Genomic DNA, 387,645 nt, shown 5'->3' on the forward strand with positions numbered 1-387,645 from the left:
CCTGGTCGTCCGCGCCAGCACGGCCCCGCCCACCGAGGGCTGATCCCCCCCACTTCGCCCGCCGAGGGCTGATCCCCCCCCCCGCCCCTTCCCGAACGGGGGCTCCGCCCCCGCCCCCGCCGGGGCTCCGCCCCGGACCCCGGTCCTCAATCGCCGGACGGGCTGGATTTTCCAGCCCGTCCAGCGGCACATCCCAGCGGTAGCTCGGGGAGGTGGAAGACCGAACTCGGTGACGCGACCCCACAGGACGCAGGCACGGCCCCAGCAGGGCCAGGGCACAGCCCGACGGGGCCGGGAGCCCAGCAGAGCCCGGAGCACAGCCCAACAGGGCCGGGGGCGCAGCCCCGGTGGGGCCGGGGGCGGAGCCCCCGTTCGGGGAGGGGCTGGGGTGGGGAACAAAGGCCCATCCCCGTTGGGCCCCTTGACACCGCATCAGCACCCCCATACCTTCCACGCAACCGCATCCGAGAATTATCGGGCTGCTTCCGGAAGGCTCACGATGCGCATACCTCGGTCAAGGGCCACCCTTCGTGCGTCCACCCTGGCGGCGGCCGTGCTGCTGGTCGGGACGGCACTCGCCGACTCACCGGTTTCGCCGCGATGCGCAGCACCCGGGAGGGGATGTGACCGACGTCCTCCACGACCGCAAGAACCACCCCCCGAACGGCGTCCGTACGCCGAAGAAGACCCCGGCGGCCCCTCGCCCCCGCCTCAGCCGCCGGGGTCTGCCCCGCTCGAACTATCCAGCCGCGCTCGGCTCCCTGATCTGGCTCGGCATCGTCGGACTGCCGCTGTATGTGCTGGTGGCCGCCACCTTCCAGACCCGCGACGGCTATATCGACGACGGTCCGCTGGCCCTGCCCGACCACCCCACGCTCGCCAACTACCGGCGGGTGCTGCGCTCGGACTTCCTCTCCTACCTCCTCAACACCGCGCTGGTCACGGCCGTATGCGCGGCGATCGTGATCACGCTGTCGGTGACCGTCGGCTACACGGTCGTCCGCGCCCGCAGCCGGGCCTCCCGCCGGATCTTCCAGATCTTCCTGCTGGGTCTTGCGATCCCCTCCCAGGCGGTGGTGATCCCGGTCTATCTGGTCATCACCAAGCTCCAGCTGTACGACACCCTGCTCGCGGTGATCCTGCCGACGGCCGCCTTCTCCCTCCCGGTCAGCGTGCTGATCCTGGTCGGCACGATGCGCGACATCGACGAGGAGCTGTACGAGTCGATGGCGCTGGACGGCGCGAGCCCGACCCGGGTGCTGCTCCAGCTCGTGGTGCCGCTGTCCCGGTCCGGGATCTCCACGGTCGGGGTGATGTCGGCCCTGCACGCCTGGAACGGCTTCCTCTTCCCGCTGCTGCTCACCCAGTCCAAGAGCAACCGGCTGCTGGCCCTGGGGCTGTACGACTACGTGGGCGAGTTCCGGGTGGACACCCCGGCGCTGCTCACCGCCGTGGTGCTCTCCATCGTCCCGATCTTCCTGGTCTATCTCTTCGCCCGTCGTCAGCTGATCAACGGACTGATGGGCGTGGGCGGAAAATAGGCCGTACGGCCGTACCGGCGGCGCGTCAAGCCGTTCCCCCGCCCCGCCGTCTCCCCCGCCCCGCCGTCCTCCCCCGATAAGGAGCTTCATGCCTCAGCCCTGGCAGGACACCTCCCTCTCCGCCGAGGACCGCGCGGCGGCCCTGCTCTCCTCGATGACGCTGGAGGAGAAGCTGGCCCAACTCTCCAGCGTATGGCCGGGATCCGAGGCCGAGGAGGGCGAGGACGTCGCCCCGCTCCAGCACGAGGTGTCCGAGGCCGTGGACCTCGACGGCCTCCTCCCCCATGGCCTCGGCCAGCTGACCCGCCCCTTCGGCACCTCCCCCGTCGAACCGGCCGAGGGCGCCGCCGCGCTGGCCCGCCTCCAGACGCGGATCGCCGCCGGGAACCGCTTCGGGATCCCGGCGCTGGCCCATGAGGAGTGTCTGACCGGCTTCTTCGCCTGGCGCGCCACCGTCTTCCCCACCCCGCTGGCCTGGGGCGCGTCGTTCGATCCTGCGCTGGTGGGGCGGGCGGCCGAGCTGATCGGCGGTTCGCTGCGGTCGGCCGGGATCCACCAGGGGCTGGCCCCGGTGCTCGACGTGGTGCGGGACGCGCGCTGGGGCCGTACGGAGGAGTCCATCGGCGAGGACCCCTATCTGGTCGCGACCATCGGCACCGCGTACGTCCGCGGTCTGGAGTCCGCCGGGATCGTCGCCACCCTCAAGCACTTCGCGGGCTACGCCGCCTCCCGGGGCGGCCGCAACCACGCACCGGTCTCCATCGGCCCGCGGGAACTCGTCGATGTGGTCCTGCCGCCCTTCGAGTTGGCGGTACGGGACGGGGGCGCGCGGTCGGTCATGCACTCCTACAACGACATCGACGGGGTGCCCTCGGCCGCCAGCCCCTGGCTGCTGACCGAACTGCTCCGCGACACCTGGGGCTTCACCGGCACCGTCGTCGCCGACTACTTCGGGGTGTCCTTCCTCGAGCTGGCCCACCGGGTCGCCGACAGCCGGGGCGGCGCGGCCGGGCTGGCCCTGGCGGCGGGGGTGGATGTGGAGCTGCCCGCGGTGCGCTGCTTCGGCACCCCGCTGCGGGACGCGGTGCGGGCCGGGGAGGTGGACGAATCGCTGGTGGACCGGGCGGCGCTGCGGGTGCTGCGGCAGAAGTGCGAGCTGGGGCTGCTGGATCCGGACTGGTCGCCGGTGCCGCCTGCGCTGCTCGGGGAGTCGGCTGAATCGACGGAATCGACGGAGTCGACGGCATCGGCGGAACCCGGCTCCGGTCTCGATCTCGATCCGCCGGGGATGCGGGCCGTGGCGCGGGAGCTGGCCGAGGAGTCGGTGGTGCTGCTCGCCGACGACGGCGATGTGCTGCCCCTCGCGCCGGACGCCCGGATCGCGGTGGTCGGCCCGCTCGCCGACGACCCGGCCGCCATGCTCGGCTGCTACACCTTCCCCCGCCATGTGGGGGTGGAGCACCCCGAACTGCCCCTGGGCGTCGAGGTGCCGACGCTGTTCGCCGCGTTGCGCGCCGAGCTGCCCGGCGCCCGGATCACCCATGCCGAGGGGTGCGCCGCGCCCGGCCCTGACGGGTACGCCGGGGAGACGGGGGCGGTGGCCTCTGCGGGCGCGGCGGCGCTCACCGCCGAGAGCCGGCTGGCGCAGGCGGCCAGGACGGCGGCGGACGCGGATGTGTGCGTCGCGGTGCTGGGCGACCGCTCCGGCCTGTTCGGCCGGGGCACCTCGGGCGAGGGCTGCGACGCGGCCGACCTCGAACTCCCCGGTGAACAGGGCGCGTTGCTGGACACTCTGGTGGCCACCGGCACCCCTGTGGTGCTGGTGCTGTTCACCGGGCGGCCCTACGCGCTCGGCCGCTGGTCGAGGCTGCTGGCCGGCGCCGTGCAGGCGTTCTTCCCCGGTGAGGAGGGCGGCCCTGCGGTGGCCGGGGCGCTCAGCGGCCGCGTCAACCCCTCGGGCCGGCTGCCGGTGAGCGTCCCGTACGCGTCCGGCGGCCAGCCCTGGACGTACGCACAGCCGCCGCTCGGGCTGCGGGGCGACGCCAGCTCGATCGACCCGACCCCGCTGTACCCCTTCGGGCACGGGCTGTCCTACACCTCGTTCGCCTGGGAGCGCCCGGAGGCCGACGCCGCCGAGGTGCCGACCGACGGGGAGACCACGGTCCGGCTGACCGTGCGCAACACCGGTGACCGTGCCGGGACGGAGGTCGTGCAGCTCTACCTCCACGATCCGGTGGCCCGTATCGCCCGGCCGGTGTCCCGGCTGATCGGCTATGCGCGGGTGCCGCTGGGGTCGGGCGAGTCGGCCGAGGTCCGCTTCACCTTCCACGCCGACCTCGCCTCGTATCCGCTCGGGGCGGATGGCACACGGGTGGTGGAGCCGGGCACGCTGGAGCTGCGGCTGGCCTCCTCCAGCGCCGACTCCGGCGTACGGCACACCGTGCCGCTGAGGCTGACCGGGCCCGAGCGCACGGTGGACCACCGGCGGCGGATGGTGTGCGAAGTGCGGGTGAAGTAGCGCGCCGGGGTGGCCCCGGGCGGTCGGACCTGACCGCATCCGGGGCCAGGTCGGCCGGCCACTCCCGGGGCCGGGTGGGACCTGACCGCACCCGGGGCCAGGTCGGCCGGCCACTCCCGGGGCCGGGTGGGACCTGACCGCACCCGGGGCCAGGTCGGCCGGCCACTCCCGGGGCCGGGTGGGACCTGACCGCACCCGGGGCCAGGTCGGCCGACCATTCCCGGGGCCGGGTTGGCCGGAAGCTCCCGGGGCCGGATCGAACCTGACCGCTCCCGGGGCCGGGTCAGAGCGGGCCCTCCCCCTTCTCCACCAGCGACCAGGCGTGGGCGAACAGCTCGGGCAGGGTGCGGGTGGGCAGCGGAAGGGGGTTCTCCAGCCGTCGGTTGTAGGACCGCCGCAGCCCTATCAGCTCCGCCTTCCACGCCTCCATGGGCTGGTAGGGCTTCTTGGCGTGGATCCACTCGCCGGGCAGGAAGACCTGGCGCCCGGCCCGGGGGCGCTTGTCCTCGGTGACGAGACCGCGCTCGACCAGTACGGTGGCCGCCTTCTGGTGCCGGGCGGTCTTCCACCCGTTCCAGGTGCGGACGTTGCGGTCGGTCGGCGCGGGCAGGGCCAGCAGCTGGAGGTAGAGCGCCGCCGCGTCCCCGTCGATGCCGAGCGTGTCGGCGACCCGCGCCACGAGGTCCGGCGCGGAGACCGCCGGATCCGACTCATACGCGCCGACCGGCAGCGAGGCGCCCTCGATCCGCTCGACGATGCGCGCGCAGACCGGACCGCGCACCCACTCGACCAGGGGGATGTCCTCACGGCCGAAGCCGGAGGTGGTCGCCGCCAGGGCCTGGGAGCGCTGATCGTCGCCGTAGAACGCGGGGCGGAAGTACACCCTGGGCGGGGAGCGGTGTCCCCTGCGGTCGACCGTGCCGTCGGTGATGACGGTGAGCCCGTCGTCGATGCTCGCCACGTCCAGCCGCTCCGGGCCCGCGTACGGCCGGAATCCGAACCGCTCGTGCAGCTCGGCCACCGTGCGCCCCGATCCGGCGCCGGGGTGTCCGGCGCGCAGCAGCAGCCCCGGGTGGTCCAGCCGCTCGAGCAGCAGCCGCACCAGACCGGGCAGCCCCTCGCGGACCGGATCGCCGGCGGGGAGCTCGGCGTAGACCCAGGACAGGCGCGGCACGACGGAGTGCAGACGGTCCTCGAACCGCACGATGTCCCACCGGGCGTCGGTGAGCAGCGGGCCGTGCTCGCCGTTCTTGATCCAGGTGTCGAGGGGTGCGCTGAGCCCGGGTTCGGCGGCGGGGTCGGTGAACGCGGCGCAGAACTCGGCCGCCGAGAGCCGCAGCAGCTGGAGCTCGACCACCGCCTTGAGCGTGCGTTCGGGCACCACGGTACGGGGGCCGTACCGCGTCTGCCACGCCTCGGCGAGCCGCTCCGCCACGCCCAGCATCCCGTCCGGCTCCCATAGCTCGGCGGGGTCCTCGGGCAGCACGTCGGCCAGCAGCTCCAGCCGGTCCAGCGAGGTCAGCCGGGCCAGTTCGGACCCGCCGTCCTCGGCCTCGGCCACCTTGAGCCGCAGCGTGGCCCGTTCATCGGCGTCCAGGAACGGGACGTAACCCCGCGTCAGGAGTCCGGCGAGCGCGAGGGACGCGGCGGGGCGGCCCATCCCGGTGCGCTCCCGCAGCAGCTCCACGGCCTCCCGGTGCCACGGGGCCGGCCCCCGCTCGCGGACCAGCGCCACCAGCCGCCGCAGCTGCTCCGCGCTCCCCCAGCCGCGCGGCACGTCCCGCGCCTCTTCGACGGTCCCCAGGCTCGGTGGCTCCGCGTCCCCCGTCCGCAGCTCGACGAACCCGCGCCGCCCCTCATGGCTCCACCCCGCGCTGACGGCCGCCCCGCGCTCGTCCCGCACCGCCAGCCGCTCGGTGACCACGATTCCGGTGCGCAGCCGGGCCCCCGGATCGGCGAACGGGCTCTCCGCCCACATCTCCAGCATCGCCAGCAGCCGTTGGCGCCGCTCCGGGCGCGTGGACGCGGCGGCGGCCCGGAGCGCCACGGCCCCGATCCGGCCGATGAACCGCACCCACGACCCTTCCCCGGCGATCCCGGGCCCGTCCTCGCCCTCGGGGCCCGGCGGATCCCATGTCCCGGTCAGATACCGGCCGGTCCGCTCGATGGAGGCCAGCACCCCGGTCCGCCACATCCCCGTGCCGTCGATGAGCCCGCCCAGCGCGGGCACCAACCGCCGGTCGTCCACGGCCGTCCAGCCACCGGTCGCCATCGGACCTCCCCCGTCCTCCCCCGTCGAATACACCATGGCCAGATCATCGCTCATGGCTCCGACAGCGGCCCTCCGGCCTGCCTATGGGGGGAGCGGGGCTGCTGGGCTCGGTGGGGTGCGGCTTTCGTCTCGCGCCTTCGGCGCCATTGAGCAGCGGGGCAGGGGGTGGGGGGCGCGGGTCGCGCCGCCGTCTGACGGGCCGGTAGAGGCTGGGCCCGGCGGCGGCGCCCGTGCCGGGAGTTGAGGCCGACGCCGGACAGCGGAGGGGTTGGGGTACCCCTTTGGAAATCGCTTGATGGATTAGTTGCGCCAGATCAAGCGTTTTCAAGAAGGGGTACCGGGAGGAGCGGGACCAAGCGCATCGTTGGACCACCGAAACGCCCCTGGGCCCGGCCCGGCATCGCACTGACCGGGATCTTGCCACCGCCCGCAGTCCGGCGGCGAACCCCGGCCGCCGAGCACCGAAGCCGCCACCGGCCCAGCCACCACCGGCCGGTTGACGGCGATGGCATCGCGGCCCCACCCCCTGCCCCGCTGCTCAATTGCGCCGAAGGCGCGAGACGAAAGCGGCACCCAACCGACCCGAGCAACCAGGCAACCCCGGCAACCCCGACCGGCCAGAGCAGCCCCGGCAGCCCCAGCGAGAGCAGCCCCGACAACCCTGGCAACCCCCGCAGCCCCGGCGCGGCACTCCGCCACCTTCCACCAGCTGTCGAACACGCCACACCGGATGAGGGGCGTTCCGCCCACACCCACCGGCAAGGACCTCTGTTTCAAGCGCGGGCCCGCACATCTCGCACCTTCATCACCCCACCCTTAGGCTGTCGCCGGACACAGGGGGCTACCGGCGGGTAGCGCACACCGCGAAGGAGCGCGCGATGAAGGGCTGGACCGCGAGCGACATCCCCGATCAGACCGGCCGCACCGCCATCGTGACCGGCGCCAACAGCGGTCTCGGCCTCATCACCGCCCGGGAGTTGGCGCGGCGCGGCGCCCAGGTGGTGCTCGCGTGCCGTAGCGAGACGCGCGGGGCAGAGGCCGCCGAGCGGATCCAGGCGCAGGCGCCGGGCGCGTATGTGCGGGTGGCGCCGCTGGACCTCGCGGATCTGACGTCCGTACGGGCCTTCGCGGCCGGGCACAAGGGCGACCGGCTCGATCTGCTGATCAACAACGCGGGTGTGATGGCCCTTCCGCACGGCAGAACCGTCGATGGCTTCGAGACGCAGTTCGGCGTCAACCACCTGGGGCACTTCGCGCTCACCGGACTGCTGCTGCCGAAGCTGCTGGCGGCGGGGCCGGGGGCACGCGTGGTCACCGTGTCCAGCTTTATGCACCTGCTGGGGACGGTCGACCCGCGCGATCTGAACATGGAGCGCAAATACCGGCGTTGGGCCGCCTACGCCCGCTCCAAGTCCGCCAACCTCCTCTTCACCCATGAGCTGTCCCACCGCCTGCGCACGGCGGGCGCCCACCTCGTGGCGGCCGCCGCGCACCCCGGCTACGCCGCGACCAACCTCATGTCCGTCGCGCCGAAGATGGAGGGCCGCCGGGCGAAGCAGCGCTTCATGGAGATCGGCAACCGCTACTTCGCCCAGAGCCCTGAGCAGGGCGCACTCCCCACCCTGTACGCGGCCACCGGGCCGGACGTCCGCCAGGACGACTTCTTCGGCCCGCCGCTCCAGGGGCTGTGGCACGGCTCCCCCGGCCGCTCGGCCCGCGCCAAGTGGACGCTCAGCGATACGGCGGGGCGTGGGCTGTGGGCCGCGTCCGAGCGGCTGACCGGGGTGCGGTACGAGGCGCTCGCGAGCTGAGTACCGAGTCACGTCCGCCGCTGCGGACAGCCGATCTCGGGTCGTAAGCGGTGGGGGCCGCAGCCGACCAGGCATACGGAGAGAAACCGCTGACCGGTGAGGTACCAGCCCCCGACCACGTCCTCCCCGCCCGCGACGGCCTTGGCCGCACCCTGAACCTTCGCGGACAGCATTTCGGGCGCGCGGTCGTGGACGGAGGCGAAGGAGTCGACGTGTTCGCGGGCCCGGGTGCCGAACCAGTCGGCGGCTTGGGCGGGATCGGTCCAGGTCCCCTGGACGAAGGCGGGGGGCTTGAGCAGCCAGTGGGCGAGTTCGAGGGGGACGACTTTGGAGTGCTTGAAGTCCGGGTGGATGGGGCGTCTGGGGCCGTCCTTGAGAAGGTCGTGCCCGGAGCCGAGCCAGGTGTAGCCGTGGTGGTGGTGCAATGTGCTGCCGCCTTCGCTGACCGAAGAGGGCAGCCCCGCGCGGTGGCGGGACCGCCCTTCCCATCGGGGTTACTGACGGCCGCAGCCGTCGCCGCCACCGCAGCCGCCGCCCGAGGGGGGCGACGGTGCGTCGGTGTCGGGCATGGTGTCGCCGTCGTCCGGGTCCTGCCGTAAGACGGTCTTGTGTCCTGCCAACCGCATCGAGATGATTCCGTTCTGTGCTGTCGGCACGGGGGCTCTCCTCGCGCCGTCGTGCACCTGCACCCGTTCCGGCTGGGCTCGACCTGCCAGGGCTCCGGTCCAGTCGGTACGGGGGTTCAAGGGGTGGCGGGACGCGTGCCGCCTACGCCGAGGCGGCGTTCTTCGTCTGCTCCTCCATCGCGGCCCGCATCAGGACGTCCGCGAGCCGGTTCGCGCTGTCGAGGGGGATGCGGCCGAGGGCCACCAGCGGATAGCCGGACACCGTGAGTTCGCCCCGCAGGGTCGGCCAGTACAGCTCCCCGCCCTCGACGCCGTGCGGGATGTCCGGGGTGAAGCCGAGCCGCGCCAATGCCTGGCGCAGCAATTCGGCCACGGCTTGGGCCTCGGCCCTGGGCCTGGCGTGGTCATCGGCCCCCACTGCCTCGATGTCCTGCTCGCGGATTCTCATCGGTCACCTCTCCCGCCGTTTCTGCGTGAACGGGACATTAGGGAGAAGGGGCTGCGGAGTGCGATGCGATGTTCTCGAATGTTCTCGACTCTGGGCGAGATGTTCTCGATTGATCTCACGCAGGGTCAGCGAATCAGTACCGAGCGCACCCATGGATGCGACATGCTCGGGGTGTCAGATCAACAAGAAGGGACGTGATCATGGCGCGTCGACTGCGTTTCAACGGCACGGGTTCTGGCGTCACGGGCTGCCCCGCCGTGCACGAGGACTTGGACAGCGGAGAGATCGTCATCCACGGAACACCGCTCTCCGACCCCGAGGACCTTGCCCAGCTCCAACACCTTGGCGAGGGCGAGACGCCCATCGTGGTGCCGCGCGAACTGCTGGTCGCCTTCGGCCCCAAGGAGATCACTCGCACGCCGCACATCATCGACCTGGATGACTTCGGCAAGCTCTTCGAGAACTTCGAGCACACCGCCTGGCGGCTGGAGACCCGCCGACGGTTCGCGAGTGATGAAACGGCGCCCGACTACCAGGCGTTCGTCGAGACGGGCGAGGCTCCGCTGGACCTCTACCATCCGTTCTTCACCACGATCCGCGACCAAACTCACCAGGGCAAGCGGTGCGAGCGAGTGCGCATCGTCGACGACCCGCCCACGATCGGTCAGCGCTACCTCCTCTACAGCGCCAAGCGGAACTGCGACGTGGGAGAGGACATCCGCAACCTGTGGCGCGCCGATGCCGACCGGCTCCGGCTGCCCGCCGAGGACTTCTGGGTCTTCGACTCCCGGCTCGTCGCCCTCCTCAACTTCGATGACGACGACAACCTGCTCAACGTCGAGCTGATCACCGAGCCGGTGGCGGTCAATCGCTATCTCCAAGTCCGGGACGCGGCATGGCACTACGCCGTGCGGTACGACACGTTCGCAGCGGGACTGACCACGTAGGTGGCAAGTACGGTGTGACCGGTGAGCACTGACTTTCAACAGGCACGGGTGGCCCTAGGAGCGCGGCTTCGGGAGCTGCGTGCGTCGTGTCCCGGAGGCCGACTCACCGGTACACAACTCGCCGAGCGGCTGGGATGGCCGCACTCCAAGATCTACAAGCTGGAAAACGGGCGCCAGACAACGACAGCCGAGGACCTGCGCGCCTGGGCCACGGCAACCGACCAGCCGGAAGCGGCCGGGGAACTACTGTCCCGGCTGTCCGGCCTTGAATCCCAGATCCGGTCGTGGCGCCGCCAACTGGCCGCCGGGCACAAGCCCGTCCAGGACACGATCAACGCCGAGCACCAGCGCTCGGCCATACTGCGCGGCTGGGAAAACTGTCTCGTGGTGGGCATGCTTCAGACGCCCGACTACGCACGAGCCGTCTTCACCCAGAACGCAGACCTGCACAAGTCTCCACGAGACACCGAGGCTGCGGTACGCGGTCGACTACGGCGCCAGGAAGGGCTGTACGACTCGCGCAAGCGGTACCACATGATCATGTGGGAAGGAGCGCTCCGTGCTCGCGTCTGTCCGCCGTCGGTGCTCGCAGCTCAGCTCGACCGGCTCACGAGCGTCATCGGCCTGGACACGGTCGAGCTGGGGATCGTCCCGTTCACCGCGCCCTTGAAGATCCAGCCCGCCAACGGATTCTGGATCCACGACGAGCGGCTGGTGCTGGTCGAGGACTGGCACGCGGAACTTTGGATCAACGACGCCAACAGCATCGCCCTCTATCTGCGCGCCTGGAACACTCTCCGCGAATCCGCCGTCTTCGGCGCCGACGCCCAGCGTTTGATCAACGAGGCCCGGCGGGCGCTGAGCTCTTGACCGCCACGGCGTCGGGGCATCGGGTAATGTGGCTGTCACCCGTACGCACCAAGGAGGTGAGACCCATCAAGGCCAGTTCAGGCTGGGTGCTCTCGCCGCAGGGATACACGGGATAGCTGACTGCCGGGGCGCCCTCAGGGGTTCCGAAAGGCTTCCAGGCTTCCATGTCGGCTTCAGCTTCACTCATCACCTTCCCCGCCGTCGTCGCCAGACTCCGCACCGCCGGGTGTGTGTTCGCCGAGGACGAGGCGCGGCTCATCCTCGCCACGGCCCGTACCCCGGCGGGTCTCCGCGCCATGGTGGACCGGCGCGCCGCCGGGCTTCCGCTGGAGCACGTACTCGGCTGGGCTGACTTCCGGGGCCTGCGGATATCCGTGGACGCCGGGGTCTTCGTGCCACGGCGGCGCACCGAGTTCCTGGTCGATCAGGCCGAGGCGCTGGCCCGGCCCGGGGCCGTCGTGGTCGATCTGTGCTGCGGCTCGGGCGCACTGGGCGCCGCGCTGGCCTCGGCCCTGGCCGAGGTGGAACTGTACGCGGCCGATATCGACCCCGCCGCGGCGCGCTGCGCCCGCCGCAACGTCGAGGCAGTGGGCGGCACGGTGTACGAGGGCGATCTCTACGAGCCGCTGCCCGCCGCGCTGCGCGGCCGGGTCGATGTCCTGCTGGCCAACGTCCCGTATGTACCGACCGAGGAGGTCGGGCTGCTGCCGCCGGAGGCCCGGGTGCATGAGGCGCGGGTGGCGCTGGACGGCGGCGCGGACGGACTCGACGTCCTGCGCCGGGTGACCGCCGGGGCGGGCGGGTGGCTGGCCCCGGGCGGCTCGCTGCTGTTCGAGACGAGCGGCCGGCAGGCGCCCTCGGCCATGGCCATCGTGGCCGACGGCAGGCTGGTGCCGCGGCTGGCCGAATGCGACGAGCTGGACGCCACGGTCATCATCGGCACCAGGCCATCGACCTCCAGTTCGTGACGCCTGCGGCGGGCTGCTCCCCTCCCCGCCCCTTCCCATAACCGGGGGCTCCGCCCCCGGACCCCGGCCCCCCCGGGGGGGTTGGGGGCGGAGCCCCCGTCCGGGGTCCGGGGCGGAGCCCCAGTTTCGGGAAGGGGCGGGGAGGGGGAAGACCCGCGCGCCTACGCGCGCAACTCCTCCGCCGCGTCCGTGACCCGTGCGATCAGCCGCAGCAGCGTCTCGCGCTCCGCCTCGTCCAGGGGGGCCATGAAGACCCGGTTCATCCGGGCCGTCCGCGTGACCAGCTTGCGGTGGACTCGGGCGCCCTCGTCCGTCAGCCGCAGGACGTTGCGGCGGCCGTCGTTCGGGTCCCGCACCCGCTCCAGCAGACCGCGCCGGGCCAGCCGGGCGACCAGGTCGGCGATGGTGGAGCGGTCGAGGTGGACATGTTCGCTCAGCGTCCGCTGGTCGATCTCCGGCTTCTCCATCAGCGCGTTGACCACCGCGAACTGCGGCGAGGTGGTCTCCTCGGAGACCATCGCGCCCCACAGCAGGGAGTGCGCCTGCTGGAAGCGGCGGGCCAGATGCCCGGGGTGCGTGTTCAGATCCACCGCGCCGCCCATGTCGTGCCTCCCGGCTCCCCGCTACTCACTGCTCGCCGCTCGCCGCTTACCGCTCGCTCGATGAGCTCATTAGTCCGTGTACTGAGCGATTCTGCCCTGTGGAAGACCCCATGTCGAGAGGCCGACATTCACCCTAGACTCCCTTGACGAGCACACCAGCCAATGGCAACGTGCGAAATCGACACCACATTGGTCAGCAGCATTAGTCAGCACACTGAGCATCCCGATCGCGGAGTGACGATGGCCGACATCCGAAGCCTCCAGGACGCCGTGGCGGACCTCGTCCACAACGGGGACACCGTCGCGATGGAGGGATTCACCCACCTGATCCCGTACGCCGCCGCGCACGAGGTCATCCGCCAGGGCATCACCGACCTGACCCTCGTCCGGATGACTCCGGACGTCATCTACGACCAGATCATCGGCGCCGGACTCGTCCGCAAGCTGGTGTTCTCCTGGGGTGGCAACCCCGGCGTCGGCTCGCTGCACCGCTTCCGTGACGCCGTCGAGAACGGCTGGCCGCGGCCGCTGGAGCTGGACGAGCATAGCCACGCGGGCATGGCGAACCGCTATGTGGCCGGTGCCTCCAAGCTGCCGTTCGCCGTGTTGCGCGGCTATCGCGGCAGCGACATCCCGACCCGTACGGACACCGTCTCCACCGTCACCTGCCCCTTCACCGGGGAGGAACTGGCCGCCGTCGCGGCCCTCAACCCCGATGTCACCGTCATCCACGCCCAGCAGGCCGACCGCGCCGGGAATGTGCAGATGTGGGGGCTGACCGGGGTGCAGAAGGAGGCGGCCCTCGCGGCGGACCGGGTGCTGGTGACCGTGGAGGAGATCGTCGAGGAGCTGACGCCACGGCCGGGCGGAGTCGTCCTGCCGACCTGGGTGATCGACGCGGTGTGTGTGGTCCCCGACGGTGCCCGCCCCTCCTACGCCACCGGGTACTCGACCCGCGACAACACCTTCTACCAGGCATGGGATCCGATCGCCCGCGACCGCGAGGCGTTCACCCGGTGGATCGACGAGTACGTGCGCAAGAGCGAGGGAGCACTCACCCGATGACCGCGACCCCCGCAGGGACGACGGACTTCACATCCGACGAGCTGATGGAGGTCAACGCCGCCCGCGCGCTCGCCGACGCCACCACCTGCTTCGTCGGCATCGGCCTCCCCAGCACCGCCGCCAACCTCGCCCGCGCCACCGTCAACCCCGGTCTCGTCCTCATCTACGAGTCGGGCACCATCGGCTCCAAGCCCACCCGGCTCCCCCTGTCCATCGGCGACGGCGAGCTCGCCGACACGGCCGACGCGGTGGTCCCGGTGCCGGAAATGTTCAACTACTGGCTCCAGGGCGGCCGGATCGACGTCGGCTTCCTCGGCGCCGCCCAGGTCGACCGCTACGCCAACATCAACACCACCGTCGTGGACCGCGGCCCGGACAAGCCCGAGGGCCGCCTCCCCGGCGCGGGCGGCGCCCCCGAGATCGCCTCCAACTGCGGCAAGGTGCTGATGGTGCTGCGCCACGCCACCCGCAACTTCGTGGAGCGGCTGGACTTCGTGACCACCATGGGCCACGGTGGCGGCCCCGGCGACCGTAAGAAGCTCGGCATGCCGGGCGCGGGCCCCGTCGCCGTCATCACCGACCTGGGCGTTCTGCGCCCCGATCCGGCCACCGCCGAACTGGTGCTGACCGAACTGCACCCGGGCGTCACCGTGGAGCGGGTGCGGGCCGCCACCGGCTGGGAGCTGACCGTCGCCGGCACCGTGGGCACCACCGAGCCGCCCACCCCCCATGAGCTGGCGGCGCTGCGCGCCCTCAAGGCCGCCGGGAAGCCCGGGAAGGAGACCCGATGACCACCTCGCGTGACGTCTATATCGTCGACGCCGTCCGTACCCCCATCGGCAAGTACGGCGGCGGGCTGGCCGGGGTGCGCCCCGACGACCTGGCCGCCCATGTGGTGCGCGGGCTGCTCGCCCGCACCCCCGCCCTGGACCCGGCGCGCATCGACGACGTCTACTTCGGCAACGCCAACGGCGCGGGCGAGGAGAACCGCGATGTGGCCCGCATGGCCGTACTGCTGGCCGGGCTGCCCGTGACCGTGCCCGGCGCGACCGTCAACCGGCTCTGCGCCTCGGGTCTGGAGGCCGTGCTCCAGGCCGCCCGCGCGATCGCGGTCGGCGACGCGCATATCGCCCTGGCGGGCGGTGTGGAGTCGATGAGCCGCGCCCCCTGGGTGCTGCCCAAGCCCGAGCGCGCCTTCCCCGCCGGGCATCAGCAGCTGTACTCCACCACCCTGGGCTGGCGGATGACCAACCCGGACATGCCGCCCGAGTGGACCGTCGCCCTCGGTGAGGGCGCCGAACTGATCGCCGACAAGCACGGCATCAGCCGCGAGGCGCAGGACGCGTTCGCGCTCGGCAGCCATGAGAAGGCGGCGCGGGCGTGGAAGGACGGGGCGTACGACGCCGAGGTGCTGCCGTATCCGGACACCGACCTCGTCCGCGACGAGAGCATCCGCGAGACCACATCGCCGGAGGCCCTGGCCAAGCTCAAGCCCGCCTTCCGCAAGCCCGGCGGCACCGTCACCGCGGGCAACGCCTCGCCGCTCAACGACGGTGCGGCCGCGCTGCTGCTGGTGGACGAGGAGGGCCTGAAGGCCACCGGACGCGAACCGCTGGCCCGGATCGGCGCCTCGGCCGTCACCGGTATCGAGCCGCAGTACTTCGGGCTCGGCCCCGTCGAGGCCGTGACCCGCGCCCTCGCCAGGGCCGGCCGCTCCTTCGCCGATCTGGCCACCCTCGAACTCAACGAGGCGTTCGCCGCACAGGTGCTGGGCTGTCTCGCCGAATGGTCCGCCCAGGACCCCGGCTTCGACGCCGCGATCGTCAACCCGCGCGGCGGCGCCATCGCCATCGGCCACCCGCTCGGCGCCTCGGGCGCCCGTCTGGCCGGGGCCGTCGCCCATCAGCTCGCCGCCCGGGGCTCGGGGACGGGCCTGGCCACGTTGTGCATCGGCGTCGGGCAGGGCCTGGCCCTCGTCCTGGAGAGGTAATCCCACAACAGCCCGGAACGATCCGCTACGGCCCGCAACGGTCTGGAATGAACCAGAACGGTCCCGGAAGGGCAAGGCTGGAAAGGTAAGGCTGACGGCAGACATGTCTCTCACCCAGTCCGACATCGACCACGAACTCACCCACATACGGGAGTCGTACGACAAGGCGCGCACCGAGGGCGCTCCCGCCGCCGACCATCCGTCGCGCGACTTCGCCCCGTACCGCAGCAGTGTGCTGCGCCACCCCAAGCAGCCGCTGGTCGCGGTGCACGGCGACCCGGAGACGGTGGAGCTGCACACCCCCGTCTTCGGCCACACCGACATCACCGAGATCGACAACGACCTCACCTCACAGCACCGGGGCGAACCGCTCGGCGAGCGCATCACCGTCTCCGGACGGCTCCTGGACAGCCGGGGCCGCCCGGTCCGGGGGCAGCTCATCGAGCTGTGGCAGGCCAACGCGTCGGGCCGCTACGCCCATCTGCGCGATCAGCACCCCGCGCCGCTCGACCCCAACTTCACCGGTGTGGGGCGGACGTTGACCGGCGACGACGGTTCGTACCACTTCACCACCATCAAGCCGGGCGCCTATCCGTGGCGCAACCACGAGAACGCCTGGCGGCCCGCGCATATCCACTTCTCCGTCTTCGGCACGGCGTTCACCCAGCGGCTGATCACCCAGATGTACTTCCCCGGCGATCCGCTCTTCGCCTACGACCCGATCCTGCAATCGGTGACGGAACCGGCGGCGCGGCAGCGGCTGGTCGCGGCGTACGACCACGAGCTGTCGCGGCCGGAGTGGTCGCTCGGCTACCGCTGGGACATCGTGCTGGACGGGCCGTCCGCCACCTGGATCGAGGAGGGCCGCTGATGACCGAGAGGCTCGCATCCGCGCAGGGGGCCGCCACCGCGCGAGGGCTCGCGTCCACCGAGGGGCCCGCCACTGCCGGGGGACCGGCCGCCGAGAGGCCCGCCACTGCCGGGGGACCGGCCGCCGAGAGGCCCGCCGCCGGGCGGCTCGCGCCCACCCCGTCCCACACCGTGGGCCCGTTCTACGGCTACGCCCTGCCCTTCCCCGACGGCGGTGAGATGGCCCCGGCGGGCCACCCCGGCGCCATCACGCTCCACGGCCATGTCTACGACGGCGAGGGCACCCCCGTCCCGGACGCGCTGGTGGAGCTGTGGCAGGCGGGCCCGGAGGGCTCCCTCGCCGGGGCGGGCGGGTCGATGCGGCGCGACCCGGTGACCGGCGGCTACCTCGGCCGCAACGGCGTGGACTTCACCGGTTTCGGCCGGATCGCCACCGACGCGGACGGCCACTGGGCGGCCCGTACGCTGCCGCCGGGCGGCCCGGCCGCGCCCACCGCCCCGTACATCAGCGTGTGCGTCCACGCCCGGGGGCTGCTGCACCACCTCTTCACCCGTGTGTACTTCCCCGAGAACGCCGAGGCCAACGCCGCCGACCCGCTGCTCGCCGCGCTGGATCCGGCGCGCCGCGAGACGCTGGTGGCGACGGCGGCGCCCCGGCCGGGGACGTACCGCTTCGACATCCGCTTGCAGGGCGAGGGGGAGACGGTCTTCCTTGAGTTCCGATAGTTCTGGTGGTTCCGGTCGTACGGATCGTTCGGATCGAACGGATCGAACGGATCGAACGGATGGTTCGGATCGTTCCGGCGTTTCGGACGGCCACGACGTGGGGCTGCTGTCCCCGGTGCGGACCGGGTCGGCGGTGGAGGCCACCACGGGCGACATCGCGTTTCTCCAGGCCATGCTGGACGCGGAGGCGGCGCTGGCGCGCGTGGTGGCCCCCACCGGGGCGGCGGAGGCGGTGGCGGGCGCGGCCCGCGCCGAGCTGTACGACGTACGCGACCTGGCGCTGCGCGCCCGCTCCGGGGGCAACCCGGTCATTCCGCTGGTCGCCGACCTCACGGCGGCGGTGGCCCATACGGACGGCGAGGCCGCGTCGTACGTCCACCGGGGCGCCACCAGCCAGGACATCGTGGACACGGCCGCGATGCTGGTGGCCGCGCGTGCGCTGCCGCTGATCGTGGCCGATCTGGAGCGTACGGCGGCGGAGCTGGCGCGGCTCGCCGCCGCGCACCGCGACACCCCGATGCCCGGCCGCACCCTCACCCAGCACGCCGTGCCCACCACCTTCGGACTGAAGGCGGCGGGCTGGCGGGCGCTCGTCCTGGACGCCCGTGACCGGCTCGCGGCGCTGCGGCCGCCCGCGCAACTGGGCGGTGCGGCGGGCACGTTGGCCGCCTTCGAGGCGGGGTTCGGGGCGGGTTTCGGGGCCGGTTTCGGGGCGGGGGCCGAGCTGCTGGCGCGCTTCGCGGAGGAGACCGGGCTGGCCGAGCCCGAACTGCCCTGGCACACCCTGCGCACCCCCGTCGCCGACCTGGGCACCGCGCTCGCCTTCGCCGTGGGGGCGCTGGGGAAGGTGGCGGCGGATGTGCTGGTGCTCTCGCGTACGGAGATCGGCGAGGTGGCCGAGGGGGCGGGCGGCGGCTCGTCCGCGATGCCCCATAAGTCGAACCCCGTACGCGCCACGCTGATGGCCGCCGCGGCCCGTCAGGCACCGCAGCTCGCCGCGACCCTGCTGGGCTCGCTGGCCGCCGAGGACGAACGGCCCGGTGGGGCCTGGCACGCCGAGTGGCAGACGCTGCGGGAACTGCTGCGGCTCGCGGGGGGCTCCGCCCGGGACGCGGTGGAGCTGACCTCCGGGCTGAAGGTGTTCCCCGACCGGATGGCCGAACATCTGCGGCTGACGGGCGGGCTCATCGTGAGCGAGCGCCTCGCCGCCGCCCTCGCCCCGGCCGTCGGCCGCGCCCGCGCGAAGGAACTGCTGACGGAGGCGTCGCGGAGGGTCGCGGAGGAGGGGGTGGGGCTGGCGGAGGCGCTGGCCGGGGTGCTGCCGGCGGAACGCTTGCGCGAGCTGACGGACCCGGGCACATACCTGGGCTCGGCCCCGGCCCTGGTCGACCGCGCGCTGGCCCGCGATGCCTAACGCCTCCGGCGGCAATCCCCCACCCCGCCCCTTCCCGAATCTGGGGGCTGCGCCCCCAGCCCCCACCCCGGGGGCTCCGCCCCCGCACCCCCGCTCCTCAATCGCCGGAGAGGCTGGAAGATGCCCCCGCCCGGCACCTCAGGCACGTCCGGGTACCAAGCCCCCGGAGTCCGGGAGCGAAGCCCTTGGGCCCGCGAGCAGGACCGCTGGCTTCGGGGGCAGAACCCCCGGGCCCAGGAGCAGAACCCCAGGCTTTGGAGGCAGAACCCCCGGGCCCAGGAGCAGAGCCCCGGGGTACGAGGGCGAAGCCCCGGCAGTTCGGGGGCCGAGCCCCTGGGCTCGGGGGCAAAGCCCCGGGGCCCGGAAGCCAAGCCCCACGCCTCACAAGCGAAACCCCGGGATCCGGGGCAAAGCCCCAGGACTCGGCGGCGAAGCCCCGCCAGTTCGGCGGCCGAGCCCCAGGGCTCGGGGGCAGAGCCCCCGGGGGCCTGGGGGCGAAGCCCCCGGAGCAGGGGCCTGGGGGCGAAGCCCCCGGAGCAGGGGCCTGGGGGCGAAGCCCCGGAGCAGGGGCCTGGGGGCGAAGCCCCCGGAGCAGGGGCCTGGGGGCGAAGCCCCGGAGCAGGGGCCTGGGGGCGAAGCCCCGGAGCAGGGGCCTGGGGGCGAAGCCCCGGAGCAGGGGCCTGGGGGCGAAGCCCCGGAGCAGGGGCCTGGGGGCGAAGCCCCGGAGCGGGGGCCTGGGGGCGAAGCACCCAGTTTCGGGGAGGGGCGGGGTGGGGGAAATGCACCCCGCCGCAGCCGCCCACGCACCCCCACACACCCACCCACCGGAGCCCCCCAGTGACCAACAACCAACCGCACCACGACCTCAGCGGACCCCCCACCGCCCCACCACTCATCCTCGGCCCCTCCATCGGCACCTCCCTCGCCGTCTGGGAGCCCCAACTACCCGCGCTCACCCGGACACACCGGATCCTGCGCTGGGATCTGCCCGGCCACGGCGGCTCCCCCGCCGCGCTGTTGCCCTCCGACGGCTCGGCCACCATCGGCGATCTCGCCGCCCTCGTACTGCGGCTCGCCGACGAGCAGGGGTGGGAGCGGTTCGCCTACGCGGGCGTCTCGATCGGCGGCGCGGTCGGCCTGCATCTCGCCGCCCACCACCCCGAACGCCTCACCTCACTCGCCGTCGTCTGCTCCTCGGCCCGTTTCGGCGACCCCGCCGCCTGGCGGGAACGGGCCGCGCTGGTGCGGGCCGAGGGAACGGAGGCGATGGTGGCGAGCCGTCCCGGCACATGGTTCTCGCACGGCTTCGCCCACACGCCCGTCGGCGCCGCGCTGATCGAGGATCTGCGGGCCACGGACCGCGCGGGCTACGCCGCCTGCTGCGACGCCCTCGCCGCGTACGACATCACGGCCGACCTGGAGCGGATCGCCGTACCCACCCTCGTCGTGGCCGGTCGCGACGACCCCGCGACCCCGCCCGCGCACGCCCGCCGGATCGCGGACGCGGTGCCCGGGGCGAGTCTGCTGGAGGTCGCCGGGGCGGCGCATCTGGCGGGGGTCGAGCGGCCCGAGCCGGTGACGGCGGCGCTGCTCGCCCATCTCACCGACAGCACCGCCCAGCCCCACGACGACGCGACCACACGGCCCCAGAACGACACGCCCCACGACGACGCGCCCTCGCAACCCCGAAACGACACGCCCCACGACGAGGTGCCCCACACCCACACACCCCACGACACCACGCCCCACACCCACACGCCCCACGACACCACACCTCACACCGACACCACGCCCCACACCGACACCACACCCCACACCGACGCCTCCCGCCACGCCGCCGGGATGGCCGTCCGCCGGGACGTCCTCGGGAATGCGCACGTGGATCGCGCCGTGACCCGGACCACCCCGTTCACCGCCCGCTTCCAGGACTTCATCACCCGCTACGCATGGGGCGAGATCTGGACCGGTGACGGTCTGGACCGGCGGACCCGCAGCTGTATCACCCTCACCGCGCTGATCGCGCACGGCCATGACGCCGAGTTGGCCATGCACATCAGGGCCGCGCTCACCAACGGGCTGACCCGTGAGGAGATCGGCGAGGTGCTGCTCCAGTCCGCGATCTACTGCGGTGTCCCGGCGGCCAATTCGGCCTTCGCCACCGCCCAGCGCGTCTTCGACGAGATCGACGCCGAGCACGTCACCACCAGAGCCACCACCAGTGCCACCACCACAACCGCCACCACCACAAGCACCAAGGTCGACACAGCGTCACGTTCTGATACCGAAAAGTGACATCCAGCCGCAACACCTCTGTCGTAATCCGCCTCCATCGTTGATCGTTGGGTCGTACGGGGACCGGGAGACGAGGGGGCGCACCAATGTCCATGAGCCGCCGAAGGCTGCTGGGTGCGGGCGGAGGGCTGGCCCTCACCGGGGCGCTGGCCTCCGCCTGCGGGTCGAACACCGGGCGGGACGGCGATGACCACGCCGGCCAGCCGGTGATCGAGCAGTGGTACCACCAGTACGGCGAGCCCGGCACCGAACAGGCCGTCAAGCGGTACGCCGACGCGTTCGAGAAGGCGAGCGTCCGGGTGCAGTGGCGGCCGGGCGCCTACGACCAGCAGACCGCCGCCGCGCTGCTCACGACGTCCGGTCCGGATGTCTTCGAGGTCAACGGCCCGACGCTGGACCAGATCCAGGGCGGTCAGGTGGTCGACCTCACCGAGCTGCTCGCCGAGGCCAAGGACGACTTCAACCCGGCCGTGCTCGCCCCGAAGACGCATCAGGGCAAGATCTGGGCCGTTCCGCAGGTCATCGACACCCAGCTGCTCTACTACCGCAAGAGCATGCTCAAGAACGCGGGACTGGAGCCGCCGAGCACCCTCGACGCGCTGATCGACGCGGCGAAGGAGCTCACCACCGGGGACGTCAAGGGGCTCTTCCTGGGCAATGACGGCGGGCCCGGCGTCCTCGGCGGCACCCCGCTCAACGCCGCCGGGCTCACGCTGATCACCGAGGACGGCAAGGTCGGCTTCGACGACCCGGCGGCCGCCCGTACGCTCGGCAAGCTGCGTCAGCTCTACGCCGAGAAGTCGCTGCTGCTCGGGGCGCCCTCGGACTGGTCGGACCCGGCCGCGTTCACCCAGGGGCTCACCGCCATGCAGTGGTCCGGGCTGTGGGCGCTGCCGCAGGTGAAGAAGGCGCTGGGGGAGGACTTCGGGGTGCTGCCGTTCCCCCAGGACGGGGCGCACGGCGCGCCCGCGGTGCCGGTCGGCGCGTACGGGGCGGCGGTCAGCGCCCGGTCCCGGCACAAGTCGGTGGCGAAGGCGTATGTGAAGTGGCTGTGGGTGCAACGGACCGACTACCAGGAGGACTTCGCGCTCCGCTACGGCTTCCACATCCCCGCCCGGATCTCGCTGGCCACGAAGGCGGCCAAGCTGCGCCAGGGCGCGGCCGGCGAGGCGGTGCGCTACGCCACCGACAACGGCCATGCCGAACCGCTGCTGTGGACCTCCGCGAGCAGAACGGCCTACCAGGACGCGCTGAGCCGGATCATCAAAGGCGGGGCCAACCCCGAGAGCGAGTTGCGGTCGGTGGTCCGCAAGACCGAGGCCGAACTGCGGCGCGTGCAGAAGAAGAGCTGATGGGCGGCCCGCGGACAAAACTGACAGAGAGGCTGCTGGGCCCGCAGAACCGCCATCTGTGGTTCTGGATCTTCGTCGGCCCGTTCGTGCTGGGGCTGACCCTCTTCACCTATGTCCCGCTGGCCTGGAGCGTCTATCTCAGCTTCTTCGACGCGCACAACACCGTGTCGCCCACGGACTTCGTCGGCTTCGGCAACTACACGGCGATGCTGGGCGACGACGCGTTCACCGACAGCCTGGTGACCTTCCTGGTCTTCACCGCGTTCATCGTCCCGGCGACCTATGTGCTCTCGCTCGCGCTCGCGCTGATGGTCAACCGGCTGCGCTGGGCACAGGCGTTCTTCCGGTCGGTGTTCTTCCTGCCGGTGGCGTGCTCCTATGTGGTGGCGGCGCTGATCTGGAAGATGTCGATCTTCAACGGGGTGCGCTTCGGGCTGGCCAACACCGTGCTGGACTGGTTCGGCGCCGATCAGATCGCCTGGCTGTCGACCACAGAGCCGCCCTGGTACTGGCTGGTCATCGTGACCGTACGGCTATGGCTCCAGACGGGGTTCTACATGGTGCTGTTCCTGGCCGGGCTCCAGCGCATCCCCCCGCGGCTGTACGAGGCGGCGGCCGTGGACGGGGCGCGGCCGGGGTGGCAGGTGTTCCGGCACATCACCTTTCCACAGCTGCGGGCGACCTCGGTCGCGGTGGTGCTGCTGCTGGTGATCAACGCCTTCCAGGCGTTCGACGAGTTCTACAACCTGCTGTCGGACTCGCGCGGCTATCCGCCCTACGCCCGCCCGCCGCTGGTCTACCTCTACTACACGGCGCTGGGCCAGGGGCAGAACCTGGGTCTCGGCAGTGCGGGCGCGGTGATCCTGGCGCTGATCATCGCCGTGGTGACGGTGGTGCAGGCGCGCTGGTTCGGCCTCGGCCGGAAGGAGGACTGATGCGTACTTCCCCGAGGGTCCCTCCCAGGACGCGGGACGTCCGGGACGCCCTCGTCGGCGTGGGGCGCGCCGTGCGGCTGGTGCTGCTGCTCGCGCTCGCGCTGCTCTTCCTGATCCCGTTCTACCTCCTGGTGCGCAACGGGCTGTCGAGCGAGGCGGACATCACCTCGCCGGAGTGGACGTTCTTCCCGAGCGAGCTGCACTGGTCCAACGTCCGCGAGTTGTTCGACGACCCCAATGTGCCGATGGCGCACGCGCTGCTCAACTCCTCGCTGATCGCGGTCCTCACCACCGTGGGCACCCTGCTGCTGGCCTCGCTGGCCGGATACGGCCTGGCCCGTATCCCGTACGCCTACGCCAATGTGGTCTTCTACTGGATCCTGGGCACCTTGATGGTCCCGGCGGCGGTCACCTTCGTGCCCAGCTTCGTGCTGGTCAGCTCGCTCGGCTGGGTGTCCACACTGCGCGGTCTTGTGGTGCCCACGCTGTTCAGCGCGGTCGCGGCGTTCATCTTCCGCCAGTACTTCCTGGGCTTCCCCAGGGAGCTGGAGGACGCGGCGCGGGTGGACGGTCTCGGCTACTGGCGTACGTACTGGCGGGTGGTGGTGCCGAACTCCCGGCCGGTCTTCGCGGCGGTCGGCACGATCGTCTTCATCGGCGCCTGGAACTCCTTCCTGTGGCCGCTGGTCATCGGCCAGGACCGGGAGGCGTGGACGGTGCAGGTGGCGCTGTCGACGTTCACCACGGCCCAGACCGTCAACCTCCACGAGCTGTTCGTGGCGGCGGCGGTGTCGATCGTGCCGCTGCTGGTGGTCTTCCTCGTGCTCCAGCGCTATATCGTCGCGGGCGTCGAACGCAGCGGCATCGACGACTGAGACGACGACTGAGACGCTGATCAGCGGGCCGGGCCGCCGTCCGGCAACGGGTCACCGCCCGGCGGCGGGGCGTCGTCCGGCAACGGGGCGACGTCCGGCAGCGCGCCGTCATCCGGCAGCGGGGCGTACCGCCGCAGCCAGACCTCGGTCTGGGACAGATGCGCGGTGGCGGCCGCGGCGGCGGCCGCCGGATCGCGGGCGGCCACGGCGTTGATCAGCGCCTCATGGCCGAGGTCGCTGGCCAGCCGGATGGTGTCGGCCTCGGGGGCGCCATAGATGCTGTAGTGGCTGCCGCGGGCGCGCAGCACATCGGCGAGGGCGGCCAGCGCCTCATTGCCGCTCGCCTCGCAGAGGGTGGAGTGGAACTCCCGGTCCAGCGCATGCCGTTCGGCCTCGTCCTCGGACCGGGCCAGCCGCTTCTGCACCTCGCGCAGCCGCGCGACGACCCGCTCATCGGCGCGGGCGGCGGCCAGCGCGGCGGCCTGGGCCTCCAGGGGGCGGCGGACGTCGAAGAGCTCCAGCAGCCCGTCGAGCGGCAGGACGTCCACGGTGGCGGCGAACCCGGCCAGCATCTGCCCGGGGCGCAGCGCCGATACGAAGGTGCCGGCGCCATGGCGGGACTCCAGCATCCCGAGGGCGGCGAGCGAGCGCACCGCCTCGCGCAGCGAGCCGCGCGATACACCGAGCCGCGCACAGAGTTCGGGCTCGGCGGGCAGCTGCTGACCGGGCGCCAGCTCACCCTTGGCGATCATGGCGCGCAGCCCGTTCGCCGCCTCGTCGGTCGCGGCCATCCCGCCACCCCTTTCCGACCGGCTCCAGCCGAAGTCATCAGATGACTCCATGCTACCGGCCGCCTTCATTACCCCCAATTTACGTCAAGGGCCTGTTCAGAACGGGCATGGCGCGTCTACGGTTCCCGGAGGCTGAGCAAAGTCATCGGACAACTCGGCAAGCAAGCCTCTCAGCCGCACCAGCCAACCGGAAGGGACCCATGGCCGCCGCCCCGTCGCACTGGACGCTCGATCCCTCGGTCGTCCATCTCAACCACGGCTCGTTCGGCGTCGTACCGCGCACCGTCCAGGACGTCCAGCGGGCGCTGCGCGAGGAGATGGAGACCAACCCGGACGCGTGGTTCCGGGACCTGCCCGACCGGGTGGGCCTGGCCCGTGCCGCCGTGGCGCGGTTCCTGCGGGTCCCGGCTGAGCACACCGCCCTGGTGGTCAACGCCAGCGCCGGAGTGAGCACCGTCCTGGGCAGTCTGGCGCTGCCGCCCGGCGGCGAGGTGCTGCTGACCGACCACGCCTACGGCGCGGCGGCGATGGGCACGGTACGGGCCGCCGAGCGGGCCGGGGCCCGGGTGCGGACGCTGCACATCCCGCTGGAGTCGACCGCCGAGGGGATCGCGGCCGTCTTCGAGGGCGCGCTGAGCGAGGCCACCGCGCTGGTGGTCGTGGACCAGATCACCTCGGCCACCGCCCGGCTCTTCCCGGTGGCGGAGATCACCCGGCTCGCCCATGCCGTCGGGGCGAAGGTCCTGGTCGACGCGGCGCACGCGCCCGGCATGCTGGCCGATCCGGTCGGCCTGGCCCAGGGCGCCGACTTCTGGGTCGGCAATCTGCACAAGTGGTGCTGCGCCCCGCGCGGTACGGCGGCGCTGGTCGCGAGTGGGCCAGGCGCCCAGGACCTGTGGCCGCTCACCGACTCCTGGGGCGCCCCGGACCCCTTCCCGCAACGCTTCGACATCCAGGGCACCTTGGACCTCACCGCCTGGCTCGCGGCGCCGCGTTCGCTGGAGTTCATCGAGGAGACGTACGGCTGGGACCTCGCCCGTGCCCGGATCACCAAGCTGGCCGAGGTGGCCCAGGGGATGCTGGCCGACGCCCTGGGCGCGGACCTGACCGCCGTCAGGTTCGGCGAGGCCCCGGCGATGCGGCTGGTCCCGCTGCCCGCCGGGCTGGCCACCGACCACGAGGCCGCCCAGGCGCTCCAGCGGCGGATCGCGGCCGGCACCGGCTGCGAAACCGCGATCACCTCCTGGGACGGCCGGGGCTTCCTGCGGCTCTCGGCCCATCTCTACAACACCGTGTCCGACTACGAGCGACTGGCCGAGTGCCTCCCCGGGGTGCTCAGGGCCTGAGCGGCCTCGATGAAGTCCGGTGCGGTTCGGGTGCGCCCCGAAGGGGCGCGGGGCTGTGTCGATATGCGACTCCGCCGCGGCTGTGTCGATGTGCGGCTCCGCCGCGTGGGCCCAGCCACGACACAGCCGCGGATGAACGACCGCACCTCGCGGCACTTCCCGCGGAGCGCTTACGCCGCGGAGCGCTTACGCACGGGCGAGCGAAGGAGTGACCACCGCCATGCGCAACAAATCCATCGAAGCCACCATCGAGGACGCCGCGAGCCCGAAGACGCGGCTGGCCCGCGCCCTGGGCCCGCTCCAGCTGACCCTGATGGGCATCGGCGTCACCATCGGCGCGGGCATCTTCGTGCTGACCGGCACGGCGGCCGCGAACTACGCCGGGCCGAGCATCGCGATCTCCTACACCATCGGCGCGGTCACCACGGCCCTGGTGGCGCTGTGCTACATGGAGTTCGCCAGTACGGTCCCGGTCGCGGGCAGCGCCTACACCTTCGCGTATGTCTCGCTCGGCGAGCTGGTAGCCTGGCTCATCGGCTGGGACCTGATCCTGGACATGACGATGGGCGCGGGCGCGGTGGCCAGTGGCTGGTCCCAGTACGTCACCGACTTCCTGGCCACCTTCGGGATCCACATCCCGGCCTCCGTCTCCGGCCCGGACGCGGCCGTCAACATCCCGGCCGTGCTGGTCATCCTGGTGCTCACCGCCATCCTGGCCTCCGGGGTGCGCACCACCTCCCGGATCAACACGGCGATGACGATGGTGAAGCTCGCGGCCATCGTCATCTTCCTGGCGATCGGGGTGACGCATGTGGACGCGGCCAACTGGTCGCCGTTCATCCCGGCGTCCCAACCGGTGGGCGGCGACGGCGACATGTGGCAGCAGCCGCTGCTGGGCTGGGCCGGGCTGGGCGCGGACGCCACGTTCGGCATGGCCGGGATCCTCACCGGTGGCGCGATCATCTTCGGCGCGTACTCCGGTTTCGACATCATGGCCAGCAACGCCGAGGAGGCCAAGCGGCCGCAGCGCACCCTGCCCATCGCGCTGCTGTCCACCGTGGCCGTCTGCGCCGTGCTCTACGTCGCCGTCGCCCTGACCGTGACCGGGATGCAGCACTACTCCAAGCTGGACAACGCCGCCCCCATCACCGGCGCGTTGAAGGCGGCGGGTGCGGACTGGGCGGTGCGGATCGTGGGCATCGGCGCGATCTGCGGGCTGACCACGGTCGTGATGATCATGCTGCTGGGGCAGAGCCGGGTGTTCCTCGCGATGAGCCGCGACCGGTTGCTGCCCGAGTGGTTCTCCCATGTGCATCCGGTCACCCGCAGCCCGCGCCGGATCACCTGGACCCTCGGGCTGATGGTCGCGTTCATGACGGCGGTGCTGCCCATCGGGGACCTCGCCGAACTGGGCAACATCGGCATGCTGACCTCCTTCATCGTCGTCTGCGTCGGAGTGGTGTACCTGCGCCGCTCCCGCCCCGATCTGCGGCGCGGCTTCCGCACCCCGTGGGTGCCGGTCGTCCCGGCCGTCGCGGTGCTGCTGTGTCTGCTGCTGGTGGGCAATCTGCCGCTGATCACCTGGGCGCGGTTCCTGGGCTGGATGGCCGCCGGGCTGCTGATCTACCTCTGCTGGGGCCGCCGCCACAGCAAGGTGGCCACCGGCGAACTCGCCACCGGGGCCACACCGGGGAAGGCGGAGGACCACGAGATGGCCGAGGACCGGAAGGCGTAGAGCCGGGAATCCGAGGGGCCGGGGGCCCAGGGCCGAGGAAGCCGGGGTCAAGGAAGCCAGGAGCCGGGAAGCCTCATCCACGCCCTGACGACGGCCCCCGCCCGCTCGTGACGACCGGCGGCAGCGGCGCCGCCGGGCCGAAGACCCGCTCCCCCGCCGCCCCGCCGCGCAGCAGCGCCGCCCCCAGCGGGGTCAGGGTGTGCAGGACGGCGCCGCCCTGGCGGAGCGTGTGCACCAGGCCCGCCTCGCGCAGCACACTGGCGTGCTGGCTGGCCGAAGCCAGCGATACGCCGACCCTGCGGGCGAGTTCACTGGTCGTACAGCCGCCGCCGACCTCCAGCAGCACCGCCGAGCGGGTCTGCCCGACCAGCTTGCCGAGCGTCCGAGCGGACCCGGACCCGGACGCAGCCCCTGATCCGGACCCGGACCCGGACCCGGCCCCGGACGCGACGGCGGGCAACTGCCCGGTGCGGAGCGAAAGGCCGCACCGGGCGTGTTCGACGGGGTAGACCAGAACGGGTGTCAGATCCGGGTTCCGGAAGGTCACCGGCGTCCCCCGGCAGAAGAACGACGGCAGCAGCAGCAACCCCCGTCCGCGCAGCCACAGCTCGCGGTCCACCGGATAGTCGACCTCCAGCACCGGCGCCCGCCACCGCATCGTCGGCGGCAGCGAGGCCAGCAGCCCATCGGCGCCCCCGTCCAGCAGGGCGCGGCCCCGGGCCACCCGGTCGGCCTCGATCCGGGCCTGGATATGCGGCCAGTACGGGGCGATGGCGGCCTGGTGATAGGTACGCAGCGTGCTGATCAGCCGATCCAGCGACTTGCCCTCGCCCTGCGCCAGATCCCGTATCCACCCCGGGAGCGCCCGCGCCGCCGGAAGCCCGGACAGCTCCGCGTTCAGCCGCTCCCCCGGTGTGGCGCGCAGCGCGGACATCGCGGCATCGCAACCGATTACCCCTTCGGCGGGTGTCAGGAAGTCCGGGAAATAGCCGCGCGACGGAATGAGCGGCGCGAGCAGCCGCGCTTCACCGTTGAGTCGGTTTCGCGCCTCAGAACGCCATTTCCCGTATACGGTCTCCGCCCGGTTCTCCCGCAGCCGATGGAAACTTAAAACGGTTTCCCAGAGCGCGTCCGGGCGAACCGCCACCCGCACCCGGGCCAGATCGAGTTCACTGAAATGAACACGGAGCACCAGACCCCCACACGTGACATTACGACCACCCCCCGATCACCGATGAGTATGCACGCTGGCACGGTCAGTGACCACGCCCTTTTGGCCAGATGTGAAACGGGGAGCGACGCGCAGCCCGGAACAGGAAAGCTGTTCTCCAGGAAAACCGGGGCCGCCGGTAAACACTTCCGAGGGCCGTCCGGAATTCAACAGGCGGTGCTCGGAGCCAGTTTGCTCGTTCCCGTGGGGGGTGACGAGTACGTTACGGCGACTGGGCACTTGTGTTGCCGCACGTAGCCGATGCGCGCGGCAACAGCTCCCGTGGGGGGAGTGGGAGGGGGCGGCACCTCCGCACAAGGTGCCGCCCCCTTTGAGTCCCCGCCTCAACCCAGGCCGCCCGCGTGCCGGCGCACGTCTACGACCACGACCGACCGCCAGGCCAATGTGTCATTTCTCGACCGGGGCGGGGGCTTGGGGAAGGCGTAGCCGGAAGCATGCTCCGAGGGTCCGGGGGGTGAGGGTGAGGGTGCCCCGGTGGCGGTGGGCCAGGTCGCGGGCGATGGCGAGGCCCAGGCCGGTGCCGCCTTGGTCGCGGGAGCGGGCGTCGTCGAGCCGGACGAAGCGTTCGAAGATGCGCTCGGCGTCCTCGGGGGGCACCCCCGGTCCGTCGTCGTGCACCGTGAGGACGACCCAGGCGTGCTGGTTCCGGACGGTGATCTGGATGCGGTGCGCGGCCTGGCGGGCGGCGTTGTCGATGAGGTTGCGCAGCAGCCGTTCGAATTCGTCGGGGTTTCCGTGTGCGTATGCGGGGGCGGTGCTGTCGCAGCTGAGGGTCAACGGCCGTTCGGTGAGGGGGTATTGCTGGGTCAGCCGGTGGGCGAGGGCTGTCAGGTCGACGGTTTCGGGGTCGGCTGTGGGGGCGCGGGTGTCGAGGCGGGCGAGGAGCAGCAGGTCTTCGGCGAGGGCCTGGAGGCGGCGGGTCTGCCGTGCGGCGGTGGTGGCCGCGGCAGGCCAGTCGGTGCGTTCCGGGTAGGCGAGCGCGACTTCCAGGCTGGCCAGCAGTGTGGTGAGGGGGCTGCGCAGTTCGTGGGCGGCGTCCGCGACGAAGCGGCGTTGCTGGGCGGCGGCGTTGTCGAGGCGCTGGAGGGTGGTGTTGATGGTGGTGGCCAGGGCGGTGATCTCATGTCCCGTGGCGGGGACGGTGACGCGTTCGCGGGGGTCGTTCGCGGTGACCGAGGCGGTGAGGACGCGGACGGCTTCGACCGGCCGCAGCGCGATGCGGACGGTGAAGTAGGCGGCGGCGGCGATCAGTACGAGACTGACGAGCCCGGCCCGCAGGAGCAGAACATCAGTGGTCTTGGTGATCGGCTCGGCGATCTCCTCGGCCGCGTGCGGGAGCACCACCACATAGACCCGAAGTTGGGCGTCGGGAGCGATGCCGAGGGCGGCGACTTTGTCGCTGCTCAGTTTATCGGCCCTGATGTCGTCGTACATGCCCAGGTAGGTCCCGCCGTCCTTGCCGAACCGGTCCCAGGGCTTGGCGTCGTGGCGCGCCGGTATGTCCAGGGGACAGTTCGAATAGCCCCAGACCGCCCCGTCATCCGGTGGGGCGGGCACCTCGGCCTTCGGCGGGGCGGGCAGCACATGGCGGGTGCCGGGGTCGAACTCCTCCATGCCTCCGCCGTAGGCGACAGCGGCGCGGCGGCCGGTCGCGACGACCTCGTACGGCACAGTGCTTCTGCGAACCGGAACGCTTCCCTCCTTCAACTGATCGACGAGAGCCAAGAGATGTGCCTGGGCTTGTCGTTCGGCGATCTGCGCGCTCTGGCGGTAGACGTCGTGGTGTACCCACCAGCCGGTGCCGACCAGGATGACGGCGGCGGCCGAGGCGGCGGCCAGGGCCGCGCGGGCTCGTACCGAGCGCGGCCACCAGCGGCGTCGCGGCTCAGTCGCGTTCACGGTCGTCCACCAGACGGTAGCCGGTACCCCGTACGGTCTGAAGGGACTTCCGCTGGAACGCGGCGTCCACCTTCTTGCGGAGGGCGCTGACGCGCGCCTCCACCAGGTTGGGATCGTAGGCTTCGTCGGGCCACGCATGGTAGAGCAGATCCGCTTTGGAGACCGCCTGGCCCGCCCGGCGGGCCAGCAGCTCCAGCACGGCGAACTCCCGGGGGGTGAGTTCCACCCGGGTCCCGGCCCGGCGGCAGACCCGGCCGGCGACATCCAACGAGAGGTCGCCCACGGCAAGGACGGGCGGGGCGATCGTGGCGGCTCGTCTGCCCAGGGCCCGCAGCCGGGCGACGAGCACCATGTAGGAGAAGGGTTTGGCCAGGTAGTCATCGGCCCCCGTGTCCAGGGCCTCTGTCTGATCCCACTCCCCGTCCTTGGCGGTGAGGACCAGGATGGGGGTCGCGTTGCCCTCCCGGCGCAGTTGGGCGCAGACCTTGTAGCCGTTGAGTCCGGGCAGCATCAAGTCCAGTACGACGAGGGCGTATTCGCCGGTCCGGGCCATCCACAGTCCGTGTCGGCCGTCATGGGCGAGGTCGACGCTGTAGCCCTCGGCGGTCAGACCGGTGTGCAGGGTGTGTGCGAGGTCCACCTCGTCTTCGACCACCAGGATGCGCATGTGGTGCAGCCTCGCACAGCGCCGGCCCGCCTTCCTGATCGGCCGGTCAGGTTGGGTCAGCAACCGGTCAGCGAGGTCCGGGCACGCTGGCGGAGTGTCTTCGCCACTGCTGAAAGGCCCTGTCGCCGATGTCCCTTGATGAACGTGCCCCCGCCGTGGCCACGACGGTTTCCCCTCCCGTACCCGCCCGTCGGCAATCACCGGGCCCGGCCAAAGCCGTTGTCGTCATCGCGCCCTTGGCGCTGACCATCGCTCTGGGGCTCTGGGGGATCCGCAGGCAGAACACTATGTGGGGGGACGAGTCCGTCACCTATCAGCTCGCGCACCGCGATCTTTCCCAGATATGGCACACCGCCCAGCACATTGATCTGGTCCATTCCCTTTACTACGCCGTGATGCATCAGATCTTCGGTCTCTTCGGCGGAGGGCTGCTGACATTGCGGCTGCCGTCTGTGCTGGCGATATCCGTGGCGGCGAGCGGAGTCGGGCTTCTGGCGCTACGCCTGGCGGGACCCCGTGCCGGGCTGCTGGCCGGGCTGGTGTTTCCGCTCCTTCCCCAGGTACAGAAGTACGCGCAGGAAGGGCGCTCGTATGCCATGGTCTGTGCCCTGGTCACCTGGGCCACCTATGCGCTCGTGGTCAGCGTCCCGCATCGCGCCCGGTGGCGGTGGGCGGTCTATGGCTCCACCATGCTGCTGGCCTGTCTGCTCCATGAGTTCGCGGTCCTCGCCCTGGTCGCACACGGCGTCACACTGGTCGTCTCCCGTGTTCCACGACCGGTGATGAGGGCGTGGAGCGTGGCTGCCGCGGGCGTTGTGGCCGGGCTGTTGCCACTGGCGATCTACAGTGCGGGGCAGTCGGAGCAGGTGTCCTGGATCGGCGGACCGGTGCGGCTTCGTTATTTCCTGGTGGTGGCGGTCGTGGGCGTGGTGTGTGCCCGAGCGCCCCTGGGGGTGAGGGGGCCCGTACGGCTTTCCGTGCTGGCCGTGCCGATTCTTGTGCTTCCGGGCCTTCTGCTGCTGATCACCTCACTGGTCAAGCCCCTTTTCGTCGACCGGTATGTGCTCTACAGCAATATCGGAATCGCCTTGCTGCTGGGCGCCTGTATGGATTACTTCCACCGGCTCCAGCGGTCTTCCCGCTACGTGTGGATCGCGGTGGTCGCCGCACTGGCAGCGCTCGTCCAGCCGAGCCTGTCGCTGAGGACGCCCCAGAGCCGGAGCGATGACGCCACCGCCATCGGCGCCACCGTACGCAAGGAAGGCCGTCCCGGCGACGGGCTGCTCTATCTCGCCGGCCGGCACCGGATCCTGACCGCGGCCAACCCCGAGGACACCCGTTCCCTGACGGATCTGGCCCTGGCACAGGACCCCGTTTCATCGAACACACTTGCGGGTGTCGAGCTTCCCGCCCAGGAAATCGCGGCACGCATGCTGGAATTCGACCGGATCGTCGCGGTCCGCGCGGCGGGTGCGCACTCGCTGAGCAACCCGCAGGACGAAGCGAAAACCAGCACCCTGCGGCGCCACTTCCGCGCGTACGGAACAACCCATGTCAACGGGGCGCGAGTCACCGTCTATGTCCGAGACCACGACCCGTCTCCGAAGGCCGGTACCGATCAGCCGTACCGGCACCACCGCCCGCGGGTACCGTTCTGAGTGTCGAGGCCAGAACGGAGTTCACCATGCCGCAGAGCAATGAGGAACACACCGGCGCACGCATCGCGGACTACCGGAAGCTGCGTCAGCTCACCCAGACCGCACTGGCGCAACGTTCGTTCCTCTCCCGTGGCACCATCGCCAAAGTCGAGCGTGGCCTGGCTCCGGCCACACCCTCCGTCGTGGCCGCCGTCGCCCGCGTCCTCCAGGTGGACGTGGCCGTGCTCAACGGCCAGCCGTACATTTCCGAGTTACGGCAGGACCATCTCGACCGCCTGATCTCCCCGCTGTCCGAGGCGCTCGACATGTACGACCTCGGGCCGGACCCGCACATCACCCCCCGGCCCATCGACCAGGTGGAGAGCGACGTGCGAGCACTGTGCGCCGGGGCCTCCGCCACCGAGTACAAGGACATCGGGTCGAAACTGCCCGGACTGCTCGGCGAACTCACCACCACGGTCAGCTTGCTGTCGCCGGGTGAGAGCTACCGGCGCGCCGCCTCGTCGCTGAGCTGGTGCTACTGGGTCGCCTACGAGTTCGCCTACCGGGTCGGCTACCACGATCTTGCCTCGATCGCGCTGGAGCGCATGGGGTGGATGGCGGAGCAGGCACAGGACCCGCTGCTGCTCGCCATCCGCCTGAACAAGCGGTCGAGCATGCTGCTCCGACGCGGGAACAACCAGATGTCGCTCCAGGTCGTCACGCGCGGCCATCGGCTCATCGGCCAGGTCGAGCAACCCAAGTCCGTTGAGGCGCTCGCGGTGACCGGCAGCTTGCATCTCGCGTCGGCCATCGCGGCGGCCCAAGCCAAGGACGCTGACGCCGTCACCGGTTACATGGGCCTGGCACACGAGATGGCCAAGAAGATCGGCCGGGATGTGCCGAACGTCTACTGGTCGTCGTTCGGCCTGACGAGCGTGCAGCACTTCGACGTCGCGACCAACGTGGAGCTCGGTGAGCTCGGCGAGGCGGTGAAGCTGTCCAAGAAGCTGCACTTCCCGGAGACGCACCCCCGTATGCGAGTCGGCCGGTACTACATCGAGATGGCCCGTGCCTACGCGCAGATGGGGAAGACGGATCCCGCTGAGCGGTTCTTGGCGAGGGCTCGTAGGGTCGCTCCGCAGCAGGCCCGGTACCACCCGCTGGTGCGGGAGACGATCGCCGTCCTGGTGCGCCGTCAGCGGCGGGCGCCTGAATCCCTGTCCTCGTTGGCCGCGTGGGTGGGCATGTAGCAGCACCAAAGCGCCCTATTGTTCCGTATCCGGGAACACTGAGGGCCTCGCAGGTCGACACGATGTGACGGTCAAGACACACACCGTGCACGGAGCCGACCATGACGACAACCAGAACCCTGCCGTGGACACCACCCAACACCGAGGACATCGAACCCTTACCGGTGGGCGAATGGTGGGACGCCATCTCCGCGCCCACCCCCGTCGCGGACCGCGCCCTTGAGCTGCTCGGCGGCCGGTCCGGAGCCGTGATCCAGGACGACACCTACGGCAAGACGTACTGGCTGATCGGCGTCGACACCGCCCGCAGCTGGTGCATCCGCCGGATCCGCCTCCTCACCGCACTCGCCGACGAAACCACGCTTCTCGGTGTACCGCCCGTCTCCTGGGGACCCGAGCACCGGACGCACTGGCGGATCCCCCTGGGCCCGAACCGGTATCTGACCGGCACCGATCACCTGGCCCGCGCCCTGCGCCAGGCCGTCAACGAGGTCCTCGGCCCGGCACCGGACGGCCGCCAGCTCTGCCACCGCTGCCAACTCCCCACCGACGAACCGATCCCCATCGCCATCGAACACACCGGCAGCGTCGCCGCCACGACCACCTATGCCTGCCCCACCCACGCCCGGCACCACCCACGCGACACCGTGGCCCAGGCCGCCGCCATGCGCCGCGCCCTCGACCAGGGCAGGACCCGATGACGACCCCCGAAGAGCCCAAGGACCCATTCGCCGACGAAGCATGGCGCGCCGCCATCGAGCACGCCGCGGGCTGCCCGGCCTGCCGGACACCCGGCGCCAAGTGCGAGACCGGCGAGCGGCTGCTGCACGCCTACGAGGAGGCCGCACGGCAGGCCCGGACGGAGGAAGTCATGTAAGGCACCGCCGACGGACGAATAAGGGGGGCGGCACCTCCGCACAAGGTGCCGCCCCCTTTGAGGTCCGGAGCCGAGGCCGGGGGTGAGGGTGGGTGTTCCCGGCGCCGGCTCCGGTGGCTTGATCCGCTGGTGGCTACCGGCTGTTGGCCGCCGCGCGGCCGGCCTCCAGGCGGGCCACGGGGATGCGGAACGGGGAGCAGGAGACGTAGTCCAGGCCCACCTCGTGGAAGAAGTGGACGGACTCGGGGTCGCCGCCGTGCTCACCGCAGATGCCGAGCTTGAGGTCGGGGCGGGTGGCGCGGCCCGCGTGGGCGGCGTCGCGGACGAGGGCGCCGACGCCGTCCTTGTCGATGGTCTCGAAGGGGCTGACGCCGAAGATGCCCTTCTCCAGGTAGGCGGTGAAGAAGCTGGCCTCGACGTCGTCGCGGGAGAAGCCCCAGACGGTCTGGGTGAGATCGTTGGTGCCGAAGGAGAAGAAGTCGGCGGACTCGGCGATCTGGGCGGCGGTCAGCGCGGCGCGCGGCAGCTCGATCATGGTGCCGAGGGTGAGCTTGAGGTCCACGCCCCGGGCCCGCTCGACCTCGGCGATGACCCGCTCGGCCTCCTCGCGGACGATCTCCAGCTCCTGGACCGTGCCGACCAGCGGAATCATGATCTCGGCCCGTGGGTCGGCCTTGGCGTTCCGGCGATCGGCGGCGGCTTCGGCGATCGCCCGTACCTGCATGGCGAACAGCCCGGGGATGACCAGGCCGAGGCGCACTCCGCGCAGGCCGAGCATCGGGTTCTGCTCATGGAGCCGGTGGACGGCCTGGAGCAGCCGCAGATCGTTCTCGTTGTGGTCCTTGCGGGACTCGGCGAGCGCGACGCGCACCGAAAGCTCGGTGATGTCGGGCAGGAACTCGTGCAGCGGCGGGTCCAGCAGCCGGACGGTGACCGGCAGCCCGTCCATCGCCTCGAAGAGCTCGACGAAGTCGTCCTTCTGAAGCGGCAGCAGTTCGCCCAGCGCGGTGTCCCGCTCCTCCTCGGTATGGGCGAGGATCAGCCGCTCGACCTTCTCCCGGCGCTCGCCGAGGAACATGTGCTCGGTGCGGCACAGCCCGATGCCCTGGGCGCCGAACCGCCGGGCGCGGGCGGCGTCCTCGGCGTTGTCCGCGTTGGCCCGTACGCGCAGCCGGCGCACCCGGTCCGCGTACGCCATGATCCGGTGCACGGCGCCCACCAGCTCGTCCGCGTCGTCGGCGCCCGCGTGCATCCGGCCCTCGAAGTACTCCACGACCGGCGAGGGCACCACGGGGACCTCGCCGAGGTAGACCTTGCCGGAGGAGCCGTCGATCGAGACGACGTCGCCCTCCTCGATGACGAGGCCGTCCTTGCCGTCCCGGTCGGGCACGGTCATCCGGCGCCGCTTGGTGTCGACTTCCAGCTCCTCCGCGCCGCACACACAGGTCTTGCCCATGCCACGGGCGACGACGGCGGCGTGTGAGGTCTTGCCGCCGCGCGAGGTCAGAATGCCCTCCGCGGCGATCATGCCGTCGAGGTCGTCGGGGTTGGTCTCCCGGCGGATGAGGATGACCTTCTCGCCCGAGCGCGACCATTTGACGGCGGTGTACGAGTCGAAGACGGCCTTGCCGACGGCGGCGCCCGGGGACGCGGCGATGCCCCGGCCGATCTTCCGGACGGTGTCGCCGGAGGCCACCTCGTGGTCGAAGCGCGGGAACATCAGCTGGGCCAGCTGGGCCCCGTTGACCCGGCGCAGCGCCTCGGCCTCGTCGATCAGCCCCTGGTCGACCAGCTGGGTGGCGATGCGGAAGGCGGCCCCGGCGGTGCGCTTGCCGACGCGGGTCTGGAGCATCCACAGCTTGCCGCGCTCGATGGTGAACTCGATGTCGCACAGGTCCTTGTAGTGCGTCTCGAGGGTTTCCATGATCTGCATCAGCTGCTCGTAGGAGCGCTGGTCGATCCGCTCGAGGTCGGCCAGCGGCACCGTGTTGCGGATGCCCGCGACCACGTCCTCGCCCTGGGCGTTCTGGAGGTAGTCGCCGTAGACGCCCTGGTGGCCGCTGGCGGGGTCGCGGGTGAAGGCGACTCCGGTGCCCGAGTCGGGGCCGAGGTTGCCGAAGACCATGGAGCAGATGTTGACGGCGGTGCCGAGGTCGTGGGGGATGCGCTCCTGGCGGCGGTAGAGCTTGGCGCGGTCGCCGTTCCAGGAGTCGAAGACGGCCCGTACGGCGAGGTCCATCTGCTCGCGCGGCTCCTGCGGGAAGCCCCGGCCGGTCTCCTTGGCCACGATGTTCTTGAACTCGCCGACCAGCTTCTTGAGGTCGGCGGCGTCGAGGTCCACATCGACGGTGACGCCCTTGGCCCGCTTGGCGTCCTCGATGGCCTCCTCGAAGTGGTCGCCGTCCACGCCCAGCACGGTCTTGCCGAACATCTGGATGAGGCGCCGGTAGGAGTCCCAGGCGAACCGGTCGTCACCCGCCTGCGCGGCGAGCCCGGCCACGGACTGGTCCGAGAGGCCGATGTTGAGGACGGTGTCCATCATTCCGGGCATCGAGAACTTGGCACCGGAGCGTACGGATACCAGGAGAGGGTCATCGGCCTGGCCGAGCTTCTTGCCCATCTTCTCTTCGAGCGCTTCGAGGTGCGCACTCACCTCGTCGCGCAGGGCCGAGGGTTCCTCACCGCTGTCGAGGTAGACCTTGCACGCCTCGGTGGTGATGGTGAAGCCCGGTGGCACAGGGAGGCCGAGATTGGTCATCTCGGCGAGGTTGGCTCCCTTACCGCCGAGCAGGTCTTTGAGATCCTTGTTGCCCTCGGTGAAGTCGTAAACGAACTTCTGCTGATCTTGTGTTTCCGGCACGGGACTCGATCTCCTCGGCTCGGCTGCCCTGACGGCGGGGAGCGTACCCAGATCAAAGGCCCCTGAGTATGTGCACTCCACCGTCATACGGCTGTAACCACCCGCCTGCCACGTGTTCGAAAGTGTGGTGCCCGAACGAGGCCCTCTTGACTCGCCTTCAAGGCTCGAACACACACCCACCCTCCGCCCGTGATGGACGCCTGGAATTTCACTGTACGTAACCGATGGTTCGAGGTGTCGAACATCAAGTGGGTGGCACTGAGTGCCACGCATTGGAGAGGTGGGCACAGCGGAGAACCGCCGCACCGCCCCTCCGCAACCGCTCATCTGAGCGACACCCCGATCAGAGTGGCGAGAATCACGCCTTGTCATGGCCCATTGTCTCGCCTTTTGGATACAACGAGAGGGGCCCCGCTCAGATGAGCGATTCAGCGATTGGCGTGGGGGGCCGACCGCCCCCGGCCGGATCCGCCGAACCCCACGCGCGCACCGCGTGGCCCCGCCGCGCCGACGGGTATGTTGACTGTCGGACAGCACGAGGAGGGCTCTTGACCAGCGCACGGCCCGCCCCGACCGGCCTGGCGAGCGGCGCGCGGCGCGTGCTGACGGACAACTGGACCGGCTCCTCCACGGTCCCCGCACCCGGCCTCTATCCACATCAGTGGAGCTGGGACTCGGCCTTCATCGCGATCGGATCACGCCATATTTCGCCCCGGCGCGCCCAGCGTGAACTGGAAACCCTGTTCGCCGCCCAATGGGGTGACGGCCGGATCCCCCATATCGTCTTCAACCCGGCGGTGCCGCCCGCCGCCTACTTCCCCGGCCCCGGCTTCTGGCGCTCCTCCACCGCCGGTGCGGCCGCCGGCGCCCCGCGCGGCGTCGAGACCTCCGGCATCGTCCAGCCCCCGGTCCACGCGCTCGCCTCTCTGCTGGTGCACCGGGCCGATCCGCGCTCCTCGGCGCGCCATGGCTTCCTCGCCCGCGCCTACCCCCGGCTCGCCGCCTGGCACCGCTATCTGACCGGAGCCCGCGACCTGGGCGGCGGCGGGCTGGTGGCCGTGGTCCACCCCTGGGAGCCGGGGATGGACAACAGCCCCTGCTGGGACGCCCCGCTGGCCCGCGTCGAACCGGCGCCCCCGGGCACGTTCCGGCGCGCCGACCTCGACCACGGCGCTGCCTCCGACCGCCCCACCGACCTGGACTACGGCCGGTACGTACGGCTCGCGGCGGACTACCGGGACGGCGGCTACGCGGACGGCGGGGCCGGGGCGGCGTTCATCGTCGAGGACCCCGGCGTCAACGCGCTGCTGATCGCCTCCGAGCACGCCCTGGCCGAGATCGCCGCCCTGGTGGGCGCGGACGCCTCGGTCCACCGGGACCGGGCGGCGCGTCTGACGGCCGCTCTGGTGGACCGGTTGTGGGACCCGGCCGCGGGGCTGTTCCTGTGCCGGGATGTGCTCGGCGGCGGCCCGATCCGCGAGCTGAGCGCGGCGGGGCTGCTGCCGCTGCTGGTCCCCGGCCTGCCGCACGGCATCGCCGCCGCGCTGGTGCGCACCGCCCGCGGCGCCCACTTCGGGCTGGGCCACCAGACGCGGCTGGTGCCCAGCTACGACCTGCTGGGCCCCGCCTTCGACGCCGCCCGCTACTGGCGCGGCCCCGCCTGGTTCAACGTCAACTGGCTGCTGGAGCGGGGGCTGCGGCAGCACGGTGAGTCCGCGTCGGCCGACGCGCTGCGCGCCGCAGCGCTTGAGACGGCGGTCGCGTCGGGCTTCGCCGAGTACGTCGATCCGTACACCGGCGAGGCACGCGGGACACGCGGCTTCAGCTGGACGGCCGCGCTGGCGCTGGACCTTGCGGTGGCGGCGGGTCAGGGCGCCTGATCGCCCTCGACCCCCCGCAAACCGGCCGCGGTGGCGGCGGGTCAGGGCGCCTGATCGCCCCCGGCCTTCCGCAAACCGGCCAGCGCCTCGCGGGTCTTGACGGTGCAGTTGTGCTCATCGCCCAGGACCCGCTCGCTGATCTCCAGCACGGCCCGCCACTCGGCCTCGGCCTCCTCCAGGCGGCCGAGGCCGTGGAGGGTGATGCCGAGGTTGTGGCGGGTCCACAGGGTGCCGAGGCTCTCCGGGCCCAGCACCCGCAGCCGCCCCCTGACCGTCTCCCGGATCTCCCGCTCGGCCTCGGTGAACCGGCCGAGGTGGTTGAGCACATATCCCCAGCTGTGCCGGGCCGCCAGCGTCGCCTCGGCCTCGGCGCCCAGCACCCGGGCGCGCCCCTGGGCCACCTGGCGGAACTCCGCCTCGGCCTCCTCGTAGCGCTCCTGGTCGCGCACCACCGCCGCCAGGTGCAGACGCGACGTCAGCGCGCCCGGGGCGTCACGGCCCAGGACCCGGGCCTCCGCCTCCACGACCACGCGGTACTCGGCCTCGGCCTCCTCCCGGCGCTCCAGGTCGGCCAGGGTCCTGGCCCGGCCACCCCGGGTCATGAGGGTCGCCTGGGTATCCGGTCCGAGGACCCGCAGCCACTCCTGGAGCACCTCGGTGTACTCCGCCAGCGCCTCCTCGTACCGCCCCGCCAGCCGCATGCTGGTCGCCAGGCAGTGGCGGGTGCTCAGGACGTTGGAATGGTCCCGCCCGAACACGGGGACCTGCTGCTCCAGGAGTTCGCGGTAGATCGGCCGCGCCTCGTCGTACCGCTGCTGGTCCTCCAGGACGAACGCGCGCAGCCGCAGGGCGATGAGCGAGTCCTCGTGCCACTTCCCGAGCGAGCCGACCGTCTCCTCCACCAGCGTGTCGAGCTCGGCCTCCGCCTCGGCGTACCGGCTCAGGGCGCGCAGCCGGTGAATGCGGTTGCGACGGGCCCGGCGGATCCGCCAGTTCCACGGCTTCAGACCCGCGGAGGTCCGCTCGACCAACTCCCGCCACAGCGCCTCGGCCTCTTCGTTGCGCTGTCTGGTGTCCAGGAGCTCGCCGAGCGCGTACTCCGCCGTCAGCAGGGCCTCGTCCAGCTCCGACTCCGCCGGGCGGCAGTCCTCGACCGCCGACCGCACCTCGGCCTCGGCCTCGTCGTACAGCCCGAGCCTGCGCAGCGCGGCGGCCAGCCAGACCCGCGCGGTCACGGTCCTGACATGCGCGGGGCCGTCCTGCTCCCGGCGCCCGGCGGCCACGGTCCGGAACTCCCGCGCGGCCTCCTCCACCCGCGCGAGGTCCAGCAGCACCCGCCCGTAGACCTGGCGCTTGGCCAGGAGGTGTGCCCGATGGTCGGTGCCTTCCCGGCGCTCCCACGCGTCGAGCAGGGTGCGGCACTCCTCCGCCGCCGCCTCCAGCCGCCCGGCGTCGTACAGCAGGTCCACGAGGTAGTCACGGGCGAAGAGCGTGTAGTCCTGCTCCTCGCCGTGCTCCCTCGTCGAGACCTCGACCACCGCGCGCAGCTCGCGCTCCGCCTCGTCGTGCTCCCCGAGCCTGTTCAGGGTGCGCGCCAAATGCCCGCGGAGATTGCGGGATTCGAGGTCCTCGGCGGACCTCAGCCCCGCGATCTGCTCCCGCGCCGCTTGTTTGAGCTCATCGGCGTAGGCCGGCCATCCGGACTTGACGAGCTGATAGGCGAGGTTGGGCAGCAGCCGCACACCCCACCAGCCGGATTCCTCGTTCCGCTCATCGGCCTTGTCCAGCACGTTGTCCACCTGCTCGCGCACCGACCTCGGCAGTCCGTCGTCGGCCGCGATCCGCCGCACCAGCGCGATCAGCGGCGGCTGGACGCGCTCGGAGGCGTAGGACCGGGGCGGGATGGCGCCGGCCGGGAGCGGGGCGGGCACTTCGGCCGGCTGCCGTACGGGCTCCTCGGCCACCGGCTCCTCCTCACCCGCCTCCTCCAGCAGCCCCAGCCGGGACAGCAGCTCGGGGGAAGCCGCCGCGAACGGGCGGGCCTCCTCGGCGACGCGGGAGTCCCCGTGGCCGCCGGAGAGCCGGGCCCGGAACTCGGGGCCGCTGCCCTGCCGGTGCAGCAGGAACTCCGTGACCCGCGCCGCCGTCTCCAGCGCGTCCGACGTCCGGACCCCGTCCAGCAGCAGGTCGACGACCCCCGGGTGGAACTCGTACTCCTCCGCGCTCCCCTCCCGTCCGCGCAGCAGCCCGCCCAGGAACACCTCGGCCAGCTGCGCCGGGTGGAAGCGCTCCGCACGGCCCGCGCCCGCCTGGTGGATCAGCCGCATCACCGGCAGTGTCAGCGGATGGACGGTGGCCAGCGCCCCGGCCAGCCGCTGGGCCTCGGGCGAGGCCGCGCCCCGGAAGCGGCGCAGCCGCTCCTCGGCGGTCGGCCCGGGGACATGGGCCGTGGCCCGCGCGGCCACCGGCTTCTCCGCGCCGTCCAGCAGCATCACCGGCAGCGGCTGCCCGCCGCCGCCCGTACCGGTGAGCGCCGCCCACCCGCCCAGCTCGCCCTCGGCCAGTTCCAGCACCGGCACCGGGGTCTTGCCGTCGTAGGACACCAGGCCGCGCGGCAGCACCGGATGGCGCACGGACAGCGCACGGCCCGGCGCCCCCTCGCGCCCCCCGGCGTCGACCAGCAGCCGCTGGGTGGGCATACCGCGCTCGGGCCACATCCGCGCGGGCAGCGGCTGGAGGACCGCCACCGGCGAGTGGCGGGCCCAGCGCCGCAGCAGCGTCGGGATCGCGCCGCCGCGCCACCCCGGGCCCACCCCGTCCGAGAGGACCAGCATCACGGTGCGGCCGGAGGTGTCGGTGAGCTGGCGCGGGGTGCGGCGCGGGGCGCCGGGTGCGTACGGGCGCGCCCTGAGCACCGGCTGGGACTCCTGGGCGCTGTCCAGGCCGTAGGTCCGCACCGAGCGGAAGGCGCCCTGGCGCTCCAGCAGTCCGCGCACCTCGGCGGCGAGCTGCCGCCACAGCACCATCGACGGGCCGTCGTCCACGATGAGCGCGACGCTCAGCCAGCGCTCCGGGCGGGGGCGCAGCACCACGTCCGGCAGCCCGGTTTCGGCGATCCACTCGGCGGTGGCGGTCTCGTCGACGCGGAAGGACGTGCGGGACGGCACGCTGCGCCGCAGGGGCCGCAGCGCACGGGACAGCCCGCGCGTCCCGGGCAGCGCCCGGACGCCCCGGACGCCGACGGCGCGGGCCGGGCGGGCCGCGGTGGGTCGGGCGGCGCCGGGGGCGTAGAACCCGTCGGGGGCGAGCGGTCCCGGCTCGGGGTCGACGGCGAGCTGTGCCCCGGCGGGCTGCCGCTGGGCGCCCTTCGCGTCGTCCTCGCCGTCGGCCGCGCCGGAGGCGGGTCCGGCCGTCCCCGGGGGCGGCGTCCGCTTCCCGCCGTCCTCCTCGTCCCGTGCCGGGGCCGTGGTCGCGGCGAACCACAGGACGTCGCGCAGCTCCTCCTCGGAGAGCTCGACCCCCGCGTCCTCCAGCAGGGCCCACAGCCGCTCGATCATTGGGCGTCGACTTCGTTCAGCGAGCGGAACAGCTTGTCGAGGACGTCCTGGTCGACCCGCACCCCGGAGGACCGCAGCCGGACCGCGTTGAGCAACTGGTCGGTGGCCAGCTCCCGTTCGTTCCGCCGGGTCACGAAGTCGGCGATCAGCTCCTGGGCCCGTGCGCCGACCTCTTCGCCCAGATGCATGGTGACGATCTGCCGGAGCTGTCGCTCGTCGGGCTGCTTGAGGTCGAGCCGCACACAGCGGCGCAGGAACGCCGGGGGGAACTCGCGCTCGCCGTTGCTGGTGATGACGACGACGGGGAAGACGCCGCAGCTGACCCAGCCGCCGGTGATCGCGGCCTTCTCCCGGGAGCCGGCGATCTGCACCTCGATCGTCCTGTCCTCCCCCAGCCGGGCCAGCTCCGGAATCTCGAACTCGCCCTCCTCGAAGACCGTGAGGAGGTCATTGGGCAGGTCGACATCGCCCTTGTCGAGCTCGTCCACGAGCAGAACCCGCGGCCTGTCCGCCGGGAGCAGCGCGGTGCCGAGCGCGCCGAGCCGCAGATAGTCGCCGATGTCCGGCTCGGATTCGGCGGTCTCGTCGGCGCGCCGCTTGAGGGAGGCTTCGCGCAGCCGGCCCACCGCGTCGTACGAGTAGAGGCCCTCGGTGAGCGTGGAGCGGCTGTTGACCGGCCAGTGCAGCACCTCGCCCAGCATGAGCTCGCGGGCGATGGCGTGGGCGAGGGTCGACTTGCCGGTGCCGGGCCGCCCGGTGACCAGCAGTGGGCGGTGCAGATGCAGCGCCATGTTGACCACGTCGCGGTCCTCGTCGGAGATCAGGTACGGCAGCCCCCGCTCCTCGTCCCGGCGGCGGGCGTCGTCGCCGAAGCGCCGCCACGGCGGGGCGGTGGGCCAGGTCTCCACCTCATGGGGGTCGGTCGCGCCGCCCTGGAAGAGCCTCCAGTCCTGTGCCATCGTCTTCGTCTCTCCTCAGGGTGCGGACAGGTCGAGTTGGTCGGGGAGCGGACTGTGCGGATCGTCCCACAGGAGGGCCATATGCCTGCCGTGGTGGCTCTCGTCGGCCTCGCTCGCCGACCGGAGTCTGCGTAAGTGCTGGGGCAGGGACCGCAGCCGCTCGGTGCGGAGCAGGGTCTTCAACTCGGCCTGCGCGGCGTCGCCTTCGGCCTCGCCATGCCATATGAGGACGGGCACGCCGCCGAACAGACAGGCGTTGAAGACCTCCTTACGGGCCCGCACCGGGGACGTCAGCACCACGCCAGGAGCGTCCTCCTGACCCTGGAGATCGCCGTTGACCTGCTTGAACGTGTCGTAGTGGGCGGGCAGCCAGTGCAGCTCCCCGGCATCCGCCGTACCGGCCTTCTCCCAGCGCCGCTCCCACAGATGCGGCTGGTGCTCCCGGAGTTCGGCGCAGCGCACGACGACCGGGTAGTCCGTGCCGAGCGAGCGCTCCAGGGGCCCCTCGGCGTCGAGCTGCCAGCGGTGCACGGCCAGTTCCAGATCGGTGGGGGTCACGAAGAACTCCACCAGTGTGTCGAGGGTGCGGGCATGCCTGCTCAGCAGGTGGTCCAGGCCACGCTGTATCTCCTCCAGGGAGGCGGGGGTGTCGGCCTTCGCCAGGGAGTTGACGTCGTCACCGCGCCGCGACCAGACCTCATAGGTGCGCCGCTGCCCGTCCGCGCCCGGTGCGTGGAGCCTTATCTGGATCCTCCCCCAGCTATCGCTGGGAGGTGCCCCCTGGTCCGTGGCGGTGTCCGGGTCGGCCCGTACGCGCTCGGCGTGCTCCTGCGCCTCGCCGCGCCGTTCGTACAGCTGGCCCTCGAGATCGATCCGCCGGGCGCACTCCAGCGACCACGCTCGCAGTTCTGCCGCGACCGCTCCCCCGCACAGCGCGGCGAAGTGCTCCACGACGCGCAGCAGCTGCGGGAGTTGTCTCGGCGGGGGGAGCAGCACGGCTTCGAGGTCGTCGACCAGCGCGGCCGGATCGAGGGACGACAGCGCCATGGTGGGGTACTTCTCGCGGGCGACCTCGGCGAAGTCGTACCGGGCCCGCTGGTCCAGACGGCCCAGCAGCGCGACCAGCTCGGTGTACTCGGCGTGGGTCAGCCACTGGTTCTGGAGGAGATGGCACGCCTTGCGGATCTCGGTGCGCGGCGGGGCGGGCGCGCTCAGCTCGGCGAGGAGGGTGACGGTGCCGTGCGGGTTCTCCAGCGCCCAGTCGACCAGCTCCTCGGCCGAGGGCGGCGTCGTGGGCGGGGCGGTGGCGAACTGCTCGCAGAGCCGGGCGGCGACCCTGGCCGCCGATCCGGCCGCATCCGCCCCGAGCAGCCCGGACGCCTCCAGGACCAGCGCCTCCCGGAACCGCCGCTTCTCCGGATCGAGGGGCGGGGCGGGCGGGCCGAGCCGGACCATCCGCCCCTGCTGCTCCCAGTCGATGATGTGCACCGATGGGTACTGTCGGCCGCTGCCCGCCCCGTTCAGCCGGGCGAACTCGTCCCGCACGCCCTGCCAGACCCGGTCCAGGTCGAGCGCCGCCCCGGCCTCACCCGCCGCTTCGAGCTGCCGCAGCAGTACGGACGTGAAGCGCCCGGCGCCGTCCCGCTCCATGGCGACGGCCCCGGCCTGGCAGGCCCGCATCCAGTAGACCGGCCGCTCGGGCCTGGTCTGGGGCCAGTCGGTGAGCGGCTGCGGCATGTCGGCCAGCTCGTGGGTGCCGGGGGGAAGGGCCTGCCGGCAGGCGTCGATGACCACGGTGACCCGCTCCACCGCGTCCCAGCGCAGATGGTCGGTGCGCACCAGGTCGACCAGGCTGTCGGCGTCGAGCCCCTGGAGGTCGGTGTCCGAGGTCTCGGGATACAGCAGGCTCCACCGGCCGCCCCGCGTCTGCACCCCGTGCCCGGCCCAGTAGACCCACAGCCAGTCGTCGCCGTCGATGTGGCTGAGCCCCTCCCGGAAGACCTTGCGCACATGGGCGCGCTCCGCCGGGCGGTAGCCCGGGTGCGCCGCCTCCAGTGCCGCCCTGTTGCGCTCCATGGGCGAGGCCAGCAACCGGATGTTCTCCGGCGGTACGCCCCGCCCGGTCAGCCACGTCCGCATGCCGATGGCGTCCCGCACCGGGCCGTCGAGGTTCAGGCGGTCGCTGCCGTTGTAGCGCTCGACCGCCACCAGCACGGCATGGGTACGGCGCCAGTCGTGTTCGATCGCCGTCACGCCGGCAGCTCCGGGGCCAGCAGTTCGTACAGCCTCCGATGGGCGAAGTACGAGGTGTGGGCGCGCGGGAACGGCTGGCGGGTGTTGACGCGCAGATCGGTGATCCGGCCGGGGAAGACCTTCTCCCCGACGAAGCCGAGCAGGTCCTGCTCGTCGTGGACGTTGATCCAGCGGGGGAAGGCGCCGGGCAGCGGTTCGCCGCGGCGCAGCGCGGTGAGCGCGTCCAGCTCGTAGAGGAACGGGGCCTGCGAGCCGACCGTCACCAACAGCTCCACCCCGGCGGGCGGATCGGGCTCGGCGAGCAGATCGACACAGGCGATCCCGCCGAGGCTGTGGGCGAGCAGCACCACCGGGCCGTCCCCCGAGGCGACCGCGTCACGCACGGCCGCCCGGATCGCGGCCCGCACCCCGGCACCGCGCACCTGGTAGCGGAGGATGTCACCACTGGCCGGGACGGCTCCCTCGGTGATGCCGCCCCGGAACGTGTGGGCCAGTGAAGACAGCGGCGAGAGGTAGGAGTTGAGCGCCCGTACCGCCACACCCTTGGCGGCGCCGGCCACGAATCCGCCCCGTCCGGCGCCGCCCAGCTGATCGGTGAGCGCGCCGACGACGGTGTCCCGGTCGGCACCGTCCACCGCGAGCGGCTCCTCGTCGCCGCGCGGGCCCTCGGCCCGCTGGACGGCCAGGGCGTACACGGCGCGGGCGGCGATCGCCTCGATGCCGTCGGCGGGCGGAGTGCCGCCCAGGGTGCGGGAGATCTCCCGGGCCACGCGGCCACCGGCCGGGCCGAGGTGCGGTGCGAGGTCGGCCACCAGCTCGTCCAGGCTGCCCCCGCCGTCGGTCACCGCCTCCAGGCTCAGCCCGCGCGCCGTATCGGCGACGGCCTGCCAGGGGTCCTGACGGCCGGGGGCGAAACCGGCCCGCGCGCCCCCGCCGCGCCGCGCCTTCGCCGCCTCCGCGAACTCCCGCAGCTCCGCGAGCGGATCCACCTCCAGCAGCGCCCATACGGCCAGCGGATCGTCCTCGTCCAGCACCTCGTCACCGCCGGCGCCGCGGCTCTTCGACCGCGCCGGGATCGACGCCCCGTCGAGCCCCAGCGAGGCTCCGTGCTCCTCGCCCCAGAAACACCGGACGACCCGGATATCGGCTCTCACCCGCCCCAGGCCGCTCACGACCCGCGCGAGGCTCTTCTCATAGGACTTGGCCCGGACCCCCGTGCCGTGGACGAAGACGACGCTCGTCACCGATCCCCCCAGATCGTCTGGATTCCACCGCGACCACGAGCCCATCACTTTAACCGGTGATGACCCCGTGTGACCCCCGGACTACCAGCCTCAGCCGCCCGAGGTGTCCAGCTCGGCGTCCGCGCCGACCCCCGCGCGGTCGTACGGGTCGTCCAGCCAGCCGTCGGGCAGCACCACGCGGTTGCGGCCGGAGGTGCGGCCGCGGGGGCCGTCGGCGCCCGGGGGCCACTCCTGGTCCAGGTCCAGCTCGGCCAGCAGGGCGTCCAGCTCGGCGAGGGACGAGGTGATCGCCAGCCGCTTGCGCATCTCCGAGCCGACCGAGAAGCCCTTGGTGTACCAGGCGACATGCTTACGGAAGTCGATCACGCCGCGCTCCTCGTCCTCCAGCCACTCGGCGAGCAGCTCGGCGTGGCGACGCATCACGGCCGCGACCTCCTTGAGCGTCGGCCGCGCGTACACCGGCGGCTCGGGGCCGGGTTCGAACGCGGCCACCAGGTCGCCGAAGAGCCAGGGCCGCCCCAGGCAGCCGCGCCCCACGACCACGCCGTCACAGCCCGTCTCGCGCATCATCCGCACCGCGTCCTCGGCGGACCAGATGTCGCCGTTGCCCAGCACCGGGATCTCGGGGACGGCCTCCTTCAGACGGGCGATGGCCGCCCAGTCGGCGGTGCCGCCGTAGTGCTGGGCCGCGGTGCGGCCGTGCAGGGCGATCGCGGTCACGCCCTCCTCGACCGCGATCCGGCCCGCGTCGAGGTAGGTGATGTGGTCGTCGTCGATGCCCTTGCGCATCTTCATGGTCACCGGCAGCGGACCCGCGGCGGTCACCGCCTCGCGCAGGATCGAGCGCAGCAGATGCCGCTTGTACGGAAGCGCCGAGCCGCCGCCCTTACGGGTCACCTTGGGCACCGGGCAGCCGAAGTTGAGGTCGATGTGGTCGGCGAGGTCCTCGTCCACGATCATCTGGACGGCCTTGCCGACGGTCCCCGGGTCCACCCCGTACAGCTGGATGGAGCGCGGCTGCTCGGTGCCGTCGAAGTGGATCAGCCGCATCGTCTTGGCGTCCCGCTCCACCAGCGCCCGGGTGGTGATCATCTCGCTGACGAACAGCCCCCTGCCGCCGGAGAACTCCCTGCACAGCGTGCGGAACGGGGCGTTGGTGATCCCGGCCATGGGTGCGAGAACGACCGGCGGCCGGACCGTATGCGGTCCGATCCGCAGCTGCGTCCGTGGCGTTCGCGGCGTCTGGTTCATCGAGGTGAGCTTCCTCTGGCGTACTACGGTGGGAGGACGGGGCGGCTCTCTCATTGTCCCGCACCCGCGAGAGGGACCGACAGGGCGGTTATGTCCGCCACACCGACGGTATCGATGTAGCGTTCAACCATGCGTGAGCTCAGCCATCGGCGGCGCATGCTTGTGCTGGCGATCTGCTGCATGAGCCTGCTGCTCGTCAGCCTCGACAACACCGTCCTCAATGTCGCCCTGCCCTCGATACGAAGTGATCTGCACGCTTCCGTATCCGGGATGCAGTGGACGATCGACGCCTACACCTTGGTCCTCGCGGCCCTGCTGATGCTCTCGGGCTCGACGGCCGACCGGGTGGGGCGCAAGCGCACCTTCCAGACCGGGCTGGTGATCTTCACCCTCGGGTCGGGGCTGTGCAGTCTCGCGCCCAATCTGGAGACACTGGTCATCTTCCGCATGGTGCAGGCGATCGGCGGTTCGATGCTCAACCCCGTCGCCATGTCGATCATCACCAACGTCTTCACCGAGCCCAGGGAGCGGGCCCGCGCCATCGGGGCCTGGGGCGGGGTCGTCGGTATCAGCATGGCGGCCGGGCCGATCGTGGGCGGGCTGCTGGTGGAGTCCGTCGGCTGGCGCTCGATCTTCTGGATAAACCTTCCGGTCGGGATCGCGGCGCTGATCCTCACCGCCCGCTATGTGCCGGAGTCGCGTGCCCCCAAGCCGCGCCGGGCCGACCCCATCGGCCAGTTGCTGGTCATCGCGGTGCTGGGCACCCTCACCTACGCGATCATCGAGGCACCGGACCGCGGCTGGGACTCGCCGCTGATCGTCACCTGTGCCGTGATCGCCGCCGCGGGGCTCCTCGCCCTGGTCCGCTACGAGGGACGGCGTGAGGAACCGCTGATCGATGTGCGGTTCTTCCACAGCGCGCCGTTCAGCGGGGCGACGGTGGTAGCGGTGTGCGCCTTCGCGGCGCTCGGCGGCTATCTCTTCATGAACACGCTCTACCTCCAGGACGTGCGCGGGCTCAACGCGCTGCACGCCGGGCTGTGGATGCTGCCCATGGCGTTCATGTGCTTCGTCTGCGCGCCACTGTCCGGGCGGCTGGTGGGCGCCCGCGGGCCCCGGCCGTCGATGCTGGTGGCAGGCGTGGCCATAACGGCCAGCGGGGTCATGTTCGCCGTCTTCAACGCCCAGGCGAGCGATGCGGGGCTGCTGATCGGCTATGTGCTGTTCGGGCTCGGCTTCGGCATGGTCAACGCGCCCATCACCAATACGGCGGTCTCCGGGATGCCCCGCACCCAGGCCGGGGTCGCCGCGGCCGTCGCCTCCACCAGCCGTCAGGTGGGCCAGTCGCTCGGCGTCGCGGTCATCGGCGCGGTGCTGGCGGCGGGCGCCGCGTCGGCGGCGACGAGCGGGGTGGGGCACGCCGCCTCGCCCGCGGCCGCCACGGCGTTCGTGGACGCCGCCCGTCCCGCCTGGTGGATCATCGCCGCATGCGGTGCCGTCATCCTGCTGCTGGGGCTGGTGACCACGGGCCGCTGGGCCGAGCGGACGACCCGGCACGCGGCGGCGCTGTTCGAGGGGGAGGGCGCGCCGACGGGCCAGACGTCGGCGAACGCGAAGGCGTAGTTGGCGCGAGGGGGGCGGGCGTCCGGCGTACGGTGCCGCCTGCGGCGGGCTTGCCCCTCCCCGCCCCTCCCCGAAACTGAAGCTCCGCCCCAGGCCCCCGCCGGGGCTCCGCCCCAGACCCCGGACCGGGCTCCGCTCCCCTTCTCGCGCATCGATATGCGGCTCCGCCACGTGACGGGGCTCCGCCCCAGGCCCCGAGGTCCAGGGGCGGAGCCCCTGCCACGCGGCGGAGCCGCAAATGCATGCTGCGGGAAGGGGCGGGGAGGGGAAAGATCCACCGGGCACCCCCGATGCGTAAGGAGCCCGCCCGGGCCCCGGGGATTCAGACCGCTGCCGGGGCGGCCTCCGTGGCCTCCGCCGCGAGTGCCAGGGCGTACAGCCGCTCCAGGCGCTCATGGGTCTCGGCGTCCGCCGGGGTGTAGGTGAGCAGCTTGGGGCCCTGCTGGGGGCCGGTCCACAGACTGGTGGCGGCCAGCCGGACGATGCCCACCTCCGACTGGCGATAGACCTTGATCTTGTCGCCGGGCCGGACCACCTCGTGCCGCGCCCAGATCTCCCGGAACTCCGGAGAGGCGTCCTCCAGCCGCTTCACCATCGCCTTCCAGGCGGGCTCGGCCACATGCTCGGCCATCACGGCGCGGAACTTGGCCGCCATGAGCCGGATCGTCTCGTCCCGGTCCACCAGGCTGGAGCGCCACTCGTCATGGGTGAAGGCCAGCCACAGGCAGTTGCGGTCCTCCGGCGCCACCTTGTCCAGGTCGCACATCAGCAGCCGGTAGGTGCGGTTGTAGGCGAGCAGGTCGAAGCGGCTGTTCTGGACGCAGGCGGGGAACGGTTCGAGCTGTTCCAGCATGAGCTGGAGCGACTGCGGCACGCCGGTGCACTCGCTCGCCGGGGTCGGGTCGATGGCCGCGGCGAGCGCGAAGAGATGGGTCCGCTCGCTGCGGTCCAGGAGCAGCGCGCGGGCGATGGCGTCGAGGACCTGCGCCGAGACATGGATGTCGCGGCCCTGCTCCAGCCAGGTGTACCAGGTCACGCCGACGGTCGAGAGCTGCGCGACCTCCTCGCGGCGCAGCCCGGGGGTGCGCCGGCGGCGGCCCCGGGGCAGCCCGACCTGCTCGGGGGAGATCCGCTCCCGGCGGCTGCGCAGGAACGCGGCCAGCTCACCCCGCCGTATCTCGGCCCCCGCACTTCTGCTCTCGGCCGTGGCACCGGCTCTGGCGCCGGCCACGGCATCCCGCACGATCGTGGTCATGGTTCCAGGGTGCCCAAGGTCTCAGCCGGTTGCCAGGTAGTTCTTGTACCAGGATAAAGACACTCTGGTACCAGCTTGAGCCACCCGGGATCTTCGTAAGCGTGAGCGAAACGCAGATTCCGACGATACGCAACAGAACCCCCGGCCCGGACGCCGCGAAGACCACCGGCCGGCCCCGCACCTCCTCGGGCCCCGCGCTGAGCCCCCTCGGGCTGTTCACCGTGCTGCTGGGCGCGGCACTGCCCCTGATCGACTTCTTCATCGTCAATGTGGCCCTGCCCACCATGGACCGCGATCTCCACGCCGGTCCGGCCGTGCTGGAGCTCGTCGTCGCCGGATACGGCGTGGCGTACGCGGTGCTGCTGGTCCTCGGCGGACGGCTGGGCGACACCTTCGGACGGCGCAGGCTCTTCCTCGCCGGGATGGCGGCCTTCGGGCTGACCTCGCTGGCCTGCGGGCTCGCACCGGACGCCTGGAGCCTGGTGGGCGCCCGGGTGGCGCAGGGCGCCTCGGCCGCGCTGATGCTCCCCCAGGTGCTCGCCACGATCCACTCCTCGACCAGCGGTTCGCGCCGCGCCCGCGCGCTCAGCATGTACGGCGCGACGGCCGGTCTCTCCATGGTGGCCGGGCAGATCCTCGGCGGTGTGCTGGTGGCCGCGGACATCGCGGGCACCGGGTGGCGCGCGGTCTTCCTGGTCAATGTGCCGGTCGCGCTGATCGGCCTGCTCCTCTCGGTCCGTACGGTCCCCGAGACCCGCTCGGACCGGCCCGCGCCGGTGGACCTGCCGGGCACCGTGCTGCTGGCGCTGTCGCTGATCACGCTGATGGTGCCGCTGACCGAGGGCCAGGCGGCGGGCTGGCCGCTGTGGACCTGGCTGACGCTGGGCGCGTTCCCGTTCCTGGCCGCCGCGTTCTACGTCGTGGAGCGGCGCGCGGACCGGGCAGATCAGGCAGCGCGCAGCTCCCTTGAGGGTGGTGGCGGGCGACGGGCGGGCCGGACGCCGCTGTTGCCGCCGAGCATGTTCGCGCTGCAAGGGCTGCGGCGCGGGCTGCCGATGGTGGTGCCGTTCTCGATCGGCTTCGGGGGCTTCATGTTCGTCATCGCGGTCGCGCTTCAGCAGGGGCTGCGGTATGGGCCGGTCGACGCGGGGCTGGCACTGGCGCCGATGGCGACGACGTTCTTCGTGGCCTCGCTGATGGGGCCGCGTCTGGTGGGCCGGTACGGCAGCCGTGTGGTGACCGCGGGCGGGCTGATCCAGGCGGTGGGCATCGTGCTGCTGATACTGGCCGTATGGCGTGACTGGCCGGATCTGTCGCTGACCGGGCTGCTGCCCGGGGTCGCGCTGGCCGGGTTCGGGCAGGGGCTCCAGCTTCCGGTGCTGATCCGGATCGTGCTCGCCGATGTGCCGAACGAACGGGCCGGAGTGGGCAGCGGCGTGATGGTCACCACCCAGCAGTCGGCCCTGGCGCTGGGCGTGGCGACGCTCGGCACGCTCTTCCTGGCCCTGGCGCCGTCGGCGGGCATGGCCAACGCGCTGATCATCACGCTCGTGGCGCAGCTGGGGGCGATCGCGCTGACCCTGTTGCTGAGCCTGCGGCTGCCGCGCGCGGTGTCGTAGCCCGTCCGCGGCTGCCGCACGGTGTCGTAACCCGTCCGCGGCGCCGTCGTGGCCGGGCGCCGCCCACGCGGCGGGGCCGCGGCGCATCGGCACGGCACCGCGCCCCTTCAGGGCGCCCCTCGGCCCACGCCCAGGAAGCGCAGTACGGCCAGCACCCTGCGGTGATCCGCCTCGGCGACCGGCAGGTCCAGCTTCCCGAAGATGGAGTTGATGTGCTTGGCCACCGCGCTCTCGCTGATCACCAGCGCCCCGGCGATCCCCGCGTTGGACCGCCCGCCGGCCATCAGCTCCAGGACGTCGCGCTCGCGCGAGGTCAGCCGGTCCAGCGGATCACTGTGCCGTCGTACCAGCAGCTGGGCCACGACCTGCGGGTCCAGCGCGGTGCCGCCGCCCGCCACCCGCCGCAGCGCGTCGATGAACTCCTCCACGTCCGCGACCCGCTGCTTGAGCAGATAGCCGATCCCGCTGGTGTGGGAGGTCAGCAGGTCCGCCGCGTACCGCTCCTCGACGTACTGCGACAGCAGCAGCACGGCGGTGTCCGGCCACTGCCGCCGGATCAGCAGGGCCGCCCGTACGCCCTCGTCGGTGAAACCGGGCGGCATCCGGACGTCCACGACGGCGATGTCCGGGCGCTGCTCCTCGACCGCCGCCAGCAGCCCCTCGGCGTCGTCCGTCTCCGCCACGACCTCGAAGCCCGCGGTCTGTACGACCTTGACCAGGCCGATCCGCAGCAGAACCGAGTCCTCGGCGATCACAGCGCGCACGGCAGCTCCACGGTGATGACGGTCGGGCCCCCGAGGGGGCTGCTGATGTCGAAGGTGCCGTCCACCGAGCCCACCCGCTGGGCGAGCCCCGCCAGACCACTGCCGCGGGCGGGGTCGGCGCCTCCGGCGCCATCGTCGTCGACCACCACCCGCGGCCTGTCCCCGGCCCGTACGACCCCGACCCCGGCCCGGGTGGCACGGGCGTGCTTGGCGATGTTGGCGAGGGCCTCGGAGACCACGAAATAGGCGACGGCCTCCACCGTCGGGGCGGCCCGTTCGGGGACGTCCACCCGCAGCCGCACCGGCAGCGGAGCGCGGGCCGCGATACCGGAGAGGGCGGCGTCCAGGCCGAGTTCGTCCAGGACGGCGGGGTGCAGCCCGCGCACCAGGTTGCTGAGCTCCTCGATGGCCTCCTTGGCCTCGCGGTGCGCCTCGTCGATGACCTTGCAGGCCGCTTCGGGCAGATCGTCCATCGTGGCCTTGGCCAGGCCCAGGTTGACCGCCATGGAGACCAGCCGCCGCTGCGCGCCGTCGTGCAGATCGCGTTCGATACGGCGCCGCTCGGCGTCCGCCGCGTCGACCGCGCCCGCACGGCTCTCGGTCAGGTCCTCGACCCGCCGCTCCAGCTCCGCCGCCGGGCCGGGCCCGAGGAAGGCGGTCGCCGCGCGCGTGTCGAGCCGTACGAGGGCGGCGATGAGCCAGTACGCGAGGGCCAGCAGGGCGCAGCCGCCCACGGTGAGGTACGCGGCCGACGTGGCGTCCGGCAGGAACTTCAGCCGTCCGGCCTGCTGCCGCCAGAGGAACACGGTCGTGGCCACCACGCCCCCCAGGGCGAAGCCCCAGGCCAGCACCCCGCCGAAGGCGACGGCCGGACCGGCCAGCAGGTGGTACCACAGCTGCCGCCGGGCCCTTGGGGGGCCGGTGATCCCGACGTCGAGCAGCGCCGCGAACCGCTGCCGCTGCACACGCGTCAGCAGCGGGGTGGCCACGGCCGGTCCGATCAGCGGGACGGTGAGCGCGAGCAGGATGTCCACCGGCGACGAGGCGTTGTCGTAGATCACCCACGGCACGCTCATCGGCGCCGCCCAGGCCACGAACTGCACCGCGATGCCCGCGGAGCCGAAGCGGACGTCGCGCCCCAGCCGGTGCGGCGAACGTCCGAACGCGGGGCGTATCGCGGTGCGGAGGCTCATGCGACGACCTTGGAGCGGCCCCGAGCGGCCGCGCGCTGGACCGGATGCCCGGAGTCGGGGTGCACCTGGTGCCACCCCAAGTCGGCAACTGGTGTGACCGACACCGCAGACGGCGCCGACGAGGCTGGTGGAGCGCCCGGGACGACCGACCGGGCCCGGAAGGAGATCCGCGCCATGGCCACCCTGTCCTCTCCCGCCACCGGCCCGCGGACCGCCCGGAGGACGCGGCGCGCGCTTTCGCGACGGCGAGTGCTTCCGTGGCGGCAAGTGCTTCCCTGGCGGCGAGTGCTTCCGTGGCGGCGCGAGCTTGCACGGCGGCGCGTGCGGCCGGAGTGGGTGCTGCTGGTCTCGGGGGCGGCGCTGGTCCCCTGGCTGTACGTACTGGCCCGGAGGACCGTGCCGCCCACGGCCCTGGTCGGCCGCTGGAACGCCGCCTGGGTGGGCCTGGACGCCCTCGAGGCGCTCGGGCTGCTCTCCACCGCCGCGCTGCGCAGACGTGGCGACGACCGCCATCGGCTGACCGCGGCGGCGACGGCAGCGCTGCTGGTGGTGGACGCGTGGTGGGACACGGTGACGGCCGCGCCGGGCGGGGAGCTGGTGTCGGCGGTCGCGATGGCGGTCTGCGCGGAGCTGCCGCTGGCGGCGCTGTGCACGGCGCTGGCGCTCGGCCGGGAACGGCGGACGGTGACCGACGCGACCACGGTCGGCACCACCACGACGCCTGGGCCACCGGTCGCCCCCGGGATGCCGACCGCTCCCGGGACCCCGATCACCCCTGGGAGGCGGCCCACCAGAGAATGAGCGCGGCCACCGCGAAACAGGCCAGCATGATCAGGACGACCTGGCGCCGCGCCGCCGCGTCGGCGGTCATCCGGGGTGAGCCAAGGGCCCCGTGTGCCTGGGCGAGGTGGTCGAGCCCCTTGTGCCGGGCGCCGCCGTAGGTGATCCGCTCCTGCCAGTCGCAGTGTTGGCAGCCGAGCAGCCGCCGCTGCCCCGGACCGTAGCCGTAGCTCACCTCGAAGACCGTGCCGTCCTCGCGGATGGCGGTGATGTGGTGTGTCACGCCTCGCACGATTGGTTTGCCCCCCGTTCTGCCGACCGACGGGCTCCGGCGCCACGGACGTCGTGTCCGCGGCGCCGGAGCCCGTCGTCGGGTGTATGTCCGGTGCCCGTGGTCCGGGCGCGGGGCCCGGACCGGGTCAGCAGCCGATCAGGCGGCCGCCCAGGTAGGACTGGATCTGGTCGAGGGAGACCCGCTCCTGCTTCATCGTGTCGCGCTCACGCACGGTCACGGCGTTGTCGTCGAGCGTGTCGAAGTCGACGGTGACGCAGAACGGCGTACCGATCTCGTCCTGACGGCGGTAGCGACGGCCGATCGCGCCCGCGTCGTCGAACTCGATGTTCCAGTGCTTGCGCAGGTCCGCCGCGAGCCCCTTGGCCTTCGGCGAGAGCTGCGGGTTGCGGGACAGCGGCAGCACCGCGACCTTGACCGGCGCCAGACGCGGGTCGAGCCGCATCACGGTGCGCTTCTCCATCTTGCCCTTGGCGTTGGGCGCCTCGTCCTCGACGTACGCGTCGAGCATGAAGGCCAGCATCGCGCGGCCCACGCCCGCCGCCGGCTCGATGACGAAGGGGGTCCAGCGCTCGCCGGCCTCCTGGTCGAAGTACGACAGGTCCTGGCCGGACGCCGCGGAGTGCGCCTTCAGGTCGTAGTCGGTGCGGTTGGCCACACCCTCCAGCTCGCCCCACTCCGAACCGCCGAAGTTGAAGCGGTACTCGATGTCGGCGGTGCGCTTGGAGTAGTGGGAGAGCTTCTCCTTCGGGTGCTCGTACCACCGGATATTCGCTTCCTGGAGACCGAGGTCCCGGTACCAGTTCCAGCGCTGCTCCATCCAGTACTCGTGCCACTTCTCGTCCTCGCCCGGCTTGACGAAGAACTCCATCTCCATCTGCTCGAATTCACGCGTACGGAAGATGAAGTTGCCCGGCGTGATCTCGTTGCGGAACGACTTGCCGACCTGCGCGATACCGAACGGCGGCTTCCGGCGCGAGGTCTGCTGGACGGCGAGGAAGTTGGTGAAGATGCCCTGGGCGGTCTCGGGGCGCAGATACGCGATCGAGCCGGAGTCCTGGGTCGGGCCGAGGTGGGTGGCGAGCAGGCCGGAGAACTGCTTGGGCTCGGTGAAACTGCCCTTGTTGCCGCAGTGCGGGCAGTTGACGTCGGCCAGGCCGTTCTCGGGGAGCCGGCCGTGCTTGGCCTCGTACGCCTCCTCCAGATGGTCCGCGCGGAACCGCTTGTGACAGGAGGTGCACTCCGTCAGCGGGTCCGTGAAGGTGGCGACGTGGCCGGACGCCTCCCACACCTCACGGGCCAGGATCACGGACGAGTCGAGTCCGACGACGTCGTCACGCGAGGTGACCGTGGAACGCCACCATTGCCGCTTGATGTTCTCCTTCAGCTCCACACCGAGCGGTCCGTAATCCCAGGCGGCGCGCTGGCCGCCGTAGATCTCGCTGCACGGGTAGACGAAGCCACGGCGCTTGCTGAGGCTGACGATGGTGTCGATCTTGTCGGCGGCCACGGTGCTCTCTTCATTGATGACGACATTGACGACGAAGCGAATGCTTCAGGTTACCGGCGGCGGCACCCCCCGGATCAAATCGATAGCCGAAGCGATCAACAAGAGGACACTTGTTGACAATCGTTTCCATCTTTGTTGAAAATGAGAGTCATGAACATACGCCGCCTCAGCCCCATGACCGCCCTCGTCGGAGCCGCCGCACTGGGTCTGACCACCCTCACAGCCTGCTCCTCCGACGCCGGGGACGGAAGGAAGGACGGAAAGCTGGATGTGGTGGCGTCGTTCTACCCCATGCAGTTCCTCGCCCAGCGGATCGGCGGGGACGCCGTCCATGTCTCCTCCCTGACCAAGCCCGGTGTCGAACCGCACGACCTGGAGATCAGCCCCCGGCAGACCGCCGATCTCACCGAGGCCGGTCTTGTGGTCTACCTCAAGGGGCTCCAGCCCTCCGTCGACCGGGCCATCGCCCAGGCCGAGCCGAAGCACGTCGCCGACGCCACCTCGTACACCACCCTCGAGGACCACGGCGCCGAGGTAGAGGGCGACCACCACGAGGGCGAGGAGGGCCACGAGGGCCACGCCCACTCCGGCGACGCCGCCGCCGACCCCCATATCTGGCTGGATCCGGTCCGCTACGCCCAGGTGGCCAAGGGCGTCGGCAAGGCGCTGGAGAAGGCCGACCCCGATCACGCCAAGACGTATCAGAAGAACACCACCGCCCTGGTCAAGGAGCTCAACACGCTCGATCAGGACTTCCGGAGCGGTTTGAAGGACCGTTCTTCGGACACCTTCATCACGACCCACGCCGCCTTCGGCTATCTCGCCGAGCGCTACGGCCTGCGGCAGGAGGCGATCTCCGGGCTCGACCCCGAATCCGAGCCCAGCCCGGCGCGGATCAAGGGGCTGCATACCATCGCCAAGAAGGACAAGGTCAACACCGTCTTCTTCGAAACCCTCGTGAGCGACCGGACGGCCAAGACGCTGGCGGGCGATCTCCATCTGCGGACCGATGTGCTCGACCCGATCGAGGGCATCGGCTCCAAGTCCAAGGGCGAGGACTACATCCAGGTCATGCGATCCAATCTGAAGGCTTTGCAGCGGGCGCTGGGCGCCAAGTGACGGAGGAAGTCATGGAAGCCGAGGAGGCCCGGGAGACCGGGGTGACCGAGGAGCCGGACATAGCCACGGCCGCGGCACCGGCCGCCCGCCCCGCCTCGGCCACCGCCGAGGACCCGATATCCCTGCGCGGCGCCACCGCCACCCTCGGTGGCCGCCCCGTGCTGCGCGGTATCGATCTGACCGTCCGCCGCGGTGAGGTCGTGGCGCTGCTCGGCGCCAACGGCTCGGGCAAGTCCACCGCCGTACGGTCCGTCGTCGGCCAGGTGCCGCTGAGCGGCGGTGAGCTGACCCTCTTCGGCATTCCGCGCCGCCGCTTCCGCGACTGGGCCCGGATCGGTTACGTACCGCAGCGCACCACGGCCGCAAGCGGGGTCCCCGCGACCGTGCGCGAGGTCGTCTCGGCGGGCCGGCTGGCCCGCCGCCGGTTCGGCCCGCCGCGCAAGGCCGACCGGGCGGCGGTTCAGCGGGCCCTGGAGCTCGTCGGCATGGCCGACCGCGCCCGGGACCCGGTGGGCGCCCTCTCCGGCGGTCAGCACCAGCGCGTGCTGATCGCCCGCGCCCTCGCGGGCGAACCGGAACTGCTGATCATGGACGAGCCGATGGCCGGGGTCGACCTCACCAGCCAGGAGATCCTCGCGGGCACCCTCCGCGAGCAGGTCGCCGCCGGTGCCACGGTCCTCCTGGTGCTCCATGAGCTCGGCCCGCTGGAGCCGCTGATCGACCGCGCGGTGGTGCTCCGCGACGGCTGTGTCGTCCACGACGGGCCACCGCCCAAGGCCGTGGGCCAGCATGCGCTGCCCGGCCACGATCATGTCCATCCCCATGCGGCGGCCGACGCCGAACCGATCCGGACAGGGTTGCTGACCTGAGATGCTCGAGATCCTCGACTACGCCTTCATGCAGCGGGCCCTGCTCGCCGCCGTCCTGGTGGGCATCACCGCGCCCGCGGTCGGCATCTACCTCGTCCAGCGCCGTCAGGCGATCATGGGCGACGGAATCGGCCATGTCGCGCTCACCGGTGTCGCCCTCGGCTTCCTGACCGGCGCCAACCCGGTGTGGACCGCCGTCGCCGTCTCCGCGCTCGGCGCGATCCTCATGGAGCTGATCCGCTGGTACGGCAAGACCCGTGGCGATCTCGCGCTCGCGATGCTCTTCTACGGCGGGATGGCGGGCGGTGTGCTGCTGATCAACCTCTCGCCGACCGGCTCCAACGCCAACCTCACCACCTATCTCTTCGGCTCGATCACCACGGTCTCCCCCGAGGACGTCGTCGCGATCTCCCTCCTGGCCGCCTTCGTCGTACTGATCACCCTGGGGCTGCGCCGCCAGCTGTTCGCGGTGTGCCAGGACGAGGAGTTCGCCCGGGTGACCGGCCTTCCGGTGCGCACGCTCAATCTGCTGCTGGCCGTCACCGCGGCCGTCACGGTCACCGTCGCCATGCGCGTCGTGGGCCTGCTCCTGGTCAGCGCCCTGATGGTGGTCCCGGTCGCCGCCGCCCAGCAGGCCACCCGGGGCTTCGCGATGACGCTCGCGCTGGCGATCGCCATCGGCGTCGTGGTGACCCTGTCCGGCACGGTCTTCTCCTTCTACAAGAACGTCCCGCCGGGAGCCAGCATCGTCGTCCTCGCCATCGGCGTCTTCGCCGTGATCACGGCCCTGGCCGCGCCCTTGGCTAAAAGACGTGCTCAGCGGGCGGCCGAGGCCGAGGAACGGTGCACGTTGAGGGACGATGTACTCGTATAGTCCGGAGTCCATGAGCCCCCTGCCCATGAGCCCGTCGCCGAGTCCGTCCCCCAAGCGATAACTGGCACAATGGCCGGGCAGAAGGCGCACCGGGCGCGGAATGAGCCCCGAGAGCGACGGAGCATGCGAGGTTGAGGAGGCAGCTGTGGTGACCGCGGGTCCCCCAGTACGCGGCCGGTCCACCAGGCAGCGCGCCGCGGTGGCGGCGGCGCTGGACGAGGTGGACGAGTTCCGCAGTGCGCAGGAGCTCCACGACATGCTCAAGCACCGGGGCGACTCGGTGGGTCTGACCACGGTCTACCGCACCCTCCAGTCCCTCGCCGACGCCGGCGAGGTCGACGTCCTCCGCACCACGGAGGGCGAGGCGGTCTACCGCCGGTGCAACAGCGAGGAGCACCACCACCACCTGGTCTGCCGCGCCTGCGGCAAGGCGGTCGAGGTGGAGGGCCCCGCCGTCGAGAAATGGGCCGAAGCGATCGCCGCCGAGCACGGCTTCGTGGACGTGGCCCACACGATCGAGATCTTCGGCACCTGCTGCGACTGCGCCGCGGCCAAGGCTCCGCGGGATTGACGCCCCGAAGCGGCGGCCGGGCCCGGTCGGCTCCGCCCGACTGGGCCGCGTACCGGGGCGGTTGGGGCACACCGAAATCGGATTGATCCCGGTCGGGCTTGTGGGTACGGTGCCCGATGTGACGAGCCCCGAATCAGACAGAGCGGAGCCGCCGGTCGTCCGGCGGCGAGCGGTTGTCTGACCACTGACCCGACCCGTCTCCCGGGTCGATTCTCTTGGGTCGATCTCGCTTCCGGCGACCGGACACGACTCCGTGTGTCTGGTTCCGCCTCATCGGCGTCCAGCACGCGGCCGTTCTTGCCCGCGCACGCTCATCGCATCGCTGGAGTCGACCTCTTGCCCGTCTTCCTTCACGTCCTCGCGCTCGCCGTCTTCGCGCAGGGAACGTCCGAGTTCATGCTGTCCGGTCTGGTACCGGGAATCGCCCGCGACCTCTCCGTATCGGTGGGCGCCGCGGCGAGCCTGACGTCCGCGTACGCGATCGGGATGATCGTCGGCGCCCCGGTGATGGCCGCGCTGAGCGCACGCTGGCCGCGGCGCCGCGCGCTGGCGGGCTTCCTGACGGCGTTCGTCGTGGTGCATATGATCGGCGCGGTCACGACGGACTTCGCCGTGCTGTTCGGAACCCGTGTCATCGCCGCGGTCGTCAACGCGGGTTTCCTGGCGGTGGCGATGTCCGTAGCGACGACACTGGCTCCCAAGGCCAAGCAGGCAAGGGCCACAGCGGTCCTGCTCTCGGGGGTCACCCTGTCGTGCGTGGTGGGCGTCCCCGCGGGCGCGCTGCTGGGCGACTGGTCCGGCTGGCGCTCCGCCTTCTGGGCCGTGGCCGCCCTGTGCCTGCCCGCCCTGGCCCTGGTCTTCCACCAGGCACCCGCCGACGCGGCGGCCGCCCGGCGGGAGATCTCGCTCAAGGGCGAGGCCCGTGCGCTGCGGTCGCGCCCGGTGCGGTCGGCCATGCTGCTCGCGGCCGTGGTCAACGGGGCGACCTTCGCGACCTTCGCCTATCTGGCCGTCATCGCCACGGACGTCGCCCACCTCCCCGACACCGCCGTCCCGGCCCTCCTCGCGGCGTTCGGCGCGGGCGCGTTCATGGGCGTGACCACGGCCGGCCGCAGGGCCGACGGAGAACTCGGGCGCGGCCTGCTCCTAGCGCTGTGCGCCCTCCCGGTTGGCTGGGTGCTGTTGGCGCTGACCAGCCCCTGCACAACCCCGCTCTTCCTGGTGACGATCGCCCAGGGCGCCCTGTCATTCGGCATCGGCTCCGCACTCGTCACCCGCGTCATGCACACGGCGGCCTCCCGGGCCCCGTCGTTGGGCGGTTCATTCGCCACGGTCGCCCTGAACGCGGGCGCCTTCCTGGGCCCGCTGCTCGCGGGCATCGCGACCGGGACGACGGGCGACTACCGAGGCGCGGCCTGGGTCAGCGCGGCCCTGGCCGCGACGGCGGTCGCTCTTCGAGGGGTGCGAGCCGCCGACTGAGCCTGAGCACGTTCTTGACCGTCCGGGGGTCGCCGCTTCCACGGAAGGCGGGGACGGGGGTGGCCTCGGGGCCGATGAGGAGCCCGGTCCGGCCGTCGAGTGAGGCGTCGGTCGCGGCGGCGACGGACGACCGGGCGGCCATGGAGGCGAGGCCCGCCGTGGAGCGTTCGAAGGTCCGCCGGACCAGCGGCCACAGCAGGCGCAGTGGCGGGGAGACGATCTTCGGTGAGCCCATGGTGCCGTTGGTCATGTCGGTCGCGGCGCCGCCGGGGTCGGCCGCGAAGACCGTGACACCGCTGCCGCGCAGGCGCTCCGCCAGGTCCAGGGTGTAGACGAAGTTGGCCAGCTTGGCCCGGCCGTACCAATGGAAGGCGTAGTAGCCACCCGGCGGTTCGACGGCGTCGAAGGAGCGTTTGGCCGCCCGGATCGCTCCGGAGCTGACGTTCACGATCCGGCTCGGCCCGTCGGCCCGGAGCTGATCGAGGAGCAACTCGGTCAGCAGATATGGCGAGAGGTGGTTGACGGCGAACGTCGCCTCGATCCCGTCGACGGTCCGCTGTCGGTCCGCGAACATCGCACCCACGTTGTTGACCAGGACCTTCAGCGGCCCCTCGGCCGCCAGCCGGGCGGCGAGCGACCGGACGGCGCCGAGCGACGCGAGGTCGGCCGCCACGAACCGCGGCTCGCCCCCGGTGGCGACCGCGGCGATCCGCTCGACCGCGCGGGCGCCGCGCTCGGCGTCGCGGCCGACCACGGTGACGGCGAGCCCGCTCGCCGCCAGCCCCATCGCGGTTTCCAGACCGATCCCCCCGGTCCCCGCCGTCACGACTGCTCGCTGCCCCATAGGTCTGTCCTCCACGGCCTCACCGACCCGCAACCGGATAAGTATCCGATTCGGTGGAGGCGCGCTAGCACGCCCGGATACCTATCCGGTTAGCGAGATGAGCTGGTTGTCAGCGCGGGGGACGAAGCCCCTCGAGGAGGACATCGAGGTAGATCTCGGTACGCGCCGGGTCGCTGTCGCCGGAGCGTACGGCGTGCTCGACCCCGCAGAGCAACCGGCGCACATCGTCCGCCTCGACATCCCGCCGGATGACGCCGTCCCGGCGGGCGCGGTCGAGCAACTGGGCGACAGCCCCGTCGAGTTCGGCCTTCAGCGCCGCGGTCTGCACATCGGTATCGCTGGCGGATTCGAGCACGGCGGCGAAACCCGCATCGCTCAGCGCGTGCAGCAGAGCGAACCGCAGCAGACGGTGCAGCCCCGCGAGCGCGTCCTCGTCGGCGGCCGCCGCCTGCGCCTCATCGACCAGATCCTGAAAGCGCTCGGTCGACAGCGCCTCCCACAGCGCGTGGCGATTGGGGAAATGCCGGTACACGGTCCCCACGCCCACCCCGGCGAGCCGGGCGATGGCGTTCAACTGGAGCGAGTCATCCCCGGCGGCCAGCCGCTCACGGGCGACCCGCAACACCCGAGCGCGATTACGCGCGGCATCCGCCCGCAGCACAGGCCCCTGCTCGCCTTTCGGTGTCACGACCCCAGCATAAGGGGGCCACCGATGACGGCCCGCCGCGACAGATGCGTTGCGGACGTGGGGCCCACTTGGCCGCACCGAGGTAACGATCAATCCGCTGACCTGGGGTTTTTGCGCTGGTTGGCATGGAAGCGCGCTTTCTTCTGACGATTCCCGCACGTGTTCATGTCACACCATCTACGGGTGCGGCTCTGACTGGTGTCGAAGAAGGCGGCTTGGCAGGTCGGCGATGCACACAAGGCCAATTTTCCGTCTCGTTCGCCCGCGATGATGCTGATCGCGTCGGCGGCGATCACGCTGAGGGCATCTTCCACGCAGGAAGCCGAGCCGAGCCGCCATCGCCGCTTGCCCTCGGGCGTCAGGATCGCCGCGGCCCGACCGCGAACACTGAAGTCATTGATGACCTGGACAGCGGACGCGGGGAGAGCGTCCTGGATCGCGGCCGCCGTCGCGGCGGCGTGAATCGACTCCCTCAGCTCCCGGGCGAGGTCGAGCTGGGCAGTGGTACAGGAGTCCACGGCGAGGCCGTACACCGCCAGCCAGTCGCCGAGTCGGCCCGGTGTGGGAATGCGCTCCACAGCGTCGCCATAACGCTCCGACAGCGTCCCCGTGAAGCTGGTCGCCAGCACCTTACCGAGGCGGAAATCAGGGAACCCAGCACGCATGGAACCACCTTAGCCGGTTGCGGCGTGGCTCGGAGAACTGCTAGAACCGGCTTAGCCGGTTCACGATGGACCGTAGCCGGTTCCACGATGGCCAGGAGGTCCCATGCCCCGCCTCACCAGCGACGTACAAGCATGTGAAGCCCGCGCGACCGACGCCGACCTCGACGATCTGCGCGCGCGACTGGCCGCGGCGCGGCTACCGGAGGCCGAGACGGTCCATCGCGCCGCGCCCGACCCTCGCCGATGGGAACAGGGCGTTCCGCTCGCCGACCTCGTCGATGTCGTGAACTACTGGCGCACCGGGTACAACTGGCGGTCGTTCGAAGAGCGCCTTAACCGGATCGGCCAGTTCCGCACGACCATTGACGATCTGGGAATCCACTTCCTGCACCGCCGATCCGCGCGCGCGGATGCCACTCCTCTGATCTTGACGCACGGCTGGCCGGGCAGCATCGCCGAATTCATCGATGTAGTGGACGAGCTGGCGGATCCGAAAGACGCGGACGCGCCGGCATTCCACGTCGTGGTCCCGTCGCTACCAGGCTTCGGATACAGCGACAAACCGGCCACCACCGGGTGGGGCACCGAAAAGATCGCGGCCGCATGGGTGGAACTGATGGGAAGGCTCGGCTACGGCAAGTTCGCAGCCCACGGCGGCGACTGGGGAGGCAATATCACCACGGTCCTCGGCGGCAGGTTCCCGGCACACGTTCTCGGCATCCACACCACGTTCGCGGAGGCCCCGCCCGGGTTGACAACGGACGGGCTGACGGCGGCCGAGCGCATATGGACCGAGCAAACCCGCGATTTCTGGCGCCACCGCGCGGCGTACGCGAAGCAGCAGGCGACCCGACCGCAGACCATCGGCTACTCGCTCGTCGACTCACCGGTCGGGCTTCTCGCCTGGATCCTCGACAAGTTCGCGGAGTGGTCGGACACCGAAGACAGCCCGTTCGAGACGATTTCCAGAGACAGCGTTCTCGACAACGTCACCCTGTATTGGCTGACGCGGACCGGCGCATCGGCGGCCCGCATTTACTACGAAAGCCATAACTCGCTGGACCCCGAACTTCGGGTCGACGCCCCGTCGGCAATCAGCATGTATCCCCGCGACATCGAGAAGTGTCCGCGCCCCTGGGCACAGGAGCGGTACCGACAGATCGTCCGATGGAGGTCACCCGAAGCCGGAGGACATTTCCCGTCGCTGGAGGTTCCCGAGTACTTCGTCAAAGACCTACAAGAGGGCCTCGCGGCAGTGCTGGCCGCCAATCGGTGAACGCGACCGGGACCTATCCACCAACGCCCCCGACCACGCCCTCAACCGTGAAGAGCCGCATCAGTGCCGCACAGCGACGGTCACATCATGCGGGTCAGGCAGCACCACTGGAGCCTCGTCGGTGTACCAGGAGTACTCCAGAGCCGACAGGCTCCCCTCGCTCACCCACAGCAGCAGTTCGCCGATCAACTCTCCGGAGGAGTCCTTCACCGCGCCAGTAGCGGGGATCACTCCATCAGAGATCTCCGCTCGCGAAAAGGGCTCCACCACTTCGAGGTCCACGCTGGGCGAATCACTCCCCCAGCGACCGACGACACGCGTTTGCGGGAGCTGCTGCCTCAACTGCTCAGCTCCCGGGAATTGCACGGAAAGGAGCTTATGCAGTACATCGCTTTCAGCCGCTTGTAGATGCCTGGGCGGATGCTCGACTGCCGCCATCATTTCCCTCCGGGGAACTTGTCCTCGATGAACGCTGTGCCTACTCGCGGCACGCCGCCGTGCCCGCCGCTGCCGTCGCTGCCCATGCGACACCTCCCCCACTGAGCGTTCCCCGTACAAAGCTCTCAGGCTACGGCTGCCTTGATCATGCGCCGATCAATGTGGGCCATACAGCAAGTAAAGAGTGCCCAATCCGGGGCACCACGCTCCCCTCCCCCGACGGCCGTTGACAAAGCGGAACGCCGTTCCGTATATTAACCGGAACAAGGATCCGCTTTGGTTGGACGCGAGGAGAGTGCTGAGATGATTTTGGTTACCGGAGGGCTGGGCTTCATCGGCTCCCACACCGTGCAGGCCCTGCTGGACGCGGGCGAGGAGTGTGTGCTGGTGCAGCGGCGCCCCGCCGAGGTGCCGGACGGCCGTTTCAGCGCGCCGGTCGCGGTGGAGCGGGCCGATGTCACCGATCTGGACGGGTTGCTCGACATCGGCGCGCGCCACAAGATCACCGGCATTGTGCACCTCGCCGGGTCCATGCCCTGGCCGCCGGACCCCGAGCGCCCCGTCGAGGCGACCCGTAAGGCGATCGGCGGCCTGCTCAACGTGTACCAGGCCGCGCAGGACTGGGGTGTGAAGCGCGTGGGCATCGCGAGCACGATCGGCGTCTACGGCGGCTCCGGCGCCGAGGGGCCGTTCACCGAGGACACGCCCTTGTCGATGAGTTCGGGGCACCTCATCCCGACCTTCAAGAAGATCGGCGAGCTGCTCAACGGCCACCTGGCCGACGCCACCGGCATCGAGGTCGTCAACTACCGCATCTCCGGCATCTGGGGACCGCGCGAGCCCCACGGTGCGCTGTTCTTCGCCGCCCCCGAGCTCGTCCACGCCGCCGCGCGCGGAACCGAGCCGGACCTCTCCGCCCTCCCGGCGCCCGCGCACGCGGAGGACGCGCTCGACCTGTGCTACGCGAAGGACGCGGGCCGGGCCATCGCGCTCCTCCAGCTCACGGACCACCTCAACCACCGCACCTACAACGTCGCCTCCGGCCGCGCGACGAGCAACGCCGAGATCATCGCCGCCATCAAGAAGGTCGTCCCCGACGCCCGGATCGACCTCCCCACCGGCGGGACCACCACCCCGCGGAACTACCTCGACATCACCCGCATCCAGCAGGACACCGGCTACCGGCCCGCCTACGACACCGAGCGCGCGGTCGCCGAGTACATCGCCTGGCTGCGCGCGGGCAACGAGCGCTGAGCGTGCGGGCAATGAACGCTGAGCGCCCGGCCCGAGCGCCTCGCCCGCCCCGCTGCCGACGTCAACGGCGGACGAGGTGCGTGAGCAGTTGGTGGCGGCCGCGGTGGAGCGCATCGTGGCAGCGGAGTAGGGGCGACCGGGCCACGGGGCGGCGCCACCCGGCGCCGCCCCGCGCGCCCACCCGCCCCTGCGTTTACGCGCTTACGCGCTCACGCCGACGGGGAGTTGTCCTTCTTCAGCTGCTCCTCGTTGGGGATCGCCCCGCCGAAGCGGCGGTCCCGGGACGCGAACTCCAGACACGCCCGCCACAGGTCGCGGCGGTCGAAGTCCGGCCACAGCACGTCCTGGTACACCATCTCGGCGTACGCGCTCTGCCAGATCAGGTAGTTGGACGTGCGCTGCTCGCCCGACGGGCGCAGGAAGAGATCCACATCCGGCATGTCCGGGTAGTAGAGGTACTTCGCGAACGTCTTCTCGTTCACCTTCGACGGATCGAGCCGGCCCGCCCGGACGTCCTCCGCCAGCGCCTTCGCCGCGTCCGCGATCTCCGCCCGGCCGCCGTAGTTCATGCAGAAGTACATCGTCATGGCGTCGTTGTCCTTGGTCTGCTCCTGGGCGACCTGGAGCTCCTGCGCCACCGACTTCCACAGCTTCGGCATCCGGCCCGCCCAGCGGATCCGCACGCCCATCGCGTCCATCTCGTCGCGGCGGCGGCGGATGACATCGCGGTTGAAGTTCATCAGGAAGCGCACCTCGTCGGGCGAGCGCTTCCAGTTTTCGGTCGAGAAGGCGTAGAGGGAGAGGTTCTTGACGCCCATCTCGATACAGCCCTTGAGCACGTCCATCACAACGCCCTCGCCGACCTTGTGCCCCTCGGTGCGCGGCAGCCCGCGGTCCTTGGCCCAGCGGCCGTTGCCGTCCATCACCACGGCCACATGCCGCGGCACCAGCTCGCCGGGGATCTTCGGCGGCCGGGCGCCGGACGGATGCGGTTCCGGGGTCTGGTACTCGCGCCGCTGTCGGCCCAGAAACCCGCGTCCTGCGATGCCTGCCATGTCTCCCTCAGCCCTTGCTCTCTGTGCTGCTACTGCTACTTCTCTACGTACCGCAGCGACCGAAGTCCCCGCTCCAGGTGCCAGTGCAAATACGCCGCCACGAGGCCGCTGCCCTCCCGGGCATGGCGCAGCTCACACGCGTCCGCCGTCTCCCAGTCGCCCGTCAGCAGCGCGCCCAGCAGCGTCAGCGACTCCGCCGAGGGTACGACGCTTCCGGGCACCCGGCACTCTCCGCAGATGACCCCGCCCGCGCCGACCGAGAAGAACCGGTTCGGACCGGGCATCCCGCACTTGGCGCAGTTGTCGAAACTCGGTGCGTAGCCGTTCACGGCGAGGGAACGGAGCAGAAACGCGTCCAGCACGAGATGCGGCTCGTGATCCCCGGCGGCGAGGGTGCGCAGCGCGCCGACGAGCAGCAGATACTGCTGTACGGCGGGCTCGCCCTCATGGTCGGTGAACCGCTCGGCCGTCTCCAGCATCGCCGTACCGGCGGTGTAGCGGGCGTAGTCGGTGACGATGGCGCTGCCGTATGGAGCGATGGTCTCACTCTGCGTGCAGAGCGGCAGCCCGCGCCCGATCAGCTCGCCGCCCCCGCGCGAGAAGAACTGCACGTCAACGTGGCTGAACGGTTCGAGCCGCGCCCCGAACTTCGACTTCGTCCGCCGCACGCCCCGCGCGACGGCGCGGACGCGGCCGTTGTTGCGGGTGAGCAGGGTGATGATCCGGTCCGCCTCGCCCAGCTTCTGGGTGCGCAGCACGATGCCGTCGTCGCGGAACAGACTCATGGCGCCCATTGTCCCCTAGCGGGACAGCTGATCGAACCGCCCTGCCTTGGCGGCCCGGGTGAGCGCCCGGAGGGCGGCGGGGGTGGTGGCGATCACGGTCTGGGGTTCGTCGCTCTCGCGGAGGAGGATCGCGGCGCTGGGGGCGTGGGCCAGCTCCACGCAAGCGTTGCCCTCGGCGTCGGCCGAGTACGAGGACTTCTGCCACTGTATTTCGGACATCTCCATGCCTTCACAGTTGATGGGCGATGTCGTGAACGAAGTCACGGGTCTCGTCGGGAGACAGGGCCATCGCCTCGGTCCGGTCGAGAACTCTCGCGTAGTTGGCCAGGTACGTTTCCGCGTCCAGGAGGGCGCTGCCGTTCGGCGAGTCGAGCTGCACCGTATCCAACTGTGGCACCGGCCCCGTGACGTACGTTGTGGAAGTCCCCGCGTTCGGGAATCCGCCAGCGGAGAAGGGGACCACTCGTACGGTCACGTTGTCCCGCTCCGATGCTTCCACAACGTACTCCAGTTGCCTCAGCGCCACCTTGGTACCGCCGAACTGGAGTCTCAACGCGGCCTCGTGGATAAGGAAGGTGCACTGCGGCGGATCTTCGCGGTCCAGCACATCCCGGCGCCTCAGGCGATGGGACAGCCTGCAACGCAATTGCGCTGGCGTCGGCTCCGGCTCAGCCGTGGAGAACACCGCCCGTGCGTAGTCTTCCGTCTGCAACAGCCCGGGGATGTGCATGATCTGCACCAGGCGCAGGCTCGCAGCGTGGTGTTCCAGCTCGGCGAGGTCCAGGGCACTGGCGGAGAGCTTTCCACGGTATTCCTCCCACCAGCCTTTGACGCGTTCCGTCGCCATGGCCACAAGAGCGTCGACGTACGCCTGATCGCCGCATGCATAGATCTCGGCGAGAGCCCTTACGCGTTCGTCACTCACCCCGAACCGACCAGCCTCCGTGTTGCTGATCCGGGTCCGATCCACTCCCAGTTGCTGGGCGGCTTGCGCCACGTTCATCCCGGCGTGCTCGCGCAACTTGCGCAGCTCCGCGCCGAGACGTCGCTGCCGCGCAGTCGGGGCCGTCCTCGGCATGCGCCCTCCCCTTCGCTCCCGCAACACAGTGTTGCGTAAGACATTCCCACACATCGAAACAGAGCACCAATTCTATTGAGCGATAGCACGAGTGCTAGCGAATGCTCTATGGTCCTGCTAGCGCAGCGCATCGAACCAATCACGCACCGCGTTGGGAGCACCAACATGCCCAAAGTCGCCGAAGTCGCCGAACCCCCATACGCCTACCGACTCAGCGCCCCCAACTCCCCCAAGAGCCCGAGGGTCTGCCGGGACGCCATCGCCGCCCTCCTCCAGGCCAACGACCTGCACGACCTCGCGGACACGGCGAAACTCCTGGTCTCCGAGGCCGTGACGAACGTCAATCAGCACACCGACACCCAGCTGATCCACATCGACACCCTCGTCCGCGACCGCATCGCGACGATCGCCGTACGCGACGGCTCCCCGGAACGCCACCCGTACCCCCGCGACGCGGCGCCCGACGAAGAGGGCGGACGCGGCCTGTTCCTGATGCAGGAGTTGGCCTACGCATGGGGCGTCACCTGGGAGAACGGGCTGCGCCCCACCGGCAAACACATCTGGTTCGAGCTGCGCGAACCCCTCACCGAATGACGGGAGCCACGCCGCTGTCAGCCACCGTGAAGGCGCCCACTCGCTGAACGCATCCGCACGCCCCTGCCATGCGCCCTGACCGCCCGTCACCATGAGACGTATCAATCGACGAGGAGGAAGTCAGATGGGGAAGCATGGAGGCAAGCCGGACCCGGCCGAGAGCGACGGGCACAGGCCCGACAAGCCCATCCCGCCGCCCGATCCGAAGCGGCCGGAGTCGCCGAAGCGATGACCCCCGGCGGTATGGCCGACCTCGCCCAGCGGGTCTCGGACGGCGGCCACCTCCCGGCCGCGTGGCTCGGCGCCTTCACTCGCGTCGATCGTGCGGGGTTCCTCCCCGATCGCATCTGGGTCCGCGTCGCGGACGGGTACGAGCCCGTCGACCGCGCCACGGAGCCGGACCGTTGGCGGAAGCTGGCCTACAGTGACGAGGCTCTGGTCATCCAGGTCGAGGATCGGCCCGGCGCCGCGGTGGTGCGTACCCCGTCCAGCTCAGCGAGCATGCCGAGTGTCGTCGCCACCATGCTCCAGGCGCTCGACGTCCATGACGGGCAGCGCGTCCTCGAGATCGGCGCGGGCACCGGATACAACGCCGCTCTCCTGTCCGCCAAACTCGGCAGCGAGCGGGTGACCACCGTCGAGGTCGATCCCGCCCTCGCCGACAGGGCGCGCGCCGCACTGAGGTCCGCGGGCTACCGACCTACCGTGCTCACCGCGGACGGTGTCGACGGATGGCCCCCGGGCGCGCCGTACGACCGGACCATCGCCACCTGCGCCGTACACGACGTGCCGCGCGCATGGATCGAGCAGACCGCGCCCGGGGGGCTCATCGTCATCCCCTGGGGCACGGCGCTGCGCAATGGCGTGCTGCTGCGGCTCACCGTCGAGGACGGCCCCGACGGGCCCGTGGCATCCGGCCCGGTCGTCGGCGACAGCGCGTTCATGTGGCTGCGGGCGCAGGCACCCGGGCGGGACGTTATGGCCGTCGTCCATGGGGAGGCCGACGGCTCCCGGACTCGACTCGATCCGGGCTTCCTCGGCGACGACGACGCATGGTTCGCGGCCGGAGTCCTGGTCCCGGGCTGCCGGTCGGCGGTAGGCCCAGGGCCCGACGGTGAGTGGACTCTCTGGCTGGCCGACTCGGCCTCCGGCTCATGGGCGTCCGTCGACTACGAGCCGGACGCCACCAACTACGAGGTGTGGCAGCGAGGCCCACGGCTTCTCTGGAACGAGCTGGAGGCGGCACACGCCTGGTGGACGCGGGCCGGGCGGCCGACGCGCACGAGGTTCGGCCTCACCGTTGCCTCCGCAGGTCAGCGGGTGTGGCTCGACCGTCCGGACAACGTCGTCCCCGCTGACGTCCAGGGGGAGGGCAACGCGATCCCAGCGTGACGGACGGGGGCGTAGGTGCCGCGTCCAGCCCGTCGGACGCCCTCGTCCCGCAGGTCGGATTCGGGTCAGTTCCGCAGGCTGGTCAGGGTGGTCGCGGTGCGGCGGAACTCGCTCGGGTTGATGCCTCGGACCCTTTTGAACGCCGCGCTGAAGCCGAACGGGTCGGAGTAGCCCACGGTGCGGGCGATGTCCGCGACGGTTGCGGCCTGTCGCTCGACCAGGAGGTCCGCCGCGAGCGTCATGCGCCAGCGGGTGAGATAGGTCAGCGGTGGTTCGCCCACCAGATCGGCGAACCGCTTGGCCAGCGTCGAACGCGACACCCCCGTATGGTCGGCCAGCGCGGCGACCGTCCACGGCGCCGCCGGTTCGGCGTGCAGCAGGCGCAGCGCGTCGCCCACCACCGGGTCCCGCTGGGCGGCCCACCAGGCCGGGGGCTCGCCGCCGGGCCGGTCGAACCACTCGCGCAGCGTGCAGACCAGCATCCAGTCCAGCAGCCGGTCGAGTACGACCTGCTGGCCGGGCGTGTCGACGGACACCTCGGCGGCGAGGTGGTCCAGCACGGCGTCGGCCGTGCCCCCGCCCTCCACGCGCAGCACGACGGGCAGCGCGTCCAGCAGCCGGCGGCTGATCTCGCCGCGTACGGGATAGGCGCCGACGATCAGGGTCGTCGCACCGCGGCCGTCACCGGCATCCCCCGCGTATCCGGCGTCTCCGGCGTCTCCACCGCAGTCGTCCTCGCCGCAGTCGTCCTCGCCGGGGTCGTTCCAACCTCGGCGATGGCGGGTCCCGCCCTGCTCGGGCGTCGCACAGTGCTCGCCGCACGCGATCGGTTCGGCCCGGGTGCCGACCTCGTCGACGAAGGTGAATGTCGCCGGGCCGCGTACGACGATCGTCTCGCGGGCGCGAAGTGGCTCGGGCGGACGGTGCTCCGGCACGATCCAGCCCGCCCCGCTGAGGACGGTGCACAGGGTCAGCGGCGCGCCGTCCACGAAGTGCAGTGCCCAGGGCGGGGACAGGGTCGAGGCGCCGAACAACGAGCCGTGCGCTCGCACCCCTCGGATCAGGTCACTGAACGCGTCCATCTCAGTGAGCCTAGACGAACGGACAGGCGATCCGGCTTCTCACCCATGGGTTCGTCCGAGTCGGCCGTGTTCAATCGGCGTCATGAGCAACGACACCAGTTCACTGACCCCCCAGGACCTCGAGTTCCTCCGACGGCCCCTGCACGGGTTCCTGTCCGTGGCCGGGGGGCCGCTCCCGCCACAGCCCCGGCCGGTGTGGTTCGAGGCCACCGACGAGGGCACGATCCAGCTGTTCACGGCCCCGGACTCGCTCAAGGTGCGGCGCCTGCGCCGCGACCCGCGCGCCTCGATCGTCGTCGCCGCGCCCGTGGGTGAACGCGAGCGCTGGGTGTCGGTCGCCGGCCGCACCACGGTGGAACCCGGCGGAGCACACGACCTGTGCACCCGGCTGGCCGCTCGCTACTGGGACCTCGACGACCCGACCCGCGCCGACGACCTCGCCGGGATCCTGGCCGAGGACCAGGTCCGTCTCGTCATCCACCCGGAGAGCGTGAGTCGCTACACATATTGATCCGGTCTGTCACAGCCGCGTGCCGGACGCGATCTGGGCCGGTCACAACCCGGCGGGGGGACGGCAGTTGGCGCCTCGGCGGCCTTCTTCGTTACGCACACTGGTGATGCGGGGCAGGTCAGCGACGAGTTGGGGGGATTACGCCATGGCGGCCGGTTGCCGGGACTGTGAGACGTGTACGAGGTCGTGGCTGGGGCGGCTGCTCCAGAACGCGGCGGTGGGGCTGATGCATGTGGTGACGATCGGCATCAGCTATCTGATCAAGAAGGGGTTCAGGCGGCACTGCCCGCAGTGCAAGCACCTGCTGTCGAGGCACGCCCGCAGGTCGGACGGTTCGTTCCGGGACTAGGCGCGTCCCGGGACCAGTTCCGGGAGCAGTTCCGGGACCACTCCGGGACCGCTTCCGGGAGTCAGCCGCCCAGCCGTTACGGGGCGCCCGGCGTCCCCGGCGCCCCCGGTATGGTCGCGCTGATCATGCCGGTCAGCCGGTGCAGTTGCGCCGCGAGCGTGCGGCGCTCCTGCGGGGTGAACTGCGACAGCGCCCCGTACTGGCGCGCCCGTAGCTCCGTCCGCATCGCCGTGAGGCGTTCGGCGCCTTCTTCGGTGAGACGGACGAGGACCTGACGCTCGTCCTGCGGAGAGCGACGCCGAGTGATCACACCCTTGGCCTCCAGCTGCTGGAGCATACGGGTCGCGGTGGGCACGCTGACCTCGGCGGCGGCCGCGAGACGGCCGACCGGCAGACCGTCCCCCTCGGCATCCCGCGCCAGGGGATCGAGCAGGGCAAGCTGCGACATGGACAGGCCGACCCCGGACTGGCCCACGGTGGCGGCCCGTGAGCGCCGCATGGCGTAGAAGAGCCGGTCGGCGGCCTGAGCCAGGTCCTCCACGCCCGCCTCGACGGCGGAGCCGGCCTCTGATCCGCCCATCTCCGAAGTGCCCGCTTCCGGGGTGCCCGCCCCCGGCTTACCCGCTTCTGGCTTGCCCGTCTCCCGCATGGTTGTTAGCTTACTAAGGAATTTTAGTTAGCAAGCTAAGTGGTAGGAGGCTAAGCAATATGCCCTTTCCCGCCCGTATCGACGTCCACCAGCACATCGTCCCGCCCGTCTGGGCCGAGACCCTCGCCGAGCACGGCCTCGACTCCGGCGGCTGGCCCATCCCGGACTGGAGCCCGACCGGCGCCATCGCGATGATGGACCAGCAGGGCATCGCCACCGGCGTGCTGTCGGTCACCGCCCCCGGCGTCCACTTGGGCAGCGACGCACAGGCGCGCGACCTCGCCCGCGCCGTCAACGAGTACGGCGCCGAGGTCGTCAAGGACCACCCCGGCCGCTTCGGCCACTTCGCCAGCGTCCCGTTGCCCGACCTCGACGCCGCCCTCGCCGAGACCGAGCACGCGCTGGACACCCTGGGCGCCGACGGCATCGTCCTGATGTCCAACGCCCACGGCCGCTACCTCGGCGACCCCGACTTCGAACCGCTGTGGGCCGAGGTCGACCGCCGCGGTGCCCATGTCTTCGTCCACCCCGCCCAGCCGCCGATGCCGCTTCTGCCCGGCACCCCCGCCCCGCTCGCCGACTACGTCTTCGACACCACCCGCACCGCCCTCGACCTGGTGCTCAGCGGTGTCATGAGTCGCTACCCGAACATGCGCGTGATCCTCTCCCACGGCGGCGGCTTCCTGCCCTACGCCGCGTACCGCTTCACCGGCCTGACCTCCACCGTCGTCGACCGCGAGCGCGAGGCCGAGGACATCCTGCGCGACCTGAAGCGGTTCTACTTCGACACCGCCCTGTCCGCGAGCCCCAGCGCGCTGCCCGCCCTGCTGGCCTTCGCCGAGCCCGGTCACGTCCTCTACGGCAGCGACTGGCCCTTCGCGCCTCAGGACGCCGGGACCTACTACAACCACTACCTGGAGACCTACCCCGACTACGCCCCCGGCCAGGCCGAGGCGATCGACCGCGGCAGCGCCGAGGCGCTCTTCCCGCGGCTCGCCCGCTGACCGTCCACTTCCCGCGCCCGCTGACCGTCCAGCGCCGTCCCGACCCGGCGAGACGCAGGTCACATCCGGTCCTGTCACATACCCCTGAGCCGCTCCGTCAGGGAGGTGTAAGCACGGCAACCGCATAGGAGAGCTCATCATGAACGCTCGCTTGAACCTCTTCGGCAACCCGCTCCTCGGCACCTTCCTGAAGCACATCAACTCCGCGGGCAAGGCGGTCACGGGCTCGGCACTCCCGGCCGCGACCCAGGAGCTGGTGAAGCTCCGGGCCAGCCAGATCAACGGCTGCGGCTTCTGCACCGACATGCACACCAAGGACGCCGCGAAGGCCGGGGAGACCGCGACCCGCCTCAACCTCGTCGCGGCGTGGCGGGAGGCCACGGTGTTCACCGACGCCGAGCGCGCCGCCCTGGAGCTGGCGGAGCAGGGCACCCGCATCGCCGACGCGGCCGGTGGCGTCTCGGACGAGGCGTGGGCGAACGCCGCCAAGTACTACGACGAGGAGCAGCTCGCCGCCCTGGTGGCCATCATCGCCATCATCAACACCTACAACCGCCTGAACGTCATCGTCCAGCAGCCCGCCGGCGACTACCAGCCCGGCCAGTTCGGCTGAGACGGGCGGCCTCGTGGTGCCGTCCGGGTGGGCCCGCGGACAGGCCCGCGGACGGGCCCGCGAGGCGCTGGCGAAAATTCAGATCAAGGGGTTCCGGTGCGAGTCCGGGCCGTGCCCCGGCTGTTCGAGTACGGCTCGGCCCGCGCTCAGACGCGGTCGAACGGCTCGGCGTAGGTGAAGGGCCCCTTGAGGCTCGGCTGGTAGGCGGTCAGGGTCCGGACCTGGAAGTAGTCGCCCCAGGCCGGGTCCGGGGCCGTGATGCCGTACTCGGTCGACGGGCGGAAGCCGAACCGGCCGTAGTAGGCGGGGCTGCCCAGCAGGGCGACCAGCGATTCGCCGAAGGCGTCCGCGGCGCCGAGCACCGCGTGGACGAGCGCGAGGCCGACGCCGCGGCGCTGATGGGCGGGGTGCACGCTGAGCGGGCCGAGACCGAGGGCGAGGGCCAGATCGGAGCCGACATGGCCACGGGTGCACACCACATGCCCGATCACCTCGCCCCGGTCGCCGGTGGCGACGAACGACAGCGCGGGCAACCAGCCGTCGCTGACGCGGAGTTCGTCCAGCAGAGTGGCCTCGACCGGGACGGTGGTGTTCGAGGCGTGCCGGGTTGCCGGGGTGTTCGGAGAGTTCGGCGGATCCGGGGGGTTCGGGGTACTCACGGTGTCCGACTTGGCGAACGCGGCCGAGGTGACGGCCCGAATGGCGTCGATGTCGGAGCGGGTCTCTCGTCGGATCAACATCGGGTCAGGATGCGTCCCGACCCGGCGCGGCGGCAACCGAATTGCGAGTCGTCGCGCGAGGTGGGACGAGGCGGGATCCGGTATCAGCCCTTCGTGGCACGGGTGGTGAGGGCACGTTCGACCTGAATGTACGTCACATCGTGGTCGGCCAGGACATGCGCGGCGACACCGGGGCGGGCGGTGAGGGAGAGCAGCAGATGCTCATCGCCGATGTGCCTGTCGCCACGGGCGACGGCCATCCGCAGCGAGCGCTCCAGCACCGACCTGGCCTCGCGGGAGAACGGGCGGCGTGCGAGACGCCTGCCGCGCCGGGGAGCGCGGGCGGGGGTGGAACCGGCGGCCGCGAGCGCGCCCACGCCATGGGCCTCCTCCACGCGGGCGACGATCTCGTCCACATCGATGCCGAGCCCGGCCAGCGCCTCCGCGTCGGCACCGGTGATGCCGCCGCGCCTGCGGACCTCGGCCAGGGACCGCTCGATCGAGGCGCGGCGGCCGTGCGCACCGAGGGCGGTGAGGACCTCGGCGGCGGGGCTGCCGGTACGGTCCAGGAGCGCGAGCAGCAGCTCGGCCTCGCCGACCGCCTCGGCGCGGGTGTCCACCGCGTGCTGGACGGCGCCGCGCACCACCTCGCGAGCGCTGGTGGTGAACCTCTCGAACATCAACGCCTCCCGTGCTTCTTGTGGACCGCCTGCCTGCTGACGCCCAGTTCGGCGGCGATCTCCTGCCATGACCAGCCCTGTGCGCGGGCGCTGCGCACCTGGACGGCCTCCAGCTGCTCCAGCAGCCGGCGCAGCGCGGCGACGGCGCGCAGTCCGATCCGGGGGTCCCGGTCGCCCGCGCGCTCGGCGAGATCCGTTGCTTCGGTCATACCGTCAATGTAGGTTGACACTCCGCTCGCCGTCAACATGGGTTGACGAATCGGGCCGTAATTGGTTCGACGCGACGGCCGTGCCTCCGGCAGCCTCCCGTCATGGACTCCCATTACTGGCCCCTGTACGGGCTTCGCCTCCGTACGCCACGCCTCGAGCTGCGGCTTCCCGACATCCCCCGGCTCGACGAACTCGCCGCGGCCGCGGCGGACGGGGTGCACGACCCGGCCGAGATGCCCTTCAGCCTCCCCTGGACCGACGCACCCCCGGAGGAGCGCGGGCGCAGCACCTTCCAGCATGTGCTGCGCACGATCGCCGAATGGCGGCCGGAGCAGTGGACGCTGAGCCTCGCGGTGCTGCACGAGGGCACGGTGATCGGGCGGCAGGACCTGCTGGCGACCGACTTCGCGGTCACGCGGGAGGCCGAGACCGGCTCCTGGCTGGGCGCCGCCCACCAGGGCAAGGGCCTGGGCACGGAGATGCGGGCGGCGGTGACACACCTGGCGTTCGAGGGGCTGGGCGCGCGGTCGGTCACCTCGGGCGCGATGGTGGAGAACGGCCGCTCGCTGGGGGTCTCCCGGCGGCTCGGCTACCGCCCCGACGGGCTGTCCGTAGTCGCCGTAAGGGGCGAGGCCCGCACCCTCCAGCGGCTGCGGCTGGACCGCGCGGCCTGGGAGGAGCACCGCACCACCCCGGTCGAGATCGCCGGACTGGAGCCGTGCCGCCCGCTGTTCGGCACTGCCTGACGGCGTCCCCGCGCTCCTTCGATGTGCCCCTGATACGCGCCCCTGATGCGCTCGGACGCGGGAGTGCGAGGCCGCATCGCCCGCCCTACGGTGGTTTGAGGGGGCCGCGACGGCTAATGGAGGTGGCACCCATGGCGGGCAAGTTCGAGATCTACGAGGACAAGCGCGGCAAGCACCGCTTCCGGCTGAAGGCGGGCAACGGCGAGATCATCGCGGTCGGCGAAGCCTACGAGTCCAAGTCCGCCGCGCAGAAGGGCGTCGAATCCGTCAAGAAGAACGCCCCGACGGCCGAGATCAAGGAGATCCCGACCGACAAGTCGTAAGCGGTCGCAGGAGGCCGTAAGCGGTCACGGAGCGCGGAACGGTCCAGGGCGGCCGCACGGCGCCGACCGCCCTCCGTTCGCGCCTCCTGGCGGCGCGTTCGTGCGGCCCCGTGCGGGCGCCCGGTCAGGAGCGGGACGGGGTGACCAGGCCGGACTCGTAGGCCGCGATGACCAGTTGGGCGCGGTCGCGGGCGCCGAGCTTGCCCATGATGCGGCTGACATGGGTCTTGGTGGTGAGCGGTGAGAGGCCGAGCGCCTGGGCCGCCTCCGCGTTGTTGAGACCGCGCGCGACGAGGGCGAGCACCTGGCGTTCGCGCTCGGAGAGCACGCCCAGCGCGGCCGGGGCGGGGACGCCTGGCGGCGGGGCGTCCGGCAGGCGCAGCACGCGGGCGATGAGACGGGCGGTGGGGCCGGGCGAGAGCAGGGACTCCCCCGCCGCCACGGTCCTTATGGCGTCGAGGAGTTCGGCGGGCCGGGTGTCCTTCACGAGGAAGCCGGACGCGCCCGCGCGCAGCGCCTCGACGATGTGCTCATCGGTGTCGTAGGTCGTCAGGACGAGGACCCTGACATCGGCGAGGTCCTCATCGGCGGCGATACGGCGGGTGGCCTCGATGCCGTCGAGATCGGGCATCCGGATGTCCATGACCACGAGGTCGGCACGGGCGGTGCGGGCCAATTCGACGGCCTCGCGGCCGGTGCCCGCCTGCCCGACCACGTCCATGTCGCGGGCCGAGGAGACCAGCATGGCGAAGGCGGCACGGACCAGCGTCTGATCGTCGGCGAGCAGCACCCTGATCGGCACGGCGGTCCCGGACGCGGGATCCGGCGCGGTGGCCCCCGGGGCGGGGTCCGCTTGGCCGTTGATCCCGGACGCCGGATCCGGGCTGATCCCGGAGGCTGGGGCTGAGCTGGTCCCGGACGCCAGGTCCGGGCTGATCCCGGACGCCGGGTCTGAGCTGATCCCGGAGGCCGGGTCCAAGCTGGTCCCGGACGCCGGGTCCCGTGGCGTGGTCACTGGTGGACCCTCCTTGCTGCGGGCCTCGTTGAGAGGGTCGTGGTCATGCGGTGGCCTCCCTGGGCGGTACGACGGTCTGTCCGCTGCCGGTGCGGCCGCCGGGCGAGCCGCCCCTGCCCCACGGCAGCGCGGCCCTGATGGCGAAGCCGGGGCCGTCCTCGCGTGGCCCGGCGGTCAGGGTGCCCGAGACGCTGCGGGCCCGCTCGCGCATGCCGACGATGCCAAAGCCCGGTTCGGCGGCCCCGGTGGTCACGGGCGGCCCCTCACCGCTGGGGCCTTCGTCCACGGCGGCGACGCACAGCTCCGCCTCGTCCCGTACGAGCGTGATCCGCACCCGCGTCCCCGGTGCGTGGCGGACGGCGTTGGTCAGGGCCTCCTGAACGATCCGGTACGCGGCGGCGCCCACGGCGGGCGACAGCTCGGACGCCTCCACGCCGACCGTAAGGTTCACCCGTACGCCCGCCGCCTCCGCCGCCGCGGCCAGGTCGGCGAGTCCGGCGAGCCCCGGCAGCGGCCCGGTGTCCTCCTCGTCCGGGCGGTCGGAGTCGCCGCCCGCGGCCCCGCGAAGCACCTGGAGGGTCGCCCGGAGCTCGGCGCGGGCGTCCCGGCAGGTGTCGGCGATCCCGTCGAGCGCCTTGGCCATCGCCTCCCGGTCCAGCCGCTCGGGGTCGGCGATCAGCACATGCGCCGCGACGGAGGTCTGAACGCCGATGAGGGTGATGCTGTGCGCGAGCAGATCGTGCAGATCCCGCGCGATACGCAGCCGTTCCTCGGCGACCCGGCGGGCCGCCTCCTCCTCGCGGGTCCGCTCGGCGCGCTCGGCCCGCTCCAGGATCGCGGCGATGTACTTGCGGTGGATACGGATCGCCTCGCCGATCACCACGACCGACAGCACCCAGCCCGAGCTGCGCAGCATGTCGGCGCCCGCCTGCACATTGCTGCCCAGGGTCATCAGCGTCACCATGCCCGCGAGCAGGATGGAGACCGTGAGGAAGGACCGCAGCGGCGGGCCGATCACGGCGAGAGTGTAGACGGCGAGCAGCCCGGCCGGGACGACCGCGATATGGACGTTGTCCATGGCGTGGTACGGCCCGACCATGAGCACCACCGCCGCGGTGACCACCATCGGGCTGTGCCGCCGCCCCACGAGCACCGCGGCGCTCGCGGCGAGGAGCGCCCAGCCGATCGCGTCGGGCCGATGGCCGTTGTCGCCGGGCCCCAGCAGGGCCAGCCCGATCTGTAGGACCAGCACCGCACCGGCGATCCCGGCGTCCACCCAGCGCCGCCTGCGGGTCTCGCCCCGGCTCTCGGCGGGGCGGGGGCCGCTGTGCAGGGCACGCAGCACGGAGGCGATGGCGCGGTGGACGGCGGAGTGCGCGGCGGAGCGCGCCGGTGGGTTGTTCGCGGAGTGGGTCGCGGAAGGTGCGGGCACGGGCTCCATCCTCGGGGATCCGCTTCGGGCCGATCCATAGGGCGGCAGGGATCCGTACAACGGTGGGGATCCGTAAGGCGCTACGCATCCCCTGGGGGCGTTACGAGGGGGTTCCGGACCGGCCGTCCCCTGTGCGGCCGGTCCGGGCTGAGAGACGGCGTCAGCCGCCGCGTACGGCCGGTTCGGGACGGGACCCGGCGCCGGAGGGGCCGCCCTGGCCGGCCGAGGCCGACGAGTCGGGCGACCCGGGCACGTCAGGCACGCCGGGCCCGGCGGCCGTACGCCGGAAGAGGGCACCCGGCCACCACACCCACCGCTTCAGCAGCAGGCTCGCCGACGTCACCAGGTACGTCCGCACGAGGAAGGTGTCGAGCAGCACCCCGACCGCCACCACGAACCCCATCTCGACCAGCATCACCATCGGCAGCGTGGCCAGCACCGCGAAGGTCGCCGCCAGCACGAGGCCGGCCGAGGCGATCACCCCGCCCGTCGTGCGCAGCGCGGTCACGGCCGCGTCCGGGACGTTCGCCCCGCGCAGCGACTCCTCCCGCATCCGGTGCATCAGGAAGATGCCGTAGTCCACGCCGAGGGCGACCAGGAAGACGAAGGAGAGCAGCGGCAGCCCGGGATCGACCCCGGCGAAGCCGAAGACCGGCTCGAAGAACAGGCCACCGAGCCCCATCGCCGCGCCCCACACCGCGACCACGGCGACGACCAGCACCAGCGGCGCGACGAGGCTGCGCAGCAGGGCCGCCAGGATCAGCAGCACGGCGATCAGCACCAGCGGGATGACCAGCATCCGGTCACGGGCGTTGGTGTCCTTCAGATCGAGCTGCTGGGCGCTGGGCCCGCCGACCAACGCGTCGGCGTCCTCGACCCGTACCAGGCCGGAGCGCAGGGCGTGCAGGGTGGCCGTCTCCCGCGCCGACTGCGGGGCGCCCCGCGGGAAGACGTCGATCTCCGTCCAGCCGCCGCCGCTGCGCCCGGCGTCCGCCCGTGCCACCCCCTCCGTGGCGCGGGCCAGCCGCAGCGCCTCGTCCGCCCCCGCGGTGCGCGCCATGACGCTGATGGGCTGGCTGCTGCTGTCCGGATAGGCGCGGGCGAGGGTCTCGGTCGCGGCCACCGACTCGGGCTTGTCGGTGAAGGTGTCCTCCTGCTTGAGGTTGCCGGGCAGATTGAGCACACCGATGGCGAGAACGCCCAGCAGCGCGGCGCCACCGAGGAGTACGGTCCCGGGCCGGCGGCGGGCCGAGCCGCCCATCGCCTCGAAGAACCCGCGCCGGGTCGATCGCGGCTCGCTGCCGTAGGCGGGGATCAGCGGCCAGAACACCCGCCGCCCCAGCAGCACCAGCACCGCGGGCAGCAGCGTCATCATGGCGGCCAGCGCGCAGACGACTCCGACGGCGCCGACCGGGCCCAGTCCGCTGCTGCTGTTGAGGTCGGCGGCGAGCAGACACAGCAGCCCGGCTGCCACGGTGCCGCTGGAGGCGAGCACGGCGGGACCGCAGCCGCGCAGGGCCTCGCGCATCGCGTCGTACGGGGCGCGGTGGCGGCGCAGCTCCTCGCGGTAGCGGGACACGATCAGCAGGGCGTAGTCGGTGCCCGCGCCGAAGACCAGCACCGTCATGATCGAGGAGCTCATGCTGGTGACGACGAGGTCGAAACCCTCGACGAGGCCGTAGACGATCGCCATCGCGGCCATGGCGGCGACGCCGACCACCCCCAGCGGGACCAGCCACAGCAGGGGGCTGCGATAGGTGATGATCAGCAGCAGGGCGACCACCCCGGCGGTGGCGAACATCAGCGTGCCGTCGGTGGAGGCGAAGACCTCCTGCGAGTCGGCTCTGAGCGCGCCGGGGCCGCCGACCTGGACGCGCAGCCCCTCGGGGTGCGCGGCGAGCTCGGCGCGGACGTCCTTGACGGCGTCCGCCCGCTCCTTCTCGTCCGTCAGGCCGGTGAGCGCCACCGGGTACATCAGGGTCGTGCCGTCCTTGGACGGGACCGCGCGCGGCGCCTGGCCGCCGACGAGGTCGTGGTGGGCCGCCACCTCGGCCACCCGCTCGCCGGCCGCCTTACGGTCGCCACCGGTCAGCCCGCCGTCGCGGTGGAAGACGAGGACGAGGTCGATGGCGTCGCCACCGGGCAGCCCCTCCTGGAGCCGGGCCACCTGGGTGGAGTCGGCGCCCGCGGGGAGGTAGTCGACGGCCGTGTCCCGTTTGGCGCCCTCCAGCTTGCCCGCGAAGGGGACGGCGACGAGGAGCAGCAGCACCCAGCCCGCGATGACCGCCCAGGGCAGTGTGCGGCGCCGCCGCTTTCCGCGGGCCGCGGAGGGCGGCGACGCGTCCGGTTGTTCGGAATCTCTCGCGTTCCGTGACGATGTCGTCTGCATGCCCCCAGGCTTCCGGCGCCGGGGCGCGGACGCGTCGCGCCGACGACGGAGATGACGGCTACTGCGCCGGAGGCGGGGCGGGGGCGATTACTCCCGCGGGAGTAATGAAGCGAGCCGGAATCGCTGGTTCAGAACGCCGCCCTTGTGGCCGCGAGCAGACGGGCCGTGTCATCGGGGCAGATCATCAGGGCCCGGCCGACGGTTTCCAGGACCGCGCGCTCGGCCGGGCGGTAGGGCCCGTCGGCCACGGCGATCCGGGCGCCCTGGAGGAGGATGGCCTCCCTGCCGGTGGGGGCCAGATGCGGCGCCAGCGGCTCCAGGGCCTCGTGCAGCTCGATGGCCAGCGCCGTACCGCACGGGTCCAGGCCGTCGCGCTCGCCGCACGCGCCCGGGAGCCGCCCGGTGTCGGCGGCGAGGGCCTCGATGAGCGCGAGGAGTTGGTCCTCGCTGCAATCGGCGAACCCGGCGGCGCGCACCGCGCCCACCGCGACCTGCCGGACCGCCGTCGCCTCGGTGCCGCCCGCGGCCAGGACCGCGAGGGCCACGGTGTGCACCGCGTCGCGGAGCATCGCGGAGAAGCGGGTGGTGGTGGGGTGGTCCAGCATGTCCGTGCCGTAGCGGCCGCCGCAGGCCGCGCATTCCACGATGGGCGCCACCGGTCCGCGCGGCAGCACGGGCAGGCCGAGCACCACGATGCGGCGCCGGCCGGTACGCCGGCGGTAGTTGCGGTCGCCCCCGCATTCCGGGCAGAAGAACTCACCATCGCCGACGGTCCGCCACAGAGTGCGCACGCCTACCACACACAGGTCCCGGTCACGGCGGGCTCGCCGGTGCACCACGTCACACCTCCATAACGCTTCGGCCACGTTGCCGCGTTGACGTGATGCTAGCCACATCCATGATGTGACGTCAGTACCCCGAACGGAGACAACAGGCCAAACCCGGGGCCCCGTCCACCTCTCGTGGTGCACGGGGCCCCGGTGGGTGACCAGGTCAGCGGGGTGATGGACCCGCGCGGTGCGGACCGGTGGGACCGGCAAAACCGGCGAGAGATCACCGGCGCGAGATCACCGGCGCGTTCAAATAATTACCTGCGCGCCCGGTTCACGGCGGAGACGACCGCCTTGAGGGAGGCGCGCACGATGTTGGCGTCGATCCCGACGCCCCACAGCACCTTCCCGCCGATGGCGCATTCGATGTACGCGGCGGCCTGGGACGCGGCACCCTCGCTCAGGGTGTGCTCGGAGTAGTCCAGCAGCCGTACGTCCAGGTCGATCGCGGCCAGGGCGTCGAAGAAGGCCGCCAGCGGGCCGTTGCCGGTGCCGGTCAGCACCGTCTCGGCGCCGTCCACGACCGCCTCGACGGTGAGCGCGTCGGTGCCCTCGCTGGTGGTGGAGGTCTGCGCGCTGCGCAGTGCGATCCGGCCCCACTGGTTGTCGTCGGTCGGCAGGTACTCGTCCTGGAAGGCCGCCCAGATCTGGCCCGGGGTGACCTCGCCGCCCTCTGCGTCGGTCTTGGCCTGAATCGTCTTGGAGAACTCGATCTGCATCCTGCGCGGCAGGTCCAGGTTGTGGTCGTTCTTCAGGACATAGGCGATGCCGCCCTTGCCGGACTGCGAGTTGACGCGGATGACCGCCTCGTAGGAGCGGCCGACGTCCTTGGGGTCGATCGGCAGGTACGGAACCGCCCACTCGATCTCGTCCACCGTCCTGCCCTGCTCGGCGGCGCTCGTCTCCATCGCCTCGAACCCCTTCTTGATGGCGTCCTGGTGGGAGCCGGAGAAGGCGGTGTAGACCAGGTCGCCCGCGTAGGGGTGGCGCGGGTGGATCTCCATCTGGTTGCAGTACTCGGCGGTGCGGCGGATCTCGTCGATCTGCGAGAAGTCGATCTGCGGGTCGACGCCCTGGGAGAACAGGTTCATGCCCAGCGTGACCAGGTCGACATTGCCGGTGCGCTCGCCCTGCCCGAACAGACAGCCCTCGATCCGGTCCGCCCCGGCCATGATCGCCAGCTCGGCGGCGGCGACGGCGGTGCCGCGGTCGTTGTGCGGATGCACCGACAGGCAGATGTGCTCACGGCGGGACAGATGGCGCGACATCCACTCGAAGCGGTCCGCGTGGGTGGACGGGGTCGAGCGCTCCACGGTGGCCGGCAGATTGAGGATGATCTCGCGGCCCTCCTCGGGCTGCCAGACGTCCATGACGCCCTCACAGACCTCCAGCGCGAAGTCCAGCTCGGTGTCGGTGAAGATCTCCGGGCTGTACTGGTAGCCGAAGACCGTCTCAGCGCTCAGGATCTTGTCGGCGTACTCCATCACCAGCCGGGTGCCGTCCACCGCGATCTGCTTGACCTGCTCCCGGGTACCGCGGAAGACCACGCGGCGGAAGGTGGGGGCCGTGGCGTTGTACAGGTGCACGGTGGCCCGGTGCGCCCCGCGCAGCGACTCGACGGTGCGCTCGATCAGCTCTTCGCGCGCCTGGGTGAGGACGGAGATCGTCACGTCCTCCGGGATCGCGCCCTCCTCGATGATCGACCGTACGAAGTCGAAGTCGGTCTGGCCGGAGGAGGGGAAGCCGACCTCGATCTCCTTGTAGCCCATGCGTACCAGCAGGTCGAACATCTCGCGCTTGCGGGCCGGGGACATCGGGTCGATCAGCGCCTGGTTGCCGTCCCGCAGATCGGTGGACAGCCAGCGCGGGGCGACCGTGATGCGGTTGTTCGGCCAGGTGCGGTCCGGGATGTCGACGGCCTCGTACGGGCCGTACTTGTGGATCGGCATCCCCGAGGGGCGCTGGGTGACGGTCGCGGCGGTGATGGGCGTGGGACGGCCGACGGCGTTACCGGAGGTCTCGGACTGGCCGGGCGTATCGGAGTGGGTCATGGTGCGCGGGGCTCCTTGTTGAATCCGCTGTCCGCTGGACGAATCCGCTGTCGCGGAGGTCCTGGGGCGGCCGACAGGGCGTGATCACCGCAACGCCGAACTCCGCGGGGAGGGGGTCGGCCTTCGACTACAGGCCCTCGCCGCGGCAGCTAAGGAGAAGCAGCCCGAAACGCATGATGGGAAGCAGCCTAACCGAGCCGGACGGCCATGGCGGACCTGTATCACTATGCGGACCAGAACATGATCCGCGGAGGAATACACACCTTCCCCCATCTTCCACTCGATTTCAGCAATCATGACCGCAAGGCGTGACACCAGGATGACGCGGTGCGACATTGCCAGCCATGGACGCCAACGCCAATGCCCACGCGCAGGCCCCCACGCCTGCCCCTGCCCGCCGTCGCCGCCACAGCGCCTTCTGCACGATCGTGCCGCCCCACGTCCTCGACAAGCTGTCCCACGCCGAGGACGCCTCGCTGGCCGATCCCGCCCGCCGCACCCTGGAGCACGACGCGCTCCAGCGCACCCGGCGCCGGATCACCACCGTGCGCGGGATCCCCGCGGCGCGCGCCGCCGCGCCCTCCGACAAGCCCGTGCGCACCATCTACGACGCCGGCCACAAGACCGCGCTGCCGGGAAAGAAGGTGCGCGCCGAAGGCGGCGAGGCGGGCGGGGACGACTCGGTGAACCGCGCCTACGACGGGCTCGGCGCGACCTTCGAGCTCTTCCTCAAGGCGTACGGGCGGCGCTCGATCGACGACTCCGGCCTGCCGCTGAACGCGAGCGTCCACTACAGCGAGGACTACAACAACGCCTTCTGGGACGGCGAGCAGATGGTCTTCGGCGACGGGGACGGCGAGGTCTTCCTGGACTTCACCATCCCGGTCGACGTGATGGCCCACGAACTCACCCATGGCGTCACGCAGTACACCGCCAACCTCGAGTACTTCGGCCAGTCCGGGGCGCTCAACGAGTCGATGTCCGACGTCTTCGGCGCCCTGGTTAAACAGCATGTGCTCGGCCAGAGCGCCGGGGAGGCCGACTGGCTGATCGGCGCGGGGCTGCTGACCGACCGGGTCACCGGAGTGGCCCTGCGCTCCATGAAGGCCCCGGGCACGGCCTACGACGACGATGTGCTGGGCAAGGACCCGCAGCCGGGCACGATGGACGACTACGTCCACACCTCACGCGACAACGGCGGCGTCCACATCAACTCCGGCATCCCCAACCACGCCTTCTACCTCGCCGCCACCGCCCTGGGCGGCAACGCCTGGGAGCGCGCCGGGCAGATCTGGTTCGACGTGCTGACCGGCGGCGATCTGGCCTCCGACGCGGAGTTCGCCGACTTCGCGCACCTTACGGTGGCCGCGGCCCACGCCCGCTACGGCGAGGGCGAGGAGCAGGCGGCGGTGCGGGAGGCGTGGGCCGGGGTGGGCATCACCGATCTGCGGGCCCGCGTGGGCGCGCGCTAGGGCACGCCATCGGGTAGTGATGGAGCCATGCGCATCTCCGTCACCCGCACCGGCGGATTCGCCGGAATCGAGCGCCGGGCCGAGCTGGACACCGCCGGCCGGCCCGACGCCACCCATCTGGACGCCCTGGCCCACCAGGCCGTCGAGACCGGCCGCACCACGGCCGCCCGCGGCGTCCCCGACGGCTTCCAGTACGAGATCACCGTCGACGGCCGCACCGTCCACGCCGCGGACCCCCAGCTGAGCGACGCCCAGCGGGAACTGATCCGCACGGTGCTGAAGGAGGGCGCGTAGGGGGCCCGTCGGAGAAGGGCTCGTAGGGGTCAGGCAACCGCGCTCAGAAGCCCAGCTTCCGCAGCTGTTTCGGGTCCCGCTGCCAATCCTTGGCGACCTTCACATGGAGGTCGAGGAAAACCGGCGTACCGAGCAGCGCCTCGATGTGTTTGCGGGACTTGGTGCCCACGTCCTTGAGACGGCGCCCCTTGGGGCCGATGACGATCCCCTTCTGGCTCGGCCGCTCGATGTAGAGGTTGGCGTGGATGTCCAGGAGCGGGCGGTCCGCGGGGCGGTCCTCGCGGGGCAGCATCTCCTCCACGACCACCGCGATGGAGTGCGGAAGTTCGTCCCGTACGCCCTCCAGCGCGGCCTCCCGGATCAGCTCGGCCACCATGACCTGCTCCGGCTCGTCGGTGAGGTCGCCCTCGGGGTAGAGCGCCGGCCCCTCGGGCAGCAGCGGAACCAGCAGATCCGCCAGCAGATCCACCTGGCCGGCCCCTCTCCCACCACCACCCTCGGCCGAGGGGCTGCGTCCCGCCCCCCTTTTCTCCGCTTTCTCCGGTTTCTCCGCACCGACCGCCGACACCGGGACGATCTCGGCCCATTCGATGCCCAGCTCCTTGCCGAGCCGGTCGACGGCGATCAGCTGCTGGGCCAGCTGCTCGGGCTCGACCAGATCGGTCTTGGTGACGATCGCGACCTTGGGCGTCTTCTTGATCCCCGCGAGCTCGGTGGCGATGTAGCGGTCGCCGGGGCCCAGCTTCTGGTCGGCGGGCAGGCAGAAGCCGATGACGTCGACCTCGGCCCAGGTGGTGCGCACCACATCGTTGAGCCGCTCGCCGAGCAGGGTGCGCGGCTTGTGCAGACCGGGGGTGTCGACGAGCACCAGCTGGGCGTCGGGGCGGTGCACGATGCCGCGGACGGTGTGGCGGGTGGTCTGCGGGCGGTTCGAGGTGATCGCGACCTTCGTCCCCACCAGCGCGTTGGTCAGGGTCGACTTGCCCGCGTTGGGGCGGCCGACGAAGCAGGCGAAGCCCGAGCGGTGCGGGGTCTCCCGCTGCTCGGTCGGGGACGGGGAGGTACCGGCAGTCATGGCCCCCATTCTCCCCGATGCCCCGGCCCGCTCCGACCAGCCGTCCCGGCCTCGTACGAACGCCCGCGGCGATGGGTGCGGTCAGGCGGGCAGCGTGGCCCGCAGGGTGCCGTCGGGGCCCGCGAGCAGCACCGGGGTCCCGGCCCCGCCGAGGTCCCGTACGGCCGCGCGGTCCTCCTCCGACGCGCTCTCCGCGTCGGTCACCACGGCCGCGGCCTCCAGGGACGTGGCGCCGCTCGCCACGGCCATGGCGACGGCGGTCCGGAGGGCGCTCAGCTTCAGCGAGTCGAGGGCCACGGTCCCGGCGGCATACGTACGCCCCGTCTCATCACGGACGGCGGCGCCCTCCGCCACGGAGTTGCGGGCGCGCACCGAGCGGGCCAGCGTGATGATCTTGCGGTCTTCGGGGTCCAGCTGGGCTGCTTCGCTCATGCGGATGAGCATATGCGGGGCGTTGACCGGGGGTGACTCCGGTGGGGCGGCCGGGAAGCCGGCCCCGGTCCGCCACCGGGCACGCGGCGGCCCGCGCCGGACCGCTGTGCGGCGGCCCGGCGCGGGCGATACGCGGTGTCCTCCAGGTGTGCTGCCCAGATGTGCTCAGGGCCTTACGGGAGGAGCGGCGTCGGCTGGAAGTTCAGCGAGGCCGAGTCGGACGACGGGTTCAGGCCCGGAGCGCCGCCGAAGGAGGCGGTGTACGTCGAGGCGGTGATCACCGTCGGCGGGACGGTGACATTGCTGAGCGTCGCCGTACCGCTGGCGTTGGTGACCGCGCTGCCCAACGCGATCGGGCCCAGTACGGAGTTGGCGACGAAGGTGATGGTCTGGCCGGGGATCGGGTTGTTGGACGAGTCCCTCAGGGTCGCGCTCAGGGTCGGGATGACGAACGTGCCGTTGAACCGCAGCCGGATGGTGGCCGGGGTGGCGGTCACGGTGGTCCCGGTCGGCGCCGTGGCCACGTTCTGGGTGATCGCCGGTGAGGTCGAACCGGCGAAGCAGCCGTCGCCGCCATAGGTGGCCACGACCGTGTGCGCCCCGGTGGTGAGGGTGTTGGTGCTGACGGTGGCCTGCCCCGCGCCGTTGAGCGTGCCGGTGAGGGTGGGCCCACCGCTGATCACGAAGGTGACGGTCCCGGTCGGGGTGCCCGCCGGCGGCACCGCGGTCACGGTGGCGGTGAAGGTCACGTTCTGGCCGGGGGTGGAGGGGTTCGGCGAGGAGGTGAGCACGGTCATGGTGGCCGCCTGGCCGACGGTGACGGAGCCGGAGGCCGACGAACCCGCGACACCCGTATCCCCGGCATACGTGGCCGTCACCGCATGCGCACCCACCGGAATGGCACTGGTCGTCACACACGCCTGACCGGTCGCGTTCAACGTCCCGGTCAACGTCGGACCACCCGCGATCGTGAACGTCACCGTCCCGGTCGGAGCGCACGTACTGGGCGACGCGACCGTCACCTGCGCGCACAGGGTCACCGACTGACCGCACACCGGGGAGGCGGGGGTGATGGTCAGCGCGGTCGTGGACGCGGCCTGGCCGACGGTGACGGAGCCGGAGGCCGACGAACCCGCGACACCCGTATCCCCGCCGTAGGTGGCCGTCACCGCATGCGTACCCACCGGAATGGCACTGGTCGTCACACACGCCTGACCGCTAGCGTTCAACGTCCCGGTCAACGTCGGACCACCCGCGATCGTGAACGTCACCGTCCCGGTCGGAGCGCACGTACTGGGCGACGCGACCGTCACCTGGGCGCACAGGGTCACCGACTGACCGCACACCGGGGAGGCGGGGGTGATGGTCAGCGTCGTGGTCGAGACGCCCTGGCCCACGGTGACGGAACCGGTGTCGCCCGAGCCTGCCACGCCGGTGTCCCCGGAGTAGGTGGCCATCACCGCGTGCGTACCCACCGGAATGGCACTGGTCGTCACACACGCCTGACCGGTCGCGTTCAACGTCCCGGTCAACGTCGGACCACCCGCGATCGTGAACGTCACCGTCCCGGTCGGAGTGCACGTGCCGGGCGGCGTCGTGGTCACCTGCGCGCACAGGGTCACCGACTGGCCGCACGACGGAGAGGGGGGCGTGATGGTCAGCGCGGTCGTGGAGGACGCCTGGTTCACCGTGACCGGTGTGGTCGCCGTCGAGCCCATGACGTCCCCGTCGCCCGCGTAGGTGGCGGTCACGGTGTGGGTGCCGACCGGGATGTCACTGGTGGTCACACACGCCTGGCCGGTCGCGTCCAGCGTCCCGGTCAGGGTCGGGCCACCGGTGATCACGAAGGTCACCGTGCCGGTGGGCGTACAGGTGCTCGGCGGCGCGACGCTCACGTCCGCGCAGATGGTCACCGGCTCACCGCAGACGGACGGGCTGGGCGAGGCGTTCACCGAGATGGTCGAGACGCCCTGGCCCACGGTGATCGACGCCGTGCCGGTGGAGCTCGCGATATCCGTACTGCCCCCGTAGGTGGCCGTTACGGTGTACGACCCCGCGGTCAGCGCGTTGGTGGTCACACACGCCTGGCCGGTCGCGTCCAGCGTCCCGGTCAGGGTCGGACCACCGGTGATCACGAAGGTCACCGTGCCGGTGGGCGTACAGGTGCTCGGCGGCACCACCGTCACCTGGGCGCAGATGGTGATCGTCTCACCGCAGACGGGTGCGGCGGGGGACACCGTGACCGACGTCGTGGAGGCTCCCTGGCCGACCGTGACCGTTCCGCTGTCGGTCGAGCCCGCGACATCGCCGTCGCCGGCGTAGGTGGCCGTCACGGCGTGCGTCCCCACCGGGATGTCACTGGTGGTCACGCACGCCTGGCCGGTGGCGTCCAGGGTGCCCGTGAGTGTCGGGCCGCCGGCGACGGTGAACGTCACCGTGCCCGTCGGGGGGCAGGTGCCGGGCGCGACGACCGACACCTGGGCGCACAGGGTCACCGGCTCACCGCAGACCGGCGAGGCGGGGGAGACGGTGAGGGCCGTGGTGGAGGACGCCGGGTTGACGGTGAGCGTCGTCAACGGCGAGTTGGACGCGGCGAAGTCGGCGTCGCCGTTGTAGAACGCGGCGACCTGGTGCGTGCCCACGCTCAACCCGGGGACGGTGACGGAGGCGTTCCCGGACGCGTCGAGGGTCCCGGTCACCGTGGGCCCGTCCGCGCTGACGATGAAGGTGACCGTACCGGTGGGCGTGCCGCTGCCCGGGGGCACCGCCGCCACACTGGCGGTCAGCGTCACGGTCTCCCCGCAGACGGGCGCGGGCGGGACGAAGGTGACGGTGGTGGTGGTCGCCGACTGGTTGACTTGCTGGATGGTCGTGCCGGACGAATTGTCCAACGGATCGGTGGAGTTGACGAAGTTCGCCGTGACCAGATGGGACCCGGCGGCGAGGGTTGAGTCGGTCACGCTGGCCGTGCCGGAGTCGGGCCCGGTCGGGGTGAGCGTCACGGGGCCCAGGGTCGGGCCACCGGTGATGACGAAGGTCACGTCTCCGAACGGAGCGGTCCCGGCGGTGATGCCGGAGACGGTGGCGGTGTAGGTGACGGACTGGCCGAAGACGGAGGGATTCGGTGTGGAGGTCACCGTGGTGGTGGACATGGAAGCGGCCGCCCTTTCCTGATCTCGGGGGGATGAGCCGCCCGGCCCCGCGCGGCGCATGCCACGGGGGGCCTTGGCCTCTGCGCGGGGGTGCCCATACGGCCGACCCGTCTACGTCAAGCAGACAAGCCGGCAGTCCCCCGACAGAGGTATGGGCGACCCACCAGTCGGTAGTTGCAAGTAAGCGGGGGCCTACGTCGGATGAGCCAGGGAGCGGACGGCTATTCCACTCATATGGCGCAGCGCGAGCCGCGCGTTGCCGATGCGCCGGCGCGACGGCCCGCTTTCGCGCGACCGGATGCCGCGCCCCCGCGCATACGGCGGGGGCACGGGAAGCGGCCGGTCGGGAGAGGTCGGAGGAAGTCCGCTATGGTTCCGCAGCGCTCCGAAGGGGCGCGGGGCCGTATCGATATGCGGCTCCGCCGCAGCCGTGTCGAATGCGGCTCCGCCTCGGCCGTGTCGATATGCGGCTCCGCCGCGTGGGACCAGCCACGACGGCGCCGCGGATGGCCACCGACGCATCGCGGCACTCCAGCGGAGCGCTTACTCGGCCGCGGCGGTCTCGCGGACCGGCTCGACCAGCACCGTGACGATGCGGTTGCGGCGGCCCGCCGGGGACTCGGCGGTCAGCCGCAGCGCCTTGAGCGCGGGGTCGACACCGCCCTCGGGGACGTCGACCTCCGCCTTGGCGCCCGCGATCGGCACCCGGCCCAGCGCCTTGGCGAGCAGCCCGCCCACCGTCTCGACGTCCTCGTCGTCCAGGTCGGTGCCGTACAGCTCGCCCAGGTCGCCCAGGGCGAGCCGGGCGGTCACCCGGTGGGTGCCGTCGCCGAGGTCCTCCACGGGCGGCAGCTCGCGGTCGTACTCATCGGTGATCTCGCCGACGATCTCCTCGAGGATGTCCTCGATGGTGACGATGCCGGCCGTGCCGCCGTACTCGTCGATCACGACGGCTACATGGTTGCGCTCCTGCTGCATCTCGCGCAGCAGATCGCCCGCGTTCTTGGTGTCCGGCACGAAGGCGGCGGGCCGCATCGCGGTGGAGACCAGCTCGGCCTCGGCCTCGCGGTTGATATGCGTCTTGCGGACCAGGTCCTTGAGGTAGACGATTCCGACGATGTCGTCCTCGTTCTCCCCGGTGACCGGTATCCGGGAGAAGCCCGAGCGCAGCGCGAGGGTGAGGGCCTGCCGGATGGTCTTGAAGCGCTCGATGACCACCAGGTCGGTGCGCGGCACCATCACCTCGCGCACCAGGGTGTCGCCGAGCTCGAAGACGGAGTGGACCATGCGCCGCTCCTCGTCCTCGATCAGCGACTCCTGCTCGGCGAGGTCCACCAGGGCGCGCAGCTCGGCCTCGGAGGCGAACGGGCCCTTGCGGAAGCCCTTGCCGGGCGTGAGCGCGTTACCGAGGAGGATCAGCAGCGGCGGGATGGGGCCCATGACCCGGGCCAGCGGGATCAGCGCATAGGCGGCCGCGGTCGCGGTGTTGAGCGGGTGCTGGGCGCCGATGGTGCGCGGGGAGACGCCGACGGCCACATACGACACCAGGACCATCACGCCGATCGCGACGGTCAGCGCCTTCCAGGTCTCGGGGAACTCGCGCAGACACGCGAACGTGACGACCGCGCCCGCCGCGACCTCACAGGCGACCCGCACCAGCAGCGCCACATTCAGATAGCGGGTGGGGTCCTCGGCGACGAGCATCAGCTTGGCGCTGCCCCGCCGCCCGGAGCGCACGGCCTCCTCGGCGCGGAACCGGGTGGTGCGGGCGAGACCGGCCTCCGCGCAGGCCGCCAGCCAGGCCACCACGACCAGCAGGACGGCCGCGGTGACGAGCTGCGCGCTCATCGGACGGTGGGGGCCGGGGAGGGGCCGGTCAGGCCCTGCTCCGCGCGCCAGCCGTCGATGATGGCGGCCTGGAGGCCGAACATCTCGGCGCGCTCGTCCGCCTCCTCGTGGTCATAGCCGAGGAGATGGAGGACGCCGTGGACGGTGAGCAGGTGGAGCTCCTCGTCCATGGAGTGCCCGGTCGGCGCCTCCTCCCCCTGCTTCTTGGCCACTTCAGGGCAGAGCACGATGTCCCCGAGGAGGCCCTGCGGGGGCTCCTCGTCGTCCTTGGCCGGCGGGCGCAGCTCGTCCATCGGGAAGGACATGACATCGGTCGGCCCCGGCAGATCCATCCACTGGATGTGCAGCTGCTCCATGGCGTCGGCGTCGACGACGATCACCGAGAGCTCGGAGAGCGGGTGGATACGCATCCGGGCGAGTGCGTAGCGGGCGACGTCGAGCACCGCCCGCTCGTCGATATCGGTACCGGATTCGTTGTTGACGTCGATCGCCATGGTGGGTTCGCGGTTACTTTCCGTTGCGGCTGTCGTACTGGTCGTATGCGTCGACGATCCGGCCGACCAGCTTGTGACGGACCACGTCGGTGCTGGTGAGCATGGAGAAGTGAACGTCCTCGACGCCGTCCAGGATCTCCCGCACCTGGCGCAGACCGCTCTTGGTCCCGCCGGGGAGGTCGATCTGGGTGATGTCGCCCGTGATCACTATCTTGGAGTCGAAGCCGAGCCGGGTGAGGAACATCTTCATCTGCTCGGGGTTCGTGTTCTGGGCCTCGTCGAGGATGATGAACGCGTCATTGAGCGTACGGCCACGCATGTACGCCAGCGGAGCGACCTCGATCGTGCCCGCGGCCATCAGGCGCGGGATGGAGTCGGGGTCGAGCATGTCGTGCAGCGCGTCGTAGAGCGGGCGCAGATACGGGTCGATCTTCTCGTAGAGCGTGCCGGGCAGGAAGCCGAGCCGCTCCCCCGCCTCGACCGCGGGCCGGGTCAGGATGATCCGGTTGACCTGCTTGGATTGCAGTGCCTGGACCGCCTTGGCCATGGCCAGATAGGTCTTTCCGGTGCCCGCGGGGCCGATACCGAAGACGACCGTGTGCTTGTCGATGGCGTCGACGTAGCGCTTCTGGTTGAGCGTCTTGGGGCGGATGGTGCGGCCGCGGTTGGAGAGAATGTTCTGGGTGAGCACTTCGGCAGGCGTCTCCTGCACTCCGCCCTCGCCGTTCTCGGCCGCGCGCAGCATGGAGATCGAGCGCTCCACCGCATCCTCCGTCATCGGTTGACCGGTGCGGAGCACCAGCATCATCTCATCGAACAGACGCTGGACCAGGGCGACTTCCTTCGGGTCCCCGGTGGCGCTGACTTCGTTGCCCCGTACGTGGATATCGGTCGCCGGGAACGCCTTCTCGATCACACGGAGCAGCGCATCACCGGATCCCAGCACCATGACCATCGGGTGCTTGTTCGGGACCGTGAACCGCGCATGCGCCTGCGGTGCTGTGGTTGGTTGCGTCATGGGCCGGCTCTCTGGCCTGCTCCTACCTCCCGATACAAGGGTTCTCGCCGCTCGACAACCTTGGCTTCCAGGGTACGACGGAGCACCGACAAGACCCGAGCCCTTTTACTCCCATCCGCTCATCACTCCGCTCGGGATGCGGCACCGCGCCCGGTCCGTGCCCGGCCTACGCCTGGCGGAAACCGATCGTCGGGACGGCCCGGCGCAGCGGCCAGGGGCGGGCGGCGCCCGGGAGCAGCCGGTCGAGGAAGGCGTAGCGGCGCAGCGCGCGGGCGGGCTGGTCGTCGTAGGCGCGGGCGTGCTGCCACCAGGCGGCGATCTCGACCCAGCCGGGCGCCGACAGCGAGCCGCCGAACTCCTGCACCGACAGCGCGGCGGTCAGCCCGGCGAAGGCCAACCGGTCGGCGAGCGGCCACCCGGCGAGCGTGCCGGTGACGAACCCGGCGACGAACACATCCCCGGCCCCGGTCGGGTCCAGGGCCTCCACGGAGATCGCGGGCACCTCCGCGGTCTCGCCGGTGCGGCCGTCGACCGCGTACGCCCCCTCGGAGCCGAGCGTGACGACGGCGAGCGGGACCAGGTCGGCGAGGGCACGGGCGGCGGCGCGCGGGCAGTCGGTGCGGGTGTAGCGCATCGCCTCCTCGGCGTTGGGCAGGAACGCCTCGCAGTGCTCCAGCTCGGCGAGGTCGGCCGGATCCCAGCGGCCACTGTCGTCCCAGCCGACGTCCGCGAAGACCCTGCTGCCGTGGCGGGCGGCCTCGGCCACCCACTCCTGGCCGCGGCCGGGCACCAGGGAGGCCACGGCGGCGCGGGCCGGGGGCGGGCAGCTGGGCGCGGGCTCCTCGGGCGGCGGGGCCTCATGGCCGTGGGAGACCATGGTCCGCTCGCCCTCGTAGGCCATGGAGACGGTCACCGGGGAGTGCCAGCCGGGGATGGTGCGGGAGAGCGAGAGATCGATCCCCTCGCCGCGGTCCAGGGCGTCGCGGCAGTAGTCCCCGTAGTGGTCGTCGCCGAAGGCGGCGGCGAGGGAGGTGCGCAGGCCGAGCCGGGCCAGGGCGGTGGCCATATTGGCGACGCCGCCGGGGCTCGAGCCCATGCCGCGGGCCCAGGACTCGGTGCCGCGGACGGGGGCGCTGTCGAGACCGGTGAAGATGATGTCCAGGAAGACGGTGCCGGTGAGATAGACATCGCACTCCGGGTCACCGGGCCGGCGCACGGTCGCGAGCGGGTCGAGCATGGGGTAGCCCGCCATGAGCTTGTCGCCGTCGTGTGTCGTCACCGCGCTCTCCCAGGTCTTGCGGGTCCGCCTCCATCGTCGGACGCGGGTGCGGCCAGTGTGCACGATGGGACCGACAAGGGGCCGGGGTCCGGCCACCGACCCCCTCCGGGGCCGCCTACCGGCCCGGGGACCCGCCACTGCCCCACCACGGGCCCGGAGCCAGCCACCGCCCCGTCTCGGGCCCGGGGACCCGCCACTGCCCCACCACGGGCCCGGAGCCAGCCACCGCCCCGTCTCGGGCCCGCGCCGTCCCGCGCCTTCCCGCGGGCCCGGACGGCTCCCGCCGGCCCTTCCTCGGCGCTCTCAGCGCCGTTTGGGCACCGCCACCGTCATCAGGTCCTGGGCGACCGTGAGCTCCCCCTCGAACCCGGCGGCCCGCGCCTGGCGCTCGAAGTCGGAGGGATCGCCGTAGCGCTGCGAGAAGTGCGTCAGCACCAGATGCCGCACCCCCGCCCCGGCGGCGACCCGGGCCGCCTGTCCCGCGGTCAGATGCCCGTACTCGACGGCCAGCGCCTCGTCCTCGTCCAGGAAGGTCGACTCGATGACCAGCAGATCGCACCCCTGCGCCAGCGCGTCGGCGCCGTCGCACAGCCGGGTGTCCATGATGAACGCGAAGCGCTGCCCCGGGCGCACTTCGCTGACCTCCTCGATCGTGACCGTACGCCCCTCGACCTCCAGGACCCGCTCCCGCTGGAGCCGCCCGATCTCCGGGCCGCGGATGCCGAGCGCGGCGAGCCGCTCGGGCAGCATCCTGCGGCCGTCCGGCTCGATCAGGCGGTAGCCGTAGGACTCGACGGGGTGCGAGAGCCGGGCCGCCTCCAGGGTGTACGCGGAGGTGCGGGCCAGCATCGCGCCGTCACCGGCTACCGGCTCCTCGGTCAGCGCCACGGTCTCGCGGTAGGCGGTCGCGTACCGCAGCCGCTCGAAGAACCGCTGTCCGCTCGCCGGGTAGTGGGCCGTCACCCGGTGCGGCACCCGGTCGAGGTTGATCCGCTGGATCACCCCGGCCAGGCCCAGGGAGTGGTCCCCGTGGAAGTGCGTGACGCAGATCCGGTCGATGTCATGGGCGGCGACCCCGGCCCTCAGCATCTGGCGCTGGGTGCCCTCGCCGGGGTCGAACAGCAGGCCCTCACCGTCCCAGCGGAGCAGATAGCCGTTGTGGTTGCGGTGCCGTGTCGGCACCTGGCTCGCGGTGCCGAGGACGATCAGTTCCCGTGCGGACAAGGGTTATCCGGGAGGCCAGTTGAGCCCGCGGCCGCCGAGGACGTGGGCATGTGCGTGGAAGACGGTCTGCCCCGCGCCGGAGCCGGTGTTGAACACCACGCGGTAGCCCGTCTCGTCGAGCTTCTCATCGGCCGCGACCCCGCCCGCCTCGCGCAGCACATCCGCGGTGACCTGCGGTTCGGCCGCCGCGAGGGAGGCCGCGTCCGAGTAGTGCACCTTGGGGATCACCAGGACGTGCGTGGGCGCCTGGGGATTTATGTCGCGGAAGGCGACGGTGGTGTCCGTCTCACGGACGACGGTGGCCGGCACCTCCCCCGACACAATCTTGCAGAACAGGCAGTCGGCCTGCGGTTCTCCCGCCACCGGTGGCTCCCTTACGGATCGTCGGCACCTACGGTCCGGATGGTACCGGGAGGCCCTGCCGGCGGAAGAGATCGTGGACTACTCGCCCGGACCGGTGCCCTGACCGCCGCCCTCGGCGCCGGCCTTACCGGCGCCGTTCTCGGTGCCGGCCTGGCCGCCGCCGTCCTTACCGCCGCCGTCTTCGGTGCCGGCCTTACCGCCGCCGTCCTCGGTGGCCGGGTGGTCCGAGGGGTGGGTACGGGTGGGCTCGGGGCCCTCCGTGGTGCGGTGGTCCCACGGGTGGCTACGGGTGGGCTCGGGCCCCTCGGTCGTCCGGTGGTCCCAGGGATGGCTGCGCGTCGGCTCGGGGCCCTCCGTGGTCCGGTCGTCCGAGGGCTGACCGCCGGTCGGCCGGGGGCTCTCGGTGTCCCGGGCGCCGCCCTGGCACTCCCCGATCACATTCGCCTGGAAGACCTTCCGGCCGTCCACCTGGCCGGTCAAGTCGCCCCGGACGCAGTGGTCCTCCCGTACGTAGGTGACCCGGCCCCTGATCCTGATGTCCTTGTCGTTCTCGGTCCTGCCCTGGCAGTCCACCCGCGCGTCGGTCTCCCCGGCCCGCTCGCTCCGCGAGGGCGAGGCACTGGCATCGGTACCTGCCGTACGGCCGTTCCTGAAGTCGGCGTTGCAGCTCATCCAGCGGACGCCGACACCGCCCCGCTCCAACGCCTCGGTGGTCACCCGGTCCGTGGTGATCGCGATCGTCGCGGAGCTGATGCTGCCGCCCGTCGGCTCACACCCCGTCACCGCGACCACCGCCGCGCCGACCACCGCGGCGGCACACAGCGCCCGTCCCCGCCTTGCCTGGCTCAATACCCCCATGGTGGATAGGTTCCCATCGGCCGACGCCAACCGGAAGGCCGTCCTCGGCCAGGTGCGGACCCGTCAGAAGAAGCGTTGGAGGGGCGCTCCAGAAGTCGTGGAGGGCGCGCCAGAGGCCGCGGAGGACCTTCTTCATCCCCCTTCATCCCCAGCGGCCGGTGCGGCCGAGCAGCAGCGCGGCGGCCGCCGTTCCGGCCGTGGAGGTGCGCAGCACGCTCGGGCCCAGCCGGTACGGCCGCGCGCCCGCCTCGGCGAAGGCCGCCAACTCCTCCGGGGAGACGCCCCCTTCGGGTCCGACGACCAACACGATCTCGCCACTCGCGGGCAGTTGGGCCGTCGCGAGCGGTTCCGCGCCCTCCTCATGGAGCACGGCCGCGAACGCGGCCTCCGCGAGCAGCCGGGCCACCTGCCGGGTCGTCATCGCGTCCATGACCTCGGGGAAGGTCAGCCGACGGGACTGCTTGCCCGCCTCGCGCGCGGTGGACCGCCACTTGCCGAGCGCCTTGAGGCCGCGCTCGCCCTTCCACTGGGTGATGCAGCGGGCGGCCGACCACGGGACGACGGCGTCCACGCCGGTCTCCGTCATGGTCTCCACCGCCAGCTCGCCCCGGTCGCCCTTGGGCAGCGCCTGGACGACGGTGATCCTCGGCTCCGGGGCCGTCTCCTGGCGCACCTCGTCCACCGCGACCTGGAGCCGGTCCTTGCCCTCCACGGCCATCACGGTGCCCTGGACGCCCGTGCCGTGACCGTCCGTCAGCACCACCGGCTCACCGACGCGCAGCCGCCTTACGGACACCGCGTGACGCCCCTCCGGACCCTCCAGCCAGACCCGGGCCCCCGCGACCGCCCCCGCCAGGGAGTCGGCCACGAACACCGGGGCGGTCACGACACCGCACCCCGCTGGGGCTGAAAGCCCAACGCGCCCCGCGCCGCGTCGAGTTCGACCGCGAGCGTCTCCACAAGCCGCGCGGCGGGCAGCTCACGCGCCAGCCGGTGCCCCTGCCCGGCCCACAGCGCCATCCCCTGGGGGTCGCCCGCCTTGGCGGCCGCCTTACGGAGGCCGGAGGTCATGTGGTGCAGCTGGGGGTAGGCGGCGGGTGCGTACGGGCCGTGCTCGCGCATGAAGCGGTTGACCAGGCCCCGGGCCGGACGGCCGGAGAAGGCGCGGGTCAGCTCGGTCCGGCCGAACAGCGGATCCGTCATCGCCTGCTTGTGCAGCGCGTTCGCCCCGGACTCGGGGCACACCAGGAACGCCGTCCCCAGCTGGGCCGCGACCGCGCCCGCGGCCAGCGCGGCGGCGATCTGCGAACCGCGCATCATGCCGCCCGCCGCGATGATCGGGATCTGGACGTACTCGCGGACCAGCGTGATCAGCGACAGCAGACCGAGCCCGACGCCCATCCCGTCGGCCGCCGGGTCATTGCTGTACGTGCCCTGGTGGCCGCCGGCCTCCACGCCCTGCACACAGACGGCGTCGGCGCCCGCCCACTGGGCGGTCTGCGCCTCGACGGGCGAGGTCACGGTCACGACGGTGCGGGTGCCGACCTTGGCGAGGGCGTCGAGGACGGCGCGGGTCGGGCAGCCGAAGGTGAACGAGACGACCGGAACCGGGTTGTCGAGGAGCACCGCGAGCTTGGCGTCGTACGCGTCGTCGGAGCCCGAGTCCGGGTCGCCGAGCGAGGTCTCGTACCAGGCCGCCTCGCCCACGAGCCGCTCGCCGTAGGCCGCGACGGCGGCCGGGTCGGGGTTGGGCGGCTGCGGCATGAACAGATTGATGCCGAAGGGCCGGTCGGTCAGCCCCCGCAGCTGCTTGATCTCCTCATACATCGCCTCCGGCGTCTTGTAGCCGGCGGCGAGGAATCCGAGACCACCAGCCTCGGAGACAGTGGCGGCGAGCTGCGGGCAGGAGGCTCCACCCGCCATCGGCGCCTGCACGATCGGGTACCGGTGGAGATCGGTCAGCGCGGAGGACATGGCCACATCGTGTCATGCCCTCCGCACGGGCTCACCACCGGATCAGGGGCGTCGCGGGACCCTCGGCGGCCCCGCCACGGGCCGATCCCGGCCCGTGGCGCCTACCGCCCGTTGAACGCGTCCTTCAAGCGCGAGAACAGCCCTTGCTGCCCCGGCTTGAACTCGCCGGTCGGGCGCTCCTCGCCGCGCAGCTTGGACAGCCGGCGCAGCAGCTCCTCCTGCTCCGGGTCCAGCTTGGTCGGGGTGGTCACCTCGACATGCACGATCAGATCGCCCCGGCCGCCGCCCCGCAGATGGGTGATGCCGCGCTGGTGCAGCGGGATCGACTGGCCGGACTGGGTGCCGGGCCGGATGTCGACCTCGTCCAGACCGTCCAGCGTCTCCAGCGGCACCTTGGTGCCCAGCGCCGCCGCCGTCATCGGGATGGTCACCGTGCAGTGCATATCGTCGCCGCGCCGCTGGAAGACCGGATGCGGGACCTCGTGGATCTCCACATACAGATCGCCCGCCGGGCCGCCGCCGGGTCCGACCTCGCCCTCACCGGCCAGCTGGATCCTGGTGCCGTTGTCCACACCGGCGGGGATCTTCACCGTCAGGGTGCGCCGCGAGCGGACCCGACCGTCGCCCGCGCACTCCGGGCACGGGGTCGGCACCACGGTGCCGAAGCCCTGGCACTGCGGGCACGGCCGCGAGGTCATGACCTGGCCCAGGAAGGACCGCGTCACCTGGGAGACCTCACCGCGCCCACGGCACATGTCACAGGTCTGCGCCGAGGTGCCCGGCGCCGCGCCCTCGCCGCTGCACGTCGTGCAGACGACCGCGGTGTCGACCTGGATGTCCTTGGTGGTGCCGAACGCGGCCTCGTTGAGCTCCACGTCCAGCCGGATCATCGCGTCCTGACCGCGCCGGGTTCTGGAGCGTGGGCCGCGCTGCGAGGCGGTGCCGAAGAAGGCGTCCATGATGTCGGAGAAGTTTCCGAAGCCGGCGCCGCCGAAGCCGCCGGCGCCACCGCCGCCCGCCCCCGACATCGGGTCCCCGCCCAGGTCGTAGACCTGCTTCTTCTGCGGATCCGACAGGACCTCATAAGCGGCGTTGATCTCCTTGAACCGCTCTTGGGTCTTCGGATCCGGGTTCACATCCGGATGCAGCTCGCGTGCGAGCCGGCGGAATGCCTTCTTGATCTGGTCCTGCGAGGCATCACGCGGCACGCCCAGGACTGCGTAGTAGTCCGTCGCCACTTACGACTCCGCCAGGATCTGTCCGACGTAACGTGCCACTGCGCGTACCGCTCCCATCGTTCCGGGGTAGTCCATGCGGGTCGGTCCGACCACGCCGAGTTTGGCGACCGCCTCGTCGCCGGAACCGTAGCCGACCGCGACGACCGAGGTGGCGTTGAGCCCCTCGTGAGCATTCTCATGCCCGATGCGCACGGTCATACCCGAGTCCTTGGCCTCGCCCAGCAGCTTGAGGAGGACGACCTGCTCCTCGAGTGCCTCCAGAACGGGCCGGATCGTCAGGGGAAAATCATGCACGAAGCGCGTGAGGTTCGCGGTGCCGCCGATCATCAGCCGCTCCTCGGTCTCCTCCACCAGCGTTTCGAGCAATGTTGACAGTACGATCGAGACGGTCCCCCGGTCCTCCTGTTCGAAGGACTCCGGAAGATCCTGCACCAACTGCGGCACATCCGCGAAACGCCGCCCCACGACCCGGCTGTTGAGCCGGGCGCGCAGATCGGCCAGCGAATCCTCGGAGACCGGGGCGGGGCAGTCCACCATGCGCTGCTCGACCCGGCCGGTGTCCGTGATCAACACCAGCATCACCCGGGCCGTGGCCAGCGGCAGCAGCTCCACATGGCGCACCGTCGAGCGGGTCAGCGACGGATACTGCACCACCGCCACCTGCCGGGTCAGCTGCGCCAGCAGCCGGACCGTGCGGCCCACCACATCGTCGAGGTCGACCGCACCGTCCAGGAAGTTCTGGATGGCCCGCCGCTCCGGGCTGGACAGCGGCTTGACCCCGGCCAGCCTGTCCACGAAGAGGCGGTAGCCCTTGTCCGTGGGGATCCGCCCGGCGCTCGTATGCGGCTGGGCGATGAAACCCTCGTCCTCCAGAGCGGCCATGTCGTTACGCACCGTGGCCGGGGAGACCCCCAGCCGGTGCCGCTCGGTGAGCGCCTTGGAACCGACCGGCTCCTCCGTCCCCACGTAGTCCTGGACAATGGCACGCAGCACTTCGAGTCTGCGTTCGCTGAGCACCCCGCGCACCTCCAGTCCAGCGATCTCATCAGGTCGTCCGTCTGGCACTCACCAGGCACGAGTGCCAGAGCCCCTCCGCCAGTGTACGGCGGGGTGCGGTGGCATGGGCAAGAGCCGCCGCTGGCAGCAACTCTCCTCCATCCCCGTTGAGCTAGCGTCGCGGTATGGAGACGTGTTGGGAAGAGGCAGGCTGGGAGCGGCTCGCCCCCGATGTGGTCCGCCGTCGGATGCCGGAGTGGGACGAGACGGTCGGCGTGGTCGTCGGCCGCACCGACATCCTCGTCGTGGACACCGGCGCGACCCTGCGCGCCGGGGCCGAACTGCGCTCCCTGATCACCCGGCTGACCGGCCGCCGCCCCACCCGGATCGCGCTCACCCATCCGCACTTCGACCACGTCCTGGGCTCGGCCGCCTTCGCAGGCTGCGAGGTGTACGGGGCCACGGGCCTGGACGAGCTGCTGCGCCGTGAGCGGGAGACACTGCGCGAGGACGCGATCCGCCACGGGGTGGACCGGGACGCCGCCACCGAGGCCGTGGACCACCTGGTCCGCCCGCACCATCTGGTCTCCGGGGAGCTCACCCTCGACCTGGGCGGCCGGCCGGTGCTGCTGGCCAATGTCGGCCCTGGCCACACCGCCCATGACCTGGCCGTCCTGGTGCCCGGCCGACCCGAGGTGGTCTTCTGCGGCGATCTGGTGGAGGAGTCCGGCCCGCCCCAGGCCGGACCCGACGCCATCCCCGGCCACTGGCCCGCCGCCCTCGACCGGCTGCTCGCCCTCGGCGGCGCGGACGCGGTGTACGTCCCGGGGCACGGCTCGGTCGTGGACGCCGCGTTCGTACGGGCCCAACGCGACGAGCTGGCGGCCCGCTTCGGCGTGTCCGGCTAGGCGGCGTCCTCCGGTCGGCGATCCAGTCGTCCGCCTCGTGGTTCCTCCGGCCGTCCAGTGGTTTCTCCAGCCGTTGGCCTAGTTGTCCGCCTAGCCGTTCGTCTAGTGGTCCGCCTAGTTGTCCGCCTACGGGAGCGGGCGGTCGTCGCGCGCTATCGTCACCCGGATGCGACAGTACGACCCGGATCTGACCCCGCCCTGGAAGCGGCAGCGGCCCGCCCCCGAGGTTCCCGCCGAACCGGACCTCGTCGTGGAGGAGGTCACCACCGGGTTCTGCGGTGCCGTGATCCGCTGCGAGAAGACCGCCCAGGGCCCGACGGTCACTCTGGAGGACCGCTTCGGCAAACATCGTGTCTTCCCCATGGAGCCGCGCGGTTTTCTGCTCGAGGGGCGTGTCGTCACCCTCGTACGCCCGCGCGCGGCGGCCCCCAGCGCGCCCCGGCGGACGGCCTCGGGGTCGATCGCCGTTCCGGGAGCGCGCGCCAGGGTCGCCCGCGCGGGGCGCATCTACGTCGAGGGACGCCATGACGCGGAGCTGGTGGAGCGGGTCTGGGGCGACGATCTGCGCATCGAGGGCGTCGTCGTGGAGTACCTGGAGGGCGTGGACGACCTGCCCGCCATCGTCGAGGACTTCTCCCCCGGCCCGGACGCCCGCCTCGGCGTCCTGGTCGACCATCTGGTGGCGGGCTCCAAGGAGTCCCGTATCGCCGCGCAGGTGACCGACGAGCATGTGCTGGTCCTCGGCCACCCCTACATCGACATCTGGGAGGCCGTGAAGCCGTCCTCCCTCTCCATCCCGGCCTGGCCGAAGGTGCCGCACGGCCAGGACTGGAAGAAGGGCGTCTGCCGCGCCCTGGGCTGGCCGGAGAACACCGGGGCCGCCTGGCAGCGGATCCTGTCCTCGGTCCACTCCTACAAGGACCTCCAGCCGGAGCTCTTGGGGAAGGTCGAGGAGCTGATCGACTTCGTGACGGCCCCGCAAGGCTGACGGGGGTCCGGGAGGGTCGAGCGGGGCTGACGCCCCCGTAGGGCTGAGCAGAGCCGAGCAGGGCTCCCGGCTCCCGGCTCCCGGCTCCCGGCTCCCGGCTCCCGGCTCCCGGCTCAGTCCACCAGGTCGCGCACCACCGCGTCCGCCAGCAGCCGCCCCCGCAGCGTGAGCACGGCGAGCCCGCGCCCGTACGGCTCCGGCTCCAGCAGGCCGTCCTCCAGCGCCCGTGCCGCGGCCGCCGCCCCGGCCGGGCGCAGCAGCTCCAGCGGGCATCCCTCGGCCAGCCTCAGCTCCAGCAGGATCCGCTCCACCCGGCGCTCCTCGGCCGACAGCAGCTCCCGGCCCGCGCCGGGCGACCTGCCCTCGCCCAGGGCCTGTGCGTACGCCCCGGGGTGCTTCACGTTCCACCACCGCACACCACCCACATGGCTGTGCGCGCCGGGGCCGGCGCCCCACCAGTCGGCGCCGCGCCAGTACAGCTCGTTGTGGCGGCAGCGCCCGGCGGGCGAGGTGGCCCAGTTGGAGACCTCGTACCAGGCGAACCCGGCCGCCGACAGGGTCTCCTCGGCGATCAGATAGCGGTCCGCGTGCACGTCGTCGTCGGTCATCGGGACCTCGCCGCGCCGGATCCGCCGCGCCAGCTGGGTGCCCTCCTCCACGATCAGCGCATACGCCGACACATGGTCCGGCCCGGCCCCGAGCGCCGCCTCCAGGGAGGCCCGCCAGTCCGCGTCGCTCTCCCCCGGCGTCCCGTAGATCAGGTCCAGGTTCACATGGTCGAATCCGGCCGCCCGCGCCTCGGCCACACACGCCTCCGGCCGCCCCGGGGTGTGCGTACGGTCCAGCACCTTCAGGACGTGCTGCCGGGCGCTCTGCATGCCGAAGGAGATCCGGTTGAACCCCGCCTCCCGCAGCTCCTCCAGATACCGCGGATCGACCGACTCCGGATTCGCCTCGGTCGTGACCTCGACCCCCTCGGCCAGCCCGAACTCGTCCCGGATCGCCCCGAGCATCCGCCCGAGGTCCGCCGCGGCGAGCAGGGTCGGGGTGCCGCCGCCGACGAACACGGTCTCCACGGTCCGCGGGTCGTCCCCGAGCACCTTCCGCGCCAGCCGGACCTCCTCCACGACCTGCTCGGCGTAGTTGTCCCGCGAGGCGAGCACACCGCCGGAACCGCGCAGCTCACTGGCGGTGTAGGTGTTGAAGTCGCAGTAGCCGCAGCGGGTGGCGCAGTACGGCACATGCAGATAGAAGCCCAGCGGCCGCCGCTCCGCCCCCGCCAAAGCGGTCGCGGGCAGTGCGCCGTCCTCGGGCATGGGCTCACCATCAGGCAGTACGGAAGGCATGCCCCCATTGTCCGCCACGGGCCGGACAGCCCGGGACCACGAGGTACGGGCGCGGGCCCACGGGGCGCCCGCGCGGCTGTCGAGGTCCAGGAGTCCGGGGCCGGCGGCCGTCCGGCGCATCGTCGCCGGGCGGGGCCCGGGCGGGGGCCGTGCGGGGCCCCGCACGGCCCTCGGGCCCAGCGGTCCCTAAGGCCTGTCGTCAAAGGGGGCGCCCTGCTCCCGACGCCTGGCACGGCCGCTCGCCGCGTTGTCGCGTCACCCGAGTACGCCCAGTACGAGGGCGACGCTCCGCCTTGCGATCGACCGCACCAGACTCCCCCAGCTACCGCTGGGAGGTGCCCCCTGCTCGCGGCCGGGCGCCCCCTTTGACGACAGACCCTAGAGCACCTTCAGGACCAGCATCGCCAGGTCGTCGTCCGGCGGCTCCGCCGCGAACTCGTCCACCGCCCGCCGCACCCGGTCCGCGACCTGCCGCGCGCTCAGCCCCGCGCACAGCGCGAACGCCGCCGCCAGGCCGTCCTCGTCGTCGAACTGCCGGTCACCGGACCGGTGCTCCGTCACCCCGTCCGTCACACACAGCAGCGTTTCCCCGGACGCAAGATCGAACGATTCACACTCGTACGTCACATCGTCCACGACGCCCAGCAATATCTGCGGCTCCGCGACGGTCCGCACCTCGCCGTCCGGCCGCAGCACCAGCGGCAGCGGATGCCCCGCGCTGGCCAGTGTGCAGCGCACCCCCCGGCCATCGCCCAGCGGCTCCAGCTCCCCGTACAGCAGCGACAGGAACCGCGCGACCCCGCCGCCCGCCGCGAGCCCCGCGCCTCCGATCAGACCGCCGTCCACCAGTTCCACGACCCCGACGCCTTCCGCGGCCTCCATACCGGCCACCACGGCCTCCGCGGCGCCCTCGACGGCCTGCTCCACCGCCTCCTCGCCCAGCAGCTGGTTGAGCCGGTCCAGGACCTCCCCCACGCCGTACCCCTCGCGGGCGAGCAGCCGCAGCCAGGGCCGGACGAGGCCGGTCACCACGGCCGCCTCCGGGCCGTTCCCGCAGACGTCGCCCAGGACGAAGCACCAGCGGCCGTCACCGGCCGGGAAGACGTCGTAGAAGTCGCCCCCGGCCGAGATGTCGCCGGTCGGCTCATACACGACCGCCGACTCGACGCCGGGGATCCGCGGGATGACGGACGGCAGCAGCCCGCGCTGGAGCACCCGGCTGATGGTCGCCTGCCGGGTGTAGCGGCGGGCCGAGGCGAGCGCGAGGGCCACGCGGCGGTTGAAGTCCTCGATGAGGCCGACCACTTCGGCCGGCATCCGCACCAGTCCGGCCCGCCCCAGCAGCAGCGTGCCGAGCGTGCGGCCGCCCGCGACCAGCCGGCAGGCAAGCGCCGCGCCGCCGGGCCCGTACGCGGCGGGGTCGGCCGGCCAGGGCCACTCCACGGCGCTGCCGCGGTGGGCGGGGGGCACCTGGGGCGGCTCCTTCTCCAGCACCTGCCGCAGGCCCTCGATGTGCCCCTCGCTGGCGTGCCAGACCCGGGCCAGCCGCGGCGGGCCGGTCGTGGAGTCGAGCCAGATCGCGCACCAGTCGGCGAACCGGGGCACCAGCAGCTGTCCGGCGAGCGAGGTCACCATGTCCTCGTCGAACTGCCCGGCCAGCAGATCGGACGCCTCGGCGAGGAAGGAGAGCGCACCGCGCTGGATCCACTCGGGGTCGCGGCGGACGGGGACCCGGCCCGGCGCGGGCGCGACGATCTCGACGGCCTCCTTACGGCCTTCATGAACGGGCCCCGAGCCGTCGGACGCGGCCAGACCCTCGGGGACGGTTTCCAGGCCCTCGCCGACGGCCCCGGCCCCGAACCCGCCGTCCGGCCCGCCCACCGGCGCGTCCACGGCGACCGCGGCGTCCATGAAGGCGGAGCCCCTGGCACCCGTCCCCGCGGCGGCCGGGCCCGTGGGCGCCACCGCCATCTGGAACCACACCGACTTGGTCGCCCGCCGGTATGTCGTCCCCCAAGACTCGGCGATCTCGGCCACCAGCCGCAGCCCATGGCCACCGGCGAACTCCGGCGGCTCGTCCGGATCCGGCGGATCGCCGCGCACCGCCCGGGCGGGATGGCGGTCGGTCACCTCCACCACCAGGGACGGCGGTTCGCCCTCGCGGTCGGACACATCCAGCGCGCAGCTCACCTCGACGGCGGTGCCGGCGTGCACCACCGCGTTGGTGACCAGCTCGCTCACCAGCAGTACGGCCTCGTCCGCGACCTGGTCGGTGATCCGGTTGGCGGCCGGGACCTCGAGCGCGGCCCAGTCCGCGAGGGCGGCACGGACGAACCGGCGCGCGGCCGAGGCCGCGAGCGGAGTACCGGGCAGGCTGACGCGCGCCGAGGCGCTGGTACGGACAGGTCCGACCTCACCCCCGACCGGTAGAACCACCCCACCGTCCTCAACCGACCCACCAGAAGTGGCAGAAGATGACGTCCCCACTGTGCGGCTCCTGAAGAAGCTCCGTCATAACGCCGTATCCGTAACCGTATCCGGCACGGACAGGGTGACAGACGGACCGCCCTCATATGCACCGGGTTACGCAAGTGAACCGCGATAAGGGGAAAATTCATGTGTCCGGCGGGCCGGTCCAGCTGGAATCCGGTGCGGGGTCGTATCCTTGTCCGTTAAACCTCCCGCGCGCCCGCGTACATGTCCTCGATCAGGTCCTTGTACTCACGCTCGACCACGGGCCGCTTGAGCTTCAGGCTGGGCGTCAACTCCCCGTGCTCCACGTCGAGATCGCGCGGCAGCAGCCGGAACTTCTTGATCGTCTGCCAGCGCTGGAGCCCCTCGTTGAGCCGCCGCACATAGCCGTCGATCAACTCCCGCACCTCATCGGTGGCCACGACGTCCGCGTAGGACTTGCCCGCGAGTCCGTGGTCGGCCGCCCACTTCATGATCGTCGGCTCGTCGAGGGCGATCAGCGCGGTGCAGTAGTTGCGGTCGGCGCCGTGCACCAGGATGTTGGAGACGAACGGGCACACCGCCTTGAACTGGCCCTCGATCTCCGCCGGGGCGACGTACTTGCCGCCCGAGGTCTTGATCAGGTCCTTCTTGCGGTCGGTGATCCGCAGATAGCCGTCGGGGGACAGCTCCCCGATGTCCCCGGTGTGGAACCAGCCGTCGGACTCCAGCACCTGCGCGGTCAGCTCCGGCAGCCCGTGGTAGCCCTGCATGATGCCGGGGCCGCGCAGCAGCACCTCGCCGTCCTCGGCGAACCGCACCTCCAGGCCGGGGAACGCCTTGCCGACCGTGCCGGTGCGGTAGTCCTCCGGGTTGAGGAAGCTGGCGGCGCTGGACTCGGTCAGGCCGTAGGCCTCCAGGATGTTGATCCCGGCGCCCGCGAAGAAGTAGCCGATGTCGGGCGCGAGCGCGGCCGAGCCGGACACCGCGGCCCGCAGCCGGCCGCCGAACGCCTCGCGCAGCTTGGCGTAGACCAGCTTGTCGGCCACCGCGTGCTGGGCCCTGAGGCCGAAGGGCACGGAGGCGGTGCCGGTACGGCGAAAGTTGTCCTGAGAGGTCCTGGCGTATTCCCGGGAGACCTCGGCCGCCCACTGGAAGATCTTGTACTGGGCCGCCCCGCCCTCGCGTGCCCGCTGGGCCACTCCGTTGTAGACCTTCTCGAAGATCCGCGGCACGGCACACATATAGGTCGGCCGGACCACCGGCAGATTGTCGATGATCTTGTCGACCCGGCCGTCCACCGCCGTGGTGTGGCCGACGTAGATCTGCCCCGCCGTCAGCACCTTGCCGAAGACATGCGCGAGCGGCAGCCACAGGTACTGCACATCGTCGGCGTAGAGCAGCCCGTCCTGATTGCCGATCACAATGGCCATGTACGACCAGGAGTCATGCGCCAGGCGTACGCCCTTGGGGCGCCCGGTGGTACCGGACGTGTAGATGAGCGTCGCGAGCTGATCGCCGCGCAGGGCGTCCATCCGCTCCCGTACGACATCCGGCCGGCTCTCCAACAGGGCCGTGCCGCGCTTCTCCAGTTCGGTGAGCGAGAGCACCCAGCCCTCGGGGTCGTCCTCGGCGGGGACCGCGTCCTCGGCCCGGATCACCACCACATGGGCCAGTTCGGGGAGTTCATCGCGCTGCGCCCGCACCTTGGTGAGCTGCGCCGCGTCCTCGGCGATCAGCACCCGGCTGCCGGAGTCGGAGAGGATGAAGGAGGTCTCGTCGGCGTTGGTGGTCGGATAGACCGTGGTGGTGGCCGCGCCCGCGCACAGCACGCCGAGGTCGGCCAGGATCCACTCCACGCGGGTGGCGGAGGCCAGCGCCACCCGCTCCTCGGGCCGGATGCCCAGATCGATCAGACCGGCGGCGATGGCGAAGACCCGATCCGCGCTTTCCCGCCAGGTCAGCGGCCGCCAGTCGTCGGGGCCCGTACCCGAGGCGGGAGGCACCGGATAGCGGTACGCCTCCTTGTCCGGTGTCGCCTCGACGCGCTGGAGGAAGTGCGTCGCCAAGGACGGCGGCCGGTTCTCGAGCAAGTTCTGTGTGTCGGTCACGGCATCCTCCGGGGCCCGCCTCATTGCTTGGTGACTCGCGAGTAACCTTCGAGTGGTGCTCAGAGTAGGGGCCGAATCCTTACGGCGTAAGGGGGCCCACGTCACGTTGTCCTCACGAGATGCCCAAGGGGTTCCCCCGAGCGCGGCGGGCCCGGCGCATCCCGCACGCCGGGCCCGCCGACCCTACTCTCCCCGGGCTGATCCCGGGGCTCCGCCCCCACCCGGGGGACGGTTCGCCCTTCATCGCCCCGGAGCCCGTTACTTCTTCGCCTTGGAGTCCTTGCCGTCGGAGTCGGAGGACAGCACCGCGATGAACGCCTCCTGGGGGACCTCCACGTTGCCGACCATCTTCATCCGCTTCTTGCCTTCCTTCTGCTTCTCCAGCAGCTTCCGCTTACGGGAGATGTCACCGCCGTAGCACTTGGCGAGGACGTCCTTACGGATGGCACGGACCGTCTCACGGGCGATGACCCGGGAGCCGATGGCCGCCTGGATGGGCACCTCGAAGTTCTGCCGCGGGATGAGCTCGCGCAGCTTGGCGACCAGCCGGACGCCGTACGCGTACGCCTTGTCCTTGTGGGTGATCGCCGAGAACGCGTCCACCTTGTCGCCGTGCAGCAGGATGTCGACCTTGACCAGGTCGGAGGTCTGCTCACCGGTGGGCTCGTAGTCGAGCGAGGCGTAGCCACGGGTCTTGGACTTCAGCTGGTCGAAGAAGTCGAAGACGACCTCGGCCAGCGGCAGGGTGTAGCGGATCTCGACCCGGTCCTCGGAGAGGTAATCCATGCCGAGCAGCACCCCGCGGCGGTTCTGGCACAGCTCCATGATCGCGCCGATGAACTCGCTCGGGGCCAGGATGGTGCCCCGGACGACCGGCTCATGCACCGTGTCGATCTTGCCCACCGGGAACTCGCTGGGGTTGGTCACCGTGTGCTCGCTGCCGTCCTCCATCTCCACCCGGTAGACCACATTCGGTGCGGTGGCGATCAGGTCGAGATTGAATTCGCGCTCCAGGCGCTCACGGATGACCTCCAGGTGCAGCAGCCCCAGGAAGCCGACGCGGAAACCGAAGCCGAGGGCGGCCGAGGTCTCCGGTTCGTAGACCAGCGCGGCATCGTTGAGCTGGAGCTTGTCCAGGGCCTCGCGGAGCTCGGGGTAGTCCGAGCCGTCCAGCGGATACAGCCCCGAGAACACCATCGGCTTCGGGTCCTTGTAGCCGCCCAGCGCCTCCTGCGCGCCCTTGGAGAACTGGGTGATCGTGTCACCGACCTTGGACTGGCGGACATCCTTCACACCGGTGATCAGATAGCCCACCTCGCCCACGGACAGCCCGTCGGCGGGGGTCATCTCCGGAGAGTTGGTGCCGATCTCCAGCAGCTCATGGGCGGCGCCGGTGGACATCATCTTGATCCGCTCGCGCTTGCCGAGCGTGCCGTCGACGACCTTCACATAGGTCACGACACCCCGGTAGGCGTCATAGACGGAGTCGAAGATCATCGCGCGGGCGGGGGCGTCATGGACGCCCACGGGGGCCGGGACGAGGTCGACGACCCGGTCCAGCAGCTCGGCCACGCCCTCACCGGTCTTGGCGGAGACCTTGAGCACATCGGAGGGGTCGCAGCCGATGAGATGGGCCAGCTCGGCGGCGTACTTCTCGGGCTGGGCGGCGGGCAGGTCGATCTTGTTGAGGACCGGGATGATCGTGAGGTCGTTCTCCATCGCCAGATAGAGGTTGGCGAGGGTCTGCGCCTCGATGCCCTGGGCCGCGTCGACCAGCAGAATGCATCCCTCACAGGCGGCGAGGGAGCGCGAGACCTCATAGGTGAAGTCCACGTGGCCGGGGGTGTCGATCATGTTGAGGATATGGGTGGCCGGCTTGCCGCCCTCGTCCTTCGTCGGCGCCCAGGGCAGTCGGACCGCCTGGGACTTGATCGTGATGCCGCGCTCGCGCTCGATGTCCATGCGGTCGAGATACTGCGCGCGCATCTGCCGCTGCTCGACCACACCGGTCAGCTGGAGCATGCGGTCGGCGAGCGTCGACTTGCCGTGGTCGATGTGCGCGATGATGCAGAAGTTTCGGATCAGAGCCGGGTCGGTACGGCTCGGCTCCGGCACATTGGTAGGGGTCGCGGGCACGCAGGGTCCTGTGTCTAGGCGGGACTCGGTGTTATCGGTATGGGGTCAGTCCCGTCCATGGTCCCATGAATGGCGACCTCTTCCGGGTTTGGGACGCCATGGACCCTGCTGGTAGCCTGGTCGACTGTGTCTCGTGCCCCCTCTTTCACGGACACCTCCACGGCGATCTCGAAGGTGATCCCCATGGGCGTCCTCGTGGGCACGGACGCACACGAAGCAAGCGAAACCCATCGAACCTGCGAAGGCTTTTTACGTGGCGAACATCAAGTCCCAGATCAAGCGGAACAAGACGAACGAGAAGGCGCGCCTGCGCAACAAGGCGGTCAAGTCCGAGCTGAAGACCGCCATCCGCCGTACCCGCGAGGCCGTGGCCGCCGGTGACGCCGAGAAGGCCACCGAAGCCGCCCGCGTCGCCGGGCGCAAGCTGGACAAGGCCGTCAGCAAGGGCGTTCTGCACAAGAACAACGCCGCCAACAAGAAGTCGGCGCTCGCCCAGCAGGTCTCCAGCATCCAGGGCTGACCCCCGCCGGAGGAGCTGACCTCCAGGGTCGGCACCTTCCGAGACCGACCTGCACGGCTGATCTCGAAGGCTGACACCTTCCGGGGCGTCACCGCCCCACCCCGCCGAATTTGGGCACAGCGGTCCCTCTCACCCGCTCCAACCGGCAGCCGAGAGCTTCTTCAGCTCCTTCAGCGGCACCGCGCCGTACGCGGCCTGCGTTCGCCACGCGGGTGCGGCGCACTCGATCGACACGAAGGCCCCGCGCCTGCCCTTTCCCCAGGGCAGGGCGGGGCTTTCGCGCTGAATACGGGTATGTTCACGTCATGTCGACACCGGGGGAAACACCCAATCCGTACGGGCCGCCGCAGCCGCCCCAGCCGCCTCAGCCGCCTCAGGCGGCACCTCAGCCACCGCAGCAGAGCCCGCCGCCCGGCCCGTATGGGCAGGTGCCGCCCCAGGCCCAGCCGCCCCAGCACAATCCGTACGCCCAGCCGACAATGCCTTCCGTGCCCGTGGGCGGCGGGTACGGGCCGATGGGCATGGCTCCCGGTGCACCGCCCACGGGCTTCGGCGGCGGGGGCGGTGGCGGTGGCGGCGGTGGCAAGGGCTGGCTGTGGGGGCTGGGCGGGGCCGTGGTCGCCTCGGCGGTCTGGGCCGGGGTGCTGTTCGCCACGGGAGGGTTCGACGGGGACGACGCGGAGGCCGATCTCGCGGGCTACCGCTATACGACCAATCTGTGCACCCCGACCGATACCCAGAGCTTCAAGGACTCCGGCTATCAGCAGAAGGACGGGACCGGGTCGACGTCCAACCCGCAGCACAGCAGCTCCGAGAACCCCGCGCTGGACTCGATGACCTGCAATATCGACTTCGAGCCGAACGACGCGAGCAGCAGCGACTACTCCTCGGTGTGGCTCTACACCACGGCGTCGCTGCACAAGAAGACCGACCCCGCCCCTGAGTTCGAGGCCCAGTACCGCGCCTACGAGGACCAGAAGACCTCCAGTTACAGCTACCAGGTGAGCCCGGTCAGCGGACTGGGCGACGAGGCGTATGTGGTGAAGCAGGAGGGCAGGACCAGCTCCACCGGCGCCTATGTGATCCTCGCCGTGCGGGACGGCTGGATGACGTATCAGTCGACCTGGTCGGAGTATGTGTCGTCCTCGGCAAGCGCCACGGCCAAGACGCCCGAGGAAGCCACCGACATGCTCAAGAAGAGCGCCAAGGCGACGCTGGAAAAGATGAAGCGGTAACCGGGGCCGCCCCACCCCAAGCCCGGACCACCACTCGGGCCGAACGGGCCTGGGGCCGGATACGGGAGGGCCGGATACGCGGAGGGCCGGGCGCACGTCGAGCCGGGGGGCCCGGCCGAGGCATGGGGCCCGACCCAGGCATGAGGCCCGGACCCGAGCCCACCCGAGGCCCGAGGCCCGGGGCCGAGGCCCGTTGTCCGGGCTGGGCGGGGAGCCCTGGAAGAGCCCGGGGCGCAGCCCCAACGGGGCCCGGGGCTGAGGCCCTAGCGGGGCCTGGGGCGGAGCCCCGGTTCGGGAAGGGGCGGGGCGGGGAACAACACGTGCCCTAAAGGGGCGCGGGGAACTGCGCGACCAGCCACAACACCGCCGCAGACAACCCACGGCAGATCAGGGCACATCCAGCGGAGCGCATAGCGCCTAACGACGCCCCGCCCGCGCCGCGCGGGCAATCGTGACGACCGCCTTCTCCAAGGCGTACTCCGGATCGTCCCCGCCGCCCTTGACCCCCGCATCGGCCTCGGCGACGGCACGCAGCGCGACCGCCACCCCGTCCGCCGACCAGCCCCGCATCTGCTGCCGCACCCGGTCGATCTTCCACGGCGGCATGCCCAGCTCACGGGCGAGATCGCCGGGACGGGCGCCGCGCGGCGCCGAGGCCAGCTTGCCGATGGCGCGGACGCCCTGAGCCAGGGCGCTGGTGATCAGCACCGGCGCCACCCCGGTGGAGACCGCCCAGCGCAGCGCCTCCAGCGCCTCGGCCGCGCGGCCTTCGACGGCGCGGTCGGCCACGGTGAAGCTGGACGCCTCGGCACGGCCGGTGTAGTAGCGGGCGACGACGGCCTCGTCGATCGTGCCCTCGACATCGGCCACAAGCTGGGAGACCGCACTGGCCAGCTCGCGCAGATCGCTGCCGATGGCGTCGACCAGGGACTGGCATGCCTCGGGGGTGGCGGACCGGCCGGTGGCGCGGAACTCCGACCGCACAAACGCCAGTCGGTCGGCGGGCTTGGTCATCTTGGGGCAGGCGACCTCGCGCGCCCCGGCCTTACGGGCGGCGTCGAGCAGCCCCTTGCCCTTGGCCCCGCCCGCGTGCAGCAGCACCAGGGTGATCTCCTCGGCGGGGGTGCCGAGATAGCCCTTCACATCCTTGATCGTGTCGGCCGACAGATCCTGTGCGTTGCGCACCACCACGACCTTGCGCTCCGCGAAGAGCGAGGGGCTGGTCAGCTCGGCGAGGGTGCCGGGCTGGAGCGCGTCGGGCATGAGGTCGCGCACATCGGTGTCGGGGTCGGCCGCGCGGGCGGCCGCCACCACCTGCTGCACCGCGCGGTCGAGCAGCAGTTCCTCCTGGCCCACGGCAAGGGTCACCGGGGCGAGCGGATCGTCGGTCGTCGTCTTCCTGGCCATCGCGGTCCAGCATCCCACGGACCGCCGACAGCCCCGTCCGCCCGGATGTCCGACAATGTTCCGGTGATCGATGAAGGACTGACCGGCGAAGGACTGACCGGCGCCCGCCATATCCTGGTCCTGCCCGACCGCGACGCGGCGGAGGAGGTGGCCGGGGCCCTCCCCGAGCGCTTCGGCACCGCCCCGGAGCCCCAGCTGGTGCGGGACGCCCTGGCGGGCGAGGACGACGCCGAGGACGCCCAGTGGCTGGTGGTGATCGAGGACCCGACCGGCGAACTGGACCCGGCGGCACTCGACGCGCTCGCGGACGAGTACGACGGCTGGCTGGAGGCCGAATAGCCGGTCCCGGCGAAGGGCAGGACCAACTGTGGTCGATGAAGAGGGGGAACCGAGGGTGAGTGGAACAGTCACGGCAGTCAGCAGCAACGGCGAGTACTCGTTCACCAAGCCGAACCGGGACAGCATCACCCTGCTCGTCGGCCTCGGTGTCGAAGGGGACGTACACGCCGGTGTAACGGTCAAGCACCGCTCACGCGTCGCCCAGGACCCCACCCAGCCGAACCTGCGCCAAGTCCACCTCATCCACGAAGAGCTCTTCACCGAGGTCGACGCGGAGGGGTTCAAGGTTCTGCCCGGCGACCTCGGCGAGAACATCACCACCCGCGGCATCGACCTACTCGGCCTACCGGTCGGCACCTTGCTGCACATCGGCGATGACGCGGTGCTGGAAGTGACCGGCCTCCGCAACCCCTGCCTACAAATCGACAACTTCCAGAACGGCCTCCTGAAGCAGGTCGTCGGCCGCGACGAGGCCGGGAACATCGTCCGCAAGGCCGGAATCATGAGCGTCGTGAAGGAGGGCGGCACGGTCCGCCCAGGCGACCCGATCAAGGCCGAGCTCCCGGCCGAACCGCACCGCCCCCTGGACCGGGTCTGACGCTCTCTGCGCGGCTTCTTCGCAGCGTCCTCGCCTTGCCGCGATTTCATCGTGGTGCGCGGACATGAGTGAGGCGCCAGGGTCGAAGGGAAGACCTCTGGCGCCTACTCGCGGCCGAAACCGCTTAGTCGTGACGTAGGGCCTCAACGATCGCCGCCCAGACGGCTCGCGCCGCTAGGGACACCGCGAAGCGCTCCACGAGACTGCCGCGACACCTTTTTCCTTTTTTCACGGACGACCTGAAGAAGCCGACCATTGTCACCACCTCCAAGGGGTTCCACCCACCGCCCTCTGCGATAGGCCCGTCCCTCCCCCTTCGGGGTCAGGCCAACCTGACGGCGGTGAGCAACCACGCTTTGTCCGTGGTGACAGGCTCAAAGGTACAACCGGCCCGCGATGATCGGTAGTTGGAGTGATTTACCCGGCTTTCCCGGCCTCTACGGCCTCCTCCTGGAGTGGCCTGGCCTTACGCCGTCTGCCGCGTCGGCCCGCGGAGCGTTTCGCGGCCGTATCGCGGCCTCCTAGCACCGCACGTAGGCCCTGGTCCCCCGTCACCGCGATCGGGCCATCGGTGTCGGTCCGGAGCACGGCGGCGCCCCGGGCGCGGAGGGAGCCGATGGTGCGGGGAGATGGGTGGCCGTAGGGGTTGTCGGCGCCGCAGGAGATCAGGGCCAGGCGGGGGCTGAGGCGACGGAGGAGCTGGGGGTCCTGGTAGGCGGAGCCGTGGTGGGCCACCTTGAGGACATCGACCTCGGGGAGGGCGGGGTGCGCCGTCAGCAGGGCCTGCTGGGCCGGGGGTTCCAGGTCGCCCAGGAGGAGCAGGGTCAGCCCCGACGTACGGACGAGGAGGGTGACGCTCGCGTCGTTCGGCCCCTCGGCGGCGGCCGGGGCGGGTGGCGGAGCGGGCCACAGGACCTCCCAGGACAGCGGGCCCAAGCGCCGCCGCTCCCCCGGCGCCGCCTGGATGACCGGGATATGCGCCGAACGGGCCCTGCGACGTACGAACTCGGCCTGGCCGGGTGGTTCCTCCAGGCCGGTGGTCTCGATGGCGCCGACCGCGCGACCGCGTAACGCACCGGTCAGTCCCGCCACATGGTCCGCGTGGAAGTGGGTCAGGACCAGCAACGGGATCCGGACGATGCCCAGCGAACGAAGACAGCGGTCGACGGCTCGCGGCTCGGGGCCCGTGTCCACGACGACGGCCGTGCCGGGGCCCGCGGCCAGGACCAGGGCATCGCCTTGGCCCACATCGCATACCACCATCCGCCAACCGGGCGGCGGCCAACCGGTGATGACCCGGGCCAGTGGCGCCGGGCGTACGACAGCCAGCAGCACCAGCAGCGCGCATACGGCGCACAGCAGGCGGTGGCGCAGGAGACGGCGGCCCGCGAGGACCGTGGCCAGGGTGACGGCGGCCAGCAACAGCCCGCCGGTCCAGCCGTCCGGCCAGTCCGCCTCGGCCCCGGGCAGCTCCGCGCCGGTACGGGCCACCTTCGCGATCCACCCGGCGGGCCAGCCCGCCGGCCAGGCGATCCACTCCGCGATCGGCGGGGCGACAGCGGCCACCGCCAGCGCGATGAACCCGAGGACGGTGGCGGGGGCGACCGCCACCTCGGCGATGAGGTTGCAGGGAATCGCCACCAGGCTCACACGGGCGGCCATCACCACCACGACCGGTGCGCAGACCGCCTGGGCCGCGGCGGCGGCCGCCAGCGCCTCGGCCACCCGTGGCGGTACGCCCCGGCGCCGCAGAGCCGCGCTCCATCCGGGCGCGATGGTCAGCAGGGCACCGGTGGCCAGCACGGACAGGAGGAAGCCGTAGCTCCGGGCGAGCCAGGGGTCGTAGAGCACCAGCGTGAGGACAGCGCCGGCCAGCGCGGGGAGCAGGGAGCGACGGCGTCCGGTACCGAGGGCGAGCAGCGTGATCAGCCCGCAGGCGGCGGCGCGCAACACGCTGGGCTCGGGTCTGCACACAATGACGAACGCGAGCGTGAGCCCGCCACCGAGGAGAGCGGTCGTTCGCAGCCGGATGCCGAGCGCGCCCGCGAGACCGCGCCGCTCGGCCCGCCCGGCCAGCTGCGGCGGCCCCGTGAGCAGGGCGAGCACCAGCGTCAAGTTGCTGCCGGAGACAGCCATGAGGTGAAGCATGTCCGTGGCCCGGAACGCCTCGTCCAGCTCGGGCGGCACCCGTGAGGTGTCCCCCACGACCAGCGCCGGGAGCAGCGCCCGCGCGTCCGGGGAGAGCCCGTCGGTCGCGGTGCGCAGCCCGGCGCGCAGCCCTCCGGCCAGCCGCTGGACCGCGCTGGGCGGGCCCGTGATCCGCGGGGGTCCGCCCCTGACACGCACTACGGCCGCGATGCGGTCCCCGTCGCGCATCGGCGGTGCCAGCCGGCCGTGGACCCGCAGACGTGTGGACGGCAGCAGCCCGAGCCAGGCCGTCCGCTCCTTACCGGCCCTGGGGTGGATCGTCACCAGCACGGGGGCGCGGGTGGTGGTCGTGGTGCCGTCGGGGGCGGTGATCCGGTCGGCCTCGGCCTCCAGGACCACGGACGCGGGCGCGAGCGCCGCGCCCCGTACGTGTGGCCTGGTGAGCCGCGGGTCCCCCGTGACCGTCACCTCGACAGTGGCCTCCGCGTACTCCCGGGCCAGCGCGGACACGGGGCCGCGATGTACGTCCGCACCGTGCAGCCAGGCGACCGCCCCCGCGGCGGCTCCGCACAGCAGCGCTGCCGCCACCGCACCCGCCATACGGCGCCCACGCCAGAGGGCGCCGCGCGGCGGCCAACTGGTTTGTCGGCCCGGCACGTTGTGGCTCTTGCCGGTCCCTGACCACCCGCCGGCCCCGGGTGCGGCACCGGGCGAGGGCGCAGCCGCCACCGGCCCTGCCGCACGGCCCCCACGCCGCACGACAGCACGAGACGGCGGAGTGGCCTGCCGCCCCAACGTGTTACGGCCCTCGCCGGTGCTCGGCGACCCCTCGGCCCCGGATGCGGCGCCAGGCGACAGCGCAGCCGCCACCGGCCCTGCCGCACGCCGCCCACGCGGCGCGACAACGCGCGGCGACCGAGCGGCCTGCCGCCCCGGCACGTTGCGGCCCTCGCCGGTGCTCGGCGACCCCTCGGCCCCGGATGCGGCACCGGACGGCCGTCCGGCCCTCGACGGTCGTGGCTTCCGTCCTCGCTGCCGAGACTCTTCGTCGCGCTGCTGTGGCGTCGTGGGTTCGGGGGCGCACCGGTCGTCCGGGGGCGGTATTGGCGCGGGTACGCCTGGCCCGCGGCGGGGACGGGGTGCGCCGCGGCGGCGTCCGGCCGGGGCCGGGGCGCGTCGGCGGGCCCGGATGAGCAAGGCGGCCGCCGCGAGGGTGGCTGTCGTGCAGGCCAGGGCCACCACGGGGGCCGGTGCGTCCAGGGCGAGTGCCGCGGCTGCCCAGGCGGCCAGGGCCGGGGGCACGAGGCGGAGGTCGGGTGGGCCCTCCTGGCGGGGCTGTGACGCACCGCGTGGGGACGCGGCCGCCGCATGGACCGGGGTGCGGGTCCGCGTCGGCTTCGCCAGCGTCATGGCTGAACCAGCGGGCGCAGGTCGGCGAACCGGCGCTCCCCGATGCCGTTCACCTCGCGGAGTTCATCGATGGAGCGGAAACCTCCGTGCTGGGTGCGGTAGTCGATGATGTGCTGGGCCAGGACGGGGCCCACTCCCGGGAGGGTGTCCAGTTGTTCGGTGGTCGCGGAGTTGAGGCTGATTGAGCCACCGGGCGCCCCGGGTCCGGCCGGTGCGTTCGGACCGTTGGGCGGGTGCGGCGCGCCGACCGCCGGATCCGCGGCCGCGCCCGGCCCGGGCGGCGGTCCGCTCCCGGAGGTGCCGACCACGATCTGCTCTCCGTCCACCAGCGGGCGGGCCCGGTTCAGTCCGCTCAGGTCGGCGCCCGGCCGTACCCCGCCCGCCGCTTCCAGGGCGTCGGCGACCCGCGCCCCGGTCGGCAGCTTCCGCAGCCCGGGGCTGCGGACCTTGCCCGTGACATCCACCACGACCGTCCGGCCACCGCCTGACGGGGTGAGCCGTCCGCCGGGCGTCGGGGCGGGCTCGGAGGAGGCGGCGCGCGGGGGCTCCGGGTCCGGCGCGCGCACGGTCTGGGGACGGCCGGTCCAGAAGTGGTAGGCCGCGAAGGCCATCGCGGCGAGCAGAGCGACCGCCAGGGCGGCGACCGTCCTCAGCTCCATTCCGCAGCGCAGCTGAATCCACATCGGCAGCCGCTCGCGCAGGGCGAGCCCGGCCCGGTCACGTCGGCGGAGTGGAGCGTCCTTGGGCCCGTCTTCAGACCCGTACTCGGGCAGGTCCTCTGACGGTTCGTCGTTCCGTACCTCTTCCGCCCCCTCGGGCGGCGCCTCCTCGCCCCTCGTCCCCGCAACGCCCTTCGGACCGTCCCGGCTGCCCAGAGCGGTGGACCCCACCGCGATCGGGGGCGACGCCGATGACATGGCGAAGAGCGCCGCCGCGCGGGTCGCGGGCGAGGGTGTGGAGGCGTGGGACCGGTGGTGGACGCCGCGGCGGTGGCTCCCGGCGCGCAAAAGGCCGGGGCCGGACGGCGGGCGTGGGCGGCGGCCCGCCCCGCCGTCGCGATGTCGGCCGCGCCCCGGACCGCGCCCCGGACCCGTGGTTACTGTGCGTGATCGTGACCTCATGTCACCTGACGGTAGACACGTCCCGCCGATCGCGCCGAGCCGCCTCAATTCCCGGGGATAACCCCCAGGTTGTGGATAACTCCGTCACCCCACCGGGCGAAGGCATCGCCCAAGTACGACCCCAACACCCCCGCCAGCCCCAGCCCCCCCACCTACACCCCCACCCCCGCTATCGCGGAGACACCACCGCCCCCACCAGCCCCGGCCCGGCGTGTGCCCCGATCACCGCGCCCACCTCGCTCACATAGAGCTCCGCCAGCCCCGGCACCCGCTCCCGCAGCCGCTCCGCGAGCGCCGCCGCCCGCTCGCTCGCCGCCAGATGCTGCACCGCGATATCCACCCGGCTCCGGCCGGCCCGCTCCACCACGATCTCCTCGAGCCGGGCGATCGCCTTCGAGGCGGTGCGGACCTTCTCCCGCAGCTCGATCCGCCCCTCGTCGAGCTGGAGCAGCGGTTTGACCGCGAGCGCCGAGCCGAGCAGGGCCTGGGCCGCGCCGATGCGGCCCCCGCGCCGTAGATAGTCGAGGGTGTCGACGTAGAAGTAGGCGGCGGTGCCGTCGGCCCGCTTCTCCGCCGCCGCCACGGCCTCGTCCAGCGTGCCGCCGCCCTCCGCCGTCTCGGCCGCCGCCAGTGCGCAGAAGCCGAGCGCCATCGCGACCATTCCGCTGTCCACCACCCGCACCGGAACGGGCGCGTCCTGTGCCGCGAGCACCGCCGCGTCGTAGGTGCCGGAGAACTCGGCCGACAGATGCAGCGAGACGATGCCCGTGGCGCCCTCCTCGGCGGCGGCCCGGTAGGCGGCCGCGAACATCTCCGGGCTGGGCCGGGACGTCGTCACCGGCTTCCGCTTCTGCAACGCCTGTGCGAGGGACCGGGCAGAGATCTCGGTGCCTTCCTCCAGGGCCCGGTCGCCGAGCACCACCGTCAGCGGCACGGCGGTGATGCGATGCCGCTCCATCGCATCCTGCGGCAAGTACGCCGTGGAATCGGTCACGATCGCGACATGGCGGTACATGACTGGCAGGTTATCGGGGGATGGAGCCTGCCGATAGCGCGACCCCAGCGGATGATCAATTGCCTTACCGATCATGCCCTGTTCAGACGTGACTCAGATCCTGTTCTCTGGCCGGGTTCCGGGGTCTCAGGCCGTGTTCTCCGGACGGGGGGACTTCTGCCAGGGCTTCTGCCACGCCGGGGGCTCCGTCGGGGGCCTCGCACCGAGCGACGGCTGCGGCGGCTCCGGCCGCTGCCCCGCCTCGGGCGCCGGCCACGCCCCCGCCTCGGGCCCCGATCGCGCTCCCGCCTCGGGTGACGTCCGCGCCCCGGCCCCGGGCGACGTCCGGGAAGACCCCGCCCCGGGCTCCGGCCACGCCGCCCCCGTGTCCGCCCCCGGCTCGTCCGGCTCCGCCGCCGTCCAGTGCCGCAGCGCCCCGGCCTCCATCTCGATCTCGCGGCCCAGCGAGTCCAGATCGTCGTGCGCCATCCGTGTCGTCCGCTCCTGCACCGCCCAGCGCAGCGAGTCGGCCGAATGGGTGATCCGCTCCGTACGCTGCCGCAGGTCGGGCAGCAGGGCGGCGATACGGGACTTGTCGGGCTCCTGCTCCAGCCGCTTGAGATCCGCTTCCAGGTCCTTCGCATGGGCGCTCAGCCGCCGGAACAGGCCCAACGACTCCGACAGGGACCGGTCTTGCGGGGCGGCCGCCTGGAGCGCCTGGCTGGTGGCTCGCATCGAGCCGCGCAGGGAGAGCTGGAGCTGGGCGAGTTCACCGACCGCGCCCGGTTGCGCCAGCTGCCGGGCCCGGAGTCTGGTGTCCTCCACCGTGCGGCGGGCCTGGTGCACCGTACGGTCGATACCGCGCTTGGCCGCCCTGATCGCGCGAACGGCCGCATAGACCCCCGTCAACATGATCAGGACGAAAAGCAGCAACAGGATCCAGATGGCTTCCATGTGCGCTCCTTGGGCGGCGGTCACGGCACGGTGGCGGTCGTCCTCCCAGCGTAAACGCGCCGGGCGGGCCTGAGGTTCCTGACGAACCCCCAACCCGCCCACGCATGGGACCCCGGTCGGGCGGGAACGCTGCGGGATTCCCGCCCAGGCCGGAACGATGCGGGATTCCCGGTCACACCGGAACGGTGTGGGATCCCGCTCAGGCCGGAACGATATTGACCAGCTTCGGCGCCCGCACGATGACCTTACGGATGCCCGCGCCGTCCAGCGCCGCCACGACCGCGGGGTCACCCAGCGCCAGCGCCTCCAGCTCCTCGTCCGAGACCGAGGGCGCGACCTCCAGCCGGGCCTTGACCTTGCCCTTGACCTGCACCACGCAGGTGACGGTCTCGTCCACGACATACTCCGGGTCGGCGACCGGGAAGGTCTCGTGGACGACCGATGTGTCATGGCCCAGCCTGTGCCACAGCTCCTCGGCGACGTGCGGGGCCAGCGGCGAGATCAGCAGCACCAGCCCCTCGGCCACCGAGCGGGGCACCTCGCGCACCTTGGTGACGTGGTTGTTCAGCTCGGTGATCTTGGCGATGGCGGTGTTGAAGCGCAGGCCCGCCATGTCCTGCCGGACGCCGTCGATGGCCTTGTGCAGGGCGCGCAGCGTCGCCTCGTCGGGCTCGGCGTCGACGACGGTGACCTCTCCGGTGCCCTCGTCGACGACATTGCGCCACAGCCGCTGCAACAGCCGGTACTGGCCGACCACGGCGCGGGGGTCCCAGGGCCGCGAGACATCCAGCGGTCCCATGGCCATCTCGTACAGACGCAGGGTGTCGGCCCCGTACTCGGCGCAGATCTCGTCCGGCGTGACGGCGTTCTTCAGGGACTTGCCCATCTTGCCCAGCAGCCGGGTGACCTTCTCGCCCTGGTACCAGTAGGCGCCGTCCCGCTCCTCGACCTCGGCGGCCGGGACGGCGATACCGCGGCTGTCCCGGTAGACATACGCCTGGATCATGCCCTGGTTGTACAGCTTGTGGAACGGCTCGACCGAGGAGACATGCCCCAGGTCGAACAGCACCTTGGACCAGAACCGGGCGTACAGCAGATGCAGCACCGCGTGTTCGGCGCCGCCCACGTACAGGTCGACACCGCCGTGCGGCCGCCCCTCGCGCGGCCCCATCCAGTAGCGCTCGGCCTCGGGGTCGACCAGCCGCTCGCTGTTGTGCGGGTCCAGGTAGCGCAGCTCGTACCAGCAGGACCCGGCCCAGTTGGGCATGGTGTTGGTCTCTCGGCGGAACGGCCGCGGCCCGCGCCCGTCGCCCAGGTCCAGCACCACGTTGACCCAGTCCTCGTTCCGGGACAGCGGGGTCTCCGGGGAGGTGTCGGAGTCGTCCGGGTCGAAGGTGCGCGGCGAGTAGTCCTCGACCTCGGGCAGCTCCAGGGGCAGCATCGACTCGGGCAGGGAGTGGGCCACGCCCTCCTCGTCGTAGACGATCGGGAAGGGCTCGCCCCAGTAGCGCTGCCGGCTGAACAGCCAGTCACGCAGCCGGTAGTTGACGGTGCCCTCGCCGATGGAGCGGGACTCCAGCCACTCGGTGATGCGCGCCTTGGCCTCGACGACCCCCAGCCCGTCCAGCGTTACGGACTCCCCCGCCGAGTTGACGATCTTCGCGTCGTACGAGACGAAGGCGTCGTCCCAGGTGGAGGGGTCGGTGCCACGCTCGTCCGAGGGCTCGACAACGCAGCGCACGGGCAGCTCGAAGGCGCGGGCGAAGGCGAAGTCACGGCTGTCGTGCGCCGGAACGGCCATGATCGCGCCGGTGCCGTAGCCCATCAGGACATAGTCGGCGATGAAGACCGGCACCCGCTCGCCGCTGACCGGGTTGGTGGCGTAGGCGCCGGTGAAGACGCCGGTCTTCTCCTTGACCTCGGCCTGCCGCTCGACGTCGGACTTGGCCGCGGCCTGCTTGCGGTAGGCATCGACGGCCTGGGCCGGGGTGGCGTGACCGCCGGTCCAGGCGTCGTGGGTGCCCTCGGGCCAGGCGGCCGGAACGATCTCGTCCACCAGGCCGTGCTCGGGCGCCAGGACCATATAGGTGGCGCCGAACAGGGTGTCCTGGCGGGTGGTGAAGATCGTGATCTTGGCGTCGGGATGGCCGGACACCGGGAAGTCGACCCGGGCGCCCTCGCTGCGGCCGATCCAGTTGCGCTGCTGGAGCTTGATGGCCTCGGGCCAGTCCAGCTCGTTCAGATCGTCCAGCAGCCGGTCGGCATAGGCGGTGATGCGCATGTTCCACTGGCGCAGCTTGGCCTTGAAGACCGGGAAGTTGCCGCGCTCGGAGCGGCCGTCCGCGGTGACCTCCTCATTGGCCAGCACGGTGCCCAGGCCGGGGCACCAGTTGACGGGCGCGTCCGAGGCGTAGGCCAGTCGGTAATCGCCCAGGATGTCGGCGCGCTCGGACTCGGTCAGCTCGGCCCAGGGGCGGCCGTCGGGGGTCGTGCGCTCACCGGTGGCGAACCGCTGGACCAGGGTGTCGATGGGGCGTGCCCGCTTCGCCTCCGGGTCGTACCAGGAGTTGAAGATCTGGACGAAGATCCACTGGGTCCACTTGTAGTAGTCCGGGTCGATCGTCGCGAAGGAGCGGCGCTGGTCATGGCCCAGGCCCAGCCGGCGCAGCTGCCGCCGCATGTTCTCGATGTTGGCCTCGGTGCTGACCCGCGGGTGGGTGCCGGTCTGCACCGCGTACTGCTCGGCGGGCAGGCCGAAGGCGTCGAAGCCCAGGGTGTGCAGGACGTTGTGGCCCGTCATGCGGTGGTAGCGGGCGTACACATCGGTGGCGATGTAGCCCAGCGGATGGCCCACGTGCAGTCCGGCACCCGAGGGGTACGGGAACATGTCCATGACGAACTTCTTGGGCCGGGCGACGGCCTCGGCGTCGCCGGCCAGGTCACCGCTCGGGTTGGCCGCCTCATACGTGCCGTGCGCGGCCCAGAAGTCCTGCCAGCGGGCTTCGATGTCGGCGGCCAGGGCGGCCGTGTAGCGGTGCGGCGCGGCCACCTCGGCCGCGGCATTGGTCTCGCTCATGGTCCTCAAAGCTCCATCGGTCGTCTCTGCCTGCGGCTACGCAGCGAATCCCTGCTCTCCGAAACAAAAAGACCCCTCGCACAGGAGGGGACGCCGCGCTGATGCCGACCGGAGCTGCTCGGTCGGTACTGATCAGCGCGGCCCGCTAAGCAGAAGGCGTACGGCACGCATGGGCTCAGGTTACCGCAGGGCACCGACGGCCCGCACGGAGGTGACCCCCGTCACGCAAGGCGAAAGGCGGGCCGTCCGCACTGGACAACCCGCCTCCTCGATGTGGAGCTAAGGAGAATTGAACTCCTGACCTCCTGCATGCCATGCAGGCGCTCTACCAACTGAGCTATAGCCCCAGGTCCCGCTCCGCCCGGTTTCCCCGGCGGCGACGCCTACATTACACGGATGCCCCGGCCTTCCGCCAAATCGTTTGGCCGGGGGCCGGAGCAGGTGCCCGTTACGCCGTCGCGAACGAATAGAAACGCTTCAGCGTGCAGTGCTCGTCGAGGAGCCGGCCGTAGATCGGCTCCCCTTCGAGCTCACGGTAGGTCTCGATGGGATCGCCCCTGATGATCAGCGCCCGCGCGCACTCCGCGCACCAGTACTGGTAGTCGGGGTTGAGCGGCTCCATATCGCGGACGATCGGTGTGCCGGTGCCGCACCAGTCGCACTTTCGGCTGTGGGCGCCCATCTCACTCAGCTCCAGCTATGGCCGCAGGCCGTACACACGTAGGAAACACCGCCGTTGTCACCGAGGACCTGAGCCACATTCGCGGAGCCGCAGGACGGGCACACGATGCCCGGTAGTTCCCCGCGGGACGGGTCCTCGATCGCATCGAGGATGCTGGTCCGCATCCCACCTGCCCTCCCCATCGGACGTGTCGGCCCCATCCCCCTCCGGCTGTCCGATTCTGCCACGGGACGACGCGCAGGTCAGCGGAGATTCCCCACTCGTCTCGACAGACTCATCAGTGCTCCGCGCAGCGCGGCCCCGGCCAAGGCGACGCAGGTCACCCACAGGGCGTCCGCGGAGCCATCCGCACTGGGCCCGGTACCGTCCACGGCGCCCAGGAACACCGCCCCGAAGACCGCGACACCGATGAGCAGGCCGAGTTGAGCCGCTGTCACCAGAACTCCGCCGGCGTCCGCCGCGTCCCGCTGCCTTACGGTCGCCAACATCCGCGTGAGCAGGGGACTGTAGACGAACGACAGCCCTCCATGACCCGCTGATCGGCTGCTCGATACACGCCAAGCCGCTCTCCGTGATGCTGGCGGAAAGGGCCGCGGCCGCGGAGGGATCCTTCGGAAGCGGGCCCGAAAGCGGCGCTGAAAGCGGCGATCCCGCCTCCCGGTGAGGGAGACGGGATCGTGAATCTGTGGAGCTAAGGAGAATTGAACTCCTGACCTCCTGCATGCCATGCAGGCGCTCTACCAACTGAGCTATAGCCCCGCTGTTCTCTGCGCCGAAGCGCTTCGAACGAGAAGGAGCATAGCCGGTGACCTGCCGGGAAAGGAAATCCGCTCAGTCGTCGTCGCCGAGCACCGGCTCGGGCAGCGATCCGGCGTTGTGCTCCAGCAGCCGCCAGCCCCGCGCGCCCTCGCCCAGCACGGACCAGCAGCAGTTGGACAGGCCGCCCAGCGCCTCCCAGGTCCTGGGCTCCAGGCCGAGCAGCCGGCCGATGGTGGTGCGGATCGTGCCGCCGTGGCTGACCACCACGAGCGTGCCGTCGTCCGGCAGCTTGTCGGCGCTCTCCAGCACCACCGGGGCCGCCCGGTCGGCGACCTCGGTCTCCAGCTCACCGCCGCCGCGCCGGACCGGCTCCCCGCGCTTCCACGCCGCGTACTGCTCGCCGTAGCGCTCGATGATCTCCTCGTGGACCAGCCCCTGCCACGCGCCCGCGTAGGTCTCGCGCAGCCCCGCGTCATGCGAGATGGACAGCCCCGTGACGGCGGACAGCTCGGCGGCCGTGGCCGCCGCCCGCTTCAAGTCGGAGGCGATGATCGCGTCCGGCTTCAGGGCGGCCAGCAGCCGGGCCGCGCGGCGCGCCTGCGCGCCACCGGTGTCCGTGAGCTCTATGTCCAGGGAGCCCTGGAAACGCCGCTCTATGTTCCAGGCCGTCTGGCCGTGGCGCCACAGGACGATGCGGCGGCCGCGGCCCCCATACGCGCCGTTCAGCTCAGCTCACCGCCCGAGCCGCCGTCCGCGGCCTGCGCCTGCGCGTACTCCGCCCCCTTGCCGCGGGTGGCCTCGGCGTCGGCCGGGAGCTCCAGCTGCGGGCAGTCCTTCCAGAGCCGCTCCAGCGCGTAGAACACCCGCTCCTCGCTGTGCTGGACGTGCACCACGATGTCCACGTAGTCCAGCAGCACCCAGCGGGCCTCGCGGTCGCCCTCGCGACGCACCGGCTTGGCGTCCAGGTCCTTGTTCAGCCGCTCCTCGATCTCGTCGACGATCGACTTGACCTGGCGGTCGTTGGGCGCCGAGGCCAGCAGGAAGGCGTCGGTGATGGAGAGCACATCGCTGACGTCGTACGCGATGATGTCGTGCGCGAGCTTGTCGGCGGCCGCCTGGGCGGCGGCGTTGATGAGCTCGAGGGAGCGGTCCGTGGCGGTCACAGGCAAGGCTTTCGGTCGGTGGTACCTCGAAGGTCTGGCTCCCCCCAGGGTCTCACGGCCCACTGTCACGCCGGGCGGCCGAGGAGCGGCCACCCGGCGTGCCCGAGGGGAACGCCGGGAGTACCCCGGGGGAACGCCCGGGGCACCCAGGAGGCTCAGCCCGTGGCGTCGTAGTCCGGGCCGAGGAGGACGGTGATGTCCGCGTTGGCCGCGCCCTTGGCCTTCCGCACCGCTGTCCCGGGCAGCCCGAGCGTCTTGGCGACCTCCTTGGCCTGGCCCGCCTGGGCGGCGTCCGCGTAGGTCACCCGCGAGGCCGACTGCGGCGTACCGCCGCCCTCATTGGCCGCCACGACCGTGAAGCCGCCGTTGACCAGGGCGACCCGCGCGTCGCTCGACGCGTCCTCGGGACCTCCGGCGTTGGTCACACTGACCCGAGGCGCGGTGTTCTTGTCGGTGTTCTTGACCGTGCCGCCCAGGATGTCCTTGACCACATGGTCGGTCGCCTGGTTGCTGAGCGTCCCGTCCGGCTGGACCGGCAGCATCGCGGTGTCGTACGCCCCGCTCTTGGCCTGCCCGGCCAGCCTCGCCAGCGACGCGCCGAGCTGCTGCTCGGACAGCGACGGGTCGGGGATCTGGGCCAGCGACTCCACGGTGCTGGTGGCGCCCTTCGCATCGCTGGAGACCTTCTTCAGCGTCGCCTGCATGACCTGCCCGAACCGCGCGAGCTGTTTGGTCTGGGCCTCACCGGGCGCGCGGTACGTGGCGTACGCCACGGCCGCCTGACCGCTCAGGATCTGGTCCTTGCCCTGCTTGACCAGGGGGTCCTCACCCTTCTTGGGGCTGGGGACGGTCGTGTCGGTGTCGAGGCCGATCCCGCCGACCAGCTCGACGAGGTTCTCCAGATACGGGGTGTCCAGCCGCCAGGTGCCCTGGATCTTCGAACCCAGCAGGGTGCCCAGGGAGTCCCGGGTGGAGTCGGAGCCCTCGTCGGTCACCGACTTGCCGAGCGTGGTGGAGGCGCCGTCCTCGTTGGCGACGGCCAGCGCGTTCGGCAGCAGGACAGTGGTGCCCTTCTTGGTGGTCTCGTTGTCCACCAGCAGGGCCGTGGAGGTGCGGCCGCCCTTGGTCTCGCGCAGATGGACGACGATCACATCGCGCTTCTGCGGACCGCTCGCGGCCGCCTGGTCGTCGGCGCCGCCGGACAGCCCCGGGAGCTTGCCCGCGTACCAGAGGTAACCGACACCGCCCGCCGCGGCGAGGACCAGGACCACGACCAGCGCGACGACTCGGTTGCGACCCTTACGGCGGCGTTCATCACGGCGCTCGGAGCGGGTCTCGGCGAACTTCAGCCAGTCGATGACGTCGTCGGACTCGGCGTCCTCCTCCTCGACGAAGGAGAACTGCTCGGTGTGGTACTCCTCCTGGTCGGCGCCCCCGGGCCGCCTCGGCTGCGCGGACCGGGGCCCGGTGGACCGGGGCTCCTCGGCCTGAGCCGTCTCGGAGCCGCCGCGCAGCTGCTCCGGGCTCAGCTCCTCGTAGGGGTTGGGCTCGTGCCGCGGCTCACGTTGCGGCTCGCGCTGCGGGGGGACGGTCGGGGCGGCGGCCGGCGGGTAGTCGTAGCCATAGCCCTGTGGCTGCTGTTGGTACTGGTGGTGCTGTTGAGCCTGTTGCTGGGCTTGGTGCTGTTGCTGTTGCTGGGCGTACGGGTCGTAGCTCTGCGTCTGGTGGTGCTGCTGAGGGTGTTGCTGTTGGGGCTGCTGGTGCTGGTGATGCTGCGGCTGGGTGTAGGGGTCGTAGCCGTACCCGTCGTGCTCTTGTTGCTGCCCGTACTGCTGCGCCTGCTGCTGCGCGTACGGGTCGTATCCCTGCTGCTGTGCCGCCTCCGGCTGGTACACGGGACGCCCATAGGCGTCATAGCCGTAGATCTGCGGCTCCTGGCCATACGGGTCCTGTGCGTACGGGTCGTAAGGATCCTGCCGGTCGTTCACCGGTACCCCTTCAGCAGTCGTGCCGGTACAGCTCGCGCTTGTCGATGTAGCGCACCACGCCGTCCGGCACCAGGTACCAGACGGGGTCGCCATGAGCGACCCGCGCCCGGCAGTCCGATGACGAGATCGCCAGTGCCGGAACCTCCACCAGCGACACCCCGCCCTCCGGCAGCCCCGGGTCGGCCAGTATGTGCCCGGGTCTGGTCACCCCGATGAAGTGGGCCAGGGAGAAGAGCTCTTCGGCGTCGCGCCAGGTGAGGATCTGGGCGAGTGCGTCGGCCCCGGTGATGAAGAAGAGATCCGCGTCACTGTTGAGCCCGCGCAGTTCCCGGAGCGTATCGGTGGTGTAGGTGGGCCCGCCGCGGTCGATGTCGATGCGGCTGACCGAGAATTGCGGATTCGAGGCGGTCGCGATGACCGTCATCAGATAGCGGTCCTCGGCCGGTGAGACCTTCTTGTGGCTCTTCTGCCAGGGCTGACCGGTCGGCACGAATACCACCTCGTCGAGGTGGAACTGCGAGGCCACCTCGCTCGCCGCGACCAGGTGACCATGGTGGATCGGGTCGAACGTCCCGCCCATCACACCCAGCCGCCGCTTGCCGGCCCCTTTCTGCTCTTCCATGCGTGCAGACCCTACTGGGCCCGGCCCGGAGCCGGGGCCCATAGGGGCTATGGCCCGGCTCAGCGGTCCCGGTTGAAGCGCGTGGTGATCCACAGCAGCAGGAAGAGGATCACCAGGGCCGCACCGCCGGTCATGAAGGGGCTGATGCTCGGGTGGGTGTCGGTGTGCTCACCGCCCTCGGACGCGAGCGTGGTCAGGGCGGCATGTGCGGTGCTGAAAGCGGTCATCGCGGCAGTACCTATCCGGGTCTAGGCGTCACAACACGTCGGCCACATCGTATGCGAGGCGGTTTTCGGTCCTGATGTCCGTCCTGCCTCGCATCAGTCCTGTCCGTACCGGCCCTGTCCGTACCGGCGCCGCCCGTATCAGTCCTGCTTGTATCAGTCCTGCTTGTATCCGCGCAGCAGGAACCAGGCGAGCAGGCCGGCGCCCACGACGCCGACCACGATGACGGTGCGCAGCAGCGCTCCCGGGCCGTCGTTGCTGTGGGAGGTGGCGGCGAGGGTTTCGGTGAGGCCAGTCATATCGGGCATGTCTCCACGCTAACCCCCGGACCTCCAGGGCCTAGGCTGGGGTCCGCCGGACGAGGGCGCGGACCGGGCGGCCCCCGTCGAGCGGGCGATCCACGAGGGGGCCAGATGAGCGACACTCATGAGACCGGCGGCGGAAACGGGGCGGGAGACGCCCGGGAGCATGTGCCCGACCGGGCCCGGCGGCGGTTCCCCGGGATCTCCTCACGGGCGTACGAACACCCGGCGGACCGCTCCGCGCTGGTCGCGCTGCGCAAGCTGACCGGCTTCGACACGGTCTTCAAGGCGATGAGCGGTCTGCTGCCCGAGCGGAGTCTGCGGCTGCTCTACCTGTCCGACTCGGTGCGGGTCGGTGAGCGGCAGTTCGCCCATCTCAACGACATGCTGCGGGACGCCTGCTACATCCTGGACCTGGAGCGGGTCCCGGCGATGTACGTCACCCAGAACCCACAGCCCACCGCGATGTGCATCGGCATGGACGCGCCGATCATCGTGATCTCCACCGGTCTGGTCGAGCTGCTCGACGAGGAGGAGATGCGGGCGGTCATCGGCCATGAGGTGGGCCACGCCCTGTCGGGCCACGCGGTCTACCGGACGATACTGCTGTTCCTCACCAACCTCGCGCTGAAGGTCGCCTGGATCCCCCTCGGCAATGTGGCGGTGCTGGCGCTGGTGACGGCGCTGCGGGAGTGGTTCCGCAAGTCGGAGCTGTCGGCGGACCGGGCGGGGCTGCTGGTCGGGCAGGATCTGCGGGCCTCGATGCGTGGGCTGATGAAGCTCGCGGGCGGCCATCACCTCCATGAGATGAACGTGGACGCCTTCCTGGAGCAGGCGGAGGAGTACGAGTCGAGCGGCGATCTGCGGGACTCCGTCCTCAAGATCATGAACATGCTGCCGCGCAGCCATCCGTTCACCACCGTGCGCGCCGCCGAGCTCAAGAAGTGGGCCGCGACCCGCGACTACCAGCGGCTCATGGACGGCCACTACCCGCGCCGCGACGAGGACAAGGACACCTCGGTCAGCGACTCGATCCGGGAGTCCGCGAACCACTACGCGGAGTCGGTCCGCAGCAGCAAGGATCCGCTGTTCGCCTTCGTCAGGGACGTGGCGGGCGGCGCCGGGGACCTGGGCAGCAAGCTGCGCGACCGGTTCACCGGCGGCGGCGGGGCCAGGCACGGCGAGACGGCCTCCGAGGAGGGCACCCCGCCCCGGGAGGAGCCCCAGGACGGGCCCCAGGAGGAGCCCCGGGGTGGGGCTCAGGACCGGCGGCCCGGGGACGACGGGCCGGAGGAGCGGCCGGGGAACGACGGGCCCGGGGACACCCCGCCGAAGGTCTGAGACCGGCTGAGGCGGCCCCGAGGAGGGCCCTCACGGCCCCGCGGAGGCTCTCAGGGCCAACCGGGGGGCTCAGGCCCCCGCAGGCCCTCAGGACTGCCCGTCGAGGGCGGGCTGGGTTCCGGGGGCCATGACGCCGCACAGCGAGACCGTGGTGCGGCCCGTGGTGTACGGGTCGGTGCCCGTGGGGGCGTCGCCCTTGGCGCTCTGCCCGGCGAGCATCGGCCGCAGATAGCCGGAGGCGTTCGCGGCGCATGCCTGCGGGCCCGCCAGTACGGTGCTCTGCACCAGCTCCACATGGTGGTCGCGCAGATCGTCCCGGTCGAAGCGGAACCGCGTCTCACGGCGCACGGTGAACAGCGAGGCGTGGTCCGGTCCGCGCTCATGGGCCCGCTGGAGCGCGTAGACGAAGACGTGGTCGGCGGCGACCTCCAGGGTGGCCGGGCTCCGCTCGACGACCGTAAGGGTGCCGCGGACCCGCACCGGAGTGTCCACCATGCTCACCTCGGCCGGGTTGAAGCGGGTCAGCCAGCCGGTGGCCGCATGCCGTCCGTCGTCGACCGGGTGTTCGAAGCTCTGGTCGAACTGGGTCTGCTGGGCGGGGTCCAGCAGCAGCCTTACGGCCTGCACCGGGCCGCCGGTGAGCACACCCGGGTCGATGGCGGACTTGACCAGGTACTCCTTGGCTGTGGTGAGCGCCGTCATCACCTGGCTCTCGGAGAAGCTCTGGGTGCGCCGGGCGCCGGGCACGGTGACCCCTTCGGCGCCGGTGCGGAACTCGGCGGCCGGGCTGTGGCGGAACAGCAGGTCCGGCGGCCCTCCGGGCACCTCACCGCGCGGCGCGAGCGGCACCACGCTGCTGTGCAGCGGCTCGACGGTCTGCGGCTGCGGCGTCTGGTACGGGTGGCGCACCCCCATGTAGACGGCCGCGGCGAAGGCGATGGCGATCAGCAGGACGAGCGCCACGGCCTGGCGCGACGCCCCGGCCCTGGCCCAGGCGTGCCGGCTGCGCACGGCCCGCGCGTGTTCGCCCATGCGCTCCTGGGCGGAGAACTCCTGGAGCCGGGCAGCACGGACGAACGACTCGTCGAATACGACGGAGCGGTACTCGTCCTCACCACCTCCCGGGACGCCCTCGGGTGTCCCCTCGGGAGGGTCTCCACGCCCGGCCATATCTCAAGAGTAGGTCGCGGGGGGCGACGGTAAACGCGGTGGTACTCCACAACTTGGGAGGCGGGTGGGGAGGAAACGCCCCATACGCCGCGACGTGCTAAGCACTCCGCCGACGTGCGTTGAGATGCCCTCGATCGTCCACGGCTCCGCCGTGGCCGGCCGCGCCCACGCGGCGGAGCCGCACATCGACACGGCCCCGCGCCCCTTCAGGGCGCCCCGCGAACAGCGGCCGGCTTCCGCCGATCCGCTGAGCGATATGCAGCAATACACAGCGATATGCGAGGACGTCACCGCGAAGGCGGTACGGCGGAGGCGGGCGACCCCTTGGAACCGGTGGGCTCCGGGGCCGACTCCGACCCCGACGGCTCCAGCCGCGGCTGCCCCGCGGGCGATCCGTCGACGCCGCTGGTGGCGGGCGGTGGAGCGGGGTCCTGGCGGTTGCCCGAAGCGCCCCGGTAGACCGCGGTGAAGGCCAGGGCGACCACTCCGATGCCCATCAGGACGGCCAGCAGCCAGGCCACCGGGCGGTGCCAGCGGGCGTGGCCGCGGTAAGGGCGCCCCGCGCTGCCGTAGCGCCCATAGGGGCCGTAGGCGTCGTCCACGTCCCGCCCGGGGCCGAAGCGCCCGTCGGGGTCGTCCGCGCCGTAGAACTCGGCCTCCTGGCCGTAGCCGTCGTCGAAGAGCTCGTCCTCGGGCGGGACGCCGGACCTGCGGCGGCGGGACGCCTCGGCCTCGGCACGGGCCTCCGCGGCGGCCAGCATCCGCTCGATGGCGGTGGGCTCATGGATCGGGGCCGCCCGTACGAAGTCCTCGTCGAAGACCACGGCGGCGAACTCGTCGTTCGTCTCGCCGTGGCTGCGGTCGTCGGGCTCGTCGCCGTCCGGGAACGGCTTGCCCCCCACGTCGTCCGGCACCCATTCAGAGTAGACCGGACGGGTCAATTTGGGCAGGGTGAAATGGTATTCGGGGGAAGATCCACCCCAGCGTCGCCAGGAATCGGGCATCCCCCGAACGGGTGAGTCAGCGAATGTGGCCGTCCCCGGTGACGATGTACTTCGTCGAGGTCAGCTCGGGCAGGGCCATGGGCCCCCGGGCGTGCAGCTTCTGGGTGGAGATGCCGATCTCGGCGCCGAAGCCGAACTGCCCGCCGTCGGTGAACCGCGTGGAGGCGTTCACGGCGACCGTGGTGGAGTCCACCAGCTGGGTGAAGCGCCGGGCGGCCTGCTGGGAGGAGGTGACGATGGCCTCGGTGTGCCCGGAGGACCACAGCCGGATGTGGCCCACCGCGGCCTCCAGGGAGTCCACGACGCCCGCGGCGACGTCGTACGAGAGGTACTCGGTCTCCCAGTCCTCGACCGCCGCCGGGACCACCGTGGCCTTGGAGCCCTCCGCGAGGGCCATGACGCGCTCGTCCGCGTGGACGGTGACCCCGGCCTCGGCCAGCGCCTCCAGGGCGCGGGGCAGGAACACGGGGGCGATGTCCTGGTGCACCAGCAGCGTCTCCGCCGCGTTGCACACGCTCGGCCGCTGGGCCTTGGAGTTCACCAGGATCTCGACCGCCATGTCGAGGTCGGCGTCGGCGTCCACGTACACATGGCAGTTGCCGGTGCCGGTCTCGATGACCGGGACCGTGGACTCCTCGACCACCGTACGGATGAGGGACGCGCCACCGCGCGGGATCAGCACGTCCACCAGGCCGCGGGCGCGCATCAGCTCGCGCACCGACTCCCGGCTCTCGCCGGGCACCAACTGCACGGCGTCCGCGGGCAGTCCCGCCCCGCCGACGGCGTCGCGCAGGACCTTCACCAGCGCGGCGTTGGAGTGGGACGCCGAGGAGGAGCCGCGCAGCAGCACCGCGTTGCCCGACTTCAGGCAGAGCGCCGCGGCGTCCACCGTCACATTCGGCCGGGCCTCGTAGATGATCCCGACGACACCGAGCGGCACGCGCACCTGGCGCAGGTCGATCCCGTTGGGCAGCGTGGAGCCGCGCACCACCTCGCCGACCGGGTCGGGCAGCGCGACCACATCACGGACATCGGAGGCGATGGCCCGCACCCGCTCGGGGGTGAGCGTGAGCCGGTCCACGATGGCGTCGCTGGTGCCTGCCTCGCGGGCCCGCTCCACATCGGCGGCGTTGGCCTCGACGATCTCCTTGGTGCGCACCTCCAGCGCGTCCGCCATCGCGAGCAGCGCGTCGTCCTTGACGGCGCGCGGCAGCGGCGCGAGATCGGCGGCCGCGGCCCGGGACCGGTAGGCGGCCTGGAGGACCGGGGACTTCGGCCAGGGGTCGGTGAGCGGCGACGTGGGTGCGCTGGTCATGCAGGAAGCCTACTGAGCCCAGGGGCGGGGGCCATGCGGTATTCCGCACTTCGAGATGGTGTTCTCATATCCCGGTGCCGCACATCCGTCCTCAGAACGGATGTACGCCCACCGGGGACGCCGGAGGCGGACCGTACCCCTCCGCGACCCGCTGGTGATACGTATCACGGTCGATGACCTCGAGCCCCACGATCTCCCAGGGCGGCAGCTTGGCCGAGGCCCGGTGCTCGCCCCACAGCCGCAGCGCGACCGCCGCGGCGTCATGCAGATCGCGGGCCTCCTCCCAGTAGCGGATCTCGGCGTGATCGGTGGCATAGCGGCTGGTCAGCAGAAAGGGATGGTCATGGGCCAGCTGCTCCAGGGCCCTGCGGACCTCCCGCAGCGGCGCCTCGCTCCCCGAGACGCTGAGGGTGATGTGCCACAGCCGGGACGCCTCGGCGCGCGCGGCGTCGTGCGCCACGGCGTCGCCGGGCCCGGCCTCGCCCGTTCCGACACTGGTCAGCGTGCGCTCCGCCGCCCCTCTGGGCGACGCCCCCGGGCGCCCTCGTCTCACCGGCGGCCTCCTGTAACTCGCTGCTCCGCTCACGCGCGGGCGGAGCATCTCGTGACGGTGCGGTGGTCGCGGCATTCCGCTCCGTCTCCGCCGCGTCTCCCACAGCGGACGCGCTGCCCCGCGCGACCCCGTTGAACAAAGTTGACCAGCCCTCGCCCGCCCGCGGGGCGCTTTTGAGGTTTTTCGGAGGCTGCTTATTTCCGGGGCCCGGCGGGGCCCGGTTCGCCCTCAGGACGCCTGCGCCGCCCGCCGGCTCAGTCCAGGACGACGAGGTCGTCGCGGTGGACCACCTCGCGCTCGTAAGCGGGGCCGAGCTCCCGGGCCAGGTCCCTGGTCGAGCGGCCGATCAGCTGGGGGATCTCCTTGGCGTCGAAGTTCACCAGGCCACGGGCCACGGGGCGGCCCCCGGTGTCCCTCAGCTCGACCGGGTCACCGGCGGTGAATTCCCCCTCCACGGCCGCGATCCCGGCCGGCAGCAGCGAGGTCCGGCGCTCCACGACGGCCCGTACGGCGCCGTCGTCCAGGGTGAGGGCGCCGCGCGGCGCGGAGGCGTGGGCGAGCCACAGCAGCCGGTTGGCCGAGCGGCGGCCGGTGCGGTGGAAGTACGTGCCCGTAGGGCGGCCGAGCAGCGCGTCACCGGCCCGGCTGGCCGAGGTGAGCACCACCGGGACGCCGGCCGCGGTGGCGATCCGGGCCGCCTCGACCTTGGTGACCATGCCACCCGTGCCCACCCCGGAGCGGCCCGCGCTGCCGATGGAGACGCCGTCCAGGTCCCGCGGGCCCCGGACCTCGTCGATCCGGGAGGTGCCGGGGGTCCTGGGGTCCCCGTCGTACAGGCCCTCCACATCGGAGAGCAGCACCAGCAGATCCGCCCGTACGAGATGGGCGACCAGGGCGGCGAGCCGGTCGTTGTCGCCGAACCGGATCTCGTCCGTGGCCACCGTGTCGTTCTCGTTGACGATCGGCAGCGCGCCCATGGCCAGCAGCTGGTCCAGGGTGCGGGTGGCGTTGCGGTAGTGGGCGCGGCGGCTGGTGTCGTCCGTGGTGAGGAGCACCTGGCCGACCCGGCGCCCGTAGCGCGCGAAGGAGGCGGTGTAGCGGGCCACCAGGAGCCCCTGTCCGACGCTCGCGGCCGCCTGCTGGCGGGCGAGGTCGCGGGGGCGCCGGTCCAGGCCCAGCGGGGCCAGACCGGCGGCGATGGCGCCGGAGGAGACCAGGACCATCTCCTTGCCGCCCGCGCCGCCCCTGCCGTTCGCGCCGCCCTTACCGTCGCCGTCCCTGCCGACGTCGCCCTTACCGTCGCCGTCGAGCACCTTGGCGACCACGTCGACCAGCGCGTCCACGCGGTCCGCGTCCAGACCCCCCGCCGCGGTGGTGAGGGAGGACGAGCCGACCTTGACCACGATCCTGCGGGCGGCGGCCACCTCGTCCCGTACCGCCGACCCGTCCTGCTCCGCCACGCCGCTCCCTCGCTCGTCCCCGGCTCGCCACACGCCCCGAAGAAACGCATGCCCTACACACTCATCATGACAAGTGGGCAATCTACGACAGGCGAGCCCCGGCCCGCCTCGGCATTTCAGCCTCCGGACACCGCCCGCGCACACCGCCTCACACACCGCCATGAGCGCCCCGCGGGCATCCTCCGGGGGACCTTTGACACCGATTGCGACCGGTTGGCACCGGCGCGGATTGTCACCGGGCAGGGCGGCGGCATACGGTCAGGGGTCCCCCCATCAGTCCGTTGCCCTCCTGCCAGGAGCCCACCCCGTGCCCTCTGCCGGAATCGCCCCACGTCGGGTCGTACAGCTGACGGCGCTGCTCGCGATGCTCGTGTTCTTCGCCACACAGCTCGTCGGCGCCGTGCTTCCGAACGTACCGCTTTTCATCGCCGCCTCGGCGTGCGGTCTCGCGCTCGATCTCTTCCTTCAGCACAAGCAGCCCGGTCTGCTGTCGCTGCTGGGCAAGATCCGCCTCGACGTCACGGTGCGCCAGCTGTTCCGCGACATGCTCATCATGGTCGGGCTGCTCCGCATCGAGGGCATCAATCCCCTGCATGAGCAGGCGCCCCTGACCGTGGGGCTGCTGCTGTTCTATCTGGTGCACTTCGCGTGCCAGGCGGCGGCCATACTCGTCCGCCGGAGCCGGCAGCTGCCGTTCGTCACGCGCAACATCGACGCGTCCGCACTGCGCCTGAGCGATGCCCCGCCGCGGCTGTTCGCCCGCCAGCACGGGCGCCGTCTGCTACGTCTGGCCGCGCCGGTCACCGCCGGTCTGCTGATCACCGCCGCCACCAAGGACGCGGTCTGGGGCGGTGCCGGTCTGGCGATCTCGCTGCTGATCGGCATCGGTGGCACGGCCCACCTCGCCAGCTGGATGCTGCCGCGCAAGCGGGTGGCGAACGAGGCCACCGCCCTGCGGTGGCTGGACACCTGGCTGGCCGACTACAAGCCGACCGTGGGCATGTACTTCTCCGGCGGCAACTCCTCGGCGTACCAGGCGAACATGTGGCTCTCCACGCTCGCCGCGCTCGACGGCAAGCCGATCATCCTGCTCCGTGAGCGGTTCATGGTGCAGAAGCTGGAGGCGACGGACGTGCCGATCGTCTGCCTCCCCAAGGTCGCGCATCTGATGCGGATGGAGCACTCCACGCTCAAGGTGCTGCTGCACCCGGCGAACTCCGGCAAGACCTCGCAGGTGCTGCGCATCCCCTCGATCAAGCACGCCTTCATCAACCACGGCGAGAGCGACAAGCTCTCCAGCTGCAACCCGTACGCCAAGGCGTACGACGAGGTGTGGGTCGCGGGCCCGGCGGCGCGCGAGCGCTACCAGCTCGCCGACATCGGCGTCGAGGACAAGGACGTCGTGGAGGTCGGGCGGCCGCAGCTGGCCCCCATCCGCCCCTACGCGGGCGTGCCCACCGGCGCCCTCGGCGGGGCCGGTGACGAGCACTTCACCACCGTGCTGTACGCGCCGACCTGGGAGGGCTGGGACGGGAACCCCGGCAACACCTCGGTGATCCTGGCCGGTGAGAACATCGTCCGCGAGCTGCTCGCCGACCCCAAGGTACGCCTGCTGTACAAGCCGCACCCGATGACCGGCTCGGTGGACCCGCGCGCGGGCCGTGCCAACGACCGCATCAGGGCGATGATCGCCGAGGCGAACACCAAGCGCACCGGCGACCGCCCCGGTCCGGAGGCCGCCGCCGAGCTGACGCGGTGCGCCGATGAGCTCAACCGCCTCACCAGCACCCACTTCCGCCCCAGCGCGGACGAGATCGAGCGCATGAAGCTCCAGGGCGCCCCGGACGGGGACCGCGCGGCGGCCGTCGTCGCGGCCACGACCGCCTGGGAGAGCGCCTACTGGGCCTCGCTGCCGCTCTGGGAGCACCAGATCATCACCGGTCCGCGTCCGGCGATCTTCACCTGCTTCAACCAGGCCGACGTGCTGATCAGCGATGTCTCCAGCGTGGTCTCGGACTACCTGACGAGCGAGAAGCCGTACGCGGTGGCGAACACCAGCGGGCTGACGGAGGAGGAGTTCCGGTCGGGCTTCCCGACGGTGCGCGCCGCCACGATCCTCACACCGGAGGCCGAGGGCGTGCCCGAACTGCTGGAGGCGGTCCGCGACCCCGAGAAGGACACCCTCGCGGCCGCCCGCGCCGAGCTGAAGGTGCATCTGCTCGGCCCGTCCGACCCGCCGTCGCTGGTCCGCTTCAACCAGGCCGCGCAGGACCTGTGCCGCAAGGCCGACGAGCGCCGGGCCCGGATGGCCACCCGGCTGTCCGACGAGATCCCCACGCAGCGCGAGGCCCGGGACGCGGCGGAGGAGATGGAGCTGGAGTCCGGCTCGCCGGAGCCGGAGGAGACCGCGACGGTCTGAGACACCGGCAGAACGGGCCGAGGCGCCGACAAGCACAGGTCACGAGGAAGGGCCCGGGGAGGATTCCCCGGGCCCTTCCTCGTGGCACCCGCCGGACGGCGCCCAGAAGCCCGCTCAGGGCCCGTGAAGCGGCCCTCGGGGCCGGGGGCGCGCCCCGCCGCGGCCGCCGTATCCCTCAGAACGGCTTGAAGGCGTCGAACTCCTGCTCCGCCTCGTCCCGCTCGGCATCCCGGTCGCGGCGCCGCTGCGCTGCCGGACGGGGCTCGTCGAAGCGGTGGTCCTCACCGCGGCGGCCCAGCATCTCCGCGCCGGTCGCGATGGTCGGCTCCCAGTCGAAGACGACCGCGTCGTCCTCGGGGCCGATGACGACCTCGTCGCCCCCGTGGGCGCCCGCCTTCACCAGCTCCTCCTCGACGCCGAGGCGGGCCAGGCGGTCGGCGAGATAGCCGACCGCCTCGTCGTTGGCGAAGTCGGTCTGGCGGACCCAGCGTTCGGGCTTCTCGCCCAGCACACGGTAGAAGCCCTCCTCGGCGACGACCGTGAAGCCCGCGTCGTCCACGGCCTTCGGCCGGATGACGATCCGGGTCGCCTCCTCCTTGGGCTTGGCCTCCCGGGCGTCCGCGACGATCTTCGCCAGGGCGAAGGACAGCTCCTTGAGGCCGAGATGGGCGACCGCCGAGACCTCGAGGACCTGATAGCCGCGGGCCTCCAGATCGGGCCGGATGATATCGGCGAGGTCCTGACCGTCGGGGATGTCGACCTTGTTGAGCACCACGACCCGCGGCCGGTCGTCCAGACCGCCGTACTGGGCCAGCTCCGCCTCGATGACATCGAGGTCGGTCAGCGGATCGCGCTCGGACTCCAGGGCCGCGGTGTCCAGTACGTGCACCAGCACCGAGCAGCGCTCGACATGGCGCAGGAACTCCAGGCCGAGGCCCTTGCCCTGGCTGGCGCCGGGGATCAGCCCGGGGACGTCCGCGATGGTGTAGACGGTCGAACCGGCCGTGACCACACCGAGGTTGGGCACCAGCGTGGTGAACGGATAGTCGGCGATCTTCGGCTTGGCCGCCGAAAGCACCGAGATCAGCGACGACTTGCCGGCGCTCGGGTAACCGACGAGCGCCACGTCCGCGACGGTCTTGAGCTCGAGGACGACGTCCCCGGAGTGACCGGGCTCGCCCAGCAGCGCGAAGCCAGGGGCCTTACGGCGGGCCGAGGCGAGCGCGGCGTTGCCGAGGCCGCCGCGGCCGCCCTGGGCGGCGATGTAGGTGGTGCCCTGTCCGATCAGATCGGCCAGGACGTTGCCCCGCTCGTCGAGCACGACGGTGCCGTCCGGGACCGGCAGGACCAGGTCGGTGCCGTCCTTGCCGGAGCGGTTGCCGCCCTCGCCGGGCTTGCCGTTGGTGGCCTTGCGGTGGGGGCTGTGGTGGTAGTCGAGCAGGGTGGTGACGGACTGGTCCACGACCAGGATCACATCGCCGCCACGGCCGCCGTTGCCGCCGTCCGGCCCCCCGAGCGGCTTGAACTTCTCGCGGTGCACGGAGGCGCAGCCGTGGCCTCCGTTACCCGCGGCGACATGCAGTTCGACGCGGTCCACGAAGGTGGTCATGACGGGTGCCTCCAGTTACGTACGGGTTAGGTGTGTGGTGATGTGCCTCAGGCTCGTAACACGCCGAGGGCGGACCCGCTTCCCGTCACGGGAAGAGCGGTCCGCCCTCGGAAAAGCTGTGCGTCGACGCCCGGGCTGATTACTCGGCGACCGGGACGATGTTCACGACCTTGCGGCCCCGGCTGGTGCCGAACTGCACCGCACCGGCGGCCAGCGCGAACAGCGTGTCATCGCCGCCGCGGCCGACACCCGTGCCCGGGTGGAAGTGCGTACCACGCTGGCGGACCAGGATCTCACCCGCGTTGACGACCTGGCCGCCGAAGCGCTTGACGCCGAGCCGCTGGGCATTGGAGTCGCGACCGTTCCGAGTGGACGATGCGCCCTTCTTGTGTGCCATGTCTCCTCAGTCCCTTACTTCGCAGCCGGGTCGATGCCGGTGATCTTCAGCGCGGTGTGCAGCTGGCGGTGGCCGATCCGCTTCCGGTAACCGGTCTTGTTCTTGTACTTCAGGATGTCGATCTTGTCACCCTTGTGGTGATCGACGACCTCGGCGTGAACCTTCACACCGGCCAGCACCCACGGGTCGCTGGTGACGGCATCGCCGTCGACAACGAGCAGAGTCGAGAGCTCGACGGTGTCGCCGACCTTGTTGCCGGCCAGACGGTCGACCTCGATGACATCGCCCACGGCCACCTTCTGCTGGCGGCCGCCGGTGCGCACGATTGCGTACACGCGGTTCTCACTCTCTCGCTAGAAAACGGGACCTCTGATGCCAGCCGCCCAACACGGCCCACGAGGGTCGTGACAACCGAGTGATCATGCGATTCACCATCGGCCGAACGGCCTCTTCCGGCGAAGCGGAAGGGATGTGCTCAGGGGTTTGGCGTACAGACGCCGAGGGTCAAGGTTAGCAGAACCCAAGGGGCACACTGCCACGTGACAGTGTGCCCCCGGTCGGCCGGACGGCCGTGTCAGTCGTCGGCCGCCGCCGAGACCGACTGCGGAGTCTGCTGCTCCGCCGCCGCGGTCTTCTTCGACGCCGCCTTCTTGGCGGTCGTCTTCTTGGCCGTGGTCTTCTTGGCGGCCGTCTTCTTCGCCGCCGTCTTCTTCTCGGCGGTCTTCTTGGCCGCCGCCTTCTTGGCCGGAGCCTTCTTGGCGGCCTTACGGGCGGTCCGCTTCTTCGCCGGAGCCTCGGTCTCGGCCTCGCCCTCGGCGGACGCGCTCTCGGGCGCCGCCTCCGACTCGGACCGCGCTTCCGGCTCGGGCTGCGGCTCCGGCTCGGCCGAAGACCCGCTCACGACCACCACGGCCGCCTCCTCGGAACCCGTCGGCGAGCCCGCGGGGGCGGACACCTTACGGGTCGCACGGCGGCGCGTACGCGGCGCGGGAACGCCCTCGATCGGGGCCTCCAGCTCCTCGGCGGAAGCGGAAGCGGGGGCCTCGGCGGCCGCCTCCGGCTCCGGCTCGGCCGCCTCCCTCGGCTCGTCGGCCACCACGACCACCACGCCCTCGGGCTCCTTGGCGGTCTTCGGGGCACCCGCCGGGGCGGACACCTTACGGGTGGCACGGCGGCGGGTACGCCCGCGGGTCGCGGCGGCCTCGGCCTCCGCGGCGCTGCTGTACAGCTCCTCGTCGGCCGCGAAGACCGGCTCGGGCAGCGGCTTCGGCTGGGTGGCCTCCGCCGCGATCTCGGCCGCCGCCTCGGTGACGTCCTCGGGCTCGGCCTCCGCCCCGGCCACGGCGGCCGGCTCCTGCTCGGCCGGCTGCTGACCGGCACCGGCCGCGGACTTCTTCTTCTTGCGCTTGCCGCCACCGCCACCGGCGGCCGACGCCTGGTCCATGTGGACGATCACGCCACGGCCGTTGCAGTGCACACAGGACTCGGAGAAGGACTCCAGCAGCCCCTGGCCGACCCGCTTACGGGTCATCTGGACCAGTCCGAGCGAGGTGACCTCCGCCACCTGGTGCTTCGTACGGTCCCGGCCCAGGCACTCCAGCAGTCGGCGCAGCACCAGATCGCGGTTGGACTCCAGCACCATGTCGATGAAGTCGATCACGATGATGCCGCCGAGGTCGCGCAGCCGCAGCTGGCGCACGATCTCCTCGGCCGCCTCCAGGTTGTTCCTGGTGACCGTCTCCTCGAGGTTGCCGCCCTGACCAGTGAACTTGCCGGTGTTGACGTCGATGACGACCATCGCCTCGGTCCGGTCGATCACCAGCGAACCGCCGCTGGGCAGCCAGACCTTGCGGTCCAGCGCCTTCATCAGCTGCTCGTCGATCCGGTAGGTGGCGAAGACGTCGACGTCCGAGGTCCACTTCTGGAGCCGGTCGGCGAGGTCGGGCGCCACATGCGAGACATAGCCGTGGATGGTCTGCCAGGCGTCGTCACCGCTGACGATCACCTTGGAGAAGTCCTCGTTGAAGATGTCGCGGACGACCCGGACGGTCATGTCGGGCTCGCCGTAGAGCAGCGACGGGGCGCCGCCGTTCTTCGCCTTCTTCTTGATCTCCTCCCACTGCGCCTGGAGCCGGGCGACGTCGCGGGAGAGCTCGTCCTCGCTCGCGCCCTCGGCGGCGGTGCGGACGATCACACCCGCGTCCTCGGGGACGATCTTCTTGAGGATCTGCTTCAGCCGCGCCCGCTCGGTGTCGGGCAGCTTGCGGCTGATACCGGTCATCGAGCCCTCGGGCACATAGACCAGATAGCGGCCCGGGAGGGAGACCTGGCTGGTCAGCCGGGCGCCCTTGTGGCCGATCGGGTCCTTGGTCACCTGCACCAGGACGGACTGGCCGGACTTCAGGGCGGTCTCGATGCGGCGCGGCCCGTTGGCGAGCCCCAGCGCCTCGAAGTTCACCTCGCCCGCGTACAGCACGGCGTTGCGGCCCTTGCCGATGTCGACGAAGGCGGCCTCCATCGACGGCAGCACGTTCTGGACCTTCCCCAGGTAGACGTTACCGACGTAGCTGGTCGCCTGCTCCTTGTTGACGAAGTGCTCGACGAGGACGTTGTCCTCCAGCACACCGATCTGGGTGCGATCGCCGTTCTGCCGGACGACCATGACCCGCTCGACCGCCTCGCGGCGGGCCAGGAACTCGGCCTCGGTGATGATCGGGACCCGGCGGCGGCCCTGCTCACGGCCCTCGCGGCGGCGCTGCTTCTTGGCCTCCAGACGCGTCGACCCCTTGATCGACTGCACCTCGTCGGCGCTGGACTCGGCTTCCTTGCCGCGCCGCTCCCGGGGCTCGCGGACCTTGACGACCGTACGCTCCGGGTCGTCGCCGCCCGTCGTCTCCGCCTCGGCAGCCTCGCCGCTGCGACGGCGGCGGCGACGGCGACGGCGGCTGCTGGTGGAGCCGCCGGACTCACCGGACTCGGCGCCCGACTCGTCGCGGCCCTCGCCCTGCTCCTCGGCGCCCTCGCCCTCGGCGGCCGACTCGTCCTCGTAGCGCTCACCGGTCTCGCCCTCGGAACGCCCCTCGGCGCCCTCAGCGCCCTCGGCGGTCTCGCCCCGGCGGCGGCGACGTCCGCCACGGCGGCGGCGACGGGCCGGACGGTCGCCCGGCTCCTCCTCGCCGTGCTCGCCCTCGGGGTGGCCGGACTCGGCCTCGGTCTCGGACTCGGCGGCCTCGGTCTCCTCGGGCTCCGGGTGCTCCTCGGCGGGCACACCACGGCGGCGGCGCCGACGACGGCCGGCGGACGTCTCGGGCTCGACGGCCTCGGCGGTCGGCTGGCCCTCGTCCTCGTCCTCGTCAGCGTCGTCGGCGCCCTCCAGCGCGGCGGCGGCCTCGGCGGCGGCGCTCTCCGGCGTCTGGAAGACGGGCTCGGTGAAGACGGGCGCCTGGAACACGGCTGTCGGCGGGCGGGCCTCCCGGCGCCGCGAACGGGGCACGGACTCCGGCTCGGAAGCGGCCTCGGCGGCCGGGGCCCCGGCCTCGGGCTCGGCGCCCTGCGGCTCCGGGGCGCCGCTCGGCTCCTCGGCGGCGGGAGCGGTGCCCCGGACGGCACGGCGGCGGGTACGGGTGCGCGGCGCCTCCTCGGCCTGCGCACCGGCGGGCTCCTCGGAGCTCTCGCCCCGCTGCTCCTCGGCGGCGGGCTCCTCGGGGGCCTCGGCCTCCGCGGGCGCTCCGGCGGGAGCGGTCGCCTTACGGGTCGCACGGCGGCGCGAACGGGCGGGGGCAGCGGGCACGGTCTCCGCCTCGGCCTCGGCCTCCGCAGCGGCCGCGGACTCCTCGGCCCGCTCCGGCTCCACGGGGGCGTCCGCCGGAGCGATCGTCTTACGGGTCGTACGACGGCGCGTACGGGTACGCGGGGCCTCGTCGGCCGGGGCATCGGCTGCGACTGCGGCCGAGGCCGTGGTCTCGTCGCCACTGCCACCAGCGGCCGCCGTGGACGACGCGTCCGCGTCGGCGGTCTCCGCCTGCGGCGGGCCGGCGGGGGCGGTCGCCTTACGGGTCGAACGGCGGCGGGTACGGGCGGGGGCAGCGGGCACGGTCTCCGCCTCGGCCTCGGCTTCAGAAGCGGCCGCGGCCTCCTCGGACTCTTCGGGCTCCTCCGGCTCCACGACCTCCGCCTCCGCCGGCGCACCGGCCGGAGCGGTCACCTTACGGGTCGCACGGCGGCGCGAACGGGCGTGCGGAGCGGCCTCGGGGGCGGCTTCCGTCACGGCTTCCGACACGGGCTCCGCGGCGGCTTCGGTCTCCTCGCCGCCACGCCCGGCATCGGCCGACACCACGGTCTCCGCGGCCTCCGGCGAACCCGCCGGGGACGTCGCCTTGCGCGCCACCCGGCGCCGCGTACGGGCGGGTGGAGCGGCGGATTCGGGGTCGGCCCCGGCCGCGGACGCGCTCGCCGTGGCCATGGCGGCACCGGCGGCGACGGGCTCGGAAGCGGCATCGGCGACGGCGATCTGATCGGCCGGTATGGCCGGTGCGGAGGACGTGGTGACCTCGGCCTCGCTCACCGCACCGGGCGGCGGGCCCGCCGGGCGGGACGCCGCACGGCGGCGGCGCGGCGGCAGAGTGTCACTGGGCGTGCTCTCGATGGATTCCCCGGGCGCCGCGGCACGCGACGCGATGGGCCCTGGGGACTGGATGTGTTCGGTCGGCTCAATTGGTTCGAGCATGCGGGCGTTTCTCCCGTCACGCTCCCGGGCGCCGCGCCTGCTTCCGGCCGGCCACTCGCGCACTGTGCGCGTGTGCCGCCGTCCGGGGCGCGGGCGCCGCACGGGAGCTGTCGTCTCGCTCACCGGGACCGGATATGTCGGGACCGGCGAAAGTCTTCTGGTCAGTGCGCCAGCCGGACCCGGGTGGCTCCCAAGTGCGTCGGCGGCGCATCGACGGCGGCCCTACGCGGGACCTCCCGGCGCCATCGCGGCGGTCAGCTCGCCGGCCGCGGATGTCGCGGCCTGAGCTGCCTCGCGATCGGGCGCGAGCGGATCGGTCACCGTGCCGGACTCCTCATCGAGCAGCCCCTGCGCCAGCCTGGTCACCGCTGCGGGGACCGGCGGCGCCAGGTCGGCCGTAGCGCGGAGACCGGACAGGACGTCGTCGGGTCGTACGGCAGGTGTCAGATGCCGCACCACCAGCCGCAGTATCGCACAGCCACCGTCGCCGGGCCTATCGGCCCGGGGCGGAAGCGTCTCCAGCCGGGCCACCGCGGCACGGGCGTCGAAGGTTCGCAACCCGTTTTTCGTCCGGCGCTCGACCTCGACCGTGTCGGCCTCCAGGAAGGCGGCGACGGCACGCTCGGCGTCCGTCCGGGCCACCTGGTCGAGCCGGATCTCCCACTCGGACGCCTCCAGCCGGTCGGCGAGCCCCGGGGTGCGGGCCTCCACGGACTCGATCACATCGAGACCCGCGGGCAACGACTCGTCGAGGACCGCCCGCAGCTTCTCGGGGTCGCGCGCCTCGGTCAGCTGGATCTCCAGGTACTCCGCCTCGCTGCCGGTGCCGGTGGGTGCGGCATTGGCGTAGGACACCTTGGGATGCGGGGTGAAGCCCGCCGAGTAGGCCATCGGCACCTCGGCGCGGCGCAGCGCGCGCTCGAAGGCGCGCTGGAAGTCGCGGTGGCTGGTGAACCGGAGGCGGCCGCGCTTGGTGTAACGCAAACGGATGCGCTGCACCGCGGGAGCGGGCGGCGGGCCTTCGGGCTGTCGCTTGCCCAGGGGACTGTCTCCTTGTATTCCTTGCGGTCGAACACCAGGGCCACCGGGGCCCCGGTCTCTTCCAGCGTACTTTGTGGGCGGCCCGGTGACGGAGGACCGCCGGACGGCTACTGCGCCGCCGGACGGCCGCCTCACCGCCGGAGGACTACTTCACCGGCACCGGAGCGCTACTTCACCGACAGCGGCAGCAGCTTCCGGCCGGTGGGGCCGATCTGGATCTCGGTCTGCATCTGCGGGCAGACGCCGCAGTCGAAGCAGGGGGTCCAGCGGCAGTCGTCGACCTCGGTCTCGTCGAGCGCGTCCTGCCAGTCCTCCCACAGCCAGTCCTTGTCCAGGCCCGAGTCGAGGTGGTCCCAGGGCAGGACCTCCTCGTAGGTGCGCTCGCGGGTGGTGTACCAATCGAGGTCGAGGCCGAAGTCGGGCAGGGTGCGCTCGGCGCACTCCATCCACCGGTCGTAGCTGAAGTGCTCGCGCCAGCCGTCGAAGCGGCCGCCGTCCTCGTAGACGGCGCGGATGACCGCGCCCACACGGCGGTCGCCGCGCGAGAGCAGGCCCTCGACGATGCCGGGCTTGCCGTCGTGGTAGCGGAAGCCGATCGAGCGGCCGTACTTCTTGTCGCCGCGGATCTTCTCGCGCAGCTTCTCCAGCCGGGCGTCGGTCTCCTCGGCGCTCAGCTGCGGGGCCCACTGGAAGGGGGTGTGCGGCTTGGGGACGAAGCCGCCGATCGAGACGGTGCAGCGGATGTCGTTCTTACCGGACACCTCGCGGCCCTTGGCGATGACCTTGGTGGCCATGTCGGCGATCTGAAGCACGTCCTCGTCGGTCTCGGTGGGCAGCCCGCACATGAAGTACAACTTCACCTGCCGCCAGCCGTTTCCGTACGCGGTGGCCACCGTACGGATGAGGTCATCTTCCGAGACCATCTTGTTGATGACCTTACGGATGCGCTCACTGCCGCCCTCGGGGGCGAAGGTGAGGCCCGAGCGACGCCCGTTACGGGTCAGCTCGTTGGCGAGGTCGATGTTGAAGGCGTCCACCCGGGTCGACGGGAGGGACAGGCCGATCTTGTCCTCCTCGTACCGGTCGGCGAGGCCCTTGGCGATATCGCCGATCTCGGTGTGGTCGGCGGAGGAGAGCGACAACAGGCCGACCTCCTCGAATCCGGTGGCCTTGAGCCCCTTCTCGACCATCTCGCCGATCCCGGTGATCGACCGCTCGCGCACCGGGCGGGTGATCATGCCCGCCTGGCAGAAGCGGCAGCCGCGGGTGCAGCCGCGGAAGATCTCCACCGACATCCGCTCATGGACGGTCTCGGCCAGCGGCACCAGCGGCTGCTTCGGGTAGGGCCACTCGTCGAGGTCCATGACGGTGTGCTTGGACACCCGCCACGGCACGCCCGAGCGGTTGGGCACGACGCGCGCGATCCGCCCGTCGGCCAGGTACTCCACGTCGTAGAACTTCGGGACATAGATACTGCCCGTGCGGGCGAGACGGAAGAGCAGCTCGTCCCGGCCACCCGGGCGGCCCTCGGCCTTCCAGGCGCGGATGATCCCGGTCATGTCGAGCACGGCCTGCTCACCGTCGCCGATCACCGCGCAGTCGATGAAGTCGGCGATCGGCTCGGGGTTGAACGCGGCGTGGCCGCCCGCGACCACGACCGGGTGGTCCTCGGTGCGGTCCGCGGCGTCCAGGGGGATACCGGCGAGGTCGAGCGCGGTGAGGAGGTTGGTGTACCCCAGCTCGGTGGAGAAGGAGACGCCGAAGAAGTCGAACGCGGAGACCGGGCGGTGCGAATCGACGGTGAACTGCGGCACCTTGTGCTCGCGCATCAGCTCCTCGAGGTCCGGCCACACGCTGTAGGTGCGCTCGGCGAGCACGCCCTCGCGCTCGTTGAGGACCTCGTAGAGGATCATGACGCCCTGGTTGGGCAGCCCGACCTCGTAGGCGTCCGGGTACATGAGAGCCCAGCGGACATCGCAGCTCTCCCACGGCTTGACAGTGGAATTGAGCTCGCCACCGACGTACTGGATGGGCTTTTGCACATGCGGCAGCAGGGACTCGAGCTGTGGGAAGACCGACTCGACAGACATCGCGGACTTTCGTGAGCTGACAGGGGTGACCCTCAAGCGTACCCGCCCGCGCGAGGCTCCCTCGCCATGGATCACGCCTCCAGGGCCGCCCGGTGCTTCTTGCGCGAGACCTCGGCCCACAGGCCGGGCAGCTCACGCTCGCGGGCGGCGGCCCGCCCCTCCTCCCTGCCGTAGAGCAGGCCGAAGGTGAAGTCGCTCTCCCCCGCGCCATGGGCCTGGGTGGCCAGCGTCCGCAGCGCCTCGCGCGTGACGACGCTGTCCTGGTGGTCGCCGAGCACATCCTGCACGCCCTGCATACGGCGGGCGAAGGTCTTGGCGGGCTTGCCGAGCGCGGGCCGGGCCGTCTCGGCCGCGTAGCGCACGCGCTTGGCTGCCTTACGGGCCTGGTGGACGGCGACGTCGCGGTCCGGCCCCCGGGGCGTCTCCAGGGCGGTGGCCATACGGCCGGCGAGCCGCTCGTAGTCACGCAGCACGGCCTTGACGACCACCGGTGTGGCCGGCTTTCCGGCGGCGGTGCGCAGCGGCGGATCGGCCGCCAGGGCGTCGAGGGTGTCCAGGAGCGTGAGATAGCGCTCGCTGTCCAGCGCGGCCAGGACGGTCGCGCGGGCGCCGTCGCGCTGCCCCTGCGACCACTGACGCAGCCGGTCCCGGACCGGGCCGAGCCGGAGGTCGCCCGGCAGCTCGGCGAGCCGGCCCTCGAGCCGCTCGGTGAGCACCTCGCGGTCGCGCTCCACACCGAGCTCACCGGCCAGCCACTTCAGCTCGTCGCCGACCGGATCGGTCACCGTACGGTCCAGGACCGCGCGGTAGGAGCGGAAGGCGCTGCGCAGCCGCCGGGTGGCGACCCGCATCCGGTGCACCGCGTCCGGCAGGTCCCTGCGCACGGCGGGGTCGAGCCGTACCAGGGCGTCGATCTGACGGCGTGCATAGTCCAGGACGACATCGTCGGCGCCGAGGGGCCGCCGGGGCGCCGGAGCGGCCCGCTCGACCTGACGGGCGGTCTTCGCGGGCTTCCCGGGCCTGGCGGGCCGGCCGGGCCCGTCTCCGCCGGTCTCGACGGCGACCGCGGCCCGCTCCGTCTCGGCCAGGGCCTTGGCCAGCTTGGAGGGGGTGTCGGCGCGGTGCAGCCCGCCGTCGCGCAGCCGCACCTCGACCGCGTCGAGCAGCCGCCGATCGTGACCACGGCCCTCGGCGAGCTCGACCTCGACCTCGGTCCACCGCACGGGCGCGCTCTCCTCGGGCGCCAGCCGCCGGGCCGTCACCCGGTCGACGCACACCTCGGCGAGCACGGTGCCGTCGGCGTCCACCAGATCCTTGCGGTCCCGCTCGGTGTGCAGATGGGCGAGCGGGCGCAGCGGATCGTGGCGGACCCGCGAGCGCAGCAGCGCGGCCATCTCGGCGGGCACCTCGCCGCCGAGCGGCGCGTGCAGCTCCTCCCGGACGTCCGGGCCGACAGGCAGCTTCAGATGCCAGCCCTCGTCATGGCCGCCGGTGCGGTGGCGCAAGGTGATGCCGTCTCCCAGCAGCCGTCGGCCGGGGGTGTCGTAGTAGGTGGCCTCGAGGGTGGCGACACCCCGGCTCACCACGGTCGCGACCGGGCCCGCCCCGGTCAGCTCGGGCAGACCCGGCAGGTCGGGCCGCCCGGACGGACCGGCTTCCTCGGCGGTGGCCTCGTATTTGCGCTCGATCTCCTGCTTCGTGTCCACCATGTGTGTCACGTACCCGAACTCGGGCTTATCAGCCCTTTCTCAGCCCTAAGCGGAGACGGGCCGCTGCACACGGATGGACTGGAGCAGCCCGATCGCGATCCATACGGCGAACATCGAGGATCCGCCGTAGGAGACGAACGGCAGCGGCAGACCGGCCACCGGCATGATGCCCAGCGTCATCCCGATGTTCTCGAACGCCTGGAACGCGAACCAGGCGATGATCCCGGCCGCGACGACGGTCCCGTACAGCTCAGTGGTGTCGCGCGCGATCCGGCAGGCGCGCCACAGCACGACCCCCAGCAGCAGGATGATCAGGCCCGCGCCGAGGAAGCCGAGCTCCTCCCCCGCGACCGTGAAGACGAAGTCGGTCTGCTGCTCGGGCACGAACTGACCGGTGGTCTGGGTGCCGTGGAAGAGCCCCTTACCGGTGAGTCCGCCCGAGCCGATCGCGATCCGCGCCTGGTTGGTGTTGTAGCCGACCCCGGCCGGGTCGAGCGCGGGGTTGGCGAAGGCGGCGAAGCGGTCGATCTGGTACTGGTCGAGGACGTGCAGCTGCCAGATGAGCAGCGCGCCGACCACGGCCGTGAGGATCAGCCCGGCGATCCAGCGGTTGGAGGCGCCGGAGGCGAGCAGCACGGCGAGCACGATCACCGCCATGACCATCACCGAGCCGAGGTCCGGCATCAGCAGCACGATCGCGATGGGCAGCGCGGCCAGGCCGAGCGCCTGGACGACGGTGCGGTGATCCGGGTTGAGCCGGTCGCCCGCGTCCACCCGCGCGGCCAGCAGCATCGCCATCCCCAGAATGATCGTGATCTTGGCGAACTCACCGGGCTGGATGGAGAATCCGCCGCCGATCACGATCCATGCGTGGGCACCGTTGATCGTCGAGCCCAGCGGGGTGAGCACGGCGAGGACGAGGATGACGGACAGCCCGTAGAGGACCGGGACCGCGCCGCGCAGGGTGCGATGGCCCAGCCAGATGGTGCCGATGGCGAGCACCAGCCCGATACCGGTGTTGAGGGCGTGCCGCACCAGGAAGTAGTACGGATCGCCCTGGTTGAGCTCGGTGCGGTTGCGGGTGGCCGAGTAGACGAGCGCCCCGCCGACCGCGGACAGGGCCAGCGCGGTGAGCAGCAGCACCCAGTCCAGGCGGCGCACGACCGAGTCGCGCGCCATGAGCTTGCTCCAGGCGCCGCGCTCGGGAGTGAAGCGGCGGACGGAGTACCCATGCGTGGATGTGCTCACGCCTGCCTCCTGTTCGCCCCGCCGCGGCAGCGGCTCATGTCACCGTCGCCCGCGCGGCGCAGAGGCGCGCCTTTCGTCGTCGTCCGCGACCCGGCGGCCGCGCGTGCGTCGCTCACGAGTCAGCTCCCCGCCGCCGCTCCCGGCCGGCCGCCTCGAACTGCTTGCCCAGCGGCTGGGCCTCGACCGAGCCGTCCGACGAGATCTTCGGCAGTTTGGCCTGCGGCTGGGGCAGCAGCGCCTTCTTCTTGTCGATGCCGCCCTTGGCGTCGACCCCGTACAGCGCGTTGTAGATCTTGCGCACGGCGGGGCCGGAGGCCCCGGAGCCGGTGCCGCCCTGGGAGATCGTCATGACGACCGTGTAGTCCTTGGTGTACGTCGCGAACCACGAGGTGGTCTGCTTGCCGTAGACCTCCGCGGTACCGGTCTTGGCGTGCATCGGGATCTTGTCCTGCGGCCAGCCCTGGAACCGCCAGGCGGCGGTGCCCCGGGTGGCCACGCCCGCGAGCGCGCTGTCGATCCTCTTGTGCAGCGAGGCGCTGATCGGCAGCTTGCCGTGCGACTTCGGCTTGATCTCCGTGATGTCCTTGCCGTCGGGGCTGACGATCGCCTTGCCGACGGTCGGGTCGTGGAGCGTTCCGCCGTTGCTGATGGCCGCGTAGATGGTGGCCATCTGGATCGGGGTGACGAGGGTGTCGCCCTGGCCGATGGAGTAGTTCACGGAGTCACCGGCACGCATCTTCATGCCCTCGAGGCAGTTCTCATAGGCGATCCGCTCGCCATAGCTTCCGTTCTTCTTGCCGCTCTTGCACCAGGCGTCCTTGTTGGCCTTCCAGTAGTCCTTCTTCCACTGGCGGTCCGGGACCCGGCCGGTGACCTCGTTGGGGAGGTCGATGCCGGTCTCCTTGCCGAGGCCGAACTGGTGGGCGGTCCGGTAGAACCAGTCCCCCGGCTTCTTCTTGGGCTTGTTGCCGCCGTCCCGCTTCCACTCGTCGTAGGCGATCCGGTAGAAGACGGTGTCGCAGGAGACCTCCAGCGCGCGGCCGAGGCTGATCCCGCCGTAGTTCTCGGACTCGAAGTTCTTGAAGACCTGGCTGCCGATGTTGAACGAGCTGGTACAGGCGTACGGGCCGTTGAAGTCGTGGCCGGCGTTGACCGCGGCGGTGGTCGGGATCACCTTGAAGATCGAGCCGGGGGCCGCCTGGCCCTGGATCGCCCGGTTGAGCAGCGGGTAGTTGGACTTCTTGCCGGTGAGCTGCTTGTAGTCCTTGCCGGAGATGCCGCCGACCCAGGCGTTGGGGTCGTACGTCGGGTTGGACGCCATGGCCACCACCCGGCCGGTCTTGGCCTCCATGACCACGACCGCGCCGGAGTCCGCCTTGTAGTTGGTGCCGGTGTTGCGGTCGTGCTGCTTGCGGGCGTCCCGCATCGCCTGCTCCAGCTCCTTCTCCGCGACCGCCTGGACGCGTGAGTCGAGGCTGGTGACGACGTTGGCGCCGGGGCGGGCCCGCTGGCTCTCCCGCTGGCCGATGACCCGGCCGAGGTTGTCGACCTCATAGCGGGTCACCCCCGCCTCGCCGCGCAGCTCGCTGTCGTACTCGCGCTCGAGGCCGTTGCTGCCGACCTGGTCGGAGCGGAGGAGCGGCGACTTGGTGTTCTCCGCCTCCTTCACCTGCTCATCGGTGACCGGGGAGAGATAGCCGAGCACCTGGGCGGCGTTGGAACCGGCGGGCGCGGCGTAGCGGCGCACCGCGGTGGGCTCGGCGCTGATGCCGGGGAAGTCCTCTTCGCGCTCACGGATCTGGAGCGCCTGCTTGGCGCTGGCCTCGTCGGTGATCGGGATGGGCTGGTACGGGGAACCGTTCCAGCAGGGCTGGGGGGTCTTGGCGTCGCACAGCCGGACCTTGTCCATGACGTCCTTGGGCTTCATGCCCAGGACCTCGGCGAGACGGGTGAGGACGGCCTCGCCGTCGTCCGGCATCTTCATCAGCTCGGTGCGGCTCGCGGAGACCACGAGACGGGTCTCGTTGTCGGCCAGCGGCACCCCGCGGGCGTCCAGTATGGAGCCGCGCACGGCGGGGTGGACGACCTGCTGGACGTGGTTGTTGGCGGCTTCGGCGGTGTACTCGTCGCCGTTGCGGATCTGGAGGTACCACAGGCGTCCGCCGAGGGTCAGCAGCAGCGAGAAGACCAGGATCTGGAGGCCGACGAGCCGGATGGTGACCCGGGGGGTGCGTCCGGTCTGAGGAATATTACTCATGGCATCCCCTGAGGGCGGCGGCGGGCGACGGGCGGGCGTTGCTCACAGGCGCTTGACCCCCTTGATGCGTGCCGTCCTGCTCTTCCCGGTGCGGGCCAGCAGCCCGCCGCGCTGGCTGCCGATCCGGGCCGCCCGGCCCGGACGCCTGAGCCGGCTCATCCGGCTGGGCCGGCCGGTGCTGACGCCGCCCGCCGTGCTGATCCAGCGGGACGGGCCCTCACCGCCGCCGCCCGCGCTGTCGGCCATCGGATCGTTCTCGCTCCGTCTGGCGAGCCCCATGATCACCGGCACGGCGAAGGGCGCCAGCAGCAGGTCGTAGAGGGCCGCGGTGAACAGCAGCTTGCCCAGGCCCACCTGACGGGCCGCGTCGTCGCCGACGAGGATGCCGACCCCGGCGTACAGCAGCGTGGCGCCGATGGCCGCCGCCACGACCACCAGCATCGGCCCGGTGGCCGACCTGAGCTGGCCGGTCTCCGGCTTGGCGAGCCCCGCCAGATAGCCGATGACGCACAGCACCAGGGCGTAGCGGCCGGCGGCGTGGTCGGCGGGCGGGGCGAAGTCGGCGAGCAGCCCGGCGCCGAAGCCGATGAGCGCGCCGCCGGTGTGGCCGTAGACGAGCGCGAGGCCGAGCACGACGAGCAGCAGCAGGTCCGGGACGGCGCCGGGCAGTTGCAGCCGGGCCAGCACACAGACCTGGACGACGAGGGCGAAGACCACCAGGCAGGTCGACAGGACGATCCGGTTGAGGTGCAGCATCGGTCAGCTCCTGTTGGCGGCCGGGCTGGTGGCGGAGGCGGAGGGGTTGGCCGTGACGGTGACCGTGGGCGCGGGCTTGGGCTTCGCGGGCTTGGGCGGCAGCACGGTGTCACGCGGGTTGTCGCGCGGCGGCTGGATGACGACCCCGACGATGTCCAGCTTGCTGAACTGGACGTAGGGGCGCACCTGGAGCGTGCGGGTGAGGTCCCCGCCCGTGGGATCGACGCGGACCACCTTGCCGACCGGGACACCGGGGACGAACGGCTTGTCCGCCTGGGAGCCGAAGGTGACCATCCGGTCGCCCTTCTTGATCCGGGCCTTTCCGTTGAGCAGCTGCACATGGAGCGAGCGGTCGCCGCGCCCGGTGGCGAAGCCGAGCTCGCCCGACCCCTCCATACGGGTGCCGACGGTGAAGTCCGGGTCGATGGCGAGCAGCACGGTGGCCGTCGAGGAGCCGACGGTGGTGACCCGGCCGACCAGCCCGTCACCGTTGATGACGGTCATGTCGCGGCGGATGCCGTCATTGCTGCCCATGTCTATGGTGACGGTCCAGGAGAAGCCCTGGGCGGCGCCGATGCCGATGACCTGGGCGCCCTTGATGCCGTATTGACCGGCGCCCGCGGTCTTGAGCAGCTTGTCGAGCTCGGCGGAGCGGGCCCGGTCGCGGGCGTTGTTGCCGAGCCGCTGCTTGAGCTTGGTGTTCTCTTCCTCCAGCCGGCGGACCCGGTCATGCCGGTCACCGGATTCCCGTACGGCCGCGACGGCGTTGCCGACCGGGTCCACGGCGGACGCCACGCCGTCCTCCACCGGCCCGAAGACGGAAGCGGCGGCCTGACGGGCGCCATCGAGGGGGGAGTCCTCGCCGCCGCGGATATCCACCGTGATCAGCGCGAACGCGATGGCGACCAGCAGCACCAGGAGCAGCCGGCTCTCTCGTGTGTCCCTCACGTGCGGCGACGTGCCTTCCTCGTCGAAGTCGGACCGGGTGCCGGAGACATGGTGACCGGCCGGTCCTGGGGAGCCTTATGCCTGTATATCAGCGTTCCGCCGCACGGGCGCCCAACCACCCGCACGGCCGGTCCGCCGGGTTTGTCTCATCTGCGGGGCTGGGCGTCCAGCACCTGCTGGAGCGCCTCGAACTCCTCCACACACTTGCCGGACCCGAGCGCGACGGAGTCCAGCGGGTCCTCGGCGATATGGATCGGCATCCCGGTCTCACGGCGCAGCCGCTCGTCCAGGCCGCGCAGCAGCGCACCGCCGCCGGTGAGCACGATGCCGCGGTCCATGACGTCGCCGGAGAGCTCCGGGGGGCACTTGTCGAGGGTGGTCTTGACCGCGTCGACGATCGAGTTGACCGGCTCCTCCATGGCCTTGCGGACCTCCGCGGCGGAGATCACCACGGTCTTGGGAAGGCCACTGACGAGGTCACGGCCGCGGATCTCGGTGTGCTCCTCCTCATCACCCTCGTACGCCGAACCGATGGTGATCTTGATGTTCTCGGCGGTGCGCTCACCGAGCAGCAGGCTGTACTCCTTCTTGATGTGCTGGATGATCGCGTTGTCCAGCTCATCGCCCGCCACCCGGATGGACTGCGCGGTGACAATCCCACCGAGCGAGATGACGGCGACCTCGGTGGTGCCGCCGCCGATGTCCACGACCATATTGCCGGTGGCCTCGTGGACCGGAAGGCCGGAACCGATAGCCGCGGCCATGGGTTCCTCGATGATGTGCACCTGGCGGGCGCCCGCCTGGGTGGACGCCTCGATAACGGCGCGGCGCTCGACACCGGTGATACCGGACGGCACACAGACGACCACCCGGGGCCGGGCGAGATAGCGGCGCTTATGGATCTTCAGGATGAAGTACCGCAGCATCCGCTCGGTGATCTCGAAGTCGGCGATAACGCCGTCCTTGAGCGGACGCACAGCGACGATGTTGCCAGGGGTGCGGCCGATCATCTTCTTCGCCTCGGCGCCCACGGCGAGAATTCCGCCGGTGTTGGTGTTGATGGCGACGACGGATGGCTCGTTGAGGACGATCCCGCGGCCCCTGACGTACACCAGCGTGTTGGCGGTCCCGAGGTCGACAGCCATGTCACGGCCGATGAACGACATGTTGTTCCCCATGAGGATACGTCAGGCCTTCCCTGCTGGAGCGATTGCTTGCTAGAGGTCGGCAGGATGGGTGTGCGCTGCGAGGCGCGGAGGCTTCATCGTAGTCACGCCCGCTCGAACACGCTGCGGGGGTCCTCCGCCATTGTCAGCAGAACACGACCCCGCCTCCTCTAATGGTGACGTCGTGTCGCGGAGATGCGTTCCCCCGATCGGTTCGCATATGCCGGGGGGCAGCCGAGCAATTCGACCGCCCCCAGGTCAGCAGGGGTGTGGCAAACCGATGATCAAACTGATGGCCGATCAGTTCCGATCGGATCGGGTTCAGGCGAGCCCGGGAAAGAAAATCTTGATTTCCCGTTCGGCGGACTCCGCCGAGTCCGACGCATGGATCAGATTTTCCCGAACGATGGTGCCGAAATCGCCACGGATGGAGCCCGGCGCCGCGGCGATCGGGTCGGTCGGCCCGGCCAGCGCCCGGACCCCCTCGATCACCCGCTCACCCTCCACCACCAGCGCCACGGCCGGCCCGGAGGCCATGAACTCCACCAGGGGCTCGTAGAACGGCTTGCCGACATGCTCCGCGTAGTGCTGCTCCAGCACCTCGCGCTCCAGCTGACGCAGCTCGAGGGCGCTGATCGTCCAGCCCGCCTTCTTCTCGATCCGCCCCAGAATCTCGCCCACCAGACCTCGTCGGACGGCGTCGGGCTTCAGAAGGACGAGCGTGCGCTGGCTCACGTGCGGGCTCCTTTTGGGAAAACGTCATGCGGGTGGGGCTGTGGGGCAGAGGCTACATGGGTGAACGACGCCCACATCACGCAGTGTCAGGTGACGCACCCGAGGACGCGGCGAACCGCGCCTTCGCCTCGTCGACCTTGCGGCCGAAGTGCACCGAGGCCCACCACAGCCCGGCGAACACCGCCCCGAGGAAGAACATCGTGGTCACCACGAAACCGCTCAGCACCAGGCCGATCTGGAGGGCCCAGCCGATCTGCACCGCACCCGGACGGCTCAGCAGCCCGCACAGCAGCAGGCACAGCGCCATGGCGATCCCGCTGACCGTCCAGACGGTGCCCATCGACAGCCCGGAGGTCTTCATCGCGACCAGCCCGGCGAAGCCGATCACAAAGAACTCGCCGATGAGGGTGGAAGCGCACAGCGTCCGCATATCAGCCCTTTCCCAGAAGCAGCCGGGCCTCGCCGACCGTGACCACCGACCCGGTCACCAGAACACCCGCCCCGGCGTATTCGCCCTCTTCCTCCGCCAGGGTGATGGCCTCCTCCAGGGCGTCGTCCAGCCGCGGCTCGACCTGCACCCGGTCGGCGCCGAAGACCTCGACGGCGATCGCGGCCAGCTCGTCCGGGTCCATGGAGCGATGGCTGGAATTGCGGGTCACCACCACCTCGGCGAAGATCGGCTCGAAGGCTTCCAGCAGACCGCGCACATCCTTGTCGTCGCTCGTCCCGACCACGCCGACCAGTCGGCTGAAGTCGAAGGACTCGGTGACCGCCTCGGCCGCGGCGCGGGCGCCCGCGGGGTTGTGCGCGGCGTCCAGCACCACGGTGGGGCTGCGGCGCACGACCTCCATCCGGCCGGGCGAGGTCACGGAGGCGAAGGCGGAGCGGACGGTGTCGATGTCGAGCGTGCGGGCGTGCTGGGAGCCGACGCCGAAGAACGCCTCGACGGCCGCGAGCGCCATCGCCGCGTTGTGCGCCTGGTGGGCGCCGTGCAGCGGGAGGAAGACATCGGGGTACTCCCCGCCGAGGCCACGCAGCGTCAGCAGCTGACCGCCGACCGCCACCTCCCGGGACAGCACCCCGAACTCCATGCCCTCACGGGCGACCGTGGCGTCCACCTCGACCGCGCGCTTGAGCACCACGGAGGCGGCCTCCACCGGCTGCTGCGCGAGCACCACGGTGGCGTCCTGCTTCACTATCCCGGCCTTCTCCGTGGCGATCTGCTCCGGAGTGGTGCCCAGCCGGTCGGTGTGGTCCAGCGAGATCGGCATGATCACCGCGACGCCCGCGTCGATCACATTGGTGGCGTCCCAGGAGCCGCCCATGCCGACCTCGACCACCGCGATGTCCACGGGCGCGTCCGCGAAGGCCGCGTACGCCATGCCGGTGAGCACCTCGAAGAAGGACAGCCGGTGCTCCTGCTGGGCGTCGACCATCTCGATGTACGGCCGGATGTCCTGGTACGTCTCGATGAACCGCTCGGGCGAGATCGGCGCGCCGTCCAGGCTGATCCGCTCGGTGATCGACTGGACATGGGGGCTGGTGTAGCGGCCGGTGCGCAGCTCGAAGGCGCCCAGCAGCGACTCGATCATGCGGGCGGCGCTGGTCTTGCCGTTCGTACCGGTGATGTGGATCGAGGGGTAGGCCCGCTGCGGCGAGCCGAGGATGTCCATCAGGGACTCGATCCGCACCAGCGACGGCTCCAGCTTGGTCTCCGGCCACCGCTTGGCCAGCTCGCCCTCCACCTCCCGCAGGGCGCGGTCCACCTCGGGGTCGGCCGGGCGGGTGGGGATGCCGTCCCCCTGCGGCGGCCCGGACTGCGCACGCAGCGTCCGGCTGCCGGCCTCGATCACCGCCAGATCGGGGTCACGGTCGGTCTCGGCTCCGACGATCTCATCGAACTCGTCGGACTCGTTCTTGGGGCGCTCCTCGCTCACGCCGACAAGTCTACGAGGCAGGGGTGACAAGCCCCGCCGGCGCCATCCGCCGGTCACGGCCCGGTATCGGCCGGTGCGCCGGTCACGACCCGGTGTCGGCCAGCGCGGCCTTCATCATCGACTTGGCGATCGGGCCCGCCAGGCCGCCGCCGGAGATATCGGCGCGGGCCGCGTCGCTGTCCTCGACCACCACCGCCACCGCGACCTTGTGGCCGCCGCCGGCGTCCGCGTAACTGATGAACCACGCGTACGGATTGGCGCTGTTGTTCTCACCGTGCTGGGCGGTGCCGGTCTTGCCGCCCACCGTCACCCCGGGGATCTTCGCGTTTGTCCCGGTGCCCTGGTCCACGACCGTACGCATCGCGGACTGGAGCTCGGACGCGGTGTGCCGGGACATCGCCTGGCTATAGGTCTTGGCCCGGGTACGGTCCAGTGCGGACGCGCTGCCGTCCGTGGTGCGGTCGACCTCGTACGGGGTCATCAGCTTGCCGTCGTTCGCGATGGCCGAGGAGACCATCGCCATCTGAAGCGGGGTCGCCGTCACATCGAACTGGCCCATACCGCTCAGGGCCGTCTGCGAGTCGTCCATCCCGCTGGGGTAGACGCTCTTCGCGGCGCGCACCGGGATGTCCAGCTTGGAGTCGTCGAAGCCCAGCTTCTCGGCCTGCGCCGGCACCTTGGTCTGGCCCAGGTCCACGGCCATCTTCGCGAAGACCGTGTTGCACGAGTACTGGAGGGCGGTGCGTATCGTCGCGTTCTCACAGGGCGCCGACCTGTTCTCGTTGTGCATATCGGTGACCGTGCCCGGCAGCCGGTAGGGATCCGGGCTCTTGGTGGGCTCGTCCACCGATGAGTACAGCCCGTTCTCCAGCGCCGCGGCGGCCACCAGCACCTTGAAGGTCGAGCCCGGCGGGTACGTCTGGCGCAGCGCGCGGTTCAGCATCGGCTGCTTCTCGTCCTTCTGAAGCGCGACCCACGCCTTCTGGTCCGCCTTGGAGGTGCCCGCGAAGGTGCCGGGGTCGTACGAGGGGGTGCTGGCCAGGCCCAGGACGGCGCCGGTCGTGGGGTCGATCGCCACGGCCGCGCCGGTCTTGTTGCCCAGGCCCTCGTAGGCGGCCTTCTGGACGGCCGGATTGATCGTGGTGATCACATCGCCCGGCTTGGACCGCTCCCGCGTGACCGCCTCGAGCGGGTTCTTCAGCCGGCTGTCGGAGCCGGCGAGGACCTGCCGCTCCAGGGCCTCCAGCTGAGTGCTGCCGTAGGACTGGGAGGCATAGCCGGTGACCGGCGCCCAGAGCTCGCCGTCGGTGTAGGTGCGCTTGTACTTCAGGTTGCCGTGGGTGGTGGCCGAGCCGGTGACCGGCTTGCCGCCGGCCATGATGTCGCCCAGGGGTCCGGCGTACTCGGAGATGGCCACACGGGCGTTGTGCGTGTTGTCCCGGAGGCTGTCGCCTCTGGCCAACTGCACATAGGTGACCCAGATGAGCAGGGCCAGCACGAGCAGCAGCGAGAACACGGACGCCTTGCGCAGCGGCTTGTTCATGGAGGGGTGAGCTCCTTCCGGGACGTACGGCCGGATAACTCCCGGAAGGCAGTGTTTGGTTCCCGGTGGGGCTTTCCTGTGAGGTGGCCATGAGGCGCCTGTGGGGGGATCTCAGAGCATCTGCGATATAAGACATCTATGGCACATCACACACATCACAGCGCCCCCGCCGGAGCCCGGCGGGGGCGCTGTGATGTGTGTGATCGGTGCCGACCGGCCTTCGGTCAGCCCTTGGGGAGGGCCGCCAACTGGGCGGTGATCCGGGCGATATCGGCATCGGCAGTCGCCTGCCGGGTGCGGATCTTCTCCACGACATGGTCGGGGGCCTTGGCCAGGAAGCCCTCGTTGGACAGCTTCGCGGTCGTCTGCGCCTTGTCCTTCTCGGCCGCGGCGAGGTCCTTGGCCAGCCGCTTGCGCTCGGCCTCGACATCGATCGCACCGGACAGGTCCAGCGCCACGGTCGCGCCCGCGACCGGCAGCGAGGCGGTGGCCGTGAAGTCCTCACCGGCCGGCTGGAGCCGCAGCAGGGAGCGCATCGCGTCCTCGTGGGCGGCGAGCGAGGTGCCGGAGAGCTCCAGCCGGGCCGGGACCCGCTGACCGGGCTGGAGGCCCTGGTCGGCACGGAACCGGCGGACCTCGGTGACCACCTGCTGGAGGTTCTCGATCTCCCGCTCGGCCGCCTCGTCCCGGAAGCCGCTGTCGCCCGGCCAGTCCGCGATCACGACGGACTCCTGGCCGGTCAGCGACGTCCACAGCTTCTCGGTGACGAACGGGACCACCGGGTGCAGCAGCCGCAGCGTGACGTCCAGGACCTCGCCGAGGACGCGCCGGGCGGCGTCGGCCTCCGCGCCGCCCTTGGCGAAGGTGGTCTTGGACAGCTCGACGTACCAGTCGAAGACCTCGTCCCACGCGAAGTGGTAGAGGACGTCGGAGAGCTTGGCGAACTGGTAGTCCTCGTAGTACGCGTCGACCTCGGCGACCACCGCGTTCAGCCGGGACAGGATCCAGCGGTCGGTGGCGGACAGCCGCTCGGGAGCGGGCAGTTCGCCCTCGACCGTCGCGCCGTTCATCAGCGCGAAGCGGGTCGCGTTCCAGATCTTGTTGGCGAAGTTGCGGGACGCCTGGACCCAGTCCTCGCCGATCGGGACGTCCACCCCGGGGTTGGCGCCCCGGGCCAGGGTGAAGCGGACCGCGTCCGATCCATAGGCGTCCATCCAGTCCAGCGGGTTGACCGCGTTCCCAAAGGATTTGGACATCTTCTTGCCGAACTGGTCACGGACCATGCCGTGCAGCGCGATGGTGTGGAACGGCGGGGTGCCGTCCATCGCGTACAGGCCGAACATCATCATCCGGGCGACCCAGAAGAAGAGGATGTCGTATCCGGTGACCAGGACCGAGTTCGGATAGAACTTCTCCAGGCTCTCGGTCGGCTCGGGCCAGCCGAGCGTGGAGAACGGCCACAGGCCGGATGAGAACCAGGTGTCCAGGACGTCGCTGTCCTGGTGCCAGCCCTCGCCGCCCGGCGGCTCCTCGTCCGGTCCGACGCAGACGACCTCGCCGTTCGGCCCGTACCAGACCGGGATCCGGTGACCCCACCACAGCTGGCGCGAGATGCACCAGTCGTGGAGGTTGTCGACCCAGTCGAAGTAGCGCTTGGCCATGTCCTCCGGGTGGATCTTCACCCGGCCGTCGCGGACCGCGTCGCCCGCGGCCTTGGCCAGCGGGCCGACCTTGACCCACCACTGCATGGACAGCCGCGGCTCGATGGTCGTCTTGCAGCGCGAGCAGTGGCCCACGGAGTGGGTGTACGGGCGCTTCTCGGCGACGATCCGGCCCTCGGCGCGCAGGGCGCCGACCACGGCGCTGCGCGCCTCCAGCCGGTCCAGGCCCAGGAAGGGGCCGTGGGCGGTGATGACCGCGTGCTCGTCCATGACGGTCAGGTTCGGCAGGCCGTGCCGCTGCCCGATCTCGAAGTCGTTCGGGTCGTGGGCCGGGGTGACCTTGACCGCGCCGGTGCCGAACTCGGGGTCGACGTGCTCGTCGGCGACGATCGGGATCCGGCGGCCGGTGAGCGGCAGCTCGATCTCGGTGCCGACCAGATGGCGGTAGCGCTCGTCGTCGGGGTGGACCGCGACCGCGGTGTCCCCCAGCATCGTCTCGGCACGGGTCGTCGCGACGACGATCGAGTTGTCCCCCTCGCCGTACCGGATCGAGACGAGTTCGCCGTCATCGTCGTCGTACTCCACCTCGATGTCCGAGATGGCCGTGAGGCAGCGCGGGCACCAGTTGATGATGCGCTCGGCGCGGTAGATCAGCTCGTCCTCGTAGAGCCGCTTGAAGATCGTCTGGACGGCCTTGGAGAGCCCCTCGTCCATGGTGAAGCGCTCGCGGTTCCAGGCGACACCGTCGCCCAGGCGCCGCATCTGGCCGGAGATCTGCCCGCCGGACTCGCGCTTCCACTGCCAGACGCGCTCGACGAACGTCTCCCGGCCCAGGTCGTGCCGGGAGACGCCCTCCTTGGCCAGCTCGCGCTCGACCACGTTCTGCGTGGCGATGCCGGCGTGGTCCATACCGGGCTGCCAGAGCGTCTCAAAGCCCTGCATTCGCTTGCGCCGGGTGAGCGCATCGATGATCGTGTGCTCGAAGGCATGGCCGAGGTGGAGCGAGCCGGTCACATTGGGGGGCGGGATGACGATGGTGTAGGGCTCTTTGTCGCTCTTCGCGTCCGCCTCGAAGTAACCGCGCTCTACCCAGCGCTCGTACAGCGGCCCCTCTACATCGGCCGGCGCGTACTGGGTCGGCAGTTCGGGGTGGCTGTTCGGCCCGTTCGTGGGGCGCTGCGAAGAGTTCTCGGTCACGCCCGCAGTGTAAAGGGCCGCGGCCTTCCGTTACGAACCCGTTGTGGCCCCCGGGGCCGAGGCCCCCAGGGGCGTCGGGAAGGATGTTTGGTACCTGTCATGCGCATAAGGAGAGGCACATGAGCCATCAGCAGCCGCCGCCGCAGCCCGGCCCCTACGGGGGGCAGCCCGGGCCGTACGGCGCCGGTCAGCCGCCGGTGCCCAATCCGTACGCGCAGAGCCCGGGGTACGGCGGGCCGCCGCAGGGCGGCTACGGCCAGCCGGGTCCGTACGGCGGGTCCGGTGGCTACGGCCACCCCCAGCCCGCGAACCCCTACGGGCAGCAGCCCCAGCCGGGCCCCCCGCCCCAGCAGGGGCCGGGCTACTACGGCGGTCCCCGGACGCCGCCGCCCGCCCCGGCCCCCGCACCGGCGTCCGGTGGCCCGGGCAAGGGCAGGAAGGCCGGTCTCGCGGTCGGCGCGGTGGTGGTCGTGGCGGCGCTGGGGGTGGGGGCCTACGCGCTCTTCGGCGGCGGCAGCGGCGGCCCGTACAAGCTGACCACGCCCAAGACCGTGGCCGCGGACTACGAACGCCAGGGCTCGGGCACGGACGACAGCGATCTGTCCGCGGCGGGCCGTAAGGACCTCCAGCAGGTGCCGGTCGTCAAGGATCCGCATCTGGTGGCGGCCGACTACCAGACCTCCGGCAAGGAGATGCTGAAGTTCACCGGCGTCTGGGGCGATGTGACCGACCCGCAGCGGGGCGCGGACCTCGCGCTGGCGGTCATCGTCAAGACGCTGCGGGACAACGGCACGGCGCAGCCCAAGGGCAGCCCCCAAACGTTCTCGCCGGACGGCTTCGACGGGGACGTCCTGAAGTGCCAGTCCATGAAGTTCACCTCGGATCAGGGATCCATGGAGGCCCCCGCGTGCGTCTGGGGCGACAAGGACACCCTGGGCGTCACGGTCATGGCGGACCCGGCGGCCGCGGTGCTCGGCGGTGGCATGTCCCTTGAGGACGCCGCCGGCATCACGGCCAAGGTGCGCGAGGACGCGCGCGTCGAGATCGACGGCTAGCCCGCGACCGGCGCACGGCAACAAAAGAGCAGTTTCTAACGAGGGATGAAGATGAGCTACGACCAGCCGGGCCCTTACGGCCAGCAGCCCCAACAGCCGGGTCCCTACGGACAGGGTGGAGCGGCCGGCCAGCCCGGCTACGGCTACCCGCAGCAGCCGGGTCAGCCGGGTCCCTACGGACAGCCGCCGCAGCCGCCTCAGCAGGGCTACGGCTACCCCGGCCAGCCGCAGGGGCAGCCGGGCCCCTACGGCCAGCCCCCGAACCCGTACGCCCAGCAGCAGCCGTACGGCCAGCCGGGCATGCCGGGCCCGTACCAGCCGGACCCGGGGCAGGGCGGCAAGAAGAAGGGCCTGGCGATCGCGATCGGCGCGCTGGTCGTGGTGGCCGCGGTCGTCGGCGGCATCCTGGTGGTCCAGGGCGGCGGGGACGACGACAGCGGTGGCGGCGGCAAGGTCGCCGACGACAGCAAGCGGTACAAGCTCATCACTCCCCAGACAGTGGCCGGCGACTACACCAAGGACTCCTCCGGCGGGGGCGGGCTCACCTCCTCGGACGCGAACGACTTCGAGAAGTTCGGCGTCACCAACCCCGTGACCGTGAGCGCGGAATACAAGTCCGGCGAGGGCATGAGCGCCAAGAAGCTCCAGCTCAACGGCGTCTGGGGCAATGTGAAGGACCCCGAGGCGGTCGTCGACGGCGCCTTCGCGAAGATCGCGCAAGAGGCCGAGAAGGACTCCTCGACCAGCAGCGGGATGAAGGCCGAGCTCGTGGGCAGCCCGGAGTCGGTGACGCCCAGCGGCTTCGAGAACGCCGTGATGAAGTGCCAGAACACCAAGTTCACCCCGACCGGGGACTCGAGCTCCAGCGGCATTCCCAGCAAGGGCTTCTCGATACCGATCTGCATGTGGGGCGACCACAGCACGGTGGGCTATGTGGTCGTCTCCGACGCGGCCGCGGCGCTGTCCGGCAACAGCATGTCACTCGACGAGGCCGGCGAGATCACCGCGAAGGTCCGCAAGGACGCACGCGAGGAGATCACGTAGTCGAGCGGGTCGTCCCGTTCTCAGGCCGCAGCCGATCCGGAGGGGGATCCTCACACCCATGAGCCACAACCAGCCACCGCCGCCGGGTCCCTACGGCGGCGGACCCGGCCCGTACGGGGGCGCTCAGCCCCATCCGTACGGCGGGGGGCAGCAGCAGCCCGCGGAACCCAACCCGTACGCGCAGGCGCCGGGTTACGGCTATCCGCAGCAGCCCCCGCAGGGCTACGGCTACCCGCAGCAGGCGGGTCCCTACGGCCAGCCGCCCTACCCCGCGCCGCCCGCGCCGGGCGGGGGCTCCGGGGGCGGCAACCGCACCAAGATCATCGCGGTGACGGTGGCCGGGCTCGTGGTGGTGGGTGCGATCGTCACCGGCGCCGTGGTGCTGGCCGGTGGCGACGACGGCCCGAAGGCGATGAAGCTGGTCACCCCCAAGACGCTCGCCGACGGCACCTACACGCTGGACAAGGGCACGGACGACCTCGACCACGAGGGCACCAGCGTGCAGGGCAGCATGCCGGAGGGCGCGACCTCGGTCCTGGCCCAGTACAAGCGGTCGGACGACGACAACTCCGGGCTCGCCTTCTCCGGTATGTACGGCGAGATCAGCGACCCGGACACGGTCCGGGACGAGATGTTCAAGGGCTTCGAGGGCGGCGACGGCTCCCCCTCGGTGGAGAAGGGGCGCAAGCGGTTCCAGCCGGAGGGCGCTGACGGCCCGTCGGTGGAGTGCGAGGTGGTCAAGCTCTACGACCGGATCTACGCCCCGGCCTGCGCCTGGGCGGTGGGGACGGACGCGGCGATGGTGCTGGACGTCAACGCGGAGAACACCTCGGCGTCGGACGCCGACATGGAAGCCTTCGCCAAGGTGACCGCGGGCATCTACCAGGACACCCGCAAGCCCGCCTGAACGGCCCGCAAGAAGCCCACAGGGCGCGTACGACACGAAGAGGGCCCCGGGGACCGGGGCCCTCTTCGTACGCTCTCAGCGGGGCGCCTACGCGCTCTTCTCGTGCCGCTCGCCCGGCTCGGTGCCACGGGAGCGGGGCACCAGCGTGGGGTTCACATTGGAGTGCACGACGTCCTCGGTGATGACGACGCGGGCCACGTCCTTGCGGGACGGCACCTCGTACATCGCCGACATCAGCACCTCCTCGATGATGGCGCGCAGACCCCGGGCCCCGGTGCCGCGGAGGATCGCCTGGTCGGCGATGGCCTCCAGGGCCGGACGGTCGAAGTCCAGCTCCACACCGTCGAGTTCGAACAGCCGCTGGTACTGCTTCACCAGCGCGTTCCGCGGCTCGACGAGGATCTGGAGCAGCGCCTCGCGGTCGAGATTGTGCACGGAGGTGATGACCGGGAGACGGCCGATGAATTCCGGGATCATTCCGAACTTCACCAGGTCTTCGGGCATGACCTCCTGGAACTGGTCGCTCGCCTCGATCTCGCGCTTGGAGCGGATCGTGGCGCCGAATCCGATGCCCTTGGCGCCCGCCCGCGCCTCGATGATCTTCTCCAGACCGGCGAAGGCGCCGCCCACGATGAACAGCACATTCGTGGTGTCGATCTGGATGAACTCCTGGTGCGGATGTTTCCGGCCGCCCTGCGGCGGAACCGAGGCGGTGGTGCCTTCCAGGATCTTCAGCAGCGCCTGTTGAACGCCCTCACCGGACACATCACGGGTGATCGAGGGGTTCTCGCTCTTACGGGCCACCTTGTCGATCTCGTCGATGTAGATGATGCCCGTCTCGGCCTTCTTGACGTCGTAGTCGGCGGCCTGGATCAGCTTCAGGAGGATGTTCTCCACGTCCTCGCCGACATAGCCCGCCTCGGTGAGCGCGGTGGCGTCGGCGATGGCGAAGGGGACGTTCAGCATCCGGGCGAGGGTCTGCGCGAGCAGGGTCTTGCCGGAGCCGGTGGGGCCGAGCAGCAGAATGTTGGACTTGGCCAACTCGATGCCGTCGTCGCGGTTGTGGCCGCCGTTCTCACCCGCCTGGACCCGCTTGTAGTGGTTGTAGACGGCGACCGAGAGGGCCTTCTTGGCGGCCTCCTGGCCGACCACATAGCCCTCGAGGAATTCATAGATCTCGCGCGGCTTGGGGAGTTCCTCCCAGCGCACTTCGGAGGTCTCAGCGAGCTCCTCCTCGATGATCTCGTTGCAGAGATCGATGCATTCATCGCAGATGTACACACCCGGGCCCGCGATGAGCTTCTTCACCTGCTTCTGGCTCTTCCCGCAGAACGAGCACTTGAGCAGGTCGCCGCCGTCACCGATGCGTGCCACGAGGTGCTTCCCCTTCGCCTTGGATCCGCTTTGCTCCGCGGAACCGGGTGCTTGCGCTGCGCTTTCTGCTTCTTTTCCCGTGGGCCGGGGCCCCCAGCCCTCTACGACGGTACCTTGCCGGGCCCCCGGTTCGGGCCCCCCTTGGACCTACTCGGTCCAAGGGGGGTGTCACCACCGAAGATTCAGCCGAGACCGACCGACGTCTTGCGGGTGGAAACGATCTGGTCGACAAGACCGTACGACAGGGACTCCTCGGCCGTGAGGATCTTGTCCCGCTCGATATCGTCGCGGATCTTCTCGATGGGCGTGGTGGAGTGCTTGGCCAGCATCTCCTCGAGCTGCGAACGCATGCGAAGGATCTCGTTGGCCGCGATCTCCAGGTCGGAGACCTGACCACGCCCGGTCTCACTGTACGGCTGGTGGATCAGGATCCGGGCATTGGGCAGGGCCATCCGCTTACCCGGCGTACCGGCGGCGAGCAGTACGGCCGCGGCGGACGCCGCCTGGCCCATGCAGACCGTCTGGATGTCGGGCTTGACGAACTGCATCGTGTCGTAGATGGCGGTCAGCGCGGTGAACGAGCCGCCGGGCGAGTTGATGTAAACCGAGATATCACGGTCCGGGTCCATCGACTCCAGGCACAGCAGCTGCGCCATGACGTCGTTGGCCGAGGCGTCGTCGATCTGGACGCCCAGGAAGATCACGCGCTCTTCGAAGAGCTTCGCGTACGGGTCGTACTCGCGGATGCCCTGGGAGGTGCGCTCGACGAATCGCGGAACGACATAGCGGGATTCGGCCATCGGGCCGTCGTACAGGCCGCTGCCGGGGAAGTTGCTCATCTGGGTCTTCACCATCCTGTGGCGATCTGGGGGCTGGAGGTCGGCTACGGGACGGCGGGACTCAGGCCCCGGTGCCGCCCCCGCCCGGAACGCTGGAGGCGGACGTCATGACGTCGTCGACCAGGCCGTACGCCTTGGCTTCCTCGGCGGAGAACCAGCGGTCGCGGTCGGAGTCACGGACGATCTGCTCAACCGACTGGCCAGTGTGGAAGGCGGTCAGCTCGGCCATGCGCTTCTTGGTGTGCAGCAGCCGCTCGGCGTGAATCTTGATGTCCGAGGCGGAACCCGCCAGGCCCGCGGAGGGCTGGTGGATCAGGATCTCGGCGTTGGGCAGCGCGAAGCGCTTGCCCGGGGTGCCCGCGCTCAGCAGGAACTGGCCCATCGAGGCGGCGAGGCCCATGGCGATGGTGACCACGTCGTTCTGGATGTACTGCATGGTGTCGTAGATCGCCATGCCGGCCGAGATCGAGCCGCCCGGGGAGTTGATGTAGAGATAAATGTCCTTTTCCGGATCGGCGGCGAGCAGGAGCAGCTGAGCCGTGATCTTGTTGGCGATGTCGTCGTCGACCGGCTGGCCGAGGAAGATGATCCGCTCGCCGAGCAGCCGGTTGTAGACCTGGTCGCCGAGGCCACCGACGGTCGGCTCGCCGGCGGCGGAAGGCATCGTATTCGTCACGTATCCACCTGCTCGTCTCTGACGGCTTACTGGCCGTCTCAGCGTCTTCTTCTGGGGTTCGGGGACCTGGCGCCGGTGCGGCCCCGGCGGGCTTGTGAGACTCCCCTGCCCTCGTATCTACGGACCCTAACGCGCTGGTCGGCGGGCGCCATCCCGCATCAGGAACTGTTCGCTCTGAGCGCATGTCCCGGCGCCGGGGCGGCGTCGCGGAACACGAACGGGCCCGGACGCGCGCAGACGTTCGGGCCCGTTCGTACGGGCTGTGGAGCGGGCCGGGATCAGCTCTCGGCCTTGTCCTGCTTCTCCTGGGGCTCCGCGGGCTCCTCGGCGGCCTCGGTCGCCGCCTCGGCGGGCTTCTCCTCGGCCTCGGAGGTGACCTCGACCGTCTCGCCGGTCTCGTCCTCCTCGTCGTCCAGGTCGACGGTCTCGCCCTTGTCGTCGACGACCTTGGCGGCCTCGACCACCACGGCCAGCGCCTTGCCGCGGGCGACCTCGCCGACGAGCATCGGCACCTGGCCGCCCTCGACGACGGCCTGGGCGAACTGGTCGGGGCTCATACCGGAGGACTGCGCACGGCGCATGAGGTGCTCGGTGAGCTCCTCCTGGCCGACGGACAGCTGCTCCTTGTTGACCAGCTCGTCGAGGACGAACTGGGTCCGGATGCCCTTCTCGGCCTGCTCCTTGAGCTCGGCCTCGAACTCCTCGGCGGTCTTGTCCTGCATCTGGAGGTACGAGTCGAGGTTCAGACCCATCTGGGCCAGCTGGTGGTGCTCGAGGTTGTGCTTACGGGTGTTGATCTCGTCCTGGAGGAGCTTCTCCGGGATCGGCACCTCGACCAGCTCCAGGAGGGCGTCCAGCACCTTCTCCTGGGCCTGGGTGGCCTGCTCGAACTTCTTCGACCGCTCCAGGCGCGTACGGCTGTCCGCGCGCATCTCCTCGAGGGTGTCGAACTCGCTGGCCAGCTGGGCGAAGTCGTCGTCGAGCTCGGGCAGCTCACGGGCCTTGACCTCGGAGACCTTGACCGAGACCTCGGCCTCCTTGCCCTGGGCGGAGCCGCCCTTGAGCTCGGAGGTGAAGGTGGCGTCGCCGCCCGCCTCCAGGCCGGTCACGGCCTCGTCGATGCCGTCCAGCAGCTCGCCCGAGCCGATGGTGTAGGTGACGCCGGTGGCGACGCCGTCCTCCAGGACCTCGCCGTCGACCTTGGCCTCGAGGTCGATCACGACGATGTCGCCCTCGGCGGCGGCGCGCTCCACCGGGGTGGTGGTGGCGAAGCGCTCGCGCAGCTGCTCGACGGACTTGTCGATGTCCTCGTCCGAGACCTCGACGGAGTCGACGGTGACCTCGATACCGGAGTAGTCCGGGATCTCGATGGCCGGACGGATGTCGACCTCGGCGGTGAAGGTCAGCAGCTCATTGTCCTTGAGCTCGGTGATGTCCACCTCGGGCTGGCCGAGCGGGTTCAGCTCACCCTCGTTGACCGCGTCGGTGTAGAACTTCGGGAGCGCCTCGTTGACCGCCTCTTCCAGCACGGCGCCACGGCCGAACCGCTGGTCGATGATGCGGGCAGGGATCTTGCCCTTACGGAACCCGGGCACCGTGACCTGCTGGTTGATCTTCTTGTACGCCGCGTCGAGGCTGGGCTTGAGCTCCTCGAAGGGCACCTCGACAGTGAGCCGAACCCGGGTCGGGTTCAGGTTCTCCACGGCGCTCTTCACGGTTGGGTCTCCTTGGGGGCTGACGTGTGGTGTTCGGCTGCGGTGCGCTGTCGCGTCGCAGCGGATTCGCGTCCGGTTAAAAGACACAGACACGCAGCTTGCATAGTAACCGCAAGCATGACGGGCCCCACAACGCGATCTTGACGTCTGTGGATGGTCGGGGTGGCCGGATTCGAACCGACGACCTTCCGCTCCCAAAGCGGACGCGCTACCAAGCTGCGCCACACCCCGTCGGTGCGACACGTAGGGTACATGCCCGCGGACCCCCCGGCTGCCGCTTATTCGACTGGTGGGCAAGGGTGTGCGGGGAGCGGGGAGGAACCGCTACGATGCATGCCGTGCCGCGGTTCGGGTGATCACGCCTGGGCGGGGTGTTCCGGGAGACCGGTGCATCCGTGTACGCGGCGTGTGCGGGCGTAGCTCAATGGTAGAGCCCCAGTCTTCCAAACTGGCTACGCGGGTTCGATTCCCGTCGCCCGCTCCATGGCTTTCGGCCCGGTCCGGGGAACTCCCCGGACCGGGCCGTTCGCATTCGCGCACACTCGCCCATACGCACACACCCGAAGCGTCCGCGCCCCGGTGACTGGGGGCCGCGGACGCTTCGGGGTCGATGCTCAGGGGGTGGGGTCAGGGGTTGATGTCGGCAAGGGCCTCGGCGGCCGAGTCGAGGAAGTCCTGGATGTCCGGCGCGACGTTGGACGAGGCGAGCAGGAACCCGAAGAGGATCGCGACCAGGGCCGGCCCCCACTTGACTCGACCATTACGGATCATCAGCACCAGGATGATGCCCACCAGCAGTACCAATGACAGGGAAATGGCCACAACATCCCACCCTCGGTCGCACACGTCTCACAGGCCCGGAAGCACGCGACCCCGCACACCCCCGCAGCCCCTATCGTGCCATCAACTCCCCCCGCTCAGCAGTGGGGTGGAGCGATAAACGGTCACTTGTGCACACGACACCCACCCCACCGGTACCCGTCCGGTATCCGTTCATTCAAAGGGGCATGAGTGACGCTGCCCACAACTCGGCGAAGCGCCCGAGCGATGAATTCGGACCGCCCCGTCCCACCGCTCCAGATGATCTAGGACAGGAATTCCGAATTCGCCCGGCGATCACTCGGCAGGGTGACAAAACACCAATGAATCAGACATTCCACCGGAGCCCCCTGCGGGGCATATGCCCCAATTAAGTGGGATGAAAGCCGTCAGAACGGACGGCCTGAGCCAGGATATCGAATGATCGCATCGCTTTGTCGACTCTCCGGTCGACTTCGTGGGACCGACTATCGGCCGCGCCACGAAGACTATGAACGGAAAGCAAACTGAACGAGGTTTTACGCAATACAGGTTTCAGCGCTATCGTGCCTCAGATGTTTCACGCTGCCATGACTCCCCCACGCGCAGTGAGGTCCCGGGTGGTCTCCCCCAGTTCCTGGTGGGAGGGCCTGTGACCAACTCCCTGCGCCCACACGGTTATCAGCGGACCCCGCTCCCCGAGGAGACCGCGCCCACTCCCCCCACGCCGCGGGCCGAAGAACCAGGGCAGCAGGCGACGACCCCGCCCGCCCCCACCTCCCCCGCCGGACAGAAGCCCAAACAGCGGGACGCGTTCTTCGACAACGCGAAGTACCTCGCCATCGTGCTGGTCGCGATGGGCCACTCGTGGGAGCCGCTGACCGACAGCAGTCGCACCGCGGAAGCGCTGTACATGATCGTGTACACCTTCCACATGCCGGCCTTCATCCTGATCTCCGGCTACTTCTCGCGCAGCTTCGACATGCGACCGGACCGGCTCAAGCGGCTGATCACCGGGGTGGCGGTGCCCTACCTGATCTTCGAGGTCGCGTACACGCTGTTCAAGCGCTGGGCGGACGACGATCCGACGTACGACTTCAGCCTGCTGGACCCCTGGTATCTCACCTGGTTCCTGATCGCGCTGTTCGTATGGCGGATGTCCACTCCGCTCTGGAAGCTGGTGCGCTGGCCGATCCCGCTCTCGCTCGCGGTCGCCACGCTCGCGGCGGTCTCGCCCGACATCGGCGACGACCTGGACATGCAGCGGCTGCTCCAGTTCCTGCCGTTCTTCGTCCTCGGCCTGTGCATGAAGCCCGAGCACTTCCAGATGATCCGCCGGCGCTCGGTGCGGATCGCGTCCGTGCCGATCTTCGCGTGTGCCTTCGTGTTCGCCTACTGGGCGGCGCCGCGGATGAGCTCGGCGTGGTTCTACCACCGCGACAGCGTCCAGGAGCTGGGCGCGCCGCCGTGGACCGGCCCGGTGATGACGCTCGCCCTCTTCGGCTGCTCGGTCGTGCTCGTCAGCTGCTTCTTCGCCTGGGTGCCGCGGCGCCACATGTGGTTCACGGTGCTGGGCGCGGGCACGCTCTACGGCTACCTGCTGCACGGCTTCCTCGCCAAGGGCTCCCGCTTCTGGGGCTGGTTCGACGACTACCAGTGGCTGCACAAGCCGCTGGGTGAGATCACGGTCACGATCATCGCCGGCTCGGTGATCACCGTGCTGTGCACGCCTCCCGTCCAGCGCGCCTTCCGCTTCGCCATGGAGCCGAAGATGGCCTGGGCCTTCCGTAAGGACCCTGCCGAACAGGCACGGAGCCGTACGACGACGGCGGCCTAGCGCGCCGAGGCCACGACAGCGAAGGGCCGGCCCGCGGACTGACTCCGCGGGCCGGCCCTTTTGTCGGCCCAGCGCGGCCAGGTGGCCCTTCAGCCCCGCGACCCGGCAGCCCCGCGGCGTGACAGCCCCGCGGCCCGGCCGGCTCACGGCTTCGCGCGGCGCAGCGCCACACGGGCCGGGAGCGCCGTCGCCGCCAGGCCGAGCGCCACGGCGGTGCCCGCGAAGCCCGCGTAGACGAGCGGCGGCGCATACGGGCCCTCGCCGGTCAGGCCGCGCGTCATCGGCACGAGCGTGGCCAGGGCGATCGCCGTGCCCAGGGCGATGCCCGCCGTGGCCACCAGCAGCGCCTCCCACCGCACCATTCCGAGCACCTGCCGCCGGGTGGTGCCGATCAGCCGCAGGGTGCTCAGTTCGCGGCGGCGGTCCAGCACGGTCATCACCAGAGTGTTTGCCGCGGCGACGACGGCGAAGCCGCCGAGGACGCCCGCCATGACGATGTTGGCCCAGGCGTTCAGCTTGCGGTCCTCGTCCTGGGCCGCCGCGTAGCCGTCCCCGTCGGTGGCGTCCTCGCCGATCCGGCCGAGTGCCGCGGCGACCGCCTTACGGTCGGCACCCCCGGCGTCCCGCACCAGCACATCGCTGTCGAACGACGACGTCACATGGCCGATAAGTGCCGCTCGGGGGAGGGTGAGCTCGGCGATCCCCAGCCCTCGCCCGTAGATCGCGACCACCGTGGGCGAGATCTTCGTGCCGTCCGGGAGGTGGAGGACGAGCCGGTGGCCGACCCGGGCATGGGCCGCCTTCGCCAGGAGCGCGTCCACGGCCACCCGGCCCGGCCCCAGGGCGTCCAGGCGCCCCTGGCGGACGTCCAGGTCCTGCACGGCCACCAGGTCACGGCCGCTCCCTGAGACGCCCTGTACGGACGCGGGCCGCATCCAGCGGCCGTCGCCCGAGCCCACCGGGACCAGCACCCCGGTGCGCAGCAGCCCCACCGACGCGGCCACGCCCGGTACCGAGGCGGCGCGGGCCGCGGTACCGGCCGGGAGTCCGTCCGGGGCGGAGATCACCTGGTCGGCGACGATGCCCGCCCGCCGCTGGCGGGCGCCCGCGTGGTCCTCGCTGGTGTGCATGAAGACCAGGGTCGAGGCGAAGGCCATGGCCAGCACGATCGGGGTGATCGCCGAGGCCAGGCGGCGGGCGTTGGCCCGGATGTTGGCCGAGGCCAGATGGGCCGGTGCCGGTCCGGCGCGCAGCGGCAGGCCGATCAGCCATGCGCACAGGCGGGCGATGAGCGGGCCGAGCAGGGCCACGGCGAGCATGAACAGCATCACGACCCCGAGGGCGGCGTTGGCCGCGTCGTCCCCGGAGGCGGAGGCGGCGACGCCGGTCATGACGATGCCGCCGGCCAGGGCCGCGACGCCGAGCACCGTACGGATCACACCGGGCCGCAGCCGCTCCACGGCCGCCTCGCCGAGCGCCCGCCCCGGTGGGAACCGCGCCGGGCGGCGGGCGGCCATCAGGCCCGCCAGGAGCGAGGTGAGGAGGCCGGCGCCGACGGCGACGACGAGCGGGATCCAGGAGACGGAGAGCTCCACGGGCCCGGGGATGGCGCCCTTCTCCTCGAGCTGCCCGAACCACCAGCGGGCGAGGGCGTAGCCGGGCGGCAGACCGGCCGCGCCCGCGAGCGGGGCGACCAGCAGCGCCTCGGCCGCGACGGAGCGGCGGATCTGGCGCGGGGTGGCGCCGATGGCCCGCAGCAGGGCCACCTCGCGGCCGCGCTGGCCGACGGAGAGGGCGACGGTGCCCGCGGTGGTGAAGGCGGCCACGGCGGTGGCGATGCCGCCGAAGGAGCCGCCGAGGACGATGAGCATCTCCTTGGCGTTGGCGAGCGCGGGCTCCTCGATGGCGCCGCGGCCGCCGCCGGTGTGCACGCGAGGGGAGTGCGCCGCGCCCTTCACGGCCCGCTCCAGATGTGCGGCCAGCCGGTCGGGGGCGGTGCCGGGGCGGGGCTGGACCAGGACGGCGTCCACGGCGGCGGGGTGGCCGCTCAGCGCCTGAGCCCGGCGGTCGGTGAACCACGCCGTAAGGCCGTCGCCGTCGGCGCCGCCCGCCTTACGGGTCACACCTCAGACCCGGAAGGTGTGGCGGCCGTCCGGCGCGGTCACCGTGATCCGGCCGCCGACGCCGGTACCCGCCGCGCGGGCGGCCCCGGGGCTGAGCACGGCCTCGCCATCGCGGGGCGCCGCGCCCGAGGCGAGCGCCACGCCCGTGAAGGGCGCCGCGCCCCAGCCATGGCCGGTGAACGCCCCATGGGCGGTGCGGAGCGGGAAGGTCACGTCCGGGGCCGCGGCCGCGGCCCCGGGGGTGCGGGCGGCGGTGGCCACCAGGGAGGCGTCGAGCCGGGCGCGGTCGGGGACCTGCTCCGACTCCTGCGAGCGGCCGTCGCCGTGGCCGATTACGTAGCGCACCCGCTGGTCGGCGGCGATCACGACCGGGGCGTTCGCATAGCGCTGCGGCGGTACGGACGCCCGTATCCCGGTCTCCAGCAGGATGCCGCACGCGGACACGATCGCCGCGGCCATGGCCAGGGCGACGAAGGTGCCCGCGAAGGCGGATGGTTTGAACCGGACGGCGGCGCGGGCCAGTCCGTTGGTGAGCGGCCTCACCGGGCCCCCTCGACTGGCACGGCGAGGGCCGGAGTGCGGGTGGTGAGGCGGCTCATCCGCTCGGCGATCTCGTGCGCCGGGGAGCGGAGGAGCCGGTCGGCGATGGCGCCGTCGGCGAGAAAGAGCACCCGGTCGGCGTAGCTCGCGGCGACCGGGTCGTGCGTGACCATCACCACCGTCGCGCCCAGCACGTCCACCGCGTGCCGCAGCAGGGTGAGCACCTCGGCGGCGGTGTTGGTGTCCAGGGCGCCGGTCGGCTCGTCGGCGAAGACGACGTCGGGGCGGGTGACCAGGGCACGGGCGATGGCCACCCTCCCCCAGCCTTCGGCCGGGAGGTGCCCCCTGCTGCTGCCCGCCGGAGAGCTCACCGGGCCGCCGCCTGGTCCGGTCCTCGGGACCGACCTGGGCGAGCACCGCACGGGCCCGCTGGCGGTCGGGGCGGGCGCCCGCGAGCCGCATCGGGAGCGGCACGTTCTGCTCGACCGTCAGGGAGGGGAGGAGGTTGAAGGACTGAAAGACGAACCCGAGGCGGGCACGGCGCAGCGCTGTGAGCTTGTTCTCACTCATTCCAGTGATTTCGGTACCACCGAGCTTGACGGACCCGGCGGTCGGCCGGTCGAGCCCGGCGGCGCACTGGAGGAAGGTCGACTTACCGCAGCCGGAGGGGCCCATGACGGCGGTGAAGCTGCCGTGCGGAAGGGCCAGGTCGATACCGCGCAGGGCATGGACGGCGGTGCGGCCACGGCCGTAGCGGCGCTGGACGCCGTGGAGTTCGATGGCGGGGGCGTGGTGGTGCGGCGTCGGTGCCGCGGTCTCTCGCCGCTTGCGCAGCCGCATGGTGGTGGCCCTTCCGAGGAGTTCGCCCGATTCCCCTCGAACGTAGGGATTACGGCCCCTCGGCGGCCATGACGGCCACCGGCGTATCCGGGGTGGGGCTAACCCCCGCCGGGCCCGCCCGGGGCGCCACAGGGCGGCCTGGCGGGCCCGGGAGGCGCGGCTGCCGGCGGCGGATCAGCAGCGTGCTGTCGCTACTGGCGGCAGATCAGCAGCAGGGCCCGGTCGTCGTTGACGTCCTTCGCGACCGTCTCGATCAGGTGCCAGGCCGCGCCCTGGAAGCCGGAGCCGACATAGCGGTCCGCCTCGCCGGTAAGGCGGTCGATGCCTTCGCTGATGTCCCGGTCGGCGGTCTCGACGAGGCCGTCGGTGAAGAGCATCAGGACGTCGCCGGGGCGGAGGGTGCCCTTGGTGGGGTCGAACTGGGCGCCGTCGTAGACGCCCAGCAGCGGGCCCTCGGCGGTCTTCTCCTCCCACTTGCCGGTGCCCGCGCTCAGCTGGAGCGCGGGCAGATGTCCGGCGGAGAAGAGCTCGAAGTCGCCGCTGTCGAGATCGAGGACGAGATGGATGGAGGTCGCGAACCCTTCATCCCAGTCCTGGCGCAGCAGATAGCCGTTGGCGGCCGGGAGGAAGCCGTGCGGGGGCAGGGAGCCCAGGAGGCCGCCGAAGGCGCCGGAGAGCAGCAGGGCGCGCGAGGCGGCGTCCATGCCCTTGCCCGAGACGTCGGTGAGGACGACCTCGAGGGTGCGGCCGCCGCCGGTGCGGGCGGCGACCACGAAGTCACCGGAGAACGACTGTCCCCCGGCCGGGCGCAGCGCCATCTCGCGGTGCCAGCCGCGCGGCAGACCGGGCAGCTTGCTCTGGACGCGGATGCGCTCGCGCAGGTCGAAGAGCATGGTGCCGCCGCGCCGCCAGGGCACCCCGACGCGGCTGCGGAACTGGGCGATCAGCAGGCCGAAGAAGCCGACGGCGGCGACGACCAGGATGGTGCCGGGAGTGACCCGGGAGGAGGCGTCCTCCTCGGTGTACGGGCCGAGCACGGCGGACTCCACGATCAGGGCCGTGGCGGCTGCCGCGTACAGGGCGAGCAGACTGGCCGGGCGCAGCAGCAGCCCGCCCGCGACGATGGGCAGGACGAGGGCGGACGGGGAGCACCAGTCGGGCTGGGCGATGGTGCCACCGGCGATGGCGGGGACGCCGAGGAGCAGCGCGGTCAGGGCGAGCCGGTCGGACCCCTCACCCCGGAAGTAGTCGACTCCGGCTTTGCGCACGCCTGTGCGAGCCCGGTGCAGAGCTCTGCGCATCCGGGCCCACGGAGTGTCCACGCCGCCAATCATTGCATCGGGACCCTACCCACCCGTTCGGACGCGCGTCGATTCGTGGCGCGTTGAAACACCCAGCCAGGGGGCAATCGTAAGCGAAATTCGTTCGCGTGTACGGGAAACGGCTGCTAGGGATGGGAATATGAGGACTGAGCTGCGCGTGCTCGACCCATCGATTTGGGATGATTGGTACGGAAAACTGCTACTCGCGTTCGGGGGAGTTCCCGAAGCGCCGGAGGAATCCGCGCTCTGGCGGGAGTTGACCGAATGCGAGCGCTCCATCGGCGCGTGGGACGGCGCCGACATCGTCGGCACGGCCGGGCTGTTCAGCTTCCGGCTGTCGGTCCCGGGCGGCGGGATCGTCCCCGCGGCCGGTGTCACGATGGTGAGCGTACAGGCCACGCACCGGCGGCGCGGGGTGCTCCGGGCCATGATGCGGCGGCAGTTGGACGACGTCCGTGCCGCCGGTGATGAGCCGCTGGCCGTTCTGACCGCTTCGGAACCGGACATCTACGGACGGTTCGGCTACGGCGCGGCCACCCAGAACGCCTACGCCGAGATCGACACCGCCCGGGTGCGGCTGACCGTCCCCGAGGGCACCGACGACGTGAGGCTGCGCGCCGTGCCCCCGGAGTCCGCCGTCGAGGCGTGCGAGGCCGTCTACGCCAGACGGGTGACCGCGCGGCCGGCCATGCTGGAGCGGCTTCCCGGCTGGGAGCGGCTGCCGGTGCTGGACCCGCAGGGCGAGCGCGAGGGGGCGTCCCCGCTGCGCTGTGTGCTGGCCGAGTCGGGCGGCGAGGTCAGCGGCTACGCGCGGTTCGCGGTCAAGCCCGACTGGGATCTGACCGGGGCGAAGGGCACGGTCCTCCTGCGCGATCTGGAGGCCCTTGACCCGGCGTCCTACGCGGCGCTGTGGCGCTTCCTCTTCGACATCGACCTGACCTCGGTGCTGCGGACCGGCCCCCGCCCGGTCGACGATCCCTGGCAGCATCTGGTCTCGGACATCCGGCGGTGCGCCGTGAGGACGCGCGATTCGCTGTACGTCCGTCTGGTGGACGTGGGCGCCGCGCTCGAGGCACGGGCGTACACGGCCCCGGTGGAGGCCGTCCTGGAGGTCACGGACCCCTTCTGCCCCTGGAACGAGGGGCGCTGGCGGCTGAGCGGCGACGCCAAGGGCGCCTCCTGCGAGCGCACGAGCGACGCTCCCGATCTCCGGCTGGGGGTGCGGGATCTGGGAGCGGCGTATCTCGGCGGGGTCTCGCTGACCGCGCTGGCGGGTGCGGGACGCGTCCAGGAGGCCCGTCAGGGCGCCCTTACGGAGGCCGCGGCCGCCTTCGCGTCCCCGGTCGCCCCATGGCTGCCGCACGGCTTCTGAGACCTCGGGGTCCGCGACAGCCAGGCAAGGGTCAGGACAAGGGGCTCTGGCAGTCGGGGCACCAGAAGAGGTTGCGGGCGGCGAGATCGGCGGTGCGGATCTCGCCACCGCAGACATGGCAGGGCTGTCCGGCGCGCCGGTAGACATAGACCTCACCGCCGTGGTCGTCCACGCGCGGCGGGCGGCCCATCGCCTCGGGGATGTGCTCGGGGCGGACGGTGTCGATCCGGTTGTTCCGCACCCCCTCGCGCATCAGCACCACCAGATCGGCCCATATCGCGTCCCATTCGGCGCGGGTCAGCGCACGGCCGGGCCGGTAGGGGTCGATGCCGTGCCGGAAGAGCACCTCGGCGCGGTAGACGTTCCCCACACCGGCGATCACCTTCTGGTCCATGAGCAGCGCGGCCACGCTGACGCGGCTGCGGGAGATCCGGGCCCAGGCCCGCTCCCCGTCGTCCGCCGGGCGCAGCGGATCGGGGCCCAGCCGGTCGTGGATCGCCTGCTTCTCGCCATCGGTGATCAGCGCACAGGCGGTCGGGCCGCGCAGATCCGCGTACCCCTCGGGGTTCGCCAGTCGCAGCCGGACGGTGTCGGTGGGCGGCGGGGCGGGGGCCGGGCCGAAGGCGTACGTACCGAAGAGCCCCAGGTGGACATGGACCCACCCGGTGGCCGCGAAGTCCAGGAAGAGGTGCTTGCCGTGCGCCTCGGCGTGGCGCAGCGGCTGACCGTCGATCAGCCCGGCGCCGTCGGCGAACTTCCCCTGGGGGCTAGTGGCCCGGACGGGCCGGCCGCCGAAGGTCTCGACGTGGTCGGCGGCCAGCCGGTGGATGGTGTGCCCTTCGGGCATCAGTCGCCTTGCGGGTGGTGGGCCGGGATGGGCGGCAGCTCGCCGGTGGTCTCGTAGCCGGTGAGCATCTCGATACGGCGGGTGTGCCGCTCCTCGCCGGAGTACGGGGTGTTCAGGAAGACCTCGACGAACTTGGTCGCCTCGTCCTGGGTGTGCATCCGGGCGCCCACGCTGATCACATTGGCGTTGTTGTGCTCACGGCCGAGGGACGCGGTCTCCTCGCTCCAGGCCAGCGCCGCGCGCACTCCCTTGACCTTGTTCGCCGCGATCTGCTCACCATTGCCGGAACCGCCGATGACGATGCCGAGACTCTCCGGGTCGGCGGCGGTCCGCTCCGCGGCACGCAGGCAGAACGGCGGGTAGTCGTCCTGCGGGTCGTAGATGTGCGGGCCGCAGTCGACGGGCTCATGGCCGGCCGCCTTGAGCCACTCCACGAGGTGGTTCTTGAATTCGAAACCGGCATGGTCGGAGCCGAGGTACACGCGCATGTACCGAGTCTGTCATGGCCGTGTGATCGCCGCCGCCTCGGGTAGGCGTCGCATAAATCTCTGAAATGCCAAAGAACCTCATGAAAACCTCAAGTAACGATCTGGAATCAAAGGTTCAACTGGCGGACCTCCTGAGATTCACTGGCGTCGCTCGTAACCCGAGAGCAAAGGAATCGAGCACATGAGCGCACAATCTGCGACCAAGCCGGAGGGGCAGCAGCCACCCGGCGACCCGGGTTCTCCCGACGGCCTCAAGGCGGGGCTCAAGAACCGCCATCTCTCGATGATCGCGATCGGCGGGGTGATCGGCGCCGGTCTCTTCGTCGGCTCCAGCGCGGGTATCGCGAAGGCCGGGCCCGGCATTCTCATCTCGTATGCGCTGGTCGGCCTCATGGTCGTCTTCGTCATGCGGATGCTCGGCGAAATGTCCGCCGCCAATCCCACCTCCGGCTCCTTCTCGGCCTACGCCGACCGGGCGCTCGGCCGCTGGGCCGGTTTCTCCATCGGCTGGCTGTACTGGTTCTTCTGGGTCGTGGTGCTGGCGGTCGAGGCCACCGCCGGCGCCAAGATCCTGGAGGGCTGGTGGCCGGCCGTCCCGCAGTGGGGCTGGGCGCTGATCGTGATGGTGGTGCTCACCGCGACCAACCTGGTCTCGGTCGGCTCCTACGGTGAGTTCGAGTTCTGGTTCGCCGGGATCAAGGTCGTGGCGATCGGCGCGTTCATCGTGATCGGCGGGCTCGCGGTTTTCGGGCTGCTGCCGCATTCGGACAACGAGGGCGCGGGTCTGGGCCACCTCACCGACAGCGGCGGCTTCCTGCCGAACGGGCCGGGCGCCATCCTCACCGGCATACTGCTGGTGGTCTTCTCCTTCATGGGCAGCGAGATCGTCACCCTCGCGGCCGGTGAGTCCGCGAACCCGCAGCGGGCCGTCACCAAGGCCACCAACAGCGTGATCTGGCGTATCGCGGTCTTCTACCTGGGCTCGATCTTCGTCGTGATCACCCTGCTGCCCTGGGACGCCAAGGCGATCGCCGACAAGGGCAGCTATGTCGCGGCGCTCGACTCGATCGGCATTCCGCACGCCGGCGACATCATGAACGTGATCGTGCTGACCGCGGTGCTCTCGTGTCTGAACTCCGGCCTCTACACCGCCTCACGCATGGCCTTCTCGCTCGGCCGGCGCGGTGACGCCCCGGCCGCCTTCGCCCGCACCAACAGCCGCGGCGTCCCGCAAGCCGCGATCCTCGGCTCGGTCGTCTTCGGCTTCGTCGCGGTCTGGTTCAACTACCAGTGGCCGGACACGGTCTTCACCTTCCTGCTGAACTCCTCGGGTGCGGTCGCGCTCTTCGTATGGCTGGTGATCTGCTTCAGCCAGCTGCGGATGCGCGGGATGATCCTGCGTGAGAACCCCGAGAAGCTGATCGTCCGGATGTGGCTGTTCCCGTATCTGACCTGGGCGACGATCGCGATGATCTCGTTCGTCCTGGTCTATATGCTCACCGACAAGGACGGGCGCGAGCAGGTGATCCTCTCCGCGCTGGTGGCCGTGCTCGTGGTGGCCCTCGCCCTGGTCCGGGACCGGATCACCGGCGGCCCCCGGCCCGCTGCGGCCACGTCCGCCGATGCCGCCACCGACGCCTCCGCCGAGGAGACGGCGGCCCGGTAGGAGCGCGCGCTCTGCTGATTCCCCGTGCCCCTGGGCGGCGGCCCGTATACCGCCGCCCAGGGGCACAGCAGTGTTCAGGGGTACGCCCAGGGGCCCTGCGCCCCGGCTCAGACGACGCGCGGAAGGATCCGCTCCGCGAAGCGCCGGACCGCGTCCAGCACCCCCATGCCCCGGTGCCCGACGCCGGGCACGATGTCGAGGGTGGGCGCGGGGGGCCGCGAGCTGGGCGATGAACCGGGCCGTCCAGTCCCCTGTCAGCAGGTTGGGGCCGAGTGTCGTCAGTCGCTCCTCCCCGCTGCCGAGGTCAGGGAGCAGACCAAGCGGCGGGGGTAGGTGCGGGCGGGCCAGCATGAACGAGATCTGTCCACCGAGAAAGCGGCCGGACGCCGTGCCGTCGCCGTGAACGGTGAGCCGGGCCAGTTCGGAGGCGTACAACCAGCCGCCCACTGTGGCGAGCACGATTCCGCCGGGCTTGGTCTGGTCGATCCAGTTCCGGGGCATGGTCAGGGCCCCGCAAGTGGCGATCACCCGGTCGTAGGGAGCGCCGTCCCGGTGCCCCGCCCGACCGTCGCCGACTACCAGCTCCGGCCGGTAGCCGCAGGCTCCCAGGGGAGCGGCAGCTCGCCCGGACACCTCGCGGTCCACCTCGACCGACACCACCGATCCATCGCCGAGCCGATGGCACAGCAGAGCGGTCGAGTAGCCGGTACCGGTGCCGATCTCCAGGACGCGGTGTCCGTCCTCGACCCGTAGCTCTTCCAACATCCTCACGACGAGGCTCGGCATCGTGCTGGACGAGGTGGGGGCCCGCATGATCTCTCCCCGGAGATCTCCGGGAACCACTGTGCCCGCGATCTGAGTGACCAGGGATTCATCGGCGTAGCAGCGTTCCAGCCACCGCCCGTCCCCGTCCGGAAGCACGGGGCGCCATGCGGTCGGTGAGGTCCCTGGGACCTGCTCGAAAAATCCGCCCCGCAGAAATTCATGACGTGGGACAGCCTCCACGGCCACCCGCCATGGCGCGGTGCGCAGACAGTCCGCTTCCCTCAGACGCTCGCCGAGCCGCATCCGAAGCCGTTCGTCGTCCCTCATCACGGCTTCCTCTCCAGCAGGTCTGCCATCGCCGCCACCATCGGCAGCCCGGTCTCCGGTTCCAGCCACGCCCACTGGCCGGAGGGATTGCATTCCGGAAACCACCATCGCCCGTCCCGGTCCACCGCGAAGTCAAAAGCGCCGAAGACCAGCCCGAAGTGGGTGAGGTAGCCGAACAGCGCCTCGGTGATCCCGTCCGGTGGCTGGACGACGTCGTAGGTCAATCGGCTGTAGTCGGTACGCCAGTCCAGCAGGTCGGAGCCGATCCGGACGCAGAACACCCGCCTGCCGATCACCGTCACCCGGACGTCCGCCACCTTGTCCACGCGTTGCTGGAACAGATGGGCCGTGCCGGCCACACCCCGTTCGATCTCGTCAGCCGCGACATCGGCTACCTTCACCGTGCACGACACGCCCCCGACGCGGTACAGCGGTGTGGACAGCGGTTTGTAGATCACCGGAGCATGGCGCCTGATGAACGCCCTAGCCGCGTCCGGGGCACTGGTGATCAGCGTTGGCGGGATACGGAAACCGGCCTCGGCGGCGGCAGCGAGGCCGGAAGGCTTGAACTCGGCGTCTCCGATGCGGTGCGGATGGTTGACGTAGAAGCAGCCGGGCAAGGCGGCCAGTACGCCACCCAGGCCGTATCGGGCCTGGGTGATGGCGAAGCGTGCCGTCTGGTCGTCCAGATGCGGAAAGGCGAACCCGGTGGGCCTCCGGTAGTACAAGGAGCGTACGCGGGTGAGATCGGCGGTCCTGGAAGGTGTGGTCGGCGTTCCGGCGATACCGGTCCGTGTGACGGTGGCCGCGACCGACAGTGTGGAGGGGAAATCTCCGGAGTCGAAGCGCACGACCGGGGTGCCCCTGCCGTGCAGTTCCTCGATCACCAGGTCGGTCGTGGGGTCGTCCAGATTGGTGACGACCAGTACCGGGCGTGTGTCGATCACTGGTCGCTGTCGTTCCCGGTGTCCTGGTCACCGCCGCCGGAACCGCCGGGCCCAGCGCCGTCCGACGGGTTGCCCGTGTTCGTGGCGGGATTGGTGCCCGTACTGGTTCCATGGCCCGGCATCTCCATCGCCTGACCGCGGGCGTTGAAATAGCGGGTCGTCTGGGTCACCGGATCCAGTTCCGCGCGAGCGTATTCCGGGGCGAAGGCCGGATAGGGGGCCATGCGTCGTAAGCCCCAGGGGACGGGGCTGATGGCCCCCGAGGACAAGGGGGTCCCGGCGGGGAGCCGGTCGGAGTGAGCGAACATGCGGATGCCTCCTGACGGTGGTGGATCACTTCTCTTCGTGGGGCGCACGTAACTCGGCCCAGACGCGTTTCCCCCAGGGCAGCCCGTCCGTGCCCCAACGGGCGCTGATGGCCTCGACTATCGCCAGCCCCCGCCCGTTCTCGTCCTCCGCGCCCGGCGTCCGACGCACCGGGTACGTGCGGGACTTGTCGATGACGGCTACCCGCACCCAGCGCGGGCCCGGACGGGAGACGGTGACGCGAAGACAGTGGCTGCCGCTGTGGGCGACGGCGTTGGCGACCAGTTCGGAGACGATCAGCGCTCCCGCATCGGCGAGATCGGCCAGCCCCGTGCACGCGGCACGCACCAGACGCCGGGCCCGTATCGCCGACTCCGCCTCGCACGGCAGCGACTGGCTGTAAGCAGGGCGGCCGGTCGCGGCGGGGCGCGTGTCATTCGAGGGCTGCACGGGCATGGTCGGTCCTTCCTGGAGAGCGGAGCATGGAGCGAAGTGCGTCCGCGGACAACCAGGTAACCGAGAGGAGTTCCGTGTGTGCATGCCGTATCCATAGGTGACCCACAGGCGGAGCCCTGTCGTTTTGACGTTTTTGGGGGCCACATCGGACGATGGATCATCTAACGTTCCGCTATGCCGCGAACACGCAATGATGCGCTCGCCGCCTGGATGGCCGAGCACAAGGTCACCACCAACGAGCTCGCCGAGCGGCTCAATTCCGCGATCGCCGAATTCACAGGCTCGTACGGCACATGCACCGAACGGGGCGTCTTCCGCTGGCTTTCGGGTGAAATCGCCTGGCCCCATGCGCGCCAGCGAGTCGCTCTGGAACGGGTCACCGGCCACACGCCCGTCCAGTTAGAGTTCCAACCGAGGGGCCGCCCAACTGGCCCGATTCCTGCCTCTCCTGAGGAGGATCCCTTGTACCGACGTGCCTTCCTTACGGCTGCGACTGCCGCCGGTGCGTCTTTGGCCGCACCCAACGCCGCGTTTCCGCGTCGTTTGGGGTCCGCCGATGTAGACCGTCTGAACGGCAAGCTCGCCGCCTTGGTGGCCATGGACGACCGCTATGGCGGCACACTGGATCTTGAGCGACACTCAGCCGCCCTCGCCAGGGAAACCTTGAGCCTGCAACAGGGCGGTACCGCCTCGAGCCGTATCCGATCTGAGCTGTACGCCGTCGCCGCCGCCTTCGCGACCAGCGCCATGTGGGCCGCCATCGATGGCCGCCGCCTGGACGTCGCACAGGACCATCTGAACCAGGCCGTGACGCTGTCAGGGCTGGCGGGCGATTCAGCCGTGCAGTTCAGAGTCTGGGGTCACGCCAGCGCGCTCTACTACCAGCTCGGTCGTCACACCGACGCCATGGCCGCCTCCGAAGCCTCACGTGCCACGGCGATCACCCGTCGGGATCCCTTATTCGCCTCGCTCGCGCTGGCACGTCTTTCGGTTGACCATGCCGACTCCGGCGATGCGAAGGCGGCCTTACGCACGCTCGACCAGGCGCAGGAAGCGTTCGACCGCGCCGATCAATCCCTCCGCAGGCCGGCGTGGATGCGCTTCTTCGACCAAGCTGAGCTCGACAACCTGGCCACGTTCGCGTACCTCAGTCTTGGCCAGTGGGCGGAGGCGGAACATCGTGCTCACCGTTGCCTCACCGGGCTGCGCCCCGATCTGGAGCGCAACCGCGCCCTGACCCGCGCCAATCTCGCCCTCGCGCAGCTTGGTCAGGGCGACATCGAACCGGCGGTAGCCACCGCCCGAGCTGTCCCTGCGGAAATGGCCCGGCAAGGACGCGTCCGCAAAATTCTGGGCGATTTCGCACACCGGCTGAATGCCATGGCACCAGACACCCGCGAAGCCCACGCTTGGCTCGACCATAGGACGGCGATCGCATGACCGATGCCAGCTCCGTCAGTTTCCGCCACGTGACCGACGTGGAGAAGGTGCGTCAGCTCCTGCTTGATGTTCACGTCGAGGTACGCGGGGACTTCGGCATGTTGGATCGGCCCTTCTATGCCGTCGACCGCTTCGACGAACGCCTGAGCGGCTATGCCTCCCGTCCCGGCTGGGAAACAGTTGTCGCCGAGGAGGCAGGCGAGCCGGTGGGCTACGTCTTCGCAACACCACTCGGCCCCAGCACCGCGTGGTGGGAGGACATGGAGCCGCCCCTCCCGAAGGACTACACCCAGGAGACGGGTGACCGGACTCTGGCCCTGAACGAAATCCTCGTCCGAGCCCCCTGGCGGGGAACCGGCATTGCCCGTCGGCTCCACGAAGAACTGCTTGCCGGACGCGAAGAACAACGCGTCACGCTCCTGGTCAACCCGCAGACTGCGAACGGCCGTCTGAAGGCCGTCTACGAGTCCTGGAGATACCGCCAGATCGGAACGCAGCAGCCGTTCCCCGACTCTCCGGTGTTCGCCGCCATGATGCGCGACCCGCTCCGCCCCTGACCCGAGGTCTTGTTCTCCGTTCCGACCGCTGCGTCAGTCCCGGTAGTCCGGGGCGACACGTGCGGTGGGTCGGAGCGGGCACGGTGAGGACTCCCTCGGGGCGGGGTGACGTCAGGGGACAGTTTCCCCACGCACGCCTCGTGTCACCGACCGGCCGGCCGCCCCGCGACCGATCACCCTCCGCGCGGGCGACCGGCACGCCTCCGCCCTCTCCTGACCGAAACGCAGGGCCCCCGCGCGAGTCGACCGCGCGGGGGCCCCTTTTCCGCCTGCCCGTGTGTTCGGTGAGAAGACGATCACGCAAGCAGGTGGTCTGGTGGGCGCTCCGGGTTACGGAGTCACGGGTTACGGGTTACGGGGCCAGCAGCAGGTTGTGGGCGCGCTCCTTGGCGGCCGTGTAGCGGCGGGCCACATCCTGCCAGTTGACGACCTTCCACATGGCCTCGATGAAGTCCACCTTCTGGTTCTTGTACTGCAAATAGAAGGCGTGCTCCCAAGCGTCGAAGACCAGGATCGGCACCGAGCCCTGGCCCACGTTCCCCTGGTGGTCGTAGACCTGCTCCACCACCAGCCGCGCGCTGACCGGCTCGTACGCCAGCACGCCCCAGCCCGAACCCTGGGTGGTGGCCGCGGCCTTGGACAGCTGGGCCTTGAGGCCCGCGAAGGAGCCGAAGTCCTCGGCGATGGCGCCGGCCAGCTCTCCGACCCCGTCCTTCTCCAGCGGCTCGCCGCCGCCGTCGCCGGTCATGTTGTGCCAGTAGATGCTGTGCAGGATGTGGCCGGACAGATGGAAGGCCAGGTTCTTCTCGAGCCCGTTGATCGAGCCCCACTGATCCTTGTCCCGTGCCTCCGCGAGCTGCTCCATCGTGTCGTTCGCGCCCTTGACGTAGGCGGCGTGGTGCTTGTCGTGGTGCAGCTCGATGATCTCGGGGCTGATGACCGGGGCCAGCGCCGAGTAGTCGTACGGAAGTTCAGGAAGTGTGTAGATGGCCATGCGAAGCCCTTCGGACCGCTTATTGCAATTAACTTGCAAGTACACGCTATCAGCAAGAGCGTTTTGCGCCACCGGACGTACTCCGGCCGCTCCAGCACCGCATGGGGCAAGCTGGACGAGGCCGTCGGGGCGCTCAGGGAGCTCATCAAACGCCGCGAACGGGTGCTGGGAACCCAGCACCCGTTCGTCGTGGAGAACCGCGAGTGGCTTGCCGAATGGCGGGCCGAAGGCGAAGCCCGGCCTGATCGGCCCTGATCAGGGCTGCTGTCGCGCCGTCGCCATCCGCTGCCGTACGGCTCCGGTGATCGCGAGCGCGATCGCCAGCGCGGCCGTGGCGTACAGCTGGCTGCGGGTGTCGCTCTCGCGGAGCATCAGGACCAGCACACCGGCCGTGCCGGCCAGCGCGACCCAGGTCAGGTAGGGGAAGAGCCACATCTTCACCACGAGCTTCTCCGGGGCCTCGCGCTGCAAGCGGGTGCGCATCCGAAGCTGGGCGACGGCGATGAAGCTCCAGACCACCAGCACCGCGGCGCCGACCATGTTGAGCAGCCATTTGAAGATGGTGTCCGGCCACCAGTAGCTGAGCAGCACCGCGACGAAGCCGAAGAAGGAGGAGGCGAGCACGGTGAGGCGGGGCACACCGCCGGTGACCCGGCCCAGGAAGGCGGGGCCCTCGCCGCGGGTGACCAGGGAGTAGGACATGCGGGAGGCGCCGTAGATGTTGGCGTTCATCGCGGAGAGCAGCGCGATCAGCACGATCACGTTCATGATGTCGCCGGCCGCCGGGATGTCGAGGTAGTCGAGCACGGCCACGTACGGGCCCTGCTCGACCACGGCCTTGTCGTTCCACGGGATGAGCGTGACCACGATGAGCATCGAGCCGACGTAGAAGAGGGCGATGCGCCACATCACGGTGCGCACCGCGACCGCGACGCTCTTGACCGGGTTCTCGGACTCGGCCGCCGCGATCGTGACCGTCTCCAGGCCGCCGTAGGCGAAGACGGACGCCAGCAGGCCGACGACCAGGCCGTTCACGCCGTTGGGCAGGAAGCCGCCGTCACCGCTGAGATGGGAGCCGCCGGGGGCGTCGGTGCCCGGCAGGACGCCGAGGATCGCGAGCACGCCCAGGACGAGGAAGATGGTGATCGCGGCGATCTTCAGCGCGGCGAACCAGAACTCGAACTCGCCGAAGTTGCTGACCGCCGCGAGGTTCGTTCCGCAGAAGATCGCCATGAAGAGGGCGACCCACATCCAGGATTCGGTGCCCGGGAACCACTGGACCATGATCCCGGCCGCGCCGATCGCCTCGGCGGCGAGGGCCACGCACAGCGTGATCCAGAACATCCAGCCCGCCGTGAACCCGGCCCAGGGCCCGATCGCCCGCTCGGCGTGGACGGAGAACGAGCCGGAGGCCGGGTTGGCCGCCGACATCTCGCCGAGCATCCGCATCACGAGCAGCACCAGCAGCCCGGACAGCACATAGGCGACCACGATCGACGGACCGGCGGCGGCGATTCCGGCGCCGGAGCCGACGAACAGCCCCGCGCCGATCACACCTCCGAGGGCGATCATCGACAGATGGCGCTGCTTGAGGCCGTGGGAGAGCGACGACGCGGCGGTCGCGCCCGCCCCCGTCTCCTCGACGGCGCCGGATGGCGCGGAGGACGCGGATGTCCGGTTCATTCTTCTTCTCTGTCCCTTACGAGGGCCGGGGGTGGCGGATGCAAAACGTCCCCAGTGTGAGGGGCGCGCCCTGGCGGGACAACATCGCGGAAGATCTTTTCTGGATATCGGACGCCGATGTCACGCTCGATCGGGAAGGTCTGCCGGAAGCCGCCAACCCGATGCGTCCGCCTTTGTGGCCATCCGACGGTGTCCGGGGCCCCCGCGCCGGGTTAGCGTCGCGGTATCACCCTCTGACCTGGGAGCTTCGCTGATGAGCACTGTTTCTGCCGCCGCCTCGCCCGGTACGGTCCTCGCGGACGCGGTCTTCCCCGCCCGGCGCGTCCTGGCCCGGGACACCGCGCTGGTCATCGGGGGCGCCGTGCTCACCGGCCTGGCCGCCCAGATCTCGGTGCCCGTCCCCGGCTCGCCGGTGCCGGTGACCGGCCAGACGTTCGCCGCGCTGCTGGTGGGCACCTCGCTGGGCGCCCGGCGCGGCTTCCTGTCGCTGGCGCTGTACACCCTGGTCGGCATGGCGGGCATGCCGTGGTTCGCCGAGGGCTCCTCCGGTGCCGCCATGCCGTCGTTCGGCTATGTGCTGGGCATGATGCTGGCGGCGACCGTGGTGGGCGCGCTGGCCCGGCGCGGCGGCGACCGAGGGGTGCTGCGCACCGCGGGCACCATGGCGGTCGGCTCCGCGGTCACCTACGCCGTGGGCGTCCCCTACCTCGCGCTGGCCACCCACATCTCCCTCGGCGAGGCGATCGCGGCCGGGCTCACCCCGTTCCTGATCGGCGACGCGCTGAAGGCCGCGCTGGCGATGGGCGCGCTGCCGGCCGCCTGGAAGCTGGTGGGCCGCCGGGGCTGAGCCGGCGGAGAAGAAAAAGGGCCCCCGCGCGGTCGACTCGCGCGGGGGCCCTGCCGTGGCGGCGGCCGAGGAGATCGGTCGTCAGTCGAAGATCGGGCCGACCGTGCGGGTCCGCTTGATCTCGTAGAAGCCGGGGATCGAGGCGACCATCAGGGTGCCGTCCCACAGCTTGGCGGCCTCCTCGCCCTTGGGGGCCGGGGTGACCACCGGGCCGAAGAAGGCGATCTGCTCACCGTCCGAGCCGGGGACGGCGATCACAGGGGTGCCCACGTCCTGGCCGACCAGGTCGATGCCCTCCTTGTGGGAGGCGCGCAGCTCAGTGTCGTAGGCGTCGGAATCGGCGTAGTCGGCGAGGTCGGCAGGGAGGCCGGCCTCCTCCAGGGCGGCCACGATCGTCTCGCGGCTCTTCTCCAGGCCCTGGTTGTGGAAGCGGGTGCCGAGGGCGGTGTAGAGGGGGCCGAGGACCTCGCTGCCGTGCTTCTGCTCGGCGGCGATGCAGACCCGCACCGGGCCCCAGGCGGTCTTCAGCAGCTCGCGGTACTCCTCGGGCAGCTCGTCCAGCTTGGGCTCGTTGAGCACGGCGAGGCTCATGACGTGCCAACGCACCTCGACCGGGCGCACCTTCTCCACCTCGAGCATCCAGCGCGAGGTCATCCAGGCCCAGGGACACAGCGGATCGAACCAGAAATCAGCGGGGGTCTTGGCAGTCTCGGTCACGGTTTCTCCTCGGGCGGGCACATAGATATCGCAAACGAATAGAGAGTTGGCTACTTCAACCAACGCGGGCGGGACGGAGCCCATTCCCCGATTCCGCCTGTCGGTGCACCGTGACATGATTCCCGCTGTCCGATATCCGAGATGCGAGACAGTGCCGAGGGAGTCGCTCGTGCCCGGTGAGAACCTGACCCGTGACGAGGCCCGTGAGCGGGCGAAGCTGCTGGCCGTCGAGGCGTATGAGGTGGCGCTCGATCTGCGGTCCGCGGTCGGTGAGCACACCGGGTCCGGACCGCGCACCTACCGCTCCACGACGGCCATCCGCTTCCGCTGCGCCGAGCCGGGCGCGGCGACCTTCGCCGATCTGCTGGCGCCCTCCGTGACCTCGGTGCGGCTCAACGGGCGGGAGCTGGACCCGGCGGCGGTCTTCGACGGCTCGCGGATCGCGCTGGACGGCCTCGCCACCGAGAACGAGCTGGTGGTGGACGCGCAGTGCGCCTTCAGCCGCACCGGCGAGGGGCTGCACCGCTTCGTGGACCCGGAGGACGGCGAGGTCTACCTCTACACCCAGTACGAGCCGGCCGACTGCCGCCGGGTCTTCGCCAACTTCGAACAGCCCGACCTCAAGGCCCCGTTCACCTTCTCGGTGACCGCCCCGGAGGGCTGGACGGTGCTGAGCAACGGGGACGTGGACCGGGTGGAGCCGTCCGGTGCCGGCGACGGGGCCACCACCAGCCACTTCGTCACCACCCGGCCCATCTCGACGTACATCACGGCCGTGGTCGCCGGTCCGTACCACTATGTGAGCGACCACTACCGCCGCACGCTGCCGGACGGCTCGGAGCTGGAGATCCCGCTGGGCGCGCTGTGCCGCAAGGGGCTGGCCAAGCACTTCGACGCGGACGACATCTTCACCGTCACCAAGCAGGGCCTGGACTTCTTCCACGACCACTTCGACTATCCGTACCCGTTCGGCAAGTACGACCAGGCGTTCGTGCCGGAGTACAACCTCGGCGCGATGGAGAACCCGGGCTGTGTGACCTTCCGGGAGGAATTCATCTTCCGCGGCAAGGTCACGAAGGCGTCCTACGAGGGCCGGGCGAACGTCATCCTGCACGAGATGGCGCATATGTGGTTCGGCGATCTGGTGACCATGGAGTGGTGGGACGACCTGTGGCTCAAGGAGTCGTTCGCCGACTTCATGGGGGCGTTCTCCCTGGTCGGGGCGACCCGCTTCACCGATGGCTGGATCACCTTCGCCAACCGCCGCAAGGCATGGGCCTACCGCGCCGACCAGCTGCCCTCCACCCATCCGATCACGGCCGACATCCGTGACCTGGAGGACGCCAAGCTCAACTTCGACGGGATCACCTACGCCAAGGGCGCGTCCGTGCTCAAGCAACTGGTGGCCTATGTCGGGCAGGACGCCTTCCTGGAGGGCGCGCGGCGCTACTTCAAGCGGCACGCGTACGGCAACACCCGGCTGTCGGATCTGCTGTCGGTGCTCGGCGAGACCTCGGGGCGGGACATGGCCACCTGGTCGCGCGCCTGGCTGGAGACCGCGGGGGTCAACGCGCTCACACCGCACGCCACCTATGACGCCGAGGGGCACATCACCGAGCTGGCGGTGGTCCAGGAGGCCGCCGAGAGCCATCCGACGCTGCGGCCGCACCGGGTGGCCGTGGGGCTGTACCGCAAGGAGGCCCCGGTCGATGAGCGCGCCGGGGCGCTGGTGCGTTACGCCCGCGCCGAGGTGGACGTCGACGGCCCCCGTACGGTCGTCCCCGAGCTGACCGGCGCCGCCCGGCCCGATCTGATCCTGGTCAACGACGACGACCTCACCTACTGCAAGATCCGCTTCGACGAGGGGTCGCTGGACACCCTGCGCGAGCACCTGGGCGAGCTGACCGATCCGCTCGCCCGCGCGCTGAGCTGGTCCGCGCTGTGGAACCTCACCCGCGACGCGCTGCTGCCCGCCCGCGACTATCTGGAGCTGGTGCGGCGGTTCGCCGGGGCCGAGAGCGATATCGGGGTGCTCCAGATGGTCCAGGCGTGGGCGCTGTCCGCCCTGCACCACTACTCGGCGCCGGACGCGCGCGAGGAGGCGGCCGCCCGGCTGGCCGAGGGCGCGCTGAGCGAGCTGCGGCTGGCCGAGCCGGGCAGTGGGCACCAGCTGGCCTGGGCGCGGTTCTTCGCCCAGGTCGCCGTCGCCGACTCCGAGCTGCGGCTGCTGCGCGGGCTGCTGGACGGCACGGCCCGGATCGACGGGCTGGATGTGGACCAGGAGCTGCGCTGGACGTTGCTGGCCGCGCTGGCCTCGAGCGGTGAGGCCGACGAGGCGCTGATCGCCGCCGAGCTGGCCCGCGACGACACCGCCTCCGGCAAGCGCCACCAGGTGCGGTGCCTGGCCGCCCGGCCCTCCGCCGCGGTCAAGGCCGAGGCGTGGGACGCGGTGGTGGAGTCCGACCGGCTCTCCAACGCGCTGGTGGAGGCCACCATCTCCGGTTTCGACCAGCCGGGGCAGCGGGATCTGCTGGCGCCGTACGCATCGCGCTACTTCGAGGTGATCGAGCGCGTCTGGCAGGAGCGGTCGATCGAGATCGGGATGTCGATCGTGCGCGGGCTGTTCCCGGCCGCCCAGGGCGACGCCCCCACCCTGGAGGCGGCCGACGCCTGGCTGGACGGCCACCCGGACGCGGCGCCCGCACTGCGCCGGCTGGTCCTGGAGGCCCGCGACGACCTCGCCCGCGCCCTGCGCGGCCAGGAGTGCGACGCGAGGGCGACCACCTGACGCACCCGGCACCCCATCGGACGCCCGGCACCCCCACGGACGCCCGGCGCCCCACCACGTCCGCGCGGTGCGGCCGTATCGCGCGATACGGCCGCACCGGAACAGGGCCCAGGGCACAAGCTCCGGACCGGCACCGGGCAGCCCTTTCGGCATTCGAACTGCCGTACTTTAGTACAGCATTGTCCGCTTATGTCGACGACTGTGTAACAGCGGTTAGCAGGTGGAGCGGAGACGGGAATGGCGGTGGCATGAGCCACAACATGCCGCTGTCCCCCCGCCCCCTCCACCACCTCTCGGACGTCCAGCGCCGCGTCCTGACGACACGTCAGCTGCGTGAGCACGGTGTGACCGCGTCCGTCGCCGCGGAGCGCAGCCGGGCCGACGGGCCCTGGCAGCAGCTTCTGCCGGGTGTCCATCTGCTCCACCCCGGCCCGGCGACCAGCGAGGAGCGGCTGCTGGCCGCGCTGCTGTACACCGCGAGCCGTGGCCAGGGGGCCGACGGTCCGCGGCCGGACGGCGGTCCGTACGGCGAGGCGATGATCACCGGGCTGGCCGCGCTCGCCCTGCGCCACTTCTCCTCCGCTCCCCCGCTGGCCTCCCTCGACCACATCGACGTCCTGGTGCCCCGCACCCGGCGGCTGCGCGCCACCGGCTTCGTCCGCTTCGTCCGGGGCGGCCCCCTGCCCGGCCCCCAGTACCTCGCGGGGGTGCCCACCGCCCCGGTGGCCCGCGCCCTCGCCGACGCGGTCGCCCGGCTCACCGACGCCGTGCTGGTCCGCAGACTGCTCACCGAGTCCGTACGCCACGGCCACTGCGAGGCCGCGGCCCTCGTCGCCGAGCTGAACTCGGCCCGGCTGCTGTCCCGGCCCCATGTCGTGGACGCCGTGGACGCGCTGCTGGCCGAGGGCCGGGCGATCGCCGAGGGGCGGCTGTACGACATGGTGCGCGGCCACCATCTGCCCGAGCCTCTGTGGAACGTGGAGCTGCGGCTGCCCGGCGGGCCCGCCCTCGGCGGGGTGGACGCCTACTGGCGTGAGCAGGCGGTGGCGGTGGAGATCGACGCCCGGGCGCCGCGCCAGGACGAGGAGGTCTGGCGCGGCGGCCTCGGCCGCAAGCGCGAGCACCTGGAGCGGCTCGGCATCACGGTCGTGCGCATGACCCCGAAGAAGCTCCGGGAGTCCCCGGAGGAGCAGGCCGCGGTGGTCCGTACCGCCCTGGTCGCGGCGGCCGACCGCGACCCGGCCTCCTATGTGGTGGTCCTGCCGCGCTGACGCCCCTGGGGCTTCGCGGGAGCGCGCCCCAGGGGGCCTCACGGGAGCGGGAGAGGAGCGGGAGAGGAGCGGGAGGGCAGCGGGAGGGGTCAGGGCTTGCGCAGCAGCAGCTCGGTGTTGCGGTCCGTCGCGTCACCGGCCAGCTTCTGGCTGGCGCCGGGCGCGTTGAAGGACAGCTCGCGGTAGAGGGCCGCGAGACCGGTCTGGGACAGGTCCGAGAAGTCCGTGCGGTGCGGCGCGGCCGATTCGATGAGCGTGGTGAACAGGGAGATCGTGCCGTCGTGGTTGTCCACGACCTCGAACACCCTGGCCAGCTGGGGGAAGTCCACATGCGAGGCGGTGGTGATCTCCCAGAAGGTGCCGCGCGGGGTGATCTCGTTCTTGTGGCTGTGGCCGTTGATCCAGGCCAGCACCTTGGGGTGGCGCTGGAAGAGGGCGACGACCTCGTCCCCGCCGTGGCGGGCCTCGCCCGGCCGGCCCGGGTCGCGGTTCATGTTGTCCAGGCTGCGGCTGTAGTGGTGGCTGAAGACGATCACGTAGTCGTCCTTGTGGGCCTTCAGCGTCCGCTCCAGCCAGCGCAGTTGGGCGGTGCCGAGCGAACCGGTGTAGTGGCCGCCGGGGTCGGTGGTGTCCAGGCTGATGCCGATCACGTTCTCGGAGATCCGGAACGAGTAGTACAGGGTGCCCTGTTCGAGATTGGCCTTGGTGTAGCCGTGGCCGACCGGCCCGGGGCCGGTGGCGGCCGGGTCCAGATGCGCGGCCAGGTACTCGTCCTGGGTGAAGGGCGCGCGGCGCTCGTCGGGGGTGACCGTGCGCATGTCCTTGGCGTGCGCGTCCAGCAGCGCCTTCATCTGCGCGCCCTTGGGGTCGTCCCCGACGCGCGTCCCCTTGAAGAGCCGCTCGGCGTCGGCGGCCGGGATGATCTCCAGCTTGCGCTTTCCGGTGGCGAAGTCCGTGTAGTAGCCGCGCCCGAAGGAGTAGACCCCGCCCGCGAGATCGTCGTGGTTGCCGATGGTGGAATACCACGGCAGTCGCAGCCCTGGGCTGTTGACGGTGCGCAGCGCGGCGGCGAGGAAACCGTCGACACGCGGGAAGCCGAGCTTCTTGTCGGCGTCGCGCAGCGCCTGCTCGGGGTGCCAGAACGCCTTGTGTCCGCTGTTCTGGACGCCCTCGTAGTGGCGCGGATCGCCGGTGTTGGGGGTGATCCGGCCGCCGTTCATGGCGGTCAGGAACCAGTCCAGCTCGATCTTGGCGTTGTTGTCGGTGTTGTCCCCGGTGGTCATGACGAACGACAGCGGCGCCCCGGTGGCGGGTCCGCCGCGCAGCCCGTTGATCCGCTCGATGAGCGAGGCGACACCGGCGATGGTCAGCGCCTCGTGCGGCCGCCACGCCCCGGGGCGCCCTGCGCGCAGGAACTCGTAGCGCATCGGGTGCTGGACATCGGTCAGATGCAGATCCGTGAGCTGGACGAACGAGGCGAGCGCGGTCCGCCGGTCCTCGCGGCCGCCCTTGGCGCCGGTGATCTCGCTCCGCACCTCACGGCTCCAGGCGGGGCCGTCGGCGAGCCGCCGGTAGCCGGTGGCGCCGTGTGCGGCCGAGAACGTCTCCAGCGTCGTACCGGCCGTCGACGGCGCCGCCGGGGCCTGCACCACCCGGCGGCCCGCGGCGTGCGCGGTGGCGGGCTGCGAGGCGCCGGCCGAACCGCTGCCGGGCCCGAAGGCGAGCCCCAGACCGGCCGTAGCACCGGTGGCGGCGGCAGCGGCGAGGAAGGTGCGCCGGTCGAGGGCGGTGACGGCAGCTGCGGCGGACCGTACGGACCGTATGCGGGACATGCGCGATCTCCCCGAGTGGACACGCGGAAACGGGCGGGCAGCACGGCTGCCCTCACCTCGGATCGTTGGCATCGGGAATGGCCTGGGAGTGAACGAGACGGCAACGCCGATCGCCTATATCGACACGTGGATCTTGGCGGTAGCAAACGGTCATCGCGCCCTTGTGAACAGGAATTCTTCCGCTCACTTGGCGTTCATCCGATCTGGGAACCGGGCCCCGCCATGGGAAAAATCACGGGCGGGTAACGAAGCCGCCTGAGACACTTGGCAGGAGGGTAGGCGCCTCGAACAGGCACAACCAAGGAAAAGGGCTGATATGAGGATCGGAATCGTCGGCGCGACCGGCCAGGTCGGCGGAGTGATGCGCAGGGTGCTCGCCGAGCGTGACTTCCCGGCCGAGCAGCTGCGGCTGTTCGCCTCCGCCCGTTCGGCCGGTCGTACGCTCCCGTGGCGCGCCACCGAGATCACCGTCGAGGACGCCGCCACGGCCGACTACTCAGGTCTGGACATCGTCCTGTTCTCCGCGGGCGGCGCCACCTCCAAGGCGCTGGCCGGGAAGGCCGCCGCACAGGGCCCGGTCGTGATCGACAACTCCTCGGCCTGGCGGATGGACCCCGAGGTGCCGCTGGTCGTCGCCGAGGTCAACCCACATGCCGCGGTGGACCGCCCCAAGGGCATCATCGCCAATCCGAACTGCACCACCATGGCCGCCATGCCCGTGCTGCGCCCGCTGCACGCCGAAGCCGGGCTCACCGCCCTGGTGGCCACCACCTACCAGGCCGTCTCCGGCTCCGGGCTGTCCGGCGTCGCCGAGCTCGACGGCCAGATCCGCAAGACCGCCGACCGCGCGGCCGAGCTCACCCACGACGGCGCGGCCGTGGACTTCCCCGAGCCCGGGGTGTACGCGCGCCCGATCGCGTTCAATGTGCTCCCGATGGCCGGGAAGATCGTCGACGACGGCCGGTTCGAGACCGACGAGGAGCAGAAGCTCCGCAACGAGAGCCGCAAGATCCTGGAGATCCCGGAGCTGAAGGTGTCCGGCACCTGTGTCCGGGTCCCCGTCTTCACCGGCCACTCGCTCCAGGTGAACGCCCGCTTCGAGCGTCCGATCAGCGTGGAGCGCGCCTATGAGCTGCTGGCCTCGGCCCCGGGCGTGGCGCTCTCGGAGATCCCGACCCCGCTCCAGGCGGCGGGCCAGGACCCCAGCTATGTGGGCCGGATCCGGGTGGACGAGACGGTCGAGCACGGTCTCGCGCTGTTCCTCTCCAACGACAATCTGCGCAAGGGCGCGGCGCTGAACGCGGTGCAGATCGCCGAGCTGGTGGCGGCCGAACTGGGCTGACGCCCGCGCATCGCCCGAAAGCCCGAAGGGGGAGCGACCATCCGGCCGCCCGCCCTTCGGCGTGCCCCCCTTTCGGCGTGCCCCCCTCGGCGTACCGCGCCGCCCGCCACCGCCGTCAGCCCCGTCGCCGTGTTCACCCCGCGCTTTCCGCCGTGGACAAACCGGTCCACCGGCGCTGACCGTCCGACATGCGAGGATGGCCATCCGCCTGACGCATGGCGTACCGCACATGACGAACGGGAGTAAGCCGACGTGCCTGGCACCAACCTCACAAGGGAGGAAGCGCAGCAGCGGGCGCGCCTCCTCACGGTGGACGCGTACGAGATCGAACTGGACCTGAGCGGCGCCCAGGAGGGCGGTACCTACCGCTCTGTCACCACGGTGCGCTTCGACGCCGCCGAGTCGGGCACGGAGTCGTTCATCGACCTGGTGGCGCCCACGGTGCACGAGGTGGTGCTCAACGGCGACGCGCTGAGCCCGAACGAGGTCTTCAAGGACTCGCGGATCGCCCTGCCGGGGCTGCTGGCCGGGCGCAATGAGCTGCGAGTGGTCGCGGACTGCGCCTACACCAACACCGGTGAGGGGCTGCATCGCTTTGTCGACCCGGTCGACCAGCAGGCGTACCTCTACACCCAGTTCGAGGTGCCGGACGCCCGCCGGGTGTACGCCAGCTTCGAGCAGCCCGACCTGAAGGCCACGCTCCAGTTCACCGTGACGGCGCCCGAGGGCTGGACGGTCATCTCGAACTCGCCGACGCCGGAGCCGAAGGACAACGTCTGGCGGTTCGAGCCGACCCCGCGCATCTCCACGTACATCACCGCGCTGATCGTCGGGCCGTACCACAGCGTGCACAGCTCCTACGAGAAGGACGGCCGCTCGGTGCCGCTGGGCATCTACTGCCGCCCCTCGCTCGCGGAGTACCTCGACTCGGACGCGATCTTCGAGGTGACGCGGCAGGGCTTCGGGTGGTTCGAGGAGAAGTTCGACTACGCGTACCCGTTCGCCAAGTACGACCAGCTGTTCGTGCCGGAGTTCAACGCGGGCGCGATGGAGAACGCGGGCGCGGTGACCATCCGCGACCAGTACGTCTTCCGCTCCAAGGTCACCGACGCGGCGTACGAGGCGCGGGCCGAGACCATCCTCCACGAGCTGGCCCATATGTGGTTCGGCGACCTCGTCACCATGGAGTGGTGGAACGACCTGTGGCTGAACGAGTCGTTCGCCACCTACACCTCGATCGCCTGCCAGGCCCACGCGCCGGGCAGCAGGTGGCCGCACGCCTGGACCAGCTTCGCCAACTCCATGAAGACGTGGGCCTACCGGCAGGACCAGCTGCCGTCCACCCACCCGATCATGGCCGAGATCCGTGACCTGGACGACGTCCTGGTCAACTTCGACGGGATCACGTACGCCAAGGGCGCCTCGGTGCTCAAGCAGCTGGTCGCCTACGTCGGGATGGACGAGTTCTTCAGCGGCGTCCAGGCGTACTTCAAGCGCCACGCCTACCAGAACACCCGGCTGTCGGACCTGCTCGGCGCGCTGGAGGAGACCAGCGGGCGCGATCTGAAGACCTGGTCCAAGCAGTGGCTGGAGACGGCGGGCATCAACGTGCTGCGGCCGGAGATCGAGACGGACGCGAGCTCCACCGTGACCTCCTTCGCGGTGCGGCAGGAGGCCCCGGCGCTTCCGCAGGGCGCCACGGGTGAGCCGACCTTGCGGCCGCACCGCATCGCCATCGGGCTCTACGACCTGAACGCGACGGGCAAGCTGATCCGCTCCGAGCGCATCGAACTGGACGTGGACGGTGAGCTGACCGAGGTGCCGCAGCTGGTCGGCACCAAGCGCTCCGCGGTGATCCTGCTCAACGACGACGACCTCACCTACGCGAAGGTACGGCTGGACCCGGACTCGCTGGCCGTCGTCACCGAGCACCTCGGCGACTTCGAGGAGTCGCTGCCGCGCGCGCTGAGCTGGGCCTCGGCCTGGGACATGGTCCGCGACGGCGAACTGGCCACCCGCGACTACCTGGCCCTGGTGCTCTCGGGCATCGCCAAGGAGTCGGACATCGGCGTCGTCCAGTCGCTGCACCGCCAGGTGAAGCTGGCCCTGGACCTGTACGCCGCACCGGCCTGGCGCGAGACCGGCCTGGCCAAGTGGACCGAGGCCACCCTCGACCACCTGCGCGCGGCGGCTCCGGGCAGCGACCACCAGCTGGCCTGGGCGCGGGCCTTCACCGCGACCGCCCGCACCGACGCGCAGCTGGACCTGGTCTCCGGGCTGCTCGAGGGCACCGAGACGATCGAGGGCCTCGCCATCGACACCGAGCTGCGCTGGGCGCTGCTGGAGCGGCTCGCCGCCACCGGACGGGCGGACGAGGCGGCCATCGCGGCGGAGCTGGAGCGCGACAAGACCTCCGCGGGCGAGCGCCACGCCGCGACGGCGCGGGCCGCGCGGCCGACCCCGCAGGCCAAGGCGGAGGCATGGGCGTCGGTCGTGGAGAGCGACAACCTGCCGAACGCGGTACAGGAAGCGGTGATCGGCGGCTTCGTCCAGACCGATCAGCGGGAGCTGCTGGCGCCGTACACGGAGAAGTACTTCGCGGTGGCGAAGGACATCTGGCACAGCCGCAGCCATGAGATGGCGCAGCAGATCGTGGTGGGCCTCTACCCGGCGCTGCACGTCTCGCGGGCGACGCTGGACGCGACGGACGCGTGGCTCGCGGCGTCCGAGCCGACGGCGGCCTTGCGGCGCCTGGTGACGGAGTCGCGGGCAGGCATCGAGCGCGCGCTGCGCGCGCAGGCCGCGGACGCGGACGCGGGCTGACCGGGCGCGGCGCCGTGCGAGGCCGTACGCCTCGCACGGCGACGCGAAACCTTGATGTGGGCAACCCTTCCTGGTTGTGGGCAATCGTTCCGCGGGGCGGGGCGGGTGGGCACAGCCCGGCCACCGGGCCGCACCCGGCCACGAAACCTCGACCCGGGACGGGCCAGCCCGGTGCGGGCTGAGGCATCGCCCCCGAGTACCGGCCGGTGGCCGGTTTGTGCCCACCCGCCCCGCCCCACGGGACGATTGCCCACAAACTGCCGCTATCTAGGGTCTCGTAGGGCCGGGCGGGCCATGTCGCCGTATTGGTGCAGGAGGTCCGGATACGCCTCCGCGGCCACGCGAAGCCATCGCTCCGCCTCCTCCTTCCGCCCAAGCCCCCGCAGGGCTTGCGCAAGCCAGTACGGCGCCTCCTGGTGCTCCCCCTCGCACGCCACCCTCAGCAGCGGCTCCGCCTCCGCACACGCCCCGCGCCGGACCATGCTCCGCCCGGCGAGAAAGGCCGGTGGCACCAGTCCGCTGCGCGCGGCGCGCACGTACCAGCGTTCGGCGTGCTGCGGATCGCCGCCGCGCTCCTCCGAGGTCCAGCCGAGCCACCACGCCGCGCGCCCGTGCCCGAGGTCGGCCGCCCGGCGGAACCAGATCTGGGCGGTGCGCCGGTCCCCGGCCTCGTCGTGGATGCGGCCGATGTCGTACGCGGCCCCGGCGTCGCCCTCGGCCGCCGCGGGCTCGTAGTACGGCACCATCCGCACCCCCTTGGCGCCGCCGCCCTCGTACAGCATCCGCCCGAGCGCGAGCAGGGCGCGCGGGGTGCCCGCCTTGCGGTACCACTCGGCGGCCTCCGGGAGCCGGTACAGCCGGTCGAGCGCGTCGGCGTACGCGAACCAGGCGTCCGGGCCGCCCTCGTCCGCGCGGGCCCGCAGCCCCTCCAGGCGCTCCGCCCACTCGGCGGGCGGCATCCGCTCGGGGTCGGCGCGGATCGCGGCGATGTCCTGGAGCGCCTGGACGATCCGCTCCTCGCCCTCGTCGAACGAGTGCGGGCCGTCCTCCCGGTCGACACCGTCACCACCATCGGCACCGTCGCCCCTCGCGGCCCCCAGCCACCGCTCCGCCTCCTCCAGCCGCCGCTGCCGGACACACAGCACACCGAGGTTGAAGCGGGCCCATATGTGGCCGCCGTCCGCCTCGTCGGCCGTGCGGTACCACCGCTCGGCGGCGCGGGGTTCGCCGTTCTCCTCGGCCCAGACGCCGAGGACGTACGCCGCGCCGTCGTAGCCCCGCTCATGGGCGCGTTCGACGAGGGCGCGGGCCTCGTCCCAGCGGCTGGCGTCGCGGGCGATGAAGAGGGCCTGGTCCACCAGCGCCTTGGCGCTGCCGACCGCGGCCGCCCCGGCGTACAGCGCCTCGGCCTCCGCGACCATCCGGGGGTAGCGCTCGAACATCGCCTTGCGGTCCGGGTCGAGCAGATCGCGCAGCGCCTCGTACGCCTCCTCGGGGTCGCCCTCGGCCTCGGCCCGGGCGAGGGCCGCGCGCCAGCCGTCCAGGTCCTCGAGCATCTCCTGGATGGCCCGGCGGCTGTGGGCGGCCACGTCGTCGCCCTCGGCGGACGCCTCGGCCAGCCGCCCCAGGGCGGTGTCCCATTCGCCGCGGGCGGCCAGCAGCACGGCGCCGTTGGTCTTGCATTCGACGCTGCCGAGCGCGGCCCCGTGCTCGTACCAGGTCTCGGCACCGGCCGTGTCGCCGGCCTCGTGGAGCAGCCGGGCCAGGCCGAACGCACAGCCGCCGTCGCGGTCGGCGGCCGTGCGGTACCACCGCTCGGACTCGGCGAACTCGCCGCGGTCCTTATGACAGATCGCGAGCGTGCGCGAGGCGTCCGCGTCCCCGGTGTCGGCGGCCCTGGCCCACCACGGCAGGGCCTCGTCCAGGCGTCCCAGGCCGGTTAGATGTTCGGCGTAGGCCCGGTACGCTTCCGGTTTCCCGGCAGCCGCGGCGGCCCTCAGCCGGGCCTCCTCGGCTGCCGGATCCACCGCCGCGTCTTGCGATGAATGTTCGACCATCACCCGATGGTGCCAGAGTGATCACGATCGTTCGGCACGGGCCCTGCGCCGGGCCAGCAGCGCCTCGCGCCGCTCGTCGAACCTGGTGGCCTGTTCGTCCAACCCACCCATGTAGAGGCCCAGTTCCTCCTGTGCCTTGAGCCCTTCCGGGCCGAGCCCGCCGATCTTCAGCACCTTCAGGAAGCGCAGCACGGGCTGGAGGACGTCGTCGTGGTGAATGCGCAGGTTGTATATGCCGCCGATGGCGATCTGGGCGGCGGCGCGCTCGAAACCGGGCATGCCATGGCCCGGCATGCGGAAGTTGACCACCACGTCGCGGACGGCACACATGGTCTGGTCGGGGGCCAGCTCGAACGCCTTCTCGAGCAGGTTCCGGTAGAAGATCATGTGCAGGTTCTCATCGGTGGCGATGCGCGCCAGCATCCGGTCGCAGACCGGGTCGCCGGAGTGATGGCCGGTGTTGCGGTGCGAGATCCGGGTGGCCAGCTCCTGGAAGGCGACGTACGCGACGGTGTGGAGCATGCTGTGCTGGTTGTCCGACTCGAACCCCTCGGACATATGCGCCATGCGGAACCGCTCGAGCTGCACCGGGTCGACGGCGCGGCTCGTCAGCAGGTAGTCGCGCATCACGATGCCGTGGCGCCCCTCCTCCGCGGTCCAGCGGTGCACCCAGGTGCCCCAGGCGCCGTCCCGGCCGAACAGGGTCGCGATCTCGTGGTGGTAGCTGGGGAGGTTGTCCTCGGTGAGGAGGTTGACCACGAGCGCGATCCGGCCGACGTCGCTGACCTTGGACTGGTCGGGCGCCCACGCCTCACCGTCCATGACCCCGTCGAAGTTCCGGCCGTCGCTCCAGGGGACGTACTCGTGCGGCATCCACTCCTTGGCGACCTTCAGGTGCCGGTTGAGCTCGGTCTCGACGACCTCTTCGAGTGCGTACAGGAGCTGGGTGTCGCTCCATACGGCCTGACCGTGGCTGTGGGCGGGGGCGAGTGTCACGGTGGGGCTCCAGGGGACGGGGGCGCTTTACCTACGGCCCCGTAGGTTACGCCACCGTAGGTTAAAGCGAAAATAAACGGCCCGGGGCCTGTGGATGGCGTTCGGTGAACTCGACGTGACACGGTCACAGTTGGTGATCCGGGGCGGCGAAGCGCCCGGGGGTGGCGCGCGACCGGACACGACCGCCCCGCGTACGACAAACCCGCATACGACAAAAGCGCCCCGGCCATCCGGCCGGGGCGCCGTGCAGCGGCGTGCGCGCGCTTCGTCGATCGATCGCGTCAGTCGGTCTGGTTGCGGGACTTCTTGCTTCCCACCATCACCAGACCCGCGATCACCAGGAAGAGAACGATCGGAGCGGCGACATAGAGGCCCAATGTCTCGGCGACACTCAGGCCCGGACCCGGGTCGTCACCGTCGTCGCGGATGAGCGCGAACGCGGGGGACGACATCAGCAGCAGCGCCGTCGTCACGGCGCTGACTGCACCGGCGCGCACGGCGTTCTTTTTGACCTTGTTGCTCACGGAGTCAAGTTATCCGATGCTCCCCGGCGCCGCGTGCCCGGGGTGGCCTTAACCATCGCCTTGGGATGCCCATGATCACCACTGCGAGATCGTCTCAGCGGCGGCCCGCCGCGCCGAGGTGGACGGTGGGCGGCAGCAGCCGTGGTGCGGCGCGCGAGGCGAGGACCCGTATCCGCAGTCCGTCGGCGGTGACGGGCGCGGCCAGCGGCAGGATGCGCCGGGCCCCGATGGTCGTACCGGAGGCGATATCCCGCCATGTCCCCGCCACCCGGGCCCGCACGGTGAACTCCTCGACCCGCTGCCCCTGCCGGATGTCCTCGCCGAGCCGCACCCGGTCGAAGGTCACCGGATGGCCGGGGGCGGGCCGCGCTCCGCTGCCGTATGTCGTCCTTACGGCTTTGCCGAAGGCCGTAAGGGAGGCGACATCGGCGTCGTCGATCCGGCCGTCCTTCGCGGGCGGGACGTTGAGCAGCAGCGAGGCGTTGCGGCCCACGCTGCGCTCGTACAGCGACATCAGCTGACCCGGGGTCTTGGGCCGCTCCGCGGGGTCGTGGAACCAGCCGGGGCGGATCGAGACATCGGCCTCGGCCGGGTACCACTGGAGATGGCGCACGCCCGGAGCGGTCAGCTTGGCGCGCGAGCCGATGTCGGCGTCGGTGGAGTCATTGGGCAGCCCGCCGCCGATGACGGTCCACGGGTCGACCGCGGACGGGGTCACCGACCATTCGGTCTCCCGGGCGACGCCGTCCTCGTTGCCCACCCAGCGCACACCCTGCGCTCCCTGGAAGACCACGGCATCCGGGGCGAGCGCGTGGATCAGCTCGAACCAGTTCCTGACGTTGCACTTCTGGGTGACGCCCGCACCGCTCCAGGGGTTGGCGCCGTCCAGCCAGAACTCGTCGATGGGGCCGTACTGCGTCAGGATCTCGTAGATCTGGTTGAGGTAGTACGCGTCGTAGTCGTCGGCGCTGAAGCGGAAGGTGGGCAGCGCGCCGGAGGCAACCTTCTCCGCCCGGTCGTCGCCGGGGACGAGGGTGGGGATGGTGCGCTCGGTGGGCTCGCTCCCGTTGCCGTAGCGGCCCTGTCCCGCGGGTGCGCGGTCGCCGTCCTCCAGGGCCATGCGCTCGGGCAGCGACAGCTCCTCGCCGTTCTGCTGCTTCTCGCGGATCCTCTCGACCCACCGGGCGTGCCAGGCGTGCGGCAGCTCGGCCCCGTCGGCGGGCGAGAGGTAGACGCCGACCTCGAGTCCCGCCTTACGGGCGGCCTTGACGTACGCGCCCAGGACGTCGCCGTCGGGGTTCCTGCCGCCGGGGCCGTTCGTCCACCAGGGGCTGGCCGCGACGTCATGGTCCGTGTAGCGGCTCGGGTAGAGCGCGAAGCCGTCGTGGTGCTTGGCGGTGAGCATGACCTGCTCGGCGCCGGCGGCCTTGTACGCCCGCATCCACTGGTCCATGTCGAGCCCGGGCGGGTCGAAGAGCCTCGGGTCCTCGGCCCCGGAGCCCCACTGGCGGCCGGTCATGGTGTTCATGCCGAAGTGGGTGAAGGCGGTGATCTCGCGCCGCTGCCAGGCACGCTGCCCGGCGGTGGGGACGGTGTGGGCGGCCTTGTCGACGATGCGGGCGGGGGTGTCGCAGTCCTCGACGGTCTGTTGCGGGGCCGGGGTGACGGGGCCCTCGCATCCGGCCCGTGCGGCGGCCTCCGTGGGGGCGGGAGGGACCGCGGCGGCCGCGAGGGCGGCCAGGGCGAGGGCGCGGAGCGCGAGCAGCGCACGCCGCCGTCCACGGGATCGGTGGGTGCCGGGCGTTCCGCCCCGAGGCCGTGCCATGGTCCCCTCCAGCTCTCCGATCGTCATTGATCGGATCTCTATGGCGGTGTCCATGACAGACTGCCAGAGGGGAGGCGATCTGAGGAGACCGCGCAGGGCAGAGCTCCCACCTATGGGCGTCAGGGCAGTTAGGGGGCGAGGGCACCGGGGTCACGAGGCGCGAGCCGGGCAACCTCGGCCATCAGCGCGCGCAGCCGCGGCGAGGCGACCAGCTCCTCCAGGGACATCGGGCGCCCCTCGGCATCGGCGATCGGCAGCCGCCAGTTGGGGTACTGGTCCCAGGTGCCCGGCAGATTCTGCGGTCGGCGGTCCCCCACCGCGTCCGGCAGCCATACGCCCACCATCCTCGCCGGGGTACGCAGCAGAAAGCGGTGGACCGCCTTGACCGCCGCCTCCTCGTCCCCGGGCCCCTCCGGCAGCATCCCGAGCCGCCCCAGCAGCGCCAGCCACTCGGCGACCTCGACCGCCTCGGCGGCGCGCTCCTCGGCGAGGGGGCGGGTCAGCAGGCCCAGCCGGTGGCGGAGTTCGACGTGGTCGCCGGTGAGCCGGGCGGCCGTGCTCGGCAGGTCGTGGGTCGTCACGGTGGCCAGGCAGTCGGCCCGCCACTCCTCAGGCGACAGCGGCCGCGCCGGACCGGCGCCGCTGTAGTTCCGCTCGAACCACATCACCGACGTGCCCAGCACCCCCCGCCGCTCCAGCTCCTCCCGCACCCCCGGCTCGACCGTCCCCAGGTCCTCCCCTATGACGACCGCCCCGGCCCGGTGCGCCTCCAGGGCGAGCACGGCGAGCATCGCCTCCGCGTCGTAGCGGACGTAACAGCCCTCGGTCGGCTCCCGCCCCTCCGGCACCCACCACAGCCGGAAGAGGCCCATCACATGGTCGATGCGGAGCGCTCCGGCATGCCGTAGGAGGCCGCGCAGCAGACCGCGGTAGGGGGCGTAGCCGGTGGCCGCGAGCGCGTCCGGGCGCCACGGCGGCAGGCCCCAGTCCTGGCCCCGGGAGTTGAAGGCGTCCGGGGGCGCGCCGATGGACATACCGGCGGCGAAGACGTCCTGGAGCGCCCAGGCGTCGGCGCCCGAGGGATGGACCCCGACCGCCAGATCGTGCACGAGGCCGATGTCCATGCCCGCGTCGCGCGCGGCGCGCTGGGCGGCGGCCAGCTGGGTGTCGGTGAGCCAGGCGAGCCAGCAGTGGAAGTCGGTGCGGTCCAGGTGCTCGGCCCGCGCACGGGCGGTGTCCGCCGAACGCGGATCGGCCAGGCCGCCGGGCCAGGCGCGCCATTCGGGGCCGTGGGTCTCGGCGAGCGCGCACCACAGGGCGTGGTCCTCCAGCGCCTGGCCGCGCTCGGCGAGGAAGTCGCAGTAGGCGGCGCGGCGGCCGGGGCCGAGCGGAACCGTCCGCACCAGCTCCAGCGCCTCGCGCTTGAGGGCCCAGACGGCGTCCCGGTCGATGAGGGCACCCTCGCGCAGGACGGACGTACGGAGGGCCGCGGCGGCCTCCAGCAGCTGATCGGCCCGCGCACGGGCGCGGCCGCGCAGATGGGCGTATTCGGGCACGTCCTCGATCCGCAGATGGACCGGGTCGGGGAAGCGCCGCGACGAGGGGCGGTACGGCGAGGGGTCGGTGGGCGCGGCCGGGGTGCCGGGCACGGCGGCGTGCAGCGGGTTGATCTGGACGAAACCGGCGCCGAGCGCCCGCCCCGACCAGGCGGCGAGGTCGGCCAGGTCGCCGAGGTCGCCCATGCCCCAGGAGCGTGCGGAGAGCAGCGAGTAGAGCTGCACCAGGAAGCCGTGGCTGCGGACCGGGGATAACGGCATCCGGTCGGGGGCCACGATGAGGGGGGCGGTGGCGCGGCGGCCGTCGGGGGCCTCGGCGAACAGGGTGTGGGCGCCGGGCGGGAGCGCGGCGAGCGCGGTAAGGGGGCCATCGGCGGTGACGCCCTCCATGAGGAGGCCATCGGCCGTGGCGCCCTCCGTAAGGACGCCATCTGTCAGCGCGCCGCCCGTGAGAGCACCGCCGGCGAGCGCGCCGCCCCTGAGGGCGCCGCCCTCGCGGGTGCGTGCCGTAAGGGCGCCATCGGTTCCGTGGGCCCCCGCGGCCGCCCGCCCCCGCGTATGCGGTGCGCCGTCCTCGGCACGCACCCGCAGCGCCGTGCCCTCGGGCAGGCTCAGCCGGGGCGCCCTGCCGGGGCGCACCACCACACAGGGGGGCAGCAGCCGGTCGCGCAGCCGGCTGTCGTGCCGGTCCAGCGCTTCGCGTACGGATCGGGGGGTCGAGGCGTCCACGCCGAGCGCGGCGAGTACGGCGACGACCGTGTCCTCGGGCACCTGGACGGTGCGGCCCGGGGCGGGCTGGTAGGAGGTGGCGACACCGTGCAGCTCGGCGAGCCGCGCTCTGCCCATCAGTACTCCATCGGCTCGCAGCCCGCGCCCGCGCCGGTGAGGGCGGCGATCGGCTCACTCGTCAGGGGAGGTTCGGCGGCGAGCGGAGGCTCGCTGGTCAGGGGGATGTTGTCGGAGAGCGGGGGTTCGCTGGTGAGGGGCGCCTCGGTGGCGCTTCCGGACCCGAAGCCGTCCAGGCCGCACAGTCCGCACTCGGGGTCGGAGACACCGTCGAAGGGATCCGGTTCGCTGGACGCCTCGGGTCCGGGTTTGGACAGGGCGGAGAGGAGGAGTTGAGCTGACGCGGCCACACGGACCTCCGTGGGGTTGTCGGCAGTGGGTCATCCCGAGCCCTACCCACTCCGGACGGACGCAGACGTAAACGCCCCCCGTACGTGCTGTAGGTCACATACCCTCTGGGCGGCGATTTCACGGCGGCAAGGGGTCGGGGGCACAGAGTTTACGAACAGGACCGCCCTTCATCCGTCAGACTTGCGCCGGGCGCGCCGCACCCGGCGCCGGTCCGCACGATGCGTGGCTCTTGCGGCAATGCCGACAGTTCGGTCGCTCGCGTTGACACCCTCACCGGCCTGGTGGTGGGCTCACGCCTATCGGCGCCACATCTACGGGGACCGGCTATCTGGATCGAGGAGAGGCCAGTGCAGTTCGGGGGGAAGAGGCCGAGGGCGGCGAGCGCGACGGCCATGGCCGCCGCGGTCATCGGGGGGCTGCTCGGCGGCGCACCCGCGGCCGCCGCCGCACCTGCGGACCACGGCGCCCCGGGCGCCGCCACACCGGAGCGCGACAGCCGCGACGGCATACCGCCCGTATGGCCGCGCCCTCAGTCGCTGCGGGCGCAAGGGGCGGAGGTGGCCGTGGGGGACGAGGCCACGCTCATAGCCGACGGCGACGCCGATCCGTACGCCCTGGACGCGCTGCGCGCCCTGCTGCACGACGCGGGGGTGCGCACCGTGAACGAGGCCACGCCCGGCGGCAAGGCCCCGGCCGGCGGGCTGGTGGTGCACGTCGGCGGCCGGGGCGCGGCCGACGCGCTGCGCGCCCTGCGCGCACCCGAGCGCGGCGACCTCCCGTCCGGCGGCTATCTCCTGGCCACGGGCCCGGTGGACGGGCGGCCCACGGTCGCGCTGTCCGGCGTCGGCCCGGACGGTCTCTTCCACGCCGTCCAGACGCTGCGCCAGCTGCTGGTGAAGCGGGACGGCCAGGGCTCCGCCTTCGCCGGGGTGACCGTCCGCGACTGGCCGGGGACGGCCGTGAGGGGCATGACGGAGGGCTTCTACGGCTCCCCGTGGTCGCACCGGGACCGGCTGGCCCAGCTCGACTTCATGGGCCGCACCAAGCAGAACCGCTATCTCTACGCGCCCGGCGACGACACCTACCGGCAGGCCCGCTGGCGCGACCCCTACCCCGCCGAACGGCGCGAGGAGTTCCGCGAGCTGGCCACCCGCGCCCGGGCCAACCATGTGACCCTGGGCTGGGCGGTCGCCCCCGGCCAGGAGATGTGCTTCTCGTCCGCCAAGGACCTCAGGGCGCTGCTGCGGAAGGTCGACGCCATGTGGGCGCTCGGGGTGCGCTCCTTCCAGCTCCAGTTCCAGGACGTCAGCTACAGCGAGTGGCACTGCGGCGCCGACGCCGATGAATTCGGCTCCGGCCCCGAGGCCGCCGCCACCGCGCAGGCCAAGGTGGCCAACGCCCTCGCCCGCCATCTGGCCGACCACCACCCCGGCTCGGACCCGCTGTCCCTGATGCCGACCGAGTACTACCAGGACGGCGACACCGAGTTCCGGCGCTCGCTGGCCGGCGCGCTCGACCAGAAGGTGGAGGTGGCCTGGACCGGAGTGGGGGTGGTGCCCAGGACCATCACCGGCGGTGAGCTGGCCGGTGCCCGCTCGGCGTTCGGCCACCGCTTGGTCACCATGGACAACTACCCGGTCAACGACTGGGCGCAGGACCGGATCTTCCTCGGCCCGTACACCGGCCGCGACCCGGCGGTGGCCACCCAGTCCGCGGCGCTGCTGGCCAACGCCATGGAGCAGCCGACCGCCTCCCGGATCCCGCTGTTCACCGCCGCCGACTTCGCCTGGAACCCGCGTGGCTACCGCCCCCAGGAGTCCTGGCAGGCGGCCATCGACGACCTCGCGGGGCCCGACGCCGAAACCCGCGCCGCCCTGCGCGCCCTCGCCGGGAACGACGCCTCCTCGGTGCTCGACGGCGACGAGTCCGCGTATCTGCTCCCGCTCATCGACGCGTTCTGGACCGCCCTGGGCGGTACGGACGTGGAGCGGCTGGAGCGCTCGGCCGGTCGGCTGCGCGACGCCTTCAAGACGATGCGTGACGCCCCCGAGCGGCTGTCCCGCACGCTGGGCGACGATGTGCGGCCCTGGCTGGACCAGCTGGGCCGCTACGGCGACGCGGGCGTACGGGCCGTGGACATGCTCACCGCCCAGGCGCGCGGCGACGGCGCGGGGGCCTGGAAGGCACAGCTCGCGGTGGAGGCGCTGCGCGAGAGGATCGGCGACAGCCGGGTCACGGTCGGCAAGGGCGTCCTCGACCCCTTCCTCACCAAGGCGCTGATCCGGGCGGACGCCTGGTCCGGCGTGGACCGGGCCCCCAAGCTGGGGCTGCGGACAGGCAAGGACGACCGCGCGGCCGCCGACGGTAAGACGGCCACCGACGTGGCATCGCCCGGCCGCCCGGTCACCGTGCGCTTCGGCCGCAGCCGTCCGCTCTCCTCCGTCTCCGCGCTCACCGCCCAGGTCAAGGACGCCTCGCCGGGCGCCGTCGAGGCGCATGTCCCCGGTGCGGGCTGGCGCCGTATCGGCGCGCTCTCGGGCAGCGGCTTCACCCAGGTCAGGGCGGCGGACGGGGACAAGGACCTGCTGGCGGACGCGGTCCGGCTCAGCTGGCCGGCCGGCACCACCCCGCCGGCCGTGCACGAGATCACACCCTGGTTCGGCGACACCCCGGACGCCGGGCTCACGCTGTCCCACAAGACGGCGGACGCGGAGATAGGCGGCGGGGCGGCCGTCGTCGAGGCCCAGCTGATCTCCCACCGCCCAGGCGATGTGAACGGCGACCTTACGGTGAGGGCGCCCCGCGGCATCACCGTCCGCGCCCCCGCCGGGGTGACGGCCCCGCGCGGCGGTACGGCGACCGCCCGGCTGGAGATATCGGTGGCCCAGGGCACCAAGCCGGGCGGCTACACCCTCCCGGTCCGCTTCGGGTCGGAGGAGCGCATGCTGACCGTAAGGGCGCTTCCGCGCACCGGCGGCCCGGACCTGGCCCGTGCGGAGGGCACGAAGGCGACCTCGTCCGGCGACGAGGCCGACGGCTTCCCGGCGTCCGCCGTGATCGACGGCAAGGCGGACACCCGCTGGTCCTCCCGGCCCGAGGACGGCGCCTGGCTCCAGCTGGAGCTGGCCCGCCCGGCCCGGATCGGCCGGCTGGATCTGAGCTGGCAGGACGCGTACGCCTCCTGCTACCGCGTCCAGGTCTCCGGGGACGGCCGCACCTGGCGCGACGCGGCGACGGTCGCCCATGGGAAGGGCGGCAAGGAGTCGATCGGCCTGGACGCCCCGGACACGCGCTTCATCCGTATCCAGGGAGTCGAGCGCGCCACCCGCTTCGGCTACTCACTCTGGTCGGTGGCCGCCTATGCGGTCCAGAAGGACCAGGCGGTATCCGACGGGTCCTGACGCCTGCGGCGGGCTGTTCCCCTCGCGGCGGACACCCCGTGGGCGGCGCGGAAGAACGGGGTCCTGTCGGGGGGATCTTCACGGAGCCGTGAAGATCCCCCCGACAGGACCCAGGGGCCTCCCGCGAGCAGACACAGTAATGGCCCGGTCTCTCAGGCAGATCTACTGCCGTCGATCCGGGCCATGGCATCTTCCGCGCCGTATGCCTGGAGGTATGGCAGCCAGCGCGGGTCCCTATGGCCCGTGCCGATGATCCGCCACGCGAGCCCCGACGGCGGCGCGGGTTGATGCCGCAGTCGCCAGCCGATCTCGGCGACATGGCGGTCTGCCTTGACGTGATTGCAGCGACGGCACGCGGCGACCACGTTCTCCCAGGTGTGCTGCCCGCCACGGCTGCGCGGGATGACGTGATCGACGCTGGTTGCGACGCCACCGCAGTACGCGCATCTGCCGCCGTCACGGGCGAACAGCGCGCGGCGGGTGAGCGGAACGGGGCCGCGAAAGGGCACCCGCACAAAGCGCTTGAGCCGGACGACGCTGGGTGCGGGGATCACGCGGGTAGCGCTGTGCATCAGGGCGCCTGAGTCCTCGAGGCTGACGGCCTTGTCATTGAGGACGAGTATGAGCGCGCGGCGGAGCGGTACGACGCCGAGGGGCTCGTACGACGCGTTGAGGACCAGGACATGCGGCACGGGGGCCTCCTTGTACGCCGGCGGCGCGTGGCTCGCGCCGGGACGATCTCCCCCAGTTTCCCCTGAACCCTGGCCGGAACGCCACTATCACCGGGTTAACGGTTGAGAGGCATTTCCGCGTACCGCACGTATACCGCCCGTACGCGGTGGGGACACCGGCCGCTTGACCACCGCCCCCACGGCCTTCCGGCGCCCTCGCGCACGGCGGCCGGCGGCGACCGCGAAGTGGCAAGAATCACGGACCCTCCTCACCGGGGCCGTCGCGCGGCCTCCGGCCGGGGCAGAAGGTGGAACTGACGCCTCCGGACCCGCTCGTACGCGCCCCCCGGGCGCGCTCGCGCGCTCTCGAACACAGGAACGGCGCACCCCATGCCCGGCTAATGTGTGAGAGGTTGCGCGCACGGGTGATCCGTGTGGGCATGTCGCATACGAAGGGTTTCTGCTGTGTTCTGGTCCGCTGCTCTGGCCGCTGACTCGACGCCTCGTCCCACGACTCTCGACGATGCGCAGAAGAGCGCCACGAACGCCGCGGGCTGGGTGGAGGAGAACTGGTCCACCTGGCTCGGCATCGGCCTGCGCATAGCCCTGATCCTGATCATCGCCTTCGTGCTCAGGTCCGTCGTCCGGCGGGCGATCACCAAGCTGATAGAGCGCATGAACCGCACGGCCCAGGCCGTCGACGGCACCGCGCTCGGCGGGCTGCTGGTCAATGTGGAGCGACGGCGGCAGCGTTCCGCGGCGATCGGCTCGGTGCTGCGCTCCGTCGCCTCGTTCCTGATCATGGGCACCGCGGCGCTGATGATCCTCTCCGCGCTGGAGATCAATCTGGCGCCGCTGCTGGCCAGCGCCGGGGTCGCGGGTGTGGCGATCGGTTTCGGCGCCCGCAATCTGGTCACCGACTTCCTCTCCGGTGTCTTCATGATCCTGGAGGACCAGTACGGAGTCGGCGACACGGTCGACGCCGGGGTGGCCTCCGGCGAGGTGATCGAGGTCGGTCTGCGCGTCACCAAGCTGCGCGGGGACGGCGGCGAGATCTGGTATGTGCGCAACGGCGAGGTGAAGCGGATCGGCAACCTCAGCCAGGGCTGGGCGACGGCCGGACTCAATGTCCAGGTACGGGCCGAGGAGGATCTGGACCAGGTCCGGTCCGTGATCACCCAGGTCGGTGTGGACATGGCCAAGGAGGAGCCGTGGAACGAGCGGCTCTGGGAGCCGATCGAGGTCCTGGGGCTCGACGCGGTCTATCTGGACTCGATGGTCGTCCGGGTCTCCGTGCGGACCATGCCCGGCAAGGCGCTCGGCGTCGAGCGGGAGCTGCGCTGGCGGATCAAGAAGGCGCTGACCGAGGCGGACATCGAGCTCGTCGGCCGGCCCCTCGACCCGGAACTCCAGACCGACGCCGCGGATCCGGCGGCCACCACGGCCGCGCCGTCGGCGCTGGCCAACCCGGACTCGCCGCAGTCGATGGCGGCCAGCCCGATCTCTTCCGCCGGCGGTCCGCCCGCCGCCCCCTCCTCGACGGTGCCGCCGCCCATACAGAAGTGAGCGCCGCGGACATGACGCGGCTCCCGCCCCGGAACGGAACGGGAGCCGCGTCGGACCCGGCGGCTCAGCGGCGGTGGTGCCCGCCGAACGAGGTGAGGTAGCCGGCCGCGGGGGTGCCCACACCGGTCACGTCGTCATAGCCCACGACCGCGTGGAGCGAGCTGTCCCGGCCGAGGCTGCGCAGCGAGGTCACCAGCCCGTCGGAGTCGTCCTGGCTGTTGACGTAGTCGACCCGGACCACGCCCAGCGAGACTCCGGCGCCCAGCGGGTGATCGGTCACATCGTGGTACGAGGCGGTGCCGTACCGGTCGTACAGCGACGGGTTGGCAAAGCCGATCGGCTGGCCGCCGCGCGCCTGCTGGGCGAGCGCCTGGACACCGGCGATCACGGGCGCGGCCAGCGAGGTGCCGCCGATGCGGTACTCGCCGTACTGGAGCGACCCGTCCGGGAAGGTCTGCGTCTGGCCCACCAGGAAGCCGGTGTTGGGGTCGGCCACGGCCGCGATGTCCGGTGTCACCCGCTGCCTGGCCGTGCCGCCGTTGGCCAGGGCGAGCGCGTCCGGCACCACTCCGCGCTGGTAGAAGGGCTGGGCGACGGTCTTGCTGGTACCGCCTCCGGCGCCCGAGGTGTACGCGCCGGGCAGCGCGTCCCAGCCGGTGCCGTCGGCCGAGAGGTTGGCCTTGGTGGTGCCCCAGCCGGTCTCCCACTGGTAGGTGTCGCCCTTGCCGACGGCCAGGGAGGTGCCGCCGACCGCCGTCACCCACGCCGAGTTGGCCGGGGTGTCGACCTGCTTGGTGCCGGTGGAGGCCACGTTGTCGCCGCTGTCACCGGAGGAGAAGTAGAAGCCGATGCCCTCGACCGCGCCCTGCTGGAAGATCTGGTCGTAGGCGGCGGCCACGTCCGGCGTCTCATTGGCCTCCACATCGCCCCAGGAGTTGGAGACGATGTCGGCCAGCCGGTTGTCGACGACCTTGGCGAGCGAGTCGAGCAGATCGTCGTCGGTGCAGGAGGCTCCGCCGACGTAGACGATGTCGGCCGCGGGGGCCACGGCGTGCACCGCTTCGACGTCGAGGGTCTCCTCGCCGTACCAGCCGCTCGCGTCGCACTCCTCGGTGTACCGGTAGTCGTCCGGCAGCACCTGCGTCAGCTGGCCCTTGCGGTAGCCCGGGTCGCCGTTGCGCTGGGCGTACCGGGCGGCGTCCGCGGCGATGGTGGGCGAGGCGAAGGCGTCGGTGATGGCGACGGTGACGCCCTTACCGGTGTTACGGCTCTTGGCGCCGTAGGCGGCGCGCAGCTGCTTGCCGGTGTACCCCTTGATCGCGTACGGCTGCTTGGCGCCATAGGCCGAGGGGAGGCTCCGGTCGGTCCGGGAGCCGTAGTAGGCCGAGAACGGCCCGGCGTTCTTGAAGACCGGGCCGGGCGGCGGGAGGGTCTCGTCGTGCTTGGCCCGCTTGGGCGCGTTGTCCAGGCCGACGACGGTCAGCACGGCGCCGTGGAGCGAGGCGGGCACGGTGGCCGCGTTCGACGGCGCCCGGTAGACCTTGCCGCCCTTGGTGTAGTCGTGCAGCTGGGTGCCGAACGCCCGCTCGGCGGCGGCGACATCGCCGGTGACCGACAGATAGTGCTGGTTCACGCCGGTGACTTCGATCCCCGAGCCCTTCAACCAGGCGGTGACGGCGTCCTTCTGTTGCCGTGTCGGTCCGAAACGTGCCTGGGTCTGCCCGGCGGACAGATATGCGCCGTAGTGCGGTGAGGAGGGGTCGGACACGGCCTTCGCGTAGTCGGCCAGCCCCTTGGCGTCCCGTCCGGCGAGGTAGACGCGGGCGCTGACCTTGTTGCCGTCATCGGTCGCGCCGCGGTCCGAACCCGCCGTCGCCCAGGCGGGCTTGGTGCCGCTCAGGGTGTCACGGCCATGCGGTGCGGAGTCGGCCTGGGCCGTGGGTATGCCCAGCGCCAGCGCACCTGCCACCAGCGGCAGCGCCGTCGCCAGCCCCAGGGCCGCGCGCTTTCGGGCGGCCGTGCCCTTGCGGACAAGGGTCGCGCGCGTTCTGAATGTCGTGCGCGCTCCGGAGGTTGTGCGCGCTCTGGAAGTCGTGCGCGCTCTGGAAGTTGTGCGCGCTCTGAAAGAGGAAGATCTCACCTGGCCCCCTGCGATACGAGTGGTCGCATTCCGGCGGGCGCCGACGATCACGGCCACCCCGCCGCAGGCCACTCTTACGGTGACTTGTCCATGCCAGGTACATGCGAGATCAATCTCTTCGCCAAGAACCCGCCAAGGAAAGCCCGCCCATGACCCATTGACTCCGCCCCGGTCCGCCCCCTAGCTTGCTGGTCATCAATAGGAAACTTTCTTAACAGAGTGAGACGGGGGCACCACCATGGCCGCATCACCCGGCAGCAACACGCAGGGCGGCACACCCGGGACCCCCCGTGTCCTCCGCGCCATGAACGACCGCGCCGCACTGGAGCTGCTGGCCGCGCACGGGCCGCTCACCCGGACCCGGCTCGGGGAGCTCACCGGGCTGTCCAAGCCCACCGCCTCCCAGCTGCTGACCCGTCTGGAGTCCGTCGGCCTGGTCCGTACGACCGGGAACGTCACCGGCCGGCCGGGGCCCAACGCGCAGCTGTACGAGATCGATCCGGCCGCCGCCCATGTGGCCGCGCTCGCCGTGGACCAAGAGGGCATCACCGCCGCCATCGCCGACATCACCGGCCGGATCGCCGGTGAGTACCGGGTGACGGCCCCGGCCACCGACGAGAACGTGACCAACCGGACCGGGGAGCTGGTCGCCGAGGCGGTGGACGGGGCGCTGGCCGCCGCCGGGCTCGGCCGGGACGATCTGCACTCCACCGTGATCGGCACCCCCGGCGCGCTCGACCCGCGCACCGGGACGCTGCGCTACGCCCCGCATCTGCCCGGCTGGCAGTCCCGCACCCTGCGGGACGAGCTGGCCGAGGTGCTGCACACACCGATCGTCATCGAGAACGACGTCAACCTCGCCGCCATCGCCGAACAGCACCACGGCACCGCCCAGGACTTCGACGACTTCGCGCTGGTCTGGGCCGACGAGGGGGTCGGCGCGGCCATCGTGCTCGGCGGCACCCTGCTGCGGGGGGCCACCGGCGGGGCCGGGGAGATCGGCTATATGCCGCTGCCGGGCGCCCCGCTGGCCCGGGGCGGACCCCACGCGGCCGCCCGGCCGGACGGGGGCGGGGGGTTCCAGAAGCTGGTCGGCTCACCGGCCGTCGTGGAGCTGGCCCGTGAGCACGGCATCGACGCGCCCACGGCCACCAAGGCGCTCACCGCCGCGCTGCGCACCCCCGGCGCGGGCGACGAGGTGCTGACCGAGCTGGCCCGCCGGCTGGCCACCGGGCTGGCCTCCGTCGTCGCCGTGGTCGACCCGGAGCTGGTCGTCCTCTCGGGTGAGGTCGCCCAGGCCGGTGGGGAGCGGCTGCGCCGACTGGTCGAGACCGAGATGACCGGTCTCGCACTGCCCCGCCCGCAGCTGCGGATCAGTGAGATAGAGGGGGATCCGATTCTCATCGGCGCGCTGCGGACGGCGGTCGCCGATGCCCGTCAGACCGTTTTCGACACCGCCCGATTCGACGCCTGATCCGGCACCCGCCGCACCGGGCGCCACTCCACCGCCCCGTCCCCCTTTCACCTTCGTCCGTTGTCCGGCGCCCGCACCGCCGCTTCCCCTGCCGTCCCCCGTACCGCAGCAAAGGAAGTCTCCCCATGGCACGAAAACTCGCCGCTCTCGCCTCGGCGCTGAGCGCCGGCGCGCTCATTCTGACGGGCTGCGCCAATCCCAGCACCGGCAGCGCCGAGGACGATCCGACCAAACCCGTCACGCTGAAGTTCTGGCACGGCTGGTCGGAGAAGAGCGAGGTCAAGGCGATCGATGCGAGCATCGCCCGGTTCGAGAAACTCCACCCCAATATCAAGGTGAAGGCGACCGGGAATGTCACCGACGCCACCGTGAACCAGGCGCTGCGGGCGGGCGGAGGCGACGCCCCCGATGTCGTCTCCTCCTTCACCACCAACAATGTGGGGCAGTACTGCTCGTCGGGGATGTGGGTGGATCTCGATCCGTTCATGAAGAAGACCGGGCTGGACAAGGCCAAGGTCTTCCCGAAAACACTGCTGGACTATACGAGTTACCAGGGCGACCAGTGCGCCCTCCCGCTGCTCGCCGACGCGTACGGCATGTACTACAACAAGGACGCGTTCGAGGAGGCGGGCATCAAGCGGCCGCCGCGCACCATGTCGGAGCTTCAGCGCGACGCCGCCAAGCTGACCAAGCGCACCAGGAGCGGCGGCTATGAGCGGGTCGGCTTCATGCCCAACTTCCGGCTCTACCAGAACAGCCCGGACCGGCTCTTCGCCCAGTGGGGACCCACGTACTTCGGCAAGGACGGCAAGGCGCGGCTGGCGAAGGAGAAGGCGTCCAAGGAGTTCTACGCCACCACCCGGGAGCTGATACGACGCCAGGGCGGCTATGGCCCGCTGGAGACGTTCCGCACCTCTTTCGGCGATGAGATGTCGTCCCAGAACGCCTTTCTCACCGGAAAGCTCGCCATGCATATGGACGGCGAATGGCGCGGGCTCTTCATGAAGGGCGCGAAATTCGCGTGGGACACCGCCCCGCTGCCGGTGCCCGACGACCGGCCCGAGACCTACGGCCGGGGCTACCTCACCGGCACGGTGGTCGGTATCGCACACAGCAGCACCCACCAGAACGCCGCCTGGGAACTGGTGAAGTTCCTGACCGCGAACACCGATCAGGTGGTCGCCTTCGCCAACGCCATTCACAATGTGCCGTCCACCAAGGCGGCGCTCACCTCTCCGAAACTGGACTCGGACCCCACCTTCCGGGCCTTCCTCGATATCGCGCAGAACCGCTACAGCACCGCCCTGCCGCCCTCGATCAACGGCGGTCAGTACGTCACCTCGCTCCAGGACTTCTCCTACGGCGTCGAGGCGGGCAAGGTGCACGACCTGGACGCGGGGCTACGAAAACTCGATGACGAAATAGACGCCGACAATCTCCAGGCACAGAACTGACGGAGTGCGATATGGCCACCCTGACGAACGCTCCCGCCCTGCGTCGCAAGGCACGCCGTGAGCGGCTGCGCACCCTCGGCTTTCTCTCCCCCTGGCTGGTCGGCTTCACCGTCTTCTTCGGCTATCCGCTGATCGCCACCGTCTACTTCTCCTTCATGCACTACAACCAGATCGAGGCCCCGACCTTCGTGGGGCTGCGCAACTGGCGTTATGTGCTGGAGCAGATGCCGCTGTTCGGACCGGCGCTGTGGAATACGCTCTGGCTGGTCGTGGTGATGGTGGCCCTGCGGGTGGTCTTCGGCCTGGGCATCGGACTGCTGGTCACCCGGATCAAATCCGGGGTGGGATTCTTCCGCACCGCCTTCTATCTGCCGTATCTCGCCCCTCCGGTGGCGGCCACCGTCGCCTTCGTCTTTCTGCTCAACCCCGGTACCGGCCCGGTGAACGACATCCTGGGGAGCATCGGGATCCACGCCCCGAACTGGTTCAACGACCCGACCTGGGCCAAGCCGTCCCTGGTGCTGCTCTCGCTGTGGGGTATCGGCGATCTCATGGTCATCTTCATGGCCGCGCTGCTGGATGTGCCCAGGGAGCAGTACGAGGCGGCCGAGCTCGACGGCGCCGGGGCGTTCCACAAGTTCCGCTATGTCACCTGGCCGTCGATCACCCCGATCGTGATGTTCGCGGTCGTGACGGGCGTCGTCCAGACCATGCAGTACTACACCCAGGCGCTGGTCGCCGGAAAGCTCGCCTCCGGCGTCAGCATCGGGCCCGGATCGGTCATCCAGCCCGGCTACCCCGACCACTCCACGCTCACCGTGCCGCAGCTCGTCTACTCGCTCGGCTTCCAGAACTTCAACACCGGAGCCGCCTGCGTGCTCTCGCTCGTGCTGTTCGCGATCGCGATGGCCGTGACGACGCTGCTGATGCGCAAGCGTGCCGGACTGCTGTCGGCCGAGGACTGAGCCGAGGACTGAGAGGACCGATTCGCCATGACCGCCACCACCGCCCTCTCGGCGCCGTCCGCGCCCGCGCGCCGCGCCGCCGGACGCTCCCCCGCCCCCGCCGCCCGCCGCCGCGCCGCGCTGCACTGGATCGCCGTGCACACGGTCGCCATCGCCGCCGCGCTCTTCTTCGTCCTGCCCTTCGTCTTCGTCTTCCTGACCTCGGTGATGAGCGACGACCAGGCGCTCAGCGGCGATCTGTGGCCCACCGAATGGAACTGGTCGAACTACGCCGATGTCTTCAACACTCCGGGCTTTCTGGACTGGTGGCGCAATTCGCTGATCTACGCCGGTCTTGGCACCCTCTTCACCGTCTGTTCGTCCATTCCGGTGGCCTACGCCCTCGCCAAATTCCGCTTCCGCGGCCGCCGCACCGCCATGATCCTGGTCATCTCCACGATGATGCTGCCGCCGCAGGTGATCGTGATACCGATGTATCTGGTCTGGGCCCAGCAGCTTCATCTGTCGGGTTCGCTGTGGCCGCTGATCATTCCGATGGCGTTCGGCGACGCGTACTCCATCTTTCTGCTGCGCCAGTTCCTGCTGACGATTCCCCGGGAGTACCTGGAGTCGGCGAAGGTCGACGGCAGCGGAGAATTCGGCACACTGCTGCGTATCGTGGTCCCGATGGCCAAGCCGGGCATCGCGGCCGTCGCGCTCTTCCAGTTCTTCTACTGCTGGAACGACTACTTCGGCCCGCAGATCTACGCCGCGCAGAACCCGGGCGCCTGGACGCTCAGCTATGGCCTGGAGAGCTTCAAGAGCGCCCACAGCGTCAACTGGAATCTTACGATGGCCGCGACGCTGCTCGTCATGGCCCCCGTCATCATCGTCTTCTTCTTCGCTCAGAAAGCCTTCGTCGAAGGCGTCACACTGACAGGAGTCAAGGGTTGAAGCTCGCAGTCGTGGGGGGCGGGTCCACCTACACCCCCGAACTCATCGACGGATTCGCCCGGTTGCGGGACGCGCTCCCACTGGAGGAGCTCGTCCTGGTCGACCCGGCCGCCGACCGGCTGGAGCTGGTCGGCGGACTGGCGCGCAGGATCTTCGCCAAGCAGGGCCACCCGGGCACCATCTCCTGGACCGACGATCTGGACGCGGGCGTGGACGGCGCGGACGCGGTCCTGCTCCAGCTGCGCGTCGGCGGTCAGGCCGCCCGGAACCAGGACGAGACCTGGCCGCTGGAGTGCGGCTGTGTCGGCCAGGAGACCACCGGCGCGGGCGGACTGGCCAAGGCGCTGCGCACCGTCCCGGTGGTGCTGGACATCGCCGAGCGGGTGCGCCGCCGCAACCCCGACGCCTGGATCGTGGACTTCACCAACCCGGTCGGGATCGTGACCCGGGCGCTGCTCACGGCCGGGCACCGGGCGGTCGGCCTGTGCAATGTCGCCATCGGCTTCCAGCGGAAGTTCGCCCGGCTGCTGGGTGTGGAACCCGGTGAGGTGACGCTCGAGCACATCGGCCTCAACCACCTCACCTGGGAGCGCTCGGTGCGTATCGGCGGCACCGACGGCGAGGATGTGCTGCCCAAGCTGCTCGCGGAGCACGGCGGGGCGATCGCCGACGATCTGCGGATGCCGCGCACGCTGGTGGAGCGGCTCGGCGTCGTCCCCTCCTACTATCTGCGCTACTACTACCAGCACGACGCGGTGGTGCGGGAGCTGCGCAGCAAGCCGTCCCGGGCGGCGGAGGTCGCGGCGATCGAGCGGGAGCTGCTGGAGATGTACGGCGATCCGGCGCTGGACGAGAAGCCCGAGCTGCTCGGCAAGCGCGGCGGGGCGTTCTACTCGGAGGCGGCGGTCGATCTGACCTCGTCCCTGCTGCGCGACACCGGCGAGGTGCGGATCGTCAATACGCTCAACCAGGGCACTCTGCCCTTCCTGCCGGACGACGCGGTGATCGAGGTCCCGGCGTCCGTTGACGCACAGGGCGCGAAGCCACTGCCCGCGCGCCCCCTTGAGCCCCTCTTCGCCGGATTGGTGGCGAATGTCACCGCGTACGAACATCTGGCGCTGGAGGCGGCGTTGAAGGGAGGCCGGGAGCGGGTCTTCCAGGCGCTGCTGTCCCATCCCCTCATCGGCCAGATCGAATACGCCGAGAAGCTGACCGACGACCTCATCGCGCACAACCGGGAGCATCTGGCGTGGGCCTGACCCAGTCCGTATCGACCCCCTCTTCTTCCCCTTCGTCCTCCTCTCCCGCCTCGGCCACCCCGCCGGACCGGTCGGTGCTGGCGATCGACGCGGGCAACAGCAAGACCGATATCGCGCTCGTCGGCGAGGACGGCTCCGTCCTCGGCCAGGCCCGCGGCGGCGGCTTCCGGCCGCCCGTCGTGGGCGCCGAGCGCGCCGTCGGCTCGCTCGCGCCCCTGGTGGAGGAGGTGGCGCGGCAGGCGGGCCGGTCCGGCCCGCCGCCCGCGGGGCATATCTCGGCATGTCTGGCCAACGCCGATCTGCCCAGCGAGGAGGAGCAGCTGACGGGCGTGCTGGCCGCTCGCGGCTGGGGCGCCACCGTCACGGTCGCCAACGACACCTTCGCCCTGCTGCGGGCCGGGGTCGCGGACGACGGCGAGCCGACCGGCGTCTCCGTCGTCTGCGGCGCGGGCATCAACTGCGCCGGGATCGGCCACGGCGGCCGGGTGGCCCGCTTCCCCGCCATCGGCCGGATCTCCGGCGACTGGGGCGGCGGGGGCTATCTGTCGGAGGAGGCGCTGTGGTGGGCGGCGCGTGCGGAGGACGGCCGCGGCGAGCCGACCGAACTGGCCCGCGCCCTGCCCGCGCACTTCGGCCTGACCACCATGTACGAGCTGATCGAGGCGCTGCATCTGGGGCGTCTGGAGGCGGGTCGGCGGCATGAGCTGACGCCGGTGCTCTTCGCGGTGGCCGACACCGGCGACGAGATCGCGCGGACGATCGTGGACCGCCAGGCGGAGGAGGTGGTGACCATGGCCACCGTCGCTCTCGGCCGCCTCGATCTGCTGGGCGAGGAGACACCGGTGGTACTGGGCGGCGGGGTGATCGCGGCCCGCCATCCGCTGCTGGACGACCGGATCCGCGAACTGCTCGCGGAGCGCGCCCCGAAGGCCGAACCGCGCGTGGTCACCGCACCGCCGGTGCTCGGCGCCGCGCTGCTGGGCCTGGACCGCACCGGCGCGCCCGAATCGGCGTACGCCCGGCTGCGCGCACACTACGCCCCGGCCGATGACACGGAAAGTGGAACCGAAAGTCCTTCCGAAGCGTAATGAAAAGGGGAGGGAAGATCGCGATCCGAACAAGATCCAGGCTCGACCGGTGACCTCTCCTGGCGCCGCGGTCCATACTGCTGCGACATCGACCGCGACACCAATCATGGAATCCAGGGGGAGGTCTTGTGTCCCACGCGCCGACCACGGGCAGAGCCGCGCCGCCGCCCGCGCCCGCGGCCCCGCCGCGGACCGCGTGGAGTGAGGGGCTCGACCGGGCGCGGGCGGCGGCGACGACCGAGCCCGGCCGCCTGCGCGTCATCGGGGCGGTGCTGGTCGCGCTGGTGGTCGCGTTCGGCGCGGTCACGGCCTGGCAGGTCTCCGACCGGCAGACCGCTGCGGATGCCGTGGCCGAGCGCAGCCAGCCGCTGAGCGCCGACGCCGCGCAGATCTACCGCTCGCTGGCCGACGCGGACACCACGGCGACCGGGGGCTTCCTGGCCGGCGGCCAGGAGCCCATCAAGGTCCGGCAGCGCTACGAGCGGGACATCGACACCGCGTCCAAGCTGCTGGTGCGGGCCGCGGCCAATACGGAGGGCTCGTCCTCCGCCCGCGACGAGATACAGAAGATCAATCAACTGCTGCCGGTCTACACCGGCCTGGTCGACTCCGCGCGCGCCAACAACCGTCAGGGGCTCCCGCTGGGCGGCGCCTATCTGCGCTATGCCAACGACACCATGCGCGACCGGCTGCTGCCCGCCGCCGGGAGGCTCTACAAGGCGGAGACCGCCCGCCTCGGGGAAGACTACGAGGACGCCGAGGCATGGCCATGGGTGGCGATCGGCACCGGGCTCGTCGCACTGGGCGCGCTGGGCTGGGCCCAGCGCCGTGAGTACCAGCGGACGAACCGGGTGCTCAACCACGGCCTGCTCGCCGCCACGGCCGCCGCCACGGTGGTGATGCTGTGGCTGGTGGTCGGCCACGCCGTCGCCAGCACCGACCTCAGCGACTCCAACGACCACGGTGCGAAGTCCCTCCAGGTGCTCAACGAGGCGCGGATCGATTCCCTGCGCGCCCGCGCCGACGAGAATCTGACCCTGGTGGCGCGCGGCGCGGTCGTCGTCGACGAGGACGGCGCCGACAAGGGCAAGGACGCCTACGACGTCAGCTACGGCTCGCGGATGTCCGCGCTCGTGGGGAAGGCGTCGGGCGACGAGCCCGCTGAGGACAGCCTGCTGGACAAGGCGCGCGCGCTCGCGGACGACGACGCGGGACGCGAGCCGGTGAAGAAGGCCGGCGAGAGGATCCGGGAGTGGCAGGTGCGGCACAAGGCCGCCCGCGCCGCGGATGACGGGGGCGACTACAAGACCGCGCTGGCAAAGATCATCGGCGCCAAGGACAGCACCGGCGAGTCCTTCGACGCGGTGGACAGCCAACTGGCCGAGGCCCTCGACCATGAGCAGCGGGAGTTCCAGCAGGCCGCCGACGACGGACGCGGCGTGTTCACCGCCATGCCGCTGGGCGCTGGTGTGCTGGCCTTCCTGGGAGCCGCGGGCGCGGTGCTGGGCATAGGCCGCAGACTGTCGGAGTACCGATGAGGACGATGGGGAGCGGAAGCATGCGATCGCTGCGATCGGCCGCCGCGGTGACGGTATGCGCCCTGGGCGTGGCCACGGCCATCACGGTGCCGGCGATGATGGACGACGGCGACGGCGACGCCAAGGGCGGTGCGCCGCGCCCGCGTACGGTGCGGGCCGGAGCCGAGGCCGCCGCCGACAGCTGCCGCGATCCCGAGGCGAGCCTGCGCCCGTCGAGCGCCAGCGGCCCGGCCATCAAGCGGATCAAGAACCGTGAGGTCAACGGCCATAAGCTCAACAAGCTGATCGCGGGCGTCGACCAGAACAGCTACCGCTGGGGCTACCGCGACCCGGCCACCGGCGACCTCACCGGCTTCGACATAGACCTGGTGCACGCCATAGCCGAGGACATATTCGGCGATCCGGACGCGGTCATCTTCCGCACCATCCCCACCAGTCAGCGCATCAAGGCCCTTCAGGAGGGCAAGGTGGACGTGGTGGTGCGCACCATGACCATCAACTGCGAGCGGATCAAGGACGTCGCGTTCTCCACCGCGTACTTCCAGGCCGGGCAGCAGGTGCTGGTCCCCGACGACTCGTCCATCACCGGCTACAACAAGACCCTGCGCGGCAAGAAGGTCTGCACCGCGCAGGGTTCCACCGCCGAGGCCGAGCTGGACAAGCCGGACACCGGGGCCGAGCAGCTGGGCGCGATCAAGGTGAAGCCCGTTCCCAACCAGCTGGACTGCCTGGTGAGGCTCCAACTCGGCGAGGTGGACGCGGTGATCACCGACAATGCGCTGGCGGCCGGCCAGGCGGCCCAGGACCCCTCCGTCAAGCTGGTCGGCTCGCGATTCACCGATGAGTTCTACGGCGTGGCGATGAACAAGGACGACGACGACCTGGTACGCCGGGTCAACAAGGTTCTGGAGAACTACCGTCAGGGCGGTGCCGGCAGCCCCTGGACGCAGGCTTACCAGAAGTGGCTCGCCAAGGACTTCAGCACGACACAGGAGAATCCGACACCACCCGTCCCCGAATACAAGGACTAGCGCGGACAAGGGCCGACAGGGACGAGGACCGCGCGCACGAGCACGACGGACCCGGACACATCGGGTACGAGCAAGGATCACGGACCGGCAAGGATTAGCACCCGCCTCACACGCGTAGGGATGACGCAGCAGACGGATCACATAACGGTTACGGACATGGAGAGGTGATCGATGGGGGTCCCGGGACCCTTCCCCAGCTTCGCGGGGGCACCTGACGGCCCGGTCATGGGCCGCGAGGAGGTGGACCGCGCACTGGCGAAGCTCGCCGCCGAACACGAGGCGATCGAGTCCTCGCTGCTCGCCCTCCAGGACCACGCGGGCAGAAGGCTGCTCGAGGGCGCCGAGCTCACGGGCGTCACCAAGGACCGGTGGTCCACCACCGAGCAGGCCATCTCTCTCCTGTGGAGCTACTTCGACGCGTACTCCGAGGCCCTCACCCGGGCCCGTGAGGTGCGCTCCCGTCACCGCTGGCCGGCGCAGAGCGAGTTGGCCGAGCTCACCGAGCTGCTGTGCGGCACCGCGATCACCCTCCCCAGCAGCGCCACGCTGGGCGGTTCGCCCCTGCTCAGCGAGGAGTTGAGCCTGGACCGGCTGGTCGACCGGATGAACCGCTGGTACGCCGAGGCCCTCAACGTGATCGTCAGCGCCGACGCCGTATGGTCCGCGCTGCCCGCCCGGATCGACATGCTCTCCGCCGAGCTGCACCGCACCCGTTCGCTCGCCCACTCCGTCGGGGTGCGCCCCGGTGAGCACCCCTCGGGGGACGATCTGGAGCAGATCACCGCCGAGTTGACCGCGCTGCGCACCGAAGTGGTCTCCGATCCGCTGGCCTTCTGGAAACCGGCCAGCGGCAGCTCCGCGCCCGGCGGCGGCAGCCCCGACACCGAGCGCTATGACCGCGCCGCCCGCGCCCTGGAGGATGTGCGGCGGGAGATCGAGGCGGTCCTGGATGTGCGGCAGGACGCGGAGCGGCGGCTGATGCGGCTGCGGGATGTGCTCTCCCGCGCCGACCGCACCCTGGCGGAGGCGCGCCAGGCGCGCGGTGAGGTGCTCGCGAAGATCGCGGCATCGGAGGTTCCGGCCGTCAGCGGCCCGCCGACCGCGCTGCACGAGCAGCTGGTGGCCGCCGCCGACTATCGCAGGCGCTCCCAGTGGCACCGGCTCTCGCCGCTGCTGGAGAGCCTGGAGCAGCGCGCCGACGACGAGCTGCTGCGGGCCCGCGAGTCGCTGACCGCGGTCACCGCGCCGCTGGCGGTCCGCGCGGAGCTGCGCGGCCGTCTCGACGCGTACAAGGCGAAGCTCGCCCGCCATGGCATGGCGGAGGATCCGCTGCTGACGGAGCGGTATGACGTGGCCCGCCGGATGCTGTGGAGCGCCCCGTGCGATCTGCGGGCCGCCGAACAAGCCGTGCTGCGCTATCAGCAGGCGGCGGCCGAGGCCCTGGTGCCACGCCAGTCGGGTCCGGCCGGGAAAGGGATCGAGGGAGGCACGGAATGAGTGCGGCGGTCGTCGCCTGCCAGCGGCGTGACTGCGGCGGGTCCTACGAGGACGTGGGCGGAGGTGAGCTGTACTGCGATGTCTGCGGTATGGCCCCGGTCGTCTCACCGCAGGGGATGGTGGCCTCACCACCCACCGGGATCACCGGGCAGGGCGGACCGGGCGGGAGTTCCTCCTCCCACGGCGGGAGCTCCTCGTCCCACCTCGGGAGCTCCTCGTCCCACCTCGGGGGCTCCTCGTCCCACCTCGGGGGCTACTCGTCGCGCGGCGGAGACCACTCGTCGTCGTCCGGGCGGGACTCCTCGTCCGGGGCCTCGAGCCGGTCACGTTCGGCACGCTCCTCCTCGTCCCGGCGCTCGGTGTCCGGGCGGCTGTCCCGCGCCATGTCGGGGCGGGCCTCGTCGCGTTCGGTCTCGGTGCGCAGCTCCCGCTCGGCCACGGCGGCCTCCTCGGCGCGGAACGCACTGGGCGCCGGTCTCGTCAGCGTCCCGGATGTGCCGCGCCCCGATCCGCGGACGGCGGTGCTCGCGGACCCGGAGGTCCCCGAGCGGAAGCGGTTCTGTAGCCGTGGGGACTGCGGTGCCCCGGTGGGCCGCGCCCGTGGCGAACGGCCGGGCCGTACGGAGGGGTTCTGCACCAAGTGCGGCCATCCGTACTCGTTCGTACCGAAGCTGAACCCCGGTGACATCGTCCACGGCCAGTACGAGATCGCGGGCTGTCTGGCACACGGCGGGCTCGGCTGGATCTATCTGGCCATCGACCGCGCGGTGTCGGACCGCTGGGTGGTCCTCAAGGGCCTGCTGGACACGGGCGACGAGGAGGCCCTGGCGGCCGCCGTCTCCGAGCGCCGCTTCCTCGCCGAGATCGAGCACTCCAACATCGTCCGGATCTACAACTTCGTCGAACATCTCGACCAGCGCACCGGCAGCCTCGACGGCTATATCGTCATGGAGTACGTGGGCGGCAAGTCCCTGAAGGACATCGCCAACGCCCGCCGCACCGAGGAGGACCGGCGCGATCCGCTGCCGGTGGAGCAGGCGTGTGCCTACGGCATCGAGGCGCTGGAGGCGCTCGGCCATCTGCACAGCCGCAATCTCCTCTACTGCGACTTCAAGGTCGACAACGCCATTCAGCAGCAGGACCAGCTCAAGCTGATCGACATGGGCGCGGTCCGGCGGATGGACGACCACGACAGCCCCATCTACGGCACGGTCGGCTACCAGGCCCCCGAGATCTCCGAGACCGGACCGTCGATCGCCTCCGATCTCTACACGGTGGCGCGCACCCTCGCCGTGCTCACCTTCGACTTCCAGGGCTATACGAACGTCTTCGTGGACTCCCTGCCGGACCCCGAGCACATCGAGGTCTTCCGGCGCTATGAATCCTTCTACCGGCTGCTGGTGCGGGCCACCGACCCGGACCCGGGCCGCCGTTTCGCCTCCGCGCGGGAGATGGCCGACCAGCTGACCGGGGTGCTGCGAGAGGTCGTGGCGCTCCAGACCGGGCGGCCCCGGCCGGCCCTGTCCACCCTCTTCGGGCCGGAACCACGCGTCGTGGACACCGAGTTGTTCGCCGACGACGGCAAGGATCCGTCCCTGCTGGGCTCCCGGCCCATCGGCCGGAGCGCCACCGCGCCGGTCCCCGCGCAGCGGCCGCCGGGCCCGCTGGCCCTGCCGCTGCCCGCCATCGCCACGCTGGACGGACCGGCCACCGCGCTGGCGCTCCCGGTGCCGCTGGTGGACTCCGACGACCCCAACGCCGGGTTCCTGGCCGGGCTGCTGGCCGCCAACCCCGCCGAGGTGAGCGCCGCGCTGCGGACCGCGCCCGTGGACTCGGTCGAGCTGCGGCTGCGCCGGGTGCGCGCCCAGCTGGAGCTGGGCCAGCAGCATGACGCGGGCGTGGCGCTGACCGGTCTGGAGGCCGCGTACAGCGACGACTGGCGGATCGTCTGGTACCGGGGGCTGCACTCGCTGGCCACCGGCGACCGCGAGACGGCAGCGCTCTCCTTCGACGCCGTCTACGACGCGTTCCCCGGTGAGTCCGCGCCCAAGCTGGCGCTCGGCGTCTGCGCCGAGCTGCTGGGCCAGTTGGACAACGCCGCGGAGTACTACCGGCTGGTGTGGGCCACCGACCCCAGCTTTGTGAGCGCGCCCTTCGGCCTCGCCCGGGTCCTGCTGTGCTCCGGGGACCGGGCGGGCGCGGTGCACGCCCTGGAGTCGGTGCCGGAGTCCTCGATCCACTACACGGCGGCGCGGGTCGCCGCCGTACGGGCCCGGCTGCGCCAGCGCGCCCCGTACGACGCCCTGCTGGGCGATCTGGCGGCCTCGGCCGTCCAGGTCGAGCGGCTGGGCGAGTTCGGTCTTGACGCGGTGCGGCGCGAGCGGCTGCGTACGGAGGTCCTGGGCATCGCCCTGGATTGGGTACTGTCCGGCAGCAGCGGGGCACCCCCGGGGCACAACCGGCCGCCTCTGCTCGGCAGCAGCCTGGACGAGCGTGGGCTGCGCTTCGGATTGGAGCGCTCGTACCGTGTACTCGCCAGACTCGCGCAGCGTGGCGAGGAGAGGATCGAACTGGTGGAGCGGGCCAACCGCTTCCGCCCCAAGACGTGGGTGTGATCGATGTCGCAGATGCCGCAGCCGCCCCGGCTGTCAGCCTGCCCGACCTGTGCAGAACCGCCGCAGGCGGGGGACAGATACTGCGATCGGTGCGGTGCCGATCTGGAGGCGGCGGCCGCGCCTACGGCGCGGGTGCCCGCCGACCAGCCGGTGCCCCCGCAGGTGAACGGGGCGGCGCGGTCCACCGATCAGGAGCCGGAGCCGGACGACTACGAGCTGGCCGCCCCGGCCCCCGGCGGGTACGAGCGGATGGCCGATCCGCGGTCCGCGGCGGAGCCGGGCGCGGCCGAGGCGGCGTTCGGCACGGCCGAGGCGGCGCCACTCGCCGAGGCCGGGCTGCCTCTGGAGTCCAACGCGAGTACGCACACCAGCGCGGCGACCAGCACGGTCAGCGGAGCGGGCACCGGCACCGGGGCGGACCCGCGGCTGCCCGGCGGTGACCACCGCCCCCGGTGCGCCGCATGCCAGGAGGGCACCATCGACCAGGACGGATACTGCGAGCGCTGCGGACACGTCCAGGCACGCGAACGCGACCATATGGAGAGCGAGTTGGAGGGCATCGCGGCCGCCACCGACCGGGGGCTGCGCCACCACCGCAACGAGGACGCGTTCACGGTGTCCTCCGCCGAGCTGCCCGACGGCTCACCCGTCATGGTCGCGGTGGTGTGCGACGGGGTCTCCTCGGCCACCCGCCCCGACGACGCCTCGGCCGCCGCCGCCCATGCGGCGAGCACGGCGCTGCGGACCTCGCTGCCCCGCGGCGCCCACCCCCAGCAGGCCATGAACGAGGCGATCATCGCCGCCGCCGACGCGGTCAACTCCCTGGCCCTGGAGACCGGCGCGGCCGCCCCGCACCACGAGGGGCAGCGCCATCAGAACGCACCGGCCTGCACCATCGTCGGCGCCGTCGTCACCAGCGACATCCTCACCATCGGCTGGGTCGGGGACAGCCGTGCCTACTGGGTCCCCGACGACCGTACGGCCCCGCCCGCCCGGCTCACCGAGGACGACTCCTGGGCGGCCCAGATGGTGGCCGCGGGGCTGATGACGGAGGCGGAGGCGTACGCGGACGAGCGCGCCCACGCCATCACCGGCTGGCTCGGGGCGGACGCCTATGAGCTGGAGCCCCACACGGCCTCCTACAAGCCGGACCGGCCGGGCGTCGTGGTGGTGTGCACCGACGGGCTGTGGAACTACGCCGAGTCGGCGGAGCAGATGGCCCGCGCGGTGCCGCCGGACGCCCGCGCCCGCCCGTTGAACAGCGCACAGGTCCTGGTCGGCTACGCCCTGGACGGCGGGGGCCACGACAACGTAACAGTGGCGGTCGTGCCCTTCCCCGCTGCCCCGGGCCGGGCAGGATCCGCCTGACGGTCGCCAAGGAGCGGAAGACATGGCCCACTTCTCCACCCCCGATGCGCCACGGTTCTCGGTCGAGGTCTACCAGAACGAGTACCTCCCCACCGGAGGCCGCGAAGTGAACGCGATCATCACCGTCACCTCGGCGGGCGGCGGGGCCACGGCAAGGCGGCCCATCCCCGCCCCCGGCGTCCACGACAGCGCGTCCGGCCAGGGCGGCGCCCCCGCCCGCGCGGCCGTGGTGATCATGGTGGACTGCTCCGGCTCCATGAACTATCCGCCGACGAAGATGCACCACGCGCAGGAGGCGACCGCCGCCGCGATCGACACGGTGCGCGACGGGGTGGCCTTCTCCGTGGTGGCGGGCACCCACAAGGCGGTCGAGGTCTTCCCGGGCAACGGACGGCTGGCCATCGCCGATCCGCTCACCCGCGCCCAGGCCAAGGAGGCGCTGCGGGACCTGCGTCCGGGCGGTGGCACCGCGATCGGCACCTGGCTGCTGCTGGCCGACGAGTTGTTCGGCTCCACCGACGCCACGATCCGGCACGGCATCGTGCTCACCGACGGCCGGAACGAACATGAGCAACCGCACCGGCTGCGGGCCGTACTCAACGCCTGCGGGGGCCGCTTCACCTGCGATGCCCGCGGGGTCGGCACGGACTGGGAGGTCGAGGAGGTCACCGCGATCGCCGCCGCCCTGCTCGGAACGGCCGATATCGTAGCCGATCCCGCCGGACTCGCCGCGGACTTCACGCGGATGATGGAGACGGCGATGGGCAAGGAGATCGCCGACGTCAGCCTCCGGCTGTGGACCCCCAAGGGCGCCGAAGTGGCGTATGTGAAACAGGTCGTACCCACGGTCGAGGATCTGACCGCCCGGCGCACCGAGGCCGGTCCGCGCACGGGCGACTACCCCACCGGGTCATGGGGCGATGAGTCCCGCGACTATCACTTGTGTGTCAAGGTTCCGGCGGCGGAGGTCGGCCAGGAGATGCTCGCGGCCAGGATCTCCCTGGTTCAACAGTCGCCCGATGGAGTCGGCAGCCCGCCGAGCCAGCTGGCACAGGGGCTGGTGCGAGCGGTGTGGACCGATGATCTGGCCGTCTCCACCGCGATGAATCCGCAGGTGGCGCACTATACGGGCCAAGCCGAACTGGCACACGCCATCCAACAGGGCATGAATGCCCGCAAGTCCGGCGATGCCGAACAAGCGACCGCGAAACTGGGGCGTGCCGTACAGCTGGCGACCGCGTCGGGGAACGAAGACACGGCGAAACTGCTTGCGAAGGTGGTGGACGTGCTCGATGCGGCGGCAGGTACTGTGCGACTGAAAGCGAAGGTCGCGGAGGCGGACGAGATGACACTCGAAACGCGCTCCACCAAGACAGTTCGCGTCAAGAAATAGCACATAGACAGCACTCACGTAGCACTCCTTGGCAGAAACGCCAAGAACGCCACAAGAGGGGGATCCGACATGCCGACCTGTCCCAACGGCCACCAATCGGCGGCCGACGACTGGTGCGAGGTGTGCGGCCACCGGATGTCGGGGACACCCATGCCCTCCGGTGCCGTCCCACCGCCATCGCCCATGCCAAACGGCCCTGGCGTGCCCGTGCCACCGGGTGGCTACGGCAGTCCGGGGCCCGGCGGTCCGCCACCGCCCGGCGGCGCGGGCGGCTACGGCTATCCGGCGCAGCAGCAGGAGCTGTGCCCGCAGTGCCGTACACCGCGTGAGGCCCAGGCTCCGTTCTGTGAGGAGTGCCGCTTCAACTTCCAGACGCACGTGCCCTCTCCGTACGGGCCGCCCCAGGGCGGTTACGCGCCGCCGCAGCAGCCCGGCCCCGGGGGGCCGCACGCACCGCACCCGACACAGGGCGGCGCCCATCAGACCACCGGCCCGGGGTTCGGCGGCGACAGCGACTGGACGCTTCCGCCGCCGCAGCACGGCACGCCCCCCAACGGCGCGCCGCAGCAGGGCGCCCACGGCCAGGGCCCGCCCCAGGCCCCGCAGCAGTACGGCTACGGCTACCCGCAGGCTCCGGCGCCCCCCGCCCAGCCGTACGGGAACGAGGGTTACGCCCCGCCGCAGCAGCAGGGGCCGGGGCACCAGCCGCAGCAGCACCATGGCGCCCCGCAGCAGCACGCGGCGCCCGGTGGCGCCCAGTTCGGGCAGGCCGGGGCCCCGCCTGCGGCGCCCGGAAACTGGATAGCGGTCGTCGCCCCGGACCGTGAGTACTTCATGGCGATGATGAACCGCAGCGGCCCGGAGGCCACCGGGCTGAACCTCCCGGCCTACTCCCCCGAGCAGCAGCTGCCGCTCAACGGCCACCAGATCACCATCGGCCGGCGCCGCCACAGCACCGGTGAGGCCCCCGACATCGACCTCGGGCGCCCGCCCGAGGACCCGGGCGTCTCACATCAGCACGCGCTCCTCGTCCAGCAGCCCGACGGCGTCTGGGCGGTCGTCGACCAGGACTCGACGAACGGGACGACGATCAACGGGGGCGACGAGCCGATCCAGCCGTTCGTGCCGGTCCCGCTCCGGGACGGCGACCGCGTCCACGTCGGCGCCTGGACGACCATCACGGTGCGCCGGGGCTGAGGGCGGGACGGGCGGAGCGGAACCGGGGGAACCGGGGGGAGCTAGCGGTACGGGAAGGGCTGAAGTCGGCCGGGAGGGCCCAGCGGCCAGCCGTAGGCGCCCTCCGGGTCATCCAGCCAGGCCCATTGCCGATCGCCCCGCACCGTCACCCCGTAGCGCTCCCGCCCCGGCCTGCCCTCGTGCTCCCACAGCGCGAGGGCCTCGACCGGCTCCATATGGCCCGCGGCCACGTTCAGCAGGAAGCGGAAGGAGTCGTCCAGCAGCGGCCGGGACGGCAGACCGTGCGTGGGCACCTGAGGCGGCGGACCGCTGCCGCGCAGCGGAACGAAGTACGCGGGGATGGCCAGAAAGCGCCCCTCGGCATGGCGGGCGCCGGCGACCCTCAGTGCGATCAGCCCGGTTGCGAGCGGCGTCAGGATCAGCGCGTCCGGGCGGCACTGGCCGAGCCATGCGGACGGGATGGACGCCACGGCGCAGGTGGCGATGATCCGGTCGTAGGGCGCGTGCAGCGGACAGCCGCGCGCGCCGTCGCCCGTGACGACCGCGGGGCGGAACCCGGCCGCGGCCAGATGGTTACGGGCGGCCTCGGTGATCTCCGGGTCGAGGTCGAGCGTGGTGACGTGGGCATCGCCGAGCCGATGGGCCAGCAGCGCGGCGTTGTAGCCGGTGCCCGCGCCGATCTCCAGCACCCGGTCCCCGTCCCGCACCTGGAGCGCGTGCAGCATCCGCGCCATCAGCGACGGCTGGCTGCTGGAGGTGATCAGCTCACCGTCGCGCACCCGTGTGGCGAGCGGGGCGTCCGCGTAGGCGCCGGCCAGCCAGCGGGCCCGCCGCAGCGGGTGGGGGTCGTCGCGCCACAGCCGGGTGTAGCCGACCGTCCCACGCACCGCACCGGCCTCCCCGGCCTCTCCCGCCTCCCCGGCCCCTGCTGCCCCACCGCCCGGCGCACCGGCCGCCGTACTCGCAGCACCGGCCCGCGCACTCGCCGCCGCCGTGCCTGGCGCACCGGCCGCTGTGCCTGCCGCACCGGCCCCCGTACTCGCCGCTGCCTTGCCGGGCGCACCCGCTGCCGTGCCTGGTGCGGCGACCGCCGTGCCCGCCTCCCCCGGCGCGCCCGTTTCGTAGTAGTAGGGCACGAAGAGATGGCGTGGCACCTCCTCGAAGGCGGTTCGCCAGGCGGGGTCCGTGAGCCCGCCGCCCGCCACGATCTCCCGGACCAGCCCGGTCCGTAGCGCCGCGGCCTCCTGGGCATAGCCATCGGCCTCCCGGCGCGTACGCTCCTGCCGCGCCACACGCCCCGCGGCGTCCGGCGCACTGCGTGTGCTCCCGCCCGTGCTGCCCATGACTCCACTCTCCTGCGCCCGCCCCCGGGCCGCGACCCACACCCCCTTTTCCGGACGGGGGCGTCTGAGAGCATGGAGGCGTGAAAGAGATTCCGCGAGGCACACTTCAGGAGCAGACCTTCTACGAGCAGGTCGGCGGCGAGCAGACCTTCCGGCGTCTGGTCCACCGCTTCTACCAGGGGGTCGCGGAGGACCCGCTGCTCCGGCCGATGTACCCCGAGGAGGACCTGGGACCGGCCGAGGAGCGGCTCACACTCTTCCTGATGCAGTACTGGGGCGGCCCCCGCACCTACAGCGACAACCGCGGCCACCCGCGGCTGCGTATGCGCCACGCACCCTTCACCGTGAACCGCGCCGCCCATGACGCCTGGCTGCGCCATATGCGCGACGCGGTCGACGAGCTGGAGCTGGCCCCGGAACTCGATCGTCAGCTGTGGCACTACCTCACCTACGCCGCCGCCTCCATGATCAACGCAGAGGGCTGACCCCGGCGGGGCCCGGGGGCCCGGGCGGGACCGGCAGGCTCGGGCGGGCCCCGGCAGGCTCGGGCGGGCCCCGGCAGGCTCGGGCGGGCCCCGGCAGGCTCGGGCGGACACCGACGTGTGCTCGGACGCGACCCCGCGGGCTCAGGGCCCCGGGCGGACTCGGGCGGGCGCCCGGCAGGTTCAGGCGGACACCGACAGGACTCGGCAGACACCCGGCAGGCTCAGGCAGACGCCCGGCGGGCTCAAGCAGACACCCGGCAGGCTCAAGCAGACACCGGCAGGACCCGGCAGACACCCGGCAGGCTCAGGCGGGACCCGACGGGACCCGGCGGGCTCAGGCGGGCCCCCGTCAGGCTCAGGCAGACACCGGCAGGACCCGGCAGGCGCCCGGCAGGATCTGGCAGGGCCCGGCGGGCTCAGGCGGGGGTGACGGGCAGGCCGGACAGGCCCGACGTACGCACCGCGATCGAGCCGTACGGCGTGCGCAGCCGCAGCCAGCCACCCGCGGCGAGCAGCGCCAGCGGCTCGGCCATGGCGCCGGGCGCGCCGGTGGCCACACCCCCACCGGCGCCCTGGGCGGTGGCGGCCGGCGCCGCCGCCCGGACCGGGCGCAGGAAGCCCAGCGACTGGGCGGCATGGACGGCGCGCAGCGGAAGCCCGGTGTCGCCAAGCGTGCGGGTCCAGATCTCACGGCCGATGCGGTCGCGCTCGGCGCGCGTACGGCGCTCCTCGGGGAGCGCCGTGTCGCGGGCCCGGAACTCGGCGACGGCGGCGGCCACCGCCCCCCGCACCTCGTCCACGCCCGGCAGCCCGCTCACCCGGCGCCAGCCGCCGCGCGGCGGCAGCACCCCGGCCCATGGAGGGCCGGTGACGGCCTGCGGCACGGTGACCACCAGGCCCCGGTCATGGCTCTGGGACGGCCCGTCGGCGGTCCGCCCGGCCCGCGCCGTGTCCAGCGCGTCCGCGAACTCACCGGCCGACACCGTGGTGTCCAGCGCACCCGGCCCGCCCGCCGCCCCGGCCGACGTACCCGATGTACCCGATGTACCCGACGCGGTCGAGGTGCCCGACGTGGCCTCCGTGCCGACGATCGCTTCGAGCCGCGCCGTACGGATCGCGAGGACCTCGAAGGACGGCGGCCGGCCGAAGACGGCGAGCACGCCGCCGCCCGCCTGGAGCCGCACCGCCGCCGCACGGTCGTAGTGGATCAGCCGGGCCAGGAAGGCGGCGAGATCGGCCGCCTCCCCGGCGTCGGCGAAGTGGAGCTCCTGGCTGGAGGCCGTCATACCGAGACGGCCCCTTCCGGCCGCTCGGCATCATCCGCGGACCCATCGGACCCATCGGACCCTTCGGACCCGCTGGACCCTTCGGACCCGCTGGATCCGGCGGACCCGGCGGGCTTCGTGGACGCCTTACGGGCACCCTTCTTCACCGGCTCCGGCTCCAGGTACTCGGTCAGGAACTTCTCCTCTTCCGGGGTCACCCGGCGCGGGCGGCCCTGGTCGAGGTCGTAGGGCACGATACGGGTGGCGGCACGCACATACAGGGCGTCCTCGTCCTTGATCTCATAGCGCAGCGTGAGATACGCGGCCTTGATCTCCGTCACCCAGGTCTCGACCGTGACCGGCCGGTGCCGGTGGACGAGGGGCTTCAGATAGTCGATCTCATGCCGGGCCACGACCACGCCGCCGGTGAACGCGTCACTCCCGTTCCCCGGCGCCAGCCGCCACATGAAGTCGACCCGCGCCTCCTCCAGATAGCGGAGGAAGGTCACGTTGTTGACGTGGCCGAACGCGTCCATGTCGGACCAGCGCAGGGGACAGGGGTAGATATGGCGTGCCATCCACTCAGCCCCGGGTCAGCTTCTTGTAGGTGGCGCGGTGCGGACGGGCCGCGTCCGGGCCGAGCCGCTCGACCTTGTTCTTCTCGTACGCCTCGAAGTTGCCCTCGAACCAGAACCACTTGGAGTCGCCCTCGTACGCCAGGATGTGCGTGGCGACGCGGTCGAGGAACCAGCGGTCGTGGGAGACGACCACGGCGCAGCCGGGGAAGTCCAGCAGCGCGTTCTCCAGCGAGGAGAGGGTCTCCACGTCGAGGTCGTTGGTGGGCTCGTCGAGGAGCAGCAGATTGCCGCCCTGCTTGAGGGTGAGCGCGAGGTTGAGGCGGTTGCGCTCACCGCCGGAGAGCACCCCGGCCGGCTTCTGCTGGTCCGGGCCCTTGAAGCCGAACGCAGAGACATAGGCGCGGGACGGCATCTCGACCTGGCCGACGTTGATGTAGTCGAGCTCGTCGGAGACGACCGCCCACAGCGTCTTCTTGGGGTCGATGTTGGCGCGGCTCTGGTCGACGTAGGAGATCTTGACGGTCTCGCCGACCTTGATGGAGCCCGCGTCGGCGCTCTCCAGGCCCTGGATCATCTTGAACAGCGTGGTCTTACCGGCGCCGTTGGGGCCGATGACGCCGACGATGCCGTTGCGCGGGAGAGTGAAGGACAGGTCGTCGATCAGGACCTTCTCACCGAACGCCTTGGAGAGGTGCTCCACCTCGACCACGACACTGCCCAGGCGCGGGCCCGGCGGGATCTGGATCTCCTCGAAGTCCAGCTTCCGGGTCTTCTCGGCCTCGGCCGCCATCTCCTCGTAACGGGTCAGACGGGCCCTGGACTTGGCCTGGCGGCCCTTGGCGTTGGAGCGGACCCACTCCAGCTCTTCCTTGAGGCGCTTGGCGCGCTTGGCGTCCTTCTGGCCCTCGACCTTCAGCCGGGCCTGCTTCTTCTCGAGGTAGGTGGAGTAGTTGCCCTCGTAGCCGATGGCGCGGCCGCGGTCGAGCTCCAGGATCCACTCGGCCACGTTGTCCAGGAAGTACCGGTCGTGGGTGATGGCCACGACGGTGCCGTCGTACTTGGCGAGGTGCTGCTCCAGCCAGTTGACGGACTCGGCGTCCAGGTGGTTGGTGGGCTCGTCCAGCAGCAGCAGGTCGGGGGCCTCCAGCAGCAGCTTGCAGAGCGCGACCCGGCGCTTCTCCCCACCGGAGAGGTTGACGACCGGCCAGTCACCGGGCGGGCAGCCGAGGGCGTCCATGGCCTGGTCGAGCTGGGCGTCCAGGTCCCACGCGTTGGCGTGGTCCAGCTCCTCCTGGAGCTTGCCCATCTCCTCCAGCAGCTGATCGCTGTAGTCGGTCGCCATCTGTTCGGCGATCTCGTTGAAGCGGTCCAGCTTCCCCTTGGTCGTCGCCACACCGTCCTGGACGTTCTCCAGCACGGTCTTGGACTCGTCCAGCGGGGGCTCCTGGAGCAGGATGCCGACGCTGTAGCCGGGCGAGAGGAAAGCGTCACCATTGGACGGCTGCTCCAGGCCGGCCATGATCTTCAGCACCGTCGACTTACCGGCGCCGTTGGGGCCCACGACACCGATTTTCGCGCCGGGCAGAAAGCTCAGCGTGACATCGTCGAGGATCACCTTGTCGCCGTGCGCCTTGCGCGTCTTGCGCATGGTGTAGATGAACTCAGCCAAGAGAAACCGTCCGGCAATCTGGTAGGTATCGAGGTGCGGCTCCGTCGCGGCGTCCATATCCGTGGCAGCTCCACCGCGTGAGAGCAGATACACCCCATCTTGCCGTACGGCCAGCCCGAGGCGGAAACCCGTTTGGTCCGGCGTGCGGCACGGGTCCGGCATCCGCGGCCCCCACGACGCGGCCTACGGCCTTCGCGACGCGGCCTACGGCCCTCGCGGCACGGCATCCGCGCCCCTCAGAGCGCGAACCTCCACGACTCCGGTGAAGCGACATCCCGGGCCCTCACGACGCGAACATCCGAGGCCCAAGCGAGGCGAACGCGATCGCAGCGACGCGAACGTCCGAGGCCCGAGCGAGCCGAACGCGATCCCGGCGACGCGCATATCCGAGGCCCGAGCGAGCCGAAGGGCCGGAGCCTCCGTGAGGCTCCGGCCCTCCATCGCCGCGCTTCCGACGATCACCACATCCGGTGACCGTCGCTTCACTCAGCGATCACTGCCGCCCTGGCGTCGCCGCCGTGGCATTCACTGGCTCGCGGGCGCCTTCTTCTTGCGGACGAAGAAGACCGCGCCGCCACCGACCACGACCAGCGCCACGGCGATGCCCGCGATCATCGGGGTGTTGCTGCTGCTACCGGTCTCGGCCAGGTCGCCACCAGAGGTGTCGCCGCCGGTGCCGCTGCCGCCCGCCGACGCGGGGCTCGGCTGCGAGGAGGGGGTGTCGCTGCCGCCGCTGCTGGCGGTCTTGCAGTCGAGAACGCCGGAGAAGGTCTTCTCGAAGCCGTTCGGACCGGTGATGGTGAACTTGTAGCTCTGGTCCTCCTTCACCGGGGCGGTGATGGTCTTCGACTGACCCGCCTCGACGGTGTACTTCTGGTCCAGCAGCTCGAAGGTGAACGCCTCGTCGCCCTTGTTGCTGGCCGTGATGTCCACGCCGCCCTTGGCGCAGTCCTTCTCGGCGGAGACCGCCGGGACGGCGCCCTTCTTCGCCCAGTTCGCGGTGGCGGTGGCGGAGACGGTGCTCTCGCTGGAGCCGGCCAGGATCTGCGTCTGGCTCTTGGTGGCGCTGGCGAACGCGCGGCCCACCGGAACCTTGGTGGCGGCCTGGGCGGTCAGCGTGGCGGAGCCGTCCGCCGCGCCCTCCGGCACGTCGAAGTACACCTCGCCGCCGTCGGCGGCGCTGGTGAGGGTCTTGCCGGTCTTGTCGACCAGCTTGACGCCCGCACCCGCGGCCTCGGTGCCCGGGGTCAGGGTGACGCTGTCGGCGTTGGTGTGGACCTTGACCGGGCCGAGCCGCTCACCGGCCTTGCCGGAGACGGCCGGCGGGTCGAGGCTCAGCGACGCCTTGGGCTCCTGGAGGTTCTGAGCGCTCTTCTCCAGGTAGTCGGCCAGCTTCTCGGCCTGCGGGTCGGCCGCGTCGACCTTCGCGTTGTCGGAGAAGCGCCAGATGGCGACCTGAGTACCCGCGGCGGCGGTCTTCTCGGTAAGAGCCCCGGCACCGGCCGTCTTCGCCAGTGCGTCGAGGTCGTTCACCTGCGGGTAGGAGTTCTGGAGAATCCAGTTGATCTTGCCCGCGTTGGGGTTGTTGGCCAGCGACGTCTCGGCCCAGGACTTCTCTTCGTACTTCGCCTTGTTCTGCGTCGGGTTATGCAGATCAATGCAGTACGTCTGGATGGAACCGCCGTTGTCCACCGACATCTCGAAGAGACCGGCGCCGACCTGCTGGTCCTTGCCGTTGTCGTGGATGATGGCCTTGTCGAACGTCTTGAGACCGCCCAGCGTGGCGGCCGCGCCGCCCTGGCTCGGGGGCGCGTCATCGGCGGCGGCGGTACCGGCGGTGACCATCGCGCCCGCCGCGACCAGACCGGACGCCAGAACGGCGGCGGCAAGACGAGCAGTGCCGCGCCTTCTTGCAGAAATCATGGTTTCCCCTCCGGGCGAGCGCCAGTCAGTTGGTGCGCCTCGCCAGCGAACTCAAAACTCAAGGAACCCCCGTTGGGTACGCAGGGATCCTAGGGAGAAAGGAACGGCCCGTTCCCCAGGAATACCTGGACCCAACCGATCCGAATCGGAATCGTTATCAATCCTCAGATCGCATATGACCTGGGATTATCGACAAATCTCCCGCATCCATGGCCGCTCACGGGGAAGTTGCCCCGGTCAGTGCGTTTAGAAGCGGTTTGGCCTGTGAAATTCGACGAAAAGCGGATGTGCCGCGCGTAAGATCATGTCCAACCGCCAGCGCGTCAATCTCGGCGGTTACCCAGCGCCTGGGCTGATTCGCCCCGCCACCGGAATCCACACCCGGGGCGGCGGCAGCCGCGCCTCCCCCATCTCCTTGAAGCGGCCGGTCCCTCTCCCGGTCCCGATCCCGATCCCATTCGCGCTCCCGCACTCGCAACGTCCCATGGACGACGAGGGGTTCACCGAGCGATACGGACCCGGCGACATTCGCGGCGAGCGACCGCCATGTCCAGACCGTATAGAAACTCGTGTACGCGTCCGCCCATGCGTCCCGCCCCCGGTCCCAGCGGCGCACCGTCACCGCCAGCCGGAACCGGGCCACCGCGACACCCACCGCCGTCTCCCAGAAGTCCGGCCGCGTCGCGGCATTGCCCACCACGGTCACCCAGCTCTCGTTCACCGGCTACGCCTCCCCCATCACTTCGCGGCTCTTCCGCGCCGTTCGTGGACCATGCTGCACGGCATCGCGAGACCTCGCCGGGGCCTGTGTACGACCCCGCGGTTGTGGACAACTCGGCCACCCGTCCGGGTGAGCTACCGTCACGCACCGCCTGTGAGGCGCCGCCTGTCACGGCTCGGCCGGTCACGACGCCTCGCACCGTCACCCGCCCCCATCACAACGCCTCGGCCATCCCGCACCGCTCGTCACGCCTCGCGCGTCACGACGCCTCGCCCGTCCGGCAGCCCCCGTCACACCTCCCCCATCACCCCCCGCCCGCCGCGATGACGTACTGCGCCCGTACCTCCCCGTACCGCGCCAGCTCCGCCGCCACCGGCTCGAGCACCCGCCCTCGCCCGCATTCGGCCGCCGCTTCCCTCAGCCGCCCCTCCACCGACCGGCCGTGGCGCCGGGCGGGCCCCCGCGCCGCCACCCGCGAGCCCCAGGCCAGCGCCGGGCCGACCGCCGCACCGCCCATCACCAGCAGCACCGGCATCCACCACGCCGCCCCGCCGAACACCCCGGCCACCGCGCCCAACAGCCACAGCACCCCGACCACTTGCAGCAGCAGCAAGGTCACCTGAGCCGCCGCCACCATCGACCACCACACGGGCCGAATCGGCCGCCGGTGCGCCGTCACGGCCGCCACCGCCTCGTCGACCGCCTCCGCCAGCCCTCGGCCGCCCCACCCCGCCGCCTCCCGTACGGCCTGGGCCCATGGACCTGGCAGCCCGGCCGTCGCCTCGTCGCCGAGGGTCCGTACGGCCTCCTCCACCACCGGGCGCGCCGTGACCTCCTCCACCGCCACCGTGCGCGCCCGCGCGCCCGGGATCTCCGGCCGCTCCGCGGCCGCGGGCGTTCGCGAGGCCAGAGTGCCCGCCGACCCGGCGCGGCCCTTCCTTCCCCGCAGCCGCCCCCACGGCGTGCCGCACGCCCACTCCGCGTCCCTCAGCCAGGCGCGCTCAGCCGCCTTCCCGGCCGCGCCCGCGCCCGCGGCCTCGGCCAGCCGGTCCTCGAACTCCGCCCGCGCCCGCTCGGTGAGCCCGGCCGGCCCGCTGTCGGCCACATACTGCGGCCGCAGCCGCGTCATCGTGCCGTCCACGTCCGCCGACAGCCGGCGCTCGGCCGCCCCGGACTCGGCCGTGAGCCGCCCGAGCATCTCCCGCAGCTCCCCGACGCCCTCTCCGGTCAGCGCGGACAGCGCCAGCACGGCCGCCCCCGGCTCCCCGTGCTCCCCGAGCGCGAGCCCGTCCTCGTCCAGCAGCCGCCGCAGATCGTCCAGCACCTGGTCCGCGGCCTCGCCGGGGAGCCGGTCCACCTGGTTGAGCACGACGAAGGTCACCTCGGCATAACCGGCGAGCGGCCGCAGATAGCGCTCATGGAGGACCGCGTCCGCGTACTTCTCGGGGTCCACCACCCACACCACCGCGTCGACGAGCCCCAGCAGCCGGTCCACCCGCTCCCGGTGGCCCGGGACGGCCGAGTCGTGGTCGGGCAGATCGAGGAGGACGAGGCCGCGCAGCGCGGGGTCGTACGGATAGCCCGGGTTGCGCCGGTCCACCGCCGGGATGCCGAGCCGGTCCAGCAGGCCGTCGGCGTGGTCGGTCCACGCACAGGCGAGGGGTGTGGCGGTGGTCGGACGCCGGATCCCGGCCTCGGAGAGGGGCGCTCCGGCGAGGGCGTTGAAAAGTGTCGACTTACCGCTTCCGGTGGCCCCGGCGACGGCGACCACGGTGTGCCCGTAAGGATGCCGTCCCCGCGCGTCCGCCTCGTCGAGCACCCGCGCGGCCCCGGCGAGCGTGCGCCCCTCGAGCCGGGACCGGGACAGCCCGACCAGCTGGCGCAGTGCCTCGAGACGCGGCCGGAGGGTGCCCGTGGTGAAGCTGCGGACACCGGCCTGGTATACGGCGTAAGGCGGGCCGCCGAAGGACCGTCGGCCGGGCTCCTCCCCCGACAGGCCCGACAAGCCCGGGAAGCCCGGGAAGAAGCCCGCGGCGCCGTGAGGGATGTCCGATACGGCCTCCTCCACCGGCCCCTCGTCGACCGCACGGGCCGGGCGGCTCGCGGCACGCCCTCCGGCCCGCCAGTGCGCACGCCGGGCGATCAGCCCGTCGTCCCATGTGTGGCGGTCCCCGGCCGCCCGGTCTCCCCCGCCGTTCTCATTACCGCCGTTGCCCTCCGTGGCCGTCACCTGCGGTCACCTCTCCTTCTGCAATACGGACAGCGCGGCGATCAGCTCGACCTGGTGTTCCGGGGTCATGTCCAGGGCGTCCAGAGGGGCGAGGCTGCGGTCGCGCTCCGCCCGCATGGCACGGGTGACACAGCCGTCGAGCAGCCGTCCGCCGCGGTCGCCCAGGCGCAGCGCCGCATGCGCGCCCAGGGTCTCGGCGAGCTTCTCGCCCGCCTTACGTGCGCGGCGGCCGCCCAGGAGCGCCGCGGCGAGCAGGGCGGCGATCTCCTCGGGGGCGCAACTGCCCCCGTATTCGGCGATCCGGGCCCGGGCCTCCTCCTCGGCCAGTTCCTCGGCGCAGCGCCGCCAGTGCCGTACGGCCACGCCGATCCGCTCGGCGGCGCCGTGCGCGTCGCACGGGGCGAGCCCGGCCCGTGCGGCCGGGTCCCGCTTCCCGGCCTCCGCGACCTGTTCGTCGGCGGTGGCGGCGGCGCCGCGCAGCAGGGTGGCCAGGGAGTCGGTGAGAGCCGTAAGGAGCTCATCGGGGGTGCTGTCACGCGGCAGGCCGTGCCAGTGGGTGAGCGCGCCGCCCGCGAGCGCCGCGCCCTGCGCGATCTCCCGCCGCACCCGCTCCACCGCCTCCCCGTAGGCGCCCTCGACCTGCTGGACCAGCCGCACCGCGGCCGCGTGCTGTGCCGCCGCGGCCCCTGCCAGCGCGGGCATCCGGGCGCGCAGCGAGGCGAGCGTCCCGGCGGCCGTACGGGCGGCGGCGACGGTACGGGCGTACGGATCCTGCGCGTGCTGGGTGAGCCAGGACCGCAGTGCGGCGACGGCGGTGGCGGGCAGCAGCCCGCTGCCGCCGCCGGCGGATTCGGGCAGCTCGGGGATGGTGAAGCGCGGGACATCGCCGAGCCCGGCCGCCGTAAGGAGCGCGGCGTACTGCCGGGAGACCTCCGCGGCCACCTGGTGCGGCACCCGGTCGAGGACGGTGACGAGGGTGACGTCGTACTCCTTCGCGGTCCGCAGCAGATGCCAGGGGACGGCGTCGCCGTAGCGGGTGGCCGTGGTGACGAGCACCCAGATGTCGGCGGCGCAGATCAGTTCCGCGGCCAGATCGCGGTTCCGCGCGACCAGCGAGTCGATATCGGGCGCGTCGAGCAGTGCGAGCCCTCGCGCGAGCCCCGGGTCGGTCTCCACCCGCAGCGCCGCCGGGCCCTCCTGCGCCCGCCCCTCCTCGTCGTACGCGCTCTCCGCCCGCTCCCCCTGCGCCGGCACCCACACCCTGGTGAGCCTCGGCAGCACCCGCTGCCCGGTGAACCAGTGGTGATCGTCGGGGTGACACACCAGCACCGGAGTACGCGTTGTGGGCCGCAACACACCGGCCTCGGTGACCCGTCGGCCGACCAGCGAATTGACCAGAGTGGACTTGCCCGCCCCCGTCGATCCCCCGATTACCGCCAGGAGGGGCGCTTCGGGGGCGCGCAACCGGGGCACGAGGTAGTCGTCCAGTTGAGCGAGTAGCTCGGCACGGCTGCGGCGAGCGCGGTCGGCGCCGGGAAGGGGGAGCGGAAACCGAGCTGCGTCGACACGGTCGCGCAGTGAGGTCAGCGCGTCGAGCAGCCGGGGCCGTACGTCCAAGATCGCCACGTGGTGAAGAATGCACGCTTTTGGTGTCTTTTTGAAGCGTATGCTCACTCGTGCGCGTCAAAGAGACCCACCCGGATCACCCTAAAAGGAGCACGAGGCGGACGTGACGACAGGGGCTCGGGCATAACGAGTGCACAACACCCGCTCCCTGAGGCGTGAAAAACGATGCGAGATTCGGACCTGCCTGCGATTATCAGACCGCTTCACCGAACCTCCACAACGTGCCACGGAGGTGAAGCAACCGGGGCGAGGCGCAAGGAGCCCTATCCTTGTCCCGGCAAGGTCACGGTCCGTCGAGCCCGGCCACCCGCACCACGGCCGCCCCGTCGGCCCCGCAGGCCCCGGGGGCTCATCAGCTCCGTGACCACCGGCCCCCGTAGCTCAGTGGATAGAGCAGGCGCCTTCTAAGCGCTTGGCCGCAGGTTCGAGTCCTGCCGGGGGCGCATCCAGCCTCTCACCTGCGGAAACGCGTGAGGGGCTCTTTCATGTCCGGATGCACATCGCTCTATGAGCAGGCGCCTTCGCCTGTCCGCGATCGCGGGCACAGACAAACCCTGCCTCGCGGCGACAAGGACTCTCGTCAGCGAATCCACACCGGAATCACGATGTAGCACCGGGTAGCACACCTTCGCTATCATGGACAGCATGACAGCGCAGCCGGAGATCACTCAGCGCGATCTGCGCACCCGCTCCAAAGAGATCATGGACGCCGTCCAGGGAGGACAGGCGTTCACCGTCACCCGCGACGGGCATCGTGTCGGCGAGCTGATCCCGCTCCGCCGCCGTCGCCGCTTCGTTCCCCGCGCCGAGTTCGCGACCATGTCACGTACCGCCCCTGACATCTCGCGGGACGCCTTCCGCGACGACCAGGACGCCGTCGTCGAGCAGGAGTTGGACGACCCGTATGCCCGTTGAGCACGAGCAGGGCCTGCTCGACACCAACATCATGATCCTGCGCAAATGGATCGACGCCGACGAGCTACCTGCCGAGATGGCCATTAGCGCCATCACCCTCGCGGAACTCTCCGCAGGCCCCCACCAGGTGCGCGGCGGCGAGCAGAGCGACTACGACGAACACGCCGAGCGGGCCCGCCGCATGGACGTCCTGCAGCGCGCCGAAAACGAATTCGACCCCATCCCCTTCGACGTGGAGGCGGCCCGCATCTACGGCAGAATCTGCGCCGCCGTCGTCTCCGCAGGCCGCAAGCCCCGTCGCCGTGTGGCCGACCTGATGATCGCCGCCGTCGCGGCCGCCGAGGGACTCCCCCTGTTCACCACCAACCCCGACGACTTCAAGGGCCTCGACGACTTGATCACCGTCGTGCCCGTCACCCGGCCCGAGATCCTGCACGATCGGTAGTACCCCGTCCGTCCCGCCCTGCGCCGGAAGCCACGGTGGTTCCACTCCCGGTCGCGGACCCCACCGCCCGTCACCAACTCGCCTCACGCGAGACCTCGATCCGCACGGATATGGCGCCCGGAGCCTCGGTGCCGGCACGCACCCATACAGTGTCCCGATGACGCCGATCAAGAAGTTCCAAGTCACCTTCGACTGCGCGGAACCTGAGCGGCTCGGTCGTTTCTGGTGCGAGGTGCTGGGGTACGTCATACCGCCCCCACCGGCGGGGTTTGCCACGTGGGACGATTTCAAGCGCTCGCAGCCACCTGAACAGCGGGGTTCCTGGTTCGCCTGCGTCGATCCCTCAGGTGTGGGCCCGCGGCTGTACTTCCAGCGTGTCCCCGAGGGGAAGGCCGCCAAGAACCGGGTGCATCTTGATGTGCGGGTCGGCACCGGACTCGTGGGGGAAGAGCGCCTCGCCGCACTTGAGGCGGAATGCGCACGGCTGGTCCCGCTCGGTGCGGTGCACGTGCGCACGCTGTACGACGGTGATGATTCGTGCATTCCGATGCTGGACATCGAGGGCAACGAGTTATGCATCGACTGAGAGACCGCGAACGTGCCTTCGCCCTGTCCCCATGAGCCAGGGCGAGGCACAAGGGGTGCTCATCAGCCAAAGGCCCCCGGGAATGACACCAAGCGCACCGTCTTCAGTGACGGGTGCGCGCAACGCCGCCGGTGGGGTGGACATCTTCATCGACAACGCCGGCGCCGGCAGCGCCCCGGAGGACACACTGACCCGGCCGCTGGCAACCTGGCCTTCGGACCTCGAGAGCAATGTGCTGTCCGCGATCCGGCTGGACCAGGAACTGGTCCCGGGCATGGTGGAGCGCGGCTCGGGGGTCGTGGTGCATGTCTCGTCTATCGCGGGCCATCTGCCGCAGCCGGGCCAGGCCGCCTACGCGGCGGCCAAAGCCGCGCTGAACAGCTATAGCCGCTCGCTCGCGGCCGAGGTCGGCCCGGCCGGGGTGCGGGTGGTGTGCGTCCTGCCGGGCTTCATCGCCACTCCGGGGGCGATCGCACACCATCAGAAGATCGCCGACAGCCAGGGAGTTTCGCTGGAGGAGGCACAGCGCGGCCTCGCGGCGCGGCTGAACGTGCCGATGAACCGCCCCGGAACCCCTGAGGACGCCGCCGAGTTGGTCGCGTTCCTGGTGTCGGAGCGGGCGCGCTGGCTCACCGGATCCCAGTTCCGCGTCGACGGAGGCATCCTCGCCCAGGTGTAGCCCGCTTCGGCGACCGAGTTCGTCTCGCATGTCCGCGAGATGCGCCAACTGGTCACCGGCGGCGGGTCGGCTCGGCGATTTCGGCGGCGATGTCGTCGCGTTTGCGCCGAAGGGCTCGGCCTGAGGACACGCTCCCTGCTCCGCACCCCCTGTGAAACGGGCCGCGTCGGGGTCAGTCCTCGCGGTCCCGGCCGCCCTCGCCCGCCCCGGGGCCGAGGGCCGGCCGGCCTGCGGCGGCGGGCACCTCCTGGGGGACGATCTCGGGGTGGTGGAGGTCGAAGGCGGGGGATTCGGAGCGGATCTTCGGCAGGGTGAGGAAGTTGTGCCGGGGCGGGGGGCAGGCGGTGGCCCACTCCAGGGAGCGGCCCCATCCCCACGGGTCGTCGACCCCGACCTGCTTCCCGTACTTCCCGGTTCTCCACAAGTTGTAGAGGAACGGCAGGGTGGACAGGCCCAGGAGGAAGGAGCCGATGGTGGAGACCGTGTTCAGCGTGGTGAAGCCGTCGGCGGCCAGATAGTCGGCATAGCGGCGCGGCATACCGATGACGCCCAGCCAGTGGTGCACCAGAAAGGTCGAGTGGAAGCCGACGAACAGGGTCCAGAAATGGATCTTGCCGAGGCGTTCATCGAGCATTCTGCCGGTGAACTTGGGCCACCAGTAATAGAACCCGGCGAACATCGCGAAGACCACCGTGCCGAAGACCACATAGTGGAAGTGGGCGACGACGAAATAGCTGTCGTGGACCTCGAAATCCAGCGGAGGTGAGGCGAGGATCACCCCGGTCAGCCCGCCGAAGAGAAAGGTGACGAGAAAGCCGATGGACCACAGCATCGGCGTCTCGAAGGAGAGCGAGCCACGCCACATGGTGCCGACCCAGTTGAAGAACTTCACCCCGGTCGGCACCGCGATGAGGAACGTCATAAAGGAGAAGAACGGCAGGAGCACCGCTCCGGTGGCGAACATATGGTGGGCCCACACCGTGATGGAGAGGCCGGTGATGCCGATGGTGGCTCCCACCAGCCCCACATAGCCGAAGACCACCTTGCGGGAGAACACCGGAATGATTTCGGTGATGATACCGAAGAACGGCAGGGCGATGATGTAGACCTCGGGGTGGCCGAAGAACCAGAAGAGGTGCTGCCACAGCACCGCCCCGCCGTTGGCCGCCTCGAAGACGACCGCACCGAATTTGCGGTCCGCCTCCAGCACCAGCAGGGCGGCCGCCAGCACAGGGAAGGCCAGCAGCACCAGGACCGAGGTGAAGAGGATGTTCCAGGTGAAGATGGGCAGCCGGAACATCGTCATTCCCGGGGCGCGCATGCAGACAATGGTGGTGACGAAGTTGACCGCGCCCAGGATCGTCCCGAAGCCGGCAAAGGCGAGACCCATCACCCACATGTCGCCACCCACGCCCGGTGTGCGCACTCTGCTGCTGAGCGGCGTATAGGCCGTCCAGCCGAAGTCGGCCGCGCCGTCGGGGGTGAGCAGACTGCCGATCACGATCAGCCCGCCGAAGGCGAAGAGCCAGTACGCGAACATATTCAGCCGGGGGAAGGCGACATCCGGGGCGCCGATTTGCAGCGGCATGATCTCGTTGGCGAATCCGGCGAAGACCGGTGTGGCGAAGAGCAGCAGCATCAGCGTGCCATGCAGGGTGAAAGCCTGGTTGTACTGCTCCGGGCTGACGATTTGCAGTCCGGGCCGGGCGAGTTCGGCCCGCATCACCATGGCCAGCAGGCCGCCGATCAGAAAGAAACCGAACGCGGTCACCAAGTACAGATGTCCGATTTTCTTATGGTCGGTGGTGGTGAGCCAGTCGACGAGGATTCTGCCGAGTTTGGTGGTTTCGGCGGGAGCTTGATATTCGGGCTTGGTTGTCATCGCCATGTCCGTGTCCGCTCCTCGGCCGTATGCATGGGTGGGCGGCCGGCGGCACCGGCCGACGAATCCTTTGTGTCGATTTGCCCACCATTACCCGAAGCGGGACGGCGATTCGGGCCCGACTCGCCGTAGAGGTCCCGGGCCGGTCAACGGGCCCCGAGCGAGCGGACCCGGCCGACCGTTGGCCATGAGCCGCCGGTCATGAGCCGCCAACCGCGAGCCGTCGGTCATGAGCCGCCGCGGCGACCCCGGGGCCGGGCCTCGGTCCTCCGGGCCGTCCGCGACGGTCTGCGCCGCCATCGCCGGATCCCCGCGCTCACGACGACCGCCACGGCACCGAGCAGCGCCGATCTCACCCGTCGCACACGAGTCATCATGCTCCCTTCACATCGCCGTAGCGGACCTAGGGATTCACCCCGAGTTACCCAGGACCAAAGGCCCATGCAGCCGACTCTTCGCGCATGGGCGAGCCCCTGAGCCGGGCCATCGGGAGCGCTGACGGCGGGGGTCGCGTCGCCCCGGCCGTCTTTGCCATCCCAGAAGGCATACATGGGAATCCCTTTACCATCCCATTCGTTCCACGCATGCCCCCCACGGAACAGAGAACGAACACAGTGACAGCGAAGGAGTGAACGCCGCGATGGTGTTCAAACGAGCGCTCGGCTCGCTCGGGGTCGGTGGGCCCATCGTGGACACGGTCCTCGACCGGGGGCCGGTGCGCCCCGGTGGCGAGGTGCGGGGGCAGGTGCGGCTGCGGGGCGGAGGCAGCGGCTGCGATATCGAGCACCTCGCACTGGAGCTGGTCGCCAAGGTCGAGACCGGGCCCGGCGGCGAGGAGCACGAGGGCGGTGTGGTCTTCGACCGCCTCCGGCTCAGCGGGGGGTTCCGGCTCGACGCGAGAGAGTACAGAGATATCCCGTTCACCATTCACATACCGTGGGAAACCCCGCTCACCGAGTTGTCCGGACAGCCGCTGGGCCCCTACCTGGGCGTCCGGGCCGAGCTCGCGGCGCGGGGCGCGAAGGACCACGGTGATCCGGAGCAGCTGATCGTACGCCCCCTGCCGGTCCAGGAAGCCGTGCTGGGGGCGCTGGGGCGGCTCGGCTTCGGCCCAATCGCCGCCGATCTGCGGCTCGGCCGTATCGCGGGCACCGGGCAGAAGCTCCCCTTCCATCAGGAGTTCGAGCTCACCCCCGCCCCGCGGTACATCCACGATATGAACGAGATCGCGCTGACCCTTCTGACCGGCCCCGACGGTATGGAGGTCGTTCTGGAGGCCGACAAGCGCGGCAGACTCTCCCCCAGGCCATCCACCCCTCACAAGCCCCTTCCCGGTGGGCCCGACGCCCCGGGCCGCCACACCGTGAGCCATGAGGGCCTCGAGCACCGCGACTGGACCGGGGAGGTCGACTCCTGGATCCAAGCGCTCATCCAGGCCCGCGGCGCCCGCACCGCCCCCACCGCCCGTGCCGGGGCGGTGGCCGCGGGCGTCGCGGGCGCTACGGCGGCCGGGGCCGTGGGCGGCGTGGTCGCGGCCGGACTCGGCGACGCGTTAGGAAACCTAGGGAGGTTAGGAAACTTAAGGAAGTTAGGGAACTTACAGCGCTTAGCGGGCTTACAGGGCTCGGAGTGCGCGAGGCCCGAGGAGGGGAACCAAGGGTGAGGCGCTGAGGCCCACGGACCCTCCCGCGGCCGGACCGTCCCGCGGCCCCCGGCACGCATACCAGAGCCACCAGAGCGGCCTTCCCGGCGTACGCACCAGGACACCCCTCCCGGCACGCGCCCCAGGGCGCCCCTTCCGGCGCGCACACCAGGGCGACCCCCGGCGCGCACACCGGCGAAGCCTTCCCTGTGCGCACACCGGTGAGCGACGGTTAGGAGCGACGCCCCACCGCGTCGGAGTCGTCCACCGTCTCCCGCGCCACGCCATCGCCCTCGACCGCCCCCGCCGGAGCGGGCCGGCGGCGCGCCGCGAGCCGGTCCGTGACCTGCCGGGCGATGGGCTCGGTCCAGCGGGCGGTGAGCGGCCCGAGGACGACCAGGATCAGGACGTACGCCGTGGCCAGCGGGCCGAGCGACGGTTCGATACCGGCGGTGACGGCGAGTCCCGCGATGACGATCGAGAACTCGCCCCGGGCCACCAGCGTGCCACCGGCCCGCCAACGGCCCCGGGTGGAGATCCCGGCCCGCCGCGCCGCCCAGTACCCGGTGGTGATCTTCGTACCTGCGGTGATGACGGCCAGCACCATGGCGGGCAGCAGCACCGGGGGAATGCTGGCCGGATCCGTGTGCAGACCGAAGAAGACGAAGAAGACCGCGGCGAACAGATCCCGCAGCGGGCTGAGCAGAATGTGGGTGCCCTCGGCGACCTCCCCGGAGAGGGCGATGCCCACCAGGAACGCGCCGACGGCCGCCGACACCTGGAGCTGCTGGGCGATCCCCGCCACCAGCAGCGTCAGCCCCAGCACCACCAGCAGCAGCTTCTCGGGGTCGTCGCTGGAGACGAAGCGGGAGATGAGCCGGCCGTAGCGGACGGCCAGGAACAGCACCAGACCGGCCACGCCGAGGGCGATGGCCAGGGTGACGGAGCCCGCCGCCAGGCCCGCACCGGCCAGCAGCGCGGTGACGATCGGCAGATAGACGGCCATCGCCAGGTCCTCGAGGACGAGGATGCTCAGGATCACCGGGGTTTCGCGGTTGCCGAGCCGGCCCAGATCGCCGAGGACCTTGGCGATGACACCGGATGAGGAGATCCAGGTCACACCGGCCAGCACCACGGCGGCCACCGGTCCCCACCCCAGCAGCAGGGCCATGACGGCGCCGGGCAGTGCGTTGAGCACCGCGTCGACGAGCCCGGCCGGGTACTGGGTCTTGAGATTGCTGACCAGGTCGCTGGCGCTGTACTCCAGGCCGAGCATGAGCAGCAGCAGGATGACGCCGATCTCGGCGCCGGTCGCGACGAACTCCTCGCTCGCCCCCAGCGGCAGCAGCCCGCCCTCGCCGAAGGCCAGTCCGGCCAGCAGATACAGCGGGATCGGGGAGAACTGGAACCGTCCGGCCAGTCGCCCCAGCAGCCCCAGCCCCAGGATGACCGCACCGAACTCGATCAGAAAGACGGCAGATGAATGCATGGGCTCACGCCCGTCCGAGTATCGCCGCGGCCGTATCCACGCCCTCGCGGGTGCCGATCACGATCAGCTCGTCCCCACCGGCCAGCCGGAAGTCGGGGGTCGGGGAGGGGATCGCCTCCGCTCTGCGCAGCACGGCCACGATCGAGGCGCCGGTCTCCGTCCGCATCCGCGTCTCGCCCAGCACCCGCCCGTTCCAGTACGACGTGGACGACAGCTCGATCCGCTCGGCCACCAGCCCGAGCTCGGTGGTGGACAGCAGGTTCGGGCTGTGATGACTCGGCATCAGAACCCCGACGAGCGCCTCCGCCTCCCCTGCCGTCAGCGTGGTGGACAGGGCGCACTCATCGGGGTCTTCCTTCCGGTACGCGCTGAGCGTGCGGTCGCCGTCGCGATGCGCGATGACCGAGAGCCGCCTGTTCTCTCGTGTTGTCAGGTCGTAGCGAACCCCGATGCCGGGCAATGGCGTACTGCTCATCCGCGGAGCGCCCACAATCATCCCTCTCGTCGCTTGATCCTCATGACACCCTAACGAATGGCAAAGAATTGGTAATGACGGCAGGTGTGCGAAGGTGCGGTGGGACGATGCCGACCGCATCGGGGTGGTCGACGAGGAGCATGTCATCGGTCGACGTGGAGGATGGTGCCCGGAGGAGGGTGGTGCCCATGATCGAGTGGAGGCGGCTCAGCACCGGTATCAGGCCGGTTCCCGATCCGGTCGCCACTCCCGTCGTCTGGGGCGGGGCCGGCTTCGGTGCGCTGGTCCTGGTGGCGACCCTGAACTTCCTCGGCGGCCACGGCCGCCCCGGGTTCGCCCTGGTCGGGCTCTCGCTGCTGGCCGCCCTGCTGGGTCTGTGCGCGCGTTTCGTCGCCGCGCCCGGTACGGCGGGGCTGTGCTGGCTGTTCCTCAACGGCTTCGCCATTCCACCCGCGGGCCAACTCTCCTGGGCGGGCGACCGCGACGCCCTCTGGCTCGCCTGCCTCCTGGCGGCGGCCGTCGCGGGCACCGCGCTCGCCCGCATCGTCAACGCCCGCGCGGGATACCGCCGCATCACCCCGTTCGGCCCACGGCCGGGCCCACCGGAGTCGTAGCGGCCAAGGCCACCGGAGTCCTGGCAGCCGGGCCCGCCGGAGTCGTAGGTCCCAGGGCCGTGCGAAGGCCCTGCGAACGGCCGATGACCCGGCCGCGGGCCCGTCCCTAGGCTTCGGGCGCGGCCCGGCGATCACGGCGCCGTCGCCGCGTTCCCCACGACGAAGGAGGCGCCCCCATGCCCGCCGACGGTCAGAGCCACATCCGTATCGCCCGCCCCTCGCGCGATCTCGCGGCGGCCGAGCGCTTCTGGTGTGCGGGGCTGGGGCTGAGCGTGGTGTACCGGGCCGAGGGCGGCGACCGGCCCGGGGAGCACGATCTGCTGATGGTGGGCTGGCCGGACGCCTCCTGGCATCTGGAGCTCGTCCACGAGGCGGCCCACCCCGTGGAGCCCCGGCCGACCGAGGAGGACCTCCTGGTGATCTACCTCGATGAGGCCGTCCCCGGGGAACTGGTGGCCCGCCTCACCCAGCACGGCGGCACCCGTGTCGCCTCCCCCAATCCGTACTGGAACGAATGGGGCGTCACCATCGAGGACCCCGACGGCTACCGCCTGGTGCTGTGCCGCCGCGACTGGTCGAATTCCTGAGGCGAAGGGGCCACTTCTTCCTGAGGCGAGGAAGCACTTCGCCAGGTGGTGCGCCCACTTCGCCCGGCGCCGGGCCCGCGTCGGCCAGATACCGGGGCCGTCGCGCTCGGCGGATCGGCGGAAGTCGGCCGCGGTTCGGAAGACGCTCGCCGCCACGGACGATCGACGGCAGGTCAGGGCGCTTCCAGCGGAGCGGTCAGCGCGGCATCGTCAGGACCGCCACCCCGTTGACGCGGTCGGCGGCGAGGTCGTCCAGCGCGGCGTCCGCCCGGTCGAACGGGTACGGGGTGACCGTGACGCCGATGCGGTGCTCGGCGGCCGCGGTGAGGAATTCGCGCCCGTCCTCGCGGGTGTTGGCGGTGACGCTGCGGACGGTGCGTTCGCGGAAGAGGTGACGCTCGTAGTCGAGGGACGGGATGGCGGAGAGGTAGATACCGGCGATGCTCAGCGTGCCGCCCGCGTCCAGGGCCTCCAGGGCGACCGGCACCAGATCGCCCACCGGGGCGAAGAGGATGGCGGCGTCGAGGGGCTCGGGCGGGCGGTCGTAGGCGTCGTTCGCGGAGGCGGCGCCCAGTTCCAGGGCGAGGGCCTGGGCGGCGGGCGAGCGGGTCAGGACATGGACGACGGCGCCCTGGGCGATGGCGACCTGGGCGGTGAGGTGCGCCGAGCCACCGAAGCCGTAGATGCCGAGCCGGCCGCCCGGCGGAAGGTCGGCCCGGCGCAGGGCGCGGTAGCCGATGATTCCGGCGCACAGCAGCGGGGCGAGCTCCTCGTCGGTGTATCCGGTGGGCAGCTCATAGGCGTAGTCCGCCGGTACGGTGACGTACTCGGCGTAGCCGCCGTCCGCGTCCCAGCCGGTGTACTCGGAGAACGGGCACAGATTCTCGTGGCCCCGGACGCAGTAGCGGCAGCGGCCGCAGGTGTGCCGCAGCCAGGGGACGCCGATCCGGACTCCGGCACCGGGGCGGCGCGCCCGCGAGCCCGCCGCGACGACCTCGCCGACCACCTCGTGACCGGGGACGACGGGGCTGCGGTGCGGAGGCAGATCGCCATCGCGGACATGCAGATCGGTGCGGCACACCCCGCAGGCCCGGACCCGGACCAGCAGCTCGTCATCCGCCGGTCGCGGCACCGGCAGCTCCACCCGCTCGATCCGGCCCGGGGCGGGGACCACCCAGGCCCGCATGGTCGCCGGGAGGTCGGCGCTCGCATCCGTCACACCGCCAACGTAACGCCGTGGGGGCCGGTGCGCCGTCCGGGCCCGCCTCCGGGCATGCGCCCGGTTCCCGCCCGTACGCACGCCGGCGGCGGAAGGCCGGACGGCCGACCGGAAGCCGCCCGGCCGCGGCCGGGCGGCGGTGACCCGGCGGCGACCAGGCAGTGGTCAGGCCGCGCGACGCTGGTCAGTCGGTGACCAGGGGGTGCTCAGGCAGTGGCGCCGTCCATCGCGGTGACCAGGCTCTTGGGCCGCATATCGGTCCAGTGCTCGTTGACGTAGTCCAGGCTCGCCTGGCGGTCGTCCTCGCCGTGGGCGACCGTCCAGCCCGCCGGGACCTCGGCGAAGGCCGGCCACAGGGAGTGCTGCCCCTCCTCGTTGACGAGCACCAGGTAGCGGCCGTCGGGGTTCTCGAAGGGGTTGCTCATCGCGTCTCTCCTCGCTCACGGTCGGCGTCTTACGGCTCGACCGTACCGAGCGAAGGGGGCCTCCGCGCCAGGGTGCCCGGAGTCCTGGCGGATACGCGTCGGCCGCTGTCCGACGCCGCCCGGCTCGGCGCCGAACCCGGCCCGGAAACCGTCCGGTTGCGGTCCGATGTCACCCATCGGCCGATCTTGGGGCCCGTGGAGGCGCGGGCGGTGCCGCACACCGAGCCGCCGGGCGCCCGGAGGGCGCTGAACGGACTGCCGGCATCCCGCCCGGCGGCGGGTGGCCACCGGGCGGGGACGGGCCCGGTTACGGCTGCTTCTGCTCCTCCAGCCAGCGGAAGAACGCGATCTGCCGGGACATGACGGTGACCAGCTCGTACGCGGTGTGCGAGGCGGCCACGGAGGTTATCTCCGCGTGGTCGTAGGCCGGGGCGACCTCGACCAGGTCGGCGGAGACCAGGTGGCAGTCGGCGAGCCCGCGCACGATCTCCAGCAGTTCCCGCGAGGTGAGGCCGCCCGCCTCGGGGGTGCCGGTGCCGGGGGCGTGCGAGGGGTCCAGGACGTCGATGTCCACCGAGATGTACAGCGGCCGCTTGCCGATCCGCTCCTTGAGCTGCTGCACCACCTCGTCGACCCCGCGCCGCATCACATCGGCCGAGGTGACGATCCCGAAGCCCAGCTTGGTGTCCTCATCCAGATCCTCCTTGCTGTACAGCGGGCCGCGGGTGCCGACGTGTGAGAGCGCCGAGGTGTCGAGAAGACCCTCCTCGGTCGCGCGGCGGAACGGCGTTCCGTGGGTGTACTCGGCGCCGAAGTGGGTGTCCCAGGTGTCCAGGTGCGCGTCGAAGTGCAGCAGTGCCACCGGGCCGTGCTTGCGGGCCACCGAGCGCAGGATCGGCAGCGCGATGGTGTGATCGCCGCCCAGCGTCATCAACTGCGCACCCGTGGACAGCAGCTCATCCGCACCCGCCTCGATGTTCTCGATGGCCTCGTCGATGTTGTGCGGGTTGGCGGTGATGTCACCGGCGTCCGCGACCTGAACGTAGTGGAACGGGTACGCGTCCTGCGCCGGGTTGTAGGGCCTCAGCTGGCGCGACGCCTCCCGGATGGCGTTCCCGCCGAAGCGGGCGCCCGGCCGGTAGGAGACACCGGCGTCGAAAGGCACCCCCACCACCGCGATATCGGCATGGCCGACCTGGTCCAGACGCGGGACGCGGCCGAAGGTCGCCGGGCCCGCGAAGCGCAGGGTGCGCCCGGTCTCCTCGGGCGGGACGGGCATGGCTGTGTCGCGGAGGTTCGCGGGCATGGTTGGTTCTGAGCCCTTCGCATGGGGGATGTAAGCGAAGCAGTGGAGTCTTCGTCAGCCATTGAAATCCCCCGATCGGGTGATTGCCCACCGCAACCACCCCCTAAAGGTAGACACGCCCCTATCGTGCAGCCGGTACACGGCGGCTCCAAGGCCCGGCTCCCCGTCCGTCCTGCCGGGTCGGCCGCCCCCGCCCGCACCACGTAGCCTGATCCCCATGGGCGACTCGCGGTCAGAGGTGTCAGAGGTGTCAGAGGTGGTGAACGAGCCCATCGACCCCGACACCGGACCGGCTCCGCCCGCCCGGCGCCACCCGTGGCGGGGGCAGGGTCCGGTGGTGGGCGTGGTGGCGGTGGGCGGCGCGCTCGGGGCGACGGCCCGGTACGGGGCGTCGCTGCTGTGGCCGACCCCGTCCGCCGCGTTCCCCTGGACAACGCTGCTGGTGAACGCGGTGGGCTGCGCGATCATCGGCGTCTTCCTGGTGCTGATCAGCGAGGTGTGGACGGCCCACCGGCTGGTGCGGCCCTTCTTCGGCACCGGTGTACTCGGCGGCTTCACCACCTTCTCGACGTATGCCGTGGACTGCGCCCGGCTGGTCCAGGACGACCGTATCGCGATCGCCTTCGCCTATCTGGCGGGGACGCTCGTGGCGGCGATGGCGGCAGTGTGGGCCGCGGTGGCGGCGACCCGGCGCGCCCTCGGGGCGTACGACGGCGGCCCCGCCGGAAGGGGAGTCCGGTGACCACCGGCGAACCCGCGCTGCGGCTGACCGTCTTCGTCGGGGAGAACGACACCTGGCACCGCAAACCGCTGGCCGCCGAGATCGTGCACCGCGCCCATCGCGCGGGGCTCGCGGGGGCGAGCGTGTTCCGCGGCGTCGAGGGCTACGGCTCCTCGTCCCTGATCCACACCTCGCGGCTGCTGTCGCTCGGCGAGGATCTGCCCATGGCCATTGTGATGATCGATACGGAGGAGCGGGTGCGGTCCTTCCTGCCCGAGTTGGAGGAGATCGTGGGCGACGGCCTGGTGGTGGTCGACCCGGTCGAGATCGTGCGCCCCCGGGGCCGGGCCCGGTGAACTGGCTGCTGGTGATCGCGGGCGGCATGGTCGGCGCCCCGCTGCGCTATCTCACCGACCGCGCGGTCCAGACCCGGCACGATTCGGTGTTCCCCTGGGGCACGTTCGTGGTCAATGTGACCGGCTGTCTGATCCTGGGGCTGCTGACCGGCGCGGCGCTGGAGGGCGCGGCGTCGACACGGCTCCAACTGCTCCTGGGCACCGGGCTGTGCGGGGCGCTGACCACGTACTCGACGTTCTCGTACGAGACGCTGCGGCTGACCGAGGAGGGTGCCCGGCTCTTCGCCGTCGCGAACGTGGTGCTGAGCCTGGTGGCCGGGGTGGGCGCGGCCTTCGAGGGCGGTGCGCTGGCCCACGCGGTCTGGGGCTGACGGCCGCGATCTGTGGCTGACGGCAGACCGGCGGCCTTACGGCCCGACGGCACGCCGGTGGCGGCCTTACGGCAGCAGCCGGGTCGTGGTCGGCGGCAGGCCGAACTCCCCGGCGGCGGCCGTCCGCAGATGCTCCAGCAGTACCCGGCGCAGCTCCCGCGCGGCCCGGGGCGGCGCGACGTCCTTACGGTGGGCGACGGCGATGGTCCGCCGCATGTCGTGGCCCGCGAACGGCGTGATCCGCAGCCCGGACCGAGCCGCCACCATCCCGGGCAGCACCGCGATGCCCAGCCCCGCCCGTACGAAGCCCAGCACCGCGTCCATCTCACCGCCCTCGACCGTGAAGGAGGGCTCGAACCCGGCCGCCCGACAGGCGGCGGTGGTGAATTCCCGCAGGTCGTATCCGCGCCGGAACATCACCATGGGACGGTCCCGCAGCTCCTCGACCTGGATCCGGCGGTGCCGGGTGGGCGGTGGCGAGGCGGGCGAGGAGGCCACCACCAGCTCCTCCCGCAGCAGTTCGGTGGCGGCGAGGGCGGGGGCCTGGCCGGGCAGCGGGGTGGTGATCAGCGCGAGGTCGAGTTCGCCCGCGGAGAGGGTGCGCACCAGGTCCTGGGAACCGCCCTCGTCCACGATGAGTTCGATGCCCGGGAACGCGTCGTGGAAACGGCGCAGCACATCGGGGACGAAGCTGGCGCACAGGCTCGGGGTGGCCCCCAGCCGCACCCGGCCGCGCCGCAGCTGGGCGACCTCCTGGACCTCGCGATGCGCGGTCTCGGTGTCGGCGAGGATCTGGCGGGCCAGGGGCAGCAGCGCCTCCCCCGCGTCGGTGAGCGCGATATTGCCGCGCGCCCGGTGGAAGAGATCGGCTCCCAGCTCCCGCTCCAGGGCCCGGATCTGCTGGGACAGCGAGGGCTGTGCGACATGCAGAAGCTCCGCGGCACGGGTGAAATGCCGGGTCTCGGCGACGGTGGCGAAATAACGCAGCTGCTGCAACTGCACGCCATCATGATAGGCGCCGGCTATGGAAGTCGGCCACGTCATCTCTGCGGCGCATCGACGGGCAAGCTGGAGTGTCGGGGGTGCCCCGGAGGGCGAAGAGCGCCACCCGGCGACCGGTCTTTCGACAAGGCTGCCGCCGCCGGGTGACGATGTGCGCCCTACGGGTGAGCGGCCAGCGCCAGCATCCCCGGCTTGCAGGATTCGAGCAGGGCGGCCGACTCCTCATCGGACAGCTCCTGCGCGGCGCCGCGCCGATCGCCGTCGAGAAGTGCCGTGGACGCGTCCACCCAGTCGCGGGGCGAGCCCACGCCGATGAATTCGGCGAGCCGGGTCAGCTCCTTCTCCGGCTCTTCCAGAAGGGTCTCGTACGACAGCGCGGTGCGCTGTGCCGCCGGGACGGCCTCCAGCCTCCGCAGGCCATCTTCGATCATCCTGGACCACAGGCCGCCGAACGCGGGGAGCGGGATGGGGCGGTCCATCACCAGGGCCGGGTCCCATTCGTCGCCCAGCAGCGGAGCGAGGTCGGGCGGCAGCTGAGCCGCGTGCTCCGGGGTCAGCTCGAACGGCGACTCCAGGCCGCAGCGGATGGCCATCTCCCACCCCAGCGGGAGCATCCGGAAGCTGATGTGCCGGCTCATGGAGACGGCACAGTCCGGGCCTTCGCGGTAGAGATGCACGAAGCGCGCCTCGGGGAAGGCGCGGTGCATATCCGTCACCCGGCCGAGGGACATACCGCTCCGCTCGACGACGGCCCCGGGATTGCCGAACCGTGCGGCGAGGGTGGCGAAGAACGCCGCCCAATGGTCCGCCGGACGGCGCGTGGGCCAGGAGGCGACCTCGGACTCCAATTCGTCGAAGACCGTGTCCGGGTCGTCGGTCAGGTGAGGCAGCGTCATGACGCTGACGGCGGGGATACCGGTGGTCCTGGCGTCGAACCGCCGCTTGGGCAGCCGGTGATAGAGGAACTCGGGGGGGATGGCCCCCTTCTTGATCAAGGAATTGGTGGCCGCGTTGGGCCGGGACAGATATCCCCAGAACTCCGGGCCGCTCAGCGGAGCCTCGGCCAGCGCTTTCGAATCGGGAATGCTGGCGAACAATTCATTGACGCTGAGAACATCCGGATGAAGATTGATGACTTGGGACAAAGCCGTCGAACCGCACCGGCCGGTGCCGACGACGAATGTCAACTTCTGATTGAGCACGCGCACTTTCCTCCCGTTTGATCGGACAACTAGTCGTTTCCCTAGTGGCCCATGACACACCACATCGCGTCGCGGCGATGTTAATAGACGCCTTGAAGCGACGCCCACCCGTCATCGAACAGGAGGAACGCACAAGGCAGGGCACCCGGGAGTGGACTCACCGCTCCAGAGTTTCCGACACTTTTGCGCAACTTTCACATCCAAGAGCGCCGTTGCCCTTGCCACACCTCGTCTGACCAGCGACGGAGCCTCGATCCGAGGGGCCACCAGGCTTCACAACTCGGCTACCACACCGTGACCTAAAAATCGAACAAAATCAGCTGTGGCCAGATGGTCATCTTTTCGCATCAACGGCACTGCTAGAGTGCACATCCACCCCATACCCGTGATCCAGGCTTGGTAAGCCCCAAGTCCCACCGGGCGGGGCCGAGAACACCCAACATGACACAGAGCAGCCATGCCGCCGCAGAGGGTGCGGTAACGGAGGGAATCGGGGGCACTGGAGCGGCAAGGTATTTGACTAGCGGGACGGTGCGTTAAGAGGTGCGCCATGCACGGTGATGTGCTTTCACCACCTCTGAACATCGCGTGAATTCGGGGAAGGTGTTTCGTACGTGTTGGTGGAGCGCGATCAGGAGATAGAGCGCCTCAATCGTCTCCTCTTCGAGGGCGCCCGGGAGGGAAGCCGACTCGCCGTCATCAGCGGTGCCGTGACGTCGGGAAAGACAGCACTTCTGCACACACTGACGGATGCCGCGGGCGCGCGGGGTACCCGGGCGCTGGCCGCGGTGGCCTCCACCTCGGAGCAGGCATTCCCGTACGCCGTACTCGACCAGCTCTATCAGGGCATGCCGGCACACCTCCGGCGCGCCCGGCCGCGGCCTGGTCTCCAGACGCCGCCGCATCCCCATGGCCCGGACCAAGTCGACCTCCCGGTCCTCCAGGAGTTCCACCGCGCACTCGACGAACTGACCGATGAATCCCCGCTGCTGATCGCGATCGACGACGTCCAGTTCGCCGATCTGCCGTCGCTGCGGTGTCTGGCGTATGTCATCCGCCGATGTCGCTCCGAGGCGCTGTCCGTCGTGGTGAGCCGCGGGTCGCTGACCGGGGCCACCGCCCCGGCGCTGGACGAGCTGCTGCACACGCCGAAGGTGTGCCATGTGCGGCTCGCCCCCCTTACCGTCGCGGGCGTCACCGCACTGCTGACCGAGGAATTGGGCGCCGAGGAGGCCGAGCGCCACGCCGCCGAGTTCCACGACATGACGGGCGGCAACCTCCTGCTGCTCCGTGGCCTCCTGGACGACCGGTTCTCCCGGCTCGCCCGGGGCCCCCGCCACACCACACCGGGCTCCCCGGTGGCCGGGGAGTTGTTCCGGCAGGCCGCACTGTCCTGCGTATACCGCGGCGGCCCGGCCCACCGCCGGGTGGCCCATGGCATCGCGCTGCTGGGTGACGCCACGTCCGTTCCCTTGCTGAGCAGGCTGATCGGGGCCGAGGAGCGGCTGGTACGGCGGTCCGTCGCGACGCTCACCGAAGTGGGGATCCTGCACGACGCGCACTTCCGCAGCGACGCGGTGCGCACCGCGCTGCTGGACGATCTGGAGACGGACGAGCTCGGCCCGCTGCACCACCGGGCCGCCCGGCTGCTGCACGAGGAGGGCGCCGACCCCGTCGACGTGGCCCGCCATCTGCTCAGCCACGAGGTGTCCGAGCCGGTCGAGGAGTGGATTCCGCAGGCACTGCGCGACGCCGCCCAGCACGCGATCGCCGCCGACCGCAGGGAACTGGCGATGAGCTGCCTGCAAATGGCCGACCGGTGCAGCACCGATGAACGCGAAGGGCTCGTCCTCCAGGCGACCATGGTGCAGGCCATGTGGCCGTTCAACCCGCTCACCCAGATGCGGCGGCTCCAGTCGCTGGCCGGTCCGGCCGGCAGCGGCCTGCTGCCGACGCCGCACGCCCTGCATGTGATCATCGGGCTGCTGGGGTTCGGACGGATGGGCGAGGCGGCCGCCGCCCTCGAACAGGTCAGCCGGGCCGCCGCCGAGAACCCGAGCGCCGAGCTCGACACAGGTCTGCGGAGCATCGGGCTGGCGCTCTCCTCCACCTACCCCGACCACCCCGAACTGCGGCCCTTCCAGCACCGGGGAGAGCTCATCGGCCCGTGGGACGACGATGCCCCGTCGCCGGACCGGGCTCCCGAGCCGCCGCTGCTCACCGCGCTCCGGGCGCTGCGCACCGTGCTGAGCCGGGGCGCCGACGGAGGCGCCGTACGGGCCGCCGAGCGGGTGCTGGAGACCGTCCAGTTCTCCGACCGGACGGTGCTGACGGCGCACGCCGCGCTCCAGACACTGGTGTACGCGGACCGCCACGCCATCGCCACCCTCTGGTGCGATCGGCTGATCGAGCGGACGTCGGAGCGCGGCGCGAAGGCGCTGCTGGCCTACTTCTGCGTGTTGCGGGCCCAGATCGCGCTGCGTACCGGACAGCTGCGGGACACCGTCCGGTACGCCGATCGGGCGCTGGAGGAGCTTCCGGCACGCGGCTGGGGAGTCGCGGTCGGCATGCCGCTCGGGATGCTGATCAACGCGCACACGGCGATGGGCAACCATGACACGGTGGCCGAACTCCTGGCCCGGCCGGTACCGGAGGGGGTGCACCGGAACCGCTTCGGGCTGCACCACCTCTACGCGCGGGCCCGGCATCAGCTGGCCACCGGCCGTCAGCACGCGGCCCTCACCGACTTCCGCGCGTGCGGCGAGAAGCTGGCCGCCTGGGGCATGGACTCGTCCGCCGCCCCGGCCTGGCGGCTCGGCGCCGCGGAGACCTGGCTGACCCTGAACAGCCATGAGCGGGCGGCGCGGCTGGCGGAGGAGCAGTTGGAGCTGGCCGGGGAGGCCCCCTCCCGCACCCGTGGCGCGGCCCTGCGCGTCCTGGCCGCCACCCGGCCGCCGGCCGAGCGGCCCGCCCTGCTCGAAGAGGCGGTGGAGGTGCTCCGGGCGAGCGGCGGCTGGTACGAGATGGCGCGGGCGCTGGCGGATCTCGCCGACACCCACAAGCAACTCGGCGATCCGGACAGCGGCCGGCTGATGACCCGCCGGGCCCTGTGGCTCGCGGACAGCTGCGGCGCCGAGGAGCTGTCCCGCTCGCTGCAGCGGACTCCGGGACGCTCCGCCCTGTCGGAGGCGGCCCGCGGCAGCGAGGACACCACGGCGTTCTCCGAACTGTCCGACGCCGAGAACCGGGTGGCTTCCCTCGCCGCCTCGGGCTACACCAACCGGGAGATCGCCGCCAAGCTCTACATCACCATCTCCACGGTGGAGCAGCACCTCACCCGGGTCTACCGGAAGATCAACATCAGCCAGCGCCGGGAGCTGCCCGCGAGCCTGGATTTCGATGTCGCCTACACCGCCTGATATCCACACCGCCTGGAATCCCCGCGATACCGCTCGGCCCCAAGAGGTTCACGCCATGACGTCCGCGACCGCGGCTGCCACGACGATGCTGGTGCCCGACTTTCCTTTCTCCTACGACAGGTGGCTGAGTCATCCGGCCGGGCTCGGCACCCTGCCGAGCGCGGTACACGGAACCGAAGTCGCGGTCATCGGCGGCGGAATGTCCGGACTCACCGCGGCATATGAGCTTCTGCGCCTGGGACTCCGTCCGGTTCTCTACGAAGCGGAGCAATTGGGCGGCCGGATGCGTTCCACGCCCTTTCCCGGGAATCCTGAATACACGGCGGAAATGGGCGCCATGCGCTTTCCCGTCGCCGCCCGTTCACTGTTCCACTACATCGGGCTGCTGGGCCTGCGCACCCGCCCCTTTCCCAATCCGCTGGCACCGGCCGCCCCGAGCACGCTGATCGACCTGGGCGGCGCCCAGGACCGGGCGCGCACCCCCGATGAACTCCCGGACGTCTACCAGGAGGTCGCCGACGCCTGGGACAAGGCGCTCCAGGAGCGGGCCGAGCTGGCCACGCTGCGGGACGCCATCCAGCGGCGGGACGTGACCACGCTCAAGACCGTGTGGAACCGGCTGGTCAGGGAGTTCGACGACCAGTCCTTCTACGGCTTCCTCGCCACCTCCCCCACCTTCCAGTCGTTCCGCCACCGGGAGATCTTCGGTCAGGTCGGCTTCGGCACCGGCGGCTGGGACACCGACTTCCCCAACTCGGTGCTGGAGATCCTGCGCGTGGTGGTCACCGAGGCCGACGACCATCAGGTGGGCATCGTCGGCGGCTCCTCACGGATACCGCGCGGGCTGTGGGAGCACGCGCCGGACACGCTCGCGCACTGGCCGCGGGGCACCACGCTGGCGTCGCTGCACGGCGGCCGGCCGGGACCCGCGGTGACCCGGCTGCGGCGGACGGCGGCCGGTATCCGGGTGGCGGACGAGAGGGGCGCGGAGCGCGAGTTCCCCGCGGTGGTCTTCACCCCGCATGTGTGGACGCTGCTGAACCGGATCGACTGCGACCCCGCACTGTTGTCCACACCCCTGTGGACGGCGGTCGAGCGCACCCACTACATGGGCGCGTCCAAGCTGTTCGTCCTGGTCGACCGGCCGTTCTGGCGGGACACCGACCCTGCGACCGGCCAGGACGCGATGAGCATGACGCTCACCGACCGGATGCCGCGCGGGATCTATCTGTTCGAAGACGGGCCGGACCGGCCCGGGGTGATGTGCCTGTCGTACACCTGGAACGACGACTCGCTGAAGTTCGCCACCCTCTCGGCCGAGGAGCGGCTGGAGCTGCTGCTGACCAAGCTGGCCACCATCTATCCGGACGTCGACATCCGCTCGCACATCATCTCGGGGCCGCTGACCGTCACCTGGGAGACCGAGCCCCGCTTCATGGGGGCCTTCAAGAACAATCTGCCCGGCCAGTACCGCTACCAGCGGCGGCTGTTCACCCAGTTCATGCAGGGCGGGATGGAGCCTGAGCAGCGCGGGCTCTTCCTGTGCGGGGACGATGTCTCCTGGACGGCGGGGTTCGCCGAGGGGGCGGTGACCACGGCGCTGAACGCGGTGTGGGGGGTGGTCAACCACCTGGGCGGCGCCACCCATCCGGACAATCCGGGCCCGGGGGACCTCTTCGACTCCCTTGCGCCGCTGGAGCTTCCTTACGGGTGACGGGCGCGGAAGAACACGTAAGCGGGGGGAGCCGGTGCGCGACACCGGCTCCCCCGCTTGACGTGGGCCTTAGACCGTGTCCTATGTGGTGAGGCGGACGAGTCGCTTGTAGCAGCAGATGGCTGCGGCAAGTCCGAGAAAGGCCAGGTAGTTGCGGGGATCGCGCTCGTAGCGGGGACTGAGCCTGCGGTAGCCGGACAGCCATGACATCGTCCGCTCGATCACCCGCCTGCGACGGCCCAGCCGTTCGCTGGACTCGATGCCTTTGCGGGCGATACGGACTCCGATGCGCTTGCCGCGTAACCATTTGCGCAGGTCGGGCCGGTCATAGGCGTTGTCCGCGTGCAGGCGCCGGGGCTCGAAGCAGCGGCCGCGGTCCGGGTCGTGTCTCGTTTGGTGACCCGCCACCATGGGCTTCAGCCCTTCGCTGTCGTGGGTGTTGCCGCCCGAGACGCCGACGACCAGGGGCAGTCCGTTCGCGTCCGACAGGATGTGCATCTTGGAACCCGGCTTGCCTCGGTCCACGGGCCTCGGGCCTGTGTGTTCGCCCCCTTTTTCGCCCTGACGTGGGCAGTATCGAGGACGACGCGGGTGACGTCGATGAGGCCGGCGTCGTCGAGCCGGTGCAGGACCGCTTCGTGGAGGCGGCCCCATACGCCGGCTCTGGACCAGATGAGGAACCGGCGATGGGCCGTGGACTTCGAGACGCCGAAGCAGGGCGGCAACGCCCGCCACGCACAGCCGCTGACCAGTACGTAGCATAGGACACGGTCTAAAGCCTCAGCCCTGGGCGAGCTGCTCCAGCCGGCGCTTGTCCGGCTTGCCGTTGCGGTTGAGCGGGAAGTTCTCCAGCACCTCGACCCGGTTGGGCTGCTCGTAGACCGGCAGCACCTCGCAGAGCCGCTCCCGCCAGTGCTTGGCGTCCCGCCCCTGGTCGTCCTCCACGAAGAAGACCAGCTGGGCGTCGCCGTTGCGGCGCTCGTCGGCGAGCGGCACGATCCGGGTGGAGATCTCGGCGAGCGCCGCCTTGCGCTCGATCAGCTCGGGGTAGAGCGTGTAGCCGGAGCGGTGCACCGCGAACTTCCGCCCGAGCACGAAGAGGTTGTCGTCGCCGTCGAGGTAGCCCAGGTCACCGGTGGACTGCCAGCCGGTGGGTATCTCGTCGATGGTGCCGTCCTCGGCGAGGTGGCCCTCCAGCGCGTCCGGGGTGTCGACCTCGATCTCACCGGCCTGACCGGGGCCGACCGGGACGCCGTCCTCGTCGATGACGCGCAGCTTGATGCCGTCCATGGCGCGGCCGCAGGAGACCGGGTTGTCCAGGGTGGCGAAGGCGATGTTGCCCAGCTCGGTGCTGCCGTAGCTGTCCAGCAGCGGCAGTCCGAACTCCGCCACATAACGCTCGGAGAGCGCGCCGTCCAGCGGCGCCGCGCCCGAGCAGAACATCCGGACCTGCTCCAGCTCGGCCCGCAGCGCGGCCTTGCGGCCGACCAGGTTGAGCATGGTGCGGTAGCTGGACGGGGTGGCGTCGATCACCGTGGCGCCGGTGCGGCCGGCCATCTGCACGGCCCGGTCCAGGCGCTTGTAGGGGGCGATCACCAGCGAGCAGCGGGTGAGCCAGGCGATGAGCACCATGGACAGCCCGTACTGGTGGGCGAAGGGCAGCAGCGGGAGGAGGACGTCGTCCTCCCGGTGGCCCACCTGGGCGGCGTTGCGCTCCAGGTTGGTCAGGAACTTGCGGCCGGACTTCACGGCGCCCTTGGGCTCGCCGGTGGAGCCGGAGGTCCACATGATCAGGCCGTCGGGGCGGTCGGCCCAGGCGTCGAAGGACAGCTCACGGGTGGTCAGCGGGCGGCCGGCGGCCGGGACGATCAGCTCGTAGAGGTTGACCGTACGGGCGTCACCGTGGATGGGCGCGTCGTCGTCGACGAAGGCGATCACGGCGCCGGTGCGCCGGATGATCCGCCGGGTCTCGTCCGGGTGCTCCTGCTGGTCGATCAGGACGATCGAGGCCCCCACGTGCATGAGCGCGAACAGCACACTGACGTAGGCGGCGGAGTTGCCCGCCTTGAGGACGACGCGGTCACCGTGGGCCACACCGTGCTCGCGGATCACATCGGCGACACGCAACGCGTCCAGCTCGAAGTCGGCCAGGGTCTGCACCGAGTCGAGCGCGTAGATCTTCGCGGTCATCGAACGTACTCTTTCCTTTTCACTCGGGAGTACGGGCAGCCCTGGGCTTGTCCCCCCTAGGCTCCCTTGTCTTCGGCGCCGGTCTCCCACTCGGCGTCGACGGGGACTTGCGAGAGCAGCTGGTCGTGCACCAGGTTCACGACCTCTCGCCGGCTCGAATCGAGGTAGCCGCGGGAGCCGGGAAACACCTCGAGGTCGAATCGTCCGCTCGTACGCCGCCGCCAGGCCCGTACGCCGCGCAGCGGGGTCTTGGGGTCGCCCTCGGCGGCGAGGGCGACGATCCGGCAGCCGAGCGCCGGGGGTCCCAGGGACATGCCCCAGTGCGCGGTCCGGCCGGATACGAACAGGGTCATCAGCGCCGCCCCGGTCTCCCGCTCCAGACGCTCGGCGACGCGGTACGCGAGGTCGGCGCCGACTCGGTGGCCGAAGAAGGCGAACGGTCGGTCCATCCACTCCCCCAGCGCACCGAAGATCCGGTCCGCGAGTTCGGGCGAGTCGGTCAGCCGGTCGTCGTCGCCCTCCTCGTATCCGGCGTACAGGGGGTACTGGATCGCCAGCACCTCCACGGTGGGCAGCAGCAGCTCGGACAGGGAGAGGTAGTACGCGGTGGAATGGGCGGACTCGGGGAAACAGATCAGCCGGAAACTGCTCGGAGTCTCCGTTTGCAATATCCGAATAAGGCCCACATCATCGGGCTTGATCTGGCTCAAGAAGTACATCCCCGCGATTTGCACTGAGGGGCCGGGCACGAGTGCACGGTGGGGCGCGTCGACCACGCATCCGAGATGCTGACCCCGTGAGGTTATGAGCCCTTCTCCTCAGCCACAACCCCTAGTAACCGCTATTCGAGGTACGCGTTATATGCGGGGTACCGCGCCCATCAGGGGTTGCCGCGAGCACCGATGGCACCCCCTCAACCCCCCTCACTAGCGCCATGACCCCCTACTCCCGCGCCGATTATGGGACCGGAGTCAAGCGGTTGTGTTAAAAATGGCGTAAGAATGTTCTCCTCAAGCCAATTAAATTCGGTGCGACGACAGCGATGAACAGAACACGTCCCATGGATTTCGCCGTCGTTGTCGACGGCTTGGTCAAGAAGTACCCCGGGCGCCCCGCCCCTGCGGTCGACAACCTCAGCTTCACCGTGAGACACGGTGAAGTCTTCGGCTTCCTCGGGCCCAACGGAGCCGGCAAGACCACCACCATCGGCATCCTGACCACCCGGGTCGCTCCCACCGGCGGACGCGCCTTCGTACAGGGGGTCGACGTGATAGCCAGGCCGGCGGTAGCCCGGCAGGCCTTCGCCGTCGTGCCGCAGCGGAACAACCTCGACCGGTCGCTGACGCTCCGTCAGAACCTCACCTTCCACGCCGGTTACCACGGGCTCTCCCGCGCGGAGCGGATGCGGCTGGCGAACGAGAGCCTGGAGTTCGTCGGCCTCGGCGACCACGCCAAGGCCCGTGCGGACCAGGTCTCCGGCGGTCAGGCGCAGCGCGTGATGATCGCGCGGGCGCTGATGCACCGCCCCCGGGTGCTATTCCTCGACGAGCCGGCCACCGGCCTGGACCCGCAGTCACAGATCTTCGTGCGGGACCGGGTGGCCGAACTGAAGGACCGTGGGGTAACGGTGGTGATCACCACCCACGATATGGACGAGGCATCCAAGCTGTGTGACCGGATCGGCATCGTCGACCACGGCAGACTACTCGCCCTGGACACCCCCGAGGCGCTGACCGGCAGGATGAGCAACACCGCCCTGACCGTCACCGTGCGTCCGCCGTACAGCGGAATGAACGGCGTGGTCCAGCTGGTGCAGGGGCTCGGGGTCGCGGACCGGGTCGAGGTGCTGGGGCACGGCGCCGGATCCGACGGCGACGACGCCTTCCGGATGAAGGTCTACAGCAACGCGGAGTCCTCCGTGCTGCTGCCCACCGTCATCAAGGCCCTGTCCGACAGCGACTGTGAAATCAAGGACCTGAATGTGAGCAAGGCGAGCCTGGAAGACGTCTTCGTCGAGCTGACAGGGAAGGAGATGCGATGAGCGCCTCCGCACGTCCCCCGTCCTCGACCGGCGGGCCCGCCGACGGCAAGGCCACCGAGGAGAAGCCCGCGTCCGGTGCGGCCCCGTCCGCGCCCCAGGGCGGCGAGCGCAAGCCCGTCGACCCCAGGGCCGCTGCCGACCCCCGGACCCCCGCCGCCCCCAGGCCGCAGGGGAACAAGTCCGAGGACCCGAGGACCGCCGAGATCAAGGCCGCCGAGGACGACGGGTTCGAGGACACCCGGACCATGCTCGTCCGGACCAGGGGGCCCGCCCCCCGGTCCGTCGCCGAGGCCCAGAAGGCCCCCGCGCTCCCGCCGGCCGGGCAGGAGCCCCGGCCGCATGAGCAGCACCCGCCCCAGCAGCCCTGGCAACACGACGCCCGGCCGCATCCGAGCACACAGGGCGATATCGGCGACACCCTGACGCTGATCATCAAGCCCCAGCCGGCCCCGTCGGCGTCCCAGGCCGCGCAGGACGCCAAGGCCGCGCTGAACGCCATCATCGCGGCGGCCGAGGCCCGTGCACCCCTTGTGGAGCCCGAGCCGGAACCCGAACTCGAACTGCCCGATGGGAAGCGCCGCGGCGGACGCCATCGCCGCCGGGCCAGCCGGTGGCGGACGTTCTTCTTCATCCTGTGGCGGGACATCTTCGTCACCGGCCGCGAGATCGCTCCCTTCCTGGGGCAGGTCATCGTGGAACCGTTCTTCATGCTGTTCGTCTTCGGCAAGGTGCTCGGCGAGATCGGCATGACCCAGCCCGGTTTCCAGCAGGTGCTGCTGCCCGGTGTGGTGGCGCTCAACAGCTTCCTGGTCTCTCTCCAGAACACCGCGTTGCCCCTGGCCATCGACTTCTCCTGGACCAAGGAGATCGAGGACCGATTGCTCGCGCCCATCCCGACCGCCCTGGTCGCGGTGGAGAAGGTGATCTTCGGCGCGATGCGCGGGGTGATCGGCGCCCTGGTCATGATCCCGATCGGTCTGGGGCTGCTGGACGGCGTCTCCTGGCCGCTCTCCAAGATGCCGGAGACGCTGGGCATCCTCGCCCTCGGCGGACTGGTCGGCGGTGCGGTCGGGCTCACCCTCGGCACCCTGGCACCGGCCCGCCACATCTCCATCGTCTTCGCCATGACGCTGACCCCGATCATGTTCACCGGGGCCACGCAGTTCCCGTGGCGGAGCCTGGACGGTGTCCGCTGGTTCCAGGTCCTGTGCACCTTCAACCCGCTGACCTACGTCACCGAGGCGATGCGCGGGCTGCTGCTGCCCTCCGGCCCCGGGATCCCGGAGTCGATCCCGCTGTGGATCTGCTTCTCCGCCATCGGGGCGGCCATCGTGATCTACGGGTTCATCGGCATCCGGGGCTTCAACAAGCGGGCGCAGGACTGAGCCACGGCAGGACCGAGAGTAAGGCACCCCGCCATGACGGCATCCGAGCAGACGAAGACAGCGATCGTGTTCCCGGGCATGGGCCCCTCCGGCTTCTCCGAGGTCGGCAGGTTCCTGACGCTCGACCCGTTCGCCCGGAAGCGGCTGGCCGAGGCCGACGACGCCCTCGGCTACTCGGTCTTCGACCGGCTCCGTGACTCCGAGGACGACTACTCCGAGGCCACCCAGATCGCCTTCCTGGTGAACTCGATGGCCTCGGCGGACCGTGCGGAGCAGGAGCACGGTCTGGTCCCGGATCTGTGCGTGGGCCCGAGTTTCGGGCAGAAGGCGGCGGCGGCCTACGTCGGTTCGCTGCCGTTCGCCGAGGTGGTGCGGCTCACCGCGGAGCTGGCCCGCTGCGAACTCGCGTACTTCACCGAGGAGTACCGGGACGCGGTCACCCACACCTTCGTCCGCACTCCGCAGGAGAAGCTGACGGAGATCCTCGCCGGACTCGGCGAGCGCGGTGAGTGGTACGACTACTCCGGCTATCTGGACGACGGCTTCTTCATGGTCTCGCTCCGGGAGAAGGAGCTCGACGGGTTCAAGAAGGCGATCAGCCAGGCCGGCGGCTACTCCATGTACACCATGGTCCCGGCGGTGCACGCACCCGCGTTCGCGGAGCTGCGGCGCCGGGCCGCCGAGGAGATCCTGCCGAAGTACGACATCCTCGACCCGAAGCTGCCCGTGGTCACCGACCAGGACGGCACCATCGTGACCACGGCCGACGCGCTGCGCACGATGCTGCTGGACACCTTCGACCTGCCGATCCACTGGCCGAAGGTCGTGGACACGCTGAAGGGCGCCGGGGTGTCGAAGATGTACATCACCGGACCGGACAACCTCTTCCACCGGCTGGACCGCACCAAGTCCAACTTCGAGGTGGTGACGGTGGGCCCCGGCAAGCGCTCGCGCCCCGCGCGCAAGCGCTGATGACGGCGTAACACGCAGCGCGGAGGAAACTCCGCCCAACGCCCCGCGACTCAACCGAGTTGACGGGGCGTCGGCGTGAGCGGGTTGCGAAGCGGGGGCCGGATACGCCGTGGTCACATGCCCGGCAGCGTCCGCCAGGGGCCTGGAGCACGGCCAGCGGGCGCCGCCTGCTCCACAGGCGCCTTTTAAAAGCGGCCTCGTTGCGCGCGCAACGCCTGCGAGAGCGCGTCAACGGTCACGTCCACTATGGCCAGGAGCTGTGCCGGGCTCGCCCCGGCTCTGCTCATGACAGCGAGGGACTGGTTCACGGCCGCCGCGTGTACGGCGAAGGTCTCGGCGTCCTGGTCGGTCATTCGGCCGGCCTTCAGCGCGGCGCGCAGGCGCAGGCGCTGGAAGCCGAGCGCCTGCCTGGCGTGCGCCGCGACGGCCGGGCTCAGCACTGGAATCGCCATGGCCGACTGGGCGATCAGGCATCCATCGGGCAGTTCGGGATCGGCGATGCGCTCGAGGGTGACGTCGAAGAACGCACGGACAGCCGCAAGGGGCTCGGAGGCCGCACACGATAGGGCGGCGTCGTACTTGTCCCCGTAGCGCGCGGCGTAGCGATCAAGGCAGCGCAGGAACAGCGTGTCCTTGTCGCCGAGCGAGGAGTAGATCGAGCTGCGGTTCAGGCCGGTTGCCCGGGACAAGTCGTCGACTGAGGTGTCGGCGTAGCCGGCGCGCCAGAACTGGATCATCGCGGCGTCGAGCGCCGTGTCCATGTCGAACTGCTTCTTGCCTGCCACGTGGCACTTCCTTGCCGGTGTGTCGGTGTTCCCTGCTGTCCATCACTCTATCTTGAACTGATCGGTCCAAGATGTGTTAGCCTTCGGGCTTGCCAACGTCGGCGGCCTGAGCCTCGGTGTCATCGCCGCGGGCCTGCCGGCCGTCGGGACCCGGATTTCGAGCACCACACCGGCCGCCCTCGTCATCTGCGTCCCCCTCGCGGGCCCGGCCCTCGGGCGAACCGCCGGACCGGCACGCCCCAACACCGATGGAGGACCCCATGACCGTCTCCGAAGGCAACCCCGTCCGCGACCTGCCCCTGCACGACCTGGCCGGATTCACCCACCGCTGGGTCGACGCAGACGGCGTCCACCTTCACGCCGTCGAAGGCGGCCGGCCGGCCGGCCCGGCTGTCGTCCTGCTCGCCGGGTTCCCGCAAACCTGGCGGGCCTGGCGAAAGGTCATGCCCAGCCTCGCCGGCCGGTTCCGCGTCATCGCGATCGACCTGCCGGGCCAGGGCCACTCCGAGCGCCCGGAGCGCGGCTACGACACCCACACGGTCGCCGCCCACGTCCACGCCACCGTAAAGGCACTCGGAGTGCCGGCCTACTGGCTGGCCGCCCACGACATCGGCGCCTGGGTGGCCTTCTCCCTCGCCCTCAATCACGAAAGCCAACTGCGCGGGGTCGCCCTGCTCGACGCCGGAATCCCCGGCATCACCCTCCCGCAGACGATTCCCACCGACCCGGCCCGCGCGTGGAAGACCTGGCATTTCGCGTTCCACCTCGTGCCCGACCTGCCCGAGACCCTGCTCGCCGGCCGCGAACGGGAGTACGTCGGCTGGTTCCTGAAGGTGAAGGCCCTCGCTCCCGGCACATTCGACGACGCCGACCTCGACCACTACGCAGCGGCCCTCGCCGCCGACGGCGGCCTCCGCGCCTCCCTCGCCTACTACCGAGACGCCGCCGAGTCGGCACGCAAGAACCACCAGGCGCTCAACCGGCAGCACCTGACCGTGCCCATCCTCGGAATATCCAGCAGCCACGGCTCCATCCCGGACATGGCGGCCTCCATCAGCCCATGGGCCGACAACACCACCGGAGTCATCGTGCCAGGTGCCGGGCACTTCATCCCCGATGAGCAGCCCGAAGCCGTCGCTGCCGCGATAGCCGACTTCATCGCCGGTGGCGACTGACGCCGCTCAGGCATGCCCGGCGGGCAGCTGGTCCGTGCGCGGCTTGTCGGTTCAGTCGCCGGAGTGGTCCGGGAGGAGTTGAGCCGCGAGCGATCGTGCGGTGGCGGTGAGTGTGGCCGTGTCCAGCCCGGTCCGGCTCATGAACACGAGCCCTTGTTGCGCGGCCAGGAGGGCCCGCGCCAGTGCGATCGGATCCGCTCCGGCCGGTAGGTCGCCCTCGCGTTGGGCGCGGGCGACGCAGTCACCGATCAGCGCGGTGGACGTCTCGTAGGTGCGGTGAGCGTGGTCGAGGACTTCCGGGTCGGCGTTACCGAGTTCGCAGGTGCTGTTGGCCATCAGACAGCCACGCCGCAGGCCGGCGCCGGTGGAGTCGTCGATCGGTGCCTCGAGGAGCATGCGCAGTGCGTCCAGGGCCCGTGGAGCCTCGGCCAGGGCTTCCCGAAGATGGCCATGGCTGTCGTCGGTGTAGCTGCGCAGCACCCGGAGGAAGAGCTGACGCTTGTCGCCGAACGCCGCATACAGGCTGCCTTTGCCCAGCCCGCTGACCCTCATCAGGTCTTCCAGCGAGGTTGCGGCGTAACCGGCGTCCCAGAACTGATCACGGACGGCGTTCAGCACCTGCTTCTCGTCAAACGATCGCGGACGTGCCATGCGAACAGGATACGGATTCTTGACCGCGCGGTCCACCATGTGGTTATGGTGGACCGCGCAGTCAAGAACTCCGGGGCACGTTGACCTAGGGAAGTGGGAAGCACATGGGAAAGCTGGACAACAAGGTGGCGATCGTCACCGGCGGGTCGCGGGGGATCGGGGCGGCGTCGGCGCTGGCGCTGGCTGACGAAGGAGCCGACGTCGCGATCAGCTACTCGTCCTCGGCGGAACGAGCCAAGGCAGTGGTCGCGGAGCTGGAGGCGAAGGGAGTGCGTGCGGCGGCTTTCCAGGCCGACCAGGCGGACGCGACGCAGGCGGCGGGCCTGATCCGGCGCGTGGTCGAACAGCTCGGGAAGCTGGACATTCTGGTCAACAACGCGGCCGCGGGTGGTGGCGGCCTCGTCGACAGCGAGCTCCTCGACCAGGCCGCCATCGAGCGGCAGCTCGCCGTCAACTACACCAGCGTGGTGGCCGGGATCCAGGCGGCGGTGCCGTTGCTGCCCGATGGCGGGCGGATCGTCAGCATCAGCTCGGGTGTGGCCACTCGGGCGGGTTTCCAGGGGATGGCGTACTACACGGGCACGAAGTCGGCCCTCGAGGGCTTCAGCCGGGGCGCAGCCCGCGATCTGGCGCACCGGGGCATCACGGTCAACGTCATCCAGCCCGGGTTCATCGACACCGAAGGAAACCCCGCCGACGGCCCGGCCGCATCCATGTTCCTTCCGACCACGGCCATGGGGCGGTACGGCAGGCCGGAGGAGATCGCCGCAGGCGTCGTCTTCCTCGCCAGCCCGCAGGCTTCCTACGTCACCGGCGCAGTGCTGAGGATCGACGGCGGATACGGCGCATAGCCCGACCGCGCGGCTGACAGCGGGCGGCCGCGGACGGCGGTGGCGGCCGCCATCGCCGAATGGCCGCGACCCCTCACCCGCACCTGCCTAGATCCGCGAGTTACGCAGCGACTGCCACACGGCCCCGGCCAACGCCCGCGTCGACCGGGGAACCGACAGCCGCTCGTGTTCCCGGTACAGCGCCCAGTTGTACTGGACGAGCGACAGCTTGTTCGAGGACAGCGATCCCGCGCGGTGAGCCCTGTACACCGCCAGCGGCTCGGGAAGGCCGCGGGCGTCATGACCGTCACGCATGATCGACAGCCACAAGGCGTAGTCCTGTCGCTTACGCATCTCCGGCATCAGCCTCGTGCCGAGGACGGTGCGGTCGTACATGGCGGTCAGGGCCCCGATGTGGTCCTGGACCAGCATCGCGCGGTAGTCCACGTGTTCCCGCGCCCGAATCACCCGCCCGTTCGGGACGAAATCGGTGCTCTCGCCGTCGTGGTCGGCGTCCATCTTGTAGTAGGAGGTGAACGTCAAAGGCGCATCAGCCGTCGCCGCGAAGTCGGTTTGCCGCTCAAGTTTCTTCGGGAGCCACATATCGTCGCTGTCAAGAAAGGCGACGTAATCCCCCCTGGCCCGTTCGATGGCGAGGTTCCGCGCCCGGCCCGCACCACCCTGTTCGGGCGCCGATTCCGGCCGGACGCGCTCGTCCTGCCGGGCGAATTCCATGAGCAGGTCCATAGAGCCATCGGACGATTTGTCGTCGGTGACCAGAAGCTCCAGATCGCTGTGGGTCTGCGTGAGCACCGATCGAATCGCTGCGCCGAGAGTGGCTGCCGAGTTGTACACGGGCATCACCACGGAAACCAGGGGCACGGCGCTTCTCCTTGTAAGAGCCTCTACTACACGTGGCCAGGCCGACAGATGCACCCGGTGCACCTGAACCACGCCAACATCCGCACCATGGTGGGCTGGCCGTCCCCGGTCCCGCAGGCGCGGAAGTTCGCCGCTGAGCACGACCACAACTTAGCGGGCTGACCACCGGTTCTCACCGATCTTGAGCAAGTTTGTACAGCTCAGCGAACAATCCGGACGCGTCGAGCAGAGACTCGAAGGTCCCCGACTCCACGATCCGGCCGCCGTCGAGAACGATGATGCGGTCCGCGATACGGGCGTTGTCCAGGTTGTGGGTCACGAAGAGTGCGGCCTTGCCCTCGGCGAGTTGCTTGAACCTGCCGATGACCAGGTGCTCGGCCCGCGGATCCATCGCGGACGTGGGCTCATCCAGCATCAGCACGGCGGTATCCCTGTAGAAAGCCCTGGCTACGGCGATGCGCTGCCATTGTCCGCCGGAGAGGTCGGTGCCGCCCCAGTTGGAGCTCGCGTCTTCCTCGACCACCACCGCTGAGCCGCATATCGCGTCGGCCAACCCTGGTGGGCGGCGGACGGAGCGTCGCCGGACGCGGGCGGCGCGGCGGTGTGCCCGAACGACGACGGCCCCCGGTCCGGGGGCCGATCGCTTCGGTGGCTGGTTGCTGTGATGGGTCAGGTGGTGGGGAACTCCCCGTGCCTGACGGCGGAGACGAACGACGACCAGGCGGTCGGGTCGAACATGAGCGCCGGGCCGTGCGGGTCCTTGCTGTCACGGACGGGGACCACGCCGCGCGAGGCGACGAGGTTGGCGGCGACCTCTATGCAGGCGCCGCCGTGTTCGCTGTACGAGGACTTGAACCAACGGGGGGATTCGGTCGTCATGGGGTGCCCTTCAGCAACTGACTGATCATGGCTACAGACTGAGCCTGAGAAGGCGCTTCGGCCTGTAGCTGATGGTAGGCCGTCAGCATGGGCACCACTGAGGTGTTTTCCCGTTCGAAATGGCCGCGCTGGGCCGACTCCGCGTAGGACATGAGCGAACGGTCCGACATCGTCAGGATGTAGAGCGGCAGGCTGAACGGGCGGCGCGTCCCCATGTCGAACGGGGCGATCTGGAGCACGGTGTTCGGCAGCTCGGCGAACTCGGCGAGCCGCGCGAACTGGGCGTCCATGACGGCGGGCTCGCCGATGGGCCGACGGAGACAGCTTTCGTCCAGCACCACGAAGATCAGCGGCGGGCGCGTCCGGACGAGCGCGGCCTGCCGCTCCGCGACAAGCGCCACCCGCTCCTGCGCCTGCTCGGCGGTGATCGCTCCCCGCTTGACGTCGCCCTCCGCCAGGGCTGTCGCGTACTCCGGCGTCTGGAGCAGACCGGGGATGACGCCCACTTCGTACAGCCGGATCTCCGCTGCCCGGCCCTCGTGCCCCACGTACTCGGGGAAGCCCTCCAACAGGCTGCCGTGGCGGATCTCGCGCCACTCGCGCTCGAACGAATCCGCCGTCCCCTCGGTGCCGAAGGCGCCGTCTGTACTGCGCACAAACCGAAGAGTTGGAGGCTTCCGAGCAGTTTCGATGGCCGAAACGTGCACGCTGGAATATCCCGTCCGCCCCGCCAGGTCCTCCTGCGTCCAGCCACGACCTTCACGCAAGCTGCGCAGGCGGGCCCCGAAGGCGGCCAGCGGACTGCTGTCCGGGTGTAACTCCTTGCGGTTCAAGGGGCGTTCACCATCCATCCGTTCCTATCTGATCAGTTGAATGATTCCCCGCTGAAGGTCACGCTGAACCTCCTTGGTAATCACATCACTACGGAGAGGAGTGGTCGGTGGCCGACGTTGCAAAACCCCCGCGACCGTCCGACCGGTCCGGGGGCGTGACCCTCAACCGCTTGGAGGTTGGTGATCCGGTGACCGCCGATGGACGGGCCGCCCCCGTCCTCTCCCCCGGGTGCCCTCTGTGCGCCGCCCCCGGCGACTTCGGGCCCCACCACCCCACCGCGCCGCGTTCGGGCTTGTGCCCCGCGTGCGTCGCGGCCGGAAAGCCCACCCGCGGCGGCCTCGAACAGGCCGTACTGATCGTCGCCGGACAGACCCTCACGGGAGCCGAAACCCTCGACCTGGCCGGCGCCACACCCGAAGAACTGACCTACCACCTCGGCGCAATGAAGCGAAGCCTGCGCGGCCTGCTCCAACTCCTCGCCCCCGTAGCGGGAGAGGAGGGCCGCTGATGGCCGCCAACCGGCCTGACCGGGACGAACATCCGAAGATGACGATGCGCGTCTACACCATGGCGCACAACGGGATCGTCACCGCCCGGCGCGCGATCGTGGCCGTCCTCGACGGGGAGAAGGGCGACGCCTACTCGCTGGGGCAAGCGTGGCCGCCATGCCAGTGCCCCCGCCATCGCGACCACAACAACCCCGACAGATTCAAGCGGCCCTGAGTCTACCGTCCGCCCCGTGCCCCCGATCTCGTGCGCGGTCCGGGGGTGAACGGTCCCGGCTCCGGACGTTCCGCGCGTTCTGTGGCAGATGACCGGGGCCACAGCTCCACAGGCCGCCCCGGCCCCGTTCGCCATAGACCCACCATGGCGAACGGGGCCGGACCACGTTGTGAACACCGTCCGTCAGTCAAGCCTCGATCCACCGGTCGACAGTGGGTCCAGCAGCCGGACATGACCGCGCGGCGGGTGCCCTCTGGCCTGGGACGATAGGACTTCCTACGGTTCCATTGCACCCGATCGAGAGAACACCCGCGAGATGCGATCTTCCCATGCCGCATCGGCGGTCTGCGCCAAACAGGGCGCTCAGGTCGGCCGGTTCAAGGGCATCCGTACTCTGCACCCGCTGCTGGCGTCGCTCAAAAGCCGGTGAGCCTCGTCGTCATCCGGCGTCCCAGCGCGCGGGCCGTCCGATCCGGAAGGCGCTGGACCAGGCGGGCGAACAGCGCGTTGCGGCGGCCGTCGACCACCGACGCCTTGCGCGAACCCAGGGCGCGGAAAGCGGTGGTGACGACTTGCTCCGGCTGCCGCAGCCCACCCAATCTCGCCATTGCGGGCAGAATGTCCTCGGACTTCTGCCCTGTGACGGTCACCCCCGGAGAGACCGCCAGCACCCGGACGCCCGCGTCGGCGACCTCGGCACCGACTGCCAGTGTGAATGACTGCGCCATCGCCTTGCTCCCGGCGTAGGCGGCCAGGTACGGCGTGGGCAGGAACGCGGAAGCACTCGTGACGTTCACGATCGTTCCACGGCCACGTGAGACCATGCCCGGCAGGAAGCGGATCGTGCTTTCCACCACGGCTTGCCCGTTCAGGTTCACCATCGCCGCGACGCCCGCCGGATCGGCTTTCGCCGCTGCCCCGCCGACCCCGCCGCCCGCGTTGTTAACGAGGAAACCGACCTCTATCCCATGCTCGACGGTCCGCTCGAATATTGCCCGCGGCGCCCCGGGCTCGGACAGGTCCAGCTTCTCCGTCAGCACGCGCACTCCGTGTGCGGAGCGCAGAGACGAGGCGAGCGCCTCCAGTTTGTCGCCTGATCGGGCCACGAGGACGAGGTCCGCACCGCGCTGGGCGAGCCTGGCGGCGAACTCGGCGCCTATGCCGCCCGACGCCCCCGTGATCAGCGCCGTGGTACCGGACAGACGGGACAGGTCCTGCATGATTCTCCTCGGGCTGGAGGCCGATAGACTTGGTTAACTCACGCAACCACGTAAATGGACGGCACCGTCCACCTGACCGGCAAGTGAGAAACATGCCTGCCGAAATCTCTCACAACACAGACGATCCCGCCTCCGCAGCGCCCCTGGGAACGGCCATCGACAGGCTTCCCGCGGACCTGCGCCCCGACGCCCGCCGCAACCGCGAACGCGTCCTGAAAGCCGCACGCGAGGTCTTCGCGGCCCAGGGCATCGACGCACCCATGAGCACGGTGGCCCGCCGGGCCGGCGTCGGCGTCGCCACCCTCTACCGCCGTTTCCCCACCCGCTCCGCACTCCTCGCCGCCGCCTTCGACGACCAGCTCGCCGAGTGCGCAACCGTCTTCGAAGAGGCACTGGCCGACCCCAACCCCGGACACGGCCTCTACACCCTCCTGGAAACGGTGTGCACCACGCTGGTGACCGACCGGGGCTTCGACACCGTGTTCATGACCGGCTTCCCTGAGGCACTGGACTGCGGCCGCGAACGGGCCTGCGCCGAGGCGGGCCTGAACCACCTGGTCCAACGCGCCCTCGACGCCGGGCAGCTCCGCAAGGATTTCGACACCGCCGACATCCCCCTGCTCCTCCTGGCGGTGAGCGGCCTGGCCGGCCAACCCCCCGAAACCGCGCTGCCCGCCGCCCGCCGCCTCCTCACCTATCTCTTCCAGTCTTTCCAGGCCCATCCCCCGTCCCGCCCCGGCCCGCTCCCACCGGCCCCACGAATGGACCTGACCGGACCGCACCGGACGGACGGGGTCTGACAGCGGCACCCACCCACGATCTGCACCCCGACCACCCGGCCGGTCATCGCGGCCGTCCGGTTGCGGCAGGGCAAGCCGACCAACTCCCGCCGAGCCGAACGGTTCGTCACCGAGGCCCTGGCCACCGTCGGCGTGGTCGCCGCCTGCCGCCGCGCCGGAGCCCCACTTCTCGATGCGGATACGCCCTGCCCACACCCGGCTGCGAAACCGACCGGTGGGTCGAGGTCAAGACAGCCAGTCCTCCACGGCCCGTGCCGTCGTCCCGGCGTGCTCCTCCATCATCGTGAAGTGGTTCCCGGCCACATCGAGCGCGGTGTGCGGCAGCTGCCAGTACGACCGCCAGTCGCCGTCGTCGCGGGACCAGTCGAAGAACCGCTCTTCGGCACGGACCAGCAGGGTCGGCGTCTTGACCTCGCGGGGCCGCCACCCCCCGAACAGCCGGAAGTACGCGCCCATGGCCAGCAGCCGGGTGTCGTCCACCGGCACATGGCCCGTGCTCCGCTCATCGATCCCGGCCCGCAGACCGGGCTGGACGGCCAGGGCCGCCTCCGGGTCGTGCGAGTAGATGTCGAGCAGCACCACCGCCTCCGGAAAGACCCCGGTGCTCTCCAGCCGCGCGGCCACCTCATGGGCGAGCAGCCCGCCCGAGGAGTGGCCCAGCAGCACGAACGGCGCCCCGTCGGTCTGCCGCAGCACCGCCTCGGCCTGCGCCTCGATCACCGCCTCCGGGTTCGCCGGAAGCCGCTCCCCGGCGACGAAACCGGGGTTGCCCAGCGCCCAGACGTCCCGGTGGCCCCGGAATCCCGCGGCGAACCGCGCGTACTGGTGCGGGCCTCCGATCGACAGGATCGAGGGGAAACACACCAGCGCGGGCCCCGTCTCCCCACGGGACAACCGCACCAGCGTGGGCAGCGTGTCCAGCTCGGCGGCGCTCGTGAACGAGGGCCGGAACCGCGAGACATCCATCAGCATCCGGGTGAACTCCCCCTGCTGGCCGAGCTCCTCGGCTTCCCGCATCATCGCGCCGAACACGGACGACGGCTCCGCGCCCGCCGTCTCCGCCTGCGCGGCGGCCGACACCGCACCGCCCTCGGCGGCCACCGAACCGGCCAGTCCGGCGAGCAGTTGCCGGGCGACCAGCTCGGGCGTCGGCTGGTCGAACAACAGTGTCGGGGGCAGCCGCAGCCCGCTCGCGGCGTTGAGCCGGTTGCGCAGCTCGACGGAGGTCAGCGAGTCGAAGCCCAGCTCCAGGAAGCCACGCGTGGCCCCCAGGGCCTCCGGGTCCTCGAAACCGAGCACCGCGGCGGCATGGGTGCGGACCAGATCCAGCAGGACCCCCTCCCGCTCCGCCTCGTCCAGCCCGGCCAGTCGCCGCACCAGCGAAGGGCCGCCCGCGGCGGCCGCCGCGTCGGAGGCCGTGCGCCGCCGGGGCGTCACCCGGACCAGCCCGCGGAACACGGCGGGCAGCGCTCCCTCGGCCGCCTGCTCCCGCAGCGGCGCGGTGTCCAGGTGGAGCGGTACGAGCACCGCCTCGCCGTCGACCGCACACGCCGTGTCGAACAGCTCCAGACCGTCCCGCGAGGACAGCGGCGCCATCCCGGAGCGCGCGATACGCCGCACATCCGCCTCCGTCATGGCGCCGGTCATCTCGCTGCGCTGCTCCCACATGCCCCAGGCCAGCGAGAGGGCGGGCAGACCGACGGAGCGGCGGTACGCGGCGAAGGCGTCCAGGAAGGCATTGGCCGCCGCGTAGTTGGCCTGCCCCGGCGTGCCGAAGGTGCCGGCGGCGGAAGAGAACAGCACGAACGCCTTCAGATCGAGGTCGCGGGTCAGCTCGTGCAGATGGAGCGCCGCGTCCCCCTTCGGCCGGAAGACCGTGTCGATCCGCTCCGGGGTGAGCGCGGACAGCAGCCCGTCGTCCAGCACTCCCGCCGTGTGGACGACGGCGGTCAGCGGATGCGCCGGGTCCACCTCAGCCAGCAGCATCGACAACGCCTCGCGGTCGGCCGCGTCGCACGCCGCGACACTCACCTCGGCGCCCAGCGCGGTCAGTTCGGCGACCAGCTCGGGCATCCCCTGGGCCCGCTGCCCACGGCGGCTGTTGAGCAGCAGATGGCGCACTCCGCGCTCGGCCACCAGATGGCGGGCGAGCTGCCCGCCGAGGACACCGGTGGCGCCGGTGATCAGCACCGTGCCGTCCGGGTCGAACTCCAGCGCCCCGTCCTCGTACCCCTCTTCGCCCTGGGCTTCGTTCCGCTCCTGGGGCTCCTGGGCGGCGACCCGGGCCAGCCGGGGCGCGTGGAGGGCGCCGCCGCGGAGGGCGAGCTGCGGCTCACCACCGGCCACCGCCCCCATGAGCGCGTCGGCCGAGATCTCCTCGTGGTCCAGATCGAGCAGCAGGAAACGGTCCGGGGTCTCGGTCTGGGCGGTGCGGATCAGCCCCCATACGGGCGCGTACGGCAGCCCGGACACCTCGGCGTCCGGGGACGTGGCGACCGCCCCGCGGGTGACGAACGCCAGCCGCGCCCCCGCGAAACCCTCCTCCGCGAGCCACGACTGGGCGGTGTCCAGCGCGGCGTGGGTGGCCAGCCGGGCGCCTTCCGCCAGATCGCCGCCACCGGCGGGGCCGGTGAGCGGGAAGAGGACGACATCCGGCCGGTGCCTGCCCGAGGCCACCACGGCGGCGAGCTCGGTCAGATCGGGGAAGACATCGCACTCCGCTCCGGTGGACTCCACCGCGTCGACGAGGCCGAAGATGTCCATGCCGTTCGCGGCGTCCTGGCCGACCAGGGCCCAGCGGACGTCCTCGGCGGACGCCGGGGACGCGGGCACCGCGGTCCACTCCAGCCGGAACAGCGAGTCGTGGTAGGCCGTCCGGGCCGTGCGCAGTTGCTCGGGGGCGATGCTCCGAAGCGCCAGGGAATCCACCGACGCGACCACGCCGCCGCTCTCGTCCACGACGGTCAGGGCCACCGCGTCCGGTCCGGCCGGGGCGATCCGTACCCGCAGCGCCGTGGCGCCCGCGGCGTGGAGGGTGACCCCGGTCCAGGAGAACGGCAGCCGGATCCCGCCGGCGCCTCCGTCGGCGGCGCTCACGAAGTCGCCGAGCGCCACGCCGTGCAGTGCGGCGTCCAGCAGCGCCGGGTGCAGCCCGAACAGCGCGGCGTCGGTCTGCTGCCGCTGCCCCAGCCGGAGTTCGGCGAAGACCTCCTCACCGCGCCGCCAGGCGGCCGTCAGCCCCTGGAACGCCGGACCGTAGCCGATACCGGTGGCGGCGAACCGCTCGTAGAGATCGTCCACCGTGATGGCCACCGCCTCGGCCGGCGGCCATTCGGCCAGGCCCTCGGCGGCGTCGGCCGCCTCGGCGGCCGCACCGGACGCGAGGACGCCGCCGGCGTTACGGCTCCAGGACCGCTCCGGGCCGTCGCCCCGGTCCGCGTCCGGCTCCGGCCGGGAGTAGACCTCCAAGGTCCGGCGTCCGTCCGCGTCGGGCACGCCGACGGTCAGCCGCAGCTGGACCCCGCCCCGCTCGGGCAGGATCAGCGGCGCCTCCAGCGTGAGCTCCTCCAGCAGATCGCAGCCCACCTGATCGCCCGCCCGGATCGCCAGTTCGACGAAGGCCGTCCCCGGCAGCAGCACGGTGCCGGCCACGGAGTGGTCGGCGAGCCAGGGGTGGGTGTGGAGGGAGAGCCGCCCGGTGAACAGGAAGCCGTCGGAGTCCGGCAGTTCGACGGCCGCGCCGAGCAGCGGATGATCAGCGGTACCCAGACCGGCGGAGGCCACATCGCCCACCGAAACCGGAACCTCGATCCAGTAACGCTCATGCTGGAACGCATACGTCGGCAACTCCGCACGGCGTGCACCGGTCCCCTCGTACACCGCGTCCCAGTCCACGGACACACCCCGCGACCACGCCTCACCGACCGAGGCCCAGAAGCGCTTCAGCCCGCCCTCGTCCCGGCGCAGCGAGCCGATGGCGGCGGCGTCGAGACCGGCGTCCTCGGCCGTCTCCTGGACACCCATGGCCAGTACGGGGTGGGCGCTGGACTCGATGAACACCCCGAAGCCCTCGTCGAGCAACCGCCGGACGGCACCCTCCAGCTCGACGGTGCGGCGGAGGTTGGTGAACCAGTACTCGGCATCCAGCTCCGGACCCTCGACCCACTCCCCCGTCACCGTCGACAGGAACGGCACCTCGGCGTTCCCCGGCCGTACGGGAGCCAGCAGTTCCAGCAGCTCCTCCCGGAGCAGCTCGACCTGCGCGGAGTGCGAGGCGTAGTCCACCGGCACCCGCCGGGCCCGCACCTCATCCGCCTCACACGCGGCGACCAGCTCGTCCAGCGCCGTCGGCTCACCCGAAACCACCACCGACGACGGCCCGTTGACCGCCGCCACCGAGATCCGCTCCTCGCCCCACGGCGCGATCCGCTCGCGTACGTCCGCCACCGGAAGCGCCACCGACACCATGCCACCCTTGCCCGCCAGCACCCGGCCGATCGCCTGACTGCGCAACGTCACCACACGCGCCGCGTCCTGAAGCGAGAGAATCCCCGCCACACACGCCGCCGCGATCTCACCCTGCGAATGACCGATCACCGCCGCCGGAACAACACCCAGCGAACGCCACAACTCGGCCAGCGACACCATCACCGCGAACAGCACCGGCTGCACCACATCGACGCGCTCCAGCGACGGCGCACCCTCCGCACCCCGCAACACATCCACCAACGACCAGTCGGTGAACTCCGCCAGCGCGGCGGCACATTCGTGAATACGGGCCGCGAACGCCGGCGCCGTGTCCATGAGCTCCACGGCCATGCCCGCCCATTGGGACCCCTGCCCCGGGAACACGAACGCCGTCTTGTCGGCCGCCCCGACGTTCTGGACCGGAGCCACACCCTGGGCCAGCGCCGTCAGGGCGCGGATGAAGTCGTCGCGGTCGGTGCCCACCAGGACCGCACGCTGATCGAAAGCGGCGCGGGTGGTGGCCAACGAATAGCCGACATCGGCCGTACGCGGCTCCGGGCCGGCGCCGAGGTACGCCAGCAGCTTGGCGGCCTGCGCGCGCAGCGTCGCCTCGCCCCTGGCGGACAGCGGCCACGGCAGCGCACCGGACGCTCCGGGGGAAGGCTCGGCCCCCTCTTCGGGCGTCTCCTCCGCCTCTGGGGCCTGTTCGATGATGGTGTGCGCGTTGGTGCCGCTGATCCCGAACGAGGACACCGCGGCCCGGCGCGGACGACCCGTCTCCGGCCACTCCAGCTGCTCGGTCAGCAACGCCACCGCACCCGCCGACCAGTCCACATGCGGCGACGGCTCATCCACATGCAGGGTTCTGGGCAGCACACCGTGCTCGATGGCCTTGACCATCTTGATGATCCCAGCCACACCGGCCGCGGCCTGGGTGTGCCCGAAGTTGGACTTCACCGAACCGAGCCACAGCGGCGCGTCGTCGGTGTGCTCCTGGCCGTAGGTGGCGAGCAGCGCCTGTGCCTCGATCGGGTCGCCCAGCGTCGTGCCCGTGCCGTGCGCCTCGACCACGTCCACCTCGGACGCCGACAGCCGTGCGTTCGCCAGCGCCTGCCGGATCACCCGCTGCTGCGACGGACCATTCGGCGCCGTCAGCCCATTCGACGCACCATCCTGATTGATCGCCGAACCCCGCACGATCGCCAGCACCGGATGACCGTTCTTCCGCGCGTCCGACAGCCGCTCGACCAGCAGCAGCCCCACGCCCTCGCCCCAGGCCGTACCGTCGGCCGCGGCGGCGAAGGGCTTGCAACGGCCATCGGTGGCCAGTCCACGCTGCTTACTGAACGCCACAAAAGTGCCAGGCGTAGCCATCACCGTGACACCACCCGCCAGCGCCAGCGAACACTCACCATTCCGCAGCGCCTGCACCGCCATATGCAGGGTCACCAGCGACGACGAACACGCGGTGTCCACCGTCACCGCCGGGCCCTCCAGACCGAAGGTGTACGACACCCGGCCCGAAGCCACACTCCCCGAACTGGCCGTGCTGATATAGCCCTCAAGACCGTCGGGCGCACGGTGCAGCAGAGTGCCGTAGTCGTTGTACATCACGCCGGTGTAGACACCGGTCCGGCTGCCGCGCACCGCCGCCGGGTCGATCCCGGCCCGCTCGAACGCCTCCCAGGTGGCTTCCAGCAGCAGCCGCTGCTGCGGGTCCATCGCGAGGGCCTCACGGGGCGAGATCCCGAAGAAGACGGGGTCGAAGTGGTGCGCGTCGTGCAGGAACCCACCATTACGGGCGTAGCTGGTGCCCCGCTGATCGGGGTCGTCGTCGTAGAGCGACTCGATGTCCCAGCCGCGGTCGACGGGCATGTCGGTGATGGCGTCGGTGCCCTCGGCCACCAGCTTCCACAGATCCTCGGGCGAGCTGACCCCACCAGGGAACCGGCAGCTCATCGCCACAATCGCGATCGGGTCGTCGTCGTGTGCGTTGGCGGCGGCGACGGGTGCGGCGGCGTCCACCTGGCTCCCCTGAGCCTCAGCCCGCACATACCCGGCAAGAGCGATCGGGTTCGGATAGTCGAAGATCAGCGTCGCGGCCAACCGGACACCAGTGACCGCCGTCAAACGATTACGCAACTCCACGGCGGTCAGCGAGTCGAAGCCCAGCTCACTGAACGCACGCTGCGGCTCCACCGCCTCCGGCCCGGCATACCCGAGCACCACCGCCACCTGCGCCCGCACCAGACCCAGCACGATCGCCTCGGCCTCGGCGTCGGACGCCCCGGCCAGCTGCTGAGCCAGCGCGCCGGACCGCGCCGCGGCCGCGGTCTGAGCCGCCCGACGCGGCGGAACACGCACCAGACCACGGAAAAGCGGCGGCAACATCCCCGCACCCGCCTGAACACGGAGCGCGGCCACATCCAACGGCATCGGCACCAACAGCGCCTCACCAGCGGTGCCGGCCCGATCAAAGAGCTCCCGGCCCTGCTCGGCGGTGATCGGGGCGATGCCACCGCGCCGCAGCCGGTCCACCTCAGCCTCGTCCAACTCACCGCCCATACCACCGGACCCGCCCCACAACCCCCAGGCCAGAGAGACGGCGGGCAGACCCTCAGCGACGCGGTGCTGAGCAAGCGCATCCAGGAACGCATTGCCCGCCGCGTAGTTCCCCTGCCCCGCACCACCGAACACACCAGCGGCCGACGAGAACAGAACAAACGCCGACAGATCCAGATCCCGGGTCAGCTCATGCAGATTCCATGCCGCATCCACCTTCGGACGCAGGACATGGGCCACCCGCTCGGGGGTGAGCGAACCGATCACCCCGTCATCCAGCACACCCGCCGTGTGCACCACGGCCGTCAGCGGATGCTCAGCAGGGATGGCGGCGAGGGTCGCGGCCAGCGCGTCCCGGTCCGTCACATCACATGCCGCCCAGCTCACCCGGGCGCCCAACTCGGCCAGCTCAGCCGTCAGTTCGGTCGCGCCCGGCGCCTGATCGCCACGGCGGCTCACCAACAACAGCCGACGCACACCCCGCTCGGCCACCAGATGGCGAGCGAAGAGATTACCCAGAGTGCCACCAGAACCGGTGATCAGCACCGTGCCGTCCGCGTTCCACGGGGCCGGGGCGTCGGCGGAGGCGGTGGCGCGGGCCAGACGCGGAGCCATGACCGCGCCCTGGCGTACGGCGAGTTCCTGCTCGTCCGATTCCAGAGCGGCGGGGAGGGCGGTGGCCGAGTCCGGGTGGCCGTCGAGATCCACCAGGACGATACGGCCGGGGTTCTCCGACTGCGCGGAGCGCACCAACCCGGTCACGGTGGCCTGCGCGGGCTCGGTCACCGCGTCGCCGGTGGCGGTGGCGGTGGCCACCGCGCCCTGAGTGAGGACGACCAGGCGCGTGTTCGCGAAGTGGTCGTCCTCCAGCCAGGTCTGCAACAGGGTCAGCGCATGGACGGCAGTCTCGTGTGCCAGGGCGACGGGCGAGGAGTCGGAGTTCTCCCCCGGCACCGCGCGCAGGGAGACGACCACGTCGTCCGGGCTCGCCGAGCCGGACTCGATCGCCTCGGCCAGCGCGGCCAGATCCGCGTAGACGTCGGCCTCGACACCGAGGCCGGGGACGTCCGTGCCCACGATCGCCGGGCGTCCGACGGAGTGCGTCCCTGAGGAAGCCGGAACCGGAATCCACTCCACCCGGAACAGGGCGTCGGCCGCGCCACTGGGGCGGGTGGCGCCGAGGTGCTCGGCGGAGACAGTACGCAGCGCGAGCCGGTCCACCGACGCCACCGGGGCCCCGGTCACATCGGCGAGCTGGAGGGACACCGTGCCGTTCCCGGCGGGCGTCAGCCGCACGCGCACACTGTCCGCACCCACCGAATGGACCCGGACACCGGACCAGGAGAAGGGCAGTCCACCCTGAACCGGGTCCTCGCTCGGATCACTGAGTCCGATGGTGTGCAGAACGGCGTCCAGCAGCGCCGGATGCAGCCCGAACAGATCGGCACCGGGCTCGGCGTCCTCCGGGAGCGCGACCTCGGCGTACACCTCGCCGTCACCCCGCCACGCGGCCCGCACCCCCCGGAACACCGGACCGTAACCGAACCCCGCCTCGGCCAGCCCCTCATACAGCCCGTCGATCCCGATGGGCTCGGCACCCGCCGGGGGCCACGCGCTCAGCTCGAACGACGGACCCGACGCGGGCACGCCCTCCACCAGCACACCCGTGGCATGCCGCACCCACAGAACATCGTCACCGGCCTCGTCGGGGCACGAGTGGAGGAAGAGGGGACGGCGGCCGGTGTCGTCCGGGGCGCCCACGACGATCTGCAACCGGATCCCGCCCCGCTCGGGCAGGATCAGCGGCGCCTCCAGCGTCAGCTCCTCCACCAGCTCACAGCCCACCTGCTCACCGGCGCGCACCGCGAGTTCCACGAACGCGGTGCCGGGCAGCAGCACCGAGCCCATGACGGCGTGGTCGGCCAGCCACGGATGCGTCTCCAGCGAAAGCCGCCCGGTGAACAGGAAGCCGCCGGACTCGGGCAGTTCGACGGCCGCGCCCAGCAGCGGATGATCAGCGGTACCCAGACCGGCGGAGGCCACATCGCCCACCGAAACCGGAACCTCGATCCAGTAACGCTCATGCTGGAACGCATACGTCGGCAACTCCGCACGGCGTGCGCCGGTGCCCGCGTAGTACGCCTCCCAGTCGGGGGCAGTGCCCCGGGTGTGCAGCGTGGCCAGGGCGGTGGTCAGGGTCTCGGCCTCGGGACGCCCGGACCGCAGCACGGGGACGAACGCCACCTGCCCGGCCTCGCCCGCCAGACACTCCTGGCCCAGTCCGGACAGCACACCGTCCGGGCCGAGTTCGAGGTAGGTGGTGACACCCTCCGCCTCCATGGCACGCACGCCGTCGAGGAAACGCACCCCCTCACGGACATGGCGCACCCAGAAGCCGGCGGTCGCGATCTCGGCGGCGGGGGCGATACCACCGGTGAGGTTGGAGACCACCGGGATCGTCGGCGCCTGGTACGTCAGGCTCTCCGCGACCTTGCGGAACGCCTCCAGCATCGGGTCCATCAACGGCGAGTGGAACGCGTGGCTGACGGTGAGCCGCTTGGTCTTACGGCCCTGAGCCTCGAAACCTGAAGCGATCTCCAGCGCCGCATCCTCGTCACCCGCGATGACCACCGACGTCGGCCCGTTGAGCGCGGCGATCGAAACACCCTCGGTCAGCAGCGGCGCCACCTCGTCCTCCGCCGCCTGCACCGCGACCATCGCGCCACCGGCCGGAAGCTCCTGCATCAGCCGGCCGCGCGTGGCCACCAGCAGCGCGGCGTGGTCGAGCGAGAACACACCCGCGACATGGGCGGCGGCGATCTCGCCGATGGAATGGCCGGAGACCACATCCGGCTTCAGGCCCCAGGACTCGACGAGACGGAACAGCGCCACCTCGACCGCGAACAGCGCGGGCTGGGTAAAGCCCGTCCGGTCCAGCGCCTCGGCGTCCTCCCCGAACAGCACCTCGCGAAGCGGCCGTTCCAGATGCGCGTCCAGCTCATCGCAGACCGTGTCCAGCGCCTCCGCGAACACCGGGAACGCCTCATACAGCTCACGCCCCATGCCCAGGCGCTGACTGCCCTGGCCGGTGAAGAGGAACGCCAGCTTCCCCCGGGTCTCCACACCCTCGACCACGGCGGCGGCCGGCTCACCGGAAGCGAGCGCGGCGAGCCGGTCCAGGAAGGCAGCCCGGTCCCCGGCGATAACGGCCGCCCGGTTCTCCAGAGCGGCGCGAGTGGTGGCCAGCGAACGGCCGACGGACACCGGATCCAGTCCGGGGCGTTCGGCCACGAAGGCGTGGAGCCGGGCGGCCTGGGCGCGCAGGGCGTCCTCGCCCTTACCGGACACCACCCACGGCAGCAGGGGGAGGGCGCGGGCATCGGAGGCGGCCGTGGGCCGCTCCGCCGGGGCCTGCTCGATGATGGTGTGCGCGTTGGTGCCGCTGATGCCGAACGAGGACACCGCGGCCCGGCGCGGACGGCCGGTCTCCGGCCACTCGGTCTGCTCGGTGAGCAGCGACACCGCGCCCGCCGTCCAGTCCACGTGTGGGGACGGCTCGTCCACGTGCAGGGTCCTGGGCAGCACCCCGTGCTCGATGGCCTTGACCATCTTGATGATCCCGGCGACACCGGCCGCGGCCTGGGTGTGGCCGAAGTTGGACTTCACCGAGCCGAGCCAGAGCGGCTCGTCCTCGGTGTGCTCCTGGCCGTAGGTGGCGAGCAGCGCCTGCGCCTCGATCGGGTCGCCCAGGGTGGTGCCCGTGCCGTGGGCCTCGACGACGTCCACCTCGGCGGCGGACAAGCGGGCGTTGGCGAGGGCCTGGCGGATGACGCGCTGCTGGGACGGGCCGTTGGGCGCCGTCAGACCGTTGGAAGCGCCGTCCTGGTTGATCGCACTGCCACGCACGATCGCGAGCACCGGGTGACCGTTCTTACGGGCGTCCGACAGCCGCTCGACCAGCAGCATGCCCACACCCTCGCCCCAGGCCGTGCCATCGGCCGCGGCGGCGAAGGGCTTGCAGCGGCCGTCGGTCGCGAGGCCGCGCTGCTTGCTGAAGGCCACGAAGGTGCCGGGGGTCGCCATCACGGTGACACCGCCCGCGAGCGCGAGCGAGCATTCGCCGGCGCGCAGCGCCTGCACCGCCATGTGCAGGGTGACCAGCGACGACGAGCACGCCGTGTCGACGGTCACCGCCGGGCCCTCAAGACCGAAGGTGTACGACACCCGGCCCGAGGCGACGCTGCCCGAGCTGGCGGTGCCCATGTAGCCCTCGAGGCCGTCGGGGGCGCGGTGCAGCAGGGTGCCGTAGTCGTTGTACATCACGCCGGTGTAGACGCCGGTCCGGCTGCCGCGCACCGCCGCCGGGTCGATCCCGGCCCGCTCGAACGCCTCCCATGTGGTCTCCAGCAGCAGCCGCTGCTGCGGGTCCATCGCGAGGGCCTCACGGGGTGAGATCCCGAAGAAGACGGGGTCGAAGTGGTGGGCGTCGTGCAGGAATCCGCCGTTGCGGGCGTAGCTGGTGCCCTGCTGGTCGGGGTCGTCGTCGTACAGCGACTCGATGTCCCAGCCGCGGTCGGTGGGCATGTCGGTGATGGCGTCGGTGCCCTCGGCCACCAGCTTCCACAGATCCTCGGGCGAGGTCACCCCGCCGGGGAAGCGGCAGCTCATCGCCACGATGGCGATGGGCTCGTCGTCGCCGGTGGTGGCGGCGGCCACGGGTGCGGCCGCGTCCTCCTGGCTGCCCTGGGCCTCGGCCCGCAGATACGCGGCGAGGGCGGCGGGGGTCGGGTAGTCGAAGATCAGCGTGGCGGGCAGCCGGACACCGCTGACCGCGGTCAGGCGGTTGCGCAGTTCGACCGCGGTGAGGGAGTCGAAGCCGACCTCGCTGAAGGCGCGCCGCGGGTCGACCGCTTCGGGTCCGGCGTAGCCGAGCACGGCCGCCACCTGCGCACGGACCAGGCCGAGCACGATGGCTTCCGCCTCGTCGGCGGACGCCCCGGCCAGTTGCTGGGCGAGCGCGCCGGAGCGCGCCGCGGCCGCGGCCTGGGCCGCGCGGCGCGGTGGGACGCGGACCAGACCGCGGAAGAGCGGCGGCAGCATTCCGGCGGCCGCCTGGGTGCGGAGGGCGGCCAGGTCGAGCGGCATCGGCACGAGCAGTGCGCTGTCCGTGGCGTTCGCCAGGTCGAAGAGTTCACGGCCCTGGTCGGCGGTGATGGCGGCGACGCCGCCGCGCTGGAGGCGGGCGAGTTCCGCCTCGTCCAGGTCTCCGGCCATGCCGCCGGGCTCGGCCCACAGGCCCCAGGCGAGGGAGGTGGCGGGGAGGCCGTTCGCCCGGCGGTGCTGGGCCAGGGCGTCCAGGAAGGCGTTGGCGGCGGCGTAGTTGCCTTGTCCGGCGCCGCCGAAGACTCCGGCGGCTGAGCTGAACAGGATGAACGAGGACAGGTCCGCGTCCTGGGTCAGCTCGTGCAGGTTCCAGGCCGCGTCCGCCTTGGGGCGGAGGACGGTGGCCAGCCGCTCGGGGGTGAGGGACGCGATCACGCCGTCGTCCAGCACGCCTGCCGTGTGGATCACGGCGGTGAGGGGGTGGGCGGTGGGGATCGTGGCCAGGGTTTCGGCCAGGGCGTCACGGTCTGCCGTGTCGCAGGCGGCCCAGTGTGCTTCGGCGCCCAACTCTGCGAGTTCTGCGGTGAGTTCGGCGGCGCCGGGGGCGGTTTCGCCTCGGCGGCTCACCAGAAGGAGGTGGCGTACGCCGCGCTCGGCCACGAGGTGGCGGGCGAAGAGGGTGCCCAGGGTGCCGGTCGCGCCGGTGAGCAGGACGGTGCCGTCGGGGTTCCACTCAGGGGTTTCGGTCTCCGGCTGCGTGGTGGCGCGGGCCAGGCGGGGGGCCTTGACCGTGCCTTCGCGTACCGCGAGTTCCTGCTCGCCGGACGCGAGGGCGGCGGGGAGGGCGGCGAGGGAGTCCGGGTGGGCGTCGAGGTCCACCAGGGTGATGCGGCCGGGGTTTTCCGACTGGGCGGAGCGGATGAGGCCGTGGGCGGCGGTGTGGGCGAGGTTGGTGGCGTCGGTGAGGATGACGAGGTGGGTGTCGGTGAAGCGGGTGTCGGCCAGCCACTCTTGGAGCAGGCCCAGCACCTGGGTGGTGACGTACTGCGCCGTGGTGGCGGGCGAGGGGCTTTCCCCCACCCCGCCCCTTCCCGCAGCATCGATATGCGGCTCCGCCGCGTGGAGGGGCTCCGCCCCTTGAACCCCACCGGGGCTCCGCCCCGGACCCCGGTCCTCAAACGCCGGACGGGCTTGGTTTGCCGCACCGTCCGATGCCAGGGGCACCACTACGTACTGCGGGAGCGGAGTTCCGGAATTGGCGGCTTCGGCCAGCGTCGCCAGGTCGGGGTAGGGGGCGTCGGAGCCTATCGTCGTCCAGTCGTCCTGGGACACCGGCTCGGACGGTGCCGGGATCGGGGTCCAGTCCACCTTGAACAGGGCGTCGGGGGCGGTGCCCGGGGCCGTCAGCTGGTCCGGGGAGACCGTGCGGAGGGCCAGGCGGTCGACCGAGGCCACCGGGGCACCCGTCACATCCGCGAGTTGGAGGGACACCGTGCCGTTTCCGGCCGGCGACAGCCGGACCCGTACGCTGTCGGCGCCCACCGAGTGGACGCGGATACCGGTCCAGGAGAAGGGCAGTCCGCCCTGGCCCGGGTTCTCGGTCAGGTCGCTGAGGCCGATGGTGTGGAGGACCGCGTCCAGCAGGGCCGGGTGGAGGCCGAAGAGGGCGGCGCCGGGGTCGGTGTCCTCGGGGAGCGCGACCTCGGCGTAGACCTCGCCGTCGCCGCGCCAGGCGGCGCGCAGGCCCTGGAAGACCGGGCCGTAGCCGAAGCCCGCGTCGGCCAGGCCCTCGTACAGCCCGTCGGTGTCGATGCGCTCCGCCCCGGCGGGCGGCCAGGCGGACAGGTCGAACGAACCCTCCGCCGCGCCCGCCGTCAAGGCGCCCGTGGCGTGGCGTACCCACGGCTCGTCGTCTCCGGCCTCGTCGGGGCGGGAGTGGAGGGCGAGGGTGCGGCGGCCGGTGTCGTCCGGGGCGCCCACGGCGATCTGGAGCCGGACCCCGCCCCGTTCGGGCAGGATCAGCGGGGCCTCCAGGGTGAGCTCCTCGACCAGATCGCATCCGGCCTGCTCACCCGCGCGCACCGCCAGTTCCACGAACGCGGTGCCGGGCAGCAGCACCGCGCCCATGACGGCGTGGTCGGCCAGCCAGGGGTGGGTGTCCAGCGCGAGCCGCCCGGTGAAGAGGAAGCCCTCCGCGTCGGCCAGGGAGACGGCCGCGCCGAGCAGCGGATGGTCGGCGGAGCCGAGGCCGACCGAGGAGACGTCGCCGTAGGCGGTGCCCGCGTCCAGCCAGTAGTGCTCGCGCTGGAAGGCGTAGGTGGGCAGTTCGACGCGTTCGGCGCCGGTGCCCGCGTAGTACGCCCCCCAGTCGGGGGCCGTGCCCCGGGTGTGCAGGGTGGCCAGGGCGGTGGTCAGGGTCTCGGCCTCGGGGCGGCCGGACCGCAGGACGGGGACGAGCGCCACATGTTCGGACTCGCCCGCCAGGCACTCCTGGCCGAGCGCGGACAGCACACCGTCCGGGCCGAGTTCAAGGTAGGTGGTGACGCCCTGCGCCTCCATCGCGCGCATGCCGTCCAGGAAGCGCACAGCCTCGCGGACATGGCGGACCCAGAATCCGGCGGTGGCGATCTCGTCGGCGGGCGCGATGGTGCCGGTGAGGTTGGAGACCACCGGGATCTTCGGGGCCTCGTACGTCAGGCTCTCCGCGACCTTGCGGAACGCCTCCAGCATCGGGTCCATCAACGGCGAGTGGAACGCGTGGCTGACGGTGAGCCGCTTGGTCTTACGGCCCTGGGCCTCGAACGAGGCGGCGATCGAGACGGCCGCGTCCTCGTCGCCCGCGATGACCACCGACGTCGGCCCGTTGAGCGCGGCGATCGAGACGCCCTCGGTGAGCAGCGGCGTCACCTCGTCCTCGGACGCCTGGACGGCGATCATCGCGCCACCGCCGGGCAGCCGCTGCATCAGCCGGCCACGGGCCGCCACCAGCAGGGCGGCGTGGTCGAGCGAGAGCACCCCGGCGACATGCGCGGCGGCGATCTCGCCGATGGAGTGTCCGGAGACCACGTCCGGCTTCAGGCCCCATGACTCGACGAGCCGGAAGAGGGCCACCTCGATGGCGAACAGCGCGGGCTGGGTGAACCCGGTCCGGTCCAGCGCGCCAGTGTCGTCGCCGAACAGCACATCCTTCAGGGGCCGTTCGAGACGCGGGTCGAGCACGGCACACACCGCGTCCAGCGCCTGCGCGAACACCGGGTACGCGTCGTACAGCTCACGCCCCATGCCGAGGCGCTGGCTGCCCTGGCCAGTGAAGAGGAACGCCAGCTTGCCGCGGGTCTCCACGCCCTGGACCACCCCGGCGGCGGGCTCACCGGAGGCGAGCGCGGCGAGGCGGTCGAGGAAGGTCGTGCGGTCGGCGGCGATGACGGCCGCCCGGTTCTCCAGGGCGGCGCGGGTGGTGGCCAGGGAGTAGCCGAGGGACACCGGGTCCAGCTCGGGGCGTTCGGCCACATACGTGTGGAGCCGGGCGGCCTGGGCGCGCAGCGCGTCCTCGCCCTTGCCGGACACCAGCCACGGGAGCAGCGGAAGGGTGCGGGGCGCGGCCGTCTCTTCGGCCGGTGCCACCGCCTCCTCGGCGAGGGCCTCCGTCGCCGCCGTCCCTTCGGCGGGGGCCTCCGCGGCCTCCTCCTCGCCATCGGGGTCCTCGGCCGGGGGCTGCTCGATGATCAGGTGGGCGTTGGTGCCGCTGATGCCGAACGAGGACACGGCGGCGCGGCGCGGACGGCCGGTCTCCGGCCACGGGCGGCCCTCGGTCAGCAGCGAGACCGCCCCGGCCGACCAGTCGATATGCGGCGACGGCTCGTCGATGTGCAGGGACCCCGGCACATAGCCGTGCTCGATGGCCTTGACCATCTTGATGATCCCGGCGACACCGGCGGCGGCCTGGGTGTGGCCGACGTTGGACTTGATGGAGCCCAGCAGCAGCGGCCGCTCGGCGGGCTTCTCCTTGCCGTAGGTGGCCAGCAGCGCCTGCGCCTCGATCGGGTCGCCCAGCGTCGTACCCGTGCCATGGGCCTCGACCACATCGATGTGGTCGGCCGTCAGCCGGGCGCTGGCGAGCGCCTGGCGGATGACGCGCTGCTGGGACGGGCCGTTGGGCGCCGTCAGGCCATTGCTCGCGCCGTCCTGGTTGATGGCCGAGCCACGGACGACGGCCAGCACCTTGTGGCCGTTGCGGCGGGCGTCCGACAGCCGCTCCACCAGCAGCATGCCCGCGCCCTCTGACCAGCCGGTGCCGTCCGCCGACGCCGCGAAGGACTTGCAGCGGCCGTCGAAGGACAGCCCGCGCTGGCGGCTGAACTCGGTGAAGGTGCCGGGTGTCGACATCACGGTGACACCGCCCGCCAGCGCCAGCGAGCACTCGCCGTTGCGCAGCGCCTGCATGGCCAGGTGCAGGGTCACCAGCGACGAGGAGCACGCGGTGTCGACGGTGAGCGCGGGGCCCTCAAGGCCGAAGGTGTACGCCACCCGGCCGGAGGCGATGCTGCTGGAGCCGCCGGTGCCGAGATAGCCCTCGACACCGGGCGGCACGGCGCGCAGCCGTGAGGCGTAGTCGTGGTACATCACGCCCGCGAACACACCGGTACGGGTGCCGCGCACGGACGTGGCGTCGATGCCCGCCCGCTCGAACACCTCCCAGGTGGTCTCCAGCAGCAGCCGCTGCTGGGGGTCCATCGCGAGGGCCTCGCGCGGATTGATACCGAAGAAGGCCGGGTCGAAGTAGTTGGCGTCGTGGAGGAAACCACCCTCCCGGACATAGCTCGTGCCCGCGCCGTCCGGATTGTCGTCGAAGAGCCGCCCGATGTCCCAGCCGCGGTCGGTGGGGAACTCGGAAATGCCGTCCCCGCCCTCGGACACCAGCCGCCACAGATCCTCGGGCGAGCTGACGCCACCCGGGTAGCGGCAGCTCATCCCGACGATCGCGATGGGCTCCTGGTCCTCCGACTCCACCTCCTGAAGGCGGCGTCGGGTCTCATGCAGGTCGGCGGTCACCCGCTTGAGAAAGTAGCGGAGCTTTTCCTCATTCATACGTGCGTTTCCCTCTCGAGGAATCCGGAAGGTCGGGTCACTTCACGCCGGCCACGGTCACTTCAGGAGATCCCGAATTCCTTGCCGATGAAGTCGAAGAGGTCGTCGTCCGTGGCGGACTCCAGCTCCTCGGCGACTCCGGCGCCGTCTTCCGGTCCTCGGTTGTCATTCCATTGCGCGAGCAACGCCTGAAGCCGCGCGGTGATCCTGCTCCGGTCCTCGTCGTCCGGGGTGGCTCCGGCCAGGGACTTCTCCAGCCCGTCGAGCTCCGCGAGCAGCGAGGTGACCGCCGAGGCGTCGTCCGGCAGAATCTCGCCGCGCAGATACTCGACCAGTGCGTTAGGCGTCGGATAGTCGAAGACCAGCGTCGCCGGGAGCCGGACTCCGGTGGTCGCGTTCAGACGGTTGCGCAGCTCGACCGCGGTCAGCGAGTCGAAGCCGACCTCGCTGAACGAGCGGGCCGGGTCGACCGTCTCCGGGCCCGGGTAGCCGAGGACGGCCGCCACCTGGGTGCACACCAGCTCCAGCAGCACCTCCCCGCGCTCGGGGTCCGAGAGCCCGGCGAGCCGCTCCCGCAGCGCCTCCGCACCGGCCGCGGCGGCCGCCGCGGACTCGGCCGCGCGGCGGGCCGGGGCCCGCACCAGACCGCGGAAGAGCGCCGGGAGCATGCCGCTGCCCGCCTGTGCCCTGAGCGCGGCCATGTCCAGCGGCAGCGGTACGAGCAGGGGCTCGTCCGAGCCCTGTACGGCGTCGAACAGCTCCAGGCCGCTCTCGGCCGTGAGCACACCGACCCCGCCGCGCCGGATACGGGCGATCTCGGCCTCGTCCAGCTCACCGCCCATGCCTCCGGCCACCGACCACAGCCCCCATGCGAGGGAGGTGGCGGGCAGACCGTTGGCCCGGCGGTGCTGGGCGAGGGCGTCCAGGAAGGCGTTGGCCGCCGCGTAGTTGCCCTGGCCCGGACCGCCGAAGACGCCGGAGGCGGAGGAGAACAGGATGAACGCGGACAGGTCCGCGTCCTGGGTCAGCTCGTGGAGGTTCCACGCCGCGTGTGCCTTCGGGCGGGCCACGGTGGCCATGCGCTCGGGGGTGAGGGAGGCGATCACACCGTCGTCCAGGACGCCTGCCGTGTGGACCACGGCGGTGAGGGGGTGGTCGGCGGGGATGGCCGCCAGGGTCTTGGCGAGCGTCTTCCTGTCGGCCGCGTCGCAGGCCGCCCAGCGGGGGTCCGCGCCCAGCTCGCGTAGCTCGGTGGTGAGTTCGGCGGCGCCCGGGGCGGTTTCGCCTCGGCGGCTGAGGAGCAGGAGGTGGCGTACGCCGTGCTCGGCCACCAGGTGGCGCGCGAAGAGCGCGCCCAGCGTGCCACTGGCACCGGTGACCAGGACGGTGCCCTCGGGGTCGAGCGCGGGGGTCTCCTGGTCCGTCGCCACGGTGGCCCGTGCCAGCCTTGGCGCCTTGACGGCGCCGTCGCGGATGGCCAGCTGGGGTTCGCCTGTGGCCAGGGCGGTGGCCAGGGTCTGCCGCGGGTCGTCCTTGCCGTCGGTGTCCACCAGGACGATGCGGTCCGGGTTCTCCGCCTGGGCGGAGCGGGCCAGGCCCCAGATGGCGGCTTGGGCCGGGTCGACGTCGGATGTGTCCGGACCAGTACTCACGGCTCCCGTGGTCAGCAGGACCAGACGCGAGTCCGCGAAGCGGTCTTCGGTCAGCCACTTCTGGAGGAGGGCCAGGGTGTGGGTGGTGGCCTGGTGCGCCGTGTCGGCGGGCGAGGGGCTTTCCCCAGTCCCGCCCCTTCCCGCAGCATCGATATGCGGCTCCGCCGCGTGGAGGGGCTCCGCCCCTTGAACCCCACCGGGGCTCCGCCCCGGACCCCGGTCCTCAATCGCCGGACGGGCTTGGTTTGCCGGACGGGCTTGGTTTGCCAGGTCGGCCACGACGTATTCCGGGTGCCGCGTGCCGGAGGCGATCGCCTCCGCCAGCGCGTCCAGATCGGCGTAGGCCGGGAGGTCCAGGGTGTCGGGGCCCACTGCCGCCCAGTGGTTGGGGGTCACCTCGGTGGACTGGGCCGGGACCGGGGTCCAGTCCAGGCGGAAGAGGGAGTCGGAGGGGCTGCTCGCGCGGGCCGCGCCGAGTTGGTCGGCGGAGATCGTGCGGAGGGCCAGGCCCTCGACCGATGCCACCGGGGCGCCCGTCGTGTCGGCCAGCTCCAGGGTCACCGTGCCTGTGGCCGTGCCACCCAGCCGCACGCGTAGGGCCGAAGCGCCCACCGCGTGCAGGGAGACTCCGCTCCAGGAGAAGGGCAGGCGGCCCTGGCCGTTGCCCTCTTCGGCCGCGCTCAGGCCCAGTGCGTGGAGCGCCGCGTCCAGCAGCGCCGGGTGGAGCCCGAACGCCCCCGCGTCGGACTTGCGGTCCTCCGGCAGCCGTACCTCGGCGAACACCTCGTCCTCGCGCCGCCAGGCGGCGGTCAGGCCCTGGAAGACCGGGCCGTAGTCGAAGCCCGCCTCCGCCAGGCCCTCGTACAGGCCGTCAGTGTCGATGCGCTCCACCTCGGCGGGCGGCCAGGCGCTCAGGTCGAACGAACTCTCCACCATGCCCGCCGCCAAGGCGCCCGTGGCGTGGCGCAGCCACGGTTCGTCGGCGGGGGCGCCCTCGGCGCGGGAGTGCAGGGTCAACGCGCGGCGGCCGGTGTCGTCGGGCGCGGCGAGCGAGAGCCGCAGCTGGACGGCGCCCTGGTCGGGCACGATCAGCGGGGCTTCCAGGGTCAGTTCGTCCAGGCGGTCGCAGCCCGCGTGGTCCCCGGCGCGGAGCGCCAGTTCCACGAAGGCGGTGCCGGGCAGCAGCACCGTGCCCATCACCGCGTGGTCGGCCAGCCAGGGCTGGGTCTGGAGGGAGAGCCGTCCGGTGAAGGCGATGCCGTCCGAGTCGGGCAGTTCCACGGCGGCGCCGAGCAGCGGGTGGCCCGCCGCGTGCAGGCCGATGGCGGTGGCGTCACCGCCGACCGGCCCGGCGTCCAGCCAGAACGAGCGGCGCTGGAAGGCGTACGTCGGCAGGTCGACAAGACCGGGTCCGTACGGGGCGAACAGCGCCGTGAAGTCCACGGCCGCGCCCCGGACATGGGCGGTGCCGACCGCCGTGAGCAGCGTCTCGGCCTCCGGACGGCCGCCGCGCAGGGCGGCGGCGAAGGAGCCGCCGTCCTCGGTGACGCAGTCCTGCGCCATCGCGGTCAGCACCCCGTCCGGGCCCAGTTCGACGTAGGTGGTGACGCCCTGGGCCTCCAGGGTGCGCACACCGTCCAGGAAGCGGACGGCCTCGCGGACGTGGCGCACCCAGAAGTCGGCGGTCGTGATCTCCTCTGCGGAGACCACGGCACCGGTCAGGTTGGAGACGATCGGGATGCGCGGGGCCTCGTAGGCCAGGCCCTGCGCGACCTCCCGGAAGGCGTCCAGCATGCCGTCCATATGGGGCGAGTGGAACGCGTGGCTCACGGTGAGCCGCTTGGTCTTACGGCCCTCCGCCTCGAAGGCCGCCGCGACCTCCAGCGCCGCGTCCTCGTCGCCCGCGACCACGACCGAGGTCGGGCCGTTGACGGCCGCGATGCTCACGCGCTTGCCCAGCCGCGGGGTCACCTCGTCCTCGGACGCCTGGACGGCGATCATCGCGCCACCGGCGGGCAGCCGCTGCATCAACCGCCCGCGCGCGGCCACCAGCTTCGCCGCGTCGGCGAGCGAGAGCACACCGGCCACATGGGCGGCGGCCAGTTCGCCGATGGAGTGGCCGGACAGGAAGTCCGGCCGCACGCCCCAGGTCTCCACCAGCCGGAACAGCGCCACCTCGATGGCGAACAGCGCGGGCTGGGTGAATCCGGTCCGGTCCAGCTCCTCGGCGTCGTCCCCGAACACCACGGTCTTCAGCGGCCGCATCAGATGCGGGTCCAGCGCGTCGCAGACCGTGTCGAGCGCCTCGGCGAACGCCGGGTAGGCGTCGTAGAGCTCGCGGCCCATGCCGAGCCGCTGGCTGCCCTGGCCGGTGAACAGGACGGCCAGCTTGCCGCCCTCGGCCACCGCGCCCTCGACCAGCCCGGTGGCGGTGCGGCCGTCGGCGAGGGCGTCGAGACCGGCCAGGAAGCCGTCCCGGTCGGCGGCGACGAGCGTCGCCCGGTGCTCGAAGGGCACCCGGGAGGCGGCCAGGGAGTGGCCGATCCCGGCGAGGGACAGCTCGGGGTGGTCGGCCACATGGGCGCGGAGCCGGGCCCCCTGGGCGCGCAGCGCCTCGGGGGTCTTGGCGGACAGCACCCATGGGAGAACGGGCGGCTGGGCGGCCGGAAGCGCGGGGGCCTCGGCCGGTTCGGGCTCCGGCGCCTGCTCGATGATGGTGTGCGCGTTGGTGCCGCTCATGCCGAAGGAGGAGATACCGGCCCGGCGCGGACGCCCGGTCTCCGGCCACTCCCGCGCCTCGCTCAGCAGCGACACCGCACCCGACTCCCAGTCCACATGCGGCGACGGCTCATCGATGTGCAGCGACTTCGGCAGCACACCGTGCCGCATCGCCAGCACCATCTTGATGATGCCCGCGACACCGGCGGCGGCCTGGGTGTGACCGAAGTTCGACTTGATCGACCCCAGCCACAGCGGCTGATCCGCGGACTTCTCCTTGCCGTACGTGGCCAGCAGCGCCTGCGCCTCGATCGGGTCACCCAGCGTCGTCCCCGTACCATGCGCCTCCACCGCGTCCACCTCGGACGCCGACAGACCCGCGTTCGCCAGCGCCTGACGAATCACCCGCTGCTGCGACGGACCGTTCGGCGCCGTCAGACCATTCGACGCACCATCCTGGTTGACCGCCGTACCCCGCACGACCGCCAGCACCTTATGACCGTTCTTCCTCGCGTCCGACAGCCGCTCCACCAGCAGCATGCCCACGCCTTCGCCCCAGGCCGTGCCGTCGGCGCCGGCGGCGAACGGCTTGCAGCGGCCGTTCCTGGCCAGGGCGCGCTGACGGCTGAACTCGGTGAACACATCGGGGGTGGTGATGATGGTGACACCGCCAGCGAGCGCCATGGTGCACTCGCCGCCTCGCAGCGCCTGCGCCGCCAGATGCAGCGCCACCAGCGACGACGAACACGCCGTGTCGACCGTGACGGCCGGGCCCTCGAAGCCGAAGGTGTACGACACCCGGCCGGAGGCGATGCTGCTGGAGCCGCCGGTGCCGAGGTAGCCCTCGACGCCCTCCGGGACGGTGTGCAGCCGCGACACGTAGTCGTTGTGCATCTGGCCGACGAACACGCCGACCTGCTTGCCGCGCAGCGCCCCCGGGTCCAGGCCCGCCCGCTCGAAGGACTCCCATGACGTCTCCAGCAGCAGCCGCTGCTGGGGGTCCATGGCGAGCGCCTCGCGCGGGTTGATGCCGAAGAAGGCCGGGTCGAAGTGGTGGGCGTCGTAGTAGAAGCCGCCCTCGCGGGCGTAGGAGGTGCCGGGCCGGTCCGGGTCCGGGTCGTAGAACGCCTCGAGGTCCCAGCCCCGGTCCTCCGGCAGCCGGGCGATACCGTCCCGGCCCTCGGCCAGCAGCTCCCACAGATCCTCGGGGGTGCGCACATCCCCGGGGAAGCGGCAGCTCATCGCGATGATCGCGATCGGGTCGTCCTCGTCCGTCACGCTGCCCGACGGGCCTTCCGCCCGCGCGGGGACGGCCGCGGCCGCCTCGGAGCCGAGCAGCTCCTCCAGCAGATATCCGGCGAGCGCGGTCGGGCTCGGGTAGTCGAAGACCAGCGTGGCGGGCAGCCGCAGCCCGGCCGCGGCGCCGAGGCGGTTGCGGAACTCCACCGCGGTCAGCGAGTCGAAGCCGAGGTCCTTGAAGGCCCGGCTCGCCTCCACCGCGTCGGGCGAGTCATGGCCGAGCACCACGGCCACCTGGGCGCGCACCAGGTCGAGCAGGGTCCGCTCGCGTTCGGCGGCGTCCAGCCGGACCAGCCGCTCCACCAGCGAGGACCCGTCCCCGGCCGCGCCCGACTCGGCGGTGCGGCGGGTCGTACCGCCGCGCACCAGACCGCGCAGCAGCGGCGGCACCATCTCGATGGGCGCGCCCGTGAGCGGCGCCAGGTCGAGCTGCATGGGCACCAGGAAGGCGTCGCCCACCTCCTGGGCTGCGTCGAACAGCGCCAGGCCCTCGGCGGAGGACAGCCCCAGCACACCGGAGCGGGTCATCCGGGACTTGTCGGTGGCCTCCAGCTCACCGGTCATCCCGCTGGCCTCGGCCCACAGGCCCCAGGCCAGCGAGGTGGCGGCCAGGCCCTGGGCCTGGCGGTGGCGGGCCAGGGCATCCAGGAAGGAGTTGGCCGCCGCGTAGTTGGCCTGCCCGGGGCCGCCGAAGGTACCGGCCGCGGAGGAGAACAGTACGAAGGCGGCCAGGTCCTGGTCGCGGGTCAGCTCGTGCAGGTTCACGGCCGCGTCCACCTTGGGGCGCAGCACCTTCTCCAGCCGCTCCGGCGTCAGCGAGTCGATCACACCGTCGTCCAGCACACCGGCGGTGTGCACCACGGCGGTCAGCGGATGCCCGGCGGGGATACCGGCCAGGACGGCGGCGAGCGCGTCCCGGTCGGCCGCGTCGCAGGCGGCGATGGTGACCTCGGCGCCCAGTTCGCGCAGCTCCGCGGCGAGTTCGGCCGCGCCCGCGGCCTGCTCACCGCGCCGGCTGGTGAGCACCAGACGGCGGGCGCCGCGCTCGGTCACCGCGTGCCGGGCGACCAGGCCGCCCAGGGTGCCGGTGCCGCCGGTGATCAGCACCGTGCCGTCCGGGTTCCACGGGGCGGGCACGGTGAGCACGACCTTGCCGATGTGGCGGGCCTGGCTGAGGTAGCGGAACGCGTCCGGGGCCTGCCGCAGATCCCACGCGGTGATCGGCAGCGCCCGCAGCGCGCCCTGCCGGAACAGCTCCAGCAGTTCGCACAGCATCTCCTGGATGCGGTCCAGGCCCGCCTCGGTCAGGTCGAACGCCTGGTAGGAGACGCCGGGGTAGGCGGCCGCGACCTCCTCTGGCGCCCGGACGTCGGTCTTGCCCATCTCGACGAACCGGCCGCCGCGCGGCAGCAGCCGCAGCGACGCGTCCACGAACTCCCGGGCCAGCGAGTCCAGCACGACATCGACGCCACGGCCGCCGCTGGCTTCGCGGAACTTCTCCTCGAAGGCCAGGTCGCGGGAGGAGGCGATACGGTCGTCCGCCAGCCCCAGCGAACGCAGCGTGCCCCATTTGCCCTGGCTGGCGGTGGCGTAGACGTCCACGCCCCAGTGGCGGGCCAGCTGCACGGCGGCCATGCCGACACCACCGGCGGCGGCGTGCACCAGCAGCGACTCCCCGCCCCGGAGGCCGGCCAGGTCGCGCAGTGCGTAGTAGGCCGTCATGAAGACGATCGGCACGGACGCGGCCTGGGCGAACGACCAGCCCTCCGGCATCGGCGCGATCATGCGGCGGTCCACGACCACCAGCGGGCCGAAGCCGCCCGGCAGCATGCCCATCACCCGGTCGCCGGGCGCCAGATCGGTGACCCCGGGGCCGGTTTCGAGGACGACTCCCGCGCCCTCGCTGCCCATCAGGCCCGCGTCTCCGGGGTACATGCCGAGCGCGTTGAGCACATCGCGGAAGTTCACGCCGGCGGCCCGGACCGCGACCCGCACCTGCCCGGTCTCCAGCGGCGCGGCGGCCTCCGGGCTGGGCAGCAGGGTGAGGTTCTCCAGGGTGCCCTTGTCCTGGATGTCCAGGCGCCAGGCCGGTTCGCCGGGCGGCGGCACCATGGGCCCGGTGGCGGCGGTGCGGGCCAGCCGGGGGGCGTGCACGGCGCCCCGGCGCAGCACGAACTGCGGCTCACCGGAGGCGAGCGCGGCGCCCAGCGCCTCGTAGGAGGAGTCGGTGCCGTCGAGGTCCACCAGCACCAGCCGGTCCGGGTTCTCCGACTGCGCGGAGCGCACCAGGCCCCACACCGGGGCGTGCGGCAGGTCGTGCGTACCGGCGTCGCCCGCGGTGGCCACCGCGCCCCGGGTGACCATCACCAGCTGGGACGCCGCGAACCGGTCGTCGGCCAGCCATGCCCGGACGAGCGCCAGCGTCCGCTGGGTGGCAGTGTGGACGGCGGCGGTCACCTCGTCACCGGTGGCGCCGCGCGGGTCGAGGTAGGCCAGGACGTACGCGGGCGCGTCCCCGGCCGCGGCCAGCGCGTCCAGGTCGGCGTGGATCTCGGCACCGGAGGTCAGCGGGTCGGGCGCGCCCTCGCCGAGCACGGTCCAGGACACGGCCGGGCTCTCGGTGGACAGCGGCACGGTGGCCCAGTCCAGCCGGTACAGCGACTCGTGGTACGCGGCGGACCGCCCCTCCGCGAGCTGTCCGGCCGAGACCGGGCGCAGCGCGAGCTGCTCGACCGAGGCCACCGGGGCACCGGTGCCGTCGGCCAGCTCCAGGGACACGCCGTCGGCACCGGCCGGGGTCAGCCGGACCCGGAGCGCGTCGGCGCCGACCGCGTGCAGCGACACCCCGCTCCAGGAGAACGGCAGCCGGCCCTGCTCATCGCCGCCCGCGCGGGCGAACGTGCTGTGCAGCGCGGCGTCCAGCAGCGCCGGGTGCAGCCCGAACGTGGCGGCGTCGGCCTTCCGGTCGTCCGGCAGCCGCACCTCGGCGAACACCTCGTCACCGCGCAGCCAGGCCGCGGTCAGCCCCTGGAACATCGGGCCGTACGCGAACCCGCCCTGCGCCAGGTGCTCGTAGAGCCCCTCGACCTCGGCGGGCTCGGCGCCCTGCGGCGGCCATGCCGTCAGATCGAACGAGGGCCGCGGGGCACCGGCCACCAGCACACCGCTCGCATGCCGGATCCACGGCATCTCGGCGGGCGCGTCCTGCGCCCGCGAGTACAGCTCCAGCGTGCGGTGTCCGGCCTGCTGCGGGGCGCCCACCACGATCTGGAGCTGGACCGCGCCACGTTCGGGCAGCACCAGCGGCGCCTCGATCGTCAGCTCGTCCAGCCGGTCGCAGCCCACCTGGTCACCGGCGCGGATGGCCAGCTCCACGAAGGCGGTGCCGGGCAGCAGCACGGTGCCCATGACGGCGTGGTCGGCCAGCCACGGGTGGCTTTCCAGGGAGAGCCTGCCGGTGAACAGGAAGCCGTCGGAGTCCGCCAGCGGCACGGCCGCGCCCAGCAGCGGATGGTCGGCCCGGTCCAGGCCCGCCGACTCCACGTCGCCCACGAAGCCCGCGGGGGACGTCAGCCAGAAGCGCCGGTGCTGGAAGGCGTAGGTCGGCAGGTCGACGCGGTGCGCGCCGGTCCCGGCGAAGTACGCGGACCAGTCCGGCGTCACACCGCGGACATGCAGGGCGGCGAGGGCGGTGGCCACGGCCTCGGCCTCGGCGCGGTCCTTGCGCAGCGTGGCGGCGAAACCGGCCGCGTCGGCGTCGGACTCGGCGAGGCAGTCCTGGCCCATGGCGGACAGCACACCGTCGGGGCCGAGTTCGAGGTAGGTGGTGACGCCCTGGGCCGCCAGGGTGCGGATGCCGTCCAGGAAACGGACGGCCTCGCGGACGTGGCGCACCCAGAAGTCGGGGCTGGTGATCTCCTCGGCGGAGACCACGGCACCGGTGAGGTTGGAGACGATCGGGATGCGCGGGGCCTCGTACGACAGGCCCTGCGCGACCTCACGGAACGCCTCCAGCATTTCGTCCATGCGGGGCGAGTGGAACGCGTGGCTCACGGTGAGCCGCTTGGTCTTGCGGCCCCGCGCCTCGAAAGCCGCCGCGATCTCCAGCGCCGCGTCCTCGTCACCGGCGATGACCACCGAGGTCGGGCCGTTGAGCGCGGCTATCGACACCCGGTCGGTCAGCAGTGGCAGTACCTCGTCCTCCGCCGCCTGCACCGCGATCATCGCGCCACCGGCCGGAAGTGCCTGCATCAGACGGCCACGCGCCGCCACCAGCCTCGCCGCGTCCGCGAGCGAGAGCACACCCGCCACATGCGCGGCGGCCAGCTCACCGATCGAATGGCCGGAGAGGAAGTCGGGCCGCAGACCCCACGCCTCCACCAGCCGGAACAACGCCACCTCGACCGCGAACAGCGCGGGCTGGGTGAACCCGGTCTGGTCCAGCTCCTGGGCGTCGTCCCCGAACATCACGGTCTTCAGCGGCCGCATCAGATACGCGTTTAGCTCATCGCAGACCGCGTCGAGCGCCTCGGCGAACACGGGGTAGGCGTCGTAGAGCTCACGGCCCATGCCGGGCCGCTGGCTGCCCTGCCCGGTGAACAGGAAGGCCACCTTGCCGTCCGCCACCGAGCCCTGGACCAGCCCCGCGGCCGACTCGCCGCGCGCCAGCGCCTCCAGGCCCACGACCAGCGCCGCACGGTCCCCGCCGACCACGACGGCGCGGTGGTCCAGCGCGGCACGCGTGGTCGCGAGCGAGTACGCCAGGTCGGTCGGGGACAGCTCCGGCCGCCGCTCCAGGTCGGCGAGCAGCCGCTCGGCCTGGGCGCGCAGCGCGTCGGCGTTCTTCCCGGACAGCGCCCACGGCAGAACGGACGGCCGGGCGGCCGGAAGCGCGGCGGCCTCGGCCGGTTCGGGCTCCGGCGCCTGCTCGATGATGGCGTGGGCGTTGGTGCCGCTGACGCCGAAGGAGGAGATACCGGCCCGGCGCGGACGCCCGGTCTGAGGCCACTCCCGCGCCTCGCTCAGCAGCGAGACCGTGCCCGCCGCCCAGTCCACATGCGGGGACGGCTCGTCGAGGTGCAGCGACCGGGGCAGTACGCCGTGGTGCATGGCCTGCACCATCTTGATGATGCCCGCGACACCGGCGGCGGCCTGGGTGTGACCGAAGTTCGACTTGATCGACCCCAACCACAGCGGCTGATCCTCGGACTTCTCCTTGCCGTACGTGGCCAGCAGCGCCTGCGCCTCGATCGGGTCACCCAGCGTCGTACCCGTACCATGCGCCTCCACCGCGTCCACCTCGGACGCCGACAGACCCGCGTTCGCCAGCGCCTGACGGATCACCCGCTGCTGCGACGGACCATTCGGCGCCGTCAGACCATTCGACGCACCATCCTGGTTGACCGCCGTGCCCCGCACGACCGCCAGCACCTTGTGGCCGTTCTTCTTCGCGTCCGACAGCCGCTCCACCAGCAGCATGCCGACACCCTCGGCCCAGCCGGTGCCGTCGGCGTCCGCCGAGAAGGACTTGCAGCGGCCGCTGGCCGACAGACCGCCCTGGCGGCTGAAGTCGATGAAGGTGTCCGGGGTGGACATGACGGTGACACCGCCCGCGAGCGCCATGGTGCACTCGCCGCCTCGCAGCGCCTGCGCCGCCAGATGCAGCGCCACCAGCGACGACGAACACGCCGTGTCGATGGTGACCGCCGGGCCTTCGAGCCCGAAGGTGTACGACACCCGGCCGGAGGCGACGCTGCCCGCCGTGCCGGTGCCGAGGTAGCCCTCCAGGCCGTCCGGCAGGGCGGTCAGCCGGGAGAGGTAGTCGTGGTACATGACGCCCGCGAAGACGCCGGTCTTGCTGCCGCGCACGGTCGCCGGGTCGATCCCGGCCCGTTCGAACGCCTCCCAGGAGGTCTCCAGCAGCAGCCGCTGGTGCGGGTCCATGGCGAGGGCTTCGCGCGGGTTGATGCCGAAGAAGTCGGGGTCGAACTCGCCCGCTTCGTAGAGGAATCCGCCCTCGATGGTGGCGCTGGTGCCGGTCTGCTCGGGGTCGTCGCCCAGCAGCCCCTCCAGCTGCCAGCCGCGGTCGGTCGGGAAGCCGGAGATGGCGTCCACCGAGCCGGTGACCAGCTGCCACAGCTCCTCGGGGCTGGTGACCCCGCCCGGGTAGCGGCAGCTCATGCCGACGATGGCGATGGGTTCGTCGTCGGCGACGGCCACGGTGGCGGCGGGGGCCGCGGCGGCCTCGTCCGCCTGGTCGCCGAGGATCTCGGTGCGCAGGAAGCCGGCGAGCGAGGTGGGCGTGGGGTAGTCGAAGACGAGGGTGGCCGGGAGCCGTACGCCCGTGACGGCGCCGAGGCGGTTGCGCAGCTCGACGGCGGTGAGCGAGTCGAAGCCCAGCTCCTTGAAGGCGCGCCCGGCGCCGACGGCCTCCGGGCCCGCGTAGCCGAGGACGGCGGCCACCTGACCGCAGACGATCTCCAGCAGCAGCCGGTCGCGCTCGGGGACGGACAGTCCGAGCAGCCGGTCGGCGAGCCCGCCGGGGGCCGCGCCGCCGCTCGTTTCCACCACGCGGCGGCCGGGGGCCCGCACCAGGCCGCGCAGCAGCGCGGGGACCATGGTGGCATCGGCGTGGCGCAGCGGCGCCAGGTCCAGGTGCATCGGGACGAGCGTGGGGTCGCCCACGGCGAGGGCGGTGTCCAGGAGGGCGAGGCCCTCCTCGGAGGAGAGGGCGGCCACTCCGGCGCGGCTGATGCGCTGGATGTCGGTGTCGTCCAGGTCGCCGGTCATGCCGCTGCGCTCGGCCCACAGGCCCCAGGCGAGGGCGGTGGCGGGCAGCCCCTGGGCGTGGCGCCGGTGGGCGAGGGCGTCCAGGAAGGCGTTGGCGGCCGCGTAGTTGGCCTGGCCGGGGCCGCCGAGGGTACCGGCGGCGGCGGAGAACAGCACGAACGCCGATAGATCCGGGTTGTCGCGGGTGAGCTCGTGCAGGTTCCACGCGGCGTCGACCTTGGGCGGCAGGACGCGGTCGACGCGCTCGGCGGTCAGCGAGCCGATGACACCGTCGTCCAGCACACCGGCGGTGTGCACCACGGCGGTCAGCGGATGCTCGGCCGGGATGGCGGCGAGCACCCCGGCGAGCGCGTCCCGGTCGGCCACATCGCATGCGGTGAGGGTGACCTCGGCGCCCGACTCGCGCAGTTCGGCGACGAGTTCGGCGGCGCCGTGGGCGTCGGCCCCGCGCCTGCTGAGCAGCAGCAGACGGCGTACGCCATGCTCGGCCACCAGATGGCGGGCGACCAGCCCGCCGAGGGTGCCGGTGGCGCCGGTGACCAGGGCGGTGCCCTCGGGGTCGAGGGCGGGGGCGGTCCGGTCGGCGGAAGCGACCTTGGCCAGACGCGGTACGACCACGGTGCCGGCGCGGACCGCGAGCTGCGATTCGCCGGTGGCCAGGGCGGCGGAGAGCACCCGGTGGGACTCGTCGCGGCCGTCGACATCGGCCAGGACGAAGCGGTCCGGGTTCTCGGACTGCGCCGAGCGCAGCAGACCCCACAGCGGGGCGTGGGCCAGGTCCTCGGTGTCGGCGTCCGCCGAGGTGGCGACGGCGCCACGGGTGGCGATGACCAGCCGGGAGCCCTCGAAGCGGACATCGGCGAGCCAGCTCTGGACCAGTTCCAGCGCGCGGTGCAGGGCCTCGCGCACGGCGGCCCGGACGGGAAGCCCGGTGTCATCCGCGAAGAACGGGGCGACGACGGCCTGCGGCAGCGGGGCGCCCGCGGCCACGGCCGCGCCGAGCGCGGCCAGGTCGGCGTAGCCGGCGGCGGTGGGCAGGGCGGCGGCGAGCTCGGGGTGTTCGGCGCCCAGCACCGCCCACTGGCCGGCCACGACGGTGGTGGCGGCCGGGACCGGTGCGGGGGTCCACTCGACGCGGAACAGCGCCTCGTGGAAGGCGCCGCGCGCGGCGTGCACCTGGTCGGGCGAGACGGGGCGCAGCAGCAGGGAGTCGACGGAGGCGACGGGAGCGCCGCTCTCGTCGGTCACCAGTACGGTCACCGCGTCCTGACCGGCGGGTGAGAGCCGGACGCGCAGGGTGGCGGCGCCCACGGCGTGGAGCCGGACGCCGCTCCAGGAGAAGGGGAGGCGGCCGTGTTCGGTGTCCTCCAGGAGGGAGCCGATGCCCACGGCGTGCAGGGCCGCGTCCAGCAGCGCCGGGTGCAGCCCGAACAGCTCGGCCTCGGCGCGGGCGCTCTCCGGCAGCCGCACCTCGGCATACACCTGGTCTCCGTGCTGCCAGGCGCCCTGGAGGCCCTGGAAGACCGGGCCGTAGGCGAATCCGGTCTCGGCGAGCCAGTCGTAGAGGCCGTCCACGGGGACTTCGGTGGCACCGGCCGGTGGCCATGCGGTGAGGTTCTCGTCCGGGGTGGTGGCGCCGCCCGCGAGCACACCGGTGGCGTGGCGGGTCCATTCGCCCTCGCCCCAGGTGCCGTCGGCGGCGTCCTCCAGGCGCGAGTGCAGGGTCAGCGAGCGGCGGCCGGTCTCGTCCGGGGCGCCCACGGACACCTGGAGCTGGACGCCGCCCTGCGGGGGCAGCACGAGCGGGGCTTCGAGGGTGAGCTCCTCCAGGACGTCCGCGCCGACGTGGTCACCGGCGCGGATGGCCAGTTCGACGAAGGCGGTGCCGGGCAGCAGCACGGTGTCCATGACGGCGTGGTCGGCCAGCCACGGGTGGGTCTGGAGGGACAGCCGGCCGGTGAAGAGGAATCCGGCGCCGTCGGCGAGCGACACGGCGGCGCCGAGCAGCGGATGGTCGGCGGAGCCGAGCCCGGCGGCGGTGACATCGCCGGTCCACGGGCCGGGCGGCTCGGGCCAGAACAGCTCGCGCTGGAAGGCGTAGGTGGGCAGTTCGACGCGGCGGGCGCCGGAGCCCTCGAAGACGGCGGCCCAGTCGACGGCCACCCCGTGGACATGGGCGCGGGCGAGCGCAACGGCCAGCGCGGTGGCCTCGGGGCGGTCGCCGCGCAGTACGGGCACGAACACGGCGCCGTCGGAGGTGACGCAGTCCTGCGCCATGGCGGAGAGCACCCCGTCGGGGCCCAGCTCCACATACGTGGCGACGTCGTACTCCTCGAGCCGGCGGATGCCGTCGGTGAAGCGGACCGCCTCGCGGACATGGCGCACCCAGTAGTCGGGCGAGCAGATCTCGTCGGCGGAGACGGATCCGCCGGTGAGGTTGGAGATGATGGGGATGACCGGCGGGGCATAGGTGACCTGCCGCGCGACCTCGCGGAAGGCGTCCAGCATGCCGTCCATGCGCGGGGAGTGGAACGCGTGGCTCACGGTGAGCCGCTTGGTCTTGCGGTCCCGCGCCCGGAACGACTCCGCGATCGCGACAGCGGCGTCCTCGTCACCGGCGATGACCACCGACGTCGGACCGTTGAGCGCGGCGATCGACACCCGCTCGGTGAGCAGCGGCGCCACCTCGTCCTCGGACGCCTGGATGGCGATCATCGCGCCACCGGTGGGCAGTTCCTCCATCAGCCGGCCGCGCGCGGCCACCAGCTTCGCCGCGTCGGCGAGCGAGAGGACGCCCGCCACATGCGCGGCGGCCAGTTCGCCGATGGAGTGCCCGACGAGGAAGTCGGGCTTGACACCCCACGTCTCCAGCAGCCGGAACAGCGCCACTTCGAGGGCGAACAGCGCGGGCTGGGTGTAGCCGGTGCGGTCCAGCTGTCCGCTGTCGTCGCCGAACATCACCTCGCGCATGGGCCGCTGGAGGTGCTGGTCGAGCTCGGCGCACACCTCGTCCAGGGCGCGGGCGAAGGCCGGGACGGCCGCGTACAGTTCACGGCCCATTCCGGCGCGCTGGCTGCCCTGGCCGGTGAAGAGGAACGCGAGCTTGCCCTCGGCCACCTCGCCCCGGACGACACTCCCGGCGGGGGCGTCCTCGGCGAGTTCGGCCAGGCCGCGCAGCAGTTCCTCGCGGCCGCCCTCGCCCGCGAGCACCACGGCCCGGTGGTCCAGCGCGGCGCGGGTGGTGGCCAGCGAGTGGGCCAGGTCGGTCAGGCCGAGATCCGGGTCGTCCTGGACGCGGGCGGTGAGCCGCTCGGCCTGGGCGCGCAGCGCCGGTGCGCTCTGCGCGGACACCAGCACCGGCACCAGACCGCCGATGCCGGACCACCGCGAGGGCGTGGCGTCGCCGCCCGCGGCCCGCGGTTCGCGGTCCTCGACGGGGGCCTGCTCGATGACGGTGTGCGCGTTCGTGCCGCTCACGCCGAAGGAGGAGATGCCCGCGCGGCGCGGCTGGCCGGTCTCCGGCCACGGGGTGTTCTCGGTGAGCAGGGAGACGGCGCCCGCGTCCCAGTCCACGTCCCGGGAGGGGGCGTCGACATGCAGGGTCCTGGGCAGCACCCCGTGCTCGATGGCCTTGACCATCTTGATGATCCCGGCGACACCGGCGGCGGCCTGGGTGTGACCGAAGTTCGACTTGATCGACCCCAGCCACAGCGGACGGCCGTCGGGCCGGTTCTGCCCGTACGTGGCGAGCAGGGCCTGCGCCTCGATCGGGTCGCCGAGGCTGGTGCCGGTGCCGTGCGCCTCGACGGCGTCCACCTGGGCCGGGGTGAGCCGGGCGTCGGTGAGCGCCTGGCGGATGACGCGCTGCTGGGACGGGCCGTTGGGCGCGGTCAGGCCGTTGGAGGCGCCGTCCTGGTTGATGGCCGAGCCACGGACGATGGCCAGCACGTTGTGGCCGTGTCGACGGGCGTCCGACAGCCGCTCGACGAGCAGCATGCCGACGCCCTCGCCCCAGCCGGTGCCGTCCGCGCCGTCCGCGAACGCCTTGCAGCGGCCGTCGGGCGCCAGACCGCGCTGGCGGCTGAAGTTGATGAACGCGCGCGGGCTGTTCATCACCGTGACACCGCCGGTGAGCGCCAGCGAGCACTCGCCGTTGCGCAGCGACTGGATGGCCAGGTGCAGTGCCACCAGCGACGCCGAGCACGCGGTGTCGACGGTGAGCGCCGGGCCCTCCAGGCCGAAGGTGTAGGAGATCCGGCCGGAGATGACACTGGCGGCGTTGCCGGTGAGCAGGTACTGCTCGACGCCCTGCGGCAGCGTGTGCATCAGCTCCGGGTAGTCCTGGCCGTTGGTGCCCACGAAGACACCGGCCTTGCTGCCGCGGAGCGTGGCCGGGTCGATCCCGGCCCGCTCGAACGCCTCCCAGGAGGTCTCCAGCAGCAGCCGCTGCTGCGGGTCCATGCCGAGGGTCTCGCGCGGGCTGATCCCGAAGAACGCCGCGTCGAACTCGCCCGCGCCATCGAGGAACCCGCCCTTGTCGGTGTAGCTGGTGCCCTGCTCGTCGGGGTCGTCCGCGAAGAGCGACTCGACGTCCCAGCCACGGTCCGTGGGGAAGTCCGCGATGGCGTCGCCGCCCGCGGCCACGAGCTCCCACAGCTCCTCCGGAGACGTGACGCCTCCGGGGAACCGGCAGCTCATGCCGACGATCGCGATCGGCTCAGGCTCCTGCGACTCGACCTCGCGAAGACGCTGCCGCGTCTGGTGCAGATCGGCAGTTACCCGCTTGAGGTAGTCGAGGATCTTGTCCTGATCCGCCATTGGAGTCTCACCCATGCTTCTCGTCACAAACCTTGCGCCCGCGGACCCATCGATCCTTAGATTCCGAGTTCCTTGTCGATGAAGGCGAAGACCTCGTCGGGTGTCGCCTCCTGCAACTTCTCCGTCACGGTCCCGCCGTCGCCCTCGGCCGCCTCGGCGTCGGCCGTACGGGGCTCCGCCCACTTCGCCGCGAGGTCCCGCAGCCGGGCCGCGATGGTCTCCCGTGCCCCGCTGTCGGGGTCGAGGACGGACAGCGCGGACTCCAGCGCGTCGAGCTCGGCGACCCCGGGCGCGGCGGCCGTACCGCCGTCGCCCACGATCCGGGCGCACAGGAACTCGGCGAGCGCCGTCGGGGTCGGGTAGTCGAAGACCAGCGTGGCGGGCAGCTTCTGCCCGGTGGCGGCGGTCAGCCGGTTGCGCAGTTCCAGGGCGATGAGCGAGTCGAAGCCCAGCTCCTTGAACGCCCGCCCGGCGCCCACCTCGTCGGTCGAGGGGTGGCCGAGCGCGGCGGCCGCGCCCGAGCGCACGACCTCCAGGACGACCAGGGACTGCTCGGCCCGGGAGATCCCGGCCAGCCGCTTGCGCAGCGCCTCCGCCGGGGACCCGTCCGGGCCCGCGCCGGGCTCGCCCACCGCCGGGCCGCCGGTCTCCCGCAGCCGCCGGACCTCGGGCAGTTCGCCGATGAGCGGGCTGGGGCGGACCGCCGTGTAGCCGTAGGCGAAGCGGTCCCACTGGATGTCGGCCACGGCCACGACCGTGTCGGCGTGGTCCAGGGCCCGCTGGAGCGCCGTGATCGCCGCGTGCGGCGCCATCGCCGGGACACCGCCCCGGTCCAGCCGCTCGCCGATGGCCCCGTCGGCGGCCAGCCCGGTCTCGCCCCAGCGGCCCCAGGCCACCGAGGTGGCGGGCAGGCCGTCGGCGCGGCGCCGCTCGGCCAGCGCGTCGAGATAGGCGTTGGCCGCCGCGTAGTTGCCCTGTCCGGCGTCGCCGAGCGTGCCCGCGATACCGGAGAACAGCACGAACGCGGACAGGTCCAGCTCGCGGGTCAGCTCGTGCAGATGGCGCGCCGCGTCGGCCTTGGGGCCGAGGACGGTGGCGAACCGCTCCGGGGTGAGCGCGTCCAGGACGCCGTCGTCCAGAACGCCCGCGGCGTGCATGACCGCCGTGAGCGGCTGGTCGGCCGGGATGGTGGCGAGCAGCGTCTCGACGGCCTTGCGGTCGGCCACGTCGCACGCGGCGACGGTGACCTCGCTGCCGAGCCCGGTCAGCTCGTCCCGCAACTCGGCCGCGCCCGGGGCCTCCAGGCCACGGCGGCTGGTGAGCACCAGATGCTCGGCGCCGTTGGCCGCGAGCCAGCGCGCCACATGGGCGCCCAGCGCGCCCATACCACCGGTGACCAGCGTCGTACCGACCGGCTTCCACGACCGTGCGGCGGGCGCACCGGCCAGCGGGGCGTGTACGAGCCTGCGGGCGAACACCCCGGCCGTGCGCACCGCGAGCTGGTCCTCGCCGTCGGTCCCGGCGAGCACCCCGGCGAGCCGGGCCAGCGCCCGCTCGTCGGGCGCGCCGGGCAGGTCCACCAGACCGCCCCAGCGCTCCGGGTACTCCAGCGCGGCGGTCCGGCCGAGCCCCCAGACGAGCGCCTGCTCGGGGGAGTCCACGCTGTCCGTCCGGCCGACGGCGACCGCGCCCCGGGTGGCGCACCACAGCGGCGCGTCCACCCCGGCGTCGCCGAGGGCCTGGATCAGCACGGCGGTGCCGGTCAGCCCGGCGTTGACACCGTCGGTGCCGGGCGCGGTCCCCTCGTCGAAGGCGAGCAGCGAGAGCACACCGGAGACCGTTCCGGCGTCGGCCAGCTCCTCCCGCACCAGGCGGGTCAGCGACGCGCGGTCCGACTCCACGGCGGTCGGGGTGATCTGCCGTACCTCGGCGCCGCGTTCGGCGAGCATCCGGATCGTGCCGAGCGTCCAGTCGTCGGTGGCGGCGGACTCGGGCACGGCCAGCAGCCAGGTCCCGGACAGCCGGGGGGCCTGGCGCTCGGTCAGCGAGGTCCAGGTGACGCGGTAGCGCCAGCCGTCCACCGTGGACTGCTCACGGGCCTGCTTGCGCCACGAGGCCAGCGCGGGCAGGACGGCGCCGAGCGAGGACCGCTCGCCGTCGTCCCCGAACGCGAGGGTGTCGGCCAGCGACTCCAGGTCCTCGCGCTCGACGGCCTCCCAGAAGCGGGCGTCGACGGCGTCGGACGGCGTGCCCGACTCATCGGCCGGGACGTCCGGGCCCTGCGGCCAGTAGGTCTGGTGCTGGAAGGCGTACGTCGGCAGCTCGACGCGGACCGCGCCGGTCCCCTCGTACACCGCCTCCCAGTCCACGCTCACACCGCGCGTCCACGCCTCGCCCAGCGAGACCCAGAAGCGGTCAAGACCACCCTCGTCACGGCGCAGCGAACCGATCGCGGCCGCCTCACGGCCCGCGTCCTCGGCCGTCTCCTGCACACCCATCGTCAGCACCGGGTGCGCACTGGACTCGATGAACACACCGAAGCCCTCGTCCAGCAGACGACGGATGGCACCCTCAAGCTCAACCGTGCGACGCAGGTTGGTGAACCAGTACTCGGCGTCCAGCTCGGAACCGTCCACCCACTCCCCCGTCACGGTGGACAGGAACGGCACCTCGGCCGTCTTGGGCTGTACCGGCGCGAGCAGCTCCAGCAGCTCATCACGGAGCAGTTCGACCTGCGCGGAGTGCGAGGCGTAGTCCACCGGCACCCGCCGGGCCCGCACCTCATCCGCCTCGCAGGACGCCAGCAGTTCATCCAGCGCCTCGGGCTCACCGGAGACCACCACCGACGACGGTCCATTGACCGCCGCCACCGAGATCCGCTCCTCGCCCCACGGCGCGATCCGCTCCCGCACCTCCGCCACCGGAAGCGCCACCGACACCATGCCACCCTTGCCCGCAAGCACCCGGCCGATCGCCTGACTGCGCAACGTCACCACACGCGCCGCGTCCTGAAGCGAGAGAATCCCCGCCACACACGCCGCCGCGATCTCACCCTGCGAATGGCCGACCACGGCCGACGGCCGCACACCCAGCGAACGCCACAGCTCCGCGAGCGAAACCATCACGGAGAACAACACCGGCTGAACAACGTCCACCCGCTCCAGTGACGGTGCGCCCTCCGCTTCGCGCAGCACATCCACCAACGACCAGTCGGTGAACTCTGCGAGCGCGGCGGCACACTCATCAATACGGGCAGCGAACACCGGTGAAGCATCCAACAGCTCCACGGCCATGCCTACCCATTGTGACCCCTGTCCTGGGAACACGAATGCGGCCTTGCCCCCGATTGAGGCCCCCTGCACCAGGTTGGGAACGACCTGCCCCCTAGCGAGGGCGTCCAAACCACGGACGAAATCGTCCCGATCTGTGCCCACCAGGACCGCGCGCCGGTCGAAGGCGGCGCGGGTGGTGGCCAGCGCGTGGCCGATGTCCAGCGGGCGCAGAGTGGGGTCGGCGTCGAGGTGGGCCAGCAGCTTGCCGGCCTGGGCGCGCAGCGCCGCCTCGCTCCTGCCGGACACCGTCCACGGCAGCGCCCCGGGCCGCCGGGTCACCGGCTCGGTCTCGTCCGGCTCCTCGGCGGGCGCCTGCTCGATGATGGCGTGCGCGTTGGTGCCGCTGAAGCCGAACGAGGACACCGCGGCCCGGCGCGGACGTCCGGTCTCCGGCCACTCCCGCGCCTCGGTCAGCAGCTCGACCTCGCCCGCCGACCAGTCCACATGCGAGGTGGGCTCCACGATGTGCAGCGACTCGGGCAGAACGCCGTGGCGCAGCGCGAGCACGAGCTTCATCACACCCGCGACACCGGCGGCCGCCTGGGCGTGGCCGATGTTGGACTTGATGGAGCCGAGCAGCAGGGGCTGCCCCTCGGGCCGCTCCTGGCCGTAGGTGGCGAGCAGCGCCTGCGCCTCGATCGGGTCGCCCAGCGTCGTACCGGTGCCGTGTGCTTCCACGACGTCCACCTCGGCCGCGGACAGCCGGGCGTTGGCGAGCGCCTGCCGGATCACCCGCTGCTGGGACGGGCCGTTGGGCGCCGTCAGCCCGTTGGAAGCGCCGTCCTGGTTGATCGCGCTGCCACGCACGATCGCCAGCACCGGATGGCCGTTCTTGCGGGCGTCCGACAGCCGCTCGACCAGCAGCATGCCCACGCCCTCGGCCGGGCTGAAGCCGTCCGCGTCCGCGGAGAACGCCTTGCTGCGGCCGTCGGAGGACAGTCCGCGCTGGCGGCTGAACTCGATGAACGTGCCCGGGGTGGCCATCACGGTCACCCCGCCCGCGAGCGCGATCGAGCACTCGCCCTGGCGCAGCGACTGGACGGCCAGGTGCAGCGCCACCAGCGACGCCGAGCACGCGGTGTCGACGGTGACGGCCGGGCCCTCCAGACCGAAGGTGTACGAGAGCCGGCCGGAGACGACGCTCGCGGCGCTGCCGGTGGCCAGGTGGCCCTCGTAGCCCTCGGTGTTGCTGCGCATGAGGATGGAGTAGTCGGAGCCGTTGGTGCCGACGAAGACACCGGACGGGCTGCCGTGCAGCGTGGCCGGGTCGATGCCCGCCCGCTCGAACGCCTCCCAGGACGCCTCCAGCAGCAGCCGCTGCTGCGGGTCCATCGCCATGGCCTCACGCGGCGAGATCCCGAAGAAGGCGGGGTCGAACTCACCGGCCCCGGTGAGGAATCCGCCCTCGCGGGTGTAGCTGGTGCCCTGCGCGTCCGGGTCCGGGTTGTAGAGGGCCTCGGTGTCCCAGCCGCGGTCGCCCGGGAACTCCGACAGCGCGTCGCCACCGGAGACGAGCAGCTGCCACAGCTCCTCGGGGGTCCGCACGCCGCCGGGGAAGCGGCAGCTCATGGAGACGATGGCGATCGGCTCGTCGTCGGCGAGCGCCGCGGCGGTGGGCAGCGCGGCCACCGCGGCGCTCCGCTCACCGGCGATCTCGCCGCGCAGATGGCGCGCGAGCACCGTGGGGGTGGGGTAGTCGAAGATCAGGGTCGGCGGCAGCTTCAGCCCGCTGGCGGAGCTGAGCCGGTTGCGCAGTTCGACGGCGGTCAGCGAGTCGAAGCCCAGCTCCTTGAAGGCCCGGCCGGCCTCCACGTCATCGGCGCCCGCATAGCCCAGGACGGCCGCCACGGCGGTGCGGACGAGCTCCAGCACCAGCCGCTCCTGCTCGGCCTCCGGCACCCCGGCCAGCTGCTGGGCCAGCGCGACCGCGCCCGCGCCGTCCGCGTCGGCGTCCCCGGCCATGTCCTGGATGACGTCCCGCGCCTCGGGCAGGTCGTGCAGCAGCGGACGGGAGCGGCCGGAGGTGAAGGCGAGAACGAAGCGCTTCCACTCCATGTCGACCACGGTGAGCACCGACTCGTCGCGGTCCAGCGCGTGCTGGAGCGCGGTGACGGCCGACCGCGGTGCCATCTCGATGACGCCGTGGCGGCGCATCCGGTCGCCGACACCGCCCTCGGCCATACCGCCCTCGCCCCACGGGCCCCAGGCCAGCGAGGTGGCGGGCAGGCCCTGGGCGCGCCGGTACTCGGCGAACGCGTCCAGGAAGGCGTTGCCCGGGGCGTAGTTGCCCTGGCCGGGCGCGCCGAAGGTGGCCGCGAAGGACGAGAACAGCACGAACGCCGACAGGTCCAGATCCCGGGTGAGCTCGTGCAGATGGCGGGTGGCGTCGACCTTGACCTTCAGCACCCGGTCCACCTGGTCCGTGGTCAGGCCCTCGATCACCCCGTCGTCCAGCACGGCGGCCGTGTGGACGACGGCGGTCAGCGGGTGTTCGGCGGGGATGTCCGCGAGCAGCGCCTCGACCTGGGCGCGGTCGGCCACATCACACGCGGCGATGGTGACCTTGGCGCCGAGCTCGGTCAGTTCGGACCGCAGGTCCGCCGCGCCCGGGGCGTCCAGGCCACGGCGGCTGGTGAGCACCAGATTCTCGGCCCCGTTGCCGGCCAGCCAGCGCGCCACATGGGCGCCCAGCGCGCCCGTACCGCCGGTGACCAGAATGGTGCCGGTCGGCTCCCAGGTCCGTACAGGGGGCGTGGCGGCCAGCGGGGCGCGCACCAGACGGCGTACGAGCAGCCCGGTGGCGCGGATCGCGACCTGGTCCTCCTCCTCGGCCCCGGCGAGCGCGGTCACCAGCCGGGCCAGCGCCCGCTCGTCGGGCGCCCCGGGCAGATCGACCAGACCGCCCCAGCGCTCGCCGTGCTCCAGCGCGGCCACCCGGCCCAGCCCCCAGACCAGCGCCTGCTCGGGCGACTCCAGCGGCTCCGCACGGCCGACGGAGACGGCGCCCCGGGTGGCGGACCACAGCGGCGCGCCGATCTCCGCGTCGCCGAGGGCCTGCACCAGCGCGAGCTGGGCGGCCACTCCGGCCGGGACGGAGGGGTGGCGGGGGTGCGGGTGGCCGTCGAGGGCCAGCAGCGAGAGCACTCCGGTGAACGGGATGCCGTCGGTTTCCGCGAGCGCCGCCCGCAGCCGCTCGGTCAGCTCCTCGCGGCCGTCGGCGTCGGTGTCCACGGCGATCCGCCGTACGTCGGCGCCGCGTTCGGCGAGCACCCCGGCCACGGCGTCGGTCCAGGTGTCGGTGTTCTCGGTGCCCGGTACGCCGGGTTCGACGACGAGCCAGACGCCGGTCAGCCGCGCGGGCTGCCCATCGGCGAGCGGCTTCCAGGTGACGCGGTAGCGCCAGCCGTCCACCGTGGACTGCTCACGGGCCTGCTTGCGCCACGACGCCAGCGCGGGCAGCAGCGCGCTGACCCGCTCGTCGCCGTCCACGTCCAGCTCGGCGGCGAGCGACTGCCAGTCCTCGCGCTCGACGGCCTCCCAGAAGCGGGCCTCCACGGGGTCGGCGGCGGGGGTGGCGTCGGCGGTGGGGGTGCCCGACTCCAGCCAGTAGTGCTGGTGCTGGAAGGCGTACGTGGGCAGCTCGACGCGGACCGCGCCCGTACCGTCGAACACGCCGTCCCAGTCCACGGTGACGCCACGTGTCCACGCCTCGCCGACGGAGGCCCAGAAGCGGTCAAGACCGCCCTCGTCACGGCGCAGCGACCCGATCGCGGCCGCCTCACGGCCCGCGTCCTCGGCCGTCTCCTGCACGCCCATGGTCAGAACGGGGTGCGCGCTGGACTCGATGAAGGCTCCGAAGCCCTCGTCCAGCAGACGGCGGACCGCACCCTCCAGCTCAACCGTGCGACGGAGGTTGGTGAACCAATACTCGGCATCCAGCTCCGGACCCTCGACCCACTCCCCCGTCACCGTCGACAGGAACGGCACCTCGGCAGCCCTGGGCTCCACGGGGGCGAGCAGCTCCAAGAGTTCCTCGCGGAGCAGCTCGACCTGCGCGGAGTGCGAGGCGTAGTCCACCGGCACCCGCCGCGCACGCACCTCATCCGCCTCACAGGACGCCAGCAGCTCGTCCAGCGCGGTCGGCTCACCGGAGACGACCACCGACGACGGCCCATTGACGGCCGCGACGGAGATGCGCTCCTCGCCCCAGGACGCGATCCGCTCCCGCACCTCCGCCACCGGAAGCGCCACCGACACCATGCCACCCTTACCCGCCAACACCCGCCCAATGGCCTGACTGCGCAACGCCACCACACGCGCCGCGTCCTTCAACGACAGGGCCCCCGCCACACACGCCGCCGCGATCTCACCCTGCGAATGACCGATCACCGCCGCCGGAACAACACCCAACGAACGCCACAACTCCGCCAGCGACACCATCACCGCGAACAACACCGGCTGCACCACATCGACGCGCTCCAGCGACGGCGCACCCTCCGCACCCCGCAACACATCCACCAACGACCAGTCGGTGAACTCCGCCAACGCCCCCGCACACTCCTCGATCCGCGCCGCGAACACGGGCGAGGCATCCATCAGCCCCACCGCCATCCCGGCCCACTGCGAACCCTGCCCCGGGAACACGAACGCCGTACGGCCGCCGACGGCGGAGCCCTGTGCGACACCCGCCGCCATACCGCCCTCGGCCAGGGCGGTCAGCCCGGTCAGCAGTGTGTCGCGGTCCTGGCCACGCACCACGGCGCGGTGGTCGAGCTGGGCCCGGGTGGTGGTCAGCGAGAGGGCCACGTCGAGCGGGCTGAGGGACGGGTCGGCCTCGAGGTGGGCCAGCAGTCGCTCGGCCTGGGCGCGCAGCGCGGCCGCGCTCTTGCCCGACAGCGCCCACGGCACCACGTCCAGCGGCTTGGCCGGGGCCGGTGCCTCGGTGGCATCCTCGGCAGCCTCCTCGACGGGGGCCTGCTCCAGGATGGTGTGCGCGTTGGTGCCGCTGAAGCCGAAGGAGGACACGGCGGCCCGGCGCGGACGGCCGGTCTCCGGCCAGGGGGTGGTCTCGGCGAGCAGCGACACCGCGCCCGCCGACCAGTCGACATGCGGGGTCGGCTCGTCGATGTGCAGCGTCCTGGGCAGCACACCGTGCTCGATGGCCTTGACCATCTTGATGATCCCGGCGACACCGGCGGCCGCCTGGGTGTGCCCGATGTTGGACTTGATGGAGCCGAGGAGCAGCGGCTGGTCCTCGGTGTGCTCCTGGCCGTAGGTGGCGAGCAGCGCCTGGGCCTCGATCGGGTCGCCCAGCGTGGTGCCGGTGCCGTGTGCTTCGACGGCGTCCACATCGGCGGCGGAGAGGCGGCCGTTGGTGAGCGCCTGGTGGATGACGCGCTGCTGGGACGGGCCGTTGGGCGCCGTCAGACCGTTGGAGGCGCCGTCCTGGTTGATCGCCGAGCCACGCACGACGGCGAGCACCGGATGGCCGTATCTGCGGGCGTCCGACAGCCGCTCGACCAGCAGCATGCCCACACCCTCGCCCCATCCGGTGCCGTCCGCGGCGGCGGCGAAGGGCTTGCAGCGGCCGTCGGCGGCGAGGCCGCGCTGCCGGCTGAACTCGGTGAACGTCGAGGGCGTGGCCATCACGGTGACACCGCCCGCGAGCGCGAGCGAGCATTCGCCGTTGCGCAGCGCCTGCACCGCCATGTGCAGGGTGACCAGCGACGACGAGCACGCCGTGTCGACGGTGACGGCCGGGCCCTCCAGGCCGAAGGTGTAGGACACCCGGCCGGAGGCGATGGAGCCGGAGCTGCCGGTGCCGAGGAAGCCCTCGACGCCCTCGGGCACGGAGTCGAGCCGCGAGGTGTAGTCGTGGTACATCACACCCGCGAAAACACCGGTCCGGTGGCCGCGCAGCCCGGTCGGGTCGATCCCGGCCCGCTCGAACGCCTCCCAGGACGCCTCCAGCAGCAGCCGCTGCTGCGGGTCCATCGCCATGGCCTCACGCGGCGAGATCCCGAAGACCGCCGGGTCGAAGCCGCCCGCGTCATAGAGGAATCCGCCCTCGTCGACGTAGCTGGCGCCCGCCTGGTCGGGGTCGGCGTCATAGAGCGACTCGACGTCCCAGCCGCGGTCCGTGGGGAACCCGGAGATCGCGTCCTGGCCGTCCAGCACGAGCTGCCACAGCTCCTCGGGGGTGGTGACCCCGCCGGGGTAGCGGCAGCTCATCGCGACGATGGCGATGGGCTCCTGGTGCCGCTCCTCGACCTCGCGGAGCTGCCGGCGGGCCTGACGCAGGTCGGCGGTGGCCCGCTTGAGGTAGTCCCGGAGCTTGTCCTCGTTATTCACCATTGCGTCGGCTCCTTGCGAAGAGGGAGGTGGTGCTCATGGGTTCCATGGATTCAGAACGCTCCCGTTCAGGAGGAGCCGAGTTCGTCGTCGAGCAGGTCGAAGAGCTCATCGTCGGTCGCGGATTCGAGGTCGTGGTCATCGGTTTCGCCGTCGCCGGTCGCGTCCTGGGCGTCGTTCCACTTCGCCAGGAGCGCCTGGAGGCGCATGGTGATCCTGGAGCGGGTGACGCTGTCGTCCGCGGCCACCGCCAGGGCGGCTTCCAGCCGGTCGAGTTCGCCGAACACCGAAGGACCGGCGCCGTCCCCGTGCGGGAGTTCCGCTCGCAGATGGTCGGTCAGGGCTTCGGGGGTCGGGTAGTCGAAGATCAGCGTGGCGGGCAGCCGGAGCCCGGTGGCGGCGCCGAGCCGGTTGCGGAGTTCCACGGCGGTGAGCGAGTCGACGCCCAGCTCCTTGAAGGCCGCGCCGGGTTCGATCGCCGCCGCGCTGCCGTAGCCGAGCACGGTGGCCACCTGGCCGCAGACCAGGTTGAGCAGGAAGCGGTCCCGTTCGGCCGCGGACATGCCCGCGAGCCGCTCGGCGAGGCTCGCCGCCTCGTCCGCCCCGCCGCCACCGGCCGCGGCCCGCCGTACGGGGGTGCGGATCAGCCCGCGCAGGAGCGGGGCGACCCCGGCCGTGGACTGGGCACGCAGGGCGGCGATGTCCAGGGCGGCGGGGATGAGCACCGCGTGTCCGGCGAGCCCGGACACATCGAACAGGGCCAGGCCCTCGGCGTTGCTCAGCGCCCCCATGCTGCCGCGGCTCATCCGCTGCCGGTCGGCGGTCGCGAGGGTCGCGGCCATGCCGCCCTCGTCCTCCCACAGACCCCAGGCGAGCGAGGTGGCGGGCAGCCCCTGGGCGCGGCGGTGCTGGGCGAGGGCGTCCAGGAAGGCGTTGGCCGCCGCGTAGTTGCCCTGCCCCGGGTTGCCGAAGACACCGGCCGCCGAGGAGAACAGCACGAACTCCGCCAGGTCGAGGCCGCGGGTCAGCTCGTGCAGATTCCACGCCGCGTCCACCTTGGGCCGCAGCACCCGCTCGACACGCTCGGGGGTGAGGGATTCGACGACCCCGTCGTCCAGCACACCCGCCGCATGGATCACGGCGGTGAGGGGGTGGCCGTCGGGGACGGACGCGATGACCTCGGCCAGGGCGTCCCGGTCGGCCGCGTCACATGCCGCCCAGGCGACCTCGGCGCCCAACGCGCCCAGCTCGGCGGCGAGTTCGGCGGCCCCCGCCGCCTCCGCGCCACGGCGGCTGGTCAGCAGCAGCCTCCGGGCGCCGCGCTCGGTCACCAGATGGCGGGCCAGCTGCCCGCCCAGGGTGCCGGACGCGCCCGTCACCAGCACGGTGCCCGCCGGGTCGAGACCGGGCACGGCCGCCTCGTCCAGGGCCGCCACCCGCGCGAGGCGCGGTGCGTGGACGGCCCCGGCGCGCACGGCCAGCTGTGGCTCGTCGGTGCGCAACGCGGCCACCAGGGCGGGGAGCCAGCCGTCGGCGGCCCCGTTGGCCGGGTCGCCGTGGACATCGACCAGGACGAACCGGCCCGGGTGCTCGGCCTGCGCCGAGCGCACCAGACCCCAGGCCGCGGCGTGCGTCAGATCGTCCACACCCTCGGCGCCTTCGACCTCCCCTTGGGTGTCGTCGCCCGTGGTCACGGCCACCGCGCCACGGGTGAGCAGGACCAGCCGGGAGTCGGCGAACCGCTCGTCGGCGATCCACTCCTGGACCAGCGCCAGTGTCCGCCGGACGACCGTGTGCGCGGCGCCCGCGGTGTCCCCGGGCGTGCCCAGGTCGGGCAGGCACGGCACGAGGACCACATCGGGCGCGATCCCCTCGGCCTCCACCGCCTCGGCGAGCGCGGAGAGCCCCGCGTAGGTCTCGGCCTCGATACCGGTGTCCGCGTCCATCAGCGCGGCCGTGATCTTCAGATCGCCGCCGCCGGTGCCGTCCAGGACGGCCCACAGCGCGGTGTCCTCGGTCCGCTGCCGCTCGGCGGGCGCGGGCAGCGCGGCCCAGTCGACGCGGAACAGCGCCTCGTGGTGTGCGGTACGGGCGCCCGCGAACTGCTCGGCGTCCAGCGGCCGCAGCGCGAGCGAGCCGACCGACACCACCGGGGCACCGGCCTCGTCGGTGACCTCCAGCGCCACCGCGCCCGAACCGGCCGGGGAGACCCGCACCCGCAGCGCGGCCGCGCCGACCGCGTGCAGCCGCACGGCGTCCCACGAGAACGGCAGCCGGGCCCGGCCCGCCTCCTCGGCCGGGAAGAACCCGCCGAGCGCCACCGTGTGCAGCGCGGCGTCCAGCAGCGCCGGGTGCAGCCCGTACGCACGGGCCTCACCCTGCCGCTCCTCGTCCAGCGCCACCTCGGCGAACACCTCGTCGCCGCGCCGCCATGCGGCCCGCAGCCCCTGGAACACCGGCCCGTAGCCGAGGCCGAGCGCGGCGAAGCCGTCGTACAGCCCGTCCACGTCGAGCGGTTCGAGGTCGGCGGTCCCGGTGGCGGCCGGGGGCCACTCCGCCGGGCCGGTGGCGACGGCGGCGGGGCCGGCGACCGTGAGCACACCGGAGGCGTGCCGGATCCACGGCTCGTCGGCGGCGTCCTCCAGCCGTGAGTAGACGGTCAGCGCACGCTGCCCGTCGGGGCCGTCGGGCTCGTCCACCGCGACCCGCAGCTGCACTCCGCCGCGCTCCGGCAGGATCAGCGGCGCTTCGAGGGTCAGCTCCTCCAGCAGATCGCAGCCGACCTGGTCACCGGCGCGCACCGCCAGCTCGACCAGCGCCGTACCGGGCAGCAGCACGGTGTCCAGCACGGCGTGGTCGGCCAGCCAGGGGTGCGTACGGAGCGAGAGCCGGCCCGTGAAGAGGACACCCTCGGAGTCCGGCAGCTCCACCGCCGCGCCCAGCAGCGGGTGGTCCGCCGAGCCGAGCCCGGCCGAGACCACATCGCCGACGGCTCCGGCGGGCGCCTCCAGCCAGTAGCGCTCGCGCTGGAAGGGGTACGTCGGCAGCTCGGTGCGGTGGGCACCGGTCCCGGCGAAGAACGCCGCCCAGTCCACCGTCACACCACGGACATGGGCCCGCGCGAGGGCTGTCACCAGCGCCTCGGCCTCGGGACGGCCCTTGCGCAGCGCGGCGGCGAAGCCCACCGCCGCGTCGGCGCCGGTGACGCACTCCTGGGCCATGGCGGTGAGGACACCGTCGGGGCCGAGTTCGATGTAGGTGGTGACGCCCTGGGCTTCGAGAGTGCGGACGCCATCGAGGAAGCGGACGGCTTCGCGGACGTGGCGCACCCAGAAGTCGGGGGTCGCGATCTCGTCCGGGGAGACGATGGTGCCGGTGAGGTTGGAGACGATCGGAATGCGCGGGGCCTCGTACGACAGACTCTGCGCCACCTCGCGGAAGGCGTCCAGCATGCCGTCCATACGCGGCGAGTGGAACGCATGGCTCACGGTGAGGCGCTTGGTCTTACGGCCCTGGGCCTCGAAATCGGCCGCGATCGCGACAACCGCGTCCTCGTCACCGGCGATGACCACCGACGTCGGGCCGTTGAGCGCGGCGATCGACACGCGCTCGGTGAGCAGCGGCGCCACCTCGTCCTCCGACGCCTGGACGGCCACCATCGCGCCACCGGCCGGAAGCTCCTGCATCAGACGGCCCCGGGCCGCCACCAGCTTCGCCGCGTCGGCGAGCGACAGCACACCCGCCACATGCGCGGCGGCCAGCTCACCGATCGAGTGCCCGGAGAGGAAGTCCGCCTTCAGACCCCAGGTCCCGACCAGCCGGAACAGCGCCACCTCGATGGCGAACAGCGCGGGCTGGGTGAACCCGGTCCGGTCGAGCGCGGACGCGTCCTCGCCGAACATCACGGTCTTCAGGGGCCGTTCGAGGTGCGTGTCCAGCTCATCGCAGACCGTGTCCAGCGCCTCGGCGAACGCCGGGTAGGCGTCGTGGAGCTCGCGGCCCATGTCGAGCCGCTGGCTGCCCTGCCCGGTGAACAGGAAGGCCACCTTGCCGTCGGCCACCGCGCCCTGCGTGAGCCCTGCCGTCGACTCGCCGCGCGCCAGCGCCTCCAGCCCCTCGACCAGCCCGGCGCGGTCCCCGCCGACGACCACCGCGCGGTGGTCCAGCGCGGCGCGGGTGGTCGCGAGCGAGTAGCCGAGGTCGGTGAGCGACACGTCGGGGCGCCGGTCGAGATCGGCGAGCAGCCGCTCGGCCTGGGCACGCAGCGCGTCGGTGTTCTTGCCGGAGAGCACCCACGGCAGAACGGACGGCTTGGCGACCGGGGTAGCGGGGGCCTCCGTCGGCTCGGGCTCGGGGGCCTGCTCGATGATCGTGTGGGCGTTGGTACCGCTGAAGCCGAACGAGGAGATCGCCGCACGCCGGGGACGACCCGACTCCGGCCACTCCACCGACTCCCGCAACAACGACACCGCACCCGCCGACCAGTCAATATGCGGCGACGGCTCCTGCGCATGCAACGTCCGCGGCAACACACCATGCCGCATCGCCATCACCATCTTGATGATCCCCGCAACACCGGCGGCAGCCTGCGTATGACCCATATTCGACTTGATGGAACCCAGCAGCAACGGCCGCTCCCCATCCCGCTCCTGACCATAAGTGGCCATAAGCGCCTGCGCCTCAATCGGGTCACCGAGACTGGTGCCCGTGCCATGCGCCTCCACCGCATCCACCTCGGACGCCGACAGACCCGCATTCGCCAACGCCTGACGGATCACGCGCTGCTGCGACGGACCATTCGGCGCCGTCAGACCATTCGACGCACCATCCTGGTTAATGGCGGAGCCACTCACGACCGCCAGCACCGGATGGCCGTTCTTCCGGGCATCGGACAGCCGCTCCACCAGCAGCATGCCCGCACCCTCGGACCAACCCGTACCATCCGCATCCGCCGAAAACGCCTTGCACCGCCCATCAGCAGCCAACCCACGCTGACGACTGAACTCCACAAACGGCGCCGGAGTCGCCATCACCGTCACACCACCCGCGAGCGCCAGCGAACACTCACCATTCCGCAACGCCTGAACCGCCAGATGCAACGCCACCAACGACGACGAACACGCCGTATCCACCGTGATCGTCGGCCCCTCAAGACCAAACGTGTACGCCAACCGCCCAGAAATCACACTCGCCGCATTACCCGTACCGACGAATCCCTCCACGCCTTCCGGAAGCGCCGGGAGCGAGGAGGCGTAGTCGTGGTACATCACACCGGCGAAGACACCGGTACGGCTGCCGCGCAGCACACCCGGGTCGATGCCCGCGCGCTCGAACGCCTCCCACGACGTCTCCAGCAGCAACCGCTGCTGCGGATCCATCGCGAGCGCCTCACGCGGCGAGATACCGAAGAACGCCGGGTCGAAGTGGCCCGCCCGGTCGACGAAGCCGCCCTCGCGGGAGTACGAGGTGCCCGGGTGGTCGGGGTCCGGGTGGTAGAGGCCGTCCAGATCCCAGCCACGGTCGGTGGGGAACTCCGAGATCGCGTCCCGGCCCTCCATGACCAGCCGCCACAGATCCTCCGGACTCTCCACCCCACCCGGATAACGGCAACCAAGACCCACAATCGCGATCGGCTCATCATCCACCGCCGACACCACCACCGGCCCCGCCACCGCAGCAGCCGCACCCACAACCTCAGCAAGCAAGAACTCCGCCAACACCACAGGCGTCGGATAGTCGAAGACCAACGTCGCGGGCAGCCGCAGCTCACTCACCACACCCAGAGCGTTCCGCAACTCCACCGCCGTCAGCGAGTCAAAACCCAGCTCACGGAAGGAGCGATGCGGTTCGACGGTGTCCAGCGAGTCATGGCCGAGTACGGCGGCGACCTGCGTACGGACCAGCTCCAGCAGGGCGCCGAGCTGCTCGGCCTCGTTCAGACCGGCCAGCCGCCGCGCCAGCGCACCCGACGCCGCAGCACCCTCCGCCGCACGCCGCGCCGGGGCGCGCACCAGCCCGCGCAGCAGCGGCGCGACCACACCGGTGGACGCCGCCTCGGCGCGCATCGCGGCGAGGTCCAGCCGCATGGGCACGAGCAGCGCCTCGTCGGTGCGGTACGCGGCGTCGAACAGCTCCAGGCCCTCGGCGGCGGAGAGCGCGACGACGCCACCCCGGCTCATCCGGGACACATCGGCCTCGTCCAACTCACCCGTCATCGCACTGGAGTCGGCCCACAGACCCCAGGCCAGCGAGGTACCGGCCAGGCCATGTGCCCGGCGGTGCTGGGCGAGCGCGTCCAGGTAGGCGTTGGCGGCCGCGTAGTTGCCCTGCCCCGCGTTGCCGAAGACACCGGCGGCGGACGAGAACAGCACGAATGCGGAGAGGTCGAGGTCGCTGGTCAGCTCGTGGAGATTCCAGGCCGCGTCCACCTTCGGACGCAGCACCCGCTCCAACCGCTCCGGCGACAGCGAACCGATCACCCCGTCGTCCAGCACACCGGCCGTGTGAACGACCGCCGTCAGCGGATGCTCGGCGGGGACGGTGGCGAGGGTCGCGGCCACCGCGTCCCGGTCCGCCACATCACAGGCCGCCCAGCGCACACTCGCGCCCAACTCGACCAGCTCGGCGTTGAGTTCGGACGCACCCGGTGCCTCGCCACCACGGCGGCTCACCAGCAGCAGATGCCGTACGCCACGCTCCACCACCAGATGCCGCGCCAGCAGACCACCCAGCGTGCCACTCGCACCCGTGACCAGCACGGTGCCCTCGGCATCGACGTCGAGCGGCTGCTCGGTGTCCACGGCGGCCCGCGCCAGACGCGGTGCCCGCAGCACCCCGTCCCGTACGGCCACCTGCGGTTCACCGGAACCGAGCGCACCCGGCAGCGCCGACAGCGAGTCGGCCGCGCCGTCCACATCCACCAGCACGAACCGGCCCGGGTTCTCCGCCTGCGCCGAGCGCAGCAGACCCCATACGGCGGCACCCGCCAGGTCCACCACCGGTTCGGCGGCCTCGGTGGCCACCGCGCCCGAGGTCAGCACGGTCAGACGCGCATCCGCGAACCGCTCGTCGGCCAGCCAGGTCTGGATCAGCTCCAGCGCCCTGGCCGTGGCCCGGTGCACGGCGGCGGGACCGCCGTCCCCGTCGGACGAGAAGTCGACGAGCACCTCATCGGCCACCGCCGCGCCCGACTCGATCGCCGCTCCCAGCGCGGCCAGATCCGCGTACGCGGCCACGTCCGAGCCGGAGAGGCCACGCTCCAACACCTCGGAACCGAGCACCGCCCAGCCGTCGCCGACCCGAGCGGCCGGCTCGGCCGTGAACTCGGTCCACTCCAGGCGGAAGAGGGAGTCCTGACGACCGCCCCGCGCACCGCCGATCTGCTCAGCCGACACCGGCCGCAACACCAACGAATCCACCGACAGCACCGCACGCCCGGCGCCATCGGCCACCGCCAGCGACACCGCGTCGGAACCGGCGGCCGACAACCGCACCCGCAGCACCGAAGCACCCACCGCATGCAACGACACACCGGCCCACGAGAACGGCAGCCGCGCCCCGTCCTCACCCTCGATCAGACCACCAAGACCCACCGCATGCAGCGCCGAGTCCAGCAGCGCCGGATGCAGACCGAACAGACCCGCGTCGGCCCGCGCGTCCTCCGGCAGCTCCAGCTCCGCGTAGACCTCATCGCCGACCCGCCAGGCGGACGTCAGCCCCTGGAACACCGGGCCGTAGGCGAGCCCCAGACCCGCCATACCCTCATAGAGGCCATCGACCGCAACCGGTGTCGCACCCGCCGGAGGCCATACGCCCAGGTCGAACGAGGCCGCAGGCGCACCCTCCACCAGCGCACCCGAGGCGTGCCGCACCCACACCTCATCGGCGGCCACGTCCTCGAACCGCGAGTACACCTCGAACCCACGACGCCCCGACCCATCCGGCGCCCCCACCGACACCTGAAGCTGAACACCACCCACCTCAGGAAGCACCAACGGCGCTTCCAACGTCAGCTCCTCCACCCCATCACAACCCACCGCATCACCAGCACGAACCGCCAACTCCACAAACGCCGTGCCCGGCAGCAGCACCGAGCCCATCACGGCGTGGTCCGCCAGCCACGGATGGGTGTCGAGCCCCAGCCGGCCGGTGAGCAGCAGCCCCTCGCCACCGGCCAGCGGCACGGCGGCCCCGACCAGCGGATGGTCGACGGTGGCCAGCCCCAGCCCGGCCGTGCCGCCCACGGCGGCGGGCAGCTCGGGCCAGTAGCGCGCGTACTGGAAGGCGTACGTCGGCAGCTCGACCCGGGCCGCGCCCGTCCCCGCGAAGACGGCCGCCCAGTCCACCGCCACACCGCGCACATGGGCCCGCGCGAGGGCCTTCGTCAGCGTCTCGGCCTCGGCCCTGCCCTTGCGCAGCGCCGAGACGAACGCGGCGTCCTCACCAGTGACACACTGCTGCGCCATCGCGGTGAGCACACCGTCCGGGCCCAGCTCGACGAACGTGGTGACACCCTGCGCCTCAAGCGCCCGCACCCCGTCGAGGAAGCGGACGGCCTCCCGGACGTGGCGCACCCAGAAGTCGGCGGTGGTGATCTCCTCGGCGGAAACCACGGCACCGGTCAGGTTGGACACGATCGGAATGCGCGGAGCCTCGTACGAAAGCCCCTGCGCCACCGCACGGAACGCCTCCAGCATCTCGTCCATACGCGGCGAATGGAACGCGTGGCTCACCGTCAGCCGCTTGGTCTTCCGGCCCTCCGCCTCCAACGACGCCGCGATCTCCACCGCCGCGTCCTCATCACCCGCGATGACCACCGACGTCGGCCCGTTCAGCGCGGCAATCGAGACCCGCTCGGTCAGCAGCGGCGCCACCTCGTCCTCCGACGCCTGCACCGCGATCATCGCCCCACCGCCGGGCAACTCCTGCATCAACCGCCCACGAGCCGCCACCAACGTCGCCGCATCCGCCAGCGACAACACACCCGCCACATGCGCAGCCGCCAGCTCACCGATCGAATGCCCCGACAGGAAGTCGGCCTTCAGACCCCACACCGCCACCAGCCGGAACAGCGCCACCTCGACCGCGAAGAGCGCAGGCTGAGTGAACCCCGTCCGGTCCAGCTCCTCCGCGTCCTCCCCGAACACCACATCCCGCAACGGCCGTTCCAGATGCGGATCCAGCTCCGCACACACCGCGTCGAACGCCTCCGCGAACACCGGATACGAGGCGTACAACTCACGCCCCATCCCCAGCCGCTGACTCCCCTGCCCGGTAAACAGGAACGCCACCTTGCCACCGGCCACCGCACCCTGGACGAGCGCGGCGGCGCGGCGTCCCTCGGCCAGCGCCCCCAGAGCCGTCAGCAGCCCGTCGCGGTCCTCGGCCACTACCACCGCGCGGTGGTCGAACGCCGAGCGGCCGGTCGCCAGCGAGTGGCCCAGGTCGACCGCGCCCAGCTCGGGCCGGTCCGCCGCGTGCGCGACCAGCCGCTCGGCCTGCGCCCGCAGGGCGGCCGCGCTGCGGCCGGACACCACCCATGGCACCACGGCGGGAGCCGCCGGGGCCTCCGCCGACTCGGCCGTGCGGACCGGCGCCTGCTCGATGATGGTGTGCACATTCGTGCCGCTGATGCCGAACGACGACACGCCCGCACGGCGCGGGCGGCCCGTCTCCGGCCATTCCACCTGCTCCGTGAGCAGCGACACCGCGCCCGCCGACCAGTCGACATGCGGCGACGGCTCGTCCGCGTGCAGTGTCCGCGGCAGCACCCCGTGCCGCATGGCGAGGACCATCTTCATCACACCCGCGACACCGGCCGCGGCCTGCGTATGGCCCATGTTCGACTTGATGGAGCCGAGCAGCAACGGCCGCTCCGGGTCCCGCTCCTGGCCGTACGTTGCCAGCAGCGCCTGCGCCTCGATCGGGTCGCCCAGCGTCGTACCCGTGCCATGGGCCTCGACCGCGTCCACATCCGCGACGGACAGCCCCGCACCGGCCAGCGCCTGGCGGATAACGCGCTGCTGCGACGGACCGTTCGGCGCCGTCAGCCCATTCGACGCACCGTCCTGGTTGACCGCCGAGCCGCGCACGATCGCGAGCACCGGGTGGCCGTTGCGCCGCGCGTCCGAGAGCCGCTCGACGAGCAGCATGCCCGCGCCCTCGGCCCAGCCGGTGCCGTCCGCGTCCGCCGAGAACGCCTTGCAGCGGCCGTCGGCGGACAGCCCGCCCTGACGGCTGAAGCCGATGAAGGTGCCGGGGGTCGCCATCACGGTGACGCCACCGGCCAGCGCCATCGTGCACTCGCCCGAGCGCAGCGCCTGCATCGCCCAGTGCAGCGCCACCAGGGACGACGAACACGCGGTGTCCACCGTCACCGCCGGGCCCTCCAGGCCCAGGGCGTAGGCGACCCGGCCCGAGGCGATGGAGCCCGTGCTGCCGGAGCCGATCGCGCCCTCGCCGCCGCCGTCCGGGGCCTGCTCCACGAGGGTGGCGTAGTCGTGGTACATCACGCCCGCGAACACACCGGTACGCGAACCCCGCAGCGTCGTCGGGTCGATCCCGGCCCGTTCGAACGCCTCCCACGACGTCTCCAGCAGCAGCCGCTGCTGCGGGTCGGTGGCGAGGGCCTCGCGGGGCGAGATCCCGAAGAAGGCGGGGTCGAAGTCGGCGGCGTCGTGGAGGAAACCGCCCTCGCGGGTGTACGAGGTGCCGGGGTGCTCCGGGTCCGGGTGGTAGAGCGCGTCCAGGTCCCAGCCACGGTCCACGGGGAAGCCGGAGACCGCGTCCTGGCCGGTGGACAGCAGCCGCCACAGGTCCTCGGGGGTGCGCACGCCGCCCGGGAAACGGCAGCTCATGGCCACGATGGCGATGGGCTCGTCGTCCACCGCGCCCACGGTCGCCGTCGACAGGCCCGACTGGGCGCCGGTGCCCGCGAGTTCGTTCCGGAGGTGTTCGGCCAGGACGAGGGAGGTCGGGTAGTCGAAGACCAGGGTGGCGGGCAGCCGCATCCCGGTCACAGCGTTCAGCCGGTTGCGCAGCTCGACAGCGGTCAGCGAGTCGAAGCCCAGGTCGCGGAAGGCGCGGTCGGGGTCCACGGAGTCGGCGGTGGCGTAGCCCAGAACGGCGGCGACCTGGGTACGGACCAGCTCCAGCAGCGTCTCCAACTGCTCGGCCGCGCCCAGCCGGGCCAGCCGCTGGGTCAGGGCGCCCGCTCCGGCGGAACCCTCCGCCGTACGCCGCGCCGGGACCCGCACCAGCCCGGACATCAGCGGGGCCACCGCACCGGTGGACGCCGCCTCGGCCCGTGCCGCCGCCAGGTCCAGCCGTACGGGCACGAGCAGCGCCTCGCCGGTCCGCCCGGCCGCGTCGAACAGCTCCTTGCCCTCGTCGGCGGAGAGCGCGACGACGCCACCCCGGCTCATCCGGGAGACGTCCGCCTGGTCCAGCTCACCGGCCATCCCGCCGGATTCGGCCGCCCACAGCCCCCAGGCCAGCGAGGTGCCGGGCAGGCCGCGCGCCGTACGGTGCTGGGCGAGCGCGTCCAGGTAGGCGTTGGCGGCGGCGTAGTTGCCCTGTCCGGCGGCGCCGAAGACACCGGCGGCGGACGAGAACAGCACGAACGCCGACAGGTTCAGCTCACGCGTCAGCGCGTGCAGATGCCACGCCGCGTCCACCTTCGGCCGCAGCACCCGCGCCAGCCGCTCCGGCGACAGCGAACCGATCACACCGTCGTCCAGCACACCGGCGGTGTGCACGACGCCGGTCAGCGGGTGTTCGGCCGGTACCGCCCCGAGCACCTCGGCCAGGGCCTCACGATCGGCGACATCACACGCCACCCAGCGCACGCTCGCACCCAACTCGGCCAGCTCGGCGGCGAGTTCGGCCGCACCCGTAGCCTCGCCACCACGGCGGCTCACCAGCAGCAGATGCCGTACGCCGCGCTCGGCCACCAGATGGCGGGCGAACAGCCCGCCCAGCGTGCCGCTCGCACCGGTGACCAGCACCGTGCCCTCGGCGTCGAAGTCCGGCGCGGCGGCCTCGGCGTCCACCGCCGCCCGCACCAGACGCGGCGCCCGCAGGGCCCCGTCCCGCACGGCCACCTGCGGTTCGCCCGACGCCAGCGCGTCCGGCACCGCCGACAGCGACGCTTCCGCGCCGTCGACATCGATCAGCACGAAGCGGCCCGGGTTCTCCGACTCGGCGGAGCGCACCAGGCCCCAGACGGCGGCATGGGCCGGATCCGCCACCGGCTCATCCGCACCGGCGGTCACGGCGCCCGAGGTGAGCACGGTCAGCCGCGCGTCCGCGAATCGCTCGTCGGCCAGCCACTTCTGGATCAGCTCCAGGGCCTCCGCCGTGGCCCGGTGGACGGCGGCGGGGCCGCCCTCGCCATCGGGCGCGCAGCACACCACCACATCATCCGGCAGCGCGGCGCCGGATTCGACCGCCGTGGCCAGCGCGTCCAGGTCGGCGTAGGTGTCGAACGGCCGCCCCGCCGACGCCAGATCGAGGCCGTCGGTCCCCAGCAGCGCCCATCGCCCGGCCGGGACCTGGGCGGACACCTCAGTCCAGTCGAGCCGGAACAGCGACTCCTGACGGCCACCGCGCGCACCCTGGATCTGCTCGACCGACACCGGCCGCAGCACCAGCGAGTCCACCGACAGCACGGCACGCCCCGCGCCGTCGGCCACCGCCAACGACACCGCATCCGTACCAGCCGCCGACAACCGCACCCGCAGCACCGAAGCGCCGACCGCGTGCAACGACACACCAGCCCACGAGAACGGCAGCCGGGCCCCGCCCTCGCCCTCGATCAGACCGCCCAGGCCCACCGCGTGCAGCGCGGAATCCAGCAGCGCCGGATGCAGTCCGAACGAACCGGCCCCGGCCCGCGCGTCCTCCGGCAGCTCCAGCTCCGCGTAGACCTCATCGCCCAGCCGCCAGGCGGACGTCAGCCCCCGGAACACCGGGCCGTACGCCAGCCCCGCCTCGGCCAGGCCCTCGTACAGCCCCTCGACGGGCAGCGCCGACGCGCCCTCCGGCGGCCACACCGCCAGGTCGAACGACGGCGTGTGCGCGCCCGAGCCCAGCACACCAGACGCGTGCCGCGTCCACGGCTCATCGGCCGCCGCGTCCTCGAATCGCGAGTACACCATCAGCGAACGCCGCCCCGAACCGTCGGGCGCGCCCACCGAGAGCTGCAACGACACGCCGCCCACCTCGGGCAGCACCAGCGGCGCCTCCAGGGTGAGCTCTTCCAGCACCTCGCAGCCGACCTGGTCACCGGCGCGTATCGCCAGCTCGACGAAGGCGGTCCCCGGCAGCAGCACCGACCCCGCCACCGCGTGATCCGCGAGCCACGGATGGGTGTCGAGGGCGAGCCGGCCGGTGTAGAGGAAACCGTCGGAGTCGGCCAGCGCCACCGCCGCGCCCAGCAGCGGGTGGTCGGCCGCGCCGAGTCCGGCGGCCGCCATGTCGCCCGCCCAGTAGCCGGTGTCCAGCCAGTAGGTCTCGCGCTGGAAGGCGTAGAGCGGAAGGTCGGTACGGGCCGTGTCCGCCCCGGCGAACACCTCGGTCCAGTCCGGGGAGACGCCGTGGACATGCGCCCCGGCGACGGCGCTGGCCAGGCTCGGCAGCTCCGGGCGGCCGGAGCGCAGCGCGGACACAAGGGTGGCGTCGTCGCGGGTCAGGCAGTCCTGGGCCATGGCGGTGAGCACACCGTCCGGGCCCAGCTCCAGATACGTGGTGACGTTGCGCTCCTCCAGCGTCCGTATCCCGTCCAGGAAACGGACGGCCTCGCGGACATGGCGCACCCAGAAGTCCGGGCTGGTGATCTCCTCGGCGGAGACCACACCACCGGTCAGATTCGACACGACCGGGATGCGCGGGGCCTCGTACGACAGCCCCTGCGCCACCGCACGGAACGCCTCCAGCATCCCGTCCATGCGCGGCGAATGGAACGCGTGGCTGACCGTCAGCCGCTTGGTCTTCCGGCCCTGGGCCTCGAACGAGGCGGCAAGCTCCGCCGCCGCGTCCTCGTCACCCGCGATGACGACTGAGGTGGGCCCGTTGAGCGCGGCGATGCTGACCCGCTCGGTCAGCAGCGGCGCCACCTCGTCCTCCGACGCCTGCACCGCGACCATCGCACCACCGCCGGGCAACTCCTGCATCAACCGGCCACGCGCCGCCACCAACGCCGCAGCGTCCGCCAGCGACAACACACCCGCCACATGGGCCGCCGCCAGCTCACCGATCGAATGCCCGGACAGGAAGTCCGGCGTCAGACCCCACGCCTCCACCAACCGGAACAACGCCACCTCGACCGCGAACAGCGCGGGCTGAGTGAACCCCGTCCGGTCCAGCGCCTCCGCGTCCTCCCCGAACAGCACATCCCGCAGCGGCCGTTCGAGATGCGGATCCAGCTCCGCACACACCGCGTCCAGCGCGTCCGCGAACGCCGGGAACGCGTCGTAGAGCTCCCGCCCCATCCCCAGCCGCTGGCTCCCCTGCCCCGTGAACAGGAACGCCACCTTGCCACCGGCCACCTTCCCCTCGACCAGCCCGGTCGCGGGCTCCTCGTGGGAGAGCGCGTCGAGGGCGCGGATCAGGCCCTCGCGGTCCTCGGCGACGATCGCCGCCCGGTGGTCGAAGGCGGCCCGGCCGGTGGCCAGCGAGAAGCCGATGTCGGTGAGGCGCTGTTCGGGGTGGGTGTCGAGGTGGGCGCGCAGGTTGGCGGCCTGGGCGCGCAGCGCGGGGCGGCTCTTGGCGGCCACGGTCCACAGCGGCAGCGCGGTTGCCGCGCGGGTCTCGGCGGGGGCGTCGTCGGCCGTCTTCGCGGCTTCTGCCGCCTCCTCCGGCTCCGGCGCCTGCTCCAGGATGGTGTGGGCGTTGGTGCCGCTGATGCCGAACGAGGACACGGCGGCCCGGCGCGGCTTGCCGGTCTCGGGCCATGCCTGGCGCTCGGTCAGGAGGGAGACGGCGCCCGCGGCCCAGTCGACGTTGGTGGTGGGCTGGTCGACGTGCAACGTCTGCGGCAGCACCCCGTGGCGCATCGCCATGACCATCTTGATGATGCCCGCGACACCGGCGGCGGCCTGGGTGTGCCCGATGTTCGACTTGATGGACCCCAGCCACAGCGGCTGGTCCTCGGTGTGGTTGCGCCCGTACGTGGCGAGCAGGGCCTGCGCCTCGATGGGATCGCCGAGGGTGGTGCCCGTGCCGTGGGCCTCGACCACGTCGATCTGTCCGGCGGAGAGCCGGGCGCTCGCCAGGGCCTGGCGGATGACGCGCTGCTGGGAGGGGCCGTTGGGCGCGGTGAGTCCGCTGCTGGCGCCGTCCTGGTTGATGGCGCTGCCGCGGACGAGGGCCAGCACCTGGTGGCCGTTTGCGCGGGCGTCGGAGAGCCGCTCCAGCAGGAGCATGCCCGCGCCCTCGCCCCAGCCGGTGCCGTCGGCGGCCTCGGCGAAGGACTTGCAGCGGCCGTCCCTGGCCAGTCCGCGCTGGCGGCTGAATTCGGTGAAGGTGCCGGGGGTGGACATCACGGTGACACCGCCGGCCAGCGCCAGCGAGCATTCGCGCCGGCGCAGCGCCTGCGCGGCGAAGTGCAGGGCGACCAGCGAGGAGGAGCAGGCCGTGTCGATGGTGACGGCCGGGCCTTCCAGGCCGAAGGTGTAGGCGACGCGGCCGGAGGCGATGGAGCCGGAGCTGCCGTTGCCGAGGAAGCCCTCGACGTCTTCCGGCGCGGAGAACAGCCGGGAGGCGTAGTCGTGGTACATCACGCCCGCGAACACACCGGTCTGGCTGCCCTGGAGCGTGGTCGGGTCGATCCCGGCCCGTTCGAACGCCTCCCAGGAGGTCTCCAGCAGCAGCCGCTGCTGGGGGTCCATGGCGAGCGCCTCGCGCGGCGAGATGCCGAAGAACGCCGGGTCGAAGTCGGCCGCGTCGTGCAGGAAGCCGCCCTCGTGGACGTAGGGCTCCTCGCCGCTGTCCGGGTCCGGCTCGAAGAGGACGTCGGTGGCCCAGCCGCGGTTGGCGGGGTACGGCGTGGCCGCGTCGCCGCCGCGGGCGACGAGCTCCCACAGCTCCTCGGGGGTGCTGACCCCGCCGGGGTAGCGGCAGCTCATCGCCACGATGGCGATCGGCTCCTGCTCACGCTCCTCGACCTCGCGCAGCCGCCGCCGCGCCTCGCGCAGGTCGGTGGTGGCCCGCTTGAGGTAGTCGAGGTACTTCTCTTCGTTCGCCGTCGCCATTACGCCGTCTCCGCGGTGCTGAGATGAGTCGATGAGCTCTTGTGGAGCAGGTCAGGAGAGCCCGAGCTCGTCGTCGAGGAGATCGAAGATCTCGTCTGCCGTAGCGGACTGGATTTCACGGTCTTCTGCGGTGCTGTCCGTAGCACTGTGCGTTTCATTCCACTTCGACAGGAGGTCGCGCAGGCGGGTGGTGATGCCGGTGCGCTCGGTGTCGTCCGGGGCGATCGTGGCGAGGAGCGTTTCGAGCTTGTCGAGCTCCGCGTGCACGGGCTGGTGTCCGGCAGCGTTGTCCAGGCCCAGCTCCTCGCGCAGATATCCGGCGAGCGCGGTGGGCGTCGGGTAGTCGAAGATCAGCGTGACCGGCAGCCGCAGCCCGGCGGCGGCGCCCAGCCGGTTGCGCAGATCCACGGCGGTGAGCGAGTCGAAGCCCAGGTCGAGGAAGCCCCGCCCGGCGTCCACGTCGTCCGGGGTGGCGTAGCCGAGGACGGCGGCCACATGGCCGAGGACGACCTCCAGCAGCTCCCGGTCGCGTTCGGTCTCCGAGAGCCCGGAGAGCCGTTCGGCGAGCGAGCCCGCACCCGAGTCGGCCACGGCACCGACACCGGTGGCCCCGGTGTCGGCGGAGCGCCGTACGGGGGTACGGACCAGGCCGCGCAGCAGTGGCGGCAGCAGCCCGGCGGCGGCCTGGCCGCGCAGGGCGCCCGTGTCGACGCGGATCGGCACCAGTACGGACTCGGACAGAGTGCCCGCCACGTCGAACAGCGCCAGGCCCTCGTCCTGGCCGAGCGCCTCGAAGCCGCCGCGCGAGATGCGGGTGACATCGGTGGTGTCCAGGCTTCCGGCCATGCCGTCGGCGGTCGCCCACAGGCCCCAGGCGAGGGAGCTCGCGGGCAGGCCCTGGGCGTGGCGGTGCCGGGCGAGCGCGTCCAGGAAGGCGTTGGCCGCGGCGTAGTTGCCCTGTCCCGCGCTGCCGAAGGCACCGGCGGCGGAGGAGAAGAGCACGAACGCGGCCAGGTCCTTCTCCCGGGTCAGCTCGTGGAGGTTCCACGCCGCGTCCACCTTGGGGCGCAGCACCGTGTCGATCCGCTCACCGGTCAGCGAGCTGATCACGCCGTCGTCCAGGACGCCCGCGGTGTGTACCACGGCGGTCAGCGGACGGTCGGCGGGGAGGGCCGCGAGGGTCGCGGCCAGGGCATCCCGGTCGGCGGCGTCACAGGCGGCCCAGGTGACCTCGGCGCCCATCTCGCCCAGTTCGGCGGCGAGTTCGGCCGCGCCGGGGGCGTCGCCGCCCCGTCGGCTGAGCAGCAGCAGACGGCGTACGCCGCGCGCCCGCACCAGGTGGCGGGCGAACAGGCCGCCCAGGGCGCCGGTGGCGCCGCTGAGCAGCACGGTGCCGTCCGGGTCGCCGAGACCGGCGGGCTCGGGCGTGTCCGGCAGGGCCGGGACCCGGGCGAGCCGGTAGGCGTGGCCGGTGCCGGAGCGCAGGGCCAGCTGCGGTTCATCGGTGGCGAGCACCGACGGCAGGGCCCGCTGGGAGGCGTCGGTGCCGTCGGTGTCGACCAGGACGAACCGGCCGGGGTTCTCCGACTGCGCGGACTTGACCAGGCCCCACACGGTGGTGTGGACCAGGTCGGCGATGTCATCGCCGGGGGCCGCGGCGACCGCGCCCCGGGTGACGAGGACGAGTCGGGTGTCGGCCAGCCGCTGGTCGTTCAGCCAGTTCTGGACCAGGTCCAGGGCGTTCCGGGCGGCGGCCCGCGCGGTGTCGGCGAGGGATGCGACGCCGCCGGTGTCGGCGAGGGGAGCCACGACCACATCGGGGGCGGCCGCGCCGCCGTCGAGGGCGGTGGTGAGTGCCGCGAGGTCCGCGTGGTCGTCCAGCCGCTCGCCCGCCACGGTGAAGCCGGTGGCGGCGCCGAGGGTCACCCAACGCTCGCCCAGCGGGATATCGGTGGCGGACGCGGACAGGGCCGTCCACTCCGGGCGGAACAGCGACTCGTGGTACGCGGCCCGCGAGGCGTCCAACTGCTCGGCCGCGAGCGGCCGCAGCACGAGGCCGTCGATGGTGGCGACGGGGGCGCCGGTGCCGTCGGCGAGGTGCAGCGACACCCCTTCGGCGCCGGGCCGCAGCCGTACGCGCAGCGATGCGGCGCCCCCGGCGTACAGCCGTACACCGGTCCAGGCGAACGGCAGCCGCGCCCCTTCGCCGCCCTCGCGCTCCGAGTCGAGGCCGAGGGTGTGCAGGGCGGCGTCCAGCAGCGCCGGATGCACCCCGTACGCGGCGGCCTGGGGCTCGAAGCCCTGGGGCAGCCGGATCTCGGCGAACAGCTCGTCGCCACGCCGCCAGGCGGCGTCCAGCCCCTGGAAGACCGGGCCGTAGCCGAGTCCGGCGGCGGCCGCGCCCGCGTAGAACTCCTCGGTGGCCAGCGCCGTCGCGTCGGCGGGCGGCCACACGCCCAGGTCCGGCTGTTCGGGCCAGTCGGCCTCGCCCGGGGCGAGGAAGCCGGTGGCGTGGCGGATCCACGGCTCGTCGGCGGGGACGTCCTCGCGGCGCGAATGCAGGGTCAGCGCGCGCCGCCCCGTCTCGTCGGCCGCCGCGAGCTCCAGCCGTAGCTGGACGGCACCCTGTTCGGGCAGGACCAGCGGGGCCTGGAGGGTCAGCTCCTCGACCGTGTCACAGCCCGCCTCGTGGCCGGCCCGCAGCGCGAGCTCGACGAACGCGGTGCCGGGCAGCAGCACCGTGTCCATGACGGCGTGGTCGGCCAGCCACGGGTGGGTCGGCAGCGCCAGCCGCCCGGTGAACACGAAGCCACCGGTGTCGGGCAGTTCCACCGCCGCGCCCAGCAGCGGATGGTCGGCCGAGCCGAGGCCCGCCAGGACCACGTCCTCGACGGAGATGCCCACGTCGAGCCAGTAGCGCTGGCGCTGGAAGGCGTAGGTGGGCAGCGCCACGCGGCGGGCGCCGCGCCCGCCGTAGACCGCCGCCCAGTCCGGGGCCGCGCCGCGGACATGGATCTGGGCGAGGGCGGTGGCGAGCACCTGGGCCTCGGAGCGGCCGCCGCGCAGGGTGGGGACGAACACCGCGCGGGCGTCGGTGTCCCCGTCGGTGCCGGTCTCCGTCTCGGCGAGGCAGTCCTCGCCCATCGCGGAGAGCACCCCGTCCGGGCCGAGCTCCACGAAGGTGGTCACACCCTGGTCGCGCAGGGTGCGGACGCCGTCGAGGAAGCGGACGGACTCACGGACGTGGCGCACCCAGAACTCCGGCAGACGGATCTCGTCGGCGGCGGCCACGGTGCCGGTGAGACAGGACACCAGCGGGATCTTCGGGGCGTTGAAGGTCAGGCCCTCGGCCAGCTTGCGGAAGTCCGCGAGCATCGGGTCCATATACGGCGAGTGGAAGGCATGGCTGACCGTGAGCCGCTTGGTCTTGCGGCCCCGCGCCTCGAAAGCCGCCGCGATCTCCGCCGCCGCGTCCTCGTCACCCGCGATGACCACCGACGTCGGCCCGTTGACGGCGGCGACGCTCACCCGGTCGGTGAGCAGCGGCGCCACCTCGTCCTCGGACGCCTGGACGGCGATCATCGCGCCACCGCCCGGAAGCTCCTGCATCAACCGACCGCGGGCGGCGACCAGCGCACACGCGTCGGCGAGCGAGAACACGCCCGCCACATGCGCGGCGGCGATCTCACCGATGGAGTGGCCGGCCAGGTAGTCCGGTGTGAGACCCCACGCCTCGACCAGCCGGAACAGCGCCACCTCGACGGCGAACAGCGCGGGCTGGGTGACGGCGGTGCGGTCCAGCGCCTGGGCGTCCTCGCCGAACAGCACGGTCTTCAGCGGCCGTTCGAGGTGGCGGTCCAGCTCGTCGCACACCTCGTCCAGCGCCTCCGCGAAGCGCGGGAACGCCCCGTACAGCTCACGGCCCATACCGAGCCGCTGACTGCCCTGCCCGGTGAACAGGAACGCCACCTTGCCCTCGGTGGCCACTCCGCGCAGCGCCTGCGCCGGGTGCTCACCGCGTGCCAGCGCGTCCAGCGCGCCCAGCACCTCGTCAGCCCCGTCATGGCCTTCGGCGACCAGCGCGACGCGGTGTTCGAGCGCGGCGCGGGTCGTCGCGAGCGAGAAGCCCAGATCGGTGAGGGCGGTCCGGGGCTCGGCGGCGATCCGCGACCGCAGCCGCCGCGCCTGGGCCCGCACACCGTCCTCGGTACGGGCTGACACCAGCACGGGCACATACGGCAGGGCCTCGGGCTCCACCGCGGGCTCATCCGGCTCCAGGGCGGGCGGCTGCTCGATGATGGCGTGGGCGTTGGTGCCGCTGATGCCGAACGAGGACACCGCGGCCCGGCGCGGACGGCCGGTCTCCGGCCACTCCCGCGCCTCGGTCAGCAGCGACACCGCCCCCGCCGACCAGTCCACATGCGGCGACGGCTCGTCCACGTGCAGGGTTTGCGGCAGCAGGCCGTGCCGCATCGACAGCACCATCTTGATGATGCCCGCGACACCGGAAGCGGCCTGGGTGTGGCCCAGGTTGGACTTGACGGAGCCCAGCCACAGCGGCCGCTCCGCGTCCCGCTCCCGGCCGTAGGTGGCCAGCAGCGCCTGGGCCTCGATCGGGTCGCCCAGCGTCGTGCCCGTGCCATGCGCCTCGACCACGTCCACCTCACCGGTGGTCAGGCGGGCGTTGGCGAGGGCCTGGCGGATGACGCGCTGCTGGGACGGGCCGTTGGGCGCCGTCAGACCGTTCGACGCACCGTCCTGGTTGACGGCCGAGCCGCGCACGATCGCCAGCACCTCATGGCCGTTCTTCTTCGCGTCCGACAGCCGCTCCAGCAGCAGCATGCCCGCGCCCTCGCCCCAGCCGGTGCCGTCGGCGGCGGCCGCGAAGGACTTGCAGCGGCCGTCCCTGGCCAGTCCGCGCTGGCGGCTGAAGTCGATGAACGTACCCGGGGTGAACATCACCGTGACGCCGCCCGCCAACGCGAGCGAGCACTCGCCCTGGCGCAGCGCCTGCGCCGCCAGATGCAGCGCGACCAGCGAGGACGAGCAGGCCGTGTCGACCGTGACGGCCGGGCCCTCCAGGCCGAAGGTGTACGCCACCCGGCCGGACACCACACTGCTGGAGCTGCCGGTGCCGAGATAGCCCTCGACCTCGTTCGGCACGGCGTGCAGCCGGGACCCGTAGTCGTGGTACATGACGCCCGCGAACACACCGGTACGGCTGCCGCGCACCGACAGCGGATCGATTCCGGCGCGCTCGAACGCCTCCCACGTGGTCTCCAGCAGCAGCCGCTGCTGCGGGTCCATGGCGAGGGCCTCGCGCGGCGAGATCCCGAAGAACGCCGGGTCGAAGTCGGCCGCGTCGTGCAGGAAACCGCCCTCGCGGGCGTAGGAGGTGCCCTGGGTCTCCGGGTCCGGGTCGTAGAGCGCCTCGAGGTCCCAGCCGCGGTTGTCCGGGAAGCGGGAGATGCCGTCCTCGCCCGCGGCGAGCAGCTGCCACAGCTCCTCGGGCGTGGTGACCCCGCCCGGGTAGCGGCAGCTCATGGCCACGATGGCGATCGGCTCGTCGTCGGTGGCGGCCACGACCGGCACCGGTGTGTGCACCGCCGGGGAGTCCGTGCCGACGAGCTCGGTCCGCAGATGGCGGGCCAGGACCTGCGGGTCCGGGTAGTCGAAGATGAGCGTGGCGGGCAGCCGTAGCCCGGTGACGGTGTTGAGCTGGTTGCGCAGTTCGACGGCGGTCAGCGAGTCGAAGCCAAGCTCCTTGAACGCCCGGCCGGAACCGATGGTCTCCGCGCCCGCGTAACCGAGCACGGTGGCCACCTGCGCCCGGACCAGATCCAGCAGCAGCCGCTCCTGCTCGGGCTCGGAGAGCCCGGCGAGCCGCCCGGCAAGACCGGACTCGCCCCCGGCCGCGGCCGCGTCCACCGCGCGCCGCGCCGGAATCCGCACCAGACCGCGGAACAGGGGCGAGATCGCGGGCTGGTTGCGCAGCGCCGCGAGGTCCACCCGCATGGGCACCAGCGACGCCTCGCGGACGGTCAGTGCGGTGTCGAGCAGCGCGAGGCCCTCCGCCACCGGCAGCGGCGGCAGTCCGGCGCGCCGCATCCGGCTGATGTCGGCCTCGTCCAGCGTGCTGCCCATCCCGGCCCCGGCCCACAGGCCCCATGCCAGCGCGGTGGCGGGCAGGCCCTGCGCGGTGCGGTGGCGGGCGAGCGCGTCCAGGAAGGCGTTGGCGGCCGCGTAGTTGCCCTGCCCCGGACCGCCGAACACACCGGAGGAGGACGAGAACAGAACGAAGGCCGTCAGGTCCAGGTCGCGGGTGAGCTCATGGAGGTTCCACGCCGCGTCCACCTTCGGACGCATCACATGGTCGACGCGCTCAGAGGTCAGCGAACTGATCACACCGTCGTCCAGCACACCGGCGGTGTGCACGACGGCCGTGAGCGGATGCTCGGCGGGGACGGTGGCAAGGGTCGCGGCCAGCGCGCCCCGGTCCGCCACGTCACAGGCCGCCCAGGCCACCTCGGCGCCCAACTCGCCCAGCTCGGCGGTGAGTTCAACCGCACCCGGCGCCTCGTCGCCACGGCGGCTGACCAGCAGCAGATGCCGTACGCCACGTTCGGCCACCAGATGCCGCGCCACCAGACCGCCCAGCGAACCGGACGCACCGGTCACCAGCACCGTGCCCTCGGGGTCGAGACCCCGGGCGTCGTCGCCCTCCGGCTCCACGGCCACCCGCGCCAGCCGGGGCACGGACACCGCGCCCGCGCGGATCGCCAGCTGCGGCTCGTCCGAGGCCAGGGCGGCGGGCAGGGCGCGCAGCGACTCCTCGGCACCGTCGATGTCCACCAGCACGAACCGGCCCGGGTTCTCCGTCTGCGCCGAGCGCAGCAGACCCCAGACGGCCGCACCGGCCAGGTCCGCCACCGGCTCGTCGGCCTCGGCGGCCACCGCGCCACGGGTCAGCACGACCAGCGGGGCGTCCCCGAACCGCTCCTCCTCGAGCCACCGCTGGACGGCGGTGAGCGCCGCGGCGGCGGCGCGGTGCGCCGCACGGGCCGACTGCTCACCGAGTTCGGCGGACGGCGATACGACGACGTACTCGGGCGCGGGCGCCGTGCCCGCGGCGACCGCCGCGGCCAGCGTCGCGAGATCCCCGTACGCCGTGGTCCCGAGCCCGAACGGATCGGCGCCCAGCACCGCCCACCGGCCGTCGGTCGGCACATCCGCCCCGGCCGCGTCGGCGAGCCCGGCCGTAGTCGTCCACTCCAGGCGGAACAGCGACTCGTGGTAGGCCGTCCGCGCGCTCTGGAGCTGCTCGGCCGAGACCGGGCGCAGTCCGAGCGTCTCGACGGCCGCGACCGGCGCACCCGTGGTGTCGGCGATCTCCAGCCGGACACCGTCGTTGCCCGCGGAGGTCAGACGCACCCGCAGCGCCGAGGCGCCGCTCGCGTACAGCGACACACCGGTCCAGGCGAACGGCAGCCGCCCTTCCCCGCCCGTGTTGCCCAGGCCGCCCATCCCGATGGCGTGCAGCGCGGAGTCCAGCAGCGCCGGGTGCAGCCCGAACGCGCCGGCCTCCTCGGCCGTGCCCTCGTCCAGCGCCACCTCGGCGAACACCTCGCCACCGCGCTGCCACGCCCTGCGCAGCCCCTGGAACGCGGGGCCGTAGGCGAAGCCGATGTCCAGCAGGCCCTCGTAACGGCCGTCCAGCTCCACTTCCGTGGCACCCGCCGGGGGCCACTCGGTCAGCTCGAACGACGCCTCCGGACGGCCGCCGGACGACAGGACACCGGTGGCGTGCCGGGTCCACGGCTCATCGGCGGGCAGGCTCTCCAGCCGGGAGTGCAGCGCCAGCGGGCGGCGGCCGGTCCCGTCCGCCGCACCGACCGAGAGCCGCAGCTGGACACCGCCTTGCGCGGGCAGGACCAGCGGCGCTTCGAGGGTCAGCTCCTCCAGATAGTCGCAGCCGACGTGGTCACCGGCGCGGATGGCCAGCTCCACGAACGCGGTACCGGGCAGCAGCACCGTGTCCAGGATGGTGTGGCCCGCGAGCCACGGGTGCGTGGACAGCGCCAGCCGTCCGGTGAACAACATCCCGTCCGCGTCCGGCAGTTCGGCACTTGCGCCGAGCAGCGGATGTTCGGCCTCGCCCAGCCCGACCGCGGCCACATCGCCGAGGAACAGCGACGAGACCTTCGGCCAGTAGCGCTGCCGCTGGAAGGGGTAGGTCGGGAACTCGGCCAGCTCGACCCGCGCGGCGCCCGTACCGGCGTAGTAGGCCGCCCAGTCCATCACGACGCCACGGACATGCGCCCGCGCGACGGCCTTCGTGAGCGCCTCGGCCTCGGGACGGTCCTTGCGCAGCACGGCGGCGAAGGCGGCGTCGGACTCGGCGTCCACGCACTCCTGGGCCATGGCGGTGAGCACACCGTCGGGGCCGAGCTCGACGTAGGTGGTGACGCCCTGGGCTTCCAACGTCCGGACGCCATCGAGGAAGCGGACGGCCTCGCGGACGTGGCGCACCCAGAAGTCGGGGGTCGCGATCTCCTCGGCGGAGACGACGTTCCCGGTGAGGTTGGAGACGATCGGGATGCGCGGGGCCTCGTACGACAGGCCCTCCGCGACCTCGCGGAACGCGTCCAGCATCCCGTCCATGCGGGGCGAGTGGAACGCGTGGCTGACCGTGAGCTGCTTGGTCTTACGCCCCTGCGCCTCGAACGACGCCGCGATCTCCAGCGCCGCGTCCTCATCACCCGCGATAACGACCGACGTCGGCCCGTTGAGCGCGGCAATCGACACCCGCTCGCTGAGCAGCGGCGCCACCTCGTCCTCGGACGCCTGCACCGCGATCATCGCGCCACCGGCCGGAAGCTCTTGCATCAGACGGCCACGGGCCGCCACCAGCGTGCACGCGTCGGCGAGGGACAGCACACCCGCCACATGCGCGGCGGCAAGCTCGCCGATCGAGTGCCCGGAGAGGAAGTCCGCCTTCAGACCCCACGCCTCGACCAGCCGGAACAGCGCCACCTCGACCGCGAACAACGCGGGCTGGGTGAACCCGGTCCGGTCCAGCGCCTCTGCGTCCTCCCCGAACAACACCTCACGAAGCGGCCGTTCGAGATGCGCGTCCAGATGGGCGCACGCCTCGTCCAGCGCGTCCGCGAACGCCGGGAAGGCGTCGTACAGCTCACGGCCCATCCCCAGCCGCTGGCTCCCCTGCCCGGTGAACAGGAACGCCACCTTGCCACCGGACACCGAACCCCGCACGAGCCCGGCCGCCGTGCGGCCCTCGGCGAGCGCCGCCAGGCCGGACAGCAGCCCGTCCCGGTCCTCGGCCACGAGCGCCGCGCGCTCCTCGAAGGCGGCACGGCGCGTGGCGAGCGTGAACGCCACATCGGTGGCGTCCAGTTCGGGCCGGTCGCCGAGGTGGGCGCGCAGCCGTGCGGCCTGGTCGCGCAGGCCCTCGGGGGACTTGGCGGAGAGCACCCAGGCGGCCGGGACGCCGGACCGCGGCGCAGCGACGGGCCCCGCGTCCTCGCTCTCGTCCGCGTACCCGGGCGCCTGCTCGATGATGGTGTGCGCGTTGGTGCCGCTGATACCGAACGAGGACACCGCGGCCCGGCGCGGACGGCCGGTCTCCGGCCACTCCCGCGCCTCGGTCAGCAGCGACACCGCGCCCGCCGACCAGTCGACGTGCGGGGTGGGCTCATCGACGTTGAGGGTCTGCGGCAGCACTCCGTGCCGGATGGCCAGCACCATCTTCAGCACACCGGCGACACCGGCCGCGGCCTGCGTGTGGCCGAAGTTCGACTTGATGGAGCCCAGCCACAACGGCTGCCCCTCGGGCCGCTCCTGGCCGTAGGTGGCGAGCAGCGCCTGGGCCTCGATGGGGTCGCCGAGCTTGGTGCCGGTGCCGTGCGCCTCGACCGCGTCCACCTCGGACGTCGACAGCCCGGCGCTCGCCAGGGCCTGCCGGATCACCCGCTGCTGCGACGGACCATTCGGCGCGGTCAGACCGTTCGACGCGCCGTCCTGGTTGATGGCGCTGCCGCGCACGATGGCCAGCACCTCATGGCCGTTGCGCCGCGCGTCCGACAGCCGCTCCACGAGCAGCATGCCGATGCCCTCACCCCAGCCGGTGCCATCCGCACCCGCCGCGAACGCCTTGATCCGACCATCCGCCGCAAGACCACGCTGACGACTGAAATCAACAAACGAGCCCGGCGTCGACATCACCGTCACACCACCGGCCAACGCCAACGAGCACTCACCCGCCCGCAACGCCTGAACCGCCCAGTGCAACGCCACCAACGACGACGAACACGCCGTGTCCACCGTCACCGAAGGACCCTCAAGCCCCAACGCGTACGACACCCGGCCCGACAGCACACTCGCCGCGTTACCCGTCCCCACGAAGCCTTCCGAGCCATCGGGGGCGGACAGGATGACGGGCAGGTAGTCCTGGCCGTTGGTGCCCGCGAACACACCGACCTGCTGACCGCGCAGCGTGGTCGGATCGATCCCCGCCCGCTCGAACGCCTCCCAGGACGTCTCCAGCAGCAACCGCTGCTGCGGATCCATGGCAAGCGCCTCACGCGGCGAAATACCGAAGAAGCCGGGGTCGAACTCGGCCGCGTCCGCGAGGAATCCGCCCTCGCGGACGTAACTGCCGTACTCGGTGGCGGAGTCCGGGTCGTAGAGCGACTCCAGGTCCCAGCCGCGGTCGGCGGGGAACTCCGTCACCGCGTCCTGGCCGGACGCCAGCAGCCGCCACAGCTCCTCGGGCGACCGTACGCCACCCGGGAAGCGGCAGCTCATCCCGACGATCGCGATGGGGTCATCGTCCAGAGCCACGCCCACCGACGACGCGCCGGTCACCGCCGGGCGGGAGCCGATGAGTTCGGCCTGGAGGTGATCGGCGAGGGCGATCGGGGTGGGGTAGTCGTAGATGATGGTGGCGGGCAGCTTCAGCCCGGTGAGGGTGGAGAGCAGGTTGCGGATCTCCACCGCGGTGAGGGAGTCGAAGCCGATGTCGCGGAAGGCGCGGCCGGGCTCCACCGAGTCCGGTCCGGGGTGGCCGAGGACGACGGCCACCTGGGTGCGGACGAAGTCCACGGCGATCCGCTCGCGTTCCTCGTCGGTTCCGGCGTCGGTGAGCCGCTGGGCCAGCGAGGTGGTCCCCCCGAAGCGGGCGGGGCCGTCATGGGACGCACGCGCGGCGTTGATGGCGCGCTTCGCCTCGCCGAGGTCGGCGAGCAGGGGGTTCGGACGGTGGGCGGAGAGGCCCGGTGCGAAGCGGTCCCATTCGATGTCGACGACGAGGGAGAAGGTCTCGTCGAGGTCGAGCGCGGCCCCCAGGGCGGCGGTGGCCAGTTCCGGAGCGAGGGCGGGCAGCCCGGAGTGCCGGAGCCGCTCGGCCACCAGCTCGTCTGTGGCCATACCGCCGTCGGCCCAGGCCCCCCAGGCCATCGAGGTGGCGGGCAGCCCCTCGGCGCGGCGCTGTTCGGCGAGCGCGTCGAGATAGGCGTTGGCGGCTACGTAGTTGGCCTGTCCGGCGGCGCCGAAGGTGGCGGCCATGGAGGAGAAGAGCACGAAGGCGGACAGGTCGAGGCCGCGGGTGAGCTCGTGCAGATGGCGGGCGCCGTCGGCCTTGACGCGCAGCACATCGGCCATCCGCCGTGGGGTCTGGGCGTCGAGCACCCCGTCGTCCAGCACTCCGGCGGCGTGGACGACCGTGGTCAGCGGGTGCTCCGCGGGTATGGACGCCAGCAGTCCGGCGAGGGCGTCGCGGTCGGCGACGTCGCAGGCGGCGATGGTCACCCGGGCGCCGAGGGCGGTGAGTTCGTCCCGCAGTTCGCCGGCGCCGGGGGCGTCCGGGCCGCGGCGGCCGGCGAGCAGGATGTGCTCGGCGCCGTGGGCCACGAGCCAGCGGGCGACATGGCCGCCGAGGGCGCCGGTGCCGCCGGTGATCAGCGCGGTGCCGTGGGTGGTCCAGCCGTCGCCGGTGGTCTCGTGGTGCGGGGCGCGGGCCAGCCGGCGGGCGTGGATGCCCTGCGGGCGGATCGCCAGGTGGTCCTCGCCGCTGATGCCCTCGGGCCCGGAGAGGATGTCGGCGAGCCGGCCCCGTGCGCGGTCGTCGGCGGTTTCGGGCAGGTCGATCAGACCGCCCCAGCGCTCGGGGTGTTCGAGGGCGACGGTGCGGCCCAGGCCCCAGATCCGGGCCTGGTCGGGGCGGGTGAGCCGGTCGGAACGGCCCACGGAGACCGCGCCGCGGGTGGCGGCCCACAGCGCGGCGTCGAGGTCCGCGTCACCGAGGGCCTGGACGAGGGCGAGGGTGCCCGCGAGTCCGGCGGTGAGCGCGGGGTGTTCGGTGTGCGGCCGCTCATCGAGGCCGAGCAGGGACAGGACGCCGTCGGCGTGCGGGGTCCGCCGCGGGTCGTCGGGCGAGGCCAGCGCGGTGCGGATCCGCTCGGCGATGCCCGCCCGGTCGTCCGCCGTGCCGTCCACGGCGATCTCGTGGACGCGTACGCCGCGTTCGGTCAGGGCCCGTACCGGCTCCGTGACCCACGGGTCGCCGGTGTGCCCGGCGGGGGTGACGACGAGCCAGGTGCCGGTGAACGGCCGGGGCTGGGTCTGCGGCAGCGGCTTCCAGAGGGTGCGGTAGCGCCAGCCGTGCACCGTGGACCGGTCGTGGCTCTGCCGCCGCCACGCGGACAGGACGGGCAGCACCTCGCTGAGCGGCTGGTCGCCGTCGAGGCCGAGGGTCTCGACCAGGGCGGCCAGGTCCTCGGTGTGCACGACCTCCCAGAACCGGGCGTCGGCCACGGCGGGCGCGGCGGGATTCCCGGGGGCGTCGGAGTCCGAAAAGGGGTGGGCCGGCCAGTACCGCTGCCGCTGGAAGGCATAGGTGGGCAGGTCGACGCGGCGGGCGCCGGCACCGCTGTAGTACGCGTGCCAGTCGACGGGGACGCCACGCACATGGGCCCGAGCCAGCACCTGGTTGAGGGTGCGGGCCTCGGGACGGTCGGAGCGCAGGGCGGGCAGGAACGCGTACGTCCGCGCCTTGGCACCGGCCACGCAGTCCTGGGCCATGGCCGAGAGCACCCCGCCGGGGCCCAGTTCGACGAAGGTCGTCACGCCGTAGTCCTCGAGCCGGCGGACGGCGTCGAGGAAGCGGACGGTCTCGCGGACGTGGCGGACCCAGAAGTCGGGGCTGGTGATCTCGTCGGCGCCCACCAGGGTGCCGGTGAGGCTGGAGACGATCGGGATCCGCGGAGCCTCGTACGTCAGCCGCCGGGCGACCTGGCGGAAGTTCTCCAGCATTCCGTCCATGTGCGGGGAGTGGAAGGCGTGGCTGACGGTGAGCCGCTTGATCTTGCGGCCCTGGGCCTCGAACGACGCGGCGATCTCCGCCGCCGCACCCTCGTCACCGGCGATGACCACCGACGTCGGCCCGTTCAGCGCGGCGATCGAGACGCGCTCGGTGAGCAGCGGCGCGACCTCGTCCTCCGACGCCTGGACGGCGATCATCGCGCCACCGGTGGGCAGCTGCTGCATCAGCTGGCTGCGCGCGGCCACCAGGGCGGCGGCGTGGGTGAGCGAGAGCACCCCGGCGACATGGGCGGCGGCGATCTCGCCGATGGAGTGGCCGGAGAGGAAGTCGGGCCGCAGCCCCCAGGATTCGACGAGGCGGAAGAGGGCGACCTCGACGGCGAACAGCGCGGGCTGGGTGAAGCCGGTCAGGTCGAGCGCGGCGGCGTCGTCGCCGAACAGCACGTCCTTCAGCGGCCGGTCGAGGAAGCGGTCGAGCTGGGCGCAGACCGCGTCCAGCGCCTCGGCGAACACCGGGTACGTCTCGTACAGCTCACGGCCCATGCCGAGCCGCTGGCTGCCCTGGCCCGTGAAGAGGAACGCGACCTTGCCCTCGGCGGCCACTCCCTCGGCCACCTCGGAGTGGTGGCGGCCTTCGGCGAGCGCGCCGAGGCCCGCGAGCAGTTCATCGCGGTCGGCCGCGACGACCACGGCGCGGCGGTCGAGGGCGGCGCGGGTGACGGCCTGGGAGTAGCCGATGTCGGTGAGGTGGTGGCCGGGGTGGGCGGTCAGATGGGCGTGGAGCCGCAGCACCTGGGCCCGCAGTGCCTCCTCGCTCCTGCCCGAGAGCACGACCGGGACCAGTGGCAGGTCGGCCCGCTCCGGCTCGGTGTCCTCGGCGGGGGCCGGGGCCTCCTCCAGGATGGTGTGCACATTGGTGCCGCTCATGCCGAATGACGAGACGCCCGCACGGCGCGGCGTCGCGCCCTCGGAGTCCCGGGCCCACTCACGGGTGGTGGTGAGCAGCTCGACGTCCCCGGCCGTCCAGTCGACGTGCGGGGTGGGCTCGGTGAGGTGGAGCGTCTTGGGCAGCACACCGTGCCGCATCGCCATGACCATCTTGATGACACCGCCGACACCGGCGCCCGCCTGGGCGTGGCCGATGTTGGACTTGATGGAGCCGATGAGCAGCGGTTTCCCCTCGGGCCGGCCCTGGCCGTAGGTGGCGAGCAGCGCCTGCGCCTCGATCGGGTCGCCGAGGGCGGTGCCGGTGCCGTGCGCCTCGACGACGTCGACCTGGTCGGGCGTGAGCCTGGCGTTGGCCAGCGCCTGGAGGATGACCCGTTGCTGCGAGGGGCCGTTGGGCGCGGTCAGACCGTTGGACGCACCGTCCTGGTTGACGGCGGAGCCGCGCACCACGGCGAGCACCGGATGACCCTTGCGCTGGGCGTCCGAGAGCCGCTCGACCAGCAGCATGCCGATGCCCTCGCCCAGGCAGAAGCCGTCGGCCTCCGGGGCGAACGGCTTGGAACGCCCGTCGAAGGCCAGTCCGCGCATCTTGCTGTAGTCGATGAAGACGCCGGGCGCGGCCATCAGGGTCACCCCGCCGGCCAGCGCGAGCGAGCATTCGCCGTTGCGGAGCGCCTGGACCGCGAGGTGGAGGGCCACCAGGGAGGAGGAACAGGCGGTGTCGACGGTGGCGGCGGGGCCCTCGAAGCCGAAGGTGTAGGACAGCCGGCCGGAGGCGACGCTCGCGGCGTTGCCGGTGCCGAAGTAGCCCTCGAAGTTCTCACCGGAGCTGAGGATCGCGCCCAGGTAGTCGTGGTTGCTGGTACCGACGAAGACGCCGATCTGCTTGCCGCGCACCGAGACCGGGTCGATTCCGGCGCGCTCGAACGCCTCCCAGGACGTCTCCAGCAGCAGCCGCTGCTGCGGGTCCATGCCGAGCGCTTCACGCGGGCTGATGCCGAAAAAGGACGGGTCGAAGTCGGCGATCCCGTCGACGAATCCGCCCTCGCGCACATAGCTGCTGCCGGGGTGGTCCGGGTCCGGGTGGTACATCTTGTCGACGTCCCACCCGCGGTCGGTCGGGAATTCGCTGACCGCGTCGACACCGTCGCTGACGATACGCCACAGGTCCTCGGGCGACGACACGCCTCCGGGATAACGGCAGCCGATCCCCACGATGGCGATGGGGTCGTGGTTCTTCGCCTCGGCCTCTTGCAGGCGGAGGCGAGTCTGGTGCAGATCCGCCGTTACCAGCTTGAGGTAGTCCCGCAGCGTCTCTTCATTCGCCATTTACGCAATCCATTTACGGCAGACGGCATTGGAAAATGCTCTACAGATCCCGAAAGGGGAGCCGGTAACCGGCAAACAATCAGTCGACTTCTCGCTCAGAGGCTAGGCTCGAACTAATCCCCGCGCCAACCCCTAACTGCCCCCTACGACCCCCTGGCGGAACCAAGGAGAATAGGGGGGCAGCCGGTATTTCATAAGCTATTCGAGCGTAGTGAAAATCCTGTCCGACATCGAGAAGGACGTCAATAGCAGAATTCCCGTCATGCCCTTCCCAGACCCTTGTTGATGAATGCGAAGAGCTCTTCGTCGCTGGCCGACTGGAGCTGGTCGGCGTCGACCGTGTCCTTCGCCGGGGCCTGCGCCGGAACCGCCGCCGCGGGCTCGGCGGCCACCGCCGTACCGTCCGACTCGTCCCACTTCACCAGCAGGGACCGCAGCCGCATGGTGATCCGGGCCCGAGTGATGTTGTCGGGCGCGCTGCCGGTGAGCGTGGTCTCCAGCTTGTCCAGGTCCTCCAGCACCGACGCGCCGGAGGCGGCCTCGTCGGGCACGATCCCGGCCCGCAGATAGGCGGCCACCGCGGTCGGCGTAGGGTGGTCGAAGATCAGGCTCGGGGGCAGCTTCAGCCCGCTCGCGGCGCCCAGCCGGTTACGGAGTTCGACCGCGGTGAGCGAGTCGAATCCCAGGTCCTTGAAGGCCCGGCCGGCCTCGATGGCCTCGGCTCCGGAGTGGCCCAGTACGGCGGCCACCGCGGCGCGCACCAGGTCGAGCAGCACCCGCTCCCGCTCGGTCTCCGGCAGCGCCGCCAGCTGTCCGGCCAGTGCCACTCCGGCCGTCGCGGCAGCTCCATCGGCGGCTGAGCCGCCGGCCATCTCCTCGACGACCTCGACGGCCTCGGGCAGATCGTGCAGCAGCGGACGCGGCCGGTCGGCGGTGAAGGCGAGGGTGAAGCGCCGCCAGTCCATGTCGATGACGGTCAGCGCGGTCTCGTCGCGGTCCAGGGCGTGCTGGATCGTGGTGGCGGCCGGTTCGGGCTCCATCTCGTTGATGCCGTGGCGGCGCATCCGGTCGCCGACGGCGCCGTCCACCGTGCCGCCGTCGCCCCACGGGCCAAAGGTCAGCGTGGTGGCGGGCAGCCCGTCCGCGCGGCGCTGTTCGGCGAAGGCGTGCAGGAAGGCGTTGCCGGGCGCCTGGTTGCCCTGGCCGGGCGCGCCGAAGGTGGCCGAGAAGTGCGAGCACAGCACGAACGCGGTCAGGTCCAGGTCCCGGGTGAGCTCGTGCAGATGGCGGGTGGCGTCCACCTTCGGCCGCAGCACCCGCTCCACCTGGTCCGGCCTCAGCCCCTCGATCACTCCGTCGTCGCTGACCGCCGCGGTGTGCACGACGGCCGTCAGCGGCTGGTCGGCCGGGACGGCCGCGAGCACCTCGGCGAGCGCCGCGCGGTCGGTCACATCGCAGGCGGCGAGGGTGACCTTGGTGCCGAGCGCGGTCAGCTCGGCCTCCAGCTCGACCGCACCGGGGGCGTCGGCGCCCCGGCGGCTCACCAGCACCAGATGGTCGGCGCCGGCCGCGGCCAGCCAGCGGGCCACCTGCCCGCCCAGCGCGCCCGTACCGCCGGTGACCAGCGTGGTGCCGGCCGGCTGCCAGGACCGTACGGCGGAGGTGTCAGCCAGCGGGGCCCGCACCAGCCGGGGGCCGTAGACGCCCGCGGCGCGGATCGCCGCCTGGTCGTCGTCGCCGTCGGAGGCGAGGAGGCCCACCAGCCGGGCCAGGGAGCGCTCGTCGGGCGTCTCGGGCAGGTCGATCAGCCCGCCCCAGCGCTCCAGGTGCTCCAGCGCGGCCACCCGGCCCAGGCCCCAGACCAGCGCCTGCTCGGGGGCGGCCGGCCGGTCCGAGCCGCCGACGGAGACCGCGCCGTGGGTCAGGCACCACAGCGGGGCGCCGATCCCGGCGTCGCCGAGGGCCTGGACCAACGCCAGCTGGGCGGCCGTTCCGGCGGGCAGGGCGGGGTGCTCGGGGTGTGCGCCCGTGGCCGGGGCCAGCAGCGACACCACTCCGGCGAACGCGGCGCCGTCGGCTTCGGCTTCGGCGAGCGCGGTGTGCAGCCGCCCGGCCAGTTCGTCGCGGCCCTCGGCGCCGGTGTCCACCGCGAACCGCCGTACGTCGGCGCCCCGTTCGGCCAGCACACCGGCCACCGCGTCCGGCCACTCGGCCTCGGTGGCGGGCGCGACGACCAGCCAGGTGCCGGCCGGCCGGGCGGACCGCTCCTCGGTGAGCGGCTTCCAGGTGACGCGGTAGCGCCAGCCGTCCACGGTGGACTGCTCACGGGCCTGCTTGCGCCAGGACGCCAGGGCGGGCAGGACGGCGCTCATCGGCTGGTCGCCGTCGACCGTCAGCTCGGCGGCCAGCGCCTGCCAGTCCTCGGCCTCCACGGCGGCCCAGAACTTCGCCTCCACGGGGTCGTGTCCGCGCTCCCCCGCAGCCCGCGCGGCCGCGGCCTCGGGCCAGTAGCGCCGCGGCTGGAAGGCGTAGGTGGGCAGCGGGATACGGCGGGCTCCGGTGCCGTGGAACACCACGTCCCAGTCCACCGTCACCCCGCGCGACCACGCCTCGCCGACGGAGGCCCAGAACCGGTCAAGGCCACCCTCGTCCCGGCGCAGCGAGCCGATCGCGGCCGCGTCGAGACCGGCGTCCTCGGCGGTCTCCTGCACGCCCATGGTGAGCACCGGGTGGGCGCTGGACTCGATGAAAACCCCGAAGCCCTCGTCGAGCAACCGCCGGACGGCGCCCTCCAGCTCGACCGTACGACGCAGATTGGTGAACCAGTACTCGGCGTCCAGCTCCGGACCCTCGACCCACTCCCCCGTCACGGTGGACAGGAACGGCACCCGGGCGTCCTTCGGCTGCACGGGCGCCAGCAGTTCCAGCAGTTCCTCCCGGAGCAGCTCGACCTGCGCGGAGTGCGAGGCGTAGTCCACCGGCACCCGCCGGGCCCGGACCTCATCCGCCTCACACGCGGCGAGAAGCCCGTCCAGCGCGGTCGGCTCGCCCGAGACGACCACCGACGACGGCCCATTGACCGCCGCGATGGAGATCCGCTCCTCGCCCCACGACGCGATCCGCTCGCGTACGTCCGCCACCGGAAGCGCCACCGACACCATGCCGCCCTTGCCCGCCAGCACCCGGCCGATCGCCTGGCTGCGCAACGCCACCACACGGGCGGCGTCCTTCAGCGACAGGATCCCCGCCACACACGCCGCCGCGATCTCACCCTGCGAATGACCGATCACCGCCGCCGGAACAACACCCAGCGAACGCCACAACTCGGCCAGCGACACCATCACCGCGAACAACACCGGCTGCACCACATCGACGCGCTCCAGCGACGGCGCACCCTCCGCACCCCGCAACACATCCACCAACGACCAGTCGGTGAACTCCGCCAACGCCCCCGCACACTCCTCGATCCGCGCCGCGAAGACCGGCGAGGCGTCCATCAGCCCGACGCCCATCCGCACCCACTGGGACCCCTGCCCCGGGAAGACGAACGCGGTCTGCCCGGCGACCACGGTGCCCCGCTCCACACCGGCGGCCATGCCGCCCTCGGCGAGGGCGGTCAGCCCGGCCATCAGCTCCTCGCGGTCCCGGCCCTGGACCACCCCGCGGTGGTCCAGCGCGGAGCGGGTGGTGGCCAGCGACAGCCCGACGTCCACCGGGCGCAGCGCGGGCTCGTCGTGGAGCCGGTCCAGCAGTCGCCCGGCCTGGGCGCGCAGCGCCGCCGCGCTCTTGCCGGAGAGCACCCACGGCAGCACACCCGGCTGCTTGGACACCAGCTCGACCGGCTCCGGCTCCTCGGCGGGGGCCTGTTCGAGGATGGTGTGCGCGTTGGTGCCGCTGAAGCCGAACGAGGACACCGCGGCGCGGCGCGGACGGCCGGTCTCCGGCCACGGCGTGGCCGACCTGACCAGCGCTACCTTCCCCGCCGCCCAGTCGACGTGCGGGGACGGCTCGGCGATGTGCAGCGATTCGGGCACCACGCCGTGCTCCATCGCCAGCACCATCTTCATCACCCCGGCGATGCCCGCGGCGCCCTGGGTGTGGCCGATGTTGGACTTCACCGACCCCAGCAGCAGCGGTTGGTCCTCGGGGCGGTCCTGGCCGTAGGTGGCGAGCAGCGCCTGCGCCTCGATCGGGTCGCCCAGCGACGTCCCCGTGCCGTGCGCCTCGACGACGTCCACATCGCCGCCGGACAGCCTCGCACTGGCCAGCGCCTGCTGGATGACGCGCTGCTGGGACGGGCCGTTGGGCGCCGTCAGACCGTTGGACGCGCCGTCCTGGTTGACGGCCGAGCCGCGCACCACGGCCAGCACCCGGTGGCCGTTGCGGCGGGCCTCCGAGAGCCGCTCCAGCAGCAGGACGCCCACGCCCTCGGCCGGGCCGAAGCCGTCGGCGTCCGCCGCGAACGCCTTGCAGCGGCCGTCCTTGGACAGTCCGCGCTGGCGGCTGAACTCGATGAACAGCCCCGGGGTGGACATCACATGGACGCCGCCGGCCAGCGCGAGCGAGCATTCGCCCAGCCGCAGCGACTGGACGGCCAGGTGCAGCGCCACCAGGGACGCGGAACAGGCCGTGTCGACGGTGACGGCCGGGCCCTCCAGTCCGAACACATAGGAGAGCCGGCCGGAGACGACGCTGCCGGCGTTGCCGGTGCCAAGGTGTCCGCCGAAATCGTCCTCGGCGCCGAGCGCCACGTTCAGATAGTCGGAGGCGTTCATGCCCGCGAAGACACCGGTCCGGCTGCCGCGCACGGTGGCCGGGTCGATCCCGGCCCGCTCGAACGCCTCCCAGGAGGTCTCCAGCAGCAGCCGCTGCTGCGGGTCCATCGCGAGCGCCTCACGGGGCGAGATCCCGAAGAACGCCGCGTCGAACCGGGTGGCGTCGCCGAGGAACCCGCCCTCGCGGGTGTAGGTGGTGTCCGGGGTGTCCGGATCCGGGTCGAACAGGTTCTTCAGGTCCCAGCCGCGGTCGGCCGGGAACTCCGTCTGCGCCTCACCACCGGAGGCCATGAGCTGCCACAGCTCCTCGGGGGTGCGCACCCCTCCGGGGAAGCGGCAGCTCATGCCCACGATGGCGATCGGCTCATGGGCCTGGTCGTCGACTTCCTGCAACCGCCGGTGGGCGGCGGTGAGATCGGTGGTGACCTTCTTCAGATATTCGCGGAGCTTGGCTTCGTTCGGAGTCGCCATGGACGTTCACCTATTCGCGATGCTGTGGATCGTCGGGGGGGTTCGGGTGGGGTCGCTGCCGCGTTTCAGCCGTTGCCGAACCTCTTGTCGATGAAGTCGAAGAGCTCGTCGTCGCTGGCCTCTTCGAACGCGTCCGCCCCGGCGTCCGCCCCGGTCTCGTCCGTGGCGCGCCGCACGTCGTTCCACTTCGCCAGCAGCGTCTGGAGGCGCACCGCGATGTTCGCATGCGCGGTCTCGTCCTCCGCCACTGACTCCAGCGCGTCCGGCGTCAGCGTGGACAGGCTGTTCTCCAACCGTTCCAGCTCCTCCAGTACGGACGCCCCGGTGGAGTCGGCCTCCGGCGCCACTTCCCGGCGCAGATGGTGGGCGAGCGCGACCGGTGTCGGGTAGTCGTAGACCAGCGTCGCCGTCAGCCGCAGCCCGGTGGCCGCGTTCAGCCGGTTCCGCAGTTCCACCGCGGTCAGCGAATCGAAGCCCAGCTCCTTGAACGCCTGCTCGGCGCCCACCTGCTCCTTCGAGGCGTAGCCCAGGACGGCGGACACCTGACGGCGGACCAGGTCCAGTACGGTCCGCTGTCGCTGGGCCTCGGACTGCCGCGCCAGCTGCTGGGCCAGGGTGCCCTCCCCGGTCTCCGCCACGGCCTCCGAGGCGGCGGAGGCGCTCGTCGCGGCGCGGCGCACGGGCGTGCGCACCAGACCGCGGTAGAGGGGCGGCAGTTGTCCGGTGGCGGCGGCCGCGCGCAGCGTGGCGGGCTCCAGCCGTACGGGCACCAGCACCGCCCGGTCGCCGGCCGCGGCGTGCGCCGCGTCGAACAGGGCGAGCCCCTCCTCGGCGGAGAGCGGCAGCACCCCGCCGCGCGCCGCCCGCTGCTGGTCGGCCTCGCCGAGCCGGCCGCCCATGCCCCGCTCCTCGGCCCACATGCCCCACACCAGGGACAGTGCGGTACGGCCGGTGGCCCGGCGGTGTCCGGCGAGGGCGTCCAGGAAGACGTTCGCCGCCGCGTAGCCGCCCTGGCCCGCGCCGCCCAGCGTGCCGGCCGCGGCCGAGAAGAGCACGAAGGCGGACAGGTCAAGGTCGCGGGTCAGCTCGTGCAGATGGACCGCCGCGTCGACCTTGGGCCGCAGCACCGTGTCCACCCGCTCGGGCGTCAGCATGTCGACGACACCGTCGTCGAGGACGCCTGCGGTGTGCACCACGGCCGTCAGCGGACGGTCGGCGGGAATCCCGGCCAGCAGCCCGGCCAGCGCCTCCCGGTCGGCCGCGTCGCAGGCGGCGACGGTGGCCTCGGCGCCCAACTCGGCGAGTTCCGCGACCAGTTCGGCCATGCCGTCGGCGGCGGGGCCGCTGCGGCTGGTCAGCAGCAGATGGCGGGCGCCGTGCGCGGTGGCCAGATGGCGGGCGAACAGCCTGCCCAGACCGCCGGTGGCACCGGTGATCAGCACCGTGCCGTCCGGGTCGATGGCCTTGGCGGCGCCGATGGCCTGGACGGCGTCGGCAGCGTCGTTGGCCTTGGCGGCCCCGGTGGCACCAATGGCCCCGGTGGCCTTGGCGCTCCCGGGGACGCCGATGCCCTGGACGGCCTCGGTGGCGCCGACGGTCCTGGTTGCCGCGGTAGCCGAGGTCGCCTCGACCCTGGCCAGGCGTGGTGCGTACGCCGTCCCGGCGCGCAGCGCCAGTTCGGGCTCGTCCGAGTCCAGCGCCGCCGGAATCGCCGGGTAGGACACCTCGCCGTCCACGTCGAGCAGGACGAACTGATCCGGGTTCTCCGTCTGCGCGGACCGCAGCAGACCCCACACCGGGGCGTTCACCAGGTCCGCCACCGCCGGGTCACCGGCCGCGGCCACCGCGCCGCGGGTGACCACAACCAGCCGGGCGGCGCCGGGCCGCCCGCCGTTCAGCCACTCCTGGACCTGGCCCAGGGCGCGGTGAGCGGCCGCGTGCGCACCGGCGGCGAGACCGCCTTCCGCACCGCCCGGCTCGGGCGGGAACGGCACCAGTACGGCGTCCGGCACGGGCCCGCCCGCCTCGACCGCCGCGTTCAGCGAGCCGAGGTCGTCGTGGACGGTGACGCCGGACCCGGCCGTCTCCAGGGCCACGCTCAGCTTGAGCTCATCGCCGCCGAGGACGGCGAAGGACGCCGACCCGGTCTCCACGGCCGCCGGCCCGGTCCCCACGCCCGCCACCGGCGCCCAGTCGATCCGGAACAGCGAATCCCGGCGGTCCTCGGTGGCCCCGCCGGTGATCCGGTCCACCTCCAGCGCCTCGGTCACCAGCGTGGCCACCGACGCCACGGGCGCACCCGTCTCATCGGCCGCCAGCAGCGACACCGCGCCGTCCCCGGCCGGCGCCAGCCGGACGCGCAGCGCCTCAGCGCCGACCGCGTACAGGCTCACCCCGCGCCAGGACCGCGCCACCGCGGCACCGCCCGCGCCCGGCGCGAGCGGCTGGAGCGCGCCGTCCAGCAGCGCCGGGTGCAGGGCGAAGCGGGCGGCCTCGGGCCGCCGTTCCTCCGCGACCCGGACCTCCGCGAACAGTTCCTCGCCACGCCGCCAGACCCGCTCCAGGCTCTGGAACGCCGGGCCGTGCAGCAGCCCGGCGCGCGCCATGCCCGCGTACAGCTCGTCGGTGTCCACCGCCTCCGCGTCGGCGGGCGGCCACACCGACAACGGCTCGGCGCCGGCCGCCGGGGCCCCGCCCGAGGCGAGCACACCGGCGGCGTGCCGGGTCCACGGCCGGTCCGCGTCCGACGCCTCCGGACGCGCGTACACGGCCAGCGGACGGCGGCCCGCGTCGTCCGGCTCGCCGACCGTCACCCGCAGCCGCACCCCGCCGCGCTCCGGCAGGACCAGCGGCTCCTCCAGGGTCAGCTCCTCCAGCAGCGCGCAGCCCACATGGTCCCCGGCGCCCACCGCCAGCTCCACGAACGCGGAGCCGGGCAGCACGGCCGTGTCCGCGACCGTATGATCCGCCAGCCACGTGTGCGAGGCGAGCGACAGCCGGCCGGAGAACACATACGCGTCCGCGTCGGGCAGCTCCACCGCCGCGCCCAGCAGCGGGTGGTCGGCCGAGCCCAGCCCGGCCGAGGCGACCTCGTCCAGGCCCAGCAGGGCGTCGACCCAGTAGCGGCTGCGCTGGAACGCGTACGTCGGCAGCGCGACCTTCCGCGCGCCCGTACCGGCGAAGAACGCCTCCCAGTCCACCGCCACACCACGGACGTACAGCCGGGCCAGGGCGCCGGACACCGCCTCGGCCTCCGGCCTGCCCTTGCGCAGCGCGGACAGCGGCTCGGCCGCGTCGGGCTCCTTCAGGCAGTCCTGCGCCATGGCGGTGAGGACGCCGTCGGGGCCCAACTCGACGTAGCTGGTGACACCTTGGGCTTCCAACGTCCGCACCCCGTCGAGGAAGCGGACCGCCTCGCGGACGTGACGCACCCAGAAGCCGGCGGTCGCCATCTCCTCACCGGAGACCACGTCTCCGGTGAGGTTGGACACGATCGGAATGCGCGGGGCCTCGTACGTCAGCCCCTCGGCCACCTCGCGGAACGCCTCCAGCATCCCGTCCATACGCGGCGAATGGAACGCGTGGCTGACCGTCAGCCGCTTGGTCTTACGGCCCAGGGCCTCGAACGACGCCGCGACCGCGACGGCCGCGTCCTCGTCACCCGCGACGACCACCGACGTCGGCCCGTTGAGCGCGGCGATGGACACGCGCTCGGTGAGCAGCGGCGCCACCTCGTCCTCCGCCGCCTGAACGGCGATCATCGCACCGCCCGTGGGCAGCGCCTGCATCAACCGACCACGCGCGGCCACCAACTTCGCCGCGTCGGAGAGGGAGAGCACACCCGCCACATGGGCGGCGGCCAGCTCACCGATCGAATGACCGGAGAGGAAGTCGGCCTTGAGGCCCCACGCCTCGACCAGCCGGAACAGCGCCACCTCGATGGCGAACAGCGCGGGCTGGGTGAAGCCGGTCCGGTCCAGCGCCTCGGCGTCGTCCCCGAACAGCACATCCCGCAGCGGCCGCTCCAGATGCGCGTCCAGATGTGCGCACACCTCGTCCAGCGCGTCCGCGAACACCGGGAAGGACTCATACAGCTCACGGCCCATGCCGAGCCGCTGACTGCCCTGCCCCGTGAACAGGAACGCCACCTTGCCACCGGCCACCGAACCCTCGACCAGGCCCGGCACCTCGGACTCGCCCCGCGCCAGCGCGACGAGACCGGCCGGCGGCCCGTCCCCGCCCTCGGCGGTGAGCACGGCCCGGTGGTCCAGGGCGGCACGGGTCGTGGCCAGCGAGTACGCCACATCCAGGGCGGCCGGTGCGGACTCGCCGCCGAGGTGGGCCAGCAGCCGTTCAGCCTGCCCCCGCAACGCGGCCCGGGACTTGGCCGAGAGCACCCACGGCACCGTGGGCGGTACCACCGCCGGAGCGGCGGACACCGGGTGCTCCTCCGGAGCCGGGGCCTGCTCCAGCAGGGTGTGGGCGTTGGTTCCGCTGATGCCGAACGAGGACACCGCGGCCCGGCGCGGACGGCCGGTCTCCGGCCACGGCCGGGCCTCGGTGAGCAGCTCCAACTCGCCCGCCGACCAGTCCACATGCGGGGTCGGCTCGTCCACGTGCAGCGTCCGCGGCAGCACACCGTGACGCATCGCCAGCACCATCTTCAGCACACCCGCGACGCCGGCCGCGGCCTGCGTGTGCCCGATGTTGGACTTGATGGAGCCCAGCCACAGCGGCTGCCCCTCCGGCCGCTCCTGGCCGTAGGTGGCCAGCAGCGCCTGCGCCTCGATCGGGTCACCCAGCGTCGTCCCCGTGCCATGCGCCTCGACCGCGTCCACCTCGGACGTCGACAGCCCGGCGCTCGCCAGGGCCTGCCGGATCACCCGCTGCTGCGACGGACCATTCGGCGCCGTCAGGCCGTTGGACGCACCGTCCTGGTTGATGGCCGAGCCACGGACGACCGCGAGCACCTCATGGCCGTTGCGCCGCGCGTCCGAGAGCCGCTCGACCAGCAGCATGCCGATGCCCTCACCCCAGCCGGTGCCATCCGCACCCGCCGCGAACGCCTTGATCCGGCCGTCCGCCGCAAGACCACGCTGACGGCTGAAGTCCACGAACGCACCCGGCGTCGACATCACCGTCACACCACCGGCCAACGCCAACGAGCACTCACCCGCCCGCAACGCCTGAACCGCCCAGTGCAACGCCACCAACGACGACGAACACGCCGTGTCCACCGTCACCGAAGGACCCTCAAGCCCCAACGCGTACGACACCCGGCCCGACAGCACACTCGCCGCGTTGCCGGTGCCCAGGAACCCGTCGTCGCCGTTCGGCGAGTGGAGCACGAGCGACATGTAGTCCTGGCCGTTGGTGCCCGCGAACACACCGACCTGCTGACCGCGCAGCGTGGTCGGATCGATCCCCGCCCGCTCGAACGCCTCCCAGGACGTCTCCAGCAGCAACCGCTGCTGCGGATCCATGGCAAGCGCCTCACGCGGCGAAATACCGAAGAACGCCGCGTCGAAGTCCCCCGCGTCGGAGAGGAATCCACCCGCACGGACATAGCTGGTGTACTCGCCCGCGCCCTGCGGGTCATACAGCGACTCCAGATCCCAGCCACGGTCGGCCGGGAACTCCGTCACCGCATCCTGACCCGACACCAGCAGCCGCCACAGCTCCTCCGGACTGTCCACCCCGCCCGGGAAACGGCAGCTCATACCCACGATCGCGATCGGGTCATCGGCGACCGCCACCGCCGTGGCCGGCACACCGCCCACGGCCCCGGCCGCGTCCTCCTCACCCAGGATCTCCGTACGAAGGTGAACGGCGACCGCCGAGGACGACGGGTAGTCGTACACCAGGGTCGGCGGCAGCCGCAGCCCGGTCACGGTGTTCAGCCGGTTGCGCAGCTCCACAGCGGTCAGCGAATCGAAACCCAGCTCCCGGAACGCCCGGTCGGCCTCCACCGCCTCCGCATCGGAGTGACCGAGCACATCAGCCACAGCCGAACGCACCAGATCCAGCAGCAGCCGCTCACGCTCCGCCGCCGGGACCCCCGCGAGCCGCCGGACCAACGAAGACTCGTCCTCGCCGCCGGTCATCGCCGCCCGCAAGCCCTCGGCCTCCAGCGCGGTACGCACCTCGGGCAGCTCCAGCAACAGCGGGCTCGGCCGCGAGGCGGTGAAGCCGGGAGCCAACCGCGCCCAGTCGATGTCCGCGACCGTCACCGCGGTCTCGTCCAGGTCCAGGGCGCGCTGCAACGCGGCGATGGCCAGCTCCGCCGCCATCGGCGGCACACCGCCACGGCGCATCCGCTGCTCCAGCGCATCGTCCGCGGCCATCCCACCCTCGGCCCACGGTCCCCAGGCCACCGACGTGGCAGGCAAGCCCTCGGCCCGACGCCGCTCGGCCAACGCGTCCAGGAAAGCGTTGGCAGCCGCGTAATTGGCCTGACCCGCCGCACCCATCGAGCCCGCGAACGAAGAGAACAGAACGAAAGCCGTCAGATCCAGATCCCGCGTCACCTCATGCAGACAAGCCGCGGCATCGGCCTTGGCCCGCAGCACCGAGACAAACCGCTCAGGCGTCAACGACTCCAGAACACCATCGTCCAACACCCCCGCCGCGTGCACCACCGCCGTCAAAGGGAACTCGCCGGGGAGGTCGGCCAGCAGCCCGGCCAGCGCCTCCCGGTCGGCCACATCACACGCGGCAACGGTGACCTGGGCGCCCGACTCCCTCAGCTCATCACGCAGTTCGGCCGCGCCGGGAGCCTCAAGGCCACGGCGACTGGTGAGCACCACATGTTCGGCACCCCGGTCGACCAGCCAACGGGCCACATGCGCACCCAGCGCACCCGTGCCACCCGTCACCAGCACCGAACCCGCGCCCGGCCGCCAGTCACGGCCACGCCCGGTCTTGGCCGACCGGCTCAGCCGGCGCCCGAAGACACCGGAGGCGCGCACCGCCACCTGGTCCTCGCCCTCGCCACCGGCCAGCACGCCCGCGAGCCGCGACAGCGCCCGGTCATCCACCAACTCCGGCAGATCGACCAGACCACCCCACCGCTCGGCCAGTTCCAGTGCGGCGACCCGGCCCAGGCCCCAGACCCGGGCCTGCCACGGGTCCACCGGACTGTCGGACCGGCCGGTCGAGACCGCGCCCCGCGTGGCCACCCACAGCGGCCCGGCCACGCCCAGATCGCCCAGCGCCTGCGCCAGGGCGGCCGTACGGACCAGCCCGTCGGCGTTCTCGGCGTTCTGGGCGAGGGACGGCAGCGCGAACACGCCGGCCACCGGTGCGTCGGCGACCGCCTCGCGCAGCCGCTCGGCCATGCCCGTACGGTCCCCGGCGGTCAGCTCGACCCGCTGGACCTCGGCGCCGCGCGCCGACAGCGTCCGTACGACCTCCTCGGCCAGCGGGCCGTCCGCCGCCTCGGCCCTGGTGACGACCAGCCAGCGGCCGGTCAGCGTCCCCTCGGCGCGCGCGGCCACCGGCTTCCAGATCACCTGGTAGCGCCAGGCGTCCACGGTGGACCGCTCGCTCTGGCGGCGGCGCCACGAGGACAGCATCGGCAGGACGGCGCCCAGCGAGGAGAGCGCGTCGGCGTCCGCGTCCTCGGACTGGAGCGCCCCGGCGAGGGCCTCCAGATCCTCGCGCTCCACGGCCTCCCAGAACCGCGCGTCCACGGAATCCACCGCCGCGGCGGCCTCGCGGACCTCCTCCGGGTCCTCCACCCAGAAGCGCTGCCGCTGGAACGCATACGTCGGAAGCTCGACCCCACGGGCCCCCGTACCGGCGAAGAACGCCCGCCAGTCCACGGCGAGCCCCCGGGTGTGGAGGGCGGCGAGGGCGGCCGTCAGCGCGACCGGCTCGGCATGTCCCTTACGGAGCGCCGAGACGAAGGCGGGAGCGGCGTCGCCGGACACGCACTCCTGAGCCATCGCGGTGAGCACACCGTCGGGACCCAACTCCACGTAGCTGGTGACACCTTGAGCTTCCAGGGTGCGTATGCCGTCGAGGAAGCGCACGGCTTCCCGGACGTGGCGCACCCAGAAGTCGGGGGTGGTGATCTCCTCGACGGAGACCAGCTCACCCGTCAGATTGGACACGATCGGGATCCGCGGGGCCTCGTAGGTCAGCCCCTCGGCCACCTCGCGGAACGCCTCCAGCATCCCGTCCATCCGCGGCGAATGGAACGCGTGGCTCACCGTCAGCCGCTTGGTCTTCCGGCCCTCCGCCTCGAAGAACGCCGCGATCTCCACCGCCGCGTCCTCATCACCCGCGATCACCACCGACGTCGGCCCGTTCAGCGCGGCAATCGAGACCCGCTCGGTCAGCAGCGGCGCCACCTCGTCCTCCGACGCCTGCACCGCGATCATCGCCCCACCGCCGGGCAACTCCTGCATCAACCGGCCACGCGCCGCCACCAACGCCGCAGCGTCCGCCAGCGAGAGCACACCGGCCACATGGGCCGCCGCCAGCTCACCGATCGAATGACCGGACAGGAAGTCCGCCCGCAGCCCCCACGCCGCCACCAACCGGAACAACGCCACCTCGACCGCGAACAACGCGGGCTGAGTGAACCCCGTCCGATCCAGAACCGCCGCGTCATCCCCGAACAGCACCGTCTTCAACGGCCGATCCAGATGCGCGTCCAGCTCCGCACACACCTCATCCAACGCATCCGCGAACACCGGATACGCCTCGTACAGCTCACGCCCCATCCCCAACCGCTGACTCCCCTGCCCCGTGAACAGGAACGCCACCTTGCCGCCCTCGGCCACCGTGCCCCGGACCAGTCCGGCCGCCGTACGCCCCTCGGCGAGCGCCGCCAGGCCGGACAGCAGCCCGTCCCGGTCCGCGCCGACGACCACCGCGCGCCGCTCCAGCGCCGCCCGGCCCGTCGCCAGCGCGTAGCCGACGTCCGCGGTGTCCGGCTCGGGGAGGGTGCCGAGATGGGCCAGGAGCCGTCCGGCCTGACCCCGCAGGGCGGCCTCGGACTTGGCCGAGAGGACCCAGGGCACCGCCGGCGGCTCCGCCGCCGGACCGGCGGCGGGGATCTCCTCCGGGGCCGGGGCTTCCAGGACGGCGTGCGCGTTCGTACCGCTCACACCGAACGACGAGACCGCCGCCCGGCGCGGCCGGTCGAGCTCCGGCCACGACCGGGCCTCGGTCAGCAGCTTGATATCGCCCGCCGCCCAGTCCACATGCGGGGTGGGCTCGTCGATGTGCAACGTCCGCGGCAGCACACCGTGGCGCATCGCCATGACCATCTTGATGATGGCCGCGACTCCGGCGGCGGCCTGCGTATGACCGATGTTGGACTTGATGGACCCCAGCCACAGCGGCCGGCCCTCGGGGCGGCCCTGGCCGTACGTGGCGAGCAGCGCCTGCGCCTCGATGGGGTCACCCAGCGTCGTCCCCGTACCGTGCGCCTCCACCAGATCGACATCCGCGGTGGTCAGGCGGGAGTTGGCCAGCGCCTGCCGGATGACGCGCTGCTGGGACGGGCCGTTCGGCGCGGTCAGACCATTGCTCGCACCGTCCTGGTTGATCGCGGTGCCCCGCACGACCGCCAGCACCGGATGGCCATTGCGCCGCGCGTCCGACAGCCGCTCCACCAGCAGCATGCCCGCACCCTCGGCCCAGCCCGTCCCGTCCGCCGAGGCCGCGAAGGACTTGCAGCGGCCGCTGGTCGACAGACCGCCCTGACGGCTGAAGTCGATGAAGGTCTCCGGCGTGGCCATGACGGTGACACCGCCGGCCAGGGCGAGCGAGCATTCGCCGTTGCGCAGCGCCTGCGCCGCCAGGTGCAGGGCCACCAGCGACGACGAACACGCCGTGTCGACGGTAACCGCCGGGCCCTCCAGGCCGAAAGTGTAGGCGACCCGGCCGGAGGCGACACTGCCCGCGGAGCCGGTGCCCAGATAGCCCTCCAGCCCCTCGGGGACGGCGTTCAGGCGGGACAGATAGTCGTGGTACATGACGCCGGCGAAGACACCGGTCTTGCTGCCGCGCATCGCCGTCGGGTCGATGCCCGCGCGCTCGAACGCCTCCCAGGACGTCTCCAGCAGCAGCCGCTGCTGCGGATCCATGGCGAGGGCCTCACGTGGCGAGATGCCGAAGAAGTCCGGGTCGAACTCGGCCGCGTCGTGGAGAAAACCGCCCTGCCCGGTGGAGCTGGTGCCCGCCTTGTCGGGGTCGTCGCTCAGCAGCCCGTCCAGATCCCAGCCACGGTCGGCCGGGAAGTCGGAGATGGCGTCCACGGAATCCGTGACCAGCCGCCACAGCTCCTCGGGGGTGGTGACCCCACCCGGGTAGCGGCAGCTCATGCCGACGATGACGATCGGATCGTCGCCCGTGACGGCCACGGCCGTCACGGGCGCCGCCACGCCCTCGTCCGCCTGATCGCCCACCAGCTCGGTGCGCAGATGGCGGGCGAGGGCCGTCGGATCCGGGTAGTCGAAGATCAGGGTGGCGGGCAGCCGCAGTCCGGTCGCCGCATTGAGCTGATTGCGCAGTTCGACCGCCGTCAGCGAATCGAAGCCCAGCTCCTTGAACGCCCGGCCCTGTCCGATGGCCTCCGTACCCGCGTATCCGAGCACCGCCGCCACCTGCCCACGGACCAGGTCCAGCAGCAACCGCTCCCGCTCCGGCTCCGGCAGCCCGGTGAGCCGCCGCGTCAGGTCCGGCTCGCCCGCCCCGGCCGCGGCATCCACCGCACGCCGCGCCGGCACCCGCACCAGACCGCGCAACAGCGGTGAGATCGCACCCGCCGCGGCCTGTGTGCGCAAGCCCGCGAGATCCACCCGCATCGCCACCAGGGACGCCTCGCCCACGGACAGCGCGGTGTCGAAGAGCGTCAAGCCCTCCGCCACGGGCAGCGGGGGAAGTCCCGCCCGCCGCATCCGGGCGATATCGGCCTCGTCGAGCGTGTCGCCCATACCGCCGCCGGCCCACAGGCCCCAGGCCAGGGCGGTGCCGGGCAGACCACGCGCCGCACGGTGCTGCGCCAGCGCGTCCAGGAAGAGGTTGGCGGCGGCGTAGTTGCCCTGCCCCGGACTGCCGAACACCGCGGCGACCGACGAGAACAGCACGAACGCCGTCAGGTCCAGATCCTGGGTCAGCTCATGCAGATTCCAGGCCGCGTCCACCTTCGGCCGCAGGACCCCGGCCAGCCGCTCCGGCGTCAGGGATCCGATCACCCCGTCGTCCAGCACACCTGCGGTGTGCACCACGCCGGTCAGCGGATGTCCGGCCGGAACCGCCGCCAGCACCTCGGCCAGCGCCTCGCGGTCCGCCACATCGCACGCCGCCCAGCGCACCTCCGCGCCCGAACCGGCCAGCTCGGCGCTCAGCTCGGCGGCACCGGGCGCCGCCTCGCCCCGACGGCTCACCAGCAGCAGATGCCGTACCCCGTACTCGGCCACCAGACGCCGGGCGAACAGACCGCCCAGCGAGCCGGCGGCACCGGTCACCAGCACCGTGCCGTCCGGGTTCCACTCCGGGGCCCGGTTCTCGGCCACGGACACGGCACGGGCGAGCCGCGGAATCCTGAGGACACCCAGCCGGACCGCGATATCGGGTTCGCCGCTCTCCAGCGCCGCGGGGAGGGCGGCGAATCCGTCCGCACGGCCGTCGACGTCGATCAGGACGAAGCGGTCCGGGTTCTCGGACTGCGCCGAACGCAGCAGGCCCCGCACCGCGGCGCCCGCCAGGTCCGCCACTGGCTCATCGGCCCCGGTGGCCAGCGCCCCCGAGGTCAGCACAGCCAGTCGGGTGTCCGCGAACCGCTCGTCGCCCAGCCACGCCTGCACCAGCGCCAGCGCCTCGGCGGCGGCCCGGTGCGCGGCACCGGCCACGTCCCCGCCGGCCTGTGCGGAGGGTGCGACCAGCACGACCCGCGGTACGGCCGCACCGGCTTCGATCGCCGCGGTCAGCGCCGCGAGATCCGGGTACACGGTGGCCTCGGCGCCCGCGCCCGCCGCACCGCGTGCGAGGTCGTCGGAGCCCAGCACCGCCCACCGGCCACCGCCCGCGGCGGCGGCACCCGCGAGTTCGATCCACTCCAGGCGGAACAACGACTCGTGATACTCCGTACGCGCGCTCCGAAGCTGCTCGGCCGAGACCGGACGCAACCGCAATGCCTCGACCGCCGCGACCGGCGCGCCGGCCGCGTCCGCGATCTCCAGCCGCACCCCGTCACCCGCGACGGGCGCCAACCGCACCCGCAGTGCCGAAGCCCCACTCGCGTAGAGCGACACCCCGCTCCACGCGAACGGCAGCCGCCCCTCCCCGCCGGTATTGCCCAGCCCCTCAAGCCCCACGGCGTGCAGAGCCGAATCCAGCAACGCCGGATGCAGACCGAACCGGCCCGCCTCCTCCACCGCGTCCTCGGGCAGGGTCACCTCGGCGAAGATCTCGCCATCACGCCGCCACGCCCTGCGCAGCCCCCGGAACACCGGCCCATACGCGAAACCGATGTCCAGCAAGCCCTCATAGCGGCCGTCGAGCTCGACCTCGGCCGCGTCCGCCGGAGGCCATGCGCTCAGCTCGAACGACGCCTCCGGCGTGCCACCGGACGACAGCACACCGCTGGCGTGCCGGGTCCACGGCTCCTCGACCGGCAGCCCCTCCAGCCGGGAGTGCAGCGACAACGGCCGCCGGCCCGCGCCGTCGGCGGCGCCGACGGCGAGCCGCAGCTGCACACCGCCCCGCTCGGGCAGCGCCAACGGCACTTCCAGTGTCAGCTCTTCCAGATGGTCACAACCCACCTGGTCACCGGCCCGGACCGCCAACTCCACAAGAGCGGTGCCCGGCAGCAGAACCGTGTCCAGGATGGTGTGCTCCGCCAGCCACGGATGAGTGGACAGCGCCAGCCGACCGGTGAACAGCATCCCGTCCGCGTCCGGCAGCTCAGCACTCGCCCCCAGCAGCGGATGCCCCGCCTCGCCCAGACCCACGGCGGCCACATCACCGAGGAACAGCGACGAGACCTTCGGCCAGAACCGCTGCCGCTGGAAGGCGTAGGTCGGCAACTCGACCTGCGTCGCAGTCCTTCCGGCGTAGAACGCGGCCCAGTCCACCGCCACACCACGCACATGCGCCCGCGCCACGGCCGTCGTCAGCGACTCCGCCTCGCCACGCTCCTTGCGCAGCACGGAAACGAAGGCAGCCCCCTCACCGGTCACACACTCCTGCGCCGCCGCGGTGAGCACACCATCCGGACCCAACTCGACAAACGTAGCGACACCCTTGGCCTCCAGAGCCCGCACCCCATCGAGGAAGCGGACGGCTTCCCGCACATGGCGCACCCAGAAGTCCGGACTCGTGACCTCCTCCGCCGACACCACGGCACCGGTGAGATTGGACACGATCGGGATCCGCGGGGCCTCGTACGTCAGCCCCTCGGCCACCTCACGGAACGCCTCCAGCATCCCGTCCATCCGCGGCGAATGGAACGCGTGACTCACCGTCAGCCGCTTGGCCTTCCGACCCTGCGCCTCGAAGAACGCCGCGATCTCCAGCGCCACGTCCTCATCACCCGCGATCACCACCGACGTCGGCCCGTTCAGCGCGGCAATGCTCACCCGCTCGGTCAGCAGCGGCACCACCTCGTCCTCCGACGCCTGCACCGCCACCATCGCACCACCCGACGGCAACTCCTGCATCAACCGACCACGCGCCGCCACCAACACCGCAGCATCCGCCAGCGACAACACACCCGCCACATGCGCGGCCACCAACTCACCAATCGAATGCCCGGACAGAAAATCGGCCTTGACACCCCACGCCTCCACCAACCGGAACAACGCCACCTCGACCGCGAACAACGCGGGCTGAGTGAAACCCGTCCGATCCAGAACCGCCGCATCATCCCCGAACAGCACATCCCGCAACGGCCGATCCAGATGCGCGTCCAGCTCCGCACACACCTCATCCAACGCATCCGCAAACACCGGATACGCCTCGTACAACTCACGCCCCATCCCCAACCGCTGACTCCCCTGCCCCGTGAACAGGAACGCCACCCGGCCACCGGTCACCGAGTCCTGAACCACCCCGGCGGCGGTACGGCCCTCCGCAAGCGCCTCCAGACCGGCCAGCAACCCGTCCCGGCCGTCCGTGACCACCGCCGCCCGCTCTTCGAGCGCCGACCGGCCGATGGCCAGGGAAAAGCCGAGATCCACCAGCCGGGACCCGGTCTCTCCCGCGAGATGGTCGCGCAGCCGCCCGGCCTGCGCCCGCAGCCCCTCCGGCGTCTTGCCCGAGAGCACCAACGGCAGCACATCCACCGCCGGACCGTCCCCCTCGGCCGCGGACCCGGCCGGGTCCGCCCCGTCCAGCGGCGCCTGCTCCAACACCGCATGCGCGTTGGTGCCACTGAAGCCGAACGAGGAGACGCCCGCACGACGCGGCTGCCCGGTCTCCGGCCACGGCCGCGTCTCGGTCAGCAGCTCGATGTCGCCCGCCGACCAGTCCACATGCGGCGACGGCTCGTTCACGTGCAACGTACGCGGCAGCACACCATGCCGCATCGCCAGCACCATCTTCATCACACCGGCGACACCCGCCGCCGCCTGCGTATGGCCGATGTTCGACTTCACCGACCCCAGCCACAACGGCCGGTCCTCCGGACGGTCCTGGCCATACGTCGCCAGCAGCGCCTGCGCCTCGATCGGGTCGCCCAACGACGTACCCGTACCGTGCGCCTCCACCGCGTCCACCTCGGACGCCGTCAGACCCGAATTCGCCAGCGCCTGCCGGATCACCCGCTGCTGCGACGGACCGTTCGGCGCCGTCAGCCCATTCGACGCACCGTCCTGGTTCACCGCCGTACCACGCACGACCGCCAGCACCGGGTGGCCATTGCGCCGCGCGTCCGACAGCCGCTCCACGAGCAGCATGCCCACACCCTCGGACCAGCCCGTGCCGTCCGCACCCGCCGCGAACGCCTTGATCCGGCCGTCCCGCGCGAGCCCCCGCTGACGGCTGAACTCGATGAACGCGCCCGGGGTGGACATCACGGTCACCCCACCGGCCAGCGCCATGGAGCACTCACCGGCGCGCAGCGCCTGGACCGCCGAGTGAAGGGCGACCAACGAGGAGGAGCAGGCGGTGTCGATGGTGAGGGCCGGACCCTCCAGCCCGAAGGTGTACGCCAGCCGGCCCGAGATCACGCTCGCCGCGTTGCCCGTGCCCACATGGCCGTCGACGCCGTCCTGTTCACCGTCCAGCAGTACCGACAGATAGTCCTGGCCATTGGTGCCGACGAAAACGCCGGCCGTGGAACCGCGCAATGTCGCCGGGTCGATCCCGGCCCGCTCGAACGCCTCCCAGGACGTCTCCAGCAGCAACCGCTGCTGCGGATCCATGGCGAGGGCCTCACGCGGCGAGATCCCGAAGAACGCCGCGTCGAACTCCGCCGCGTCATGGAGGAATCCACCATCACGGGCGTACGAGGTGCCCGGTTGATCCGGGTCCGGGTCGTACAGCGCCTCCAGGTCCCAGCCCCGGTCCGTGGGCATACCCGAGATCGCGTCCGCACCGGACATGAGCAGCCGCCACAGCTCCTCGGGAGTACCCACATCGCCCGGGAACCGGCAGCTCATCGCCACGATCGCGATCGGCTCGTCATCGGCCACCGTGGCATCCGCCACCGCCGGGCCGCCGCCGGCGGCGGCCGTATGCCCGCCCAGAAGCTCGCTGAACAGATGGTCGGCAAGGGCGACCGGCGTCGGGTAGTCGTAGATGAGCGTGGCGGGAAGGCGCAGATCAGTGGCCGCGTTCAGACCGTTTCGCAGCTCAACCGCGGTCAGCGAGTCGAAACCGATCTCCCGGAACGCCCGCTCGGCGCTGACCTCCGCCACATCGGCATGACCCAGCACCCCCGCGACATGGGTACGCACCAGATCCAGCAGTGCCCGCGTCCGCTCCGCCTCGGGCAGCCCGAGCAGCCGCTCGGCCAGCGCGGAAGCCGACTCGCGCCCGCCCTCACCACGTCCGCCGGCCTCCCGTCCACCGGCGTCCCGCGGCCGCGACAGCTCGGCCAGCAGCGGACTCGGCCGCACCGCGGTGAACGTCGCCAGGAAGAGCTCCCAGTCGACATCCGCCACCGTGACGACGGTTTCCGGGCGGGACAGGACCCGCTGAAGGGCGACCAGGTTCAGATCCGGCGCCATCGCACGCAGGCCACGGCGGCGCAGC

Annotated in this window: 247 protein-coding genes, 5 tRNA genes and 5 pseudogenes; 103 read left to right on the forward strand and 154 right to left on the reverse strand. The window is 71.7% G+C overall.

Annotation, left to right across the window (positions count from 1 at the left end; translation table 11 throughout):
* Nucleotides 1-623 precede the first annotated feature (623 nt).
* Nucleotides 624-1,541, forward strand: a complete 918-nt coding sequence (locus NQU54_RS00005) for a carbohydrate ABC transporter permease (protein ID WP_257629161.1) — start codon at nt 624-626, stop codon at nt 1,539-1,541.
* Nucleotides 1,542-1,629: 88 nt separating this feature from the next.
* Nucleotides 1,630-4,059: a beta-xylosidase/alpha-l-arabinosidase gene (locus tag NQU54_RS00010; protein WP_257629162.1), complete on the forward strand. Its 2,430-nt coding sequence runs from the start codon at nt 1,630-1,632 to the stop codon at nt 4,057-4,059.
* 283 nt (nt 4,060-4,342) lie between these two features.
* On the opposite strand, the gene NQU54_RS00015 is transcribed toward NQU54_RS00010, so the two are convergent.
* Entirely contained in the window at nt 4,343-6,385 is a 2,043-nt protein-coding gene (locus NQU54_RS00015; protein WP_257629163.1) for a hypothetical protein, read from the reverse strand.
* 824 nt (nt 6,386-7,209) lie between these two features.
* Between NQU54_RS00015 and NQU54_RS00020 the strand changes: the two genes are divergently transcribed.
* Nucleotides 7,210-8,142: an oxidoreductase gene (locus NQU54_RS00020; protein ID WP_257629164.1), complete on the forward strand. Its 933-nt coding sequence runs from the start codon at nt 7,210-7,212 to the stop codon at nt 8,140-8,142.
* 8 nt (nt 8,143-8,150) lie between these two features.
* Here NQU54_RS00020 and NQU54_RS00025 read toward each other — a convergent pair whose 3' ends face one another.
* The 3 genes from NQU54_RS00025 to NQU54_RS00035 form a co-directional block, all read right to left on the reverse strand.
* Nucleotides 8,151-8,567: a hypothetical protein gene (locus NQU54_RS00025; protein WP_257629165.1), complete on the reverse strand. Its 417-nt coding sequence runs from the start codon at nt 8,565-8,567 to the stop codon at nt 8,151-8,153.
* A gap of 69 nt (nt 8,568-8,636) precedes the next feature.
* Entirely contained in the window at nt 8,637-8,798 is a 162-nt protein-coding gene (locus NQU54_RS00030; protein ID WP_257629166.1) for a hypothetical protein, read from the reverse strand.
* Between the two features lie 112 nt (nt 8,799-8,910).
* On the reverse strand, nt 8,911-9,216 hold the full coding sequence (locus tag NQU54_RS00035) for a hypothetical protein (protein WP_257629167.1): 306 nt from the start codon (nt 9,214-9,216) through the stop codon (nt 8,911-8,913).
* Between the two features lie 200 nt (nt 9,217-9,416).
* Here NQU54_RS00035 and NQU54_RS00040 point away from each other — a divergent pair, with 200 nt between their 5' ends.
* The 3 genes from NQU54_RS00040 to NQU54_RS00050 all read left to right on the forward strand — a co-directional run bounded on the left by NQU54_RS00040 (nt 9,417) and on the right by NQU54_RS00050 (nt 12,001).
* A complete protein-coding gene (locus tag NQU54_RS00040; RefSeq protein WP_257629168.1) occupies nt 9,417-10,163 on the forward strand; it encodes a DUF6879 family protein in 747 nt (248 codons plus the stop codon).
* A gap of 21 nt (nt 10,164-10,184) precedes the next feature.
* A complete protein-coding gene (locus NQU54_RS00045) occupies nt 10,185-11,033 on the forward strand; it encodes a helix-turn-helix domain-containing protein (RefSeq protein WP_257629169.1) in 849 nt (282 codons plus the stop codon).
* Nucleotides 11,034-11,197: 164 nt separating this feature from the next.
* Nucleotides 11,198-12,001, forward strand: a complete 804-nt coding sequence (locus NQU54_RS00050) for a putative protein N(5)-glutamine methyltransferase (RefSeq protein ID WP_257629170.1) — start codon at nt 11,198-11,200, stop codon at nt 11,999-12,001.
* A gap of 161 nt (nt 12,002-12,162) precedes the next feature.
* On the opposite strand, the gene NQU54_RS00055 is transcribed toward NQU54_RS00050, so the two are convergent.
* A complete protein-coding gene (locus NQU54_RS00055) occupies nt 12,163-12,603 on the reverse strand; it encodes a MarR family winged helix-turn-helix transcriptional regulator (RefSeq protein WP_257629171.1) in 441 nt (146 codons plus the stop codon).
* A 240-nt stretch (nt 12,604-12,843) separates the two neighbouring features.
* Between NQU54_RS00055 and NQU54_RS00060 the strand changes: the two genes are divergently transcribed.
* The 10 genes from NQU54_RS00060 (at nt 12,844) to NQU54_RS00105 (ending at nt 24,122) form a co-directional block, all read left to right on the forward strand.
* Entirely contained in the window at nt 12,844-13,668 is an 825-nt protein-coding gene (locus NQU54_RS00060; RefSeq protein ID WP_257629172.1) for a CoA transferase subunit A, read from the forward strand.
* Nucleotides 13,665-14,459 (forward strand): CoA-transferase subunit beta, encoded by a 795-nt coding sequence (locus tag NQU54_RS00065; RefSeq protein WP_257629173.1) that lies wholly within the window; start codon nt 13,665-13,667, stop codon nt 14,457-14,459. Before NQU54_RS00060 ends, NQU54_RS00065 begins: the two co-directional genes overlap by 4 nt.
* Nucleotides 14,456-15,658: a thiolase family protein gene (locus NQU54_RS00070; RefSeq protein WP_257629174.1), complete on the forward strand. Its 1,203-nt coding sequence runs from the start codon at nt 14,456-14,458 to the stop codon at nt 15,656-15,658. The genes NQU54_RS00065 and NQU54_RS00070 overlap by 4 nt, the downstream gene beginning before the upstream one ends.
* A gap of 103 nt (nt 15,659-15,761) precedes the next feature.
* Nucleotides 15,762-16,529, forward strand: coding sequence for a protocatechuate 3,4-dioxygenase subunit beta (pcaH, locus tag NQU54_RS00075; protein ID WP_093701841.1), 768 nt, complete (start codon nt 15,762-15,764; stop codon nt 16,527-16,529).
* Nucleotides 16,529-17,254 (forward strand): protocatechuate 3,4-dioxygenase subunit alpha, encoded by a 726-nt coding sequence (gene pcaG, locus NQU54_RS00080; RefSeq protein WP_257629175.1) that lies wholly within the window; start codon nt 16,529-16,531, stop codon nt 17,252-17,254. Before pcaH ends, pcaG begins: the two co-directional genes overlap by 1 nt.
* 97 nt (nt 17,255-17,351) lie before the next feature.
* Nucleotides 17,352-18,668 carry a 3-carboxy-cis,cis-muconate cycloisomerase gene (gene pcaB / locus NQU54_RS00085; protein WP_257629176.1) on the forward strand — a complete coding sequence of 439 codons (1,317 nt, stop codon included), beginning with the start codon at nt 17,352-17,354 and terminating at the stop codon, nt 18,666-18,668.
* A gap of 837 nt (nt 18,669-19,505) precedes the next feature.
* Nucleotides 19,506-20,960, forward strand: coding sequence for a bifunctional 3-oxoadipate enol-lactonase/4-carboxymuconolactone decarboxylase PcaDC (pcaDC, locus tag NQU54_RS00090; RefSeq protein ID WP_257629177.1), 1,455 nt, complete (start codon nt 19,506-19,508; stop codon nt 20,958-20,960).
* A gap of 86 nt (nt 20,961-21,046) precedes the next feature.
* Nucleotides 21,047-22,312, forward strand: coding sequence for an ABC transporter substrate-binding protein (locus tag NQU54_RS00095; protein ID WP_257629178.1), 1,266 nt, complete (start codon nt 21,047-21,049; stop codon nt 22,310-22,312).
* Nucleotides 22,312-23,247 carry a carbohydrate ABC transporter permease gene (locus NQU54_RS00100; protein WP_257629179.1) on the forward strand — a complete coding sequence of 312 codons (936 nt, stop codon included), beginning with the start codon at nt 22,312-22,314 and terminating at the stop codon, nt 23,245-23,247. The genes NQU54_RS00095 and NQU54_RS00100 overlap by 1 nt, the downstream gene beginning before the upstream one ends.
* Nucleotides 23,247-24,122, forward strand: a complete 876-nt coding sequence (locus NQU54_RS00105; RefSeq protein ID WP_257629180.1) for a carbohydrate ABC transporter permease — start codon at nt 23,247-23,249, stop codon at nt 24,120-24,122. Before NQU54_RS00100 ends, NQU54_RS00105 begins: the two co-directional genes overlap by 1 nt.
* A 20-nt stretch (nt 24,123-24,142) precedes the next feature.
* On the opposite strand, the gene NQU54_RS00110 is transcribed toward NQU54_RS00105, so the two are convergent.
* The gene (locus NQU54_RS00110) at nt 24,143-24,913 is read right to left on the reverse strand and encodes a FadR/GntR family transcriptional regulator (RefSeq protein WP_257629181.1); all 771 of its coding nucleotides are present in this window, start codon (nt 24,911-24,913) and stop codon (nt 24,143-24,145) included.
* A gap of 200 nt (nt 24,914-25,113) precedes the next feature.
* On the opposite strand from NQU54_RS00110, the gene NQU54_RS00115 reads away from it, so the two are divergent.
* Both NQU54_RS00115 and NQU54_RS00120 read left to right on the forward strand, forming a co-directional pair.
* Entirely contained in the window at nt 25,114-26,259 is a 1,146-nt protein-coding gene (locus NQU54_RS00115; RefSeq protein WP_257629182.1) for an aminotransferase class V-fold PLP-dependent enzyme, read from the forward strand.
* A gap of 220 nt (nt 26,260-26,479) precedes the next feature.
* The gene (locus NQU54_RS00120; RefSeq protein WP_257629183.1) at nt 26,480-27,994 is read left to right on the forward strand and encodes an APC family permease; all 1,515 of its coding nucleotides are present in this window, start codon (nt 26,480-26,482) and stop codon (nt 27,992-27,994) included.
* Nucleotides 27,995-28,067: 73 nt separating this feature from the next.
* On the opposite strand, the gene NQU54_RS00125 is transcribed toward NQU54_RS00120, so the two are convergent.
* The 3 genes from NQU54_RS00125 to NQU54_RS00135 all read right to left on the reverse strand — a co-directional run bounded on the left by NQU54_RS00125 (nt 28,068) and on the right by NQU54_RS00135 (nt 31,791).
* Nucleotides 28,068-29,186: an ArsR/SmtB family transcription factor gene (locus NQU54_RS00125; RefSeq protein WP_257629184.1), complete on the reverse strand. Its 1,119-nt coding sequence runs from the start codon at nt 29,184-29,186 to the stop codon at nt 28,068-28,070.
* 426 nt (nt 29,187-29,612) lie between these two features.
* The gene (locus NQU54_RS00130) at nt 29,613-31,124 is read right to left on the reverse strand and encodes a sensor histidine kinase (protein WP_257629185.1); all 1,512 of its coding nucleotides are present in this window, start codon (nt 31,122-31,124) and stop codon (nt 29,613-29,615) included.
* Nucleotides 31,111-31,791 (reverse strand): response regulator transcription factor, encoded by a 681-nt coding sequence (locus NQU54_RS00135; RefSeq protein ID WP_257629186.1) that lies wholly within the window; start codon nt 31,789-31,791, stop codon nt 31,111-31,113. The genes NQU54_RS00130 and NQU54_RS00135 overlap by 14 nt, the downstream gene beginning before the upstream one ends.
* 128 nt (nt 31,792-31,919) lie before the next feature.
* On the opposite strand from NQU54_RS00135, the gene NQU54_RS00140 reads away from it, so the two are divergent.
* The 4 genes from NQU54_RS00140 to NQU54_RS00155 all read left to right on the forward strand — a co-directional run bounded on the left by NQU54_RS00140 (nt 31,920) and on the right by NQU54_RS00155 (nt 35,558).
* The gene (locus NQU54_RS00140) at nt 31,920-33,449 is read left to right on the forward strand and encodes a glycosyltransferase family 39 protein (protein WP_257629187.1); all 1,530 of its coding nucleotides are present in this window, start codon (nt 31,920-31,922) and stop codon (nt 33,447-33,449) included.
* Nucleotides 33,450-33,475: 26 nt separating this feature from the next.
* Nucleotides 33,476-34,681 (forward strand): helix-turn-helix domain-containing protein, encoded by a 1,206-nt coding sequence (locus tag NQU54_RS00145; RefSeq protein WP_257629188.1) that lies wholly within the window; start codon nt 33,476-33,478, stop codon nt 34,679-34,681.
* Between the two features lie 101 nt (nt 34,682-34,782).
* A complete protein-coding gene (locus NQU54_RS00150; protein WP_257629189.1) occupies nt 34,783-35,382 on the forward strand; it encodes a hypothetical protein in 600 nt (199 codons plus the stop codon).
* Nucleotides 35,379-35,558 carry a hypothetical protein gene (locus NQU54_RS00155; RefSeq protein ID WP_257629190.1) on the forward strand — a complete coding sequence of 60 codons (180 nt, stop codon included), beginning with the start codon at nt 35,379-35,381 and terminating at the stop codon, nt 35,556-35,558. Before NQU54_RS00150 ends, NQU54_RS00155 begins: the two co-directional genes overlap by 4 nt.
* A 133-nt stretch (nt 35,559-35,691) precedes the next feature.
* Here the strand turns inward: NQU54_RS00155 and ppdK are convergent, their stop codons facing one another.
* On the reverse strand, nt 35,692-38,418 hold the full coding sequence (gene ppdK / locus NQU54_RS00160; protein ID WP_257629191.1) for a pyruvate, phosphate dikinase: 2,727 nt from the start codon (nt 38,416-38,418) through the stop codon (nt 35,692-35,694).
* Nucleotides 38,419-38,966: 548 nt separating this feature from the next.
* Here ppdK and NQU54_RS00165 point away from each other — a divergent pair.
* Nucleotides 38,967-40,298, forward strand: a complete 1,332-nt coding sequence (locus tag NQU54_RS00165) for an MGH1-like glycoside hydrolase domain-containing protein (protein ID WP_257629192.1) — start codon at nt 38,967-38,969, stop codon at nt 40,296-40,298.
* Between the two features lie 41 nt (nt 40,299-40,339).
* Here the strand turns inward: NQU54_RS00165 and NQU54_RS00170 are convergent, their stop codons facing one another.
* The 5 genes from NQU54_RS00170 to dusB all read right to left on the reverse strand — a co-directional run bounded on the left by NQU54_RS00170 (nt 40,340) and on the right by dusB (nt 49,562).
* Complete coding sequence (locus NQU54_RS00170) at nt 40,340-43,855, reverse strand: SAV_2336 N-terminal domain-related protein (RefSeq protein WP_257629193.1); 3,516 nt, start codon at nt 43,853-43,855, stop codon at nt 40,340-40,342.
* Nucleotides 43,852-44,814, reverse strand: coding sequence for an AAA family ATPase (locus NQU54_RS00175; protein WP_232639469.1), 963 nt, complete (start codon nt 44,812-44,814; stop codon nt 43,852-43,854). The genes NQU54_RS00170 and NQU54_RS00175 overlap by 4 nt, the downstream gene beginning before the upstream one ends.
* A gap of 15 nt (nt 44,815-44,829) precedes the next feature.
* Nucleotides 44,830-47,067: a VMAP-C domain-containing protein gene (locus tag NQU54_RS00180; protein ID WP_257629194.1), complete on the reverse strand. Its 2,238-nt coding sequence runs from the start codon at nt 47,065-47,067 to the stop codon at nt 44,830-44,832.
* Complete coding sequence (locus tag NQU54_RS49685; RefSeq protein WP_257629195.1) at nt 47,064-48,311, reverse strand: lipase family protein; 1,248 nt, start codon at nt 48,309-48,311, stop codon at nt 47,064-47,066. The genes NQU54_RS00180 and NQU54_RS49685 overlap by 4 nt, the downstream gene beginning before the upstream one ends.
* 90 nt (nt 48,312-48,401) lie before the next feature.
* The gene (dusB, locus tag NQU54_RS00190; RefSeq protein ID WP_093707525.1) at nt 48,402-49,562 is read right to left on the reverse strand and encodes a tRNA dihydrouridine synthase DusB; all 1,161 of its coding nucleotides are present in this window, start codon (nt 49,560-49,562) and stop codon (nt 48,402-48,404) included.
* Between the two features lie 129 nt (nt 49,563-49,691).
* Here dusB and NQU54_RS00195 point away from each other — a divergent pair, with 129 nt between their 5' ends.
* Nucleotides 49,692-51,185 carry an MFS transporter gene (locus NQU54_RS00195; protein WP_257629196.1) on the forward strand — a complete coding sequence of 498 codons (1,494 nt, stop codon included), beginning with the start codon at nt 49,692-49,694 and terminating at the stop codon, nt 51,183-51,185.
* A 322-nt stretch (nt 51,186-51,507) separates the two neighbouring features.
* On the opposite strand, the gene NQU54_RS00200 is transcribed toward NQU54_RS00195, so the two are convergent.
* Nucleotides 51,508-52,440, reverse strand: coding sequence for a helix-turn-helix transcriptional regulator (locus tag NQU54_RS00200; protein WP_306278225.1), 933 nt, complete (start codon nt 52,438-52,440; stop codon nt 51,508-51,510).
* 101 nt (nt 52,441-52,541) lie between these two features.
* On the opposite strand from NQU54_RS00200, the gene NQU54_RS00205 reads away from it, so the two are divergent.
* Nucleotides 52,542-54,059, forward strand: a complete 1,518-nt coding sequence (locus NQU54_RS00205; RefSeq protein WP_372505724.1) for an MFS transporter — start codon at nt 52,542-52,544, stop codon at nt 54,057-54,059.
* A gap of 107 nt (nt 54,060-54,166) precedes the next feature.
* Here the strand turns inward: NQU54_RS00205 and NQU54_RS00210 are convergent, their stop codons facing one another.
* Together NQU54_RS00210 and NQU54_RS00215 are read right to left on the reverse strand one after the other, a co-directional pair.
* On the reverse strand, nt 54,167-54,823 hold the full coding sequence (locus tag NQU54_RS00210) for a response regulator transcription factor (protein ID WP_257629197.1): 657 nt from the start codon (nt 54,821-54,823) through the stop codon (nt 54,167-54,169).
* Nucleotides 54,811-56,016, reverse strand: a complete 1,206-nt coding sequence (locus NQU54_RS00215) for a sensor histidine kinase (protein ID WP_257629198.1) — start codon at nt 56,014-56,016, stop codon at nt 54,811-54,813. The genes NQU54_RS00210 and NQU54_RS00215 overlap by 13 nt, the downstream gene beginning before the upstream one ends.
* 321 nt (nt 56,017-56,337) lie before the next feature.
* Between NQU54_RS00215 and NQU54_RS00220 the strand changes: the two genes are divergently transcribed.
* Complete coding sequence (locus NQU54_RS00220; RefSeq protein ID WP_257629199.1) at nt 56,338-56,817, forward strand: hypothetical protein; 480 nt, start codon at nt 56,338-56,340, stop codon at nt 56,815-56,817.
* Here NQU54_RS00220 and NQU54_RS00225 read toward each other — a convergent pair.
* Together NQU54_RS00225 and NQU54_RS00230 are read right to left on the reverse strand one after the other, a co-directional pair.
* Nucleotides 56,786-57,079: a hypothetical protein gene (locus tag NQU54_RS00225; protein WP_231981465.1), complete on the reverse strand. Its 294-nt coding sequence runs from the start codon at nt 57,077-57,079 to the stop codon at nt 56,786-56,788. The two genes, NQU54_RS00220 and NQU54_RS00225, sit on opposite strands and share 32 nt — an antisense overlap.
* Before the next feature lie 136 nt (nt 57,080-57,215).
* Nucleotides 57,216-58,598: a glycine--tRNA ligase gene (locus NQU54_RS00230; RefSeq protein ID WP_257629200.1), complete on the reverse strand. Its 1,383-nt coding sequence runs from the start codon at nt 58,596-58,598 to the stop codon at nt 57,216-57,218.
* 150 nt (nt 58,599-58,748) lie between these two features.
* On the opposite strand from NQU54_RS00230, the gene NQU54_RS00235 reads away from it, so the two are divergent.
* The 5 genes from NQU54_RS00235 (at nt 58,749) to NQU54_RS00255 (ending at nt 63,510) form a co-directional block, all read left to right on the forward strand.
* Nucleotides 58,749-59,717 carry a metal ABC transporter substrate-binding protein gene (locus tag NQU54_RS00235; protein WP_257629201.1) on the forward strand — a complete coding sequence of 323 codons (969 nt, stop codon included), beginning with the start codon at nt 58,749-58,751 and terminating at the stop codon, nt 59,715-59,717.
* Between the two features lie 11 nt (nt 59,718-59,728).
* A complete protein-coding gene (locus NQU54_RS00240) occupies nt 59,729-60,586 on the forward strand; it encodes a metal ABC transporter ATP-binding protein (protein WP_257629202.1) in 858 nt (285 codons plus the stop codon).
* Nucleotide 60,587: 1 nt separating this feature from the next.
* Nucleotides 60,588-61,460, forward strand: a complete 873-nt coding sequence (locus NQU54_RS00245; protein ID WP_079257576.1) for a metal ABC transporter permease — start codon at nt 60,588-60,590, stop codon at nt 61,458-61,460.
* A gap of 145 nt (nt 61,461-61,605) precedes the next feature.
* Entirely contained in the window at nt 61,606-62,031 is a 426-nt protein-coding gene (locus NQU54_RS00250) for a Fur family transcriptional regulator (protein ID WP_069866000.1), read from the forward strand.
* Nucleotides 62,032-62,367: 336 nt separating this feature from the next.
* Nucleotides 62,368-63,510: a Cmx/CmrA family chloramphenicol efflux MFS transporter gene (locus NQU54_RS00255; RefSeq protein ID WP_257629203.1), complete on the forward strand. Its 1,143-nt coding sequence runs from the start codon at nt 62,368-62,370 to the stop codon at nt 63,508-63,510.
* Here NQU54_RS00255 and NQU54_RS00260 read toward each other — a convergent pair.
* The 3 genes from NQU54_RS00260 to NQU54_RS00270 form a co-directional block, all read right to left on the reverse strand.
* Nucleotides 63,452-64,354 carry an SDR family NAD(P)-dependent oxidoreductase gene (locus NQU54_RS00260; RefSeq protein ID WP_257629204.1) on the reverse strand — a complete coding sequence of 301 codons (903 nt, stop codon included), beginning with the start codon at nt 64,352-64,354 and terminating at the stop codon, nt 63,452-63,454. The two genes, NQU54_RS00255 and NQU54_RS00260, sit on opposite strands and share 59 nt — an antisense overlap.
* 109 nt (nt 64,355-64,463) lie before the next feature.
* Nucleotides 64,464-65,042, reverse strand: coding sequence for a TetR/AcrR family transcriptional regulator (locus tag NQU54_RS00265; RefSeq protein ID WP_257629205.1), 579 nt, complete (start codon nt 65,040-65,042; stop codon nt 64,464-64,466).
* 89 nt (nt 65,043-65,131) lie between these two features.
* Nucleotides 65,132-65,707, reverse strand: a complete 576-nt coding sequence (locus NQU54_RS00270; protein WP_257629206.1) for a CGNR zinc finger domain-containing protein — start codon at nt 65,705-65,707, stop codon at nt 65,132-65,134.
* Between the two features lie 103 nt (nt 65,708-65,810).
* Here NQU54_RS00270 and NQU54_RS00275 point away from each other — a divergent pair, with 103 nt between their 5' ends.
* Nucleotides 65,811-66,983 (forward strand): epoxide hydrolase family protein, encoded by a 1,173-nt coding sequence (locus NQU54_RS00275; protein WP_257629207.1) that lies wholly within the window; start codon nt 65,811-65,813, stop codon nt 66,981-66,983.
* A gap of 60 nt (nt 66,984-67,043) precedes the next feature.
* On the opposite strand, the gene NQU54_RS00280 is transcribed toward NQU54_RS00275, so the two are convergent.
* Nucleotides 67,044-67,214, reverse strand: a complete 171-nt coding sequence (locus tag NQU54_RS00280; RefSeq protein ID WP_200764506.1) for a hypothetical protein — start codon at nt 67,212-67,214, stop codon at nt 67,044-67,046.
* Between the two features lie 510 nt (nt 67,215-67,724).
* On the opposite strand from NQU54_RS00280, the gene NQU54_RS00285 reads away from it, so the two are divergent.
* Entirely contained in the window at nt 67,725-68,675 is a 951-nt protein-coding gene (locus NQU54_RS00285; RefSeq protein WP_257629208.1) for an NAD-dependent epimerase/dehydratase family protein, read from the forward strand.
* Nucleotides 68,676-68,884: 209 nt separating this feature from the next.
* Here the strand turns inward: NQU54_RS00285 and NQU54_RS00290 are convergent, their stop codons facing one another.
* Genes NQU54_RS00290 through NQU54_RS00305 form a run of 4 tightly spaced genes read right to left on the reverse strand, consistent with a single transcriptional unit; the run spans nt 68,885 to nt 71,593 of the window.
* Nucleotides 68,885-69,721 carry an isoprenyl transferase gene (locus NQU54_RS00290; protein WP_079260454.1) on the reverse strand — a complete coding sequence of 279 codons (837 nt, stop codon included), beginning with the start codon at nt 69,719-69,721 and terminating at the stop codon, nt 68,885-68,887.
* Nucleotides 69,722-69,765: 44 nt separating this feature from the next.
* The gene (gene recO, locus NQU54_RS00295) at nt 69,766-70,515 is read right to left on the reverse strand and encodes a DNA repair protein RecO (protein WP_069865982.1); all 750 of its coding nucleotides are present in this window, start codon (nt 70,513-70,515) and stop codon (nt 69,766-69,768) included.
* 15 nt (nt 70,516-70,530) lie between these two features.
* Nucleotides 70,531-70,734, reverse strand: a complete 204-nt coding sequence (locus NQU54_RS00300; protein ID WP_257629209.1) for a DUF397 domain-containing protein — start codon at nt 70,732-70,734, stop codon at nt 70,531-70,533.
* A gap of 10 nt (nt 70,735-70,744) precedes the next feature.
* A complete protein-coding gene (locus NQU54_RS00305) occupies nt 70,745-71,593 on the reverse strand; it encodes a Scr1 family TA system antitoxin-like transcriptional regulator (protein WP_257629210.1) in 849 nt (282 codons plus the stop codon).
* Between the two features lie 165 nt (nt 71,594-71,758).
* Here NQU54_RS00305 and NQU54_RS00310 point away from each other — a divergent pair, with 165 nt between their 5' ends.
* Together NQU54_RS00310 and NQU54_RS00315 are read left to right on the forward strand one after the other, a co-directional pair.
* Nucleotides 71,759-72,187: an ATP-binding protein gene (locus tag NQU54_RS00310; protein WP_257629211.1), complete on the forward strand. Its 429-nt coding sequence runs from the start codon at nt 71,759-71,761 to the stop codon at nt 72,185-72,187.
* A gap of 228 nt (nt 72,188-72,415) precedes the next feature.
* Entirely contained in the window at nt 72,416-73,579 is a 1,164-nt protein-coding gene (locus NQU54_RS00315) for a methyltransferase domain-containing protein (protein ID WP_257629212.1), read from the forward strand.
* A 65-nt stretch (nt 73,580-73,644) separates the two neighbouring features.
* Here the strand turns inward: NQU54_RS00315 and NQU54_RS00320 are convergent, their stop codons facing one another.
* Nucleotides 73,645-74,661, reverse strand: a complete 1,017-nt coding sequence (locus NQU54_RS00320; RefSeq protein ID WP_257629213.1) for an AraC family transcriptional regulator — start codon at nt 74,659-74,661, stop codon at nt 73,645-73,647.
* An 82-nt stretch (nt 74,662-74,743) separates the two neighbouring features.
* Between NQU54_RS00320 and NQU54_RS00325 the strand changes: the two genes are divergently transcribed.
* Both NQU54_RS00325 and NQU54_RS00330 read left to right on the forward strand, forming a co-directional pair.
* The gene (locus tag NQU54_RS00325; RefSeq protein WP_257629214.1) at nt 74,744-75,172 is read left to right on the forward strand and encodes a pyridoxamine 5'-phosphate oxidase family protein; all 429 of its coding nucleotides are present in this window, start codon (nt 74,744-74,746) and stop codon (nt 75,170-75,172) included.
* Between the two features lie 145 nt (nt 75,173-75,317).
* Nucleotides 75,318-75,521 carry a hypothetical protein gene (locus NQU54_RS00330; RefSeq protein ID WP_069865967.1) on the forward strand — a complete coding sequence of 68 codons (204 nt, stop codon included), beginning with the start codon at nt 75,318-75,320 and terminating at the stop codon, nt 75,519-75,521.
* 76 nt (nt 75,522-75,597) lie between these two features.
* Here NQU54_RS00330 and NQU54_RS00335 read toward each other — a convergent pair whose 3' ends face one another.
* A complete protein-coding gene (locus NQU54_RS00335) occupies nt 75,598-76,170 on the reverse strand; it encodes a MarR family winged helix-turn-helix transcriptional regulator (protein ID WP_257629215.1) in 573 nt (190 codons plus the stop codon).
* Between the two features lie 59 nt (nt 76,171-76,229).
* Here NQU54_RS00335 and NQU54_RS00340 point away from each other — a divergent pair, with 59 nt between their 5' ends.
* The gene (locus NQU54_RS00340) at nt 76,230-77,174 is read left to right on the forward strand and encodes an amidohydrolase family protein (protein WP_257629216.1); all 945 of its coding nucleotides are present in this window, start codon (nt 76,230-76,232) and stop codon (nt 77,172-77,174) included.
* Nucleotides 77,175-77,313: 139 nt separating this feature from the next.
* A complete protein-coding gene (locus NQU54_RS00345) occupies nt 77,314-77,787 on the forward strand; it encodes a carboxymuconolactone decarboxylase family protein (RefSeq protein ID WP_257629217.1) in 474 nt (157 codons plus the stop codon).
* A gap of 146 nt (nt 77,788-77,933) precedes the next feature.
* Here the strand turns inward: NQU54_RS00345 and NQU54_RS00350 are convergent, their stop codons facing one another.
* The 3 genes from NQU54_RS00350 to NQU54_RS00360 all read right to left on the reverse strand — a co-directional run bounded on the left by NQU54_RS00350 (nt 77,934) and on the right by NQU54_RS00360 (nt 79,395).
* Nucleotides 77,934-78,527, reverse strand: coding sequence for a GNAT family N-acetyltransferase (locus NQU54_RS00350; protein WP_257629218.1), 594 nt, complete (start codon nt 78,525-78,527; stop codon nt 77,934-77,936).
* Between the two features lie 83 nt (nt 78,528-78,610).
* Nucleotides 78,611-79,186 carry a Clp protease N-terminal domain-containing protein gene (locus NQU54_RS00355; protein WP_257629219.1) on the reverse strand — a complete coding sequence of 192 codons (576 nt, stop codon included), beginning with the start codon at nt 79,184-79,186 and terminating at the stop codon, nt 78,611-78,613.
* The gene (locus tag NQU54_RS00360; RefSeq protein WP_069865957.1) at nt 79,186-79,395 is read right to left on the reverse strand and encodes a helix-turn-helix domain-containing protein; all 210 of its coding nucleotides are present in this window, start codon (nt 79,393-79,395) and stop codon (nt 79,186-79,188) included. The genes NQU54_RS00355 and NQU54_RS00360 overlap by 1 nt, the downstream gene beginning before the upstream one ends.
* A 102-nt stretch (nt 79,396-79,497) precedes the next feature.
* Here NQU54_RS00360 and NQU54_RS00365 point away from each other — a divergent pair, with 102 nt between their 5' ends.
* Nucleotides 79,498-80,142 (forward strand): GNAT family N-acetyltransferase, encoded by a 645-nt coding sequence (locus NQU54_RS00365; protein ID WP_257629220.1) that lies wholly within the window; start codon nt 79,498-79,500, stop codon nt 80,140-80,142.
* A 131-nt stretch (nt 80,143-80,273) separates the two neighbouring features.
* Nucleotides 80,274-80,465 carry a YegP family protein gene (locus NQU54_RS00370; protein ID WP_079257593.1) on the forward strand — a complete coding sequence of 64 codons (192 nt, stop codon included), beginning with the start codon at nt 80,274-80,276 and terminating at the stop codon, nt 80,463-80,465.
* Nucleotides 80,466-80,589: 124 nt separating this feature from the next.
* On the opposite strand, the gene NQU54_RS00375 is transcribed toward NQU54_RS00370, so the two are convergent.
* From NQU54_RS00375 to leuA, 5 genes are all read right to left on the reverse strand, one after another.
* The gene (locus NQU54_RS00375) at nt 80,590-81,267 is read right to left on the reverse strand and encodes a response regulator transcription factor (protein ID WP_079260457.1); all 678 of its coding nucleotides are present in this window, start codon (nt 81,265-81,267) and stop codon (nt 80,590-80,592) included.
* A 256-nt stretch (nt 81,268-81,523) separates the two neighbouring features.
* Nucleotides 81,524-82,921, reverse strand: a complete 1,398-nt coding sequence (locus NQU54_RS00380; RefSeq protein ID WP_257629221.1) for a sensor histidine kinase — start codon at nt 82,919-82,921, stop codon at nt 81,524-81,526.
* Between the two features lie 151 nt (nt 82,922-83,072).
* Nucleotides 83,073-85,301 (reverse strand): MMPL family transporter, encoded by a 2,229-nt coding sequence (locus NQU54_RS00385; RefSeq protein WP_257629222.1) that lies wholly within the window; start codon nt 85,299-85,301, stop codon nt 83,073-83,075.
* A 128-nt stretch (nt 85,302-85,429) separates the two neighbouring features.
* A complete protein-coding gene (locus NQU54_RS00390) occupies nt 85,430-86,140 on the reverse strand; it encodes a TerB family tellurite resistance protein (RefSeq protein ID WP_257629223.1) in 711 nt (236 codons plus the stop codon).
* Between the two features lie 248 nt (nt 86,141-86,388).
* Nucleotides 86,389-88,182 (reverse strand): 2-isopropylmalate synthase, encoded by a 1,794-nt coding sequence (leuA, locus tag NQU54_RS00395; RefSeq protein ID WP_257629224.1) that lies wholly within the window; start codon nt 88,180-88,182, stop codon nt 86,389-86,391.
* 344 nt (nt 88,183-88,526) lie between these two features.
* Between leuA and NQU54_RS00400 the strand changes: the two genes are divergently transcribed.
* Both NQU54_RS00400 and NQU54_RS00405 read left to right on the forward strand, forming a co-directional pair.
* Nucleotides 88,527-89,654: a M4 family metallopeptidase gene (locus tag NQU54_RS00400; protein ID WP_257629225.1), complete on the forward strand. Its 1,128-nt coding sequence runs from the start codon at nt 88,527-88,529 to the stop codon at nt 89,652-89,654.
* A gap of 27 nt (nt 89,655-89,681) precedes the next feature.
* Nucleotides 89,682-89,948: a protealysin inhibitor emfourin gene (locus tag NQU54_RS00405; protein ID WP_069865945.1), complete on the forward strand. Its 267-nt coding sequence runs from the start codon at nt 89,682-89,684 to the stop codon at nt 89,946-89,948.
* A gap of 43 nt (nt 89,949-89,991) precedes the next feature.
* On the opposite strand, the gene NQU54_RS00410 is transcribed toward NQU54_RS00405, so the two are convergent.
* The 14 genes from NQU54_RS00410 to hrcA all read right to left on the reverse strand — a co-directional run bounded on the left by NQU54_RS00410 (nt 89,992) and on the right by hrcA (nt 105,920).
* On the reverse strand, nt 89,992-91,023 hold the full coding sequence (locus tag NQU54_RS00410) for a GTPase Era (protein WP_257629226.1): 1,032 nt from the start codon (nt 91,021-91,023) through the stop codon (nt 89,992-89,994).
* A gap of 81 nt (nt 91,024-91,104) precedes the next feature.
* A complete protein-coding gene (locus NQU54_RS00415; protein WP_079260460.1) occupies nt 91,105-91,455 on the reverse strand; it encodes a cytidine deaminase-like protein in 351 nt (116 codons plus the stop codon).
* A gap of 173 nt (nt 91,456-91,628) precedes the next feature.
* Complete coding sequence (locus tag NQU54_RS00420) at nt 91,629-94,607, reverse strand: beta strand repeat-containing protein (RefSeq protein ID WP_257629227.1); 2,979 nt, start codon at nt 94,605-94,607, stop codon at nt 91,629-91,631.
* Nucleotides 94,608-95,150: 543 nt separating this feature from the next.
* Nucleotides 95,151-96,455, reverse strand: coding sequence for a hemolysin family protein (locus NQU54_RS00425; RefSeq protein WP_167501480.1), 1,305 nt, complete (start codon nt 96,453-96,455; stop codon nt 95,151-95,153).
* Nucleotides 96,452-96,949 (reverse strand): rRNA maturation RNase YbeY, encoded by a 498-nt coding sequence (gene ybeY, locus NQU54_RS00430; RefSeq protein ID WP_069865941.1) that lies wholly within the window; start codon nt 96,947-96,949, stop codon nt 96,452-96,454. Before ybeY ends, NQU54_RS00425 begins: the two co-directional genes overlap by 4 nt.
* 13 nt (nt 96,950-96,962) lie before the next feature.
* On the reverse strand, nt 96,963-97,967 hold the full coding sequence (locus NQU54_RS00435; RefSeq protein ID WP_257629228.1) for a PhoH family protein: 1,005 nt from the start codon (nt 97,965-97,967) through the stop codon (nt 96,963-96,965).
* 166 nt (nt 97,968-98,133) lie between these two features.
* Nucleotides 98,134-99,219: a carbohydrate kinase family protein gene (locus tag NQU54_RS00440; RefSeq protein ID WP_069866285.1), complete on the reverse strand. Its 1,086-nt coding sequence runs from the start codon at nt 99,217-99,219 to the stop codon at nt 98,134-98,136.
* Nucleotides 99,220-99,549: 330 nt separating this feature from the next.
* Nucleotides 99,550-100,470, reverse strand: coding sequence for a ribonuclease Z (locus NQU54_RS00445; RefSeq protein WP_257629229.1), 921 nt, complete (start codon nt 100,468-100,470; stop codon nt 99,550-99,552).
* Nucleotides 100,471-100,473: 3 nt separating this feature from the next.
* The gene (locus tag NQU54_RS00450) at nt 100,474-100,833 is read right to left on the reverse strand and encodes a histidine triad nucleotide-binding protein (RefSeq protein ID WP_100807267.1); all 360 of its coding nucleotides are present in this window, start codon (nt 100,831-100,833) and stop codon (nt 100,474-100,476) included.
* 78 nt (nt 100,834-100,911) lie between these two features.
* Nucleotides 100,912-101,682 (reverse strand): hypothetical protein, encoded by a 771-nt coding sequence (locus NQU54_RS00455; RefSeq protein WP_257629230.1) that lies wholly within the window; start codon nt 101,680-101,682, stop codon nt 100,912-100,914.
* A gap of 151 nt (nt 101,683-101,833) precedes the next feature.
* Nucleotides 101,834-102,577: a 16S rRNA (uracil(1498)-N(3))-methyltransferase gene (locus NQU54_RS00460; protein ID WP_257629231.1), complete on the reverse strand. Its 744-nt coding sequence runs from the start codon at nt 102,575-102,577 to the stop codon at nt 101,834-101,836.
* On the reverse strand, nt 102,574-103,665 hold the full coding sequence (locus NQU54_RS00465) for a nitronate monooxygenase (RefSeq protein ID WP_093699774.1): 1,092 nt from the start codon (nt 103,663-103,665) through the stop codon (nt 102,574-102,576). The genes NQU54_RS00460 and NQU54_RS00465 overlap by 4 nt, the downstream gene beginning before the upstream one ends.
* 101 nt (nt 103,666-103,766) lie before the next feature.
* The gene (dnaJ, locus tag NQU54_RS00470) at nt 103,767-104,903 is read right to left on the reverse strand and encodes a molecular chaperone DnaJ (RefSeq protein ID WP_167501484.1); all 1,137 of its coding nucleotides are present in this window, start codon (nt 104,901-104,903) and stop codon (nt 103,767-103,769) included.
* Nucleotides 104,904-105,920, reverse strand: a complete 1,017-nt coding sequence (hrcA, locus tag NQU54_RS00475; protein WP_257629232.1) for a heat-inducible transcriptional repressor HrcA — start codon at nt 105,918-105,920, stop codon at nt 104,904-104,906. It lies immediately after the preceding gene.
* 164 nt (nt 105,921-106,084) lie between these two features.
* On the opposite strand from hrcA, the gene NQU54_RS00480 reads away from it, so the two are divergent.
* The gene (locus NQU54_RS00480; RefSeq protein ID WP_257629233.1) at nt 106,085-106,807 is read left to right on the forward strand and encodes an MBL fold metallo-hydrolase; all 723 of its coding nucleotides are present in this window, start codon (nt 106,085-106,087) and stop codon (nt 106,805-106,807) included.
* Nucleotides 106,808-106,973: 166 nt separating this feature from the next.
* Nucleotides 106,974-107,795 carry a DUF3097 domain-containing protein gene (locus NQU54_RS00485; protein WP_147967520.1) on the forward strand — a complete coding sequence of 274 codons (822 nt, stop codon included), beginning with the start codon at nt 106,974-106,976 and terminating at the stop codon, nt 107,793-107,795.
* Nucleotides 107,796-107,908: 113 nt separating this feature from the next.
* Here NQU54_RS00485 and hemW read toward each other — a convergent pair whose 3' ends face one another.
* The 4 genes from hemW to lepA all read right to left on the reverse strand — a co-directional run bounded on the left by hemW (nt 107,909) and on the right by lepA (nt 115,839).
* Nucleotides 107,909-109,141: a radical SAM family heme chaperone HemW gene (gene hemW, locus NQU54_RS00490; protein WP_099013721.1), complete on the reverse strand. Its 1,233-nt coding sequence runs from the start codon at nt 109,139-109,141 to the stop codon at nt 107,909-107,911.
* A gap of 378 nt (nt 109,142-109,519) precedes the next feature.
* Nucleotides 109,520-111,577, reverse strand: coding sequence for a SpoIIE family protein phosphatase (locus NQU54_RS00495; protein WP_257629234.1), 2,058 nt, complete (start codon nt 111,575-111,577; stop codon nt 109,520-109,522).
* 236 nt (nt 111,578-111,813) lie between these two features.
* Entirely contained in the window at nt 111,814-113,703 is a 1,890-nt protein-coding gene (locus NQU54_RS00500; protein ID WP_257629235.1) for an AMP-dependent synthetase/ligase, read from the reverse strand.
* Between the two features lie 258 nt (nt 113,704-113,961).
* The gene (lepA, locus tag NQU54_RS00505; protein ID WP_257629236.1) at nt 113,962-115,839 is read right to left on the reverse strand and encodes a translation elongation factor 4; all 1,878 of its coding nucleotides are present in this window, start codon (nt 115,837-115,839) and stop codon (nt 113,962-113,964) included.
* Between the two features lie 253 nt (nt 115,840-116,092).
* On the opposite strand from lepA, the gene rpsT reads away from it, so the two are divergent.
* Both rpsT and NQU54_RS00515 read left to right on the forward strand, forming a co-directional pair.
* On the forward strand, nt 116,093-116,359 hold the full coding sequence (rpsT, locus tag NQU54_RS00510; protein ID WP_069865912.1) for a 30S ribosomal protein S20: 267 nt from the start codon (nt 116,093-116,095) through the stop codon (nt 116,357-116,359).
* 479 nt (nt 116,360-116,838) lie between these two features.
* Nucleotides 116,839-117,594, forward strand: coding sequence for a hypothetical protein (locus NQU54_RS00515; protein WP_257629237.1), 756 nt, complete (start codon nt 116,839-116,841; stop codon nt 117,592-117,594).
* Nucleotides 117,595-118,011: 417 nt separating this feature from the next.
* Here NQU54_RS00515 and holA read toward each other — a convergent pair whose 3' ends face one another.
* Nucleotides 118,012-119,001, reverse strand: coding sequence for a DNA polymerase III subunit delta (gene holA, locus NQU54_RS00525; RefSeq protein WP_093706172.1), 990 nt, complete (start codon nt 118,999-119,001; stop codon nt 118,012-118,014).
* A gap of 45 nt (nt 119,002-119,046) precedes the next feature.
* On the opposite strand from holA, the gene NQU54_RS00530 reads away from it, so the two are divergent.
* Together NQU54_RS00530 and NQU54_RS00535 are read left to right on the forward strand one after the other, a co-directional pair.
* On the forward strand, nt 119,047-119,340 hold the full coding sequence (locus NQU54_RS00530; protein WP_372505732.1) for a hypothetical protein: 294 nt from the start codon (nt 119,047-119,049) through the stop codon (nt 119,338-119,340).
* A gap of 55 nt (nt 119,341-119,395) precedes the next feature.
* On the forward strand, nt 119,396-119,938 hold the full coding sequence (locus tag NQU54_RS00535; RefSeq protein ID WP_257629238.1) for an MOSC domain-containing protein: 543 nt from the start codon (nt 119,396-119,398) through the stop codon (nt 119,936-119,938).
* Between the two features lie 417 nt (nt 119,939-120,355).
* Here NQU54_RS00535 and NQU54_RS00540 read toward each other — a convergent pair whose 3' ends face one another.
* The 15 genes from NQU54_RS00540 to NQU54_RS00610 all read right to left on the reverse strand — a co-directional run bounded on the left by NQU54_RS00540 (nt 120,356) and on the right by NQU54_RS00610 (nt 135,388).
* Nucleotides 120,356-122,686, reverse strand: a complete 2,331-nt coding sequence (locus tag NQU54_RS00540; protein ID WP_257629338.1) for a ComEC/Rec2 family competence protein — start codon at nt 122,684-122,686, stop codon at nt 120,356-120,358.
* A gap of 806 nt (nt 122,687-123,492) precedes the next feature.
* Nucleotides 123,493-124,413 (reverse strand): ComEA family DNA-binding protein, encoded by a 921-nt coding sequence (locus NQU54_RS00545; protein ID WP_372505733.1) that lies wholly within the window; start codon nt 124,411-124,413, stop codon nt 123,493-123,495.
* Between the two features lie 373 nt (nt 124,414-124,786).
* Nucleotides 124,787-125,632, reverse strand: a complete 846-nt coding sequence (locus NQU54_RS00550; protein WP_167501490.1) for a DegV family protein — start codon at nt 125,630-125,632, stop codon at nt 124,787-124,789.
* 126 nt (nt 125,633-125,758) lie between these two features.
* Nucleotides 125,759-126,565 carry a hypothetical protein gene (locus NQU54_RS00555; protein WP_257629240.1) on the reverse strand — a complete coding sequence of 269 codons (807 nt, stop codon included), beginning with the start codon at nt 126,563-126,565 and terminating at the stop codon, nt 125,759-125,761.
* A 199-nt stretch (nt 126,566-126,764) separates the two neighbouring features.
* A complete protein-coding gene (gene leuS / locus NQU54_RS00560; RefSeq protein ID WP_257629241.1) occupies nt 126,765-129,641 on the reverse strand; it encodes a leucine--tRNA ligase in 2,877 nt (958 codons plus the stop codon).
* A 274-nt stretch (nt 129,642-129,915) separates the two neighbouring features.
* Nucleotides 129,916-129,988: transfer RNA gene (locus tag NQU54_RS00565), tRNA-Ala, on the reverse strand.
* 101 nt (nt 129,989-130,089) lie between these two features.
* Nucleotides 130,090-130,323 (reverse strand): hypothetical protein, encoded by a 234-nt coding sequence (locus NQU54_RS00570; protein ID WP_037945988.1) that lies wholly within the window; start codon nt 130,321-130,323, stop codon nt 130,090-130,092.
* Between the two features lie 242 nt (nt 130,324-130,565).
* Nucleotides 130,566-130,811 (reverse strand): hypothetical protein, encoded by a 246-nt coding sequence (locus NQU54_RS00575; RefSeq protein ID WP_257629242.1) that lies wholly within the window; start codon nt 130,809-130,811, stop codon nt 130,566-130,568.
* Nucleotides 130,812-131,009: 198 nt separating this feature from the next.
* Nucleotides 131,010-131,082, reverse strand: a tRNA-Ala gene (locus tag NQU54_RS00580).
* A 72-nt stretch (nt 131,083-131,154) separates the two neighbouring features.
* Nucleotides 131,155-131,808: a histidine phosphatase family protein gene (locus NQU54_RS00585; protein ID WP_257629339.1), complete on the reverse strand. Its 654-nt coding sequence runs from the start codon at nt 131,806-131,808 to the stop codon at nt 131,155-131,157.
* Nucleotides 131,805-132,245: a ribosome silencing factor gene (gene rsfS / locus NQU54_RS00590; protein WP_069865890.1), complete on the reverse strand. Its 441-nt coding sequence runs from the start codon at nt 132,243-132,245 to the stop codon at nt 131,805-131,807. Before rsfS ends, NQU54_RS00585 begins: the two co-directional genes overlap by 4 nt.
* Before the next feature lie 155 nt (nt 132,246-132,400).
* Nucleotides 132,401-134,233, reverse strand: coding sequence for an LCP family protein (locus NQU54_RS00595; protein ID WP_257629243.1), 1,833 nt, complete (start codon nt 134,231-134,233; stop codon nt 132,401-132,403).
* Between the two features lie 10 nt (nt 134,234-134,243).
* Complete coding sequence (gene nadD, locus NQU54_RS00600) at nt 134,244-134,855, reverse strand: nicotinate-nucleotide adenylyltransferase (protein ID WP_069865886.1); 612 nt, start codon at nt 134,853-134,855, stop codon at nt 134,244-134,246.
* A gap of 59 nt (nt 134,856-134,914) precedes the next feature.
* Nucleotides 134,915-135,082 (reverse strand): hypothetical protein, encoded by a 168-nt coding sequence (locus tag NQU54_RS00605; RefSeq protein WP_037945979.1) that lies wholly within the window; start codon nt 135,080-135,082, stop codon nt 134,915-134,917.
* A gap of 153 nt (nt 135,083-135,235) precedes the next feature.
* On the reverse strand, nt 135,236-135,388 hold the full coding sequence (locus NQU54_RS00610; RefSeq protein WP_158525905.1) for a hypothetical protein: 153 nt from the start codon (nt 135,386-135,388) through the stop codon (nt 135,236-135,238).
* A gap of 105 nt (nt 135,389-135,493) precedes the next feature.
* Between NQU54_RS00610 and NQU54_RS00615 the strand changes: the two genes are divergently transcribed.
* Nucleotides 135,494-136,723 (forward strand): M48 family metallopeptidase, encoded by a 1,230-nt coding sequence (locus NQU54_RS00615; RefSeq protein ID WP_257629244.1) that lies wholly within the window; start codon nt 135,494-135,496, stop codon nt 136,721-136,723.
* Nucleotides 136,724-136,810: 87 nt separating this feature from the next.
* On the opposite strand, the gene NQU54_RS00620 is transcribed toward NQU54_RS00615, so the two are convergent.
* The 5 genes from NQU54_RS00620 to proB all read right to left on the reverse strand — a co-directional run bounded on the left by NQU54_RS00620 (nt 136,811) and on the right by proB (nt 142,189).
* Nucleotides 136,811-137,893, reverse strand: a complete 1,083-nt coding sequence (locus NQU54_RS00620) for an SCO2583 family membrane protein (RefSeq protein ID WP_257629245.1) — start codon at nt 137,891-137,893, stop codon at nt 136,811-136,813.
* A gap of 287 nt (nt 137,894-138,180) precedes the next feature.
* Nucleotides 138,181-138,807, reverse strand: a complete 627-nt coding sequence (locus tag NQU54_RS00625; protein ID WP_257629246.1) for an SCO2584 family spore wall biosynthesis protein — start codon at nt 138,805-138,807, stop codon at nt 138,181-138,183.
* A gap of 106 nt (nt 138,808-138,913) precedes the next feature.
* The gene (locus NQU54_RS00630) at nt 138,914-140,212 is read right to left on the reverse strand and encodes a glutamate-5-semialdehyde dehydrogenase (RefSeq protein WP_257629247.1); all 1,299 of its coding nucleotides are present in this window, start codon (nt 140,210-140,212) and stop codon (nt 138,914-138,916) included.
* 91 nt (nt 140,213-140,303) lie between these two features.
* Nucleotides 140,304-140,765, reverse strand: a complete 462-nt coding sequence (locus NQU54_RS00635; RefSeq protein WP_069865876.1) for a DUF8830 family protein — start codon at nt 140,763-140,765, stop codon at nt 140,304-140,306.
* Between the two features lie 254 nt (nt 140,766-141,019).
* Nucleotides 141,020-142,189 carry a glutamate 5-kinase gene (gene proB / locus NQU54_RS00640; protein WP_257629340.1) on the reverse strand — a complete coding sequence of 390 codons (1,170 nt, stop codon included), beginning with the start codon at nt 142,187-142,189 and terminating at the stop codon, nt 141,020-141,022.
* A 343-nt stretch (nt 142,190-142,532) separates the two neighbouring features.
* On the opposite strand from proB, the gene NQU54_RS00645 reads away from it, so the two are divergent.
* Complete coding sequence (locus NQU54_RS00645; protein WP_257629248.1) at nt 142,533-144,644, forward strand: CDP-glycerol glycerophosphotransferase family protein; 2,112 nt, start codon at nt 142,533-142,535, stop codon at nt 144,642-144,644.
* Nucleotides 144,645-144,819: 175 nt separating this feature from the next.
* On the opposite strand, the gene obgE is transcribed toward NQU54_RS00645, so the two are convergent.
* From obgE to NQU54_RS00730, 17 genes are all read right to left on the reverse strand, one after another.
* On the reverse strand, nt 144,820-146,253 hold the full coding sequence (obgE, locus tag NQU54_RS00650; RefSeq protein WP_257629249.1) for a GTPase ObgE: 1,434 nt from the start codon (nt 146,251-146,253) through the stop codon (nt 144,820-144,822).
* Nucleotides 146,254-146,392: 139 nt separating this feature from the next.
* Nucleotides 146,393-146,650 (reverse strand): 50S ribosomal protein L27, encoded by a 258-nt coding sequence (rpmA, locus tag NQU54_RS00655; protein ID WP_020871349.1) that lies wholly within the window; start codon nt 146,648-146,650, stop codon nt 146,393-146,395.
* Between the two features lie 14 nt (nt 146,651-146,664).
* Nucleotides 146,665-146,985: a 50S ribosomal protein L21 gene (gene rplU, locus NQU54_RS00660; protein WP_069865868.1), complete on the reverse strand. Its 321-nt coding sequence runs from the start codon at nt 146,983-146,985 to the stop codon at nt 146,665-146,667.
* 239 nt (nt 146,986-147,224) lie between these two features.
* A complete protein-coding gene (locus NQU54_RS00665) occupies nt 147,225-151,376 on the reverse strand; it encodes an Rne/Rng family ribonuclease (RefSeq protein WP_257629250.1) in 4,152 nt (1,383 codons plus the stop codon).
* Between the two features lie 222 nt (nt 151,377-151,598).
* A complete protein-coding gene (locus NQU54_RS00670) occupies nt 151,599-152,375 on the reverse strand; it encodes a TIGR03936 family radical SAM-associated protein (RefSeq protein WP_069865866.1) in 777 nt (258 codons plus the stop codon).
* A 209-nt stretch (nt 152,376-152,584) separates the two neighbouring features.
* Entirely contained in the window at nt 152,585-154,507 is a 1,923-nt protein-coding gene (locus NQU54_RS00675; RefSeq protein WP_069865864.1) for a TIGR03960 family B12-binding radical SAM protein, read from the reverse strand.
* A 71-nt stretch (nt 154,508-154,578) separates the two neighbouring features.
* Complete coding sequence (locus tag NQU54_RS00680; RefSeq protein ID WP_257629251.1) at nt 154,579-156,216, reverse strand: CYTH and CHAD domain-containing protein; 1,638 nt, start codon at nt 156,214-156,216, stop codon at nt 154,579-154,581.
* Between the two features lie 45 nt (nt 156,217-156,261).
* On the reverse strand, nt 156,262-157,395 hold the full coding sequence (gene rodA / locus NQU54_RS00685) for a rod shape-determining protein RodA (RefSeq protein WP_257629341.1): 1,134 nt from the start codon (nt 157,393-157,395) through the stop codon (nt 156,262-156,264).
* Between the two features lie 181 nt (nt 157,396-157,576).
* The gene (gene mrdA, locus NQU54_RS00690) at nt 157,577-159,721 is read right to left on the reverse strand and encodes a penicillin-binding protein 2 (protein ID WP_257629252.1); all 2,145 of its coding nucleotides are present in this window, start codon (nt 159,719-159,721) and stop codon (nt 157,577-157,579) included.
* Between the two features lie 42 nt (nt 159,722-159,763).
* Complete coding sequence (mreD, locus tag NQU54_RS00695; RefSeq protein ID WP_372505734.1) at nt 159,764-160,477, reverse strand: rod shape-determining protein MreD; 714 nt, start codon at nt 160,475-160,477, stop codon at nt 159,764-159,766.
* A gap of 3 nt (nt 160,478-160,480) precedes the next feature.
* Nucleotides 160,481-161,425 carry a rod shape-determining protein MreC gene (gene mreC, locus NQU54_RS00700; protein WP_069865854.1) on the reverse strand — a complete coding sequence of 315 codons (945 nt, stop codon included), beginning with the start codon at nt 161,423-161,425 and terminating at the stop codon, nt 160,481-160,483.
* A 146-nt stretch (nt 161,426-161,571) separates the two neighbouring features.
* Complete coding sequence (locus tag NQU54_RS00705; RefSeq protein WP_037946248.1) at nt 161,572-162,591, reverse strand: rod shape-determining protein; 1,020 nt, start codon at nt 162,589-162,591, stop codon at nt 161,572-161,574.
* Between the two features lie 321 nt (nt 162,592-162,912).
* The gene (gene ndk, locus NQU54_RS00710; RefSeq protein ID WP_020871339.1) at nt 162,913-163,326 is read right to left on the reverse strand and encodes a nucleoside-diphosphate kinase; all 414 of its coding nucleotides are present in this window, start codon (nt 163,324-163,326) and stop codon (nt 162,913-162,915) included.
* 76 nt (nt 163,327-163,402) lie between these two features.
* Nucleotides 163,403-163,756, reverse strand: a complete 354-nt coding sequence (locus tag NQU54_RS00715) for a DUF4233 domain-containing protein (RefSeq protein WP_069865852.1) — start codon at nt 163,754-163,756, stop codon at nt 163,403-163,405.
* Nucleotide 163,757: 1 nt separating this feature from the next.
* The gene (gene folC, locus NQU54_RS00720; RefSeq protein WP_257629253.1) at nt 163,758-165,263 is read right to left on the reverse strand and encodes a bifunctional tetrahydrofolate synthase/dihydrofolate synthase; all 1,506 of its coding nucleotides are present in this window, start codon (nt 165,261-165,263) and stop codon (nt 163,758-163,760) included.
* 82 nt (nt 165,264-165,345) lie between these two features.
* On the reverse strand, nt 165,346-166,806 hold the full coding sequence (locus NQU54_RS00725; protein WP_257629254.1) for a peptidoglycan D,D-transpeptidase FtsI family protein: 1,461 nt from the start codon (nt 166,804-166,806) through the stop codon (nt 165,346-165,348).
* A 224-nt stretch (nt 166,807-167,030) separates the two neighbouring features.
* Nucleotides 167,031-169,664 (reverse strand): valine--tRNA ligase, encoded by a 2,634-nt coding sequence (locus tag NQU54_RS00730; protein ID WP_257629255.1) that lies wholly within the window; start codon nt 169,662-169,664, stop codon nt 167,031-167,033.
* Between the two features lie 119 nt (nt 169,665-169,783).
* Between NQU54_RS00730 and NQU54_RS00735 the strand changes: the two genes are divergently transcribed.
* From NQU54_RS00735 to NQU54_RS00745, 3 genes are read left to right on the forward strand one after another with little or no spacing between them, the layout of a single operon-like run.
* Entirely contained in the window at nt 169,784-170,719 is a 936-nt protein-coding gene (locus tag NQU54_RS00735) for a hypothetical protein (RefSeq protein ID WP_257629256.1), read from the forward strand.
* Nucleotides 170,720-170,770: 51 nt separating this feature from the next.
* Nucleotides 170,771-171,763 (forward strand): hypothetical protein, encoded by a 993-nt coding sequence (locus NQU54_RS00740; RefSeq protein ID WP_257629257.1) that lies wholly within the window; start codon nt 170,771-170,773, stop codon nt 171,761-171,763.
* A 58-nt stretch (nt 171,764-171,821) separates the two neighbouring features.
* Nucleotides 171,822-172,670, forward strand: coding sequence for a hypothetical protein (locus NQU54_RS00745; RefSeq protein ID WP_257629258.1), 849 nt, complete (start codon nt 171,822-171,824; stop codon nt 172,668-172,670).
* An 87-nt stretch (nt 172,671-172,757) separates the two neighbouring features.
* Here NQU54_RS00745 and clpX read toward each other — a convergent pair whose 3' ends face one another.
* The 5 genes from clpX to NQU54_RS00770 form a co-directional block, all read right to left on the reverse strand.
* A complete protein-coding gene (gene clpX, locus NQU54_RS00750) occupies nt 172,758-174,044 on the reverse strand; it encodes an ATP-dependent Clp protease ATP-binding subunit ClpX (RefSeq protein ID WP_069865840.1) in 1,287 nt (428 codons plus the stop codon).
* Between the two features lie 182 nt (nt 174,045-174,226).
* On the reverse strand, nt 174,227-174,883 hold the full coding sequence (locus NQU54_RS00755; RefSeq protein WP_069865838.1) for an ATP-dependent Clp protease proteolytic subunit: 657 nt from the start codon (nt 174,881-174,883) through the stop codon (nt 174,227-174,229).
* Nucleotides 174,884-174,944: 61 nt separating this feature from the next.
* A complete protein-coding gene (locus NQU54_RS00760) occupies nt 174,945-175,559 on the reverse strand; it encodes an ATP-dependent Clp protease proteolytic subunit (protein ID WP_308408457.1) in 615 nt (204 codons plus the stop codon).
* 278 nt (nt 175,560-175,837) lie between these two features.
* Nucleotides 175,838-177,274: a trigger factor gene (gene tig, locus NQU54_RS00765; protein ID WP_167501532.1), complete on the reverse strand. Its 1,437-nt coding sequence runs from the start codon at nt 177,272-177,274 to the stop codon at nt 175,838-175,840.
* A 154-nt stretch (nt 177,275-177,428) separates the two neighbouring features.
* Nucleotides 177,429-177,505 (reverse strand) — tRNA-Pro (locus NQU54_RS00770).
* A gap of 179 nt (nt 177,506-177,684) precedes the next feature.
* On the opposite strand from NQU54_RS00770, the gene NQU54_RS00775 reads away from it, so the two are divergent.
* Nucleotides 177,685-177,758 (forward strand) — tRNA-Gly (locus tag NQU54_RS00775).
* Between the two features lie 143 nt (nt 177,759-177,901).
* Here NQU54_RS00775 and NQU54_RS00780 read toward each other — a convergent pair.
* Nucleotides 177,902-178,096 carry a hypothetical protein gene (locus NQU54_RS00780; RefSeq protein ID WP_069865832.1) on the reverse strand — a complete coding sequence of 65 codons (195 nt, stop codon included), beginning with the start codon at nt 178,094-178,096 and terminating at the stop codon, nt 177,902-177,904.
* Nucleotides 178,097-178,724: 628 nt separating this feature from the next.
* Here NQU54_RS00780 and NQU54_RS00785 point away from each other — a divergent pair.
* Entirely contained in the window at nt 178,725-179,909 is a 1,185-nt protein-coding gene (locus NQU54_RS00785) for an acyltransferase family protein (protein ID WP_257629259.1), read from the forward strand.
* 143 nt (nt 179,910-180,052) lie between these two features.
* On the opposite strand, the pseudogene NQU54_RS00790 reads toward NQU54_RS00785, so the two are convergent.
* The 3 genes and pseudogenes from NQU54_RS00790 to NQU54_RS00800 form a co-directional block, all read right to left on the reverse strand.
* Nucleotides 180,053-182,575 (reverse strand): annotated as a pseudogene (locus NQU54_RS00790) (ABC transporter permease).
* Nucleotides 182,572-183,412: pseudogene (locus NQU54_RS00795) on the reverse strand (ABC transporter ATP-binding protein). The pseudogenes NQU54_RS00790 and NQU54_RS00795 overlap by 4 nt, the downstream one beginning before the upstream one ends.
* Before the next feature lie 191 nt (nt 183,413-183,603).
* Complete coding sequence (locus NQU54_RS00800; RefSeq protein WP_257629260.1) at nt 183,604-184,746, reverse strand: PP2C family protein-serine/threonine phosphatase; 1,143 nt, start codon at nt 184,744-184,746, stop codon at nt 183,604-183,606.
* A 127-nt stretch (nt 184,747-184,873) separates the two neighbouring features.
* Here NQU54_RS00800 and NQU54_RS00805 point away from each other — a divergent pair, with 127 nt between their 5' ends.
* The gene (locus tag NQU54_RS00805) at nt 184,874-186,106 is read left to right on the forward strand and encodes a GNAT family N-acetyltransferase (protein ID WP_257629261.1); all 1,233 of its coding nucleotides are present in this window, start codon (nt 184,874-184,876) and stop codon (nt 186,104-186,106) included.
* A gap of 31 nt (nt 186,107-186,137) precedes the next feature.
* Here the strand turns inward: NQU54_RS00805 and NQU54_RS00810 are convergent, their stop codons facing one another.
* Together NQU54_RS00810 and NQU54_RS00815 are read right to left on the reverse strand one after the other, a co-directional pair.
* On the reverse strand, nt 186,138-186,953 hold the full coding sequence (locus tag NQU54_RS00810; protein ID WP_257629262.1) for an Fpg/Nei family DNA glycosylase: 816 nt from the start codon (nt 186,951-186,953) through the stop codon (nt 186,138-186,140).
* Entirely contained in the window at nt 186,953-187,441 is a 489-nt protein-coding gene (locus NQU54_RS00815) for a ribose-5-phosphate isomerase (RefSeq protein ID WP_257629263.1), read from the reverse strand. The genes NQU54_RS00810 and NQU54_RS00815 overlap by 1 nt, the downstream gene beginning before the upstream one ends.
* A 181-nt stretch (nt 187,442-187,622) precedes the next feature.
* Here NQU54_RS00815 and NQU54_RS00820 point away from each other — a divergent pair, with 181 nt between their 5' ends.
* Nucleotides 187,623-189,107: an amino acid permease gene (locus NQU54_RS00820; protein WP_257629264.1), complete on the forward strand. Its 1,485-nt coding sequence runs from the start codon at nt 187,623-187,625 to the stop codon at nt 189,105-189,107.
* A 459-nt stretch (nt 189,108-189,566) separates the two neighbouring features.
* On the opposite strand, the pseudogene NQU54_RS49020 reads toward NQU54_RS00820, so the two are convergent.
* The 4 genes and pseudogenes from NQU54_RS49020 to NQU54_RS00840 all read right to left on the reverse strand — a co-directional run.
* Nucleotides 189,567-190,307, reverse strand: a pseudogene (locus NQU54_RS49020) (methyltransferase domain-containing protein); the annotation flags it as partial.
* Nucleotides 190,199-191,146 carry an ATP-grasp ribosomal peptide maturase gene (tgmB, locus tag NQU54_RS00830; protein ID WP_257629265.1) on the reverse strand — a complete coding sequence of 316 codons (948 nt, stop codon included), beginning with the start codon at nt 191,144-191,146 and terminating at the stop codon, nt 190,199-190,201. The pseudogene NQU54_RS49020 and the gene tgmB, both read right to left, overlap by 109 nt.
* A complete protein-coding gene (tgmA, locus tag NQU54_RS00835; RefSeq protein WP_257629266.1) occupies nt 191,143-191,454 on the reverse strand; it encodes a putative ATP-grasp-modified RiPP in 312 nt (103 codons plus the stop codon). Before tgmA ends, tgmB begins: the two co-directional genes overlap by 4 nt.
* 25 nt (nt 191,455-191,479) lie before the next feature.
* Nucleotides 191,480-191,908 (reverse strand): ATP-binding protein, encoded by a 429-nt coding sequence (locus tag NQU54_RS00840; protein ID WP_257629267.1) that lies wholly within the window; start codon nt 191,906-191,908, stop codon nt 191,480-191,482.
* Nucleotides 191,909-192,082: 174 nt separating this feature from the next.
* Between NQU54_RS00840 and NQU54_RS00845 the strand changes: the two genes are divergently transcribed.
* The gene (locus tag NQU54_RS00845) at nt 192,083-193,348 is read left to right on the forward strand and encodes an NsdA family TPR-like regulatory protein (protein WP_257629268.1); all 1,266 of its coding nucleotides are present in this window, start codon (nt 192,083-192,085) and stop codon (nt 193,346-193,348) included.
* A complete protein-coding gene (locus NQU54_RS00850; protein WP_257629269.1) occupies nt 193,345-193,905 on the forward strand; it encodes a GNAT family N-acetyltransferase in 561 nt (186 codons plus the stop codon). Before NQU54_RS00845 ends, NQU54_RS00850 begins: the two co-directional genes overlap by 4 nt.
* Nucleotides 193,906-194,257: 352 nt before the next feature.
* On the opposite strand, the gene NQU54_RS00855 is transcribed toward NQU54_RS00850, so the two are convergent.
* Nucleotides 194,258-194,899 carry a superoxide dismutase gene (locus tag NQU54_RS00855; protein ID WP_069865806.1) on the reverse strand — a complete coding sequence of 214 codons (642 nt, stop codon included), beginning with the start codon at nt 194,897-194,899 and terminating at the stop codon, nt 194,258-194,260.
* Between the two features lie 33 nt (nt 194,900-194,932).
* On the opposite strand from NQU54_RS00855, the gene NQU54_RS00860 reads away from it, so the two are divergent.
* A complete protein-coding gene (locus tag NQU54_RS00860) occupies nt 194,933-195,154 on the forward strand; it encodes a tetratricopeptide repeat protein (RefSeq protein WP_257629270.1) in 222 nt (73 codons plus the stop codon).
* On the opposite strand, the gene NQU54_RS00865 is transcribed toward NQU54_RS00860, so the two are convergent.
* The gene (locus NQU54_RS00865; protein WP_257629271.1) at nt 195,155-196,582 is read right to left on the reverse strand and encodes an amino acid permease; all 1,428 of its coding nucleotides are present in this window, start codon (nt 196,580-196,582) and stop codon (nt 195,155-195,157) included.
* A gap of 253 nt (nt 196,583-196,835) precedes the next feature.
* Here NQU54_RS00865 and NQU54_RS00870 point away from each other — a divergent pair, with 253 nt between their 5' ends.
* A complete protein-coding gene (locus NQU54_RS00870; protein WP_069865798.1) occupies nt 196,836-197,429 on the forward strand; it encodes a biotin transporter BioY in 594 nt (197 codons plus the stop codon).
* Between the two features lie 81 nt (nt 197,430-197,510).
* Here the strand turns inward: NQU54_RS00870 and NQU54_RS00875 are convergent, their stop codons facing one another.
* Nucleotides 197,511-198,146, reverse strand: coding sequence for a mycothiol-dependent nitroreductase Rv2466c family protein (locus NQU54_RS00875; protein ID WP_069865796.1), 636 nt, complete (start codon nt 198,144-198,146; stop codon nt 197,511-197,513).
* A gap of 169 nt (nt 198,147-198,315) precedes the next feature.
* Here NQU54_RS00875 and pepN (NQU54_RS00880) point away from each other — a divergent pair, with 169 nt between their 5' ends.
* Together pepN (NQU54_RS00880) and NQU54_RS00885 are read left to right on the forward strand one after the other, a co-directional pair.
* A complete protein-coding gene (pepN, locus tag NQU54_RS00880) occupies nt 198,316-200,934 on the forward strand; it encodes an aminopeptidase N (RefSeq protein WP_257629272.1) in 2,619 nt (872 codons plus the stop codon).
* Between the two features lie 248 nt (nt 200,935-201,182).
* Nucleotides 201,183-202,205 (forward strand): hypothetical protein, encoded by a 1,023-nt coding sequence (locus NQU54_RS00885; RefSeq protein WP_069865791.1) that lies wholly within the window; start codon nt 201,183-201,185, stop codon nt 202,203-202,205.
* 89 nt (nt 202,206-202,294) lie between these two features.
* Here the strand turns inward: NQU54_RS00885 and NQU54_RS00890 are convergent, their stop codons facing one another.
* Entirely contained in the window at nt 202,295-204,037 is a 1,743-nt protein-coding gene (locus NQU54_RS00890) for a TIGR03767 family metallophosphoesterase (RefSeq protein WP_257629273.1), read from the reverse strand.
* 316 nt (nt 204,038-204,353) lie between these two features.
* Between NQU54_RS00890 and NQU54_RS00895 the strand changes: the two genes are divergently transcribed.
* The gene (locus tag NQU54_RS00895; RefSeq protein ID WP_257629274.1) at nt 204,354-205,379 is read left to right on the forward strand and encodes an aspartate-semialdehyde dehydrogenase; all 1,026 of its coding nucleotides are present in this window, start codon (nt 204,354-204,356) and stop codon (nt 205,377-205,379) included.
* A 252-nt stretch (nt 205,380-205,631) separates the two neighbouring features.
* On the forward strand, nt 205,632-208,202 hold the full coding sequence (gene pepN, locus NQU54_RS00900; protein ID WP_257629275.1) for an aminopeptidase N: 2,571 nt from the start codon (nt 205,632-205,634) through the stop codon (nt 208,200-208,202).
* 263 nt (nt 208,203-208,465) lie between these two features.
* On the opposite strand, the gene NQU54_RS00905 is transcribed toward pepN (NQU54_RS00900), so the two are convergent.
* The 6 genes from NQU54_RS00905 to NQU54_RS00930 form a co-directional block, all read right to left on the reverse strand.
* The gene (locus NQU54_RS00905) at nt 208,466-210,259 is read right to left on the reverse strand and encodes an SEL1-like repeat protein (protein WP_257629276.1); all 1,794 of its coding nucleotides are present in this window, start codon (nt 210,257-210,259) and stop codon (nt 208,466-208,468) included.
* 21 nt (nt 210,260-210,280) lie between these two features.
* Nucleotides 210,281-211,255: an acyl-ACP desaturase gene (locus tag NQU54_RS00910; protein WP_257629277.1), complete on the reverse strand. Its 975-nt coding sequence runs from the start codon at nt 211,253-211,255 to the stop codon at nt 210,281-210,283.
* A 281-nt stretch (nt 211,256-211,536) separates the two neighbouring features.
* Complete coding sequence (locus tag NQU54_RS00915) at nt 211,537-211,779, reverse strand: hypothetical protein (protein ID WP_069865781.1); 243 nt, start codon at nt 211,777-211,779, stop codon at nt 211,537-211,539.
* Between the two features lie 94 nt (nt 211,780-211,873).
* Nucleotides 211,874-213,604, reverse strand: a complete 1,731-nt coding sequence (locus tag NQU54_RS00920) for an alpha-L-fucosidase (RefSeq protein ID WP_257629278.1) — start codon at nt 213,602-213,604, stop codon at nt 211,874-211,876.
* Between the two features lie 128 nt (nt 213,605-213,732).
* Nucleotides 213,733-216,006, reverse strand: a complete 2,274-nt coding sequence (gene malQ / locus NQU54_RS00925; protein ID WP_257629279.1) for a 4-alpha-glucanotransferase — start codon at nt 216,004-216,006, stop codon at nt 213,733-213,735.
* Nucleotides 216,006-216,296 (reverse strand): hypothetical protein, encoded by a 291-nt coding sequence (locus NQU54_RS00930; RefSeq protein ID WP_257629280.1) that lies wholly within the window; start codon nt 216,294-216,296, stop codon nt 216,006-216,008. Before NQU54_RS00930 ends, malQ begins: the two co-directional genes overlap by 1 nt.
* A gap of 393 nt (nt 216,297-216,689) precedes the next feature.
* Here NQU54_RS00930 and NQU54_RS00935 point away from each other — a divergent pair, with 393 nt between their 5' ends.
* The gene (locus NQU54_RS00935) at nt 216,690-219,698 is read left to right on the forward strand and encodes a glycoside hydrolase family 84 protein (RefSeq protein WP_257629344.1); all 3,009 of its coding nucleotides are present in this window, start codon (nt 216,690-216,692) and stop codon (nt 219,696-219,698) included.
* Nucleotides 219,699-219,850: 152 nt separating this feature from the next.
* Here the strand turns inward: NQU54_RS00935 and NQU54_RS00940 are convergent, their stop codons facing one another.
* Nucleotides 219,851-220,390 (reverse strand): HNH endonuclease, encoded by a 540-nt coding sequence (locus NQU54_RS00940; protein ID WP_257629281.1) that lies wholly within the window; start codon nt 220,388-220,390, stop codon nt 219,851-219,853.
* 444 nt (nt 220,391-220,834) lie between these two features.
* Here NQU54_RS00940 and NQU54_RS00945 point away from each other — a divergent pair, with 444 nt between their 5' ends.
* On the forward strand, nt 220,835-221,935 hold the full coding sequence (locus NQU54_RS00945; protein ID WP_257629282.1) for a mechanosensitive ion channel family protein: 1,101 nt from the start codon (nt 220,835-220,837) through the stop codon (nt 221,933-221,935).
* Between the two features lie 64 nt (nt 221,936-221,999).
* Here the strand turns inward: NQU54_RS00945 and NQU54_RS00950 are convergent, their stop codons facing one another.
* Nucleotides 222,000-223,925, reverse strand: coding sequence for a S53 family peptidase (locus NQU54_RS00950; RefSeq protein WP_257629345.1), 1,926 nt, complete (start codon nt 223,923-223,925; stop codon nt 222,000-222,002).
* A 388-nt stretch (nt 223,926-224,313) separates the two neighbouring features.
* Here NQU54_RS00950 and NQU54_RS00955 point away from each other — a divergent pair, with 388 nt between their 5' ends.
* The 13 genes from NQU54_RS00955 to NQU54_RS01015 all read left to right on the forward strand — a co-directional run bounded on the left by NQU54_RS00955 (nt 224,314) and on the right by NQU54_RS01015 (nt 241,887).
* Nucleotides 224,314-225,549, forward strand: a complete 1,236-nt coding sequence (locus tag NQU54_RS00955; protein WP_372505735.1) for an ROK family transcriptional regulator — start codon at nt 224,314-224,316, stop codon at nt 225,547-225,549.
* A 125-nt stretch (nt 225,550-225,674) separates the two neighbouring features.
* Entirely contained in the window at nt 225,675-227,003 is a 1,329-nt protein-coding gene (locus NQU54_RS00960) for an ABC transporter substrate-binding protein (RefSeq protein WP_257629284.1), read from the forward strand.
* An 11-nt stretch (nt 227,004-227,014) separates the two neighbouring features.
* A complete protein-coding gene (locus tag NQU54_RS00965; protein WP_206332450.1) occupies nt 227,015-227,968 on the forward strand; it encodes a carbohydrate ABC transporter permease in 954 nt (317 codons plus the stop codon).
* A 27-nt stretch (nt 227,969-227,995) separates the two neighbouring features.
* The gene (locus tag NQU54_RS00970; RefSeq protein WP_079257654.1) at nt 227,996-228,901 is read left to right on the forward strand and encodes a carbohydrate ABC transporter permease; all 906 of its coding nucleotides are present in this window, start codon (nt 227,996-227,998) and stop codon (nt 228,899-228,901) included.
* Nucleotides 228,898-230,160, forward strand: a complete 1,263-nt coding sequence (locus NQU54_RS00975) for a 6-phospho-beta-glucosidase (RefSeq protein WP_257629285.1) — start codon at nt 228,898-228,900, stop codon at nt 230,158-230,160. Before NQU54_RS00970 ends, NQU54_RS00975 begins: the two co-directional genes overlap by 4 nt.
* Before the next feature lie 74 nt (nt 230,161-230,234).
* A complete protein-coding gene (locus NQU54_RS00980; RefSeq protein WP_187286860.1) occupies nt 230,235-231,248 on the forward strand; it encodes a BadF/BadG/BcrA/BcrD ATPase family protein in 1,014 nt (337 codons plus the stop codon).
* Nucleotides 231,249-231,376: 128 nt separating this feature from the next.
* Nucleotides 231,377-232,786, forward strand: coding sequence for a GlnX family signal transduction membrane protein (locus NQU54_RS00985; protein WP_257629286.1), 1,410 nt, complete (start codon nt 231,377-231,379; stop codon nt 232,784-232,786).
* Nucleotides 232,783-233,817: a glutamate ABC transporter substrate-binding protein gene (locus NQU54_RS00990; RefSeq protein WP_502362189.1), complete on the forward strand. Its 1,035-nt coding sequence runs from the start codon at nt 232,783-232,785 to the stop codon at nt 233,815-233,817. The genes NQU54_RS00985 and NQU54_RS00990 overlap by 4 nt, the downstream gene beginning before the upstream one ends.
* Before the next feature lie 171 nt (nt 233,818-233,988).
* Nucleotides 233,989-235,314 (forward strand): coiled-coil domain-containing protein, encoded by a 1,326-nt coding sequence (locus tag NQU54_RS00995; protein WP_102934670.1) that lies wholly within the window; start codon nt 233,989-233,991, stop codon nt 235,312-235,314.
* Nucleotides 235,311-237,929, forward strand: a complete 2,619-nt coding sequence (locus tag NQU54_RS01000) for a serine/threonine-protein kinase (RefSeq protein ID WP_257629288.1) — start codon at nt 235,311-235,313, stop codon at nt 237,927-237,929. Before NQU54_RS00995 ends, NQU54_RS01000 begins: the two co-directional genes overlap by 4 nt.
* A gap of 3 nt (nt 237,930-237,932) precedes the next feature.
* Nucleotides 237,933-239,297: a PP2C family protein-serine/threonine phosphatase gene (locus tag NQU54_RS01005; protein ID WP_257629289.1), complete on the forward strand. Its 1,365-nt coding sequence runs from the start codon at nt 237,933-237,935 to the stop codon at nt 239,295-239,297.
* 22 nt (nt 239,298-239,319) lie between these two features.
* Complete coding sequence (locus tag NQU54_RS01010; RefSeq protein WP_257629290.1) at nt 239,320-240,690, forward strand: vWA domain-containing protein; 1,371 nt, start codon at nt 239,320-239,322, stop codon at nt 240,688-240,690.
* Nucleotides 240,691-240,759: 69 nt separating this feature from the next.
* Complete coding sequence (locus tag NQU54_RS01015) at nt 240,760-241,887, forward strand: FHA domain-containing protein (RefSeq protein ID WP_257629291.1); 1,128 nt, start codon at nt 240,760-240,762, stop codon at nt 241,885-241,887.
* Nucleotides 241,888-241,928: 41 nt separating this feature from the next.
* On the opposite strand, the gene NQU54_RS01020 is transcribed toward NQU54_RS01015, so the two are convergent.
* Nucleotides 241,929-243,095 (reverse strand): methyltransferase domain-containing protein, encoded by a 1,167-nt coding sequence (locus NQU54_RS01020; RefSeq protein ID WP_441005736.1) that lies wholly within the window; start codon nt 243,093-243,095, stop codon nt 241,929-241,931.
* A gap of 215 nt (nt 243,096-243,310) precedes the next feature.
* On the opposite strand from NQU54_RS01020, the gene NQU54_RS01025 reads away from it, so the two are divergent.
* Entirely contained in the window at nt 243,311-243,715 is a 405-nt protein-coding gene (locus NQU54_RS01025; protein WP_257629293.1) for a globin, read from the forward strand.
* Between the two features lie 416 nt (nt 243,716-244,131).
* Here the strand turns inward: NQU54_RS01025 and NQU54_RS01030 are convergent, their stop codons facing one another.
* The 7 genes and pseudogenes from NQU54_RS01030 to NQU54_RS01060 all read right to left on the reverse strand — a co-directional run bounded on the left by NQU54_RS01030 (nt 244,132) and on the right by NQU54_RS01060 (nt 253,718).
* Nucleotides 244,132-245,001, reverse strand: a complete 870-nt coding sequence (locus NQU54_RS01030; RefSeq protein WP_257629294.1) for a DUF8185 domain-containing protein — start codon at nt 244,999-245,001, stop codon at nt 244,132-244,134.
* Between the two features lie 146 nt (nt 245,002-245,147).
* Nucleotides 245,148-245,558, reverse strand: a pseudogene (locus NQU54_RS01035) (acyl-CoA thioesterase); the annotation flags it as partial.
* A 4-nt stretch (nt 245,559-245,562) separates the two neighbouring features.
* Complete coding sequence (gene ettA, locus NQU54_RS01040) at nt 245,563-247,227, reverse strand: energy-dependent translational throttle protein EttA (protein WP_069866271.1); 1,665 nt, start codon at nt 247,225-247,227, stop codon at nt 245,563-245,565.
* 525 nt (nt 247,228-247,752) lie between these two features.
* Nucleotides 247,753-249,150, reverse strand: coding sequence for a Cys-Gln thioester bond-forming surface protein (locus NQU54_RS01045; RefSeq protein WP_257629295.1), 1,398 nt, complete (start codon nt 249,148-249,150; stop codon nt 247,753-247,755).
* Nucleotides 249,151-249,367: 217 nt separating this feature from the next.
* Nucleotides 249,368-249,871 (reverse strand): single-stranded DNA-binding protein, encoded by a 504-nt coding sequence (locus tag NQU54_RS01050; RefSeq protein ID WP_257629296.1) that lies wholly within the window; start codon nt 249,869-249,871, stop codon nt 249,368-249,370.
* A 304-nt stretch (nt 249,872-250,175) separates the two neighbouring features.
* Nucleotides 250,176-252,101: a GTPase gene (locus NQU54_RS01055; protein ID WP_257629297.1), complete on the reverse strand. Its 1,926-nt coding sequence runs from the start codon at nt 252,099-252,101 to the stop codon at nt 250,176-250,178.
* Nucleotides 252,102-252,107: 6 nt separating this feature from the next.
* Nucleotides 252,108-253,718, reverse strand: a complete 1,611-nt coding sequence (locus NQU54_RS01060; RefSeq protein ID WP_257629346.1) for a dynamin family protein — start codon at nt 253,716-253,718, stop codon at nt 252,108-252,110.
* 379 nt (nt 253,719-254,097) lie between these two features.
* Here NQU54_RS01060 and NQU54_RS01065 point away from each other — a divergent pair.
* The 5 genes from NQU54_RS01065 to NQU54_RS01085 all read left to right on the forward strand — a co-directional run bounded on the left by NQU54_RS01065 (nt 254,098) and on the right by NQU54_RS01085 (nt 256,352).
* Nucleotides 254,098-254,170: transfer RNA gene (locus tag NQU54_RS01065), tRNA-Arg, on the forward strand.
* A gap of 193 nt (nt 254,171-254,363) precedes the next feature.
* Nucleotides 254,364-254,642 (forward strand): type II toxin-antitoxin system Phd/YefM family antitoxin, encoded by a 279-nt coding sequence (locus NQU54_RS01070; RefSeq protein WP_257629298.1) that lies wholly within the window; start codon nt 254,364-254,366, stop codon nt 254,640-254,642.
* Entirely contained in the window at nt 254,632-255,087 is a 456-nt protein-coding gene (locus tag NQU54_RS01075) for a type II toxin-antitoxin system VapC family toxin (RefSeq protein ID WP_257629299.1), read from the forward strand. The genes NQU54_RS01070 and NQU54_RS01075 overlap by 11 nt, the downstream gene beginning before the upstream one ends.
* A 157-nt stretch (nt 255,088-255,244) precedes the next feature.
* Nucleotides 255,245-255,673 carry a VOC family protein gene (locus tag NQU54_RS01080; protein ID WP_257629300.1) on the forward strand — a complete coding sequence of 143 codons (429 nt, stop codon included), beginning with the start codon at nt 255,245-255,247 and terminating at the stop codon, nt 255,671-255,673.
* 106 nt (nt 255,674-255,779) lie between these two features.
* Nucleotides 255,780-256,352: an SDR family oxidoreductase gene (locus NQU54_RS01085; protein WP_372505736.1), complete on the forward strand. Its 573-nt coding sequence runs from the start codon at nt 255,780-255,782 to the stop codon at nt 256,350-256,352.
* A 172-nt stretch (nt 256,353-256,524) separates the two neighbouring features.
* Here NQU54_RS01085 and ctaD read toward each other — a convergent pair whose 3' ends face one another.
* Nucleotides 256,525-258,234: an aa3-type cytochrome oxidase subunit I gene (gene ctaD, locus NQU54_RS01090; RefSeq protein WP_372505742.1), complete on the reverse strand. Its 1,710-nt coding sequence runs from the start codon at nt 258,232-258,234 to the stop codon at nt 256,525-256,527.
* 640 nt (nt 258,235-258,874) lie between these two features.
* On the opposite strand from ctaD, the gene NQU54_RS01095 reads away from it, so the two are divergent.
* A complete protein-coding gene (locus NQU54_RS01095) occupies nt 258,875-259,897 on the forward strand; it encodes a sporulation protein (RefSeq protein WP_257629302.1) in 1,023 nt (340 codons plus the stop codon).
* Between the two features lie 211 nt (nt 259,898-260,108).
* On the opposite strand, the gene NQU54_RS01100 is transcribed toward NQU54_RS01095, so the two are convergent.
* Nucleotides 260,109-261,365, reverse strand: a complete 1,257-nt coding sequence (locus NQU54_RS01100) for a cation:proton antiporter (RefSeq protein WP_257629303.1) — start codon at nt 261,363-261,365, stop codon at nt 260,109-260,111.
* Between the two features lie 4 nt (nt 261,366-261,369).
* Nucleotides 261,370-261,840, reverse strand: a complete 471-nt coding sequence (locus NQU54_RS01105; protein WP_257629304.1) for a cation:proton antiporter regulatory subunit — start codon at nt 261,838-261,840, stop codon at nt 261,370-261,372.
* A gap of 188 nt (nt 261,841-262,028) precedes the next feature.
* On the opposite strand from NQU54_RS01105, the gene NQU54_RS01110 reads away from it, so the two are divergent.
* The gene (locus NQU54_RS01110; protein ID WP_257629305.1) at nt 262,029-262,454 is read left to right on the forward strand and encodes a hypothetical protein; all 426 of its coding nucleotides are present in this window, start codon (nt 262,029-262,031) and stop codon (nt 262,452-262,454) included.
* Between the two features lie 176 nt (nt 262,455-262,630).
* Nucleotides 262,631-263,041, forward strand: coding sequence for a VOC family protein (locus NQU54_RS01115; protein WP_257629306.1), 411 nt, complete (start codon nt 262,631-262,633; stop codon nt 263,039-263,041).
* A 196-nt stretch (nt 263,042-263,237) separates the two neighbouring features.
* Here the strand turns inward: NQU54_RS01115 and NQU54_RS01120 are convergent, their stop codons facing one another.
* The 3 genes from NQU54_RS01120 to speB all read right to left on the reverse strand — a co-directional run bounded on the left by NQU54_RS01120 (nt 263,238) and on the right by speB (nt 265,991).
* Complete coding sequence (locus NQU54_RS01120) at nt 263,238-264,227, reverse strand: zinc-binding alcohol dehydrogenase family protein (RefSeq protein ID WP_257629347.1); 990 nt, start codon at nt 264,225-264,227, stop codon at nt 263,238-263,240.
* 239 nt (nt 264,228-264,466) lie between these two features.
* Entirely contained in the window at nt 264,467-264,685 is a 219-nt protein-coding gene (locus NQU54_RS01125) for an MbtH family protein (RefSeq protein WP_257629307.1), read from the reverse strand.
* Nucleotides 264,686-264,992: 307 nt separating this feature from the next.
* Nucleotides 264,993-265,991, reverse strand: coding sequence for an agmatinase (gene speB, locus NQU54_RS01130; protein ID WP_372505737.1), 999 nt, complete (start codon nt 265,989-265,991; stop codon nt 264,993-264,995).
* A 217-nt stretch (nt 265,992-266,208) separates the two neighbouring features.
* Between speB and crcB (NQU54_RS01135) the strand changes: the two genes are divergently transcribed.
* Genes crcB (NQU54_RS01135) through crcB (NQU54_RS01145) form a run of 3 tightly spaced genes read left to right on the forward strand, consistent with a single transcriptional unit; the run spans nt 266,209 to nt 267,439 of the window.
* Nucleotides 266,209-266,733, forward strand: a complete 525-nt coding sequence (crcB, locus tag NQU54_RS01135; RefSeq protein WP_257629308.1) for a fluoride efflux transporter CrcB — start codon at nt 266,209-266,211, stop codon at nt 266,731-266,733.
* Nucleotides 266,730-267,068 (forward strand): DUF190 domain-containing protein, encoded by a 339-nt coding sequence (locus NQU54_RS01140; protein WP_257629309.1) that lies wholly within the window; start codon nt 266,730-266,732, stop codon nt 267,066-267,068. The genes crcB (NQU54_RS01135) and NQU54_RS01140 overlap by 4 nt, the downstream gene beginning before the upstream one ends.
* Nucleotides 267,065-267,439, forward strand: a complete 375-nt coding sequence (gene crcB, locus NQU54_RS01145) for a fluoride efflux transporter CrcB (RefSeq protein WP_257629310.1) — start codon at nt 267,065-267,067, stop codon at nt 267,437-267,439. The genes NQU54_RS01140 and crcB (NQU54_RS01145) overlap by 4 nt, the downstream gene beginning before the upstream one ends.
* A gap of 66 nt (nt 267,440-267,505) precedes the next feature.
* On the opposite strand, the gene NQU54_RS01150 is transcribed toward crcB (NQU54_RS01145), so the two are convergent.
* Entirely contained in the window at nt 267,506-268,441 is a 936-nt protein-coding gene (locus tag NQU54_RS01150; RefSeq protein ID WP_257629311.1) for a LysR family transcriptional regulator, read from the reverse strand.
* Nucleotides 268,442-268,599: 158 nt separating this feature from the next.
* Nucleotides 268,600-269,703, reverse strand: a complete 1,104-nt coding sequence (locus NQU54_RS01155) for a sulfotransferase (protein WP_308408458.1) — start codon at nt 269,701-269,703, stop codon at nt 268,600-268,602.
* A gap of 554 nt (nt 269,704-270,257) precedes the next feature.
* Here NQU54_RS01155 and NQU54_RS01160 point away from each other — a divergent pair.
* Together NQU54_RS01160 and NQU54_RS01165 are read left to right on the forward strand one after the other, a co-directional pair.
* Nucleotides 270,258-273,062, forward strand: a complete 2,805-nt coding sequence (locus tag NQU54_RS01160) for an AAA family ATPase (protein ID WP_257629313.1) — start codon at nt 270,258-270,260, stop codon at nt 273,060-273,062.
* Between the two features lie 55 nt (nt 273,063-273,117).
* Nucleotides 273,118-274,776: a flavin monoamine oxidase family protein gene (locus NQU54_RS01165; RefSeq protein ID WP_257629314.1), complete on the forward strand. Its 1,659-nt coding sequence runs from the start codon at nt 273,118-273,120 to the stop codon at nt 274,774-274,776.
* 81 nt (nt 274,777-274,857) lie between these two features.
* Here NQU54_RS01165 and NQU54_RS01170 read toward each other — a convergent pair.
* From NQU54_RS01170 to NQU54_RS01180, 3 genes and pseudogenes are all read right to left on the reverse strand, one after another.
* Nucleotides 274,858-275,537, reverse strand: a pseudogene (locus NQU54_RS01170) (IS5 family transposase); the annotation flags it as partial.
* A 19-nt stretch (nt 275,538-275,556) separates the two neighbouring features.
* On the reverse strand, nt 275,557-276,966 hold the full coding sequence (locus NQU54_RS01175) for a class I adenylate-forming enzyme family protein (protein ID WP_257629315.1): 1,410 nt from the start codon (nt 276,964-276,966) through the stop codon (nt 275,557-275,559).
* A gap of 56 nt (nt 276,967-277,022) precedes the next feature.
* Entirely contained in the window at nt 277,023-277,685 is a 663-nt protein-coding gene (locus tag NQU54_RS01180) for a thioesterase II family protein (protein WP_257629349.1), read from the reverse strand.
* A gap of 341 nt (nt 277,686-278,026) precedes the next feature.
* Between NQU54_RS01180 and NQU54_RS01185 the strand changes: the two genes are divergently transcribed.
* The 3 genes from NQU54_RS01185 to NQU54_RS01195 are packed head-to-tail and all read left to right on the forward strand — an operon-like array spanning nt 278,027 to nt 281,364.
* Nucleotides 278,027-279,007 carry an ABC transporter ATP-binding protein gene (locus tag NQU54_RS01185; RefSeq protein WP_257629316.1) on the forward strand — a complete coding sequence of 327 codons (981 nt, stop codon included), beginning with the start codon at nt 278,027-278,029 and terminating at the stop codon, nt 279,005-279,007.
* Nucleotides 279,004-280,392: an ABC transporter permease gene (locus NQU54_RS01190; RefSeq protein ID WP_257629317.1), complete on the forward strand. Its 1,389-nt coding sequence runs from the start codon at nt 279,004-279,006 to the stop codon at nt 280,390-280,392. The genes NQU54_RS01185 and NQU54_RS01190 overlap by 4 nt, the downstream gene beginning before the upstream one ends.
* A gap of 33 nt (nt 280,393-280,425) precedes the next feature.
* Nucleotides 280,426-281,364, forward strand: coding sequence for an ACP S-malonyltransferase (locus NQU54_RS01195; RefSeq protein WP_257629318.1), 939 nt, complete (start codon nt 280,426-280,428; stop codon nt 281,362-281,364).
* 185 nt (nt 281,365-281,549) lie between these two features.
* Here the strand turns inward: NQU54_RS01195 and NQU54_RS01200 are convergent, their stop codons facing one another.
* Nucleotides 281,550-282,149: a TetR/AcrR family transcriptional regulator gene (locus NQU54_RS01200; RefSeq protein WP_257629319.1), complete on the reverse strand. Its 600-nt coding sequence runs from the start codon at nt 282,147-282,149 to the stop codon at nt 281,550-281,552.
* 248 nt (nt 282,150-282,397) lie between these two features.
* Between NQU54_RS01200 and NQU54_RS01205 the strand changes: the two genes are divergently transcribed.
* Nucleotides 282,398-283,324 (forward strand): alpha/beta fold hydrolase, encoded by a 927-nt coding sequence (locus NQU54_RS01205; RefSeq protein WP_372505738.1) that lies wholly within the window; start codon nt 282,398-282,400, stop codon nt 283,322-283,324.
* Nucleotides 283,325-283,375: 51 nt separating this feature from the next.
* On the opposite strand, the gene NQU54_RS01210 is transcribed toward NQU54_RS01205, so the two are convergent.
* On the reverse strand, nt 283,376-283,975 hold the full coding sequence (locus NQU54_RS01210; RefSeq protein ID WP_257629321.1) for a TetR/AcrR family transcriptional regulator: 600 nt from the start codon (nt 283,973-283,975) through the stop codon (nt 283,376-283,378).
* Between the two features lie 104 nt (nt 283,976-284,079).
* Between NQU54_RS01210 and NQU54_RS01215 the strand changes: the two genes are divergently transcribed.
* Entirely contained in the window at nt 284,080-284,826 is a 747-nt protein-coding gene (locus NQU54_RS01215) for an SDR family NAD(P)-dependent oxidoreductase (RefSeq protein ID WP_257629322.1), read from the forward strand.
* 87 nt (nt 284,827-284,913) lie between these two features.
* Here the strand turns inward: NQU54_RS01215 and NQU54_RS01220 are convergent, their stop codons facing one another.
* The 4 genes from NQU54_RS01220 to NQU54_RS01235 all read right to left on the reverse strand — a co-directional run bounded on the left by NQU54_RS01220 (nt 284,914) and on the right by NQU54_RS01235 (nt 287,399).
* Nucleotides 284,914-285,687, reverse strand: coding sequence for a glycosyltransferase family 2 protein (locus tag NQU54_RS01220; RefSeq protein WP_069865688.1), 774 nt, complete (start codon nt 285,685-285,687; stop codon nt 284,914-284,916).
* A gap of 172 nt (nt 285,688-285,859) precedes the next feature.
* On the reverse strand, nt 285,860-286,213 hold the full coding sequence (locus tag NQU54_RS01225; RefSeq protein ID WP_257629323.1) for an ATP-binding cassette domain-containing protein: 354 nt from the start codon (nt 286,211-286,213) through the stop codon (nt 285,860-285,862).
* Between the two features lie 143 nt (nt 286,214-286,356).
* Complete coding sequence (locus NQU54_RS01230; RefSeq protein WP_257629324.1) at nt 286,357-286,566, reverse strand: DUF397 domain-containing protein; 210 nt, start codon at nt 286,564-286,566, stop codon at nt 286,357-286,359.
* The gene (locus tag NQU54_RS01235; RefSeq protein WP_257629325.1) at nt 286,563-287,399 is read right to left on the reverse strand and encodes a helix-turn-helix domain-containing protein; all 837 of its coding nucleotides are present in this window, start codon (nt 287,397-287,399) and stop codon (nt 286,563-286,565) included. Before NQU54_RS01235 ends, NQU54_RS01230 begins: the two co-directional genes overlap by 4 nt.
* A 107-nt stretch (nt 287,400-287,506) precedes the next feature.
* Here NQU54_RS01235 and NQU54_RS01240 point away from each other — a divergent pair, with 107 nt between their 5' ends.
* The gene (locus tag NQU54_RS01240; RefSeq protein WP_257629326.1) at nt 287,507-287,908 is read left to right on the forward strand and encodes a hypothetical protein; all 402 of its coding nucleotides are present in this window, start codon (nt 287,507-287,509) and stop codon (nt 287,906-287,908) included.
* Nucleotides 287,908-288,123 (forward strand): hypothetical protein, encoded by a 216-nt coding sequence (locus tag NQU54_RS01245; RefSeq protein ID WP_257629327.1) that lies wholly within the window; start codon nt 287,908-287,910, stop codon nt 288,121-288,123. Before NQU54_RS01240 ends, NQU54_RS01245 begins: the two co-directional genes overlap by 1 nt.
* A 416-nt stretch (nt 288,124-288,539) precedes the next feature.
* Here the strand turns inward: NQU54_RS01245 and NQU54_RS01250 are convergent, their stop codons facing one another.
* Nucleotides 288,540-289,343: an SDR family NAD(P)-dependent oxidoreductase gene (locus tag NQU54_RS01250; protein ID WP_257629328.1), complete on the reverse strand. Its 804-nt coding sequence runs from the start codon at nt 289,341-289,343 to the stop codon at nt 288,540-288,542.
* A 92-nt stretch (nt 289,344-289,435) separates the two neighbouring features.
* Here NQU54_RS01250 and NQU54_RS01255 point away from each other — a divergent pair, with 92 nt between their 5' ends.
* Nucleotides 289,436-290,143 (forward strand): TetR/AcrR family transcriptional regulator, encoded by a 708-nt coding sequence (locus NQU54_RS01255; protein ID WP_257629329.1) that lies wholly within the window; start codon nt 289,436-289,438, stop codon nt 290,141-290,143.
* A 225-nt stretch (nt 290,144-290,368) separates the two neighbouring features.
* Here NQU54_RS01255 and NQU54_RS01260 read toward each other — a convergent pair whose 3' ends face one another.
* The 7 genes from NQU54_RS01260 to NQU54_RS01295 form a co-directional block, all read right to left on the reverse strand.
* Complete coding sequence (locus NQU54_RS01260; protein ID WP_257629330.1) at nt 290,369-307,363, reverse strand: type I polyketide synthase; 16,995 nt, start codon at nt 307,361-307,363, stop codon at nt 290,369-290,371.
* Nucleotides 307,364-307,425: 62 nt separating this feature from the next.
* The gene (locus NQU54_RS01265; protein WP_502362190.1) at nt 307,426-324,639 is read right to left on the reverse strand and encodes an SDR family NAD(P)-dependent oxidoreductase; all 17,214 of its coding nucleotides are present in this window, start codon (nt 324,637-324,639) and stop codon (nt 307,426-307,428) included.
* A gap of 56 nt (nt 324,640-324,695) precedes the next feature.
* On the reverse strand, nt 324,696-334,325 hold the full coding sequence (locus NQU54_RS01270; protein WP_257629332.1) for a type I polyketide synthase: 9,630 nt from the start codon (nt 334,323-334,325) through the stop codon (nt 324,696-324,698).
* Between the two features lie 65 nt (nt 334,326-334,390).
* A complete protein-coding gene (locus NQU54_RS01275) occupies nt 334,391-350,572 on the reverse strand; it encodes a type I polyketide synthase (RefSeq protein WP_257629333.1) in 16,182 nt (5,393 codons plus the stop codon).
* A gap of 51 nt (nt 350,573-350,623) precedes the next feature.
* A complete protein-coding gene (locus NQU54_RS01280) occupies nt 350,624-366,187 on the reverse strand; it encodes a type I polyketide synthase (RefSeq protein WP_257629334.1) in 15,564 nt (5,187 codons plus the stop codon).
* A gap of 260 nt (nt 366,188-366,447) precedes the next feature.
* A complete protein-coding gene (locus NQU54_RS49025) occupies nt 366,448-371,397 on the reverse strand; it encodes a type I polyketide synthase (protein ID WP_502362191.1) in 4,950 nt (1,649 codons plus the stop codon).
* 101 nt (nt 371,398-371,498) lie between these two features.
* On the reverse strand, nt 371,499-387,645 hold a 16,147-nt coding region (locus NQU54_RS01295), incomplete at its 5' end, for a type I polyketide synthase (protein WP_372505740.1).

This window comes from Streptomyces malaysiensis subsp. samsunensis, from assembly GCF_024519315.1.
Taxonomy (GTDB): Bacteria; Actinomycetota; Actinomycetes; order Streptomycetales; family Streptomycetaceae; genus Streptomyces; species Streptomyces malaysiensis.

Coding starts and splice junctions, on each gene's coding strand:
- NQU54_RS00895 (WP_257629274.1), top strand. CDS start 204,354: ATGAGGATCGGAATCGTCGGCGCGACCGGCCAGGTCGGCGGAGTGATG.
- NQU54_RS00260 (WP_257629204.1), bottom strand. CDS start 64,354: ATGGGGCAGCGAGCAGTCGTGACGGCGGGGACCGGGGGGATCGGTCTG.
- NQU54_RS00015 (WP_257629163.1), bottom strand. CDS start 6,385: ATGAGCGATGATCTGGCCATGGTGTATTCGACGGGGGAGGACGGGGGA.
- NQU54_RS00150 (WP_257629189.1), top strand. CDS start 34,783: ATGACGACAACCAGAACCCTGCCGTGGACACCACCCAACACCGAGGAC.
- NQU54_RS00540 (WP_257629338.1), bottom strand. CDS start 122,686: ATGGCGGGTGCGGTGGCGGCAGCGCTGCTGTGCGGAGCCGCCGCGGGG.
- NQU54_RS00330 (WP_069865967.1), top strand. CDS start 75,318: ATGGCGGCCGGTTGCCGGGACTGTGAGACGTGTACGAGGTCGTGGCTG.
- NQU54_RS01075 (WP_257629299.1), top strand. CDS start 254,632: ATGCCCGTTGAGCACGAGCAGGGCCTGCTCGACACCAACATCATGATC.
- NQU54_RS00845 (WP_257629268.1), top strand. CDS start 192,083: ATGCCGCGAACACGCAATGATGCGCTCGCCGCCTGGATGGCCGAGCAC.
- NQU54_RS00135 (WP_257629186.1), bottom strand. CDS start 31,791: ATGCGCATCCTGGTGGTCGAAGACGAGGTGGACCTCGCACACACCCTG.
- NQU54_RS00315 (WP_257629212.1), top strand. CDS start 72,416: ATGACCCCCGGCGGTATGGCCGACCTCGCCCAGCGGGTCTCGGACGGC.
- NQU54_RS00610 (WP_158525905.1), bottom strand. CDS start 135,388: ATGCCCGATATGACTGGCCTCACCGAAACCCTCGCCGCCACCTCCCAC.
- NQU54_RS00235 (WP_257629201.1), top strand. CDS start 58,749: ATGAACATACGCCGCCTCAGCCCCATGACCGCCCTCGTCGGAGCCGCC.
- NQU54_RS00120 (WP_257629183.1), top strand. CDS start 26,480: ATGCGCAACAAATCCATCGAAGCCACCATCGAGGACGCCGCGAGCCCG.
- NQU54_RS00400 (WP_257629225.1), top strand. CDS start 88,527: ATGGACGCCAACGCCAATGCCCACGCGCAGGCCCCCACGCCTGCCCCT.
- NQU54_RS00035 (WP_257629167.1), bottom strand. CDS start 9,216: ATGAGAATCCGCGAGCAGGACATCGAGGCAGTGGGGGCCGATGACCAC.
- ctaD (WP_372505742.1), bottom strand. CDS start 258,234: ATGACAACCAAGCCCGAATATCAAGCTCCCGCCGAAACCACCAAACTC.
- NQU54_RS00605 (WP_037945979.1), bottom strand. CDS start 135,082: ATGACCGCTTTCAGCACCGCACATGCCGCCCTGACCACGCTCGCGTCC.
- NQU54_RS00145 (WP_257629188.1), top strand. CDS start 33,476: ATGCCGCAGAGCAATGAGGAACACACCGGCGCACGCATCGCGGACTAC.
- malQ (WP_257629279.1), bottom strand. CDS start 216,006: ATGGGCAGAGCGCGGCTCGCCGAGCTGCACGGTGTCGCCACCTCCTAC.
- NQU54_RS00575 (WP_257629242.1), bottom strand. CDS start 130,811: ATGTTGGCGACCGTAAGGCAGCGGGACGCGGCGGACGCCGGCGGAGTT.
- NQU54_RS01250 (WP_257629328.1), bottom strand. CDS start 289,343: ATGCAGGACCTGTCCCGTCTGTCCGGTACCACGGCGCTGATCACGGGG.
- NQU54_RS01210 (WP_257629321.1), bottom strand. CDS start 283,975: ATGGCACGTCCGCGATCGTTTGACGAGAAGCAGGTGCTGAACGCCGTC.
- NQU54_RS00055 (WP_257629171.1), bottom strand. CDS start 12,603: ATGGGCGGCGCGGTGGATCTGAACACGCACCCCGGGCATCTGGCCCGC.
- tgmA (WP_257629266.1), bottom strand. CDS start 191,454: ATGTTCGCTCACTCCGACCGGCTCCCCGCCGGGACCCCCTTGTCCTCG.
- NQU54_RS00380 (WP_257629221.1), bottom strand. CDS start 82,921: ATGGAGCCCGTGCCCGCACCTTCCGCGACCCACTCCGCGAACAACCCA.
- NQU54_RS00200 (WP_306278225.1), bottom strand. CDS start 52,440: ATGACCACGATCGTGCGGGATGCCGTGGCCGGCGCCAGAGCCGGTGCC.
- NQU54_RS01110 (WP_257629305.1), top strand. CDS start 262,029: ATGATCGAGTGGAGGCGGCTCAGCACCGGTATCAGGCCGGTTCCCGAT.
- NQU54_RS01205 (WP_372505738.1), top strand. CDS start 282,398: ATGGAGGACCCCATGACCGTCTCCGAAGGCAACCCCGTCCGCGACCTG.
- NQU54_RS00855 (WP_069865806.1), bottom strand. CDS start 194,899: ATGGCCATCTACACACTTCCTGAACTTCCGTACGACTACTCGGCGCTG.
- NQU54_RS00415 (WP_079260460.1), bottom strand. CDS start 91,455: ATGAGCGAAGCAGCCCAGCTGGACCCCGAAGACCGCAAGATCATCACG.
- NQU54_RS01245 (WP_257629327.1), top strand. CDS start 287,908: ATGGCCGCCAACCGGCCTGACCGGGACGAACATCCGAAGATGACGATG.
- NQU54_RS01070 (WP_257629298.1), top strand. CDS start 254,364: ATGGACAGCATGACAGCGCAGCCGGAGATCACTCAGCGCGATCTGCGC.
- NQU54_RS00285 (WP_257629208.1), top strand. CDS start 67,725: ATGATTTTGGTTACCGGAGGGCTGGGCTTCATCGGCTCCCACACCGTG.
- NQU54_RS00115 (WP_257629182.1), top strand. CDS start 25,114: ATGGCCGCCGCCCCGTCGCACTGGACGCTCGATCCCTCGGTCGTCCAT.
- NQU54_RS01095 (WP_257629302.1), top strand. CDS start 258,875: ATGGTGTTCAAACGAGCGCTCGGCTCGCTCGGGGTCGGTGGGCCCATC.
- NQU54_RS01280 (WP_257629334.1), bottom strand. CDS start 366,187: ATGGCGAATGAAGAGACGCTGCGGGACTACCTCAAGCTGGTAACGGCG.
- NQU54_RS00725 (WP_257629254.1), bottom strand. CDS start 166,806: ATGAACAAGCCGCTGCGCAAGGCGTCCGTGTTCTCGCTGCTGCTCGTG.
- NQU54_RS00010 (WP_257629162.1), top strand. CDS start 1,630: ATGCCTCAGCCCTGGCAGGACACCTCCCTCTCCGCCGAGGACCGCGCG.
- NQU54_RS00410 (WP_257629226.1), bottom strand. CDS start 91,023: ATGACTGCCGGTACCTCCCCGTCCCCGACCGAGCAGCGGGAGACCCCG.
- NQU54_RS00665 (WP_257629250.1), bottom strand. CDS start 151,376: ATGCTCGAACCAATTGAGCCGACCGAACACATCCAGTCCCCAGGGCCC.
- NQU54_RS00465 (WP_093699774.1), bottom strand. CDS start 103,665: ATGTCCTCCGCGCTGACCGATCTCCACCGGTACCCGATCGTGCAGGCG.
- NQU54_RS00385 (WP_257629222.1), bottom strand. CDS start 85,301: ATGCAGACGACATCGTCACGGAACGCGAGAGATTCCGAACAACCGGAC.
- NQU54_RS01015 (WP_257629291.1), top strand. CDS start 240,760: ATGCCGACCTGTCCCAACGGCCACCAATCGGCGGCCGACGACTGGTGC.
- NQU54_RS00935 (WP_257629344.1), top strand. CDS start 216,690: ATGGCCGCCGCGGTCATCGGGGGGCTGCTCGGCGGCGCACCCGCGGCC.
- rodA (WP_257629341.1), bottom strand. CDS start 157,395: ATGGCGCGCGACTCGGTCGTGCGCCGCCTGGACTGGGTGCTGCTGCTC.
- NQU54_RS00060 (WP_257629172.1), top strand. CDS start 12,844: ATGGCCGACATCCGAAGCCTCCAGGACGCCGTGGCGGACCTCGTCCAC.
- crcB (WP_257629308.1), top strand. CDS start 266,209: ATGGGCGACTCGCGGTCAGAGGTGTCAGAGGTGTCAGAGGTGGTGAAC.
- NQU54_RS01195 (WP_257629318.1), top strand. CDS start 280,426: ATGACGGCATCCGAGCAGACGAAGACAGCGATCGTGTTCCCGGGCATG.
- NQU54_RS00735 (WP_257629256.1), top strand. CDS start 169,784: ATGAGCCATCAGCAGCCGCCGCCGCAGCCCGGCCCCTACGGGGGGCAG.
- NQU54_RS00040 (WP_257629168.1), top strand. CDS start 9,417: ATGGCGCGTCGACTGCGTTTCAACGGCACGGGTTCTGGCGTCACGGGC.
- NQU54_RS00615 (WP_257629244.1), top strand. CDS start 135,494: ATGAGCGACACTCATGAGACCGGCGGCGGAAACGGGGCGGGAGACGCC.
- nadD (WP_069865886.1), bottom strand. CDS start 134,855: ATGGAAGAGCAGAAAGGGGCCGGCAAGCGGCGGCTGGGTGTGATGGGC.
- NQU54_RS01275 (WP_257629333.1), bottom strand. CDS start 350,572: ATGGCGACGGCGAACGAAGAGAAGTACCTCGACTACCTCAAGCGGGCC.
- NQU54_RS00270 (WP_257629206.1), bottom strand. CDS start 65,707: ATGCGTGCTGGGTTCCCTGATTTCCGCCTCGGTAAGGTGCTGGCGACC.
- NQU54_RS00620 (WP_257629245.1), bottom strand. CDS start 137,893: ATGGCCGGGCGTGGAGACCCTCCCGAGGGGACACCCGAGGGCGTCCCG.
- NQU54_RS01230 (WP_257629324.1), bottom strand. CDS start 286,566: ATGACGACCGAATCCCCCCGTTGGTTCAAGTCCTCGTACAGCGAACAC.
- NQU54_RS00195 (WP_257629196.1), top strand. CDS start 49,692: ATGCGTGAGCTCAGCCATCGGCGGCGCATGCTTGTGCTGGCGATCTGC.
- NQU54_RS00215 (WP_257629198.1), bottom strand. CDS start 56,016: ATGAGCCTCCGCACCGCGATACGCCCCGCGTTCGGACGTTCGCCGCAC.
- NQU54_RS00865 (WP_257629271.1), bottom strand. CDS start 196,582: ATGAACCGGACATCCGCGTCCTCCGCGCCATCCGGCGCCGTCGAGGAG.
- NQU54_RS00435 (WP_257629228.1), bottom strand. CDS start 97,967: ATGACGCAACCAACCACAGCACCGCAGGCGCATGCGCGGTTCACGGTC.
- NQU54_RS00070 (WP_257629174.1), top strand. CDS start 14,456: ATGACCACCTCGCGTGACGTCTATATCGTCGACGCCGTCCGTACCCCC.
- recO (WP_069865982.1), bottom strand. CDS start 70,515: ATGAGTCTGTTCCGCGACGACGGCATCGTGCTGCGCACCCAGAAGCTG.
- NQU54_RS01125 (WP_257629307.1), bottom strand. CDS start 264,685: ATGAGCAACCCCTTCGAGAACCCCGACGGCCGCTACCTGGTGCTCGTC.
- NQU54_RS00990 (WP_502362189.1), top strand. CDS start 232,783: ATGAGGACGATGGGGAGCGGAAGCATGCGATCGCTGCGATCGGCCGCC.
- NQU54_RS00310 (WP_257629211.1), top strand. CDS start 71,759: ATGCCCAAAGTCGCCGAAGTCGCCGAACCCCCATACGCCTACCGACTC.
- NQU54_RS00340 (WP_257629216.1), top strand. CDS start 76,230: ATGCCCTTTCCCGCCCGTATCGACGTCCACCAGCACATCGTCCCGCCC.
- NQU54_RS01260 (WP_257629330.1), bottom strand. CDS start 307,363: ATGAATGAGGAAAAGCTCCGCTACTTTCTCAAGCGGGTGACCGCCGAC.
- NQU54_RS00335 (WP_257629215.1), bottom strand. CDS start 76,170: ATGCGGGAGACGGGCAAGCCAGAAGCGGGTAAGCCGGGGGCGGGCACC.
- NQU54_RS00755 (WP_069865838.1), bottom strand. CDS start 174,883: ATGAGCAACTTCCCCGGCAGCGGCCTGTACGACGGCCCGATGGCCGAA.
- NQU54_RS01175 (WP_257629315.1), bottom strand. CDS start 276,966: ATGACCGCGAAGATCTACGCGCTCGACTCGGTGCAGACCCTGGCCGAC.
- NQU54_RS01265 (WP_502362190.1), bottom strand. CDS start 324,639: ATGGCGGATCAGGACAAGATCCTCGACTACCTCAAGCGGGTAACTGCC.
- NQU54_RS00350 (WP_257629218.1), bottom strand. CDS start 78,527: ATGTTGATCCGACGAGAGACCCGCTCCGACATCGACGCCATTCGGGCC.
- NQU54_RS00170 (WP_257629193.1), bottom strand. CDS start 43,855: ATGATCGAGCGGCTGTGGGCCCTGCTGGAGGACGCGGGGGTCGAGCTC.
- NQU54_RS00240 (WP_257629202.1), top strand. CDS start 59,729: ATGGAAGCCGAGGAGGCCCGGGAGACCGGGGTGACCGAGGAGCCGGAC.
- NQU54_RS00300 (WP_257629209.1), bottom strand. CDS start 70,734: ATGTCCGAAATACAGTGGCAGAAGTCCTCGTACTCGGCCGACGCCGAG.
- NQU54_RS00820 (WP_257629264.1), top strand. CDS start 187,623: ATGAGCGCACAATCTGCGACCAAGCCGGAGGGGCAGCAGCCACCCGGC.
- dusB (WP_093707525.1), bottom strand. CDS start 49,562: ATGAACCAGACGCCGCGAACGCCACGGACGCAGCTGCGGATCGGACCG.
- NQU54_RS00480 (WP_257629233.1), top strand. CDS start 106,085: ATGGAGACGTGTTGGGAAGAGGCAGGCTGGGAGCGGCTCGCCCCCGAT.
- NQU54_RS00955 (WP_372505735.1), top strand. CDS start 224,314: ATGGCCGCATCACCCGGCAGCAACACGCAGGGCGGCACACCCGGGACC.
- NQU54_RS00965 (WP_206332450.1), top strand. CDS start 227,015: ATGGCCACCCTGACGAACGCTCCCGCCCTGCGTCGCAAGGCACGCCGT.
- NQU54_RS01255 (WP_257629329.1), top strand. CDS start 289,436: ATGCCTGCCGAAATCTCTCACAACACAGACGATCCCGCCTCCGCAGCG.
- NQU54_RS00885 (WP_069865791.1), top strand. CDS start 201,183: ATGAGCCACAACATGCCGCTGTCCCCCCGCCCCCTCCACCACCTCTCG.
- NQU54_RS00305 (WP_257629210.1), bottom strand. CDS start 71,593: ATGCCGAGGACGGCCCCGACTGCGCGGCAGCGACGTCTCGGCGCGGAG.
- NQU54_RS01100 (WP_257629303.1), bottom strand. CDS start 261,365: ATGCATTCATCTGCCGTCTTTCTGATCGAGTTCGGTGCGGTCATCCTG.
- NQU54_RS00530 (WP_372505732.1), top strand. CDS start 119,047: ATGTCCGACAATGTTCCGGTGATCGATGAAGGACTGACCGGCGAAGGA.
- leuS (WP_257629241.1), bottom strand. CDS start 129,641: ATGAGCGAGACCAATGCCGCGGCCGAGGTGGCCGCGCCGCACCGCTAC.
- NQU54_RS00360 (WP_069865957.1), bottom strand. CDS start 79,395: ATGACCGAAGCAACGGATCTCGCCGAGCGCGCGGGCGACCGGGACCCC.
- NQU54_RS00140 (WP_257629187.1), top strand. CDS start 31,920: ATGTCCCTTGATGAACGTGCCCCCGCCGTGGCCACGACGGTTTCCCCT.
- NQU54_RS00740 (WP_257629257.1), top strand. CDS start 170,771: ATGAGCTACGACCAGCCGGGCCCTTACGGCCAGCAGCCCCAACAGCCG.
- pcaH (WP_093701841.1), top strand. CDS start 15,762: ATGTCTCTCACCCAGTCCGACATCGACCACGAACTCACCCACATACGG.
- holA (WP_093706172.1), bottom strand. CDS start 119,001: ATGGCCAGGAAGACGACGACCGACGATCCGCTCGCCCCGGTGACCCTT.
- NQU54_RS00705 (WP_037946248.1), bottom strand. CDS start 162,591: ATGTCGTTCATCGGCCGTGACATGGCTGTCGACCTCGGGACCGCCAAC.
- NQU54_RS00870 (WP_069865798.1), top strand. CDS start 196,836: ATGAGCACTGTTTCTGCCGCCGCCTCGCCCGGTACGGTCCTCGCGGAC.
- NQU54_RS01270 (WP_257629332.1), bottom strand. CDS start 334,325: ATGGTGAATAACGAGGACAAGCTCCGGGACTACCTCAAGCGGGCCACC.
- NQU54_RS00970 (WP_079257654.1), top strand. CDS start 227,996: ATGACCGCCACCACCGCCCTCTCGGCGCCGTCCGCGCCCGCGCGCCGC.
- NQU54_RS00105 (WP_257629180.1), top strand. CDS start 23,247: ATGCGTACTTCCCCGAGGGTCCCTCCCAGGACGCGGGACGTCCGGGAC.
- NQU54_RS00425 (WP_167501480.1), bottom strand. CDS start 96,455: ATGAGCGCGCAGCTCGTCACCGCGGCCGTCCTGCTGGTCGTGGTGGCC.
- NQU54_RS00555 (WP_257629240.1), bottom strand. CDS start 126,565: ATGGAAGCCATCTGGATCCTGTTGCTGCTTTTCGTCCTGATCATGTTG.
- rpmA (WP_020871349.1), bottom strand. CDS start 146,650: ATGGCACACAAGAAGGGCGCATCGTCCACTCGGAACGGTCGCGACTCC.
- NQU54_RS01105 (WP_257629304.1), bottom strand. CDS start 261,840: ATGAGCAGTACGCCATTGCCCGGCATCGGGGTTCGCTACGACCTGACA.
- leuA (WP_257629224.1), bottom strand. CDS start 88,182: ATGACCCACTCCGATACGCCCGGCCAGTCCGAGACCTCCGGTAACGCC.
- NQU54_RS00550 (WP_167501490.1), bottom strand. CDS start 125,632: ATGTACCGCCATGTCGCGATCGTGACCGATTCCACGGCGTACTTGCCG.
- NQU54_RS00355 (WP_257629219.1), bottom strand. CDS start 79,186: ATGTTCGAGAGGTTCACCACCAGCGCTCGCGAGGTGGTGCGCGGCGCC.
- NQU54_RS00800 (WP_257629260.1), bottom strand. CDS start 184,746: ATGATTGGCGGCGTGGACACTCCGTGGGCCCGGATGCGCAGAGCTCTG.
- NQU54_RS00810 (WP_257629262.1), bottom strand. CDS start 186,953: ATGCCCGAAGGGCACACCATCCACCGGCTGGCCGCCGACCACGTCGAG.
- NQU54_RS01030 (WP_257629294.1), bottom strand. CDS start 245,001: ATGACGGCCTCCAGCCAGGAGCTCCACTTCGCCGACGCCGGGGAGGCG.
- NQU54_RS00100 (WP_257629179.1), top strand. CDS start 22,312: ATGGGCGGCCCGCGGACAAAACTGACAGAGAGGCTGCTGGGCCCGCAG.
- mrdA (WP_257629252.1), bottom strand. CDS start 159,721: ATGAGTAATATTCCTCAGACCGGACGCACCCCCCGGGTCACCATCCGG.
- NQU54_RS01010 (WP_257629290.1), top strand. CDS start 239,320: ATGGCCCACTTCTCCACCCCCGATGCGCCACGGTTCTCGGTCGAGGTC.
- ybeY (WP_069865941.1), bottom strand. CDS start 96,949: ATGGCGATCGACGTCAACAACGAATCCGGTACCGATATCGACGAGCGG.
- NQU54_RS00850 (WP_257629269.1), top strand. CDS start 193,345: ATGACCGATGCCAGCTCCGTCAGTTTCCGCCACGTGACCGACGTGGAG.
- NQU54_RS00675 (WP_069865864.1), bottom strand. CDS start 154,507: ATGTCTGTCGAGTCGGTCTTCCCACAGCTCGAGTCCCTGCTGCCGCAT.
- NQU54_RS00995 (WP_102934670.1), top strand. CDS start 233,989: ATGGGGGTCCCGGGACCCTTCCCCAGCTTCGCGGGGGCACCTGACGGC.
- NQU54_RS01045 (WP_257629295.1), bottom strand. CDS start 249,150: ATGATTTCTGCAAGAAGGCGCGGCACTGCTCGTCTTGCCGCCGCCGTT.
- NQU54_RS00405 (WP_069865945.1), top strand. CDS start 89,682: ATGCGCATCTCCGTCACCCGCACCGGCGGATTCGCCGGAATCGAGCGC.
- NQU54_RS00365 (WP_257629220.1), top strand. CDS start 79,498: ATGGACTCCCATTACTGGCCCCTGTACGGGCTTCGCCTCCGTACGCCA.
- NQU54_RS01180 (WP_257629349.1), bottom strand. CDS start 277,685: ATGTACTTCTTGAGCCAGATCAAGCCCGATGATGTGGGCCTTATTCGG.
- NQU54_RS00370 (WP_079257593.1), top strand. CDS start 80,274: ATGGCGGGCAAGTTCGAGATCTACGAGGACAAGCGCGGCAAGCACCGC.
- NQU54_RS00545 (WP_372505733.1), bottom strand. CDS start 124,413: ATGTCATCGGCGTCGCCCCCGATCGCGGTGGGGTCCACCGCTCTGGGC.
- pcaG (WP_257629175.1), top strand. CDS start 16,529: ATGACCGAGAGGCTCGCATCCGCGCAGGGGGCCGCCACCGCGCGAGGG.
- NQU54_RS00095 (WP_257629178.1), top strand. CDS start 21,047: ATGTCCATGAGCCGCCGAAGGCTGCTGGGTGCGGGCGGAGGGCTGGCC.
- NQU54_RS00175 (WP_232639469.1), bottom strand. CDS start 44,814: ATGGCACAGGACTGGAGGCTCTTCCAGGGCGGCGCGACCGACCCCCAT.
- NQU54_RS00890 (WP_257629273.1), bottom strand. CDS start 204,037: ATGTCCCGCATACGGTCCGTACGGTCCGCCGCAGCTGCCGTCACCGCC.
- NQU54_RS00065 (WP_257629173.1), top strand. CDS start 13,665: ATGACCGCGACCCCCGCAGGGACGACGGACTTCACATCCGACGAGCTG.
- mreD (WP_372505734.1), bottom strand. CDS start 160,477: ATGCTGCACCTCAACCGGATCGTCCTGTCGACCTGCCTGGTGGTCTTC.
- NQU54_RS00805 (WP_257629261.1), top strand. CDS start 184,874: ATGAGGACTGAGCTGCGCGTGCTCGACCCATCGATTTGGGATGATTGG.
- NQU54_RS00515 (WP_257629237.1), top strand. CDS start 116,839: ATGCCTTCCGTGCCCGTGGGCGGCGGGTACGGGCCGATGGGCATGGCT.
- NQU54_RS00325 (WP_257629214.1), top strand. CDS start 74,744: ATGAGCAACGACACCAGTTCACTGACCCCCCAGGACCTCGAGTTCCTC.
- NQU54_RS00245 (WP_079257576.1), top strand. CDS start 60,588: ATGCTCGAGATCCTCGACTACGCCTTCATGCAGCGGGCCCTGCTCGCC.
- NQU54_RS00920 (WP_257629278.1), bottom strand. CDS start 213,604: ATGGCACGGCCTCGGGGCGGAACGCCCGGCACCCACCGATCCCGTGGA.
- NQU54_RS01080 (WP_257629300.1), top strand. CDS start 255,245: ATGACGCCGATCAAGAAGTTCCAAGTCACCTTCGACTGCGCGGAACCT.
- NQU54_RS00630 (WP_257629247.1), bottom strand. CDS start 140,212: ATGACCAGCGCACCCACGTCGCCGCTCACCGACCCCTGGCCGAAGTCC.
- NQU54_RS01185 (WP_257629316.1), top strand. CDS start 278,027: ATGGATTTCGCCGTCGTTGTCGACGGCTTGGTCAAGAAGTACCCCGGG.
- NQU54_RS00905 (WP_257629276.1), bottom strand. CDS start 210,259: ATGGTCGAACATTCATCGCAAGACGCGGCGGTGGATCCGGCAGCCGAG.
- NQU54_RS00440 (WP_069866285.1), bottom strand. CDS start 99,219: ATGGCGGGCTACCCCATGCTCGACCCGCTCGCGACCGTGCGCCGGCCC.
- speB (WP_372505737.1), bottom strand. CDS start 265,991: ATGCCCGCGAACCTCCGCGACACAGCCATGCCCGTCCCGCCCGAGGAG.
- NQU54_RS00840 (WP_257629267.1), bottom strand. CDS start 191,908: ATGCCCGTGCAGCCCTCGAATGACACGCGCCCCGCCGCGACCGGCCGC.
- NQU54_RS01190 (WP_257629317.1), top strand. CDS start 279,004: ATGAGCGCCTCCGCACGTCCCCCGTCCTCGACCGGCGGGCCCGCCGAC.
- NQU54_RS01120 (WP_257629347.1), bottom strand. CDS start 264,227: ATGCGGGCCTGGGTGGTCCCCGCCCCGGGCCGGATCGAGCGGGTGGAG.
- NQU54_RS00485 (WP_147967520.1), top strand. CDS start 106,974: ATGCGACAGTACGACCCGGATCTGACCCCGCCCTGGAAGCGGCAGCGG.
- NQU54_RS00275 (WP_257629207.1), top strand. CDS start 65,811: ATGCCCCGCCTCACCAGCGACGTACAAGCATGTGAAGCCCGCGCGACC.
- NQU54_RS01000 (WP_257629288.1), top strand. CDS start 235,311: ATGAGTGCGGCGGTCGTCGCCTGCCAGCGGCGTGACTGCGGCGGGTCC.
- NQU54_RS00420 (WP_257629227.1), bottom strand. CDS start 94,607: ATGTCCACCACCACGGTGACCTCCACACCGAATCCCTCCGTCTTCGGC.
- NQU54_RS00815 (WP_257629263.1), bottom strand. CDS start 187,441: ATGCGCGTGTACCTCGGCTCCGACCATGCCGGTTTCGAATTCAAGAAC.
- NQU54_RS00320 (WP_257629213.1), bottom strand. CDS start 74,661: ATGGACGCGTTCAGTGACCTGATCCGAGGGGTGCGAGCGCACGGCTCG.
- NQU54_RS01005 (WP_257629289.1), top strand. CDS start 237,933: ATGTCGCAGATGCCGCAGCCGCCCCGGCTGTCAGCCTGCCCGACCTGT.
- NQU54_RS01215 (WP_257629322.1), top strand. CDS start 284,080: ATGGGAAAGCTGGACAACAAGGTGGCGATCGTCACCGGCGGGTCGCGG.
- NQU54_RS00155 (WP_257629190.1), top strand. CDS start 35,379: ATGACGACCCCCGAAGAGCCCAAGGACCCATTCGCCGACGAAGCATGG.
- NQU54_RS01115 (WP_257629306.1), top strand. CDS start 262,631: ATGCCCGCCGACGGTCAGAGCCACATCCGTATCGCCCGCCCCTCGCGC.
- NQU54_RS00680 (WP_257629251.1), bottom strand. CDS start 156,216: ATGGTGGACACGAAGCAGGAGATCGAGCGCAAATACGAGGCCACCGCC.
- NQU54_RS00345 (WP_257629217.1), top strand. CDS start 77,314: ATGAACGCTCGCTTGAACCTCTTCGGCAACCCGCTCCTCGGCACCTTC.
- NQU54_RS00050 (WP_257629170.1), top strand. CDS start 11,198: ATGTCGGCTTCAGCTTCACTCATCACCTTCCCCGCCGTCGTCGCCAGA.
- NQU54_RS01165 (WP_257629314.1), top strand. CDS start 273,118: ATGACGTCCGCGACCGCGGCTGCCACGACGATGCTGGTGCCCGACTTT.
- NQU54_RS00745 (WP_257629258.1), top strand. CDS start 171,822: ATGAGCCACAACCAGCCACCGCCGCCGGGTCCCTACGGCGGCGGACCC.
- NQU54_RS00020 (WP_257629164.1), top strand. CDS start 7,210: ATGAAGGGCTGGACCGCGAGCGACATCCCCGATCAGACCGGCCGCACC.
- NQU54_RS00110 (WP_257629181.1), bottom strand. CDS start 24,913: ATGGCCGCGACCGACGAGGCGGCGAACGGGCTGCGCGCCATGATCGCC.
- NQU54_RS00715 (WP_069865852.1), bottom strand. CDS start 163,756: ATGCGGACGCTGTGCGCTTCCACCCTCATCGGCGAGTTCTTTGTGATC.
- obgE (WP_257629249.1), bottom strand. CDS start 146,253: ATGACCACCTTCGTGGACCGCGTCGAACTGCATGTCGCCGCGGGTAAC.
- NQU54_RS00960 (WP_257629284.1), top strand. CDS start 225,675: ATGGCACGAAAACTCGCCGCTCTCGCCTCGGCGCTGAGCGCCGGCGCG.
- NQU54_RS00570 (WP_037945988.1), bottom strand. CDS start 130,323: ATGGGCGCCCACAGCCGAAAGTGCGACTGGTGCGGCACCGGCACACCG.
- hemW (WP_099013721.1), bottom strand. CDS start 109,141: ATGCCTTCCGTACTGCCTGATGGTGAGCCCATGCCCGAGGACGGCGCA.